Below are 458,934 nucleotides of genomic sequence, written 5' to 3'. Positions count from 1 at the left end.
ACTTCCACGAGGTCGGCGCCTGGGACTCGATCGCCGACGTCGTCGGCGTCTGCGCCGCCCTGCATGCCCTCGGGGTCGGCCGACTCACCGTCAGCGCGGTGGCGCTGGGGTCAGGACGGGTGCGGACCGCGCACGGCGAGATCCCCGTTCCGGTGCCGGCGGTGCTGGAGCTCGCCACGGGCTGGCAGGTGCTCGCCGGCGGTGACGGCGAGTTGGCCACCCCGACCGGAATGGCGCTGGTGACGGCCCTGGCCGCCGAGTGCGGCGAGTTGCCGCCGATGCGGGTCGAAGCGTCAGGTGTCGGGGCCGGCACCAAGGACACGCCGGGGCGCCCGAACGTGGTGCGGGTGGTGGTCGGAACGGCCGCTCGGGACGACGCCGGCACCGAGGTGGTCCTGGAGGCGAACGTCGACGACCTCGACCCGAGAGTGTGGCCGGGCGTGCTCACCTCGCTGCTTGCCGCCGGGGCCTCGGACGCCTGGCTGGTTCCCATCCTGATGAAGAAGGGCCGCCCGGCGCACACCCTGTGCGTGCTCGCGCCGGCGGGACGCGCGGACGAGCTGCGCGAGCTGGTCTTCCAGGAGACCAGCACCATCGGCGTGCGTGAGTCGGACGTGCGCAAGACGGCGCTGGAGCGTGCTTGGGTGAAGGTCGCGGTGCTGGGCACGCACCTGCTGGTCAAGGTCGCGCACCGGGGCGGCCTCATCATGCAGGCGACCCCGGAGTTCGAGGACGTCGCCCGGGTCGCAGGCGAGCAGGGCGTGCCGGTGCGTGCGGTGCTGGAGGCCGCGGTGGCGGCGGCCGTCGCCGATGGCCTGGTGGCCGGCGGGCAACTGCCCCGTTCGGGCTGACCCGCCGACGGTTCAGGCGGGGGCGGCGATCTGTGCCGCCAGGTGGCCCGCGCCGTAGCCGTTGTCGATGTTGACGACTGCCACGCCCGGCGAACAGGCGTTGAGCATCGCCAGCAGCGGCGCGAGTCCGCCGAACGCCGCGCCGTAGCCGATCGAGGTCGGCAGCGCGACGACCGGTGCGGCGATCAGCCCGGCGACGACGCTGGGCAGCGCCCCGTCCATCCCGGCCGCCACCACGACCACGCGCGCGCTGCGCAGCAGTTCCAGCCGACCGAGGACGCGGTGCAGACCGGCCACCCCGATGTCGACAACGAGTTCGGTGGCCCGGCCGAGGTAGCGGGCCGTCAACTGTGCCTCACGGGCCACCGCCAGGTCGGAGGTGCCCGCGGCAGCCACCACCACCAGGCCGCCGGTGACGGCCGGCGGTTCGGGCGGCCAGGCCAGCAACCGCGCGTCCTGGTCATGGTGAGCGTCCGTCAGTTCGGCGAGCACCGCCTTGGCGTGGTCGGGCGTGGCACGGGTGAAGAGGGTGGCCGTACCGTGCTCGCGGACCGCGGCAGCGATGGCAGCGACCTGGGCCGGCGTCTTGCCCTCGCAGTAGACGGCCTCCGGATAGCCGCGCCGCGCCGCTCGGTCGTGGTCGAGTTCCGCGAACTCGGCCAGCCGCGCCGGGGGTTGCCAGTTCTCAGCCACGGTCGGCCCCCAGCACGGAGAGGGTGAAGGCGCCGGACCTGATGCCGTCGAGGTCGAGCGTGACGGTGCCGAATCCGGCGTCCTTGACGGCCTGCACGAGGGTCGCGCGCAGCGGGTCGGCGACGGCGCGGGCGAGGTCGGCCGGGGGCAGTTCGATGCGGGCGGTCCCGCCGTGGTGCCGGACCCGGGAGTCGGTGAAGCCGAGCGCGCGCAGCGCCCGCTCGGCGTGCTCGACCTGGGCGAGCTTGGCCGGAGTGACTTCCTGGAAGTGCGGGATCCGCGAGGCCAGGCAGGGCGCGGCAGGCTTGTCCGCGCAGGGCAGGCCCAGTGCGCGGGCCAGGCGGCGCACTGCGGCCTTGTCCAGTCCGGCCTCGGCGAGCGGCCGCAGGACCCGGTGCGCGGTCGCCGCGCGCTGGCCGGGCCGGTCCGCGCGTCGCGCGTCGTCGGCGTTCTCCCCGTACGCGACCGCCGCGAGACCGTGCTCCTGGACGACCTCGGCGGAGATCCTGCTGAACAGCTCGTCCTTGCAGTGGAAGCAGCGGTCCGGACCGTTGGCCCGGTAGGCCGAACTCTCGCCCTCGCGGGTGGCGACCTCCACGACCCTGGCGCCGATGTGCGCCGCGACCTGGTGGGCCGCGGCGCGTTCGTCGGCGGCCAGGCTCGGGGAGACCCCCAGCACCGCGACGACGTGTTCAGGGCCGAGGGCTCGGACGGCGAGGGCCAGCAGGAGCGAGGAGTCGACGCCGCCGGAGAACGCGACCCCGAGCGGTGCGGCGCCTCGAAGTAGCGCGCCGACCAGGTCGGCCGCCTCGCGGTCAGGGCCGGTGAGAACGGCGAGTGCCGCGTTGGTCATCAAGTCCTCCTGGGGGAAGGCAGTGGAGCTCACGGTACGCAGACCTAGAATCGACATGGCAAGCGGTTGCCATCAGTTGCCGCGCGCCGGTCCGCACTGCCACGGTGCCGAGAGGAGCATCCGGATGGACGAGCGCGAACGCCCGCCGACGATCTACGACGTGGCGCGGGCCGCCGGGGTGGCTGCCTCGACCGTGTCGCGTGCGTTCTCCCGCCCGGGACGGGTCAACGGCGAGACCGCGCAGCGCATCCGGGAGGTGGCCGCCGAACTCGGCTACCGGACGAACCCGCTGGCTCGGGCGCTACCCACCGGACGCACCGGGATGATCGCGCTGGTGATCTCGGACGTCACCAACCCGTTCTACTCCGAGATCATCCGCGGCGCGCAGACCGCGGCTGCGGAGGCCGGGTTTCTGGTGCTGCTCGTGGACGCCCAGGAGTCGGACCGGTTGGAGCGGGAGGCTCTGGACCGCGCGCTGCCGACCCTGGAAGGGGTGATCCTGGCCAGCTCCCGCACCTCCGACTCGGCGATCAGGATGGTGGCCAAGCAGCGTCCGGTGGTCGTGCTCAACCGGGCGGTCAGCGACGTGCCGAGCATCGTCGCCGACACCGCGCACGGAGTCCAGCTGGCCCTGGACCACCTGGTCGGGCTCGGGCACCGCAGCGTGACATACCTCGCCGGCCCGGCGGCGTCCTGGGTGGACGGCATGCGCTGGCGCTCGCTGCTCGACCTGTCGGCCCAACTGCCGGTCGCGGTGCACCGCGTCGGCCCGTGCCCACCGACCGTGGCCGGGGGCGCGAAGGCCGCGCAGGCGCTCGACCCCGTGGCAACCAGCGCGGTGATCGCCTACAACGACCAAACGGCCATCGGTCTGATCCGCGGACTGCAGGCCCGCGGCGTGCGGGTGCCGCAGGATCTCAGCGTGGTGGGCTTCGACAACATCTTCGCCGCCGACCTGGTGACGCCCGGACTGACGACGGTCGCGGCGCCGCTGCGGGCGCTGGGCGAGAACGCCGTGCGCACGCTGCTCGCGGTGCTCGGGGGCGCGCAGCCGCGTACCGCCGAACCCGCGGTGCTCCCGACGCGTCTGGTGGTGCGCGGCTCGACCGCTCAGCGCAGCCGGAAGAGGACCTCCCCCGCGTCGGGCACGACCAGGGTGTCCGGATCGGCCCGCAGCGCCGCCACATCCACCTCGGAGGGGTCCAGGTAGTTCAGGTTCGCCGCCCGCACGGTCTCCTCGGGGATCCCGGTGGCGAGGGTGACGGTGACTCGGAGCCGCTCGCCCAGTTGCTCGTCCCAGGTTCCGGTGCCGCGCAGGTGCGTCGAGTGTGCCAGGACGCCCCAGTGCAGGTGCTTGAACCGGTCCCACTGCTTGGTGAAGTAGTCGCGGCAGTGGTAGCCGATCCGCTCGATCTCCGGGTGCATCGCCGAGATCTCGCGCACGTGCGGCGCGTAGAGGATGACCTCGCCGCCGTCCGCCACCACCGGCTCCAGCTTGTAGAAGCCCTTGGCGGCGGTCCACATGTCCTGGTACTTCGTCGGCATGATCGAGAGCACCCGGCGGACCGGGGCGTCGAGGTAGCGGACGTGGGTCTGCGCCGACACCCGGGCCGCTGCCGCCCATGCGTCCTCCGGTGTCCCGAAGGAGACGGCGTGCAGCGCGCCGGTGCCGGACTGGGCGACCACGCACAGCGCCAGCCGGCGGCTGGGGATCAGCGCCGCCGCCTCGTTGATCAGCGCCCGGACCGGGGTGATGCCGAGGGTCCCGATGATCTCCGAGCTGGTGATCAGCGCGCCGAGCCAGTGCGACAGGTCGATGATGTCGGCCCCGGCGACCCCCGGGAAGAAGTACTTGTTGCCGCCGGAGAAACCGACCACCTCGTGCGGGAACACCGGCCCCACCACGAGGACCGCATCGTGCTCCACCACGGCCCGGTTCAGCCGCACGTCGACGTCCTGGCGGAGCAGACCGCCGGACAGCTCGGCGACGCGGTCCGCCGGGATCGTGCCCAGCGAGGCGAAGGTCTCCGGCTCCCACCACGCGTGGTTGAGCACCACCATGCCCGGATAGCGTTCCGCCAACTCACCCTCGGCGCAGCCCAGATGGGCGGCCAGCTCGCGCCCGCCCATGGCGGCGTGGGTGCCGAGGGCGATCAGCACGGTCAGCTTCCGCACCCGGCCGGTCAAGGCGCGGTGCACCGCCGACAGCAGCAGCGGCAGCGGACAGCTGCGGGTGCCGTCGGGGACGACGACGCACACACTGCGGCCGTCCAGGTCGGCGCCGGCGAGTTGCTCGGCGACGAACGCGGACACCTCGTCCGCACCGAGGACCGCCTCCGGCCCACCGATCTGTGCCGCGCGACGGGTCACAGTGGCGAAGTCCTCCGCCGCAGCATCTCCAAACAGGCTCATGCTTGAACGATGGCCACAGCCGCCGAGGGCCACAAGGGCGGACGACAACTGATGGCAACCGATTGCCGTTGACACTGGGAAGCTCGCACAATCCGGCTATGCCGCCTCTCCCTCCAGCCCTCCAGCCGCACCCGGACCGACTGTTCCCGCCCGACCCCGGTGTCCGGGCCATCGCGCGTCGGCTGTACGAGGCCGTGCGCGAGCTGCCGATCCTCTCCCCGCACGGGCACGTCGACCCGCGCGTGCTCCTCGACGACCTGCCGTTCAGTGACCCGGCGAGTCTGCTCATCACACCGGACCACTACGTCACCCGACTGCTGCACGCCAGCGGCGTCCCCCTGGAGGAGCTCGGCGTCGGCGCCGGCCCCCAGCCGCAGGCGCAGGCACGCGCGGTGTGGCGACGGCTCTGCGCGAACTGGGCGGTCTTCCGGGCCACTCCGGTCCGCTACTGGTTCGAGTCCGAGCTCGCGGAGATCTTCGGCGTCACCGAGCGCCCGAGCGCCGAGAACGCCGACCGGCTCTACGACCGGATCAGCGAGCGACTGCGCGACGACGAGTTCCGTCCGCGCGCCCTCTTCCGCCGGTTCGGGATCGAGGTCCTGGCCACCACCGACGACCCCTGCGACGACCTGTCCGCGCACAGCGCTCTCGCCGCCGACCCGGCCTGGACCGGCCGCGTCATCCCCACCTTCCGCCCCGACCGGTACCTCGAAGCCGGCCGGAGCGGCTGGGCCGAGGCGGTCGCCCTGCTCGGCGAGACCACCGGGATCGACACCGGCACCCATCGGGGCTACGTCCGCGCCCTGGAGGAGCGGCGACGCTACTTCATCGCGCACGGAGCCGTCTCCGCGGACCACAGCCACCTGGACGTACGCACCGAGCCGCTTCCCCTGTCCGAGGCCGAGCGCATCCACCGCGCCGCCCTGGCCGGCGGGGCGAGCGAGGCGCAGACCACGGCGCTGCGCCGCCACATGCTGCTGGAGATGGCCCGGATGTCCTGCGAGGACGGGCTGGTGATGACCCTTCACCCGGCCGTTCGGCGCGACCACCACGGGCCCACCGCCGCCCGCTTCGGCCCGGACACCGGCCACGACATCCCCGTGCGTGCCGAGTTCACCGAGGCCCTGCGCCCGCTGCTCGAACGCTACGGCACCCACCCGAACCTGCACCTGGTCCTGTTCACCCTGGACGAGACCGTGTTCTCCCGTGAGATCGCCCCGCTCGCCGGGTTCTACCCGTCGGTGTACGCGGGTGCGCCGTGGTGGTTCCTCGACGCCCCCGACGCGATCCGCCGCTACCGCCGCGCGGTCACCGAGACCGCCGGCTTCTCCCGCACCTCCGGTTTCATCGACGACACCCGGGCCTTCTGCTCCATCCCCGCCCGCCACGACATGTCCCGCCGACTGGACTGCGGTGTGCTGGCCGAGCTGGTCGCCGAGCACCGGCTCGACGAGGACGAGGCAGTCGAGACCGCGGTCGAGCTGGTCAGCGTCAATCCCCGAAAGGCCTTCCGCCTGTGAGCAAGGCCGTAAGCAATTCCCTTTCCCGCGCGGCGGGTGACGGGCGGCCCGCCGCACCGGTGCGCATGCTGCACCTGGGGCTCGGCAACTTCTTCCGCGCCCACCAGGCCTGGTACACCGACCGCGCCCGGGACGCGGACCAGTGGGGCATCGCCGCCTTCACCGGCCGCCGACCGGACCTCGCTGACGCCCTGTCAGGCCAGGACGGCCTGTACACACTGGTCACCCGCTCCGCCGACGGCGACCGCTTCGACACGATATCCAGCGTCAGCGCGGCCCACCCCGGCAGCGACCACGAAGCCTGGCTGGGCTACTGGCGCCTACCCGAGCTGGCCGTGGTCACGCTGACCGTCACCGAGGCCGGCTACACCCGTGGCACCGACGGCGGCCTCGACACCGACCGACCCGACGTCCGCGCGGACCTCGCCGCGCTGCGGTCCGCGCCCTCCGCCCCCGTGCGCACCGCCCCCGCACGGCTGCTCGCGGGCCTGGCCGCCCGACGCGCGTGCGGTGGCGGCCCGGTCGCGATCGTCCCCTGCGACAACCTTCCCGGGAACGGGTCCGTGGTGGAACGCGTGCTCCGCGAGCTGGCCCGCCACACGAGCCGCCCCGAGCTCATCGAGGCGGTCGATGCCGGCGCTTCGTTCGTCACCACGATGGTCGACCGGATCACTCCTGCCGGCACCGACCAGGACCGCGCCGACACCGCCGCCGCGACCGGGCGCCCCGACACCGCCCCCGTCGTCACCGAACCCTTCAGCGAGTGGGTTCTCAGCGGTGACTTCCCGGCCGGACGGCCCTGCTGGCAGGACGCACGGGCCCGGTTCGTCGACGACGTCACGCCGTACGAGGAACGCAAGCTGTGGCTGCTCAACGGCGCCCACTCCCTCCTCGCCTACACCGGTGCCCTCCGAGGCCGTGTGACGGTGGCCGACGCCGTCGCCGACCCCGTCTGCCGCGGGTGGTTGGTGGACTGGTGGCAAGAAGCCTCCCGGCACCTCAGCCTCCCGGCCATCGAACTGGCGGGCTATCAAGCCGCCCTGCTGGAGCGCTTTTCCAACCCGCGGATCCGGCATGCGCTCTCCCAGATCGCCGCCGACGGATCGCAGAAGCTGCCCGTGCGCGTCCTGCCGGTCCTGCGCCGCGAGCGTGCCCGCGGGGAGGTTCCGCAGGGCGCCGCGAGGATCCTGGCCGCCTGGGTGTGCCACCTGCGTGGGCTCGGCACGCCGGTCCAGGACGCCGCAGCCGCCCGGGTCCTCCCCCTCGCCCAGGGCCCGCTGCCCGAGGCGGTCCGCGCGGTGCTGGCCTTCCTCGACCCCGAACTGGCCCACGACCAGGCCCTGGTGGACGCCGTCCTGGCCCACGCCGAAGCGGTGGCCACCTGATGACCGCGCCGGCCCGGACGGCTCCACCCTCCGAGGTCGTCATCGGCCTCGACGTCGGCACCACCGCGGTCAAGGCCGTCGCCTTCGGCGTCGGCACCGCCTGGCGGCACACCGGCGAGGTCGAGTACCCGCTCCTCCAGCCCGCCCCCGGTCACCAGGTCCAGGACCAGGCGGTCATCGGTTCCGCCGTCACCGCCGCACTCGCCGAGTGCGCCGCCCGGACGCGGGGGTCCCGCGTGCTCGCCGTTTCGGTCAGCGCCGCGATGCACGGTCTGATCGGCCTCGGCCGGGACATGCAACCGCTCACTCCCCTGGTCACCTGGGCTGACAGCCGGGCGTCGGCCCAAGCCCGTCAACTGCACGAGAGCGGGTGCGCCGCCGATCTGCACCGCACCTCCGGCGCACCGGTCCATCCGATGACACCACTCACCAAGCTGATGTGGTTCCGGCAGGAGGCACCCGAGCTGTTCAGCCGGGTTCGCTGGTGGATCGGCCTCAAGGACCACGTTCTGCACCTGCTCACCGGAGCCCTGGTCACCGAACTGTCGTCCGCCTCCGGTACGGGTCTGCTCGACATGTCCGCCCGCGACTGGAGCGCCCCAGCGCTGGACCTGGCCGGCATCACCGCAGAGCACCTGCCGCGGATCCTTCCCAGCACCGCCGTGCTTGAGCTGAGCGCGGCAGCCGCAGCCTCGACCGGCCTGCCCGCCGGCACCCCCGTCGTGGCAGGCGCGGCCGACGGGCCGCTGGCCAACCTCGGTACCGGGGCGATCGCCCCTGGCACGGTCGCGCTGTCCCTGGGCACCAGCGGCGCCGTGCGCACCGTCGTCCGCGAGCCCTTCGCCGACCCCCACGGCCGGCTGTTCTGCTACGCGCTCACGGAGACTGCCTGGGTGGTCGGCGGCGCCATCAGCAACGGCGGTGTAGTGATGCGTTGGGCCGGCGACGTCTTCGGCCGGGACCTGCACGACGACAGACCGAATGACGCCTTGCTGCTCGACCTGGCATCCCGTGCCCCAGCGGGGAGCGACGGCCTGATCATGCTGCCCTACCTGCTCGCCGAGCGGGCGCCGCTGTGGGATCCGCAGCTGCGCGGTGCCTTTCTCGGCGTTCGACACCTCCACACCCGCGAGCACTTCGTCAGGGCCGCGATGGAGGGCGTCGCCCTGCAGCTGTCAGCCATCGTCGCCGACCTCGACCGGCTGGGACCGGTGACATCGGTTCAGCTCACCGGCGGCGCTTTTCGCTCCGCGCTCTGGCGCACCGTAATAGCCGCCACCCTGGATCGCCCTGCCTACGCCACGGGCGACGCCGAAGGCTCGGCGCTCGGCGCCGCCGTGCTCGGTCTCCATGCGCTCGGGCGCACCGGCGAAATCGGGGCGGGCCTGACGCTGCTGGGCGCAGCCGGCGAAGTCGGCGAACCGATCCGTGTCGCACCGGCAGACGTCCGGGCCTACCGGAGAAACCGCGACGGCTTGGCAGCGCTCCTCGGCTCCTACCGAAGTGCGGCGAGCCTCTTCTCCTAGCCCGCACCTCCTCGCTCAGAAGGGACAGTCGTCCTCATGCTCACCCAGCAGCGAAGGGATTTGATCGCGGCTCAACTGAGCCGCTACGGCAGAGTGCGCACCGGCGAGCTCTGCCGGCGTTGGTCGGTCTCCGCGATGACCGTACGGCGAGACCTGTCCGTACTGGAGAGCCAGGGGCTCGCACACCGGGTGCACGGCGGAGCGATCCGCGTCACCGCATGGCCCGAACCGGGCCCGGCGCAGCGCGACCACGGCAGCATCACCGGGCAGTGCTGCGAAGACGACGGTGCCGAAGTCGAGGTGGCCTGCGCACAGCGAGCCATGGCGGCAACGGTAGCCGCCACCGTCCAGCCGGGCGCGACTGTCGCACTCACCGGCGGACCAGCGGCAGAGGCGCTGGCAGCGGAACTGGCACGTCACGAGATGATCACCGTGGTGACGAACTCCCTGCGCGTCGCCTCGGTGCTGTCAGCCGGGCAACGCGCCCGCACGGCTGCGATGCACCGTCAGGATCTGCCGGACCGTCAGCCGCACCCGCTCACCGACAGGCGCGGCGGCCCCACCGTCATACTCACCAGCGGGCACCAGACGCCGAGCGGTCTGCTGGTCGGGCCGCTTGCCGTGTCCGCAACCGAGTCGATGAACGTCGAGACGTTCTTCACCGACTGCACGGGCCTCGACGCGGACACCGGCCCGACCGTTGGTGACCTGGCCGACGCGGAGGTGCGGCGCCGGTTCGTCCGCTCGGCCGACCGTACCGTGCTCCTGGCCACGCCCGAGGTGTTCGGCGTCCGCGCACTGGCCGCCTTCGGCCGGCTCTCCGACGTGGACACCCTGGTGACGACGCGCACCGCGGTCAGCGGCGCGGCTCGGGACACGGTGCTCCGCGCCACTGCCGACGTGCTGCTGACCAGCACGTGTGCCGGCCGTCGTTAGACCCGACACGAGTGCGCGGACACGGCCGGCAGCCGGCACCGCCTGCACGGGCACTACGCCGAAGCCCTGGTCCAGTGCATCTGCAGTACACCGATTGTCGGCAGCCGCACGACGACCGCGCGGGGCAGTTCCCGGCAGCCTGGGCACGTACCCCTGAACCAGATGCGGAGACCTGCCCGAATGGCTGCTTACCTCTATCGACTGGGCCGCCTGGCCTTCCGGCGGCGATGGCCGTTCACCCTGCTGTGGGTCGCGGTGCTGGCCGCCGTCGGTGCGGGGGCGGTACTGGCGCCCGCCGGGCCGGACGACGGGTTCTCGATGCCCGGCACCGAGTCCCAGAAGGCGCTCGACCTGATGCAGCAGCGCTTTCCGGGTGGCGACACGAACGGCGCGGTGGCCCGGATCGTGTTCGTGGCCCCGAACGGTCAGCAGATCACCGCGAGCCAAAACGAGGCCGTCGTCGAGAAGGTCGTGGCGGAGGTGGCCGGCGGGCCGCAGGTCGCCAGTGCCGTCAGCCCCTACCAGGCCCACACAGTGAGCAAGGACGCGACGACGGCGTACACGAGCGTCACGTACCGGGTCCAGTCCAAGGACCTGACCGATGACACCAAGAAGACCCTCGAAGACGCGGTCCAGCACGGTCGCGACGCCGGGCTGACGGTCGAGCTGGGCGGCTCCGCACTGTCCACCCAACCCGCCGCCGGTGGGGCGACCGAAGGCATCGGCATCGCCATCGCCGCCGTGGTACTTCTGATCACCTTCGGCTCGATGGCCGCTGCCGGGCTCCCGCTGCTCACCGCGATGGTGAGCGTCGGCCTCGGGACTGCCGCGATCATGGCCCTGGGCAGCACACTGGGCCTGTCCATGACCACCAGCAGCCTGGCCTCGATGCTCGGCCTGGCGGTGGGCATCGACTACGCGGTGCTGATCATCTCCCGCTTCCGCGAGGAACGCGCCAAGGGTCACGCACCGCAGGAGGCCGCCGGACGCGCCGTCGGAACCGCCGGGTCGTCCGTGCTGTTCGCCGGCCTGACTGTGATCATCGGCCTGGCCGGACTGTCGGTCGTGGGCATCCCCATGCTGACCAAGATGGGCCTGGCGGCCGCCGGAACGGTCGGTGTCACCGTCCTGGTCGCGCTCACCCTGGTGCCGGCCCTGCTCGGCTTCTTCCCGCGTGCCGTGCTGCCCCGAGCCCAGCGCCGGGGAGTGCGCAGGGTTCGCGCCGACCAGCCCAACGGCGGCACCCGCTGGGCGCGCTTCGTGCTGCGCCGCCCGCTGCCGGTGCTACTGCTCGGTGTGGTGGGCCTGGGTGTCGTCGCCACACCCGTCACCGGCCTGCACCTGGGCATCACCGGGGACGAGTCGAAGCCCACGTCCACCACCGAGCGCCGGGCCTATGACGATCTGGCGACGGGTTTCGGTCCCGGCTTCAACGGCCCGCTGACCATCGTCGTCGACGCCAAGGGCGCGACCGATGCCAAGGCCGCGGTGAGCTCGATCGCCGAGAAGATCGGAAACACACCCGGGGTCGTCTCCGTGTCCCCGCCCCGCTTCGACCAGACCGGGGACACGGCCGTGCTGTCCGCCGTCCCGGCGACCGCCCCCACCGACAGCAGGACCACGGACCTGATCCACACCATCCGCGCCGAACGCCCGTCGATCACCACCGGCACCGGGGCGACCTTCGCAGTCACCGGCTCCACGGCGATCAACATCGACAGCGCCCAGAAGGTCCAGGACGCGCTCGTCCCCTACCTCGCCGTCGTGGTGGGCCTGGCCTTCCTGCTCCTGCTCCTGGTGTTCCGCTCGGTGCTGGTGCCGCTCAAGGCGGCCCTCGGCTTCCTGCTGTCCGTGCTCGCCGCACTCGGCGCGGTGGTCGCGGTCTTCCAGTGGGGCTGGCTGTCCGGCCTGCTCGGTGTCCACCAGACCGGACCGATCATGACCCTCATGCCGATCTTCATGGTGGGCATCATCTTCGGCCTCGCCATGGACTACGAGGTCTTCCTCGTCTCGCGGATCCGCGAGGCCTACGTCCACGGCGAACGGGCCGGCCAGGCCGTCGTGTCCGGCCTGCGCACCAGCACTCGGGTCGTGGTCGCCGCCGCACTGATCATGATCGCGGTCTTCTCCGGCTTCATCGGCACCGACCAGGCCATGATCAAGATGGTCGGGTTCGGCATGGCAGCCGCTGTGCTCTTCGACGCCTTCGTCGTCCGGATGGCAATCGTCCCGGCCGCGCTGGCCCTCCTCGGCAACCGAGCCTGGTGGATGCCCCGCTGGCTCGACCGGGCACTCCCGCGCGTCGACATCGAGGGAGAGGCCCTCGACCGCAGCGTCCCGAGCCACTACGAGGTCCCCGCTCCGATCCCTCTGCCCGTGCGCTAGACCACCGGCTGTGAGGGCCGCCCGGCACACCCGGGCGGCCCTTTGCGGCGTCCTGCCGATCCGTTCCTCCACCATGGGTACAGCCCCCGAACAGGAAGCCCCGATGCCCACCCACTGGCAGCGATACCTGCGCGACCACCCCCGCGCCGTCGACACGGCACTGGCATTGCTGATCTTCGCCAACGCCTTTCCCGGCAGCATGCTGCGCAACCCCGGCACCGCAGCCCGCGCGGCCTGGTGGCCGGGCGTCATCGTGACCGGCATCGCCTGCGTCGCCCTACTGTGGCGCCGTAGCCGTCCACTCCTCACCGTCGTCGTGACCACCGTTTGCGCGGTTCCGGTGGTCGTCCTGGGCTACCTGCTGTCCCCGCTGCTGCTCGCACCCGTCATGCTCGCGCTCTACTCGCTCGCCGCCCGCGCCAGACCCCGGACCACCTACGCCGTCACCCTCGCCACGGTCGCCCTACTGGTGGGCACGGCACTGCTGGCCGGCCCCACCGGTGGATCAGTCGAACTGAAGACGGTCGGTCCTGCCGCCTGGCTGCTGCTGGCCGTCGCCATCGGCACCGCGACCAGGCTCAACGCGGCCTACCTGGAAGCCGTCGAAGCCCGCGCCGAGCACGCCGAACGCACCCGCGAGGAGGAAGCCAGGCACCGCGTGTCCGAGGAGCGGATGCGCATCGCCCGTGAACTGCACGACGTCGTCGCGCACCACCTCGCGCTCGCCAACGCCCAGGCCAACACCGTCGCGCACCTGATCCGCAGTCACCCCGACCAGGCCGGAAAGATCGCCACGGAGCTCAGTGGCACCACCTCCTCGGCGCTGCGCGAACTCAAGGCCACCGTGGGCCTGCTGCGCCAGGGTGACGCCCCGGACGTTCCGCTGGAACCGGCCCCCGGACTCGCTCAGCTTCCCGCCCTCGCCGCGTCCTACCGCTCTGCCGGCCTGGCCGTCACGATCGCCACCGAAGGCCAGCCGAGGGACCTCTCCCCCGGCATGGACCTCACGACCTTCCGCATCGTGCAGGAGGCACTCACCAACGTCAACAAGCATGCCGACGTGGAAACGGCGCGGGTGCGGCTCTGCTACACCCGCGACCGGCTGATCATCACCGTCACCGACGACGGAAGCGCGACCTCCGGCTCCGCTCCCGGCTCCGCCCCCGGCTACGGCCTCATCGGCATGCGCGAGCGCGCCCTCTCCCTCGGCGGCAGTCTCCGCGCGGGTCACCGGCCCGGAGGCGGCTTCGAAGTCGTCGCCGACCTCCCGATCGACCCTGGCAACCCTGGCAACCCAGCAGAAGGCAGCACCTCATGACCATCCGTGTCCTGCTCGCCGACGATCAAGCCCTGCTGCGCGCAACCTTCCGGATCCTGATCGACTCCTGCGACGACCTTGAGGTGGTCGCCGAGGCAGCCGACGGCGCCGAGGCGGTCGAGCTCACCCGTGCCCACCGTCCCGACGTCGTCGTCATGGACATCCGCATGCCCGGTACCGACGGTCTGGCCGCCACCTCGACCATCTGCTCGGATCCCGATCTCGCCGGCACCCGGGTGCTGATCCTCACCACCTTCGAGATCGACGAACACGTCGCCCGAGCCCTCCGTGCGGGTGCCAGCGGCTTCCTCGGCAAGGACGTCAGCGCAGACCAACTCCTCACCGGTATCCGCACGGTCGCCTTGGGCGACGCGCTCCTGTCCCCCCAAGCGACCCGCTCGCTGATCACCCGCTTCCTCAGCACCCCCGACCCCGGCAGCAGTTCCGAGCGGGGAGGGCTCTTCTCCTCGCTGACCGCCCGCGAACGCGAGGTCACCATCCTGGCCGCCACGGGGCTCGACAACCAGGAGATCGCCGACCGACTCTTCGTCAGCCCGCTGACCGTCCGGACGCACATCCACCGCGCCATGGCCAAGTTGGACGTCCGCGACCGCGCTCAACTGGTCGTCATCGCCTACCAATCCGGCCTGGTGCATCCCGGCCCACCCGCGCGGTGAGGGCAGCCGGTCGCCGGGTGGCCCGCGACCCGCCCGGGGAGGAGGAAGGCCCGGCTCTTCCCCGGGCGGGTCGCGGGCGACGAGTCGGCCACGCTGATCCCGCGGGCGGGCCTACAGTCCGGGGAAAGGCGGGAACGCGCAGGACGGGGCGGCCCCGCTGCCGGCGAATCCGGTCACGGTCACGCCCGTGCCGGACGGAGTGATGTTCGAGTTGTACAGCTTGATTCCGGCGTACTCGGCAGTGACCGAGGTGGCGTCGAGACTGACGTTCTCCAGCCTGAGGCCGAGCGGGTGGCCGGCGCTGTAGCCCTCCAGGGTGGAGGCGGCACCGGCCTGGGAGTTGACCGCGGTCACCCCGTTGACGGTGATGTCCTTGAAGTCGGGGTAGTCGGTGCCGGTGCTGCCGGTGTAGCGCGGGTCGATGACCAGTGGGTACTTCTCGCCGGTCATGCAGGTGCTGTTGAACCGCACGCCGCTGACCAAACCGCCCTTGGACGAGTCCGATTTGATCCGCAGGCCGTTCGCCGAGGTGGAGGCGAGACCCGAACTGTCCGTTCCTTGGAGGTAGTTACCCTGTGCCAGGAGCGAGGTGACACCGTAGCTGGTCTCACTGCCGACGGCCAGCCCGTGGGTTCCGTAGCAGTAGTTGTCCAGGATCGAGGTGTTCGAGCTGGCGGCCTTGTTGGTGGAGACTGCCACGCAGTCGTCACCGGCCTGGATGTACGACTGCGTCACCGTGGCGTTGTTGGAGGAGTCGAGGTCGATGCCGTCGGTGTTGCGGGCGTCGGCCGGGGTCTTGGTGCGCAGGCCCCAGACGGTGACCCGGTCGTCCTGCTGGAAGTACAGGTGCTGCTTGGCCGGGTTGACCAGGTCGACGTCGTAGACGGTCACGTTGCTGACCCCGGTGGCCTGGACCAGCCGCGGGTTGACCTGGTTCTTCCCCTCGGACTTGGCGGTCTGGGCGTTGTCCCACCAGGTGGTCGAGGTGCCGTAGATGTCCGTACCGCCGCGGCCGTCGATCACGCCGCGGGTGCCCTCGATGCCCGAGTTCGAGCCGTCGATGGCGATGAACGGCTTGCAGCCACCGTCGGAGGTGGCGACGGTCCCGCAGGTCGAGCCGCCAGACGCTTGGTACTGGGAGGCGACCCGTGAGGCGTAGAGCGTGACACCACCGTTGATGACGAGGTACTCACCGTCCTTGACGGTGAGCGGAGCGGACAGGAAGGCGACCGTGCCGCTGCCTGCTGCGAGGACCACGGACTTCCCACTGCCCGCACAGGAGTTGAGAGCGTCCTGGATGCGGGTGGTGTCGGGCGGAGCGGCCTCCTGCGACCGGCCGAACAGCTCGTTCGTCGGGGCGGCCAGGTCGGCGGCGAGCGTCTGGCAGGTGGCCGGGAGTACCGGCCGGCCGGCAGCGTGCCGGTCACCGATGGCAGCCGTGCTGGCACCCGCGTCGACGATGACGAGCCCCGTTCCGCAGACGGCTGCGGCGGTGGCCAGTATGAGCAGGTGCTTGATGTGTCGGGACATGCTGGTGCGATCCTCCTGGGTGGGGGAACAGGATCCGATAACGGGCTCAGCCGAGGCCGCTCGACGCCTCACCTGCCGGGTGGGACCACCCGACTGTCGAGACGTCGGCACTGGTCACGGCAGGCCTCGGGTCTCCGCAGGACCCCCGCTCACGCGTCCTCGGCGACCCGGATCGCAGCCGCCGGGCAGACGGCGGCTGCTTCCCGGACAGCGGTGTGCAGTTCCGGCGGCGGCTCGGCGGTGAGCAGGACGACGATGCCGTCCTCGTCACGCTGGTCGAACACCTCGGGCGCGAGCAGCGCACACTGGCCCGCCCCGCAGCACTTCCCCTCCTCGACTTCGATCTTCATCGCTGGTCCTCCAGGTATTCAGGACGGGGGGTGAAGGGGGCCAGGAACAGTCCCGTGATCGCGTCGGTCAAGGCGATCGCCACGTGCTCCCAGGAGGACTGCCCCGGCCTGGTGCCCTCTGCCAGCGCGCGCTCCCGCTCCGCGCAGGTGTGCGTGATCAGGTGGCGAGCCATCTCCCCGCGCTCGGCGCGCACCTGTGCCGGTAGCGGACCGAGACACCGTTCGAGGCCGTCGTGCACCCGCTGCAGTGGACGCCTGACCAGGGCCTCATCGATGACGATCGCTCGAAGTACGGGGTCGGTCAGCACCTGGACGGCGAAACGGGCGTACCACGAGGGGACTCCGAGGGAAGCCAAGTGATCAGTGGCCGGACGGACCAAGCAGGCGACCCAGTCGCGGATGTCCTCGCTATCGCCGATCCCTGCGAGCATCCGTTCCTGGTACTTCTCCATGGCTTCCGAGTGACTGCGGATGATCGCGCGAACCAGCTCGGCCTTGGTCCCGAAGTGATAGCCCACGGCGGTGTTGTTGCCTTGGCCGGCGGCCTCGCTGATCTGCCGGTTCGACACGGCGATCAGCCCGTATTCGGCGTAGAGCCGCTCCGCGGCCCTCATGATGGCCTCGCGGGTCTCAGTGGCCCGGTCGGTTCGGGCAAAGGCAGCACTCATCTCTCACCACTTCACCAGGAGCTCGTGCAACGGCGTCGTCATCAAACCCTCTTCAAGGCGCAGTTCACCGACCGGAACGGCCAGATCGAGGGTCGGCAGACGGCGCAACAGGACGTCCAGCACCGTCTGCATCTCGGTGCGGGCCAAGAGCTGGCCGAGGCAGGCGTGGGCTCCGGCACCGAAGGTCAGGTGCGCGTTCGGAGTGCGCCGCAGGTCCATCCGATCCGCCTGCTCGAAGGTCATCTCGTCACGGTTGGCGGCAGACACGCCACACATCACGGTGCTGCCGGCGGGCACCACCGTGCCGCCGAACTCTACGTCCTCCCGCGCATAACGGAACATGCCGAAGGCCCCGGTGTTGGGGTCGAAACGAAGCGCTTCCTCGACGGCCGTGCGGACCAGGGTGCGGTCGCCCAGCAGCTGCTCCCAACGCGCGCGGTCGGTGAGCAGGTGGGCCGTCATCTTCGTGATGAAGCCGGCGGTGGTCTCGTGGCCGGCGAGCAGCAGCGCCTGCCCCGTGGCCGACAGGGCTGCATCGGACATCGGCTCGCCCTCCGTGTCCGTCGCGCCGATGAGCAGGCTGAGCAGATCGTCTCCGCCGTCGGCGAGGTCGCTCGTCGAGGCTGCGGCGCGCCGCTGCGCGATCAGCCCGGACATGTAGGCGTCGAATTCTCGATGCGCCGCCTCGACCTCGTCCCTCGTGTACTTCGTGACGCTGAGGAAGGTGTCGGACCACCGGGTGAACTTGCCCTGGTCGGCCGGGGGGACACCGAGCATGTCGCAGATCACGAACACCGGCAGGGGGAAGGCGAGGTACGACACGACGTCCACCGGGTGTCCGACAGCCACCATCTCGTCGACGAGCCGTTCAGCGGTGGCCTCCATCTTCGGCCGCAGCGCCTGGATGCGCTTCGCGGTGAACCACTTGCCGACCATGCGCCGCCATCGCTCGTGTCCCTCGGCGTTGAGCGCCTTCGCCATCGGGCTCGCGAAGATGCTCTCCGACTCGTTGCCGGCGATCCGAGCGGCTCCGGGCTCCGCCAACCCCTCCCGGGTCAAGCGCGGATCGGTGAGCGCCGACCTGACGTCCTCGTACCGGGTGATCAGAACGGCCTCGTCCCCACTCGGCAGCGTCACGCGCGCCACCGGGCACTGCTGCCGCAGCTCGGCCCAGAGCGCCGGCGGCTCCAGGGCAGCGGGGGCCTCGATCGGTAACCGCAAACCCTGCTGCTTCTGAGCATCCATCATCGAGCAACTCCTCGGTTCGGAATGGCTATTGATGCTCAGTCAAGCGCGTCAACCCTCTTAATTCAAGCGACTGACTGAAACTGCTCCGAACGCAGTACACCCTCCCGCCGCGCTGTGGTGTTGCGAACCCTCCGGGGTCGATGACGACGCCACCGGCGGCGAGCTCGGACACCGCGTTGGCTGCACGAATGCGATCATGGTGATCATGACCACCGAACTCCCGTCCATTCCCCTCGCCGACCTGCGGGCCTCCTTCGACCTGCTGCTGCGCCGCCTCGAAACCACCACGGTGGACGGCGAGGTGGCGCTGGACAAGGACTACTTCTGGTCGGTCCCGGCTGCCGCGCGCTACGACGTCACCGCCGAGCCGGGCGAGTTGACGATCGGTCAGGTCTCGGAGTCCTGGGCGCACATCAAGAACCTGCTAGCCGATCAGGACCGCGCCGTGGGCCACCACCTGGTGTGGCTGGCGGACGTCCTGCGGGCGATCGGCCACGAGTTCCCCGGGTAGCCGCTGCCGCTCGCCAGGGGGTCGGAGGCGGGGTTAGAGTCGGTACGCCGTACCGGGTTCTTGTGAGCGACAGGGGGAAGCTTGAACAGGAACAGAGTCGAGGGCGGATCGGTCGGGCACGTGGTGCAGGCCGACTCCCTCACCGGAGTGCTCAGCTTCGGTGCGCCCGACCCGCAGCACCGACTGCTCGACGCCTACCGCGACCTGTACGCCGCCGCCCAGGCCGTGCTCGACCGCCTCGCCCCGGACACCGACCCCGAGGCGGCCGCCCGGGAGTACCTGACCTGCTGGCGGCGCCACCGGGCGGACGTCCAACTCTTCGCCCCGCAGGAGCTCGTGACGACGGCCGAGGAACTCACTGCTGCCATCGGGTACATCGCCGCGATGCGCCACTCGACGGCGGCTCAGCGCGGGTGGGCGATCGAGCTGATGGGTGGTGAACTTCGGGAGGGAGTCGAGGAGTTCGCCCGGACCGTACGCGAGATCCGGGCGAGTGCCTGAACCCGAAGGCGACAAGTGGACCTGCCTGATCCGGGCGGCCGCACAGCGGGACGCGGCCGGCCGGGACGGCCGGTCGTGGATCCCACCCATCACAGAGGCTCTCGTCCGGGCCGCGCGGCGCACCTCGCTCAGGCCACCATGCGGCGCTGCCCGTCTCCATCACCCCGGCGCCAGGCGGGACCTACCTCGTCCGAACCAAGCGCCCTCCGCCGGTCAGCAGTACGGCGCCTGGTTGGTCAGGGACGCCGCCACTCGCATCCACACGCCGAACAGCCGGTAGAGGCTGGGCAGGGCGCCTTCGGCCTGCACGGTCCGGGCATCGACCGAGGTGACCCCGGGAATTCCCAGCAGCGTCGAGGCCACCGACGCCGACTGCCAACGGACCGTCAGAGTGGCCGGGGCCGGAGCCGGATCGATGGCCGGAGCCTTCGGGAGTGCGGCGAGACTGGCGGCGACCGCCTGCTCGATGGCCGCACGGGCTTCGTCCGCCGGGCGCAGGTCTGCCGTGAAGCGGTCCCGCGCGTGCTTCACGGCCACGGTCGTCACCGAGGCGTCCCAGTCCGTCATCTCCACGCAGGCGCGGTCGTCACCGGTGAGCGCCGCCACCGGCACGCCGATGGCGGCCGCGGTGGCGTGGGCCAGGCCGATCTCGCCCACGGGCCGGCCGTCCAGCCAGATGTCCTCGATCTCGTGGCCCATGAAGCTGTGACTCAGCACGCCGAGCTCACCGGCCCGCGAGTGGTAGCCGACGCAGAGCACGGCGTCGTGCTCGGAGGTGAGGCCTTCGAGCATGAGCATCTGCTTGGGCTTGCCGCGGATGAGGCGCGCCGCCGGGTGCAGCGCCTCGGGGAGGAGGTTGCGCATCGGGCCGTGCGCGTCGTTGACGGTGATGTCGGTGGCACCGGCCGCGAGGGCGCCCCTGATGGCGGCGTTGACGTCCTCCGCCATCATCAGCCGTCCGCGCTCGTAGTCCCGGCCGCCCGGCTGGACGTCGTCGGCGTCCACGAGCCCCGTGACGCCTTCCATGTCCGCGCTGATGTAGATCCGCACTGCGTCGTCTCCTCAAGCTTGATCATTCGGGAGACGTCAGCTGCTCTTCACTCGGTTCCCCGTCCCTGAGAACTCGTCACACGATCCGGCTCCGAGCACCGGGCTCACGACGCGGCCGGGGTGGGAGCGCGACCGGGTGGGAAGGGAAGGGGGTTCGTCCCCGGGGCCGGGACGTGAGGGGCATTGTGACGATCATGATCGAGACCGCGGTCGCATGCGTATTCGCGTGGGCGGGGAGCTCGCGCGGCTGGAGCGGGAGGCGGCGATCGGTCAGACGGAGCCGAGCGCGCTGACCCGGGGGAACGTCGAGCGGGAACTGGCGGCAGCAGCCGAGCAGGACCCCGCCTTCGCCCGGGAGCTGATGGAAGCGGTCGGCGCCCTGGAGGAAGCCAAGCGGGCCGCCGGTGCGCAGGTCGTCGGCCATTTCTTGCTCGCCGCCGCAGGCGGCCGCGACGGCACCGTGGTGCTGTGGAGCCGGAAGGGCACGTATCGGGCCTGAGCCCGGGGCGTTCGCAACGAACTGACCCCGCGAGGTGACTCGGCCCCGCGAACCCCGCGTCGCGGGTGCCCGTCGGCGTTCGGCGGTCGTAGTGTCGAACCCGTTGCCGAGGAGGGTTTCTGATGCACCGCGTGACGTACTCGATGGGCGTCTCACTGGACGGCTACATCGTCGGGCCGGACGGCGGCTTCGACTGGACGCCGCCCGACGAGGAGGTCTTCCGCTTCGCCACCGACGAGGTGCGGGAGGCGGGCGTGCACCTGTTGGGGCGACGGCTGTACGAGACGATGGTGTGCTGGGAGACCGCCGAGCAGGATCCCGAGCTCGGCTTCTCGACGGTCGAGTTCGCCGCGGCCTGGAAGGCGCTCCCCAAGGTGGTGTTCTCCCGGACGCTGTCGGCGGTGCAGGGCAATGCCCGGCTGGCCTCCGGCGGCCTGGCGGAGGAGGTCGAGCGGTTGCGGGCCGAGCCGGGGGACGGTGACATCGCGATCGGCGGTGCGACCCTCGCTGCCGGGGCGGCCGAGTTGGGTCTGATCGACGAGTACCGGGCCAGGGTCTACCCGGTGCTGGTCGGCGGCGGCATTCCGTTCTTCCCGCAGCACGAGCGCCGGGTGGACCTGCAACTCGTCGAGACCCGCACCTTCGCCTCACGGGTCGTCTACCTCCGCTACCGCGTGGCGCGTTAGCCGACCGCTCCGCGGCCGCCGGGCGGCCGGGCGGCCAGGGCGGGACGGTTAGGATGCGGCGCATGTTGAGCGCTACTGATGTCGCGGCCGCGAGTGCGGCCTGGATGTGGGCCCCGGACGATGCCGAGGTCGTCGAGGGCGACGGGTTCACGCTGGTGCGGCTGCCCGAGCACTTCGCCTGGGACCTGTCGGTGCTGGCCTTCACGCCGACCGGGTCCGGGCCGCTCGGTGCGGCCGTGGACGCGGTGATCGAGCGGGCGCGGGCGTTCGAAGTGCCGGTGCTGGACTGGGAGGTGGGGCTCGGCGCGCCGGCCGGGCTGGCGGGCGAGCTGACCGCGCGCGGCGGGCAGGTGAAGCTCACCCTGGAGGTCCTGGCCAGGGACCTGGGCCAGGAGATACCCGTACTGCCGCCGCCCACGGCGGACCTGACGGTGCGTTGGGCCACCGACTTCGAGACCGCGCGGGACGGATCGGCGGTCGCGGTCGTCGGGTTCGGTGGGGAACTGCCGCCCGACGAGCAGATCGAGGCGGCGGCGGCCAAGTACGCGGCCGCCGTCCCCGCGGGTGGTGGCGGCATGCTGGTCGCGTACGTGGACGGGGCGCCGGTCGGCTTCGGCGGCCTCTCGCTGGTGGACGGCGTCGCCCGGCTGTCGGGCGGGGTCGTGGTGCCCGCCGAGCGCGGCCGGGGCATCTACCGGGCGCTGGTCGAGTCGCGGCTGTCCTACGCGGTGGCGCACGGCGCGCGGATGGCCCTGGTGAAGGGGAACGTGGTCACTTCGGCCCCGATCCTGCGCAAGGCGGGCTTCACGTCCTTCGGCCAGGAGCCGATCTACGCCGTCCCGTTGAGCTGACTCCCGTCCGACCACCGGTGCGTGGGTGGTGGCGGCCCGGGGCCGAAGCCCCGGGCCGCCACCACCCACAGCTGTCAGTACTGGGTGGTGATGGTCACGCCGCTGAAGGTGGTCTGGGCGTAGAGGCTGATGTAGCGGTAGCCGGCCGTGGTGTTGGTGACGGTGAGGCTCTGGGTGGTGCCGTTGGCCGTCGAGCCGGTGGTGTAGGCGGAGGGCGTGGCCCAGGTGTTGGGGTTGTAGAGCAGGTAGGCGGTGCCGGTGCCGCCGTTGGCGGTGACGTTGAGCGTGGTGGTGCCGGCCGGCAGGTAGATGTAGTAGTAGTCCAGGTTGCCCGCGGTCGCGGACTGGTTGGCCCGGTAGCAGTTCCGGTCCAGCAGCTGGGTGTTGGTCGAGCCGCACATCTGCGCGGTGCTCAGGGTGACCGGCTCCGTGGTGGTCTCGGACTTGCCGTAGTTGTCGGTCACCGTGATGCTCACGTTGTAGGTGCCGGCCGCGGCGAAGCTGTGCGTCGGGTACCGGCCCGTGGCGGTGGCGCCGTCGCCGAAGTTCCAGGCCTCGGAGACGATGCTGCCGCTGCCGATCTCGGTCGAGGTGTCGGAGAACTGCACGTTCAGACCGTTGGCACCGACGTAGAACGAGGGGCTCGGGGTGCCGGGCACCACGCAGGCGCCGGCGGCGCAGGCGTCCAGCCAGGTGTTGAAGTCGGCGTCGTAGGCGGTGCCGATCGAGTTGTAGACCGCGTAGCCGCCGGTGTAGTCGCCGGTGCGGAAGTGGCTCAGCATGTTCTGGATGACGTCCGGGTGCTTCTCGACCATGTAGCGGACGGCGAGGTAGCCCCACGGGTAGGTGCGGGTGGTGTCGCTGTTCTCGTAGGTGTTCTGGAACAGCGTGCTGAGCGCGTAGGTGTGCAGCGGGGCCACGGCCACCGCGCCGGTGTCGGTGACGTTGCGGTAGGTGTAGGAGACGTACTCGGCGACGCCCTCGATCCACCACACGTCCGGCACGGCGGTCTGCTGGGTGAAGTTGCCCTTCATGTCCAGGCGGCCGTCGAGGGCGTGGGTGAACTCGTGGTTGAGGTTCCAGACTCCGGCGGTGAAGCCGTCGTTGCCGTTCTGGTAAGTGATCGAGATCGGCTGGTTGGCCGGGTTGGTCGGGTCGCCGACCAGGGTCATGCCGCCGTTGTTGGTGGCGATCCCGTAGATCCCGCCCGCGTAGGTCTGGTAGTCCTGCGGGGAGGCGAAGACCACCATCTGCAGCGTGTTCTCGTACTGGCCGGGGATCGGGCCGTTGTCCTTGACCAGGTTGTGGACGAAGCCGTCCTGGTTCTCCAGGCTGGTGCAGACGGCCGTGAGGTCGGCGGCGGTCAGGCTCTGCGCCAGGATGCTGTGCGTCGAGTCGCAGGTGTAGCTGATCGGCAGCGCGGCGGCCTTGAGCCGGGTCGGCAGGTTGCAGGTGTTGTAGTAGGAGCAGTTGTTCGGGTCGGCATAGTTGATCATGCCGGCCACGGGCGCCCAGACGGATGCGGTCGGGCCGCTGATCTGCGTCTCGGAGAGCAGCTGCTGGACCATCGGCTTGACCACGGGCAGCAGGGCCGGGTGCTCGCTGAACCGGGAGGTCTCCAGCGCGGCGTTCGCGTCGAGGAAGCTCTCGCTGCCGCCGAGCATCGAGAGGTGGTTCTGCGCGAAGGTGTCGAGCGTGGTGATCAGGCTCGGGTCGGCGGTGACCGCGGCGACGTAGGCCGGCTGCTGGTGGCCGCGGAAGATCGGGGTGAACACGTCGTTGACGAAGCCCACCATGGCCCGCGACGAGTCGTACGAGCTGTTGTAGCCGTTCAACACCTGCTTGTAGGTGTTGATGTAACGGGCCTGCAGGTTGGCGGAGTCGCTCAGGATCATCGCCTGGCCGGCGACCGTGCCGTTGCCGTCGGTGACGTCGGTGAAGTGCGGGCTGGCCACGATGGCGTCGAGTCCTGCCTGCACCGGGTTGGTCAGCGAGGCGTCGTACGCGGGTATGTCCGCGACGTCGTTGGACTGGACGAAGTAGCCGCCCTGGAGGAAGTAGATCAGCTGGAACAGCCCGGTCGAGTTGTCCCCGGTGTAGGCCGCGGCGGAGCTCTGGAAGCCGTTGGCCACGGCTGTCATCTGGCTCTCCTTGAACACCGAGGTGGCGACGCTGCCTCGGAGCGGGTAGAGCGAGCTGATGCAGTCCTCGGTCGAGCCCTCGATGAACGAGACCAGGGCCGCCCCGGTGCGGCCGGAGAAGTCCGCCGGGGTGCACGAAGTGGCGGCGGTGGCCGCCTGTCCGGCGGCACGGGAGGCGGCGGCGGGCTTGGACTTGGCCGGAGCCGGGGCGGCCTCGGGGGCGGCGGTCTGCGGCGCGCGCGGGGGCAGCAGGGTGGGGGCGGTCCGGCCGTTCTGCGCACCGCCGTCGACGGCGCTGCTGACACTGGCGATGCTGCCGGTCGGGCTCGGACCGCGGTCGGGGTTCGCGGCCTGGCCGATCTGCGGGGTGGGCTTCGCGGGCGCGGCGGCGAAGCTCGGGGTGGTGGCAAAAGCGGTGATGGCGGTGCTTGTTGCGGCAAGCACAGCCATGATCCGGGGCAGCCTTGACGGCTGACGCATCGTCACTCCTTGGTGGGGGTCCACTGGACGCGCCTCGGTGAGGGAAGGGGGACGAGGCACTGCCTGGCACCGTCTCACGCACGAAACTGCCAGATCAATAGGGTGTGACATGTCATTAATGTTTTTGGGGAATTTTGATGGCGAACCTTGGGGACTTTTGGTGGCATTGGCCGCAGATCGGCTGCCAGGCTGCCACTGTCCCTGCGACACCGAGGCGCACCGACGCACACCGAGCCAGCTGGCGCGATGGCCCACCCCAGCGCGCGTTCCGCCGACATTCCAGCGGGATCTCGACGCCTTTGCACGAACCCCAACTGACGGTGCGTCCAGCCGTGGTCGGCGAAAATCGGGTGCCCCCCTCGATGGCACCGGCAACACTGGCGCCATGACTGATTCCGCACTGCCCCGGCTGCTTCGCCCGCGTGCCCTGAGGCCCGGAGATCTCGTCGTCATCGCCGCGCTGTCCAGCCCGCTGACGGCCGCCTACGAGCCCAACGTCGAGCAGACGGTGGTCGTGCTGGAGCGGATGGGGTTCCGCGTGCGCCGGGCCCCGCTGCTCGAAGTGGGGCAGCGCCACTGGTGGGGCGTGGCCACGCCGGAGGAGATCGCCAAGGAGTTCAACGGTCTGCTGCGCGATCCCGAGGTGCGCGCGATCGTCGCCAGCGACGGCGGCCACATGGCCTTCGGCTACCTCGACCTGATCGACTTCGAGGCGGTCAAGGCCGACCCCAAGCCGATCCTCGGCTACAGCGACATCTCACTGCTGCACCTGGTGCTCCACGCGCGCACGGGCCTGGTCGGGTTCCACGCCGACATGGCCGTCCCCGGCTTCGGCGGTCACTGGCGGTCCGCGCCCGTGCAGCGCCAGCGCGAACTGGAGGCGCTCTACGCCGAGTTGCTGACCAGCACCGAGGCGATCGGCGCCCTGCCGTCGAGCCCGTCGTGGGAGTGCTGGCGCCCCGGTCGGGTCGAGGGCCCGCTGGTCGGCGGGGTGATCAACCGCATCGTGCTGGCGCAGGCGACGCCCTTCGCGCTGCCGCTCGAACGGTTCGACGGTGCGGTGCTGTTCTGGGAGGAGCTGGGCGGCCTGGCTTCGTACGTGTGGAACTACCTCCAGGTGATGCGCCACAGCGGCATCCTCGACCGCATCGCGGGCATGGTCGTGGGCACTCCGCGCGACATCGCCGGGCTTGAGCCCGGCGCGTCCCCGACCCTGGCCGAGATCGTCCTCGACGCCCTCGGCGACCGCGACATCCCGGTCCTGGGCAACGTCGAGGTCGGGCACGCCGGCCCCAACCTGCCGATGCCGGTGGGCATCCGCGTCGCCCTCGACGCGCGGGAGCGGACGCTGTCGCTGCTCGAACCTGCGGCGGCGCCGCACGGGACGACGGGGCCGGTCGGCTGAGCACCGGGGACCGGTGAGCTTGTCCGGTCGGGAGCCGGCCGCGCGACGCGCGGCCGGCTCCCGGCGACAGCGCTCACATCCGCGTCACCAGGGCACCACGCCGGTGTCGTCGAAGAACTGGCCGGTCGGGCCGTCGTCGGGCAGGGTCGCGAGTTTGACGGCGATCGCCGCGCCCTGCTCGGGGGTGCGGAAGCCGCGGAAGCCGTTGAGGTCGGTCGCGACGTAGCCGGGGCAGGCGGCGTTGATCAGGATGTTGGTGCCGCGGAGCTCCCGGACGTACTGGAGGGTGACGGCGTTCAGGAAGGTCTTCGACGGCGCGTACGCCACGGCCACCGGGCCCGCGATCTGCTCGGCGTCGGGGTCCGACTGCCGGGTGAGCGAGCCGACGCTGCTGGACATGTTGACGATCCGCGGCGAGGCGGAGCGGCGCAGCAGCGGCAGCATCGCGTTGGTGACGCGGATGACGCCGATCACGTTGGTCTCCACGACCGTCCGGACGGTGGCGGGATCGACCCCGGTCGGGTCCTGCGGCATGCCGCCGCTGATGGCGGCGTTGTTGACGAGCACGTCCAGGCGCCCGGCCTGATCCTCGATCAGCTGTGCGGCGGCGGCCGCGCTCGCGTCGTCGGTCACGTCCAGCGGCACGCCGAACGCGTCGACGCCGGCCGCGCGCAGCTTCTCCACCGCGGCCTGGCGGCGCCGGTCGTCGCGGGCGCCGATTCCGACGCGCAAGCCGAGGGCGCCCAGGCCCGCCGCGATCTCGTAGCCGATCCCCTTGTTCGCGCCGGTGACCAGCGCAACTGTTCCTTCGTTCATGGGAACCATGCTGCCCTCGGACCCTGGCGGGGGTCCAAGACCGATCGGGGCTACACCGATACCGTCCAGGTATTGATGCGGGGTACTGTGCCGTCATGGAGACCCGGGAACTGCGGTATTTCGTCGCCGTCGCTGAGGAACTGCACTTCGGGCGCGCCGCGCAGCGGCTCGGGATGGCGCAGCCGCCGCTGTCCCGGGCGATCCAGCAGCTCGAACGCCGCCTCGGGGCAACGCTGTTGGACCGGACCAGCCGCACCGTCGCGCTGACCGAGGCCGGCTCGGTCCTGCTCACCGAGGGCCGGGCCGCCCTCGACGCCGTCGACGCCGCCGAGCGCCGCACCCGCCGCGCCGCGCTGTCCCCGACCGGCAGTCCCGGCCTGGTCCTGGTCACCAAGGCCAACGCGTCCAGTGAACTGCTCGCCGAACTCCTCGCCGCGTACGCCGCCGCACCCGCGGCGGTCCCCGTCGACGTGATCCTGTGCGGCCCGGGCGAGCAGGCACGACTCCTGCGCGAGGGCCGGGCCGACGTCGCGCTGCTGCACCGCCCGTTCGACTCGGTCGCCGGCTTCCACACCGAAGAACTCCGCACGGAGGGCCAGGTGGTGATCCTGCCGGCCGGGCATCCGCTCACCGCCCGGACCGACGTGCGCATGGCCGAGATCAGCACGCTGCCGGGCTTGCCCCTGCCGCGCTGGCCCGCCCCCGACGGCAGCTACCCTCCCGGCCCCGGCCCACAAGTCCGCGACCACGCGCAGCTGTTGCAGCTCGTCGCGCTCGGCCGGGCCTGCGCGGTCTCACCGGAATCCTGCCGCGCCCAACTGCACGGCGACCTCGCCGCCGTGCCCGTCGTAGACGCGCCGCAGGTCACCACCGTGATCGCCTGGCCACCGCACAGCCGCTCCAGGGCCGTCGCCGACCTCGTCCGAACGGCGACACAGCTCCAGTAGTTCCGCCAGGGACCGCCGGACGACGTTCGCGAATCGTAAGGCCGAGTCGCGCCGACCCCGGCACGTGTGCCACCTAGGGTGACGGTGCCACCCCTGAGCAGTGAGACGAAGGCAAAAGACATGACGGAACATCAGTTGACGGAGCATCAGACACCGCAGGCGCCCCTCGGAGTGATCGGCGGCTCGGGCCTGTACGCGCTGCTGGACGACGTGACCGAGGTCAGCGTCGACACGCCCTACGGGCCGCCCAGCGACTCGCTCTTCCTCGGCGAGGTCGCCGGGCGCCGGGTCGCCTTCCTGCCCCGGCACGGCCGCGGGCACACGCTGGCGCCGCACCGGATCAACTACCGCGCCAACCTGTGGGCGCTGCGCTCCCTGGGCGTTCGCCAGGTGCTCGCGCCGTGTGCGGTCGGCGGCCTGCGCCCGGAGTACGGGCCGGGCACCCTGCTGGTGCCCGACCAGTTCGTCGACCGCACCTCGGACCGGCCGCAGACCTACTACGACGGCGTGCCGCTGCCCGGCGGGGAGGTGCCGGGGGTCGTGCACGTGTCGATGGCCGACCCGTACTGCCCCGCCGGGCGCCGCGCCGCGCTGGCGGCGGCGCGGGACACCGCCTGGGAGCCGGTGGACGGCGGCACCCTGGTGGTGATCGAGGGGCCGCGGTTCTCCACCCGCGCCGAGTCCCGCTGGTTCACCGCCTCCGGGTGGTCGGTGGTCGGCATGACCGGCCACCCGGAGGCCGTCCTCGCCCGCGAACTGGCCCTCTGCTACACCTCCTTGGCGCTGGTGACCGACCTGGACGCGGGTGTGGAGAGCGGCGCGGGCGTGACCCACACCGAGGTGCTGGAGGTCTTCGCGCGCAACGTGGACCGGCTGCGCACCGTCCTGTTCAAGGCCCTGGAGCAGCTGCCGGTCACTCGCGACTGCCCTTGCGGCCACGCGCTGGACGGCCTGACGACGGGGTTTGCGGGCCTGCCCGGCGACTGACTCCGCCCCGGGCACCGCGCCACCGCCGGGCCAGCGCGACGATCAGCGCGAGCCCGGCGGTGGCCGCCAGGACCAGCACCAGGTTCCGCAGGTAGGGCAGGGGCAGCACGGTCCGGTTGACCCGCGGCATGCCGGCGCGCAGCACCGCGGGCAGGCCGACGGCGGTGACGGCGGCCGCGACGATCAGCCACCAGCGCAGCACCGGTCCGCGCACCGCGCAGGCACCCACCAGGCAGACCAGCGGCAGCCACCACCCGTCGTGCACCACCAGCGCCCCGCCCGCCCAGACCAGCACACTCACCGGATCGGTGATGTAGGGGTCGGTGAGGAACCCGTACCCGCCGTACCCCAGGACGCCGAGTCCGGCCACCAGCAGGGCGGCGCGCAGCAGCCGGGCCATCACAGCACCTCCAGTCGGGCGACCCATTTGGTCTGCAGCACCCCGGGGCGGTTCGGCGCGATGATCCGTGCCGGGAAGCCGTGGTCGGCGTCCAGCACCTCGCCGTTGACCCGCAGCGCGAGCAGGGTCAGCGGATCGGCCGCGTACGGGGCGGGCATCTCCATGACCCGGTAGGGCCCGTCCGCCTCCAGGGAGGTGACCCGCACGGCGGCGCCGGGCGGTGCGCCCGCCCGGGCCAGCAGGTCGGAGACCCGGACGCCCGACCAGCGCGCCGTCGCGCTCCAGCCCTCCACGCAGGCGATCGGCAACTCGACTTCGTGCTGCGGGAGTTCCCTCAGCTGATCGAGGGTCAGCCGGTACGGCCGGGGGCCGTCCACCAGCAGCTGCCAACCCGGCGGGACGGTGCCGGTGCCGGCCTGCTCGGCGGTGCGGTTGACCGGCAGGTGCTGCGGGCCGAGGTCGGGGCGGCGCGGCGCCAGCAGGTCCAGCGGGCGCAGCCAGGGCACGCTCTGCCCGGCCGTGGTGAGGGTGACCACGCCGACCGCGGAGGCGACCGCGCCCAGGAAGGCCCGGCGCTGCGCCAATCCCGGTGCGACGCGCCACCAGTGACGGACGATCAGCGGGGCCTTGACCGCCACGTGCACCAGCAGGCCGCCGGTGGCCAGCCAGCCGAGCCAGAAGTGGGTCTGCCGGAACGGGAACGGCCACGGGTACCACTGGAGGGTGTTCAACAGCCCGGTGAACAGCTCCAGCAGCGTCGCCGCGACCAGCACGGCGATGCCGAGCCGTTCCAGCGCGTGCAGCACGCCGCGCACCGGCGGCCACTCGAAGAGCCGCGGGTAGACCGTCCAGAGCTTGGCGCCGACGAGCGGGATCGCCGCGATGCCGCTGATCACGTGCAGGCCCTGGGTGACCTGGTACCCGTGGACCGGCCGGCTGGGCAGCCGGCCGGCCAGCCAGGACGGCGGGTCCTGCAGCAGGTGGCTGCACAGGCCCGTCAGGAAGCAGGTCAGCAGCGCCGCGCCGAGCCACCGGCCGAGCACGACCGCGGTGCGCGGCTCGTGCAGCGGGGAGCGGAACGCGCCCTCGCGGAACGGGCCGACCCGCGGCGGAGCCGGCAGGCGCGGCAGCGGCGGAAGGTGGGGCGGGAGCGGGAGGCGGAAGCGGGAACGGCGACGGGCGCCGGGAGTTCGGGATCGCACCTCTCCATCGAAGCGCCTGCGGGCCGCCGGGAGGCGCAGCGAACCCTTACGGAATCCGAACGGCACGGCCGCCCTGCGGTGGACGGCCGACGCCCGGTGGCAGGGTGGGCGCGTGCTCACCCGAACCGTCCTGCCCTGTGTCCTCACCCTGCTGGCCCTGCTCGGCCTGCTGGCCGCGCTGGCCGGCACCCTCACCGGCGGCCCGCGGCTCGCCCACGGCCTGCCGCTGTGCGACTGGTACGCCCTGGACACCGCGCTGTTCGCCCTCGCCGTCCTGCTGCTGCGCCGGGTGCCGGCCAGGCTCACCGTCCCGCTGGTCCTGGCGGGCAGCGTCGCCGTCGCCGCCGTGGGCCTGCTCACCCCGCCGCGCACCAGCGACGACGCCTACCGCTACGTCTGGGACGGCCGGGTCCAGGCGGCCGGCATCTCGCCGTACCGCTACTCCCCCGAGGACCCGGCGCTGGCCCGGCTGCGCGATCCGGGCCTCTTCCCGACCGGGACGGCCGGGACGGCGTGCACGGAGTGGGACGAGCGCCGGACGGCCGACGGCGCCTGCACCCGGATCAACCGCCCCGCCGTGCACACCATCTACCCGCCCGTCGCCGAGGCGTGGTTCCTCGCCGTGCACCCCCTCGGCCGGGGCGTGCGCGGGGTGCAGGCCGCCGGGGCGCTGCTGGCGGTGGCCACCACGGGGGCGCTGCTGCTGGTCGGGCGCAGGCGGTGGCGGGCGGCGCTGTGGGGCTGGTTCCCGGGGATCGCCGTGTGGTCGGTGAACGACGCCCATGTCGACACCCTCGGTGCGCTGTTGATGGTCGCGGGCCTCGGCTGCGCGGTCCGGCGGCGGGCCGCTGTGGGTGGCGCGCTGCTCGGCGCGGCCGTCTCCACGAAGCTGCTGCCGGCCCTGGCCCTGCCGGGCGCACTGTCCGGTGTGCTCGCAGGGTTCCCACGGCGCCACCCGAGCGGGAGTGAACTCCGGCGGGCCGCTGCGCTGTTGGGGTCGGCGGTGGCGGCCTTCGCGCTCGCCTACCTGCCGTACGTGGCGCTGTCCGGCGCCGGGGTGGTGGGCTACCTGCCCGGCTACCTGCGGGAGGAGGGCTACGACCAGGCCCACGTCGAGCGGTTCGGACTGCTGCGGATGGTGCTGCCCGACCGGCTCGCGCCCTGGGGGGCGGCGCTGGTGCTGGGTGCCGTCGTGCTGCGGGTGCTCCGCGGCGGCGATCCGGACCGGCCGTGGGGCGGGGCGCTGCTGGTCACCGGCACTGCGCTGCTGGTGGTCGCGCCGAGCTACCCGTGGTACGGGCTGCTGGTGGTGGCGCTGGTCGCGCTCGACGGGCGCTGGGAGTGGCTCGCCGTGCCGGCGGCCGGCCAGGTGCTGTACCTGCTGGGCGGCGACGAGGTCCAACAGGACGCCTACGGCGCGGCCTTGGGCTTCGTCCTGGCGGGCGCGCTGGTGCGCTGGTGCTTCGCAGGACTGGCCGCCAGCCGTAGGAACCAGCGGGACGAGCAGCAGGAGCGGGAGGACCGGCCGGCAGTGCTGACCTGAGCGCGGGGGCCGGGCTAACCCCGGCCCCCGCGCCCGGGGCGTCACCGCGGGCGGAACGCCTTGCGCAGGGCGAGGAAACACCGGCCGTGCGAGGTCCACCGCTCCGACTCGGCGAGTCCGGCCGCCCGGGCCCGCCGGGCGGCGGCGTCCGCGCCCAGGCGGGCCCAGGTGAACGGCGGCCCGAGCCTGCCGTCCGGCCCCTCGACCCGCACCGTGCAGCGCTCGTCGGTGTCCTGCGGCTCCACCTCGACCAGCAACACCCCGTCTGAGGCCAGGAGTTCGGCTCCACGCCGGAGCAGTGCGGCCGGATCGCCGCCGATGCCCAGGTTCCCGTCCGCCAGCAGCGCGCCGCCCCAGCGGCCCTCGGCGGGCAGCCGGTCGAACACCGAGCGGGACAGCGCCGGGCCGCCGAGCCGGCGGGTGCGCGCGACGGCCGCGCCGGTGACGTCGACGCCGAGCGCGGGCACGCCGAGTTCGAGCAGCGCGGCCACCAGCCGCCCTGGGCCGCAGCCGAGGTCGAGCACCGGCGCGGCCAGCCGGGTGCAGCGTTGCAGCAGGCCGAGGTCCGCACCCGCGGCGGGCGCGCACCAGCGCTCGACGTCGAGCCGGATCCGCCCGCCGTCGCCGCGCCGCAGCCAGAGCGGGCCGCGCCCGGTGCGGACCGCCTCGGCGAACGGGTCGTCGACCCAGGCGGCGGTGCGGGTCACCCCGTCACCTCCGGGGTCAGCGCGATCGAGCGCAGACGGGCGGCGAACCGGCTGCCCGGCGCGGCGGCCGCGACCTCGTGGGCGTCCCGAACGGTGTCCACATCGGTGAGCTGCGGCAGTTGACTGACCGTCAGACCCTGTTCGGCCAGCCGGCCGAGCAGCGCGGTGCCGGTGCCGGGGTCCGACATCGGGACGCCCAGCAGCAGCCGGGCGGCCAGCCGCTCCGTCGGCCTGGCCAGGCCGAGCGCCCAGAAGCCGCCGTCGGCCGCCGGCCCGTACCAGGCGTCCACCCCGGCCCGGTGGGCCGCGGCGAGCGGCTCGGCCAGCGCCTGTGCGGTCAGCTGCGGGGTGTCCATCCCGACCAGCAGGGCAGGGGCGTCGGGCGCCAGCCGGGCGGCGTGCGCGAAGGCCGCCGCGAGGCGTTCGTCCAGCCCGCCGCCGGCCTGCGGCACCACCTGCCAGCCGGGCGGCAGCCAGCTGCCCGGTGCACCGTCCAGCACCAGCAGTCGGCGCCCGGCGGGCACGGCGGACAGCGTCTCCAAGGTGTCGGTCAGCGCGGCCTCGGCCAGCGCGGCGGCCTGCTCGGGCGTGCAGGGCGGGGTCAGCCGGGTCTTCACCCGGCCCGGCACCGGCGCCTTGGCGATCACCAGCAGGGTCGGCGGCGGGGCGGCGAGCACCGCGCGCATGTCGCGCACGGCCTGGCGGGTGCCGCGCACGGTGCCGGTCACCTTGGAGCGGCCGGAGCGCGGGAGGTAGTCGACCGGCGTCTCGGTGATCCGCATCCCCGCCGCCGAGGCGGCGAGCACCATCTCCAGCGGGTAGCCCGAGCGCCGGTCGCCCAGCCCCAGCGCGAGCAGCCGCTCACGGCGCGCGGCCCGCATCGGCCCGAGGTCGTGCAACGGCGCCCCGGTCCGGGCCCGCAGCCGCCGGGCCAGCACCGCATTGGCCAGACGGGCGTGCGCCGGCCAGGCACCCACCGAGACGGGACGGCGGCGCCCGAGCACGAGGTCCGCCGTGCCCCCGGTCACCGGCCCGGTCACCCTGGGGAGTTGGGCGGGGTCGAGCGAGCCGTCGCAGTCCAGGAAGCACACCAGGTCGGCGGTCGCCGCCAGCAGCCCCGCGTGGCAGGCCGCGCCGAAGCCCCGCCGGGGCTCCTCGACGACGGTCGCCCCCAGCGAGCGGGCGAGCTCCGCGGAGCCGTCCCGGGAGCCGTTGTCCACGACGATCGCCCGCCAACCCGCGGGGATCCGGCCGAGCACCCACGGCAGCGCCGACGCTTCGTCAAGGCAAGGCAGCACCACGTCGACAGACGGGGAGAAGAGTGAGGTCACGCTCGTCACGCTAACGGCAGCGCGGCCGCCGGAAGGCGCAGCGGCACCTTACGAAAGTCCTACGTGTCGTCCTCCGGATACCGCTGGTCGCGCTGTGTCCGGCGGATCTTACGGAACTCGAACGCGGCCCGTGGCCGGTGCTGTTGGCGGTCCGCCTGCTCCTATCGTCGTCCGGGTGATGCACACCCCAACCACTGCGACGATGCGACCGAGCGACCGCGGTGCCCCGATCCGACGTCAGCAGCATGACGGCCAGCGCGCCCTTGCCCCAACGGCACGTCCGATCGGCGATGCCGCCGCCTCCGCGCTGCTGAGAGCGCGCACCGCGGAGCGCTCCCGCCAGGAGCTGATCGCCTGGATCCTGCGGGACCTGCACGGTCCGCTCGCGGAGGTCGGCACCGCGCTCCAGGACATGGCCGAACGCGGCGCCGGCACGGGCGCGGCGGAGCCGGCGGCCCAGCTGCGCCGGCTGAGCGCCGGGGTCGAGCGGCTGGGCTGGGTGCTGGCCGATCTGCGGGAACTCCTGACTCCCCATGATCCGACTCTGCTGCCCAGTCAGATCTGACTGTTCGTCAACTACTTGAGCCTCAAACCCGAAGCGGCGCCCCGGCGAACTCCGCCATGCCCTCGCGGAAGGACACCCGGGGCCGCCAGTCCAACTCCGTGCGCAGCCGCGACGAGTCGGCGGTGATGTGCCGGACGTCGCCGAGCCGGTACTCGCCGGTCACCACGGGCGGCGGGCCGCCGTGGGCCGCCGCCAGTTCGGCGGCCATCTCGCCGACGGTGTGGACGGTGCCGCTGCCCACGTTGTACGCCCGCGCACTGCCGGGCGGCCGGGTGCCCAGCGCGTGCAGCGCGGCCAGGTTCGCCGCCGCCACGTCGTCGACGTGGACGAAGTCCCGGCGCTGCCCGCCGTCCTCGAAGACCCTGGGCGCCTCGCCCCGGGCCAGCGCCGAGCGGAACAGGGAGGCCACTCCGGCGTACGGGGTGTCGCGGGGCATCCCGGGGCCGTAGACGTTGTGGTACCGGAGCGTCACGACCGCCGCCCCGGCCGCCCGGGCCCAGGCGGCGGCCAGGTGCTCCTGGGCCAACTTGGTGGCCGCGTAGACGTTGCGGGGGTCGCCGGGTGCCTGCTCGTCCACCAGCCCCGGCTGCAGCGCGGCACCGCACCGCGGGCAGGGCGGTTCGAACTGCCCCGCGTCCAGGTCGGCGGCCCGGCGCGGGCCGGGAGCCACGTCCCCGTGCTCGGCGCACCGGTAGCAGCCCTCCCCGTAGACCACCATCGACCCGGCCAGCACCAGCCCCCGGACACCGGTGCGGTGCATCGCCGCGAGCAGGACGGACGTCCCCAGGTCGTTGCAGCCCACGTACTCGGGCGCGTCGTTCAAGTCGAGCCCCAGGCCCACCATCGCGGCCTGGTGGCACACCACGTCCACCCCCTTGAGCGCCTGCTCCACCGCCCCGGCGTCCCGCACGTCACCCCGCTGGAACGCGACCCCCTCCGGCAACTCCCCCGGCTCCCCCGAGGGATGGACCACCGGTAGCAGCGCGTCCAACACCCGCACCCCGTGCCCCGCCGCGACCAACGCCCGCACAACCGCCGAACCGATGAACCCGGCACCGCCGGTGACCAGAATCTCCATGCCGCGACGCTATCCCCGCGAGGTCGCCGAATACCCGGTACGACCACGCGCCGTCAGCGTTTCGTAAGCAGCGCCGAGTTGCTCGGCCTGCTGCCCGCCCGGTGCCGCCCGCGCGAGCGGGATCGGGACCGGGCGGGCCCTTTGAACCCTGCGCGTCAGCAGTCGCAGAAGACCGTCAGCCTGATGCTGGGCGGCGGGGGCGGGGAGTTGTCGTAGGGGGCGATCCAGGCGCCGATGCCGTTGTCGCCGTCCCCGACCACCGTCCACTCCCACCGCTGGTCGTTGCCGAGCGGAGTGCCGTCGCCGTTGGTGATGCTCCAGTCGGCCGGGTGCAGACCGTCGGGGCAGAGGGCGACCACGCCGCCCGGGGAGCCGGTGGCGGTCACCGTCTCGGGGAGGGTGCCGGCCTGGGCGGGGGCGGCCAGGGTGGCCGTGAGTGCCACGGCTGCCAGGCCCGCTCCGGCGAGTCGTCGAAGGCGCATGGGGATCCTCTCACTGGGTGGCCCCTCGGGTGGGGGCCGAGCGGTGGGATCCGTTGCCGCCGCGCCGCTCGCGCACACAAGTTCGTACACATTCCACTCTTCCGCCCGAGCGGCTCAGCCGAGCTCGCCGATCACCGTCTTCACCTTGCCGGCGAGCGCGGCCGGCAGCGGCACGTAGCCCTTGTCGGCGATGGCCTGCTGGGCGGTGTCCGAGGCGGTGTAGGTGAGGAAGGCCCGGAGCGCGGGCAGGGTGGCGGCCCGGTTGCCCTTGTCGCAGACGATCTCGTAGGTGACCAGCACGACGGGGTAGGCGTTCGGCGCCGTCGTCCCGTAGTCCAGGTGCAGCGCGAGGTCCTCGCCCGTTCCGACGACCGTCGAACTCTCCAGCGTGGTAGCTGCGTTGGTCGCGGTCGCGGGCACGGGGCGGGGGCCGCCGGTGGCGATGGCGGTGCTCTTCAGGTTGTTCTGCTGGGCGTAGGAGAGCTCGACGTAGCCGATCGAGTTCTTCACCGAGCGGATCTGCGCGGAGACGCCGGCGCTGCCGTTGGCGGACTGCCCGCCCTTGCCCTGCCAGCTCTTGTTGGGCGCCGAGGGCCAGGCGCCGCCGCCGCTCGCGGCGAAGTAGGAGCTGAGGTTGAAGGTGGTCCCGGAGTCGTCGGAGCGGTGGAAGCTGGTGATGCCGGCGGCGGGCAGGTCGGCGCCGGGATTGAGGGCCTTGATGGCGGGGTCGTTCCAGGCGGTGATCTGCGAGTCGAAGATCCTGGCCAGGGTCGGGCCGTCGAGCACCAGGTCGTCCACGCCGTCGAGGTTGTAGACGATCGAGACCAGCCCGGCCACCATCGGCAGGTCGATCGCCCGGCCGCCCGGGCAGGCGGCCTTGGAGCCGGCCACGTCGGAGGGCTTGAGCGCGAAGTCGGAGCCCGCGAAGGCGACCTTGCCCTGGTTGAACTGCTGGACGCCGGTGCCCGACCCGCCGCCGGCGTAGGTGACCAGGGTGCCGGTGCAGGTGGCGCCGTAGACGGTGCGCCACAGGTCCATGGCGGGCCCCTGGGCGGTGGAGCCGGCGGCCAGCAGCGGGGCCTGCTTGGGGGCGCAGCTGATGTCGGCGGACGGCGCGATGGTGCCGTTGTCGTCGGTGCCGCAGGCGGTGAGCAGGGCCGTGGCGGCGAGGGCAGGAGCGAGGGCGAGGGCGCCGGCCCGCCTGGTGCGCTGGGTCAAGGTGGGCCCTTCCTCACCGGGTACGTATCGGCCGCCGTGCCTGCCGTTCAGTCGTATACGCCGCCGGGCCCGCGCGCCGTGCTCCCACGCCGTCCGGCCACCCGAACGACGGACAGCGGCGTGCCGCCTGACGGGCGGTCGGCGGATGCTCCGTCAGGCTGGCCGGATGGATCGGACTGCCTGGCGCGGGGTCGGCGCGGAGCTGCTGGCGGGCCTGGTGACGGCGCTGTTCAGCGTGCCGGAGGGGATAGCGTACGCGGCGATGGCCGGATTCGAACCGGCTGCCGGGCTGTACGCGGGGGTGGTGCCGGCGGCGCTGGGCTCGCTGCTGTCGGCGACGCCGGTGCTGGTGACCACGCTGACCACGGCGGTGGCGCTGACCTCGCGCACCGCGCTGCAGCAGGCGCAGCTGACGGCGACTCCGGGGAACGTGGCGGCGCTGGCGCTGCTGGTCGGTGTGGCGATGGCGGTGTTGGCGCTGCTGCGGGTGGACGCGCTGCTGCGGCGGGTGCGGCCGGCGGCGCTGACCGGATTCTCGGCGGGGATCGCGGTGCAGATCGTCGCGGGCGCGCTGCCGGAGGCGACGGGCTACCACCCGCACCGGCACAACCCGGTGCTGCGGATCCTGCTCTGCGCGGCGCACCCGCACGGGTGGGAGCGGGCGCGGGCCGTCGCAGCGGTGGCGACGGTGCTGGTCTGGCTGGCCGTCTTCGCGGTGCGCCGGGTCCGGGCGCTGGCGGTGCCGGTGGCGTTGGCGGCGACCAGTGCCGGGGTGTGCTGGGCGCACCTGCCGGTGCCGTCGGCCGCCTCGCTCGGGCCGCTGCCCTCGGGGCTGCCGGCGCTGACCGTGCCGTGCTGGCCGGTGCTGCCCCGGCTGGCGTTGGGCGCCGCCGCGGTGGCGCTGGTCGCGCTGGCGCAGGCGGCCGGCGTCGCGGCGCCCGGGCAGCAAGCGCAGGTTCGGCGCCGGTGGGGTCACGACGTCTGGGCGCAGGCCGCGGCGAACCTGGCGGGCGCGTTCTGCCAGGCGATGCCGGCGGGCGGCTCGCTCTCCCGGACGGCGGTGGCGGTGGCGGCGGGCGGGCGCACCCGGTGGGCGGGCGTCTCCTCGGGGGTGGCGCTGGCGCTGCTGGTGGCGTTCGGCGGCCGGGCGGTGGCGGCGATCCCGCTGCCGGTGGTCGGCGCGCTGCTCGCGCTGGTGGGCGGCAAGCTGCTCGTCGGGCGGCGGGCGGCCGTCGGGCTGGCCTGGCGCGGTGGCGCCGTCGACCGCGCGCTGTTGCTCGGCACCCTCGCGCTCAGCACCGAAGTGCCGCTCACCTACGCTCTGTTGGCGGCGACGGGGGCCTCGCTCGCGCTGCGCCGCCGGCCGCTGGGCGCCCGCGCCGAAGCGGAACCTGACTTCCTGTGAGTTTCCTGTCAATCCCTGAAAGATTCCTGTCTACTTTCCGCCATTGTCATGTTCCACCCATGACATGTCCTGGTCGGACACCCTACGGTGAGCATCGCTCGGGCTGACCCGCCGTCAGCCGGAGCAACCCCCACGCACCACACGCTCTCCGCACGGATGCCCGCTGCACCCCCAAGGGCACCGTGCGGCGTGCCGGCCGCCCGACGGTGGCCGGCGACCCCCACAAGGAGCTTCATTCATGCGTTCCCGGATAGCCCTCGGTATCAGCAGCGCCATCGCGCTGTCGTCCTGCCTCGCCCTGGCGGGCGTCGCCACCGCGGCCACCCCCGACGCGCGGCCGGCCGGGCACCACGCCCACCACAAGCACTTCGCGACCGGCCTGGACCTGGCCGCGCTGAAGGCGCACTCCCACGCGATGCGCGCCAACTTCGCCACCCCGCAGACCCTCGCCGCGATGGCCCCGCTCCCCCGCGTGGGTGCCGCCCCGGCCAGCGCGGACCTGTCGCAGTACGCCCTCTCCCCCGGCGACCAGGGCCAGGTCGGCTCCTGCGTCACCTGGGCCACCGGCTACACCGGCTACGGCATCCTGATGAGCGAGCAGGGCATCAGCGGCGCGCCGATGGCCCCGATGTACATCTACTCGCAGATCGCCCAGGGCAACGACCAGGGCACCTACGCCAGCGTCGCGCTGCCGATGGAGCAGCAGCAGGGCATCGACACCCAGGCCGACTACTGGCAGGGCACCACCGACTTCACCACCCAGCCGGACGCCAACGAGACCGCCAACGCCGCCGGCTACAAGCTCTCGGGCTTCGCCGAGCTGCCCACCAGCGGCGACCAGGCCCGCGCGGCCATCGAGGACGCCATCTCCCAGGGCGAGCCGGTGCCGTTCGGCTTCTCGGTCCAGCAGAGCTTCATGGACCTCAACTCCCAGACGGCGTCGGACTACAGCTACATGCCCGGCGACACCAGCAGCGACCCGGTGGTCGGCGGGCACGAGATCACCATCGTGGGCTACAACGACCAGGGCGTGACCATCGAGAACAGCTGGGGCACCAGCAACTGGGGCAACGGCGGCTTCGCCAACCTCCCGTGGAGCTTCTTCAACGCGGGTGTGGTCGACGAGGTCCACGCCATGGGCAAGCTGGCGACCAACTGAGCCACCGCGCCACCTGATCCACCAGATCCGCTGATCAGCTGATCGCACCGACCGGCTCCGCTGCCCCCAACAGCGGGGCCGGTCCCGTGCGTGCACCGTCCGCCGGGTGGACGCTGGAAGGAGAGCACCGGCCGCCGAACGGAGTCCGCCATGACCACCCGCGCCCCCGCCCGCACCAAGCGCTGGACCCTGCGACTGGACCTCCTCGAAGACGGCGACGACACCCGGGCGCACGCCGTGCTCGACACCGGCGAGACCCACCTGGAGTGCCGCACCCTCGCCCACCGCAGCCCGCAGGACCCGCCGGTCGCCGGGATCGGCGACGACTACGCGGCCGGCCGCGCCCTGATCGAGCTCGGCCACCGGCTGCTGCGCTCCGGCACCACCGGCACCACCGGCGCCGCCGCCAACGACGCCGCGCTGCGCGAGTGAGCTGATCCGCCCTCAGAACCACCCGCTTAGGACAGCTCCGGTCCGAGCCGCTCGGGTCCGGGCCCGACCACCCGCCCGAGCACCGCGCCCGCGTACACCGTGAACCCGACGCCGACCAGCCAGGACTGCACCACCAGCACGGTGCCCACCGCGCCGTAGGAGAGCGCGTTGGAGACGATCAGCGGCGCGAACACCAGCTGGGAGAAGACCCGCAGCCCGGCCAGCGCCGCCATGGTGGCCACCGATCCGGGGAGCAGCGCCCGCCACCGCACCCGCTTGAAGAGCAGCAGCCGCGGCAGCCACCAGAACAGGGCCAACCCGCCCAGCACGGTGGCGCAGATCCGCAGGTAGGGCTGGACGGTGTGGGGCCAGGGCAGCCCGCTCCAGGCGGCGACCAGGATGTACCCGACCAGTCCGGCCAGCCCCAGCACCTGCCGCCAGGCGGCGTGCCAGGGGGCCGGCCGCAGGTGCCAGATCCGCTCCATCGCGCGCTGCATCGAGGCCATCAGCGAGACGCCGAAGACGGCGAGCGCGGCCAGGCCGAACCCGGTGGTGGTGGTCAGCACCTGTCGGCGCGAGACGAACAGCTCGCGCACCGGCCGTGAGGCCCGGCTGGACAGCCCCAGTGCGTCGGTGATCCAGTCGGCGACCCCGTCGCCGTGGATGGGCGAGGCCGCCGCGATCACCACCAGCAGCGGCACCAGGGTCACGAAGCAGAGCGCGGCGAACGCCATGGAGCGCTCCAGCAGCTCCACCTGCCGGCCGAGCCGCCAGGTGTCGAAGGCGGTCCGGCGCACCAGCCGCCGCCACTCGTCGGCCGAGGCACGCAGCCCGGCCGGCCCCTCGCCGCTCCTGGCCATCGCGCCGCCTCCCGAGCCCACTGTCACACACCCGCGGGCGCGGGCGAGCGCCGCCACGCCCACCGCAGGTCCCGCGCACCCGGACGCCGCGTCAGTCGGCGCTCCCGGCAGCAGCACCAGCACCGGCCCGCGCACCGGCCCGCGCGAAGTGCAGCTCCGGGTCGACGACGCTGTCGGCGCGCAGCAGCTTCACGTCCGCGTGGTAGTCCATCGAGGTCAGCCACGGCATCCGGTCGCCCTGGCGGGGCAGCCGGTCGACGGCGCGCTGGACGTAGCCTGCGGCGAAGTCCAGGAACGGCCGGGTCGGCATCGCCGGATCGGCCGGCTCGGGGCGGCAGATGTCGTGGCCGTGGGTGTCCATGTGGGCCAGCAGGCGGCAGAAGTGCTCGCAGAGCAGGCCGACCTTCAGCGTCCAGGAGCTGTTGGTGTAGCCGATCGAGAAGGCCAGGTTGGGGACCCCGGAGAGCATCATGCCCTTGTAGGCGATGGTGTCGGACAGGCGCACCGGCGCGCCGTCGACGGTGACCTCCAGTCCGCCGAACGCCCGCACGTCCAGGCCGGTCGCGGTGACGATGAGGTCGGCCTGGAGCTCGCGGCCGGACTCCAGCCGGACGCCGTCCTCGGTGAAGGTCGCGATCCGGTCGGTGACGACGGAGGCCCGCCCGGCCCGGATGGCCTTGAACAGGTCGCCGTCGGGCACGGCGCACAGGCGCTGGTCCCACGGGTCGTAGGGCGGGTTGAAGTGCTCGTCGACCGGGTAGCCGGCGGGCAGCTGCCTGGCGTTGACCCAGCGGATCAGCCGGCGGGCGGCCTTCGGGTACCGCTGGCACAGGGTCCAGAGCAGGCGCTGCTGGGCGATGTTCTTGCGCCGGGCCAGCGCGTAGCCGCGGTCCGGTCCGAGCCACTTGCCCAGGGCGTTGGCGATCGCGTCCTTCTTGGGGACGGGCAGGATGTAGGTCGGGGTGCGCTGAAGCATCGTCACGTGCGCGGCCGTGTCGGCCATCGCGGGCACCAGGGTGACCCCGGTGGCGCCGCTGCCGATCACCAGCACCCGCTTGCCGGCGTGGTCCAGGTCCGCGGGCCAGTGCTGCGGGTGCACGATGGTGCCGCGGAAGCGCTCCCGGCCCTCGAAGTGCGGGGTGAACCCCTGGTCGTAGCGGAAGTAGCCGCTGGCGCAGAACAGCCAGGCGCAGGTCAGCGTCGTCCGCTCGCCGGTGTCGGTGCGCTCGACCCGCACCGTCCAGCGTGCACGCTCGCTCGACCAGGCGGCGGCGAGCACCCGGTGGTGGTAGCGGATGCGGCTGTCCAGGCCGTTCTCGGTCGCGGTCTCGCGCAGGTACTTCAGGATCCGCGGCGCGGAGGCGATGGACTCCTCGTCGCGCCACGGCTTGAACTCGTAGCCGAAGGTGTGCAGGTCCGAGTCGGAGCGGATGCCCGGGTAGCGGAACAGGTCCCAGGTGCCGCCCAGGGCGTCGCGCGCCTCCAGGATCGCGAAGGTCTTCGCCGGCAGTTCGGTGCTCAGGTAGCGGCCGGCCCCGAGGCCGGAGATCCCGGCGCCGATGATCAGGACGTCCAGGTGCTCGACTTCCCCGGGCGCGGTGGCGGGGCACTCGCCTTGTGTCGGGGTACTGGTCATGTCGCTCCTCGGTGCTGGCGCCGCGGTGGTCGGCCCGCACCAGTATCGTTCCCCCGCGCCGCACGCGGCAGTGCCCGGCCCGACTACCGGGCCGGGCGGTTCCGCGTCGGGTCAGGAGGTGGCGCCCTCCGCCTTCCGGACCAGTTCGATCACCGGACCGAACGCCTCCATGAACGGGCGCTGCACGGTGAACGAGGTGAACCCGTAGCGCTCGCGGTGGCGCAGGACCTGGTCGGCGATCTCCTCCACCGTGCCGATCAGGATGAACGGGCTCTCCAGCGCCTGCTCCGCCGTCAGGAACGGCTCTTCGGCCGCCACCGCCTCCGCCTCGGCCTGCCGGTCGTCCGTGACCCGGACGTCCAGCACGAAGACGTCGTGCTCGATCGCCGGCAGCCGGTCGCCGGCCGCCGCGCGGAACAGCCCCACCCGCTCGTCGGCGTGCTCGGCGGGAATGATGCCGAGCGTCCCGGCCGGCTGGCCCGGGACCTGCACCCAGCCGCTGAAGCTGACGGTGTCGGCCCGTTCGGCGGCGAGCCGCAGCAGCCGGTCGCTGGTGCCGCCGAGCAGCAGCGGCGGCCTGGTCAGGTCGGTCTCCAGCGCGAAGAGCCGGTCCAACTCGTCCAGGGTCGCCGCCAGCCGGTCCAACCGCTGCCGGAAGGGCGCGAACGGGATGCCGGCGCCGTCGAACTCCGACTTCACCACGCCCGCGCCGATGCCGAGTTCGACCCGGCCCTCGGTCAGCCGGGAGAGCGTGGCCACCTCGCGGGCCAGGATCGAGGCGTTCCAGAATCCGTTGTTGAGCACGTAGGTGCCCAGCCGCAGCCGCGGACCGGCGTTGCCGGCGGCCAGCAGGGCGAGGAAGGGCGAGCTGCGGTTGACGCCGAGGTGGTCGACCGTCACCGCCCTGTCGTAGCCGTACGTCTCGGCAGTGCGGACCGTCTCGGCCAGCGCGGCGGGCGTGAGGTGGTTGCCGAGCGAGAAACCGAACCTGAAGCTGCGCATGTCCCTGTGTACTCCTGATACTTCGACCGACCGCCGTGCAGGCGCCGGTGAACCCCCGGGAAAAGCCCCCGCCAACACGTCGGTGAACCAACCGGGGCCCAGGTCAGCCGAGTTGTGCGGAATCGGCGGGTCCGGTCGTGACGAGATGACGACGGCTCATGGAATCTAGGATGCAGGATCACGTACGTCAACACGCGTTCGACTGCGGAATCTGCTCCAACTCCGTTCCGTGGAGCTACCATTGACAGCTTGACGGCGAACACGCCGGACACGGCGGACACGCCGGACACGGCCACGGGTCGTGCGGCTCAGAAGATGCCCCGGAACGCCAGCAGGCACGCGAGCCCCGCTGTGAAGGCCCACATGAACCTCGGGAGCCGCATGACGCCCGCGATCCCCGCGTGGAGCAGCAGGGCACAGCCCGCCCAGACCAGCAGCACCTGATGGCCGATCAGCACGGCCACCGGAGCAACGACTTCCACCAGCATGACGGACCACGCGACCGCCCGAGCCAGCTGCGGGTACTCCAGCAGCGGCCAGGCCGGTAGCCGTGCGCCGTAGTGCCGGGAGTTGACGATCAGCGCCACCTGACGGCCGCTTCGCCACGCGGCCACCGCGAGCTTGGCCACGCCGCTGCGCAGGTACGCGGTGCACACCTTGACCGCGAGGCAGCCGAGCAGCAGGTCGCGGATCCACGGTGCGGTGAGGTGCGTCCAGCAGCCCAACGGCACGAGCACGGTCGCGAGCATGATGTCCGCGCCGTCACCGGCGGCCTCCAGGGCGACGGTGAAGCGCAGCAGGAGCAGACAGGCCAGCAGTCCGCCGCCGGCCAGACAGTCTTCCGGGCGGACGGCGAAGTCCAAGCCCAGCAGGGCGGTCAACAGGGCCAGCGCCCGGTACCGGCGGACCGCCCCCGGCGCGGTGAAGTACCGGGGTCGCACCTGCCAGGACGCGATCCTCGGGAGGGCGGCGGCGAGCTCCAGCCCGGTGAGTGCCGTCGCGATGCCGGCCAGCCGTGCCGCCACGTCGAGCTGATCCACCGTCACGGGCACCACCGGGTGACCTCGGAGACGAAGACCGTTCGCGGTCCGGTCGCGGCCCAGAAACCGTGCGACACGTCGATCCCGAACTGGAACGACTCCGGCGGCGGGCCCGATCCGGTGATGCCGGGATCGTGGTCGATGGCGTACCTGACGCCCGCCAGGAGCCTCCGGTAGCAGGTGCTCCGCCGGACCTCCTCCGGCGGCAGCGCCCGTGCGACCTGCACCAGCCTGATGCCGAGGATCCGGGTGGGCCCGATCACCCGCCACTGCGGCCAGGCGATCACCGACCACCACCGCCACGGCCGACGGGTGAGGTACATCCTCCGGCTGGTGCGGCCCTCGGAACTGACGACCACCCAGAGGTCCAGGTCGAAGACTCCACGCGGCTGGGCGAACAGCTCCCAGGTGGGGATGAACGAGAGCAGCGAGTACTTCTTTCCGGGCCGGGCCGTCAGCCGGCGCCGAAGCGGGCCGATCGAGGCCGCCAGCACCAGGACGGTGTAGATCAGGTAGCCCGCCGCGACCAGCGCGAAGAGCCCGCGCAGGAGCATCACCGCGCCGTTCAGGCCGGGTCCGCGGGGCGGACCCTGGCGAGCAGGCCGACCGCCGCGCCCACCATGGACGCCTTTCCCGTCGCACGCATCCTGCCGGTGCGCAGCGCCGTCCCGATGTTCAGGTGCTCCGCCACGATGTTCCGCAGCGTCCCCAGGTCGGTGAGCACCCGGCAGGCCGACGGGCAGACGGCGTGGCACACGCCCAGGCTCCCCGTCGCGAGGTCGAGGCTCCAACAGGCCGGCACGTCCTCCACGACGAACAGCACCCGGCTCGCGGCGGCATCGTCGGCGTGATCGCAGAGCGTGATCGGAACCCCGGGCCCGAGGAGCGAGCGCAGCACCTCGCGCTGGCGGTCCACCGAGGATGCCTGTGCCACGGCGGCCCGCAGCTGCGGCACCACCTCCGTGTTCCACTCCGGCCCGACGGGCGGATGGCCGAGCCGTTCGAGGGAGCGGTTCATCCGCCCCAGCAGCTCGGCCGGGACGGACGAGACGGGAACGCCCCGGCCCGTGCCGATGCTCCGGCTGTGCACGCCGCTGGTGAAGGCGATCTTGTGGTCTCCGCCGCCGAGGTCGTGGGGCGCCTCGAAGGCCGCCTCCGCGAGGCCTGGTGCGGGGCGGACGTCGAGGAAGCCGGCGAGCTTCCCCATGGTCGTCTCGGTGTCCTGCACCAAGTCCTCGTACCGGAGGCTGATCACGTTGCCGGGGCTCGACCCGGCGAACGCGAGCAGTTCCTCCGTGTAGTCGCACCAGTAAGTGACCATCGCGGCGACCAGGTTGTCCGGGCTGTTCCGCACGTACTTCTCGAAGCCGTAGGCCCAGAAGCCCCAGGTTCCCGCCTCCAGGGCGGAGACGACGAAGTCGAGAGCGTGCCGGTGCAGGCAGACGAACCTGGCGTCGGGGAAGACCGCCGAGAGCAGCGAGGTCGTCCACACGTTGTCCAACGCCTTGTCGCACCAGCGGTTCTTCCCCAACTGCCTGGCGTACGACTCCATCGGGGTCGCCAGGGCGCGACGGATCTCCTCGATCGCGGCTTCGGGAAGCTCGCCGACCGAGGCCGCGCCGGTGGTGGTCCGCCAGGTGCGGACCAGGGAGCGGCAGGTGACGGCGAGTTCGGTCTCCGGCGGGCAGGCGATCTCCTCGTACGTGTCGATCAGGATGCGCAGCAGGGTGGACCCGAACCGGGCACCGGTCAGCAGGAAGGTCGGACGGTCCATGCGTGCCGAGGTGCTCACGAGCGCTCTCCGTTCGATCCGGCCTGCGGAACCTCCAGGGTCAGTACGTTCGGCAGCCGGCCGGGGAACGCGGCGCGGAGCAGTGCGTACCCCACGCCCGCGAATCCCGGCAGGAGCCCCGGGTTCGGCACGGTGGACAGCTCCTGCACCACCCGGCGGCTGGTCAGGACCTCGGTGGCCATCGCGCCGTGGCGCCGGCGGATCGCCTCCGCCCGGCCCGCGTCCCCGGCGCCGGCCAGCAGGAATTCGAGCGTGCCCGTCTCGCCGTGGCACAGGCCGAGATCACCGGTCGCCACGGGCCGGTGCTCCAGGACGCTGCGGGCGAGCGCGATCTCGTCCGCGAAGAGCCCGTCGTGCAGCGTCGCGGGGATCGCCAGCCGGGCCAGGCCGATGCCGCCCGCGCCGCGGCACCAGCCCTCCGTCTTGGTCGCCTGCCAGCTGTCCGATGGCCCGCCGAGCGCGTCGTGCCAGCCGCGCTCGTCCCAGTAGCACTGGGAGCGTTCGGCGCTGAGCACCACCTCACAGGCCTTCTCGTACCCCTGGCCCTCGAACAGCAGTGATCCCCAGGAGAAGGCGAGCGCCGGGCCGGACAGGCCGTGGGCCATGCCGGCCTGCACCGTCTCGTTCTCGAAGACCTCCGTCAGTTGCTGTTCGGTGGCGGAGAAGGCCTGCTCCGCGGCCCTGGCGAAGGCGTCGTCCCCCAGTGCCAGCGCCAACCGGGTCGCCACCAGGGCGACTCCTGACGTGCCGTTGATCAGGTCCCAGTGCGAGGTCCGCCGGATTCCCGGGGTCAGCGCCCGGCAGAGCTCCGCCGACCAGGCGAGCAGGCGTTCGTCACCTCGGCCCAGTCCCAGGCAGGCGGCCGCGTAGACGCTGCCCCACAGCCCCTCGTAGACACCGAGCGCGCCGTAGCGGTCCAGGTCTTCGAGGGTGTTCCGGCCGATCAGGAGCTCCGCCTCGTCCTGCATCGCCCGCACGGCCGTCCGACTGGTCTCTTCGGCGCCACCGGTCAGGAGGTGGAGGTATCCCGTGAACAGGGCGATCCCCGCCGTCCCGTCGTACAGCCCCGGCAGCGCCTGGTGCAGGCTCCTGCTCTCGGGATCGACCGGGCGGCTGGACAGCCACCACGACCGGTTGCCGGTGCGCAGGGTCGACCGCCCGAGGAGGGCGCCGATGGCGGCTGCCGCCGCCGTCAGGTGATCGTCCGTCAGGTTCGAGTCGGTCCGGGGCTGCGCGCCCGCGGCGTTCCCGCCGGTGCGCGGGACGTCCTCGCCCTCGCGGGGCAGCGTCGCCAGCGAGGCCCTGATGAGCCTCACCTGAACGTCCTTGTCCCGCTCCGAGAGGCCCAGCACCCTGGCTCGCACGAGATCCCGGCCGGTCACCGAGAAGATGCCGGTCAGCGCGCGGTCGGCCATCAGCAGGTCGTGGCCGCGGACCAGGTGCGCGAAGGTCGGGACGTAGCCGTGGAGGGCGGCGAGGCGCTCGTAGCGGAATATCTCGGCGGTCGGTCCGAAGGCGGAGCCGCGGGTCGACCAGAGGGCGTTGAGGATCTCCTCGCGGTGCAGGGCGCACCGGGGGGACTCCCGGATCAGGCGTCGCACCACCGTGCCGTAGGCCCAGGTCGGTTTGAGCAGCAGGCGGGTCCGGCACTCGTCGAATGCCGCCAGCGGGCCATCCGCCGCCGACAGCGTCTCGCGCTCCCGCACGAAGAGGTCGTAGGCCGAGGTGAAGCCGGCGATGAGGTCCTCCGGGTGGGCCGCCACGGAGATCGTTTTGCCGGCGAGCGCCGGGAGGTGCCACAAGTCGGTCGTCAGGTCGTCGGCGGGATCGACCGGCGCATTCGCCTCCACGAACACCCGGGACACGGGTCGATGGCGCGGACCCACGGCGCCCAGGGCGGAGATGTCGAAGGGCCTGCCGTCCTTCGACCGGCGCAGATTCGGCAGGAGGCCGGTCTGGAGCACGGTGCGGACGGGTGTTTCGAGTTGCCCGTCGGGGTCTTCCGAGGTGGCTTCGAATGCCGTTCCGAACATGCATTCCGGATCCACCAGAATCGGCACGGTGCCGTCGCACACGACATTCTCGTAATGCAGGTCGTTCACCCGCAGGAGAAAGGAGAGTGCCAGCAGGCCGCCCATCCGCCGGTAGTATTCTCGGACCTGCGCCGCCGAATCGGATTCACGCCAGGAAACATGGATCTGCCAGCCGTAGGAACCACGGGCCAAGGTGATGGGAACTCGTGGGAAGGTGCCCGGCAGCGCCGCGTCCAGGCGTTCCAGGAGACCGGCCAGGGCGACATCGAGCTGGAGTCCGTGGGGCTTGTACACCACCCGGGCCGACCCGTCCGGGCCGCTGAACTCCAGGATCGTGACCGCGCCGTTCTCGTGCAGGTCGCCGGCCAGCTCCACACCGCTCAGCACCAGGTGCCGGCGCCCCGTCAGGTCGCGCAGCCGCGCCAGGTCCCCGTCGAGTCGCCGCAGCAGCAGGTCGAACCCCGCCAGTTGCCGGGCCACATGGTTCTCGATCACGCCGAGGGCGGTCGCGTGGTCGGTCCCGGGCCGGTTGCCCGATCCGTCCACGATGCCGAGGAACCGCTCCCTCGACAGCTTCTCCATCTCCTGACCGAGGCTCGCCATGAAGGATTCCGCGATCCCGGCCGGATCCGGTTCCAGGTCGGGATCGGCTGCCGATCCGGCGAACCGGCGGACCATCCCCGTCACCAGCTCGAATGCCGCATCGATGACGGCGGCCGCCGGCCTGAGCGACTCGGCGAGCCGGTCGGCGTTCGCGGACCACCGGGCCGGGGCGCCCGAACCGCTGGTGCGCAGCGAGCGGATCGCCTCGCGGAACGCCTCGAACTCGATCTCGACCCCGGGCGCGGCCTCCGGTTCGGCGGTGATCAGGCTCAGCCGCCGGTCCAGCTCTTCGGTGGGCATCCGCGCGAACGGCGGCCGGCCGCCCCAGCGCCGCGCGACCAGTTCGCGGAACGCCTCGATGTTCCGTTCGTCCTCCGGGCGGCTGCACCGGGAGCCGTCGCACAGTGGCGCCGCCTGCGAGTCGCCGCTTCGATCGTCCGTCGCGTCACCGTCCCGCGATGGCCGCGGGAGCGCTCGCTCGTTCGACACCACTGTCCCCCTTGTGATCCTCGGCAGCGCTCTGCACGGTCTGCCTCCCGCCGAAAGGGCGGGAGGCAGACCGTCAGGCGACTAGAAAACGGCGGCCTGATCCTGCTCAGCTGGTACAGCCGTTGGTCGACGAGCAGATCGCCGGGAGCGTGTTGAAGGTGCACGCCCACGTTCCGCTGTCGAGGCTGTCGGGACCGGCGACGCCAGTGGCGATCGCATCGAGGTAGCTCTGGTCCGCGCCCGCACCGCCCGCAGGATTGCGCGGCAGCCTTGTGCCCACTTCCTGCCCGAGAGCCGCACGCTTCTCCCAGGCTTTCGCCATGTTTTCGACCAGCATATCTTTCACCCCCTCCTCTATTGCCAGTCACTTTGGCCATGCTGACACGGCGGATAGGGAATGGCAAGAGTCGCTTACGCTTTTCGAATGCGAATGGATTCGCCGCGTCTCGACTCTATTGACCTGCCTGGTAGTGCAAGAACTTGCATTGCGATGGATTGCCCCGATAGTGCCGCATCCGGCCGAAAGGGCCGGAGTCCGTCAGCATTTCATGATCGGAATCCGCCCGAATTGACCACGTGAGCCTCCGGGGTTATCACGTGTCACATGAGCGGACGACCACCCGAGCTGAGTACGGGTACTCAGGCGCGACGCGCCGACCGCACGGGAGCATGTGGGCATGCTCAACCGCCTCGCTTCCGTCGTGGTGCCGGTGTTCGGCACGCTGACCGTCAGTGCCTCGTCCGCCGTCGTCCCCGGCAGCATCATCGCCGCCAACCACACCTCGCTGGCCGACCCGGCGATCGTGCTCGCCGCGCTGCACCGGCTGGACGTGCACCCGGCGGTGCTGGCCACCGCCGGCCTGTGGCGGATACCGGTGCTGGGGCCGGCGCTGCGGCGGGAGAGGCACATCCCCGTGCACCGGGGCACCACCCGGGCCGCCGAGGCACTGTCCGGGGCGATGGCCGCGCTGGCGGCGGGCCGGTCGGTGCTGATCTACGGCGAGGGCGGGCTGCCGCACCGTCAGGACTCCGGCGAGGCGCCGCCGGAGCGGTTCCGCAGCGGCCTGGCCCGGCTGGCCGCCGCCACCGGCGCGCCCGTGGTGCCGCTCGGCCAGGCCGGGGCGCGGCGGCTCACCTCGGGCTCGGCCGCCAAGCAGCTGGCCGGCCTGGCCACCGGCCCGCTGCGCCGCCCCCGCTACCACGTGCACCTGGGGGCGGCCGTCCGGTCGGCGGACCCGGGTGTGCTGCACGCCGCCGTCACCGCTGCCTGGCGCAGCTCAGTGGACGAACTCCATGGCCGGGTACTTCGCTGACGGTCCGTCGAGCAGTCGGCCGGCGGCAGCGGAGCCGCGCAGGGTGTGGTCGAAGAAGGCGGCCACGTACGCCTCGGTGGTGTGGATCGCGAGCGCCGGGTTGATGGTGCCGATGTCGTTCGCGCGCACCTGCCCGGACTGGCCCACCCGCGGGAGCAGTTGCGGGAGCAGCGCCTCGGCGTCCGTGAAACTGGCGTGCTGCGAGCCCTTCAGCGTGAGCTGCCGGGTCCAGCCCGGCGTGTTGGCCTCGAAGGCGTTCCAGCCCGGGCCGGTGTCGGTCGTGCCGTCCTTGCCCATCAGCAGGAAGGGCCGGTCCAGGCCGTGCTGGGCGACCGGCATCAGCGAGCCGTCCAGGTTCGTCAGGTTGCCGTCCATGTCGAGGCCGGCGGCGATCCGGTGGTCGGCGGCCATCGCGTCGGCGGCCGCCGTGCCGCCCATCGAGTGGCCGAACATGCCGACCTTCGACAGGTCGAGCCGGCCCGCCAGGTCCGCCGGCGCGCCCGGCAGCTGACCCCGGTTCAGGCGCTGCAGCTGGTCCAGCACGAAGGCGGTGTCCGCGACCCGCACGTCCAGCGCCTTGCGGATGAAGGCGTCGGGGTCGGTCGGCATCGTCATGGTGGCCAGCGATCCGTCCGGGAACTGCACCTCCGGGGACTCGTAGGTGTTGTCGACGGTCACCACCACGTAGCCCCGGCTGGCCAGGTCCGCCACCAGCGTGGTGTCCCAGGTGCGCGGCTCCCCCAGCCCGGGCGAGTACACGACCACCGGGTAGCTCCCGCGCGCCGCAGGCGCGCCCTCGGCCACGTGGGTGTCGGTGCCCGCCCAGTCGGCCCGCCCGGTCGGCAGGCCCAGCTGCAGGTAGTCGTTCGCCGTCACGGAGTCGAAGTGCGCGGCCGCCTGCGGCAGCATGTACGGCGCCTCCGGGTGCCCGGCGGTGCGGGCGGCCGGGTAGAAGACGCTCACCATCAGCTGGCGCTGCGGCTGCTCCGGGTGCCACGGATCGGGGCGCGACCGGTCCACCAGGTGCAGCGCCACCTCCCCCACCTGGTGCGGGCCGGTGGGGGCGGGGAGGGTGAGGTGGCGGGCGTGGTGGGCGGGGGCGGGCGCCGGGGCCGCCGGGGCTGCTTGGGCGGGGAGTGCGGCGGTCACGGTGCAGGCGGCGGCGACGGCGCCGATGGCGAGGGCGCGCAGGGTGGTGGTCGTGGCGGCCTTGGCATTCTGATTGATCGTCATGTCCTCCATCCTGCGCGGTCGGTGTCCTGGAACCCATCAGGGAACCACCCGGAGATCACGCTTCCGGGCTCCCCTACGGGGCGGACCGTCCGTCGACAACGGGCTACGGGATGCACAACGGATGGCTCTGGTGGAGAACCGTCGATCGTCCCGCCGATCAGCTGACGATCCATCAGCGGGAACCCGACTGACGTCAAAGCTCGACTTGTAGACTCCCAGGTATTTCAGGGAGGTTGATGCTCACGTGGAGGCAGTCGTCGAGAGTGCTGACATGTCGCGCGGTGCGCGGCTGGCGGCCCACTGTGCCGTCTCCACCGCGCTGGCCCTGCGCAGTGATCTCGAACTGCGCGACCTTCTGGATGCGGCGGAGCCGATGGGATCCGGCATCGGCGGGACATCGGCGCTGCTGGACATCGGCGGGACCCCGGTCTTCGTCAAGCGAATCCCGCTGAGCGATCTGGAGAGGCAGCCGGAGAACGTCCGGTCCACGGCGAACCTGTTCGGGCTGCCGGCCTTCGCACACTTCGGTGTCGGGCTCATCGGGGGGCCGGGCTTCGGGGCCTGGAGGGAACTGGCCGTGCACACCATGACGACGAACTGGGTGCTCGCGCAGGACTTCGAGGGCTTCCCGTTGATGTACCACTGGCGGGTCCTGCCGCACCCCGGGCAGTCGCTTCCCGAGGAACTGGCCGACGTAGAGAAGGCCGTCGCCTACTGGGGAGGCGGATCGGCGGTGCGCCGCCGGATCGAGGCCGTGCGCGATTCATCGGCGAGCATCGCACTCTTCCTGGAGTACATCCCGCAGAACCTGCACGACTGGCTGGGTACTCAGGTCAAAGCCGGTGACGAGGCGGCCGAGCGGGCCTGCGCCATGGTCGAACGGCAACTGCGGGCGGGGACCTCATTCATGAACGCCCACGGTCTCCTGCACTTCGATGCCCACTTCCAGAACATCCTGACCGACGGTGAGCGCCTGTTCTTCGCGGACTACGGCCTGGCGATCTCCTCCCGGTTCGACCTGTCCGAGGAGGAAGCCGACTTCTTCGCCGAACACCGGAGCTACGACCGCTGCTACTCCGTCACCCATCTGGTGATCTGGCTGGTCACCGCCCTCTACGGGTACCGGGGCGAGGAGCGCAGTGCGTTCGTGCGCGCGTGTGCCGAAGGGGTGCGCCCGGAGGGGATTCCACCGCGGGTCGCGGCGATCCTCACCCGCCACGCCCCGCTCGCCGCCGTGATGACGGACTTCTACCGCAGGTTCCAACTGGAGAGCAGGCAGACTCCGTATCCGATGGCGGAGATCGACGGGCTGGGCAGTTCGTCCATCGTCTGATGGACCCGGATCCCGACGGCGGTCGGCGCGCACTCAGACTCCTCTCAGGAAATCCCCAGCGATGGGCAACCGATCGATCCCCCCGTGCTGTCTTCACCCCTGACAGCACACAGCACCAACCGTTCCGAAGATCCGGGGGGATCCCATGCGCTCGCGTTCCCTGATGTTGGTCTCCGTTCCCGCCCTGCTCGCCGGCCTCAGCCTGACGGCCTGCGGCGCCGACAGCACGGCCGGCCCGGCGAAGGCCGCCGCGCCCGCGCCGGTTTCTTCGGCGCCGGTGCCCGCCGCGCCGATCGCGGCCCAACCTGCCGCTCCGGCAGCCGCCTCGTCCGCCAGTCCGACCGGATCCACCGGATCCACCGGTGCGCGGCAGGCCAACTGCCTGACCCGGAACCTGAAGTGGACGGTCACCCTGCTCGCCGACGCGGCCCCCGACACCAAGGACCCGGCGAACGCCGAGCTCGTCGCCGTCAACTCGGGCGCGCAGAGCTGCGTCCTGGCCGGCTACCCGACCCTCGAATTCCACGTGGGCAAGGGCCCGCAGGCCGTCGGGGCCGGCAAGGGCAACCCCGCACCGCTGACCCTCGCCCCAGGCAAGCAGGCGGTACTCGCCCTCCACTACTCCGAGTTCAACGGCAAGGGCCCCGACAGCGCCAACTGCGTCTCCGTCACCGCCGACTCCGCCGACGTGACCGCACCGGGCGACAACACCGCAGGCCGCGCCCCGGTCGTGGACCAGCACGGCAAGCCGGCGCAGATCACCATCTGCGGCGACCACGTGCTGATGGGCGCGCCGGTCGCCCGGTAGGAGACCGCTGTCTCAGCCGACGATGCGGGCGGCGGCCAGGTTGGCGAGGATCTGCTCCACGGTCTGGCCGGGTGTCTGGTGCGAGGTGTCCAGCCAGAGCCCGAGGGGCGGGGTGCCCCGGCGGAGGCCGTCGTCGAGGAGGTCGACTGTCCAGGGGCCGCCGTAGCCGCTCTTGGGTCGACCGTCCTCGCGCGCCGCGACCGCTTCGGGCGTGGGCGCGAGGACGACCAGGTACAGGGGCCTGGTCGTCACGGCGTCGAGGTAGGTGACGAGGTGTTCGCCGAGGACGACGTCCTGGACGACGACCGTCCATCCGGCCTGTGCGTACAGGTCCGCGACCATGGCAGAGGCCTGGTAGCGCAGTTGCAGTTGCGCAGTCGCCTCAGCGGTCGGCTGCGGCGTGAACTCCTCGCGACCGGACACGATCATCCGCCGGAAGCCGTCGCCCCGCAGGTGCACGGAGCGCGGGAGCCGCTCGGCCAACAGCTGGGCAACGGTGGACTTCCCGGACGCCATGACACCCGTCACGACCACAACCGCGGATGCGAGCTCCTGCATGACCGGCCTCCCTCCTGGCGCCAACACCACCTGACTCACAGCCTTCCAGCTGACGTGCTTCACCCCTGCCAGTTCGCGTAGTCGCCCATCGCAATGTCGTCACACAGGGTCTCCCACAGCCCGTTGTGCGCGAGTGCCGTGTCATCGAGGGTGGCGAGGAGTTCGCGAAGGTCGTCCGCCGCCTCGTCGCCTCTGTCCTCCTCGCCTTCCTCATAGAACGGGAAGCGGGCGATGGCGGCCGCGACGCACCGGTGGAAGGCTCCGAGGTCCCTGTTGACGTGATTGACGGTCGAAGACTCGGGTGCGGGGATGTGCACGATGCGGCGCGAAGTCACATCGATGGCGACGAGTCCGAACAGGCCGCTGGTCCCGAAGACGACCACCCTGCTCCCGTCGATCCCGCTGAGGACTGTCGCCTCGGCCAGTGACCGGTACTCGTAGCCGATCAGCCCTGCCGGTACGCCGAACTGCCGCAGATCGGCGGCGATCTCGGCAGGCACCTCGGGTGAGCAGCCGATACGGACCACGACGTACTCGGGCAACGGCAACGGCGGCAGGTCTCGAATCACGCGGACATCATCCTCGTACTCCCGCGCCACGGGGAAGCCGCGAGCCGGTCCCCACCACCGCGCGGCAGGCCCCGGTGCGACGGTCGACCTTGTGATCTCTCCGTGCCAGCAGCTACGTTCACACACAGACCGGCTCGGGGGGAACGGTCGTGACTCGGCATCTGGGGCAGGGTCGTGTGCGGCCTGATTCTCCAAAACCCGGCTGACACAGGCTCGTTCGTGCGACAGGATGAACGTTTGTCGTACCCGGAGAGCGAAAGGCAGTCAGCATGCCGCACCCTGCACCGCGACCGGTTCCCGGCTCGCCCGACCTGCTCACCGCCGAGCTGGTGGTGGACCTGGCCACCCCCGGGGCACCGGCCATCTCGCCGGACGGTCGCCTGGTCGCCTACGGCGTGGCCACGAACAGCGGGGACAGCACGCTCTGGGTCGCCGCCGCCGATGGCAGTGCGGCCCCGCGCCGGCTGGCCGACGGCGCCGCCCCGAAATGGGCACCGGACTCGGCCGCGCTGTACTTCACCTCCGACCACGCGGAGCGGGGCACCGCCCAACTCCAGCGGATCCTCCTGGACCGCGGCGCGGCAGAGTCCCTGACCAGCTGGCGCGGCGGCATCAGCGACCACTACCCGCTCGCCGACGGCCGCACCGTCGCGCTGCTCGCCGAGGACGAGCCCAGCGCGGAGGACGCGCGCCGGGCGGCCGAGGGGGACGACGCGAAGGTCTGGAGGCAGCATCTCCCGGTCACCCGGCTGCGGCTGCTCGACCTCGCGACCGGCATGGTGCGGACCGTGAACGGCCTCGGGGACCGTCACGTCGTGGAGGTGGCCGAGCGTCCGGACGGCGGGCCGCTGGCCGTGCTGAGCTGGGCGACCCCCGAGCTGGATCCCGGGGTCACGACGGCACGACTGCATCTGGTCGTCCCGGGGACGGGAGCCGTCCAGGACCTGGGCCCGGTCGGATTCGAGGCCCACTCCCCGGTCTGGTGGAAGCACGACGCCGACTGGCGCCTGGCCCATCTGGCGGTGACCCCTGGGCACTTGGTGGGCGGGCTCGCCGTGATCGACACGGTCCCGCCGGCCAGCGGTCCGGTCGCCGAGCAGCGCAGTCTCACGGTCGGCATGTCCGTCTGCCCCGCCGAGCTGGTGCAGGTCGCGGACGGGCCGCCGCTGGCGCTGTTCGCCGACGGGCTGGACACCGCGCTGTACCGGCTCGATCCCCAGTCGCTGCGGTTCCATCAACTGTCCTGCGCGCCCGGCATGCTGGCCGGGCTGACGGTGAGTCACTCCGCGCAGACCGTCGCCGTGCTGGCGAGCACCGCGCACGAGCCCAAGAACGTCCACGCGGGCCCCGCGAACGGACCGCTGCGCCAACTCAGCGACACCAGTCCCGAACTGGGCAAGATCCGCTGGGGTGTCCAGGAACGGCTCGGCTACCAGGCGTGCGACGGGCTCCAGTTGGACGGCCTGCTGATCCTCCCCGTCGGCCGGACTCGGGAGGAGGGTCCGTTCCCGCTCGTCACCCTGGTGCACGGCGGCCCGTACTTCCGCCATGCCGACGAGTTGACGCTCAGTCCGGTCGACTGCGGCCAGTGGCTGGCGGCCGCCGGGTACGCGGTCTTCCTGGCCAATCCCCGGGGCGGGTCGGGCCACGGCCATGAGTTCGCGGCCGTGGTGGCGGGCGAGGTGGGCGGCGACGAGTGGACCGACGTGCTCTCCGGGATCGACCTGCTGGTCGCCGAGGGCGTCGCCGATCCCGAACGCCTGGGCATCTCCGGCTGGAGCCACGGCGGGTTCATGGCGGCCTGGGCCATCGGCCGGACCAGGCGGTTCAAGGCGGCCGTCATGGGCGCCGGCATCAGCGACTGGGGCATGCAGGCCGGGACGGGCGACTGGGGGGTCATGGACGCGGTGCTCGGCGGCGGCACCGGCTGGAAGGGGCCGGGGCCGCACCTCCACGACCGGAACAGCCCGATCTCCTACGCGTCCCGGATCCGCACTCCGGTGCTGATCCTGCACGGCGAGGAGGACACCAACGTCCCGCTCGGCCAGGCGGTCCACTTCCATCGCGCGCTGCGCCGCTTCGGCGTCGAGCACGAGTTCGTCGTCTACCCCCGGGAGGGCCACGGGCTGCAGGAGCGCGCCCACCAACTCGACGCCCTCCGGCGGATCCGCGCCTGGTGCGACCGCTGGCTGTAGGTCCGCCCGTACTGGTGTGGTGAGCGCGCGGGCGGGAATGCCCCAGCACCATGGGGAAGATACTCCGTCGTTCGTTCGCGGCCTTGGCGGCGGGAGCACTCGCGGCCGACCTCGGCTACACGTTCGTCCTGCTGAACCGGCCCATGCCCGACCGCGGGGCGCCGTCCGGGCTTCCCAGCACCGAGGGCTACACGGGGAGCGTGGTCGTCGGCGCCGACGACCGGACGCTCTTCGTCGGCGGGTTCGGCGGCGTCTGCGACGAGGACTTCACACCGGTGGCGACCGAGTCCGCGGGGTCCGTCGCGCTCAGCATCAAGGTCACTGCGGCGCCGGGCTCCGGGTCCGACGGTGCGTGCTCGGCGGGCCAGGTCACCTCGGCCTCGGTGCGGCTGAACCAGCCCCTCGGCAGCCGGGCCCTGGTGGACGGCGACGGCGGAGCCACCCTGGCGTCCTTCGACGGGAGCCGGCTGCTGCGCCCCGCCAAGCTCCCGCCCGGGTACCGGCTGATGTCCACCGCGCCCTACCAGGCGAGCTCCGGCGCCGTGGGGGCGATCCAGCACTGGGGATCTGACAAGCTGCTCGGCCAGCTGGAGCTCATTCAGCTCGACGGCCCGCTCTCCGACGTCCACAGCTTCTACGACTCCTCCGACACCGGCTACCAGACCTCGCCGCCGCTCACCGTGCGCGGGCAACCCGCCACCCAGTACAGCGCCACCGGCCGGGTCGGCTGGACGGAGGGCGGCGAGGCGATGCTGATGACCTGGTTCACGACCGATCCGCAGCCCAGCACCGCCTCGGTGATCGCCATCGCCGACAGCAGCCCGTGAACAGCTGCTCCGCATACCGGTCAGGAGTCGGGCCGCAGCGAAGGCACGTCTCCTAGCTTGCGCAGGAGGAGCACGAGGCGGCGCATGTCGTCCGCGCCGAACAGCTGCTCCAGGTCTTCGATGAGTCGGGCCATCTTGGGGGTGGCCTCGTCCAGGCACGCCCGCCCGGCGTCCGTCAGCGTGACGATGCGGCGCCGGCGGTTGGTCGGCTCGACGGCCTTGGTGACGAGCTGCTGGCCCTCCAGCCGGTCGAGCAGCGTGCTCAGGGTCGAGCGGTCCATGGCGGCGAGGGCGCCGAGGGCGGACTGGTCGAGCGGTCCGTGCTCGTCGAGCAGGGCCAGTACCGCGAACTGCGGCGTGGTCAGGTCCTGGAAGTACTGCTGCCACATCGTGGCCCACGCCTGCATGCCCCGCCGCAGCTGATGCGGCAGTGCATCCTCCACCTTCATCCCGCGCTCCGTCCCGTTCGCATTTGTCTCCTCAGCCATGGGCTTAGTATATTCAGTACACGGACGTTCAGTTCACTGAAGGTTGCAGAAGGAGACTAATATGCGGCTCATCGTCGGAATGACAGGGGCGACGGGCGCCGTACTGGGCGTGCGGCTCCTGGAGGAGTTGCGCCACCAGGAGCAGGTGGAGACGCACCTGGTGCTGTCCCGCTGGGCACGCGCCACCATCGAGCTGGAGACGGGCCTGAGCACCCGCGACGTGGCGGGACTGGCCGACGTCGTGCACACCCCGGACGACCAGGGGGCGTCCATCTCGTCCGGCTCGTTCCGCACGGACGGGATGGTGATCATCCCGTGCAGCATGAAGACGCTCGCCGGGATCCGCACCGGATACGCGGACGGCCTGATCGCCCGCGCCGCGGACGTCACGCTCAAGGAACGCCGCAAGCTCGTCCTCGTGCCCCGCGAGACCCCCCTCAGCGAGATCCACCTGGACAACATGCTCGCGCTCGCCCGCATGGGCGCCTCGATCGTGCCGCCCGTGCCCGCCTTCTACAACCACCCCGCCACCGTGGACGACATCGTCGACCACATCGTGGCGCGCGTCTGCGACCAGTTCGACATCAAGGCTTCCCGAGCCCGCCGCTGGGAGGGCATGCGCCCCGCAGCCGCCCACCGGCCCACGGTGCACGGGAGGACCGGCAGAGAGGAAGTTTCGCTGTGAACCACCACAAGGACCTGCGCGAGTACATCGCGGCACTCGAAGCCATCGGCGACCTCACGCGCGTGCGGCGCGAGGTCAGCTGGGACCTGGAGGCCGCCGCCATCACCCGCCTGGGGTGCGAACGCACCGCCCCCGCCCCGCTGTTCGAGAACGTCACCGGCGTCGAGCCGGGCTTCCGCCTGCTGGGCGCGCCCGCGGCGCTCAGCTCCGTCCCCGGCAAGCCGCTCGCGCGCGTCGCCCTCTCCCTGGGCCTGTCCCCGGAGCTGACCCCCGCTCAGCTGGTGGACCACCTCGTCGAGACCCGCGACCTGCCGCCGGTACCGCCCAGGCTGGTCCCGCGCGAGCAGGCCCCGTGCAAGCAGAACGTGCTGACCGGTGACGACGCCACGCTGGACCGCTTCCCCGTGCCCCGCGTGCACGAGCAGGACGGCGGCCGCTACGCCAACACCTGGGGCGTCCTGGTCGCGCGCACTCCCGACGGCCGGTGGACCAACTGGTCCATCGCCCGCGTCATGATGGTCGACGGCAAGCACATGACCGGCATGGTCACGGTGCCCCAACACATCGCCATGGTCTGGCAGGAATGGGTCGAGATCGGCAAGCCCATGCCGTACGCGCTCGTCCAGGGCGGCGACCCGGCGGTCCCCGTCGTGGGCGGCATCTCGATCCCGGAGGGCTCCGACGAAGCCGGCTACATCGGCGCCCTCCACGGCGAGCCCCTCGACGTCGTCACGTGCGAGCTGTCCGACCTCCAGGTCCCGGCGAGCGCGGAGATCGTCATCGAGGGCCACCTGTCCGTCGAACGGACCGCCGTCGAGGGCCCGTTCGGGGAGTTCGCCGGCTACATCCCCCTGGAGACCTCCCTCCAGCCCGTCTACACCGTGGAGTGCATCACCCACCGCGACGACCCGATCTGGCCGATCGTCCCCGAGGGCCGCCCGGTGGACGAGTTCCACACCGTCACCGGCACGGGCATAGCCGCCGAGGTCCTCCACGACCTGCGCGCCGCCGGCCTTCCGATCACCACCGCCTGGTCCCCGCTGCGGGCGGCCACCCACTGGCTGGTCGTCACCGTCCCCGAGAACTGGCGGGAGTTGCTCCCCGGCGTCGACTCCCAGGAGTTCACCCACCGGATCGGGAAGGTCGTCAACGAGGAGGCGCGCACCGGACGGCTCAGCTCGCGGATCTTCGTCCTCGACGACGACATCGACCCGGCCGACGACGCCGACCTGCTGTGGGCCCTGGCCACCCGCATCCACCCCACCCAGCGGGCCGAGACTTGGAACGGCTTCATCTTCCCGCTGCTGCACTGCTACCTGGACAGCGAACGGGAGTCCGCGACCGGCCCCGTCGTCGTCCACGACGGGCTCGAACCCGCCCGCGGACAGGGACGCATGCCGCAGAGCTCCTTCGCCCAGGCGTACCCCGCCCACATCCGCCGGCGCGTCCTCGACCGCTGGGAGGCCGACGAGTAGGCCCCGCACGCGCACACGGCCCCCGCCCCGGTACCCGGCACCGGGGCGGGGACAGCCAAAACCTTGATCGCCAAGCCCTCCCGGCCGGTTGGTGGTGCGCGGTATGTTGGCGCCGTGGACTACCTGAATGATCTTCGACGTGAACTGGACGCCTTCGGTGCCGTGCTGGACGGTGACCTGTCGGCCCCGGTCGAGCACTGCGGCGCTTGGACGTTGGCGGACCTGGCCGTGCACATGGGGGCCGGGAACCTGTGGGTCGTCACGGCGGTCCGGGAGGGCCACGGCGACGGCTACGACGAGGCCGCCGCGCCGCGCGACCCGGCCGCCCTGCGGGCCTGGTACGCCGAGAGCGCGGACGCCCTGGTGGAGGCGCTGTCGGTCGACCCCGCGACCGGTGCGTGGACCTTCTTCCCGCCGCACACCGTCGCCTTCTGGCGCCGGCGCCGCAGCCAGGAGACGCTGATCCACCGCTGGGACGCCCAGCACGCCGCCGGTGCGACGAAGCCGCTGGATCCGGCGCTCGCCGCCGACGGCGTCGCCGAGGTCTTCGACACCATGGCCCCGCGCATGACCTCCCGGGGAGCCGCCACCGCCCCCTCGCAGGCCGTGCGGATCACCGCCACCGACTCCGGCCGCTCCTGGACCTACGGTCCCGGCGAGCCGGTCGCCGAACTCTCGGGCACGGCCGAGGACTTGCTGCTGATGCTCTGGAACCGCAAGCCGCGGGAGACCGAGTCGCTGCTCTGGTCGGGCGACCGTGCGGCGGGCCTGGGCGTGCTGGCCGGGCCGCTGGTGCCCTGAGCCACTGGTCAGGCCGTCAGGCCGTCAGGTCCTCCCGTCAGCCGAGGTCTTCGGGCAGCAGCAGCCGCAGCTCGTCCAGGGTCACGTGCCCTTCCTCGCGTTCGAGCAGCGCGATGCGGCGGGCGTGGGAGGTCTTGGCGGCGTCCAGCAGTTTGCGGACCTCGCGGGCGTTGCCCAGGGCGAACCGGTCGCGTTCGGTGAGGATGCGGGCGCGGGCGGCCGCCAGGGCGGGCTCGGCGAGGTGGAAGCCGGAGTCCTCGGCCTGCCGGGCCAGGATGGTGACCAGGTCCGCGACCTCGTACTCGGGGAACTCGATGGTCTGGGAGAACCGGGAGGCCAGGCCGGGGTTGGCCGAGAGGAAGGTGGCGATCTCCTCGGTGTAGCCGGCCGCGATGACGACCACCTCGTCGCGGTGGTCCTCCATCAGCTTGACGAGGGTGTCGATGGCCTCCTGGCCGAAGTCGTGCCCGGTGCCGCCGGCCGGGCGGGCGAGGGTGTAGGCCTCGTCGATGAACAGCACGCCGCCGCGGGCGCGTTCGAAGGCCTCGGCGGTGCGGATCGCCGTCGAGCCGACGTACTGGCCCACCAGGTCGGCCCGGGAGACCTCGACCACCTGGCCCCGGGCGAGCACCCCGAGCGCGGCGAGCAGCGAGCCGTAGAGGCGGGCGACCGTGGTCTTGCCCGTTCCCGGCGGGCCGGCGAAGACCAGGTGGCTGGGGACCGGGTCGGCCCGCAGGCCCGCCTCCTCGCGGCGGCGGGTGGTCACGATCAGGTCGAGCAGGTCGCTGATCCGGGTCTTGATGCCGGCCATGCCGACCATCGCGCCCAGCCGGTCGAGGATCTCCTGCAGTTGCCCGCTGTCCTTGGCCTCGTCGAACCGCACGCCCAGGCCGCGCTCGACGATCCCCTCCAGGTCCTGCGGGAGCAGCTCGACCAGGTCCTGCGCGGACGGCGGGGAGTCCTGGCCGGCCAGCCGCAGGGCCTGCTGTTCGAGTGCGGCCTCGAAGACCCGGCGGGCCTCGCGGCCGTTGCCGAAGGTCTCGGTGCGCCGGGCGGCGCGGAAGTGGGCGGTCAGCGCGTCCCGGGTCGGCTCCGCCAGGCGGAACCCGTACTGCTCGGCCATGCCGGCCACGATGGCGACCAGCTCGTCCGGGCCGTAGTCCTCGAACTCGACGGTGCGGGAGACCCGTGACTGCAGCCCGGGGTTGGCGGCCAGGAACTCGCGCATCTCGGCCGAGTAGCCGGCGAACACCACGACCACCTCGTCGCGGTGGTCCTCCATCAGCTTGACCAGGGTGTCGATGGCCTCCTGGCCGAAGTCGGAGCCCGAGCCGAACCGGCGGGCGAGGGTGTAGGCCTCGTCGATGAAGAGCACGCCGCCGCGGGCGCGTTCGAAGACCTCGGTGGTCTTCTGGGTGGTCCCGCCCAGCGCCTTGCTGACCAGGTCGGCGCGGGCCACCTCGACGAAGTGGCCGGCGGTGACCACGCCGAGGGCGGCCAGCAGCCGTCCGTAGATGCGGGCGACGGTGGTCTTGCCGGTGCCGGGCGAGCCGGAGAAGACGACGTGCCGGCCCATCACCGGCCCCTCGGGCAGCCCGGCCGCGCGCCGCTGCTCGGCCACCCGCAGGAACATGACGAGCCGTCGGATCTCCTGCTTGACGCCGGCCAGGCCGATCATGGCCTCCAGCTCGGCGAGCAGCTCGTCCACGGAGGCGGTCTCCGGGCGTGAGCCGGCCTGCGGTGTGCTCGGACCGCCCGGGGCGGTGGGCGCGGCAACCGGCCGGGATGCCGGGGTCGCACGGGGGTCCGGGGTCCTGCCGACCGACGCGACGGCCTCTGCCCCAGCCTCCCGGTCGGGCTCGACCCCGATCATGTCCTCGGCCCCGTTGCCGTGCGAGCGCAGGTCCTGGGTCGTCACCTTCGCGCCCAGCATGGTCACCAGTCCGGGGCCTCCGGTGCCGGTGATCTCGCAGCCGCGCAGCGCCAGTTCCGCCCCGGGGTCGACGGCCACGCCGACGTCCGCGTTGTCGGCGAACCGGGCGCCCTCCAGGGCCATCCGCCCGCCGGTCGGCACTCCGGCGCCCACCTGGCACCCCGTCACCGTTCCACCGGTCAGGACCACCTCGCCGGACGGCCCGGCGGTGACGCCGACGTCCTCGGCCCCGCTGATCCGGCTGCCCGTCAGGCGGGCCGCGGCGTGCTCGTCCACCAGCACGCCGTACCGTCCCGCGCCCTGCACGTCCAGGCCGGTGGCCGCCAGCTCGCCGCCGGTGGTGCACCAGACGGCGTCCTGCTGCGAGCCACCGATCCGCAGCCCCTCGACGGTGGCGTGCGCGTGGTCGCGGACCACCAGGCTCCCCTGGACGCTGCGCTCGATCGCCCCGCCGTGGACGGCGACCCGGGAGCGGCTCTCGACCACGATGCCGCCCTGGCCGGAGCCCTCCACCAGGCACTGCTGGATCAGCGGCTGCGATCCGGTGGTCACCCAGATGCCGTGCTCGGCCGCCCCCTGCACCCGGCTGTTGCGGACGCTGACCTTGCTGCCGTTGCGCAGCGCGATCCCGCACGCGCGGGAGCCGACCGCGTCGAGGTTCTCGATCATCCCGGCGGAGTCGGAGTAGACCACCGCGCCGTCGCGCACCGTGCAGTTGTGCAGGAAGAGCTCCGAGCCGCCCCAGGCGCTGACGGCCGAGGTGGAGGAGCTGACGAACTCGCAGTCCCGCGCCACCACGGTGCCGCTGGAGACCTGCAGGGCACTCCCCTGCTCGTGCCAGTTCCGCAGGACCAGCCCCTGGAGCGTGATGTGGCCCTCGGCCCGCAGGTCGTAGTCGCCGGAGCCGTCGATCACCACCGATCCGGGGCCGTTCAGGGCGGTGATCACCACCGTCCCCCAGCAGCGCAGCGGCCCGGTCCGGTAGTGGCCCGGCGCGATCGTCAGGTGGCGCGGCCCCGGAGGTCCCGGCGCTTCGAGGGCCGCGAGGATCGTCTGGAACGCCCTCGGGTCCGTCTGGGACACAAACACGCTGAACAACCGGCCCCCCGTACACGAGTCGCGTGATCCGCGAGCTTGATCGTAGTCGATGGGCGGCGTCGCCTGACGGGTGCTCAGGCGGTGCCCTCCTCGACCCGGCTCGCGGCTCCGGTTCCTCGCAGGCCGTCAGGTGCTCGGCGGTGCCCAGCGGCACGGTGGCATCCGCCGGCAGGAGGCGCACTGCGGCGGTCGCGTAGCCGTGCCCCCAGGTGTCCTCGCGCAGCAACCACATGTCGGCGACCGCCCTGCGACTGTAGGTGCGACGGACGGCGTCGGCATCCTGCGACAAGGAGGCCCGTGTTGACGGGGCCTCCGGGTCCGAACCGGTACGGGCCCGCGGGGAGACCCCTGGAAACCGCCCTACGGCTCGGAGGAGGCCGCGAGGTCCGCGCGGCTGGTGCCGAGTTTGCGCAGGACGTTGGCGACGTGGTGCTCGACGGTGCGGGGTGACAGGAAGAGGGCGGCGGCCATGTCGCGGTTGCTGGCTCCCTCGGCGAGGAGGTCGGCGACCTGCCGCTCGCGCGGGGAGAGTTCGGCTCCGTAGCCGGCGCGGCCACGCGGGCTGGTGGGCCTGCGCCCGCGCTCGCGCAGGTGGCGGTGGCAGCGGTCCGCGTCGCGGGTCGCGCCGAGCCCGTCGAACACGGCGATGGCCTGGGCGAGTTGCTCGGTGGCGCCGTCCGGCTCGGTGAGGGCAGCGCGTTCGGCGGCCAGTGCGGCGTGATGGGGGCGGCCGATGGCGAGCCACTGGGCGCGGGCCCGTTCGAACTCGCCCCGGGCGGCCCCGGGGTCGTCCTCACGCAGCAGCAAGCCGCGGCAAAGGTACTGCTCGGCAACCGCGCCCGGAGCCTCGCAGGCCCGGATGCCGGCGGCGTGCTGCTCGGTCAGCCGCTCGGCCGTGGTCCGGTCGCCGCGCAGCTGCGCGGTCTCCACCGCGGTGGGCAGCAGGTCCCAGGCGTACGGCCAGGCATCCTTGAGCCCGACGAACTCCAGCGGCTCGGTCAGGATCTGCCAGGCGGTGTCCGCGTCATCGCGCGCGAGGTGGAGGCGGGCCAGTCCGGCGGCCGCGCCGAGGGCGGTGACGTCCAGGGCGCCCGGGGTGAAGCAGCGGTCGAAGTGCTCGGCCGCACGTGCGGCCCGGCCGCGGGCGGCGGCGATCAGGCCCCGCACGGTGCCGAGCAGTCCGGTGCCGGTCAGCGGACTTTCGGGGTAGCGGGCGTGGTAGGCGGCGAGGTCGGTGTCGAAGTCGTGCCAGCGACCGCAGGCCCAGTCGAGCAGCAGCCGGTAGGACTCGGTGTAGGCGGCCAGCGAGGACTGGTGCAGCCGCGCGCTGATGGCCAGCGACTCGTCGGCGAACGGCACGGAGCGCTCGTCCAGTCCGACGCAGACGGCCGCCTCGGCCGCGTTGCTGAGCGCGATCGCCGCAGCCCTGACGACATCGGGGTCGGCGCTCTCCCGGACCAGCCGGGCCAGCAGCTCGGGGACCGCCGGGTCACCCCAGACCGCCATGACGCTGGTGTAGTTGGAGTGGACGACGGCCCGGGCCGACTCGTCGTCCCCCTGAGCGGCGACGTCGCGGGCGCGCTGGAGCCAGACCCGTTGCTCGGCCGCCGAGTAGCGCGCGCTGCCGCAGGTGGCGAAGGCCGACATGGCCCGGACAGCGAGGGAGGGCTGGTACTGCTGGAGGTCCGGCACCGCCGCCTCGATCTCGGCCCAGCCGCAGGCGTCGCCCAGTTGGTTGGCCAGCACCGCGCCCAGCCGGTAGCGGATCTCCCCGCGCGCCGCGCCGGGCAGGCCCGGGGTGGCCAGGATCCGCCGCAGCGTGGCGACGGTGTCGGCCGGCTCGGCGCTGAGCCGGGCGATCCTGGCCACCGCGAGGGCCACCTGCCCCAGTTTCCCGGCGGGCAGGCGCGGCACCTCCAGGATCTCGCCCAGCAGGAGGGCCGCGGTGCCCAGGTCGCCGACCGCGGTGGCCTGGTCGGCGGCCGCCTCCGCCTGCCGGAGCCAGTCCTCGGTGTCGCCCAGGGCGCGCGTGTGGTGGGCGATCTGCACCAGCGGCGGCGCGGGTTGGGCGCGCAGCACCTCCAGGGCGCGGCGGTGGCCCCGGGTCCGCAGCGGGCCGGGCATCGTGTCGTAGACCGCCTGGCGGGCCAGCACGTGCGCGAAGCCGTAGCGGCCGGGGGACGTCTCGCGCAGCACCGCGCCGGCCAGCGCCTCGGTCAGGGCCAGCCCGCAGGCGTCCTCGTCCAGCCCGGCGACGGCGCCCAGCAGGTCCTCGCCCGCGTCGACGGCCAGCACGGCCGCGGCGTTCGCCACGGCGGCCGCCGCCGGAGCGAGCCGGCCGATCCGCTCCGTCATGGACTCCCGCAGGCTGCGCGGCACGCCCAGGTCCCCCGCCTGGCGGGCCAGGCTGCGGCGCTCCACGCCTCCCGGGCCGCTGCCCAGGCCGCGGACCGAGCCGTGGACCGAGCCGTGGACCGAGCGGGACGCCCGGCCGGCGAGGGTGATCAGGTCCTCCTCGATGACCAGCGGCAGACCGCCACTTCGGGCGTGCAGGGTCCTGGTCAGGTCGGCGGTGGCCTGGTCGCCCAGCACCGCGTGGGCCATCTTCCGCAGGTCCTCCTCAACGAGCGGTCCGAGGCTCAGCTCGGTGCCCCTGGTCCCCGGCGGGCGGCGGTAGGCGGCGCCGAGGACCGGGCGCCGCTCGGGCAGTTCCTCGCCGCGGTAGGTGAGCACCAGTGCCGCGTCCGGCGCCAGGTCCTTGGAGAGCAGCAGCAGGAGTTCCAAGGTGGCGTCATCCGCCCAGTGCAGGTCCTCGACCACCAGCACCGCCGGGGAGATCACGATCAGCAAGTCCCGTACGCCCTGGGTGATCCGGTGCCGGAGCGCCCCGGGGGCGACCTCCTCCGCGGGCGGTGCGGGGAGCCGGTCGGCGAGGTCGGGCAGCAGCGGCGCCAGCACACCGACCGATCGGCTGATCCGGTCCACCGGCGGCAGCCAGGGACCGACCGCGCGCAGCGCGTCGATCACCGGGCCGTACGGCAGGGGCTCACGCAACGGGTGGCAACCCCCGAGGATCACCCGAACACCCTGGGCACGCAGCACCAGCGCGGCCTCCGCCACCAGCCGCGACTTCCCGATCCCCGCCTCGCCCTCGACCAGCACCACGGCGGGCCGCAGGCCCAGCGCACCGAGCAGGGCCCTCAGCTCACGGCCCCGACCGGCGAAGACCAGCCCTTGCGTGCTCGGCAGTTCCCGCGCGGTTCCAGGGCCTCTGGCCATCGTGCGCTCCGATCCACCGGTGACTCACCCCACGCTGTTCACTCTAGATCGGGCGGAGCGGCTCACTCCAGATCGGGCGCAGCGGCCCCCGGAAGCCGGGTGGCTCCGCCCCGCCCCAGCCGGACCCGCACGAGCGACCGGTCCGCCGTGGTTCAGTGGTCCACGGGCAGACCGTCCCGTTGTTTGATCGGTTTCATGATGATCTGTGAGTTGACGGCGGTGGCGCCCGGCAGCCTGGTCAGCCGTTCGGTCCACAGCTTCTCGTACGCGGCCAGGTCGGCGACCGCGACCCGGACCAGGCAGCCGGGGCTGCCCATCAGGCGGTAGGCCTCCACCACGTCGGGGATCGCGAGGAGGGCCTCCTCGAACTCGGCGACCGACCTGGTGTCGCGCTCGATCGAGACCAGGACCTCGAAACTGCGGCCGATCGCCTGCGGATTGACGACCGCTCGGTAGCCCTCGATCACGCCGTCCTGCTCCAGCTGGCGCACCCGCCGCAGGCACGGCGAGGCTGTCAGGCCCACCCGTTGGGCGAGCTCCTGGTTGGTGAGCCGGCCGTCGTTCTGGAGCTCGCGCAAGATGCTTCTGTCGATCGGATCCATGGCGAAATTATCTACCATGCTTGGCCGAAAGCCCGGCAGTGATCCGCAACCCCATTGCGGCCGTTTCGCCGTAATCTTGCGCCCGGCGCCAGCGCCTCTCCCCACACCCTCCCCCCTGAACGGATTCCGTCATGCAGCCCGCCCTCCAGTCGCCGAACTCCCCCGCGATGCGCGTCGAGCACGACCTGCTCGGCGAGCGGGAGGTCCCGGCCGACGCGTACTACGGCATCCACACCCTCCGGGCGGTGGAGAACTTCCCGATCACCGGGACCCGGGTGTCGGTGTACCCGGAGCTGGTGGCCGCGCTGGCCTGCGTCAAGCAGGCGGCGGCGATGGCCAACCGCGACCTGGAGCTGCTCGCGGACGGCAAGGCGGCGGCGATCGTGGCGGCCTGCGAGGAGATCAGGGCCGGCCGGCTGCACGAGCAGTTCGTGGTGGACGTGATCCAGGGCGGCGCGGGCACCTCCACCAACATGAACGCCAACGAGGTGGTCGCCAACCGCGCCCTGGAGCTGCTCGGGCACGCCAAGGGCGAGTACCCCGCGCTCCACCCGCTGGAGGACGTCAACGCCGGGCAGAGCACCAACGACGTCTACCCGACCGCCGTCAAGATCGCCCTGTGGTTCGCGGCCCAGGGCCTGCTGGCGGCCATGGCGGTGCTGCGCGACGCCTTCGCCGACAAGGCGGCCGAGTTCGCCGACGTGCTGAAGATGGGCCGCACCCAGCTCCAGGACGCCGTGCCGATGACGCTCGGTCAGGAGTTCGCCGCCTTCGCGGTGATGCTGGAGGAGGACCGCAGCCGGCTCGACGAGGCCTGCGCGCTGATCCGCGAGATCAACCTCGGCGGCACCGCCATCGGCACCGGGCTCAACGCCCACCCCGCCTACGCGGCCACCGCCTGCGCCCACCTGGGCGCGATCACCGGCATACCGCTGGAGGTCGCGGGCGACCTGGTCGAGGCGACGCAGGACGCCGGCGCGTTCGTCCAGCTCTCCGGCGTGCTCAAGCGGATCGCCGTCAAGCTCTCCAAGACCTGCAACGACCTGCGGCTGCTCTCCTCCGGCCCGCGCACCGGCCTGGGCGAGATCAACCTGCCCGCCGTGCAGGCGGGTTCGAGCATCATGCCGGGCAAGGTCAACCCGGTGGTCCCCGAGGTGGTCAACCAGATCGCCTTCGAGGTGATCGGCAACGACCTCACCGTCACCTTCGCGGCGGAGGCCGGCCAGCTCCAGCTCAACGCCTTCGAGCCGATCATCGCGCACAGCCTGCTGAAGAGCCTGACCCACCTGCGGGCCGGCTGCCTGACCCTGGCCGAGCGCTGCGTCACCGGCATCACCGCCAACCGCGACCACCTCGCCCACCTGGTCGGGCGCTCCATCGGCCTGGTCACCGCGCTCAACCCGCACATCGGCTACGAGAACGCCACCAGCATCGCGCAGGAGGCGCTGACCACCGGAGTCTCCGTCCACGACCTCGTGCTCGCGCGCGGCCTGCTCACCCAGGCGCAGCTCGGTGAGATCCTGCACCCCGACAACCTCGCCCGCCCGCACAGCGCCGCCGGTGCCCGTCACTGACCCACCCGGCACGGTAGGAAGAAGGAGCAGCAGATGACCCCCCGACAGATCGCCGACGACTACGTGGACCAGGTCGCCGCCTACGATCCCCTCATCTCCACCTGGCTGGGCGTGGCGCCGGACGACGACCGGCTGCCCGACCTGACGCCGGACGGCGTCGACGTGGGCGCCGCGCTGGCCCGGCAGGCGCTGGCCCGGCTGGACGCGCTGCCCGCGCCGGACCGGGAGGCGGACCCGGCCGAGCTCACCTGCGCCCGGCTGCTGCGCGAGCGGCTGACGGCGGAGCTGCGGGTGCACGAGGCCGGCGAGCACTTCCGCGCCGTGCGGAACATGCACACCCCGGTGCACCAGCTCCGCAGCCTGTTCACCATGATGCCCACCGCCACCGAGGAGGACTGGGTGCCGGTCCTCGGCCGGCTGCGCAAGCTGCCCGCCGCGCTGGACGGCTACCGGTCCACCCTGGCCGAGGGCATCGCGCGCAAGCTGCTCGCCGCGCCCCGGCACGCCGAGGTGCTGGGCGAGCAGCTGACCACGTGGACCGGCGGACCGGCCGGCGGCCCCGGCTGGTTCGCCGACTTCGTGGCCCCGGCCCCGCAGCGGCTGCGCCCCGAGCTGGACGCGGCCGCCGCCGAGGCCACCGCCGCCCTGGCGGGGCTCCGGGACTGGCTGCGCGACACCTACCGGCCCGCCGCCGAGGGCACCCCGGACGCCGTCGGCCGCGAGCGCTACCTGGTGATGGCCCGTCAGTACACCGGCGCCGACCTGGACCTCGACGAGACCTACGCCTGGGCGTGGGAGGAGTTCCACCGCGTCTGGGCCGAGCTGCGCACCGAGGCGGGACGCGTGCTGCCGGACGCCACCGTCCAGCAGGCCCGGGCCCACCTGGACGAGCACGGCCACACCGTGCAGGGCGCCGAGCGGATCCGCGCCTGGCTCCAGGGCATCCTGGAGGAGGCGATCGAGGCGCTCGACGGCAGCCACTTCGACATCACCGGCCCGCTGCGCCAGGTCGAGACCCGGATCGCCCCGCCGGGCAGCGCGGCCTCGCCCTACTACAGCAGCCCGAGCCTGGACTTCAGCCGCCCCGGCCGCACCTTCCTGCCGCTGGCCAACGGCGACGCCGAGGAGCGCTTCCGGACCTGGCGGCTGGTCAGCACCTGGTACCACGAGGGCGTTCCGGGCCACCACCTGCAGCTCGCCTCCTGGGCGGCGGCCGCCGGCCAGCTCTCGCGCTACCAGGTCACCCTCGGCAAGATCAGCGCCAACGTGGAGGGCTGGGCGCTGTACGCGGAGCGGCTGATGGAGGAGCTCGGCTTCCTCACCGATCCGGCCCGCCGGCTCGGCTACCTCGGCAAGCAGATGATGCGGATCGTCCGGGTCATCATCGACATCGGCCTGCACCTGGAGAGCACCATCCCGGCCGCCTCCCCCTTCCACCCCGGCGAGCGCTGGACCCCGGAGCTGGCCACCGCGTTCATGGGCGAGTACGTGGGCCTGCGCTCCGCCCACCTGAACAGCGAGATCATCCGCTACCTCGGCCGCCCCGGCCAGGCCATCGGCTACAAGCTCGGCGAACGCGCCTGGCTGGCCGGCCGCGAGGCCGCCCGCCGCCGCCAGGGCGCCGACTTCGACCTCAAGCGCTGGCACATGCGGGCCCTGCGGCAGGGCTCGCTGGGGCTGGACGACCTGGAGTCGGCGCTGGCGGTGCTCTGACGGCGGCCGGCGGCCGGCGACCGTGACGGGCCGCTCTGGACACGGGCCCTGAACACGCTTGCGCAAGCCGCCGATCAGGCCCTGTCCCTTGATCTGTCGGACGGATCGCGGTGGTCCACGCCACCCGCCTGCCCGCTCCGACGACTACCGCCGGCACGGTGTACGTGCGGGCCCTGCAGCCGGCCAGGGCCCGCACGCTGGTGGTGTCCGGTCAGGGCTGGCGCTTGTAGCGCCGCTTGGCGGTGACGCCGTTCGGGCCCAGGAGCATCACGTCGAAGCCCTCGTCACTGATCTCGTACACGGCCGTCGTCTCGATGGTGCCCGCCTTGCGCTGCAGGATGATGCGGTTCCCGTCGCGGCGGGCTATCCCCTTGGCCTGGCGGTCGTCGCCGTACCCGAAGTCCCCGACGTACTCCTGGCCGAGGGTGAACTGCGAGACCGACGCCTTGGTGGCGACGGTGCTCTTGAACGTGTAGTGGTCGCCTTCCTGGCGGACCTCCACGGTCTGCGGGTCCGCTGCCAGCACCTCCCGGGTCGCCGCGTCGACCTTGATCGACTCCAGGTACTCCTCGTACCCCTCGCTGCTGACCAGCTCGTACGTGCCGGAGAAATCAGTGAAAGCTCCGCCTGCCATGTAGCCCCTCCATCGTGATCATGACAAGTGCGATGCCCGATCCGGGCACCGCACTTGTCATGATCTACGAAGGCCACCTGCGCCCGGGCGGAAACAGTCGAACCGGGGCCTGATCCGGCCGGGTCCGACGGATCTCTTGACGGTTCCTGCCCTGAGCAGCCCCCTCCCCGGGCGAACGCTGCCTGTGCCGCTACCGCTACCGCCCAGAGGCCGCGCGGCCACCGGGCAGTCCCGCGCGAAAGAGGTCCCACGAGCGGTGCAGGTCCCGGGCGATCCGGTCCGCCAACGCGGCGGGCACGGCCGGGTCCGCCGGCGCGGCGGGCCAGTCGACGCCGGGCCGCATGAGGTGCGCCGTCGCCTCCTCCCCCAGCAGGTAGGCGCGGCTGAACTCGGCCTGCACGGCACCGAGGGTGGCGCCCGCGCGTGACGCCTCGTCAGCGAGCTCGCGGAACCGGGCGCCGAAGACGGTGACCTCCTGGCTGCCCAGGTAGGGCTGGTTCAGCGCGACCTGGGCCGCTTCGGTGACCGCGAAGCCCGCGCGGTGGGCGTCGGCCAGCGAGCGCAGCAGCGCCGGGGCCATGGTGACCGGCTCCGCACCGCGCGGCTCACCGTCGGCGTCGCCCCGGTTGGAGAGCGCGACCACGCTCGGCACCCGGTCGCCCGGCGCGCGCTCGACGCACAGCGCGCCGTCCGGGCGGGCGGTGTGGTTCATCGTGTCGTGGAACGACAGCACGAAGCAGGACCGGGGCCCCGGATCGGACCCCCGGAGCCTGCGCTCCAGCAGCCGCTCCACCAGCTGGTCCCGGGTGTGCTCGTAGACCTCCACCCCGAGGGCGGCCGCACTGCGGAACGCATCGGCCAGCCGGGCCAACTCGGCGGGCCCGGCCGGCGGGGTGAGCAGCGGAAGGAAGTTGAACATCACCGGCCGCACCGCATCCACCCCGCTCAGGTCGACCGGCTGCCCGGGCCCCGCCGCCGCGACCCGCGCGAACGCCTCGCCCAGGGTCGCCACCAGGTCGGCGGGCTCGGGCCGGTTGGGGTCACGGACCATGCGCGGGTGCGGGTTCTCGACCACGATGACCCGCCGGTCGAGCTCCGCCCACCGCCGGGTGACCGCACTGGTCGCCACGTCCGTGAAGTCGAACTGCAACCGCCGAGTCAGCCCCGGATCGAGGAACGGCGCCAACTCCGCCGGAACCAACGCCCCGGCGTGCGGGGTGCAGACGATCAGATCAGCCTCCGCCAGCGCCTCACCGAGCGACCGGCGCCCACGATCGGCGTAGAAGACGAGCTCCTCCGGCTCGAACCGGCGGCCCAGCGGCCAGAACAGCGGATCACCCAGCGACATGACGCCACGGTATCCGCCTGACGAGGCGTCGAACGGCGCCACGCTGCTGTGTCGGACACGGGTGTCCTGGGTGATGAGCGCGCCGCCGACGGGGACGGGTCAGTCAGGACAGAAGACGGATCGTCAGGGGTGCCGCCGGATGGCGGAGGGACGGGCTTGGCCATCGCGGCGTTCTCCTCCAGCTACGAGCAGAGGGCCATGCGTGCGTGCCGCCGGGAAGTGCCTCAACCTGGAGCTACCACTTCGATGTTCACCTCGGGACGGCCAGTGTCAGTGCCATCCAGCAACCTCTACTCATGCAGACTGCACAGGCTGAAGAACCGGCGTCGGGACACGGTCGGAACTTCCATACCTTGGCCGACGCGGGTGCCACACTCTACGTCGCCGAGAACCGAGCGCTAGATGCGCTGAAGGTCGGAGTCACGAGCTGGGTCAGCCGTACCGATCGGCTCCGTGTCAACGCTCGGCACGGTTGGCGCACAGCAGCGGAGGTCCGGTTCGAGGAGGGTGGGGACGCCTTTAAAGCCGAACAGGCAGTACTGGCCTTCCTCCGCTCATGCGGTGCAACTGCTCAACTGCACCAGGACAAGCTCCCCCAAGGTGGCTATACAGAGACCATCGCACACGCCGAGTCAACGATCACGGTCTCCCAACTAGTTGCCGTGGCAGAGACCGCAGCCGCCGTCGTCCAGGCGACGGAAGGTCCGTTCTATCAATTCCTCCGCGCACTCGACGTACTGCGCGACGCGATCAAATCTGCGCAAGAACTCGCCGACTCAGGTCATAAGAGTGAGGCAGTGACCGTACTTGACGCAGTGAAATCCATGCTGGACCAGCTGAACGCGGCCCTCGATTGAAGCCGCTGATCCAGCTGGCGGCACCTCTGTGATCTCGGGCCGACATCCGGAAGCCCGAGGTATACCTCGTCCAGGACTGCGGCCCGGTCGGTCGGGGTGTGCGGACGAGGTCTCTTCCGCCGGAGTACTTATCAAGGCCATTGAGGCTGACCGGCCGCCGCGTCCACCCAGACTCGGCCCGTCTGACTCAACCGACCTTCCAGAGAGCCAGGCTGTAGTTGAAGTTCCCAACCAGGAACCTGCTGTCGGGGCTGAAGACCAGGGGCCCCGGCATGAAGGGTTTGGGATCAAGGGAGGTCGCCTGGTTCAATCCTTGGAGAGGATTCCAGGCAGCTGTGGACCAGATCTGGACGTAGCCGTACTCCTCGGCTGCGGCGAGCATGCCACCGTCCGGGCTGAACGCGAGGGCGCAGACCGGATTCTGAGAGAAGGCCAGGGTCTCGACCACCTGACGGGTGGCGACGTTCCACACCTTCACCTCGCCCCGGGAGGCGGTGGCGAGGACCTTGCCGTCCGGACTGATCGCGAGGGCGATCACACCGTCCCCGGCATTCTCGACCGTCGCGGTGAGCGTGCCACTGCCAACGTCCCAGAAGCGCAGCAAATCCTGGGCGGTCGAGGCGATGATGGTGCGGCCGTCCTGGGTGAACACCATGGCCTCCACATTCCCATCGTCGTTACGCAGCACAGGCCGCTCGACGGGATTGTTGGTTATGGTGGCGACCAAGGAGTGGTTCTGGACATTCCACAGGGTAATCACGCTGTTGGCGCCGTACGCCAGGGTCCTGCCGTCCGGGCTGAACGCGAGGCGCCCGTCCCCGTCATTCTGAACGTTGTCGCCCTGGAGGGTTCCAGCCTTCGCCCGGGATGCCACGTCCCAAAGCGTGATCGTCGCGGCGTGGTTGACACTGGCGAGCAGCGAGCCATCGGGGCTGAACTTCACCACGTCGGTGAGGCTGATGACGGCGTCCGGCACGGGAGGACTGGTCCCAAGGTTGGTCGCGAGGTCCAGGCCAGGGGTGTTCCACAGCATTACGGTGCTGTCCCAATCGCCCACCGCGAGGAATTTGCCGCCTGGGCTGAAATCCAGGGTGGATATCATGGTATGCCACTTGGGGGACGCCTTGTACGTTGGCTCCAATGGCGTGCTGGGCGTCGTCGGGGTTTCCGAAAGGGTCGGGGACGTGCTCGGACTCGCCATGGTCGACGGTGAGGACGTCGCCGGCTGGGGCATTCCTGAACCGCCTGCGATCGGGGTGCCCGAGGTCCGGCTCAGTGCGAGCGGCACCGCAGCTGCCGCAGCGGCACTCACGCCGAGTGCACCAAGTAGGATTGTTCGCCGGCTCGGGCGTCGGTGCGGCGCCGGACCTCTGCTGGCTTCCTCATTCGCCGGGGGATCCGCCTCGGCAGGTGGCGGGACGGCGTGCTCCGGCCCAGGGAGTGCCGTTATGGTCGATAGCTCCTCGTTCGCGGCTCCCGAAGCCAGGACAGCCGTCCCCCTGTCGGACGCCGCCAACTTCTCCTCACCCTCTGGCAGTTCGAGGATACGTGCGATGGCGTCGTACTGTTCGTCGATCAGGGCGTGCACGGCGGCGGGCCACGGCCGCACGGAAGGAGCCAGTGGTCCGAGGGCACTGGCGATCACTGCGGGTGTGGGCCGCAACGCCTGATTCTTGGACAGGCACAAGGCGACGAGCCCGCGCAGTTCCTTCGGGACCGCGGACAGGTCGGGTACGGCATGGACGACCTTGTAGAGCGTCTGCGGCGTGGACGTACCGGCGAACGGGCTGCGGCCGGTACACGCCTGAACGAGCACCGCGCCGAGCGAGAACACGTCGCTGGACGAGGAGAGTTCACGCCCGTCGGCTTGCTCCGGGGACATGAAAGCGGGGGAACCGACAAGCCAGCCCGTGTGGGTGATTTCGGTGCCGCCCTCGCTGTCCGTGGCCCGGGCGATCCCGAAGTCGATGACCCGGGGTCCGTCGGCGGCGAGCAGAACGTTGGACGGCTTGAGGTCGCGGTGGATGAGCCCAGCCCGATGGATCCCACCGAGCGCGGCCGCCAGTCCGGCAGCCAGGCGCACGACCGCCTCCGTCGGCAACGGGCCGGTCGTCTCGACGACATCGGCCAGGGACGGGCCGGGGACGAACACCGACGCCAGCCACGGAAGCGGCGCATCTGCGTCCGCATCGATAACGGCCGCCGTGTACGCGCCGGACACCCGCCGGGACGCTTCCACTTCGCGGCGGAAGCGCGTACGGAATCCGTCGTCCTCCACGAACTGCGGGCGGACGACCTTAACCGCGACCAACCGCCCGTCCGGCGCGACACCCAGCAGGACCCGCCCCATGCCGCCTCGCCCCAACTCCGCCACCAGCCGGTACGAACCGATCGTGAGCTGGTCCGCCTCCCCCAATGGCTCCATCGACCCCTCCGATGCCTAGACTCCTCGGCGGCAACTCTGTCCATTCGCAACCCTGTTACCCATGTTGGCGCGAGCATCTCACACCCCGTCGAGGCTGTGCAGGGTCGTACCTGATACTGCGGCAGGGATGTCAGCCGCCGCCGTCACCGCTGGAAGGCGTCACCTCGCGACCGCCACGGACGTGGTGGTAGTCCTACTGTGGCCGTTACGCGATCAGCTGCGGCCGGCCGTACGGCTCCCTGGGCAGGACGGACATCTGCTCAGGGTCGGCGAGTTCGGTGAGGCCATACACGGCGGCATCCTTGGAGCCGGGGTGGAGCGCGATGCCGATCTGCTCCCTCCAGGTGGTGATGGCGTCGCGGATCCACCGGCCGTGGTCGTCGGCCAGCTCAGCGGAGTAGCTGGCGATCACGACGCGGTGGTCGGGGCGCTGGAGCAAGTACCAGAGCGGTGCCCACCGGGCTGCGCGGCGGGACTTGCCGTGCCGGGGCGGCATGGTGAGGAGCAGTCGGACGGCGTCGCCGGCAGCGATCCGGGCGAAGGCATCATCGATGAGGGCCAGGTGCTCGGCCTGCATCTCCCGGCTGGCGGTGAGGACGGCAGCAGCGAGCCCGGGGAGAGCGGCGCATCGCCATGTCCTTCTCGACCTTGGCGAGCTGGTCCCCAGCTGTGGTGAGGCCTGGGCGGCGATGGCTCGTCGTCCGGGCCTGACAGCTGAGTGCGGGCCGGAGCATCGATGCCGAGGAGGCGCGAGTCGCGCTCCAGGATGCGCACGGCCCGGTCGATCGCCAGGAGGTCACCGTCCTTGACCGCGCGTCGGAACGCGACGAAGAACAGCCGCTCCAGGCGCATGTGATGGACGATGCGCAGCTCGTCCACGGCGATGTCGAGTTCGGTGTGCCGCCTCGCAGGGCGGGTGCTGACGTCCTTGCAGGCATAGCGGATCAGCGCCGCGTCGTCCGGCAGCTCCTTGCCCTTGGCGTACAACTCGGCGCCGTAGCCCTGGGGTACGCGATGCGGTCGGTGTTGATCACTGGGTCTGAGGAGAGCTTGCGGCCGATGGTCAACTCCGGCCAGTTGAAGCTCGACGGCGTCGGCGCGGCGCTGCGCGATCGCGGCGCGCTGCGCCCGGGTGGGGAGGGCCATGGGCGCGAAGATCCTTCCGTGCGCCCCGCGCCTCTCCCATGATCCCGCATGCCTCGTTCTGACCTGCTCGGATGCGACCGTTCTCCGTCCAGGCGTACAGTGCGCCCATGCAGGTGATCCAGCTGGATGGCATCACAGCCGCGTCATTCCAGTCTGTTCAGGGCTCAGCGCGGATGGCTGTGCCCCGGCAGGGCACAGCCATCGGCTGGGACTCGACGAAGGTCAACACGTCCTTCCAGCAGGTCCAGGTCGCGCGGGCAGCGGTCCCGGCGCGAACGCTCAACCTGCCCGAGATCGGTCGCTGGCGGAGCCGGGTAGTCAGCGAGGCATGGTCGTTCAACGGGCTCTTCGTGAGCTGGCGCTCCGGAGAGCTGCTCGACGGTCAGCATCGCTTGTCGTCGGTGATCCAGCTTCTGGACGTCCCAACTGGCAAGGGGAAGACGCAAGCATTCCTCGACGCCGTACTGGCCGTCTCAAGGGCGTCCATCGACGTCGAGGTGGACCAGCTACAGGCTGAAGGACCGTCGTATCGATACGCCTTCGTCCACGCGCTTAACCGGCTTGAGTCTGGTTACCTGCTCGGCCTCGCGCTACGGGCAGCTAAGAAGTGGGCCACCGCAGACCCCCTGCCGAGTCCGCCAGCCATTGGCCAAGAGCCACTCGCTATCGCGTGTGGGGTCACGAGGCTGAGCATGCCCCTGGTTCCACGTGCCCCAGGACGCGTCGGTGCGGCCGGTCGCTTCGGGGTGGGCGTCCACGGGCTGGTTCTCGGCCTGGCTGCCTGATTGATCACACCCTCCCGGTTCTTCGACTGAGAGGTGAGCAATGCGTCATGTCCTGGAGTCGCCGTGGTCTGTGGAGGCCATGGTGAAGGCGTTCGGAGTCGGTGTGGCGGCGTCCTTGGAGCTGCTGCTTCAGCTGCTGCGGCACAAGGCGGGCCGACGTCGGCAGCGGCCGTTGGCGAGCGTGCGGCGGGTGCCGGTGCGGAAGTCCGTGCGGCGGGCTGGTGAGCTGCGGCGGGTGCGTCGGCGGTGGGCCGGCCGGTCTGTGCCGGGCGGCGGGCGGCGGGCCGCCAGTGGCGCGCCGACGGGTCGGCCGCGGGTGCGCTCGGCGGCGGCTCGGCAGCGGCCGGTCAACCGCCGCTTCTAGCGGCTGTGTCTGGGGGCCAGCACGTCAACACGTGCTGGCCCCCAGCAAAATTTGGTGCCGACGACGTGCACCGCTCTCCCGCGAGGGCTTGGAAGCCGGCAAGACATCGGGCGTCACGGTCCCGGACTCGGACAGCCTGGTCATGCGTCACCGCACTCTGCCGGATCCCCTCGGGGACAACTGCCGCCAGCGCGTGGCAGTCGCCGCTTCCAGCCCCGCAGCTCAGCAAGTCCGCCGGCGGTGAAGGCGATCTATCAGCGATCTGTGGGTAGCACGGTGTGTCATGGGCCGGGTTGGCGCCGCCGACTGCGCACCACCCCGAGCCGAAGGAACCTCCCCTGATGTCTCCAGAGCACCCGAGCCGGCCGTGGGACGTCCACCGGCTGCCCTCCGCCGCCGGCAAGTCGTTCCTGGTCACCGGGGCCAACGCCGGGATCGGTTACTTCGTCGCGGAACAGCTCGCCGCAACCGGGGCTGTCGTGGTGCTCGGATGCCGGGACGGGGAGAAGGCGCACGCCGCGATGGCCTCGATCCGCTCGCGCGTGCCCGGCGCGCAGCTGCGTCATCTCCGGTTGGACCTCGCCGACTTGGCGTCGGTGCGCACCGCTGCGGACGGGCTCGGGCTGGACTGCCTCGACGCGGTGGTCCACAACGCCGGTGTCGCGCTCGACGATCCGCCGCGGCGCACGACGGAGGAGGGCCACGAGCTGATGTTCGGGGTCAACCACCTGGGCCACGTCGCGTTGACCCGGGCCCTGGCGCCCCTGCTGTCCGCGGCGCCCGCCGCCCGGGTCGTGACGGTGGGCAGCTTCGCGGCGCGCTCCGAGCGGCTGGACCCGGACGACTTCCAGTCGGCCCGCGACTACCGACCCAAGCGCGCCTACGGCCGCTCGAAGCTGGCGCAGATGTCCTTCGCCTTCGAGCTCGACCGCCGCCTGCGCGCCCACGGCAGCACCGTGGTCAGCCTGGTGGCCCACCCCGGCGGCGCGCTGGACTCGCTGACCCCGCCCCGCGCGGGGGTGCACGCCCCAACTCCCGGCAGCCGGTTGCGCGGTGCGCCCGCGGGGCTGCTGCTCCAGGGCAAGGACCGCGGGGCGTGGCCGATCGTCCGGGCCGTCCTGGACCCGCGGGCGCGCGGCGGTCAGCTGTGGGGCCCCAGGGCCTTCGGCCTGCGCGGCACACCGCAACTGGAGCTCGCCAAGGCCCACATGACCGACCCCGCCATTGCCGCGCACCTGTGGTACGCCAGTTGCGACGGGGCAGGCGTCGAGCCCGATCTGGCCCTCCTGTAGCGGATCAACGAGCGGGCGCGATCAACCTGCAGGATTCACATCTTCGAGTGAAGATCCACATTCTGGCCGCCGAATCGCCCGGCCGTCGCCGAGGATCCGTTCCAATGGGGATTCGGACCGGTACCAGTCACCGAACTCCGCGACAGCAACCACCCGCACGAGGAGAGGTCAGCCATGTCAGACGAGGCAGCCGAGACCGCGGTCGACGAGCCGTTCCTGATGTCCATCGTGAACGTCCACGCTCTCCCTGACGGTGGAGTCGCTCTGATGGGCCGCGTCGAACGCGGCAGCCTCAAGGAGGGGGACGACGTCGAGATCGTCGGCGCCGGCAAGTCCCGCGTGGTCAAGTGCGCGGGGATCCAGGACGACCGTACGGCGAGGGACGACCGGCCGGAGAAGGCCGTTGCCGTGCGGCTGCGTGAGGTGGCTGCGAAGGACATCGAAGCGGGTCAGGTCCTGGCCAAGCCGGGCAGCTTCACCGCACGCACCACCTTCAAGGCCAGTGTCTACGTGCTGAGCGCGGACGAAGGTGGTCGCGACATCTCCATCAACGAGAGCTACCGGCCCAAGTTCGTCATCCGCGAACAGATCATCGACGGATCCATCAAGCTGCCGGTCGGAATCGAAAGCGCAACGCCCGGCGAGAGCACCGATCTGACGGCCACTCTGGACCGCGAGATCGTCTTGGTGGAGGGCCTCGGCTTCGCGTTCCTGCACGGCCCGGGAGTCGTGGCGAGGGGAGCCGTCACCGAGGTCGTCTCGTAGGTGCAGGACCACGCGATCCCCGACCCCACTCACGGGGATCGGGGATCGGGGATCGGGCGGGGCAGCCTCGGGCGCTACAACTGGCTCAGGATGGTCGGGTCCGTGATGCTCGTGTCGTCGGCCAGCAGCATCGCCTTGCTGAGGATCACCGCCAGCAGCCGGTCCCCCTCGAACGGGAGGTACCCCGTCGTCGGGCTCGCCGAGCCGGCGGCCGGGACGATGCACAGGTACTGGTCGTTCGGCGTGCGCAGGATGTTGCCCGAGCCGAGGTGGATCTTGTACGTGTGGCGTTCGCCCTTGACGTGCAGGAAGCGGCCCTCGATGGTGCACCGGTCGGCGATCGCGAGCCTGGGGACCAGCCGCTCCAGCAGCACGCGGCGCGTCTCGGCGCCCTGGTTGAGTTCGCCGAATCCGTAGGACGTCCAGTACTCGTGGAAGCGGCCCTCGGGTCCGCCGTCCTGCCAGGTCGGGTCGTTGCCGATGCTGGCCACGCCGACGAACAGGTCGACGTCGCGCAGGACTTCGGACAGCACCAGGGGCGGGATGTCGGCGATCGGCAGGGACTCGACCGGGTCGGTGCCGTTGGGCAGCCACATCCGGTACTCGCCGCCGTAGGTGGAGGCCGAGTTCTCCGGGGCGTCGATCGGGTAGAAGCGGACCTGGTCGGTCGTCAGGCGCAGGTAGCTGCCGGATTCCGTGGTGTCCTCGCCGTAGTTCTCACCTTCGCCCTGGATCCAGTACTCGGCGCGCAGCCCCCAGTGCGGCAGTTCGCGGGTGGCCGGCGGGGCCGAGTCGTCGACCATCAGCCGCAGCCGGTTGCGCCAACCCCGGATCGCCGCGAGCGAGTTGAACTGGTGCTGGCGCAGGACGTGCGCGGCGAACCGGTTGGAGTAGGTGCCGGTCGCGCGCTCGGCGTCGGTCAGCAGGTACACCTCGCGGTGGGCCTGCTTGAACGGCTGGGTGATCGCGTGCCGCTCCAGCCAGTCGCGCCAGGCGACGATCTCGGCGGGCTCGTGGCCCACCGGGTGCCAGAGCCGGACCTCGACTCCCGCAGCCACCAGGTCGCCGGCCAGCGGGGCGTCATCGAGCGTGCGCAGCTCGCCGTCGGCGAACCCGACGGTGGTGCCGTCGACCGTCCACAGCAGGCGGCGGGCCAGCGTGCCGACCAGCGGGTGGTCGATGAAGCGCTCGCGCCAGGCGTCGTAGGACCAGCGGCGGTCGGCGACGAACTGCCGGTCCAGGCGGTCGCTCTGGGCGGAGAGCGTCTTGTCGATGTCCTTGACCGCCGCCTTCAGCTCCTTGAGCTCCTCGGCGTGGTCGCGCCGGACCGCGGCGGGCACGCTCTTGACCGCCTTGCCCGCCGGGCTGCGCCAGCCGAGCGCCACCCGGGTGCCCCTGACCTCCAACACGGCGGTGACCTCGCCCAGTTGCCGCTCGGTGCGCCCGACCTCGGTCAACCCGTAGGCGGGGACGGCGAGTTCCTCGATCTCCTCGCGGGACAGGCCGAGCGCCCGGGCCCGGGTCTCCAGGGCGGTGTCGAGCAGCTTGAGCGTGCCCTTGTAGGTCACCCGGGTGGCCAGCCGGGCGAGTTCGGCGAGGGCGGGGGCACCGTCGATCCGGGACAGCGCGCCGACGGCGGCGTTGGCGACCTTCGGGTTGCGCGGGCCGAGCCCGGGGACCTTCTTCAGCGCGGTCTCGACCAGGCCGCCGAGGGCGCGGACGGTGTCCTGGTGCGAGGGCAGCAGGGCCAGCGTCCAGACCAGCCCGCGCAGGGCGTTGGCGTTGTAGGGGTCGAAGGAGTTGTTGACGTCGCCTTCGTACTGGCCGCGTTCCAGCTCGAAGGTGCGACGGCCCACCAGGGCGAGCCAAGGCACCACGGCCTCCCGCACCCGGTCGGCGCCCAGCGGTTCGATCAGCGCGCGGGCCTGCTTCTCCCACTTGGCGCTGGACTTGCTCGCGGTGGCGGTGGTCGCGTGCCGCAGCAGGTCCTGCCACTCGGACACGCCGTCAGCGTCCCGCAGGGCCTGCTCGGCCCACTCCTCGCCGACGTTGAGCACGGGCTCGGTGAGCTTCGCGGCGAGCGCGGGCAGCGCCTCGTCCCGGTAGGCGTCCAGGGCCGCGCGCCGGAAGACGGCCACGACGGCGGGCGCGAGCGTGCGGCCGGCGGCGAGCTCGGCCTCGGCGAGGACCTCCTGGCGCTCCAGGTACCAGAAGGTCTGCCGGCGGCCGAGCTCGTCGAGCCGCTCCAGGCGCTCCGTCAGCAGCCGCTCCCCCGGCAGGTCGTGCGTGACGACGCCGATCAGGGTCAGCGCGTTGCGCCGGGCGTTCGGACCCGCCTCCGCCGAGTGGTACTGCGCGACCAACGCGTCGGCGAGCGCCTCGCGACGCTGCGCCGGAAGCGCGCGCAGCTCGTCGAGCAGGCCGGCCCCCGGCGCGTTCCAGACGCCCCGGTTGGCAACCGCGAGCTTCAGCAGCTCGACGCCGAGTTCGTCCCACTCCTGCGCGGCGGCGTGCCGCCGGGCCGACTGGGCTATCAGGTCCAGCTGCGCCATCGTCAGCCCCCCACCAGTGCGACGAGCTTGAGGAAGGTGACCTCGGTCCCGAGGGCGAGATCGATCTCCTCCTCCGGGTCGGTGACCTGACGGTCCCCCACCAGCACCAGGAAGCCGTTGCCCGCGAAGGCCTTCAGCGCCAGCTCGCTCTGCGCCTCGGGGTCGATCCGGCGGGACGTGCGCAGCACGAACCCGTCCCCGTTCAGCACGCGCTCGGCCTCCGTGGGCTGGACCAGCCCACGGAACACCTGCGAGGTGCGCGCGTTGTACTCGGCGACCTCCTGGAAGACCCGACGCCGGATCAGCTCACGCACGGTGAGCCGCTCCTCGGCGATCTCCAGGCCCCACCCATCGCTCCGGTCCCCCGCAGTCGTCTCGTCGACGAACATCACGATTGCCATGCCGGGGAGACTACGGGCGGCCGGTGACATCGTGGTCAGAGGGGCGCCCTCTCCCCGGGGTCCTACCGCGCGGGTCCTACCGCGCGGCCTCGTCGTTCCCAGCGGGTTCGAGTACCTCGGACACCGGCAGGCGCGGGGTGAACGGGCCCTCGGGGCCGTAGCCGAGGCGGAGCAGCATCTGGACGTGGAGCGGGCCCTGTCGGGGCTCGCGGGTGGCCCAGCGCAGTTCGGGCCATTCGATCGAGGGCGTCGGATCACCGGCCTGCCGGAATCACCCTGACCACCGCGCCCTCCCCCGCGCCCCGAACAGGGCGCAGTACAGTGACCGGGGCACGTAGGGGGCGGGGGCATGAACGCTGTCGGGACGTACGTCGACCGCCGGTACCGGCTGGACAAGCTGCTCGGGCGGGGCGGCATGGGTGAGGTCTGGCGTGCCCACGACCTCCGGCTGGAGCGGCCGGTCGCGATCAAGTTCCTCTCCACCCACACCGCCGTCGACCGTGAACTCCTCGACCGGTTCCAGCGCGAGGCGCGGGTCACCGCCGGGCTCCGGCACCCCGGCATCACCCAGGTCTTCGACACGGGCGACTGGAACGGGCAGCTCTTCCTGGTGATGGAGCTGATCGACGGGCGGGACCTGGCCGCGGTGCTCAAGGAGCGCGGCTCACCCCTGCCCGTGGAGCAGGCGGTGGAGCTGACCGCCCAGGCCGCCGACGCGCTCGCCCACGCCCACCGGTCGGACGTCGTCCACCGGGACATCAAGCCTGCCAACCTCATGCTGCTCACCGACGGCCGGGTCAAAGTGTGCGACTTCGGCATCGCGGGGTTCATCCGGGCCGACTCCGAGCTCACCCGGGACGGCGCGAACCCGGGCACGCCCGCCTACATGGCCCCGGAGCAGTGCCTGGGGCAGCGGGTCGACGGGCGGGCCGACCTGTACGCCCTGGGGTGCGTGCTCTACACGCTGCTCACCGGGCGACCGCCGTTCGCCTCGGGCGGGGACTACCAGGCGGTGATGTTCGCTCACATCAACACGCCACCACCGCCGCTGGCCGAGCGGCGCCCAGGCCTGCCCGTGGCGGTCCAGCACCTCGTCTCAGCACTGCTGAGCAAGGACCCGGCAGCCCGGCCCGGGAACGCGGCAGAGGTCGCCGCCCGGCTGCGGCGACTGCCGCTGCAGCCGGGCGGCGGTGCGTCTTCGGTACCGCCACCGCCGACCGAGCCCCCGGCCTCCTCCGGCATCGGCCTCCAGGTGTTCCAGAACGAGTACCTGACGCAGGATGCCGTGGAAGCCAACGCCATCCTCACCGTGACCGGCGCAGACGCCGGCGCCGGCGCCCCGGCCTCGGCGGCCGCCGCGCCGCGCTCGTTCGTCTTCCTGCTCGGGCTCTCCGACCGGCTGCCGGAGGCGGACTTCCGAGCCGTCAGGCAGCAGGTGGCCGAGGCGGTCGACCGCCTCGACGACGGCGTCGCGTTCGCCCTGGTGGCCGGCTCCGAGTACGCGCGGATGCTGTATCCCGACAGCATGCGGCTGACCCGGGCGAACGCCTTGACCAGGGCCGAGGCGCGGGCTGCCGTCGAGCAACTGCGGCCCGTCGGGGCGGCAGCCTTCGGGCGCTGGATCCGGCTCGCCGACCGGCTGTTCACCGCCCACGCCGACACCGCGCGCACCGCGGTGCTACTGACCGACCTGGTGGCCACCGGTGAGACGCCCGGGGAACTGGCCACAGCGCTGGCCGCCTCGGCCGGGCGCTTCGTCTGCCACGCGCGCGGGATCGGCACCGACTGGGAGGTGAGCCAGCTCAGGTCGATCACCCAGGCGCTGAGCGGAACGGTCGACATCGTGGCCGCGCCGGCCGCCGACACCGGGCCGCGCGGGAACCTCGCGCACGAGCTGGCTTCGCTGATCGAGAGCACCCGGCAGGGCTTCGCCCGCGACCTCGCGCTGCGGGTGCGGATGCCGGCGGGCGTCGGGATCCGCTTCCTCAAGCAGGTCGCCCCGATCGTCGCCGACCTGACCGACCGCGGCGCGCCGGTGGGGCCGGGCACCCTGGAGTACCCGGTCGAGCTGCTGGGCAGTGCGTCGTGCGACTACCACCTGTGCCTGTCGGTCCCCCCGGGACGCGTCGGCGACCGGATGCGCGCGGCCGACCTGCGGGTGGTCCTGCTGCCACCGGCGGGCGATGGCCAGACCCTGGCCAGGCAGCCGGTCCTGGTGGTGCGCACGGACGACCTGACGGAATCGGGACGCATCTCGCCGAACGTCGCGCACTACACGGGCCAGGCGGAACTGGCCCAGGCGATAGCGGAGGGCCTGGCGGAACACCGCCGGGGCGACGAGCCGACAGCCGGGTAGCCCCGCAGGTTGGACGGCGCTGCGGTGTGACCGTAGGCGGTGCCGTTCTCCGATCGCGTGGTGGCGCCGTGGCTACGGCCGTCGACGGTGAGGCTGGTGAGCAGGCGTTGTCGGCGGCGTCGGGCCGGACGCCGTGCAGGCCCGCACAGGGTGGCTGAGACAGCGCGAACCATGCTGCTGACCAGCCAGTACCTGGCGGAGCCCGACCGCGTGGCGAGCCGGGCCGCGATGCGGCCGATCGGCGGCGCGCCGCGAAGTGACGGGACGTCAGCATGCGGTGGCCTCGATCACCTGTGCGGACCACCTGGCTGGTGACGTTGGGTCAGGCCGCCGAGCCTGGGGAGGCAGGGGGTCCGACCGGTGGGGCCCCGCTCGACGGCATCCCCGAGTCCCGGCCCTCGCCACGGGCACGGCCGCCGGTCGGTCGGCGCGGCGCTCCCGCTCGCGGACCGGCACGACGACGGAGGAGACGACATGGGATGCGGTTGTGTTCTGGCCCTGCTCGCGGGAGCCTCGCCCAGACTGGCCCTCGGGCTGGTCTGGCTGCTCACCAACCTGGTCCACCGTGCCTTCCACGGCATCGTGCTGCCGCTGCTCGGGCTGGTCTTCGTCCCGTTCGGCACACTCATGTACGTCCTCACCTACCGCCCCGGTCACGGGGTTCCGGGCTGGGGTTGGGCACTGGTCGTCCTGGGTTTCGCACTCGACCTGGGCAACTACGGGGCCGGCGCCCGTGCGCGCGAACGGTCGCGCTGAGCCGCCGCTCCGTCGGCCGTGCCCCGGGTCGCCCGGACGAGACCGCCGCCAACCGGCTGCAGCCCCTACGCCCCACCTCGACCGGGCCGACCGCCCCACGGCATTTCCCGGACCCCCGCTCGTGACGCTGGCAGGACTCGAACCTGCAACCTGCGGCCCCTCAGACCGCCGCCTCTGCCGATTGGGCCACAGCGCCTTGCTGACGTAGCGTCGGTGCGATTCGAACGCACACTGGACCGGTCCTGAACCGGCTCCCTCTACCATTGGGGTACGACGCCGTACCGTGCGCACACGAATGCTGTGCGCACCTCGCTGGCCTGGCAGGACTCGAACCTGCGACATTCCGCTTTGGAGACGGACGCTCTGCCGATTGAGCTACAGACCAGTGCGTCGCCGAGGAATCGAACCTCGCCATCCCGTGAGGGAGCAGGGGTTACAGCCCCGCTTGCGTCCCAGCGCTCAACGCTTGCTTGTTGCTTGTTACTTGTTACTTGCTGATTGATGCTTCGTCGTTTCGTTCCTTGCTTCGATTAAGAGAGTAAGCACGGGATGCACCACGAGCGACTGAATTTCCGAGCCCGGCCTCGGAAGGTGACGGCCCAGGACGTGACGAGGCGTCCGACGCCGTCCGGGGGGCGTGCGGGAGTGTGCGGGAACGTCCGGAATCGTGCGCGACCGGTTGCTCCGCGCGCCGCCGAGTGCTGAGGTTCGGGGTGTGCCCCGGCACCGAGCCCGCGGGCGAACCCCCTGACCGGAGGATCACCATGCGATTCACCTCAACTCCCGGACGCGCACTGGCCGTCGCGCTCGCGGCAGCCACGCTCGGCCTGGGCGCCGCGGCCTCGGCCCAGGCCCAGACGATCGGCGGCGGCACGACCATCACCAACGGCACCTGCTCGGTGCTGGCGACGCCCACGCCCGGTGGCGGGCTGATCGTCCAGGCGCGCGGCGACAACAGTAACTGCAACTTCTTCATCTTCGACTCGACCACCGGGACCCTGCTCACCGAGGAAATGGCGCCCCGCGGGACCATGGTCTACTCCGGTCTGCCTCCGAAGCTGACCGGCTGCCTGACCTCGGACCTGACCGATACCAACGTGTGCGACCCGCTCACCTGACCACGGCACGCTTGCCGGTTCCGCCCGGAGCCCTCCATCGGCGTCAGCGGGAGGACAGCCGCACGGGTGCGCTGGCGGGGCTCTCGCGGCCGGCGCGGTCGACGGCGGTGACGGCGTACCAGGGGCCCGGTGCGGTGGCGGGAGGGTGGAACCGGTCGAGGTGGTGGGCCGGTAGCAAGGTGCTGAGGCGGGCGGCGTCGGCGGGCGGCTCCGGTCCGGGGTCGGTGCCGTAGTGGTACAGGGCGTACTGGAACGGCCGCGGGCTGTCGGGGCGTGGCGAGGGCGTGATGGTCAGGCCGGGTGGGTCGGCGCAGGGTGTCAGGGTGGGCGGGGCGGGTGGGGCGGTGGCGGCGAGTCGGGGCGGCAGCGGGACCAGCGCCGGGTGCTGCCAGTGTGCGCGGGCCAGTTGCCGGATGGCGCCGATGCGGTCCAGTTGGACGGAGCGGGCGCTGAAGAAGAGGTCTCCGCCGATGGCGGGCAGGGTGGCGTTGAGGGCGAGGTGACGGGAGAGCTCCGCCGGGTCCTGCCAGGGCCTGGGACGGTCGGGGGCACCGGGGCGGGAGGCGGACTGGCCGATCCAGAGCAAGGTGTCGGTGCCGGCGGTCTGCTCGGCCCACCAGGGCGCGAGGACGGCGTAGTCGGCGATGGTGAAGCCGATCCACCAGTAGAGCTGCGGTGCGATGTAGTCGACCCAGCCGTTGCGGATCCAGGCGCGGGTGTCGCAGTACTGGGCGTCGTAGGACTGCAGGGCCTGGGTGCGGGAGCCGCCCGGGTCGGTGGCCTGGTTGCGCCAGACGCCGAACGGGCTGACCCCGTAGACCGCTTCGGGGCGGGCGGCCCGGACGAGGTCGCGCAGCTGGCGGACCATCACGTTGACGTTGTCGCGGCGCCAGGCGGCACGGTCGGTGAACCGGCGGCCGTGCGCGGCGAACGCGGCGGCGTCGTCGAACTCGGTGCGGTCGGGGTAGGGGTAGAAGTAGTCGTCGATGTGCACGCCGTCGATGTCGTACCGCAGGACCGCGTCCATGACGGCCTGCTGGACGAAGGCGCGGACGGCGGGGATGCCGGGGTTGTAGTAGATCTCGCCGCGGTAGACGACGGTCCAGTGCGGGTTGCGACGGGCGGGGTGACCGGGAACCAGCCTGCTGGGATCCGGGTGGATCGCCACCCGGAAGGGGTTGAACCACGCGTGGAACGCCAGGCCGCGTTCGTGGGCCGCGCGGACCATGAACTCCAGTGGGTCCCAGCCGGGGTCCCGTCCCTGAGTACCGGTCAGCCACTGGGACCACGGCTCGAACGGGGACGGCCAGAAGGCGTCGGCGGTGGGCCGGACCTGGACGAACACGGCGTTGAACCCGATCGCGCGGACCTCGTCGAGGAGCTCGGTGAAGTCCGCCCGCGCGTGCTCGGCGTCCAGCCGGTGGCGCCGCGGCCAGTCGATGTTGCCCAGGGAGGTGATCCACACACCCCGCATCTGGCGCTTTCGGGTCCCGGCACCATGGATCCCTTCGATCCCGGAACCGTCCTGCGCGCTGGCGGGAGAGCCGGCGACCACCGCGCCCGCCGCCGCCCCGAGGGCAGCCAGGACGGCCCGGCGCCCCGGGCGGCAGGCGTGGGGACGGTCCATGCTGGTACCCCTGTCGATGGCCGGCTCCGACACACGACTGCGCACACCCCGGGTGGACGCCGGCGTCCACCCGGGGGTAACCACATGGTGCCGTCGAACGGCCTCGTGGGAGCGGTCGCAACGCCAGGCCGGACCGGCGGCTGCTCCCTTCGGGTGGGGGTTGCGCGGTCAGCCGGTGGCGGGCACCGAGATCATGTCGAGGTCGGGGGCCCAACCGCCGTACTCGTTGCCGAAGGTGATGGTGTTGTAGCCCGCGTTCAGCGTCAGTTCCACGGTCGCCGTCTGGGTCGAGTTCCAGTTGCCGTTGCCGGGGAACGAGACCTTCTGCAGGTTCTCGCCGTTGGTCCAGATCGAGGCGTAGCGAGCGCCGCCGTCACCGTTCAGGTACTGGACGGTGACCGGGTAGGTGCCGGCGTTCTGGGCGTAGATGCCGTTGAGGTAGAGCTTGTTCGTCCCCCCGATCCAGCTCACCTTCTCACCGCCCGAGCAGACCGGGCAGGACGCGAAGACCGCACCGGAGTTGCCGGTCCAGCGGCCCGCCACGATCGAGTGGGCGGGGTCCTCGGCCTGGTAGCTCTGGGCGGCCGCGGTGGGGTCGATCAGCGAGCTGTACCAGGAGGCCGGCGCGCTGGGCGCGGTGACCCGGTAGACCGCGGTGCCGTGGGCCGGGACCTGGGTGGTGATGGCGGCGGCGCCGCTCTGGACGACGGTGCCGGTGAACTGGTCGGTCCAGGTTCCGGTGCCGGGGATGCCCACCGCGGCCAGCGAGGTGCTCAGGGTCTGCGCGCTGTCGGACCCGTTGTAGAGCGCGAGCGCGACGTCCCCGTTGCTGAGCGGCTTCGCGAGGATGAGCGAGCCCGAGGAGTTGACCAGTCGGCTCCCGCCGATGACCCTCGCCTGCAGGCCCAGGGCGTCCTGGTCGAGCGCGATGAGTCGCGGGTTCTCCAGCAGCGCCAGCGACGTCGCGTTGATGCTGCTCGGGTTGGCGCTCGCGATCAGGGGCGAGGCCATCATCGCCCACATGGCGAAGTGGGTCTGCTCCTCGGTCGTGCTGAGCCCGCCGTTGCCCACCTCCAGCATGTCCGCGTCGTTGAACGAGCCCGGCTTGGCCCGCCAGGCCAGCGTGGCGTTCTCGCTGACGATGTTGGCGACGCCGTTGGGCCAGCTCTGACCCCACCACTGGTCCCCGATGTCCTCGGTGCTGCGCGCCTGGTCGGAGACGTCGCTCCAGTCCCGGCTGACGCCCGCGCCGGTGTTGCTGCCGCTGTTGGGGTTGATGCTGAAGACGATCGGCCGGCCGGTCGCCTGCAGCGCGGCGCGCATCTTGGCGAAGTCGGCGACCTGGGCGGACAGCGACGAGGCGCTCTCGCAGTAGTCGTACTTGAGGTAGTCGACGCCCCAGGACGCGAAGGTGTTGGCGTCGGCGACTTCGTGCCCGGCGCTACCGGAGTATCCGGCGCAGGTCTTGGCGCCCGGCGACTCGTAGACGCCGAACTTGAAGCCCCGCGCGTGCAGGTAGTCGCCGAGGCCCTTCATGTCGGGGTAGTTGGAGTTGCCGGTCAGGTTGCCGTTCGCGTCACGGGTCATCCAGCAGTCGTCGACGTTGACGTACCGGTACCCGGCGTCCCGCATGCCGTTCGCCACCATGCTGTCCGCGACCGACTCGATCAGCGACTGGGTCGCGCTGCACCCGTAGCTGTTCCAGGCGTTCCACCCCATCGGCGGAACCTGGAGCAGCGGTGCCGCAGTGGCGGCGGACGCGGCAGCGCCCGCGGCCGGGATCGCGCCGACCCCCGCCACCAGGACGCCCGCCGCCACGGCTGCCCGCCGCAGTCGTGAAGACCGACTCGTTCTCGTTGCCATTCTCTATTTCCCCATCCCTGAAGCCGACCCACTGAACCTCCTGGCCGTGACGCACCGGCAGGAGCGCTGAGAGGAGGAGGAAGTGAGTCACCAACAACTACCAAAAGTGAACATCGGTAGCTGAAACTCGACGATATCGAACACGGCGAAGGACATCGAACGGGTCGTTCGCGCCAGTGTCAAGGCTTTGATCACAAACTGGTGCCCTGAGACCTCGTCACGGCCTCCGGAAGCGCCCTGGCCGGCTCCGCGGTCGCCATGGGCCGGGTGCCGGTTCGGGGATTGCCGTCAGAGGCCGAAGCTAGTGCTCTGACCGAGAAGGTCCGCCGAGTTGGCGCTCTCGGACCCTCGGCCGGTTGGATGTCGACGAGACGTTTCAACTCGGAGGAGCGAGGCGAGTGGCGGAGCCGGTCAGGGTCCGGAGACTGACGGACCAGGAGGGCCGGCAGTTACAGCGGATCGTGCGTCGGGGCAGCACCAGCTCGGTGCGTTACCGGCGGGCGATGATGCTGCTGGCCTCGGCTGGCGGCAACCGGGTCCCGGTCATCGCCCAACTCGTCCAAGCGGACGAAGACACCGTGCGGGACGTGATCCACCGGTTCAACGAGATCGGTCTGGCCTGCCTGGACCCTCGATGGGCGGGAGGCCGTCCCCGCCCACTCAGTCCTGACGACGAGGACTTCGTCGTCCAGACGGCCACCACCCGCCCCGCCAAGCTCGGGCAGCCCTTCACACGCTGGTCCATCCGCAAACTGCTCGCCTACCTCCGCCGCGTCCACGGCCGGGTGATCCGCATCGGCCGCGAAGCCCTGCGCTGCCTGCTCGCCCGACGCGGCGTCACCTTCCAGCGCACCAAGACCTGGAAGGAGTCCACCGACCCCGACTACGACGCCAAGCTCGACCGGATCGAGCACGTCCTGGAGCACTTCCCCGACCGCACATTCACGTTCGACGAGTTCGGCCCGCTCGGCATCCGCCCCACCGCGGGCAACTGCTGGGCCGAACAGAGCAAACCGGACCGGCTGCCGGCGACCTACAAGCGCACCCACGGCGTGACCTACTTCCACGGCTGCTACTCGGTCGGCGACGACACTCTCTGGGGCGTCAACCGGCGCCGGAAGGGCACCGTGAACACCCTGGCCGCGCTCAGATCGATCCGGGCCGCCCGCCCGGACGGCGCCCTGGTCTACGTGATCCTGGACAACCTCTCCGCCCACAACGGCAAGAAGATCCTGCGCTGGGCGAAGAACAACAACGTCCACCTGTGCTTCACCCCGACCAACACCTCCTGGGCGAACCCGATCGAGGCGCACTTCGGCCCGCTGCGGCAGTTCACGCTCGCCAACTCGAACCACCCGAACCACACGGTCCAGACTCGCGCGCTCCACACCTACCTGCGTTGGCGAAACGTCAACGCCCGCCACCCCGACGTCCTGGCCGCCCAGCGCCGCGAGCGCGCTCGCATCCGCAGCGAGAAAGGCCTGCGCTGGGGCGGCCGGCCGGTGGCCGCCGCGGCCTGACTACTGCGACGCCCGCAAGGCCGCCCCAGCGGAGGCGACATCGAGGTCGATCACGACCTCCTCGCCCTCCCGGCGACCGCGCTCCGAGATCGCGAGGCCGATAAAGGCCAGCTCGGCGGCCCGGTCCCGCTGCATGTACTCCTCGTGGGTCTCGGGAGCGCGCCCGCCCAACTCGTCACGCTCCCACGCGTCCATCGCGGCTTCGGCCACTGTCCTGGGCAGCCGGACGGTCACCCGGCCGACCTGGGCATCAACATGCGCCCCGATAGCTGCCAACACCTTCGAATCGTCCCGATACTGGACGTACTGCTCTTGATCCACCACGGGGGCGAGGCTACCCAACACCGCTGGCCCTGTCTCGGCTGATAAACCCGGCGAACCTATTCGGTCACAGCACTAGGGTCCGAGGCGTGAGTGACTACTACGACCTGTTCCTTGCCGTGGACCTGAGGTCGGACCTGCCCGAGTCGGCGCTGCACGAGCTGAGGTGGCTCCTGGGGCAGGCGGAAGCGCCACCGGTGCTTGAGTCGGCCGACTGGGAGTCGTGGGGACACCCGTGGCAGGTCTTCGCCGGTGACTCGGCCAGCCACTCGTTCGACGGGGCGGACACGTCCCGACTGGTCCGGTCCGTGGACAAACCGAGCCTGGACGGCGGCGCTCCGTGGGCCCTGACCGTCCGGACGTGTGTCCATGACGACGAGTTCGGCGTGGTGATGGAGGTCGTCGAGTGGCTCCTTCGGCAGGCGATCACGCAGGGCTGGGTCGGGTTCCTCCGATACTCGGGTTCGGACGAGGTCCAGCACGTCGTGCGTCACCAGAGCGGATTCGATGTCGTCGACGTCCGCGAGGTCCGCAAGCAGATCCGGGTGTCCTGGTCGTAGCGACGGCCCACCCGCAGACGGGCGGATCGTGGACGCGATCTTCCACCTCGTCCGCAAGAACCCGGACCAGCGAGGAACGCGACTACCGGACCAGCCACACGGGCGGGCCCTCAACCGCTCAACCGGACCGCTTCTCCGCTGGGCCTGCCAACGTCTCGATCCACTGGTACGGGCTCTCCTCCGGCTGCTGGGTGAGACTCACCAGCTGTTCCGAAGGCTGGGATCCGGTCTGCAGCGCCAAGACGTAGTCCTTCGCGTCCTGCAGTCCCAGCTTCGGGGCCTGCTTGCGCAGATACCGCATCGCCGCGAGCGCTCCGTCGGAGCGCAGCACTGCCGCAACCACCGTGACCAACCCCTCCGGCGGCGCGGCCGGGTTGAGGTGCTCCCGGTAGAGGGCCTCCCACCCCTCGCGCACATACGTGGTCACCGGGATGTGATGGATGCTTCCGTCTTGCCGATCCACCAGGTACGGGCCCTGGCCTATCAGCATGTCCTCGAACCGGCGGGTGCGGATGTACTCCACCCCTTGGAGGAAGACCAACCACCCGAGGGCATGTTCCTCGACCTTGATGACACCGAGTTCAGGCAACCACGGTGAAGCCTCATGCTCGCGCAGCAGTAGGGCTTCGACAAGCTCGACGGCGCGCTCCTTGGTGACCATGCGCCTCATCCTCCACCACCGCGCAACGGGGTTTCGGCACACCAGTAGAGCGTCGTCCGGCGCCGCGACCGCGATCTCATTTGCGGCCTCGGACCGTCGCTGCCGATTGGGCCGCAGCGCCTTGCTGACGTAGCGGCGGATTTCGGGCGAACGAATTTCGAGCACCCCGTCCCGGCCGCATCAGGGACGGGGTGAAGTCGGTTGACCGGCCGTCAACGCCCGGCGCTACCAGGTGATATCGACCTGCCGTTGGCGCCATCGGTGCCGCGCCGGCTTCCCCCGCCGCCCTGGAGATGCCTCCACCGCGGTCCGCCGAGCCGCCGGGTGAATGTGTTCGGCCGATCGGATGGATCCGGCGCACCCCTCCTGGCCCCGCGGCGACGGGCCCGGATAGAACCGGCTTCATGATCACGATCCTCCCTTCTCCCTCCCGCATGACGGCCCTGGCGGCCGGCGCCGCCCTGGTCGCCTCCCTCGCGCTGGCTCCCACGGCCGCCGCGGCACCGCAGCAACAACGGAGCGTGGGGCTGCGGGTGAACGTGGCCGACTTCAAGGTGTTCGGGGACGCCTCCGCCAACAGCCTCGTCCTGCACACCTACATCGGCCCGCGCACCATGACCGCCTGGTGCCAGCGCGCGGGGGGCTACTTCACCAGCCCGTACGGCAACCAGCCCCAGAACCACTACTGGGCCCACCTCGACGAGGGCGGTTACCTCCCCGCTGCCTACGTCTCCGGCGTCCGCGTCAACGAGCCCATCCCCAAACTGCCCTACTGCCGCTGACCCACGACACCGGCACGTCCAAGGCGGCTGGTGCGGCAGCCCGGCCACCAGGTGAGCCGTGCGCATACCACAAGCCCTCGGATTCCCGCCGCTGACTGGGGATTTCCCATCGTGACCCGTACATGCGGTGCTAGACCTGGGACCTCTGAGGGCGTGCCGGTGACGGGCCTATCCAGTCCGTTGGGCTGCCCTGTCCGTGGTACCCGAGTGTGGGGAGGGATCCGGTTGGCTGCCACCGCGGTTGAGGAAAAGGTGAAGGCGATCATCATCGAGCAGCTGGGCATCACCGATGAGGGCGAGGTCACGCCCTCGGCGTCGTTCGTCGATGACCTGGGAGCGGACTCGCTCGACACAGTGGAACTGGTCATGGCCTTCGAGGAGGGCTTCGACATCGAGATCCCGGACGAGGACGCCGAGAAGATCCGTACGGTGCGGGACGCCGTCGAATACATCGACAAGCACGCAAAGGGTGGAAAGTGAGCAGCATCGCCGAGCAGGTCCGGCACATCGTCGCCGAGCAGCTGGGTGTCGCCGACGCCCTCGTCACGCCCGAGGCCGCGTTCGCGGACGACCTGGACATCAGCCCCAAGCAGAGCGCGCTCCTGCGCCGGCAGATCGAGCAGGAGCTCGACGTGGAACTGCCCAAGGACGAGGCCAAGAACCTGGTCACGGTGGGCGACCTGATCCGTCACGTCGAGCAGCACCGCGGCTGACCCGCCGACAGGGCGCGGATGGGCTCCCGCACGCCGGCGGGAGCCCATCCGCGTGGTGCGTCGCGGCGGTCGACGGCGCCGACAACTGATCCGTCGCCGCGGGTGCGAACCCGGCCTCGGGCGAGATCAGCCGGCACGCGGCAGCAGCAGGCCGATCACACCCGTCAGGTCCTCCTCCCCGCCGCCGAGTTCGAGCCGGCGCTCCATCAAGCGGAAGTACGGCGCGAGCAGTTCCGTGCTCACCCCCTGCTCCTCGGCCGTGCGCAGCAGTGTCGTCTGGCCGGCCACCTGCATCGCGAGGGTGGAGACGACGCCGACGGTGTAGTCGCCGACGGCCAGTTGGGCGGCCGTCCGGTCGATCGAGCCGGTCATCGCGGTGAGCCAGCCGCCCAGCAGCGGCGCCAACTCGCCCGGTGCCACGGGCTCCTCGCGGACCAGCGCGAAAGCGTGGGCGACTCCGGCGAGCATCCCGTACATCGCGCTGAGCAGGGCGACGTCGTAGAGGGCCGCTCGGCCGGGGTCGGTGCCGACGAAGCGGGCGTCCGCCGGGGCGATGAGCGCCGCGCGGTGGTCCGCGAGGAGTTCGGCCGAGCCGCTGTAGAAGACGTACGGGCCGGCGGCCGGGACGCCGATCATCGGCGGGACGGCCATGATCCCGCCGTCCAGGTAGCGGGCGCCGCGCCGTTCGGCCCAGGCGCGGGCCTGGCCGGGGGTGCCGGTGACCAGGTTGACCAGGTCCTTGCCCGCCAACTCGACGTCGGCCAGCGCCTCTTCGACCGAGGCGTCATCCAACAGGCAGACCACCACCAGCTGATTCGCCGTCACGGCCTCGGCGGCGGTGGCGGCCACCACGGCACCCTCGGCGGCGAGCGGCCCGGTCCGGGCGGCGGTGCGGTTCCAGACGGTGAGCGGGTGCCCGGCGGCGAGCCAGGCGCGGGCCAGCGCGCCGCCCATCGCGCCGAGGCCGAGCAGGGTGACGGGGGTCTTCTCGTGGACTGCGTCAAGTGTGGTGTGTGCCATGCCGATCAGCCTCGGCGCCGCCGCGACCATGATCAAGTACGTACTTCGGAGTGGGTGCTTACCCTGAGGTGAGCAACGAGATCGAAAGGGGTGGGGCATGGCGACCGTGCCGAGGCCGGGGGCGTACGTCTGCGGGATCGACGCCGCGATGGACGTGATCGGCGGCAAGTGGAAGGTGCTGATCCTGTGGGCGCTGGCCGACCGCCCGCACTGCCGGTTCGGCGAGCTGCGCCGCCAGGTGCCGGGCATCACCGAGAAGGTCCTGGCCGCCCACCTGCGGGAGTTGGAGGCCGACGGCATCGTGCACCGCGAGGCGTACGACGAGGTGCCGCCCCGCGTCGAGTACTCGCTGACCGAGCCGGGCCGCGAGCTGAACGCGGCACTCGGCCCGCTCGGCGCCTGGGGGCGGCAGCACGTGCTGGGCGGGGCCCAGCGGTAGCGCGGTGCCGTTGCTCAGGTGGCCGGCGCGGAGTCGGGCAGGGCCGTCGGGACCGCGCCCGGGTCCGCGCCGGCCACCTCGACCTTCTTCCGGCTGGGCGAGTGGTTGAACAGCAGGTTCAGCAGGAACGCGGCCAGGGTCGCGCTGGTGATGGCGCTGCCGCCGATGATCTGCACCCAGATCGGGAAGGCATGGTAGAAGGACGGCGCCACGACCGGGAGCATGCCCAGGCCGATCGCGACGGCGACGATCAACAGGTTGCCGGTGCCCTCGAACTCCACCTTGCGCAGGGTGCTGATGCCGACCGAGGTGACGGTGGCGAACATGACCAGGCCGGCGCCGCCGATCACCGGTCCCGGCAGGGAGGCGACGATCTCGCCGAGCTTGGGGATGAGGGCGAGGACGACGAGGATGCCGCCGGCGACCGCGGCGACGTAGCGGCTGCGGACCTTGGTCATGCCGACCAGGCCGACGTTCTGGGCGAAGACGGTGTCCAGGAAGCCGTTCATGATGCCGCCGAAGACGCCGGAGAGACCGTCGACGGCCAGGCCGCGGGCCAGGTCCCTGCGGGAGAGCGGGCGGCCGGTCATCTCGCCGACGGCGAGCATGTCGGCGGTGGACTCGGTGAACGTCACCAGCATCACCACGCACATCGAGATCACGGCGGCGACCGGGAAGCGCGGCGCCCCGAAGTGGAGGGGCGAGGCCAGGCCGAACCAGTCGGCGCCGTCCACGGCGGAGAAGTCCGTCAGCCCCATCGGGACAGCGATCAGCGTGCCGACGATCAGGCCGAGCAGCACGCCGAGTTGGGAGAGGAAGCCGCCGGCGAACCGGTTGACCAAGACGATGAGCAGCACGATGCCGCCGGCCAGGGCGAGGTGGCCCGGGGCGGCGTAGCCCTTCGCCGTGGGGTCGTTGCCCGCGATCAGCCCGGCGGCGACGCCGATCAGCGACAGTCCGATGACGGTGATGACGGACCCGCTGACCAGCGGCGGGAAGAACCGCACGGCGTGGGCGAACGGGACCGCGGCCAGCAGCCCGAAGACACCGGCGGCGATCATCGAGCCGTAGACCGCCTGCATGCCGTACTCCCCCGCGATCAGGACCATCGGGGTGACGGCGGTGAACGTGGCACCGGCCACGACGGGCAGCCGCACGCCCAGCACCTTGCCGATGCCGAGCGCCTGAAGGAGCGTCACCAGGCCGGCCACCAGCAGGTCGGCACTGATGAGCAGGCCGATGGTGGCGGTGTCGAGCTTGGCCGCCGCGCCGAAGACGAGCGGGACGGTGACACAGCCGGTGTACATCACCAGCACGTGCTGCAGACCGAGCAGTCCGAGCCGGGCAGGTGGCAGGAGCGCGTCGACCGGATGCCGGGCGGCGGGTGAGGCGGTGGACGCGGATACGGATGCGTCAGGGGCCTGGGACACAGGGGACCTCCGGAGGCGGAGCAGAGCTTGGGAGGGACGGGTTGTGGGGCCCATCGCCTGGAACGGCGGATCAACCTTTTGTTGATGCGGTTTCACCCGCGTTTCCGCGGCTGAACGGGCCTGTTGCTTTTGCCGTGGCCGGGCGATCGCGATCGCTCGCCCAAGCCCGGACATCAACAGTTAACGACCATGGAACGGCCGCGATATGGCGATGCTGACGCGCCGCCTGCTCGAAGCCGCCCGGCGTTCTCCCGCGAAGGACTCCGCCCCCATGACCGCGATCGCTCCCCCGCCTGCCCAGGGCCCGTGCACCTGCCGTTCGCGGCCACGCTCGTCGTGCACTTCCCGGACGGCGGACTGCTCGACATCATGAACGCCGCCTGGGGGCGGGCGTCCACCTCGACGTCGACCTCGTCAGGGCTTCCCGTGGTACGTGAACTCCAGGCTGTACCCATCGGGGTCGAGGACGTTGGCCGCGTAGTACCCGGGTGCGAAGTAAGGGCGGTCCCCGGGTGCGCCGTTGTCGGTCGCGCCGGCGGCGATGGCCGCCGCGTACGCCGCGTCGACCACCTCCTTCGAGGGTGCGGTGAAGCCGACGTGCGTACCTGCCGTGGCGGCGCCTTCGCGCAGCCAGAGCGGAAAGACCCCGCCGGCGCCGAACCCCTTGAGGTCGCCGACCCACTCCGGGGCGGTCGAGCCGTCGAAGTCGACCAGCTCGCTGATGCCGAACGGCTTCAGTGCCTGCATGTAGAACTCGGCGGAACGGTCCAGGTCGCTCACATTCAGGAAAACATGGTCGATCATGTGTCATTTCCTCTCTAACGTGCCTAAGACACCTCGAAGGTAGCGGTGAACCAGGACAGGATCGGTCCTGACCCGCGCCTGGGATCGGAAATGTGACCGCGCCTTCGGCCCGCCTGCGCGAACCGGGATACGGCATCGACTCGGAAGACGGCCCGGACGGCCCTGGACACCGTCCCTGGCCCGAACCATTCGATTCAACGCCCCGCGACCTACGGCCTAGAGTGATCCACATGTCTGTTGGGGTGGGGTACATGGTCAACAGCCGGTACCGGCTGGACCGCTTGATCGGGCGCGGCGGGATGGGCCGGGTGTGGGGCGGCCACGATGCCCACCTCGACCGGGTCGTCGCGGTCAAGGAGTTGATGCTCCCGGACGATCTGCCTCCTGAGGAGCGCCACGAGTTGGTGGAGCGGGCGATGCGCGAGGCGCGCGTCGCGGCCCGGTTGCGGCACGACGGGGTGATCACCGTCCACGACGTCGTCACCGACGGCGGCATCCCGTGGATCGTGATGGAACTGGTCCACGGCTCCTCCCTCGCCGAGGAGGTCCGCGTACGCGGGGCCATGGACTGGCGCCGGGTCGCGGAGCTCGGCGCCGCCATGGCCGACGCACTCGCCCACGCCCACGCCGCCGGCGTCGTGCACCGCGACCTGAAGCCGGAGAACGTCCTGCTCTCCGGCACCCGCGCCGTCATCGCCGACTTCGGGATCGCCCGGATCCTGGACTCCACCACCCAGCTCACCCGCACCGGCGTCGCGATCGGCACCCCGCACTACATGTCGCCGGAGCAGCTGGAGGGCCGCGAGGCCGCGCCCGCCAGCGACATGTGGTCACTCGGCGCGACGCTGTACGCGATCGTCGAGGGCCACCGCCCGTTCGACGCGACGACACTGACGGCGCTGTACGTCTCGATCCTCACCCAGCAGCCCGCGCCGCCCGTGAACGCCGGACCGCTCACGGAGTTGCTGAGCGCGCTGCTGAGCAAGGACCCCGCGATGCGCCCGGACGCGCTCGCGACGGCCGACAAGCTGCGCCGCAGCCTCCAGGGCCCCGCGCCGGTCTACACCCCGACCGTGCTCGCACCGGCGAGGGTCGACCGCATCCCGAGTCCGGTTCCGCCCCTGCCGGACCACCCGCCGCTCCAGGGCCCGACCTCGCTGGAGGCCCTGCGGCCGCTGTTCGTCTGCTCGCCCGAACAGGTCGTCGAGCAGGCGTGGTTGCAGCCGGTCCGCGCCCAGGGCTCGCCCGCCCTGGCGGTGTGCCTGCGCGGCCAGGCCCTGGGTCGGCTCTGGTCGTCGGTGGAGGTCCACAGCACGATGCGGCTGTCCCCGGCCTTCCAGGTACCCGGGCTGTTCGGCCCGGACGAGGGCACGGTGCTGGCGGGCGGGCCCGACGCCACCGCCCTGACCGTCCTGCAGTGGATTCCGGACGCCTTCTCCCACGGGACCCGGCAGGTCCTCGTCGATGCCTATCTGCAAGGGCAGGCGCCCGTCCTCGGCCGGCCGCTGGACACACCGGACGAGTCTCGGCAGTACACCACCGGCGCCGTGTTCCAGCACCAGGGCATCCGCGCGATCGCCCTGGCCGGGCCGGATGCGCCACCCGTCGCCCTGACGGGGCCGAACCGTCGGCTGCAGTTCGCGGGCACCGCGCGCCCCCGGCACCTGCTGGCCGCCGCCGACGGCATCGTGGTCGGCTGGGGCGGCGGCACGGGCTGGGCCCCGGCCGGGGCCGTCGCCTGGGACGGGTCGAACGGCCGGGGCCTGCACAGCTTCGGCGGCCGCCCGGTGGTGACCGGCCTCACCCTCAGTACCTCCGGCGCACTGGCCTGCGTGTCCGACCCGAACGGCATCGCCGTCCACGAGACGGCCACCGGCACGGAGATCGGCCGCCTGCCGATCGGCACCACCGGGGGCGACCAGTCCGGGGAACTGACCCTGGCGTACGACCACCTCCGGCAGATCGTCGTGGTCCAGATCCTCCACGACGTCATCCGGGTCTGGGACCTGAACCAGCGCCAGGTCATCGCCGAGCTGCCCGGGCTCGGCGAACACGCCCTCGCCGCAAGGGTGATGACGTTCGGCGTCAAACCGGCCCTGACCGTCGCCACACCACGACGGGTCGGCGTGCTGAATCTTCCCGTCCCGAGGTTCACCACCATGAGGCGGCCGTGAGCGCGAGAGGTCGGGCCCGTCGAATCGGCTCCTCGTGCAACGACAGCGGATGAAACACTTCTCCGTCCGACGACCAAGTACCGGGTGAGGGGACCCGGTCGGGGTCCTTCGGGACAGGAGGCCGCCATGCTCGGACCAGCACGCCGCACCGGACGTGAACGCGGGCATCCTCCGGCCGGGATCGCCGGGCCGGAGGCGTTCGGCGAGTTCTACCGGGACCACGTCGAAGCCGTCCTCGGCTTCACCACCCGGCGGGTCGCCGACCCGCAGCTGGCCGCCGATCTGACGGCGGACATATTCGTCGCCGCTCTGGAGGCCGCCGACGGCTACCGCCCGGACCGGGGCGCGCCGATCGCCTGGCTGTACGGAATCGCGCGCAACGTGATCGCCGCCCACGCCCGCGGGCGGACCCGCGAGCAGGGCGCCGTCGCGCGGCTCAGTGGGCGCCGGCTGCTGGACGACCAGGACATCGCCGCCCTGGAGGAGCGGATCGACGCCCAGCAGGCCGTCCGCGCGCTCGCCGACCGCCACGCCGCGCTCTCCGAGCCGCTGCGCGCCGTCCTCGACCTGGTGGCGCTGGACGGGCTGAGCACGGCGGAGACCGCCCAGGCGCTGGGCATCACGCACGCCACCGTCCGGGTCCGGCTGCACCGGGCGCGCCGACTGCTGCGGGCCGTGCACACCGGCCCAGCCCCCATCCCCGTCCCGCAGTTGGAGGTCGCACGATGAACGACAGGCCCGGCACGTTCCAGGAGCGGCTCGGGGAGCAGCTCGCCCTGCTCGCGGCGGAGCGGCCCGTCCCCGCCACCGCGCCCGGAGCGCCCCGCGCCCGGCGGTCCCGGGTGCTGCTCGCCGCAGGCGCTCTGACCGTGCTGACGGCGGGTCTGGTCGCCTATCCGGTGCTGGGGCACGACACCTCGCCGGGATCGGCGGCCTACGCGGTCACCACGGGGGCCGACGGCGAGACCCTGGTCAAGCTCTTCAACCGGGACGGGATCCCCAGGCTGCAGAAGGACCTGGCCTCCCGCGGGATCCCGTTCGTGGCGGTGCAGGAGAGTTCGCCCAGCAGCTGCCCGAAGGCCGACGGCGTGCTGGTGCCGGACCCGGTGCTGACCTACCTGGACCAGCACCCGGCGGCCGACCGCGGTGCGGTGCCGCCCGAGATCCTGCGGGAGAGCCTGGTGACCTCCTCCGACGGCAGCTTCGCGGTGCGCATCACGCCGCGCACCATGCCGCCCGGGTCGACGCTGGTGCTGTCGGTTCCCCCGGGCTCCACGTCGGGTCCGTTCGGGATGGCGGTGTACTGGAAGGTCCCGACCTGCGTGCCGGACTACGCCCAGCGCGCGCTCGCGCCGGGAGGGCATTGAGGAAGGCATTTCGGGGGCGGCCTTGTCCACAGTGTGGTCAGGGTGGATCGGAGGAGCATTTCCGGTGCTATCGTCCCCTCCATGCAGCACACCACCGCTCTCGCCATGATGCGAATGATGCCCCGAATGTCGGAGGCGCTTCGCTAAGCGAAGCCGTGTGCGCGCAAGACGCGACGGACCCTCCGGCAACGGGGGGTCCGTTTTTTATTGCCCCCTCTGCCTTTGCCCCGCGTGTTCCGCGCTCCTCATTCCTCATTCCTCACCCGCCTCAGCCGCAGCCGTTTCCCGTGGCTGCCGCACCCAGCCATTTCCATCCGCAGGGAGAACACCGCCATGACCCACCCCCCGGTCATCTCACTCACCGACTGCGCCGACCCCAACGCGGTGGCCCGGCAGTCGGCCAGGATCGCCGCGCTCTTCGGGGCCACGCCGAGCGTCCTGCCGCTGACCGGGCCCGACCCCGAGGGCGTCGCCGCGCTCACGCTGCTCGACCTGCTGCGCGCCACCGATCTCGTCGGCGGGCCGACGCATCCGGTCGTGGTGCTGGTCAACATCGCGCCGCGGGACGGCTCCTGGACCAACGGGGCGCCGTTCTGCTACTTCCGCCACAAGCAGCACCTGGTGATCAGCACGCTGAACCCCCGGGTCCTCGCGCCGTTGCAGGCCTACCTGGAGCTGACCGAGGTTCAGGTCACCGACGTGCGCGAGGTGGTGGAGGCCGCGGCCGCGCAGTGGGCCGAGCTGTCACCGGCCGAGGTCGAGGAGATCGTGCGGACCCAGTTCCGCAGCCTCTGGTACGTGCCGCTGCTGGCCCGCTGGTTGGTGGACGGCCGCCCGGTCCCCGCGCGGCCGCACGCCCTGCAGGCGTCGGCCCCGGGCGCAACCGGTCCGGCCGACACGGCCGGCGCGGCCGACGCGGTGCGGGTCGCCGTGGTGGATAACTTCGGCAACTGCAAGCTGGACCGCCCGGTCGCCGCCATCCCCGGCTCCCGGGCGTCGGACGGCCTGTCCGTGCACAGCTCGCGCGACGGCCGCCGGGTCCAGGTGCGCTGTTACGACCGGCTGCCCGATGTGCCGTACGGCGAGCCGGGAATCACCACCGGAAGTTCCGGCCTGGGATTCGCCGAACTGGTGGTGCGGGGCGGTTCCGCGGCCGATTTGTTCGGTCTGCGCGAGGGCGACAGCGTTCTCGCCCCCACCCACTGACGCCTTGTCACGGCGTCCGCGTCTCACATGACGGCCACGTCGATTGACACCGCACCGCAGCACCCGGAATGCTGACGCGCATGTCCGGAATCCTCCGCCTGGTGCGCCGCCGACACGTTGACAACGTGCGCTGCGCCGGCGATCTGTGTCGCTGAGCGCACTCCCCCGGTATTCCTTTTCCTTTCGCTTTCGCACCGCCCGTTCCGGACGGCTTGTTCCAAGGACCCCTCATGTCGCTCTCCCGTACGTCCCGTACGTTCCGTACGTCCCTCGCCGCCTCGCTGGGCGCAGTCCTGGTGCTCGCGGCCGCCGCCTGCGCGCCCCAGCCCCAGAGCACGGCCACGGCCGCGACGACGACCTCCGGCAACTGCGCGACCAGCCCGAGCCTGCACCAGCAGGGGCAGCTGACCGTCGCCACCGACTCCCCGGCCTACTCGCCGTGGTTCGACAACAACGACCCGTCCGACGGCAAGGGCTTCGAGAGCGCCGTCGCCTATGCGGTGGCGGGCAAGCTCGGCTTCGCCCAGAACCAGGTGAAGTGGGTCGTCGAACCGTTCGACAGCTCCTACGCTCCCGGGCCGAAGACCTTCGACTTCGACATCAACCAGATCTCCAGCACCCCGGAGCGGGCCAAGACGGTGGACTTCTCCACCAGCTACTACACGGCCAACCAGGCCGTCCTGGTGCTGGCCAAGTCCAAGTACGCGGGCGCCACCTCGCTGGCCGAGCTCAAGGGCGCCAAGATCGGCGTGCAGGTCGCCACCACCAGCTACCAGGCGGTGCTCGACGAGATCAAGCCCGGCCAGCAGCCGAGCGTCTTCAACACCACCAACGACGAGGTCAACGCACTGCAGAACGGCCAGGTCGACGCGCTCGTCACCGACCTGCCCACCGTGTTCTACCTGGCCGGCGCACAGGTGCAGGGCGGCAAGATCCTGGGCCAGTTCAACTACGACGGCGGCACGCCGGAGCAGTTCGGCCTGCTGCTGGGCAAGGGCAGCGGGTTCACCCCCTGCGTCAACCAGGCACTCGCCGCGCTCAAGGCCGACGGCACCTTGGACAAGATCACCTCCCAGTGGCTGTCGGCCTCGGCCGACGCCCCCGAGCTCAAGCCGTAACGGATCGCACAGTGGAGCACGAGACCACGGCCGAGCTGGATCAGCAGGCCGACCCGCAGGACGAGCAGTACCGGTCCACCGAGCAGTACCGGCCCAGCGAGCGGCAACGCGAGCGGGAGCGGTTCCGCCGCACCCGCCAGCGGCGCAACCGGTGGATCGCCACCCTGTGCACCCTGGCCAGCGCGGCGGCGGTGGCGGCGGCCGTGGTCGCCTCGCCCGGCTGGGAGCGGCTGCACAGCCGCTTCCTGGACGGTGCGGAGTTCCGCAGGACGTTCCCCGCGATCCTGGACGGCTTCTGGCTCAACGTCCGGATGTTCCTGATCGCCGAGGTGCTGATCCTCGTCCTGGGCCTGCTGATCGCCCTGGTGCGGGTCACCCGCGCGCCCGGACTGCAGCCGCTGCGCCTGGCCGCGACCCTGTACGTGGACGTGTTCCGCGGGGTGCCGACCCTGCTGCTGGTCTTCCTGGTCGGCTTCGGCCTGCCGGCGCTCCAGTTGCAGGGCACCCCCTCCCAGCCCTGGGTGCTCGGCGTCATCGCGCTGGTGCTCTCCTACACCGCCTACGTGGGCGAGGTGCTGCGGGCCGGCCTCAACTCGGTCCACCCCGCCCAGCGCAACGCCGCGCGGGCGCTCGGGCTGAGCGAGTCGCAGACCCTGCGGCGGGTGATCCTCCCGCAGGCGGTGCGCAACGTCCTGCCGCCCCTGCTCAACGACTTCATCGCGCTGCAGAAGGACACCGCGCTGGTGGCCGTCCTCGGGCCGCTGGAGGCGCTGCGGGCCGCACAGATCAAGGCGGACTACGACTTCAACTACACCCCCTACCTGGGGGCGGCGGCCCTGTTCATCGCGGTGACCATCCCGTTGACCAGGTACGCCGACCGACTGCAGCGCCGCGCGGCGCAGCGCACCTGGGCGGAGGCCGGACGGTGAACGAGCCACTGCTGAACGAGCCACTGCTGCGGATCCGCGGCCTGCGCAAGGCGTACGGTTCGCGCCTGGTCCTGCGCTCGATCGACCTCGACGTCGCCGAGCACCAGGTGGTCTGCCTGATCGGCGGATCGGGCTCGGGCAAGTCCACCCTGCTGCGCTGCGTCGACCTGCTGGACACGGTCGACGACGGCACCGTCCACCTGGGCGGAACCGAGCTGACCGATCCCCGCCTGGACGCGAACCTGGCCCGTCGGCGGATCGGCATCGTCTTCCAGGCGTACAACCTCTTCCCGCACCTGAGCGTGCTCGACAACATCACGCTCGCGCCGCGCCAGGTGCAGAAGGTGCCGCGCCGGCAGGCGGAGGAGGCGGCCCGCGAACTGCTCGCCCGGCTGGGGCTCGCGGACAAGGCGCAGGACTACCCGGACCGGCTCTCCGGCGGCCAGCAGCAGCGCGCCGCGATCGCCCGCGCCCTGGCCACCGACCCGCAGGTGCTGCTCTTCGACGAGATCACCTCGGCCCTCGACCCCGAGCTCGTGGGCGAAGTGCTGGACGTGGTCACGGACTTGAAGGAGCGCGGCCTGACCATCCTGATGGCCACCCACGAGATGGGCTTCGCCCGGCACGCCGCCGACCAGGTCTGCTTCCTCCAGGACGGCGTGATCCGCGAACAGGGCACCGCGGAACAGGTGCTCACCGAGCCCCGCCACGAGGCGACCCGGCGCTTCCTCTCCCGCGTCCTGGAACGCTAGTGCTGTGAACCACAGGGTTCGCCCGGCCAACCCACCGGCCGCCGGGTGGAGTCCCGCGCGCGGTCTCCACCCGGGAAGTTCCACCCGGCCTCCACCCGGGGGTGGAGGGCATCCCAGGGGCCAAAAGCCATAGTCGAAGACATGACGCTCACCGACTGGATCATCGACCTCGCCCTCCTCCTCATCGTCTTCCGCCAGCTGCGCGAGGAGCGGCTCACCGTCCGCACCGTCCTGCTGCCGCTGGGCATCGTCAGCTGGGTGGCGGTGAACTACCTGCGCCACATCCCGACAGCCGGCAACGACCTGGCCCTGGTGGCCGTGTTCGCCGGGCTGGGCATCGCCTTCGGGCTCGTCGGCGGCCTGCTCACCCGGGTCCGCAGGGTCTCGGGCCAGGTGCGCATCAAAGCGACCATCGGCGCGGCGGCGCTCTGGGTGCTCTCCATGGGCTTCCGCCTCGGCTTCGCCGTCTGGTCCTCGCACGCCTCCGGGGCCAAGCACCTCGCCCACTTCTCCATGGCACACGACATCACCAGCGGCGACGCCTGGGTGGCGGCCCTGGTCCTGATGGCGATCGGCGAGGTGGTCGTGCGCCTCGCTACGATCGTCGTCCGCGGCCAGCTCCTCGTCGCGCGCGGCAACCGGTCCGCGGCGCCCACCCTCGCGCACCGTCGCGGCGCCTCCGTGTGAGGCCGGCCGCGACCCGCGTACTCCACCGGCCCGCTCCTGGGGCGGGCCGGCGCTGTCCCCCTGACCACCGGCGACCGGAAGGGCTGACATGCCGACCCCACGACGGCGTCCGAGCGCCGAGCTCCGCCAGGCCTTCAACCGCCGCGACCTGATCGGCGCGGCGGCGCTGGTGGCATGCGGGGCGGTCTCGGTCCTCGCGGCGCCCGGCCCGCTGCACAAGATCGTCGTCGGTGTGCTCATGGCGTGCGCCGAGCTCGGGATGCTGCTGGGCCGGCGGTACCTGTCCTGGGTGGGCGGTCTCGGCGCAGCGCTCACCATCGCCAGCGGACTCACCGTCACACTGCTGGCCCCCGGCGGCCTCGGCGAGGTCGCGGTGCTGGTCGGCGTCCTGGTGCTGCCGCTGCGCATCCCCGCCGGGCCGCTGAGCACGGCCGCCCTGATGGTGGTGTCCCTCGCGTCCGGCGTGACGATCATGGCGATCACCGGCAGCGCGGTCGGCCTGCTCGCGGGGGTGGGCACCTGGCTGATGGCCAACCGGTCGGTCGATCAGGTCATCCTGCAGGCCGAACGGGACCGCGCCGTCGGGCTGCTGGCCGAGGTGGAGGCGTCCCGGCTGGCGCTGCGGGAGGCGGCGGCCACCGAGGAGCGCAACCGGATCGCCAAGGAGATGCACGACGTGCTCGCCCACACCCTGGCCGGCCTCTCCATGCAGCTGCAGGCCATCCGCGCGATCGCCGGGCGGGAGGGCGCCCCGGCCGCGTTGACCGGGCCGCTCGACCGGGCCGCCGAGCTGGCCCGGGACGGGGTCCAGGAGGCGCGGGCGGCCGTGGGCGCGCTGCGGGCCTCCGCGCTGCGCGGCCCCGACGACCTGGCCGCGCTGGTCCGGGACTTCCCCGGTGACGCCGAGTTGGAGGTCAGCGGGCCGGTGGGCCGGGTCGACCGCGAAACGGGCCACGCGGTGTACCGGGCCGTCCAGGAGGCCATGACCAACGCGGCCCGGTACGCGACCGGCAGCCCGATCCGGGTGCAGGTGAGCTGGCTGGACCGGGAGCTGCGGGTGACCGTGCGCGACCACGGGCGGCCCGCCGGTCGGCAGCCCTCTCCGGTGCAGGGCAGCGGCACCGGCCTGCGGACCATGGCCGAGCGGATCGAAGCCGTCGACGGAACGGTGGCCGCCGGGCCCGCGCCCGGCGGACCCGGCTGGCTGGTCGACCTTCGGGTCCCCAGCGCCGGATAGCCTGGCGGCGGCCGGACAGACGGAACAGCGAACGGAACGGGAGCGGCGGGCGGATGACGATTCGGGTGCTGGTCGCCGACGACCAGGCGGTGGTGCGCGACGGCGTCGTGCTGCTCCTCTCCTCGGCCGACGACATCGAGGTGGTGGGCGAGGCCGGCGACGGCCGCCGGGCGGTACAACTGGCCATGGAGCTGCGGCCTGACGTCGCCCTCGTCGACCTCCGGATGCCCGAGCTGGACGGCGCCCGGGCGACCGCCGAGATCCTCGCGGCGAACCTCGGAGTGCGGGTGCTGGTCCTCACCACGTACGCGGACGACGACGCGGTGCTCCCCGCGCTGCACGCGGGCGCGGCAGGCTACCTGACCAAGGACGCCACCGGCGAGGCCCTACTTGCCGCGATCCGCGACGTGGCGGCCGGCCGCACCGTCCTGGACCCCGCGGTCCAGCAGCGCCTGGTCGAACTGCTCGTCAGCGGCGGGCCGTCCACCCGGCCCTCGGCCCCGGCGCCCCCGACCGAAGTCCAGCTGCGCGCCGAGGGGCTGACCCGTCGTGAGGTCGACGTCGTCCACCTCGTGGCCAACGGGCTCAACAACCGCCAGGTGGCCAAGGAACTGGTCGTCAGCGAGGCAACGGTCAAGACCCACCTCAACCACGTGCTCGCCAAGCTCGCCCTCGACGACCGCGCCGCCTTGGTGGCCTGGGCCTGGCGGCACGGCTTGGCCGACCGACCGCGGTCGTGACTGGCGCGCCGAGTACGTCGGCGACACTGGTCGAGCAGGACTGGCCCAGTCGTAGTGGCCGACCGGGCCATGCCCGGTCGACCGTCGCATTCCACTGACCCGCGGGTACTTCGGCGCGGCGGAGAAGTGGCCCCTATGAGCTGGCATCGAGCAACAGCCAAGACCTGTGGACGGGGTGACGTGGCGGTCCCGCGATCCCCGGCGCCTTGGATGCGCGCCCCCAGCCAGCGGAGTCGCGCTCCGGTAGCAGTGTGGGGCAGCCAACGGAGTCGGTCCTATGCTGACGGTCGTGCAGTTACTCGGTATGAGCAGTGAGGACGAGATGGTCGCCTGCTTCTTGAGCGGCGAGCTGTCCAGCCGGAGGTTCGGCCATGACCTCCGGTCCCACCTGGCGGCAGCCGGGCAGGCCGAGCAGTTGCTGACCCATCCGGACTACTCCGACGCCGGAGCGAACCTCGCTCGCCGAGCTCTGCTCGCTGCGACCCGCGGGTACGGCGAGAACCGCGACCTGTTCGAGAACTTCCCCGCTCGCGCCACGTGGACCAGGGCACTCCTGTCCTCCGACGAAGCCGCCGGCGTGCGCTACCTCGACTATTCCTACTGGGTTGAACTGTCGGGTGGTAGCCGCCGGCCCACTGACTCGGCCGCACGCATCAGGGCAGGACTGCGTGCGTTCGACGTGCCCAACGAACCCCTCATCGAAGCAGCCCACGCGCTCAGCAGAGGCGAGCGGTTTCCTCCGCTCATCCTCGTCGGCGAGACGCAGGGCAACCTGGTCTGCCTTGAAGGCCACCTGCGCCTGACCGCCTACGCCCTCGTCGGCTTCCCGACCGGCATCGAGTGCCTGATCGGCACCGCGCCGACCATGGGACGCTGGGCGCGGTAGTCCCGTCGCGGGGCCGGGTTCCGAGACTCGGATCGTTCGAGAAGGTACGCCTTCCGCGTGCCTCCCGGCAGCGATCCACAGATCCCCAGCATTGCTCGCCGGCATCACGTCAGTTGCGCAGCTGGGAAGGCGCGCTCGGGCTCGGCAGGGTCCACATGTCGGGGAAGGCTGGCAGGACGGCGGTAACGCACTCCGAGGTGGCCGTGACTTCGATGTGGTCCAGCGAGTCGAAGGCGACATCGACGGTGTCGCCGGCGGGGGCGGGCGGATGGAGCACCAGGTGGGCGGAGTCGGGGTCGTAGCTGACCACCGTCCAGCCATGGGTGGTCAGGGCCTGCTGGGCGCGCTGGAGCGCGGCCTGGGCGGTGGGCCTGGTGACGTCGGCGACTTTCCAGTCCTCGACTATCGCGTAGGTGTTCGGCTCGGGGCGCCAGCCGCCGTCCGATTTGTTGATCCAGGCCCGGATCCCCCGCATCCCGCAGGCGCTGTTGTCGGTGCTGATGTCGTTGTGGCCCCACGGGGTTTCGAGGTGCACGGGGGGCAAGGCCATGGCGTCGTAGACGGCCTGGGTCCGGCCGTCGAGCCGGTGGGCGGTGGCGGTGGGATCGGCCACGGGGTAGGGCTTTCCGGACCAGGCGCGCACGAACAGGACGAGGCCGAGGCACAGTCCGACCGTGACGGCGGCGATCACGGCGATCCGCGTGGTGCTCCAGCGGCGGGGAGCGGTCGGTTCAGGGCTCGGTGTCATGGCTCGCATGGTGCCAGTTCGCGCGCACCGGGCGTATGAGTGGGTGTACGCATGCGCCCGGTGCGGGGCCGCCGCCGTCCTCCAGCGGCCCGGAACGCCAGGGCCGCCTGTCGACCTGTCAGGTCATCGGCGGGTGGCCCAGACCGCGAAGCCCTCGACGGCGTCGGCGACGGCACGCAGCCGCAGCGAGTGGAAGAAGTCGAAGTTGTGCTGGGTGCCGGGTAGTTCGGCGTAGGCGACCGGTGCGCTGGACGCGTGGTCGAGCTGGTCCGCGAAGTGGCGGGCGTCCTCGGCCAGCACCAGGGTGTCCAGGGCGCCGTGCACGATCAGGAACGGTGGTGCGTCGGCGTGGACATGGGCGTGCGGGGTGGCCGGGGCGCCCGATGCGTCCTGCCCGGCCGGCCCGTAGTAGCCGTACAGTCCGATCGCGCCCGAGACCGAGCCGTCGGTCAGCGCGACGGTCGCGGCCAGGTGGGCGCCGGCCGATCCGCCGGCGACGACCAGACGTGCGGGATCGGCACCGAGCTCGTCCGCGTGCTCGCGCAGCCAGGCGATCGCCTGCCTCGCGTCCGTCAGCGAGTCGGTGTAGGCGGTGCGCAGCCGGTAGTTCGCACTGGCGCAGACCCAGCCGCGCTTGGCCATGCGGTAGAGCAGCGGTCGCGCGCCGAGCAGCTTACTGCCTGTCACGAACCCGCCGCCGTGCAGGTACAGCAGGATGGGAGCGCCCTGCGGTCGGCTGCGGGGGAGGTAGACGTCGAGGCGCTGGGCCCGGGCGTCGCCGTACCGGCGGTTTCGCAGGCGGCGGACGCCGGGCCGCCAGGAGAGCAGCGGTAGCAGCAGGATCGGGAGGACGGGCGGTCGGCTTGCGGGCATCCGGATGCCCGGCTCGGCCGCCAGAGCCGCCTCCAGGACGCCCCGTGCCGAGCGGGTGCGGACCGCGAGCGCGGCCATGCCGCAGGCCGGAAGGGCGGTGAGTGCGGCCGTGAGCCACCACGTCGGTGTACCGACCCGGCTCGTCAGGGTCGGAGGGGCGCTGGCGGCCAACAGGGCGAGGCCGAGGAACGGTTGCTCGTTGAGGAGGTACCCGAGCCAGCACCACAGGTTCGACCGGCTCGTCTGCCGCGGCATGGGCGGCCGGAGGGCGGCGAACGTGCACAGTGCCAGCAGTGCGAGGGTGATGAGGAAGCCGATGGGCACGGTTGCTCACACCCGGCCCGGCGAAGCGGGGCGGGGTGTCCCGCGCCGATGGGCGGGCACGGCCGTCCCCACCGGAATCGTCAGACTTCTCAGCACCTTCGTCCTCCCCCGCCTCACTGAACACCGGTCATCCTCTCCTGCCGGTCGTGATCAATGAAGTGCCGATCCCGGCAGCCTCCCATCTGACGAGGCTGCACGGATCCGGCAACGATCACCGTCCGCCCACTGCGCGGGCGGTCCCGCTGGCCGGGCCGAACCAGGTGCTACCCGTTCGGAGTGGTCGCGTCGAGTTGTCGGCTGATCAGCCGCAATGCCCGCTCGGCCTGTTGCGGGACGACGGCGTTGCCGCACAGGCGCAGGCGGGCGGTGCGGGAGAGGCCGAGGTCGGCGGTGCGGCCGGGCATGCCCATCAGCCACTCGACGAAGTCCGGGGACAGGACGGGCGATCCGGTGCGGCCGGGGCAGGTGGGCCGGGGTGCGGGGTGGCCGAGGAGGCGTTCCCAGTGGCGGATCGCCGGGGTGTACTCGGCCCAGTCGGTGTGACGTGACGTCAGGTGTCCTGTGGGTCCGGGGTGCTGCGGGCGGTGATGCTGAGGACTGCGGAGGGGAGGGTGAGGTCGCCCTTGGAGCCCTTCTGCCGGGGGCTGCCCTTGGCACCGTCGCCGGCGAGCGGGGTCGGCAGGAGACGGTGCGGTGCTGGCGCGAGGGTGAGGGCGACCTGGGTGCACAGGTTGGGGCCGCGTCCGATGGGCTGGGCCTTCCGCGGGCCGTGGGAGTCGGAGACCGTGGGGGTGGCCAGCAGGCGGGTCGCGTCGCACGGCGAGCAGGAAGAGGCGGTCGCGGCGGTGCGGGGCTCCGACGTCGCTCGCGCGAAGGCAGCGCCAGCCGAAGTCGTACCCGCTCGCGGCCAGGTCGGCGGCGACGGTGTCGAAGCCGCGTCGGAGCAGGGCGGCCACGTTCTCCACGATGACGAGCTGGGGTCGAAGTACGCGAACGGCTCCGCTGACGGCGTGCCACAGTCCACTGCGGGTTCCTTCCCTGAGTCCGGCGCCGAGTCCGGCGTAGGAGATGTCCTGGCAGGGGAATCCGGCGGTGATCACGTCCACCGGGGCGACGGATTCCCAGTCGGCTTCGCTGACGTCGCCGAGGTTGGGGACGCCGGGGTACCTGGCCGCGAGGACCGTGGCGGCGGCGGGGTCTCGGTCGGCGCACCAGGCGAGGCGGGCCGGGAGGAGGTTCTCCGCTGCCAGGTCGAGGCCGCCGATTCCGGTGAAGAGGCTGCCGATGCGCAGTGTCGGGGTGGCCATCAGCGGGCTCGCAGGATCAGGACGTCCTCGTGGACGATCAGGTGCGTGGGCAGGCCGGCTTCGCGTGCGGTGCGCAGGTGTTGGAGTTGGGAGAAGGACGGGCGGGCGACGAGGTCGCCGTCGCGGACTCCGGCGAGGAGGGCCACACAGCGCTCGACGGGGAGCAGCCCGGCGGCCTGGCCGGCGGCGAGGATGGCGGAGGGGAGGTCGACGAGTTCGCCGTGGTGGCGCCAGGGGCGGGCGATGACGACGACGTGGGCGCCTGGGGCGAGCAGGGGGCGGCAGGTGCGCAGGATGGCGGTGAAGGCGGTGAGCAGGCGGTCGGTGGGGGCGTGGGCGAGGTTGGCCGGGTTGGTGCCGTAGCTGGAGTCGTAGCGTGCCAGGCCCGAGTGGCCGGTGTCGCGGGTGGTGTCGACGCGGCCGTGGACGGCGGTGCCGTAGGGCGGGGAGGTCAGCAGGAGGTGGACCGCGCCGTGCCGGCCGGGGTCGGCGAAGGTGCGTGCGTCGGCGGTGGTGACGGTGGCGGTGCCGGTGGCACCCTGGGTGCGGGCCAGGCGCAGGTTGGCGCGGGTGACGGCGGTCCAGCGGCCTTCGATGTCGATGCCGAGGGCGTGGCGGCCGAGGTGGACGGCTTCGACCAGGGTGGTGCCGGTGCCGCACATCGGGTCGAGCACGAGTTGGCCGGGGCGGGTGTAGGTGCGGACGGCGTGGGCGGCGATGGCCGGGAGCATGCGGGCCGGGTGGGTGGTGGAGGTCGGGGTGTAGCGGTCGCGGCGCTGCTTGGGGCCGTTGGCTTGGGCGGTGGCCCAGACGGAGGTGGGCAGGTGAGTGGGTGTCAGCATCCGCGGGTTCTCCTCAGGGCTTGGTGAGGACGAGCAGGTCGGTGTGGATCAGGGCGTGGCGGCCGGCGCGGACGCGGGAGAGCGGGCAGGCGCAGCCGGGCGCGTGGTCGACGGTGCGGGGGCGTCGGGGGGCGAGGGCGCTGCCGGTGGCGACGGCCTCGACGGCGACGATGTGCTGGAGGTAGGCGAGGCCGCAGGCCTGGGCGTGGGCGATGAGGTGGCCGGCGGCGTCCGGTGCGCCGCTCTGGCGGGAGCAGAGGACGAGGACGCCTCGCGGGTGCAGGGCTCGCGCGCAGGCGGCGATGAGCGCGGCGGCGTGGTGCGGGGTGGCGGGGGTGTGGGGTGCGGCGACGGCCAGGCGGGCACGCGCGTGCGGGACGGTGCGGCGGAGGTGGGCCGGAGCCGGCGTGGAGGTGAGGTGGAGGTGGGCCTCAGCGCTCAGGGCCTCAGCACTCAGGGCCTTGGTGCTCAGGCCCTTGGTGCTCAGGGCCACGGCACCGCGGCCGGCCCGCGCGGCGGCGGTCAGCAGGATGCCGTTGCCGGGGTCGGGGAGGAAGACGAGGTCCCCGGTGGCGGAGAACGCGTCGATGATCCGGTGCGCCAGGCCGGGCGGGATCCGGTCGGCGCAGGCGGCGTCGCCGGGGATCTCGCAGCTGGTGCAGCAGCCGGCGAAGGGGTCGGTGAGCCAGACGGTCAGCGGGACGGGCGTTTTCGACACCGGCGGCGGGCCGTTGTCGCCGCAGGACGTTGACATCCAAGGAAACGCCGATCGCTGCCGGTTCCTAACGTGCGGTCGGCTTCCGGGACGAGTTTCAAGGTTCTTTCGGGCTGGTCCCAGGCGCGACCCTACGCGGCTGGAGACTCGCGTCGCCGCAGGCCAGCGACTGGATGGAGGTGGCTCGGAGGCGGCGGAGCTCCGTCCGAACTCCGTCTCGCCTCCACCCGTGCCCCGCGCTCCCGGCAACCGCGCTCAAGATCGTTTCCGGTCCGCCTCCGCGCCCCTTGGCGCACTCGATCCACTCGGCGATCACCGCTGACGCCCTCGGATCGAAGGAGTACGCCCATGGACGTCCGATCGACCTCCCGCAAGCCGGTCGAGCCCCTGCAGCTGGTGGAGCAGGAGCTGCGCCTGCTCGTCGAGCGGCCCGTGCCGCTCACGCTCTACGTCGCGGACCTGGACGGCTCGCTCCCGGACGGCTGGCTGGACATGGCCTCGCTGCGGGCCCTGCTGCTGCACCCGTCGGTCGGCTTCGCCACCCGCGGGGCGATCTGGGTGCGACTGCTGACGCTGACTCGGGCCGGCGGCCGGGCGGGCGAGGAGTGGTGCACCGCGACTTGCGCGATGGCCCTGCCGGGGCTGTGGCGGATCGCCGGGCGGCTGCGGCGGGAGGTGCCGGAGCTGGCGGTGGAGTTGCAGCAGGTGATGCTCTGCGGCTTCTGGGACGCGCTCGTCCGGCTGCGCGAGCAGGCGCCGACCATGGAGCAGCCCGGGCGGATCCCGGCCAGCCTGTGCTGGGCGGCGGACCGGGCGGCTCGCTCCTTCCGCAACCGGGAGGCCGAGCACGGGCGCCGCAGCAGCGCGCTGGGGGACGGCGCGGCGCAGCAGGGCACGGCGCTGAATCCGGAGACCGTGCTGGAGCTCGCCGTCGCGGCGGGCGTGCTGTCGCGGGAGGCGGCCGACCTGATCGCGGCGACCCGGCTGGACGGGGTGCCGGTGCGGGTGCTGGCCGAGCGGGCGGGGTGCACGCCGGAGTCGCTGGGGATGCGCCGGCGGCGGGCCGAGGTGCGGCTGATCGAGGCGCTGCGGGGCGGGCGGCTGGACTGCACGCCGACGGCGGATCTGATGACGCAGCGTTAGGAACGCGTCGCCAGCGCGTTTTGACTGGGTGAGAGGGGCTGCGGGGCCGGTGCGTTCGCCGCGGACGTTGACACCGCCACCGCCGCCGATCGGCCGAGACCCCCGAAGGGAGGTCGGGCCGTTGGAGCCCCGGCCCCGCCGCTCCCTCTCCCCCGGTTCCCCCACCCTCCCGGACTCCCCGCAACGGAGCAGCCATGCACGTCCTCCTCGCACAGTCCGTGCTCTCCGCGCCGCCGACCATCGACCAGGTCTTCTCCAACGTCACGGCCTGGATCACCGGGATCGCCGCGACGATCGCCACCACGTTCCTGACCTTCGGCGGCCTGCGCTACCTGCTGGCGGGCGGGGATCCGGGCGAGGTGATGAAGGCCAAGACCGCGATCAAGTCGGCCGGGCTCGGCTACATGCTCGCGATCCTGGCGCCGGCGCTCCTCGACGTCCTCAAGAGTCTGGTCAACACCAAGTGACCGCGGTGCGTTCACGGTTGACGACCGTCGCGATCACGGTGGCGGTGCTCGCCGTCGTGCTGCTCTGCGGATCGGCACACGCCGACCCGATCACGCCGCCGCCGGCCCCGGGCGCGAGCCCCGCCTCGCCGGGGCCCTCCCCCGGGTTGACGCCTGCGCCGCCGATCGGCGGACCGCCGGGGCCCGTTCCGACTCCGGCTCCGTCGCCGGGCCCCTCGCCCGTGCCGCCGGCTGACGGCGGGTCGGGTGACGGCGACTCGGCCTCGTGGTGGGACGTCCCCGGGCAGATCCGGGAGGCGATCACCGGCTGGCTCGCCGACCTGATCCGGCCGGCCGTCGAGCCGGTGGTGAACACCCTGGTGCGCATGCTGCTGACTCCGGTGGATCCGGCCGCCTCGGGCCGGGTGCGGGAGCTGTGGCAGCAGATGCTGACCCTGGCGCTGGCCGGTTACGGCTTGTTCGTGCTGGCCGCCGCCCTGACCACGATGGGCCACGGCAGTCTCCAGCAGCGCTGGGGCGCACCCGAGCTGCTGCCCAGGCTCGTCCTCGGGATCTCCGCCTCCGCGCTGTCCATGACGATCAGTGAGACCCTGCTCGCCCTGGCGAACGCGGTGACCGTGGCGGTCTTCGGTGACGGGGTGCGGGCCGAGGACGTGGCCGGCACGCTGGTCGGGCTCGTCATCGCCCAGCTCACCGGGAGCGCGGCGCCGTACCTGCTGGTGCTGCAACTGGTCACGGTGGTGCTGGCCGTGGTGCTGCTGGTGGCGGCGCTGATGCGCACCGCCGCGCTCGTGGTCCTGCGGGTGGCGGCGCCGCTGATGCTGGTCTGCCACGCGCATCCGCTGAGCGAGGGGATCGCCCGGTTGTGGTGGCGGGCCTACCTCGGCTGTCTGGGGACGGAGATCGCGCAGGCGGTGGTGCTCCTGGTGTGCGTGCGGGTGCTGCTGGATCCCGCCAACTACGGGCTGGTGCCGCTCGCCTCGACGACGCCGTTGGTGAACATGCTGCTGCTCTGCTGCACGCTCTACCTGCTGATCAAGATCCCGTCGTGGATCCGACGGATCGTCACCTCCCCGGCGCGCACCATCACCGGCGGCAGCGCAGCGCGGGTGCCCGGGTCGCGGCTGCTGCGCACGGTGGCGATCGCCGCGATCGGCATGCCGCTGGGTCCGGCCGCGCTCGGCACGGCGCTGCGGGGCGGAGCGGGCGCCGGCCGGTTCGGACGCGCCGCCCCGTGGGGCCCCGCTCGTGGCCGGCCTCCGCGCAGGTCCGGCGGCACCGGGGCCGCCCAACAGCCCGCCCGTGCCCCGGGTCCGCCGCGGCTGCCCCGCCCCGCTCCCCTTCGCCCTCCCCTCGACAACGGCGGCCGCGGCCGCCGTGGAAGGAGCTGACGGACCATGCCCTCGTACCTCCGCGAGGACGACGCCGCACCGCCGCCGGTGCGGATCCCCTCCGACGTGGAACGGCCCGACGCCGTCCTCGGTCCGCTGTCGGCGCGTCAGGCCGTGCAGGTCGGCTCGGTGCTGGTCGTGCTCTGGCTCGCCTACCCGGTCGCCAGGCACCACGTGCCGCCGCTGGTCTGCCTGGCGGCGGCGCTGCCGGTCCTCACCGCGACCCTCGCCGCCGTGCTGACCCGCCGCGACGGCCTGCCGCTGGACCGCTGGGTGCTCGCGGCCTGGCGCCACCACCGCTCGCCGCACCGGCTCGTGCCCGGCAGCGCCGCGCCCGCCCCGGTCGCCCAGCTGCAGTTGCCGCTCGCCGACATCGCGCCGGACGGTGTGCTGGACCTGGCCGGTGCCGGGCGGGCGGTGCTCAGCCGGGCCGGCACGGTGAACTTCGCGCTGCGCACCGGCGTCGAGCAGCAGGCGCTGATCGCCGCCTTCGCCGGCTGGCTGAACGCGCTGACCGGGCCGGTGCAGGTCCTGGTGCGCTCGCAGCGGCTCGACCTCGGGCCGGCCGTGGCCGCCCTGGAGCGGGCCGCGCTGCCGCACCCGCTGCTGGCGCGGGCCTGCCGCGAGCACGCCGCCTTCCTCACGGAGCTGGCCGCCGAACGGGACCTGTTGTCGCGTCAGGTGCTGGTGGCACACCGGGAACCGGGCACCGACCGGGCGGCCGGGCTGCGGGCCCTGCGGCGGGCGGAGGAGGCGGTCTCGCTGCTCGCCGCCGCCGAGGTGCCGCTGCACACGCTGCGCGGCCGCCAGGCCTTCGCCCAGCTGGCGGCGGCGACCGCGCCGGACTCCCCGGTGCACCCGGACCCGGCGCTGCCGGGCGAGCCGGTGACCTGCCGGGGCCGGGGAGGCGGCCAGTGAACACGCCCGTGGGCCTGGGCCCCGACAGCGTGCAGGTCGAGGCGCGGCTGCTGGCGGCGGGCGACCTGCTCGCGGCCACCCTGCTGGTCACCGGCTACCCGGCGGAGGTGGGGCCGGGCTGGCTGGAGCCGCTGCTCGGCTACCCGGGCCGGCTGGACGTCAGCCTGCACATCGAGCCGGTGCCGCCTGCGGTGGCGGCCGACCGGCTGCGCCGGCAGCGCGCCCGCCTGGAGTCGAGCCGCCGCGCGGGCGCCGGACGCGGGCGGCTGGACGATCCCGAGACGGAGGCGGCGGCGCAGGACGCGGCCGAGCTGGCCTGGCGGGTCGCCCGGGGCGAGGGCAGGCTCTTCCGGGTCGGCCTCTACCTGACCGTCCACGCCGCCGACCGCGCCCAGTTGGCCGAGGAGCTGTCGGCGGTGCGGGCGATCGCCGAGTCGATGCTGCTGCGCTGCGAGCCGGCGACCTGGCGGGCCGTGCAGGGCTGGACCAGCTGCCTGCCGTTCGGCGTGGACCGGCTCGACGCCAAGCGCACCTTCGACACCGCCGCGCTGGCGGCCTGCTTCCCGTTCTCCTCCCCCGACCTGCCGGGCGGCGAGCCGTCGCAGGTGGGGCCGGTGCTGCTGGGGCTGAACAGCACGGGCGACGGCCTGGTGCTGTGGGACCGGTTCGCGCAGGAGAACCACAACTCGGTCACCCTGGCCCGCTCGGGCGCCGGCAAGTCGTACCTGGCCAAGCTCGAAGCGCTGCGGCTGCTCTACCGGGGCGTGCAGGTGCTGGTGATCGACCCGGAGGACGAGTACGCCCGGCTGGCCGACGCGGTGGGCGGCACCACCGTGCGCCTGGGCGCCGAGGGGGTGCGGATCAACCCGTTCGACCTCGCGCCGGAGGACGAGGGCGACCGGCTGACCCATCGGGCGCTGTTCCTGCACGGCTTCGTCTCCGTGCTGCTGGGCGGCCCGCTCGATGCCGCCGACCGCGCGGTGCTGGACTCGGCGATCCTCGCCGCCTACCGCGCCGCCGGCATCACCGCCGATCCGCGCACCCACACCCGGCCCGCGCCGCTGCTCGCGGATCTGGCCCGGTCGCTCGCCGAGACCTCCGATCCCGCCGGGCCGCGGCTGGCGCAGCGGTTGGCGCCGTACGTGAGCGGGAGTCACCGGCAGCTCTTCGACGGGCCCAGCACGCAGGCGACGGGCGGTCACCTGACGGTGTTCTCACTGCGCGCCGTGCCCGAGGAGCTGAAGGGCGCGGCCACCATGCTCACCCTGGACGCGGCCTGGCGTGCCGTCACCGATGCGCGCGAGCGCCGCCCGCGCCTGGTGGTGATCGACGAGGCGTGGCTGCTGATGCGCGAGGAGCAGGGCGCGCGGTTCCTGTACCGGATGGCCAAGTCGGTGCGCAAGCGGTGGGCCGGGCTGTCGGTGATCACCCAGGACGCGGCCGACCTGCTGGCCACCGACCTGGGCCGCGCGGTGGTCGCCAACTCCGCCACCCAGGTGCTGCTCCAGCAGGCGCCGCAGGCGATCGGCGCCGTGGCCGAGTCGTTCGGGCTGTCGGCCGGTGAGGCCGGCTTCCTGCTCGCCGCCGGTCAGGGCCAGGCGCTGCTGTGCGCGGGGCCGGGGCGGCGGGCGGCGTTCGGCTGCGTGGCCTCGCCGGCCGAGCACCGGTTGGTGAGCAGCGATCCTCGGGAGGCGCAGTGACTCTGCCCGTCGTGCTGATCTGTGCCGGGGTGCTCTGGCCCGCGCTGCTGGGCGCTGTCGGACTGCGCTGGTGGCTGTACCGCAGCAGGCAGCGCAGGCTCACGGCTGATGGGGTCGCCACCGTGATCCTGGTGCCGCCGAGCGTGGAGGCCGGGTCGGCCGAGCAGTTCTGGGGGCACCTCGGCGGCCTGGTCCGGCCCTGGTGGCAGCGGCTGACGAAGGGTCAGCCGCACCTGGCCTTCGAGTACCGCTTCACCTCGGCCGGGCTCACGGTTCGGCTCTGGGCTCCCCGCGCGATCCCGCCGGCCCTGCTGCGCCAGGCCGTCGAGTCGGCCTGGCCGGGCGCGCAGGTGCGGCGCGAGGAGCCGGCCGCCGCCGAGGAGGGGCGGCTGGTGGCGGTGGGCGGCGAGTTGCGGCTGGCCCGGCCGGAGGCGCTGCCGTTGAAGACCTCGCACGGCAGCGATCCGCTGCGCGCGCTGCTCGGCGCGGGGCTCGGTGCCGGTGACGGGGCGCAGGTCACGGTGAGCGTGCTCGCGCGGCCCGCGGCCGCCCGCCGGGTGCGCCGCGCCAAGCACCAGTTGCACCGTCTCGGCGGCGGTCCCGGCCGATCCCCGAGGGGCGGCCGCGATCCCGAGCAGGGCGGCGAACTCCGCTCCGCCCTGGCGAAGTTCGCCGGACCGCAGTGGGAGACCGCCGTCCGGTACTGCGTCGCGGTGGTGGCGGGCCCGCAGGCGCCGTCGCGCGCCACCATCCGGGCGCACGCCATCGCCTCGGCGTTCGCGGTGCACGCCGGGCGCAACTGGTACGTGCGGCGCCGGCTCCGGCAGCCGGTCGGTGCGGTGGGTGAGCGCCGGTTCCCGCTGCGGGGCGACCTGTTGTCCGTTCCCGAGCTCGCCGCCGTCGCCCACCTGCCGACCGACGCGACCACTCCCGGCGTGCAGCGGGCCGGGGCCCGGTCGGTGCAGCCCGTCCCGGTGATCCCCTGCCAGGGCCCGTCCGTGCGGCCGCTCGGCATCGCCGATGCCGGCCCCGCCCGCCCGGTCGGCCTCGCCGTCCCCGACGGCAGGTACCACACGCACGTCCTCGGCTCGACCGGGTCCGGCAAGTCGACCCTGCTGGCCGGGATGATCCTCGCCGACGTCCGGGCCGGGCGCGGCACCCTGGTAGTCGACCCCAAGGGCGACCTGGTCCTCGACCTGCTCGACCGGCTGCCCGAGGCGGCGCTGGAGCGGACCGTGCTGATCGACCCGGACGACCACGGCCTGCCGCCGCGCCTCAACGTCCTGGAGGGCGAGGTGGACACGGCGGTCGACAACCTGGTCGGCATCTTCCAGCGGATCTTCTCCTCCTCCTGGGGTCCGCGAACCGACGACCTGCTGCGGGCGTCCTGCCTGAGCCTGATGACCTCCAGCACCGCCGGAGTCACCGTCACGCTCGCCGACGTCCCGCTGCTGCTCACCGACTCGGCCTACCGGCGCCGGATCTCACGCGGCGTCAACGACCGCATGCTGCGCGGATTCTGGACCTGGTACGACGAGCTGTCCGACCCGGCCCGCGCCGCGACCACCGCCCCGCTGATGAACAAGCTGCGCGCCTTCCTGCTGCGCCCCTTCGTCCAGCAGTCCGTCGCCTCCGGGCCCTCCACCTTCGACCTCGGCGCCGTGCTCGACGGCGGCGTCGCCCTGGTGCGCCTGCCCAAGGGCGCGCTCGGCCAGGAGACCGCCGGCCTCTACGGGTCGTTCATCGTCGCCAAGGCCTGGCAGGCCGCCACCCGCCGGGCCAGTCAGGCCGAACACACCCGCCGCGACGCGGTGCTGTACCTGGACGAGGCGCAGCACTTCCTCAACCTGCCCTACCCGCTGGAGGACATGCTCGCCGAGGCCCGCGCCTACCGGCTCGCCTACGTGCTCGCCCACCAGAACCTCGGTCAACTCCCGCGCGACCTGCGCGAGGGCATCGCCGCCAACGCCCGCAACAAGATCACCTTCGCCGCCTCCCCCGACGACGCCCGCGACCTGGAACGCCACACCCGCCCGCACCTGGCCGCCCACGACCTCGCCCACCTGGGCCGCTACCAGGCCGCCGCCCGGCTCGTCGTCGACGCCACCACCACGCCCGCCTTCACCCTGCGCACCACCGCGCTGCCCCCGCCGGTCCCGGGCCTGGCCGACCGGGTCCGGCACGCATCCCGCGCCAACTTCGGCCCAGAGAAGGGAAAGTGAGCCCGCCATGAGCCGACTTCCGATCACCGGCCCGCGCATCCCCGCACCCACCCGACGCCAGCGCCCACTCCACACCCTGGCCGCACGCCTGACCGAGCGGGACCTGTGGCTGCTGGACATGCTGCTGGAGCACTCCGTGCTGACCAGCACCCACATCGCCCAGCTGCTGCGCACCTCCCGCCGCTCGGCGACCCGGCGGCTGAGGACGCTGGTCTCGCTCGACCTGCTGACCACCTTCCGCCCCCAACTCCCCCTCGGCTCCGCGCCGATGCACTACACGCTCGGCCGTACCGGCGCCGCGCTGCTGGCCGCCCGGCTGGCCACCACGCCCGGCGCGCTCGGCTGGCGGCCCGACACGCCGAGCCGGATCGCCTTCTCACCCACCCTGGTCCACGACCTCGGGGTGGCCGACTTCTTCAGCGTGCTCGCCCAGCGGTCCACCACGGCCGCCCACTTGAGCACCTGGTGGTCCGAGCGGCGCTGCCGGGAGCAGTGGGGCGACCTCGCCCGGCCGGACGCCTACGGCACCAGCGCGACCCCGACCAGCTCGGCCTCGTACTTCCTCGAACACGACACCGGCTCCGAGCCGCTGACCCAACTCGCCCGCAAACTCGACGACTTCGCCCAGCTCGCGATCGCCACCCGCAGTCGGCCGCTGGTGCTGTTCAGCCTGCACAGCGGTCGGCGCGAGGTCAACCTGCACCAGCGGTTCACCGCGCACCCGACGCTGGACCGGCTCGCGGTGGCGACCTTCGCCCGCGACCAGCCGCTCTCCCCCGCCGACGCCGCCTGGCTGCCCGTCGGCGGCACCGGCCGACGCCTGGCGCTGGTCGAGCTGCCAAACGGCTGGCCCACCGAGCGCCGACCCAGCACCGCCGCACTCGCCGAGGGTGCGGACCGCGCGTGCAGCCCGGCCCCGCACCCGCTCAGCCCCGGGCACCCCGCCCGGCCCCGCCCCTGACCGCTGCCCGGGCCGGCGCGGCGCTCGGCGCCGGCTGCCTCGGCGCCGTGGCCCTGGTCACCGCGGCCGCCACTGCCGTCCTCGCCACGCTGACCGGCGGCCTGTTCTCGTCACCGCCCAGCAGCACCGCCCGCGCCGACATCCCGCCCCCGATGCTGACGCTCTACCAGCAAGCCGCGCCCAGCTGCCCCGGCCTGCCGTGGCCGGTGCTGGCCGGCATCGGCGAGGTGGAGACCGACCACGGCCGCGCGCCCAGCCTGGTCTCCAGCGCCGGAGCCGTCGGCCCGATGCAGTTCATGCCCGACACCTTCCCCGACTACGCACTCCCCGTCCCGCCCGGCGGCGCCGCCCCGCCCACCCCGTGGGATCCGACCGACGCCGTCTACGCCGCCGCCCGGATGCTCTGCCGCAACGGCGCGCCCCAGGACCTGCACGGCGCCCTCCACGCCTACAACCACTCCGACTCCTACGTCGCCGAAGTCCTCGCCCAGGCCGCCGACTACGCCGGCCGCCCCGCCCTGCAACCGCCCTCCCGCCCGCCCACGCCCGCCGCCGCCACCGCGATCGCCTTCGCCCGCACCAAGCTCGGCACCCCCTACGAGTGGGGCGGCACCGGCGACCCCGGCCACGGCTACGACTGCTCCGGCCTCGTCCAGGCCGCCTACGCCGCCGCCGGCGTCCCGCTGCCCCGCGTCGCCCAGGACCAGTACGACGACACCCCCCACCTACCCGCCGTCGACCCACCGCTCCCCGGCGACCTGGTCTTCTACGGCCCCTCGGTCCACGACGCCACCCACGTCGGCCTCTACCTCGGCGCCGGCCAGATGATCGACGCACCCCACACCGGCGCCGTGGTGCGCGTCGAGCCGTTCCGCCGGCCCCACGACCACTACCTCGGCGCCACCCGCCCCGCACCCCCTGGAGCACCGTGAGCCTCCCCCACCCCCAACTCCTGCGCACCGCGCGCACCCTCACCACCGGCACCTGGGTGCTGATCGGTGCGGTCACCACCTTCTCCGCGATGACCGGCGCACAGTTCATCGGCGCCCACTCGCGCTGGCAGTGGTCCGGCTGGGTGCTCGCCGCCAGCATCGACACCGCCTTCGTGATGGCCCTCCAGGCCGACGCCACCCTCGCCCGCCACGGCACCTCCGGCGGCCACTGGCCCACCGCCTTCCGCTGGCTCACCGGCGCCTGCTCGGTCTTCGTCAACACCGCCGACGCCGCACTCACCCGCGACCCCGTCGGCGTCCTCGTCCACCTCATCGCCCCCGCACTGCTCCTGGTCCTCGGCGAGGCCGGCCCTGCTTGGCACCGCCAACTCCTCACCCTGGAACAGAGCGCACACCTGCACACCGCACCGCCACCGCCCAGTGCGCAGGTCCGCACACGGCTGCGCACCGCACCCGAGCACCCGGGTGCGCACCCCGCCCCTCCTGCGGATCCTGACGAGGCCCGCGCCCGCATCCTCCAGGGCCACCGCGACGGCCTCACCCAACGCGAGACCGCCCGCTGGGCGCACCGGAGCCCGAGCTTCGTCCGCAAGGTCTGGGCCGCGCTCGACGAGGAGTCGGGCACGGCGGCTCGGGCAGGCGGTCAGCCGCCCGTCGGCGACGGCTCCACCGGCGGCGGCTCGGCCGAGTAGCGGGCACCCCCGGCGCTGAAGTGGGCCAGGTAGTAGGTGACACCGTCGAGCCGCAGCTCCATGGGCGGCGGATCCGTGACCAGGTGGACCCGATCACGCTGGCCGTCCACCCGGGCCTCCATCGTCGGCGCGTTCCGGGACCGCGCCCAGCCCTCCGCCTGCTCCGGCGGCCACAAACAGCGAGCACCGAACTCCTGCTCCTCACCGGGATCGAGCTGTGTCAACGCGCGCACCAGCGCCGGGCTGTACACGGCGCGAACCCGAAAGTTCACCAGGAACCGGCTCTCGATCACGATCCGCATGTACCGGCGGCTGTTCCCCCGATGACGCCCCGCCACGATGACGCGCTCACCCCCGTCGCCCCAGGCCGGCGGCGCGATCCACACCTTCGCCCTCGGCGCGAAGTGCCGCAGCCCCTGACGGATCTCCAGCCCGCCTTCGCCGTGGCTGGTCTCCTCAGCGACGTTCGCCACGACACATATGCCCAGCGGCTCCGGTCCAGTTGTCTCCGTCATGGTTGCCATGATCGCCTACTGCCTTTCGGTCACGTGCCGCGACTCCACGCGTCGACCGTCGCGGCCGCCCAAGCCCTGACGCGTTCCGCGAACTCCGCAGCGGGGAACGTCCCGTCGACGGCGACGTCGTCGATCGTGACGGAGAAACGGGATCGCGGCGCATCCCGGGGCGGCAGCGCCGCGTCGCGGAGGACTCGTGACGGCCTGCCATTCATACGATGGGAGTTGCCGCGACGCGCCTGAGCGACGAGCTGGTTCACTGCGTCGAGGCCGCCTTCGAGGATGCGCGTAGGAGGGCCCACGCCATCGCACCATCGTCGGCGGGAAGGCGGCTGGGGCACTGGAGCAGGAAGCAGTAGACTGAGACGCCGCGCAGCGACCCCCACGGTGCCTGCCGTGAATGGTCCAACGCGAGCAAGGCGGGGTGATGAGGCTCTTCGGATTCCCCACCCGCCGCTCAGGTGTTGACCAGACATGCTCACTTGGGTTCCCCAAGCTGGCAGGCCGCGGCAGACACCGAGGCGGATACCGGGCCAGCGGCCGGACTGGCGGCCGGGCCGGCGGTCTTGATCCGCAGCGCGCGGACGTCGCGCACCGCGAGCATGGCAACCGTGCAGCCGAGGATCACCACAGCGGCCCCGAACAGCGTCGTGCGCACGCCGATCGCGGCGCTGAGCGGGCCGACGGCCGCCTGGGAGAGGGGGATCGCCACGAAGGAACCGAGCGCGTCGTAGGAGTAGACGCGCGCCAGCCGGTCCTCGGGGATCTCCTGCTGCAGGGAGGTCTCCCAGGCGATGCCACCCTGTTCCACGCCCACGCCGGCCAGGAAGTTCATCCCGGCCAGGACCGCCACCGGCACGCCGAGGGCCAGCCCGAAGGGCAGCAGGGCGCAGCCCGCCATACACACCACCCCGACCAGCAGCGGCCGCTGCGGACGCAGTCGCAGCCCGAGCACGCCACCGACCAGCATGCCGACGGTCTCGCCGGCCAGTACCAGCCCCCAGCCACCGCTGCCGAAGGACTTGTCGGCGATGGTCGGGCCCAACACCCCCACGGCGCCCGAGTATGCGGCGTTGAGGAAGCAGAACGTGGCCACGATCGTCCACACCCAGCGCCGGGCGACGAACTCCTGCCATCCGACGCGCAGTTCGTGCAGCATGCCGGTGCCTGCAGACGTGGGCGAGGATTCCTGGGCGAGCGCCGTCGTCGGCCTGACCCGGACGCCGGCGAAGAGCAGGCCCGAGAGGGCGAACGTCGTCGCGTCGATCGCCAGGCCCCACCCCGGACCGGCGGCGGCCACCACGGCACCCCCGAGCGCGGCCCCGCCGATCATCGCGCCGTTCGCCGCCATCCTGTTGAGCGCGTTGGCCTGGCGGCGAAGCTCGTCCGGCACGGTCTGCGGCAGCAGCGCGGAGGAGGCGGGCATGGCGAAGGCGGCGAACGCTCCGTTGCAGGCCGACAGCGCCAGGATCCACGGGACAGTCGCGTGATGAGTGAGGACGAGCGCCGCAAGCGCTCCCTGACTGGCCGCACTGAGCGCGCTCGACCCGACCAGCACCAAGCGGCGCGGCAGCCGGTCGGCGAGGACACCGCCGAAGAGCACGAACGCCACGTTGAAGAGCGAGCGCACGGCTACCACCAGACCGAGTTGCGTCGGCGACCCGGTGGTCCGCAGCACCGCGAAGGCGAGCGCGATCGGCGCACCCCCGTTCCCCAGCATCGCCACGGCGCGGCCCAGGGCGAGCCGTCGGAAGGGGGCAAGGCGCAGCGGGGCCAGGAGGGTCGACATCCGGACTGTCTATCGACCGAGTGACGGAGGGGCAACGGATTTTCGTCGGCGGCGGGCGGCCGGTGGTGAGGGCCTACGACAAGACGTTGACGTCGCGGACCGCTCCGCCGTTCCGCCGCTGATCGACCGCCCCTGAGCGTTGCACTGCCGCGGAGAGCTCGCGGGGTTCGCAACTCCTTCGCGTTAAGCTTGGCGCATGAGTGCCCGAGCTACCTCACGCCCCGGCGGGCGCAGTGCCCGCGTCCAGCAGTCCGTGCACCAGGCCGTCCGCGAGTTGGAGGCGGAGGTGGGGCGGGACGCCCTGACCGTGCCGCTGATCGCGGCGCGGGCGGGGGTGACGCCGTCCACCGTGTACCGGCGCTGGGGGGATCTGCGGGAGTTGCTCTCCGACGTGGCCGTGGAGCGGTTGCGCCCCGACGGTCCGCCGGCCGACCACGGCAGTCTGCGGGCGGACCTGGCGGCGTGGGCGGTGCAGTTCGCAGAGGAGATGGACTCGACGGCGGGCCGCACGTACGTCCGTGACGCCCTGCTGGGCGACCCCGAGCAGGGCAACGCGGTGCGCTGCTCCGACTACGCCGCCGAGCAGTTGACGGCCATCGGGGTGCGCGCGGCCGGGCGCGGGGAGGCCGTGCCCGGTGTGGAGGCCCTGCTGGACGTCGTCGTCGCCCCCCTGATGTACCGCATCCTGTTCCGTCCCTCGGAGCTGTCGGAGGCCTACACCGACCGCCTGGTGGCGGCGGCGCTCGGCCTGGAGGCTAAAAGCTAAGCGTTTGCGTTTTGGGTGGCGCGAGACCTACTCTTCCTAAAGCAAAACGTTTGCCTTTAGGCATGAGAGGTACTCCGTGCTCAGCATCGTCGCCCCGCTGTCCCCGCCCCGTCGCCGGCCCGTGCTCGGCCGCCGCGGCGCCTTCGCCCTGCACGCCTCCGTCCTGGTCGGCCTGCTGGCCGCGTCGAGCGCCCCGACCCCGCTCTACGCGCTCTACCAGGCCGAATGGCACTTCTCGGCGATGACGCTCACCGTCGTGTTCAGCGCCTACGCGCTCGCCCTGCTCGGCGCGCTGCTGACCGCGGGCACCCTCTCGGACCACCTGGGCCGGCGCCCCGTCCTGGCCGGCGCGCTGCTCGCGGAAGCGGTCGCGATGGCCGCCTTCGCCACCGCCCAGGGGGTCACGGCGCTGATCGCCGCCCGGATCCTGCAAGGCCTGGCCACCGGGGTGGCCAGCGGTGCCGCCGGAGCGGCGCTGCTCGACTTCGAGGCCCCCGACCGCCCCGGTCGGGCGACGCTCGCCAACGGCACCGCCCCGGTGGCCGGCATGGCGGCCGGCGTGCTGGCCGCCATCGCCCTGGTGCAGTTCGCCCCCGCTCCCACCCGCACCGTGTACCTCCTGCTGCTCCTGCTGTTCGCCACGCAGGCGGCCGCGGTGCTCCGCACCGCCGAGACGGCGCGCCCGCACGCCGGCGCGTGGCGCTCGCTGCGGCCCGGCATCGCCGTCGCCCCCGCCTCCCGCCCGGCCGTCCGGGTGCTCGCACCCGGGGTCGTCGCCGCCTGGGCGCTGGGAGGTTTCTACTCCTCCCTCGGCCCCTCGCTCGCCCGGCTGGTCGCTCCGCACGCCTCCCGCGCCACCGGCGGCCTGGTCTTCTTCACCCTGACCGCCACGGCCGGCCTCGCCGTCCAGGCGGCACGCCGGCTGCCCGCCCGCACCGTGAGCACCGCAGGCACCGCACTGCTGGTCCCCGGCGCCCTGCTGACCCTGAGCGGCCCTCAGCTGCACAGCCTGCCGGCCCTGTTCGCCGGCACCGCACTGGCGGGCACCGGCTTCGGCGCCGTCACCCAGGGCGCCCTGCGCCTACTGCTCGGCCCGGCCGCCCCCGACGAGCGGGCCGGCACGCTCGCCTCCTACTACGTCCTCAGCTACCTGGCGATGAGCATCCCCGCCGTCCTGGCGGGCCTGCTGACCAACCTGTACGGCCTGCGGACGGCCGTCGCGGTCTACGCCGTGACGGTGGTGCTGCTGGCCCTGGGCGGCCTTGCCCGCACCGTGCGCCGGCCGATCGCCGGCTGACTGCCTATCACCTGCCACACCCGCCCTGTTTGCCTCGCCTGCCCCACCCACACGAAAGGCCCCACCGATGAACACCATGACGCACCCTCAGGCCGCGACCCCGGCGAGCACCGGCTGGCACCTCGGCGGCATCACCGTCCGCCGCGTCGACGAGATCGAACTGCCGCGGCAGACCGGCCCCTGGCTGCTGCCCGGCGCCACCAAGGAGGTGCTGGACGAGGCCTCCTGGCTGCGCCCGGACTTCGCCGACGCCGAGGTGCCGCGCCTGGCGAGCCACAGCTTCGCGGTGACGGCGGGCGGGCTGCGGATCGTCGTGGACACCGGGATCGGCAACGGCAAGGAGCGCGCCAACCCGGCCTGGAACGGCCTGGACACCGACTTCCTGGAGCAGCTGACGGCGGCCGGCTTCCCGCCCGAGTCCGTCGACCTGGTGATCACCACGCACCTGCACACCGACCACGTCGGCTGGAACACCCGCCTGGCCGACGGGGCCTGGGTGCCCACCTTCCCCCGTGCCCGCTACCTCACCAGCCGCACCGAGTGGGACCACTGGGCCGGCACGGAGCTGGACGAGGCCCGCGCCCAGATGTTCCGCGACTCCGTCCACCCCGTCCGCGACGCCGGGCAGTACGACCTGGTGGACGTGCCCGACCAGGGGTACGAGGTCGCGCCGGGCATCGTCCTGGTCCCGGCTCCGGGGCACACGCCGGGGCAGGTCGCCGTGGAGCTGCGCGGCGGCGACCGCCGGGCGCTGATCACCGGCGACAGCATCCACCACCCGGTCCAGCTCTCCCACCCCCACGTGCACAGCTGCGTCGACATCGACTCCGCCCAGGCCATCCGCACCCGTGCCCGGTTGCTCGACGCCGTGGCGGACACCGACGCGCTGCTGATGGGCACCCACTTCCCGCGGCCCACGGCGGGCACCGTCCGCCGGGAGGGCGACCGCTACCGGCTGCTCGCCGAGCCGGGCGTGCAGCTGCCGAGCTAAGAGCTAAAAGCCAATCCTTCGCCGAACCCCAACCCGGACCCGAGCCCGAGCCGGAACCAGAACCGGAGGCCAGCCATGCCCGCCGTCGAACTGACCCCACCGGAGGCCGCTCGCTGGGCGGCCCGCGCCGGACTCGTGCTGCCCGCCGAGCGCCGCGCCGCGGTCACCGCCATGGCCAACCACATCCACGGCGTCGTCGCCGTGCTGCGCGAGCTGGACTTCGCGGACGTCCCGCCCGCCGCCGCCTACCGCGCCATGACGGACACCACCGCGACCACCACCGCGAACAGCACCGCCAACACCGCCGAGGAGCAGCACGATGCAGCCGTATGAGTTGTCCCTCACCGCGGCGGCGGACGCGATCCGCGAGCGGCGGCTGTCCCCCGTCGAGCTGGTCGACTCCGTCCTCGACCGCGTCGAGGAGGTGGAGCCGCAGCTCGGCGCCTACGTGGCGCTCACCGCCGAGCGGGCGCGGCGGGAGGCGGTCGAGGCCGAGCGCGACGTGGCACGGGGTCGGTACCGGGGGCCGCTGCACGGCGTCCCGATGGCCCTCAAGGACCTGATCGACGTCAACGGGATGGCCACCACCGCCAGTTCCCGGGTCCGCGCCGACCATCGCGCTACGGCGGACAGCACGGTCGCCGCACGTCTGGGCGCGGCGGGCGCGATCCTGCTCGGCAAGACCCACACGCACGAGTTCGCGTTCGGCCTGACCACCCCGCAGACCCGCAACGCCTGGGACCGCGACCGGGTCGCCGGCGGCTCCAGCGGCGGCTCCGCGGTGGCCGTCGCCTCGGGCAGCGCCACCTTCGCCCTGGGCACCGACACCGGCGGGTCGATCCGGGTGCCCGCCGCGCTCAACGGGGTCGTCGGCCTCAAGCCGACCTACGGCCTGGTCCCCCGACACGGCGTCACCTCGCTGTCCTGGTCGCTGGACCACGTCGGCCCGATCACCCGCACCGTCGAGGACGCGGCCCTGGTGCTGGCCGCACTGGCCGGCCACGATCCGCGCGATCCCGCCTCGCTGCCGGTGCCCGCCGCCGACTACCGGCCCGGCCCCGACGCGGACCTGACGGGGTTGCGGATCGGTCTGCCGCGCAACTACTACTTCGACCACGTCCACCCGCAGGTGGAGACCGCCGTCCGGCACGCCGTCGGGCAGTTGGCGGCGCAGGGGGCGCAGCTCGTCGAGGTCGACATCCCGATGACCCGTTACATCCGGGCCACCCAGTGGGGCCTGATGGTGCCGGAGGCCGGCGCCTACCACGAACGCACCCTGCGCACGCTTCCCGAGCTGTACCAGGAGGACGTCCGGATCCTGCTGGAGGCCGGCGAGTTGATGAGCGCCGGCGACTACCTGCGCGCCCAGCGCGCCCGCACGCTGATGCGCGCCGAGTGGGCGCGGCTGCTGGAGCAGGTCGACGTGGTCGCCGCCCCGAGCGTCCCGATGCCCGCGGTCGGGGCCGGTGAGGAGACGGTCGACTGGCCTGACGGCACGACCGAGTCCGTCTCCGACGCCTACGTGCGGCTGTGCGCCCCCGCCAACATCACCGGCCTGCCCGCCCTAACCGTTCCGGTCGGTCACGACGCGGCGGGCCTGCCGATCGGCATGCAGCTGCTCGGCCGGCCCCTCGGCGAGGCGACGCTCCTGCGGGTCGGCCACGCCTACGAGCAGACGCGGCCCGCCCGGGCACTCGCCACCGCGGCCTGATCGTCCGCGACGGCCTCCCGGATGGCGATCCGCGCCAGGTAGTGGGAGAGGTCGTGGGTCGGGCGCCAGCCCTGGGCGCGGGCCCTGGTGGTGTCCAGTACGACACTGGTCGCCAGTTGGTCGACCGCGTAGCCGGTCAGCTCGGTGCGGCGGGTCCGTGCGGCCAGCCGGACCAGCGGCCGCGGGAGGTGCACGATCCGCGGCCTGCGGCCGAGCGCCGCGCACACCCGGCGCAGCGCCTCGTCCCGGAGGTACGGCTCGGCGTCGGCCACGTTGTACGCGCCCGGCGGCCAACCGGCGGCGGCCAGGCAGGCGTCGGCGAGGTTCTGCACGGAGGTGAGGCTCAGCAGCACGTCGGGGCCGGGCAGCGGGAGCAGGCCGCCCGGGCCGAGGCGGGCCAGCAGGCGCGGCACCAGGTGCGGGTCGCCCTCGCCGTACACGGCGCGCGGGCGCAGCACTACCGCGCCCGCTGCCAGGGCGAGTCGCTCGCCGGCCGCCTTGGAACGGCCGTAGGCGTTGAGGTGGCCGGAGGCGGTGGGGTGGTCCTCGGTGACCAGGGCGCGGCTGGGGCGCGGGTCGTAGACGCTGGCGCTGCTCACCATGACCAGCGGGCGGGCGGTTGCGGACTCCAGGAGGCGGGCGGTGCCGGTCACGTTGACGGCGAGTTGCTCGGCCTCGGCCGGGGAGCCGGGCGGGTGGTCGCCGACGGCCGCCGCGCAGTGGATCACCAGGTCGCAGTCGGCGAGGGCGCCCCGGTCCGGGGCCTCGACGGCGGCGTCCCAGGGCAGGTGCCGGCCGAGTGGGCCGGGGCGGCGGCCGAGGCAGAGCACCTCGGCGCCGGTGGCGGCTGCGGCGCGGGCGACATGGGAGCCGCAGAATCCGGACGCTCCGGTGACGACGATACGCACGGGGCCTCACGTTCCATCAGAGGGTGGGGCCCGGCCGTGACCAGCAGGCTGGCGTAGGAGGGCAGGGCGGTGCGGCGGGCGGGGGTGGCCCGGTGGATGCGGGGGTGATGGGGAGCCAGCGCGCTCAGGAAGTCGGTGAGTTGGGCGCGGGCGAGGGTGGCGCCGGGGCAGGCGTGGGGGCCAACGCCGAAGACGGCCTGGGTGGCCCCAGCGCGGTCGGTGGGCTGGTCGCGGTGGGACTCGGCGGCGTGGCGGGCGACCAGGATCAGGCGGTCGCCGCGGCGGATCGGGGTGCCGAGGACGGTGGCGTCGGCGGCGGCGACTCGCGGCAGGACCGGTGAGGGTGCGGTCAGCCGGAGGAGTTCGGCGGCGAGTTCGGGTGTGATGCGGTCCCAGAGCCGGGCCCGGCCGCACCAGGCGGCGGCGCGCGGGAGCGCGGCCGCGGTGGTGGTGACGGCGGCGACCGCGAGCATGGCGTCACGCGGATCGGGGAGCAGGGCGTTGAGCCGTTCGGCGGCCTCTTCGACGGCTCTGGCGGCGGCGCGGCGGCGGGGCAGCGTGGTGGGCAGGTGGTCGCGGGCGGCGGCGGCCGCGGCCCTGAGCGCGGCCTGGGCGAGGACCGGCGGGGGTGCGGAACTCCCGGTCAGGGCAGCGGCGGTGGCCCCGGCCAGCTCGTGGACCAGTGGCACCAGGTCGAAGGGGGACCCACGCTCGCCGAGCCGCCCGTCGAGGCGCCCGGTGAGCAGCTGCTGCCAGGCGGGCCGGAGTTCGGCGACCGCGCGGCTGCCGAGCAGGCCGCCGACGGCACGGCGGCCGGCGCGGTGCTCGCCGCCGTCCTGGTCGAAGAGCAGCCCGCCGCCCATGAGCCGGGCGGCCGCGCCGCCCGTGGTGCCCTCGGCGATCCGGTCCAGCGGGACGCGGGTGAGCACCTGCCGGTAGGCGTCGGGGCCGTGCACCAGGACGGTGCCGCCGAGGCGCAGCAGTGGACGGTGCCGGGTGGCGGCGAGCAGGGTGAACAGCACGGGGTGCGAGGCGAGGTAGACCCGGCGGTCGGCGGCCCGGGCGCGGCGGTGCGGGTTCACCAGGTGCCGGCCAGCTTGCGGGAGCAGTAGCGGGCCGCGGCGGCGCGGTCCGGCTTGCGGCTGCGGCCGCTGAGTGGGACTTCGCCGAGCAGCAGGGCGTCCGGGCGGGCGTCGCCCATCCGGACCAGCGGCCGACGCAGCGCGGTGCGTACGCGGCGGTGGTCGACGCCGGGCCGGGGCTGGACGAGGGCGACCAGCCGTTCGTCGCCGTCGGCGGCGGGAATGCCGACCAGGACGGCGAGTTCGACCTCGGGCAGGTGCAGGGCGGGCTCGTACAGACCGGGGTAGATGTTCTCGGCTCGGCGAAGCACCATGTCCTTGAGCCGGCCGGCCAGCACGATCCGGCCGTGCGCGTCGAGCCTGGCACGGTCGCCGGTGTGCACCCACGGGTCCGGCTCCTCCCCGAGATAGCGGTCGCGGGCGGCGGGGCCGGAGAGCAGCAGTTCGCCGTCGGCGGCGAGGCGCGCGGCGACGCCGGGCAGCGGGTGGCCGAGCAGATCGCCGTCGGCGGTGAAGGCGGCCTTGTCCGCGTGTTCGACGGCGGCGGCCGGGAAGAGCTCGGTGAGCGCGTACACGCCCCAGGCTTCGCGGGCTCCGGCCCGTTTGACCCGGCCGAGCAGTTCGGCGCCGGCCGGTGCGGAACCGGTCCAGACCCGGCCGGTGAAGTGGTCGAGGGCGCGCAGTTGCGGTGGGGTGAGGTAGGTCTCCTCCGGTTGCAGGGTGGCGAGTTGGCGGCCGAGGGTGCGCGCCGAGCGGGCCGGGAGGGCGACGCCCGCGCCCGCGGCCAGGGCGGGCACCAGGACGAAGAAGGTGCCGCCGAGGACGGCGGTGCCGGGCTGCGGGTCGACCAGCGCGGCGACCGAGCGCAGGCCCGCCGCCAGCCCGGCCCGGGTGTGCACCACCCCGCGCGGGGCGCTGGTGGTGCCGGAGGTGAAGACGATCACCGCGTCGCCCTCGCCGTCGTACGCGGCGGGCGGCCTGCCGCCGGTGGCGAGGGCGGGCGCGCACCCGGGGCGGCGCGGGCCGACGGTGGCCACCGGGGCGAGGGCGTGCAGCGGGGGCAGCGCCAGGCCGGCGCGGCGGGCCAGCGGCCGGGCCCAGCCGGCCACCGCCTGGGCGGCGGCGTCGGCGAGGACCAGGGCGGGTGGGGCCAGGGCGAGCCGGGAGCGCAGCACGTCGGGACCGGCCGTCGGGTCCAGGACGGCGGCGCGCAGGCCCAGCCGGTGCGCGGCGAGCAGGACGGCGAGGGCGCGCGGGCCGGGCCGGACGGCGATGCCGAGGGTGTCGCCGGGGCGCAGCCCGTACCGGTGGTGCAGGGCGGCGGCGTAGCCGTCGGCGAGGTCGGCGAGCTCGCCGCAGCGGGCGCGCACCCGGACCGCGCCGGTGCGGGTGCAGCCGAGCAGGGCGGGCCGGTCGCCGCCGGTGCGCAGGGTGTGGTCGAGCAGGTCGAGCACGGCACGTCTCCTCAGCGGATGTCGACACGGCGCCGGCCGGCACCGCGGTCCAGGTACCAGCGGGCGGTGCCGATCACGCCGTAGGCGCGGATGCGGCGGGTGGAGTTCTGCACCACCATGTCGCGGCGGTGCACGATCGCGGTGGTGTTCCTGCGGACCCGGTTGATGAAGGTCCGGTCGGTCGGCGAGGGGCGGCGCGGCATGCCGCCGACCGCCTGGTACAGCTCCGCGGTGATCGCCATGTTGTTGCCGCCGTGCATCCGGTACGGGGTCAGGAAGCCGTGCCGGCGGCGGTGCGCGGGCCGCACGCGGCCGAAGAGCGCGCCGAGCGTGACCAGCACCCTGAACAGGCCGCGGCCGAGCGGTCCGTGCTCGTCCCGACGGGCGACGATGCGGCCGCAGACCAGGCCGCGGGAGGCGAGCAGCCCGGCGCGGGCGGCGGCGGTCCAGCCGGGCTCGGGCAGGCAGTCGGCGTCGGTGCGGGCGAGCAGGGTCGCGCCGTTCGCGATGGCGTGCCGGAAGCCGGTGTCGATCGCCGAGCCGACGCCCTTCTCCGGCTCGACCAGCACCTCCACCGGGAACGGCGCCCGCTCGGCGAAGGCGCGGACCTTGGCGAGGGTGGCGTCGGTGGAGCCGTTGTCGGCCACCAGCAGGGTGAAGTCGCGGTCCCGCTGGGCGGCCAGCGCCGCCAGCGCCCCCTCGATCCGGGCCTCCTCCTGGTAGGCCGGGACCACCACCCACAGCTCGGTCATGACTTCTCCCAGACCATCGTCATCAGGCTGACCCCACCGCCCAGGCCGACCATCAGCACCCGGTCGCCGGGAACCAACTCGTCGTGTATTCGGTCGAGTTGGACGCCTATGCTGGCGCTCGCCAGATTGCCCAGCTCGGGCACGGTGAGCACCAGCTTCCCGGCCGGCACGCCGGTCAGCTCCACGAAGCGCTCCAGGTACGGCAGGGTCACCTGGTGCACCAGCACCCGGGCGTAGGCGTCCCGGCGGTACCCGGTGCGGGCCTCCACCCGGGTCAGGATGTCGACGCCGATCTTCTCGAAGACCCCGCGCAACTCCTTTCCGCCGCCCCGGAAGTAGCTCCACTCGTCACCGCGCGGGTGGCGCGAGCCGCCGCCCGGGATGCCACCGACCTCCCAGTGCTCGGAGGCGGTCTCGGTCTCCACGTCCAGGATGCCGCCGCGCGCCACCGGCTCCACCACCACCGCGGCTCCGGCGTCGCCGAAGGTGTAGCCGGCGAAGCCGTCGCGGAACTCCGCCAGGCCCGACGGGTCGCGGCGCATCGCCCGGCTCGGTGTCTCCCCCGTCACCACCAGGGCGCGCCGGGCCCGGCCGGCCAGGATCATCGCGCGGGCCGTGTCGATGCCGTTCAGGAAGCTGTTGCAGGCATTGGAGACGTCCAGCGCGTGGGCACGGGAACCGAGTTCGGCCTGCACCAGGTGGGCGGTGGCCGGCTCGCAGATGTCGCGGGTGGCCGAGGCGAACAGCAGCAGGTCGATGTCGGCCGGCAGGTAGCCGCCCCGGGCCAGCGCCTGGCGAGCCGCCCCCAGGGCCAGGGTCGAGGCGTACTCCCCCTCGGCGGCGAACCGGCGGGTGCGGATGCCGGTCACCTTCTCGAACATCCGCTCCGGCAGGTGCATCCCGCTGCCGGCCGTCACCTCGTCCTGGAGCTGTTGCGAGGTCAACTCCCGTGCGGGCAGGCATGAGCCCACCGCGGTGATGCCGACGCACATGGTCTTGAGATCCATGCCGCCATGCTCCCAACCGGGGCCGGTGGGAAGCCTGAGTACGGGTACTCAGACCGGCGCGCGAACGCACTCAATGCCGTACGGGCGGCCGTGAGCGAAGCTTGCCGCAAGGGGCGCGTGACGTCGCACAGCCCGTCCGAACACGTACGCTCACACCTACAATCGAACTGTCATGGCACGGTTACACACGGGGGCGCCGTGAGTGAGCAGCAGGGGATGCCGGATCCGGACGGGGCGGAGGATCTGGCGGAGTTCGTCGGGTTGTTGGGCGAGTTGCGGGCGTGGGCGGGGATGCCCTCGTACCGGGTGCTGGCGAGGCGGGTCGGTCCGCTGATGCGGCCCGCGCGCGACATCCCGCTCACCACCGTCGCGGACACGTTCAAGGCGGGTCGGCGGCGGCTGGACCTGGGCCTGGTCGTGGCGATCGTCCGGGCGCTGGGGGTCGACGGGCCCGCGGTCGCCCGGTGGCGCGAGGCCTGCGTCAAGGTGCACGGACTGGCCAAAGTGGGCGGCCCGGTCGGGGTGTTCGGCCAACTGCCCACGGACCTCGCCACGTTCACCGGGCGCCGCGAGGAAATCGCCCGCCTGATCGCCGCAGCCACCCAGCGCCACGACGGCGACCGCGCGAACACCGTGCTGATCTCCGCGATCGAAGGCATGGCCGGCGTGGGCAAGACCCAACTCGCCGTCCACACCGCCCACCGGCTCGTCGGCGCCGGCCACTTCACCGACGCGCAGCTGTACGTGAACCTGCGCGGCTTCGAACCCGACCTCGCACCCGCCGACCCGTCCGCCGTCCTGGAGGCCTTCCTGCGGCAACTGGGCGTGCCGGCCCAGCAGATCCCGGCCGGCCGCGACGAGCGCGCGGCGATGTACCGCGACCGGCTGCGCGAACGCAGCGCGCTGATCCTGCTCGACAACGCCGCCGACGAGGACCAGGTCCGCGACCTCATCCCCGCCGGCGCCGGCTGCCTGGTCCTGATCACCAGCCGCCGAAGCCTGGCCGGACTCGACGGCGTCGTCCCCCACTTGCTCGACACCTTCACCGACCCCGAAGCGCTCGACCTGCTCACCCGGATCGCCGGCCACGACCGCGTCGCCGCCGAACCCGAAGCCGCCGCGCGCGTCATCGAGTACTGCGACCGCCTCCCCCTCGCCCTGGCCTTGACCGCCGCCCGGCTCCGCTCCCGGCCCGCCTGGAGCCTGGCCGAACTCGCCGACCGCATGCGGTCCGGACGTCTGGAGGCGATCAGCGCCGGCGGCCGCGCGATACGCCCCGTGTTCGACGCCTCCTACCAAGCGCTCCCGGACCGGGCGCAGCAGGTGTTCCGCCTCACCGGCCTGCACCCCGGCCCGGACTTCAGCGCAGCGGCGGCGGCCGCACTGGCCGGCATCACCGCCGGCGAGGCCACCGAGGCACTGGAACTGCTCCTGGACGAACACCTGCTCCAGCAGAAGCGCAGCGGACGCTTCGAACTCCACGACCTGCTCCGCGCCTACGCCGGCGAGCAGGCCAACTCCCGTGACTCCGACCAGGAGCGCCGCGCCGCGGTGCACCGGATGCTGGACCACTACGTGCACACCGCGCACGCCGCCGCCCTGCACGTGGAACGGGGTCGGGACCCGCTGGACCTGACCCCGCCACAACCCGGGGTCCACCCGGAACAGTTCGCCGATCACGAGCAGGCGCTGGCCTGGTTCTCCACCGAACACGCCGTGCTCCTCAGCGCCATGGGCCACGCCGCCGCCAGCGGTTTCGACACCCACACCTGGCAGTTGGCCCACGCCCTCGCCACCTACCTCGATCGGCGCGGGAGATGGCACGACCTGGCGGCAGTCGGCACCACCGCGATCGACGCCGCCGACCGGCTGGCCGACCCCCTCGGGAAGGCCATCGCCCACAACATCGTCGCCCGCGCCCACCTCCGCCACGGCAACTACGCGAACTCCCGGCATCACCTGCACCAGGCCCTCGACCTGTTCGACCGGATCGGCGACGTGAGCGGGCGAGCCGACACACACATCGAACTCGCCAGGGTGAAAGCCTGGCAGAGCCCTCCGGCCATTGCCGAAGCACTTGAACTCGCCCATCAAGCCCACGCCTTGTACCAGTCCTGTGGTCACCGGCTGGGGCAGGCCCAGACCGTGACCGCCATCGGCTGGGCGCTCGCCCGCCTCGGCGACTACGCACAGGCCTTGACCTGCTGCCGACAGGCCCTGCCGGTCCTTGAGGAATTCGACGACCGTGAACGGCAAGCCCATGCCTGGGACAGCATCGCCTACGCCCACAGTTACCTGGGCCAGTACTCCCAAGCCGTCGCGTGCTACGGACTCGCCCTCGATCTGTGCCGCGACCTCGGCGACCGCCCGTTGGAAGCCGACATCCTCAACCGCTTCGGCGACGCCCACCTCGCCGCGCACCACCCCGATGCGGCCCACGACGCCTGGCGAAAGGCCCTGGCCATCTTCACCGAACTCGACCAGCCCTACGCCCACCAGATCCGCGACAAGCTCGGGGCCGTGCCGTGAGCGAGCTGTCGCGGTCCTGTTGGGCGTCGCGCGGACGCGCTCGGCGTCCTCAGTGCTGGATCAGCCCGCCGACCCGGACAGCAGCGACGTGGCCGGTCGGCGGCACGGTCTGCGCCAGGGCGAGTCCGATGTCGACCAGTGACGATCGGCGCAGGCCTGCGACATCGGGGATCGGGGTCCAGACCGACTCCGCGGTTTGGCCGTTCGGCTCGGGGCGGAGCCGACCGGCGGTGATACGGACACGGTAGAAGACGCCCACGTTCTGGTGCTCGGTGCCGGCCCGGGCTTCGGCAGCGGGGATCACTCGCGAGTCCACGCCCAACAGGCGTTCGACCACCGCCTCGCAGCCGGTCTCCTCGGCGACTTCCCGGATCACCGCGTCGAAGGGATCCTCCGCGTGCTCCACCCCACCGCCCGGGAGGGTCCAGGTGGATTCGCCCTCCGGGGTCACGTGACGGGCGAGCAGCACGCGCCCGTCCTCGATGCACACGGCGTACGCCGCCAGTCGGAAACCCATCTCCGCAGGATAGGTGTTGCGCACCTGGGCCACCTGACGGCGCGTCAGCGCGCGCGGACCCCGTCGATGGCCAGGTCGAGCAGCCGGTCGGCCTCGGCCGGGCCGCCGGGGTCCTCCTCGGTGGCCGATGCGATGGCGCCGACGAGTTTGAGCAGGTGGGTGATGGTGACGCCCGGGCGCACGGCGTCGACCTCGCGGGCGCGGTCGAGGAGTTGATCGCCGGCGGTGGTGATCATCGCGTGGCAGGTGCTCCCCAGCGTCGGGTCACCGTCGCGGGTGCGAGTGCCGTGCATGACGGAGGCTCCCAGGCCCCGGTTGGCCACGGCGTGGGCACAGACGGCCCGGAGCCAGGTGACGAGTGCGGCGCCGGGATCGGGGTCGGGAAGCAGGTCGCGTGCCTTGGCGCACAGGACGTCGACTTGTCCCTTGAAGACGGCTTCCAGGAGCGCCTGCCGCGAGGGGAAGTGTCGGTGGAGCGTGGCCGAGCCGACTCCGGCATGCCGGGCGATCTCCTCCAGGGAGGCTTCGGCGCCCTGTTCGGCGACGAGGGTCTCGGCGGCGGCCACGATCCGGTCGTAGTTGCGGCGTGCGTCGGCACGCATCGGCCGTGCGGCCGGCTCGGCTGCGCTCTTGGGCACGGGGTCTCCTGACGACTTGCTAACTGGGGTGGCCCTCCATATCGTATCGCTCGACAACCGGGGGGCCACCCCACTTACCGGGTGGCCCTCGCCGGCATGCGGCAGTGCGACATGGGGAGATTCGTGGAACCGACAGGAAAGACCGTCGTGGTGGTGGGGGCGACCGGCCTGCAGGGTCGGGCGGTGACACGGCACCTGCTCGGCAGCGGCTGGCAGGTGCGCGCGCTCAGCCGCGACCCGGACGGGGCGCCGGCCAGGGAGTTGGCGAGCGCCGGTGCGCAGATCGCGTGCGCGCAGATGGACGACGTCGGCTCGCTGATCGCCGCGGCCGAGGGCGCGCACGGCATGTTCAGCGTCCAGCCCACGGTCGGCTCCCCCGGAACCGCACCGGACTTCAGCGCCGAGGACGAGGTCCGCTGGGGGATCAACGTCGCCGAGGCCGCGCGTGCCGCCGGCATCGAGCACTTCGTCTTCACCTCGGTGGCCGGCGCGGACCGCCACGGCAGCGAGCGACTGCCGCAGAACCTGGTCAGCAAGTGGCGGATCGAGCAGCACATCGCCGCACTCGGCCTGCCCGCGACGATCCTGCGGCCGGTCTCCTTCATGGAGAACTTCACCGGCGGCTACGCCCTGCAGGGCGGCGCGTTGGCCACCGCACTCGCCCCCGAAGTTCCGCAGCAGGTCATGGCCGTGGACGACGTCGGCTTCGTGACCGCACTGGCCTTCTCCCGGCCCGAGGACTGGATCGGCCGCGAAGTCGCCCTGGCTGGTGACGAGCTGACGCCGACCCAGATCGCCGCAGCCATCGGGGACGCGCTCGGGCGCCCGCTGCCGTACGTGCGGATCCCGATCGGGGCGATCCGGGCGCTCAGCGAGGACTTCGCGTTCGCCAACGAGTGGCTCAACGAACGCGGTTACCGTGCGGACATCAGCGCGACCCGCCGGATCCACCCCGGAACGATGAGCTTCGCGAGCTGGCTGGACCGCGAAGGCGCCGCCCGGATCGCCGCCTTCCTGGCCACCCAGCCCACCCCGGAGCAGCACTCGTGAACGGCCTCGGGCGCATCGGGATCTGGGCGGGCGACCTCGACACCTACCCCGCGGCAGGGCTGCGCGAGGCCGCGGCCGCGGTCGAGGACCTCGGCTACGGCGCCCTGTGGTTCGCCGAGACCACCGGGCGGGAGGCCATGGCGCAGGCGGCGATCCTGCTGGCCGCCACCCGGCGGATCACCGTGGCCGCGGGCATGGCCGACATCTACGCGCGCGACGCGGTGACGACCGCCGCCGCCCACCGGACCCTGGACGAGGCGTTCCCCGGGCGGTTCCTGCTCGGGCTGTGGGAGAGCCACCCCAACCTCGCCCAGAACGTCCGCGGCCACCGCTTCGAGGCACCGCCGACCGCCATGCGCGCCTACCTCGACACGCTGGACGCCGCCCCGTTCGGCCCGCCCGGCACGACGGCCGCACCGCACCGCCTGCTCGCGGCGCTGGACACGACCATGCTTGCGCTCGCCGCCGAACGCGCCGGGGGCGCCGGCGTGTTGGGCATGCCCGTCGAGTACACCCGAACGGCGCGGAGCGTGCTCGGACCTGACGCGCTCCTGGCGGTGACCCAGCTGTGCGTCCTGAGCCCCGACCGCTCGCGAACTGCCGAACTGGCGGCGGCCACCGCAGCAGCGGCCCTGCCCAACCGGCGCGCACTGCTGCACGACCTGGGGTACCAGGACGTGGACGCGCTCGACGCCCGGCTCGTTGACGCGGTCGTGGCCCACGGCGCCGCCGAGGACGTCGCCCGCCGCATCCACGAGCACCTCGACGCCGGAGCCGACCACGTCAGCCTCCACGTCCTGACCACCACGCCGGGCACCGTCCCCGTCCGCGAGTGGGAGCAGCTAGCCACCCACCTGCCGACCTGATCCCCTCCTGTCGTCGAACGCCTCGTCCGGCTCACGGTGGAACTCGATCCAGGCCTCGGGCGGGAGGAAGCCGACCTGGCCGCCGTCCCCGATCCAGACCGCGCCACGGTGCGCGGCGTCGGGGTCGGGATCGGTGGGCGGGATGTGCGGGGTGGCGGTGACAGGGCCCACGTAGTGCTCGAAGGGCCACTGCGGGGAGAGCGCGAGACGGACCGGGGCGTCCGGGTCGAACGCGGCGAGGGTCGCGATCAGCTCGGCGACGGTGCGGTGGTGGTGACGGTAGGTCATTGGTGGCTCCTGTCAGTTCCGGTTGCGGCAGTCGTCCCGGTGGCCCGGGTTGCCGAGGAAGGTGGTGGCGGTGACGCGCAGCGGGCCGGCGGCGAGGTCGGCCAGCGAGCGGACCTCGCGGACCGGGACCTCGCCCGCGCAGTCGGGGCAGCGGCCCAGCAGGTGGAGCGGCTCGTCGGTGTAGCGGGGCTCGACGAGGGAGAACCGGTACGCGCTCCTCGGGTCGGCGGGGTCGGTCGCGGTGAGCAGCAGCGCGTCGCGGGGGTGGGCGGCCCGGCGTTCGTCGTCGACGGCGGTGACGGCGGTGCGCGGGACGGCGAGCAGGGCGGCCACGCGCAGCACGGCCAAGGCGCGTTCCCTGGCCTGCCAGCGCGGGTCGGCGACGGCGGCGCGCACGAAGGCGGCGGCCTCGCGGGCGCGGAGGGCGATGGTCAACGGGGCTCCGGTTCGATGGGCGCGGAGGTGGCTCGCCCGGCGAGGGTGCACTTCCTCCGGCTGGTGGGATGAGATGCTGGGTGGTGGTGCCGTCCTCGATTGGTGCGGGGGCGGCACCGCCACGAGCTGGTGCGGTTTCAGTGACGGGTCACCAAGTCCCGGCAGTGGTACGGGAGCTGGTGCTCCTCACGGGTGAGCGGCGCGGGGTCGGCCAGGGCCCGACACAGAAGGCGGCGCGCGCCCAGGCCTGCCAGAGTCCGATCGGCTCCGGCGCACCAGCGGGCAGGTAGCCGAAGTACCCGCGCCCGCAGGGGCTGGTGACGTGGACGTTGGCGGCGGCGTCGGTCCAGCGGAGCCAGCCGGCGTCGGCGATCAGCGGAGCGGCGACGGCGCCCGGCTCCTGGTAGCCGCTGCCGGCCAGGTAGCGCGGGGTGACGCACAGCCGGCGGGCCGCGCCGAATTCGACGGGAGTTTTGGTGGGCGTGACGGTGGTCATTTGATGGGTCACCACATTTCGCTGAATGGGCAGGCGAGAATTCACGTGGATTGCGCGGGAGAATGCCCGACGAGGCGTCAAATGCCCCACATCGGCGCGGAATTGTGCCGGATTTGCTTTGCTTGTCCGGCACGTCTCGACGATAGCCCGACGCATGCGAGCCGTGAAGTACTGGCTGCGATCTGCGAAACGCTGGTGATTTCGGCGACGCACGACGGCTTGCGTCGTGAATTCCGCTTCGCCCGACGCCTTCTGTCGTGCGATCAGGAGAGCACGACACATTCGCAGGAGAACCAGCCAGTTCCGACGTCTGATCCTCACCCTTTCGAGTGATGCCGTGCCAGTTCCCGGATCCGGCCGGTAGGACGAATGCGCCTGGCGTGGGTAATCCGCGTGGCGCCATCGACAACCGGCTCCTCTCGCGGCACAGGAGTCGCTAGCGTGCAGCCATGTCCACCGTTGTTCGTCGGCGACCCGAGCGTGCGTGATGCGAACGGGAGCGCAGTCGCCGGCACTGCCCGGCTACCCAGGCGCGCCGCACCGCCGGAGGGTTCCCCGGACGGACCAGCACTACGTCGACCTCGGCGCCGGTGCGCCCGTCCTGTTCGTGCACGGCAACCCGTCCTGGAGCTACATGTGGCGGCACCTGCTGACCGCCCTCTCCCCCGGGTACCGGTGCATCGCCCCCGATCTGACCGGCATGGGTCTGTCCGCCCGCCCTGTGACCTCGGCCGAGCCGGCCGAGCGCCTGCGCGCACAACTGGACGACCTGCAGGCCCTGTACGGGCACCTGGTCGTCGAGCGGGGACTGCCTGCCCACGGGTGGACCTTGGTGCTGCACGACTGGGGCGGGCCGCTGGGGATCGCGTGGGCGCGGCGCAACCCGGGCGTGGTGGCCCGGCTGGTCGTGCTGAACACGGTCGGCTTCCGCCTCCCGGAGAGCTACCGCGTCCCCGCGTACCTGCGGTGGATCCGCGACATCGCCCCGCTGGCGTCACTGGTGCACGCCACGAACCTGTTCACCCGCCTAGCGGTGCGGGTCGGGTGCCGGCGCCGACTGCCGCCCGAGGTGCGCCGTGCCTACCTGCTGCCGTACGCCAAGAAACAAGACCGGCGGGCGGTGGTCGACTTCATCCGGTGCATTCCCCGCGACGGCGGGGACGACCCGGTGTGGCGGGAACTGGACCTGCCCGACGGCCACGCCGAACCGACGACGGTGCCGCTGTTCGTCGGCTGGGGGATGAAGGACCCCGTGTTCACCCCCGGGCTCGCGGACGAGTGGCAGCGCCGCTACCCGCACGCCACGGTCCGCCGCTACCCGGCCGCCGGGCACTTCGTCATGGAGGACGTGGCCGACGAACTCGCCGGACACCTCCTCGACTTCCTCCATCGGACGGAACGACGGTGACAGCGATCGACCTGTTGGCGCGACTGGAGCGGGTGGCGAACGAGCGGTCCGGTGACATCGCGCTCGTGTGCGGCCGGCGCGACGGCTCCGGGCAGAGCCTGCGGTTCGCAGAGCTGTACCGCGCAGCTCTGCGGACCGTCGACGCCTTGTGCGGCGAGGGCGTCGAGCGCGGGCACCGGGCGGTCGTGATGACCCAGGATCCGTTCGAGCTGGCCGTGGTGATCTGCGCGCTGCTGCGGCTCGGCGCCGTCCCGGTGCTCATCGACCCTGGCCTGCCGCGCGCGGACCTCCGGGCGTGCCTGGACGAGGTGGCGCCCGAGGTGTTCATCGGCCAGCCGGCAGCGCTGCTCGCGCGCCGGGTACTGGGCTGGGCGAACGGCCACGTGCGGATCGCCCTGGCGACCAGGGCCGGCCGACCACTGGTGTGGGCCCGCGCCCTACCGATCGGACGACCGGTGGCCGGAGCGGTGCCCGAGGCGCCCCCAGTGGTGCGGTCGCCCGCACCCGACGATCTCGCGATGATCGCGTTCACCTCCGGATCCACCGGACGACCCAAGGGTGTGGAGTACCACTACTCCACCCTGACAGGGCAGTTGGACGCCCTGGAGCCCCTGCTGGCCGGCTCCGATCGGGGCCCGTTGCTCTCCGGGTTCCTGCCGTTCGTCCTCTTCGGCCCGGCCCTCGGGCTGACAACCATCGCGCCCGCCGTCAGCCACCGCGCGCCCGCACGCACCCCACCCCAGCGGGTCCTTCGCCCGCTGCTCGACCACCGGGCGTCGACGGTGGTCGCCTCGCCCGCGGTCCTTTCCCTGCTGGCCGAGCACTGCGCGCGACGCGGCCTCGTCCTGTCGTCGGTGAACCGGGTGCTGTCGTTCGGCGCGCCGCTGCACCGGCGCCTGGCCGACCTCCTGCACCGCGTCCTGCGCCCCGATGCCGAGGTGCTGAGCGTCTACGGCGCGACCGAGTGCCTGCCGGTCAGCGCGGTGAGCACCGCCCGGCTACGGGAGGGTGCAGGAGGCAGCTGTGTCGGACGGCCGCTGCCCGGCCTGAGCGTGCGGGTACTGGAGGCGGACGCCACCGGGGTGGGTGAGATCGCGGTCGCGGGCCCGAACGTCAGCGTCGCCTACCACTCCCGGCCCGAGGCGACCGCCGCGGCCAAGCTGGCCGCCGACTGCGGGCTGCTGCACCGCACCGGGGATCTGGGGCGCTTCGACGAGCAGGACCGGTTGTGGTTCCACGGCCGCAAGGCCCATCGTGTCACCGGGAGCGACTTCACCTTGTGCACCGAGGAGATCGAGGCCGCGACCGGCCGGGTGCCGGTGGTGCGGCGCACCGCGCTGGTCGGGATCGGACCGGCCGGGCAGCAGCGCGCGGTGCTCTGCGCCGAACTCGAACCCGGACGCGATACCGGACGCGAAAGCCGTTGCACCGCACGCCAGTTGCTCAGCGAGGCCCTCGCGCTCGTGCCCGGCGGACAACACGTCGAGGCGCTCCTGATCCACCCGCGGTTCCCCACCGACATCCGGCACAACTCGAAGATCGACCGGGTGCACCTCGCCACCTGGGCCGCACAACGCCTCGGGAGCACGTCGTGAACGGACCCGACAAGGTGCTGGTGACCGGCGGAACCGGCTTCCTCGGGCTGGAGATCTGCCGCCAGTTGGTCGCCCGCGGCACCGAGACCGTCTCGATCAGCCGACGGCCGAGCGCCGAACTGGCCGAACTCGGCGTGCGCCAGTACCACGGCGATCTGGCCGACCTGGCCGACCTCGCGGTGCTCGCGCGTGCCGCGAACGGCTGCGGCGCCGTGGTCCACAACGCGGCGCTCGCCGGATGCAGCGGTCCGCTGCGCCCGTACTGGCGGACCAACGTGGTCGGGACGCTGAACGTGATCGCCGCGTGCCGCCTGCAGGCCGTGCCCGCACTGGTCTACACGTCGACGGCCAGCGTCGTCTTCCGCCCCGGCGGGCTGGAGAACGTCGACGAGCGCCTCGGCTACCCGCGGCGCCACCTGGCCGCGTACCCGATGACCAAGGCGAAGGCGGAGGAGATCGTGCTGGCGGCCAACGGCCCGTCACTGGCCACCGTCTCGCTGCGACCCCACCTGATCTGGGGCCCCGGCGACCCGCACTTCACCCCGGCGCTCCTGCGCTCCGTCCACGGCGGACGGCTGTTCATGCCGGGAGACGGCTCCGTCCTCGTCGACAGCACCCACGTGCGCACCGCCGCACACGCGCACCTGCTGGCACTCGACCGCCTCCACGCGGGCCACCGGTCAAGCGGGCGGGCCTACTTCATCACGCAGGGCGAGCCGCTGCCGGTGGGCAGCCTGGCGCTGCTGCTCCTGGCGGCCGCCGGGGTGACGGCCCGTTGGCAGGCGCTCCCGCGTACGCTCGTCCACCTGGCCGCGACGGCAAGGGACTTGGGCGCCCGACTGCCCGGTTCGACCGACACGCACGCGCTGAGCCGCTTCATCACGGCCGAACTGACCCACCCGCACTGGTTCGACCTCACGGCTGCCCGCACCGACCTCGGGTTCGCTCCGCCGGTCACCCTGACCGAGGGCCTGACCCAACTGGCCGGGGACGCGGGCCTGTCCGATGCGGTGAAAGTCCTGTTGGCAGCCCGGGCCGGCTGAACCACGCGTCACCCCGGACCACGCGGCACGGGATCCGCACCCGAATGAACCAAGTTCTACGCCGCACGGCCGTGCTGACACCGCAACCGCGAGCACCACCGCTAGCTTTCAGCACATGCCACACGTCCGAGCCCGCCTCGCGGGCGCATCGGCCCACCTGCCCGAGCGCTACGTCACCATGGCTCAGCGCGAGGCCCAGATCGCGGCCGCCGGCCCCTTCGCCCCGCCGTCGGGGCTGGTGACCCAGCTCACCGGTGTACAGGGCGTCCACCTGATCGGTGACGACGAACAGGCCTCCGACCTGGCCGTGGCCGCAGCCCGCAAGCTCCTGGCCGAGCACGGCACGGACCCCACCGACATCGACCTGATGATCTTCGCCTCGGCCTCCCAGGACCTGGCCGAACCGGCGACCTGCCACATCGTGGCCGCCGGACTCGGCCTGACCTGCCCGGTCTTCGACCTGAAGAACGCCTGCAACAGCGTCCTCAACGCGATCGAGACCGCCAACGCGCTCATCGCCACCGGGCAGTACCGCACCGTCCTCATCACCTGCGGCGAGGCCCCCTCGCTCTTCGCACCCCCGTACCTGCCCGACGCGCAGGCCTTCGTGCGGGCCATGCCGTCCCTCGGCCTGTCGGACGCCGGATGCGCGATCCTCCTCACCGCCCACGAGGCCGACCACGAAGACCCCTTGCTGGCAACGGGGGTGATCGCGAGCCGGTTCGCCGCCGACTCCACGGCCTGGCCATCGGTCACGGTCAGCACCGGCGGGACCATCGACGCCCGCCGCCCGGCCGGTGCGCCGCAGGCCTGGTTCCAGATGACGAACACCCGCATGCGCGACAGCCTGACGCAGCTGACGCCCCGCAAGGTCCTTCCGCTGATCGGCGATCTCGGCCTCACCTTCGAGGACTTCGCCTTCATCGGCGTGCACCAGGTCTCGCTCGCGGACATCGAGTTCATCTGCGGCCCGGCCATCGGCGTCCCGCGCGACAGGCTGGTCGTCATCGTCGACGCCCTCGGCAACCTCGCCTCGGCCTCCGTGCCCCTCCAGCTCGCCCGCGCACTGGAGAGCGGCCAGGCCGGCCCGGGAGACCTGATCGGCCTCGTCGGCCTGGCGGCCGGCTGCAGCGCCGGCATGGTGATCATCAGGCTCTGAGCCCCGCCACAACCACCCCGTACACAGGCAAGGAGCCCCCGTGACGAAGCTCTTCGAGCCCATCAAAGCCAAGCTCGCCCACCACTTCAACATCCCCGAGGCCAGCATCACCCCCGACGCCACGTTCGAGGACCTCGGCCTCGACTCGCTCGGCACGGTCGAGTTGCTGTGCGTGCTGCAGGACGAACTCGGCCTCCGGCTCCCCGCCGACGACGCCCTGAAGGCTCCGGACACCACCATCGCCCAGGCCGTGGCGGCCGTCGAAGCGGCTCAGCCGCAGGCGGCCGGTGAAGACCTCCGTTCCGCCACCGTCGCATGAGTGCCGATCAGATCGCGGTCACCGGCCTGGGACTGCTCACCTCCGGCGGCCCCGACACCGCCACCACCTGGGACGCGGTCTGCGCCGGCCGCCCCACCGCCGCCATCGACCCGGACCTGGGCGACGTCCCCGTGCCGATCAGCTGCCGGATCCCCGACTTCGACGCCAGAACCCTGCACGGCCGCAACGCCTGGCGCATGGACCGCTTCGTCCACCTGGCGCTGGCCGCCGCCCGCGAAGCCGTCACCCACGCGAACCTGGATCCGAACACCTGGGACGGCACCCGTGTCGCGGTCATCGTCGGGGTCGGCAGCGAGAGCCGCGAAAGCATCTTCACCGCCACCCGCAAGGTCATCAACCACGACTACGCGACGCTCTCGCCCCTGACCGTTCCCCGATCGACGACGAACGCAGCCGCCGCGGAGATCGGCATCGCACTCCGTGCCTACGGCCCCAGCATGGCCGTCACCACCGCGTGCGCCTCCGGCGCGACCGCGATCGGCATCGCCAAGGACCTTCTGGCGGCCGGTCGTTGCGACATCGCCCTGGCCGGCGGCGCCGAAGCGCCGTGCCACCCGCTCTCGTCACTCGGCTTCTCCCAGATGGGCGCACTGTCCACCCGGCTGCACGACCCGAGCGGCGCCAGTCGCCCGTTCGACGCCGACCGCGACGGCTTCGTCCTCGCCGAAGGCGCCGGGATCCTGGTCCTCGAACGAGCCGCGCACGCCCGGGCCCGGCGCGCCCCGGCCCTCGCCCACCTCGCCGGATTCGGCGCCTCCACCGACGGCCACCACTACGCCGCCCCGCACCCCGACGGCATCGGCATCGAACGGGCCTTCACCGCCGCGCTGGCCGACGCCGACCTGCACCACACCGACATCCACCACGTCAACGCCCACGGCACGGGCACACCGATGAACGACCGCATCGAAGGCGCCACCCTCCAGCGCATCTTCCGGGGCCGCCCGCCCGTCGTCACCTCCGCCAAGGGCACCACCGGCCACGCGCTCGGCGCGGCCGGGGCGATCGAAGCCGCCCTGAGCGTCCTGACCCTGTGGCACCAACTCGTTCCGCCCACCGCCAACCTGGATCGGATCGATCCCGACATCGACCTCGACGTCGTCAGCAAGCAGCCCAGGCCCGCACGGATCGACGCCGTCGCCAGCAACTCCTACGGCTTCGGCGGCCACAACGCCGTCCTCGTCCTCACCAGGTCGTGACCACGCAGCGAGCAAGGAGAACAAGCCATGCACGATGAGACGACCCCTGAACTCAACGAGACGCTGCTGGTCGACGTCCTCTGCTCCCACTTCAGGGTGCCCCGCGAGGAGGTTCGGCCGACGTCGACCTTCGCCGAACTGGGGCTCGACTCGCTGGCGGTGATGGAGTGGGTCGTCATGATCCAGGAGCGCACCGGCCAGCAGCTGTTGGACCGCCTCGGGAGCCTGTCCGTCAACGACACGCTCGACGACGCGGTGCGGCTCCTGCGCACCGCGCCAGTGGCATCGGCCTCCGCTGGATGAGCGACCTGCTGACCGTGGCCCATAACACCGACCTGCTAAGGGAGTTGGAACCCGTCGTCGCCCGGGAACTGGACCGCCACCTGGCGACCGCGCGCGAGTGGTTCCCCCACCAGTACATCCCCTGGGACCTGGCAACCACCTTCGAGGGGCCCCTCAACGGCACCTCCTGGCACCCCGACCAGTCACCACTGGACCCCTCGGTGCGGGACGCCCTGCTGATCAACCTGCTCACGGAGGACAACCTCCCGAGCTACCACTACGCCATCGCCTCCCACTTCGGCCGCGACAGCGCCTGGGGCACCTGGGTCCACCGCTGGACCGCCGAAGAAGGCCGGCACTCCATCGCACTGCGCGACTACCTGCACGTCATGCGTGCCGTGGACCCGGTCGAACTGGAGCGCGGCAGAATGGCCAACCTCTCCACCGGCTGGGAGATCGAACAGCCAACGCCGGCCCACGTACTGGCCTACGTCACCATCCAGGAACTCGCGACCCGCGAAGCCCACCACAACGTCGGCCAGGCCATCGGCGACCCGAACGGCACCCGCCTGATGCGAGCCATCGCGACGGACGAGAACCTGCACATGCTCTTCTACCGAACTCTGTGCACCGCCGCGCTCGACCTGAGCCCCGACCTGATGACCCGCGCCTTCGCCGACGTCATCGACACCTTCCGCCTCCCCGGCCACGGCATGCCCGCCTTCCGCACCCAGCCCGCCCGCTTCGTCCTCTCGGGCCTCTACGACGTCGCCGTCCACCACGACCGCGTGCTCGTCCCGCTGCTCCGCGCCCTGCGCCTCATGGAACGCGGGAACCTCGGCCCCGAAGGGGAGGCCGCCCGCGACCGCATCGGCCTGCTCCTGGAGGCCCTCGCGGGGAAGAAGCAGCGACTCGTCGAACTGCGCGAGCGCGTGGCACGGTTCCCAGCCGTCACGGGGTGCGCCTGCGAAGCGGTTCGCAGGCGCACCCCGTGACCGATGAGCGGGAGTTCCAGGGCGAGCCGGCGCAGGGGCCGGCCCTGCTCTACAACGGGCTCGGGTTCTCCTGGAAGGAGATCTGCGGGACGAAACCCGACTCGCCGTCCACGTAGTAGGACACCGTCATCAGGCGGTTGTCGGGCAGCAGCACGTAGTAGGAGCCCTCCACCGGCCCGCTCTCGTTGCCCGAGCTCTCGGCGGCCGAGAGGGCACCGTCGGCGTCGGTCACGTCGTACTTGTAGTTGTAGGGCTGCGGGGGCTCTTCCTTGGCCGGGGCCGCCGCAGCGGCCTGGGGCTGCGATGCCGCCGCGGGAGCCGCCGCGAGCGTTTCGGCCCCTGCTGCGAAGGTCTTGCTGGTGGCCTCGATCTGCTCCGTGATCCACGTCAGGAAGTTCGCGTCCAAGGCCGCGACCTGATCCGGGTCCGCAGTCGAGTGCAGCTGCTTGGTCTCCGGGTTGTACGCGAACGCCGGCTTGTCACCGGGCTGCTGGGGCGCCAGTCGCCCCGTCGTGTCCTGCTTCACGCCGGCCACCGCGGCGGACAACGCCTCCAGGTCGATCCCGAATCCATCGGTCATCAACAACACCCCCATCATCAGATGAACACTCTTTGCGACCGCATCGCTACCCACCCCCACGCGCCCCGACACTCCTACCGGACCCTGGAGATCACTCCTCGATCGGACCACGGCCACTCAAGGTCAACGCCGATCCGGAGCCCGGGTGGTCGCCCGGGGATTGCGAGGCGCGGGTTCGCGTGAGACCGCGAACGCCGTGCCTTCTGTCACCTGAAGCTGACGCTGCGTCAGGACTGGCGTCTCCCGAAGGGTCAGAACCGCCACGTCACCACATCGATCCGGCTCCGACGACGGTGTCCCGTAGGGCGCGAGCCGTGACCAGTCCTTGGTCAGCCCCCAGAAGCAGGTGAGCCCTCGGTGCTCGCGGGCTGCGCCGGATGATCCTTTGGAGTGGACAGGTCCTCGGTGGTGAGGGCTCCCAAGTACTCCTTGCCGCCTTGGACTGTGGACACTTGCCTGTAGCGCCCCGTAGCGCGGTGCCAGTCGTAGTTTCCGCGAAGCCAGTACCCCACGAGCTGCGAGTACCGGACCACGGCACGGGATTCGGTCTCGGTGAGGCACAGGCGCTCGCACAACTGGGGAAGTTGCTGGTCGAGGGCGACGAATTCCTGCATCCGCCGGTCCGCCAGGTCGCGCATGTAGTGAATCGCCCAAACGCGGTCGTAGCCGCGTTGGCGCATCAGGTCGTGGATCAGGTTCGGCGACCCGTGGGCCTCCTCCTTCTCCAGGGAGAAGACCTCGTTCACGCAGATGACTTGGTCGACGGCGGCTTGCTGCATTTGTTTCAGGTGGGTGCTGTGCCAGGCGAGGTCGGGCACGTCGAGGTGGCCGGTGCGCTCGGCCAGGCACAGGGAGGGAAAGACGCCGATCGTTTGCCGGCGGCGCGCCAGGTGGGTCTCGAAGTCCAGCTCCTGACGACTGAGCCCGTCAGCGACCTCCGCCAGCTGCCCGGTGAAGTAATCCACCCAGGCGTGCGCGGTACGGGCCCGCCACCTTGGTGTGGTTCCTTCGCACATGCGGCGCCAGCAGTCGGCGAAGGCGACGGCTGTCGGGCGCGTCGCCAAAGCGGGGGCGCCGGGCGGGGAGGAAACCACCAGGATGTGCTCCTGGCAAGCCGCCGTGGCCTTGGCGATACGTTGCGGACAGCGCGTCTCGAACTGGTCGTCGAAGAGGAAGAACCAGCCCATGACGTCAAAGAGCAGGTCGAGATCGTCACCCGCCACGTCCAAATAACAGTAGCTACCGCATTCGGCGACCTGGGAGAACCGATAACGCTGCTCGGCTTCCGCGCTTCCCAGCAGCCCGTACCGGTGCGCCCAAGTCAGGTTGCGTGCACGGGCGGCAGCGGCGTGAGGGCTGGTACGAGACGGGAAGGGAACCTCGAACTCCACGTCCTGTGGCATGATCACCGCCTCAACGCACGCTGTTGGCAGGGCAATTACGCGCAATGGAAGCGTAGCTCGTCCGGTGCGAGCAGCACGGAGATCCCTCCGGAGATGGCGGGTCTTCATCGACCTTTGGCCGATCCGGCAGTGCCGCGCCCGCTTCGCCGCGTCCGGCCGGACGGCGGTGTCACTGCCCTTCCGCCCGACGTCCGGGGCTTCCAACCGCGCGGAGGCCCCGGCAGAGGCTCCTTCGGTTATCAACGGTTCGCGCGACTGAACTGACCGTCTCCTCAGTACGTGACGCTTGCTCTATCGCAACAGCAATGCCTTGCGATGGCAGTTCGGGTCGCCAGATGGCTGGTGTCCCCCACCGGGGGCGCTGCCCCGGCCCCCAACATGGTGAGCGACCTGCGCAAGCGCGAGGCGCTGGACCCGCCCTACTGCCACCTGCACTCCGTGTCCTCGGAACGGCTGTGCCGCGGCGTTGTAGCGGTCTTCCCTCTGCGGGGCTCCGCTGGCCCCGCCGTATGGATCTCTCTCCACTCCCGTACGCATGAGGCCGATCAACGAGCTGCAACTTGCACACCAGTTGACAGACACTGCTGACGGAATTTCCCTTCGCCACTTCTCGGCGGGTGCAGTGCCGACGACGATCAAGCCCGACGGCAGCCCTGTCACGGTGGCCGATCACGAGGTCGAGCAGGCGATTCGTGGCCTTCTCAATGACGCCCGCCCGCACGACACCTTCCTCGGAGAGGAGTCCGGCGCCCATGGGGCGTCAGCTCGGCGCTGGGTGATCGACCCGATTGACGGGACCGGCAACTTTGCTGCGGGGGATCCCTGGTGGAGCACCCTGATCGCCGCTGATGAAGGCGGCGAGGTCCTCACCGGCATCGTCTCCGCGCCGGCGATGCAGCGCCGCTGGTGGGCGACACGGGCATCGGGGGCGTGGACCGGCACCTGCCTCGACGGACGTCTCGGTCCCGGCGAGGCTCTTGCTGTCACCTCAACCGCAACCCTTGACCGGGCCACGGTGGCGACCTGGCCCCCCACCAGCCGGCTCACTCCGCAGCGTCAGGCCGCAGGTGCCAGGGTGGTCGCCGCTTGTGGCAAGGGGGGACCGCTGTCGGACTGGGACGGAGTCTGCCATGGTGCGCTGCTGGTCGCGGCGGGTGTCGCGGACGTCTTTCTCCATCTGAAGGCCGGCCCTTGGGACATCGCTGCGGTGGTCCCGATCGTGGAGGAGGCCGGGGGCAGATTCAGCAACTTGGACGGTGACCGCGGTATCTCCACGGGCGCGGCCCTGTTCACCAACGGTCGCGTGCACGATGAGGTCCTCGAACTCGTCAGGACTGATCGGGGCTGACGAACCCTCACCGCTCGATCGCGATGGAGCTGACGCCGATCCCCGGGTCCCGGCCTGTGGGGACCGGGCACGCTCCGGGGCCGTACCTGCGGCTGCTGTCGCGGCCGGTCCGCCGGATGGACGTTGTTCACGAGGTCTGCCCGGTTACGGCAGCCTGCGGACCGTCTTGATCCACTTCTCGTGAGCGGCCTGCCGCCATGCTCGTTGCCGCCGTCCCGATCGTGCTGACCGCCGCCGAGAGGTTCACCACCTCCGACCTGGACGATCTGCCGGCCCGACTCGACCGGCACACATTCGCCGACCAACACCCAGGATCCTCCGCCGCCCGGGTCACATGATCAACCCCGAAGGACTTCGAGTGCCGACCACTTAGGATGCGAGCCGTGACCAGTCCCACGCGTGTAGCCATGCCCGGCCAGGTGCGGAGCCTGGCGGCCCACCACCCTGCCGGCCCGCTGTATGTGACGAGCTACGGGACCGACGTCCTCGAAACGGTGCTGAGCGCGGTGGACCTCTCGGGAGCCGTGTTGTGGCAGCGGACCTTTCCAGGCACCGGGCGTCCGCAGTCGCGCGGCTCCCAGCACGGAGTGCTGTGGCTGGCCCGGCCGGGCGACGGCGGTCCGGTGCTGGAGGGAATCGGCCCGGACGGTGAGACCACGAGCGTCGTCGCACCTGCTTGCGATGCCGGCGAGGAGATCGGCGCCTTCGTGGTGCTCGACGACGGGTTCTGCCTCGCCTGGGCCGCCGCTTCCCCGTTCCAGCGCGGCGACGCCCCGTACCGCGAGCCCCGGGTGGCCCGGTACGCCCGCGACGGCCGGTGCCTGTGGTCGGCGCCGATCAGTCTCGGCGCGCTCTCCCACACAGGTGTGCTGGAGACGGGAGTTCACACCGACTGGGAGGTGCAGCCGAAGCAGCCGTGGACTCCGGAGGAAGTCGACGTCGACGACTGGGAGCCGCTGCTGGTCTCCGGCGACAGGGCGGCCGCCAGCTTCGTGGAACGACGCGGCGGGATCGGCGCCACCTTCTTCCTGGACCTGGCGGGCGGCGGGATCGTCGCCTCGACGAAACCCCTGCCCGCAGGCCGGAAAGCCATCGCCGGGCCGGCGGAGTTCCTGATCGGCTCGCAGGGCTACGGGGAGTTCAGCACCGCACGCTACGACCGCGACGGCGCCCAGGTCGCGCGCTGGAACAGCCACGGGGCCATGCTCGTCGACGCGGCCGGCGCGGTTCGAGGCCCCGAGCTGGAGAACCGTCTCCCCTCCCGCTCACGGTTCCGGGTACTGACCGACACCGGGGCCCTGGTGGACGGCCCCGCGCTCACCGGCTACTACACCTCCTACCCCGCACTGGACTCCGCCGGCACCGCCGTGTTCTGGCGCGACGGCAAGCTCCTGGCCGTCGACTCCAGCCTCACGCAGCACGAGTACTTCGCGACCGACGATTCCCGAAACGTCATCAGCCGCATCCTGCTGCTCGACGCCGGGCTGGTCGCCTTCGCCCTGGACAGCGAGCTGCTACTGATCCAGACCCCGCTGCGCCCACTGGCGTCTGGCTCCTGGCCCTGCGGTGACGGAAACCTTCACGGCAACCCGGTCAGGTCGACCGGCTGACCGGTTGGGCGGCGAAACCGGCGAGACCGCCCCAACCCGCTTCCTGAACAAGGGGGGGCGGGCTTGGGTGCCCTGGAGACCCGGTCAGAAGTGCGTGGCGATGCCGAAGGCCTGTCGCAGCTGCGCCATGTCGTGACGGTCACGATCGGCCGGTTCGTAACCCTGGTGGAAGTAGACCTGCTGATCGGCCGACAGGCAGGGGACGGCAGTCCCCTGGATCGTTCCCGTGACGAAGCACGAGGCGGGATAGGTGAACGGGTGCTCAGCGTCGGTCGACGCCTGAACTGCCGACCCGTCCGCAGCAGCGAAGACCAGCGGGTGCAGATCGATCTCCCGACCACCTGGATCGGTGACCACGAACCGCACCGGTCGCCAATCCAGGGTCTCGGCGAAGCCGGCCCGCGAGAGGGCCGCGAGCACCTCCGGTTCTTGGTCGCTCCGGTGCATCAGGTCCAGGTCCCGGTGCTGACGGGTCTGCTCACCGACGAGGGCGTCGATGCCCCAGCCGCCACCGATCCAGATGTCCACTTCCGCCCGCTGCAGCACGGCGAGGATGGCCAGTACGTCGTCTGCTGTCATCACTCGCGGACGCTAACTCTGATCACGCCGGTAGGCGAGCGGATTTACTCCCGTGACAACGCCACCCCAACCCGCCCAGCCAGACGATCAAGACCTCAGGCTGCCGCCCACGGCCAGTGCGGAAGATTTCAAGTCCAGTGAGACGGTCGTGATGCTATGAGGTTTGTGGTGTGGGTTCCCTGCGCTTGCTGGGGTCGTTGATCCATGCTGTCTGCGGTATCTCGGGCGGCCGGGGACGGCGTCCGAAGCGTTCGGGATGCCGGGCGTATGCCTCGGCGAGGGTGACGGCCCGCTGGTCGCGGACCTGTTCGGCGGTGCCGAAGTGGACGCTGGCGGGCGTGTGCAGGCCGATGCCCGAGTGCCGGTGCTCGTGGTTGTAGTACGAGATGAAGGCGTCGAACCATTCACGTGCATGGGCCAGGGAATCGAAGCGCGGCGGGAAGTCGGCCATGTACTTGACGGTCTTGAACTGGGCCTCGCTGTAAGGGTTGTCGTTGGAGACCTTGGGGCGCGAGTGGCTCCTGGTGACGCCGAGGTCGGTCAGCAGCTGGGAGACCTTCTTGGAGGTCATGGAAGTGCCGCGGTCGGCGTGCACGGTCTCGGGGACGATGCCGTTGCGCTCGATGGCCTCGCGGATCAACTCCTCGGCCCGTTCGGCCGATTCGACCGGCTCGACGGTATGGCCGACGATGTAGCGGCTGAAGATGTCGATGATGACGTAGGCGTGATACCAGATGCCCTTGCGGGGGCCGGCGGCCTTGGTGATGTCCCACGACCACACCTGCGAGGACGCGGTGGCGACCAGTTCGGGAACCGTCCTGGCCGGGTGGGTGGCCTGCCTGCGCCGCTCGCCCGACTGCCCGCGCTCGCGCAGGATCCGGTACATCGTGGAGACCGAGCAGTGGTAGCGCCCGGTGTCCAGCTCGCGGGCCCAGATCTGCGCGGGCGGCAGCTCGGCGTACTCGGGGCTGTTCATCAAGGCCAGTACCGCATGCCGTTCTTCGGCCGTCAGGGCGGAGGGCTGGACCTGCGGAGATCGGGGCCGGCGCGCGGGCGGCGGTTTCAGTCTTCGGTAGTGGGTGGCCCGGGAGCGGCCGGTCAGCCGGCATGCGGCCGTGGTGCCCAACTCGTGTTCGACGGCGGTGAACGCCTCGTCCACGACGGGGTCGGCGGCGTGTGTCAGTCCGCGCTCTCGGAGATCATTTCCAAGAGCGCCGACGCTTTTCCCAGGACCTCCAGCGCGGCCTTGTTCCGGGCGAGTTCCTTCTCCAGCCGTTCCACCTGCCGGCGCAGCTTCTCGTTCTCGGCCTCGGCGGCGGACTTCTTCGGGCGGGCCGGGCTCGTGCGGTGGTCGACCAGCCTCTCCAGGGCCCCGGCGTCGCGCGCGGCCCGCCACTCGGTGACGTGCGAGTGGTACAGGCGCTCGCGGCGCAGGACCGCACCCTTCTCGCCCTCGGGCGCGGCGTCGTACTCGGCGACGATCCGCAGCTTGTACTCGGGGCTGAACGTGCGGCGCTTCGGCCGGGGAGCCGGGTCAGTGGCGGACGGATTACTGCTGGTCATCAGGGGTGAAACTCCTACTCGGGCCCTCTCAGGCTAACCCGACAAAGCGGGATGTCTCACCCAAGGCTGACAGAGAGGGGTGCGAGCATCCCGGCGGAGCGCCACGCCAGCCCCTCCGACCAGCACGTTCGAAGATGGCGAATCATCAGTGACCGCAGCCACCGGGTGGGTCTGCGCGCCGATTCGCCCCAGCGGGTGACGATGCGGCAACCGGCAGTGCTCCGCTGCCATCCTGACAACCGGCACTGACCATCGCGTGATCGGAGTCCCTTGTGTTGACCACCCGCTTCGTCCCCGGCGCACCCAACTGGCTCGACCTCGCTGTCCCCGACATCGACGCCGCCGCGGCGTTCTACTCCGCCCTGTTCGGCTGGACCTTCCAGTCGGCCGGGCCGGAGGCCGGCGGCTACGGCTTCTTCCAGCTCGACGGCAAGACGGTCGGCGCTGTGGGCCCCTGTCAGGAGGAAGGCGCGGCCCCGACCTGGACGCCCTACTTCCTCACCACGGACGCGGATGCCACCAGCAAGGCGGTGGAGCAGGCCGGCGGTCGGATCCGGACGGCACCGATGGACGTCTTCACCGCCGGTCGGCTCGCGCAGTTCACCGACCCGACGGGAGCCGACTTCGCCGTCTGGCAGCCGGGCGACACCAAGGGCCTGGAAGCGGTCATGGAGCCGAACACCCTTTGCTGGACGGAGCTCTACACCACCGACGCCGCCGCAGCTCAGGACTTCTACCGCAGCGTGTTCGCCTGGACCTACCAGGAGATGGCGATGGGTGGGGAGTTGACCTACAGCCTGGTTTCGGCGCCCGGCGGCGGCACTGGGGACGACACCGCGCACGGCGGAATCCTCCAGCTCCAGCAGATGCACCTGGAGGCCGGTTCGACGTCGGAGTGGCACCCGTACTTCGGCGTCACCGACTGCGACGCGATGTACCAGACCGCCACCCAGCTCGGCGCCACCCCCCTGATCGCGCCGATGGACGCTGCGGGCATCGGCCGGTTGGCGATGGTGATGGACCCGGCCGGCGCGGTGTTCGCCCTTCTCAAGGGGGAGCCGAAGACGGCCTGACGCCGAATCACCGCAGACCCGCGATGACCTTGCCGCGGCCGTAGTACAGGCGAGGTTGACGCCGACGGCCGATGGGCAGCCTGTTCCGGCACAGGGGGTGATCGGGAAACCAAGTCGGAGGTAGACCGTGGCTGTTCCGAGCCGGACACCGCACGTGGACTGCACCTGCGGTGCGCCCGAGCTCATCGAAGGCGCCGCGTTCGAGGCGCGGTTCACCACCCCGCTCGGCGAGGTGGCCGGGGTGACTGACCTGATCGAGACGGCGTACGAGTACTACCACGCATTGGCTCGGCACCCCGCTCTCGGACCCGTGCGGTGGTGCGACTGCGGCAGCGACACGGCATCGGTCTGCGCGAGTTGCGGTGGGCGCAGACTGGCAGCCGCGTACCGGGCAGTGGTCCATCCGGACCGGGCCAGGTGCGAGGCGTTCCTGACCGAACTCGCCTCGGTCCGCTACCGCGATGCCTCGGGCGTGGTGAAGGCGGCGCTGCTCGGCGGGGTGATCAAGCTCGTGGGAGAGCTCTTGCGGGACGAATTCCGGCAGCAGACGGCCCCGTCCGTACCTGCAGCCCCACCACGCTCGGCAGCACAGGCACTGACCATCCCGGGGAAGAACCGGTACCTGCGCTCCGTCTCCGAGCTGTGTTCCTCCCACATCGGCGAGTGCTGCTCCCTCGTGATCGGCAGCGGCTCCCCCATCGCCCGCGATCGCACCGAGCTATGGGCCGCATCCGTCGAATGGGTGCAGTGGGGCAATGACTACCGCGGCGAGGAGCACTACGCGTACGCGGACTGGCTCAGCACCCGGCCACCCCGTCCACTGCCCGGCCGTGAAGAAGCCACCCACGCGCAGTGGCTGCTCTGCCAGGCGCTGGGGCGGGGCGTGGACAGCGGCGGGCGCGCGGACGCCCCGTGGTTGTGCGGGGCGGCGTACCTGGCCGGCCTCGACGCCTGGGCTCTGCTGCTGGGTGGCGAACTGATCAATTTCGGCGCGATCGGGCTGGAAGACGAGGCCGACGCAGTGGTCTTCGCACACGCCACCGTGGCCCGGCTGGCGGTCATGGTCGTGTGCAGCACTATCGACCTGGTCGCCGAAGCCATGGCGGAGGAGCGGAACCTCTTCGACACGGTGTGCGGTACCGCACGCCGACGCCTGCTCGCCTGGGGGCTGGACAACCTCCGGGCCCCCTGGCCCATCCCGGCCGTATCCGACGTGTGGGCCGTGTGGAGCAGCTACATGTGGCTGGGTCCGCGGCACCGCTTCGCCCTGTACGCCCTCCCGGTCACCGTGCAGCGGCAGGTGACGGCCCGGTGGGCACAACCGACCCAGTTGCCCGCCCTGCGCCGGGCGCAGGAGGCGTGGCAAGCCGGGCTGACGGTCGATCAGGAGCTGGACGTGCCCTGCGCGTGCTGCGACCACGCGGCGCTGGCCCGGGAGATGACCGCCTGGTCGACGGTGGTGATCGACGGAGCCGACGCAACGGACGCGGGCCGGCTCGCCTTCGTCCAACTGCTCGACGCCTGCGGGGTCGACGCCTGCGACACGTGGCACCGCAGCATCCTGGACCGGTGCCCGTCCCTGGCCGCCCGGCACGAAGTCCTCTACCGCCGGGTGGCAGAGCGTGCGGACATCTTCACCGCCGGTCTGGACGCGTACGAGGCATACCTGGCAGGCGCCGAACCGGTGCTGCTACCGACGCGGCCGGCCGAGTTCGCGCGTCAGGCGGCAGACGACCTCTGCGCCCGGTACCACGGCCGAATCGCCCGCGCGGCCGGGGTCGGCGATCACCAGTGAGTGGTGCGGGGCGCAGAAGTCTGGCGGTGGGTCAGGTAAGAAGACCGGAGAAGTGCCTCTTCCGGTATTCAGCCTGGGTACCGTTTTCGCCTCCGTCCCGCCTCTGACCTGCGCGGACGAGCCGACCGGGGGTGTCCCGTGATTAGCGGGACACCCTGCTGGACGGGGTGGCGGACACCCGTAACGGGACACCCTGACGGCCAGGCAGTTCCCGGCGCGGACCTGGCGGCCAGTCAGCGTGCGGTCCGGACCGAGGCGGGGCGCGGAGCCGGGCGGGCCGGCGCACCAGGGCGGCTCGGTCCGGGGGTGGGGTGGAGGAGTTCCTGGAGTGCCCGGGCGGTGGGCGGGCTGGGCTTGGCGTCGATCTCGGCGAGGCTGGCGGTGAGCCGCTCCCAGGTGCGGCGGACTCCGTCGCGGCGGCCGAGTGAAGCCTGCACGGAGGCGAGACGGAGGTGGAGCTCCTCGTTGTAGCGGTCGATGCCGACGGCCCGGTCGAGGTGGCTCATCGCGAGCTCCGGGTCGCCGCCGGCCACGGCGGAGGCGAGTGCGCCGAGGGCGTCGAGCGCCCGGCGGCGGAGGTCCTCGCGGGCCGGCTCGGCCCACTCGTACGCGGTGTCGGCGCATAGCTCGCCCGTGTAGAGGTCCGCGACCCGGCGGTGCGCGGCCAGGCGGGCCATGGGGTCGGGTGCGGCCGCCACGGCTTGGACGGCGCGGTCGAACTCGTCGAGGTCGGTGGTGATCAGGTCGCGGTTGAGGTGCGTCAGTTCACCGGTGGTGAGGATGGCGTTGACCGAGGTGGTGGCGCCGAGCGCCTGGCGCAGCGCGGTGCGGACGCTGGTCTTGGCGGTGTTGAAGGCCTGGGTGGCGCCCGGTGGGGTGCGCTCGGGCCAGATCGCTTCGAGGATCGTCTCCTTCGGCACCGGGCGACGGTGGACGGCGAGGTAGGCGAGGAGTTCTCCGGCGAAGCCGACCAGCCCTCGGGTGACGGTCCTGCCGTCCACGGTGACGGTGAACGGGCCGAGGAGGGTGACTCGGACTCGGTGGATGCGGTCGTCCGACGGTGCGGCGGGAGGCGGAGGCCGCTCCTCGTTCGCCACCGCCAGCTCCTCGACGGCCGGGAGCTCCACCGTGTCGGCCTGGTGCTCTCCGTCGGTGGATTCCGGGACGAGTGGGAGAAGGGTTGCGGCAGCCTCCTCCGTCAGGTGGAAGAGCCGGAGTGCGCGTTGCCCGTTCGGAGGTGACGTCGTGAAACTGGCGCTGCCGTCGGCGGCTACGGTCAGGGTCACCGCGTCGTCCGACGGCAGGTCGGCGAGTTGGACGGCCACCAGGCCGTGCGGCTGTCCCCTACTGCACAGGGCTGCCAGCCGAGCGCTGTGCTGCGGTTCCACGTCGCCGAGCAGCAGGACGAGCGGGTGGTTCGGCCGACCGGCGTCCTCCTCGCGCTCGCGGGCCCGGGTGAGGATCCGCGCCTCTGCGAGGTCGAGCGCTTCAGCGGTGTCGCGGCTGCGGGAGCAGGACGGCCAGAGCTGCCGGGTAGCGAGGACTGGTGCCAGCCGCTGGGCCAGCGGGGTGGGGAGGATGAGCTCGTAGTCGTCCGGGTGGGTGAGCACGGCGGCCAGCACCGCGCGGGCGGCGCTGGCTGCGCCAGGGCCGGTGAGCGCGAGCAAGCGGTGGCCGTGGCGGGCGACCAGGTCGAGGACACCGACTTCCGCCCCGGCGTGGGCACCGATCGGAAGGTCGTCGGGGCGGGCCGAGCCCGAGGCAGTTGCGTGGAGGCGGTGGGTGCGCCGGAGGGCGGCGGCGAGCGTGGAGTCCTCCGGCCTGGGCGGCTCCTGGTGGGGCGCGGTGGCAGGCTCGCCGGGTTGGTAGGCGCGGCGGCGCTGGAGGGCGCGGGCCACTGCGGCAGCGCTCAGCGCGACGCCGACCGAAAGCGCCAGGTAGCCGGCTGCCGCGGGGAGTTCGAGACCAGGGTGCGCAGTCGTCCGGGTCGGGTTCGGTGCGGGGCGCGGTGCCGGGGTGGCCAGGTGCGGTGCGGGAGCCGGTTCCGGCTTCGGTGCCGGTGCGGGCGGCGCAGGCCGGGGCAGCAGGTCGGCGCTTGGTACTGGTGGGACCAGCTCCACGCCCGGGAGCACCATGGTCCACCCCGGCCGGATGACGTCCGGGTCGGTGAGGCTGCCGCCGTCCGCCTGGGTGCGTCCGTGGTTGAGCTGGAAGATCTCCTTCCAGCGGAGCGGGTCGCCGAGGTGACGGTCCGCCAGATCCCACAGGGTGTCACCGGCCCGCACCTCGCACCGCCGGCTGACGCTCGGCGCGTCGGCGACGTCGGCACTGTTGGCGGCGCGGGCCACGGGGTTGGCCGGTGCGGTGACCGCGACAGGTGCGGCGACGGCCTCCCCCACGGCGGGCCGCACCAGGGTGAGCAGTCCCAGCACGACGCTCACCACCAGCGCACCGGTGAGCGTGCGCCGGGCATGCTGGAGGTGCTGCTCGGATCCGGTGCGCAGGAACCGGGGCAGGCGCACCGCGCACCACACCACCTCGTACAGCGTCTGTCCGCAGAGCACCAGCCACAGCCCCCACCCGGCGACGGCGAGCAGTCGCAGCAGGGTGAGCACCGACAGCGGGCCGACGAGCTCGGCCGCCAGCTCGTCCCACCCCGGAACATGCGTCAGGTCGAGTGGGCCGGCGCACCGGATCAACGCGTACGGCAGACCGATCAGCAGCACCGCGAGCGCTCCGCCGGCCACCACTGCACGGCCGACCGTCCTCGCCCTCCCCCGCCTCACTGCGCACCCCCACGCCACGCAGCGTGCGCGGTCGCGGTGGCGCTCTCGTGCATCGACCCGACTCCGACCAGCGAGAGGAGTTGGGTGCGCTGTTCGCGCTCGACGGTGACCGTGACCTCCTGGTCGGTGGCGGTCACCCGTCCCGTGGCACCGGCCGCATCGAGGTAGGCGGTCGCCGCCTGCTGGGCGGCGGCCGGTCCGAGGTCGATGGTGTGGTCGGTGCGCAACCGCCCGAGGTCCAGCTGGCGAGCACCGGCTCGTGCGGCCTCCTGGGCTTCGCCGACCGCCTTCACCTTGGCCGCGAGCGCGAGTCCGCCGTCCGCCACCAGGCCGACCACGGCGATCAGGCCGACGATGACGGTGACTGTGAACGCGGTGACGGAGCCGTCATCGCGGGTGGCCTTCATGATCGGTCCGAGACGTAGGTGTCCAGCGGCGCGGTGAAGTCCGCGGTGATCGTCTGGTGGCCCGGCAGCGGCACGGCGGAGAGGTCGGCGAGGCTCACCTCGCAGCTGACGGTGACCACGACCTGGCCGCCGGGCCGGAACGAGCCGGTGTTGACGGTGGTGACGGGCCGGGGGCACGAGGTGCCGGCCGCCGTCAGGGCGTCAGCTGCGGTCTCCCGCCCGGCTTTGCCCGCCTCCCCCGGACTGCGCGTCAGCGAGGCAGCCCGCGCCGCCTGGTGAGCCGCGTCCTCGACGTCGATGCGCGCGCCGGCCAGCCGCCACATCGCGACGGCCAGCACGGTGAGCATGATGAGCAGCGGGGTGATCAGGGTCATCTCGACCGGGACCGAACCTCGGTCTCCTCGGGTCGACAAGTCGGTTACCTCCTTTGCTGATTGATGGACTCAGCCGTCGGCCAGCTGCTCGATCGGACCACTGGAGTGCGCCCTGACCACCAGGTCCAGCCCGGGCAGCAGCCGCACCACGTGGCCGTACACGTCCGCCCTCGCGACGCCTGCGGAGCGCGAGACGCTGACCGAGGGATCACGCAGGCTCGCCGAGTTGACGTGCGCCAGCAGGTCCTCGCCGGCTCGTCGTCCCGTCGCGGCGTCGCCGTCCTGGGTGCGGGCCGCAGCCACCGCCTGCGCGGCGGCGGCCTGGGCGATGTGGTGGGCGTGGGCGGCGAGGGCGAACTGGAAGAACGCCATCAGCAGCAGGATCAGCAACGGGGTCGCGAGGACGAGTTCGGGTGTCGCCGATCCCTGGTCGGGCGCGCGGGGCTTCCGCTTCGGCATCACGGTGCGCTTCAACGGTGCGCCTCAGAGGTTGATGCTGTTGACCTTGTCGGCGATCTTGGAGCCGAGGACGGCGAGCGCCGCGATTCCCGCGAGCACCAGGAGCGCCGTGACGATCACGGTCTCGGTCGTGTATCCGGCGTCGGGTTCGTTGCGGATCGTCTCGGCCCGGTCGGCGAGGTGCTGGCGGATGACCGTCCAGACGTGGTGGATCCTGCCGGTGAGTCGCATGGTGGTCCTCCGTGGTTCGTTGTGGGGGGCGAGCTCGCGTCAGAGCCCGGTGAGCGCGTGAGCAAGGGCCGGGTACCCGAGGAAGAGCAGGAAGCCGCCGAAGAGGAGCACCACGGGCAGGCTCATCCGCTCGGTCGCGGACGCGGCCTGCGCCTCTGCCTCCGCGAGTGCGTGCCGGCGGAGCGTGGCCGCCTTCGTGCCGAGGGAGTTCTTCACCCGCGCACCCTCGGTGCCGGCGAGCGAAGCGGTGGCGGCGAGTTCGGTCAGCTCCGACACGCCGAGCCGGGTGCCGAGTTCACCCAGCGGCCCCCAGACTGCGGTGCGGGTGAGCTCGGCCTCCTGGAGCGCCCGACGGAAGGAGGTGAAGCCGACACCGTGGCCCGCCCCGGCCGCCGCCGTCAGCGCCTGCTCGACACCGGCGCCGCCGGACAGTGCGACGACGGTGAGGTCGAGCATCACCGACAGCGAACGCCTGACCTCCGCCCGCCGCTCCTCCGCTTTCTGACGGGCAATCAGGTCCGGGACGAAGGAGAGCGCCGCACCGAGGACCAGGCTGCCCCAGGTGGGCAGCGCCCAGCCGATCCCGGCGCCGGCCAGCGCCATCAGCGCGGCGAGCGGGACGGGCAGCAGTAGTCCGGCGACGGCGGCCGTGGTCTTCTCGGCGAGGTACCGCTCGACCGGGATCTCCAGGGTTCGCAGATCGGCAGCCGTCCGGGCGGTGGGCAGCCGGCAGTGCCGCCAGAGCGGCGCGGCCGCCGCTCCGGCCCGCGCGGACCATCCGTCGTCCGCACGGTCCACTGGCCGAGGCAGCGGGGCCAGCGCGTCCGCCAGGTCCACGCGCTGCGGTCGCAGTCCGCGCCAGAACGTCCACACCCCGGCGCCGAACCCGGCGCCGCACAGCAACACCCCGATCACGTCGCCTCCTTCGGGTCCGCGAGCAGCCGGGCCGGCTCGGTGAAGGCGGCGATCCTGCGCAGCCAGGCGAACGCGGCGGCGAAGAGCCCGCCGACGATCAGCAGCACCAACTGCCCCTGCGCGCCGTCGAAGGGCGTGAGGTAGTCGCGGTTCAGCACGACCAGGCCCAGGGCCATGCCCAGCGTCGTGCCGACGACGATCCGCACGGAGGTCCGCACCCGGGCCCGGGAGGCCGCGGTGCGGGTGCGCATCTGCGCCTGTTCGCGTGCTGCGAAGGCGAGTCCGGCCAGCAGCTCTCCGAGCCGACCGCTCTGTCGGCCTGCCGCACCGAGCAGCGCCAGGACGACCAAGTCACCGAGCGGGTCGCCCAGTTCATTCTGGAAGTCGCGCAGCGCGTCCGGCAGGCGTCGGCCGTGCCGGATCCGCTCGGCCAGCTCGGCCACCTCCGTGCGGATGGGCAGGGGCGCGGTCGCGGCGGTGGCGAGCAGGGTCTGTTCGAGGCCCGCTGCCGCGCTGAGCGTGTCGTGCAGTTGCTCGGTCCAGGAGGCGATGGCCTCGATCCGCTCGATCGCCTCCCGGCCGTCGCGGTCCTGCCCGAGCAGCCCGGGCAGGGCCCAGGCGGCGAGCGCCGCGAGTGGCGCGGCCACCGGCCAACCGGTCAGCGCCACGGCTCCGCTGGCTGCGGCGGCCGCGATCGCGAGGCGGCGTCCGGGCCGGACCCGGCGCCACCAGTGGGTGAGCCGATCCCCGGCGGCGCTCGGTTCGCCCGGACGCAGGCCGGTGTACGTGGTCCACAGTCCCGCTCCGAAGCCGGCGCCGAGCAGGGCGCTGAACGCCAGGCTCGCCCTCACCTCGACCACCCACCGTGGGAGGTCGGCTGATAGCCCGTCAGCTCCAGCTCGGCGAGCGTCTCCGAGCGCAGCGGAGTCGCGTAGACGGCGCGACGGTCCGGGCCGGGCCGGTAGACCTCGTTGGAGATCAACTGGTCGCCGTCGGCGCCGACGACCTCGCGGATCGAGGAGACGGCCCGCCGGCCGGAGGCGTCACGGGCCAGGTGGATGACGAAGTGCACGGCCGAGGCGACGAGGAGGTTCGTCGCCTCCAGGCCCAGGCGCTCGGGCGCCTGCACGGCGTAGGCCGCCAGCTTGGTGAAGACGCCGCGCGAGCTGGAGGCGTGGATGGTGGACAGCGAGCCGTCGTTGCCCTGGCTCATCGCGGTGCACATCGGGACGACCTCCGCTCCGCGCACCTCGCCGACGATCACCCGGTCAGGTGCCATCCTGAGGCCCCAGCGCACCAACTCGGCCTGGCTGACTTCCCCTTCGCCCTCGATGTTCGCCTCGCGCGCCTGCATCGGGACGACGTCGGGGTGCAGGCCGTCCAGGTGGAGGCCGAGCTCGTAGGTGTCCTCGATGGTCACCAGGCGTTCGGTCGCGGGGATTTCGGAGGCGAGGGCACGCAGCAGGGTGGTCTTGCCCATGTTCGTGCCGCCGGCGACGATCAGGTTCTTTCGCGCCAGGACGAAAGCTCGCAGCAGGTTCTCCAGCTCCGCGTCGAACATGCCCAGCGCGCGCAGCTCCGGCAGGCTTGCGCGCGGGTACCGGTGGCGGCGGATCGACAGGGACACCCGTTCGGACACCGCCATCACCGCGAACAGGCGGGACCCGTCCGGAAGCTGCATGTTCAGCCGGGGCACCGCCCGGTCGAAGCGGCGCTCCTCCGTACCGCCGCGCGAGGCAATCGAGCGCACCAGCTCCGCCAACTCCGCGTCCGAGGCGGCGATCGGCCCGACCTGCTCCTTGTGGCCGTCGGCGTACCGGACGAAGACCTGGTCGCAGCCGTTGGCGAAGACGTTCTCGATCTCCGGATCCTCCAACAGGCCCTGCAACCCGCCGAGTCCGAAGAGCGCGTGGTGCGCCGCGCGCATCGCCCGGGCCTCCGCCGCCTTGTCCAGGCTGGTCGGCGCGCCCAGCAACAGTCGCTGCTCGATACGGCGTTCCAGCTCCTCCGCGAGCAGGCGCTCCCCCATGGCCCGGTGCTGCTGCGGGCTCAGCGGCACACCGCCGGTCTCCTCCAGGCGCCGGTACTGGTCCAGCAGGAGCCTGCTCACCTCCAGCCGCAGTGCCTCGGCGAGTTCACGTTCCGCCGCGTCGGTGTCCGTCACCGTCATGTGCGCTCACCTCCGAGAGCTGCCGCCAGCGCGGTCTTGTCGGTCGGGTTGGTCTGCTCGGGAATCAACCCGCTGATGTCCTCGGCGAGTCGGCGTGCCGCATCAGGCAGCGGGCGTCCGCGCCGGGCGAGGATCCGGCGCCGCCGCGGTGCGCCGCGCAGGATGCCGGCCGTCTCGTCGTCGACCGGGAGTGGCGCGCAGTGGTCGGCGCCCAGCACCTGCCCGACCTCGGCGGCCGACCAGGCGCACCCGCCCACCACGACCACGACGATCCGGCGCGTCAACGACCGCAGCCGGGGCACCGCCGCCTCCGCGTGCGCCAAGTCCTCGATCGCGCCTCGGGTCACCAGGAGCAGTACGTCGGCGGCCGCCAGGAGCGGTGTGACCGGTCCGGGTGACAGCCCCGTCCTGCCGATGTCGGCGATTGCAACCACGTCGTCCAACTCGGCCTCGCCCCAGAGCTCTTCGAGGACACCGAGGGCGGCGGTGGCCTGCTCGGGCGCCGCCGGCCCGGGCACCACCGTGGCCAGGCGCGGTAGCTGGTGCGCGTGCTCCAGCAGGAGGCGCCCGCTCAGTCCGGCCCGCCGCGCGGAGGCGGCGAGCGTGACCAGGGACGGCGAGTCCGGCAGGTCGAACCGCAGCGCGGTGTCGCCGCCCGACGGGTCGGCCTCCAGCACCACGGCGGCCCGGTCGCCCGGCCAGGCCGTCGCGAGGGCGAGCGCAGTCGTGCTCACCCCCGGCGCGCCCTTCACCGAGCCCACAGCGATCAGCGGCAACGCACTCACCGCCCCGCAGGCGCGTCGGCGGCGAGCACCACCAGCGCCGGTTCCTGCAGTTGGGCGGCCCGCATCGCGCTGGCCTGGTCGCACTGCACGGTCACCAGGGTCGTCCCCACACCGCCCGTACCCGGCCGGGAGTCGAGCACCACGCCGCGCACAGCGTCCTCTGCCGGCGTGCCGGGCTTGGTCTCCGTCAGCACGACCTGCTCGCCCGCCCCGACCGTCGGCGGCACTCGGCCGCTCTTCAGCGCCACCGTGGCCAGCGCCTGCCCCGAACTCGGGACGGTGGTGGCCAGCGCGTCATCGGAGAGCAGCGCGCCTGCCGGGAGGGACGAGCTGACCGGACGGCCGAGCACGTCGGTGCGCCGCGACGCGGCCAGCACCGGCACACCGCTGTGCGCGCCGATGCTCACCGTCCGCACGTCAGCGGCCGTCAGCACCTGCCCGACGGCAACGGGGCGCGCGAGCGCCAGCACCGTCGTCCGCCCGCCGCTGGCCACGGCCGTCGCCCAGAAGCCGGCCACCGAAGCCACCATCACCCCGGCCCCCGCCAGCAACCTGAGCCGCTGCCGACGCCGGGCCACCGCACCGCGCTCACGCCCACCATTCGGGCCGCCGCCGCCTGCTCGGGCGCTGGGTACCCAGGTCGTCGTCACCCGCTCGCTCCTTCCACCAGACTCTGCACGTCCACCACCCGCGTCTCGACCGTTGATGTGGTCGTCAGGTCCGGGTAGCTTCCGCTCCGCCCCGCCCCGGACCAGCTCACCGACCAGTGCGCCGTCGCGGTCACCTTGAACGACCCGTCGCCGGAGGAACGCACGTACGTGTGCCCGCAGTCCGGCGAAGCCGACGCCGGGTCAGCACCCGCGGCGTACGGCGTCCCCGGCCCGGTACACGTCACCGTCGCCCCGTCACCCATGTCCCACACCACCGTGGTCGGTGTCGCCACCGCCTCGACGGATGCCCCGGGCACGTCAGCCGTGGCCCGCACCGGCTGCCATTGCGTTGCGTCCACCCAAAGCCACGTCGGCACCCGGACTACTTGTGGACCGTCGGTGCCGGGGTTCAGGCGGACTGCGGGCTCGGGCGGGCGCAGCTCGGAGACTGCCTTCTCGGACAGGGCGACGGGGTCCGCTGCTGGTGCGGGTGATGCCCCGTCACTGACGTCGGCCCACAGCGGAGGGCCGGTCAGCGGGCTGCTCCCGTAACTCCCTTGCGGGAGAGTTCCGCCGCAGTCAAGCACGTACCACAGCCCTGAATGGCCATCATCCCGAGTGACCACGTCGGTAACTGGCACGCTCACACAGCGGGGGCGCCCGTCGGTCCCACCTTGTGCAGACCCTACTGAAGGCGGCTTCACCTGCTGCGTACCAGTCCCGGCTCCCGAAGCCGCAGCAACAAGATCGCAGCGCCCACCGTCGCAGACCGTCGAAACGGCAGGATCCCAGGTGTCCGCCCGCACAAGACTTGTCTGGCCAGAGAAGACCAGAGCGAGCAATGACGCCCGAAGCAATCTTCGCCAAGCGCTCAACACGTTCCCTCAGCTCCGATCAACTGCTCGGTGACCATCCACCTGCCATCGGGCTGAAGCGTGATCGCCGCAGCAGAAACGTGCTTGCCGCTGGGAATGTGATCGGCAAGCTCGCCATCCAGCTTGTACCTCAGCCAGTTCGCGCCGTCCAGGCAGTCCGACACCTCGACTCGGTCAGGCCGATCTGGCGGACTCACCTTTGTGACCCTTGGATTCCACGAGGGCACTCCGTGGCTCACCACGCCATCCAGCTGCTGATTAGCCAGAGTCTTCGTCCATTGCGCAAGCGGCTGTCCGATCATGTGGCTTGCCAGCCGAGGGTTCTTGTAATCGGATGTCGCGGCGAGCGCAACAATGTCCTGCATCATCGCGTTATAGGCGGCCAGAGCCTCCGGTGGCGGCGGAGTCCCCGTCCACGAAGAGGAGCCAGACGCCGATGCAGTCGCGGCAACCGAGGGCACGGTCACCCCTGAAGCGATGCTCGGCTGAGCCGACACCGACTCGTTCGAGCCGCCCCGGTTCGTACACCCCGTCAGCACCACGGCGCTGACGATCCCGATAACCAGCGCAGCGCGCCTCATTCGGCCGACCAGCCGATCCTCTCCCGTCACTTCGCGCATCCCACCCATCCCTCCGAACACGAAGAACCCTTGCTGTACCTCGTCGGTGGCGCGAGCTCATTCCATACCCAACCAAGCCCTCTTGGCGATCTTCATCACTCCCAGGAGTGCAAAGTCAGACAACCAGTCGAACGGCAGACTCTCGTTCAATGCGGCCGCCGAACCACCAGATCCGACCACTCCTCGTTACGCACCGAGTCTCTACCCGCGCACCCCAACACCTCGCGCAGAAACGTCATTCTTCATAACCAGGCGGGACAGGAGACCCGAACTAACGGTCCAACTGAGCGAAAGCGAGCTAACACTCGGGACGTAACTCCGCAGGTCTGGGTATCAGCGGAGTCATCTTCGAGAGTCAGCCCTCGTCAACCCGCCGCCGAGCAATCGCCCGCCCCTCCAGCTGTCCGATCGCTCACAGCACCGGAAGACAAACGACTTCGAACGGGTCGGCTGCGTGAATTCACGGACCCGGCTTCCGCAGCAATGACGTTCGGCCCTGACCAGCAGTGCTGGCCAGGGCCGCAGGCTCGCGAACGACTCGGTCAGGGTCGAGTGGCGATGGTGGCCTCAGTGCGGACGAATTCATCGAAGACGCCGTCAGGCTGGAAGCGGATCAGCGCAACCCGCAGGTCGTGCTCGAAGGCGTCCTTGGCGACGCCAAGTTGGGCCGGGCTGGAGTAGCTGTAGGAGAACTGGAGGCCGACGACCTCGTCCAGGGTCCGGGTGACGGTGCGGTCCCAGTGGGCGGTCTCGATCCGGGAGAACGGCGAGCGGGCGACTACGTCCTGGTGGCGCTCCTTGGGGTGGCTGTAGGTTCCCGAGCCCGCTCGGCGTTCGGCGCCGAGGTAGCGGGTTCGGACCTCGGCGATCACCTCCAGCCAAGGCGCCGGCTCGACGTCGCCCGGGGCTCCGCCCGAGGCGAGGACCACCGCTCCCCCGGGTGCAATGAGATGGTCGAGGCTCTTGAGGAGCTGGTCGCGGTCGGTCCAGTGGAAGGCGGCGCCCATGACGGTCAGCAGGACCTGGTCGAGGTCCAGGGTGTGCAGGGTGGTGGAGTCGCCCTGCCGCCAGTAGATGTTGGCGATGCCGGCCGCGTCGGCGAGCCTGCGGCCCTCTTCGAGCATGCCCGGTTCGGGGTCGACCGCGATCACCTCGCCCACCAGGCGGGCGAGTGGGAGTGCGAGCACGCCCGTACCGGTGCCGAGGTCCAGGACCCGCTGGGTGCCGTCCAAGCCGAACCGCTCGGCCAGCAGCTCGTACATCCTCGGGTCGTACCCGGGCCGGTACTTCGCGTAGTACGGGGCGGTGGAGGCGAACAGCTCGTCCGGGGTGTACGTCATCGTTTCGATCTCTCCTTCTGATGTGACGTTGAGTTGATCGAGCGTCAGGAAGTCTGCTGGTTCAGACGGCGCCACCACTTCCGCAACGCCCAGGCACCGCCGCCCTCCGGCGCGATCGACTCGTCGGGGTTGCGGTCGAGCCGGCCGAGCAGTTGGCGCTCGGTCCAGGCGCTTCAGCAGCTGCAGGGCGGGGTCATCCAGGGGAGCGGGCCAGTGGCAGCCGTACTGCATCATCACGGCGAGCCGCGGCCTGTACCTGTACGCCAGATCGAGTGCGTTGCTGGGCGACCTTCAGCGCGACCAGGGCACACTCCACGGTCCGCTGTCAGCCCAGCAGTCGTACGTCGAAGCGCGTGCGATCTTCTCCCAGTTGGACGTTCCGCGACGAGTCGCCCAGTTGGACCTCTCCCCGGCCGTGGTCTCGGAGATGTCGGGCAACCTCGATCTCGCAGCGCGCCAGTACGAGCACCTCGCGGTCGACGACCGGCTCAGTCCCAGGGATCGGGCACGCGCACAGCTGTGGGTGGGAACGGCACTCAGCAAGGAGGGTGAGAACGACTACGCCGCCACGGTGATGGGCGGCGCGATCCGCTCGTTCGAGTCGCTCGGCGAATCGGAGGACTGGTCCGTGGCACACCAGAAACTGGCGCTCGCGCACCGCGGCGGCGGGGATCTGGCCTCCGCGACCCGGCTGATCGAGATCGCCCGCGCCACCGGCGGCAGCGACTCCGTCATGCAGCAGGTCCGGCTGTCCACCGCACACGGGCACATCCTGCTGTCCGACCGGGCCACGGCGGACGAAGGCCTCACTGTGCTCAGCCAGGCTGCCCAGCTCGCAGCCCAGTACGGTATGAGCCATCAGCTGCACAGCATCGAGGGCATCCGGCGGAGTTTCGAGCGGCCGACGGCGGCCCTCCGGCCCGGATGACCTGGAGACACGCATGACGGACGTTCAGCAGCCCGCCATCACCGACCGCCAGTGGCAGGACGCCACGTCCGTCTGGGAGTTCCACCAGATGAAGCACGAGCTCCGGTCGTGTGACGCGGCGATCGGCCTGGGCAGCCACGACCTCGGCGTGCCGGCCTTCGCCGCGCAGCTCTTCCACGAAGGGTTCTTCCCGACCGTCGTCTTCAGCGGTGGGCCGAACCCCACTCACCCGGACCGGTTCCCGCGCGGAGAAGCAGCGCACTTCACCGAGCACGCCGTCGCCCTCGGCGTTCCGGGTGAGGCAGTGCTCCAGGAGCCGAAGGCCCGCAACACCGGCCAGAACATCGAGTTCTCCCGGGAGGTACTGGCCACCGCCGGCGTCGAGGTGAAAACCGTGATGCTGATCTCCATGCCGTTCATGGAACGCCGGGCCTACGCCACCTGCCGCCAGGTCTGGCCGGAGGTAGAGGTCGTGTGCGCCTCGGCCCCGATGGAGCTCGACGACTACGTCAAGGTCATCGGTGGCGACCGGCTCGTCATCGACCACTTGGTAGGCGACCTGCAGCGGGTCATCGCGTACCCCCGACTCGGCTTCGCCATCGAGCAAGAAGTACCGGAGGTTGTGCATGCCGCCTACCAGCGGCTCCTCGCAGACGGCTTCGACAGTCGCCTACTCGGCTCCTGACAGACGCTCAGCCGGCGACAACGGCATCTGCGCCATTCATCAGCCCAACCTGTTCCCGCGCCCGTCAACGTTGGCGAAACTCTACGCCGCGGACGTCTGGGTCGTGTACGACGACGTCCAGTTCGCCCGCCGGGACTACCAGCACCGGACCCGGCTCGCGCACCTGCGCGAGCCCACTCAAGCCCGAGCGATGCCCGGTCGGCTGGGCTCAGTACCATCCACGGGTGCCATGGATACGACGTCGTACGCGCAAAGAGGAGCCGCCGGCAAACCGGCTGCCCGACCTGGAGTTCCTCGCCCTGGTGAGGGCCGGGCTCGAAGAGTTCGCGCCCGGCGTGACAGAGGGAACCCAGCTCAAGGGGAACTCGTTGATCAGCCCACAAGGTTGGGCCGTTGCCGTAGCCCCGCCGCACCACGGGGGCGGCCACCACTACGACCTCGTCGCGCTACCGGACGTCGGCCTCCAGCCGGACGTGCCGTGCTTCACGGACTGCGTCGTGCCGATGTCCGCCGATCCACAGGACGCAGCGAACACGTGGGTGCAGACGGCAGGCGCCTGCCTGCTGGAACTCCTCGACCGCCGCGAGCACTTCGCGGACCACGCGGGTCCCGACGACGAGCGCGGCGTGCCCGGCTGGCACATGATCACGTCCGGCGCGGTCGGCCTCGGACGCGACGTTCACGAAAACCGGCGACTGCAGCGCGCGCTGGTGGAAGCGAACGTGCTGCACCGGATCGCGGACTCGTTCACTACGGACCTGGAATCGCCCTTCTTCAACGGCATCAAGGTCTTCTACGGTGGTAGCCCCGGCGCGATGCAGGCCGAGATCCGCGTCAACGGTGAGCGCCACGAGGCCGCTTCGGCGGCGATGGCGGCGCTCGGACTGCCCGAACCAACGACGTTCACGGCAGTGCGGTTCTATGCGCTGCTGCTTCCGGTACCGGCGGGCGGGGGCGAGCCGAGCTACTCAACGGCCCAGCTCAATCTCTCCCCCGCCTCCGTGCAACCCAATGCCCACACCCACGCTGCCGACTGCGACTGCGGCGGCCACCTCGACCCGGAGCACCCCGGCTTCGACCTGGCCCTGCCCCACCTGGTCGCCGAGCTCTCGGAGGCGGAGCGCAAGCGCCGCGTGAAGTCCGATACGGGCGCGATCATCATCGCGGAGGGCGTCGGCAACTTCCTCAAAGTCCGCCTCCCGATCCGTCTGGACGACGGCCGCACGGTGGTCTACCTCGCCTGGGTCTACCTCCAGGCGGCCGTGATCAACGACTTCGTGCAGCGGGTCCACGACGACAACCTGGCCGGCCACCGCTTCGAGGGCCTGCTGTGCAACGCCATCGGCCCCTGGGGCGAGGACGTCCTGCGCGCCCCCGTCGTCCTCGGCGGCCAACGGATCAACGAGGACGGCTCGGTCCGCCGCAGCGAGGTTCTGGAGTCCAGCCACCCCCTGCTGAGCAAGGTACTGAGCGAGACCTGGCCCGCCGCCTTCATCCTCGGCGACCGCTTTCCCCGCCCGCCGTCAAGCTGAGGTGCCGGCAGGGGAAGCGGACCCGAGGGCGCGGACCTCGACCCAGTAGGGCGGGCGTTGGGCACTTCGCGGGCACGGCACGCACCCGCCGCGCACCCGACCGATCGAGGTGCAGAGAAGAGTCTTCGCCCCGGCCGGGCAGGAGGCGTTCTTCGAGAGCCACGTCCACGCTCTCAACGTGCTGGGCGGGGTGCCGACCGGGAAGGTCCGCTACGACTGTGGCTCACCGCCCACCGGCGCCTCGCCCGGGACTACGAGACCAGCACGAGCAGACTGTCCGGCCAGGTCGGATGGAGTCCCGTTTCCCGAACGACTTGGCACGCCCCGCCCTATCATCGGCACGTCAGGGGGAAATATCGAGCCAGAACGCTTTGTACAACAAGGCAGGGTGCCGATGCGGGGCGGTGACCCGTCCACCCACGTGGTGACCCATCATCGTGACTTCACGCTCCAGCAGGTGCTGGTCGCGTTCCTCGTTGAAGACGCCGACGATCAGCCGGCCTCCCGGTGCCACCACCTGGGTCAGCAGGTGCTCGACGTAGGCGCCGCGCAGTTGGGGCGGGACGTAGTCCAGTCCGGTGCGGACGATGGCGAAGGTACGGGGCGGCTGCCAGCCCATCGCGTTCGCGTGCCAGATCCGGCTCGCCCATTGCGGGCAGCGCTCGCGGGCGAGTGCGGCCAGGGCCAGGGAGATGTCCACGCCGTACGGCTGGATGTGGATGCCGTCCTCGGCCGCCCAGGCGGTGAGCGTCTCCATGAGGTGGCCGTTGGCGCAGCCCACGTCGAGAAGGTCTCCGCCGGATGCCGGCAGGGCCCGGGTCAGGAGCCTGCGGGCGTGTTCCCAGCGGGCCGGGTCTCCGCTGTGCCCCGACTGGGCGCGGGGATTGTCGGCGGCCAGGTAGGCGGGTTCGATCAGCGCCCGCACGGCTTCGTGCCAGCCCTCCTGGTCGAGCTCGCCAGCCTTGTAGGCAGCGTCGATGGCTGCCGCCTCGCGCCAGCTGCGTTCCTTGCTGGAAGCCAGGTCATCCGCAGCCGAGGGTTCGGCGTTCATCTGTCCTCCGGGGGCCGATGGAGCGCGGTCCGTGCGTACTGCACGGGCGCCGCAGCGACGGTGGCGGGATGCTGGCCTGACTCAACCCGTTGTCCGCCGAGCGGGGTGCTGATCGCGGTTTCAGCCGCTGGCGACCGGCGCGAGTTCGCAGGTTTCGGTGAACTGCCAGGGGTCTTGTGCCGCTTCCTCGAAGACTACCGCCGGACCGCCGCTGAGCCGGGTGAGAACACCGAGAAGCAGCGCGTGGGAGATGAGGCCAGGTGAGGGTGGCGTCCCAGTCCAGTTGCAGGAGGCGGCCGTTGACGTGGAGCGTGTGGGTGGCGAGGTCGCTGATCGGCACCACGCCGGCGAACGGGAAGTCGTTGGTGCGGTAGTGGTCGTCGAGGCGCCCGCCGGGCCGGGCGCGGTCCCAGTAGAGCTTGCGGACCAGCCCGCCGAGGCGCGCCAGGCGGGCGGTATCACCGACGGCGTTTCGGTAGGCGCGAGTCAGGGCGCGCATGTACTGGTGGAGTTCACCCGTGGGCCCGTCGGCGTGGTTGAGGAGGTCCAGAAGCAGGCCGCGGTCGCGCCCGACCGGAAGTTGCTCATAACGGAGCAGTCGTCCGCCGGGCACGCCGAGGTGGGCGTGCAGGGCGGGCAGTCGGCCCATCGAGCTTTCTGTGCGGCTTCGTTACCGTGGTGTCATCCGCGACCCCTTGGGCATGGTCATACGGGTCAGCGCCAGCTGTACGTCCGGTCATGCATGGGCGGCAGCTGGACGGGGACGGTGGCCCCGCTCGCGAGGGCCGCGAGGGCGGGGCCGGCTGCGGGGTACAGGTGCAGGTCCGCGGCCTCAGCGAGCGGGATCCAGACCACGCGGGTGGTGTCCTCGGCGTCCTGCTCAGTGGCGGCGACGTGCTCACGGATCGAGTCCGGGGCGTCGAGGACGTGGATGAGGTGCAGGCGCCGGAACAGGGTGTCGGTGCCGGGCCGGGTGTTGACCTGGTCCTGAACCCAGCGCAGGGCCGGCGGGTCGGCCAGCGCGGTGACGTCGAGGTCGAGCTCTTCCTTGAGCTCGCGCAGCAGCGCGGCCAGGACCTCCTCGTCGGGATTGAGGAGTCCACCTGGGAAGGAGAACTGGTCGCCGTTGGTCCGGCGGCGGTGGATGAGGCAGACCTCGCCGCGGTTGACGATGGCGACGCAGGTGCGGATCGGAACGGCGGGAGTGTCGATGGTGGTCACTCGGTTACCCCCGGAATGCTCAAGCCCTGGACGCGGGCGGCGGCCAGTCCGGCGGCGAGCAGCCCGACGGGGCTGCCGCAGTCGTGGTACTGGCCGCTGGCGGGGTGGATGAGCAGCTCGTGGTCGCGGGCGAACGCCACGATGGCGTCGGTTGCCTGGTACTCGCCGTTCGCGGCGGGGAGCAACTTCTCGAAGTAGCGGATCGCCTCGGCGGGCAGCAGGACCCTGCTGATGTTGATGAAGGCCGAGGCCGGCTCGTAGTCCTTCGGCTTCTCCAGCAGGGTGTCGAGGACTTGCGCACCGCCCGGCCCGGTTCGGGGGTTGAGGATACCGAAGCGCCCTGCCTGGGCGCCGGGGACGATGGCGGCGGCAATCGCCCCCGGGGTGCCGGCGCCGGTGCGGGCGGCCGCGAGGTCGGCAAGGTCGAAGCCGCCGTCGGGGCGCAGCAGGAGGTCGTCCCCGGAGACGAGAAAGACGTCCTCGTCTCCGATGAACTCGGCGGCCAGGATCGCCGGGACCGCAGTGCCGTACCGCTCGTCGCGGGGCTGCTCGATGAAGGTGAAGTCCGCCTGGCGGTGGAGGTCGGCCACGGAGCTGTATTTGTCCTGCCAGCCGCGGGCCGTGCAGTAGGCCTCCAACTCGGCGTCGTGGCTGAAGTAGTGGCGGATCTGGCGTCCGGCCTCGCCGGGTGCGGTCACGATGGCGATCTCCCGCGCTCCGGCGGCGACGCAGTCGGCCACCGCATAGGCGATCACGGGCCGGTCGAGGACCGGGAGCATGGCCTTGGTCACGGTCCTGCCGATGGGGAAGAACCTGGTGCCCATGCCGGCGGCGGCAATGACGGCCCTCACGCGCTGAACCTTCCGTCGGTGCTCGGTAGGCGTGCCAGTCTACGCACCCTTTGCACCGATTTGGTGAATCCGCGGGGCGGGTGCGGCTGGTCGCTGTTGCGTCGTCAACTCAGCGTGACACCAGTGCGCTTGGCACTGGCATCCCCGGTGGACGATGCGGTGCGGTCACCGCGGGGCGGGAACGATCACCACGTCGGTGGGCGTGCCGCTGGCGGCCCGGGCGAGGGAGCCGGCCGCGTGGATGCGGTCGCAGACTGGGGTGGGCCGGTTCCTCGCTCGGGGTCAGCTCCGTGGCGCATGGCCTGCTCATGGACGGCGCCGGGCATGACGTCGTAGTCGCGGGGGCGCCCTGCTGTCCGTCGACCCACTGGTGGAGTGCCCAGGCCGCGATGCTCCCCTACTACTACGGCCCGCTGGACTCCGCGATCGACCTCGCTCGCCAGGCCCGGCTGCTCAACCGCGGCCGACCGACCGCGACCGGCGCACTGGCGACCGCCGCCGAGGCCCGGGCCCTCGCGCGGCGAGGAAATGCGGACGAGGCCCGCACCGCGATCGCCCAGGCCCAGGACCTCTTCGACCGCTGTCGACACGGACCAGCCGACGACGCATGGGCCTTCCCTGAGCGGCGCCTCTACCTGTACCTGAGCGGCGCCTACACCTACCTCGGCGACACCACCCGGGCCCGCGCCGTACAACAGCAAGCTCTCCTGCTCTATCCCGATGACACCGGCATCGACCCGGCCCTGCTCAACCTGGAGGAGGCGATCTGCCTCGCTCAGGAACGGAGTCTGAGCGAAGCGTGCCAACTCGCCGGACGGACCTACCTCCAGGTGCCCGAGGCGCATCGGACCAGCATCCTCGGGTTTCGCGCCCAAGACGTCATCGGCATACTGCCGACCACCGTCCGCTCCGCCCGGGCCGTTCGAGAGCTCGGTGAGATCCTGGCGCTCCCGTCCGGCTCGATGTGACAGGCCAACCGTCCGTCAGACAGCCTTGCTCCATGAGCACACCGGCACGGATCGGCGGATTCGCCGCGCCCGAAGCGAACCGCATCCTGGACACCGCCTGTCGCCGCGTAGGACTCGACCCGGAAGGCGCTGTCGTCCTCCGGGGCCACACCAACGCCGTCTTCCGCCTGACCGCCGAACCCGTGGTGGCCAAGATCGCCCGGCTCGGCACGCGCTCCACCGACGTTCAGCGCACCGTCCAGCTCGTGCGGTGGCTGACCAGCCTCGACTTCCCCACCGTCACGCTCCTCCCGGTCGAGCAACCCGTCGTTGTCGACGGCCACGCAGTGACCTTCTGGAGCTACCTGCCGCAGCCGGACCACCCCGTGACCGCCCAACAGCTCGCAGGCCCGCTCCGCACCCTCCACCAGCTACCGCGCCCGCCCTTCGAGATCCGCCCGCTCGACACCGTCGGCGCCATCCGGCGTTCCATCACCGCCATCACCGAACTTCCTCCGGAGCAACTCCAGTACCTCTCAGCGCGCCTGGACCACCTGGAGAAGGAGCTGATCGACCTTCAGTTCCCCCTCCCACCCGCGCTCCTCCAAGGTGACCCGCAGCACCGCAACGCCCTCCACCACGGTGAGCGCGCCGTGCTGTGCGACTGGGACACCACAGCCTTCGGCTCCCCCGAGATCGACCTCGTCACCATCGAGATCCACTGCCGCCGCTTCGGCTACGGCCCCGCCCACTACGCGGCCTTCGCCGACGCCTACGGCTTCGACGTCGCCGGCTGGGACGGCTACACCGTCCTGCGCGACCTCCGGGAGCTCCGGATGATCACCACCAACGCCAAACGGGCGCCGGCCGGCTCGAACACCCTGGCCGAGGTGAGCCGACGCATCGAAGGGCTCCATCGAGGCGACCACGAGCAGCGGTGGCACATCCTGTGAGGCAACCCGCATCACCCCCACTCCGGCGGCCGAGCGGCAGGCCCGAGCCGGGACCCTCGGCGGCACCGCAGCCACCGAGTGACGGCGCTGGTGATCGCCCGCCTGCCGCTGAACCAAGCGACCGGTGCACCGGAGGCCGCGTCCGATCAGCGGTCCGTTCTCTACCGGCGGTGCTCCGAACCGGCCTCCTGCGGCGGCCGAACGCCCGTCAGCTCACGTGCCCGTTCGGCAAGGACCGGCGCCAGTTCGCGGTAGTACCCGCGGTCGACCGCCTGGAGCATCTCCGCCAATGCGATCAGCCGACCGACTCGGCCGGCCGACGAGTCGAGAACGCCCGAGAACTCTTCGAGGACGCGGTCCGCAACCGCCGGGACCAACAGGCTGCTCACCCAGAGGACCGCAGGGTCATAGCCGACCGGCACCAGGCCCCAGCGCTCCCAGTCGAGGATCTTGAGCGGCGCGGCGGTCAGGTTGGCCCACTGGAGATCACCGTGCCCAGTGGTCCGCTCGACTTCGGCCGGGGCCGGGATGCCGAGGTACTTCGGGAAGACCTCCTCGATCCACCCCTGGCGCAGGGTCAACTTCGTGCCCGGTGCTTCCGCGAGATCGGCCAGCGCGCCCCGCAGCGCGGTCCACCAGTCGTCATCCAGACCGGGGTCACCGCGAAGGTCCGGGGTCGAGGAGATAGCCGGACCCACCAGGTCGAAGACATCGGCTTGGTAGAACCAGCCGTCCTCGGTCCAGTCCATGGTGTCGTGGAGCCGGGGGCGCGGCACGGATACCGGGGCGAGCTGTTCAGCGCCGAGCGCACCCTGGCCGGTCGGCCGGGGCGCCCGACGGCGGCTGCTTCTGGAGACCCGGAGCCAGTTGCTCCCGGACCGGCAGCCGACGGTGCTTCCGGAAGTGCCGAAGAGCGGTGGTCCGGTGCACACGAGACCAAGAAACTCTGCGGCCCTCTTGTGTGCTGCCGTCAGGTCGCGCCTGGTGTCGTCATCCGGCTGAAAGGACATCGAGCACCGTCCTGAGTCGCTCGTCGGGAATCGGCTGGGCAAGAGCGCTCCGCGCATCCTCCCGGTGCCGGATGGTGCTGGTCGACGTGAGGACGACGTCCAGCGCGGGGCAGGCGCCGATGAGCTGGAATGCGGCGACATGCGGGGCCGAACCCGGCTGGATGAGGTTCACGAGTTCGGGTGTCATCGGGTCCAGCAGCTCACCACCATGCAGGGGTGCGGACGCGAACGTGATGATCCCGGCGTCGCGTGCGTGGACCAGTGGCCCGGCCCCGTCGAGGGCCTGGTCGATGGAGTCCTCGTGGATCTCGCGCAACAACGCAGCCTCCAGGTCGGCGTCGTCGTCCTCGACGCCTCCGCCGACGAGGACCTGGTACGGCGGGATGCCGGGCCGGATGCGGCTGATCACGAGCATGGTGTTGTGCTCGGTGAGCAGGACGGCGCGCACGCGCTGCTTGTCCATGGAGTCGGTCTCGCTGCTGGTGGTTGGTCGTGGGTCAGTTGGGCGTCCAGCCGCCGTCGACGTGCAACGACCGGCCGACGACGAACGATGTGGCCGGGCTGGCGAGGACGGCGCTGGCGGCGACGTCGTCCACCGGGCCCCGGTAGCGATGCCCCAACAAGGCGCCCGACATCGCCACTTTGAACGAACCCAGCCACCGCCCCAAGAACCCACCGCCAAGCCGGGCAAGCCCGCGATCGCATAGCGGGAACGGTCTCCCCTTCACCGATCCCGACAGGGCGGCCCGTTCGCGTCGCAGATCGCGGACCGACTCGGGCACGCGGCTACCATCGCAGGATGGCTCGCAGCGGAAAGAAGGCCCGGCGCCTCGTTGTCGATGGACAGACCTTCCTCTGGTCTCTGGGCCACTCGCACCGCGCGCTGGGCGGCGGGTACTACGAAGACTGCTGCGAGACCGTCGTCATCCGCCTGTTCAAGGCGAGAGGACGGCTCCACATCGTGTTCCGACAAGGCCCCGACAGGCTCGTCCCTGACGGCTACATGATGCCCTCCGGTGCGGTCGGCACCGCAGAGGGAAACGTGAACCTGCACGAACCCGGCACGGCCAGGGCCCTGCTCGACGCGGCGCTGGCCCAGGGCTGGCAACCCGATGATCCCTTGGTCAAGGAGATCGACGGCTGGACCCTCTTCGGAGCGGCCGCTCGTCGTCACAGCGCCGCAGGCGCATCTGATTGATCATCGGCCCACAGCCCTCACTTGACGAAGGACTGAGCCAGCCCTCTGCCGAACCGGGGCCTGGGGAATTACGTGAAGTTACCCCTGGGGAAAAAGGCGAACGTTCATGTCGTGGCGTCAAACGCCGGGCACCTCACGGATTCTCCTGGGGACCGCCGATCCGGCGCACTGGTGGTAAGCCGCCAGAACTCTGGAACTGCCCGCTGTGACCGCTGCCGCCCTCCGGGAGATCCACCGTGCACTGTCCCCCTGATCCCGTCGCCGCCCAGCGCATGACCAACGCGAAGGAGCACACCCGGGCGCGGCGAGCCGGCGTTCCCGAACCGGTGTGCCAGGCAGTCACACGCAAGGGTGTGCGAGATGGACTCTGCCTCCACGACGCCGTAGAACTGCGTCAACACGGCCTCCGGGACAGCTTCTTGGCATCGACACCCTTTGAGCTACCAAGAGGCCCTGCCTTCATGCACGACAGCCGTCACGCTCACCCGATCGAGACTCCCGTTCGACTGGCAGCGCCTTCACGGCTCGCCGCCAGCGGCGCGATAGTCAGTTGCGTTCAAGCCGGCACTTCGTCACCTTTGCCAGGTGACATCACAAGACCTTGGCCGCGTGGAGCGGATCGGCAACACGGTGCACCGACCGGTGGGGCCGTGGACACCGGCGGTTCACGGGCTGCTTCGTCATCTTGAGGCCGTCGGCTATCAGCGAGCACCCCGTGTGCTCGGCTTCGACGAGCAGGGAAGGGAGGTTCTGACCTGGATCGATGGCGAGTCCGGTCCGGACGGCTGGGCCAAAGTCGTCGACGACCGAGGCCTGATCGCCTTCGCCCGCCTGCTGCGCGAGTACCACGACGCCGTCGCCGGCTACCGCCCTCCTGACACAACCTGCTGGTCCACCAAGACCGCTGGACCTGCGGGCGATGAGGTGATCTGCCATGGGGACTTCGGGCCGTGGAACATCGCCTGGCGCGGCAGTCAGCCGATCGGCATCCTCGACTGGGACCACGCCCGTCCGGCGCAGCGGTTGCACGATGTCGCCTACGCGCTCGAATACGCCGCTCCGTTCCGGGATGACGCCGAGTGCGTGCGCTGGCTGCGCTACCCCCGGCCGCCCGACCGGCGTCGCCGCCTTGAGGTGTTCGCCGGCGCGTACGGTGTTACCGACACGGCGGGGCTGGTCGACGCCGTCATTGCCGTTCAGGAAGAGGGCATCGACGCCGTTCGCCGCCTCGCCGAGCAGGGTCACGAACCCCAGGCCACCTGGGTTGCCGAAGGCCATCTGGACGAGCTTCGAGATCGTGTCGCGTGGAGCCGGGCCAACCGGGATCTGATCGACTAGCGATGTCGCGCTTGTGGGCCTCGGTTCCACGGCAGCAGTCACGCTCATCAGATCAGGACTCCCGATCGACTGACACCCCTCAAGATCGGACCGACAACAACCACTTGAGAGAGCCCTCGAAGCGCGAGCAGCGACCCGGCCGCGGAGGACCCGATTGGTCGCGACACGGTCCGCGAGGTCTACATCCGCCGCGCCGTACCGCAGTTCACCCGATTCGTATTCTCACCCGTTCGAGCGATGCCGCAACTGCCTTCCGGGAAGGGAGACTCAGCCCGTGAAGGACTTCAAGAGCGGTAACGCCATCATCACCACCCCCGACGGGATGGTGCTGCTTCACCTCCGGGCCGAGGACGACAGGATTTCCTTCCCCGGGCACTGGTCCGTTCCGGGCGGCTTCCCGAATCCGGGTGAGACGCCCTACGAGACCACGCGCCGCGAGCTGCGGGAGGAGACCGGCCTGGACGTGGAGGGGCTCCTGCCGTTCGAGGTGATCTACCACCCTGACGACGACCCTCGGCGCCGGTTCTTCCACGCCGTCGTGGACGTGGACCCGGCGGAGCTTGTGCTCGGCGAGGGCCAGGAGCTGCGCCTGGTGGCGCTCGCCGAGGCGCAGTCGATGAAGGTGCCCCCGGCGATCAAGGACTACCTCCGCCAGTTGGAGGGGCACCTCAGGATCGGCAAGCCCCGGGTGTGGGCCTCGATCGACCGCCTCCACCGGCGCCTGTCCGAGCACAACGGGGCCGACGGGGATTTCCTGGCGTACCAAGTCCTGAAGGTCCAGGAAGAGGCCGGCGAAGCCGCCCAGGCCCTGCTCGGGGTCCGCGGAGCGAACCCGTACAAGGGGTTCAGCCACACCATGGACGACCTCCAGGGCGAGCTGTGCGACGTGATCGCCGCCGCGATGGTGGCACTTCGGGCCACGACACCGGACGCCGCGTCGCTGCTCTCGGAGCACGTCGCGAGGTGGGAGCGGTGATCGAACGACTCGACGCCGTCCGGGTGTTGCGGCCGCGAGCCGGAGTGCCGGGGCCGTGGCTCTGGTGAACACGACCACGAAGGTGCTGGCGGAGGTCCCGGCAGGCGCCTACGGGCGCGCCATCGATGAGCTGCTCCCCGTCGGCCTTCACGGTCGGCGGGCGAAGGCTCTTCGCGGGTCCTACCCCACCCGCTTCCGCACCGCCTCAAGGGCCGCCGGCCACGGGTACCCGGCTGGCCGCCCCTGCCCGGGCGGGTTCGGCTCGAACCCGCCCGGGCCGAGCAGCACCTCCACGCCGGCCCCGCGCAGCGTCGCGATCGTGCGATCGAACTGCGGGTGAGCAACCAGCGCCTGGTTGACGCAGGGCATCGTCACCAGGGGGATGCCCTTGCCGATCGCCTCGGCCGCGAATGCCACCAGCCACGCGGAGGTGAGTCCGAGGGCCCACGCGTTGAGGGTGTTGAACGTGGCGGGCGCGACCAGCGCGACATCCGCGGCGGGCCACGGATCGGCTTCGCCCGGTCGGCGGTGCCGGTGGCGGACGGGATGGCCGGTCAGCTGTTCCAGGCTCGGAATGCTCTCGGTCAGCCAGTCGGCGGCCGTGGGGGTGAGACCGAGACACACGTCCCATCCGTCGGCCTGGGCCTGCTCGATGACGGGCACGAGGTCAAGCACGGGCGGCGCTGCGGCGCCCAGCAGGTAGAGCACGCGATCGGTCGACATGGCGCCCATCGAAGCAAGCCGGAGACGGCCCGTCCACACCGGTGTTTACCGAAGGGGCGGAATCGCCGCTACCGCTGGGAGTATCGTCAGCGCTCTCTGCTACGAGACCAGAGGTGGAACCATGGCCTCCCCAGACCCAGACAGCATCGGCATTCGGATCGCGGCAACCCGTAAGGTGCGTCAGCTGACCCAGCGGGCGCTCGCCGAACGCGCCGACATCTCCTACAGCCTGATGTTCCAGATCGAGCAGGGCAGGAAGCCGGCCAGTTCGACCGTGCTGGCCGCCCTCGCCAGAGGCTTGTCGGTTTCCGTTGCCGACCTCACGGGCCAGCCGTACTTGGAGGAGCTGCGCGCGGACCAGCTCGATGGGCTGATCCAACCGATTCGCGAAGCGCTCGATTTGTACGACCTCGGTGTGGATCCCGATGTTGCAGTCCGACATCTGCCGGAGGTTCTCGCCCACGCCGACCGACTTTGTGCCCTGGTGCGGGCCGGCGATCTGCGTACAGCCTCAACGGAACTGCCCGGGCTGATCACGGAGATGACGACTGCTGCTCACTCCGCGACCGACTCCCGTATCTGGTCCGCACTCGCCAGCACGTACCGCAGCGCGTACGACGTAGCCACGAAGTTGGGCTTCCAGGACCTGGCGAGTATCGCGCTCGACCGCATGGCCTGGGCGTCGGAGCGTGCGTCAGACGCGGTCAGCGCCAGCATCCGCCAGTACCTGCGCTCGCTCTCGTACCTGAGGGCGGGGCATTACCGCACCGGAATGCGGCTCGCCGAGGCAGGTCGACGGCTGGCTACGCAGGCCGACCCCGGGATCGAGCGCGAGGCCGTCACCGGCCAACTACATCTCGGCTCTGCGGTGCTGGCGGCGCGTGCCGGGCAGTCCGACGAAGTTGCCGAGCACATCGAGCTCGCTGGCCGCATTGCGGACGGCACGGGCGAGGTTGGCCGCATTCGGTGGCTCACCTTCGGGCCCACCAACGTTGCCGTTCACCATGCCAGCGCCCTGATCGACCAGTGCCTGTACGCGGAGGCTCTGGACGTGGCTCGCACCATCACGGTGCCGCCCGACTGGCCAGCGAGCCGGGCCGCGCACCATCACGCCGAGATTGCACGAGCTCAGCTGTGGAGCGGGCGACCAGGACCAGCCTTCCAAGGACTTTTGAAGGCACGTGAGTTGGCACCACAGCAGACGCGGCACAGCCCGATGGTGCGGGACACCATGGCCTCGATCGTTCGCGCCCAGCGAACCATCCCGAACACGGTCTCGAACTACGCGGCGTGGCTTGGCATGTAGGGCCGACTATCACTCAACTGTGATAGTTCGCTCCGCCACTTCGTTGCAGGCTGATCCTGGCAGACGAACCAGCTAGGAGCAGCGATGATCGTGATGGCCGACCTCACAGCGCCGCCGTGGATGCCGCCGACCGATACGGTTGAGGCGGTAGCTGCGGGCGCTTTCTGGGACGCCGTGGCAGTACCTCAGCACATCGGACTCAATGCCCTGGAGTACCTCGACCGGAGCAGCGAGCGTCGACCGGGCCCGATCGTCTGGGACTCCTCGATCCTGCAGCCGCGGATCTACTTCCTGATCCCTGTCGGGACCGAAACCACCATGTGGCGGCACGAACGACGGCTGTCGGTCGGGACCTACGTAGCCCTTCCCGGGCCGACGACGGTCGGGCCGCCCGGGGTCTACTGGCTGGTGCCTCCAAGCCCCGAGGACCCGCAGGCTCTCGTTGATCCAGCCACTCTTCGCCGGGCGCTCGACCGGGTCCGGACCGAGACGACTGGCGAGTATCGCCCTGCCGGGGGGCGCCTGCAACGCATGCTGGTGACATCCACTCAGCTGGCTGGCGGCTCGTGCATCATCTGCGGTGAGACGGGTCGACCGATGGGGGCGGCTGGGGTCGTTCTCGTTCCCGCGGATGGCTCACCCGAGTTCGACAGTTGGCGGGCACACGATCATGTCGGATTTCGGGTGTGACCTGCGGGAATAGGCGTGAGGTGCCGTCGGGGGCGTGTGTCCACGCCTCCGACAGGTCTTTGTCCTGGTCAGGGCCTATTCGGCGGTGGTGAGGCCGCTCAACTTTGCCGGCATCGGGATGCCGCAGCTCTTGAAGATCCGCTCGTGGGTGTCGGTGGTCTGGGTGGTCTGTTCGAGCCGTCCGGCGGGCCCGGCGAGGGTGACCTGATGGATGCGCTGCAGTTCGGTTCTGATGGTCCGCCAGGTGAGGTCGGTGCGGCGTTCGGCGACGCGGATCAGTAGCAGCGCGAGCCAGCAGAGCAGGACGTGAGCGCGGATGCGGTCGTCGAGGCGGTGGTAGACCGGCCGCAGATACAAGGTCGACTTCATGGTGCGGAAGGCTCGTTCGGCTTCCAGGAGGTTCTTGTAGCCGAGTGCGACATCCTCGGCCGTCAGGTCCGGGTCGGACGTGGCCAGCAGGTACTTCCCGTCGAGGTTGGCCTCGGTCTTGGCCTTGGCGCGGTCGATGGACAGTCGGCCGGTCGTGGACTGCTTGAGCCAGCGGCCGAGGGAGGGGTGGTCCCGCAGTGCGCACTCGGCCTTGCGGTGGGGCGCGTCGGACGGCATGACGGCTCGCTTGAGGCCGGCCTTGGCGGCGCGCTCCCTGGCCTTCTTGGCGTCCGCCGCGCGGGCGGCGGCGATCCGGTCGAGTTCTTCGGTGATCGCCTGGAGTTGCTGCTCGCGCCGAAGCTTGTCCCGTTCGGCTTCGGCGGGGTTGTGGCAGATGATCCAGCGTCTGCCGGGATCGGAGTCCAGGCGGACCTCCTTGACCCGCAGGTTGTCCCGGACGTGCTGGTAGCGGCCCTGCCTGGCGAGGGCCTCGGCAGCTTTTGCGGAGCCTTCGCGCATCTTGACGCCGGTGATGTAGTGCCCGCCGGCGCGGGCGAGGCAGGCGAGGTTGGCCTCGCCGGAGAAGCCGGAGTCGGTGACGGTGACCACCCGGCCCAGGCGCCAGGCCCGCAGATCGGCTTTGACCTGCTCGATCACGCTCTGGTCGCTCGTGTTCCCGGCCCAGGTCCAGCAGCGGACCGGGATGCCCTCGCGAGTGACGGCCAGGCCGATCACGACCTGCGGGAGGTCCTTGCGGTGGTCCTTGGAGTGCCCGTAGCGGCGAAGGGCCCCGTCCGCGGTGTCGGCGTCGTCGCGTTCGAAGTAGGTGCTGGTGGTGTCGAAGAAGATCAGGTCGACCTCTAGGTCGAGGAGGTTCGCCGCGGCGAAGAACACCGCTTCCTGCACGGCGGATTGGGTGTCTTCGCCGACGAGCAGATCCATGGCCCGGTAGGCGTGCTGTTCGGCGATCTCACCCGCGCCGGGGATCACCACGTCCCGACTCGCCCACTCACTCGCGGCCCGCTTGGAGTCCGGTGCCACCGCCCGGTTGGCGACCAGCGCGAACAGCGCCCGCTCCACGTCCGTGCGAAACCGGCGCGCGTCCAGCACCTTGGCCAGGGCCTGGTCGATGCCCAGCAGCTTCCACAGGCCGTCCAGCAGCCAGACCGCACCGAGCGGGCGGGAGGCCACCACCTCCAGCGGGCCACCCTCGACGCCCAGCGGCTCGGCGACGTCCACGTCCGTGTCGCCGAGGTAGCGGTTCAAGGACGCGACCAGACGCCGCAGGGAGTCCAAATCAAGCTTGTCCTCCCGCCCGAGGTTGAGCAGCACGTCAGCCTGCGTCGTGCCGCCCACCCGCCGGTTCGTGGCCAGCTGCACGTACCGAACAACGCTGCCGTCCTTGTTCCGCCGCTGGGTCTTCCGCACGTACATGCCCGCATGATGCCCAGTCAGCCCGGGCCACAGCAGCAGAACACCTGAACTCGCGTGCCCGCAGCCCGATACCGCTCCAGACCACTCAAATCACGCTGACCTGCGATGACATCCGATCGCACCCGGTCGTGTGCCCGCCAACTGTCGAAGCCGGGGCTCAGGGCGTCTCCCGTGGCCTGTCTCCGCCTGTCTGGTGCACGCCGAGGAAGGTGCGGCGTGATGCCGATGTCGATCAAGGGGGAAGTCACAGATCCCCGCCTCGCCGACCTGGACTCCAGCATCCGGAACTGGCTGACGTCCAACCGGCTCGTCCTGAACGTGGATGCGTTCCTCGGCCACGGGTACCTAGCGCTGTGCCTGCGGGCGTGGCCCGACAGCACCGGCGCCCGGCTCGACCTTGCGGTGCGCTGGGCGATCTGGACGTGGGCCGCGGACGACATCCTCGACAGTGCGCTGCTCGATTCCGACCAGGCCCGGGAGTTCGCCGCGGACGTGGGCCGCGCGATCTCCGGTGGAGGGCTGACCGGTGCCATTCACCCCGCTGTGGCCGCGCTCGTACCGCTGGCCATGGAGACTCGGTCCCTGATGCCGGTTGAGTGGTGGCGGAAATACCAGCATGAGATGTCCGCGTGGCTGAGCTCGGCCACGGACAGACTCGCCCGGTACGTGCTGCCGCGCCGAGTGCCGTCGCTCCGGGCCTACCAGGCCATCCGTCCGGACGATGGCGGGATGCTGCTGGCCGCGGCCTGGTGCGAGCTCGCGACCGGGTGTGTGACCGACGTTCTCGACGATCCGCTGGTGCGGGTGTTGTTGATGACGTTCTCGACGGTCGGTTATCTGGCCAACGACCTGGTCGCCGATGAGGGCGACGTCTTCACCGTTGTCCGGGCGCTCGCTCGCACCGAGGGACTGTCGGCCGAAGAGGCGCACGGCCGGGCGGTGGCCCTGCTGGCTGCCGAGCTGGAGCGCTGGCAGTACCTGTGTGGGGTGGTGCAGGACGATGGTGAGGACGGGTACACACCGCCTCGGCTGGCCATGTCACCGATGGGCCTGGAGACCGTAGTGGACACGCGCCGGGTTGCCCGCATCTTCGACCAGTTCCTTCGGGCACTGGTGGAGTGGACAGCGACCAGCACGCGGTACGCCTCGGTGCCGGCCGCCGCCGAGGCGGGTGCGTGAGCACCCGCCTCGCTGGGGTGTACGCCGGCCAGCGCGCGAGGGCCCGGCGCCCCTGGACTTGTTCGCGGCCCAGCTCGTGAGGGATGGCATCACGCGGCCGTCGCTGGGCTGGGCCCACCGTGTCGGACAGTGCACACAACGCAGGCGGCCCAGCGGCGGCGGAGGCCTAGAACGAGCAGCCGTCGCACGCCATCGCCCCGCCCTTCACGCACGCCCCTTTCCACCGGAGGTTCCTCCTTGCAACAACCCATCGTGTTTGGCTCCTTGAACCTGGAGCACGACGGCTGGACGCCGGACGGCCGCGGCGGCGGCCACCTCGACAAGTGGTACGCCGCCCACGAGGAACTGGCCCGACTGCCCCTGGACGTGCTGTTCTGCCAGGAGCGCACCCACTCCGCCGCCAACGGCCAGCACCTGATGCACGTCGCCGAGCGGATGCTTGCCATGCGCGGCTTCCTCGCCCCGGCCAGCCCGGCCGAATCCCCCAACCCCTGCGCCGTCTTCGTGCGCGAGGACACCTTCCGCGTCACCGGACAGTGGCCGCAGAGCGCCAACTGGTGGCACGCGCCATGCGCGGTCTCCGTCACCTACTCCGAGGAGCCGGTCCGCATCCAGCTCGCCTCCGTGCACCTGTCGTCCCGCTCTGCGGCTCAACGTAAGACCGAAACGGAGAACATCATCACCTGGCAGCAGCCACAGCGTGCGCTCGTCGTCGCCGGTGACTTCAACTCCTACTCCGCCAGCGGGCTCGAGACCACCCCCGCGCCGGACTGGCCCAACCTCCCGGACCAGCGCCACCGCGCGCAGCGCACCCTCGACGGCCACACCCCCGACACCGTGCCCGACCGCATCCTCACCAGCGTCGGAATGGCCGACGCCGCCGTCCTGGCCGCCCGTCTGGGCCACGCCGGCGCGCTCGACCCGACCGCGAGCATGATCCCCGGCAAGTGGCCGCGGCAGGGCCCGGCCCAGCGGATCGACCGCCAGTACGTCTCCGGCGCGCTCGCCCCCGCCCTGCGAAGCTTCGAGGTCGTGCCACTGCCCGGCCTGTCCGACCACGCCCTGACCCTGTCTACCTGGGATCCCGACCTGTTCCTGGCCGGCCTCCACTGCCACTCCAGCTCCGACCAGCGCTCCGGCACCGGGCTGGACGGCGCCTGACCGTCCGTCAGAGTCGAACCGGCGTTCGCACGATCGAGTGACAGCTCGCCGATCCGGCTGCGCGCCGGCCCGCCCGGTTGCCAGGATTCCAGCACACGCCGCCTACCGCGCGCTAGCCCCGTCCTTCGCACATAACGAGTTCGGATGATGTGGTGATGCGACCGGTACCCCGGTGGGGTGCCGGTCGTTGAACCCGGCGTGCCGATATCTCGCTCACGTCGCTCACGGGTCCACCGTCCACGCTTCGCCGTGGAGTTGACGCCCGTGGTGGAGAGGCGTCTGGGCGCTCTGCCCGCCTCTGCCGAGTTTCTGCGCCGGCTGGACGTGGCCGGGATCGTCGATGAGCTGTGCCCGATCCGCGAGGTCGCGCACCTCACGCACGGCCAGGTGATCGAGGTGCTGGTCGCCAACCGGCTGTCCGCCCCGGCACCGCTGGTCCGCGTGGGCGACTGGGCCCGGGAGTGGGCGGTGGAGGAGGTCTTCGGCATCTCGCCGGACCTGCTGGGCGACGACCGGCTCGCCCGCGCCCTGGACGCGATCGCGCCGCATCTGGAGGAGCTGGTCGGCACCGTCGGCACCCAGGCCATCGCCGAGTTCGGCATCGACGTGTCCCGGATCCACTGGGACATGACCTCGATGTCCCTCTTCGGCGCCTACGAGGCCCAGGACGAGGCGTTCCCGCAGGTCAAGTACGGCCACCCCAAGGACCGCAGGGTCGACCTGAAGCAGATCCAGGCCGGCCTCGCGGTCAGCGGCGACGGCGGGATCCCGCTCTTCCACCGCGTCTACGACGGCGGCGCGGGAGAGGTCGCCCAGGTCGTCGGCGCGATGAACGCCCTGCGCATGATGGCCGGCCGCAGGGACTTCCTGCTCGTCGCGGACTCCAAGCTGGTGTCCCACCCCAACGTCACCGCCCTGCTGGACGCGAAGGTCGCCTTCATCGCCCCCGCCCCGGCCGCCAAGGTCCCCGACGAGGTCTACGCCGCCTTGAGCCTCGAAGACACGCAGGTGGTGGACCACGTCCCGCAACGCGACGCCGGCAAGAACGCCCGGGCCCGGGAGACGTATCGCGTGCTGGAGGACACCCACGCCCTGCCCGGGCGACGCAAGAGCGACCCGGTGCACATCCTGCGCAGGATCCTGGTCCACTCCAGCGGCAACGCCCGCGGCCGGCAGAGCGCCCGCGCCAAACGCCTGGCCCGCGCGGCCGAGGACCTGGACAAGCTCCAACGAGGCGCGGGCGGTCGCTTCTACGGCACAGCCGAGAAGATCGCCGCCCGCATCGGCGTGATCGCCAGGAACCACCGGGTCGACGACTGCCTGCGGACCACCGTCACCACCGACGAGACAGGCCGCCCCGGCCTGGAGTGGCACTTCGACCAACAGGTACTCGACGCCCAGGAGGCCGTCGACGGCTGGTACGCGCTGCTGACCAATCTCACCCCCGAGCAGGCCAGCGCCGAACAGGTCCTGTTGCGCTACAAGGGCCAGGCCGTGGTCGAACGCCGCTACCACGACTTCAAGGGCCCCCTCGCGGTCGCCCCCGTCTTCCTGCAGCACAACCGGCGCATCGCCGCCCTGATCACCGTGATCTGCCTGGCCCTGCCGGTCTTCTGCCTGATCGAACGTCAGGTCCGCCAGGCCCTGGGCCCAGAGCAGACCATGCGCGGCCTCTACCCCGACAACCGGGCCGTCCGCCCCACCGGCCGCATGATCTTCTACCACCTCGCCAGCCTCATGATCCGGCCCGGCACCGCGACCAGCCCACCCGTCGTCCTCATCAACCGAGGAGTCCAAGCACACCTGCTCGAACTCCTCGGCATCGACGAAACCCGACCCCGCTGGCTGGAAACCTAAACCCCCATGTGCGAAGTCCGGAGCTAGCCGCGCGTGAGCTGCTCGGACAGCACCGCCGGCAGGCCCGTCCAGTCGCAGGAGACGAACGAGGCGTGCGCGGCTGCGAGGCGGGCCACCCGGGCGAGGGCGTCGGCCTGGCTCGGTGCGGTGTCCGAGAGCGCCGGGTCCACGTTCTGGGCGTCGGTCATCACCAGCAGGTAGTGGTTGGTGTCGTACCACGAGGTGTCGATGCCGCCGTCGACGAAGGCGTGGGCATCGCCGTCGAAGACGACGAACCACGGGCGCAGCGAGGCGTCGGGGTAGCGGGTGCGCGGGTCACCGGAGGCCGCGCCGAGCACCGAGGGGAAGATCTGCGCCTGGCCGAGGGTGCCTGCCGCCTGGAGCGCGGCCAGGTGCTGGGCGTACTCGGTGTCGGTCCACAGGTGGTCGAAGGGGTTGTTCATCTCGAAGGTCCCCGGGATCGCCTCCAGGACCACCTTGCCGGCCAGGGCCGAGCGGGTCGGCCAGTTCCCGGCCCGCGCCGCCGCGTCGAGCGTCGGGTAGCCGCCCAGCAGGTCGGCCGGGCGGTAGACGTCCGCGCCCAGGTGCGCCTGGACGAGCGCGTCCAACTCGGTGGGGCCCAGGCCGATCGTGGCGTCGAACCCTGCCTTCATCTCCAGCTTGACCATGATCGGCGGGTGTCCGGGGTGGGCCGCGAGCCAGACCCGGATGTCGTCCAGGCAGCTGCCCAGGTCCTTGTTGGCGCCTCCCTGGTAGAGGTCGGCGGGCGTGGACGCGTCGACGCAGTTGTTGTCGTTGCCGAGCGGGTTGGCGTGGCTGACCTTCCACTCGTGGGTGAAGGGATCCACCCAGGTGTCCAGCTCGACCAGTTCGGCCCCGGTGTCCAACGCCTCGGCGAGGTAGGGGAACTGGGCGGTGTCGTCGTAGGTGTTGTGGATGCCGACCGAGGTGCCGGCCGCGAGCGAGAGCCCACCGGTGTCGGCCGCGGTGGACGACCCGGCGGTGAACGGCAGCACGCAGGCCACGGCGGCCAGCAGGACGCCCGCCCGGCGGACCGGGCGGGCGAGGGCGGACAGGACGGACACGGGACCTCCGGAGGCAGGGGCGAACCTTTCTGGCATGTACGCGCACGAGAATAGGGAGAGACAGTGGCGTTCACATGTCGGTGCGTCAAATATGCGTGGACGCCGCGGTGGTGGTCCCCCGCCGGGGGCGACCGGGTCAGCCCGCGGCCCGGTCCGGCAGGAGGTCGCGGCGCCGGCGGCCGATCAGGTCGGGATCCCAGCCCGGATGCGGGACGGAGGACAGCAGCAGGCGGGTGTAGGGGTGTTCGGGTGCGGCGAGCAGGTCGGGGACGGGCCGGTGCTCCACCGTCCGGCCCCGGTACATCACCAGGGCCTCGTCGCAGACGTAGCGGATCACCGCCAGGTCGTGGCTGACGAAGACCAGGCCGATGCCGGTGCTCCGGCGGATGTCGCAGAGCAGGTTGAGGACCTGTGCCTGCACCGAGACGTCCAGCGCCGAGACCGCCTCGTCCAGCACCAGGACGGCCGGCTCGACCGCCAACGCCCGGGCGATCGCCGCCCGTTGACGTTGCCCACCGGACAGCCGGCGGGGCAGCGCGGCCGCCTCGCGCTCCCCCAGGCCCACCTGGGACAGCAGTTCGCGCACCCGCTCGGCCCGCACCGCGGCGTCGGAGCAGCCGTGCAGGCGCAGCACGTCGGCCAGCATGGCCCCGATGCCGATCCGGGCGTCCAGCGAGAGGTACGGGTCCTGGAAGACGATCTGCACGGCCTTGGCGCGGGCCAGCCGGGCGGCACGGCCGCGGGTCCGCGCCGTGATCGGGGTGCCCATGAGCTGGATCCGCCCCCGGTCGGGCTGTTCCATGCCGACCAGCATCCGCGCGGTGGTGGTCTTGCCGGAACCGGACTCGCCGACGATGCCGAGGGCCCCGCCGGCGTGCAGCGTGAAGGAGAGGTCGTCGACGGCGACGGTGCGGGTGCCGCCGCTGCCCTGGTAGGTCTTGCGCAGGCCCTGGGCCTGTAGGAGCGGGACCGCTGCGGTGCTCAAGGCTCCTCCTGGTGCAGGTCGTCGGCGAGGTGACAGGCCACCAGCCGGGGAGGCGGACCGCCGCCCGCCGGCGCTGCCGACAGGACCGGGGCCGGCGGGAGCGGGAGGGAGGTGACCGGGGCCAGTGGCGGTGCGCTCCGGTCGCAGACTCCGGGGCGGGCGAACCGGCAGCGGGCGGCGAAGGAGCAGCCGGGCGCGCTCTCCAGCAGGCCCATCGGCACCCCGGGGACGGGCGTCAGCCGGTCGAGCTCGCCGTGCAGGCGCGGGGAGGAACCGAGCAGTCCGATGGTGTAGGGGTGGCGGGGCGCGGCGAGCAGCTCGGTCGCGGTGGCGGCCTCCACGATCCGGCCCGCGTACATCACGTAGATCCGCTCGCAGCAGGCGGCGGCGAGGTCGAGGTCATGGGTGATCAGGAGCAGCCCGAGGCCCCGGTCGCGTTGCAGGGTGCGCAGGAGGGCCATGATCTCGGCCTGGGTGGTGACGTCCAGGGCGGTGGTGGGCTCGTCGCAGAGCAGCAGGCGGGGGTCGGCGGTGAGGGCGCCGGCGATCATGACGCGCTGCAGCATGCCGCCGGACAGCTGGTGCGGGTACTGGCGCAGGTGCCGGGGCGGGTCGGGCAGGCCGGCGGCGCCGAGCAGTTCCAGGGCGCGGGCCCGGGCCGCCGCCCGGCTGCGGCCGCCGGCCGGCCGCAGCGACTCGGTCAGGAAGTCGCCGATGCGACGGACCGGGTTGATGCCGGCCCGCGGGTCCTGGAAGACCATCGACGCCTTGCCGGTGCGCACCCCGCGCAGGGTGGCGGCGTCCGCGCCGACCACGTCGCGGCCCTCGACCCGGACCTGGCCGCCGATGAGGGCACCGGCCGGGAACAGGCCGAGGGCCGCACGGGCGGTGACCGACTTGCCGGAACCGGACTCGCCGACCAGCGCGACGGCCTCCCCGGCGGTGAGGTGAAGGCTGACGGCGTCCAGGATCGGGCGGGCCGTCCCGGGCAGGGTCACGCTCAACGCGTCGTACTCGACCAGCGGCGCCCCGGCCCCGGACGGCCGGCTCCCGGGCACGTTCTCGGACTCGACCACCGGCATCAGGACTCCCTCCCCGCGAGCCGGTCGCCGAGGTGTTCCCCGACGACGTTGAAGGCGACCACGACCAGGACGACCGCGGCAGCCGGCACCACCGCGGACAGCGGCTGCCCCTGCAGCACCGCGGCCTGGCTCTGGTTGATCATCGCGCCCCAGTCGGGGGCCGGCGGCTGCACGCCGAGCCCCAGGAAGGACAGCGCGGCCAGGTCGAGCAGGGCGTAGCCGAAGTTGACCGTCGACTGGGCCAGCACGGTCGGCATGATGGTGGGCAGCAGCCGGCGCACGGCGACGAACACCGCCGAGTGGCCCTGCACCCGGTAGGCGGCGATGTACGGCCGCACCTTCTCCTGGGCCGTCAGACCGCGGACCAGGCGTGCGGTGTACGGCAGGTAGGCGACCGCCATGGCCAGCACGGGCGCGGTGAGCCCCTTGCCGAACAGCGCGACGGCGAGGATCGCCAGCAGCAGCGCCGGGAAGGCGAAGAGGATGTCCAGCAGCCGCCCGACCACCGCGTCGACCCAGCCGCCGCGCCAGGCGGTGAACAGACCGACCGCGATGCCGAGGACGGTGGAGGAGACCACCACGGTCAACGGGCCGACCAGGCTGGTCCGGGTCCCCTCGATCAGCGCGGAGAAGGTGTCGTGGCCGCCCGTGTCGGTGCCGAGCCAGTGGCCGGCGCCCGGGCCGGCCAGGGTGGCGCCCAGGTCGCCCCGGGTCGGGTCCTGCGGGGCGAGCCACGGCGCGAACAGCGCGACCAGCACGAACAGGGCCAGGACCAGCAGGCAGGCGGACCGCAGGCGGCTGCCGCCGAGCCGGCGCAGCCGCCTCAGCGCTCCGCCCGCCGCTCTGCGCGGCGGGTTGCCCGGCAGGGGCGTCGAGGCGCTCATCGGGCTCCTCCCGCAGCGCTCACCCGCGGGTCGATCAGCGGATGCACCAGGTCCACCGCGGTGTTGACGACGACGAAGGCGGCGACCACCAGCAGCACGATCGCCTGGACGACCTGGAAGTCCAGCTCGTCCACGCACTGCACCAGCAGCGATCCGATCCCGGACATGCCGAACGCGGTCTCCACGATCGCGGTGCTCACCAGCATGCCCGAGACCAGCAGCCCGCAGACGGTGGTGATCGGACCCAGTGCGTTGCGCAGCACATGACGCCGGATCACGGTGCGGCGGGGCACGCCCCTGCTGAGTGCGACCTCCACGTGCTCGCGCCGCAGCTCGTCGAGCATCGCCGCGCTGGTCACCCGGGTGACCAGCGCCATGAAGGTCACCGAGAGCGCGATGGCGGGCAGCACCACGTGGTGCAGCCGGTCCAGCACCCCGGTGCCGTTGCCGATGGTGGGGAACCAGCCCAGCCGCACGCCGAACACCGAGCGCAGCAGGATCGCCGCCACGAAGGACGGCACCGCGGCGCCGACCGTCACCAGCAGCAGCACCGCGGACCCGGTCCGGGTGCCGCGCCGCAGCGCGCCGACGATGCCGGCGCCGATGCCCACCACGGCGATCATCACCGTCGACACGCCGACCAGCAGCGCAGTGGCCGGCAGCCGGGACCAGAGCACCTCGGCGACGCTCTGGTGGAACAGGTAGGAGCGGCCGAAGTCGCCGTGCAGCACGCCGTCGAGCCAGTGCCAGTAGCGCAGCGGGAACGGCTCGTCGAACCCGTACTGGTGCCGGATCGCGGCGAGTTCCGTAGGGCTCGGGCTGCGGCCGCGGACCAGGAAGCTCGCCGGGTCGCCCGGCGCCAGGTAGAGCGAGGAGAACACCAGGAACGAGGTGACCAGCAGGGTCAGCGCCGTGCCCAGCAGCCTGCGCCCCGCCCAGCGGGCGCCCCGCAGGGCGGCGGCGGGCGTCATCCCCTGGCCCCGATCGCGGCGGCCCACGGGTAGTAGAGGTAGGCGATGGACGGCTGGACGCCGGTGATCCGCTTGCCCAGGAAGACGCTGACCGGCTCCGTGTAGAGCGGCAGCCACGGCAGTTGGGTCATGGCGATCTGCTGCGCCTGCGCGGTGGCGGCGGCGTGCGCGGCCGGGTCGTAGGCGCCGACCGCCTGGTCGACGGCCGCGTCGAACGCCGGGTCGGACCAGTTGCCGTAGTTGCTGAACGCGCCCGTCTGCAGCGAGCCGTACATGTCCAGCGGATCGGTGATCGAGGTGTACCAGAAGGTCAGGAAGAGGTTGACGCCCTGGCGTGCGGCCGGATCCGTGAACAGCGCGGTGTACTTGTCGGCGGAGATGGTGTCGATCTGCGGCTTCAGGCCGATGTCGGTGGCGGCCTGCGCGACGGCCTGGGTGATGATCGCGGTCTGGGAGTCCAGCGGACTGGTCGCGATCACCACCTTCTGGCCGCTCACGCCGGCCTGCCGGGCGAGCGCCTTGGCCTTGGCCGGGTCGTAGGGGTAGGCGGGCAGTGCCTTGAGCGCGTCGGCGGCCGCCGAACCGGGCGCGCCGTTCCAGTTGTTGGCCGTCACCAGCGAGTCGGCCACGTCCCCGACCCCGCCGGCGCCGGCCTTGACGATGCCCTTGCGGTCGATCGCCATCAGCAGCGCCTGGCGCACCCGGGCGTCGCCCAGCGGGCCCTTGAGGTCGTTCACCACCTCGTCGGCGACCGTGGTGTTCTGGCCGAAGTAGAGCGTGCCGGCCGGGCTGTCGCGCAGCTGGCCGTACGCGTCCGGCGGGACCATCCAGCCGCCGTCGACCTCGCCGGTGCGGAACGCGTTGACCCGGGTGGTCGGGTCGGACAGGAAGACGAACTTCACCTGGGCGGACTTGGCCTTGAGCGCCGGGTCCCAGTAGTCGTCGAAGCGCTTGAGCACCAGCGACTGGCCCGGGGTCCAGGAGGAGAACGCGAACGGGCCGGTGCAGTTGACGCCGTCGGCGGGGTTGCCGTAGTCCTTGCCGTCCTTGGCCAGGGTGGCGGCCGACTCGACGGTGCCCGGGCTGGCGGCCAGGTACTTGTTGAAGGTGGAGTCCGGCGTCTTGAGCGTGACGGTGACCTCCATCGGGCCGGTCTTGTCGATCGACTGCACGTTGCGGAAGGGGTAGGCCCAGTCGCCGGCCACCGCGGGATCGAGGTTGCGGCGCAGCGAGGCGACCACGTCGTCGGCGGTCAGCACGGTGCCGTCGTGGAAGTGCACGCCCGACCGGATCCGGTAGACCCACGTGGTGGGCGTCGGGTTGCTGTAGGAGGCGGCCAGGCCTGGCGAGGTGGTCAGGTCGGGGTTCCAACGCAGCAGGCTCTCGCAGACGTTGGCGAGGATCTGGTTCGGCGGGAAGTCGAAGGAGTAGGCGTAGTCGATCGAGGTCGGCTCGGCGAACAGCGACCAGGTGAACGAATCGATCCCGCCGGCGGCAGGGGGCGTGGTGGGCGTCAGCTGGTAGGCGGCGGCGCCGGCCGCGCCCGGGTGGGCGACACCGCTGCACGCGCTGGTGGCGAGCGCGGTGGCGGCGGCGAGGACGGTCAGCAGGCGGCGCGGGGTGGTTCTGGAGCGGGGGGTGTTTCCGGGGCGGGCGTCGGACATGGTGGCCTCCGGGGGCGCTGTGCGGCTGGGAGGGGAAGGACGCGGGGAACCGGCTTGGCCGGTCGGGGTCCGGGTGCGGCCCGTCGGGGCCGGGTTCAGTCGGTGGCGGTGAAGACCGGTCGTCCGTCGAGGTAGGTGCGCAGCACCCGGGTCCGGCCGATCTCCTCGGCCGGGTGCGCGAAGGGGTCGCGGTCCAGGACCACGAGGTCCGCGAACTTGCCCGCCTCGATGGTGCCGGTGACGTCGTCCTGGTGGTTCGCCCAGGCGCTTCCCGCGGTGTACGCGGTCAGGGCCTGGGCCAGCGTCAGGGCCTGTTCCGGGTAGAACGGTTCGCGCGGCTCGTGGTCCGCGGACGCGTTGGGCGCGTCGGAGGGCACGGCCCGGTTGACGGCGACGTGGATGCCCCAGAGCGGGTTGGGGCTGCTCACGGACCAGTCGCTGCCGGCCACCAGGCGGGCGCCGGCCCGCTGGAGATCCCCGAACGGGTACTGCAGGGCGGAGCGTTCCGGACCGAGGAAGGGGATCGTCAGCTCGTCCATCTGCGGCTCGTGGGCGGCCCAGAGTGCCTGGATGTTGGCGGCGGCGCCCAGTTCGGCGAAGCGTGCCAGGTCGTCGGGGTGGATCAGCTGGAGGTGGGCGAGGTGGTGGCGGTTGTCGGTCGCGCCGTTGGCCGCCCGGGCGGCGGCCAGGGCGTCGAGTGCCTCGCGGACGGCGCGGTCCCCCAGCGAGTGGAAGTGCACCTGGAATCCCGCGCGGTCCAGCGCGCAGACCGCCTCGGCCAGCAACTCCGCCCCCACGAAGGTGAGTCCGGTGTTCCCGGTGGGGCAGCCGCAGTGGTCGAGGTACGGTTCGAGCATGCTCGCGGTGAAGTTCTCGGCGATGCCGTCCTGCATGATCTTCACGGTGGTGGCGCTGAACCGGCCCACCCGCCCGGTGCGGCGGCGCTCCTCCAGGTCGGGGAGTTGGTCGAGCCCGCGCTCACGGTCCCACCAGAGGGCGCCGACCACCCTGGCCAGCAGCGAGCCGTCGGCCGCCGCGGCGCGGTAGACGTCGTGGTTGTCGGGGTTGCCGGGGAAGGCGCCGATCATCGCGTCCTGCCAACTGGTCACCCCCAGCGAGAAGAGGTACTGCTGGGCGGCGAGCAGGCCGGCCCGCGCCTCCTGGGGGGTGGCGACCGGGACGTGGGCGGCGACCAGGTCCATCGCCCCCTCCTGCAGGGTCCCCGCCGGGGTGCCGTCCGGCTCGCGCTCGATCCGGCCGTCCGCCGGGTCGGGGGTGTCCCGGTCCACGCCCGCCCGCCGCAGCGCCGCGGAGTTGACCCAGGCGCCGTGGCCGTCGCGGTTGGTGAGCAGCACCGGCCGGTCCGGCACCACCTCGTCGAGCATCGCCCGGGTGGGAACGCCGCCGGGGAAGACGTCCATCGACCAGCCGCCGCCGCAGATCCATTCGCGCTCGGGGTTGGCCTCGGCGTAGGCGGCCACCACCGCGAGGTAGCCGTCCACCGAGCGCTGCGCGGACAGGTCACAGCGCAGCATCTGCACGCCGGCGACCACCGGGTGCACGTGGGCGTCCTGGAAACCGGCGACGAGCAGGCCGCCGGCCAGGTCGACGACCTCGGTGGCGTCGTCGGCCAGCAGCCGGACCGCGGTCTCGTCGGCGACGGCCAGGATCCGGCCCCCGCCGATCGCGACCGCGGTGTCGACCGGTGCCGGGGAGGTGCCGGTGAAAACCCGTCCCCCGACGAAGACGGTGTCGGCGCGCTGCCTGGTGTGTGCCATCAACGATCCCTCCGGCTCGGCGGGTTGGGCCCGCTCGGCGTGGTGTTGAGGAGGAGTGAACGGCAGCGCAACACTGCTGTCAACAGTGTTGCGCCATATTCGCCGGAGCTCGCTAGACTGGCCGCACCATGTCGAAACCATCCACAACCCCTGCCCGCACCAAGCGCGTCGGCTCCCAACTGACCCCCGAGGCGATCATCGAGGCGAGCCTGCGCATCGCCGCCCGCGGCAGTGCCGACGCCTTCACGGTCCGCCGCCTCGGCGAGGAGCTCGGCGCCGATCCGACGGCGGTCTACCGGCACTTCCGCGACAAGGACGAGCTGCTGCTCTCCGTCGCGGACCGCACCCTGGGCGAGGTGCTGGACAGCATCCCCGAGGGCCTGTGCTGGCAGGACCGCCTGCGGGCGCTGGCCGCCGGCTCGCTGGCGGTCGCGCTCAAGTACCCGGCGGTCAGCTCGACCATGGCCAGCCGGACCACCCGGCGCAGCAACGAGTTCCGCGTCGTCGAACTCATCCTCGGCGCGGTCACCGAGGCCGGACTCGACGGCGTCGACGCCGCCGTCCACTACCGGATGGTCGGCGACTCGCTGCTGGCCTACGTCGGCCAGCGAGCCGCCTACCTGCTCTTCGACCCGGACGTGCGGGCCGGCGACGAGTCCTCGTGGACCCGCGAGTACCGGCTGGTCGACGCCGAGGGGTTCCCCCACATCACGCGCCTGGGGCAGGAGTTGGCCGAGGTGACGCACGACCAGATCTTCCAGGCCCGGGTGGAGGCGCTGATCACGGCGATCGAGCAGCGGGCGCGGGCCGTTCGAGGAGCGTGACGCCGGCCGCGAGGGGTGCGGCGCCGCGCCGAGCCGGTGGGCCGCGGCTGTCGATTCCATCGACGCGGCGCAACACTGTTGACAACGCCGATGCGCCGCGCTTCACTCCCGTGCATCCCCTCACGCTCCCTCCCCCACGAGATGAGGCGCACGTGCACCAGGACTCCAACCCCCCTGCGGCCCACGGCAATCGGGCCAACCTCCCGGAGCCGCTGCGAGCGGTCTTCGCCACCCACGCCGAGGCACGCCGCCGCCGGATGCCCGTCTCCGAGGTCGTCGGCGAGCGGGCCGAGCGGGCCGAGCGAGCCGCCCGGGCCGAACAGGCGATCAGCCGCCGCCGAGTCCTCGGCGCCACCGGGGCGCTCGCCGCGACCGCGGCCGTCCCCACGAGCCTGCTCCGCCCGACCCGGGCCGCCGCGGCGACCGCTCCCCGGGTGGTCGTGGTCGGGGCGGGCCTCGCGGGCCTGCGCTGCGCCCACAAGCTCTGGAACCGGGCCGACCCGGTCGCCGCCACCGTCTACGAAGCGGACACCAGCCACCTCGGCGGCCGCTGCTGGTCGCTGCGCGGATTCTTCGCCGGCGGCCAAGTCGGCGAGCACGGCGGGTCCTTCATCAGCTCGACCGACACCGAGGTGCTCAGCCTGGCGAACAGCCTGGGCCTGCAGCGCGAGTACGCGAACGGCGGCGCGCTCGACACCGGCGACTACGCCGCCTGGATCAACGGCGCCCCGTACGACGGCAGCCGGCAGCAGAGCGACTGGACGGCCGAGGCGTTCGACGCGTTCAGCGCCTCCTACCAGGCCATCGGCACACCCCGCTACGACAACCACACCGCCGAGGCGTTCCGCCTCGACCAGCTGTCCTGCCTGGACTACCTCGCCGAGATCGGCCTGCCCGCGGACTCCCCGCTGGGCCAGCTGATCCAGTCCATCCAACTGCAGTCCGGCGGCGAACCCGCACAGTCCTCCGCACTGGGCATGATCGGATTCCTCGGAGCGTCCAGCACCTTCGACGGCACCCCCGGGTTCGACGAGAAGTACCACCTGGTCGGCGGCAACGACCAGTTGGTCAGCGGGATGGTCGGCCGGCTGCCGGCCGGGAGCGTCAAGCAGGGCTACGAGCTGGTCGCGCTCTGCCGCAACGGCGACGGCAGCTACACCTGCACCTTCGACCACGCCGGCAGCACCGTGCCGGTCACCGCCGACCACGTGGTGCTGGCCCTGCCGTTCAGCACCCTGCGCAAGGTCGACCTCAGCCGGGCCGGCCTGTCCGCGCTCAAGCTGACCGCGATCACGCAGCAGGGGATGGGGCAGAACGCGAAGCTGGTCGCCCAGCTCTCCGCGAAGACCTGGCCCGCACTCGGCTACAACGGCGTCTCCAACACCGGACCGCTCGGCTACCAGACGGCCTGGGACGGCTCGGTCGACCTGGGCGCGACGGGCGCGCCGGCCCTGCTCGTCAACTTCCCCGGCGGTGACGGCGCCCGCTCCCGACTGACCGGCGCCGCCCACGGCCCGGCCCCGGCCGCCGACGTCACCGCCTTCCTCGCCCAGATCGAGCACGTGTACCCCGGCACCACGGCGGCCTGGAACGGAAAGGCCTACGAGGACCACTGGTCCCTCGACCCGTGGCACCTGGGGGCCTACCACTACTACGAGATCGGCCAGTACACCGCGTTCGCCGGCTACGAGGCCGTGCAGGAGGGGCGGATCCACTTCGCCGGCGAGCACACGGACGTCGACAACGCCACCCTGAACGCCGCGGTGGCCTCCGGCGCCCGGGCCGCCGGCGAGATCCTCGCCCAGATCTGAGGCGGGCCCGCTGCCGGCACCGCGGGCTTCCCCGATCACGCCGGTCGGTTCGCCGTCCCGCACGCCGACCGGCGTCGTCCGACCGGTTGGACGGTCCGGTCCCACTCCGCGGGCCGCGCACCGTCCGTGCCTGCCGCCCCTCCCCCGGCCACTGGCGCCGAGGGCACCCGCACGGTCCGGCGGACGCGGCAGCGCCGTGACCGGACGGCGCGAGGATCGTTGGACCCGCGTGAACCGACCCACTCTCGCCTGTGCCGTGAGCGCTCTGGTCCTGCTGACCGCTTCGCCCGCCGCGGCCAGCGCCTGCGCCTCGACCGGCGAGCGGGCCCACCCGGCGCGCGAGGTGTGCCTGGCGGAGCCCGGCTGCTCCTCGATCACTGATGACGTCAAGCGCACCCTCCTCCGGGCGGTCCGTCCCGGCGGACCGGCGGCTCGCCCGTCGCGCACCACGGCCGTCCCGCGGACCGGTACCGGGCGCAGCCTCGACGGTGACGATGACGGCGACATCGTCATCCTCGGCGACGGCCAGGGCGGAGGGTTCCCGGACATCGTCTCCGACGGCGGGGGCGAGGACGACGGGGAGGCCGTCATCCTCGGCGCCGGCCGCTGAGCCCCGGTCCGGTCCTCGCCCCGCCGGTGCGAGGGCCGGCGGGCGTGCCCGGCGTCCGCCGCGTGGCCGTACGCGGCTCGCGCACCGTCGAACTCGCCGAGGAAGAACGGCCGTCAGCCGGGCCGCCCGTCTCCTCGATCGCGTGGGCCGCCGGATCACGCGGGTGCCGGGACGACGACTTCGATGAGCCTGGGCCCCTGGGGCGCAGGGGCGTTCAGTGCCGCGGCCAGGTGGTCGGACCGGCTGGTGACGCGAGTGGCCGCAACGTTGTAGCCCCGGGCCAGCGCGAGGATGTCGATGCCGGGAAGGTCCAGGCCGGGGACGGAGCGCAGCCCCAGCCGCGCACCGAAGTCGCGCAGGATGCCGTAGCCGCGGTTGTTGACGACGATGAACGTCACCGGCAGGCGTTCGTGTGCGGCGGTCCACAGCGCGGGGAGGGTGTAGTGCAGTGAGCCGTCGCCGATGACAGCGGTGACCGGTCTCGCAGGGTCGGCGAGAGCGGCAGTTGGCCCCGGAAGGCGGGGTGGTCGGTGGGGAAGCCCAGCCGGCTGGGCCACGGTGTGATCCACACGGGCGCGAGCGGGAAGAAGGCAACTGCCGTTCGCCGCTCGGCAGGAGACGTGACACCGCCTGCCGGTGGGCGACCCCGGTTCCAACCAGAATCGTCAGGAGTACTCGGAAGTCGAAAGAGCGCATGAAAGCAGGTCGGCGCACCACCAGCCCTCGTGGGAGCGCGACGGTAGCGAACCGCCCGGCACGCGCCTGGTCCGCCGCCCCGCGCCCCACGCCCCGCGCCTCCGCTCGCCACCGGATGACCCGTCAGGCGTCACCCCACCTGTGCCGCGACGCCGAAGGCGACCCCTCGGCAGTCACGGCCCGGTCCCCTCCCCCGCAACAGCCGTCAAGCCCGGCTGCGCCCCCGTCGCGTCAGGTCTCCTCCTTGCGGAAGACCAGCAACACCCCCACCTGTGTCTTCGGCCGGTACGGCCCGCCGCCGCCGCTGAAGGCGTAGGCGCTCACGTGGCCGAGCCGCCACCCCTCCTGCTCGACCTCCTGGACCGCATCGGCGACTTCGTCCACCGCCACGACCACGGAGCAGATCGTGCTCCCGTGTGCTCGTGCTCGCACGACTTCCACCGGACGTGGAGGACGGCCGTCACTGTGTGCCATCGAGTGCTCCCTGTCTCCCCAGCTGACCGAGGATCAGCGCACCGGGGCAACGGCGGCTGCCTTCGGGTGGGCCTGGGGCTGTCCGTAGACGATGGGCTCCGTGTCCCTGCGAGACGAAGGGCGCATCCGACCCACTCATACACCGAGAGTAGCGACGGCAGCCGTCCCACCGGCAGGGCGCGCGACAGCACGGGGACGGCACGCGCAGAAGTCCCGCACTCCGCCGGGCAGCGCGTTCGTCACCCGGCCACCCTACGGCTCATCAGGTGGGCGCCCGAGCCCCTTCGTCCGATCCGGCCGGCCGGATCCGCGAGTGCAGCGGGCGAGCGTGTCGCCGGCACGCCGGGGAGAGCAGCGGCACGGGCGAAACCCCTGGCCGCGGCCGACAGCAGGACGCCCCCGCTCCTCGTAGTGGAGTGCACCAGACCGGACGGCCCGCCCCGCGAACGCCGGGACGGGCCGTCCGGTGGCGGCGGGTCGGTCAGGCGGGGCGGATGTGCTCCGCCTGCGGACCCTTCTGCCCCTGCACCACGTCGAAGGTCACCTTCTGGCCCTCCAGGAGCTCACGGAAGCCCTGGGCCTCGATGTTCGAGTAGTGGGCGAAGACGTCGGGACCGCCGCCGTCCTGCTCGATGAACCCGAAGCCCTTTTCGGCGTTGAACCACTTCACGGTGCCGGTAGCCATGCGCGTCTCCTTCGCGGGGTACGGATCGGGGCCCGCCGCTGCGGGCGTGGAGGTGATCGCCCTGGTCCTGAGAGGCACCGGACAACAGGAACGCCCACGGCATCCGACCGCGGGCGACGACTTCGGATTCACGACTGCTCGACCGGAACGCTACACCGGACCGGGGCCTGCGGCCGGTAGGCCGAGCGGATACGCGCAGACCGAGATGTTCCTGTACGAGCTGGGCGTGGACGAGCCGCGTCGAGCTCTGCATCAGCTACCTGCGCAGGAACGTATACACCCCGTTCGGGCGCAACAGCATCGAGACCGTGCGCAGGCCGGAGCACGCGGAGCGCTGGGACGGATGATCCCGCCACCGTGTTCAAGTACCGCACCGGCACGCGTCCGTGCAGGGCTGCCCGGGCCCCGGTAGGGCTTCACCGGACGGCCGCGCGCCGCAGGCGACTGGACGGGCTGGACGAGGTCCGGACCGAGTAGGACGAACTCGCAGTCCCGGCACGGGTCCTGACGCGGACGTGACCGCAGATCGCGTTGCCGACAGCTCCTGCACACACCCCTTGCGCCGCGCTTGCGCCGGGTGCGGGCGGCTCCCGCAGGAGCACCGCAAGCGCGGTCGGCGATCGTTGTTCTCGGTTCGCCGCCGGCGGATCGGAACACGGCGCCGGGGTCCACCACTCTGGTTCAGAGGGGAGTTCGATCCCGCAGTGCCAGGAGAGAAGCCGCCGCGCCGGATTGCGCGGCGGCCAGATCGAAGGGTTGAAGCACATGCGGATGAAGAGGATGGCCGGCGCCATCGCCGCCACCACCGCGGCCCTGACCGGGCTCGGGCTCGTGGGTGCGACGACGGCGAGCGCAAGCACCCCGTCGGTCGACTGCAGCCACTACCACCAGGCCATGTACGAGACCGGCTTCGGCAAGCAGTACTGCTTCCAGTACAGCGGCGGCACGGGCAACACCGTGTCCGTCGACGGCCCGGCCGAGGTCTGGGCCACTGGCAGCTACGCCGTCACGGTCTTCTACCCGGGCGGCTACTCCGTGCGTCTCTTGCCCGGCCAGCATTCGGACTTTGCGGAGATCGACTCCTTCCAGATCTAGCCATGGCGTGAAACCGCCCCATTTCGGCGGTGGGTTCCCCCGGCCAGGCCTCATCGGCCGGGGGAACTCCGGGCACTGCGACCGGCGCGAGGCGCGGCCGGCACGGGGCGGCCGGGTCTGAGCGCAAGACGCTTCCTAGCGGGTGGGGGGAACCTCGCGGGATGCCGTCGGCAAGTCGTGCAGTTTGGCGCGGACCTGTTCCGCGTCCGCGTGGCCGATGTCGGTGAAGATCTGCAGTGCCGCCGTCCAGGTGTCCCGGGCGGCATCGGTGTCGCCGGTGGCCGCGTGGGTGTCGCCCAGCTTCGTCAGCGTGTCCGCCTCGCCGAAGCGGAAGTCCAGGTCGCGGAAGATCACCAGCGCGTGGCGGTAGCAGTCGACGGCCTCGGCGTGTTGGCCGAGGTGGTGATGGGCGAAGCCGATGCTGTCCCAGCTGTCCGCCTCGCTGCGGCGGAAGCCGAGGGCCTGTTGCAGCTGCAGCGCCTGCCGGCAGTGCTCCAGAGCAGCCTGGTAGTCGCCCAGTTGAGCGTGCAACCAGCCGACCGCGTTGAGCGCGATGGCCTGCCCGCGCCTGTCGCCGCCGGCCTGGAACCGGGCCGACGCCAGCTCGGCGTGGTACAGCGCCTCCTCGGGCCGGCCCTGCTGCTCCAACAACCGGTCCATCATGTGATGGGCGTATCCCTGGTTCGCGTCGTCGCCAAGTTCTCGGAATATCGCAATCGACTGATCGAGGTGGGCCCTGGCCTCCCGGTGCCGGCCGAGCATCAGGTGGGAAGCGCCGAGCATGCGGTGTGAGTAGCCCTCGGCGGCGGCGTCGCCGAGCCGGCCGGCGGCCTGGAGCGCGAGCTGCTGGAGGACGGTCCAGTGCTGCCAGTCACCGCCCTTCAGGACCGGGTCGATCGACCAGACCAATTGCCACGCGTGATGGTCCAGGCCGGCATCGACAGCGAGCTGGACCGCCGCCATGAGCACCTGGAACTCGGCGGCGAACCAGGCCTTGGCCGCCTCCGCTGACGGTGACTCGGCTCCGTCCACGGTGACCGCGGCCAGCGGCTCGACCGGCGTGATCACTTCCCGCCACGGGTCGACCGCGCTGCTCGCCCGGTGGGCGGACTGGAGGTAGTGGTCGAGCATGCGGCGGGTGACGGTGCGCCGGTCGGTCTCGGACTCCTCGGTGCGGGCCTGTTCGTCGGCGAAGACGCGCAGCAGGTCGTGCAGGGTGTACCGGCCGCGTGCCGGTTCGTTGATCAGGTGCAGGCGGGCGAGTTCGGACAGCAGCGGTCGTACCTGTGCCGGTGTGAAACCGGCGAGGCTGGCCGCGGCGCCGGCGCTCAGGTCCGGGCCGGGGTGCAGGCCGAGCAGCCGGAACAGGCGGGCGGACGGCTCGGACAGCTGCCGGTAGGACCAGGAGAACACCGACCGGACGTCGGTGACCGGGTCGCCGGTCGTCAGTGCGTCCAATCGGTCGGGCAGCCGGCGCAGGTCGGCGGCGGTGGCGGCGAGCGGCAGCCTGGGTTGGCTCGCGGCGCGGGCGGAGACGACGGCCAGGGCCAGCGGCAGCCGGGCACACCGTTCGATGATCTCGTCGACGGCGTCGGGTTCGGCGGCGGTGCGCTGCGCACCCAGCCGTCGGGTCAGCAGGTCGCGGGCCTCGGCCACGGTGAGCAGGTCCAGCGGCACCGGGTGCGCGCCGACTCCGGCGACCAGGCCGGTGAGCCGGTCACGGCTGGTGATCAGCACCAGGCAGTCGGGTGTACCGGGTAGCAGCGAACGGACCTGCTCGGCGTCGCGGACGTTGTCGAGCAGGACCAGCATGCGCCGGTCGGCCAGCAGGCTGCGGTACAACGCGGCCTGCGCGTCCAGACCGGCCGGAATCCGCTGGCGTGGCACGTCCAGCGCGTCCAGCAGCGAGCGCAGGGCCTCGGCGGGGGCGGTGGGGGTGTGGGTCGGGTCGAAGCCGCGCAGGTTGAGGTACAACTGCCCGTCCGGGAACCGGCCGGCGACCTGGTGGGCCCAGTGCACGGCGAGCGCGGTCTTGCCGACTCCCGCCATCCCGGACACCGCGGAGATCACGACGGTGCGGGTCTCTCCGGCGGTCTCCAGGAGCTGGTCGAGCTGGTCGAGCTCTTCCCTGCGCCCGACGAACCCGGCGGTGCCGGAAGGCAGCTGGGCCGGGCGCGAACGCGGCTTCGCGGCGGGGATCCGGACCAAGTCGGTCGCGGCCTCCGGTGGCCGGCCGGCCGACTGGTCCCCGCCGGCGCTCCGGCGCGACGGCACGACCGGGTCGGGGAGCGGCAGGGCGTCCGGTGACGGGGTACGGGTGCCGTCCTCCTCGGGCAGTACCGCGACGGACGGCCGCGCCGTCGACAGCGCCGCATCCGCGGAGAGGATCCTAAGATGCGTCTCGCGCAGTTCCGGCCCCGGTTCCACGCCGATCTCCTCGGCCAGCACCCGGTACGCGTTCCGGTACACGAGCAGCGCGTCCGCCTGTCGCGAAGACCGGTACAAGGCGATCATCAGCTGGGCGGTGAAGCGCTCGCGCAGCGGATGCCGGGCCACCAGGGTATGTAACTCGGAGAGGACCTCGGCGTGCCGCGCCAGGTGCAGGTCCGCCTCGATCCGGCCTTCGACCGCCTGGAGCCGGAGTTCTCCGAGTCGTACGGCCTCCTGCGCCACACCCGCCAATTCGCCGACATCGCTCAGGAGATCGCCCCGCCACAACGACTCCGCCGCCGCGAACGCGCTGCGGGCGTCGGCCCATCGGCCCCCCGCCGATGCTGCGAGGCCCTCGGAGCAGCTCCGCTCGAACCGGTCGATGTCGGCCTCGCCGGGCTTCGCCTCGAACGCGTAGCCGAGCGAACGCGTGACCAGGCGCGCGCCGGCGACCGGGCCGAGACTCTGACGCAAGCGCACGAGGTAGCTCTGCAACGTACCGCGCGCGCCCTTCGGGGGGCTGCCGTTCCACACCGCATCGCAGAGCACGTCGGCGAGGACCGTCTCGTTCCGGCGGAGCAGGAGGAACGCCAGGACGGCTCGTTGGCGCGGAGCGTTGACTTCCCGTTCCGTTTCCCCGTCGTGGACCCGCAAGGGGCCGAGCATGCCCAGTTCCATAATCCCCCCATGGCCCCCGGGCAGCCTCGATCCGTGCAGGCCGTCCGCGGTAAGTGCCGCTGACCTGCGGCCTGGTCGCTCCAGCGGGCCGAACCTGTCCGATCCGGTAGCAAACCCCGTATCAAACCCCGTATCACACCCCCTGGTTAACGGATGGGCGGATAGTACGCTGGCATTGCTGGGGGCGGTGAAGCGCTCCAGATATTGGACAGCCCCTGATGCGCGTCTGGTTCGGGCAGTCGAGTCGGCTTTCAGCCGGTTCGCGATCTGCTCAAAAGCCTTCTCGCGAGCCCTGTTTGACGGTCCGTTGTCGAGCGGTCGTCCGCCGGCCGGCCTGCGAGAGGCCGCACTCCCTTGCGCTCGGCGTGCCCGTTCCGAGAGCTCCGAGGTCAGGCGTCCGCTGCTACGCCGTCGGCCCGTCACCGGTCGGCGCGCCGGCGCCTTGAACGGTGGCGAGCAGGGCGTCGCGCAGTCGGGTGATGTCGGCTGCCATGTCGATGGACGGGTCGAGCAGCCATTGGAGTTGCAGGCCGTCGGTCGCGGCCAGGAGCACGCGGGCGGCCCACTGCGCGTCGGGGGCGGCGCCCTGGGCCGCCGCTGAGGCTGTGTCAGGGGAAGGGGCGTCGGCGATCGCCTCGGCGTAGCGGTGCCGCAGGACCTGGTAGCGCTCCGTGAAGAAGTCGTGGGCCGGGTGGCCGGGCTCGGCCGCGGCGGCCGCCAGGTCGACGAAGAGCTTGACCAGTCCGGGTGTCTGGGCGTTCTCCGCGATCAGCTCCGGGCGCCACATCGCCGCGCCCTCGCCGTGCCGCTCGGCCGCCGCCGCGTCCCTGGCTTCGAGGACGGCGGTGAGCAGGGCCTCGCGGCCGCCGAAGTGGTGCAGGACGCCGGCGTCGGTCAGTCCGACGCGCTCGGCGATGTCGCGGACCGAGACGGCGCGGCTGCCGGCTTCCGCGTAGGCGGCGAGTGCGGCGTCCACGATCTGCTGCCGCTTGGCCGCGCTCTTGGCGTAGGGGCCGCGGGGGCCACGTGTCGTACTCACCCGAGCACAGTAGCTCTCCGTGCTCGATCCGAAAACCTTGCATGTCAAGGTTTTCGGATTTACGGTGGCAGTACGGCGAGGTCCCGCGACACCCGACTCCCCTGCCGACGCGCTCCGCATCCCCCCGATCCGCGCACCAGCTGACGCGCCGTCACCACCCGCCGCCCCGCGCCCCACACCAGAGGACACACCCGCATGTTCGCCTGCGCCCCCGGCCTGCCGCTCCCGGACGGATTCCTGTTCGGCGCCTCGACCTCCGCCCACCAGACCGAGGGCGGCAACACCAACAGCGACTGGTGGCAGCTGGAACAGCACGGCGCCGTCGCCGAGCCCAGCGGTGACGCCGCCGACAGCTACCACCGCTGGCCGGTCGACATCGACCTGCTCGCCGAACTCGGCTTCACCGACTACCGGTTCAGCATCGAGTGGGCTCGGATCGAGCCCGCGCCCGGCTGCTTCTCGCGCGCCGCCCTCGCCCACTACCGCCGCATCGTCGAGTACGCCCGCGAGCGCGGCATGCGCCCGATGGTCACGCTGCACCACTTCACCCTGCCGCGCTGGTTCGCCGAGCGCGGCGGCTGGTCCGCCCCGGACGCCGTCGACCGGTTCGCCCGCTACGTGGCGGCGACCGCGCCGGTCATCGCCACCGACGTCGAGCACGTCTGCACCATCAACGAGCCCAACATGGTCGCCGCCCTCCTCCCCCGGGTCACCGCCGGCGGCGAGCGCCCGACCGGCACCGGCCTGCCGCTGCCCGACCCCGGGCTCACCCGCACCCTCGTCGAGGCCCACCGGGCCGCCGTCGCGGCCGTGCGGGCGATCTCCCCCACGATCAGGACCGGCTGGTCGGTGGCCAGCCAGGGCTGCCAGGCCGTGCCCGGCGCCGAAGAGGTGACGGCCGCCTACCGCCACCCGCGCGAGGACGTCTTCCTGGAAGCCGCACGCCAGGACGACTGGATCGGCGTGCAGGCCTACACCCGCACCCGGATCGGCCCCGCCGGCCCGCTCCCGGTTCCCGAGGGCGCCGAACGCACCCTCACCGGCTGGGAGTGCTACCCCGACGCCCTCGGCGAGGCCCTGCGGCACACCGCCGAGGTCGTCGGCGAGGTGCCGATCATCGTCACCGAGAACGGCATCGCCACCGCCGACGACCGCAGCCGCATCGCCTACACCCACCGGGCCCTGGACGGCCTGGCCGAAGCGCTCGCCGACGATCTCGACATCCGCGGATACTTTCACTGGAGCGCACTCGACACCTACGAGTGGGGCTCCTTCCGCCCGACCTTCGGCCTGATCGCCGTCGAACCGGAGACCTTCCTGCGCGTGCCCAAGCCCTCCGCCCGCTGGCTCGGCCGGATCGCCCGCAGCCGCACCCTCCCCAGCGCCCGCTGACCGGCACCCAGCAACAACGGTCTTCATCAACCACGGTCCCCGCGACCCAACAGGAACCGAGATGCCCGAAGAACCGCCCGGCCAGGCCGCCGCCCCCCAGCTGCCACCGCCCTACCTGCCACCGCCCGTGCCCGTCACCACCGCCGACGGCGGCCGCCGGTACGACGGCATCACCTACGCCCGGATCTCCGGATACCGCCCGCTGCTGCTCGACCTGCACGCCCCACCCGCCGGCGAACGGCCCGCGCCGCTCGTCCTGTGGGTCCACGGCGGCGGCTGGGCCGAAGGCGACCGCCGCTACCCGCCGCCCACCGTGGCGGGAGACCGGTTCTTCGACGCCATCGTGCGATCCGGCCTGGCCGTGGCCACCATCGACTACCGGCACAGCCTGGAAGCACCGTTCCCCGCCCAACTCCACGACCTGCGCGCCGCGATCCGCTACCTGCGCCTCCACGCCGCCGAACTCGGCCTCGACACCGACCGCCTCGCGCTGTGGGGCGAATCGGCCGGCGCCCACCTGGCCGTGCTGGCCGCCCTCGCCCCGGCCCGGACGCCGGACGGAGTCGACCTGGAGGGCGAGGTCGGCGTCACCGACCCGCCCAGCGGCGGCATCCGCGCCGTCGTCGACTGGTACGGCCCCACCGACCTGCGCTCGGCCGCCGCCGCGTTCCCGGCCGCCCTCGCCGTCCCGCCGGCCGGCCACCCGTTCACCGCCCTGATCGGCGCGGACCCGGCGCAGCGACCCGACCTGGTCCGCGCGGCCACCCCCCTCACCTACGCCGACCACCCCGCGCCGCCGTTCCTGATCGTGCACGGCACCGCCGACCGGATCGTGCCCCACGACCAGAGCCGGCTCCTCGCCGAACGCCTCGAACCCCACACCAGCGTCGAGTTGGTCATCGTCCCCGGCGCCGACCACATCTTCGCCGGCGCCCCCGACGTCGACTCCCTGGTGCAGCGCAGCATCGCCTTCCTCGCCCACCACCTGGCACCGGACCCCGGTGACACCACGGGCGCGCTCAGCGGATGATCACCCGTTCATCCGGTCATCCGTTCACCACCGCGATGCCCACGGCGCTCGCCGGCAGTACCGACGGGCTGTCGATGACCTGCGCGCCGCCGGCTCCGAAGTGCACGGCCTGCAGGCGGTTGTTCGTCGCGTCGCGGACGTAGAGGACGTCGCCGCGGCCGAGCGCCTCGTCGGTCGGGTGGCCGCCGACCGTGGCGGCGATCGGGGCGGTCAGGGCCAGGGCGCCGTCGCGGACCCGGTAGGTGGAGATCGTCCCGGTGGCGGCGTTGGCCACGTAGGCCGTGCCGGTGGCGCGCGAGACCACCAACCAGCAGGCCGCGCCGCCGCCGTCCGGCAGGTAGGCGAGTTGGCGGGCCGTGCCGGAGGCGACGGAGTACGTGGTGACCGCGCTGGCCGCCGCGTCGGAGACCACCGCGTCGCCGTGGCTGTCGAAGTCGAAGCCGAACGGCACCGCGGCCGCCGAGGCGGTGCGGGAGGCGGCAGAGGGGACGCCGTGGCGGTCCACGGTGAAGGTGTCGAGGGAGTTGCTGCCCTTCTCCGTGACGACCAGGCGGCGGCCGTCGGGCGAGAAGGCGACCTCGGCCGCCCCGGCCGCGCCCGCGGACAGGGCCCGGGTCGAGCCGGGCAGCGGGGTCAGCACGCCGTCGTGCAGGTGGAAGCCGGCTATCGTGCCGCTGCCGGAGTCCAGGACGTAGACCAGGTCGCCGTGGACGGTCACGCTCACCGGGCGGGTGCCTCCGGAGGCCACCGTCGAGCGGGCCGTCAGGGCGCCGTCCTCGGTCACCCGCAGTGCGGTCACGCTGTTCGAGCCCGCGTTGACGGCGAGCAGGATCCGACCGTGGTCGGCGGGCACGACCGCGCCCTGCGAGCCGAGACCGGCGTCCGCGCCGAGGCCTCCGGTCGGGTAGGTGCCGGCCGGGGTCAGCGCCCCGTTGACGTCGTGGAAGGCCAGCACAGCGTTTCCGGACGCCGCGTTGGACAGCGTGTACACGGTGGCCGCGCGGCCGGTCGACGCGGATGCCACGCCAGGGGATCCGGCGACCGCCAGGGCGCCGCCGAGCGCGGCGGCGACGGCCAGGGCAGCCCGGACGCGACGGTTCTTCGCAGCGATGCTCACGCCAAACTCCTTAGGAGGAAGGGGATTTCGTGAGGACAACACTGCTACCTGCCGAGCTGCCGCGGGAGCCCGCAGGCGCGACCGCAAGACTCCCGTAATGACTGCCCGTCACCACGCGCGAGGCGATACCAGCCTGTCGCGGTGTCGCGCTGGTTCCGCTGCGCAAGGGGCTGGAAGGCTGTTGGCGGTACAGCCCGTGGGTCGTCTTGCCCGCAGGCACCCGCCGTCGTTGCCGGAGACGCCGGGCCGGCACCTGACCCGTGATCAACTCACGCTGATGGCATCCAGCTTGTCCCGCAGATACACGGAGGAGTCCACTGGTGCGTGCGCCACGGGGCCGGCGATCGGGACGACCACGGTGTGGGGGTCGCACTCGTAGAAGTAGACCAGGGACATCAGTTCCTCATCCGGGGCGTCGGGCGACGGCGGGAGGACCCGGTGGCGGCCGGAGCGCCAGCGGCCGCCGGTCCAACGGGCCATCAGGTCACCGATGTTGACGGTGAGTGCGGCCGGGTCGTACGGGGCGTCCTCCCAGCCTTCGCCGCCGTCGTCGGGGTCGATCCAGACCTGCAGCCCGCCCTTGCCCTGCTGGCGGTCCAGCAGGGTGACCGTGCCGAAGTCGGTGTGCGGGCCGATCCGGAACTGGCCGGGGAGGGGCTCGCCCACCACGCCCGTGCCCGGGTACCAGTTGATGTTCAGGGTGTACGTCGGGTGCGCGGTGTGCGCGGTGAAGAAGTCCGCGCCCTGCCCCAGCGCGGTGCCGAGCAGCCGGAGCACCTCGTCGGCGACGGAGCGCATCCGCGCCAGGTAGTCCTCCACGATCGGCTGCAGCTGCGGTACTTCGACCTGCGGCCAGCGGTTCGGCTGGAACCAGAAGCCGTCGATCTCGGCTTCGCCGATCGGCTGATCCGCGCCGACCGTCCAGGACTCCTTGAGGTCCGGCGGGGTCGCAGTGCCTTCCGAGTAGCCGTTGGCCTCGGCGCCCTTGGCCAGCCAGCCGCGGCCGCCGACGCTCACCGCGTAGCGCTGCTTCACCTGCCCGGGCAGCGCGAAGAACGCGTGGGCGGCCTGCCGGACCTCCTCCCGGATCTCGATGCCGACGCCGTGTCCGGTGATCAGCAGGAAGCCGGCCTGGCTGAGCGCGGCGTCCACGGCGGCGGCGGTCCCGGCCCGGGCCGCCGGGTCACCGGAGAGCCAGCGGGCGAGGTCGATCACGGGGATGCGAGAGGACATGGTGCTCCAAAGGGTGGCAACGGGATCACTCCAGCGGAATTACTCCAACGAGCTCACTCCAACGGGCTCACTCGCCGATGTCCTCGTACCAGAGGTCGGGCCGGGTGGCGATGAACTCCCGCATCAGTGCGATGCATTCGGCGTCGTCGAGGACGGTGATCCGTACCCCGTGCTCGGCGAGCCAGTCGTGGCCGCCGTGGAAGGTCCTCGCCTCCCCGATGATCACCTGCCCGATGCCGAACTGCCGGACCAGGCCCGAGCAGTACCAGCAGGGCGACAGCGTGGTGACCATCGTGGTCCGGCCGTACCCGCGCAGTCGGCCCGCCGCCCGGAAGGCGGCGGTCTCCGCGTGCGTGGACGGATCACCGTCCTGGACGCGGCGGTTGTGGCCGCGTCCCAGCAGTTCCCCGTCCGGGCCGAACAGCGCGGCACCGATCGGGATACCGCCCTCGCGCAGACCCAGACGGGCCTCCGCGAGGGCGACGGACAGGAGCTCGGCGGGAGCGGGCAGCTCGGTCATGAGCCCACTGTCCACCGATTCAGCCGACGCCGGCAACGGGCGCGCCGGTCACCGGCGTCCGGACCAGACCGGGCACCCGGCGCAGCGCCAGGTGGAGCAGCACGGCGAGGGTGAAGCCGGCCGCGAAGGCGAGGTCACCGATGCCCGGGTGCTGCTTGGCGACCAGTCCGACGTAGTCCGTCTGGTTGGAGAAGAGCCAGACGCCGAGCCCTGTGCCCGCGGCCATCGCGATCGGCGCGGCCCAGTTGCGGTACGTGGTGTCCTGGAGCAGCGCGGCGGTGTCCGTGTCGGAGCGGGCGCGGCTGAGGAAGTGGTCCAGGAAGGTGACGCCCAGCCAGGGGCCGATCCAGTAGCTGATGACGAGCAGGAAGTTCTCGTACTTGGTACCGGAGTTGCTGAGCCCGCTCCAGGCGAGCAGGGTGCCGACGGTGCCGAGGACCAGGGCGACCACAGCGCGGTTCAGCCGGGCCGGGAGCCCTCGGCCGATCGCGACGAAGGAGAGCGAGCCCGAGTAGATGTTCAGCGCGTTGGCGGCGATCCCGCCCAGCGCGATGGCGAGCAGGGTGAGGTCGGCCAGCCAGCCCGGGAGGGAGTAGATGAACGCTCCGGTGAGGGAGAGCTTGGAGGCGATGGCGTCCGGGATCAGCACGGTCGAGGAGGCCGCGCCGATGATCTCCAGGAAGGCGCAGGAGACGAAGACGCCGACGGCCGGCCATAGGGCGGTCTTCCACCGCGCGGTGGTGGCCGGGAGGTAGCGGGTGTAGTCGGCGCCGTACGGGGTCCAACCGGCGGCGTAGCCGAAGGCGGCGCCCGCGGTGAGCCAGAACGCGCCGGGGGCGGCGTGCGCGCCGGTCGCGGAGCCCGGGCGGGAGTTGGCGAGGATGACCGCGGCGGCGGCCACGAACACCAGGGTCAGTACCGGGAAGGTGTACTTCTCGGCGGTGTGCACGAAATTGTGGCCGAAACAGGCGGCGGCGACCTGGAGGATCACCACCACGAACAGGCAGAGCAGCAGCGGCCAGCCCAGCAGGGTGTTCAGCGCGTACGCGGCGCTGACGCTGTTGACCGCGAACCAGCCGATGCCGGCGGTGAGCGCGTTGAGCCCGGCGGGCAGCGCGTTGCCCAGGAACCCGAAGGCGGAGCGTCCGGCGACCATCTGGGTCACGCCGAACCGCGGACCGACCACGCCGAGGAGGCCGTGGGAGACGGCGCCGAGCGCGGTGCCCAGGACCAACGCGAGCACGGCGGGCCAGAACCCGAGGCCGAGGATGCCGACCGCGAGGACACCGACGAAAGCGGTGGCGAACTCCATGTTGGGTGAGGTCCAGGTCCACAGCAGACCGAGCGGCTTGCCGTGCCGGGCCCCGGCGGGGACGGGCTCGATACTGGTGGGCTCGATGGCGAGGATCCGGTCGCCGTACGCGGCTGTCTCGGCAGCGCGCGAAGTGGCGGCCGCCGGCTCTCTGGTCGTGGCGGGCGTCGTCATTCGGCCACTATCGGAGCAGCGGCGTCACCTGCGGTTTCGGCGGCATTGCGGGTCGGTTTCCGGTCACCCGGGGGTGAGCGGTGCGAGGCGCCGGCTGAGGCGGTGGACGGCTTCGGCGACGCGGGGATCGGTCGCCGCGCGGAAGGGTGTGACCGGCTGTGCTGCGGGGCCGATGACGATGCCGGTCCGGCCGGTCAGCGAGGCGTCGGTCGCGGCGAAGATCGAGGGCTTGGCCGCCACGGAGGCCGGTCCCGAGGTCGAGCGTTCGAACTTCCGTCGGACGAGCGGCCAGAGCAGACGCAGACCGGGTGAGACGATCCTGGGATCGCGCAGGGTGCCGTTGGTCATGTCGGTCGCGGCGCCGCCAGGGTCTGCGGCGAAGACCGATACGCCCGTGCCGTCGAGTCGGCCCGCCAGGTCGAGTGTGTAGGCGAGGTTGGCGAGCTTGGCGCGGCCGTACCAGTGGAAGCCGTAGTACCCGCCGGGGGGCTCGACGGCGTCGAACGTCCGCTTGGCGACGCCGATCGCGCCCGAGGTGACGTTCACGATCCGGCTCGGCGCGCCGGTCCGCAGCGAGGGCAGCAGCAGTTCGGTCAGCAGGTACGGCGAGAGGTGGTTGACGGCGAACGTCGCCTCGATCCCGTCGACCGAGTCCTGCCGGTCCGCGAACATCGCGCCGACGTTGTTGACCAGGACGGTCAGCGGGCCCTCGGAGGTGATCCGCTCCGCGAGCGAGCGGACCGCGTCGAGCGAGGCGAGGTCGGCGGCCACGAACCGGGCGGGGTGCGCCGGCGCCGTGGCGTTGATCCGTTCGACCGCACGGGCGCCGCGCTCGGCGTTGCGCCCGACCACGGTGACCGCCAGGCCGGCGGTGGCCAGCCCCAGGGCCGTCTCCCAGCCGATGCCGGCGGTTCCCGCCGTGACCAGTGCTGTCTTCTCCGACTTCTCCACGGCACACCTCTTTCCAGCTGCACAGATATCCGGATGACCTATCCGGTTGCTTCACCGTAGCAGATGTGGATGAGTTATCCGCTTATCGATTCGGATGGACTATCCAGTTAGACTCCTCCCATGACGACCCCACCTCTGCGCAAGGACGCCGCCCGCAACTGGGAGCAGATCGTCGCCGTGGCCCGCGATCTGGTGGACGAGGGCGTGCCGCTGCAGCTCAACGACGTCGCCCGCCGGGTCGGCATGGGCGTCGGCACCGTCTACCGGCACTTTCCGACCGCCGAGGCGCTTCTGGAGACCGTCGCCACCCGCAGCCTGGAGCTGCTCGTCGCCCACGGCGAGCAGGCGCTGGACGACGACGATCCCTGGCGCGCCCTGGCCGGCTTCCTGGCCCGCACCATCGAGGCACAGGTCACCGACGCCTCGCTGTCCACCGTCGCCGCAGCCCCCACGGACGCCCTGGCCCACACCACCGATCTGAAGCGGACTCTGTGGTCGCTCGGCGGGCGACTGCTCGACCGGGCTCGTGATTCCGGAGTCGTGCGCGGCGACCTGACCGCCGCCGACCTGGTGCCGCTGATGTGCGGCATCGCCTACGCCGCGACCGTCCACGGCGGCGCCCCCGCCACCCGCACCGACACCGCCCAGCGCTATCTGACCGTGCTCCTGGAGGGCCTGCACACCGGCTGATCCGGGACGACCCACCGGGCCCGGCGGGCTCCCGGGTGGGTCGCCGAGCTGGGCACCTGATGGACCGTCATCGACCACTGCTTCCGGGCGTTCGAGACCGGCCGGCACGAAGGCGGCACCGCCGTCGGCCGGCAGCCGGTGGCAATCGCCGACGGGCCCACAAGCGGCGCCGCCGCGCCCTGCCCAAGCCGGCAGCCGCGGCAATCTTCCTTGGTTGACGGGCTCGGGGGCTTTGCCCCAGTACGTTGGTCGTGTCAGGAGAGATGTTCACCTCGCGGAAGCGGAGCACCGTATGACCACCCCTTCGACCGGCGCTGTCACCTGGAACAACTCGGGGAGCTCCAGCGACAACTTCAAGGTCTCCAGCGTGTCGCTCGACCCGAAGACGCCGGCCAGAGGACAGGACCTCACCGTGACCCTGACCGGCAACCTCACCGGTCCCATCACCAGCGGCTCGGCCCAGACCTTGATCAAGTTCGGGATGGTAGCCCTGGTGAACGAGGCGTCGGCTCTCTCCGCAGCCGCAGCGGGCCCCTACGCCCCGCGGGTCACGTTCCACGCCCCCTTCGACGCCCCCAAGGGCAAGTACACGGGGACGCTGACGCTCACCGACCAGAAGAACAACGAGATCGCCTGCATCACCATCGACTTCTCCCTCTCCTGACACAGGGATACGGGCCCCGGCATCCGCCGGGGCCCGTATCTGTTGTTGCCGCAGTTTCGCCACCAGGCTGTGGTGCTCGCTTCTGCCGCCTTCCTCACACTGGCGGCGCTCCACTCCGCAGCCTGCTGACGTCCTGATCGACTGTCATTCCCGGCACCCGCGCTCCCCGTTCGTATCGAGGAGCGCGGGCCGGTGCGGGTGGGGTTCAGACCGCGGCGCGGCCGCCGTCGACGGGCAGGACCACGCCCTGGACGAAGGAGGCCTGGTCGCCGGCGAGGTAGGCAACGGCGGCGGCGATCTCGGCGGGGTCCGCGACGCGGGCGGCGGGGGCCTGGGCGGCGAGCTGGTCCAGGCTCTCGCCCATGGGGGCGGTCCCTTCGGTGCGGACGGGGCCGGGGGCGACGGCGTTGACGCGCACGCCCTGCGGGCCGAACTCCGCCGCCCAGGACTTCGTCAGCAGGTTCACGGCCGCCTTGGTCGATCCGTAGAGCGCCATGCCCGGCATGCCGAAGCCGGCGACCATGGTGGACACGCTCACCACCGCGCCGCCGCCGCGCTCGGCCATGGCCGGGGCCAGGGCGGCCGTCAGGAAGTACGGGGCCTTGACGTTCACCGCGTACATCGCGTCGAAGTCGGCCTCGGTGGTGGCCGTGGTGGGGCCGAACCCGCTCAGGCCCGCGTTGTTGACCAGGATGTCAACGTGGCCGCCGACCTCGGTGGCGCGGCGGGCCAGATCATGGGCGGAGTCGGCGTCGCGCAGGTCCGCGGGCAGGAAGTCCGCCTTGCCGCCCTCGGCGCGGATGGCGGCCACGGTCTCGGCGCCGCGCTCCGCGCTCCGCCCGGAGACCAGGACGTGGGCGCCGCGGGCGGCCAGGGTCCGGGCGATGGCGCGGCCGATGCCGCTGGTCGAGCCGGTCACCAGGGCGACCTTGCCGGAGAACTCCATGACGAACCTCCAGGGAGGGAGAGCCTCGGGGCTCCGGCCGGAGCCCCGGATTGGCTTGCGCAATCCACTATTCGCCCGAAAAAATGGAATGTCCAATCCAAAATCAGGCGTACAGTGGAGCCATGACGACGCGCACCAGTTCGAAGCCCCGGAAGCTGACGCCCAAGGGCGAGCAGACCCGCCTGCGGATCGTCGCCGCGGCGGCGCAGCTGATGTTCGACCGGGGCGTCGCCGGCACCACGATGGAGGACGTCAAGGCGGCCTCCGGGGCCAGCAGTTCGCAGCTCTACCACTACTTCGCCGACAAGCAGGCACTGATCATGGACGTGATCGCCTACCAGGACGAGCGCGTCGTCGGCGACCAGCAGCCGATGCTCGCCCGCCTGGACACCGTCGACGGGCTGCGCGCCTGGTGCGCGTTCCTCGTCCAGCACCAGATCGACCTGGAGTGCCACGGCGGCTGCCCGATCGGCTCGCTCGGCAGCGAGCTCGCCGAGGTCGACCCCGCCGCCCGGGCCGCCGTGTCGGGCTCCTTCCTGCGCTGGGAGTCCGGCATCCGCGACGGCCTGCGCGCCATGCACGAGCGCGGCGAGCTGACCGCGGATCCCGAGGACCTGGCGCTGACCGTCCTGGCGGCCCTCCAGGGCGGCCTGCTCCTCACCCAGATCCACCGCGACGTCCGCCCCCTGCGGGTCACCCTCGACGCGATGATCGACCACGTCGAGGCCCACACCGTGACAGCCGCGCCGCCGCTGAGCTGAGCACGCGTGGCGCGCCCGGCGCGGTCCCTGACGGGTCCTTAGCAGTCAACCCGGCGGCGACCCGAGCTCCGCCACCCCGAGACAGGGGCGTAGCGTGTTCACCTGCCACCCAGAGACGGAGCACCGATGTCCAGGTCCCAGCCCTCCCTCGCCGATCTCCCCGGGGTCTGGAGGCGCACCCTCGCCCGTGAGGCGGACGGCTCGACGGACCGGGTCACCGACACCACGTGGGTGCAGGGTGCCTCGCTCTTCGCGGATCTGCGGCGGCCGCCCGGGCTGGACGAACTGGTCGGACGCAGGCACCTGAACGAGCTGGACCGCCCGCAGCTGCTGGCGCTGTGCACCCAGAAGGCGTTCGCCGGCACCTTCGCGCAGGACGGCGACGCGTTCAGCTGGATCCGCCGCTTCGACCTCCACCCGTCGGCTCCGCTTCCCGACGCGGGCACCCTGCACTGGCACGGCGACGTCCTCGTGGAGGAAGGCCTCCACGAGGACTACCTGGAGCACTGGGTGCCCGTCGAACGGCCCTCCAGCGAACCGGCTGCCGCCCTGCTGCGGGATCCCGCGGAAGGCTGCACAGGCCTGCTGCTCCGAACCGGATCCTGGTTCGGCTACGTCCGGGACCGATCCGCTCCGCTGCCGGGCCCGACCGGGGTCCCGCTGGCCGACCAGGTGCGCGGGTGCGCCCATCGTGCCGCGGCCGCCGAGCTGTTGGACTTCGAGGTGTCGCTCGGCCGGATCCGGTCCGGGCACTGGGAGATCACCCGCTCCACCCTGCCGCATCGCATCGGCGCCGAGCTGGGACCCTCGCCGAGCAGCGGCGCGGACGCCCTGCGGATCCAGGACTCCGACCCGCAGGGGCGATCCCGCTCGCGCGACTGGCAGTTGGCCTGGCTGGAGGGCCCGGTGCGCCTGCTCGCCGACTGACCGGCGCCGCTCAGGCCGCCTCGCCGAACGGCCAGGAGTCCGTCTGCGGAGCGAAGTTGGGCAGCACCCGGGTCGGCTCGTAGCGGCGCTGCCAGACCGGCGTGGTCGAGCCGCTGATGGCGGGGGCGATCGCGGACCAGTCGGCCGGGCAACCGCGCCCGCTCCGCTGCTCGCGCTCCTCGTGGCGGACGAACTGCTTGGTGGCGAAGTGGTGGTCGATGATCGACACTCCGGCCTGGTCGTAGGAGTGCAGCACCGCCGCCGTGAGCTCCAGCACCGCGCGGTCCCGCCACAGGCTGCGGTCCCGGCTCGTGTCCAGCCCCATTCCCCGGGCCACCGCCGGGAGTTTGTCGTAGCGGTTGGCGTCGGAGAGGTTGCGGGCCCCGATCTCGGCGCACGTGTACCAGGCACTGAACGGCGCCAACGGGTAGCGCAGACCGCCCAGTTCCAGGACCTGGTCGGAGATCGTCGGGAAGGCGTGCCAGCGCAGGCCGAGCCCCTCGAACCACGGGTAGTCCGGGTGGCTGATCCGCACCTCGGGGACCGCGTCCGCCGGCAGGTCGAACCACCGGGGCTCACGCCCCGGCCACTGCAGCACCACCGGCAGAACGTCGTACTCCGTGCCCCGGCCGCGCCAACCCAGCCGCAGCACCGCCTCGGTGAACCGCACCGTCTCGGGGTCGCCCAGCACCGACCCGTCGTGCTGCCGGTAGCCGGCGTACCGGATCAGCTGCCCGTTCCACACCCGCGGGCCGGGCCGCCCCGGCTCGCTGGGCGGGAAGGCGCTCAGCAGCATCCGTATCCTGCCGCCGTTCCAGGCCGACCGCAGGTGCTCCACCAAGGCCTCGAAGAGCTCGCCCTCCTCGCCGCCGGCACCTCCGGCGTCGCGGCAGTCCCGAACCTCCAGGCCCTTCCAGTAGAACTTCCCGATGCACTGCGGGTTGTTGCGCCAGGCGATCCGGGCACCCAGCAGGAGCTCCTCCGCACTCTGCCGATAGGTGCCCGTGGCAGCCAGCCGGTCGGCCACGTCCCGGATCCGCCGCTCGACGGCCTCGACCGCGAGGTGCCCCTCGGCTGCGAGCTGCCGCAGCAGGCTCTCCGCCTCGGCCGCGACCGGTCCCGCCAGCGGTGCGCACAAATCTGGACCCTTCATCATGAACCCCTGTCAACTATGAGGAACACGAACCCGGTTAACCCGCGCGAAACATCTGCTCGCCCTCGAACGCTACGCCGCGACGACCGCGGTCGGTCCTGCGACACCGCCGCTTTGACGGAACCCATGCACACCCGCGAAGCAGCACGAACGGGCCGGGCAGCGGTACGAGATGACCGATCCCGACCTGTGCTGCCCCTTCCACACTCCACACAGGAAACAGCCTTCCTGCAGGCCCGCGATCCACCGGGGGACGGTCCCGTGGCCGGTGCCGTCGGTGTGCAGGAAGCCCTGTTCCAATGCCCGGCCGGGAGATCCTGCGCAAGGTCTGGGGCACCGCGCACGAGCAGCGCACCACCTACCTGCGCGTGTACGTGGCGGGACTGCGCCGCAAGCCGTCCGGCGCCGACCACCTTGCCGGGTCGGGCCACGCGGTCCGACCCGGCAAGGTGGTCGGCGCTCGCACCACGGACTCCTGTCAAGGATTCATCAGAGCGGGTGACTCCGACTTGCCCGCGGCTGCGGGACCGACTTGAATCATCGTCATGACCCGTCCGGCACGCCACCACGACCGTCCGCCGCATCCGCGGACGTCGGCTGCCGCCGTGGCCACCAGCGCCGTCGGCTAGCCCGGTACTGCTCCGCAGCCGGGCACGCACCGATCGCGCACTCGCGGGCGGGCGGTAGCAGCAGCCCGCCCGCGCCTCTCAACATCCTTCGGGACAAGAGCCGTTGGCCGTCCCGAAGCTCTTCTCACCTGATCGCACCCCGGCCCCCGGCGAGCGCGCCCGCGCCCGCCGGCACCCCGGGTGTGCCCGCAACCCCTGGATGAATCATGTCCGCTGTCCTGTCCCGCCGCGTCGCCCTGGTCACCGGAGCCTCCTCCGGTATCGGCTGGGAGACAGCCCGACTGCTCGCCGAACTCGGCGCCACCGTCCTGGTGCACGCCCGGACGGCGCAGGAGGGCGAGCACGCCGTCGAACGCCTGCTGCGCAGCGGTGCGAGCCGCGACCAACTGCACGTCCTCGCAGCGGACTTCGCGCGCCTGGCCGAGGTCGACCAGCTGGCGGCGACGGTCGCGCGGACCTTCCCCACGCTGGACCTGCTGGTCAACAACGCCGCCGTGATGGCCCCCGAGCGGTGCACGCTCACCGAGGACGGCGTGGAGATCTCCTTCCAGGTCAACTTCCTCGCCGCGCACCGGCTCGCCAAGCTGCTGCGGGCGCCGCTGACCGCCGCCGGCGGCGCGCGGATCGTCAACGTCTCCTCCTCGCTGCACCGCACCGCCTCGATGAACTGGGCCGACCCCAACCGGGTCAAGAAGTACTCCCGGGTCGCGGCGTACGCCCAGTCGCAGCTGGCACTCTCCACGGCGGCCGGCGACATGGCACCGGAGGGCAGCGGGATCACCTCGGTGAGCGTCAACCCGGGCCTGTGCGACACCGCGCTCCTGCCGCTGTACGGCCGGGTCGGCGCACCGCCGGCCGAGGGGGCGGCCGCCGTGGTCCGGCTCTGCCGGCCCGAGATCCGCCTCGCCAACGGCGAGTACTACGACGGCGGCGACATCGCCCCGAGCGCCGTCACGGTCCACGAGGAGCGCTCCCGGCGCCGGCTGGGCAAGCTCGCCGACCAACTCACGGCCGGGATCTGACCCACCGTCACCCGAACCATCACCACCGTTACGAGCACGGAGAACGATGTCCAAGCGCGCCCGCAAGAAGAGGTCCCGCCGCAAGAAGAAGGCCAACCACGGCCGCAAGGCCTGCCAGTAGCGGCCACCTGATCCACCCGGCGCCGCGTGCCACCGGCGCCGGGTGCCCTACCGCCGAAGCCCTGGGAGTCCTCCGCCGACCCCGGGGCTTCGGCCTGCGCGCGTCCGGGGGCCGAGCGGCGGCCGGCCGCCACTACGGTCCCGCGGGCAGGGGCGAAGCCAAGGTGCTGTTCTCGGGCTCCGCCGCCCGGTGGAGCGCCACCAGGGTCTGGTAGCGGCGCAGCACGTCCTCGCGGTCGGCCGGCTCGGGCACCGATGCTTCGCAGCTGCGCCAGATCATCATGCCCTGGGTCAGCAGGACCTCTCGTCGGCACGGGATCACCGTCTGCTCCATGACGCGGCACAGGGCGTCGAGTTGACGGATCATCACAGCCGGCATTCCGGCCGAGCATTGGCGGATCTTCTCGAAGGCCCGCTGGACCAGGCGGTCGTAGTCGGCCTGGTAGGCGATGACGCGGATCCGGTCGGCGCGGTCACGGTGGACGTGCTGGGGGTGCCAGCCGGTGGTGATCCGGCACAGGCTGTGACTGAGCCAGTCGATGCAGGTCAGCGCAGTGAAGGTGTCGTTGACGGCGGGGGAAAGGGCCCGGATGGCGATCTCCACCAGCTGGTCGAAGCCGAACGAGACGTCCTGGGTGAGCGTCCGGTACGGTCCCGTCACCTGCACCCGCGCCAGCTGCGCGGCCAGTTGGGCCGCGGCCTCAGGTGGCCAGACCACGGCCAGCGGCTGGCCCTCCACCAGGAAGTGACCTGGCCGGTATGGCAGTTGGAGCACCGCGTCGGCGGCCTCGGCGAGCCGGACCAGCTCGTCGTGCTTGAGGAACTGCAGGTAGCCGCTGGCCGGGGTCGGGATCACGGTGCCCGACTCGTCGATCCGGCGGAGCAGTTCTTCGGCGTCCGGGCCGCAGTCCGGGCCCAGGCGCGGCTCGCGGTCGGCGCCGCTCTGCGACTCGATCGCCCGGGCCAGCTCGTCGGCGATCACGGCGATGACCTGCGGCAGTTGGATCATGGTGGCGATGTGGTGGATGAAGTAGATCAGCAGTCCGAGGTCGACCAGGGTGAAGGCGATCGCGAGCGTGATCGACAGGTGCGGCACGAAGTCGCCGTGCGGACCAGGGCTCGTCGCGACCAGGGCCAGGACGGTGTAGAAGAAGGTGGCGACGAATGTGCCCAGCGTCAGCTGGGTCCCCCGGTCGCGGATGAAGGTCCGCAGCATCCTGGGGCCGAGCTGGGTGGAGGCCAGCGTCAGGGCCACGATGGTGATCGAGAAGACCAGCCCGACCACCGTGATCAGCGCGGCCGCGATGGTGGTGAGGATCTGCCGGGCACCGTCGGCCGTCCCGTTCAGCACCCAGTCGGCATAGCGGAGGTGGCCGTCGTAGGAGAGCCTGTCCACCGTGACGGTACCGGCGAACAGCACCGCGAAGAGCAGCGCCTCGACGGCGGGCACCAGCCACAGGTTGGTCCGCAGCCGCTCACGGCGCCAACCGGCGCGCCCCCGAACGGCGCGGTCCGTCGGGTCGCGGGGGAACGCCGGCTCAGCATGGGGAACTCCTGGTGGCAGGGAGACGTCGATTGCCGACCAGGCTTCCCGGCTCACCGGTCCCTGAGCCTACCCAACCCGAGCCACCGGCACCCTGCGGTACGCGGGCACTGATCCGGCGTCAGTATGGCATCAGGGCGGCGGCGGTGATCGTTGGAATCCCGTCAAGAACGGGCGGGCTCGGGCGCAGGTCGGGTGAGCTGGACGGATGCCGACCCCTCCTCTGCCCGACGTCCCCGGCCCGACCGGCGGTTACCGCAACGCCCCCACCGCCGACCCGCCGTACGCCGGTCCGCCCCTGCCCGCCGTGCCGGCGCTCGACGGCACGCTGGTGGTCGACTTCGCCCTGGTCGGCCGGGCCGCGACCGACGCGGGCAAGGCGGCCGACACCATGGCCGGCGCCTGGGCCGCGCTGAGCTCCGCTGCCCTGTTCGGCGCGGCGCCCTGGGGGGACGACCCCGCCCTCGGCCAAGGCTTCGACCAGGTCTTCGCCCAGCCGCGGGACGACCTGCTGAAGGCGGTGCAGGCGCTGCCGGACACCCTGCGGAAGTTCGCCGATGCCCTCGGCGCCGCCCACGGCACCCTCAAGAACGGCGACAAGGCGGCCGAAGACCTCGCCCGGTCGTTCCCGCCGCCCGGCACCGGAGGCGCGTGATGGCGGTCGACGCCCCCGATGCCTCGCTGCCGGACGGGCTGCAGAACCTGCTGATGATCCTGGTGGGCAACAAGTGGCCCACCGGGAGCGAGAGCGCGCTGCGGGCCGAGGCGGCCGCCTGGAGTGCGGCCGCGAAGTCGGTCCGCGACTGCGTCCAGGACCTGACGGACGCCGGGCGCCGGCTCGACCAGGGCCTGAACGGCACCACCAGGGACACCGTCGACGCCTACCTGGCCAAGCTCGCCACCGCCGACGACGCCGCGCTGCCGCTCATCGCGCAGTGCTGCGACGCCGCGGCCGCCGCGCTGGACAACCTGGCGAACGAGATCGAGACCCTGCGCATCGAGATCATCGGCGCGCTGGTGGTCCTCGCCGTCCAACTGGCCGTCGACGCCGCGATGTTCCTGTTCGGCGGGGCGGAGGCGGCGCCCGCCGAGATCGCCTTCACCAGGGCCCTGCTGTGGGCGCTGCTGCGCAAGGCACTGATCAGCGCGGTGACCAGGGTTGCCGAGTCGGTGTTGGCCCAGGTCGGGTTCGACCTGCTCGCCCAGGTGATCGAACTGGGCCAGGGCCACCGCACGTCGATCGACGGCGGCGAGCTCGGCACCGCCGCCGTCAACGGCGCGATCGGCGGCGCGGTCGGCGTCGGCGCCGGGTGGCTCGGCAAGGGGCTCTCCAAGGGGCTGGGCAAGGGCCTCGGCAAGGGCTTCGCCTCGCTCACCGGCAACGAGGCCGGCAGGTTCACCAAGGGCGCGGCCGACCTGGTCTGGAACACCGGCTACGGGGCGCTGACCGGGATGGCCGAAGGCGCGGCGCAGGACGCGGCGTTCGGGCTGTCGGGCGACTACGTCTCCGGCGCGGCCAACGGAGCGTTCGCCGGTGCCTGGGGCTCGCGGCACGGGGCGATGAACCCCGGGAACAAGTTCTCCCTCTCGCCAGCCGACCACATCGAGGGCTGGCTGAACGGCAGGCTGGAGGGACCGCGCCCGCCAGGCGGCGGCCCGTCGGAGATCGAGCTCGGGCCCGTCGGGGACCTGCCCCACGAGCTGCCGCCGCTGCCCCCGCTGGACACCGACTTGTCGAGCCTCTCCCATGAGCTGGGCCATTTCCCGGTGCCCGTCGGCGACTTCAGGCAGACGCACGGTGCGGCCCCTCCCCCGCCGACCATGTCGGACGCCATCTTCACGGAGCTCAGCCCGGGCCCGCGCCCGAGCCCCTGATCACGCGGACCTCGCCGTCGTGAAGCACTCGACGGGCTCACCGGCTCCGGCGCGCGCCCGCCCCACATAGTAGCAGACCTCGGTGCGGACCGGCCGGAAGCCGGCGGCGCGGGCGAGCGCCTGGCTCGCCTCGTTGCCGCGGGGAGCCGACCAGGTCGGGACGCGGCCCCGGGCCCGAACGGCCGAGCTGAGGCCGCTGACGCAGGCCAGTCCAAGGCCCAGCTGCCGGAAGGACGGCAGCGTCAGGACCGCGACGTCCTCATGGGCCCGGCCCTCCCAGTAGGTACAGGCGACGGCGGCGAGCTGGTTGCCGTCGGTGAAGGCGCCCCAGGCCCGACCGCTCGCAGCGAGGCCGTGCGCGCCGCCCCAGGTCTCGGTGATCCAGCGGAGCGACGGCACCAGGGCCGCCAGCTGCCGGGCATCGCCGCAGGTCATCGGGCGAACCCGGAAGCCCTGCGGAGCACGCGGCCGGTGCGGACGGTACCGCTGGACACTGATCGTCCGCTCCCACGGGCTCACCTGGGCGAAGGCGCGCCCGAGCAGCGGGAGGAACCGCTCGGGCGCGGTGAACTGACCGTGCGCCAGCGCCGCCAGCCGTGCCGGGTCGAGCCGTCGCGGATCCCCGCGCAACAGGCGGTGGCCCGCGCAGTGGATCGCCTCGGCACGCGGATACGTCGGCCGATCGGTCAACCGACCCCCGATACCGGAGGTGCGGACATGGGCATCCATCGCGTCGAACCCGGGGCGTTCCGGCAAGGACCAGTGCACGACGCCCAGCTCAGCAGCCACGGACGGTGCGCCGGGCGGCGTTGATGCCGGGCTGACGCCCGGAGCACGGTTTCTGACGGATCCTTCACGTCTCGCGCTGCAGAGCGCCCGACAACGCTGGCATGACTGTTCCCAATGGACCACGCACGGTGAGCGCGGCGGTGCGGAGCGCCACAGAATCGAGGGCACCGACACAGAGCGCGGAGCCTGCCATGACCGATCTTGCCTTCATCGGCGTCACGATCCTCGTGTTCGCCGTCCTCGCCCTGATCGCGAAGGGGGTGGAGCGGCTGTGACCGACCGGGGCCGGCGCTCCACCGCCCAGGGGGCGCGATGACGGTCGACAACATCGTGGGCCTGGTCGTCGCGGCCGTGATCATCGTCTACCTCGTGCTCGCGCTGATCCGCCCGGAGAGGTTCTGAGGTGACCCCGACCCTCGCGGGCTTCCTGCAGGCGCTGGCCCTGGTGGCGGCGCCCGCCCTCTCGCACCGGCCGCTGGGCGACTACCTGGCGCAGGTCCTGACCAGTGCCAGGCACCTGCGCGCCGAGCGCGCCGTCTACCGGCTGATCGGCGTCAACGGGGACTTCGAGCAGACCTGGACGGCGTACCTGCGCAGCGTGCTCGCCTTCTCCGCCGTCTCGGTGCTCTTCCGCTACGCGTAGCCAAGCACGGTGGTGATCCCGGTGGTCGCGAGGCCGCCGCCGACCGCGCGACCACTCGGGACAGCGAGGAGACCGCACAGTCCTCCGGCTGACCCCGGGGCTGCCCGGCGGCGCCGGCGGCCGTCAAAGGTGCGTCAGGAAGCGGCGATGGCGCGTCTCGGATGCGTCAAGAGGCGAAAGTGGCCCGAGCAGGCAGGCTTCGATGGATCAGCGGAGCAGGCGACCCGTCAACCGCCTGTTTCGAAGGTCCAGTTCGTACCGCGCCTGGACGTCCGGGGAACGAAGGCCCCTCATCGGGCCTCAAGATCGGGGAAGTGCAGCACCATGGCCGAGACCAGCCGGGTCGTCGTCGGAGTCAGCGGGTCAACGCGGAACGCGGCGGTGCTGCGGCGTGCCGTGGACGAGGCGACCCGGCTCCGTGCCGTCCTCGTCCCGGTGATCGCCTGGACCCCGGTCGGCGGCGGGCGGGTCCACCCCTGTCCCTCGCTGGCGGCGCTCTGGCAGCAGGCAGCCCGCACCCGTCTCGACGACGCCTTCGCGGACACCCTCGGCGGCTACCCGACGGGTCTGCGGATCGACCCCGTGGTGATCCGCGACGAGGCCGGCCCCGCTCTGGTCCGGATCGCCGACCAGCCGGGCGACATGCTGGTGGTCGGCGCCGGCCGCCGGGGCCCGCTGCAACGACTGGTGCACGGCGCGGTCAGCCGCTACTGCGTGGCCAGGGCCTTGTGCACCGTGATAGCCGTGCCGGACTGCCCAGTCGACTCAGTCGGCGCGAGCCCGGCGCACGAAGGAGACGACTCGTCGAGGTTGATCGCCGCGTAGCTGCCGGGCACCGCCGACAGGGAGGTCAGACCAGGTCGCCCGGGTCGGTGTTGGCGCCGCAGAGCACGATCGCGGTGCGGCTGCCGGGGGTGGGCTCGTAGGCGCCGTCGAGCAGGGCCGCCAGCGCGGCGGCGCCCCCGTGCTCGACGGCGAACCGCCATTGGTCCCAGAGGAGTTGACGGGCGTTGCGGATCGCGCTGTCCGGCACCAGCAGCGAGGTGGCAGCGGCCTTGCGGGCCCAGTGCAGTGCCGTTTCGGAGGTGCGCCGGGCGCCCAGGGAGTCCGCGGCGATCGAGTCCACCTCGACGTCCACCACCTCGCCCTGCTGGAGCGCGGCGTTGAGGGCGCGGCAGTGCTCCGGCTCGACGGCGACGACGTGCACGCCGCGGTGCTCGGCGGTGATCGCGGTGCCGGCGAACAGCCCGCCGCCGCCGACCGCCACGACGACGGTGTCCAGGCCGGGGACCTGGCGGAGGACCTCGTCCAGCAGCGTGCCCGCGCCGGCGATGATGTGCGGGTCGTCGTAGGCGTGCGAGGACAGGGCGCCCGACTCGGCGGCGAACTGCTGTGCGGCGGCGAGGGCTTGGGCGTACTCGGTGCCGACCTGGCGCACCTCGGCGCCGAAGCCGCGCAGCTTGGCGACCTTGACGGCCGGCGCGGTCTGCGGCACGAAGACGGTGGCCCGGATGCCGTGGCGCTGGGCGGCCCAGGCGCAGGCCAGGCCCGCGTTGCCCCCGGAGGCGATCACCACGCCGGCCTCGGGCATGGTGCCGTCCTCCAGGTGGGCGGCGATGAAGTTCGCGGCGCCGCGGTCCTTGAAGCTGCCGGTGCGCTGGGTGAAGTCGAGGGCGAAGTGCACCTCGGCCTCGCCGAAGCTCCCCGGGTCCGCCGGGATCACCGGCACCGGCCGGGTCACGCCGGCGATCCGCTCGCCGGCGGCCTTGATGTCGTCGTAGCCCAAGGTGTGCAAGGAGTGCCTCCGGTGAGGGGGTGTCAGGACCGGCCGACCAGGTCGGAGTCGTGGTGATCGGATTTCAAACCCTATGTCGTCCCATGGGATGAACGTAGTTCGTACCCGGGCGTGTCGATGGTGCCCGCTGCGAGTGTTGCCCGTGCCAGGCAGGTATGCCGAGCGCACCTTCCGGCAGCGTCCCGTCCTGGTCCGACCACCCCACCGAGCGCCGACACCCGTCGGCGCACCTGCGGAGGTACACCATGTCCCGTTCCACCACCGCTTTCGCTGCAGCTGCCCTGGCCGCCGCCGGCCTGCTCGCCTCGGCGGCGCCCGCGGTCGCCGTCGCAACGCCCCGGGCGGCCGGCGCCACCATGTGCCTGGACGTGGGCGGATCCCGCAACAACGGCGACTGGACCAAGATCTGGCAGTGCCAGAACCCCGGCTTCGGCAACCAGGACCTGGTCGTCGACCGGGGGCAGATCAAGGTCAGGGACACCATCGGGAGCGGCCAGGAGATGTGCCTGGACGTCGGCGGATCCCGCAACAACGGCGACCGGACCAAGATCTGGCAGTGCCAGAACCCCGGCTTCGGCAACCAGGACTTCGTCATCGACAGCGGCCAGATCAAGGTCAAGGACACCATCGGGAGCGGCCAGGAGATGTGCCTGGACGTCGGCGGATCCCGCAACAACGGCGACCGGACCAAGATCTGGCAGTGCCAGAACCCCGGCTTCGGCAACCAGGACTTCGTCATCGACAGCGGCCAGATCAAGGTCAGGGACACCATCTGACGGATCGTCGCGGGACGGGCCCCACTCACCTCTCGGTGGGGCTCTCCCGAACGGTGGCCGCGGTGCCCGGTGCCTCGGAAGGCGTGGCGGCGAGGCTGCCGAGGAGCCCCAGCCGTTCCTCCGTCGGGGATCCCGGCGTGCTCGTGTAGGCGTACATCATCCACCCCGGGTGGTCGGGCAGTTCCACGCCCTCGTAGACGAATTCGAGGTCGCCGACGTCGGGGTGGTGGATGTGCTTGGTGCCGGTGCGGTGCAGGCGGACGGCGTGGGCGGTCCAGCGGGTGCTGAAGGCGTCGCTGCGGGCGGCGAGTTCGCCGATGAGGTCGGTGAGGGCCTTGTCGCGGGGGTTGCGCCCGGCGGCGGTGCGCAGGTTCGCGGCGGAGGCGTCGGCCGAGCGCTCCCACCGGGGGTAGAAGGTGCGCGCGGCGGGGCTGAGGAAGATGAACCGGGCGGTGTTGTGCCGGGCGTCCGGGTCGTCGAGCAGGGGGGCGAGCAGGGCCCGGGCAAGGGGGTTGGTGGCGAGGATGTCGGCCCGCTGGTCGACGATCCAGGCGGGTGCTCCGGTGATCGCGTCGAGGAAGCGCTGGAGCGAGGGGCGGATCGTCGAGGGCGCGGGGCGGGAGCGGCGGCGGCTCGGGGAGGGGTTCGCCGCTCGGGCCAGGTCGTGCAGGTGCTCCGTCTCCGCGTCGTCGAGGCGCAGCGCGCGGGCGAGGGCGTCGAGCACCTCGGGCGAGACGCCCGCGAGGTTGCCGCGCTCCATCTTCGCGTAGTAGTCGCTGCTCATTCCCGCGAGCATGGCGACCTCCTCGCGGCGCAGGCCCGGCAGGCGGCGACGGCCGCCCCCGATGATCCCCGCCTGCTCGGGGGTGATCCGGTCGCGTCGGGTGCGCAGGAAGTCCCGCACCTCGGCCTGGTTGTCCATGCCGTCCACGGTACGGCCGTGCGGGCGGATGTAGGAGTGACTGCCAGTACACGGATAAGCGGTTCCTCGCTCCACCGGTGGGCCGGTGCTGGAATGGCTGCATCGCCACGAAAGACAGCACCGAAGACAGCACCGAAGACAAGGAACCGAACAGATGAGCCAGGACAAGCAGCAGGGACGCGTCGCCGTCATCACCGGGGCCTCCTCCGGGATCGGCGCGGCGACCGCGAGGTCCCTGCACGCCGCGGGCTACCGGGTCGCGCTGCTCGCCCGTCGCACGGACCGCATCAAGGCGCTCGCCGACGAGCTCGGCGAGGGTGCGCTGGCGGTCTCCGCCGACGTCACCGACCGGGACGCGCTGGTCGCGGCGGCCGAGCGGGTGGCGCAGGAGTTCGGCGGCGCGGACGTGCTGGTGAACAACGCCGGGACGATGCTGCTCGGGCCGTTCTCGGCCGAGCAGCGCGACGACTACCGCAGGATGATCGAGGTCAACCTGCTGGGCGCGATCACCGCCACCGAGGTGTTCCTCGACCAGCTCAAGGACGGCGGCGGCGACATCGTGAACATCTCCTCCGTCGCCGGCCGGGTCGCCAACGTCGGCAGCGGCGTGTACGCGGCCACCAAGTTCGGCATCAACGGCTGGTCGGAGTCGCTGCGCAAGGAACTGCTGCCCGACGTCCGGGTCACGGTGATCGAACCGGGCGTCGTCGCCACCGAACTGCCCACCCACATCACCCATGAGGCGACCCGTCAGGGCGCCCAGCAGCTCTACGATGTCGCCGAGGTCACGGCCGAGGACGTCGCCGAGGTGATCACCTTCACCCTCCAGCGCCCCCGGCACCTGGTCATCAACGAGATCCTGCTCCGCCCGGCCGGCCAGGTGCAGTGACCCGGCGCTCGGCGGAGCGGCAGCGAGCACTGTACAGCGAATAGCGAAGAGGTTTTCCCGTGAAGCACATCCACCTGCGCGACCTGGACGTCTCCCGCATCGGCCTGGGAACCATGGGCATGTCCCACGCCTACACCGGCGCCGGAACCGACGACGACGAGTCCGTGCGCACCATCCACCGCGCCCTGGAGCTGGGCGTCACCCTGATCGACACGGCCGAGGTCTACGGGCCCTACATCAACGAGGAGCTCGTCGGCCGCGCCCTCAAGGGCCGCCGCGACCAGGTGGTGCTCGCCACCAAGTTCGGCCTCATCACCCACACCGGCCGCCAGGGAGGGGCCGACAGCAGCCCGGCCAACATCCGTGCCGCCGTCGAGGGTTCGCTCAAGCGCCTGGGCACCGACCGCATCGACCTCTACTACCAGCACCGCGTCGACCCGGGCACGCCCATCGAGGAGACCGTCGGGGCCCTGGCCGAGCTGGTCGCCGAGGGCAAGGTCCGGCACATCGCCCTCTCGGAGGCCGGTCCCGAGACCATCCGCCGCGCCCACGCCGTCCACCCGATCACCGCGGTGCAGTCCGAGTACTCGCTGTTCACCCGCGACCCCGAGGCCCGCGTGCTGCCCGTGCTGCGGGAGCTGGGCATCGGCTTCGTGCCATTCTCGCCGCTCGGGCGCGGCTTCCTGACCGGCACGATCCGCTCCACCGAGCAGTTCGACCGGAACGACTTCCGCGCCGACAACCCGCGGTTCGCCGGCGAGAACTTCCAGCACAACCTGGCCCTGGCCGACCAGGTCGCCGCGATCGCCGCCGAGATCGGCGTCACCCCGGCGCAGGTCGCCCTCGCCTGGCTGCTCGCCCAGGGCGACGACATCGCGCCCATCCCCGGGACGCGCCGCGTGGCCCGCATCGAGGAGAACGTCGCCGCCGATGCCGTCCGCCTCACCGGCGAGCAGCTCGCCGCGCTGAGCAGCCTGCCGCCGGCCGCTGGCGACACCCACACCGAGGCGCAGATGCGGATGATGGAACGCGGATGATCGAACGCTGACGAGCGGCACCCTGACCCACCGTCAACCACCGTCCACCCGGTCACCTCTAGGAACACCCGTGCAGCACATCACCTTGAACAACGGCGTCCGGATGCCGATCCTCGGCTTCGGCGTCTACCAGATCCCGGCCGACGAGACCGAGCGTGCCGTCACCGAGGCCCTCGCCGCCGGCTACCGGCTGCTGGACACCGCCGCGGCCTACGGCAACGAGGAGGCGGTGGGCCGCGCGATCAAGAACAGCGGAGTCCCCCGCCAGGAGCTGTTCGTCACCACCAAGCTGTGGGTCCAGGACGCCCCCGCCCAGGACAACACCCGCCGCGCCTTCGAGACCTCGCTGACCAAGCTGGGCCTCGACCAGGTCGACCTGTACCTGATGCACCAGCCCTACGGCGACGTGTACGGCCAGTGGCGCGCCATGGAGGCCGTCAACCGCGAGGGCCTGGCCAGGGCGATCGGCGTCGCCAACTTCCACCCCGACCGGCTGCTGGACCTGCTCCTCAACAACGAGACCGCCCCGGCGGTGAACCAGATCGAGACCCACCCGTTCTTCCAGCGCACCGCCGACCACACCCTGATGCGCGAGCACGGCGTCCGGCACCAGGCGTGGGGCGGCTTCGCCGAGGGCAGGAACGGCCTGTTCACCCACCCTGTCCTCGCCGGGATCGGCGAGGCGCACGGCAAGTCCGTGGCGCAGGTCGTGCTGCGCTGGCTGGTCCAGCGCGACATCGTCACCATCCCCAAGTCGGTGAACCCGGACCGGATGGCACAGAACATCGACGTCTTCGACTTCGAGCTCACCGACGGTCAGCTGTCCGCCATCGCCGCCCTCGACACCGGCGCGACGCTGTTCTTCGACCACCACGACCCCGAGATGGTCGCCTGGCTCAGCAAGCGCCGTCTGGACGGCTGAGCACCCGCGCGCCGGCCCCGGACGCCCCGGCCTACGCGGTCGGGGCGTCCGCGCGCGCCGGGGGTGGTGGTCAGCCCGCCCGTGTGGCGTGCACCGGGGCGGCGGCGAGCGCGGCCTTGGCGCGGCCGGTGTCCAGCAGTCCCTCCCAGCGGGCCACCACGAAGGTCGCGACGCAGTTGCCGAGCAGGTTGGTGACCACGCGCATGGTGTCCATCAGGCGGTCCGCAGCGAGCACCAGCGCCACCGCGCCCGGTGGGAAGGCGTTCACGGCGGCGGCGGTCGCCGACAGGGCCAGGAACGCGGAGCCCGGGACGCCGGCCATGCCCTTGCTGGTGAGCATGAGCATCAGCACGATCGTGACCTGCTGACCCAGCGACAGGTGCACGTCGAGCGCCTGCGCCATGAACAGTGTCGCCACCGAGAGGTAGATCGACGCTCCGTCGAGGTTGAAGGAGTAGCCGGTCGGCAGCACCAGCCCGGTCGGCGCCTCGCCGGCGCCCGCGTCGCGCAGCTTCTGCATCATCCGCGGCAGCACGATCTCGCTGGACGCCGTCGCCACCGCGAGCGAGAACTCGGACCGGGTGTAGACGAGGAAGCGCCACAGGCTGAGTCCGGTGAACGCCTTGAGCAGCACGGCCAGGCCCACCACGAACAGCAGTGCCGCCCCGTAGCAGCAGGCGATCAGGGCGCCGTACGAGGAGAGCACCGATATGCCGTACTGGCCGATCAGGTAGGCGGCGGAGCCGAAGGCGGCGAGCGGCGCGAGCTTCATCACGTACCCGACGACCCGGAAGACCACCTGACCGGCCTGATCAACCAGTTGCAGGACCAGCGGGGTGCGGGTCTGGCCCAGGTGTCCGATCGCCGCCCCGCAGAGCACGGCCAGCAGCAGCACCTGCAGCAGCTGGTTGTCGGCGAAGGCCCCGACCGCGCTGGTCGGCACCAGGCTGAGCAGGAAGCCCGCGAAGCCCGGTAGTTGGGCGCCGCCGGTCTGCTTGGTCACGGCGGCGGCGTCGAGCTTCGGGTGCCCGCCGGCGAAGCCGTGGCCGGGTTCGACGAGGTTGCCGGCGAGCAGACCGAGCAGCAGCGCGACCGTGCTGAGGGCCTCGAACCAGATCAGCGCCTTGACGCCGATCCGTCCGACGGTCTTGACGTCGCCCGCCTTGGCGATCCCCAGCACCACGACGCAGAAGACCAGCGGCGAGATGACCGCCCGGATCGCGGCGAGGAAGGCGTCACCGAGCGCCTTGAGGGAGTGGGCGCCGGCCGGCCACAGGGTTCCCACCAGGATCCCGAGCCCGGTGGCCGCGACGACCTGGGCGAACGGTGACAGCAGCACGGCCGTGGCCCGGTTTCGGGCCGGCACGGACGCGGGCGCGGATGCTTCGAGCACAGCTGCTTCGGGCATGAGAATCCTCTTCCGGGATAATTCCGCACAGCGGAAGGACTCTTCCACTTCGGCGGGTGTGCGGTGGATTCTGCTGGCCGTCCGTCACATCCCCGCGCCCCGGCGTTAACGCCGGGTATCGCGCGGCCCCGCGAGGATCAGGACGCGCCGCTCGCGAGGTAGCTGCGCCAGTCGCCGTGGTGGGTGATGTCCGTCCCGGCGGACGCGGTGTGCGGGTCGCACTGGAACCCCAACACCCAGCTGCCATCCGCGAGTTCGATCCGCCCCAGCGACATGGGCGCGGGCAGCGCGGCCAGGAACCGGCCGAGCGCGGCGGGTGCGAGGGTCCACCTCTCGCCGGTGATCGACCCGCCAGCGCCCGGGCCGACCCGCACCAGACCGGGCTTCGGCGGGTCGGTGGGCAGCGCGGCGAGACGGTACGCGGTGGCCGTGCTCACCTCCCCCGCGTAGCGGGCGCCGGTCTCGGTGAGCTGGTGGTTGAGCGGCTGGCCGCGCAGGTGGGCGCCGAAGACGACGAGGTCGACTCCGTTGCCGGGCAGCGGAGTTGACGCCTGCTCACCGGTGAGGCGGGCGGCGATGTCGAGGGCGGGCTGGTCCTCGAAGGCGCGGGTGATGACGCTGACGCCGAAGGGGCTGCCGTCGGCCTCCCCGGCCGGGACGGCGACGGCGGCGAGGTCGAGCAGGTTGACGAAGTTGGTGTAGGTGCCCAGGCGGGAGTTGACGGCGACGGGGTCGGCCTGGACGGCGGCGATGTCGGGGTGCTCGGTGGTGGTCGGCAGCAGCAGCGCGTCGTAGCCGGACAGCAGGCGGCGGGCGAGCGCCTTGTACTCGTCGAGGCGTTCCTGGTCGGCGGCCAGTGCGTGGGCGGGCAGTTCGGCGGCGGCGAGGATGATCGCGGCCACGGTGGGGTCGGCGGCAGACGGGTCGCGGGCGATGAACTCGCCCACCGCGGCGTAGCGTTCGGCGACGAGTGCTCCGTCGTAGAGCAGCCGGGCGGCCTGCAGCAGGGGTTCGACGTCGATGACGGTGGTCTCGGCGCCGGCGGCCTCCAGCTGCTTGACGGCCGTGTGGAAGGCGGCCCGCGCGGCCGGCGAGAGCGGCGCGAGGTCCTCCTCCCCGGGGATCGCGAGGCGTGGGTGCTCCGGGGCCGACAGGCGTACGTCGTCCGGCCAGCTGCGGCTGAGCGGGTCGCCCTCGTCGGGGCCGATCATCACGGCCAGCGCCCGCTGGGCCTCGGTGAGGGTACGGGCGAAGACGGTGACGGCGTCGTAGGAGCGGGCGGCGGGGACGACTCCGGCGGTGGGGACCAGTCCGAGCGTGGGCTTGAGGCCGACGATCCCGTTGAGCGCGGCGGGCACCCGGCCGGAGCCGGCGGTGTCGGTGCCCAGCGCGATGTCGGTGAGGCCCAGGGCGACGGCGACCGCCGATCCGGAGCTGGAGCCGCCGGAGATCTTCTCGGGGCGCAGCGCGTTGCGGACGGGGCCGTGCGGGCTGCGGGTGCCGACCAGGCCGGTGGCGAACTGGTCCAGGTTGGTCTTGCCGAGCACCAACGCGCCCGCGTCGAGCAGCCGTTGCACGGCGGGCGCCGAGCTGCCCGGCGTGTAGGCGTAGCCGGGGCAGGCGGCGGTGGTGGGCAGGCCGGCCACGTCGATGTTGTCCTTGACGGCCACCAGCGTTCCGGCCAGCGGCAGTTCGGCCCCGGCGGCGATCCGCCGGTCCAGCTCGCGGGCCTGCATCAGCACGTTGGTCTCGGGGCGCAGGGTGATCCAGATCTCGGGCCGGTCGGCTTCGGCGATCCGCCGGTAGGCGTCGACGACGCGCTCGGCACAACTGACGGTCGGGGTCTGGGTGGTCACGCGGTTTCCTCTTCTGCAAGGGCTTCCATGACGACGGCCAGCGGGACGCCGGCGTCGATCTGCTGTCCGGGGGTGACGAGGACGTCGGTGACGACGCCGTGGGTGGTGGCGCGGACCACGACCTCCATCTTCATGGCCTCCAGCACCAGGAGCGGCCGGCCGGGTGCGACGCGGGTGCCCGGCTGGGCCTCGATCTTCCACACGGTCGAGCTGAGCGGCGCCTCGACCAGGATGCTGCCCGGCTCCAGGGCCAGTGAAGCAGCGTCCTGGGTGACGGCCTCGGGCGCCTCGCGGGGGGCGAACTCCCCCGCCTTCTCCCACGCCTGGCGTTCCGCCTCGAAGGCGGCGGCCTGGCGGGCGCGGAAGGCCGCGATGCTGTCGGCGTTCTCGCGCAGGAACCGCTCGTGCTCGGTGAGGGAGAAGGTGCCGGGGCGGATGTCCAGGGCGGTGCGCCCGGCGGTCAGGTCGGCGCGCAGGTCGAGGAGTTCCTCGGGGCTCACCGGGTGCCAGATGATGCGGTCGAAGAAGCGCAGCAGCCAGGGCCGGCCGTCCGCGAAGGAGCGGGGTGGGCGCAGGCCGCCCCAGACGGGGACGGTGCGGCCGATGAGCTGGTAGCCGCCGGGGCTCTCCATGCCGTAGACGCACAGGTAGGCGCCGCCGATGCCGACCCCGCCCTCGGCGGTCCAGGTGCGGGCCGGGTTGTACTTGGTGGTGACCAGGCGGTGGCGCGGGTCGAGCGGGGTGGCGGCGGGGGCGCCGAGGTAGACGTCGCCGAGGCCGAGCACCAGGTACTGGGCGGCGAAGACGGCCTTCCGCACGTCGTCCACGCTGTCCAGGCCGTTGATGCGGCGGATGAACTCGATGTTGGAGGGGTTCCAGGGCGCGTCGTCGCGGACCGAGGCGGTGTAGCGGGCGATGGCCTCCTGGACGGTGGGGTCGTCCCAGGAGAGCGGGAGGTGGACCTCCCGGCTGGGCACGGTCAGTTCGGCGGTGGCGGGGAGGTGGTCCTCCGCCTCCTGGAGCAGGCCGAGCAGGGTGCGCAGGGGCAGCACGTCGGGGTCGGTGTGCAGGTGCAGCGAGCGCACGCCCGGGGTGATGTCGATGAGCCCCGCCGGGCGCAGTGCGTGCAGGTGCTGGGCGAGGGCGTGGACGCGCATGCGCAGCGCCAGGTCGAGCGTCATCGGACCGTACTCGACCAGCAGGTTGTCCTCGGCGCCGCGCCGGTAGGTCACCTCCGGGGTGGTGTCGGTGGCGGGGCGGCGGGCGAGGACGCCGTCGTCGCCGTCCGGGCCGGCGTTCGTCGGGAGGGTGAGCAGGGCGGGGGCGCGGCGCAGGGTGTCGGCGGTCGCCTCGCTGACGGGGACGAAGCGCACGGTGTCGCCGGGGCGCAGCTGTCCGGTCTTCCAGCGCTCGGCGCGGACGATGGTGACGGGGCAGGCGAAGCCGCCGAGGCTGGGGCCGTCGGGGCCGAGGATGGCGGGCGTGTCGCCGGTGAAGTTGACCGCGCCGACGGAGTAGGCGGTGTCGTGGACGTTGGAGGGGTGCAGGCCGGCCTCGCCGCCGTCGGGCCGGGCCCATTCGGGGCGCGGGCCGATGAGCCGGACGCCGGTGCGGGCGGACTGGGCGGAGACCTTCCAGTCCGTCCGGTAGACGGTGCGCAGGCCGTCGCGGGTGAGGAAGTCCGGTGCGGGGTGCGGGCCTTCGCTGACCGCGATCCGCCAGTGGGTGGTGAAGTGCGGGCGGTCCGCCGCCGGCACCGCGGCCGGGGCCGGGGCGTCGGGGGCGGGCGGAGCGGGGCGCAGGACGTCGCCGGTGCGCAGCGCCCGGCCGGCGTGGCCGCCGAAGGCGCCGAGGGTGAAGGTGGCGGCGCTGCCGAGGTAGTCGGGCGCATCGAGGCCGCCGCGCACCAGGACGTAGGTCCGCATGCCGGGGCCCTTCGGGGTGCCCACATCCAGGATCTGACCAGCCGTCAGTTCGATTGGCTGCCACTGCTCGACGGGCTGTCCGTCGACCAGGACCTCGGTGCGTGCGCCGGTCACGCAGACGACCTGCGGGTGGGAGAAGCGCAGGGCCGCTCCCTCCAGCGTGCACTCCAGGCCCGGCGCGCCCTCGGGGTTGCCGACGGCGGTGTTCCCGAGGCGGAACGAACGGTCGTCCATCGGCCCGCCGGGCGGGATGCCGACCTCCCAGTAGCCGGTGCGCCCGGGCCAGTCCTGCACGGTGGTCTGCGCGCCGCCGCGCACGACGTCGATGCGCGGGCGCGGGTCGGTGAGACCGGTGAGCGTGGCGGTGGTGTGCCGGGCGGCCCGCACCTCGGGCGCCTGGCAGGCCGCGCGGAGCAGGCCGAGGTTGGTCTCCACGCCGTCGATCCTGGTATCGGCCAGGGCCTGTGCGAGGCGGTCGAGGGCCTCGGCGCGGGTGCCGCCGGTCGCGATGATCTTGGCGATCATGGGGTCGTACGCCGTGGATATCACCTGCCCGGTCTCGGCCCAGCCGTCGACGCGGACGCCGTCGGGGAAGCGGACCCGGGTCAGCAGGCCGGAGCTGGGCCGGTGGGCGAGGGCGGGGTCCTCGGCGTAGATCCGGGCCTCGACCGCGTGGCCGCGCGGGACCGGTTCTTCGAGGAAGCCGGTCTCGCCGCGGGCCAGGCGCAGCATCCAGGCGACCAGGTCGATGCCGTGGGTCTCCTCGGTGACCGGGTGTTCGACCTGGAGGCGGGTGTTGACCTCCAGGAAGTACGCCTCCTGGCGCCCGGGGTCGTAGACGAATTCGACGGTGCCGGCCGAGCGGTAGTCGACCGACGCGCACAGCTCCCGTGCCGCCGTGTGGAGTTGGTTCCTGATCGGCGAAGGGAGGTCCGGTGCGGGGGCTTCCTCCAGGACCTTCTGGTTGCGGCGCTGGAGGGAGCAGTCGCGGTCGCCGAGCACGGCGATCCCGCCAGCGCCGTCGCCGAAGACCTGCACCTCGACGTGGCGGGCACCGTCGACGTAGCGCTCCAGGAAGACGCCGCCGTCACCGAAGCTGCCCTGCGCCAGGCGGGTGACCTGGGCGAAGGCCTCCCGCAGCTCGCCCGGTCCGGCACAGGCCCGCATCCCGATGCCGCCTCCGCCGCCGGTGGCCTTGAGCATGACCGGGTAGCCGACCGTCCGCGCCGCGCGCAGTGCCGCGGCCTCGTCGGCGAGCAGGCCGCTGCCGGGCAGCAGGGGCACGCCGGCCGCGAGCGCGGCGGCCCGGGCGGTGTGCTTGGCGCCGAAGACCTCCAGCTGGGCCGGGGTGGGGCCGACGAAGACCAGGCCGGCCGCCTCGACTGCGGCGGCGAAGGAGGCGTTCTCGGAGAGGAAGCCGTAGCCGGGGTGGATCGCGCCCGCGCCGGTGGCCAGGGCCGCCTCCAGCAGCAGGTCGGCGCGCAGGTAGCTGTCGGCGGCGGGTGCCGGGCCGAGCCGGACGGCCTCGTCGGCCATCCGGACGTGCGGGGCGGTGCGGTCGGCGTCGGAGTAGACCGCCACCGTGCGCAGCCCGAGGGCGTGTGCGCTGCGCAGGATGCGGCAGGCGATCTCGCCGCGGTTGGCTACCAGCAAGGTGTCGAACACGGGGGCGGCTCCTCCGGAAGGGGCGGCAGGGCGGCATCTAGGGGTCAGGCAGCGGGCAGCACGTGGTCGCCGGCCTTGTCGGTGCTCAGGCACAGCGAGCAGACGAGCGCCTCGTGGGTGGCACAGGCCGTCAGGTCGGGGCGCTCGTAGGACTGGTGGCAGACGTGGCAGCCGAGGACGACCGCGCTGGGGTTGCCCTCGGTGTCGAGCAGGGGCCAGGCGATGCCGTCGTCCGTGCGGCGCAGGTAGTACCGGCCCTTGGTGACGACCGCCATCAGCGGGGTGAGCACGAAGGCGATGACGGCGGCGGCCACCGGCGAGTACGGCTGCAGGGTGTCGCCGAGGGCGTGGAAGTACATGGCGATCGACAGGCCCGAGGCGGCGGTGAAGGCCACCACGCCGACCGGGTTGACGGCGTGCAGCATCCCGCGCCGGAACTCGGGCTGGAGCGGGGAGAGCTTCAGCAGGTACTTGTTGACGCCGATGTCGGTGGCGACGGTGACGACCCATGCGATCGCGCAGTTGGAGTAGAAGCTCAGGATGCTGTTGAGGAAGCTGAACATGTCGGCCTCCATCAGGGCGAGCGAGAAGCCGAGGTTGACCAGCACGAAGACCAGCCGTCCGGGGTAGCGCTTGCTGACCCGGGTGAAGGAGTTCGTCCAGGCCAGCGAGCCGGAGTAGGCATTGGTGACGTTGATCTTGATCTGGCTGATCACCACCAGGATCACGGCGAGCGGCACGACGAGCCAGGACGGCAGCATCGCGCCGAAGGCGCCCTTGAACTGCTGGATCGGCTCCGGGGCGGCGCCCGCGCCGACCTTGGCGATGATGTAGACGGCGAGGAAGACGCCGATCGCCTGCTTCAGCGCGCCGAGGACCACCCAGCCGGGGCCGGCCATGAGCACGGCCGCCCACCAACTGCGCTTGTTGGCCTCGGTCTTGGGCGGCATGAAGCGCAGGTAGTCGATCTGCTCGCCGATCTGCGCGATCAGCGAGAGGCAGACGCCGGCGCCGAGCAGCACCGAGGCGGTGTTGACCCCGCCCCCGCCGCCCTTCCCGCCGTCGGTGCCGGCGTAGGAGAGGAAGCGGTCGACGGTGCCGGGGTCGTGGGCGATCAGGTAGACCAGCGGGGCGACCATCAGCACCAACCAGACCGGCGTGGTCCACACCTGGAGCTTGCTGAGCGCCTTCATGCCGTAGATCACCAGCGGGATCACCATCAGGGTGGAGACCGCGTAGCCCAGCCACAGGGGCAGACCGAGCCCGAGCTTGAGGCCCTGGGCCATGATCGAGCCTTCGAGCGCGAAGAAGATGAAGGTGAAGCTGGCGAAGATGACGCTGGTCAGCACCGAGCCGTAGTAGCCGAAGCCGGAGCCGCGGGTGATCAGGTCGAGGTCGATGTTGTAGCGGGCGCCGTAGTAGGCGAGCGGGAGGCCGGTGACGAAGATGACCGCCGCGGCCACGGCGATCGCCACGAGCGCGTTGCCGGTGCCGTGCGCCAGGCCGATGCCGGCCCCGATGGAGAAATCGGCCAGGTAGGCGATGCCACCGAGCGCGGTGGTCGCCACGACGATCGGGGTCCAGCGGCGGTAACTGCGGGGCGCGAAGCGCAGGGTGTAGTCCTCCAGGGTCTCCTTCGTCGCCTGGCTCTGCTCTGCCTCGGGTGGTGTGGTCGCTGTCAGACGTGACTCGGCGGTGCTCATGGTCAGCCCTTCTGAAGTGGTGACCCGCAGGGGATTCAGAGGCGGTCGGCGTGCATGGCCATCTGTGTCATGGCGCGCTGGGCACGTTCCAGCACCACGGCCATCGATTCGCCCACATGGGCGTGCAGGGCCCGGTACCCCTCGTCGAGGCGTCCGTCGCGGACGAGCTCCATGATCTCGATGTGCTCGGCGATGGTCGTCCCGACCCGGTCCTCGGTGAGGAAGTCGTACATCCGCACCCGGCGGATGCGCTCGCTGACCGCGACCAGGGCCTCGGTGAGCGCGGGGTTGCCGGAGGCGCGGGAGAGTTCGGCGTGGAAGCGCTCGTCCTGCACGACGAACCGCGGGTCGGGTGCCGGCGGGCGCTCCCGCATCGCGTACCAGCGGTCCAACTCGGCCGTGATGACCGCCGGATCGTGCCGGATCGAGGGGTCCTCGATCGCCCGTGCGACACCGCGCAGTTCCAGGGTGACCCGCAGCTCGTAGAAGTCCTTCAGCCGCGCGAGGTTGGGGACGGTGACGAAGAAGCCGCCGTCCCCCGCTCGATCAGCCCGTCGGAGGCCAGCCGCGCCAGCGCCTCGCGCACCGGGGTGCGGGAGACCCCGAACCGTGCCGCGAGCCGCACCTCGGCCAGCCGCTCGCGCGCGCCGAACTCGCCGTCGAGCACGGCCGCGCGCAGCTGGGCGTAGACCGTCTCACGCAGCGAGGGCGCGGGGAGCAGCACCGCGTCCGGCGCGGTATCCGGGGGCGTATACAGCTTCGCATCCATGGGCGCCGACACTAGGAACCGCGTGTTTCCCCGAGAGTCCGAGCTGCGTGAACTGGCCGTTACCGGAACCTCACTGAGCCGTGCGCCGCCCGCTGACCCGGAGTCAGGAGCCGTCGCGGTGTGATGGTGTGCGCCACGCCGCTGTCGGAGCAATCGGGGCGCACGGGCCGTCCGCTCGTCACGCTGTGCCTGTTGCGCACGCCCCGGACCAGGTCGCGTGCTCCAGCACCCCGAAAACCACCACACCGGGAGACACCAGTGATCGGACAGCACACCGCAGGACATCCCGTCGCCGAAGGAGAGGCACCAGGCATCCACGCTCGTGCGCGGTGGTGGCGGGCCGGAGTCGTGGCAGGGGTGTGCGTGGCGGTGGTCGCTGGTGGGCTGATCCCGGCGACCGCCGCAGCACCTGGGTCCGCGACCCGAGGAGCTGACCCGACGTACACCTTCGCCTTCACCGGTGCCCCGCAGAGCCTCACCATCCCGGCCCGGGCGGTGGTCACGATCACCGCCGACGGCGCGGGCGGCGCCGACGACACCGGCACCTCCTGTACCGCCACGGGGACGGGCGGGACGGGGGCGCGCGTGGTCACCACCCTCCCGCAGACCACCGCCCCGACGACGCTGACCGTCAACGTCGGCGGCACGGGCGCCAAGGGCTGCAACGGCGCGGGCACGGGAAGTGCCGGCGGGTTCAACGGCGGGGGTGCGGGCGGGGGCATCTCGGTCGCCGGATTCCAGGCGGAAGGGCCGGGCGGGGGCGGGGCCTCCAGCGTCAGCGCGGGCTCCTTCCTGGTGGTCGCCGGGGGCGGCGGCGCCGCCGGGGGTACCGGCGGCAGCCTGGCGGGCGGGAACGGGGGCAACGGCGGGACCACGCCCGATGCCACCGACGCTACCGCGGGAAGCGCCACCGGCCCCGGGGCCTCGCCGGGGCAGGGCGGAGGCGGCGCCAAAACCAGCACGAGCACGGGTGGTCCGGGCGGGGCGCCCGGCGCCGTCGCGTCCTGCAACGACACGGCGGGTGGGCTGGGAAGCGGGTTCGCCGGTACCACGGTCGGCACCGGCGGCAAGGGCGGGTCGATCGACGGCGGTTGTGCCGCCAGTGCCACCGGTGCGGGCGGTGGCGGTGGCGGTGGGTACTTCGCCGGCGGGGGCGGCGGCAGCGGTGCCGTCAACAGGACCGGCACCGCGGCGGGTGGCGGCGGGGGCGGCGGGGGGAGCAGCTTCGCGACCCCGTCGGGCACCGGGACGTCGTACGCGCTGTCCACGGTCGGGACGGCGAACCAGAACGGCCAGGTGATCATCAGCTACACCGTGGGCCAGCCGGTCACCACGACCCTGACCACGATCCCCCAGAGCATCCGGACCGGCGCGCCGGTCGTGCTCAGCGACATCGTCTGCCCCGGCGCGGGCTCCACGACCAGGCCCACCGGAACCGTCACGTTCACCGACACCACCACCGGGACGCCCCTCGGCACGGGACGCCTGTTCCTCTCCCTCGGCAAGTGCGCCGACGCCGGAACGGTCACCGCCTTCCGCACCGCCGGCCCCCACACCATCACCGCCGTCTACAGCGGCGACTCGGTCTACCAGGACACCAGTGCCGACCCCGAGACCATCACGGTGACCGTGACCTCCTGATCGGAACGCCGTAGCACCAGGCGGGGCCCACGAGGACGGATCGCGGGCTCCGCCTCCCGTGCGCCCCGCCGTTCGGTACGCTCCCGGTACTGTCGGCGTGCGGCGTGCGGGGAGCTGTCAAGGAATGACCAACGCGTACATCGAGGACTTCTCCCCCGGCCACGGGACACTCGCACCCCGCGCCTGGCACCCCGCCTCCAACGCCAAGGCCCTGTCACTGAACGGCAGTTGGCGACTGCGCGTGTCGCCGACGGCCGACGCCGAGGACGAGTCGTTCGCCGAACCCGGGTTCGAGGCCGGGCACTGGGCCGAGGTCACCGTCCCGGGCCACTGGGTGCTCCAGGGCGACGGCGCCTTCGGCCGGCCCGCCTACACCAACGTCCGCTACCCGTTCCCCGTCGACCCGCCCCGCGTGCCGACCGAGAACCCGACCGGCGACCACCTGCGCACCTTCGACCTGCCCGAGGAGTGGCCGGCCGACGGCGGCGCGGTGCTGCGCTTCGACGGCGTCGAGTCCTGCGCCCGGGTCTGGCTGAACGGCACCGGGCTCGGCGAGTTCCAGGGCTCCCGCCTGCCGCACGAGTTCGCCGTCGGCCACCTGCTCAAGCGCACCGGCAACGTGCTCGCCGTCCGCGTCCACCAGTGGTCGGCCGGCTCCTACCTGGAGGACCAGGACCAGTGGTGGCTGCCGGGCATCTTCCGCGAGGTGACGCTGCTTCACCGCCCGCCGGGCAGCGCGGGCGACTTCTTCGTGCACGCCTCCTACGACCACCGCAGCGGCGAGGGCACCCTGCGCGTCGACTCCGAGGTCGACGGGCGGGTGCGGGTGCCCGCCCTGGGCATCGACGTCGCGACGGGGGAAGCGGTCACCGCGCCGGTGCGGCCCTGGTCGGCCGAGCTGCCGGTGCTGTACGAGGGTGAACTCGCCACCGCGGGCGAGCGCGTACCGCTGCGGATCGGCTTCCGAACGGTCGAGTTGACCGACGGCCTGATCAAGGTCAACGGCACGGCACTGCTCCTCAAGGGCGTCAACCGCCACGAGTGGCACCCCGAGACGGGCCGCACCCTCGACCTGGAGACCATGCGCCAGGACGTGCTGCTGATGAAGCGTCACAACGTCAACGCGGTGCGCACCTCGCACTACCCGCCGCACCCGGCCTTCCTCGACCTGTGCGACGAGTACGGCCTGTGGGTCATCGACGAGTGCGACCTGGAGACCCACGGCTTCGGCGAGCAGGGCTGGCGCGACAACCCGGTCGACGACGACCGCTGGACGCCGGCCCTGCTCGACCGCGCCGCCCGCATGGTCGAGCGCGACAAGAACCACCCCTCGGTCATCATCTGGTCGCTGGGCAACGAGGCCGGCACCGGGCGCGGCCTGACTGCGATGGCCGAGTGGATCCGCGGCCGCGACTCCGCGCGCCTGCTGCACTACGAGGGCGACCCGAACTGCCGTGACACGGACGTGTACTCGCAGATGTACGCCTCCCACGCCCAGGTCGAGCAGATCGGCCGGCGACTGGACGGCGGCCCCCGCCGGCGCCGCGAACTCCCCTTCATCCTCTGCGAGTACGCCCACGCCATGGGCAACGGCCCCGGCGGACTCGCCGACTACCAGCGGCTGTTCGAGTCCTACGAGCGACTGCAGGGCGGGTTCGTCTGGGAGTGGATCGACCACGGCATCAGGCACCCCGAACTGGGCTACGCCTACGGCGGCGACTTCGGCGAAGAACTGCACGACGGCAACTTCGTCTGCGACGGCCTGCTCTTCCCCGACCGGCAGCCCTCCCCCGGCCTGATCGAGTACAAGAAGGTGATCGAGCCGGTCCGCATCGAGGGCGACGGCGCCGACAGGACGGTGCGGGTGACCAACCGCCACGACTTCGCCGACCTGTCCGCGCTGGCCTTCGAGTGGTCGTACCAGGTGGACGGGGAGACGATCGAGACCGGCCCGCTGTCCGTGCCGGTGCTGCTGCCCGGCGAGTCGGCCGAACTGAAGCTGCCAGCACCGGAGCGCGTGCACGGACCGGGCGAGACCCAGTGGACCGTCCGGGCCGTGCTGACCGCCGACACGGCGTGGGCACCGGCTGGCCACGAGGTGGCCTGGGGTCAGCTCCCGGTCGCCGCACTGCCGTTGCCGCTCGTCCGCCCGACCGCCGGCCCGGTCGCGGCCGACGGCGTGATCGCCCTCGGCCCGGCCGCCTTCGACGCCCGCACCGGTGCGCTGCGGAGCATCGGCGCCGTCGCGGTCAGCGGTCTGCGGCTGGACCTGTGGCGGGCGCCCACCGACAACGACGAAGGCCTGGACTGGCACACCGGCATCCGCCACGCCGGACCGTGGCGCGACGCGGGCCTGCACCGCCTGCGCCACCGGCTGGACTCCGTGGAGCTGGGCGAGGACACGCTGACCGTGCGAACCCGAGTGGCGCCGGCCGCCGCCGAGTTCGGCCTCGCCACCGAGTACCGCTGGACCTGCGAGGGCGAGCGCCTGCGGCTGGCCGTGTCCGTGCGCCCCGACGGCGAGTGGCCGGTGCCGCTCCCCCGCCTCGGCGTGCGGCTCGGCCTCGCCTCGGCGGATGCGGTGCGCTGGTTCGGCGCCGGCCCCGGCGAGGCGTACCCGGACAGCAGCACCGCCGCCCGGCTCGGCCGCCACGAATCCACCGTCGACGCACTGCAGACGCCCTACCTGCGCCCGCAGGAGAACGGCGCGCGAGCCGGCGTCCGTTGGGCCGAGCTCGGCGGACTGCGGATCGAGGGCGACCCCGAGTTCTCCCTCACCGCCCGCCGCTGGACCACCGAACAGCTGGACGCGGCAACCCACTTGACCGATCTGACCGCCGGCGACACCGTGTGGGTCAACCTCGACCACGCCCTGCACGGCATCGGCACCGCCTCCTGCGGCCCGGGCCCGCTGCCGCAGTACCAACTCCTGGCCGAGGCGGCCGAGTTCTCCTTCGTCTTCACCGAGCTCCACAACAGCTGAACTGGAGGCTGTGCATGCCCGCGCCCGCCATCCGCCGCTACCGCCCGGAGGACCGGGACGCCGTCTTCGACATCTGCACGCGCACCGCCGAGGCCGGCGGTGACGCCCGCGGCGTCTACCGCGACCAGGAGCTGCTGCCGAACATCTTCGCCGCGCCGTACACCGCTCTCGAACCGGACCTGGCCTTCGTCCTCGACGACGGGGCCGGCGCGGTGGGCTACGTGCTGGGCACCAGCGACACCGCGCGCTTCGTCCGCGACTTCCGCGCGCGGTGGCTGCCCGCGGTCGCCGACCGGCATCCGCTGCCGGCCGGCGAACCCGGCACGCCCGACGAGGTGATGGCGGCCCTGCTGCACCGGCCGGAGCGGCTGCTCGTGCCCGAACTCGCCTCCTACCCAGCCCACTTGCACATCGACCTGCTGCCCGCCTACCAGGGACGCGGCCACGGCCGCGCCCTGCTGAGCACGCTGCTCGCCGCCCTGGCGCAGGCCGGGGCGCCCCGGGTCCACTTGGGCATGGTCACCGCGAACACGGCCGCCCGCGCCTTCTACGACCGGATGGGCTTCCACGAGATCCCGGTGCCCGACCCGGGCGTCCTCACCTACCTCGGCCGGCCCACGCTTCAGTAGCCGTATACCAGGTCGTAGGCCACCTGCGGCAGGAATTGTCCCGCGCTGGATCCGGCGCCGGTTCCGCAGTTGCCGTCGGACTCGCCGGGCGTCTTGATCCACAGCAGCATCTCCGCGCCGCCGCCCAGTGCCGCGCCAGGCAACCTTTGCCGGAGCGTCGCGACGGGGCGAAGGTTGCCTGACGCGGCATTAGGTCAGCGTTCCCCGATCCGGGCCCGCACCGCGCTCGCCGCGCCCGCCGCGTCGTCCGCGAACAGGGCCAGCTCCGCGAGCTCCCAGCATTCCGCGAGGGTGTGCGCCCGCAGTGCCGCGCGGACCTCGGGCAGCGCGCCCGGCGCGGCGGAGAGCGAGGTGACCCCGAGGCCGACCAGCACCAGGGCGAGGGCCGGGTCGGACGCCGCCTCGCCGCAGACGCCGATCGGGCGGCCCCGGTCGGCGGCGGAGTGGCACGCGGTGGCGATCAGCTCCAGCAGCGCCGGCTGCCACGGGTCGAGCAGCTCGGCGAGCGCGCCCAGGGTGCGGTCGGCGGCGAAGGTGTACTGGGCCAGGTCGTTGGTGCCCAGCGAGAAGAAGTCGCAGACCTCGGCCAGCCGGTCGGCGCGCAGCGCGGCCGCCGGGACCTCGATCATCACCCCGGCCTGCCGCAGGCCGTGGGCCCGGACCCGCTGGGCGAACTCGGCGGCCTCGCGCGGCAGGGAGACCATCGGCGCCATCACCCAGACGTCCGCGGTGGAGCCTGCGGCGGCCTCGGCGATGGCCGCGAGCTGGGTCTCCAGCAGCTGCGGGTCGCGGGCGGCGGTGCGCAGGCCGCGGATCCCGAGGGCCGGGTTCTCCTCGTCGGCGGCGGTGGCGAAGGGCAGCGGCTTGTCCGCGCCCGCGTCCAGGGTGCGGACCACCACCCGGCGGCCGGCGAAGGCGTCGAAGACGGCACGGTAGGCGGCGGCCTGTTCGTCCTGGCCCGGCGCCTCGGCCCGGTCCAGGTAGAGGAACTCGGTGCGGAACAGACCCACGCCCTCGGCGTCGGCGGCCGCGGCGCCGGCCAGTTCGTGCGCGGCGCCGAGGTTGACCAGCAGCGCCACCGGGTGGCCGTCCGAGGTGCGGCCCAGGCCGTGGATGCCGGCGAGCCGCTCGCGGCGGCGGCGCTCGGCCTCGGCGGCCAGCGCGACGCTCTCCGCCGTGGGGTCGGCCTCGACCGTGCCGTCCGCTCCGCGCACCAGCACCTGCTGACCGTCCGTCAGATCGGCGGCGGGCGCACAGCCGACCACGGCGGGCAGCCCGAGCGCCTTGGCCAGGATCGCGGTGTGGCTGGTCGGCCCGCCGCGTACGGTGACCAGCGCCAGCACCCGCGCGGGGTCGAGCAGTGCGGTGTCGGCGGGCGCGAGGTCGTCCGCGACCAGCACGTACGGGTGGCCGGGGTCGGGCAGTCCGGGCACCGGCAGGCCCGGCAGCCGGGCGACGGACCGGTCCCGCAGGTCGTCCAGGTCGGCGGCCCGCTCGGCGAAGTAGCCGCCGGCGGCGAGCAGTGCGTCACGGAAGCCGTCGAACGCGGCGGTCAGGGCGTGCGCCCCGTCGGTGCCCTGTTCGACCAGGCCGACGGCCTGGTCGGCGAGCGCCGGGTCGGCGGCCATCATCGCCTGTGCCGAGAGCACCTCCGCTCCGGCGCCGCTCGCCCGCCCGGCCCGCTCCGCCAGGTCGGCCTCGACCTCGGCGAGCGCGGCGCGCACCGCGGCCGCCTCGGCCGCGGGGTCGGCGACGGGGCGCGGCGCGGGCAGGGCGGGCGGCGCCGACATCCGGGCCACCGGCCCGGCGGCGCTGCCGCCGCCGACGCCGATACCGTGCAACAACAGCCCGCTCATGCGGCCGCGGCGTCGTGATCGGTGGCGAGCAGCTCGGCGAGTTCCCGCAGGGCGTCCGGCGCCTGCTCGCCCTCGGCGGTCAGTTCCAGCGTCTCGCCGTGCCCGGCGGCCAGCGCCAGTACGGAGAGCAGGCTGCGCGCGTCGACCGGCGGCTGGCCGGGGCGCCCGACGGTGATCCTGACGGACTGTCGGGCGGCGGCCTGGACGAGGAGCGAGGCGGGCCGGGCGTGCAGTCCGCTGCGCGAGCCGACGGTGACCTGGATCGAGTGCATCGGGAAGTCCTTGAGTGCTTGGCGAGGGGCCGACCGGGGTGGGAGACCGGTCGGCGGGAGGAGTGGGCGCTGCGGCCCGCAGCCGAGGGGGTGTCAGGCGCGGGCCGCAGCGGTGGGGTCCGGTCCCTGCGGTCGGGGGCAGGTGCAGAAGACCGGACGTTTGTGGTTTCACACCCGTAAGCGTGTTGTTTCGGTTGGTTCTATGCCAGCTTGCTGCGGGCTGTCAACACATTCGGGCATGAACAATCCGCCGCGGCATCCTGCGCCGCACCCCTTGCTTTTCCCGTCGAACCGCGTATGGTCGGCGCTTGACCAGGCATGAACAGACATGAAACGGACCCGAACCCACATGTACGCACCCGAGCGGCAACAGCAGATCGTCCGGCTCGCCCAGCAACAGGGCCGGGTGGACGTGCCGACGCTGGCCGAGGAGTTCGGCGTCACGCAGGAGACCGTCCGGCGTGACCTGAGCGCCCTGGAGCGGGCCGGCCTGCTGCACCGGGTCCACGGCGGCGCACTGCCCGCCGGCGCACTGCACCTCGAACCGGGCCTGGCCGAACGGGACTCCACCGCACCCGCCGAGAAGGAGCGGATCGCCAAGGCCGCACTGGCGCTGCTGCCCGCCGAAGGCAGCGTGCTGCTGGACGCCGGCACCACCGTCTCCCGGCTCGCCGCCCTGCTGCCGGTCGACTCCCACCTCACCGTGGTCACCAACGCGCTGCCGACCGCAGCCCGGCTGGCCGACCACCCCAACCTGACCCTGCACCTGATCGGCGGGCGGCTGCGCCACCGCACCCACGCCGCCGTCGACGCCTGGGCACTGCGCGACCTGGCCGACATCCATGCGGACCTCGCGGTGATCGCCACCAACGGCTTCTCCGTGGACGGCGGCCTGTGCACGCCCGACCTGGCGGAGGCCGCGGTCAAGCGGGCCATGATGGCCGGCGCCCGCCGGGTGCTGCTGCTGGCCGACTCCGCCAAGTACGGCGCCGAGCACTTCGCCCGCTTCGGCTCGCTCGACCAGGTCGACGTCCTGGTCACCGACACCGGACTGACCGACCAGCAGGCCGCCGAGATCGAGAACCACGGACCGGAAGTCATTCGCGCATGATCGTCACCATCACCCCGAACCCCAGCCTGGACCGCACCTACGAGCTCGCCGCCCTCGCCCCCGGCGAGGTCAACCGCGCCGGGCTGGACCGGCTCGACCCGGGCGGCAAGGGCGTCAACGTCTCCCGCGCGCTCACCGCCGCCGGCCACCGCACCACCGCCGTGCTGCCGCTCGGCGGCCCGGCCGGGCGGCTGCTCGCCGACCTGCTGGGCCGTCAGGGCATCACGGTCGCCGCGGTCGAGATCGCCGGCGACACCAGGATCAACGTCTCGATCGCCGAACAGGGCGGCCGGCTCACCAAGATCAACGCCCAGGGCCCCGAGCTCGGCCCGGCCGAATCGGCCGCGCTGCTGCGCCTGGTCCGCACCGACTTCACCACCGCCGGCGTCGACTGGCTCGCCTGCTGCGGCAGCCTGCCGCGCGGGGTGGCCCCCGAGTGGTACGCCGAGCTGGTCGCCCAGGTGCACTCCGGCGGCGCCCGGATCGCCCTGGACACCTCGGGCCCGGCCCTGCTCGCCGCCCTCACCGCCCGCCCTGACGTGGTCAAGCCCAACCGCGAGGAGCTCGCGGAGGCCGTCGGCCGCCCGCTCGCCACCGTGGGCGACGCCGTCGACGCGGCCGGCGAACTGCGCAAGCGCGGCGCCCAGCAGGTGCTGGCCAGCCTCGGCGCCGACGGCATGCTGCTGATCGCCGAGGAGGGCAGCTGGTACGGCACCGCGCCGGTCGCCCGGGTCCGCAGCGACGTCGGCGCGGGCGACGCCTCGCTGGCCGGCTTCCTGGGCGCGGGCGGCAGCGGACCCGAATCCCTCGCGGCGGCCCTGGCGCACGGCGCCGCCGCCGTCCAACTGCCGGGCAGCGTCATGCCGAGCCCGGCCGACCTCGACCCGGCCGCGGTGATCGTGACGGCGGACATCCCGCTCGACCGACCGCTACGCGGCTGAATCCACGCTCTCCGGCTTGCCGGAGGCGACCAAGCCCGACCGTGTGGGACGGAAGGGCGGCACAGATCCCGGGGGCAAGGGAAACCGTCAGGCACCACGCGAAGGACCACAGCACATGAGCGACACCGGCCCACTGATCACACCCGCACTCGTCGACCTCTACCTCGCCCCCGAGGAGAAGGACGAAGCCCTGCGCGCCCTCGCCCAGCGGCTGTTCGCCGAGGGCCGGGTCACCGACCTCGACGGCTTCCTCGCCGACATCGCCGCCCGCGAGGCCCAGGCCCCCACCGGGCTGGGGGACGGCATCGGCATCCCGCACTGCAGATCCGCGCACGTCACCCGGCCCAGCCTGGCCTTCGGACGCAGCGCCCGCGGCGTGGACTTCGACGCCCCGGACGGGCGGCCGGCCGACCTCGTCTTCATGATCGCGGCACCGGACGGCGCGGACGACGCGCACCTGCGGATCCTGGCCGCGCTGGCCGGGCGGCTGCTGGACGCCGAGTTCACCGGGGCGCTGCGGGAGGCGGAGAGCCCGACGGCGGTGGCGGCGCTGGTGAACGGGGAGGAGGCGGCGGCACCCGCCAATCCGACTGTGGAGAAGGGCGGACTGCGCCTGGTCGCCGTGACCTCCTGCCCGACCGGCATCGCGCACACCTACCTGGCCGCCAAGGCCCTGGAGACGGCGGCCGCCCGGGCGGGCGCGCGGATCGACGTGGAGACCCAGGGGTCGGCCGGCGCCACCCCGCTCGACCCGGCTCTGATCGCGGCAGCCGACGCGGTGATCTTCGCCCATGACGTGGAGGTCCGCGACCGCGCCCGGTTCGCGGGCAAGCCGACCGTGGACGTGGGCGTCAAGGCAGCCGTCAACCGCCCCGACGAACTGATCGCCCAGGCCGCCGAGTTGGCGGCCGCGGCCGGGCCCGCCGACCGTCCCGCCGGGCCGGTCCGGACGGCCGCAGCCGCCCCGAGCACCGAGCACTGGGCCCAGCGGCTGCGCAAGCACCTGATGACGGGCGTCAGTTACATGATCCCGTTCGTCGCCGCCGGCGGACTGCTGATCGCCCTCGGCTTCGCCGTCGGCGGGTACCAGATCGCCTCCGCCCCCTCCGTGCTGGGCCACTTCGACTGGAGCTCCGCGCACAGCTGGGCCGCGCTGCTGTTCCAGACCGGCAAGGCCTCCTTCGGCTTCCTGGTCCCGATCCTGGCCGGCTACATCGCCTACGCGATAGCGGACCGCGCGGCGCTGGCCGCCGGTGTGGTGGGCGGCGCCGTCGCGGTCGCGGTCGGCGCGGGCTTCCTCGGCGGCATCGTGGCCGGCCTGGCCGCGGGCTACCTGGTGCTCCAACTGGTCAAGTTGCGGGTGCCGCAGGCGATCCGCGGGATCATGCCGGTGGTGGTGATCCCGCTGGTCTCGGTGGCGGCGGTCGGGTTCCTGATGTTCGTGCTGGTCGGCTCGCCCATCGCCACCGCGATGAACGGCCTGACCGACTGGCTGAACGGGCTCTCCGGCAGCAACGCCGTCCTGCTGGGCATGCTGCTCGGCGCGATGATGGCCTTCGACATGGGCGGCCCGCTCAACAAGGTGGCCTACACCTTCGCCGCCGGTGCGCTCACCACCGCCGGCGCCAACCCGGACGCGGGCAGCCTCAAGGTGATGGCCGCCGTGATGGCCGCGGGCATGACCCCGCCGCTCGGCATGGCGCTGGCCACGGTGGTCCGGCGGCGGCTCTTCACCCCGGAAGAGCGGGAGAACGGCAAGGCCGCCTGGGTGCTGGGCGCCTCCTTCATCACCGAGGGCGCGATCCCGTTCGCCGCGGCCGACCCGCTGCGGGTCATCCCCGCGGGCATCCTGGGCAGCATGACGGCCGGTGGCCTGGTGATGGCCTTCGGCTCCACCCTGCGCGCCCCGCACGGCGGCATCTGGGTGCTGCCGCTGATCGGCAGCCCGTTCCTCTACCTGTTGGCGATCGCGGCCGGCACCGGGGTCACCGCAGCGGTGGTGGTGCTGCTGAAGCAGCTGCGCAAGCCGGTTGCCTCCGCAGCGGTCGCGGCCTGACGAACCGTCGGCCGGCCCCGGGACCCGAGCTGGGTTCCGGGGCCGGCCGACGTTCGGGCGGGAGGCGTCAGCGCTGGGTGTACACCACCCCAAGCTTGTCCAGCTCCGCCCCCTGGCGACCGTAGAACCCGGCCAGCTGCCAGCCCGCCGGCGCGGTGTCCGTGACGCAGTCCGAGGTCTGGGTGCCGCCGGCCAGGGAACGGCCGAGGTTGGTGGTGAACTCGGCGTAGAAGATCCGGGTGTCGCCGTTGTACTGGCCCTCGCAGAGCCGAGCCTGCGTCAGGTACTCCCCCGCGCCCAGGGTGAGCGAGGCCGGCGAGCCGCCGGTGCCCCCGTGGGTGAGGGTGGTGCCGTCGTCGAGGGTGAGGCCGACGGCGTCCACCCGGGTGCCGCTGCGCAGCGTGAGGGTGGTGGCCCGGGCCTGCGCCGGGATGCTGGGCAGGTCGGTGTAGAAACTGCCGTGCGGGCCGCCGAAGGTGTCGCTCTGGCGGTAGTCCGGGCTCTGGGCCCAGGAGAAGTCCGTCAGGATCGGGTCCATGTCGGAGAGCATCAGACCGTTGGAGTCCAGGAACTTGGCGTGCTCGTTGTGGTACCCGGTGGCGTTCAGCGTGACCAGCTGGTTGCTGCGGTAGAAGGTCTTGTTGGTGATCTCGCAGGTGTCGGTGATCGCCGCCTCGTCGCACATCAGCGGCGTCGCGCCCGCCGCGGGCGCGACGCCGCCCTGCTCCAGCTGGACCCAGGCGTCAGTCAGGCCGTTGGCCGCGACGAAGCCCGGCAGCTGGTCGTCGCCGCGGGTGTAACGGCTGTTGGTGTCACCGGCGATGACCACCGCGTTCCCGGCCGAGTTGGCCTGGATGAAGGCGGTCAGCTGCTGCCACTCGTTCTCCCGCGCGGTCTCGTCCCCGCTGCTGGTACCGGCGTTGGTGTGCAGGTTGTAGTAGTCGAGGTAGACGCCCTCGGCCAGGCGCAGCCGCGAGAAGCTGAACCCCTTGGGCGTGAAGCAGTCGCCGTTGTCGGGGTAGCAGCTGCTCCACTTGGTGCGCTGGAAGTCGTCGAAGGCGTAGTTCGACAGGGTGTTGAGGCCGTCGCCGATCCCGGCGGGGCCGCTGGTGGCGGTGCGGTAGGGGTGGGTGTCGCCGGCGTAGATGTAGGCGTGGTAGTTGAAGTCCTCCTGCTCGTTGACCACGTCGTAGGGCGGCAGGCCCTGGCCGATCCGGCTCGCGGCGTCCTCCATCGACAGGGTGGTCGGCGGCTCGTGGACCACGGGCAGGCCTGCGACGTTGTAGTTCAGCAGCGTGAACGCGCCGCTCGGGGCTGAGGCGGCGCTCGCCGGGGTGGCGGCGGCCAGCGCGGCGGTGCTGGGGGCGAGCGCGAGCAGCGCGGCGGCGAGCAGAGTGCGGGGCTTCCTGGTGCTCATGGCGAACTCCTTCAGGGGTGAACGCGAACGGTCAGGGCTGTGCCGTGGTAGCAGGTCTCGACGCGGTAGGAGCGGCCGGCGGCGTCGCGGGCGACCACGCTCTGGAAGGTGCCGAACAGCCGCCGTGCGCGCAGCACGGGGAGTTCGGCGCCGGTGGGTGCCTGGGCCAGACGGAGCGTCAGGACGGCGTCGGGGCCCAGGTGGACGGATCCGGCGACCTCCAACTGGCCGGACAGCGCGAGGTCCAGGGTGGCCCCGCGCACGGTGAGCGATCCGTGCAGAGTCGGCACGCCGGTCAACGCCAGGGTTCCGCCGGTGAGTTCGACCGCGCCGTGGCCCAGCGCGGCGGGGCCGGCGGCGGCCAGCACGCCCTCGCGCACCCGAGTGCCGCCCCGGTAGCAGTTGCGGCCGGTCAGGGTGAGGGCGCCGGTGCCGAGCTTGGTGAGCCCGCCGGGGCCGCCGATGTCGTTGCGCCAGGTGTCCGCGGCGTGGAAGCCGCGCCGGGTGGCGTCCATGGTCACCGACACGTCCTGGGCGAACGCGCCGTAGCCGTCGGCGGCGGTGAACAGGTCCAGGCGGCCCCAGAGTTCGGGCCCGTCGAGCAGCGGCTGTCCGGACGGCAGGGCGGTGCTGCGCAGCACCTCGCGCCGCTGCTCGGCGGTCAGGTACGGCAGCCTGGTCTCCAGCAGCACCTCGGCGCCCTGCGGCACGGTCATCGGGACGTCCTGCGGGCCCCGGCGCGGCAGGCCGTAGCTGCGGCAGCGGGCGACCAGCGCCGCGTTGGCCGCGCGGTCGGCGTAGGCGTCCGGGCCGCCGGTGTGGGCGGCGGCGAACAGGTCGTCGGTGCCGGTCTTCTCGGTGAAGTAACTCAGGGCCTGCGCACGCGCGTCGGCCTTGGCGGCCGTGTTGACCGGGTCGGCGAGGATGGCGGCGGCCAGCGCGGTGGCCAGGATCCGGCCGCCGATCACGTCCAGCGCCGAGTGCATGCCCGCCGTGATCCGGCTGTCCGCCAACTCGTGGGCCCGGGTGACCAGTTCCTGGAACCGCTCGGGCACGGCGTGGGCGTAGGCCAGGCCGGCCAGGAAGAAGGCGTTGGTGTGGCCGCTCGGGAAGCCGCCGTCGGTGGCCGGGGTGGTGCCGCGCTGGCGCAGCAGCTGCGGTGCGACCTGGACCGGCGAGCGGTAGACGGGGTAGCCGAAGGCGTCGAGCGCGCCGGTGTCCTGGACCTCGCTGTCCAGGTTCATCCGCCAGGGCCGCGGGTAGCCGTAGGCGTTCTTGCTCGGGTTGCCGGAGGAGTAGGTGCCGCGCAGCGTCTGGACCAGTGTGACCACCGCGCCGAGCGCCGAGGTGGGCGAGCCGGCGCCGGTCGCGGACCCGGCCGGGGCGCCGGGCGGGACGGTGTCGTCGACCGGCCCGGGCGGGGTGCCGTCCGGCGCGGTGGTGACGCTGCTGACGGCGAGCGCGCCCACCCGGTAGAGCGCGGCGAGCGGCCCGAGGCCGTCGATCATGCCGTAGCTCTGGTCCTGGCGGTCGTGCAGGAAGGCCTGCTTGGCCTGGTCGGCGGTGCGCCGGCCGGTGACCTCGATGCTGTGGCGCATGTTGGCGCGCAGCAGCTCTCGGTCGATCGCCTGCCCGGCGTTCCAGGCCGGACCGGTGTGCCAGAGCCGGGCCATGCCGGAGAGCAGGTCGACGGCGGCGTTGCTGCCCGCCGTCAGGTTGGCGCCGAGGTTGCTGGTGTAGTGCGAGACGAACGGCAGCATCGGGTCGGCCGCCGGGATCGCGGCGGTGGCCGCCGCGGGGAGTGCGGCCGCCGCGCCCGCGCCGAGTGCGACGCCGATGGCGCCGCGCAGGAAGCCGCGTCTGGTGGGTGCCTGGTGGGTCGTCACTGCGCTCATCTCTCGCTCCTCGCTGGGTCTGCTCGCGCAGGACGGTAGGGGGCGCCGCCCACGCCCGGAGGAACGGGCCGCGTCAGCATTGTTAACGTTCACGGTCAAGTGGTGGTGAACGCTAACATTTGCTTGACTGTTCAACTACGCTCCCAGTTGACTGGCACACCTCAAATCCCCTCACCTTGCTTCCCCGCTCCGAGGACGCCCATGCCCCTGTACTTCATCCGCCACGGCGAATCCCAGGCCAACGAACAGAACCGGTTCGCCGGGCAGTTGGACTCCCCGCTCACCGGCCTCGGCATCCGCCAGGCCGAACAGGCCGCTGGGCAGGTCGCCGCGCTCGCCCTGGATCCCGACGAGGTCCACGTGTCGACCCTGGCCCGGGCCCGCCGGACCGCCGAGATCGTCATCGCCGGCCAGCCGCGCCGCCCCGGCCGAGTGGTGGTCAGCGAGGCCCTGGTGGAACGCGACTTCGGGGTGTTCAGCGGCCACAACAAGAGCCTGGTCAAGAAGGGCATCGGCTTCGCCGGCTACACCGAGGCGTTCCACTCGCACACCGGCCGCCCACCCGGCGGGGAGAGCTGGCGAGCCATGTACGACCGGGTCGCCGCCTACTACCAGGACGTCCTGCTGCCCGCCTCCGAGGCCGGGCGCACCGTGCTCGTCGTCGCCCACAAGTACATCGTGGAGATGTTCGCGATGGCCGCCGCGGGCCTGCCGCCCGAGCGCTACCGCGACCTGAAGATCCCCAACGCCCGCCCCCTGTCCGAGGACGACCTGCGGCGCGCTGCCCACGCACCGGCCGCCGCCGGACTGCTCAACGACCTCGGCGAGATCGTCGAGATCCGGCTGCCCTTACTGGTCGCCCTCGCGGCCGCCGCCGGCGTCGGCGCCCAACTGCTGGCCGGCGTGCACGTGCCGGCCTGGGAGTTCTCCGCCGCCATGACCCTGCTGCTCGCGGTGGCGACCTTCTTCACCCTGCTGCGCGTCGACCCGCGCACCCTGCGCGACTCGCCGGGCAGCATCCGTCCCGCCCTGCCGCTGCTGCTGGCCCGGTTCGGCATCGGTCTGGTCCTGCTGTGGGGCGGCAGCGGCCTGCCGGTCGAACTCGCCGGACTGTTCCTGCTGTTGCCGCCCGCCCTGCTCGTCCCGACGCTCTCCCTGCTCTGGGGCGGCGACTACTTCTTCGCCGTGCGGCACACCGTCGCGGCCTCGGCCGTCATGCCGGCGGCGCTGGTCGGCGCCCTCGCCATCGCCTCGCCCCACGGCGCCCACCCGGACGGCGGCCTCGGCACGGCGCTGCTCAGCTACGGCGCCGTCCTGCTGGCAGCCCTGTTCCTGCCCGGCGCCGGCGCACAGCTGCTGCGCCGCCGCGACCCCATCCGCGCGGGCGCCCTCAGCACCAACTGGAACTGGCTCGGCGGCCTCGCCCTCGTCCCGCTCGCCGGGCTCGCCACCTTCGCGCTCACCCCTGCGGACCCCCGCGACATCCCCCACCTGGCCTGGCAGCTCCTGCTGGTGATGGCCGCCACCGGCACCCTGCTGGCCACCCTGCGGCTGCTGACCGTCGCCTTCCTGCGGTGGCGGCCCCCGACCGCCGGCCTGGGTCGCGATCTGATCATCACTCAGAGCACCCCGAACGTCTTCCTGTGGCTGGCCATGGCCGCCGTCCTGGCACCCGCCGCCGGCTCCCACCCGTCCGTGATCGACCTGGGCGTGGCCCTGGTCTTCTTCCTCGCGGTCTACGTCGACGAACGGGTCTTCCGCTACGGCCACGCCAAGGACCTGAGCAGCGCCCTGCGACGGTCCGAGGCCCACCCGTTCACGGGCTCTGACGAACCGTCAGCCGGCAGGCCTGAACTGGGACTGCGTGCCACCGGCAGTGTGACCCCTGAGCTGGGCGGATCCTGAGGCAGTCGGCCCTTGCCGGGCGATACCGAACGGGTGTATGTGAGCGCTAACACTCCCAGGACCGCCAACCTGGCCGGGGCAGCTCGCCCCGGTGCCGCCAAGGAAACGGAACGGTGCTCAGGACAGGGTCCACTGCTGGTTCGCGGCGCCGCTGCCGGCGCCCTGGTCGACGGCCGCGCCGGCCGTGGTGGAGGCGCCGGAGACCTCGACGGTGAGGCCGCTGTTGATGTTGGTGAGCTGGTAGCTGCTGCCCGTGAGGCTGCCCACCAGGTCCGCTGCCCACTGCTGGTTGGCGCCGCCGTTGCAGGTCCACTGGTCGAGCTGGAGCCCGGTGCCGGTGGACCAGTTCGGCACTTCCAGGCAGCGGCCGCTCTTGACACTGGTGAGGGTGTAGACGTTGTCCGCCAGCCGGTTCAGCGTCCACTGCTGGTTGGTGCCGCCGTTGGACTGCCACTGGATGATCGGCGCGCCGTTCGCGGTGGAGCCGCCGGAGACGTCCATCAGCTTGCCGCTCTTGGCGTTGGTCAGGGTGTGGGTGCCGGTGGTGGGCACGCCGGAGTCGGGGGTCCAGGTGCCGGCGGCGGCGTCGAGCGACCAGGTCGGGTACTGGCCGAGGTTGAGCAGGGTGCCGCGGACGGTGAGGGGCAGCCAGATCAGCGGCGAGTCGCCGAGGTCGCCGGTGGTCCAGCGGTCGCCGGCGTAGACGTAGCTGGTGCCCGAACTCCCCTGCACGGTGATGATGTTGGCGGTCTGGCTGTTGTAGGTGTTGGTGCCGGGCGCGGCGAGGTCCCGGAAGGCCGACCAGGGGCCGCTCAGGGAGGTGGCGGTGGCGTAGACGTTGTCGTTGGTGCTCCAGCCGGAGAGGTGGGAGCCGAGCAGGTAGTACGTCCCGCCGATCTTCATCATCGCCGGGGCCTCGTAGTCGCCCAGGACGGCGACGGCGCTGTCCACGGAGAGGTAGTCGGCGGAGAGCCTGTCGATCCGCAGGCCGTTCTGGCGGTCCTCGCTCAGCAGGTAGGCCGTCCCGTCGGTGTCCTGGTACAGGCCGAGGTCGCGGCTCTGGTGGCCGAGCGGCTGGAAGCTGCCCCGGTAGCTGTAGGGGCCGCAGGGCGTGGTGCTGGTAGCGACGCCGACCTTGGCTTCGGAGTAGCTGGTGTTGTCGATGTGCAGGTACATCACGTACGTGCCGGTGGTGGCGTTGTAGATGACCTTGGGCCGCTCGACGATCCGGTTCGGGCCCAGGTCGCCGGCGGTCTGCTCGGCCAGGGCGACGCCCTGGTAGGTCCAGCTGGACAGGTCGGTCGAGCTGTAGCAGGGGATGTCCTGGAACGAGGTGTTGTTGCTGTTCTCGCCGGTCTTGTCCTCGCCGAAGCCGTACCAGGTGCTGCCGACCTTGATGATGCCCAGGCCGTGGAGCTGGAGGGCGTTGCCGTTCTGGTCGGTCCGGGCGGCGCCGAGCGTGAAGCCGGCGGTCGCCGCGTGGGCGGCCGTCGCGGGGAGCAGCAGCGTGGCGAGCGCCAGTGCGAGCGTGATGGTCGTGTACAGCCACGCTGGCGCGCGGCGGGTCGTCGTCCTGACCATGGTGGGGGTCCTTCGCGTGGGGGGATGGTCGCGGTGCGGTGCGCGGCTATTCCTCGGTCGGTCCGAGGTCGGGCGTGGTGCGCAGGTCGACGGTGTGGGGGTGGCGGGCGGCGTGCAGTTCCAGCACGGTGATCGCGTTGCGGCCCGGGCGCAGCACGGGGCCGGGCAGGTAGAGGGAGCGCTGGGGGCCGCGGGACCAGTAGCGGCCGAGGTGGAAGCCGTTGACCCACACGGTGCCCTTGGTCCAGCCGGGGAGGTGGACGAAGGTGTCGGCGGGTGCCTCGACCTCGAAGGTGCCGCGGTGGAAGGCCGGTCCGACGGTGGGCGGGCCGCTGGTGAAGGCGAGCCCGTCGAGGGAGTGCAGCGGGAGCGGGTGGTTGGTCCAGCCGGTGAGTTCGGCGCCGTTGAGGCGCACGCGTCCGGGCAGGCCCTTGCGGTCGTGGATGCCCGGGCCGTAGTTGACCCGGCCCTGGTTCTCCACCAGCAGGCGCAGGACGCTGCCCTCGCGGGGGACGGTGAGGGCGAGGGCGTGCTCGTGGTTCTCGCGCTCCAGCACGCCCACGGGCTGGCCGTCGACGAACACCTGGGCGCGGTCGCGGACTTCGTCCAGTTCCAGCAGGGCGGGGCCGGCGGCGGGCAGCGCGGTCTCGTAGAGCACGAAGCCGAAGTCCTGGCCGAGTTGTTCCATCGTCAGCGGTCGTGCGGAGGAGACGGCGGTGCTCAGGGTGGCGAGGGCGTCGAACAGCGGGGCGCTCTCGGTCAGCGGCACGCCGGGGGCGGCGAGCTTGGCGGCCCGCTCGGGCGCCGGGTCTGCGGGCACTGGTGCGTACTTGGCGATGACCGCACGGAAGGCGTGGTACTTCGCGGTGGGGTCGCCGGCCTCGTCGAGGGGGGCGTCGTAGTCGTAGGAGGTGACGGTGGGTCGGTAGGTGTGCTTGTCGTTGGCGCCGTTGGTGAAGCCGAAGTTGGTGCCGCCGTGGACCATGTAGAGGTTGACGGATGCGCCGGTGGCCAGCAGGTCGTCCAACTCCTGGGCGGCTTCGTCGGGTTCGCGGACCACGTGGTGGCCGCCCCAGCGGTCGAACCAGCCGTTCCAGAACTCGGTGCACATCAGCGGGCCGGTGGGCTGGTGGGCGCGCAGCGCGGCGAGCCAGCGGCCGGAGCGGCTGCCGAAGTTGGCGGTGGCGAGGGCGCCGGGGAGGGCGCCGCGCGCCAGGTCGCCGGGCTGGTCGCTGGTGAAGAGCGGGACGTCGACCCCCGACTCGCGCAGGAGGGCGGCGAGGTGAGTGAGGTGGGCGGTGTCGTTGCCGTGGGCGCCGTACTCGTTCTCCACCTGCACGGCCAGGACGGGGCCGCCGCGGGTGGCCAGCCGGCCGAGCAGCGGCGGGAGCAGCTGCGCGAAGTAGCCCGCCACGGCGTGCAGGTAGCGCGGGTCCTGGCTGCGCAGCCGGATGTCGGGGTCGGCGAGCAGCCAGGAGGGCAGGCCGCCGCCCTCCCACTCGGCGCAGATGTACGGGCCGGGGCGGAGCAGGACGTGCAGTCCTTCGGCGGCGGCGAGGTCGAGGAAGTGCGGGAGGTCGAGCCCGGCGTCGAGGCGGAAGGTGTCGGGCCGTGGCTGGTGGAGGTTCCACGGGACGTAGGTCTCCACGGTGTTGAGGCCCATCAGGCGGGCCTTGCGCAGGCGGTCGGCCCAGTGCTCGGGGTGGACGCGGAAGTAGTGCAGGCTGCCGGAGATGATCCGGAACGGCTCGCCGTCGAGCGTGAAGTCGTCGCCTTCGATCTGCAGGACGGGCATGGGGCTGGGTGCTCCGTAGGTCGTCGGGATCGGGGACTCGCTCACTGGCCGGTGGTGAAGCCCTGCTCCTTGCCGTAGGTGAGCGAGGAGTCCTGCCAGGCCTTCAGTCCGGAGGCCAGCGTGGTGCCGGAGACGTAGGCCTTGCCGACCGTGTCGTTGAAGATCGAGTTGGCGTAGGCCTGGTAGGGCAGGTACTGCCAGCCGGTCGCCACGTTCTTGGCCGAGTCGGCGAAGACCTTGTTGGCCTGCTGGCCGCCGAAGTAGGGGAAGGCGGTGTCCAGGAAGGCCTGGGAGTCGAGGTCGGCGGTGGTGGCGGGGAAGGCGCCGCCCTTGATGCGGTCCTGCACGCCGTCGCCGGCATCGGCGAACTTCAGGAAGGCGTAGGCGAGGTCCTGGTTGGCGCTGGACTTCATGATGGCGAGGGAACTGCCGCCGTTCTCGGCGCTCACGGTCCGGCCCTGCTGCCACTGCGGGAGCGGGGCGACGCGCCAGTCGCCGGAGGCGGTGGGGACGCCGGAGGAGAGGCTGGCGGGCATCCAGGCGCCGATCGCCAGGGTGGCGATGGTGCCGTCGCCGAGGCCCTTGTACCACTGGTCGCTCCACGAACTGACCGGCGCGAGCAGGTGGTTGGAGACCAGCTTCTGCCAGGTGGTGGCGTACTGGGTGCTCCCCTGGTCGGTGAAGTCGACGGAGACCTTCGTCCCGTTCACCTTGTAGGGGTGGCCGCCGGCCTGCCAGATCATGCTGGTGGTGAACCCGGCGTCGCCGGTGTCGTTGGTGATGTAGGCGTCGGGGTTGGCGGCGTGCAGCTTCTGGGCGTCGGCGACGTACTCGTCCCAGGTGGCGGGCACGGTGAGCTGGTAGCGGTCGAAGACCTGCTTGTTGTAGAAGAGCGCCATCGGGCCGGAGTCCATCGGCAGCGCGTACACCCCGCCGTTGAGGCTGACCGAGCTCCACGGGCCGGGCGAGTACTGCGTGGCGAGGCCGGCCGCGCCGTACTCGGCGAGGTCCTGCAAGGACTTGCCGAGCGCGAACTGGCCCAGTGCGTAGTACTCGATCTGGGCGACGTCGGGGGCGCCGTTGCCGGCCTGGACGGCGTTCTGCAGGGCGGTGTACTGCTTGTCGCCGGTGCCCGCGTTCACCAGGTTGACGTGCACCTTGGGGTACTTGGCCTCGAAGTCGGTCACCACCTGCTTGAGGGTGGGCTCCCAGGCCCACACGGTGATCGTGCCGCCCTTGGCGAGGGCCGCGTCCAGGCTGGATGCGGACACCGGGCCGGCGTCGGAGCCGGTGGACGAGCCGCTGCCGCAGGCGCTGAGGGCGAGGGCGGCGGCGCACGCCAGGCTGAGGCCGCGCAGGGCATGGCGAACTTCGGTGCTTCTCATGTCTGTTACTCCGGTGTCGTGGTGGGGTGGAGCAGACGGGAGCGCGGGAACGGTCAGGTCACTCCTTGACGCTTCCGGCGGCGAGGCCGGACTGCCAGTGGCGCTGGAGCAGCAGGAAGGCCGCGATCAGCGGCAGGACGGTGAGCAGCGAACCGGTGATGACGAGGTTGAACACCGGCTGGCCGCCGGCGGTGGCCGCCTGGTCGTTCCAGGAGCTGAGCCCGAGCGTCAGCGGGTACCAGTTCGGGTCCTTGATCATGATCAGCGGGAGGAAGTAGTTGTTCCAGGTCGCGACCACGGTGAACAGCAGCACGGTGACGATGCCCGGGGCGAGCAGCGGGAGGCTGATCCGGAAGAAGGTGCGCAGCTCGCCGGCGCCGTCGACCCGCGCGGCCTCCAACAGCTCGGTGGGGACGGCCTCGGCGGCGAACACCCACATCAGGTAGAGCCCGAACGGGGAGATCAGCGAGGGGATGATGACGGCCCAGGGGGTGTTGGTCAGCCCCATCTTGCTGAACATCAGGAACGTCGGAACGGCGAGCGCGGTGGTCGGCACGGCCACCGCCCCGATCACGACGGCGAACACGGTCCGCTTGCCGCGGAAGTCGAACTTCGCCAGGCCGTAGCCGCCGAGCACGGCCAGGACGGTGGCGCCGCCCGCGCCGAGCGCCACGTAGAGCAGGGTGTTGAGCAGCCAGCGGCCGAAGATGCCGCCGTCGTAGCTGAAGGTCTCCCGGATGTTGTCCCACAGCGCGAAGCGGCCGCTGAACCAGATGCCCGGGGAGCCGAGCAGGTTCTGCTGGGTCTTGGTCGCGCTGATCAGCAGCCAGGCCAGCGGCACCAGGGTGTAGAGCACCACCAGGCTCGCCAGCAGGGTGAGCGCCGCGCTGCGGCGGGGACGGTCGACGGAGTGAACGCGCCGACGGATCCGGGGAGTTGCGGTGGCGTGCGGTCGGGGCCGGGTGATCGCGTCGGTGGCGCCGGGCATCGGTCACTCCTCCCTGCGCATGGCGCGCAGCTGGAAGGCGTAGGCGATGACCATGGTGATGACGCCCATGATGATCGCCACGGTGGCGGCGTAGTCCTGCTGGCGGCCGGAGAAGGAGAGCGTGTAGGTGTAGTAGTTCGGCGTGTAGTAGGTCGTGATCGCGTCGGGCGCCGGGTTCTTGAGGATGGCGGGCTCGTTGAAGAGCTGGAAGCTGCCGATGATCGAGAAGACGGTCGCGATGACCAGGGCACCGCGGATGGCGGGGAGTTTGATCGCGGTGATGATCCGCCACTGCCCGGCCCCGTCGATCTCGGCCGCCTCGTAGAGGGCGTGCGGGACGACGCGCAGCGCCGAGTAGAAGATCAGCATGTTGTAGCCGACGAACTCCCAGGTCACGATGTTGCCAATGCCCGCGAGCACGAAGCTCGGTGACAGCGGGTCAGGCAGCGTGACCCCGAGAGCCCGGTCGAGGTCGCCGACCAGGCCGAAGCGCGAGCCGTAGAGGAACTCCCACATCAGCGTGGCGACGACGGCCGGCACCGCGTAGGGGAGGAAGACGGTGATGCGGAAGAAGCTCCGGCCGTACAGCCGCCCGCTGTCCAGCGCCAGCGCGGCCAGCAGGGCGATCCCGAGCATGATCGGGACCTGGACGGCCAGGAAGAGCGTGACGCGCCCGAGCCCGGACCATAACTTCGGGTCGTGGAAGGCCTGTTGGTAGTGGTCGAGGCCGACGAAGGTGGTGCCGCCGATCAGCCGGTCCTGGAACAGGCTGAGGTAGACCGAGTAGCCGATGGGGGCCAGGAAGACCAGGGCGAAGACGGCCAGGAACGGGCTGATGAAGCCCCAGCCGGCCAGCCCGCGCCCGCGTCGCCTCGGTGGTGGGGATCCGCGACCCGCCGCGGCGGGTGGTGAGGTGATCGTCATGACCGTCCCGGGATCAAGTGGCGTTGCCCGCACCGTGTTTACGTAAACATCGGTGTGCGCGGACGATGGACGTTTACGTAAACATTGGATTACCGTGATGCTGGCACCGCCCCCCGATCAGCGTCAAGGGGAAACGTCGAGTCCGGGGTTCATCCGATCAGGAGGGCAAGTCTTGAACAGGGCAAAGACCTTGGCGGCAGCCGAAGCGGTGGCGGCGGCCGGGACCAGTGGGCGCGGGAGGCCGCGCGGGCCGTCCATGGCCGACGTCGCGCGGCTGGCCGGCGTCTCCTCGCAGACCGTCTCCCGGGTCTCCAACGGCAGTTCGGGCGTGGTCGAGGAGACCCGCCAGCGCGTGCTCGCCGCCATGCGCGAGCTGGGCTACCGGCCCAACAGCGCGGCCCGGGCCCTGAAGGCCGGCGAGTTCCGGACCCTGGGCGTCATCCTGTTCACCCTCTCCACCACGGGCAACGTCCGCACCCTGGAGGCCATCACCGAGTCGGCGGCGAAGGAGGGTTACGCCATCACGCTGATGCCGGTCGCGGTGCCCACCCACACCGGCGTGCGCGGAGCCATCAGCAGGCTGGGCGAGCTCGCCGTGGACGGCATCATCGTGATCATGGAGGTGCACCTCCTCGACTCGGCCACGATCTCGCTGCCCCCGCACATCCAGGTCGTGGTCGCCGACTCCGACGCGGGCGACCGCTACAGCGTGGTCGACACCGACCAGAGCGAGGGCGCCCGGATGGCCGTGCACCACCTCCTCGACCTCGGCCACGACACCGTCTGGCACCTCGCGGGACCGGAGGAGTCCTTCGCGGCCCAGCGCCGCACCGACGCCTGGCGGGCCGTGCTGGAGCAGGCGCACCGGCCCGTGCCGCCGGTCGTCCGGGGCGACTGGTCCGCCGAATCCGGCTACCGGGCAGGCCTGTTGCTCGCCGACCTGCCCGACTGCACCGCCGTCTTCGCCGCCAACGACCAGATGGCCCTCGGGCTGCTGCGCGCGCTCCACGAGCGCGGCAGACGCGTCCCGCAGGACGTCAGCGTGGTGGGCTTCGACGACATCGCCGAGGCCTCCTCCTTCATCCCCCCGCTGACCACCGTCCACCAGGACTTCGGCGAGGTCGGCCGCCGGTGCGTCGAAGGAGTCCTGCAGCAGATCCGCAACCGGACCGCAGAGCACGGCACCACCCTCGTCCCCACCCGGCTGGTCCTGCGGGCCAGCACCGGTCCTGCCCCCTCCAAGGCGTGATGGAGCCGGGCGCTCAGCAGAGCGGAGCGGCCAGCGGCAGGCAGGCCACCATGCGGGTGCCCGTCGCCGTGATGCCGGCCCGGGTCCAGCTGGAGCAGCGACGGACACCGAGCGCAAGGACGTGCACAGCGCCCTCGGAGGCTGACGGGCGGCGGGGCCCCGTGGCCCTCTCAGATGCGGGATGCCTCGTGCCCCGTCGGGCAGTTGGCCGCGAGCACCTGTCGACGGGCGAGCGCGTCCGACGTCTTGGCGGTGGCGTACAGCGAGACGGCCAGCGCGGCGGCGAGGGCGGCGCCGGCGGCGAACACCGCCCCCGAGGAGGCGGCCTGCGGGCTGTGCGCCTCGGTGCGGGCCGAGCCGCTCAGGTAGGGCAGCGCCACCAGCACGCCGAGACCGAGCGCGACCTCGCCCCAGACGACCTGCGGGAAGTGACGCAGCGTCAGGCGCAGCAGCGAGGCCGTGTCGTCGGCGCGGCGCGCCCGGGCGATCCGGGGCATCAGCCAGAGCTGGTTGACGGCGCCGGCCGTGACCAGGCCCGCGACCAGCAGGAGCTTCACCAGCAGGGCGAGGCCGTACCCGGTCGTCCAGAGCTGGTCGATCGCCCCGACGTGACGCCAGCTCATCCACAGGCCGGACACCACCACGGCGCCGACGCAGACCATCGCGACCAGGCCGAAGCGGCGCCACAGGTCGGCCCAGAGCAGGCCGGCGGAGCCTCCGAGGCGCCCGCGGGTGCCGGCCAGCGCGACCAGCAGGGCCAGGCCGCCGAGCCACACCGTGCCGGCGATGATGTGGACTTGGTCGAACACGAGGTCCAGCACGGCGTCCGCGTTCTTCGGCGCGGCGGCGGGTATCGCGGCGATCAGCGTGGTGGCGAGCGAGAGCGGCAGCGCGAGGAGGGCGAGCGCGTCGGTCCGGCGCCGCGCGGCCGGTGCGAAGAGGGCCGCCAGGGTGACGGCCGTCAGCAGCAGGACGCCGTTCTGGACCAGGTAGATCGTGCCCTGCGGTATCCAGGCGCCCTTGGCGGCGGGGGCCCGCAGGAAGTGCCAGATCCGGTCCGGCGCCAGTGCGTCGGCGAACGGCATGCCCTTGCCCGCGCGGGCGACGCGGGCGGCCAGCTGGAAGTAGCCGGCGACCAGGAGCAGCACGCCCGCACCGGCGAGGTAGCGGGCCGAGCGGCGCCGGAGTACCGCGGCGTCGCCGGCGTCGGCCGACCGGGCCCGCAGCGCGGGGCGGACGGTGGTCGCGTAGGTGACGGTGGCGCCGATGGCTCCGCACAGGCCGAGGAAGTAGCCGGACTTGGTGACGGTCCGCCAGAGCGGGGGCATGGTGTATCCGGCCGTGGTCGCGGCCGACAGCGCACTGTTCATTAGGCAAGGCTAACCTAAGTTCAGCTCCCTGGGCCCCGCAAGCTCCTGCACCGCCGCCCGCCGGTACCCCACTCCCCTGATCAGCCATCAGGGCGGCAACTGGCGACGTCCCACAGCTGACAGCGTCACGTGGTGGCGATCGGATCTCTGGCTCGACGACGGCCACGGCCGTCCGGCCCGCCCGACCTACCCGGCGGGCTGTGCTCGGGCGGTCGGTGGTCGGCCGGACTGGGCCTCCTGGGAGCGATCGGCGAACATCCGGGCGAGGGGCGCCAGGGCATCCGTGTCTGCGGTGCGGATGATGAAGGGCGTGTTGTCGATGGTGGTGGTCATGAGGGTGGTTCCGACCCTGACCCGGGCTGTCGCCACTGAGTCCGAGACGAGGACGGCGGTGGACTGGTCGCCGATCGCGGGCATGGTCAAAGGGGTGCCGTCGGACGGGCCCGGGAGGGCACCGAACATCTGCCGGGCATCGGCGGCCGAGGAGAAGGTGAGCACCTCGAAGCTCACCTTCTGCTGGGGGTTGCTCCAGAACCGGACCTGCCCGTCGGCCAACGGGGCCACACACCCCTCATGCGGGGGGATGCAGGAATCCGTGAACGGACTGACCTGCGGGCCGGAATCGGAGTAGCTCCATCCGCTGGGTACGCTCCGAAGGTCGGGCAGCACGGCTCTGACCGTCTGAGGGTCTTCCAGCACGGCGACGCGGTGTCCGGCGTTCCTCGGCGTTCCCCCGCCGCCCTCGACGAGTCGGGTGCCGCCGTACACGGCGAGCGCCAGCACCAGTGCCGCTGCCACGAGCAACGCAACGGTCCCGCTCCCGCCTCGGCGGAAGCGGTTGACCGCGCCGGTTACCGCCCGGGCCAGATCCTCAATCGTCACGTTTCCCCCCGCGAAGAACCGGTTCTTCCGACCATCCCAGCGGATACGTGACACGTCATCGCGTTCGAGCGGACGGCAACCGAACCGCAACACCGGCGACGACCCAGATCAGCTGATGGTGCGTCAGATGACTTCGTGGAAGTGGCGATTGATGAACGCGTTGCGGAAGGTTCCCGTCGGGTCGAACTCGCCCAGCAGTCGGCGGAAGTCGTCCCAGCGCGGGTAGGAGTCCCGGATCGCCCGGGGCGCGGTGGTGAAGACCTTGCCCCAGTGCGGGCGGGCGGCGAACGGGGCCAGGGCCTCCTCGACCGCCTTGACGGCGTCCGCGACGGCTGCCGGGGCGGGGTGCCAGGTGAAGTGGAAGGCGACGGCGTCGCGTTCGTAGGCGGGGCTGAGCCACAGTGCGTCGGCGGCGATCGTGCGGATCTCGCTGATCTGCAGGGCGGGGGCGATCCGTTCCCGGACGGCGTCAAGCGCGTCGAAGGCGCGGACGGCGTCGGTGCGGGCGACGAAGTACTCGGACTGCAGCTCGTCGCCGCTGCTGGGCGTGAAGTCCAGCCGGAAGTGCGGGAGTCGGGTGTGCCACGGGCCCGGGACGCCCAGCTGGCGGGTGCAGGGCTCGGGCGGGCAGCCGGGCACGGGGTGGCGCGGGCCGTCGGCGAGCAGGGCGCCGTGCCAGGTGGCGGGGGCGTCGGGGCCGCCGCGCTGCTTGGCCCAGACCTGGTCGATCCGGTCGGTCCGCCAGCTCGTGAAGAGGCTGACGCTGTAGGCCGCCGCCATGATCTCGTCGAAGCGTTCGCGCAGTTCGGCAGTCGGCAGGTCCTCGTAGACCCACTGCCGGACCTCGAAGGCCGGCAGCACGTCAAGAGTCAGCCGGGTGACCACGCCGAGGGCGCCCAGGGCAACGACCGCGCCCGGGAACTGCGCGGCGCCGCGGTCGAGCGTCACCAAGGCGCCGTCCGCGGCGACCAGTTCGACCGCTCGCACCGCCGTGGCCAGCGAGCCGTTGCCGACGCCCGAGCCGTGCGTGCCGGTGGCGCACGCGCCGGCGACCGAGATGTGCGGCAGCGACCCGAGGTTGTGCAGCGCCCACCCCGCCCGGTCCAGAGTCTCGGCGAGCTCGCCGTAGCGGATCCCGGCGCTGACCGTGACGGCGGCGGCCCGCTCGTCCAGCTCGATCACGCGGGGCAGGGCGGCGACGGAGACCAGGTCGCCGGCGGTGTCGGCGATCGCGTTGAACGAGTGCCCGGTCCCGAGCACCCGCAGGGCGCGGCTGCCCTCGACGATGCGCCGCAACTCGTCCGTGGAGCGGGGTTCGTGGAAGCGCTCGGCGCCGAACGTGATGTTCCCGGCCCAGTTGGTCGCGGCGACGGTCATCGGGGGATCTCCTCCTCGGTCTCGGGCACGCACCGGCGTGTTCGCCGCACCGCTGCGGCCCCCGGCCACGCTACTGGCCCGGGGCCGGGGACCGGGGACCTGTCTCAGGGGCGCGGGGTCCAGTTCGCGACGAGGTCGAGCAGCCCGGGGAAGCGGGCGTCGAGGTCGTGGACCCGCACCTGGCTGCGGCGCTCCAGGCCGTACTGGCGCTGGCGGGTCACGCCCGCGTCGCGCAGCGCCCGGAAGTGGTGGGTGAGCGAGGACTTGGGCCGGTCGAGGCCGAACCAGCCGCAGGGGTGGTCGAAGCCCTCGGACTCCAGCAGGAGTTTGCGCACGATGGCCAGGCGCAGCGGGTCGCTGAGCGCGCCCAGCACGGTCTCCAGGCGCAGCTGGTCGACGGCCGGCTCGGCGAGCGGTTCGGGCAGGTCGGGCGGCTCCGGGAGCACCTCGCAGGCGGGTGCGGCGGGCGTGGTCGTAGGCATGGGCGGCTCCCTGACTGTTCGTCACTCGATCCGACTCTTCGTCACACGATTCCCCGTGCAGTACGACTCTGATCGTACTGCATGCTAAGTTCGACTTAACTCGTACTGCTGGAGAACCCGCAGTCAGCTCGGGAGGAGTCGTCATGTCCGAAACCAGGGGCGCACCCGTCCAGGCCGCCGATGAGGCGCGGCCCACCGCGACCGCCGAGGCCCCCGCCCCCACCCCCGCCCCCACCGCCACGCCTGCCGCCCCGCTGTGGTGGGTGTGGCTGGCCGCGTGGCCGATCACCGCCGTCTTCGTGCTGTCGAACGCGGCCACGCCGCTGTACGTGCTGTGGCAGCACTCCATCGGCTTCTCCAAGGGCACCCTGACCGTGGTGTTCGCGTTCTACATCGTCGGCCTGATCGGCTCGCTGCTGGTCTCCGGCGTGGTCTCCGACCGCATCGGCCGCAAACCCGTGCTGCTCCCGGCGCTGGCCCTCGGCCTCGCCGCCTGCCTGATCTTCGCGACGGCCACCAGCGTGGCCGCGCTGATCGTGGCGCGGCTGTTCACCGGCATCGCGGTCGGCTCGGTGGTCTCGGCCGGCATGGCCGCGGTGACCGACGTCGCCGGGCCGGAGCGCAAGCGGATCGCCGCCCTGCTGGCCTCCTGCGCGATGGTCTTCGGCGCCGGCCTCGGCCCGCTGCTCGCCGGCGTGCTCTCCGAGGTGGCCCCGGGGCCGACGGTCACCGTGTTCGTCGTCGAGGCGGTGGTGCTGGCCACCGCCGTGCTGGTGGTGCTGCGGATGCCGGTGCGCCGGCCCGCGAGCCGCGGCACGGGCGCCTGGATCCGGGTGCCCAGCGTGCCGAGCGGGAACGGCCGTCAACTCGCCCTCGGCATCGCAGTGTTCGCCCCCGGCATCACCGCCACCTCGTTCGTGCTCTCGCTCGGCCCCTCGCTGCTGTCCGGCCTGCTCGGCACCACCAACCGGATCGTGGCAGGCGCGATGGCCTTCGCGATGTTCTGCACCGCGACCGGCGTGCAGTTCGCGGTGCAGAAGCTGCGCCGGCGCACCATCCTGACGGCCGGCGCGGTGAGCACCACGCTGAGCATGGTCTCGCTGGTCGTCGCCGTGCACTCCCACGCGGTCGCCGTCCTGATCCTCGCCGCGCTGCTGGCCGGCGCCGGCCAGGGCCTGGGCCAGCTCGGCGGCCTGTCGCTGCTCAACTCCAGCATCGCGCCGGCCCGGCTCGCCGAGGCCAACGCCGCGCTGAACGTGGGCGGTTACATCCCGGCCGGCATCCTGCCGGTCTCGGCCGGCTACCTGAGCGACGCCGTGGGCCTGACCAACGGCGCCACCATCTTCGGCGCCGTGCTGACCGCCCTCGCGGTGATCGGCGGCCTGGTCGTCCTCGCCACCAAGCAGCAGGTGACCGACCCGGCCTGACCGGCCCGGACCAGACAGCACGCCCTCCCGGGGACGGTGCGCCGACTGCCCGACGGCGCACCGTCCTTCCGCGCGTCCACCGGCGGCCCCGGGCCCGTTTCGGGCCTGTAAAACATTCCTTTCGGAACAAATTCTTCTGCCACGCCGGGCCGGCCCGCCGCAGACTGGGCCCACCGGGCGCACAACCCTGTGTGTGGCAGGGGCGGCACCGCCCGGTACGACGCATTGGAGGAAGCGGATGAGCGTGCTGGACGAGTGGACGGGCCGTCACGCCTCGGCCCACGACGGCCTCGACGCACAGGGATCGGATCCGGCCGATGACCTTCTGCTCCGCGCGATGGCCGACGCCCGCGAGGTCGACGATTTCGACATGCGACACCTGCGGTACTTCCTGACCGTGGTCCGCGCCGGCACCGTGTCGGCCGCCGCCCAGGAACTCCGGATCTCCCAACCGAGCCTCAGTCAGCAAATTCGACGACTGGAACGCAGAATCGGCGCCACCCTGTTCATCCGGAGTTCTCGCGGCGTCGAACTGACCGCCAGCGGCCGGGCGTTCCTGCGGGAGATCCAGGGAATTCCCGGACAACTCCGCTCCGCCATCGCCGCCGTCGCCCCCGCGCCGCAGGTGTGGCTCGTCGGAGTGTGCGGCGCCGTGCCCGCCGAGGTCCTGATCGACGTGCAGAACGGACTGTCCGGCCGGCGGACCCCCGGCGACCACCAGCCCGGCGCGAGAGTGCGGATGCGCTCGGTGGACTCGGCCGACCAGGGCGAACTCCTGCGGCACGGCGAGATCGCCTTCGGCATCGTGCGGCTGCCCATCCCGTCGCCGCACGTGGTCTGCGCGGTGGTCCGGGAGGAGCCGCTCGGCGTCGTGATGGCACGCGAGCACCCGCTCGCCGCCCGGCCCGAACTGACGCTGCGTGACCTGACCCGGCAGCGCCTGCTCTGGTACAGCGAGGGCTGCGCACCCGGGTTCGCCGAATCCGTGCCGGCCCAACTGGCCAGGCTCGGCTGGAACTCCGTGCTGCACCCCGTCGACCAGGACCAGCCCGCGCTCTTCCTGCACGCGCTGCGCACCACGCCGAACCTGGTGGCGCTGCGCCCGCGGCACGTCGTGGAGCGGGAGCCGTGGCTGGTGTGGCGGCCGCTGCCGACCCCCAGACCGCCGCGCGAGCGCCTCGCCGTCACCGCGCTGCGGGGCAGCTACACCGCCCGCGTCCTCCAGGAGACGGCCGCGGAGCGCGGCTGGCTGTTCCTCGCCGACTGATCCCCGGCCCACGGTGGGGCGCACACGCGCCGCACCGGCCGTCGACCGGCGTGCGCACCAGGTCTGCCCCGGCCTGGCTCGCACGCCTTCTGCGCGTTTGCGCCGGTCCAGTGTGCAGCCGGTATAGCGCCTCCTTATGGCGGTCACACGGTTTGCGTCTTGGACGGCGTTCGAATCCTGCGGCTAACGTCTTCAGCAGAGCGCAGCACCTCGGCACGAGGCGGCTCCGCACAGCGCAGCGCAGCGCCACTGAGGGCAGTGCGGCCCCTTCCGAAACGGCTCCGATCCGTGGAACGCCCGCCCCGCCGCGCGGAATTCAACGTCGAATTCGCCGTGCCACCCGTCCTGCCGGCCCGCCCGGTCGTGCCATCGAACCGGACCAAGGGAGCATCGTGATCTCGACCAAGCTGACCGAACTGCTCGGCATCGACCACCCGGTCGTCTGCGCCCCGATGGGCGGGGTGACCGGCGGTCGGCTCGCCGGGGCCGTGACGGCCGCCGGCGGCCTCGGCCTCGTCGGCGTCAGCTACGGCGACCCGGCGTTCATCGACGAACACCTGCCGCAGGCCGCCGCGAACGGCGGTGTCTGGGGCGTCGGCTGCGTCATGTTCACCTTCGACGAGCGGCCCGGGCTGTGGGACAAGGTGCTCGGCTACGCCCCTCCGGTGGTGGCCCTCTCCTTCGGCAGCACCGCCCAGGTGGAGAAGTACGCGGCCGGCGCGGCCGAGGCCGGCTCCCGGGTCGTCGTCCAGGTCCACGACCCCGACCAGGCCGCCGTGGCGCTGCGGGCCGGGGCGCACGTGATCGTCGCCCAGGGCGCCGAGGCCGGCGGCCACCACGCCTCCCGGACCACCCTGCCGCTGATCCCCGCCGTCCTGGACGTCACCCGTGGCGAGGTGCCGGTCGTCGCGGCCGGCGGCTTCGCGGACGGCCGGGGCCTCGCGGCGGCCCTCGCGCTCGGCGCCGACGGCGTGATGATGGGCACCCGCTTCGCCGCGACCGAGGAGTCGACGGCCAGCCCGGGGTTCAAGGCCCGGCTGGTCTCGGCGAGCACCGACGACACCGTCAACACCCGCTCCTTCGACGTGGTGCGCGGCATCCCGTGGGACGAGCGGTACAGCGCCCGCTCCGTCGCCAACGACTTCACCCGCACCTGGACCGGCCGGGACCCCGAACTGGCCGCCCGGCGGGGCGAGATCGAGCCCGCCTGGACCGCCGCCGTCGCCCGCGACGACACCGCGCAGCGCGCCCTGTTCGCGGGCGAGAACGTCGACCGGATCCACGACGTCCGGCCCGCCGGCCAGGTCGTCCGCGACGTGGTGGCCGACGCCGAGCGGATCCTCGCCGGGCTCTCCCGGCACCTGCGCGCCTGACCCTGCCGCACACCCACCGCACCCCGGAGGCCCCGTTGATCCACGTCCTGACGCTCACTTACCTGACCCCGCGTGAGACCGTCCTCGCCCACCTGGCCGAGCACAGGGCCTGGCTGCGCGAGCACGGCGACCAGGGCCGCATCCTGCTCAGCGGCCCCCGGCCGGAGGGCGGCGCCGTCGTCATCACCGCCGACCTCGACGACACCCAGGTGCGCGACCTCGTCGAGAGCGACCCCTGGCACAAGCTGGGCATCGCCTCCTACGCCGTGCTCTCCTTCGAGGGCCGCAACGCGAGCCCGGGCGTGGTCACCTCCCCGGTGCCGGACGACGGCGTCCTGCTGATCAACGTGGCCACCACCGACGACCCGGCCGCCAGCGTGGACGCGCTCGCCGCGGCCGTGGACCACGTCGCCGCCACCGCCGACGGCTTCCGCGGCTCCCGCCTGCTGACCAGCGTCGAGGGCGACGCCATCGTCAACTTCGCGGCCTGGTCGAGCAAGGCGGAGTTCGACGTGATCTTCCAGGACCCGGAGTTCACCCGCCGCTACCAGGCCTTCGCCGAGACCACCACCGACGCCAAGTTCCGGCTCTACCGCACCAGCCGGATCATCACGCCCAACCGCTGATCACCCACACACCCACCGAGGAGAAGCCCATGTCCGACGCGCACACCAACGCCCCGTACGACCTCATCGTGATCGGCTTCGGCGCCGCCGGCCTGTCCGCCGCGCTCTCCTACGCCGAGGCCACCGCCGACCGGGAGACCCCGGCGAGGATCGCGGTCCTGGAGCGCGCCGGCGAGGCGGAGCGCGGCGGCGCCACCCGCTGGACCGGCGCCTTCCTGCGGATCGACCGGAACAAGGAGTTGGACACCGACTGGGCCGAGCACGTCAGCCGGGTCTCCGGCGGCCTGGCCGACATCGAGTACTGCCGCACCGTCGAGCGCGAGACCAGGGCGACCCTGGAGTTCGTGGAGAAGCACGGCGTCGAGATCGCCTTCGAGCCCTTCCCGCTGCCGCACAGGTTCGCCGCCGGCCGCCCGTCCATGGCCGACCCCGCCAGCCCCCGCGGCGGCGGCGCCTCGATCGTCGAACACCTGGGCGCCGCCCTGGAGAACGACCCGCGCGTCGACATCCGCTACCGGACCGAGGCGCTGCGCCTGACCACCGCCGAGGACGGCACCGTCGACGGCGTCCTGGTCCGCGGCGCCGACGGCCGCACCCAGCGGCTCTCCGGCCGCGCCGTCGTGCTGGCCTGCGGCGGCTTCGAGGGCAACCCGGAGATGCTGACCCGCTACATCGGCGCGAAGGCCTGCGACCTGCCGCTGATCGCCCCCGGCATCGCCAACAACCGCGGTGACGCGCTGCGGATGGCCCTGGAGCTGGGCGCCGACACGGCCGGCCAGTTCGACGGCATCCACGCCGAGCCGGTCGACACCCGCACCGCCAAGGCCGACTCCGTCCTGTACGGCTTCGCCACCGGCATCTTCGTCAACCGCCGCACGGAGCGCTTCTTCGACGAGGGCCGCGACACCTGGGACAACACCTTCGAGCACGTCGGCTACGAGATCTGGAAGAACCAGGACCAGGAGGCCTACTGGATCGCCGACGCCAAGACCCTCGCCATCCCCGGGTTCCTCACCTCGCTGCTCAGCGACGTGCCGCCGGAGCAGGCCGACACCCTGGAGGGGCTGGCCGGCCGGCTCGGCATCGACGCCGAGGGCCTGGAGAAGACCGTCGCCGAGTTCAACGCCGCTGTCGGCCCCGGCGAGTTCGACCCGACCCGGCTGGACGGCAAGGCCACCGTCGGCATCGAGCCGCAGAAGTCCAACTGGGCCGTCCCGCTGGACACCGCGCCGTTCATCGGCGTCCCGCTGACCTCCGCGATCTGCTTCACCTACGGCGGCATCCGCACCGACCTGAGCGGACGGGTCGTCAGCCCCGCCGGCACCGCCATCCCCGGCCTGTACGCGGCGGGCGAGGCCACCGGCCTCTTCTACCACGCCTACCCGCCGGCGACCTCCGTGCTGCGCTCGCTGATCTTCGGCCGGCTCGCCGCGCAGCACGCCGCCGCCCAGGCATAGGCACAGGCACAGGCCTGAGCCACCTCACGCCCGACTGCACCTGGAGACCCACTTCATCTGGAGGCATTGTGAGCATCGTCAACATAGACGTCACCCTCCGTGACGGCGGTTACCGCAACGGCTTCAACTTCCCCCTGGACTACGCGCTCAGGCACGCCGCGCTCAGCGTCGAGGCGGGCTTCGACTGGGTCGAGATCGCCTACCGCAAGGGCTCGCTGCTGCCGATCCCGAACATCGGGCTCACCGGCCGCGGCGACGACGAGTTCATCGCCGCCGTCGCCCGGGAGATCGGACCGGACCGGGTCGCGATGATCCTCCACCCGAAGAACATCACCGAGCACGACCTGCCCGCGATGTACGCCGCCGGCGCCCGCCTGGTCCGCATCATCCTCCCCGCCGAGGGCTACGGGCCCGGCCTGGAGTACATCCGCCAGGCCAAGGAGACCGGCTACACCGTCGGCGTCAACTTCGCCCGGATCAGCCAGTGGTCGGGCCGCGGCATCGTCGAGGTGGCCACCGCCGCGACCGACGCCGGCGCCGAGTTCGTCTACCTCGCCGACTCCAACGGCAGCCTCTCCCCGGTGGACACCACCGACCTCACCACCCTGACCAAGTCGGTCACCGGCGGCCCGGTCGGCCTGCACGCGCACAACAACCTGGGCCTGGCCCTGTCCAACGCGATCAGCGCGGTCGCCGCCGGCGCGACCTGGATGGACTCCTCGATCCAGGGCATGGGCAAGGGCCCGGGCAACCTGATCGCCGAACAGTGGCTGGCCCACCTCGACCGCACCGGCACCGCCGCCACCCCCCTCCACCTGGGCCACGCACTGGAGTTGGCCGAACTGCTGCTCGCCACCGTCCCGGAGGGCACCCCCTCCCTCCCGCTGCCCGACCTGGTCCTGGGCCGCTACGACCTGCCGGTCGAGCACCGCAAGGACGTGGTGGGCGGCAGCCACCACGACGGGATCGCCACCGCGCGCATCCTCGCCACCGTCCGGTGACCACCACCGGACACCCCGTGCCGGCGGCGGTCTTCGGACCCCGGACCGCCGCCGGCGCGGCCCACGCCCTCGTCCTCGCCCCCGTCACCCCCCGATGGGACGGCGGCGCCTTCTTCACCCCCGTCACCCGGGCCCTGACCGGGGCCGGCCTTCGGGTCACCGTGGTGGACACCCTCTCCGCCTGGGACGAGGAGACCGACACGCTGGCCGCCTTCGCCACCCGCTGGCGCCGACTGCTGGGCCGCTACGGGCCGGTGGACCTGCTCTGCGGCAACGCCCTCGGCGGCGCGGTGGTCCAGGCCCTGCTCCCCGACCTCGCCCCGCAGACCGCGGCGCTGCTCGTCTCCGGGCCGGCCCGCAGCGACGCCGTCCTCGAAGCCAGGCTCACCGAGATCGCCGACCTGGCCGCCGCCGGCCGCTCCGGCGCGGCCCTGGCCCTGCTCGACCAGCGCGTCCAGCCGTACCAGCACCGCCCCGGACCGGCGGCCGCCACCGCGACCGCACCGCACGACCCGCAGGCCGGGCGCCGCCTCGCCGCCGGACTGCGGCTGCTGTGCGGCATCGACCTGACCGCCGCGGTGCGCGCCCACCCCGGCCCGCTGCTCCACATCGTCGGCGGCCACTCCCAGTTGGTCGGCTACCGGCACACCGCGGCGGCCGGCCACCACCGGGTGCACGTCATCCCCGGCGCCGGCATGCGCCCCCACTTCGAACGCACCGCAGAGGTGTCCGCCCTGGTCACCGCCTTCCTGCAGGAGAAGGGACTCACCCCGTGACCCACCCCACGCCTCACCCCGTGAAGAGCGTCGCGGTCCTGCCCGGCGACGGCATCGGACCGGAAGTCACCTCCGCCGCGCTCGACGTCCTGGACAAGCTCGCCCTCCCGCTCGACCTGCGCTTCGGCGAGATCGGCTGGGAGTGCTGGCGCCAGGAGGGCAACCCCGTCCCCGCGCGCACCTGGAAACTGCTGGAGGAGACCGATACCTGCCTGCTCGGCGCCATCACCAGCAAGCCGCTGCGCGAGGCCGAGGAGGAACTGCCCGCCGACCTGCGCGGCACCGGCCTCACCTTCGTCTCCCCCGTCATCCAACTGCGCCAGCGGCTCAGCCTGTACGCCAACATCCGCCCCGTCAGCGACCTGGTCGACGGCCGCTTCGACTTCACCGTGATCCGCGAGAACACCGAAGGCCTGTACGCCGGCTACGACTTCCACGGCCTGGACGACGCGCTCTGGAACCTGGTCCGCGAACACCCCAACGCCCAGGCCTCCGGGCCCGGTTCGAGCAGCGTCACACTGCGCCTGCAGACCCGGTTCGGCATGGACCGGCTGATCCGCCACGGCTTCGCGTACGCCCGCTCGCACGGCCACCACCGGCTCACCCTGGTCGACAAGCCCAACGTGCTGCGCCACAGCGGCAACCACCTGCGCGAGCTCCTCGAACTGATCGCCGTCGACCACCCCGAGATCGAGACCGAGATCCTCAACGTCGACGCCGTCGCCCTGTGGCTGGTCCGCCGGCCCGAGCGGTTCGGCGTGCTGGTCGCCGAGAACATGTTCGGCGACATCCTCTCCGACCTCGGCGCGGGCGTCATGGGCGGCCTCGGCCTCGCCCCCAGCGGCAACATCGGCGACCACGGCAGCTACTTCGAACCGGTGCACGGCAGCGCCCCCGGCATGGCCGGGCAGGACCGCGCCAACCCGATGGCGATGGTGCTCACCGTCGCGCAGATGCTCGACCACCTCGGCATGCCCGTCCCCGGCGGCGAACTGCGGGAGGCGGTCCGCGCGGTCGCCGGGCGGCGCACCACCCTCACCTACGACATGGGCGGCGCCAGCGGCACCCGCGAGGTCGCCCACGCGGTCGCCGAGCAGCTGGACCGCTCCCCCGAGGACGTGCTGGACCGCCTCGCCCGGCTCGACACCGCCTCCGTCTCCGACGCGCTGGACAGCCTCGGCATCGGCGGCGTGCTGGCCGGCATCGCCCCGCGGGTGCCCGGCGCCCGCGCCGCCGGCCGCGCCTTCACCGTCACCTACCAGCCCGTCGACCCGGCCGCGCAGGGCTTCCGCAACGCCGCCGACTACCTGGACGACGTGCCCGAGGGCTCCTTCGTCCTGGTCGACAACGCCGGCAGCACCCGCTGCACCAACTGGGGCTCGCTGCTCACCAAGCTGGCCCAGCGCCGCGGCGTGCGCGGCACCGCGCTGCACGGCTCGGCCCGCGACATCGCCGAGATCCGGGCCGCCGGCTACCCGCTGTTCAGCACCGGCGCCACCATGGTCAGCGGCAAGAACCGGGTGGAACTCGCCGCCACCGGCCGGGACGTCGTCATCGACGGGGTCACCGTGCGGCCCGGCGACCTGCTGATCGCCGACGACAACGGCGTCCTGGTGGTCCCCGCCGAACACGCCGCCGAGGTCGCCGACCGGGCCGAGCGGGTCGAGCGCACCGAGGGCGCCATCGCCGAGGCCGTCGACGCCGGCCTGCGGCTCGACGAGGCCCGCCGCCGCTACGGCTACGCCAAGCCCTGGGACGACGGCGGCGGCCGGCAGTCCCGTGCGTGACCCGGCGGGCAGCGTGCTGGTGGACCTGCACTACCACGCCGGCCCCGACCTCTACCGCCGCCGCCACACCTCCCACGACGCGGGCCGGGCCTACCGGGACGTCGGCGGCTGGGCGGTGCTCAAGAGCCACCTCACCTCCACCGCCGCCCGCGCCTGGGAGGCCCGCCAGGAGGGCCTGCCGCTCTCCGGCACCCTCGTCCTCAACGAACTGGCCGGCGGCGTCCGGCCCCGGGCCGTGGAACAGGCGGTCTACGCCCACGGCCCGGACAGCCCGGCCCGCCTGGTCGTCCACCTGCCCACCCTGGTCGGCCACACCCACTCCTCGCCGCTGCCCCGCACCCCGTTCCACCCCCTGCTCGACCCCGAACGGTGGGGCGCCCGCCCGGTCCTGGGCGAGAACGGCCGGCTGCGCCGGGACGTGCGCGAGGTGCTCCGGGCCGCCCGCGACCTGCCGGTCGCGGTGGCCACCGGGCACAGCGACCGCACGGCGGCGCTGCGCATCGTCGACGAGGCCGTCCGCCTCGACCTGCCCCGGCTGCTGCTCACCCACGCGACCCACCCCATGTCGGGCTTCACCCCCGACACCCTGGGCGAACTGGCCCAGGTGCCCGGCCTGTACGTCGAGATCACCGCCCTCACCCTGCTGCTGGGCCACCGCGACGCCGCGCACCTCGGCGAGCTGGTGCGCGCCCACCCCCGGGTGCTGTTCAGCTCCGACCTCGGGCAGCCCGACCAGCCGGACGTCACCCAGTGGCTGGAGCTGAGCGCGCGGTGGTTCCGGGCCGCCGGTCTGACGGACCGGCAGATCACGGCCATCACCTGGGCCAACCCGGTGGACCTGCTGACGCCGTGAACGGACCTCCCCCACTCCCCCCATGAGGAGCCGTCATGAACGCCCGTACCGACCACGCCGACCTGCACGCCGACCTGCGCCACCTCACCGACCTGCTCGACGAGACCCTGGTCCGCCAGGAGGGGCCCGAACTGCTCGCCCTGGTCCAGCGGGTGCGCCTGCTCGGCCGCGCCGACGCGGCAGCCGGCGCCGAACTGCTGAGCGGCATCGGGCCGGCGACCGCGGCCACCCTGGTCCGCGCCCTCGCGACCTACTTCCACCTGGCCAACATCACCGAACAGGTGCACCGCGGCCGCGAACTGCGCGCCGCCAGGCAGCGGGCCGGCGCCGGCCTCGCCCACGTCGTGCCGCAGGCGGCGCGGGAGGCGCCCCGGGCGCTGGCCCGGGCGGTCGAGCACCTGAACGTCCGTCCGGTCTTCACCGCCCACCCCACCGAGGCCGCCCGCCGCTCCGTGCTCACCAAGCTGCGCCGGATCGCCGAACTGCTGGAGGCCCCGGTCCCCGAGGCGGACCGCCGCCGCCACGACGCGCGGCTCGCGGAGACCATCGACCTGATGTGGCAGACCGACGAGCTGCGGGTGGTCCGCCCCGAGCCCGCCGACGAGGCGCGCAACGCGATCTACTACCTCGACCAGCTGCACGCCAACACCGTCGGCGACGTCCTGGAGGACCTCGCCGCCGAGTTGGCCCAGGTCGGCGTCCCACTGCCCGGCGGCACCCGGCCGCTCACCTTCGGCACCTGGATCGGCGGCGACCGGGACGGCAACCCCAACGTCACCCCCGAGGTCACCTGGGACGTGCTGCTGCTCCAGCACGAGCACGGCATCAACAACGCCCTGGCGATGCTCGACGAGCTGCGCGGCCTGCTCTCCAACTCGCTGCGCTACAGCGGGGCCACGGCCGAGCTGCTCGGCTCGCTGGAGCACGACCTGGCCCGGCTGCCCGAGCTCAGCCCCCGCTACAAGCGGCTCAACTCCGAGGAGCCGTACCGGCTCAAGGTCACCGCGATCTGCCAGAAGCTGGTCAACACCAAGCTCCGGCTCGCCGCGGGCAGCCCGCACGAGGAGGGCCGCGACTACCTCGGCACCGCCGAACTGCTGCGCGACCTCACCCTGTTGCAGACCTCGCTGCGCGAACACCGCGGTGGCCTGGTCGCCGACGGCCGGCTGGCCCGCATGATCCACACCCTCGCCGCCTTCGGCCTGCAGCTGGCCACCATGGACGTGCGCGAGCACGCCGAGGCCCACCACCACGCGCTCGGCCAGCTCTTCGACCGGCTCGGCGAGGAGGCCTGGGGCTACGCCGAGATGCCCCGCGACTACCGGCAGCGGCTGCTCGCCAAAGAACTGACCTCCCGCCGGCTGCTCGGGCCGGCCCAGCTGGACCGGGCCGGGGAGCGCACCCTCGGCGTCTTCCACACCGTCCGCCGGGCCCTGGAATCCTTCGGGCCCGAGGTCGTCGAGTCGTACGTCATCTCCATGTGCCAGGGCGCGGACGACGTCTTCGCCGCGGCCGTGCTGGCCCGCGAGGCCGGCCTGATCGACCTGCACGGCGGGGTGGCCCGGATCGGCATCGTGCCGCTGCTGGAGACCACCGACGAGCTGCAGCAGGCCGACCGGATCCTGGAGGAGATGCTCGCCGACCCCTCCTACCGCCTGCTGGTCTCGCTGCGCGGCGACGTCCAGGAGGTCATGCTCGGCTACTCCGACTCCTCCAAGTTCGGCGGCATCACCACCTCCCAGTGGGAGATCCACCGCGCCCAGCGCCGGCTGCGCGACGTGGCCCACCGCTACGGCATCCGGCTGCGGCTCTTCCACGGCCGCGGCGGCACCGTGGGCCGCGGCGGCGGCCCCTCGCACGAGGCGATCCTCGCCCAGCCCTGGGGCACCCTGGAGGGCGAGATCAAGGTCACCGAGCAGGGCGAGGTGATCTCCGACAAGTACCTGCTGCCCTCGCTGGCCCGGGAGAACCTGGAACTCACCCTCTCCGCCACGCTGGCCGCCTCGGCCCTGCACACCGCACCCCGCCAGTCGGACGAGGCGCGGGCCCGCTGGGACGCCGCGATGGACCTGGTCTCCGACGCCGCGCACGCCGCCTACCGCAGGCTGGTCGAGGACCCGGACCTGCCCGGCTACTTCCTGGCCGCCACCCCGGTCGACCAGCTCGCCGACCTGCACCTGGGCTCCCGCCCGTCCCGCCGCCCGGACTCGGGCGCCGGCCTGGACGGCCTGCGGGCGATCCCGTGGGTGTTCGGCTGGACCCAGTCCCGCCAGATCGTGCCGGGCTGGTACGGCGTCGGCTCCGGCCTGCGGGCGCTGCGCGAGGCGGGCCTGGGCGAGGTCCTCGACGAGATGCACGAGCAGTGGCAGTTCTTCCGCAACTTCCTGTCCAACGTGGAGATGACGCTGGCCAAGACCGACCTGCGGATCGCCCGGCACTACGTCGAGCAGCTGGTGCCCGAGCCGCTCCAGCACGTCTTCGCCGCGATCGAGGCCGAGCACGACCTGACCGTCGGCGAGCTGCTCCGGATCACCGGCGAACGCGAACTCCTGGAATCCCAACCGGCGTTGAAGCAGACCCTCGCGGTCCGCGACGCCTACCTCGACCCGATCTCGCACCTCCAGGTGGCGCTGCTCAAGCGTCAGCGGGACGCGGCCGCCGCAGGCCTCGACCCGGACGGCACGCTCGGCCGGGCCCTGCTGCTGACCGTCAACGGGATCGCCGCCGGCCTGCGCAACACCGGCTGACGCCCCGTCACCCACCCCTCCCACGAAGGAGTTCCAGGCCATGACAGAACCCCCCGAGCAGCAGTCCACCCCCTCCCGGCGCGGTGTGCTGCGCACCGCGGTCGTCGCCGGCGCGGCCCTGGCCGGCCCGCTCGCCGGCGCGCTCCCCCAGGCCGAAGCCGAACCGGCGGCCGCGCCCGCACCCCGCCGGTTCGGCTCGCTCGGCGACCAGTCCGCCGTCCGCACCTTCACCCTGGGCAACGTCCGGCTCACCTACGTCGTGGACGCGGCCATGGAGTTGGACCGCACCGGCTTCCTGCCCGCCGTCCCCTCCTCCTACTGGGCCGAGCACCCCGAGGAGCTGGCGCCGTCGGGCCGGATCGCCGCCTCGGCGGGCGGCGTGCTGGTCGAGCGCGGCCACCGCCGGCTGCTCATCGACGTGGGCCTCGGCGCCAACGTGCTCCCGCCCTCGCTCGGCGTCTCCCGCGGCGGGGCGCTGCTGCGCACGCTGGGCCGGCTGCGGGTGCGGCCGGCCACCATCGACACCGTTGCCTTCACCCACCTGCACACCGACCACACCGGCATGGGCTTCACGGCCGCGCCGGGCCGGGCGCCGCGCAAGGCCTTCCCGCACGCCGGCTACCTGGTGGCCGGGGCCGAGTGGGAACCGTTCTGGGAGCACCAGGTCAAGGTCGGGGCACCGAACTGGGACGAGTTCATGCTGCCGATGTCGAAGGTGCTGCGCCGCTTCGACGACCACGCCCGGGTGTGGCCCGGCGTCACCACGCTGATCACCCCCGGCCACAGCCCGGGCCACACCACCTTCGTCGTGTCGGCCGGCGACGGGCGGCGGATCCTGGTGTTCGGCGACGCCTTCCACACCCCGGCCCAGCTGGCCCACCCCGAGTGGCCGTCCGGTCCGGACACCAACGCCGCCCAGGTGCTCACGGCCCGCCGCACCCTGCTGGCCGAGCTGCGCAAGCCGCACACCTACGGCTTCGGCTTCCACTTCGGCGACCAGGCCTTCGGCCGGGTCGGCGACGACGGCCGCTGGGTGCCGGTGCCCGCCCCGGCCCTGCTGCCCGCCCCGATCCGGTTGACGTAGGCGCAGCTCCACCCTGGTTGCGTTCACATGCCCCCGCTATAGTGCGAGCACCCCCGATCCCCCTCCCGAGGATCCCGAGGCGACCAGAGGTTGACTTATGTCATCTCGCGCTGGTGACAGGGCATCACTACCGAGCACGGGGCACCGGACGGGAGCCTGGTCAGCATGGCAACCACAGAAGCAGTGCTGACGGCCGACGGGCTGCGGCACCGGTACGGGGAGACCGTCGCGCTCGACGGCGTCGACCTGACCATCGCCCCGGGAGAGTGCGTCGCGCTGCTCGGGCCCAACGGGGCCGGCAAGTCGACCCTGGTGGCACTCGCGGTCGGCGTGCTCGCCCCGCAGCAGGGCACCGTGCGGATCCTGGGCGGCGATCCGCGCCGCGCGGCCACCCGCCGCCGGCTCGGCGTGGCGCAGCAGGCCTCCGGGTTCCCCAACACGCTGACCGTGCACGAGCTGGTGAGCGGCGCCGCCGTCCGCGGCGGGCTGCGGGCGGCGGCCGCCGGCCCGATCCTCGCGGAACTCGGGCTGACCGAACTGGCCCGCCGCCGGGTGGCCAAGCTCTCCGGCGGCCAGAAGCAGCGCGTGCAGCTGGCGATGGCGCTGGTCACCGAGCCGGCCCTGCTGGTGCTCGACGAGCCGACGGTCGGCCTGGACACCCAGGCCCGGCGGCACTTCTGGGGCATCCTGGCCCGGCGCCGCGCGCAGGGCACCGCGGTGCTGGTGACCACGCACCTGATCGAGGAGTCGGCCGCGCTCGCCGACCGCGTGGTGGTGCTCGACCACGGCCGGATCCTGGCCGACGCACCGCCGCAGGAACTCGTCTCCCGGCTCCCCGACCGCACGGTCACCGTCCGCACCGGCCTCGACCAGCAGGCCCTGGAGCGGCTGCCCGGCGTGCTCCGGATCGGGCGCGAGCACGACCTGGTGACGCTCCAGACCCACTCGCCGGAACGCCTGCTGCGCGTGCTGCTGGACCAGGACCCCGGGGTGTCCGAACTGCGGGTGCAGGACGCCGGGTTGGCGGAGGCCGTGGTCGCACTGACCAGCCACGAGGAAGGCAGGGCGGCATGAACGCGCTGACGGGACGGATCTTCCGGGTCGAGCTGCGGGACGAACTCCGGTCGATCCTGCGCGAACCCACCTCGTTGTTCTTCGGCGTCCTGATGCCGGTCGGGTTCTTCGTGCTGTTCAACCTGCTGTACGGGCAGGGCACCGTGCAGGGCGTCTCGGCCGGCACGGCCATGGTGGCCACCTTCGGCACCTACGGAGTGATCACGGTCGCCTCCCTGCAGCCCGGAATCGGCGTCGCACAGGACCGGGACCTCGGCTGGCTGCGCACCAAGCGGGTCTCCGCGGTGCCGATCTGGGTCAGCCTCGCCGCGAAGGCCACCGCCGCGCTGCTCTACGGCGTGGGCGTGCTGCTGCTGATGGGGGTGGCGGCCCAGGCCTTCGGCACGCTGCACGCCTCGCCCTGGGCACTGCTGCGGGTGGCGCTGGTGCTGCTGCTGGGCAGCGTCCCGTTCACGCTGCTCAGCGTGGCGGTCGGCTTCCAGCTGCGCACGGGTGCGGCGATCGCCCTGCTCAACGCGGTGCTGTTCCCGCTGGCGGTGCTGTCCGGGCTGTGGATCCCGATCAAGATGCTGCCCTCGGCGGTGCAGGGGATCGCGGACTTCCTGCCCACCTACCACCTCGCCCAGCTCGGGCTGGCCCAACTCGGCGACGGCAGCGCCCTGATCCACGTGCTCGCGCTGCTGCTGACCACGGTGCTGGCGGCCGGGGTGGCGGCACTGTCCTACCGTCGCGCGCGCCTGTGACCAGCTTCGACGGCACCGGTCCCAGGCCCGTGGCCGAGCGGCTGCGGACCTGGGAGTGGGTCTACCTCGGCTACCTGCTGTTCGTGCCGGCGCAGCCCTACTTCTCGCCCGACCTGGCGTGGTGGGAGTGGCCGCTGGCGATCACGGTGTGCGCGGCCACCGTCCTGCTGTACGCGGTGGCGCTGCTGCGCGGGCGGTCCGCGCGACAGGTCTGGTCGTCGATCGTGCCGATGGCCGTGATCGGCGCACTGGCCACGCCGTTCAACGGCGCCGCGAGCGTGCTCTTCATCTACGCCGCGGCCGCCGCCGCCAACACCCTGCCGTGGCAGGTGGCGCGACGGTGGCTGGCCGGCCTGACCGTGCTCGACTGCGCAACGGCGCTACTCTCGCAGGTGCCGGTGCCCTACCGACTGCTGGGCTTCGCCTCCGCGTTCGTCATGATCTGGGTCGTCGGCCTCCTCGAACTTCGGCAGCGCGACCGGCGGCGGGAGTTGGAGAACCAGCGGCTGCGCACCACGCAGGTCGAACTGCTCGCCACCCTGGCGGAACGCGAACGGATCGCGCGCGACCTGCACGACCTGCTCGGGCACTCGCTGACCGCGGTGGTGATGCGCGCGCAGCTGACCAAGGAGCTGGTGCTCGCCGACCCGCAGCGGGCCCGCGCCGAGTCCGAGGAGATCGAGCGCAACGCCCGGGAGGCGCTCGCGGCGGTGCGCAGCACGGTCACCGGCTGGCGGCGCACCAGCATCCGCGCGGAACTGGAGGTGGCCCGGCGTATGTTGGCCGTGACCGGGGTGACCCTGCGGGTGAGCTGCGAGGACGAGCCGCCCCTGGCGGCGGCGGCCGAGCACGAGCTGGGCCTGGCGCTGCGCGAGGCGGTGACGAACGTGGCCCGGCACGCCCGGGCCGCCACCTGCCACATCGGACTGGACGCGGACGAGGAAGGGGTGCGGCTGGTGATCGCGGACGACGGGATCGGCGGCGCCGCTCCGGAGGGCACCGGGCTGACCGGCCTGCGGGAGCGGATCGCCAAGCTCGGCGGCGAGGTGCGGCGCTCCGGCGCGGCCGGCACCACACTGACCATCACGGTGCCGCTGGAGGCGGCCCGATGATCCGCGTGGTGCTGGCCGAGGACCAGGGCATGGTGCTGGGCGCGTTCGCCTCCCTGCTCGACCTCCAGGCGGACATCACGGTGGTGGCCACCGCGACCAACGGCGACGACGCGCTGGTCGCGGTGCGCGAGCTCCGGCCGGACGTGCTGGTGACCGACATCGAGATGCCCGGCCGCACCGGGCTCGACCTGGCCGTGGAGCTGAACCGCCTCGGCAACCCGACCCGGGTGCTGATCGTCACCACCTTCGCGCGCAGCGGCTACCTGCGCCGCGCGGTCGACGCAGGAGTGGCCGGGTACGTGCTCAAGGACGCGCCGATCGGCGAACTGGCGGCCGCGCTGCGCCGGGTGCACGCGGGCGAGCGGGTGGTCTCGCCGGAACTGGCGGTGGCCGCGTGGGACGCGGCCGATCCGCTGACCGGCCGGGAGCGGGAGTTGCTGCGCGCGGTCGCGGAGGGGGCCGGCAACGCGGCGATCGCGGCCCGGCTGAGCCTGGCGGAGGGCACCGTCCGCAACTACCTCTCCACCGCCATGGCCAAGTTGGGCGCGCGCAACCGCACCGACGCGGCCAAGATCGCACAGAGCCGCGGCTGGCTCTGAGCCGGCGGAACTGGGCGGGTGGGGTTCGGCGTCGACCATGGGGTCAGGCGAACTCGACGGGGGGATTCCGATGAACATCCGCACGGCTGCGGCAGTCACGGTGTTACTCGTGCTGCCGCTCACGGCTTGCTCCAGTGCCAAACCGCATGAGGCGCCCCGGATTCAGAACGAAGAGGCGATCGGGCGGGCCACCGTCAGCGTCCGGCAGTTCCAGCTGGACAGCGGCTTCCTCCCCCCGGAGTTCTGGGACGGCGCGCACGACCTGCTGGTGAACCCGGACGGCACGATGGCGCTGACCGCCGATATGAGGGCCTTCTGGTCCAGCCGCGGGAACACTTACCTGGGGCCGAACCGTCCCTACACCATGGACGAAGTGCAGACGCGCACGGCGGGGCTGCTGCAGCTCGTCCCCGGCCTGCAGAAGAGCTCCGGCCGTCCCAAGGGGCCGACGCTGACCCGGGAGCAGGGGGCGCACGCCGTGCTCGCGCAGGAGCTCGCCGACGCGGGCTGTGCCAAGGCTCAGGACTTCGACGCGGACGACGCTGGTGTGGTCGCCCCGGGCACGGCCGCCATCGACGACTGGATCGCCGCGCACGGCCAGGACCCGATCTGCCCCACCTCCCACGTCACGGTGGCGGTGGAGGCCGGCCGGGTGCTGGACTTCGTCACCAGGCCGACCCAGGGGTTCATCGGCTAGCCACGGCTGCCGCCGTTGGTGACCGCGTAGAGCACCGCGAGGAAGATGCCGCCCACCACGCAGACGCCGACCCCGACCGGTGAGCTGATCATGAAGCCGCCCACGATGAGGGCCGCGTAGACCATCGGTGCAGCGGTCCTGATGTTCCTGTTCATGCGTCAATTTCCTTTTGTGCTTGGTGATGTAACTGACTGTCAGACCAGTTGTCGTCAGCCCAGTGCGCGGGACATGAATCCCTTGATGCCGACCGCCCCGGTGACCACCAGGGCGACCAGCAGCACCAGGGCGTCCACCCACAGCGGGATCGACGACGGCGGGCCGGGCAGGGCCGCGGCCCGCAGGCCCTCGCTGACGTAGGTCAGCGGGTTGACCGCGGAGACCACCTGGAACCACCTCAGGTGGCCGAGGGAGGACCACGGGTACTGGACGGATCCGGTGAACGTCAACGGGGCCATGACGAGCGAGAAGGTGACGCCGATGCGGTCCGGCGACACGATCGTGCCCAGCATCAGCCCGGCGCCGGCGCCGGTCGCCGAGCCGAGCAGCAGGATCAGCAGCAGGCCCGGCCAGGCCGTGAGCGGCCAGCCGGCGGTGCCGAGCACGAGGAACCCGATCGGCGCCATGACCAGCCCGGCGAACAGGCCGCACAGCGTGCCGAACAGCATCTTGGCGACGGCGACCAGCGACCCGGGCAGCGGGGCGAGCAGCCGGTCCTCGATCTCGCCGGACCACGAGAAGTCCATGATCAGCGGCATCGCGGTGTTCTCCAGGGCGACGAGCACCGCGTTGAGTGCCATGACGCCGGGCAGCAGCGTCGCGCCGAAGTCGCCCCGGGTGATGCCGGCCTCGCTGAGCACCTTGCCGAAGACGAAGAACAGCAGCAGCGGCTGGACGACCACCTGGAGCAGGAAGCCGGTCGGCCGGCGGCTGGTGGTGTAGACGTCGCGCCACAGCACCGCCAGGAAGGTCCGGGTCACCGGGCCGAACTCCGTGCGCGCCCGGGCGGTCTCGGTGATCTCGGCGGGTTCGGTCAGGGTGGTCACCGCAGTTCCCTTCCGGTCAGCGTGATGAAGACGTCCTGGAGGCTCGGCCGGGCGATCGCGAGGTCCACCAGCAGGCACCCGTGGTCGACGACGGTGCGCAGCACGTCCGGCAGCAGGGCCGACGGGTCCCGCTCGGTCCGCACCCGGAAGTACTCGGTGCCGCCCGGCGGCGTGTCGTGCTCGGCCGCGCTGATTCCGGGCAACTCCGTGAGCGCGGCGAGGATCTCGGCGGCCGGCACCCCCGCACCGCGGACCTGCGCGGTGATCGTGGTGCCGCCCGGGAGCGCCCCGGTCAGCGCGCGCGGCGTGTCCAGGGCGAGCAGCTTGCCGTGGTCGACGATGCCGATCCGGTCGGACAGGCTCTCGGCCTCCTCCATGTCGTGCGTGGTGAGCACGACGGTGACGCCGCGCTCGCGCAGTTCGCGGATGCGCTCGTGCAGGAAGAGCCGCGACTGCGGGTCCAGGCCGGTCGACGGCTCGTCGAGGAACAGCACCTTCGGCGCGTGCATCAGCGCCCGGGCGATGACGACCCGCTGCGCCTGGCCGCCGGAGAGCCGCTCGACGCGTTGGCCGGCCTGCTCGGTGAGGCCCATCAGGTCGAGCAACTCGTCGGCGCGGCCGACCCGTTCGCCTCGGCCGACGCCGTGGTAGCGGGCGTGGAAGAGCAGGTTCTGCCGCACGTCGAGGGAGCGGTCCAGGTTCTGGCGCTGGGGGACGACCGCGAGCAGCCGCTTCGCCCTGGCCGGGTGGGTCACCACGTCGGTGCCGAGCACCAGGCAGCGGCCCGAGGTGGGCAGGATCCGGGTGGTCAGCACGCCGACCGTGGTGGACTTCCCCGCGCCGTTCGGGCCGAGCAGGCCGAAGACCTCGCCCCGCTCGACGGTGAAGCTCAGGTCGTCGACGGCGGCGGGTGCGTGCGGGTGGTAGCGCTTGACGAGTCCGCTGACGGTGACGGCGTGACTCATGGGTTCGTCCTTTCTGGCGGGCCGGTTAGAGCCGGCCGCCGCTCTCGACGTAGCCGATCAGGCCCTGGATCCGCTCCATCGCGGTCACTCCGTGCACGTCCTCGACGGCGCGGGAGACCACGTGGCAGATCAGGTTGCGCTCCAACTCGCCGATGCCCAGCCGGTACATGTTGAGGTAGAGCCAGTTGAGCACCACCCGGTAGCGCCGGAACTCGTCCCAGCCGCCGAGTTGGTCGGCGGCGGCCCGGTGACCGCCGAGCGCCTGGTGGAAGGGGCTGCGGTCGGACCAGGCGGTCCAGGTCGATCCCCACTCCTCCGGGTCGCCGTTGTCGTCGGTGTCCAGTGCCAACTCGCCGGTCTCGATCAGCTCGTTGGCCTGGTTGCGGTAGCGGAGCAGGATGTCGGGCAGGTCGCTGAACAGCAGCACGTCGTGGTATTCGGCGGCGCCGGTGATCTCGACGACCCGCTGCCGGAACAGGTCCGCGTTGCCCTCGTAGACCCGGTCGAACCGTTCGCGCAGGCCGTCGGGCATCTTCGCCAGGAACGCGTCGGCGTGTCCGCGGAAGGACATGTAGCCGTAGGTCACCGGCGGGAGGAACCGGTTCGCCACCGCGATGAACATGTCGACGGCGAGCGCCATCTTCGAGCCGCCGGCGCGGACCCAGTCGAGGATGTCGAACACGCTCTGGTTGGTGTCGACGTAGTAGTCGGCGAGCAGGTCCGCCGCGGCGAGCCCGCCGAGCACGTTCTCGCGCCGGTCGTAGGGTTCGATCCCGATGCTGTTGTTGGGCGCCCAGGGAGTCAGCGGCCCGCGCTCGCGCTCCTGTTCGGCCAGCCGGACGTGCTGTGCGTGCGAGGCCTGCTCGTCGAGCAGGACGGTGGACGGGTGCGCCCGCAGGTAGGTCGCGAGCACCTCGGCCGCGGCCGGCGCGACGACCGCGTCGAAGGCCTCGGCGCTCGCCTGGATCGGGATGCGCACGTGCGGCCCGCGCCGCCAGTGCGGCTGGTAGTAGACCCTGGACACCGACGGGGCGACCGCCGCGATGAACGGGCGCACCGCGTCGAGCACCAGGTCGGTGCGGTCGGCGTCGTGGTGGTACACGTTCACGGTGCGCCACAAGGACTCTGTCATGTCGTCTGGTCTCCCTGGCAGTTGAGCTCGATGACGTATTCGGTCACCCGCGGGACCCCCTGGTGGTCGAGGAGCGCGGTCTCGGGTGCCGGTGCGACCTCGTAGAAGACGGCCGTGCCGGCCGGGTCCCTGGCCAGCCGCTCGAAGGCCAGGACGAGGTGCGGTGATCCGATGTCGACGTACATCGGCTTGCGGCTGCGGTCGCCCACGAACGAGCCGGCCGACAGGGCGCGCATCCGCAGCACGGACACGAAGAACCGCAGCGGGAGCCCACGCGCGGTCAGCCAACTCGTCAGCGCCAGCAGGAAGTCCGCGTCGGACTGGCCCGCCGCGCGGCGCGGCAGGGTGCCCGGCGGGGCCACCCAGCTGGCTCGCCGCAGCACCACGCGCCCGATGCTCAGCCGCGGCGCGTGCAGCACCCGGCCCTGACCGCTGCCGGCGCCCGCGTCGTGCTGCAGCGGCTGGTCGGGCCGCAGCAGCAGCGGGTTCTCGCCGAACGCCTCGACCAGCAGCGCCTTGACCGGCGGGAACTGCCGCTCATAGGAGAGTCCGCCGTGGACCGGGCGGACGGCCGTGCCGTCGTCGAACAGGACCGGCAGTCCGTCGTCGTCGACGCCGACCGTCAGCCGGGCGGACGGCGGGTAGTCGAGCCGGTCCGGCAGCGCCGGCTCGCGCTGGTTGAGCGAGACGCCGAGGGTGGTGGTGAACTCCGCGTACGTCGGCTCGCCCGGGTAGACCGCGTCGACCGGCAGCGGATCGTCCGTCAGGTAGCGCAGCAGTCGGCGCACCTGCGAACGGGCCCGGCCGAAGCCGGAGTTGACCGCGTTGACGATCAACTCCGCCCCGTCGCACTGGGCGTAGACGGCGACCGAGCCGACCGGGCGCACCCAGGCCGGCAGCGCGTCGAGCACCTGCTCGATCCGTCGGCGGTCCGGCAGCGCGCGCCGGATCTCGGCGACCAGGTCCACCACTTGGCGCACCTCGGCGACCGGGCTGGCCGCGAGGGTCGTGGCCAGCCCGGCCATGTCGAAGCCGATCACGGCGGGGTGCAGCCGCATGGCCTCGCGGCCGTCCTGGACGAGTGCGGCGTAGAACCGGTCGAACGGCACCGGAGTGTCCGTGCCGAAGTGCTCCCGGATGAACGCGGCGATCGCCAGTTTGAACGGCAGCGTGCAGTCGAAGACGGCGAGCAGCCGGCAGGCGACGGCCAGATCGTCGAGAGCGTCCTGCCAGGCCGGCAGAGCGGCGTCGACCACGACTCCGGGGATGACCGACTGCTCGGTCAGCACGTCCCGCAGCTTGCCGGCGATGCCGAGCTCGCCCAGTGACTCCTGGAGCGCCGCCCCGAGTTCGATCCGGTCGGCCCCCTTCGCGCTCCCGTAGGTGCGCAGCCGCTCCCGGAGCGGCGCCAGGGCGGGCACCCGCTGCGCCAACTGCCGCAGCGGATCGATGCCGTGGTCGTCGAAGTCCGACTGGACCAGCAGCAGTCCGCTCGCCACCAGCGAGCGCAGGTAGCCGGCCGCCTGCTGCGGGGGCGCGGGGAAGGCCGCTGCCAGCTCGGCGAGCGTCGGCCGGTCGGCGGCGGCGCGCAGGCAGTGCCGCAGCGGTGGGGTCAGGGGCAGCGTGAGGAGTTCCTCGGCCGGCGGCGGACCGAGGAACCGGACGGTGTCGGCCACCAGTCGGGCGCTCGGATTGACCCGGATCCGCACCCCGGCCAGCCGGTTGGCCAAGGGGGTGAGGACCGACAGGTCGAGTTCGACGATCGACCGCGGCTGCTCGGTCGCGGCCCAGCGCAGCGCCGGCCCGTCCGCGACGAAGCGGCCGAGGCCGCTGGCGGTGAACGTACTGAACGGGCTGGTCTTGAGCGCGGCGCGGGCGGTGTAGACGGCCAGCCGGATCAACTCCTGGCGCCCGGGCCGGCGTTCGAGCACCTGGTAGAGGGTGGGGCTGGCGTGGGCGAGGCCCTGGTCGAACCGGGGATCGGCGCTGATCTCGCGCAGGCCCGCGTCGACCGAGCGCACCGCTTCGGCCAGCACGGTCGGTAGTTGCGCCCGGTCGGCCCGGTACCGGCCCAGTCTGCGGCCGAACTCGGCGATGTCCGAGGCGAGTTCCTCGCCCAGCGCGGCCGCGACCCGGGGCTCGGCGAGCAGCCGGCCGGGATCGCGCAACTGGTGCACGCTGCGGCGCAGCGCCACCAGCTTGGGCTTGGCCGCGGGGTCGGGCAGCGCGCCGATGACCTCGTGGCAGCGCTCGGACAGCCGCACGGCGCCGACGGCCAGCTCGGCGCCCGTGCGGGACAGCGTGATCAGCTCCGCCCGCAGCCGATGGTCGACCAGCCGGTCGACCACGTCGGCGGGCAGGCCCGCGACGCGCACTCCGAAGGTGCTGGCGTGGCCGGTCACGGGAACGGGTGGGGGTGGGGGTTGAGGTCGGCCTCGGTCAGCGGGCGCGCCGCGTGGCCGAGCCGGTGGGGCACCTCCAGGAGCCGGGGCAGACCGGTGGTCCGCCGGTTGCGGTGGCCGAAGGTCATCGACAGGGCGCCGGGCGCGATCACCTTCACGCAGTGCAGGTCGGCGGCCTCGTGCAGCGGCGAGGTCTGGTTGACGACCACGACGTCCATGCCGCCCGCCAGCATCCGGTCGACGGCCTCGGTGAGGTCGTCCCGCAGGTCGGCGTGGAGCGGCCAGGGGCGGCGGCCGAGCACCTCCTCCCAGCTGATCACCCGGTCGCGGGAGAGCAGGAAGTCGAAGCGGTCGAACGCCTCCGGCGTCGCGGCGCACACCGAATGGTCCGTCATGATGCGCACCAGCTCGGGATCGGCCGCCATCCGCCGGCCCCGCTCGGCTTCCGCCGGGTACCTGGCCAGCTCCACCTGGACGATGGGCGCCAGTTCGCCGAGGGCGGTGAGCAGGGCGGCGACCGGGTCCAGCGCCGAGCCGCTGGTGGAGACGACCCGCGGCCGGCCCTCGTCACCGGTGGTGTCCTGGGCCAGCACCCAGAACGCGCGGATCCCCTCGGTCAGCGTGATGTCGAAGGCCCGCACCCGGTAGCCGGTGCGCTCGATCCGCTCCACGACCAGCCCGATGCGCGGATCCGGCGCCCCGGCCAGGTCCACCTCCGGCACGGGCATCCGGGCGTACCAGGTCAGCAGGAACGCGTCGCGCTCGACGATCTCCAGGATCCCGTGCAGGACCGCCTCCTCGACGCTGCCGCCGAGCGCGCAGCCGTTGGAGATCTCGAAGGTGAACGGCTTGTCCGCCTGGGCCCCCGGCTGCCAGTCCGTCCGGTAGTACGCGTGGCTCTCCGGCACCAGCACCGGCCGGCCCTGGCCGAAGGAGTACGCCCACACCCAGGACACCACGGCGTCCTCGGTGAACGGCTGGTGGTGGCCGTCCGGCTCCAGGTAGGTCCCCGCGGGGAGCAGGCCGAGCGTGCGCGGGTCCACGGCGTGCTCGGCCAGTTCCGCGTAACTGCCGCGCACGGTGGTCCGCTTGCCCCAGGGCCACTGGCCGCCGAGCCGCTCCAGCGCCTCGGCGACGGCGGTGGCCCGGCTGGAGGCGAAGTCGCGGGTGCGCCCGAACCCCGCCTCGCCCTTGTAGCCGTACTCGGCCAGCACCGCCTCGGTCAGCGCGACGATGGAGTCGCGCATGCCCCGGGGCGGGGCGACCACGCCGGTCTCGGCGTCCACGTAGCACGAGGCCAGCCGCGCCTCGGAGAGTGCGCGGATCCGGCTGGCGCCGGGCCGGGGCTTGGGCCGGGCCTGGGGCACGATCTCGGCGAGGGCGGCCGTGTCCTCGGGCAGCGCGCCGCAGACCGCGCACAGCGGGTCGGGCAGGAACGCGTGCCGGGACAGCGACAGGTCGCGCAGGTCGAGGAACCAGCAGCAGTCCTCGGCGACGCCCGCGTGCACCAGGTCGGCCACGGCCTCGGCGGCGAAGCCGGACAGCCAGGCCGACGGCTCGGCCGCGATCCGCTCGTCCTTGCGCAACTCGCCCGTCCACGGCGCCCGTTCGGGTGCGCTGGAGCGCCACTTCTGCACGCACCAGACGCAGCCGCGCGCACCGGGCCGCACCAACGGCCCGATCACGACCCGGTGCAGCTCGGTCCACACCGGCAGCCAGGGCTCGCCCCGGCCGTGCGCCGCCTCCCAGTCACTGGTGTCCCAGCCGTCGCGCGCCACCACGAGCACCGCCGGCGGCCGCCGGGCGATGGTGGCGGCCAACAGGCCGTCACCCATCACGGTGTCAGTCACGAGCCGATCTCCTTCACCAGGTTCACCAGGTCAGCCGGAACTCGGGGCGCAGCCCGGCCGGGTGCTCGGTGCCGAACTGCGCCACCAGCAGGCTCCGCTTGCGCCCCTCCAGGCCGAACCAGGTGTCCAACCGGTGGGTGAGCACGTCGTTCTGGATCCGGCTCGCCACGCCGATGGAGGCGGCGGCGAGGCAGGCCCGGTGCAGCGCGGCACCGCCGGCCGCCTGCTGCACCCGGTACCAGCGGGCGCCGAACCGCTCTTCGAGGGCTTCGCCGTCGCCGACCGGCAGCAGCCAGACGTTGGCCGTGCGGGCGCCCTGCTGGGGCAGCGCGGCCAGCGCGGCCTCACGCAGCTGCTGCCGGGGGTCGCCCTCGGCGACCAGCTCCAGCTGGTGCTCGTCGGGGAGGTAGCGGTACGCGCCGGGCCGGATGCCGGTCACGTCGGCGATGACGCAGTAGAGCTCGACCGGGTTGGCCGGCAGGTCCCAGGGCTGCTGCCGGCCGTAGCCGGTGAGGATGGTGGCCAGCGTGGTCATCGACATGGTCTCGCCGTTGAAGCCGCGCATGGCGGCGTGCCGGGTGCGGGTGCCGGCCAGCAGGTCGACCTCCGCGTGCGGCAGGCGGATCCGCTCAGCTACCTCAGCTACCTCCGCCGGCTCGGCCGGCGGTTCCACCAGTGCGGCCGGCAGCGGCTCCGGGCCGGGCCGGCTCTGCGCGAGCACCGACGAGTGCGCGCCGGCGGCGAGCGGGTAAGGCGCCAGCGAGGGGCCGCCGTAGGTGGCGGGCACCGGCGGGACCAGCTCGATGACCGCGTGCACCCCCTCCTCCTTCGGGTCGAGCCCGAGCAGCTCGGTGACGTCGACGTCCGGGAAGCACAGCCGGGCCGTGGCGTTCTGGTCGCCGCCGACCACCAGCGCCTGCGCCACCTGGATCCCGGCCTCCAGGCAGACCAGGCGGTAGTACATCTCGCCGTACTTGGCGGCCAGCCGCCAGAACACGTTGGTCTGCACGAGGACGGTCGCGGCCGGCCGGGACGCCACCCAGTGCCGGTAGTCACCGGCGCGCAGCATCACCAGGGCGTGCCGGGCCGGGTCGTAGTAGTGGACGCCGGTCGGCACCTCCGAGTCGGGGCCGGCGATCACGTACCACTCCGCGCTGTACCGGGCGCCCCCCGACGGCGTCGGACGCCGCGTCACCAGCCACTGCAGCGGGTCGGAGTCCGGGATGGCCTCGAAACTGTCGGTGAAGGGCAGCTTGTCCAGCGGGGTCAGCCACTGCGACCGGGTGATGCCGCCGAGGTCGGCGAGCATCTTGCCGAGCCGGTGCCCGGAGCGCTCCGGCGGCCAGGGCAGCGGGTGCCGCGGTGCGCCCGGGTAGGTCTTGACCACCAGGGGCGGGTAGGCCTCCTGGTTCAGCACCTCGGTGGGGGTGTGCACGGTCTGCGTGTAGTGCGTCGCGTCGTTGCTCATGGCTCACACCGCGCACAGGTCGAAGGCGGTCCTGGTCAACAGCGCCCGCAGGTGGGACTCCTGGGCCAGGCTGATGCCCAGTCGGTTGCACATCAGGTGCATGCACCGTTCCACGATCAGCTGCGGCACCAGGTGGTTGATGTGCTGCAGCACGTCGGCCGGCGCCTCGAAGTCGGGGTAGGAGTCCAGCTCGCCCAGCAGCTCCAGCTTGACCAGGGTGTCGTTGACGTCCCGCACGGTGGTCAGCCAACGGCTCGGCACGGACGCCTCCGGCAGTGCCACGCCCCTCGTCGAGGCGAACACCGCCTCCAGGCTGCTGCGCAGCGGGGCCTTGTTCGCCTCGAAGGTCCGCTCGAACTCCGCCGACTGCAGCAGCTCCGCCCCCGGGCCGCTGCCCTCGACCATGAACCGTGCCTGGTAGGCGAGTTCGGGCAGGATGCCGGTGAAGACGGTGCGGTTGGCGGCCATCATGGCGAAGGCGTCCATGGCGCGCTGCCCGGCCGTGCGGCCGCGGGTGATCAGTTCGACGGCCAGCACGCTGGAGGCCATGAGCTGCTGCTCGACGGCCTCCAGTGCGCGGCCGGTGCCGAACACGTCGGTCTGCGGCACGTAGTCGATGAACGCGAGCGAGTTGTCCGGGTGCAGCACGGTGTCGTACTCGTCCATGCCCTCCACCTCGGCCAGGGCGGGCGCGGACTCGGCGTACTCCTGCTCGGTCAGCGCGGTCTGCGACGGCAGGGCGCGGTAGAACTCGGCGGCCGTCTCCTCGATGACCGAGCGGACCTCCTGCGCCTGCTCGGGCCGGGTGCGCACCCGCAGCCGCACGTGCGGGCCGCCCTCCCAGTAGCGCAGGAAGAAGAAGCCTTCGGCCAGCCCGGCCAGGCCCAGCCGTTCGACCGCGGGCTTGACGACACCGGCGATCACGGCGTCCTGGTCGCCGTGGTAGAAGAGGTGGGCGCTGACCCAACTGCACTCGGACTGCTCAGACATAGGTGACTCCGGGCTCGTTCAGTTCCACGATGTACTCGGCGACGTGCTCACCGCGGATCCGGCCGGGATCCGGCAGCATCTCGGTGATCTGCACGATCGCGTTCGGCTCGGCGAGCCGGCGTTCCAACCCGAGCAGCAGCAGCATGCTCGCGAAATCCACGTAGTTCGGTTTGGTGTCGTTGCTCATCACCTGGCCGTTCTGGGCCTGGCCGAGCGAGGCCGGGTCGAGGACGGTGACGAAGCAGTGCTCGGGGATGCCGTGTTCGGCCAGCCAGCCGGCCATCCGCAGCATCCAGGCCGCGCCGGTCGGGGCGTCGGAGCGCCGGGGCAGCCGGTCGGCGCGGGTCAGCCACATGGCGCGGCGCAGCACCACGTCGCCCACCATCAGCCGGGGCAGGTGGCGCACGCCGTCGTCGGCGCGCGGGTCGGCGGTCATCCGCAGTTCGGTGTGCGCGCCGAACCAGGTGTTGGACTCGCCGAACGCCTCGATCATGAAGCGGGCGGCCGCCGGCAGCAGCCGGTCGGCGCCGAGGCCCGGGTGCACGGGGCAGATCCGCTTGCCCAGCCGCCGCGACACCAGCTCGGGCAGCCCGTCCGCGCCGCAGCGCACGTACAGGTCGTTGACCGCCACCCGGTCCTCGTCCTCGCGGGTGCTGCGGACGCCGGGGTAGTCGACGACCAGTCCGACGCCCGGCCTCCGGACGTTGACGGCGGAGCGGGCGACCGCCTCGAACTCGGCGAAGAGCATGCCGTCGAGGTCCGCGGCCAGCCCGGGCTCGTCCGGGGCGTCGGCGTCCAGGTCGAGCACGTCCAGGATCTGCCGCACCCGGTTGCGGCCGCGGCCGAAGCCGCAGCCGATGCTGTTGACCACCAGCTCCGGGTTGTGCGCGGGGCCGCCGAGTTGGCAGTAGACGGCGAGCGAGGTCGGGGTGCGCACCCAGTCCGGCCACTCCTTGGCCAGCAGGCGCACCTCCTCGGCGTCGACCCGGACCACGCCGTCGCGGTCGGGCGTCCGTTCGCCCAGCAGCCGCTTGCTGGCGGTGCGCAGGCGGTGCAGCTCGCGCACGGCCTCGACGGGGCTGTCCGCGTCGGCGAACCGGCTGTGCGCCGGGGCCGACGCGGTGCCGGCGGACTGCGCGGCCAGCACGTCCCGGTAGAAGACCAGCAGCGGGATGTCGGCGCCGGCCGGGTACCGGTCGCGCAGCAGCGAACCGAGCGTCAGCTTGAACGGCAGGTCGGGCCCGATCAGGCCGAGCAGGGTGCGCACCGCGTCGAGGTCGTCGAGCAGCGGCCGCCAGCCCGCCCGGTCCAGCACGGCGGCCGTGCCGGGGTGGACCGCGTTCTCGTAGAAGCTGTAGCGGGCGAACTCCCGGGCCATCCTGGGGTTTTCGGCGTGGGCGAGGTCGCCGACCTCGCGCAGCGCGGTGTCCAGTCCGCGGACCACGGCCTCGCGGACGGCGACCCGGTCGCCGGGTTCGGTGATGGTCGGGTAGCTCGACAGGGCCTCGGCCACGCCTTGCAGGGTGCGGTCCAGCCGTTCCAGGCCGGGCCGGCGGCGCCGGTGCAGCCAGGAGCGCAGGTCGCCGATCGGGTCCGCGGACTGGTCGGCGAGCGGCGGGACCAGTTCCAGCAGGCCCAGCGCCATCAGTCGGCGCAGGAACAGGTCGACCTGGCGCCCGTCAGTCGCCACGGCCAGCAGCGTGCTCCGCAGCTCGTCGAACGTGCTGTCCGGGGTGGTCAGTTCGAGCACCCGGCGCAGGGTCGGGGTGAGCGCGAGGGTGTGCACGTGCTCGACCGGCCGGCGGCCGAGGAAGAGCAGGGCGCCGTCGACGGTCGTGGCGCTGGGGTTGATCCGGATCGGGCAGCCGCCCACCAGGTCCGGGCGCTCGCACACGGCGCGCGCGATCCGGTGCAGCGAGCCGACGCTGACCTCGGTCACGGTCGCGGCACTGCGCTCCCCCACGGCCGCCTCGACGACGTCCCCGGCCTCGCCCCAGACGGCCAGGCCGCTGCTGGTGAAGGTGGAGTACGGGCTGGTCTTCGCGGCGGACCGGGCCAGGTACTGCGCCAGCCGCAGCACGGTCTGGCGCTGCGGTGCGCGTCCGGTGTCGAACCACTTCCGCAGGGCCAGGAACATGTCCGGGTTGGCGTGCACGAGCCCGAGTTGGAAGGCGGGCAGGCGGGTCGCGGCGAGCAGCGCGTCGTAGCTCTCGGCCCAGTCCTGTTCGAGCTGCTCCGGCAGGGCCGCGAGCAGGCGGTCGCGTTCGGTGAGCCGCTCGGTCCACTCCCGCAGCGGGGCGGCCAACTCGGCGGGGACGTCGACCAGCCGTGCCGGGTCGATGTGGCGGCCGCGGTGCACGGCCCTGCGCACCGCGACCAGGCCGGCCTTGATCCGGCCCTCGCCCGCGGCGCCGATCGCCGCGTGCAGCAGGCCCGACAGCTCGCCGGCCACGGTGGCGATCTCGGCGCGCAGCGGCACCAGTTCGGTGGCCGTGCGCCAGCTGCGCGCGCACCGCAGTCCGTCCAGCGCGGCGACCGGGCTGCCGGCGAGGCGGACCACGGCGGCGGGGCCGGGCAGGTAGCGCTCCGGGTCGGGGTCGACCTCCAGCTGCCGGTCCATCACTCCACCCCCTCGGGCTCGACGGGAACGATCACGCGACCGCCCGGGCCGGTTCTGGCCAGCAGGATCTGGAAGAGCGGGGCGTGCCGGGGGTCGGCGAGCCCGAGGGCCGCCCGGACCCCTTCGGCGTGGTAGGCGTTGACGATCCGTCCGGACATGCCCTGGGCCGCGGCGGCGACGCACACGCGGTGCGCGAGCAGCCCGGCCTCCTGGTTGAGCACCCGGTAGCCGCGGTCGCCGAAGGTGTCGAAGGCCCAGTCGCGGTCGCCGACGAGGTGGACGATGGCGTTCATGTCGCGGAACACCGGTCCGGGGATGGTGACCCGCTCGATCGCCGTCACAGCGTCGGTGTCGGCGTCGGTGTCGGCGTCGGCGCGCAGGACCGGGTGCAGCGCGCCGGTGTGCTGGTCGAGCCGGTAGCAGCCCGCCGGAATCCCGGTGAGGTCGCCCACGGTCAGGTAGATCTCCAGCGGGACGGGCGCGCCGGCCGGGACGGAGTCGCTGGTGACGCCGGTGCGGATCCGGGCCAGCCGCGCCCACAGCTCGATCCCGTCGACCTGCGAGGCGACCGGCTTGAAGAGCCCGGGACCGGAGTCCCGCTCCCGCAGCACCTGCGCCAGGTCGATCTGCGGGGCCTCGACCGGCGGCAGCGGCAGCGGTTCGGTGTCGGGCACGGCGGGCGCGACCGGTTCGGCCGCCGCGAAGGTCGCGGTGTCGGTGCGCAGGGACGCGCGGTTGACCTTGGTCAGCGTCGGGCAGGCCTGAGCGACCTTCAGCCCGCTGGGGACCACGGTCGGACTGATCGGGTCGATGGTCGCGGCCAGCGCCGCGGCCGTCCGCGGAACCGGGTCACGCTGCAGGTCGGCATCAGCGAGGTGCAGCGCCAGCACCACCAGGGCCGGCTCCTCGTCGCGGTCGAGTCCGAGCAGCTTGTCGACCGGCTCGTCGAGGAACTGGTGGTGCACGTGCGCCCGCAGGCCCATGGACCGCGCGACCAGGTCGAGGTTCCCGGTGAGCAGCCCGGCCTCCTGGGTGCACAGGCGGTAGGCGTAGTCGCGGTAGATGTACGCGGTCTTGGAGAACAGCCCGGACAGCACGAACACGGCCTCCGCAGACGCGCCCGCGGTGCCGGTCGCCCCGGCCAGCAGCTGCCGGTGGTCCCCGTCACGCAGCAGCACCAACTCGTGGTGCGGGGCGTCGTAGTGGTGGACGCCCTCGGGCAGCACCACGTACAGCTGGACGCCGAACAGGCAGCGGGCGGAGGCGACCATGCGGTGGTAGGGCCAGGTCCCGTTGGTGTCGAACTCCTGCCGGGAGAGGCCGTAGCCGTAGCGCAGCAGCGTCGACAGCGCCGTCCCGTCGAAGGCCTCGACCTCGCGCAGCGCGCGCGGGACCCTGGTGGTCAGCGGGCGGCGGGGCCGGCCCCGGTAGATCTTGAACTTCAGCGGCTCGTCGGGGTTGGCGTACTCCGACTGCCGGGCCTCCATCGCCTCGGCGAGGTCCTCCAGGCTGACCCGCAGGAACTCCCGGCCGACGCTTCCCTCGCCCCTGTTCACGGGAAGGGATGCGGGTGCGGGTTGCGCACCTCGGACAGTCTGGGCAGTCCGGTCACCCGCCGGGCCGCGTGTCCGAAGGTCATCGGCACCGATCCCGGTGCCAGCACCTTGACGCATCTGAAGCCTCCCGCTGTCTGTTCTGTGGAGGTGGTGTCGACGGCGACGACGTCCAGGCCGGCCGCGGCGAAGCGCCGCACGGCCTCGTCGAGGTCCGCGCCGATGTCGGTGTTGCGCGGCCAGTGCCAGTGGTCCAGTCGCTGCTCCCAGGTCCACGTCACCGGGTCGTCGAGCAGGAAGGAGTACCGGTCGAAGCTGGCCGGGTCGGCCGCGCAGAGCAGGTGGTCGGCCATCGTGTGGACGTCGTCCGGGTGGTCGGCCAGGTGCCGGGCACGGCGCTGCCAGTTCGGGTCGAGCGCCAGGATGGCCACGTACTCGACGGTCTGGCTCAGTTCGTGCAGCGCGGCCAGGATCGCCTCGGCGGGGCGCAGCCCGCTGCCACCGGTCGAAACGGCTCTGGGCCGCTCGGTGCCGGTGACGTCCTCGGCGAGGGTCCAGAACGACGGGATGCCGTGTTCCCGCGTGCTGTCGAAGACGTGCACCCGGTAGCCCTGGCGCTCGATGCGCTCGGCCACCAGCCGGATCCGGCGGTCGGGCACGGTGGCCAGGTCGATCTCGGGCAGCGCGGTCCGCTGGTACCAGGCCATCAGGAAGGCGTCGCGCTCGGCGACTTCGAGGATGCCGTGCAGCACCGCCTCCTCGTAGCACCCGCCGAGCGCGTTGCCGCTGGAGATCTCCTGGGCGAAGCCGGGCTCGCCACCGGACATCGACAGCCGGTAGTAGACGAAGCTCTCGGGCACCAGCACCGGCCGGTCGAGGCCGAAGGAGTGGCCCCAGACCCAGTTGGTGACCGCGTCCTCGGTGAACTCCCGGTACCGGAAGCCCGGGGTGCGGTACCGGTCGGCGGGGTAGAGGCCGAGCGAGCGGGGGTCGACCGCCGCGTCGGCCACCTCGGCGTAGGCCGCCGTGACGCCGGTGCGCTTGCCCGGCGCGTAGCCGGAGAGCCGCTCCAGCGATTCCACCACCGAGATCGACCAGGCGGACGAGAAGTCCCTGGTGCGGCCGTAGCCGGCGGCCTCCGTGACGACCCCGGGCACGGCCATGACGGCCTCGGTGAACGGGAAGGAGTGGTGCACGTAGGAGGTGACCGAGGGGATCAGGCCGCTCTGCTCGTCGACGTAGGTCGCCGCCAGCGCGTCCCGGTCCAGCAGGCGCACCCGGGTCGACTCGGGCGAGAGCTTGGGCCGCGCCTCCCGGGTGGCCTTCGCGCCCTGCTCGGTGTCGGCCGGCATCCGCGAACACCTCGGGCAGCGCGGGTCGGTGAGGAATCCGTGCCGGGAGAGCGCGAGCGTGGCCAGGTCGACGATCCAGAACCGCTGCGCCTCGGCCCGGGCCGAGGCCAACTCGGCGACGGTGTCGGCCAGGAAGCTCGGCAGCTCCCGCTCCGGCACCTCGACGGCCAGCTCGGCGGCGCTCTCGGCGGATGCGGCGGCGGTGCGCCGGGTGCGCAGGCACTCCGGGCAGCCCGGCTCCCACGGCCCGACCACCACCTGTCGTGGTTCGAGGAGCAGGTGTGGCTGCTCAGCCATGGACGACCACGGCGCGGACCACGAAGGGGCACAGCCGCGCGAGGGCGGGGTCGTGGTCGAGCGGCACCGCGACCACTCGGCCGCCGTCGCCCGCCAGCCGCGCCACGACCTCGTCCAGGGTGACCGAGACCGGCCGCGCCGCCGTCTCCCCGCGCAGGTGCTCGGGCAGCTCGGGCACGGGCGCCGGCGCGTAGCCGGGCTGGTCGGCCGATCGGGACTGGTAGGCGAGCAGGGTCTGCTCCAGCCCCTGCTCCAGCGCGACGCAGACTTCGAGGTCGCTCGTGTAGGCGACGGTGCCCTGCGGGGTGGTGAAGGCGAAGGTGGGCAGCCCGAGCAGCGCGGACAGGTCGTGGACCTCGAACGACTCCTCGACGATCTCCAGCAGCTTGCGGTAGCGCGCGGCGCGCTCGGTCAGCTCGGCGCCGTCCAGGTCGAGCCGGGGCAGCGGGTCGGTCGCGGTCGAAAGCGCCGCGGCCACGCCCTCGGTGGCCGCCGCGACGACGGCGGCGCGCACGGCTTCGGGCCAGTCGCTGCCGGAGGCCGCGGTGCGCGCGGGGAAGACCTGCGCGGCGTCGACGGCGACCGGCTCGCCGGTGCGCACGTCCAGGCCGGTCAGCCGGTCGCCCTTGCGGGAGTCGACCATGACGGCCGCGTAGCGTTCGAAGGCGTGCCGCACCGCGCGCTGGCGCGACTCGATCACGCTGTCGCCGCAGCCGTGCACCGGGAACGGACCGCCGGCCAGGCCGACCGGGTCGGAGACCAGGACCTCGCTGACGAACAGCGGCAGCTGCTCGTAGTCGCGCTCGGTGACCTCGGCGAACAGGCCGGTCCGCGGGTCGACGCAGTCCACGGCGCGCCGGGCCAGTTCCTCGTCGTCGACGGGCGCGGCGGCCGCGAGGGCGGCGAGCCGGGCCGGGTCGTCGGGAACGGCGGGCAGTGCGAGCGGGTGCGGCTGGAAGGCGTGGGTCGCGGTCTCCAGCGTCTCCAGGTCGAACCGGACCAGGCGGTCGGCGCCGGCGCCCTGGTCGATGCCGACGAGGTGGCGGAAGGCCGCGAAGCACAGCTGGTTGGCGACCAGGGCCACGGTGGGGCCGCGCAGGAACTCGCTGGGCGCCGCCTCCGGGTGGTCGGCCAGGTCCGCGCCGGCCAGGTCGAATGTGAGCGCGCACAACCGGCGCCACGCGGACTCCCACGCGGTGGGATCGTCGTTCTTCCCGATCACCGGGCCGATCCACGCCTCGTCGCCGGCCACGACCGCCTGCGCGAACGCGGCACCCGCGGCGACGGCCGCGGCGGGCAGCAGCCGGGCGCGCTCGACCATCGGCCGGTCGGTGACGTGCAGCACCATGTCGGCGTCCGCGGCCACCAGGTCGAGCCGCTCGGCGTTGGCGTCCAGGTAGCCGATCCGCTGCTGAGGGTCCTGCTCCTGGGCCGCGGCGAGGTGCTCGGCGACGCGGTCGCGGTCGAACGGCGACTCGGCGAACGGGGCGAGCACGCAGGTGCGCACACCGGCGCGCAGCTGGGAGTTGGTCAGCGCCTGCAGTAGCGGGCCGGACCCGGCCAGCACGACGCGGCTGTCGCGGTAGCCCTCGAAGCGGAGTTCGGGCGAGTCGGTGAAGTACTCGATGAAGGCGATGTTGGCCGCGTAGGCCTTGGTGAGCTCGGCGGTCAGGGTGTGCGGACGGTCCTCCAGCGCGTTCTTGACGTAGCCCTTGCCGAGCAGGACCAGAACGAGCTTGGCGAGCGCGGCGCGGCTGGACTCCGGTACCGAGGCGCAGAGTTCGCCGAGGGTCTTGGTGCCGTCCAGCAGCGGTGCGATCCGCTGGATCCACTCGTACGTCGACGCGCCCTTGAGTATCGAGCCGCCCAGATTGCTACGGATGTAGGCGCCCTCCGGCACGCGCATGACGTAGACGTCCCCGCGCAGTCGAGGCCGTACCTGATCGACGTTCACTTCCATGACCACCGCTTCTACGAGAGTGCATTGATGACTGGTCAGCAGGAGGACCGAGAGCCACTCGATCCTCTTACGCGCGCACGCACCGGCTAGAGCACATGTGCCCGGAGATCAGCACCGGATCAGGTGCAGGAACAGCACGGGGTGCAGCAGCAGCAGCTGCTGGTCCCCTTGGAAGCGGACAACTCCGTGAGGCCGTAACCGGCCGTCACCGACGCGGGAACGACCGCGCCCAGGTCCACCAACTCGAAGGCGCTGTCATCCAGCACCAGGTCGTCGTTGAAACCCTCCATGTCTTTCACCTCCTTCGTTCACCGGATCGATCAGTGAGCAGTCCCGCACCCGATCAGGTGCAGGAGCAGCACGGGGTGCAGCAGCAGCAGCTGCTACCGCCGCTCGAAGCGGCGAGCTCGGTCAGGCCGTAACCGGCCGTCACCGACGCGGGAACCACCACGCCCAGGTCCACCAGCTCGAAGGTGCTGTCATCCAGCACCAGGTCGTCGAAACCCTCCATGTCTTTCACCTCCCCAGTGCACTCGGATCGTTCAGCCGCCCGCCCCGCACCCGATCAGGTGCAGGAGCAGCACGGGGTGCAGCAGCAGCAGCTGCTGCCACCGCTCGAAGCGGCGAGCTCGGTCAGGCCGTAACCAGCCGTCACCGACGCGGGAACCACCACGCCCAGGTCCACCAGCTCGAAGGTGCTGTCATCCAGCACCAGGTCGTCGAAACCCTCCATGTCTTTCACCTCCTTCCGTCACCACGCCGGTGCCGGCCGCACGAAGGCCGGCGCCGACGGGTCAGAGTGCTTTCACCTCCGGCAGGACCTGGTCGCAGAAGAGCTCCAGGGTCTGCCGAGCTTCGGGGAGCGGCATCGCGCCGAAATCGATCTGCCAAAGGATCTGGTCGACGCCGCCGATGTGGTCGTTGAAGGCGCGGATCCGGTCGATGACCGTGGCCGGCGAGCCGACGATCGCGCCGCCTTCGGTGTAGAGCTTGGCGGGCTGCAGGCCGCGCAGCATCCAGCCGAAGCCGGAGTAGCCGCGGTAGGCCGAGGACTCCCGCCTGTCCCAGGGGCTGACGGCTTCCGCCCAGACGTCCAGGTAGCGGCGCAGGTAGGTCTCGGCGATCTCCTGCGCGCGCTCGTCGGTCTCGGCGACCACCAGCGGCAGGCTGGCCGCGACCCGGGGCCGCAGTCCCGAACTCCCGTGCGCCGCCTGGAAGGCGTCGCGGTAGATGTTCAGCTGGTCGCGGAACTCGTGCGGCGAGATCATCGGGGTGATCAGCAGCCCCAGCCCCTCCGTGCCCAGCCAGTCGAAGCTCTCCGGGGTGCGCACCGCGGCGCCCCACATCGGCGGGTGCGGCTGCTGGGTGGGGCGCGGGCGCCCGGTCACGTTGCGGTAGGAGAAGAACGGCGTGTCCTCGCTGATGTTCTCCTCGGTCCAGATCCGCCGCACCGCGCGGATGGTCTCGCGGTACCGGTCGACGCTCTCGTCCATCGGCACGCCCAGCGCATCGAACTCGTCCGGCAGGTACGCCCGGGCGAATCCCACATCGAGCCGGCCGCCGCTGATCGCGTCCACCTGGGCGGCTTCCGCGGCCAGCTGGATCGGATGGTGGAAGACCGGCAGGACGCACCCGGTGATCAGCCTGACCGAGTTCGTCCGGGCGGCCACCGCGGAGAGGAAACCCAACGGGCTGGGGCAGTAGCCACCGTAGTGGTGGAGATAGTGCTCGGTCATCTTGACCGAATCCAAACCGCCCAGTTCGGCCTGCACCGACAATTCCAGCGCGTCACTGAAATAGGTCTCCGGAGATTTCGTCTCCGGCGTGCAGTCGGGGAGAAAAGAAAGCCCGAAGCGCACCGATACCACACTCCCTGTAACAACCGGATATCCACCGGATGAATCCCGGGGTTCGTCACCCGAGCAGACCGGGGCCTCTCGGCACGTCACCGGCTGTTTCGCCGCTGACGCTACATCGGGCCACCGGGGTCGTCAATGTCGCCCGGCAATGGCTGCCGAACTCAAATAAAGCTCAAATCAGCCCGGTATCCTCGGAGATACTTAAGGTGCGGAGAGTGCGTTATTGACGCTGCCGCCGGGCAATGGAAGCGTTGGTTCCATCGGCCATCCATGCATTGCCGATCGATTGCGCCCGGGTGAACGGCGCAGGAATACGGAACAGTGGCACCCAGAACGGATGTGTAGCCATGACCTCCAGCCTCGACCCGGTCGCCGACGCCGGCGGGCGAGCGACGCCGACGCCCGCGAAGCGCAGAACCGTCCAACTCGTCGAGTTCACCGCGATGCAGGGGGTCCGGTACAGCATCACCCTCGGGTACCTCAAGGCGAGCGCGCTCGCCGACCCCGCCCTCGACGCGGCCTGCGACTTCCGGATCACCGTGCGGGAGCAGAGCGGCGGGGAGCAGGCGACGAAGGAGCTGCTCGACACCTGGGACGAGCCGTTCGCGGTCGCGCTGACGGTGTTCTTCTGGAACCGCGCCCAGTCCCTTGAGCTGGCCCGCCAGGTGAAGGAGCGTTGGCCAAACTGCCACGTCCTGGTCGGCGGCAACGACGTGAGCTACCAGCAGGACGCGGTGTTCTCCGAGGCGCCCTGGGTGGACGTGCTGGTGCACGGCGAGGGCGAACTGCGCTTCCGCGACCTGCTGCACGCCTATCTGAACGACGCGGACCCGACCGCCGGGGCCCTCGCCGAGATCCCCGGCATCAGCTTCTGGCGCAACGGCGAGGTCGTCACCAACACGGACGCGGACCGGATCACCGACCTCGAACAGATCGTCTCGCCGATCCTCTCCCCGGTGTACTCCGACGAGGAGATCACCGGCTCGTCCATGATCGTCTACGAGACCAACCGGGGCTGCCCGTACGGCTGCGCGTTCTGCTACTGGGGCGGCGCCACCAACTCCAAGGTCCGCCAGTTCGACCTGGAGCGGATCTTCGCCGAGCTGGACCGGCTGATCCGGCTGATGCCCACGGACGCGACGCTGTTCATCGCGGACGCCAACTTCGGCATCCTGGGCCGCGACCGGCAGATCGCCGAGCACATCGTGGAGCTCAGCAAGCGGTACAACAAGCGGCTGGTCGTCAGCACCAACTGGGCGAAGAACGGCAACGACCGCATCGTCGAGATCGCCAGCATGCTGCACGCCGCCGAGCTGACCGGCGCGATCACGCTGTCCGCGCAGTCCTTCGACACGGACGTGCTGAAGATCGCCAACCGCGCCAACATCCGCACCAACCACTACCGCCGGCTGCTGTCCCGCTTCCGCGAACTCGACGTGCCCACTTACACCGACCTGATCTGGGGCCTGCCCGGCGAAACCTTCGCCACCTACCTCAACGGGATCGAGGAGGTGTTGAGCGCGGGCGGCTCCCCGGTGATCTATCCGCTGCTGCTGCTGAACAACACCGATTACTCGCGCGAGGCCTTCAAGGACGAGCACGAACTGCGCACCCGCCTGATGCCCGCCGACATCACCAACCCCGACCTCGTCGCCGACGTCGTCATCGGGCACTCCGCGATGACGGCGGACGAGTGGGTGCGCGGCATGGAGTTCCGGGTGTCGATGACGCTGTTCCAGAAGATCCTGCTGCGCTGCGCGCTGCGCGTGCTGCACTCGACCACCGGCGTGCGGATGGTCGAACTGTGCCAGCAGCTGTGGACGTTCCTGCTGGACGAGTGCGCCGACCCGTTCATCCGGGCCGTCGCCCGCGACGTCTGCGCCGTCTACCGGGAGCCGTCCACCCTGGACATGTCGCTGCTGCGCACCGTCATCGGCAACCACGTGGTGGTGCCCGAGGAGGTGCACTACCAGGCTCTGCTGTGCCGCGCCGTCCGCACCGAGAGCGCCACCGCGGAGCTGCTCAACGCCGCGGTGGACCACCTGTGCGGCTGGCTGGCCGGCTCCGGCTTCGAGATCGACCGGGTCCTGGTCGACAGCGCGCTGACCCTGGACCTCGCGTCGACGACGATCCTGCGCGCGAGCCTGCGCGGTGAGCTGGTCGAGGCGCAGTTCGCCGTCCCGCGGCAGGGCTGGGACCTGCTGGTCGAGTCCGGCGACGTGCCGTCCGGCCTCGACACGAGCCACCAGGGCAACGTCGTGCGCGGCACGGTGTGGGCACCGCAGCGCTGGGTCGACTTCCCGATCAGCGTCTACGCACTGTCCATCTGGCACGGCACCGGCCGTCCGCTGTACGACCTGCTGTTCGCCCTGCCCGACCAGCTGCCGGCCGCGGCATGACCGACTGAGCGGGATTGACAGGTCGTTGTTAGCGCGAACATCATGGTCACATCACGTGCGACACGTGCAATTCGTGCATCATGCGCAGCACGCACATCACGCGCATCCCGGGGTACTCACGCTTCTGCACAAGGGTGTTGCTCTGCCCCGTGAACGTTGGGGAACCATGACGACCGAACCTGACCCTTACCGCTCAGACGACGCCACCCGCTCCGAGGACGCCTGCCGGCCGATCATCGACCAGCTCACCGACAAGTGGTCGATGACGGTCATGGGGGTCCTCGAAGAGCCCCGGCGGTTCAACGAGATCAAGCGCCGCATCGACTGCGTGACCCAGCGGGTCCTGACCCAGACCCTGCGCCGGCTGGAACGCAACGGCATGATCGTGCGCCGGGTCCTGCCGACCTCGCCCGTCGGGGTCGAGTACTCGCTCACCCCGCTCGGCGAATCCCTGCTGGAGCCGTACAACCTGCTGCACGCCTGGAGCCTCGCCAACACGGACGCGATCCGGGCCCACCAGCAGGAGTACGACCGGCGGGGGACGACACTGCGCGCCGGCACCGGATCCCCGGTGCCGGCGCGCAGCACGAGTGGGTGACGCCGAGCCAGGTACCGATATCGATCCGATGTATCCGCACTCTGCCGAGCAGCCGACCTCGCGCGGCCCGGACGGACGGAAGGGCCGCAGTGGCCGCCCACAGTTGCTGACTGAGCGTCAGATCACGTGCTCAGCAAGCCTTTTTCTTCCGATCGAACTCGGAAGGCGCGCTGTCGAAGGACAGTCGAATCGACTCCGTCGACCCGAGTTCGACGATCTCAGAGGTCGCGAGACATCCGATATATCGCCGTCGAACGTCTTGACATGGTGCCGTAACGGCCGCGATACATGTACCTGGCCCACGGAGCCCGTCCCGCCGTGAGCGTTCCAGGAGCGATCGGAGCATCCATGTCACGATCCATCAGCCGCCGAAGTGTGCTCACCGGTCTGGCAGTTGCGACCGTCGCCGCCGCCATCGGCCCCGGCGGCGCAGTAGCCGCAACCGCAGCCACACCCGCATTGGCCGAGGCCCCAGTGGTCGAGGGCGACCCGCTGCCCCTGGTCCCGCTGCGCGTCCCGCAGCTGGACCAAGGGGCCTGGCAGCAGCCCGACAGCAAGATCCAGTGGATGCGCGACAACAAGCTCGCCATGTTCATCCACTGGGGCGTCTACTCGGCGCCGGCCCAGGGCGAGTGGTACATGTTCAGCTCGAAGACCCAGCCGACCACCTACCGGGCGAACTACGCCGCCTCCTTCGCCAGTCAGTCCCAGTCCTACGACCCCACCGCCTGGGCCCAGCTGGCGAGCGATCTCGGCGCCGCCCAGGTGGTGCTGACCACCCGTCACCACGAGGGCTTCGCCCTGTGGCCCAGCGGCCACCCCAACGCCTGGACCAGTGGCGACACCCCGTTCCCCGCCGGCACGGACTTCGTCAAGGGCTACGTGGACGCCGTGCGCGCGGCCGGCCTGCGGGTCGGGCTCTACTACTCCCCCATCGACTGGCGCTACCCCGGCTACTACGACGTCTCCGGCGCGACGCCGCCGAACCCCGCCCTCACCTCCGACTGCGTGCTGCCGAACAGCCCGTACCCGTGGAACTACGAGGGCACCAACCCGGCCGGCTTCGACTACCACGAGAACGCCCGCACCATGAAGAACGAGGTCTACCAGTCCGTCAAGGAGCTGGTCACCGACTACGGCGCGATCGACGACTTCTGGTGGGACGGCGGCTGGCTGGCGCAGCAGGGCACCGACGCGGCCGGGTCCTTCTTCTGGGAGCCCGGCCAGTACCGCGACCCCGGCAACGGCTGGCTGGTCGACGCCGCGTACGGCGAGACCGAGCCCGGCACCGGCAAGCCGCTCGGGCTCACCGGCCTGGTGCGCCGGCACCAGCCGAACGCGGTCTCCAACTCGCGGTCCGGGTGGAAGGGCGACTACGACGAGGAGGAGGGCGGCTACGTCTCGACCGGCCCGATCCGGTACGGCCGCCTGGTCCAGAAGGCGTTCAGCATCTCCGGCACGACCTGGGGCTACGACGGCGACGTCGCGATGTCCTTCTCCTCGGCCATGGCCGTCTTCGTCAACGCCTTCGTCCGCGACATGTGCGTGATCGTCAACGTCGGCCCGGACGCGACGGGCACGGTCCCGAGCAAGCAGGCGGCGGTGCTGCGCCAGGTCGGCGGGTTCATGAGCGCCAACCACGAGGCGCTCTACAGCACCCGCGGCGGCCCGTGGAACCCGGTGGAGGGCCAGTACGGCTTCACCTTCGCCAACCAGACCGTCTACGCGCACCTGCTGGCCGGCTACAGCGGCGGCAGCAGCTTCACCACCCCCTCGCTGGGCGACGCGAAGGTCACCGCGGTGTACGACGTGGTGTCGAAGAACTCGCTCTCCTTCGCCACGAGCGGCGGGAACAGCGTCACCGTCACCGGCATCGACCGCACCCGCTACCCCGACGACACGATCATCGCGATCGTCTTCGACCGCTCGGTGGTCCCGGCGGACATCGCCCGCGGCGCCACGGTCACCGCCGACAGCGCCCAGACCGGACAGGGGAACGGGGCCGCCAACGCGGTGGACGGGGACACCTCCACCCGCTGGTGCGCCACCGACGGAAACACCCGCCACTGGCTCCAGGTCGACCTCGGCTCGGTGCGCTCGCTCACCGGGGTCCGGCTCGCCTGGGAACAGCCGGACAACGCCTACCAGTTCCGGATCGACGGATCCTCCGACGGATCCACCTGGTCGCCCCTGACCGACCAGACCGGCAACACCACCGCCGCCCAGGTGCAGGCCCTGACCTTCACCGCCCAGGCCCGCTACCTCCGAGTGACCGTCACCGGCGGGCTGAGCAACGCCGTCTGGGCCTCCATCCGCTCGTTCGAGGTCTACGACCGCGCGTTCCTGGACCCGTCGCTGGCCGGCGGCGACCTCGCACTCGGCCGGCCCGCCAGCTCCTCCTCCAACGAGAACAGCTCACTGGTCGCGGCCAACGCCTTCGACGGCAATCCGACCACCCGCTGGTCCAGCCAGTTCTCCGACCCGCAGTGGCTCCAGGTCGACCTCGGCTCCACCCAGACCATCGGCCGCGTGGTCCTCAACTGGGAGTACTCCCACGCGACGGCCTACCAGCTCCAGGTCTCCGACGACGCGAGCACCTGGACCACCCTCTACTCCACCACCAGCGGCAACGGCGGGGTGGAGAACATCAGCGGCCTGTCCGGCTCCGGGCGGTACGTGCGGATGTACGGCACCGCGCGCGCCACCCAGTGGAGCTACTCGCTCTACGCGATGGAGGTGTTCAGCAGCTGACCCGGACGGGTCGACCCGCGGGCCTGCCGGATCGTCATCCGGCAGGCCCGTTCGCAGCGCCGGACCCCGGCGAACGCAATCGACGAACGAGAGCAGGGCTCCACTTGAACCGCCCCCCGACCGCCACGACCGGTGGCTCGCTGATCATCGGCAGTGCCGCCCCCGCCCACGCCCTCGGCGCCGGCCTGTCCACCGTCCGCTACGACCGCGACGGCGCCATGACCCTCCTCAGCACCCTGCCGGTGGACCGCCCGTCCTACGCGGCCGCCGATCCGAGGCGCGCGGTGCTGCACGCCGTCCTGGAAGAGCAGGCCGGGCAGGTCCTCTCCCTGCGGATCGACTCCGGCACCGGGTTCCAGGGCCCGCCGGCCACGGCCGTCAGCGGCGGCGCGGGCCCGTGCCACCTCGCCGTCCACCCCGGCGGTTCGCACGTCTTCGCGGCCCACTACGGCGACGGCGTCCTCTCGGTCATCCCCACCGACGCCGACGGCCTGGTCTCCCCCGCCGGGCCGTCGCAGACCATCCGCCTTCCCGCCGAGCGGCATCAGTCCCCGCACGCGCACATGGCCGCCCCCTCCCCGGACGGCCGGTTCCTGCTCTGCACCGACCTCGGCACCGACCGGGTCCACGTCTTCGCCTTCGACCCGGCCGCCGGCCGGCTCAGCGAGCACCGGGTGGCCCAGCTGCCGCCGGGCAGCGGCCCCCGGCACCTCGTCTTCCACCCGTCGGGCCGGCACGTCCACGTTCTCAACGAGCTCTCCGCCACCCTCACCGTCTGCACCTGGGACGCGCGCTCCGGCCACCTTGAACCCGTCGGCGAGCTGACGACCCGCCAGGACCCGAGCGCCCCGAACGCCAACTCCGCGGCCGCCGTCCGGGTGTCCACGGACGGCCGCTTCCTCTACACCACCAACCGCGGCGACGACACGATCGCCGTGCACGCCGTGCACGATGACGGCGCGTCGGTCGAGCTGCTCACCACCGTCCCCTGCGGCGGCAGCTGGCCCCGCGACATCGCCCTCACCCCCGACGGGCGGCTGCTGTTCTGCGCCAACCAGGGCTCCGACACCCTCACGGCCTTCCACCGCGACCCGCTCTCCGGGACGCTGACCCCCGCCGGCGCGCCCCTTGCAGTCACCGAGCCCACCTCCGTCCTGCCCGTCTGACACCGAACACCCGGAGCGCAACCGTGCAACACCATGACGAGAAGTGGCTCGCCGAGTTCGCCCGGCTCGGCCACCCCGGCGCCGAGCCGCTGGCCGCCGGCATGGAGGGCGCCGTCTACCGGCTCGGCGGCGGCCTGGTCGCCAAGGTGTGGGCGCACCGCTCGGCCGCGGAGCTGGCCCGCCTCCAGGAGTTCTGCGCCGAACTGGCCGGGCAGGGGCTCGGCTTCCGCACCCCGCGGATCCACGCGGTGCACGCCACCGGCCTCGGGCTGTGCACCGTCGAGGACGAGCTGTCCGGACGTCCGCTCGCCACCGCCCTGGGCCGGGACGGCGAGCTGCCCGGCCCCGAGGTGGTCGACCGGGTGCTCGACGTGCTCGCGCTGCTCGCCGCCGTGCCCACGCCCGAACGGCTCGGCCTGCTGCCGGTGCTCGACGAGACCGCGCCGCTGCGCGACGGCCGGACCGGCTGGGCCGAGGCACTGATCGCCCTCATCGACCGCCGGCTCGACCGGTTCGGCCACCTGCTGGCCCGTCAGGTCCCCGGGCTGGACCGCCGGGTCGCGCGGCTCCGCCAGCTGCTGCGGTCCCGGCCGGCCGGGCGGGACGGCCTGGTCCACGGCGATCTGGTCACCGCGAACATCCTGGTCGACGAGGACCTGCGCCCCACCGCGCTGCTCGACTTCGGCTTCCTCACCACCCCCGGCGACCCGGCCTTCGACGCCGCCGTGACGGCGAGCATCGTGGACATGTACGGCCCCCGGGCCCGCGAGACCGAGGCGCTCTTCGACGACGCCCTCGTCGCCCGCTTCGGCTACCCCCGGGAGCTGCTGCTCCTGCACCGGGCGGCCTACGCCCTGATCACCAGCAACGCCTACGACCCGGCGGGCGCGGACGGCCACTTCCGGTGGTGCGTGCGGATGCTGCTGCGCAAGGACGTCGCCGCGCTGCTCGACGGCGGCAACCGGCTGGTGCCCTGACGGCCTGTCGGGTACACCGAGCGTCCCTGCCCGGCCTAGCGTTTCCGGTGGTGCCCGCACGGTGCGCCAGACAACTACACCGATGACCTGGAGGTTGGTTCATGCGCGCGGTGACCTACGACTCGTACGCCCCCGACAACTCGCAGCTGCGGTACGGCGAGGTGGCCGAGCCCAAGGTCGGACCCGGTGAGGTGCTGATCCAGGTCCGCGCGGCGGCCGTCAACCCGGTCGACTGGAAGGTCATGGCCGGCGGCCTGGACGGCATGATGGAGACCGTCTTCCCGGTCGTCCCCGGCTGGGACGTGGCCGGGGTGGTGGCCCGCACCGGCCCCGACACGCCCGAGTTCGTGCCCGGCGACGAGGTGATGGCCTACGCCCGCAAGGACGTGGTGCAGGGCGGCACCTTCGCCGAGTACGTGGCCGTCGCCGCCACGTCGGTGGCGCGCAAGCCCGCCGCGCTCGACTGGGCGCAGGCGGCCGGGCTGCCGCTGGCCGGCCTGACCGCGCTGCGCAGCCTGGACCGGCTGCAGCTCGGGTCCGGTGACGTGCTGCTGGTGCACGGCGCGGCCGGCGGCGTGGGCAGCCTGGCGGTGCAGCTCGGCTGGGACCGCGGCGCCCGGGTGATCGGCACGGCCTCGGAGCGCAACCACGCGTTCGTCCGCGAGCTGGGCGGCGAGCCGGTGAGCTACGGGGACGGCCTCATCGAGCGGGTGCGGGCGCTGGCGCCTGACGGTGTGACGGCCGTGGCGGACTTCGTCGGCGGCCAGCTGGAGACCACGCTGGCCGTGCTCGCCGACGGCGGCCGGCACGTCTCGATCGCCGACCCGGGCGTCGAGCAGCACGGCGGCCACTGGGTCTGGGTCCGCCCGGACGGTGCCAAGCTGGCCGAACTGGCCGCCGCCGTCGACCGGGGAGCGCTGACCGTCGAGGTCGCGCAGACCTTCCCGCTGGAGCGCACGGCCGAGGCCTTCGACGCCAGCCGCACCGGTCACACCCGGGGGAAGCTGGTCATCGAGCCGTAGACCGACGCTGCGTCAGTAGTGGCTCGCCAGCACCAGGGCGAGCCCGATCAGCGCCGGCACGGTCTGCACGAAGAGGATCTTCCGGCTGGCGGTGGCCGCGCCGTACGCGCCGGCCACCGCCACGCACGCCAGGAAGAACACCTTCGCCTGGAAGCCGACCGGGTCCGAGGCCACCGCGCCCCACACCAGACCGGCGGCCAGGAAGCCGTTGTACAGGCCCTGATTGGCGGCGAGCGCCTTGGTGGCGGTGGCGAACTCGGCCGTGGTCCCGAACGACGCCCGCGCCCTCGGAGTGGTCCACAGGAACATCTCCAGGACCAGGATGTACACGTGCAGCGCGGCGATGAGCAGCACCACCGTGGTTGCGGCGATCGACATGGGCACCATGATCACACGGACCGGCCGCCGGCTACGCCCGCGCCGCTGCTGGTGCCGCTCCTGGCCAGACCAGCAGGACGGGGCACGGCGCGTGGTCGACCACGAACCGCCCGGCGGGGCCCAGGCTGTGCGGCCCGAGGTGGGTGCGGTCGCCGTCCCGGGCGAGCACCAGCAGGTCGGCTCCCTCGGCGGCGGCCACCACCTCGCGCTCCACCCGGCCGGTCCGCGCCAGCTGCGCGCAGGGCCGTCCCAGCAGCTCGGCGGCGGCTTGCAGCAGCTGCCGGGCGGAGTCGGCGGCCAGGCCCTCCAGGCGGGTGCCCGGATCGCTCCCCCAACCCCCGGGCGGCTGCGGCCCCTTCGGGTGCCCGCGCCCGAGCAGGCCGGCAAACGCACCGTGCGCGACCCCGGGCACCTCGGTGCCGGCGACGTGCAGCAGGACGATCTCGGCGCCCTGCGCGGCGTGCGCACGGGCGGCCTCGACGCAGGCGGGCCAGGTGCCCTCGGCGACCCACACCACGACGGCCATGGCTCTCACCCTCCGACGATCCGCAGCGATCCCCACAGTGCTACCACAGCCAGCAGCAACGCCGGTGGCACGACGAGCAGTCCGAGCCGGGTGAACTCGCCGAGCGGGACGTCGGTGTCGTGCTCGCGCACGATCCGCCGCCAGAGCAGGGTGGCCAGGGAACCGGCGTAGGTCAGGTTGGGGCCGATGTTGACGCCCAGCAGCACCGCGAGCACCGCGCCGGGCCCGGCGGGGGCGGCGAGCGGCAGCAGCACGAGGGTGGCGGGCAGGTTGTTGATCACGTTCGCCAGGACGGCCGCCAGGGCCGCGGTGCCCAGCAGCGCCGGCAGCGCGGTGCCGTGCGGCACGAGGTGCGCGAGCCCGGAGGCGAGCCCGTTGTCGACCACCGCGCGCACCACGATCCCGAGCGCCAGCACGAAGGCGAGGAACGGCACGGCGGCGGCCCGCCCGATGGCGGTCACGGTGGTGCGGCGGCGGGCCAGGGCCCGCACCGCGAGCGTCAGGGCACCGGCCAGCGCGGCCCAGGCCGGGTCGATCCCGATCGCCGAGGCGAGCACGAAGCCCGCCAGCGTGCCGGCGACGGTGAGCAGGGCGAACAGCGGCATCTCGGGTGCCGGTCCGCTCGCCGGCGCCTGCGCGCCCGCGTCCAGGTCGGCCGCGAAGAACCGCCGCAGCACCACGTACTCGACCCCGATGGCCACCAGCCACGGCAGGGCCATCAGCGCCGCGAACCGGGTGAAGCCGAGCCCGCTGGCCGCGAAGGCCAGCAGGTTCGTCAGGTTGGAGACCGGCAACAGGAGTGACGCGGTGTTCGACAGGTGGGTGCAGGCGTACAGGTGCGGCTTCGGCCGGGCCCCGAGCCGGGCGGCGGTCGCGAAGACCACCGGCGTGAGCAGCACCACCGTGGCGTCCAGGCTGAGCACCGCCGTGATCACCGAGGCGACCGCGAACACCTGCACCAGCAGCCGGCGCGGCCGCCCCACAGCGCTCCGGGCCATCCAGGCCCCGCAGGCGTGGAAGAGGCCCTCGCCGTCGCAGAGCTCGGCGAGCACCAGCACGGCGGCGAGGAAGCCGATCACCGGGCCGAGCCGCGCGGCCTCGGCCGCGGCGTGGGCCGGCGAGATGGCACCGGTGGCGACCACCAGGGCGGCGGCCGGGACGGCGACCACTGCCTCCGGCCACCCCCACGGCCGCACGACGGCGCAGACCAGCACCACCACCAGCAGGGTGACCGACAAGGCCTCGGCGACGAACGTGTTCAGGGTCGGCTCCAGGAGAGAAGTGGCCAGGTGGCGTCACCATCCTGGCATCCCCGGCATCCGCCCCCGTCGCGGTGTGAGCGTGAACATCGCCGAAGAAAGTCGGGCGATCCGTTGAACGGACATGCCAGCCGGTGCGTACCGCCTGGTGCCGCCATCGGCGCCACTCACCACAACTCCCCGACCACATGGAGCTGCGATGTCCTTCACCACCGCCACCGAGGAGCTCGCCGAGCGGGCCACGCCGCACGCGACCGCCGGCCTGCGCATGGTGGCCGCCCTGCTCTTCAGCTGCCACGGCGCGGCCACCCTGTTCGACGTGCTCGGCGGTGCCCACGGCGGTCCGGTGCCGGTCGGCCAGTGGCCGGGCTGGTGGGCCGCGCTGATCCAGCTGGTCGGCGGCGTCCTGGTGCTGCTGGGCCTGGGCACCAGGCCCGCGGCCCTGCTCTGCTCCGGCTCGATGGCCTACGCCTACTTCACGGTCCACCAGGAGGTCTCCCTGTGGCCGATCCAGAACGGCGGTGAGCTGTCGGTGCTGTTCTGCTGGATATTCCTGGCCATCGCGGTCACCGGCCCGGGCAGCCTCGCCCTCGACCGGGTGCTGCGCCGCTCCCCCCAGCCCGCCCTGGCGCGCTAGCGGGTACGCCGAAGGCGGGGTGCCGGACGAGGAACTCGTCCGGCACCCCGCCCAGGTGACCATCAGTCAGATCGCCTCAACCGAAGACGTGATGGCGAGCCGGTAGCGCTCGCCGGCCGCCACCTGGATCCGGTACCGGCCGTCGTCACCCGGGACGTGCTCGGCCACCAGCACGCCCTCCGGCAGGCATAGCTCGACCACACCCGTGCGCTTCGCCCGCAACTCAACCGTGACCAGCCGTCCCTGACGCCACATCAGATCAACCGTGACGCCGCCCCGCGCGCGCAGCCCGTGGACCTCGCCGTCCGGCCAGGACGGCGGCAGCGCGGGCAGCAGGCGCAGCACGCCGTTGTGGCTCTGCAGCAGCATCTCGGCGATCGCGGCGGTGATGCCGAAGTTGCCGTCGATCTGGAAGAGCTGCGGCGGGTGCAGGTCGAAGAGGTTGGGCGCGATCGAGGTGGCGAGCAGGCGCTCGACGGCGTGCCCGGCGAGCGCGCCGTCGCCCAGGCGTGCGGCCAGGGCGGCGACCCAGGCCAGGCTCCAGCCGGTACCGCCGCCGCCGTGCTCCAGCCGGCGGTCCAGGGCGAGGCGGGCCGGGTCGAGCAGCGTCGTGTCGCCCAGCGGGTCGATGGCGCTGCCCGGGTAGAGGCCGTACAGGTGGGAGAGGTGCCGGTGGCCGGGGTCCTCGTCCGGGAGGTCCTCCCACCACTCCAGCAGGCGCCCGTCGGTGCCCATCGCCGGTGGACGCAGCCGGGCCCGGAGCCCGGTCAGCTCGGCCGCGAACTCGTGGTCCACGTCGAGTTCGCGGGCGGCGGCGACGGTGGTGTCGAACAGCTCGGCGGTGAGCCAGTAGTCCATGGTGGAGCCGGCGGAGACGGCGGCCATGCTGCCGTCGGCGAGCCGGAACTGGTGCTCGGGCGAGGTGGACGGGCAGGTGAGCAGCGTGCCGTCGGCATCCTCGACCAACAGGTGGGTGAGGAACCGGGCGGCCTCGCGCATCACCGGGTAGGCGCGGTCGGCGAGGAAGGCGCGGTCGCCGTGGAAGAGATGGTGGTCCCACAGGTGGGCGGCCAGCCAGGGGCCGGCCATCGGCCAGGCGAACCACATCGGCTTCCCCAGCACCGGGTTGGTGGCGCGCCAGATGTCGACGTTGTGGTGGCAGGTCCAGCCCGGCGCGTCGTAGTAGGCCCGCGCCGTGCCCTGCCCGGCCTCGGCGAGGTCGGTAACGAGGTCGAAGAGGGGCTCGTGGCACTGCGCGAGACCGGTGCTCTCGGCGAGCCAGTAGTTCATCTGGAGGTTGATGTTGGAGGTCCAGTCGCAGTTCCAGGGCGGGGTGACGAAGGTGTTCCAGATGCCCTGGAGGTTGGCGGGCTGGGTGCCGGGCCGCGAGGAGGCGATCAGCAGGTAGCGGCCGTAGGCGAAGAGCAGGGCCGCGAGCCCGGGGTCGTCCCCGCCCGCGTTGGCGGCGGCGAGGCGCTCGTCGGTCGGCTGCTCCGCCGCCTGCTCGGCGCCGTGCAGCCGCAGGCCGGCCGCGCCGAAGAGGCGCTGGTGGTCCGTCACATGATCGGCGAGCAGCTCGTCGTAGTCCTTGCCCTCGGCCTGCTCCAGCCACCGCCGGGCCTCGGCGAGCGCGGTCTCCGCTCCCTCGGGCCGCTGCTGCCAGCCCCGGAACCCGGTGCCGACGGCGATCAGCAGCACCGCCTCGTCGGCACCGGTGACCTCGATCCCCTCCTCGGCCACGGCGACCCGGCCGTTCACGGTGCGCACGCGCAGCGCGGCCGCGAAACCGGTGCCCTCGTCGGCCTGGTAGACGGCGGACTCGTCCGGCCCGGACGGGAGCCGCACCGGCGCGCGACCGTGGATCGCCAGGCCGTGCTCGGCGTCCGCCGTCGTGCACGCACCCTGATGGGGTGTCGTGAAGCCGACCCGGAAGGAGAGCGCCCCGGGGGTGTCGGCGGTCAGGCGCACGGCCAGCACGCCCGCCGGGGCCGAGACGAAGCTCTCCCGCAGGTGGCGGACGCCGCCTGCGGTAAACGAGACGGTGTGCACGGCCCGGTCCAGGTCCAGCGCCCGCCGGTAGTCGTCCGCCTGGTCCTGCTCGACGCCCGGGAAGGTCAGCAGCAGGGCGCCCAGGGGCTGGTAGGCCTCGGTATCGGGCCCTTGGAAGTGCTCCAGGGCGATCGCCTCGGCGCGGGCGTAGTCGCGGTCGTCGAGCACCGCCGCCCGCAGGGCGGGCAGGTGGGCTGCGCCACCCGCCCGGTCGCGCGGGCCGGGCCCGCCGGACCAGAGCGTGTCCGCGTTGAGCTCGATCCGCTCGGCGTGCACACCGCCGTGGGCCAGCGCGCCGAGCCGCCCGTTCCCGAGCGGCAGCGCCTGCAGCAGGTCCTCGGCGGGGCGCCGGTACCAGAGCTGCTCGGTGGGGGTCTGCTGATGATCCGTCAGCACAGTCTCGTTCCGATCGTCAGGGGGTCAGGTGGCTGCGGGTCGCCGCAGCCCCGCTTTCGTGGTTGAGCCGGCCGGAGGCGAAGGAGTCGACGGTGAGCGGCAGTTCACCGAAGCCGGCGGCGGCGACGGCCTGCGCCAGCGAGGCGAGCCCGGCCGCCTCACTCGCGACCTCGCCGTCGAGCTCGACCCGGACGGTGTCGCCGAGGTCGCGCACCCGCAGCTGCGCGGTGCGCAGCCCGGCCCGGTCGAGCAGCTCGCGGACCGCCGTCTCGGCCCGGTCGACCCGGCTCAGCCGGTGGCTGGTGACCGGGATGCCGTAGCGGATCCGGCTGGCCAGGCAGGGGGTGGCGGGCTTGTCCCAGGTGGGCAGCGACCAGAGCCGGCTGACGGCCCGGACGCCGGCCTTGGTGAGGCCGGTGTCGAGCAGCGGGGTGCGGATGCCGCGCTCGCGCCCGGCCCGGATGCCGGGCCGGAACGGGTCGGCGGCGTCGTCGGCGTTGGTGCCGGTGGCGACCTGGTCGAAGCCGTGCTCGCGGGCCACCGCACTGATGCCGTCGAGGACTTCGGACTTGCAGAAGTAGCACCGGTCCGGGCCGTTGGCCTGGTACCCGGGGCTGTCCAACTCGTTGGTCCGGTGGGCCAGGTGGGCCACGCCGAGGGAGTCGGCCAGGGCCCGGGCGGCGGCCAGCTCGCCGGCGGCCAGGCTCGCCGAGTCCGCCGTCACGGCGAGCACGGCGCCCGCTCCCAGCGCCCGGACGCCTGCGGCGAGCACCAGCGCGGAGTCGGCGCCGCCGGAGTAGGCGACCGCGAACGGCCCCGTCTCGCGCACGGTCGCCAGCAGCGCCGCCGCCTTCTCCTGCACGGCCTGGACATCGTCGGATCGGCTGTTCATCGTGTATTGCCCTCCCTCGTCTGCTCCGCCTCGGCCAGTCGCCGGGCCCGGTCGGCGACCGTGCGCAGCGGCAGGCCCAGGCTCGCGGCGGCGGCCGCGACGTCGTCGTGCTCCGCCTTGCTGCCGAACGGCCCCTGCTTGACCCGGATCGGCAGGCCGTCGACCTCGACGGTGCTCATCCGGCGCGGCGCCGCGACCCGGGTCTGCGCGGTCTGCCGGACCCCGAGCGTGCCGGTCTCGGCGAGCAGCAGCTGCCGCAGCCGCTCGGCGTCGGCCGGCCGGGCGAGCAGGTGCAGCACCTGCGCCGGCCGGCCCTTCTTCATCACGGCCGGGGTCGTCCAGGCGTCCAGCGCGCCCTCGGCGAGCGCCCGCGTGATGGTGTGGGCCAGCGCCTCGCCGGTGACGTCGTCGAGGTTGGTCTCCAGGGTCACCACGTCCTCGACCGCCGGGTCCAGCGGTGGGACCCCGAGCGGGCGGCCCAGCGTGACGGCCACGACGTTGGGACGGTCCGTCAGGAGCCTGGTGCCGACGCCGTAGCCGGTCGCCACCGGCACCATCGGCGGCGGCGGTCCGTACCGCGCCCCGGCCGCGCGCAGCAGGGCGGCGCCGGTCGGGGTGACGGTCTCGCCGGGCAGGTCGCTGCCGGTCACGGCGGCGCCGGCGAGCAGGGCCATGGTGGCCGGGGCCGGGCAGGGCAGCACGCCGTGGGCGGAGCGGACCCGGCCGACGCCGAGTGGCAGCGGGGCGCAGTACAGCTCCGTGACGTCGAGCGCGTGCAGCGCGGCGGCGACTCCGACGATGTCCACCAGGGCGTCGTGGCCGCCGAGTTCGTGCAGGTGGACGTCGGCCGGGTCGGCGCCGTGCAGGCGGCCCTCGGCCCGGGCGATCGCGGTGAGCGCCGCAACGCCCAGTACGGCCACCGGCTCGGGGCGCGCGGCGGCGGCCAGCTCGATGAGTTCGGCGGCCCGCCGCTCGGTGGCGTGGTCGGTCACCCGCACCCGCGCGCTGGTCGCCGTGAGGCCGTGCGAGGTCACCCGGACGGCCTCCAGCTCCCAGCCGGTCAGCCCGGTCGCGGCGATCGACTCCCGCACCCGCTCCAGCGGTGCCCCGGCGTCGAGCAGCGCGCCCAGCAGCATGTCGCCGGCCAGGCCGGTGAACGGGTTGAGCCAGCAGATCACGCGCGCCGCCTCCCCGCCCAGGCGAGCCGGTGGGCGGCCATCGCGGCGCCGAACCCGGAGTCGATGTTGACGACGGTGACGCCGGCGGCGCAGGAGGCGTGCATGGCCAGCAGGGCGGTCACCCCGGCGAACGACGCGCCGTAGCCGGTCGAGACGGGGACGGCGATCACCGGGCAGCCGACCAGCCCGCCCACCACGCTGGCCAGCGCGCCCTCCATCCCGGCGACCACGACCACCGCGTCGCTCTCCCGCAGCCGCTCCTGGACCCGCAGCACGCGGTGCAGGCCCGCGACTCCCACATCCTGCACGGTGCTGACGGCCAGGCCCACGGCCGTGGCCACGGCGGCGGCCTCGGCGGCCACCGGCAGGTCGGAGGTGCCGGCCGAGACGACGGTCAGCGTGAAGCCGTCCGTCGCGGCCGGGCGCCAGACCAGCAGGCCGGCCAGCGCGTCGTACGCACCGCCCGGCACGTGGGCCAGGACCTCGGCGGCGGTCTGCGCGTCGACCCGGGTGACGAGCACCGGGCCCTCGTTGTGGCGCAGCAACTCGCCCACGATCGCCCGGATCTGATCGGTCGTCTTGCCGGGGCCGTAGACCACCTCGGGCAGCCCCTGGCGCTGCTCGCGACCGATGTCCAGCTGGGCGAAGTCGAGGTCGTGGACGCGGGTGGGGTGCATGAGATCAGTCCTTGCTGTGCGGTGCTGTGGTCAGCCGAACCGGTGGGCCAGTTCGGCGCCGGTCTCGTGGAGCAGGCGGCGGGTCTCGGCCATCGCGATCCGCTCGCTTCCGGCGCGCTCGGTGAGCGAGTGCGCGGAGTCGATGCCGTGGCGGGCCAGTTCGGCGAGCGGGACCTCCAGGCGGCCGGCCACGGCGGCGACCGGGACGCCGGCGCGGCGGGCCAGCTCGGCGACGCCGATCGGGGCCTTGCCGCGCAGGCTCTGGGCGTCCAGGCAGCCCTCGCCCACCACCACGAGCGCGGCCTCGGCCAGGGCGGTGTCCAGGCCGAGCTCGGCCAGCAGCACCGCCACACCCGCCTCCCGGCGGGCGCCCAGCACCAGGGCGGCGAACCCGGCCCCGCCGGCCGCCCCGGCCCCGGGCCGGCCGGACAGGTCGGTTCCGGTCTGCCGGGCCAGCACCCGGGCGAGCCGGCTCAGCCCGGCCTCCAGCACGGCGACCTGCTCGGCGTCGGCCCCTTTCTGGGGCGCGAAGACGACGGCGGCGCCGTCGGGACCGAGCAGCGGGTTGTCGACGTCGGAGGCGAGCACCAGCCGGGTGTCCCGGAGCCGGGGGTCGAGGCCGGTCAGGTCGACCGTCTCCAGGTCGGCCAAGGCTGCGCCACGGGGCGGGAGTTCGCCGCCCCGGGCGTCCAGCAGGCGGGCGCCGAGGGCGCGCAGCACGCCGGCCCCGCCGTCGGTGGTCGCGCTGCCGCCGACCGCCAGGACGATCTCACGGCAGCCCATGTCCAAAGCGGCGCGCAGCAGTTCGCCGGTCCCGTAGGTGGTGGCAGCGAGCGGTTCGGCCCGGCCAGCGGGCAGCAGGTGCAGCCCGCTGGCCTGGGCCAGCTCGACGACGGCGCGGGTGCCGAGCACGGCCAGCTCGGCCGTGACCGGCTCACCCGTCGGGCCGCTGACCGGGACCGGCACGGTGCGGTAGCCGGCCGCGCGGAACGCCGCCACCGTGCCCTCGCCGCCGTCGGCGACCGGCGCCTCGCGCACCCGCAGTCCGGGCGCCGCCTGCCGGATGCCCTCGGCGAGCCAACGGCAGGCCTGCACGGCGCTGGCCGATCCGCGGAACTTGTCCAGGCAGACCAGGATCTGACGCTGCGTCATATCGCTGCATCCTCGCCGTGGCGCAGGTAGGGGATGGTCATCGGCCCCTCCGGCAGCACGCACAGCCGGGCGTCCGGGCCGGCAGCGGCGAGTGCCTCGGCCACGGTCGCCGAGATGTCGGCGGTCTGCTCCAGGTGCGCGGTCGCCAGCTCGGCATCGCTGAGGTGGGAGGTGTGCATCACCACCCGGCAGGAGGACTGGATCCGCGCCTGGACCTGCACCTGCCACTGGTCGGGCACGGTCCGCTGCCTGGCCCCGATCTCGGCGAGCAGGGCCTGCGGGGAGGCGGCGGAGGCGAGCACCTCGCGGTACGAGCCGTGGTCCGGGAAGCCGTCGCGGCACTCGGCCGCGCAGACGATCAGACCGCCCGGCCGCACCACCGTATGGGCGGCCGACATGCCCTTGACCGACTGGTAGAGGTTCTGGTCCAGCGGGTGGCCGGCGTTCGTGGTGACCACCACGTCGTACAGGTGGTCCACCGGCCGCATCGCCAGCCGGCGGGCGGCGGCCGTGGCGGCGGCGTGCATGGGCAGCAGGTCGCCGCCGAAGGCCTCGACGATGCGCTGGTCGCGGTTGAGCACGACGTCCAGCGCGAAGTCGACGCCCGTGCCCTCGGCGATGGCGCGCACGTCGTCGTGGACGGGGTTGCCGAAGACGCTCCCCCAGGTCGCCCGCGGATCGCCGATGCGCTTCGCATCGTGCAGCACCAGCACCGTCTCCAGCCCGGCCAGGCCGGGCGCGACCAGCTTGGGGCCGCCGGAGAAGCCGGCGAAGAAGTGCGGCTCGACGAAGCCGGTGGTGATCCGGACGTCGGCGTCGACCCACTCGCGGTTGAGCCAGACCGGCACGTCGTCGCCGTACCGGCCCATCCAGCGCAGCTGCGCGGCGTCGCGGGCGTCGTGGTTGACGATCCTGATCCGGTCGACCACCTCGTCGCCGAACATCCGGCGCAGCTCGTCCGGGTCGTTGCCCCGGTGGGTGCCGGTGGCGACCAGGATCACCACGTCCTCGGGCCGGACGATGCCGTCGAGTTCGGCCAGGACGGCCGGGATCATCAGGTGGCGCGGCTGCGGGCGGGTGCCGTCGCAGGCCGAGATGGCCACCGTCTGGCCCGGCTTGACCCGCCCGCGCAGCGGCGGTCCCGCGACCGGTCGACGCAGCGCCGCGCGGAGCACGGCCGTCTCGTCGGCGGCGCCGGGGTGGTGCAGCGGCTCCACCACGGTGGTGACCGCGGGGTCGACCTCGATGTCGAGGCCGGTCGTGCCGTAGGCGAGTCGGACCTTCACGCTCCATCCTCCTGAGAAAGCACTGCCTCCCGGGAAGGTACGGTCAGCCCGTAGACCCGGGCCGCCGTGCCGGCGAACACCTGGGCGCGCTCGTGCGGCGCCAGGCGCCCCGTCAAGTCCTGTGCGGTGCTGACGACTTGTCCGTACGATGCGGCCAGCAGGCAGACCGGCCAGTCGGAGCCGAACATGATCCGCTCGGGCCCGAAGGCGTCCAGCGCGACCTCGGCGTACGGGCGCAGGTCGGCGAGGGTCCAGTGGTCCCGGTCGGCTTCCGTCACCAGGCCGGAGAGCTTGCAGGACACGGTGGGCTCGCGCGCCAGCTCGCGCAGCAGCTCGGCCCAGGGGTCCTGCTCGCCGCGTGCGATCGGCGGCTTGGAGAGGTGGTCGAGGACGAAGCGCTGCTCCGGCAAGGCGCGCACCGTCTCGATCGCGGCCGGGAGTTGGTGCGGCAGGGTGAGCAGGTCGTAGCAGAGCCCGGCCTCGCCCACCGCACGCAGCCCGCGCCGGACGTCGGGGCGGGCGAGCCAGGCCGGGTCGGCCTCGCCCTGGACCAGGTGCCGCACGCCGACCAGCAGGTCGCCGCCCGGGCCCTGCCGCAGCTCGGCGAGGGTGTCGGCGATCCCGGGGTCGGTGAGGTCCACCCAGCCGACGACGCCGGCGACCAGCGGTTCGGCGGCGGCCAGCGCGAGGAACTCCCTGGTCTCGTCGAGATCCGGCAGCACCTGCACCAGCACGGTGCGCCCGATGCCCGCCGCCTTCGCCAGCGGTGCCAGGTCGGCCGGACCGAAACTCCGGCGGATGTCCGCCAACTCCGGCGCATCCAGCCATGGTTGTGGGCGTCTGGTCAGGTCCCAGACGTGGTGGTGCGCGTCGATTCTCACGCGCGATCACTCCTCGGTCTACGGCGGGGCGAACAGAACGGGGCCTCAGGGGCAGGGCGGCACGCTGGTCCGGTGGTCGTCCGACTCACCCTCGGCCAGGTGCTCGCGCAGCCAGCGCTCGGTGCTGGTCACGTGCAACAGGGCGGCTGCCCGGGCCAGTTCCGCGTCACCGGCGACCAGCGCCCGGTGGATGGCCTCGTGTTCGTCGATGGTCCGGCCGGCGGCAGCCGCATCGGAGAGCCCGCGCCAGATCCTCGCCCGCACGGTCTGCCCCGAGATGTGCTCCAGCAGCGTGGCCAGGGTCTCGTTGCGGGTGGCGCGGACCACCACCCGGTGGAAGGCGGCGTCGTGCTCGTTGAGCAGCTCCACGTCGTCCCGCGCCGTTCGCATCGCGGCGAGGTGCCATTCCAGTTCGGCGAGGTCCTGCGCGGTGGCGCGGGTCGCGGCCAGACCGGTGGCGGCGGGCTCGAAGAGCCTGCGCACCTCGGTGAGCTCCAGCACGGTGTCCCCTTGCAGGAGTTCGACCGCGCCGCCGATGCCCTCCAGCAGCAGGCCGGGCGCCAGGCTGGTCACGTAGGTGCCGTCACCGCGCCGGATCTCCAGCACCCGTGCGACGGCCAGCGCCTTGACCGCCTCGCGCATGGTGTTGCGGGAGAGCCCGAGCTCGACCGCGAGCTGCGGCTCGGGAGGAAGCTTGGCCCCGGGGAGCAGCTCCCCGTCCCGGATCAGCCGGCGGATGCGGGCGATGGCCTGGTCTGTCAGTGACACAGCGACAACCTAACAGGTGGTCCTACGTCTGGGAAGCAACATGATCGATCACATCGGCGACCCGATGTCGTCCGTGTCTCAACTGACGCCTTTGATCTGTAGTTTTGCAAATGTTTCGCGACCCACCCCTGGACCACTGGAGTCGCACCGCCTATACATACATCCAATGTATGTGGCTGACGTGAGAGAGAAGCCGTGGCCGAGATGATCACCCCGGAGAACCTGCCATGAGCGCGCCGGAGTTCGCCGGCCGCACCGTCGTCGTCACGGCGACGGCCCCCGGCACCGCACTGGCGACGGCCCGGCTGCTGGCGGCGGGCGGCGCCCGCGTCGCCTTCCTGGCGCCGGACCCACGAGACCTCCCCGCACCGCTGATCAAGGTCCACACGGACTTCGCGGATGACCAGTCGGTGCGGGCGGGCGTCGCCTGGGCCGCCGAACTGCTGGGCGGCATCGACCTCCTGGTCAACGTCGCCGGGACCGGCACTGGGGTCGGCGCGGACCGCCCGGCCGGCGCCCCGCAGGCCAACCTCCTGGGAGCGGCCCGGACGGCCCGGGCCGCGCTGCTGTACCTGCGCCGCTCGGCCGCCCCGGCGATCGTCATCGCCTGCCCGGTCGCCGCCACCCAGGGCCTGCCGCACTCGGCGGTCGAGCTCGCCGCCCGGGAGCTGACCCGCGCCATGGCCGCCGAACTGGCCGGCGACCGGATCCGGGTCGCCTGCGCCGGCCCCGGCACGGACGAACAGGTGGTCGCCGCCATCGCCCGCCTGGCCCGACCAGGCAGCCCCGCCCACCCAGAGACCCCCGAGGAGTAGCACCCGTGCCGAAGCCGAACCCACCGCGCTTCCCCCGACGCACCGTCCACCTGGACTTCCACACCGCCCCCGAAATACCCGACGTCGGCCGGGACTTCGATCCGACCGAGTTCGCCCGCACGTTCCGCGAGGCCAACGTCGACAGCGTCACCGTCTTCGCCAAGTGCCACCACGGCCGCCTCTACTACTCGACCGAGCGGCCCGAGCGCCACCCCGGTCTCTCCCCCGACCTCGACCTGCTCTCCGCGCAGATCGAGGCCCTGCACTCGGTCGGGATCCGCACGCCCATCTACCTCTCCCTCCAGGTCGACGAGTACGCCGCCCGGGAGCACCCCGAGTGGGTCGCGCACGACGAGAACCTGAAGATCACCCGCTGGAGCGACACCGCCTTCGAGGCGGCCTGGCACGTGCTCGACATGTCCAGCCCCTACGCGGACTACTTCGCCGACCAGTTGAGCGAGGTGCTGGAGCGCTTCGCCCCGGTCGACGGGATCTTCATCGACATGTGCTGGGACCAGCCCAGCCTGAGCCGCTGGGCGGTCGACGGGATGCGCCGCGAGGGGCTCGACCCGGCCGACCGGGACCACCGCTCCCGCTACGCGCAGCTGGTCGCCCGGCGCTACATGGCCCGCTACTCCGCGATGGTCGAGAAGGCGCTCCCGCCGGACGCCGCCCAGGGCGTCTGGTTCAACAGCCGCCCCAAGGCGGGCCTGTCCGAGGAGCGCGAGTTCGTCCGCCACGTCGAGATCGAGGGCCTGCCGACCGGCGGCTGGGGCTACGCCTTCCTGCCCTACGTGGCCCGCTACGTAAGGCCGTTGGGCCTGCCCACGCTCAGCCACACCGGCCGCTTCCACGAGAGCTGGGGCGACAACGCCGCCCTCAAGCCCAAGGCCGCGCTGCGCTACGAGTGCAGCCAGATGCTCAGCCTCGGCCTCACCGGCGGCGTGGGCGACGTGCTGCACCCGCGCGGCGCCCTCTCGCCCGCGGTGTACGACCTCATCGGCTCGGTCTACGGACACATCGAGCGGTGCGAGCCGTTCGTCGAGGGCGGCAGGGTGGTCAGCGAGGTCGCCGTGCTGGTGGACCCCGCGCTGGGCGACAACCCGGGCGCCAGCGGCATCGGCGCGGTGCGGGCGCTGCAACAGCTGCGCGCCCAGTTCGACCTGCTGCCGCCGACCGCCGACCTGACGGGGTACCGGGTCGTGGTGGTCCCCGAGTCCACCCCGGTGGACGGCGCGCTGGCGGTGCGCCTGCGGCAGTACCACGAGGCCGGTGGCGCCGTGCTGCTGATCGGGCCCGCCCTGCTGAAGAACGGCACCGAGCCGGCCCTGCCCGACCTGCCCGTCGAAGGTCTCGCGCCCGCGGCCGCCGGCGAGTCCTTCCTCGCCTGCGAGGGCGTGCCCGGCGTCCCGGCCGACTTCCCGGTGATCAGCTACGGCCCCCGCCTGACCGCCCGCGCGGCGGAAGGCGCGGAGATCCTCGCCCGGGTCGTCGCACCCTACTTCCCCCGCAGCTGGGACAAGTTCTGCGGCCACTCCTACACGCCGCCGGCCGACCCCACCGGGGAGGTCGCCGTCGCCGTCGGCGGCGGAGCGGCCGCCGTGACCGTCCCACTGCTGGAGGCCTTCCACGAGCACGGCCTGGAGGCCTACCGCCAGCTGCTCGGCGCCGCGCTGGACCGCCTGCTCCCGAACCCGCTCCTGCGGGCCGGCGGACCCGTCCACCTGGAGACCACCGTCATGCGCACCCCCACGGGCACGGCGGTGCACCTGATCAGCTTCGTCCCGGCCCGCGAGACGCCCGCGCTCGACCTGGTCCACGACCCCTTCCCGCTGGTCGACGTCCCCGTCTCGCTGCGCCTGGACGCTGCGCCGCGCTCGGTGCGGCTGCAGCCCGAGGGACGGGAACTGGACTGGGAGCACGACGGCAGCTACCTCCACGTGCGGGCGACCGTCCTCGACGGGCACGCCATGATCGTGGTCGAGCACGACTGACGCACCGTCACATGTGGGCGTGGGAAGCCCCGCAGGGCTTCCCACACCTTTCGGCGTCCCTCAGTGAGCCGGCGCGAAGCCGCCCCACACCGACGACGAGCCGCCCGGCCCCTGCGCGTCCACCCGGTAGGTGTCGCCCGTGGCGCTGCGCACCCCGGTGGAGTGGTTGAACTGGCCGGCGAACTCGTGCTCCGCGGCCGGCACCGTGCGGCCCGGCTTGAGCACCCAGCGGTAGACCAGCATGCCGCCGGCCTGCTGCACCGTGAGGTCGAAGTCGTCGGTCGGCAGGGTCCGCCAGTCGCCGGTGTCCTGCACCCCGCCGGTCTGCGCGAAGCGCAACTCCACCGTGAGCGAGGTCAGCGGCTGAGTGGTCTTCACGACCAGGTTCTCCTGGGACCAGTAGACCGTGCTGTGCGGATCCACCGAACCGGCCGACCACAGCGGCCCGTTCTGCGCCTGCACGGCGGCCGACGGGCTCGGACGCGGACTGCTCGGCGTGGCCACCGGCGGCGCCACGGGGGTGGGCCGGGACGGCGGCGTACCGGGCGGGCCGCTCGACTCCGCCGGGGACGGGGACGGCGAGGGGCTGACCGGCGCGACGACGGAGGTGTCCGGGGACGAGTGCGTCGCGACGATGGCGGCGACCGCGAGGCCGCCCGTCGCCAACAGTCCGCCGGCGACCAGGCCCGCGAGCGCGGCCCTGGGACCGGACCGCAGACCGCGCCGCGCCCGGTGGCGGACGGCAGGGGCGGTGACGCCGCGCTGAACCCTCGCCAACATCCGCTCGCGGTCCGGCTGATGGGCCTGGGCGGCCTCGCGCAGCCGCCGGGCGATGTCATCGTTCACCGGTTCCTCCTCCCTGCCACCAGTTCGCCGGCCGCTCGTGCGCCGAGTGCGCCTTCCAACTCGGCCATCCCCTTCGAGGTCTGGCTCTTCACGGTGCCGACCGATATGCCGAGCGCCACGGCGGTTTCCTTCTCCGACAGGTCGAAGGCGTGGCGCAGCACCACGCAGGCCCGCTTGCGGAACGGCAGACGGGCGAGCGCCGCGCGCACGTCCAGCACGGCCGCGACGTCCGGCCCGTCCGTCCGTTCCGGGGCACGGGTCCAGAACAGCGTGATCCGCCGCCTCTCGCGGACCGCACTGCGGATCCGCGCCCGCGCCATGTTGGCCACCACCCCGCGAGCGTAGGCCACCGGGTGGTCGGCGCTGCGCAGCCGGTCCCAGCGCTGCCACAGGGCGACCAGCGCATCGGCGGCGAGGTCGTCGGCCGCGTCGCTCTCTCCGGTCAACAGGTAGGCCAGACGGGACAGTTCGGCGTAGTGGCGTTCGAAGAAATCGTTGAACTCCGCGGACGCGTCATCGAGGAGCATCTTCCTCGGTCGCCCTCTCATCAGTACAGGTCAAGAACATGTGTGCGTTAACAACGGGGTGGCAGCATAACAGCGCCCGGCGACGGAACCGGACGCCTCAGTGCTTCGCGAACTGCACCCCGGTCGGCTGCACGACGTCCGGCTGCACGGTGATCCCGTCGACGGTCAGCTGCTGGCCGTAGATGTCGGTGATCCTGAGCTCGCCGCCGCAGCCGGTGCCGTCGGTGGAGAGGAAGTAGTCGAAGTCGGCACGCGGCAACTGCTGCCAGCCGCCCGCCCCGCGGACCTCCAGCTCCGCCAGCGGATTCCGGTGCCCGATCACCTGGATGCCGCACCACCACTGGCTCGACCCGGTCTTGTACCGGATCGACACCGGGCCCACCGAATCCGGGCTCAACAGCGTCCAGGTGATCGCCAACCGCCCCACCGACAGGTCGGCCAGCTTGGCGAACGCCTGCTGGCTGAGGTCGATCTGGCCGGGCGCGCAGGGCGCCGGGCAGTCATTGACGATCCGCACCGTGATCGCCGCGCCGCTCGCGGCGTGGATCGACACGTAGGCGCCGCACGCCTTGGACGACTCGTAGTCGGTGTAGTTCATCGCCGCGACCATCATGTCGCCGCCGGTGGGGCCGAACAGGCACGAGCCATTGCCGTCGGCCGCGTCGTACGCGGTGGCGACACCCTGGTTGGTGACACCGGGCTTGATCCGCCCGGCCAGCGTCGCCGCCGCGGGGGCCGCGCCCACACTGCCGCCCGCGGCGGCCGGCGGCGCGGCCGGACTCGCGGGCGCCGCTGTGGACTTGGGCGAGGCGGAGCGCGCGGGTGAGGGGGTGACCGAGGCCGAGGCCGATGCCGAGCTCGCGACGGAGGGCGACGCACTCGCGCTCGTGCTGGCACTCGCACTGGCGGCCGGCGTCGCGGCCGGAACGCTCGCCCCCGAGGTGGCACCGCCGGCGGCCGTCGCGGCAACGACGGCCGGCCTGGCCCCTCCTCCGCCGCCCCCGACCAGCAACGCCACGCCCAGGCAGACCAAAACACCGACGACCAGCAGCGCGAGGGGAACGCCCCTGGCCGGCCCGCGCCTGTGCCACGGTCGCTGGACGGCGTGCTTCGTTGCCTTCATGGTCATCCGTTTCGGTCGATCGAGCCAGTGTTTCACTGCCCGGTTGCCGCCGGTGCCGAGAAGGTTGCCGCCGTCGGCATTTATTCTTCGGGGCCACCCGGGCTGCCACCCGCCCGAGCGATACCGAGGTCCGTGGCCTCGCCAGGCACTGCGAGACGGCGTGTTGGCGCGCGTCAACCCAGGCTCAACTTGTAGAATCCGAACTTCCCTCTACGCCAAGCAGATTGTGGGATCCGACTGTGTCAGCGCTCGTTGCTCACATCAGATGGACCGGTCATGGGGAGCCTCGCTCTCGTGTGGGAGTGGAGGCTCGCCATGGCGATCAGTGACTCGGTCATCGCGAGCGTCCTCGCCACCTACCTTGAGCGCTACCCGAACGAGGCCGAGCAGCTGTCCGAACCGGTGCGGCTTCTCGGAGAAGGACGGGACTTCGCGTCGCGGCGCAGCTTCCCCATGCATGTGACCGTCGGCGCACTCCTCGTTCGCGACAACAGCGAGATCCTACTCATCGAACACCTGGCGTACGGGATCACGTTGCAGCCCGGGGGCCACCTGGAGCCCACCGACACCGAGCTGGTCGCCGCCGCACTGCGTGAGCTGACGGAGGAGACCGGGATGGACCCCGCTGACGTGGTCCCCGCATCGCCGGTGCCCGTGTACATCCAGTACGGCCAGGTTCCGGCGCGACCGGAGAAGGACGAGCCTGCCCACTACCACCTTGACCTCGGATTCGCCTTCAGGACTGCGCACCCGAAGGTGGACGTGGGTCCGCTCCAGGAGTCCGAGGTGACGGGCGCGGCCTGGTACCCGCTCGCCACGGCCGAGCGCCTGGTCGGGCAGCGCATCGCCCGGGCGGTCAGCGCGCCGTCCCGGCTCGGCTGAACACCCCGTCAGAGGCTGAGTTCAGGTCGTCTCCCCGATCGCGTGTCCTGGCTCACCCGTTCGATCGCGGCCCTGCCGAGGCGGACCCGGAGCCGCTCACCGATCGGCTTGGAGCGTCTCGATCCGCTCGAAGAAGAACTCGTGCTTCAGGAAGGAGACGTCGTACTCGTGGCCCGGGTACGGCGGGAGGAGCTGGGCGGCCTGGATCAGCCGCCAGCCGTCCCGGAGCGCGTCGATTCCGGTGCCGTAGGGCGGTTCGTCGCCGTCGCCCGTGGTCGGCGAGGTGTGGCCGGTGCCGTCGTAGCGCGACCAGCCGACCACGTCCGAGTCCAGCGCGGAGGTGGCCAGGTAGAGCACGAGTACCTGCTGGCGGAGCACGGTGGCCGTGGGTGAATCGACGGTCATGCCGTCGCCTCCTGGGGGCGGTTGGAGACCCTGGTCACCCAGTGGTCGAGGTCGAAGTCGGGATCGCCGGTCAGTTCGCGCCACAGCAGGGCGCGGTTGTAGCGCTCCAGGCGCCCGACGGCGTGCTCGTACCAAGGGAACGTGACGTCCAACTCGGCGAGCACGCACGGGTCGTGCAGGTCCGAGGTGTCCCACAGGAGTCGCTGGCGGACCGTCGGGTTGAAGCGGATCTTGAACATGTAGCGGGCCGCGTCGCTGTCGTTGCGGCGGCCGCCGTGCCAGATGCCGTGGTGCAGGAACACCACCGTGCCGGCCGGGCACACCAGTCGGTCCTGGCCGCGCAGGTTCTGGTAGCGGCCGGTGTCCGATTCGTTGGTCCGGCGCAGGTGGCTGCCGGGGACGCTGAGGGTGCCGCCCATCTCCAGCGTCACCGCCTGCGGGTAGTACATCAGTTGCACGTCGAAGGCGTCGGTCCGCACGTCGATGATGGCGTCCGCATGCAGGGGCTGCGCCTCCCCGCCGCGGGGTTCGCGGACGTGGACGGCGTGGTGGTCGACCAGCGGCTCGGGGCCGACCAGGCTGCGCACCGCGCCCGCGACCTGCGGAACCGCCAGCAGCCTCGCGGTGAAGGAGTCCGGGGCGTAGGCCTTCGACAGCGGGGTTCCGTAGGCGACCGGCGCCACGCCCTCCGCCAGCACCCCCACCGCCTCGGCGTTCAGTTCCGCGGGCACGACCGCGTCCAGCCGAAGCGAGCCGTGCGCCACGAAGCGGGCCAGCTGGACCGAGTTGAGCAGGATCGGTTTGTTCTCCATGCCGACAACGCTAGAGCGGCGACCCGCCCTGCGAGTGGGCCCGGTTCGCCATCCACTGGTCAATTCTCACCACGCTGCGGGCGTGATAGAACTCGCGGATGGACACGGCCCTCGCCCATCTCGACGAACCTCCCGGCGTGGCTGCCGTCGGCATCGGTGTGCACGGCAACGCCAGCCGCACGGACGTGTTCTCGCTGCCGAGCCTGTGGCAGCTGCACCTCTACGGCTACGAGGCCGACCTGACGGTGGACGGCACCGCGCACGCGATCCGCCCGGGCCGGGTCAGCCTCGTGCCGCCCGGCACCACGGTTCGCTACCGCTACCGGGGCCGGTCCGAGCACCTCTACGTGCACCTGCGCCTCGGGTCGGCCGGCTCGCCGCTCAGCATCCCGGTGATCCAGGACGCCGGGGCCGAACTCGTGCCGCTCACCGCACAGTTGCGCAGCGCACTCGCCGCCTGGCCGCACTCGCCGGCGCGGGCCACGGCCGAGGTCTGGGCGGCGCTGTGGCGGGTGGCCCAGCTGGCTCCGTCGCGCGCGGTCGGCACCGCCGAGACCCATCCGGCGGTGGCGGCCGCCCTGGCGATGATCGAGGCGCGCCTGGCCGAGCCGCTGAGCGTGGCGGAGATCGCGAAGGCGGCGGGCGTCTCGCACAACCACCTGACCAGGCTCTTCCGTGCCGCCACCGGGCACACCGTCGTCGGCTACCTGCGCGCTCGACGGATGGCGCGGGCCCGCCACTTCCTGCAGGCCACCACCCTGTCCATCCCCGCCATCGCGGCGTCGGTCGGCATACCCGACCTCCAGGCGTTCAACAAGGCCTGCCGCCGCGACCTCGGCGCCTCCCCGCGCGGCATCCGCAACGGCCTGAACAGCCAATGAGCCCCGAGGGGTGGACCGCCCCACACGGCGATCCACCCCGCACCGCTACCGTGCCTCCCCCGGCGTCGGCACGTCCGCCGGCAGCAGCTCCAGCTCCCGCAGCTCGTCCCACAGCACCGCCGGCACCGGGTGCCTGAGCATCGCCGCGGCGTCCTCGGCCTGCCCGGCGCTGCGCAGGCCGACCAGCACGCCCGCCACCGCCGGGTGCCCGAACGGGAACTGCAGCGCGGCCGCCCGCAGCGGCACCTCGTGCCGCTCGCAGGCCTCCTTCAGCCGCAGCGCCCGGGTCAGCACCTCCGCGGGCGCCGCCGCGTAGTCGTACGTGGCTCCCGGCCCGGGGTCGGCCAGCAAGCCGGAGTTGAAGACCCCGCCCACCACCACGGACACCCCGTGCTCGGCCGCCGCCGGCAGCAGGTCGGCCAGTCCGCGCTGGTCGAGCAGGCTGTAGCGGCCGGCCAGCAGCACCACGTCGATGTCGGTCTCGCGGACGAAGCGCGCGGGCAGCTCGGCCTGGTTCATCCCGATGCCGATCGCACCGATCACGCCCTCGTCCCGGAGCCGGTGGAGCTCGGGGTAGGCCTCGTCGAGGGCCTGCTCGGCGTGGTCGTCGGGGTCGTGCAGGTAGACGATGTCGATCCGGTCGAGGTCGAGCCGGTTGAGGCTCTCCTCGATGGAGCGGCGCACCCCGACGGCGGTGAAGTCCCAGCGCCGGCGGTGGCTGGCCGGCACGGCGAACCCGTTGTCGAGGTCGTCACCGGCGGCGCCGGGAGTCGGCTCCAGGATCCGGCCGACCTTGGTGGAGAGCACGTACGCCGCGCGTGGCCGACTGCGCAGCGCCTCGCCCAGCCGGTTCTCGGAGAGTCCGAGCCCGTAGTGCGGCGCGGTGTCGAAGTAGCGGATCCCGGCCGCCCAGGCGGCGTCCACCGCCTCCTCCGCCTGCGCGTCACCGACCGGGGTGAACAGGCCCCCGATCGCCGCGCCCCCGAAGGCGAGTTCGGTGACCGCCACCGCGCTCTTCCCGAGCCGCCGCTGACGGATCGTCATGTCGACTCCGGCCGCAGGCGCAGGCCGGCCATGCCGCCGTCGACCGCGAGGGCGGTGCCGGTGGTGCTGGCGGCGGCCGGGGAGGCGAGGTAGGCGATGGCGGCGGCCACCTCCTGGGCCGTGACCAGTCGGCCGGTGGGCTGACGGGCGTTCAGCGCGGCCCGCTCCCCCGCCGGGTCGGCCGCACCGTCGAGCAGCCGGCCGACCCACGGGGTGTCCACCGTCCCGGGGTTGACGCAGTTCACCCGGATCCCCTCGCGCACGTGGTCGGCGGCCATCGCCAGGGTGAGCGAGAGCACCGCGCCCTTGCTGGCCGAGTACAGCGCGCGCTGCGGCAGCCCGGCGGTGGCGGCGATCGAGCAGGTGTTGACGATCGCGGCGTGCGCGGAGTTCCGCAGGTGCGGCAGCGCGGCCCGACTCACCCGCACGATGCCCAGCACGTTGACGTCCAGCACCCGGTGCCACTGCTCGTCGGGGTTGTCGGCCACCGTGCCGGTGGCACCGATGCCGGCGTTGTTGACCAGGATGTCGATGCCGCCCAGGCGTTCGGCCGCGCCGGCCACCGCGTCGCGGACCGAGGCGTCGTCGCTGACGTCGGCGGTGAAGCCGAGCAGCGGTGCGGTGAGGCCGCTCGGGTCGAGGTCGAGCACGGCGACCTGGGCACCGCGCGCGCTCAACAGCTCCGCCGTGGCCAGGCCGATGCCCGAGGCGCCGCCGGTGACCACCGCCTTGAGACCGTCGAGGTCGTGCGCGCTCACGCGGGCACCTCCGTTCCGGCGAGGCCGGCGAGGTCGGCGGTCCAGAAGGCGCCGTGGGGGTACTCGAAGGTGGCGATGGTCTCCGGGTCCATCTCGGCCGAGAAGCCCGGCAGGGTGGGTGCCCGGTAGTGGCCGGCCTCGACCACCACCGGGTCCAGGAAGTGCTCGTGCAGGTGGTCGACGTACTCGATCACCCGGTTCTCGGTGGTGCCGGAGAGCGCGACGAAGTCGAACATCGACAGGTGCTGGACGAGTTCGCACAGGCCCACGCCGCCGGCGTGCGGGCAGACCGGGACGCCGAACTTGGCGGCCAGCAGCAGGATCGCCAGGTTCTCGTTGACCCCGGCCACCCGGGCCGAGTCCAGCTGGAGCACGTCGATCGCGCCCGCCTGGAGCAGCTGCTTGAAGACGACCCGGTTCTGCACGTGCTCGCCGGTGGCGACCTTGATCGGCGCGACGCCCGCGCGGACGGCGGCGTGGCCGAGGATGTCGTCGGGGCTGGTGGGCTCCTCGATCCAGTACGGGTCGAACTCGGCCAGCGCGTTGGTCCACTCGATCGCCTCGCCGACGCCCCACCGCTGGTTGGCGTCGATCGCCATCCGCACGTCGGGGCCGACGGCGGCGCGGGCGGCGCGGCAGCGGCGGACGTCGTCGGCCAGGTCGGCGCCGACCTTCAGCTTGATCTGGGTGAACCCGTCGGCCACCGCCTGCTCGGCCAGCCGGGTCAGCTTCTCGTCGGAGTAGCCGAGCCAGCCGGGCGAGGTGGTGTAGGCGGGGTAGCCGCGCCGCAGCAGCTCCTCGGCCCGCTCGCCCGCACCCTCCTGGCCCCGGCGCAGCAGGTCCAACGCCTCGTCAGGAGTCAGCGCGTCGCTGATGTAGCGGAAGTCGATCTGGGAGACCAGCCACTCGGGCTCGGCGTCGGCGAGCAGCTGCCACAGCGGCTTGCCCTCGCGCTTGGCGGCCAGGTCCCAGACGGCGTTGACCACGGCGCCGATCGCCATGTGCATCACGCCCTTCTCCGGGCCGAGCCAGCGCAGTTGGCTGTCGCCGATCAGGTCGCGGGAGACCGCCCCGGGGTCCGCGCAGACCTCCTCGACCGACCGGCCCACCAGGTGGCCGCTCAGCGCCTGGATCGCGGCGACCTGCACGTCGTTGCCCCGGCCGATGGTGAAGGTGAAGCCGTGGCCCTCGGCACCGTCGTCCGAGGTGCGCAGGACGACGTAGGCGGCCGAGTAGTCGGGGTCGGGGTTCATCGCGTCCGACCCGTCCAGCTCCCGCGAGGTGGGGAACCGGATGTCGTAGGTGTCGATGGCGGTGATCACGGACAACGTGGTGCCTTTCACGCGTTGACGAAAGTCTGGCGCTGGGTGCCGAGGCCGTCGATGGACAGCTCGACGGTGTCGCCCTCGCGCAGGTAGGGGTTGCCGGGCAGGCCCAGCGCCACACCGGCCGGGGTGCCGGTGTTGATCACGTCGCCCGGGTTGAGCACCATGTACTGGCTCAGGTACCAGACCACGTGCTCGACCCCGAAGATCATGTTCTTGGTGTTGCCGGCCTGGCGGACCTCGCCGTTGACCGCCAGGCCGAGGCCCAACGCCTGCGGGTCGCCGACCTCGTCGGGGGTTACCAGCCAGGGGCCGAGCGGGTTGAAGGCCTCGCAGGACTTGCCGAGGTCCCACTGGCCGGAGTAGTCCAGTTGGAACTCGCGCTCGGAGACGTCGTTGCTGATCGCGTAGCCGGCGATCACGCCGCGGGCCTCGGACGGGTCGGCCAGGTACTGGGCGCGGCGGCCGATGACGATGGCGAGCTCGACCTCCCAGTCCGTCTTGACGGACCCGCGCGGGATCGGGACCTGGTCGTAGGGGCCGACCACGGTCGCCGGGTCCTTCATGAACACGACCGGGCGCTGCGGGATCGCCGCACCCGTCTCCTCGGCGTGGTCGCGGTAGTTGAGCCCGATGCAGACCACCTTGCCGGGACGCGCGATGGGCGCTCCGACCCGCAGGCCCTCCGGGTGCAGCAGCGGCAGGGCGCCGGCGGCGAGCTCCTGGCGGACCCGCTCGACGCCGCCCCCGCTCAGGAAGGCACCGTCGATCCGGCCGGTCAGCCCCGAGAGCGCGTAGGTGCGCCCGTCCTCGGCGAGCACCGCCGGCGTCTCGGCCCCGGGGTTGCCGAGCTGCATCAACTTCATGTCCGAATCTCCTCACGTTCCGAAGGCCACCGCCGCCGAACGCGGTGGGCGGTGCCTGGCGTGCCGAGCGCGTCGTTGTGAACGCTCAACACGCGAGCCGTTAGATACATCCGATCTATCGGCACGTTCCGACAATACGAGTGCCCTCGTCACCACCGCAAGGATTCGTCCGATGTCTATCCCGATCCGTGGCCCCCGGGGGCCACCATTCGATCTCAACGAGGTGAGTAAACGCCTCGTCTCGCCATCGGTCACGACCCGCGATGTCACGGTTACGAATCGTCAGACCTCTCCCCTTGTCAGGAGCATTGCCAATTCGTAGGGTCCTGCCTACCGCGATCCATCCGATGACTTTTGGAGGGCTCGCCGCTGCCGAGCCTCCCGGGCCAGCCACCCCGGACCTGAACGCCGGACCTGAACGCCGTCTACCTGGAGTCCGGCGGGGCGTTCCTGCCGCCCGTGCTGACCCTGCTCCAGCAGAAGGCCCTGCTCCAACCGGTCGGCCGCCCGGGCCACATCGCCATCGTGTCCGCCGACGGCACGCCCGCCGAGCTCGACGCGATCCGCACGGGCGAGATCGACGCCACGGTCAGTCAGCCGGCCGACCTGTACGCCAAGTACGCGCTGTCCTACGCCCAGGCCGCCGCGGCCGGCACGGTCTTCAAGCCCGGCCCGACCGACCACGGCTCCACCATCATCGCCCTGCCCAACGGCTTGGAGGACCAGCTGCCCGCACCGCTGGTCACCGCGGAGAACGTGGACGACCCCGCGCTCTGGGCCAACAACGCGGGCGGCTGACGCTACGTCGTCTCGATCGTCTGGGCGCACCAGATCGTCTTGCCGTTGGTGCTGTGCCGGGTGCCCCAGCCCTGGGTGAGCTGGGCGACCAGCATCAGGCCGCGGCCGCCCTCGTCGACGTCGCGGGCCCGGCGCAGGTGCGGGCTGGTGTCGCTGGCGTCGGAGACCTCGCAGATCAGCGCGGTGTTCCGGATCAGCCGCAGCCTGATCGGCGGCGCGCCGTACTTGATGGCGTTGGTGACCAGCTCGCTGACGACCAGTTCGGTGACGAACTCCAGCTCCTCCAGGCCCCAGGCGCGCAGCCGTTCGGCGGCGAACTTCCGCGCGTCCGCGACCCTCGCGGTGTCGGGCTCGATCGCGCAGTCCGCGACGTGCTCCGGGTCCAGCGCCCGGGTGCGGGCGAGCAGCAGTGCGGCGTCGTCCGTGCGGTGGTCGGGCAGCATGGCGTCCATCGCCGTGTCGCAGAGGTCCTCCAGCGTGGCGGCCGGCCCGGTCAGCAGCCGGAGCAGGTCGGCGATCCCCTGGTCCACGTCGCGCTCGCGGTTCTCCACCAGTCCGTCGGTGTAGAGGGCGAGCAGGCTGCCCTCGGGAAGTTCGAGCTCGGTCGCCTCGAACGGCAACCCGCCGACGCCGAGCGGAGGGCCCTGCCGTGCGGGGACCGGGACGCTGGTGCCGTCCGGCGCGATGACCAGCGGCAGCGGGTGACCCGCGCTGGCCAGCGTGCAGCGGCGGGAGACCGGGTCGTAGACGGCGTACAGGCAGGTGGCGCCGGACTCGCCGGCCGACTCGGTACCGTCCTCGGGCTGGAGGTTGCCCGGCAGGTGCAGCACCAGGTCGTCCAGGTGGGTGAGCAGTTCGTCCGGCGGCAGGTCGACGTCGGCCAGGGTGCGCACCGCCGTGCGCAGCCGACCCATGCTGGCCGAGGCGTGCAGGCCGTGGCCGACGACGTCGCCGACGACCAGCGCGACCCGGGCGCCGGAGAGCGGGATGACGTCGTACCAGTCGCCGCCGACCCCCGCGCCGGCGCCGGCGGGCAGGTAGCGGGAGGCCGCCTCGACGGCCTCGTGGCCGGGCAGCCGGTGCGGCAGCAGGCTGCGTTGCAGGGTCAGCGCGGTGGTGTGCTCGCGGGTGTAGCGGCGGGCGTTGTCGATGGCGACGGCGGCCTTGGCGGCCAGTTCCTCGGCGAGGATCAGGTCGTCGGCGGTGAAGGCCTCGGGCCGGTCGCCGCGGGCGAAGGTGGCGAGTCCGAGCAGGGCGCCGCGTGCCATCAGCGGGACGATGATCCGGCCGGTCAGCCCGACCGCGCCGAGGGTTCCGTCGATCACCGGGTTGCCCGGCGGCCAGTGGGCCGGGTCGGCGGCGAGGCCCGGGCCGAAGCCCCACTCGCCGCCCGGGCCGGGTTCGACGGCGAGTTGCACCGTGGACCGGCCGGCGGCCATGCAGCGGGCCGCGACGGAGTTCGGCGAGTAGTTGATCGGCGGCGGGGGCTCGGCGCGCCGGTCGGCGTCCTCCTTCGCGCCGTACCGGCCGACCCGCCGGAGCGCGACGGTGCCCTCCAGGGTGAACGTCGCCGACAGGGGCGGTTCCTCGCCGCTGAGCACCTCCTCGAAGAGGTCGACGGTGACCTGGTCGACGAAGCCCGGCACCGAGGTCCTGGCCAGTTCCTCGGCGGTGCCGACCACGTCGAGGGTCTGCCCGATGCCGCTGCTGGCCTCGCCGAGGATGAGCAGGCGCTGCCGGGCCCAGTACTCGGCGCTCATGTCGAAGCCCCAGTTGGCGACCGCGCGGACCCGGCCCTCGGCGTCGCGCACCGGCCACATGCTGGTGGCCCAGGCGTTGGCGTAGTTGCTGCCGCGCGGGCGGAAGACGGTGATGAGTCGCGCGGGCTCGCCCGTCCTGGCCACCTCGGAGAGCTTGTTCGTGTACGCCAGGCCGTCGAGCTCCGGGAAGAGTTCGCGGTACTTCTCCCCGAGCACCTGTTCCTCCGTGTGCGCGATCACGGAGCCGGCAACCGCGTTCATCCAGAGGAACCGCAGCTCGGGGTCGTAGACGCCGAGGGCGAACGGGCACTGCTCGAAGGCCCGGTCGGCGATCACCGGGCGGCGGTCCCAGCGCTGGACGGTGACGGCGCGGCCCAGGATCCGGCCCTCGGCGCCGTGCAGCGGATGGACCGTCACCACCGCGTCCACGGTGGAGCCGTCCGGGTGACGGAACGTCATCGACCCGACGGGGTCGGGGCCGGTCGCGCAGCTTTCGGGGAACCCCGGCGGCGGGTCGACCAGCAGGTCGGCGACGGGCCGCCCGACGGCCGCCCGCGCCGTCCAGCCGAGCAGCTGCTGCGCGCCCTCGCTCCAGCCGCTCACCACACCGCCCGGGTCCACCACGACGACCGCCGTGGGCGCATCCTGCCTGCCGACCGTCTCCACGCGCCGCGCCTCCGTCCGAGCAGCCGGGCGGGCCGGAACCGGCTTCCGGAGCCCGTCCGCCAGCCTAGGTGCGGCATCCGCCCGCTGCCCTTGCGTCACTCGGCCCGGGAGGCGGGAAGGGCCCGGACGGAGCAGTGCAGCCGCCGCTCGTGGTCCACCTCGCGGACCGGGCCGGTGAGGTGGAGCGGCACCGCGTGCCGCAGGTCGGTGCTGGAGGCCGCCAGCCGCAGCTCCAGCTCGCCGGGCTCGACGATCCGCCGCCCGGCCCGGCCGGTGAAGGCGGCCAGGTCCGCCGGCACGGTGATCCGCAGCCGGGCCCGCTCCCCCGCCGCCAGGGCGAGGCGGTGGTAGCCGATCAGCCGCTGCACCGGCTGGACCACCGAGGCGACCGGGTCGTGCAGGTAGAGCTGCACCACCTCGTGGCCGGCCCGCCGCCCGGTGTTCGCGACCGTCAGCAGCAGCTCGAACTGCCCGGCGGTGTCGGTGCGGTCGCACGTCGCCTCGGGCGCGGACCAGGTGAACTCGGTGTAGCTCAGGCCGTGCCCGAAGCCGTAGGCCGGCGTCGGGTCGGCGCTGGAGACGGTGCCGGCCTGGGCGAGCCGGGGGGCCAGGTAACCGGCGGGCTGGCCTCCGGGCCGGGCCGGGATGCCGATCGGCAGCCGGCCCGACGGGTTCACCCGGCCGCTCAGCACGCCCGCGACCGCGCGGGCGCCCTCCTCGCCGGGGAAGAAGGCCTGGACGATGGCGGCCGCCCCGGTCACCGCCCGGCCGAGCGCGTAGGGGCGGCCGGCCAGCAGGACGAGCACCACGGGCGTGCCGGTGTCCAGCACCGCGTCGAGCAACTGCCGCTGTGCCCCCGGGAGTTCCAGGGACTCGACGTCGCAGCCCTCGCCGCTGGTGCCGCGCCCGAACAGGCCCGCGCGGTCGCCGAGCGCGAGCACCGCCAGCTCCGCGCCGCGGGCCGCCGCCACCGCCTCGGCGAGGCCGGCGGTGTCGCCGTCGTCGATGCCGGTGCCGGGCGCGGTGACCACGTCCGCGTCCGGGAACTCCTCCCGGACCCGCCGCAGCAGGGTGGGCAGCTCGATACCGGGCGGCACCTCGGGGTGCTGGCTGCCGACGTGCACCGGGAAGGAGTAGCAGCCCAGCAGCGCCTGCGCGGTGTCCGCGTTCGGTCCGAGGACGGCGATCCGACGCGGCCGGCCGAGCGGGAGGGTGCCGTCGTTGCGCACCAGCACCACGGCCGCCTCGGCGATCCGCTCGGCGAGGGCGCGGTTGGCGGGACCGTCCAGGTCGATCCGCCCGCGCACGTCACTCCCCAGGCCGGCCAGTGCGCTCGGCACCGGGGACCAGTCCGGGTCGAGCAGTCCGAGCTGCGCCTTCTGCGCCAGCACCCGGCGCAGCGCGCGGTCGACCAGCGCCTCGTCGATCCGTCCGACCAGCAGGCCGTCCAGCAGCGGCTGTCCGAAGGTCTTGACGGTCGGCAGCTCCACGTCCACCCCGCTGGCCAGGGCAGTCCCGGCGGCCTCGGTCCAGTCGGCGGCGACACCGTGCAGCAGTTTGAGGAACGCGATGCCGAAGTAGTCGGCGACCACCGTCCCGGTGAACCCCCACTGGTCGCGGAGCAGCCCGGTGAGCAGGTCCGGGTCGGCGGCGGAGGGGATGCCGTCGGTGTCGGTGTAGGCGTGCATGACCGAGCGCGGCCGGCCCTCCCGCACGGCCATCTCGAACGGGGGCAGCACGGTGTCGGCGCGCTCGCGCGGGCCCATCGCGACGGGTGCGAGGTTGCGGCCGGCCCGGGAGGCGGCGTAGCCGGCGAAGTGCTTGAGGGTGGCGACGATCCCGGCGGACTCCAGGCCCCGCACGTAGGCCGTGGCGATGGTGCCGACCAGGTAGGGGTCCTCGCCGATGGTCTCCTCCACCCGTCCCCAGCGGGCGTCGCGGACCACGTCGAGCACCGGGGCGAGGCCCTGGTGGACGCCGACCGAGCGCAGGTCCCGCCCGATCGCGGCGGCCATCTCGTGGATCAGCTCCGGGTCGAAGGTGGCGCCCCAGGAGAGCGGGACGGGGTAGGCGGTGGCACCCCAGGTGGCGAACCCGGCCAGGCACTCCTCGTGGGCCAGCGCCGGGATGCCGAAGCGGTTGGCGGCGGCGATCCGCCGCTGCGAGCGGGCCAGTGACAGCGCGCCGAGGGCGGGGTCGACCGGTGCGCTGCCGAACGGGCGGGTCAACTGGCCGAGCCCGTCCGGCAGTAGCTCCGAGAGGGCCACCGGCTCAGACAACTCGTGCTGGTGCGGGGCGACTTCACCGCCGTCGGCGCCGGCTCCGACCCAGACGCCGACCAGTTGGGCGATCTTCTCCCGCGTCGTCATGGCGGCGATCAGCGCGTCGGCCCGCGCCTGCGGGTCGAGCGACGGGTCGCGCCAGGGCTTGGCGTCGTCCTCCATGGGTTCCCTCACTTTCCGCCGACCCCCATCAGCCCCTGGACCAGGGCGCGGCGGGCGAACAGGTAGACGCCGAGCACGGGCAGCATCGACAGCACGACGGCACTGAGCAGGCCGGGCGCGTCGACCCCGTGCTCGGTCTGGAAGCTGTAGAGGCCGAGGGTGATGACCTTGGTCGAGTCCGACTGGGTGAGCACCAGGGGGAAGAGGAAGCCGTTCCACGCCTGGAGCGAGGCGAACACCACGATGGTGGAGAGCCCGCCCTTGGACAGCGGCAGCACCAGCTGCCAGAACACCCGCCACGGTGAGGCGCCGTCGACCGCCATCGCCTCGTAGAGCTCGGGGGTGATGTCGCGCATCGCCCCGGTGAGGATCAGGGTGCAGATCGGCAGCGAGAAGGCCGCGGTGGGCAGCACCACGCCGGTCAGGTCGTCGTACAGGCCGGCCTTGCTGATCAGGTAGAACATCGGCACGATCACCGCCTGGGCCGGGACCGCGAGCCCGAGCAGGAAGACCCGGAACACGGTGCGGACGCTGCGGCGGCGGCTGCGCACGATGGTGTACGCCAAGGGCGGCACCAGCAGTAGCACCAGGGCGACCACGCTCACCGTGACCGTGCAGGTGTTGACGAGGTCCTGGCCGAAGCCGTTGGACAGGGCGTCGGCGTAGTTGCCCAGGGTCAGCCGCTTCGGGAAGGTCAGCGGGCCGTTGGTGGAGTAGTCCGACTGGGTGCGCAGGGTGGTGATCAGCAGCACGTACAGCGGCAGGCCGACGACGCCGAGCCAGACCAGCGAGCCCAGCCCGGCCAGGTAGTTGGGGCGGACCGGCCCGCGCGTTCGGTGACGGGCCATCAGATCCCCTCCGCCCCGGCGCGCATGGCGTCGTAGCCGGACAGCCGCACCATGGCCAGCGAGACCACGGTCGCGACCAGCACCAGCACCAGCGCGATGGCCGAGGCCCCGCCGAAGTCGAAGTTCTTGAAGCCCTGTTGGTACATGTAGTAGGCGCTGATCGTGGTCTCGGTGCCGGGGCCGCCCTGGGTGAGGATCAGCACGGTGTCGAAGGTGGTCAGTCCGCCGACCACCATCAGCACCGTCGAGGTGACCATGGTGGTGCGCAGCTGCGGGAGCGTGACGTGCCAGAACTGCCGGGCCCGGCCGGCGCCGTCGATGGCGGCGGCCTGGTAGAGCACCGGTGGGACGGCGCGGGCGCTGCCCTGGTAGATCAGCGTGTGCAGCGGGGTCCACTGCCAGGCGCCGACGAAGGCGAGCACGCCGATGGCGCCGTCACGGCTGCCGAGCAGGTTGCCGTCGCCGAACAGCCAGGGAGCCTGGGCGGGCAGGCCGAAGTTGGGGTCCAGCAGCGCCCGCCAGAGCACCGAGACGGCGGTGGCGGAGAGCAGCAGCGGCACGAAGTAGATGGCGGACAGGATCGCCCGGTTGCGCTGGTGGCCGGCCGCCCAGACGCCGAGCAGCAGGCTGATCGGGGTCTGCAGCAGCACGCCCAGGAGGGTGAGCAGGGCGCTCAGCCACAGGCTCTTGAGCATCACCGGATCGTGCAGCAGGGCCGTCCAGTTGGTCAGCCCGGCGGCGCGCGGTGCGCCGACGCCGTTCCAGGTGGTGAAGGAGAGCACGGCGACCAGGGCGAGCGGCACCAGGGCGAACGCGGCGAAGAAGGCGGTGGCGGGCAGCGCCCAGAGCAGGCCGGGCCGGGTCAGGCCGGCGGGGCCGGGCGCGGGTGAACGGGTCATCGGTCACCACCTCGCTCAGGGAGTGGGGAGCGCCTGCATGGCGCGGACGAAGCCGTTGGCGTCCAACTGGCCGTCGAGGAACCGCTGCACGGTCTGGTGCATCGGGGTCATCGCGGCCGGCGGGTAGGCCTGGTCCCAGGAGAGCTGGAAGGACGGGGCCTGCTTCACCAGGTCGTACTGGTACTTCGAGTAGGCCGGGTTCGCCGAACCCGCCAGGAAGTCCGGGGTGTTGGTGGTGGTCGGCAGGTTGCCGATGGCCAGCTGCGCCTTGACGAAGTCGTCGGAGTACATCAGCTTGAGGAACTGGGCCACGGCGTCCGGGTACTTGGTGGTGCTGCGCACCGAGTAGAAGTTGTTGGTGTTGCCCACCAGGTCGTTCGGGTCGCCCTGGCCGCCGGGCACGCTCGGGAAGGCGCTGTAGCCGAGCTGGTCCTTGGCGAAGTCGGGGTCGGCGGTCTGCTGGGTGGCGTACTCCCAGGAGCCCATCAGCTCGAACGCGGCCTTTCCCTTGGCCAGCAGGGCGGGTGAGCCGCCGTCGGTGAACTTGACCGAGTCGAAGGTGGTGCCGAAGGCGCCCGCGTCGACGAGTTGCTTGAGCATGCCGAGCGCCTTGAGGCTGGCCGGGTCGGCCCAGGCCTGCTTGTCGCCGCCGACGGCCCGCTGGAACAGGCCCGGGCCGGCGACCCGGTCGAAGAGGTACTCGAACCACATCAGGGTGGGCCACTGGTCGCCGCCGCCGAGCGCGATCGGGGTGGTCCCCTTCGCCTTGAGCGCGTGCACCTCGCTCAGCAGTTGGTCCCAGGTGGTGGGCGGGGTCAGCCCGGCGTCGGCGAGCACCTTCTTGTTGTCGAAGAGCAGCACCGGCTGGGTGCCGCGCATCGGGATGCCGTAGGACTTGCCGTCGATCACCGCGGTGTTGAACACCGAGGGCAGGAAGTCCGCCTTCAGGGCCGGGTCCTTGGCGATCATGTCGTCCAGCGGCATCAGCAGGCCGGCCTTGACGAAGGGTGCGATGCTGCCGCCGCCCCAGTCGAAGAAGACGTCCGGGGCCTGGGGCGTGGTGATGACGGTCTGCAGCTTGGTCTGGTAGTCCGCGCCGGGGATGGTGTCGAGCACGGCCCTGACCTTGGAGGTCTTGTTGAACGTGTCGACGATTCTCTTCTCGACGGTGTTTCCCGCGTCCCCGTAGACCAGCACGTGGATCACGCCGGAGCCGCCCGCCGAACCGCCGGCGCCGCCCGAGCCGCAGCCGGTGAGCAGGGCGAGTGCGGTCGTGCAGGCGACGGCCGCGGCGGTGGTGCGAAGGGGGGTCGAGGAACGTGTCATCGCCTCAGTCCTTCAATAGTTCGGCTTCGACAGCTTGACTCCGACAGTTTCGGAGCAACTGGCGAATGTTGTGGGAAACGTAGGGCCGCACTGACGCCCCGTCAAGGCCTGGCGCACGAACCGGCCTGCTGCCGTTTCAGGCCCCCCAGGGGCTACCATCCCTCCCGTGAAGCGTTCAGGAAGCGCGAATTCGCAGGCAGGGTCGGAGGGGGAGGCAGCAGTGACCGGAACGGCGACGTTGGCGGAGATCGCCCGCGAGGCAGGGGTCTCGGCTCCGACAGTTTCGAAGGTGCTCAACGGCCGGGCGGATGTCGCGCCCGCCACCCGGGAGCGGGTCGAGGAGCTGCTGCGCCGGCACGGCTACCGCCGCCGGCGCGCCACCGGCCACGCGGCACCGCTGCTGGAGCTGGTCTTCCACGAGCTGGAGAGCCCCTGGGCGATGGAGGTGATCCGGGGCGTGGAGAACGTGGTCCGCGAGGCCGGGCTCTCCGTGGTGCTCTCCGAGTCCTCCGGCCGGCTCAGCCCCGGCCAGTCCTGGGTGGACGGGGTGGTGGCCCGCCGGCCCACCGGCGTGGTGCTGGTGCTCTCCGGCCTGGACCGGGTCCAGCGCGAGCAGCTGACCAGCCGTGACATCCCGTTCGTGGTGGTCGATCCGGCCGGAGACCCGGGCCAGGAGGTGCCGGCGGTCGGGGCCACCAACTGGAACGGCGGCCTGGCGGCCACCCGCCACCTGCTGGAGCTGGGCCACCGGCGGATCGCGGTGATCGCCGGCCCGGCCCGGATGATGTGCAGCCGCGCCCGGGTCGACGGCTACCGGGCGGCGCTGGAGACAGCCGGCGTGCCGTTCGACCCGGCCCTGGTGCGCGACGGCGACTTCCACCACGAGGCCGGGTACCGCGCCGGGCTGGAACTGCTGCGCGGCCCGGACCGGCCCACCGCCGTCTTCACCGGCAACGACCTCCAGGCGCTCGGCCTCTACCAGGCCGCCCGCGAACTCGGCCTGCGGATCCCCGACGACCTGAGCGTCGTCGGCTTCGACGACCTCCCCCTGGCCCGCTGGGTCGGCCCACCCCTCACCACGGTGCGCCAACCCCTGACCGAGATGGCCGAGGTGGCCACCCGCATGGTGCTCGACCTGGCCCGCGGCACCCGCCCGAGCACCCTGCGGGTGGAGCTGGCGACCACCCTGGTGGAGCGCAGCAGCACCGCGGCGCCACCGGTGGGGCGCTAGGGTCCGGGGCCGGCGATCGGCAAGGGGACCGAAATATTCGAAGCTACGTCAGGATCACCGGGTTGGTCAGCGCGGCGACCTGTCCGTCGGGAGCGCGGACCTCGATGCGGACGAACGCCGAGTCCTGCGCCGTCGTCCGCCAGCGCACGCTGCCCGCGCCGTCGCCGGGCAGCGAGGCGCGGTGCACCTTCCCGCCGTCGGTGTGGAAGCTGACGGTCCCCGACGGCACGCCCCGCACCACCGCCCGCACGTCGACCAACTCGCCCCGGGTGGCGAGCCGTTCGCCCACTCCGGCGGTGCGTCCGCCGGCGCGGGCGGTGAACGCGACGTCCACCTCGGCCGATTCGGCGATCCAGCTGCGGCCCGCGCGGATCCCGGCCAGCACGGCCCGCGTGCTCAGCTCCTCGGCGAAGACCACGGTCTGCGGGATGCCGAGCTGGCCGTCCAGGTGGGTGTCGCTGTTGCCCATGGCGGGGCGCCAGCGGCCCGAGCGGAGCAGGTCGGCGGCGAGGCCGCGGCCCCACTCGGCCAGGGCCGCCTCGTTGTCGGCGTTCCAGGGCCGGTCCGAACTCCACAGCCCGTTCCACACCTCCACCGCGTCGAAGCCCTCGAACGGGTACATGAACTCGCCCGAGGGGTACGGCGCGTGCGGGTGCGCGGCCACGCACAGGCCGCCCGCCCGGTGCACCTGGTCCAGCGCCCGGTCCACCAGGCCGTCCCGGACCCGGTAGTCCCAGTCGACGACCTCGCCGGGCGCGGTCCCGAGGGCCAGCCAGTGACCGGTCCCGGTGGTCACCTCCTCGCCGAGCACCACCAGGAAGTCGTCGCCGGCCGGCTGCACCCAGACACCTGGCGCGGCGGCGGAGTTGTGCTCGGTCGTCGCAAGGAAGTCGAGCCCGGCGGCCCGCGCCTGGCGGACCAGCTCGGCGGGGGTGAGCTCACCGTCCGAGTGGACGGAGTGGACGTGGCAGTCCCCCCGGTACCAGCTCGCTCCGCGACCCGGCACCCGTACCGGCGGATACCCCGGATGCGACACGTTCCCTCCCTGGCAGACTCACTCGAAGGCCCGCTCGAAGACCCGTCGGACGAACGCGCGGGAGGGACGGCCGGTTCCGTCTCAGAGCCTCGGAGCCTGACGGGGCGTCACTTGCCGTGCGCGCCCTTGCGGCGACGGCCGCGCAGCACCAGCACGGAGCCCGCCGAGACGGCGATCAGGCCGCCGACGGCGCTGTACAGGACCCCGGGGCCCATGCCGGTGAAGGCCAGGCCGCCGGCCGTGCTGGTCGTGGTCGGCTTGGCGCTCGGTGTGGGGGCCGCGCTGCCCTGGGCGGGCCGGCCGACGGCGCCGCCGGCCTCGGACTGGGCGCGGCTGCCCACCGAGCTGCCGGCGGAGGGCACCGGCACGGCGGCGCTGGGGGCGGGAGCCGGCGCGGTCGACGGGGCGGCGGGCGAGGGGCTGCCCGCGCTGGTCGTCGAGGCGGGCTTGAGCTGCAGCGTGGTGATCGAGTACGGCGGCAGCGTCTGGCCGGCCGCCGTGCCCTGCTCGGCCGTGGTCAGGTCGGTCGCGCCCTTGGTGTAGGAGACGGTGGTGACCGAACCCGGCGCCGGGGTGTATCCGGCGTAGGAGAGCGACACCTGGGCCGCGTTCTGCGGGTCCTTGTTGATCAGCATCACGTTCAGGCCGCCGTTCGCGGTGCGTACCGCGTGCACGGCCACCGACGCGTTCGCCGAGGACGACTTGACCATGGTGTCGCCGGGGTGGGCCAGCGCGGTCAGCGAGCGGATGCCCCAGTAGGTGGGGAAGGGCGTTTCGAGGGCCGGCTCGCAGGGGCTGCCACCCGTGCAGGTCCCGGAGGAGAGCACGCCCTCGTCCATGTAGTCGGTCTCGCCGTTGACGGTGCTCGGCTTGCCCGGGCCGTTGTGCAGGTCCCACCAGTCCACGTTGACGGCGCCGTGCTCGAACCAGCTCATGTAGGTGTCGGGCGCGTACAGCGCCGCGGCCTGGCTGGTCTTGGCGGGCGAGAAGTCGCCGTCGGTCTCGGTGACCGCGATCTCCATCGAAGCGGCGCGCGCACCGGCGTACTTGGCGATCAGCGAGCGCAGCGCGGAGGTGATTCCGGGGATCCGGTCGGGGGTGTTCAGCAGGTCGGCCGCGCCGGTGCCGCCCGGGTACCAGTGCACGATCACGAAGTCGATCGACTTGCCCGCGATGGAGAGCACGGTGTTGTTCCAGTCGGCGCTGTCACCGGCGCCGACCGTCCCGTCCGGGTAGCCGCCCGGGGTGGTGAGCACCGCCCCGATCTTCACCGTCGGGTCCACGGCCTTCATCGCCTGCGCGTAGGCGACCAGGTTGTTGGCGTACTCGGTCGGGCTCTTGTCGGCGTGGGTGTCGTACTCCCAGCCGTTGCCGTTCTGGTAGTGCCCGTTGCCGTAGACCTCGTTGCCGATCTCCCAGTACTTGACGCCGTAACCCTTGGTGACGTTGGCGTACTTGACCCAGTCGGCAGCCTCCTGGGGCGTGCCTGAGCCGTAGTTGGCGGTGATGATCGGCTGCGCGCCGATCGACTTCGCGTTGGCCATGAAGCTGTCGAAGTCGGTGCCCGGTGCGACCCAGCCGTTCTCGGCGAGCGTGCGGCTCTGCCAGTGGTAGCCGTCCGCGTCCGAGCCGCCCGGGTAGCGCAGCTCCTGGATGCCGGCGGCCTTCAGCAGCGAGGACGCCTTGGGGTCGTTCATGTTGGGGTCGTAGACGGCCGTGTTGAGGCCGACACCGGTGCTGGGCACGGTGCCCAGCGAGGTGCCGGCGTCGACGGTGACGGCGACGGTCGACGCGGCGCTCGCCACGGGCGCCAGGGTGCCCGTGCCGACCCCGGCCAGCAGGGCGGCCGCCGCCCCCGCCGCGAGGCGGCGCGGGGTGCGGTTGCGGCGGGCGGCGCGGCCTTGGGACGCGGGCTGGGCGGCGGTGGTCGAGTCGTCAGGTGACACGGATGGCTCCCGATCGGAGTGCGTGGATTCGGCCGGGGCGGGGTGAGCTGACTGCGGCTCACCCTCGCCTCTCACCCCCAAGTGGCCGCCCGGCGCCGAAAGGTTGCCGCTCCGATCAGACTTTCTTCAGCACCGCCTCGGCGCGGATCAGGCCGCGCTCGGCCAGCTCCTGCCAGAGCGCCTCCGGCACGGGCCGGTCGTGCAGCTCCGCGTTGCCCCGCACCTGCTCCGGGGTCCGCATCCCCAGCGTCACGTTGACCACGGCGGGGTGGGTCAGCGGGAAGGCGATGGCGGCCGCCGGCAGGCTGGTGCCGTGCCGCTCGCACACCCGGGCGATCTCCCGCGCCCGCTCGACGAGCTCCACCGGGGCGTCCTGGTAGTCGTGCTTCATCCCCTCGGCCGGCCACGGGCGGGACAGCAGGCCGGAGTTGAAGACGCCGACGGCCACCACGGCCTTGCCGAACTCCTCCGCCGCCGGCAGCGCGTCGTCCAGCGCGGACTGGTCGAGCAGGGTGTAGCGGCCGGCGAGCATCACCACGTCGGCGGGGGTCTCGCGCAGGAAGCGCGCGAGCATCGCGGACTGGTTCATCCCGGCGCCGATGGCGCCGACCACGCCCTGGTCCCGCAGCTCGGCCAGGGCCGGCATCGCCTCGTCCGCGGCCTGGCGCCAGTGGTCGTCCGGGTCGTGGACGTAGACGATGTCGATCCGGTCCAGCCCGGTGCGCGCCAAGGTCTCCTCGACGGAGCGCAGCACGCCGTCGCGGCTGAAGTCCCACTGGCGGCGCAGGTCGTCGGGCACCGCGAAGCCCTCGCTGTCCGTCCCGGTGGGCCGCTCGTTCGGCACGAGCAGGCGGCCCACCTTGGAGGAGACGACGTACTCCGAGCGCGGGCGCTCCCGCAGCGCGGCGCCCAGGCGCCGTTCGGAGAGCCCGAGTCCGTAGTGCGGGGCGGTGTCGAAGTAGCGGATGCCGTGGTCCCGGGCCGCGGCGACGGCGGCCGCCGCCTCCTCGTCCGTGGTGGCGCGGTAGAGGTTGCCGATGACCGCGGCGCCGAAGCCGAGTTCGGTCAGGGCGACCGGCGTGCCGGCGATCGTTCGCTGCCGCACTGGCCTCTCCTTCCTGTGGGGTACTGGGCTGGTCAGGTCAGGCACTGCGCCACGGCCTCGGCGGCCAGCCGTTCGATCTCGTCGTACGCGCCGCGCGCCAGCGCGTCCAGGGGCGCCATCCAACTGCCGCCGACGGCCAGCACGGTGGGCTGGGCGAGGTAGCAGCCCAGCTACTCGGGGCCGATGCCGCCGGTGGGCACGAACCGCACGCCGGGGAACGGCGCGGCCAGGTTGCGCACCAGGGCCGGCCCGCCGACGAGTTCGGCGGGGAACAGCTTGACGGTGCCGATCCCGGCGCGCAGCGCGCGGATCAGCTCGCTGGCCGTGGCGATGCCGGGGACCACCGGCACGCCGAGTTCCTGACACTTCGTCAGGACGTCCTCGTCCAGGCCCGGCGAGACGACGAACGAGGCTCCCGCCGCGACGGCCCGCTCGGCCTGTTCGGGGGTCAGCACGGTGCCGGCGCCGACCGTGAGGCCGCCGTGGGCGGCCATCCGCCGGAGGGCCTCCAGTGCCTCCGGCGTGCGCAGGGTGACCTCGACCGTGCCCACGCCGGCCCGCACCAGCGCGTCGGCCAGCGGCTCGGCCGTGGTGGCCGAGGGCACGGTCAGCACGGGCAGGATCCGCGGTCCGGTGTGCCAGGCCGGGTCGGGGCCGGTCGTCGCGCCGGTGATCGCTGCGTTCATCGCGCTGGTCATCGGCCCAGCCACCCGCCGTCGACCGGCAGCACGACGCCGTTCACGTACCCGGCGGCCGGGGAGGCGAGGAAGACCGCGGCGCCCGCGATGTCCTCGCCCGCGCCCCAGCGCCCGGCCGGGATGCGGTCCAGGATCGCGCTGCTGCGCGCCGGATCGTCGCGCAGCGCCTGGGTGTTGTCGGTGGCGATGTAGCCCGGGGCGATCGCGTTGACGTTGACGCCGTGCGGCGCCCACTCGTTGGCGAGCGCCTTGGTCAGGCCGGCGATGCCGTGCTTGGCGGCGGCGTAGCCCGGGACGGTGATGCCGCCCTGGAAGCTGAGCAGCGACGCGGTGAAGATGATCTTGCCGTCGCCGCGCCGGACCATCTCGGCGCCCACCGCGCGGGTCAGCGTGAACTGGGCGCTCAGGTTGACCTGGAGCACCTCGTCCCAGTAGGCGTCCGGGTGTTCGGCCGCGGGGGCGCGCCGGATCGTGCCGGCGTTGTTGACCAGGATGTCCACCGGCCGTTCCCGGGCGGCGAGGTCGTCCGCCAGGGCGCGGACCGCGGCGGGGTCGGCGAAGTCGCAGCGGATCGCCTCGAACTTCCGGCCCGCCTCGGTGACGTCCTGCTCGACCGCGCTGCCGCTCTCCGCCAGGGTGGCGCTGACGCCGATCACGTCGGCCCCGGCCTCGGCCAGCGCCCGGGCGATGGAGCGGCCGATCCCGCGCTTGGCACCGGTGACGACGGCGAGCCGGCCGGTGAGGTCGAAGGCGTTCACGCGGCGCTCTCCTCGTCCGTCCCGGTGCAGTCCACCAGGATCTTCATGACGTTCCCGCCCGCCTCCAGGGCCTCGAAGGCCTCCTGCGCCCGGGCCAGCGGCACGGTCCCGGTGATCAGCGCGGCGGCGGGGATCGTTGCGTCGGCGAGCAGCTCCACCGCGCGCTCGAAGTCGCCGCGGTCGTACAGGCGGGCGCCGACCAGGGTCAGCTCGCGCCAGAAGAAGCGGTGCAGGTTGACCACCCGGGGGCTCGGGTGGATCGCGACCAGGCAGAGCCGGCCGCGCACCGCCAGCACCTCGATGGCCGTCTCGACGCCGTTGGCGGCGCCGGAGACCTCGAAGGCGACATCGGCGCCGGCGTCGCCGGTCCACTGCCGCACCAGTTCGGGCACGTCCTCGGTGGCCGGGTTCCAGACCGCCAGGCCCAGCTCGGCCGCCAGCTTGCGCCGGTGCTCGCTGAGCTCGACCACCCGCACCTCGGCGCCCTGGGCCCGGGCGACCAGCGCGATCAGGACGCCGACCGGGCCGCCCCCGACCACGACGACCCGCTCGCCGGCCTGGACGCCGGCCCGGCCGACGTCGTGCACGGCCACCGCGGTGGGCTCGACCAGCGCGGCGTGGTCCAGCGGCATGCCCTCCGGCAGCCGGACCAGCGTGCTGGCGGGCACCGTCCAGCGCTGCTGCATCGCTCCCGGGGAGTCGATGCCGATGAAGTCGAGCTGCTGGCACACGTGCTGATGGCCCTTCCGGCAGGCCGGGCAGGTGCCGTCCCAGCGCAGCGGTATGACCGTCACCAGGTCGCCGGGCTGCCAGCCCTCGACCTCAGGGCCGACCTGCACGACGCGGCCGGCCATCTCGTGCCCGATGACGGCGGGCGTCTTGACCCGCGCGTCCATGTCGCCGTGGAAGATGTGCAGGTCGGTCCCGCAGATGCCGACGTACTCGGGGGCCAGCTGGACCTCGCCGGGGCCGGGGGCCTCGGAGCTGCCGGGGGCGACGTCCAGGGTGCGGGCACCGGCATAGCGGACGGCAAGAGGGGCTCGGACGGCGATGGGGGCGTTCACTCGGTCTCCTCGGAGAGGTGCCAGATTTCCGGCAGGTCGGTCCACGGGCCGGTGCCGGGCTCGGCGTCGGCATCCGCCCAGCGCTGCTGGCACGGGTCGGTCAGCGTCCACCAGCGGCGGGTCTCCGCGTCCTCGGCGATGCCGGCGAGGTCGGCTGCGAGGTCCTCGCCGTGGTACTCGTAGTAGCCGACCAGGATGTCGCCGTGCAGGAAGATGCTGTAGTTGCGGATGTTGGCGGCGCGGATCGCCGCCTGGACGGCGGGCCACACCTCGCGGTGCAGGGCGAGGTACTCCTCGCGCTTCTCGGGCCGCAGCCTGGTGATCTGGGCGACGCGCCTCATCGGGCTTCCTCCGGGGTGTGGTGGCCGGCGAGTCCGTAGACGCGCTCGGCGGTGGTGCGCAGCACGGCGTGGCGCTCTGCCGTCGGCAGGTCGGCCAGCGCCTCGCGCACCAGGTCGAGCCACTGCTGGTAGTCGGTGGCCAGGGTCATGACGGGCCAGTCGCCGCCGAACAGGCAGCGGTCGGGTCCGAAGGTCTGCAGGGCCTCGCGCAGGGTGGCGAGCAGGGCCGGGCGGGCGGTGCCCGGCGCGGCCTCGGTGGCCAGGCCGGAGAGCTTGCAGACCACGTTGTCGTGCCGGGCCAGCTCGCGCAGTGCCTGCCGCCACGCGGGGTCGGGCGGGTCGGCGGCGGCGGGCTTGCCCAGGTGGTCCAGGACGAGCGTGGTCTGCGGGCAGGCCTGCGCGAGCGCGGCGAGTTCCGCCAGCTGGTGGTCCCGCACGCAGGCGTCGAACGGCAGCCCGTGCTCCCCGAGCAGGCGCACGCCCGCCCGGAACTGCTCATCGGTGGTGAAGCCGGCGGGCTCGTCCTGGACGTTGCGCCGGACCCCGAGCACGAACGGGTCGGTGGCGTAACGGCGGATCACCTCGACCGCCCGGGAGCGCAGTTCCACCGGGGCCTCGGCGACGATGCCGCGGATCCACGGCCGGGTGACGGCCTGGGCGCGCACCCACTCGACCTCGGCGGCGGCGTCGTGCGGGTGCCGCCCGGCCTCGACCACGATCACGTCGGCGGGCTCGGGGAGCACCGCGGCGAAGTCGTCGGCGTCGAACGCGCGCTTCAGGGCCGGGGCCTCGTTGAGCCACGGGTAGTCCATGGCGCTCGGGTCCCACAGGTGCACGTGCGCGTCGAGGACCACCGGCTCGCCCTGCTGACGGTCCGTCACGAGGCGCTCCCGCCGTCCGTCCCGTCGAACGCCGTCGTTCCGTCGAACGGCGTCGTTCCGTCGAACGGCGTGCGGTAGGAGGGCTGCCGGGTGCGCAGCTCCAGCTCCAGGGTCAGCCGGATCCGGCTGGACCGGGGCAGCTCGACCCGCAGCCAGGGGCCGTCCACGGTGACCGACTCGCTGACCACCCCCGGCTCGCGGTGGCCGTAGTCGTACAGGCCGCCGATCCAGGACGGGTCCTGGCAGGCGGTGTGGCGCACCGAGCGGATGGTGTCCTCGGCGAACGCGCCGGCCTGCACGATCACCGAACGCGGGTACTCCGGGTCGAGGTTGACCAGGTCGATGACCGTCTCCCGCGGGTCGATGCTGGAGACCAGCGCCGCAACCGTCGCCGGCAGTCCGGGGCGCCGCTCGTGGGCGTCGTAGTAGCGCACCCGGGCCTGCTGGAGTCCCCCGCCGTAGATCACCTGCGGGCCGCCCCAGGTCAGCTGGACCAGCGCCTCGGTGACCACCGGGTTCGACTGCTGCCACAGGTGGATGTCGGCCTCGGGGACGTCCTTGCCCCGGTAGAGCTCCATCCGCGACAGGCGGTGGCGCACCTGGGCCTGGGCGGCGGCCAGGATCCGCTCGGGGTAGTCGGGGTCGTCCCCGGCCAGGTAGGCGAACCAGGGCTGCTCGTGGCCGGCCTCCTCCTTGCCGCGGAACGGCCGCACGGTGCTCCAGTCGTGGCCGGCCGCCGCGCGCAGGCCCTCCAGGCGCTCGCGGTCCGCGTCGTCGGCCGAGTGGTGCCACAGGGCGACCGGGACGGAGAGCACCATCGGGTTGTAGTCGAACCAGCCCTCGTCCTTGTGACGGAACGGCACGTGCAGCACCGGGGTGTCCAGTTCGCCGGCCAGCTCGACCCGCCACCTGGACTGCAGGCTGGAGTCCGCCTCCGTGAACGGCATCGTCTTGGCGTGCGAGATGACCTCGTCCAGCGCGGGACGGACCATGTCGAGGTAGGACTCGTCCCCGGTGACCTGGGAGGCCGCGAGCGCGGCCACGGCCGCCGCGGGACCGATGCTGAGCCAGCCGTGCGGCCACGACCACCCGTAGTGCCCGCCGTACCAGCGGCCCTCGTGCAGCCCGCCGACGGTGCCGTCCGGGGCCACGTTGTCGGGGATGATGCCGTCGTTCGCGGCGGCCCGCGCCCGCCAGGCGCCGACGTACTCGGTGATCCAGTCCCGGTAGCGCTGCTCGCCGGTCAGCAGGAAGGCGTTGAACACCAGGCCGGCCGAGGCCAGGTTGACGGCCGTGTCGCCGACGCCCGCCCGGCGGCGCATCTCCTCGCCGAGCCGCGGGTCGTTGCCCGGCTCGGGCTCGGGGGCGCCGGCCGGCAGCACCCAGGTGAGTGGGTGGCCGTACATCTCGGCCTCCTGCGGCAGCCACGGGTAGCTGTCGCCGTCGAACACGCCCGCGCGCTCGGGATCGCTGCCCGGGTGCGGGCGGCGGACGATCCGGTGCTCCGGGTCGTAGTTGCCGTGCTTCGGGTCGACGTACAGCTCGGCGAAGCGCCGGGCGCGCGCCGTCCAGCGCTCGGGCCGGGCCATCGACAGGAAGTAGAGCAGCAGCTGGCTCTCGCCCTGGTGGAACCAGTCGTAGCCGCGCTCGTACTCGTCCTGCAGCATGCCGAGTTCGGTGAGCTGCTCGGTGACGCCCTCCCAGTGGCGCTCGGACGCCGCGAGCAGGTCCTCGGCGCCGCCGAGCAGGTAGAGCTGGGGCCAGTTGAAGAAGACCTCGTAGAAGTCGTCGGCGCCGTCGCGGCTGGTGAGCCGGTCGCGGTAGCGCAGGCTCCCGTCCGGGTCGGTGTAGTCGAGGGCGAAGCGGCGCCAGGCGCGGTCGAGCAGGTCGAACAGCTCGCGCTGGGCGACGGCCCAACCGGGCGGCTCCAGCAGCGGCACCGAAGCGGTGATGACGGGCAGCAGCATGTCAGTCCTTGATCGAGCCGGCGAGCATCCCGCCGACGAGGTAGCGCTGGGAGAAGAGGAAGACGAGCACCACGGGCGAGATGGCCAGCAGCGTGGCGAGCGCGAGTTCGGGCCGCTGCACCGCCAAGGTGCCGACCGTCGGGTTGAACTGCGGCACGTCGTTCAGCAGGGTGCCGAGGCCCACCTGCACCGGGAACTGGTCGCTCTGCGGCAGCAGGACGTAGGGCAGGAAGTAGTTCGTCCAGTTGGCGACGAAGCTGAAGAACCCGACCAGCGCCACCACGGGGGCCGCGAGCGGCAGGGCGATCCGGCGGAAGACCTGGACCTCCGAGCACCCGTCGATCCGCGCGGCGTCCAGCAGGGCCGGGGGCACCGCCGTGCTGTAGTAGATGTAGGTCAGGTAGACGCCGAAGGGGTAGAAGGAGTACGGCAGGATCACCGACCACATCGACCCGATCAGGTGGACCTCGTTCAGCTCCAGGAAGAGCGGCACCACCAGCGTGGCACTGGGCATCAGCATGACGACGAGGGTGGCCACCAGCAGGAAGCGGCGCCCGCGGAACTCGGTCATCGCCAGGGCGTACCCGGCGGGGATCGCCACGGCCAGCGTGATCCCCAGGGTGATGACCGAGTACAGCGCGGAGTTGCCCAGCCAGGTGAACACCGCGTTGTCCTGATAGCCCGTCAGGGCGTCCCAGTTGGCCTTCAGCGCGTGCCAGGAGCCGAACGACAGCGGGTTGTTGTGCACCAGCTGGTCGTCGGTCTTGGTGGCGGCGAGCAGCAGCCAGACCACCGGCAGGATGAAGAAGACCGCGAACAGGACGAGCACCACCGCGGGCAGCGGGTTCTTCAGCCGGCGCTTGGTGTCAGTCGGCATCGAAGAACCCCGATCTGGCGACGAACACTCCGGCGACGCACAGCCCGACGAGCAGCAGCTCGACCGAGATGGCGGCGGCAGTGTTGACGTTGTTGTTCTGGAAGGCGAAGTCGTAGGAGAGCTGGTTGAGCGAGTAGTCGCGCCCGGCCACTCCGTTGCTCGCCTGGGAGAGCAGCTGCGGTTCGACGAACAGCTGGGTCCCGCCGGCGAAGGCGAGCACCACCATGTAGACGATCCACTTGCGCAGCAGTGGGATCTGGATCCGCCGGGCGATCTGCCAGGGCCCCGCCCCGTCGATCCGGGCCGCCTCGATGATCTCGGGCGAGATGTTGTTCAGCGCGCCGTACATGACCACGATCCAGCCGCCCGCGCCGGTCCAGAACGCGATCATCGTCAGCAGGATCGGCATGTTGCCGGGGGCGACGACCTGCCCGAAGGTGTCGAAGCCCATCGCCCGCAGCAGGAAGCCGATCGGACTGACCGTCGGGTCCAGCATGAACAGCCAGACCATCACGCTCGCCGCGCCGGCCAGCGCGCCCGGGATGTAGTAGACGAAGCGGAGCGCTCGGCTCACCCCCTGCGAGGCGACCCGGTGCAGCAGCAGGGTCAGCCCGACCACGAAGACCACCAGCGAGGCCAGCCAGCACACCAGGTAGACGGCCACGTGGCCGATGGCCGGCAGGAAGCGGAAGTCACTGGCCACGGAGATGAAGTTCGACAGGCCGGCGAACTGGTTGCCGGAGTCGGTGAACGCGAAGTAGATCGCGTACACGGTGGGCACCACGCCGAAGGCGACCAGCAGCACGACGTAGGCGGCCACGAAACCGTGCCCGGCCCGCCCGGGCCAGACGGCTCGCCGGTTGGCGAGCGCCGCCGAGGCCCGGGCGTTCTGCGGAGGGGACGACGTCACTGGGTCGTCACCTGGTAACCGTCGGCCTTGGCGTAGTTGGCGATCGCGGTCTGCCAGGCGGGCAGCTGCGAGGCGATCGTCTTGCCGGCGGTGATCTGCGGGGTCATGGTCGCGGCCCAGATGGCCTCCTGGCTGTACTGCGGGTAGCCCCAGCCCAGCCACGCCTGACCGGCGGCGGCCTGCAGGGCCGGCGCGGGGTCGCCGGCGTAGTAGCCGGAGGCGCCCTGCTGGGCCAGCCACGTCTTGGCGGCCGGCATGTAGGCCGGGTAGCCCGGGGAGACCTTGCCCTGGTAGTCGTCCGAGGTGCTCACCCAGGTCAGGAAGTCGGTCGCGTCCTTCAGGTCCTTGCTGTGCGCGGAGAGCAGCCAGGTGCCGCCGCCGACGTTGCCCACCGAGGGGCTGCTGTCGCCCTCCCACTGCGGCATCGGGGAGGCCGTGATCTGGCCGGACGGGGTCTTGAAGGTGCCCTGGAAGACCGCGCTGCCGTACCACGCCGGGCCGGGCATCATCAGGACCTTGGCCGCGTCGTTCTTGTCGAAGTCGGAGCTGAACACGCTGCTCTTGGACATCGTGCCGTCCTTGATCAGGGTGTCGAGCAGCGTGGCCATCTTGGTGCAGGCGTCACTGGTGGTGTTCACCGTGACCGCCTTCGCGCCGGTGACCTGGTTGGCGCCGCACTTGCTCGCCCACATGTAGACCTCGGGGGCGTAGGAGTCCCCGACCGAGCCCACCAGGTAGCCCGGGTGCTCGGTGGCGACCTTCTCGCCGAGCTGCTGGTACTGCTCCCAGGTGGTCGGCACGCTGTAGCCCCACTGCTTCATCAGCGGGGCGTTGTACCAGAGCACGGTCTGCGAGAGGTCGTTGCGCAGACAGTAGACCGTGCCGTCGACCGTGCACGGGGTGTTGGCGCCGGGGGCGAAGCCGGAGAGCACACCGGGGTCGACCAGGCCCTTGTCCAGCGGCGCGGCGAAGCCCGCCGACACAGCCCAGGTGGCCTCGTTGTTCTGCGAGCTGAACACCACGTCCGGCCAGCCGCTGCCGGTGCGGTTGAACAGGCTGACCTTGGTCTGGAGGTAGTTGGAGCCGTTGGCGTCGCCGTCGTAGGTGACGATGTCCAGCTTCACCGCCGGGTGCTCCTTCTGGTAGAGCTGCGCCGCGGCGAGCCGCGTCGAGTCCACCCAGACGGTGAGCTTGCCGCCGCCCTGCGGCGCCTGGGTGAAGCCGTCCGCGACCTTCCCCCCGCCACTGCCCCCACCGCAGGCGGTCACGGAGGCGAGGGTGAGCGCGGCGCCTGCGGCGGCGACGAGCATCCTGCGGCCGTGTCTCACGCCCGACCGACGCGTCCCGGTGTCGATCTTGGTCGTCATGTGTACTCCACTACGTCCTAGCACCACCGTGGTCGGGTGGCGAAGAGCAGATGATGTGTAGGACTCATCAGAAGCCCTGGGGTGAGCGGTTCGGCATCCGGCTCGGCGTGGAAGCCTCCTGGTCGGGATGGCGACCGTCTCTGGGGCCCTATGCCAGCGCCTGCGAGCCGGAGAGTCAAGGGGATGGGCATGCTTATTTTCGCGTTCTGCCCGATCTGTTACCTGTTCGAGGCCGCCGATGGTCGGGAATAGTCCGTTTCGGCCGGGTTTCGAGCAGGAAATAAGTACGCTACATCTTGGCGCCGGAGTGTCACAGATGTACGCTCCTCACCGGATCAGGGCCGCTCTCCTCATCGGGGCGGCCGCGGACTCGGGAGGGACCCAGCATGGCCATCGACGGCGCACCCCCACCGCTACCGGCGGACGTGTCGCCCCACGGGCGCGGGACCACCGGCGGCCAAGGCGCCTACCGGCCCGGCTACGAGCTGGTGGCCGAGCAGATCCTCGAACTGATCGCCGGCTCGCGGCTGCAGCCGGGCGACCGGATGCCCACCGAGCAGGAGCTGGCCACCCGACTGGGCACCAGCCGCACCGTGGTCCGGGAGGCGATCAGGATCCTGTCCGCACTCGGACGGGTCCGCGCGCAGAAGGGGCGCGGCCTGTACGTCGCCGACGACGGGGGAATGCTGGGCGGCTCCCGCTGGGACGGCTTCTTCCTGCCGACCGACCTGGACCACGTCTACATGCTGTTCGAGTTCCGGCGGACCCAGGAGACGACCGCCAGCCGGCTGGCCGCGAGCCGGGCGGCCCCCGCCGAACTGCGCGCGATCGAGGCCGCCGCCGAGCTCTGCCGCCAGGGCCACCTGTCCGGCGATGCGGAGCTGTTCCACCAGGGCGACGACGAGTTCCACCTGGGCATCGCGGCGGCCTCGCACAACGAGTTCCTGGTCGCGGCGGTGCGCGAGGCCCGTCGGCTCCAGCGCCAGTCCAGCACCATCGGGATGCACGGCGCGGTGGGCCAGCACGCCGAGGAGGCGGTCGCCGAGCACGCCGCGATCTACCGGGCGATCCGGGACGGCGATCCGCAGGCCGCGGCCGAGGCCGCGGCCGTGCACCTGGACAAGACCCTGGAGGACTACCGGCGCGAGATCCGGCGCCGGGTGTTCGGCTGACGCACCGTCAACCGCGTTGCTGCACGCGTCAGTCCGGGCAGCTCTGCTCAGGCCGGGGAGGTGCCGCCCGGCTGGAAGAGCCGGCGCTGTATCTCCTTGCGGTAGTCCTCCAGCGAGTTCTCGATGTGGACCGCCGCGGCCTGCGCCGCCGCCTCCGGGTCGCCCGCCCGGATCGCCCGGTAGATCGCGGCGTGCTCCTCGACCGCCTGCGGAGCGTGCGGTCCGAGCTCGCCCGACATGCCGATCAGGCTGGACTGGCTCTGCAGCCGCCGGGCCTCCCGGATCACGGCGACCGTGAAGAAGTTGTGCGAGGCGGCGGCGACGGACATGTGGAAGGCGTCGTCACCCCGGATGAACGTGGCCACGTCGCCGGTCTCGAAGCCGTGTCCGCACAGGTCGACGGCCTCACCGATGGCCCGCAGCTCGGCGGGCGTGGCCCGGGTGGCGGCGAGCCGGCTGGACTCCATCTCCTGGGCCCGGCGGAACTCGAACAGCATGTAGACGTGTTCGAGGTCGGTGGGCAGGAAGAACGGGCTGGCGGTGGTGCCGAGCATCCCCGGGTCGTCGGCCACGAACAGCCCCCGGCCCTTGAGCGCCCGGACGCGGCCCAGCGCGGAGAGCATCTTGACGGCCTCGCGCACCACCGTGCGGCTGGTGCCGATGCGTTCCGCGAGCTCGTACTCGGTGGGCAGCCGGTCCCCGGGTGCGAGGCCCTCGGCGGCGATCAGCTCCAGGATCCGCTCCGCCGCCGTCTCGTAGCCCGGCCGGTAGGCACTGGCCGCGCCGGGCGTCACCTCCGCCACCGCTGGCCCCCTTTCGCGTCGCACCCGGAGTGAAGAGTACGACTCCACGGGGCGCAAGCATGCTCGTATCCGCGCGGACTCTAGCACACAGGCCCTGGTGAGCCACCTCCCCGCACGGGCTCGACGCGACCGGAAACGGCGTCGGCGGAAACGCTCTCGTAACTAGGCATGCCTATCCCCTTGACACTTCTCTGCCATGGCCCGATAAATACGACTTACAAAACGCCGGGTGCGGCGGGCCCCGATCCTCGACCGCCACACCCGGCTCCACCATCCGGCCGCTTGACGTACAGCGGCGACCCGCCGGTCCGGCCACCCGGGATCCGGCGCCCGGAGCAGCCAGCGCACCCCCAGCGCATCCCCCCAGACTCCGTCGGGCCTACGGGACAGGCCCGACGGTGCTCCACCGCCCCTCCCCCAGGGCACCCTGGAAAGGCAAGAAGACGATGACGTCTCACCCCCCGAAGCGAGTCGGCGGACGCCGATCCGCGATGGCCGCCGTCACGGGCGTGCTCATGCTCGCCGCAGCCGCCGCCTCCCCGAGCCTGGCGCACGCCGCTACCTCCACCACGCTCTTCGTCTCCCCCACCGGGTCCGGAACTGCCTGCAGCGCCACCACGCCCTGCTCGCTGACCCAGGCTCAGGCATCCGTCGAGTCGATCAACGGCTCGATGAGCGGCGACATCGCCGTGCAGCTCGCCGGCGGCGCCTACCGCCTGACGTCGCCGCTGAAGTTCACCAGCACAGACTCGGGCAGCAACGGACACAACGTCATCTGGCAGGCCGCCCCCGGCCAGAGCCCGGTGATCTCCGGCGGCCAGCAGGTGACCGGCTGGACCCTGCAGAACTCGGGTAGCAACATCTACGCCGCCTCGATCCCCGCCGGCTTCGACTCACGGCAGCTCTACGTCGACGGCGCCCCCGCGCCGCGCGCAGCGATGAGCATCGCCCGCAGCGACGTCGCCTTCACCAGCACCGGCATGACGATCCAGAACCCCAACCTCAACTGGATCGCCGGCCTGCCGCAGCTGAACCGGATGGAGATCGAGTCCCAGAACTCCTTCACCGACCGCTTCGCGCCGGTGCAGAGCATCAGCGGCACGAACATCACCATGCAGGAGCCGGCCTGGCAGAACAACGGCTGGGGCTACGACACCATGGAGACCCCCTTCGCCGGCGGGGCCCTCCAGTTGGAGAACGCGTACGCGTTCCTCAACACGGCCGGGCAGTGGTACCTGGACCCGGTCGCCGGCCAGCTCTTCTACAAGGCGCCGGCCGGCTGGAACCCCACCGCCCACGACGTCGAACTGCCCGAGCTGACCTCACTCCTGGACATCAGCGGCAGCCTCAGCAACCCCGTGCACAACCTCCAGTTCCAGGGCATCGGCTTCCAGGACACCACCTGGCTGGCCCCCAGCAGCAACATCGGCTACGCGGACCAGCAGACCGGCACCTTCCTCAACCAGACCTACTCCAACGAGCCCTCGAACTTCCTGACCTCCTGCAACAGCGGCTGCCAGGCCTTCGAATCCACCCGTAACAGCTGGGGCGAGGTCCCCGCGGCGGTCCAGGTCTCGGCCGCGAGCGGGATCTCCTTCAGCGGCAACACCTTCACCAACCTCGGGCAGGTCGGCCTGGGCATCGGCGAGGACTCGGACGCCGTCGCCTCCGGCACCGGCCTCGGCGCCTCGAACATCACCGTCAGCGGCAACACCTTCACCAACGACGCCGGAAGCGGCATCGTCGTCGGCGGAGTCCAGCCCGATGCCCACCACCCGTCCAACTCCGCGATGACCAACCAGAACGTCACGATCAGCAACAACCTGGTCAACAACGTGGCGCAGGACTACAAGGACATGCCCGGCATCCTGTCCACGTACGTCTCGCACGCCGTCATCACGCACAACGAGGTCTCGAACCTCGGCTACGACGGCATCGACATCGGTTGGGGCTGGGGCATCAACGACCCGGGCGGCAGCCAGGACTACGTCAACCGCGGCACCTACAACTTCCAGCAGGTCTACACCACGCCGACCACGCTGCAGAACACCGTCGTGACCTACAACAAGGTCCACGACACGAAGAAGATCTTCCACGACGGCGGCAGCATCTACAACCTGTCCGCGAACCCCGGCGGCTTCATCGCCGACAACTACGTCTACAACAACAACACCACTGTCGGGCTCTACCTCGACGAAGGCTCCCGCTACGTCAACCTGCAGAACAACGTCCTGCAGGACACCAACGCCTGGGCCTTCGCCAACGCCGACGCCAACAACAACACCAGCAACAACACCTTCGCCAACAACTGGTACAACGCGGGCGCGGGCACGGCCGTCACCGCCGGTGACTCGCACAACAACGTCCTGACCGGCAACGTCCAGGTGAGCGGCTACAACTGGCCCGCCGGCGCCCAGGAGGTCATCGCGCAGGCCGGCCTCGTCACCAACAACGGCATCGGCACCGCCGCGCTCCACGCGGTCGGCGCGAACAAGTGCATGGACGACAACAACTGGAGCACCACCCCCGGAACCCAGCAGCAGATCTGGGACTGCGGCGGGGGGACCAACCAGACCTGGACGCACGACTCGTCCAACCAGATCACCCTGTTCAGCGGCAGCAGCCAGATGTGCCTGGACGACGCCGGATAGGGCACCACCAACGGCACGGCGGCCCAGATCTGGACCTGCACCGGCGCGGTCAACCAGCAGTGGAAGCTCAACCCGGACGGCACCATCTCCAACGTGTTCTCCGGCCTGTGCCTCGACGTGAGCAACTCCGGCACCACCAACGGCACCAAGCTCCAGCTCTGGACCTGCTTGGGCAGCCCGAACCAGCAGTGGAACCTCGGCTGACAAGCGTCGGCCCCTGATCCCTGGACGACTTGGGAGACCGACCTCGCCCCCAGACTCCGTCGGGCCTGCGGGACAGGCCCGACGGTGCTCCATGCCCTCCCCCGAGGGCAGATCCCCCTACCGACAAGGCATAGTGACGATGACGTCTCATCCCCAGCAGCGCGTCGGCGGACGCCGACGCGCGACGGCCGCAGTCACGGGCGCGCTCCTGCTCGCCGCGGCCGCCGCCGCCAACCCCACCACGGCGAACGCCGCTACCTCCACCACCCTGTTCGTCTCCCCCAGTGGGTCCGGCACCGCCTGTAGCTCGGCGGCGCCGTGCTCGCTGACCCAGGCCAAGACCTCCGTCGAGTCGATCAACGGCTCGATGAGCGGCGACATCGTCGTGCAGCTCGCCGGCGGCACCTACCGCCTGACCTCCCCGCTCGGCCTCACCAGCGCCGACTCGGGCAACAACGGACACAACGTCATCTGGCAGGCCGCCCCCGGCCAGACCCCGGTGATCTCCGGCGGCGAGCAGGTGACCGGCTGGACCCTGCACGACTCCACCAACAACATCTACGCCGCCTCGATCCCCACCGGCACCGACTCCCGCCAGCTCTACATCGACGGCACGGCCGCGCCGCGCGCCGCGATGAACATCGCCCGCAGCGACGTCTCCTTCATCACCACCGGTCTGACCATCCAGAATTCGAACCTCACCTGGATCGGCAACCTGCCGGAGCAGAACCGGATCGAGCTGGAGGCCCAGAACTCCTTCACCGACCGCTTCACCCCGCTCCAGAGCATCAGCGGCACCACCGTGACCATGCAGGAACCGGCCTGGCAGAACAACGGCTGGGGCTACGACACGATGGAGAACCCGTTCGCCGGCGGCGGCCTGCAGCTGGAGAACTCCTACGCGTTCCTGAACACCGCCGGCCAGTGGTACCTCGACCCGAGCGCCGGCCAGCTCTACTACAAGGCGCCGGCCGGCTGGAACCCCAGCGCCCATGACGTCGAACTGCCGCTGACCACCTCGCTGCTGAACATCGGCGGCAGCTACAGCAGCCCCGCGCACAACATCCAGTTCCAGGGCATCAGCTTCCAGGACACCACCTGGCTGGCCCCCAGCAGCAACATCGGCTACGCCGACCAGCAGACCGGCACCTTCCTCAACCAGGCCTACTCCAACGAGCCCTCGAACTTCCTGTCGGACTGCAACACCGGCTGCCAGGGCTTCGAGTCCACCCGCAACAGCTGGGGCGAGGCCCCCGCGGCCGTCCAGGTCTCGGCCGCGAGCGGGATCTCCTTCAGCGGCAACACCTTCACCAACCTCGGCCAGGTCGGCCTCGGCATCGGCCAGGACGCGGACGCCGTCGCCACCGGCACCGGCCTCGGCGCCTCCAACATCACCGTCAACGGCAACACCTTCACCACCGACGCCGGCGGCGGCATCGTGGTCGGCGGAGTCCAGCCCGACGCGCACCACCCGTCCAACTCCGCGATGACCAACCAGAACATCACGATCAGCAACAACTCCGTGTCCAACGTGGCGCAGGACTACAAAGACATGCCCGGCATCCTGTCCACGTACGTCTCGCACGCCGTCATCACGCACAACGAGGTCTCGAACCTCGGCTACGACGGCATCGACATCGGTTGGGGCTGGGGCATCAACGACCCGGGCGGCAGCCAGGACTACGTCAACCGCGGCGTCTACAACTACCAGCCGACGTACACCACGCCGACCACGCTGAACAACAACATCGTCACCTACAACAAGGTGCACGACACGAAGAAGGTCTTCCACGACGGCGGCAGCATCTACAACCTGTCCGCGAACCCCGGCGGCTTCATCGCCGACAACTACATCTACAACAACGACAACACCGTGGGGCTCTACCTCGACGAAGGCTCCCGCTACATCCAGTTGGAGAACAACGTCCTCCAGGACACCGGGGTCTGGGCGAACACCAACGCCTCCGCCAACAACAACACCAGTGACAACACCTTCGCCAACAACTGGTACAACGGCGGCGCCACCGTCGTCGCCACCGGCTCCCCGCACAACAACGTGCTGAGCGGCAACGTCCAGGTGAGCGGCTACAACTGGCCGGCCGGCGCCCAGGAGGTCATCGCCCAGGCCGGCGTCACCACCAACAGCGGCATCGGCGCCGCCCCGATCCACGCGGTCGGCGCGAACAAGTGCATGGACGACAACAACTGGAGCACCACCAACGGGACCGTGCAGCAGATCTGGGACTGCAGCGGCAACTCGAACCAGAGCTGGACGCACAACTCGTCCAACCAGATCACCCTGTTCAGCGGCAGCAGCCAGATGTGCCTGGACGCCTACCAGAACGGCACCACCAACGGCACCCCGGTCGACATCTGGAGCTGCAACGGCGGGGCCAACCAGCAGTGGAGCCTCAACAACGACGGCACCATCACCAGCCTGCAGTCGGGCCTGTGCCTCGACGTGAGCGGCGCCGGCACCGCCAACGGCACCAAGCTCCAGCTCTGGGGCTGCAACGACCAGCCGAACCAGCAGTGGAACCTGGGCTGACCTCCTGACAGCAAGGACCGAACCACCCGTGGCCGACGGCTCCCGCCGTCGGCCACACCCACATCCGGACGTTCAGAGCGCCTTGCGCAGCCACTCCACCACGCCGCCGACGTGCACCGCCGCCCGTGCCTTGGCCGCCTCCACGTCGTGCGCGACCAGCGCGTCGAGCAGCCCGCGGTGCTCGGACATGGTGCGCTCCACCGCCTGCTCCTGGGTGACGCCCCGCCAGATCCGGGCCCGCGCCGTACGGTGCGCCAGCGAGTCCAGCAGCGAGGCGAGCACGTCGTTGCCGCCGGCCCGGGCGATCAGCCGGTGGAACTCCAGGTCGTTCGCGACCAGCTCCTCGACCGTCGGGTCCGGCCCGACGCTGTCGAGCAGCGCGGCCAGCTCGGCCAGCTGCTCGTCGGTCGCCCACTGGGCCGCCAGCCCGGAGGCCGCGGAGTCCAGCACCGCCCGCACCTGGAACAGCTCCACCACCGACTCGTCCTGGTGCAGGTCGAGGATGAAGGTGAGCGCCTCCAGCAGCAGCGAGGGCTCCAGGCTGGTCACGTAGGTGCCGTCGCCCTGCCGCACGTCCAGCACGTTGAGCAGTGACAGCGCCTTCACCGCCTCCCGCAGCGAGTTGCGGGAGAGCCCCAGCTGCGCCGCCAGGTCGGGCTCCTTGGGCAGCCGGTCACCGGGCTTGAGCCGGCCCGAGAGGATCATCGTCTTGATCTTCTCGATCGCCTCGTCCGTCACGGCCACGTCAGTGCCTCCCAGCGCAGTGCTCCGATGTCTGACCGGTCATTATGCACGCTGCGCCGGGACGGCCCCGGGCCGGTCAGGCCGCTGGCAGCCGGGTCGGGTCCGCGATCAGCTGACGGGTCGTCACCAGGGCCGCGCCGAGCAGCGCGCCGCGCCGCCCCAGCAGCGAGGGCCGCAGGGCCTCGGACGGCCAGGGCCGAACGGTGACCCGGGCGGCCAGCTCGGCGCGGACCGCCGGCAGCAGCCAGTCGGCGAGCTCGGCGTAGGCGCCGCCCAGCACCAGGCCGTCCGGGTCGACCAGGTTCACCGCGGAGGCGAGGGCCAGCCCCAGGGCGCGGCCCGCCCGCTCCAGCGCGCGCAGCGCCGCCCGGTCCCCCGCGCCCGCCCGCCCGGCCAGCAGCGCGACCGGGTCCCCCTCCCCCACGAGCCCGGCCTCGCGCAGCACGGCCGCCTCCCCCGCGTACTGCTCCAGGCACCCGCGCGAACCGCAGGAGCAGGGCAGGCCGTCCGGGTGGACGGGGATGTGCCCGAGCTCGCCGGCGAAGCCGCGCGCGCCGCGGAACAGCTGCCCGTCGACGATCAGCGCGGCGCCGATGCCGGCCTCGGCGGAGACGTGCACGAAGGTCTCGGCGCCGTGCCCGCCCTGCCAGTACTCGGCCAGCGCGCCGAGGTTGGCCTCGTTCTCCGGCTCGGGCACGGTCTCCGGGTCGGGCCAGTGGTCGGCAGGCCGCACGGCGTGCCAGCCGAGGTTGGGGGCGTGCTCGACCAGGCCCGGCTGGGCGCTCGGCACCACCCCGGGCACGGCCAGCACCCGGCCCTCGACGCGCAGCCCGAGCCCGTCCGCCTCGGCCTGCGCCTCGGCGCCCAGCGCCGCGACCTCGGCCAGCACCTCGCCGGCCGGCCGGCCCGCGTTGGCCCGCTCCACCCGCCGCCACACCCGGGCCTCGCCGCGCAGGTCCACCACGCAGGCGCCGAGGTGCGTGACGCCGACCTCCAACCCGAGGCCCGCCGGTCCGCTGTCGCTGACGGCCAGCGCCCGGCCGGGCCGGCCGACCCGGCCGCTCGGCGCGGTCTCCGCCTCGGTCAGCGCGCCGCGGCCGATCAGCTCGTCGACCAGCGAGGAGACGGCCGCCCTGGTCAGCCCGGTGAGGCCGGCGACGTCCGCCCGGGAGAGCCCGGAGAGCGGGCTCTGCCCGGCGATCGTGCCGAGCACCACCGCGAGGTTCTGCCGGCGCATGGCCTGCTGCGAGGCCGGTCCGCCCTCCGGGTTCCTGCTCACTGCGCCGACCGCCACTCGCGACGTCCCTCCTACTGGTCCCGCGCCGGGGCGCCCTGCAGCGCCCCTGCCCGACGCAGGGTAACCGTGATCCTCTCAAGCGCCTCGTCGTCGCGCGCCACCGGCTCCAGCAGCAGGCCCTCGGCGGTCCGCCAGCGGCAGGCCACCGCGTCGGCCGGCTCCCCGGTGACCAGGGCGGCCGCCTGCGCGGCGGCGCCGAGCGCGACCAGCTCCGCGGCGGCCGGCACCTGGACGGCGCGACCGCTCAGGCGCAGCACGGTCCGCTGCCAGGCCCGCCCGCGGGCGCCGCCGCCGATCAGCAGCAGCGGCACGTCCTGGTCGGGGCTCTCGCCCCCCGCGCCCAGCACGTCTTCGAGGGCGGTGAGCAGGGCGTGGGCGGCGCCGTCGTAGGCGGCCTGGAGCAGCTGGCCCGGCGTGGTGTCGTGGCGCAGACCGTGCACCAGGCCGGAGGCGCCCGGCAGGTCGGGGGTGCGTTCGCCGTCGAGGTAGGGCAGCACCACCGCCGTGCCGCCCTCCTCGACCTCCTCGCGGTCGCGCCCGAGCAGGGCGGCGAAGCGGTCGACGGCCAGGGTGCAGTTGAGCGTGCAGGCGAGCGGCAGCCAGCCGCCGAGGGCGTCGGCGAAGCCGGCCACCGTCCCGCTCGGATCGGTGGGGCGCTTGCGGCCGACGGCGTAGACGGTGCCGGAGGTGCCGAGGCTGAGCACCGGCTGACCGGGCGTCAGGCCGAGTCCGAGCGCGGCGGCCATGTTGTCGCCGGTCCCGGTGGCGACCAGCGTTCCCTGCCGCAGCGGCAGGTCGGGGCCGACGAAGCCGACCCCCGTGCCCGGTGCGAGGACCGGCGGCAGGAGGGCGGGGTCGAGGCCGATCCGGTCGAGGATCTCCCGGTCGTAGCCGTCCGGCCCCCACCAGCCGGTTCCCGAGGCGTCCCCGCGGTCGGTGGCCGGCTCGCCGGTCAGACGCTCCGTCAGGAAGTCGTGCGGCAGCCGGACGGCGGCGACCCGGTCGGCGGCGGCGGGCTCGTGCTCCCGCAGCCAGGCCCACTTGGCGGCGGTGAAGGCGGCGGTCGGGACGCTGCCGGTGCGCCGGGCGATCTCCTCCCGGCCGAACCCGTCCCGCAGCCGCGCGGCCTGCGGCGCGGACCGCACGTCGTTCCAGAGCAGGGCCGGGCGCACCGGCCGGCCGGCCGCGTCGAGGGTGACCAGCCCGTGCTGCTGGCCGGCCACCGACACGGCGACCGCCCGGTCCGCCCAGCCGGTCGCGGCCACCGCCTCGCCGAGCGCCCGCCACCACTGCTCGGGGTCGCTCTCCCGCCCGGCGCCCTCGCTGACGGTGTGCGCGGCGCGCCCCTGGCCGAGCACCGTCCCGGTCGCGAGGTCGACGGCGAGGGCCTTGGTCGACTGGGTGGAGCTGTCGACACCGATCACAACTCGCTGGGCTGCCATGCGTTCCTCCATCTGGGGGCTTCCTTCCGACGCCTCGGCATACTAATTTGTTTTTCGCCCTGACAAACACGTTTGCGGGCGGAAGTTTCCCGGTAGTGCGCAGTGATCGGAGCCAGCAGTGACCAGCGACCCCCTCGTTCCCACCCCGGCCGACAAGTTCACCTTCGGCCTGTGGACCGTCGGCTGGCAGGGCCGGGACCCCTTCGGCGACGCCACCCGGCCGGCCCTCGACCCGGTCGAGACCGTCCAGCGGCTCGCCGCGCTCGGCGCCTACGGCGTCACCTTCCACGATGACGACCTGATCCCGTTCGGCTCCTCGGACGCCGAGCGCGAGCAGACCGTCAAGCGGTTCCGCGCCGCCCTGGACACCGCCGGCCTGCGGGTCCCGATGGCCACCACCAACCTCTTCACCCACCCCGTCTTCAAGGACGGCGCGTTCACCGCCAACGACCGCGACGTGCGCCGCTACGCGCTGCGCAAGACCATCCGCAACATCGACCTGGCCGCCGAGCTCGGCGCCTCGGTCTACGTCGCCTGGGGCGGCCGCGAGGGCGCCGAGTCCGGCGCCGCCAAGGACGTTCGCACCGCGCTCGACCGGCTGAAGGAGGCCTTCGACCTGCTCGGCGAGTATGTCGAGCAGCAGGGCTACGACCTGCGCTTCGCCATCGAGCCCAAGCCCAACGAGCCCCGCGGCGACATCCTGCTCCCGACCGTCGGCCACGCCCTGGCCTTCATCAACGAGCTGGAGTACTCCGACCGGGTCGGCGTCAACCCCGAGGTCGGCCACGAGCAGATGGCCGGGCTCAACTTCCCGCACGGCATCGCCCAGGCCCTGTGGCACGGCAAGCTCTTCCACATCGACCTCAACGGCCAGTCCGGCATCAAGTACGACCAGGACTTCCGCTTCGGCGCCGGCGACCTGCGCCAGGCCTTCTGGCTGGTCGACCTCCTGGAGTCGGCCGGCTACCAGGGCCCCAAGCACTTCGACTTCAAGCCCCCGCGCACCGAGGACTTCGACGGCGTCTGGGCCTCCGCCGCCGGCTGCATGCGCAACTACCTCCTCCTGCGCGAGCGCGCCCTCGCCTTCCGCGCCGACCCCGACGTCCAGGCCGCCCTCGCCGCCTCGCGCCTGCCCGAACTCGCCGCCCGCACGGCGGAGGACGGCCTGGCCGGCCTGCTCGCCGACCGCGCGGCCTTCGAGGAGTTCGACGTCGACGCGGCGGCCGCCCGCGGCATGGCCTTCGAGCAGCTCGACCAGCTGGCGCTGGAGCACCTGCTCGGCGCGCGCTGAACCGTTGAGCGAGTGCGTGCCACGGTCTGCGGACCATGGCACGCACTCGGCAGTCGTTCGTCAGGCGTCGATTCGTCAGGCGTTGCAGGTGATCTGCGCGCTGGACTGCCAGAGGGTCGGAGTGATCCGGTAGGCGATCGGCGCCTTGGTCAGCGAGCACTGGGCATCGGTGTAGCCCGCCGCCATGGCCTGGGCGTGGGCACTGTTGTAGGCGCTGCTGTTCGAGAGGTAGGGGCTGCCACTGAAAGCATTGCCGACGAAAACCGCCTGCCCGGTGACGGCAGCCTGAGCGCTGGCCGGCAGTGCGCCGACGGTCAGCAGGAGGGCGCCGGCGGCAAGGGTGGTGCCGAGCGCGCGCTTGAGGACGGTCATGATGAGGCCCTTCCGGGGACTGTGGCTCCTCGGTCCGGGGAGCCACGACTTCGAGGATCTGTGGAGTCTCGGTGCAGATCGGAATCCTGTCGTGGCAGTAGGGTGCGGACAAGGGCCGTACTCGCTTTCTGCGCGCTCTTCTCCCCACGTGCAGGGGACATGACGCCGCGCCAGCTGAAGCGCCCAGGCCCGCCCCGGCCCGACAGAGCGGAGCCCCACCCCATGGACAGCCTCACCGTCGGCCGCGTCACCGTCACGCTTCCCACCCTGAACGAGCCCGGCCTCTACCTGTCCAACGTCACCTCCCTGGACTCCGCCCGGGGCATCGTCCAGGACTTCCATTACGCCGACGCCGATCTGCGCGACCTGGACCTGTCCGACACCAGCCTCATCACCGGCCGCATCGGCGGACTGCGGGCCGATCGTGTCCTGCTCGCCAAAGTCCGCCTGGAATCCGTCGAGTTCGACGTCTGCGACCTATCCCTGATCGCGGAGCTGGACGTGACCTTCGGCGACACCCTCAACCAACGCCGGTGACCCCATCCGGGAGGAGCCCGGACCCAGTGCGAAACCACCGGGGTCCGCAGCACCGTCGATGAGCCGGAGTACGTACCAGGGGCCGTCCTTGCCGCAGGGCTCACACCCGCCACAACGGCTTCGTGGCGGCAGCGCCACGACCTTGACCTCAACCGCACTTGAGCTTCTAGCCTGCCGATCATGACGACCGTAAGCACCCCGCAGAACCGCACCGCCACCCCCTCCCAGCCGCCCATCGCCCTGGTCGCCTGGGGCGCCACCGAGGCGATCCTGCGGCACTCGCAAGCCGCCCTGGCACGCATCGACGTGACCCAGCCGCAGTGGTGGGCGCTCAACAACATCGTCCGCGCCGAGCACGGGCTCACCAGGGAGGAGGTTCGCGCCGTGGCCGTGCCCTACGGCATGGACACCGAGGTGATCGTCCACGCCGCCGACGCCCTCGTACACCGGGGCTGGCTCAGCATCGGGACGGACGGCCGGCTGACCCTCACGGAGCAGGGCCGCGAGGGCCTGGCGACGGCGAAGGACCACATGGCCCGGGTGCGTGCGGAGTTCCTCGGCGACATCACGGAGGAGGAGTACGCCGCTGCGGTCTCGGTGCTCCAGCGGGTGACCGACAACCTGGCCCAGACGCTGCTGTGAAGATCGAGATCCGACCGCCGACCGCGAAGGTGCCGCCGGGCTCACCCCTGCCGGGAGGGCACGGCGGCGAGGCGGCCGAGCAGCGCGATCACGTTGATCCGGGCCGTCTTGTCGTTCGTCGCCGCCTGGTGGGCTTCGACGATCCGCGGGTCCACGTCGTCGCCCGGTGCGGAGAGGCCCACCCGCATCAGCTCGACGGTGTACTCGACGTACCGGGCGTGGTCGGCCGCGGCGGTCGCGGCCGCGACGTGGTCGATGCGGGCGGGGTCCGCACTACGGATCAACGCGGGGGTGAGCGGCGGGCCCAGCACATCCTCGACCCACCGCGAGAGGGCTTCCCGGGAACAGCCCCGTTCCAACTCGCAGGCCGCGGAGGCGGCGAGCGCCACGTGGATCAGGAGCAGGGCGAACCACTGGGCGGCCTCGTCGGGCGGCGTCCGCTCGCCGGCCGGTGGCATCACGGCCTCGTACAGACCCGCGGTGTCACCGACCCGCACTGCGGAGATGACGGCGTCCACGGCCGTGTTGATGGCATCCTGCTCGCTGGTCACGCCGCCGGTTCTCCTCATTGGTCTGTGACGGGACACCAACGTAGCGCTCCCGTCCACGGATTCGAGCCGCTTCGGGACAGTTCACTCTTCAGCGTGACGCCGGCGGTGCTGACGACCAGTCAGGGAGGCCCTTCACGGGAGGAGCGGCATCTCCGCCCAGATCGTCTTGCCGGTCAGGCTGTGCCGGGCCCCCCAGCGGTGTGCCATCTGGGCGACGAGCAGCAGGCCGCGGCCGCCCTCCTCCCAGTCACGGGCGCGGCGCAGGTGCGGGGCGGTGCTGCTGGCGTCCGAGACCTCGCAGATCAGGACCTGGTCGCGGATCAGGCGCAGGGTGATCGGCGGGGCCGCGTAGCGGATCGCATTGGTCACCAGTTCACTGATGATCAGTTCGGCCGCGTAGAGCTGCTCGCCCACGCCCCACTCGGACAGCCGTTGCGAGGCCGCCTTGCGGGCGGTCGCCACCGCGGACGGGTGGGACGGGATCTCCCAGGTGACGACGCGGTCGTCGTCCAGGGCGCGGGTGCGCGCGATGACCAGGGCGACGTCGTCGCGGGGGCGCCCCGCCACCAGGTCGTCGAGGACGGCGTCGCAGGCGTCTTCCAGCGAGGGACCGGTGCGTGCGAGCACCTGGCACAGCCGCTGGTAGCCCTCGTCGACGTCGCGCTCGCGGGTCTCGACCAGACCGTTGGAGAACATCGCGACCAGGCTGCCTTCGGCCAGCTTCACCTCGGTCGCCTCGAAGGGCAGCCCGCCGCCGACGCCGAGCGGCGGGCCGATCGACACCCGGGCTGCCTCTGGCGTGCCCGCCGGCGGCAGGATCACCGGCGGCGGATGCCCGGCGCTGGCCATCGTGCACGTCCGGGACACCGGATCGTAGATGGCGTAGCAGCAGGTGGCCCCTATCTCGCCGACCTCCCCCGCTGCCCCGGCCTCCTCCGACAGCCGCACCACGAGGTCGTCCAGGCTGGTCAGCAGCTCGTCCGGCGGCAGGTCCACGTCCGAGAGGGTGCGCACGGCGGTGCGCAGCCGGCCCATGGTCGCGGTGGCGCGGATGCCGTGGCCCACGACGTCGCCGACGACCAGGGCGATGCGGGCGCCGGAGAGCGGGATCAGGTCGAACCAGTCGCCGCCGATCCCGGAGCGCGTCGACGCCGGGACGTACCTGGAGGCCGCTTCCATCGCCGCCTGCTCCGGCATGCGCTGCGGCAGCAGGCTGTGCTGCAGGGAGAGCGCGGTCTCCCGCTCACGGGTGTACCTGCGGGCGTTGTCGATCGCGACGGCGGCCCTGGCGGCCAGTTCCTCGGCCAGCAGGAGGTCGTCCTGGCCGAACCGCTCCATGCGGTCGGCGCGGCTGCGGCGGTAGAACACGGCGACGCCGAGCGTCACCCCGCGGGCGCGCAACGGCACCGCCACCATCGAGTGGTAGCCCTGGTCCCGGATGATCGCGGCGCGGCGCCGGTCCACCGCCATCCAGTGGACGAACTCGGGGTCCTCGGCGTTGCAGAGCACTCCGGCGCCCGTCGCGAGCGCGCGCGCCGGCGGTGTGAACTCCGGATAGCTGTCGGTGGTGCCGAGCTCCAGCACGGTCGGCAGCCGCGTGCCCGGGGCGAAGCGGTGCGCGATCCGCCGGAGCATCACACCGCCGGCGAGCTCCCCGGCGCTCGGTTCGATGTCGGCTTCGAGGGCGGTGAGCAGGTCGACGCTGGCGAAGTCCGCGAACTCGGGGACCGTCACCTCCAACAGCTCGCGCGCGGTCCGGCTGAGATCCAGCGTGCTGCCGATCCGGCTGCCGGCCTCGTTGAGCAGCAGCAGGCGCTTGCGCGCCCAGAACTGCTCGGTCATGTCGTGGGCGACCAGGGCGACACCGTGCACCGTGCCGTCGGGGTCGTCGGGGTCCTTCAGGGGCGCGAAGTCGACGGACCAGGCGTGGATCCGCCGCTCGCCCCCGGTGCGCTGGAAGCTCTCCAGGTGCACCGGCTCGCCGCTTTCCAGCGCGCGGCGCAGTCCGTCGGCGAGCTTGGCGGACTGCGGCTGGGTGGTGATGTCGAGGATGCCCAGGCCGCGCAGCGCGCTGTCCGGCAGGCCGACGACGGGAACCATGGCCTGGTTGGAGCGGCGGTACCGGAGCTGCGCGTCGTACAGCGAGACCGAGCAGTGCGGCGCCTGCTCGAAGGCCCACCGCGCGAGGTCCTCGTCCCCGGGCCGGGGTTCCGAGCCCGTCAGGGCGCACAGGACACGCCAGCCGTCCGGCCCGTTCCCCTCCGCGCGGCTGTGGTGCGCGATCACGGTCACCTCCACGCGCCGCCCGTCGCGGTGCCGCAGGGCGAGCGGGCCGCTCCACCGTTCCGGGGCCCCGGCCACGGCGCTTCGTACGTCGTCGCCGGTGACGGGCTCGATCAGCAGGTCCGCCGCGGGCCGGCCCACGACCTCGTCGGCGGGGTAGCCCAGGAGCCGCTCGGCATCGGCGTTCCAGCCTGTCACGCACCCGTGGACGTCGACGATCGCCACCGCCGTGCCCGTTTCGCCGCCGCCCCACTGGGTCGGCCGGCTCCCTGGAAGGCGCCCATCCTGTTTCGTCACGGCTTGCTCACTCACGGAGTCCGGGATCACCAGCCTAGCCCCGCCCGGAAACCACCAACAACAGCACCGATCACGCTGTTGACGGCAACTGGACGCACCTCGCTGCCAGGGCAGTTGCGCGTGCCGCACCGCCTGCACCAGCTACCGGATCCGCCGGGACGCTCGACGGCTCGTGGCAAGGGCGTCTCCCGGCGAGCAGCGGGCGGCCCGGATGATGATCGATGCACCCTCAGACGTCTGAAGGTGCATCAGACGAAGGCGGGCTCAAGCGGTCGGCGCAGCTGTCCGCGAGCCGGGACACCTCGTCGAAGTCATGCGTGGCGGGGACGAAAATCACGGCTTGAGCTCGCCCGCGCGACCCTCGGCGAGCTGCAACACCGCCTCGAATCCGAACTGCCCTGACCCGCGCTCAAGCGGTCAGTCCAGGTCGGCACTCGCGGAGGTGCATCAGCACAGCAGTGCTGCCGGCCGGAACGACCGGGGGCAGCAGCCGGCGGTAGCGGAGACGCTTGCCCTCCCCGTAACGGGCACGGCCCGGAAGGTCCGGAGCTCCGCTGTGCCACCAGACCAGGACCGGCCCGCGCCCCGCTCGTCGCGGGACGGCGAGGTGGCCCGCCCGAGCGAGGGCGCCACCGGCCGCGACCAGGGAGACGTCCAGGGCGGGGCGCGTCGGCGTGCCCTGCCACCTCCGCTTCGAGCCCGCGCGGACACCGGAGTCCCAGTCGTAGCCCGCGTCCCGTACCGCGCGGGCGACCTCGGCCGCCACCTCGGCGATGTCGCCCTGCCACAGCCCCGTGACCGTCTCCCAGCACGGATCGGAGCCGACGACGCCGGCTCCCGTCCTGCGTTCGACGACCTGCCCCCGGTACGCCCCGCAGCGTCCTGCGTATCGGCGCAACATCCGTGCCCCGCGCCGGCGTTGCCGCACCATTCCGGGCGGGGCCCCGAGCGCGAGGACGGAGAGGATCGAGACGACGCCCGCCAGCGGAGCGAGCGGGGCCACCCTGGCGAGCCTCGCGAAGACACTCATGCGCACCTCCGCCCCTAGTTTCCGCGGAGTCGGACACCTCGCCAAGGTGCGGGCCACTCAAGCGACTTGAGTAGCCCGACCCTTGACAGTGGCCCGCGCAGCCGCAGCATCAGGACCCGATGACGCGGTCCAGGCCCAGCGACACCTCGTGCAGGACGAGGCGGCTGTGGACCTGCCGCACGCCCAGTTCGGCCTTGAGGCGGTCGACCACGGTCTCGAACTCGCGCGAATCGGTGCAGGCCAGGCGGAGTTGGAAGTCGTAGTCGCCGGTGACCCGCATCGCGCCGATCACCTGGGGCACCTCTGCGAGCTGCGCTTCGAAGGCGCGGCGGTCCGTGTCGTCGCGCAGGCGGATGTCGCTGATCATCTGCATGCCGCGGCCGAACGCCTCCAGGTTCAGCTCGGCCCGGTAGCCCTGGATGACACCGGCCGCCTGGAGCCGACGCACCCGGTCGGCCACCGTGTTCGCGGACAGCCGGACCTGACGGCCCAGCTCCTGGTAGGTCGCCCGGCCGTCCTGAAGGAGGAGAACAAGAAGCTGTCGATCGATGTGGTCCACGCCACGATGCTACGTATTGCTCGACCAATCCAGGAATATGCCGAGTATTCCTCGGCGCTCCGGCCTAGTGTGGCGAGATGTCCGAGCCAATATCGGGCCGATCGGCGAGAGACTCTCGAACATGGAACTGCTGCTGTTTCGCGCCGCCCTCGCTCCATTGCTCGTCCTGCTCGCCACCCTCGTCGCGCGCCGGCTGGGACCGCGCCGGGGCGGGCAACTGCTCGGCGCACCGACGACCACCGGGCCGTTCCTCGCGGTGACTTGGCTGGGTTACGGTCCCGCGAAGACGGCGGCTGCCGCGCACGGCTCCGTCACGGGCACCCTGGTCGTGGCGTGCTTCTGCCTCGCCTACGGACGCCTCGCAGCGGGCCGCCGGCCGACCCGGACGCTCGCGGCGGCCCTGCCCTGCGCGGCCGGGGCAGCTCTGGTGGGGGCGGGCTGCGAGAGCGTCTGGGTCTCCGGCGGGCTGGCCCTGGCCGTGGCCGTCGTCGGGCTACGGACCCTCCCGGCCAGCGGTGCGAGCGGCCGACCGCCGAGGCCCGCCCAGAGATGGGAGCTACCGGCGCGGATGCTGCTGTCGGGCGCGACCGTGCTGGTGGGCGTTGCCGCTGCCAACGCGCTCGGGCCCTTCCTCGGCGGGGTCGTCTCTTCCCTGCCCGTGCTTCTGGCGATCATGGTCCCCTCGGTACACCGCTCGGCCGGCGCGCCGCCCGCCACTGACATGACGCGCGGCGCTCTGAGCTCGGCCGTCGGCACCCTGGGCTTCCTCCTCGTGCTCTGCCTCGCCCCCGTGCGCCTCGGCCCGCTCGCCTGCCTCGTGCTGGCGCCCGCCGCGTTCGTCATCGGCACGTCCCTGTTGCGATGGTGCGCGCTGCGGGTGGCCAGTGCTCAACCCGTCATGGGGTGGACAGGGATCCGATGATCTCGTTCAACGCCGTCGAACCATGGCGACGAGCCGAGGCGACTCCGGCGACGGCTGCTGGCTGTTGATGGCCCGATAGCCCCAGGACTCGTACACGCCTTGAACCTTGCCCTCCCCTGCGAGCGGATTGACCATCAGCGTGACGCGGCCCTCGGTGCGCTGAGCGAGGAGTTCGTCGTGGATCCGGCGGGCGGTGCCAGTGCCGCGCCAGGGGGTACGGACGCCGATCTCCTTGATGACCAGCACAGGGCTGTCGGCGTAGCCGTCGGGCAGCGGTTCGGTCATGCGCTTCCAGTACCGGTCGTTGGCGTCGGCGGTGTTGCCGTAGGCGTAGCCGATCGGGTCGTCGCCGTGGTAGCCGAGGACGAGTTCGAAGCCGGGTTCGGTGGCGTGCCGGTCGAGGCGTTCGGCGAACGTTTCGACGCGGTAGTTGGGCAGGTGCAACAAGGGCGCCCGGACGTCGGCGTAGACGTCGAGCAGATCCTGACGGGCCCGCGCGGTGAGGTCGGCATGGTGGCGGAGCTCAAGGGTCACGCGGTGGTCCTCCTTGGCGTGTGGGCGTACTCCGCCCAGGTACGGGCCGGGCCGCTGCCCGCGGCGACGTCACCCAGCCTCGCTCCGAAGGCGTTCAGCATTCCGGTGATGCGGGGGGTGACCGGCGGCCTCGGCCGGGACCGACATGGCCGTGGCGACGGCAGGTTCGAGGGCACCTTGACCGAACTGGGCATGGGCGAGGCGGACGGTGGTGATCGCGTGGGATCGCCGGCCCGGAGGGGCTGCTGGACTTCATGGCCGGCCTGGGCTGCCACAGCGTCGGGCTGAACATGGAGGAGGCCGAGGGCGTCAACACCGACCGGGCGGTCCCCGCCACTGAACAGGCTCGCGAGTTCTGGCGCCGCACCATCGCCTGGTCCCGGCAGCACCGCGAGCTGACCGTCCGTGAGATCGACCGGCTCGGCGGCTACCTGCGGGCCGTCCGCACCGCAGGTCCGGCCGCGTGGGACGACACGCTGATCGACCCGATCCCCACCGTCTCCGCTACTGGGGACGTGGTCCTGCTCTCGCCCGAGTTCGCGGGCATCAGCGCCCCGGCATACGACGACTTCCGGGCCGGCAACGTCCTGGAGCTGACCATCGGCTCCATGCTGGACCGCGCGCACCACCTGCGGTACGTGCGCGAGTTCCTGGCCGGCCTGGACGAGTGCGAGACCCGGTGCCAGTTCTTCGGCTTCTGCCGCGGTGCCCAGGCCGGCAATCGCTACTTCGAGAACGGGCGCCTGGACACCACCGAAACCAACTACTGCCGCGTATCCGGACAAGCCCTCGTCACCGCACTGTCCGATACCGTCCGAGAGGAACGAGCAGCATGACCATCCTCGAACTGCTGGCCGCCACCGACTCCCCGGTGATCGCCGACCTGACGTCCAGTCAGCCCGTCGCCGGCCCCAAGTTCGACAACCGACCGACCTGGGACAACTACACCCCGAAGTTCGACAACCGGCCCACCTGGGACAACTGGTCCAAGAAGAGCAAGTAGCACATCCAACCTCCGCCGGGCCCCGCACCATCCGGTGCGGGCCCGGCCCGACAGAGCGGAGCCCGACCCCGTGGACAGCATCACCTTCGGCTGCGTCACCGTCACCCTGCCCAGCCTGAACGAGCCCGGCAGCTACCTGTCCAACGTCACCTCCCTGGACTCCGTCGAGTTCGACACCTGCGACCTGGCTAGCGCCCGCATCACCGACAGCAAGCTGTCCCGCGTCGTCTTCCGCAACTGCAAGATTCTGGGTGCCAGTCTCACCGGCGTGGCCCTGGACAACGTGCTCTTCGAGAACTGCAAGCTCGACTACACGAGCTTCGAGCAGGTCCGCGCCACCGGCCCCGTCGCGTTCTCCAAGTGCGTGCTCACCGAGGCGTCGTTCACCGGCTGCGCCCTGACCGGAGCGGTTCTGGACGCGTGTACCTTGCGGCTGACCGAGTTCGGCCGGGGCAAGTACAAGGACCTCGACCTGCGCGGCAACGACCTGACGTCGATCCAGGGTGTCGCCAACCTCGACAAGGTGATCATCGACCGGGCCCAGCAGTCCGAGCTCGCCGAGGCCCTGATCACGGAGCTGGACGTGACCTTCGGCGACACCCTGAACGAACGCCGGTGAACAGCACCGGGAGGAGCCGGGAATGAACCTCGCCATCGCCCACACCGACCCCGCCGCCCTCATAGCCCGGTGCGAGACCACCGGCGCCCGCACAGTCGGCGGCGAGGCGGAATACGAGCCGGGGGCTGTCCTGCCTGCCGGCCCCTGGCAACCGCTGACCACTGAGCTGGCCGCGCGCCTCAAGCCGGCAGCCTCGACCTCCGACGGCACCCTGGTGGAGTTGGTCAAACTCCCCACCGGCCCGGTGCCCGCGAGCCTGGCGGCCCTGGCCGACCCGCTCGGAGATCCGGACGCCGTGCACCTCGGCCAGGCTGCCAGCCCCGCCAAGGCGCTGACCACCACTCCCAACTACCAGGACGGCCGCCGCATCGGATTGCACGTCGACAACTGGGACCGCCTGGACTACGAGTCCAAGCACACCGGCCGACGGCGCCTGTGCTTCAACCTCGGCCCCGGCAGCCGCTACCTTCTGCTCGCCGACCTCGACATCCGCGCAATCTGTCGCGCCCTGTACCGCGACCCCACCCGCCGCCATCCGCACACCGATGACCTGCGAGCCTACGTGGCCGGTCGCCGACCCCTGCGGGTCTACCGCATCTGCCTCAACCCGGGCGAGGGCTACATCGCCCCCACCGAACTGCTGCCTCACGACGGCTCGACCGAGGACCAGGACGAGCCGTCCGCCGCCGCATTCTGGCTCGGTCACTGGCCGCGCGGCGTCCTGCCGAACCTGACCTGAGAGGCGTGACCGTGCGCCGGACAGGCCGTCAGATCACCGGCGGCCGACCCAGCTTCGCCATCCGCCACACCGTGCTCCAGCGCATCGGCTTGCGCGGCGGGCAAGGCGTGCGGACCCCTTCGAAGAAGCCGGACCACCACGCCTTGAGCCGTGACAGCGGCAGCCGGCGGGCCAGCGTGGACAGCAGCCGCGCCGTCGCGCCGCCCGCCGGCTTCTCGCCGTCAGCCGAAGGCGATCGAGGTCCCGGAGACCGTCACCTTCGCCTCCGGGAGCGGCAGGGTGGCCGGGCCGTTCGCCACGCTGCCGTCGGCGATCTTGAACTTGCTGCCGTGGCACGGGCAGTTGATGGTGCCGCCGGTCACGTCGGCGACGGTGCAGCCGCGGTGGGTGCAGATCGCCGAGAAGGCCTTGAACTCGCCCTGGGTGGGCTGGGTGACGACGACCTGCTGCTCCTTGAAGACCGTGCCGCCGCCCACGGGGATGTCGGAGGTGCTGACCGGGGAGGGCGCGCTGGAGGCCGAGGCGGAGGCGCTGGGCGCGGGCGGGGTGGGCGGGGCCGCCGGGGACGTGGGGGCCGGGGCCGCGGCCGGCTGGTCGCTTCCTCCCGAGCATGCGGCCAGGGCGGCGGCCAGTCCGGTGCTGCCCGCGACCGCGACGACCGCGCGGCGGGTGGGGAAGCCTGTTGAGCTGGAGGTCTCTGCCACTGCGTGTTCCTGTTCGGTGAAGAGTGCCGGGTGGTGCGGGCCGTGATCAGCCCGGAAGCAGGTTGCCCGCGTCCTCCGCTGATACGCCCGCCGACGGCCGATCGTTCAATGCGGTGGAGGGAATATCGGCCGTCAGTAGGCTGGCCCCGTGCAGCGACTGGCGCTCTTCGACCTCGACAACACGCTCATCGACCGCGATGCCGCCTTCCTCGCCTGGCTCGACGAGTTCGTCGCCGACCACGGGCTCGACGGTGCGGCGCGGGCCTGGCTGGTCCGGGCGGACGGCCGCACCGCCGGCCCGATGGACGGCTTCTTCCGTCTCGCCCGGCGGGAGTTCGGGCTGGCCCCGTCGGCGGAGGAGCTCTGGGGCCGGTTCCGCCGGCGGATGCCCGAGCTGGCTCACTGCCGGCCCGAGGACCTCGCCGCGCTCGGTGACTTGCGGGCCGCCGGCTGGCGGACGGCCATCGTGACCAACGGGATGACGGACAACCAGCGGGGCAAGATCCACCGCACCGGCCTGGCGCCTCTGGTGGACGCCTGGTGCATCTCGGACGAGGTCGGGATCCGCAAGCCCGACCCCGCGATCTTCCGGCTGGCGGCCCAGCGCTGCGCAACCACGCTCGACCGGGGCGGTTGGACGATCGGCGACAGCGGCGCCCACGACATCGCCGGGGGCCGCGGTGCGGGGCTCGGCACCGTCTGGATCCGGCGCGGTCGGACCTGGCCCGACGACCAGCCGGCGCCCGACCACGAGGCGGACACCGTCGCCGAGGCCGTCGCGATCCTGCTCGGTCGCTCGCCCCGGTGACCCACGGTCCCGTGCGGGCGTCATCGTGGGTTCCCGCAGTCCTGGGTCACGGCCGGTACGGAGGAGGAGTACGGGAGCCCACGATCCGGGTCGGCTGCGCGGGCCACTAGCGTGCCAGGCGCTCGGCCACCGGCGCCACCGCGCCGGCGGACCCCCTGGCAGCCGTCCCACCACGGGAGACCTGATGACCAAGAAGTGGACCACCACCGCCGCCGCACTCGCCCTGGCGCTCGGCCTGGCCGGCGCCGGCTCGGCGCAGGCCCAGGCCGCGGCAAGCCCCGCCGCCGCTGCCGCGACCGGCCCGAACCTGCTGACCGCGGGCGGCTTCGAGGGGAGTACGCAGGGCTGGCAGAAGCTGGTCCCGGCGGGCGGGATCGTCAACTGGGCCAACTACAACACGACTGCCGGCGCTCCCGCGCCGGCCTACGACGGCACCGGGTACCTGGCCTTCAACACCAACATCCTCGGCGGCTCGGTCTACCAGGACGTACCGCTCCAGTTCGGCACCTCGGGCACGGTCGAGGCCTCGGTGTTCCTCTCCTCGCAGTCCGGCCCCGCGACCGGCACCTTCTGCCTCTGGGGCCTGGTCCCCGGCGGCAACAACTACAACAGCTGCTCCGCCTACAGCGTCAACTCCTCGACCGGCTACGCGAACTACATCCTGATCACCCAGGTGCCGGTGGGCACCACCGACCTGCGGTTCCAGGTCTACCCGACGGCGAACGGCGGGACGACCGACATGGACGACGCGACCCTGTTCGGGGTCAGCTGACCGTACGTGCCGTGCGCGCCGAAGGCGGGGCTCCATGGGCCCCGCCTTCGGCGCGCACGACTTCAGGACTCGTACCGCAGCTCCGCCTCCGAGGTGCCCGCCGGGTAGGAGTGCAGCACGCCGTCGGGGCCGCCGATCCGCAGCTGCCACGCGTGCGGGCTGTCGGTGGTCACCCGCACCACCCCGCCCTCCCGGCGCAGGTGGAAGGCGGCGGTCCGGCCGGGGCCGTCGGAGCGCGGGATCTCCACGGTGCGCTCGGCGCCGTCGGCGAAGGCGTGCACCCGCAGTTCGACGCCGTCGGCCCAGGCGGAGACCGGGTGCTGGTCGTCGGCGCCGAGCGGGATGACGGAGTCGGGGCGGGCCAGCAGCGGCAGGGTGTGGAAGCCGTGCTGCTCCCGGATCCAGCGCGGGCCGGTGAGTTGGGCACCGGTCAGCAGGTTGGTCCAGGTGCCCTCGGGGACGTAGTACTCGACCGTGCCGTCGTCGGTGAAGACCGGGGCGACCAGCAGGTCCTCCCCCAGCAGGTACTGCCGGTCGAGGGTGGCCGCGGCGGGGTCCTCCGGGAACTCCAGCACCATGGCCCGCATCACCGGGATGCCGGTGGCGTGCGCCTGCTGGGCGGCGCGCTGCAGGTAGGGGGCGAGGCGGTGCTTGAGCAGGGTGAACTCGCGGGTGACCTCGACGGCCTCCTCGCCGTAGTCCCACGGCACGCGGTAGGACTTGCTGCCGTGCAGCCGGCTGTGCGAGGAGAGCAGGCCGAACTGCACCCAGCGCTTGAAGACCGCGGGCGTCGGCGTGCCCTCGAAGCCGCCGATGTCGTGGCTCCAGAAGCCGAAGCCGGACAGGCCGAGCGAGAGGCCGCCGCGCAGCGACTCGGCCATGGCGTTGAAGTGCGACTCGCAGTCGCCGCCCCAGTGCACCGGGTACTGCTGGCCGCCGGCGGTGGCGGAGCGGGCGAAGAGCATGGCCTCGCCCTCGCCGCGCTCCTGCTCCAGCAGCTCGAAGACGGCCCGGTTGTACAGGTGGGTGTAGTAGTTGTGCATCCGCTCGGGGTCGGAGCCGTCGTGCCAGACGACCTCGGTGGGGATGCGCTCGCCGAAGTCGGTCTTGAAGCAGTCCACGCCCTGCCCCAGCAACTGCCGCAGCTTGTCGATGTACCAGGCGGTGGCCGCGGGGTTGGTGAAGTCGACCAGGGCCATGCCGGGCTGCCACAGGTCCCACTGCCAGACGCTGCCGTCGGGGCGGCGCACCAGGTACCCAGCCTGCCGACCCTCCTCGAACAGGGCGGACTTCTGCGCGATGTAGGGGTTGATCCACAGGCAGATCTTCAACCCCTGCTCCTTGAGCCGGGCCAGCATGCCCTCCGGATCCGGGAAGGTCTCCCCGTCCCAGCAGAAGTCGCTCCACTGGTAGCCGCGCATCCAGAAGCAGTCGAAGTGGAAGACGCTGAGCGGGATGCCGCGATCGGCCATGCCGCCGACGAAGCGGTTGACGGTGGCCTCGTCGTAGTCGGTGGTGAAGGAGGTGGTCAGCCACAGGCCCAGCGCCCAGGCGGGCGGCAGGGCGGGCCGGCCGGTGAGCGCGGTGTACCGCCGCAGGATCTCCTTCGGCGTCGGGCCGTACACCACGAAGTACTCCAGCGTCTGGTCCTCGACGCTGAACTGCACCTGGCCGACCGACTCGGAGCCGACCTCGTAGCTGACCTTGCCGGGGTGGTTGACGAAGACGCCGTAGCCGCGGTTGGTCAGGTGGAAGGGGATGTTCTTGTAGGCCTGCTCGCTGGTGGTGCCGCCGTCGGCCTGCCAGATGTCCACCACCTGGCCGTTGCGGATGAACGGGGTGAACCGCTCCCCCAGGCCGTAGACCAACTCGCCTACACCGAGGCCGAGCTGGCCGAGCATGTGGTGCCGGCCGGCCGGGTCGGTGACGAAGCCGGTGCCGCGCTCGCCGACCGAGGTCAGCACCTGCCCGCCGGCGGTGAACTCCAGCTTCCAGGGCTGGGCGGTGTCCACCCGCAGCGCCAGGTCGCCGGCGACGAGCTCCACCACCTCCCCGTCCCGCCGCACCTTCCCGACGCCGGCCCCCTGCTCCGCGCCGGGCAGCGCGAACTCCGGGCCGCGCCGCACCGATCCGGCGTGGTGGGTGGTGCGCACGCCGATCACGCCCTCGGCCGGGGACCAGCACTCGACGGTCAGCAGCGGGCTGTTGAGCGTGCCACCGCGGCTGACCACGTGCTTCACCGGCGCGTAGAGCGTCATCCGGTCCGCCTCGGCCCGCACGTCCGCGACCTCGGTGGCGTAGCGCGCGGTGAAGCCGGGGCGCATCAGCCAGTAGCCGTCGGTGAACTTCATCGGGCAGGTTCCTCCGTCCGCGCGTGGTGCGCGGTGATCAGGCCCCGGTACCAGCGGTAGCTGTCCTTGGGCGTTCGGGTCAGGGTGTCGTAGTCGACGTGGACCAGGCCGAAGCGCTGCTCGTAGCCGCGGGCCCACTCGAAGTTGTCCAGCAGCGACCAGACGTAGTAGCCGCGCACGTCCACTCCGGCGGCGACGGCGACGGCCACGGCGGCCAGGTGGTCGGCCAGGTAGTCGATCCGGTCGGCGTCGTGCACCGCGCCGTCGGGGGTGAGGACGTCGGGCTCGGCGGTGCCGTTCTCGGTGATCCAGATCGGCGGCAGGTTCGGGTAGCGGAAGTCCAGGCCGCGCAGCAGCTGGCTGAAGGCGGCCGGGACGACCGGCCAGCCCATGGTCGTGTGCCGGCTGCCGTACGGGTCCAGTTCGGCGACGCCGATGTCCACGGCGGTGCGCAGTTCGGGGTCGGGCTCCCGGTGCGGCGCGGCGGCGATGGTGATCGGGCGGTAGAAGTTGACGCCGAGGAAGTCCAGCGGCGCCCCGATCAGTTGCAGGTCGCCCGGCAGTCGCCAGGGGCCGTCGGCCTGGCCGGACCAGGTCTCCCGCTCCAGTGCGGGGTAGCGGCCGGCGAACAGCGGTTCGGTCCAGATCTCGTTGTGCAGGACCTCGGCGCGGCGCAGGGCGGCGAGGTCCTCGGGGAGCCGGGAGGCGGCGTCGAGCTGGTCGAGGTTGAGGGTGATCCCGATCTCCCGGGCGCCGGCGGCGCGCAGTTCGCGCACCGCGAGGCCGTGCGCGACCAGCAGGTGGTGCGCGGCGGCCAGCGCGCCGCGGCCCTCCCGGGTGCCGGGGGCGTGCCGTCCCTCGGCGTGGCCGACGAAGGCCGAGCAGTACGGCTCGTTGAGGGTGATCCAGCGTTCGACCCGGTCGCCGTAGCGCTCGGCGGCGAGCGCCGCGTACTCGGCGAAGGCCTCGGCGGTGCTGCGGACCCGCCAGCCGCCGCCGTCCTCCAGGGTCTGCGGCAGGTCCCAGTGGTAGAGGGTGACGGCGGGTGAGATGCCGGCGGCGAGCAGCTCGTCGACCAGGCGGTCGTAGAAGGCCAGGCCCTCGGGGTTGACCGGCCCGGTGCCCTGGGGCAGCAGCCGGCTCCAGGAGATCGAGAACCGGTAGCTGTCCACACCGAGCTCGCGCAGCAGCGCCACGTCCTCGCGGTAGCGGTGGTAGTGGTCGCAGGCGGTGTCGCCGGTGGCGCCGCCGAGGGTGCGCCCGGGGGTGTGGCTGAAGGTGTCCCAGATGGAGGGGCCGCGGCCGCCCTCGTCGTGGGCGCCCTCGATCTGGTAGGCGGCGGTGGCGGCGCCGAAGCGGAATCCGGCGGGGAGGTCGGGGAACGGTGGGCTGATCATCTGCAGTACCTCACGGGCCAGTTGGAACGTCGATCGGCGGGCGGGGCCGGGTCAGCTCGCCGGGACCAGTCCGCTCCGCGTCAACCAGGCCAGCTGGTCGGGCTGGACCGAGCCGCACCCGCTGCTGTGGTCGGCCACGGGCCAGACGGTCATCGTGCGGTCCTCGCCGGCGTAGTTGTTGAAGGCGGCGTAGACGGTGAGCGCCGGGCAGGTCGGGTCCATCAGGGCGACGCCGAACAGGGCCGGGACGGTGGCGCGCTGGGCGAAGTGCACGCCGTCGAAGTAGTCGAGGGTGGCGAAGGTCTCGTCGACCTTGTGGCGACTGTGCCAGCGCAGGTAGTGGACCAGCTCCACGTAGGGGCTGTCCGAGGCGAGCTGGACGGCCTTGCGGTAGTGGCACATGAACGGCACGTCCGCCATCACGCCCGACAGCTTGTCCCCCGCCAGTGCGGCGACGGCCAGCGACAGGCCTCCGCCCTGGCTGCTGCCGGCCACCACGACCCGTCCGGTGTCCAGGCCGGGCAGTTCGGCGACCGCGTCCACGGCCCGCACGCAGTCGCTGATCACCCGGCGGTAGTAGTACTCCTCGGGCGACTGGATGCCGCGGGTCATGAAGCCCCCGCTCCACTGGGTGCCGGTGCCCGTCCAGGGGTCGGGGGTGTCGTGGCCCTGGCCCCGGGTGTCGACGACGAGTTGGGCGTAGCCGACGGAGGGCCAGAACAGGTGCTCGGTGGGCAGTCCGCGGCCGCTGCTGTAGCCGAGGCAGGTGACGATGACCGGCAGTGGCCCCTTGGCACCGCGCGGGCGCAGCAGCCAGGCGGCCACCGGCTCGCCGTTCCAGCCGGGCAGGCGCACGTCGTCCACCTCGACGGTGCGCAGCCCGTACTGGTCGGTGACCCGCTCGGCCTTGACCGCTCCGCCGTGCGACCGGGCCTCGGCGAGGGTGCGCTGCCAGAACGCGTCGAAGTCCTGGGGGACCGTCACTTCTGGCTGGTACGCGGCGAGTTCTGCCTGGCCGAAGTCGTTGAGCGGCATGGGTGTTTCCTCTGGGAAAGATGTGACGAACTGTCAGGAATCGACCGGCGGGCTGTCCGGGGAGGGACGGCCCGCCGACCGTGCGGCTGCGGTCAGCCGGCGGTGGCGAAGCTGAAGCCGGCCAGGCGGAAGCCGCCGTGCAGGATCAGCGCGAGGTCGTGGACGCCGTCCAGCGGGGCGGCGAACTCGGCAGAGGCGGTGGTCCAGGCGTAGGCGTCGCCGGTGACGGGCACCTCGATCTCGGCCAGCAGCCGTTCGCCGGAGCGCAGTTCCAGTCGGGCCGGGGTGTCGCCCGGCTCCGCGAGCGCGGTCTCGACCTCGACCTCGACGGCGCCGGTGAGGTCGGCCCGGCGGAACAGCAGGGCCGCCGGAAGGCTCGGGTCCCTGGGGGTGACGGCGTCGCCGTCGATCCGGGTGGCGTCGACGATGGTGATGTCCGTGTGGTCGTCGAAGTCGACTGTCAGGGTTCGGCGTCCGACGACCACACGGGGCTCGGGGGCCGCTCCGGTGACCGTGAGCGGCGCGGTCAGCAGCGGGTGTTCGGCGGAGCGGGCGGCGGTGACCTCGTAGCCGCCGGGGTCGACCGTGAAGGCGCCGGTGGCGACGTCCCAGTGGGCGAACCGCTCGGCCGGCAGGCGGAACGTCAACTCCTGCTGCTGGCCTGCCTCCAGGCGTACCTTGCGGAAGTCGGCGAGCCGTCGCAGCGGCGCCTCGTAGCGCGCGTCCAGGGCCCGCACGTAGAGCTGGACCACCTCGGTGCCGGCCCGCGGGCCGGTGTTGGCCAGGCTCACGGTGACCTCGACCGTGCCGTCCTGGTCGATCGCGGGCTGCGCGAGGGCGAGGTCCAGGTAGGAGAACTCGGTGTAGGAGAGCCCGTGGCCGAACGGGTAGAGCGGCGCGGCCCGGTGGTACTGGTAGGTCCAGCCCGCCTTGATGATGTCGTAGTCGAGCGGCTCCGGCAGCGGGTCCTCGCCCCGGTACCAGGTCTGCGGCAGGCGCCCGGCGGGCTCGGCCGCGCCCAGCAGCACGGCGGCCAGCGCGTTGCCCGTCTCCTGCCCGCCGTGCGAGGTCCACAGCACGGCGGGCAGGTGCTCGTCGGCCCAGTCGAGGGCGTAGGGGTAGCTGCTCATCACCAGCAGCGCGGTCTCGGGGCGCGCGGCGGCGACGGCGCGCAGCAGCGCGTCCTGCATCCGGGGCAGCGCGGTGTCCAGCCGGTCCTCGGTCTCGCGGCCGTTGACCATCGGGTGGTTGCCGAGGACGACGACGGCGGCGTCCGCCTCGGCCGCCGCGGCCACGGCCTCGGCGAGGCCGTCGCGGAGCAGTTCGCGCCGCCAGCGCTCGGCGTCCTGCGGGGCCTCGGCGGTGACGGTGACTTGGCCGTCGGCGTCCACGGCGGCGTAGCGTCCGGTGCGCACCGCCTGCAGCAGGACGGTGCCGTCCTCGGCGTCCACCAGGCGGAAGGTCTCGTTGAGGTCCCAGGTCTTGAGCTGCTCCCGGTCGGCCGCCAGAGTGGCGTCCTCCTTGACGCTCAGGAAGCGGCCGGTCCCGGCATCGGCCAGGGTCAGCACCTCCTGGCCCCACTCGGCCACGTCGAACTCGGTGCCGCCCAGCGGCTCGCCGGTGGTGCGCGAACGCAGCGCGATCCGGTCGGTGCCGGCCACCCGCACCACCTGGCCGCCGTGCGGGCCGAGGGCCGCGGCGAGGCCGTCGGCGATGCTGACCCGGTAGGGCATGTCTCCGCTGTACCAGTCCTCGCAGAGGGTGTCGGCGAGCGGGCCGATCACGGCGATCCGCCGGGTGCGGTCCGGGTCGATCGGCAGCAGGCCGGCGTTCTTGAGCAGCACCACCGACTCGATCGCCGCCTCGCGCGCCAGCTCGCGGTGCTCGGGGCTGTCGATCGCCTCCGGGCCGATGCCCGCGTAGGGGTCCAGCTCGGGGTCGAACTCGCCGAGGCGGAACCGCAGTTCCAGCTGGCGCCGGATCGAGCGGTCGACGTCCTGCTGGTCGATCAGGCCGCGCTCCAGCGCCTCGCGCAGCCGGCCGATCACGGTGGCGCTGTCCTCGCCGTGGTCGGTGAAGCTGTCGATGCCGGCCTTGAGCGCCGCCGCGTGCGAGGCGGCGTGGTCGTCGTAGTAGAACTCCATGTCGACCAGGTTGGAGGGGGCCTCGGCGTCGCTGACCACGAACAGCTCGTGGCCGGTCGGCCGAGCCCACCGGCGCAGCTCGTCCTCGATCAGCGGACTGACGTGGCAGGGGCGGCCGTTGACCAGGTTGTAGGCGGCCATGGCGCCGGTCGCGACGCCCGCGGCGACGACCGGGCGGAAGGCCGCCAGGTCGTACTCGTGCAGCACCCGCGGGCGTACCGCGGAGGAGGTGGTGCAGCGGTCGTCCTCGTTGTTGTAAGCGAGGAAGTGCTTGAGCACGGGGGCGGTGCGCAGGTAGGTCGGGTGGTCGCCGGCCAGGCCGCGGCAGAACGCCTCGCCGATCCGGGCGGTGTGCACCGGGTCCTCGGAGTAGCCCTCCTCGTTGCGGCCCCAGCGCGGGTCGCGCAGCAGGTTCAGCACCGGCGCCCAGGCCTGCAGGCTGTTGGGGCTGCTGCCGATCAGCGGCTTGCGGTGGTAGTGCGAGGCGCGCAGCTCCACCGAGGTGGCCTCGGCGACCCGGCGCACCAAGTCCTCGTCCCAGCTGGCGCCGAGCCCGACGGCCTGCGGGAAGGCGGTCGCGACGCCCTGCCAGGCGAGGCCGTGCAGCGCCTCGCTGCCGGTGCGGAAGTCGGCAACGTCCAGGCGGGGCACGGCGGGTGAGTACTGGTGCAGCATCTCGAGCCGCTCGTCCGGGGTGAGCCGGTCGATCAGGTCGTCGACACGCTTGCACAGGGGCAGCGCGGGGTCGCGGAAAGGAGGCAGGTCGTCTGCGGGGGCGGACGCGGAACTCACGTGGGAAACCCTTCGGGCGGGTGGGCTCGATGACCGGAGGTCGAAGCGCTTCGACGCTGACACGATCCGGAAGGACTGTCAACACTCCCTGCACAGAGCGAATTTGCATTTGTTCAGGGCCTTGCCGAACCGGTAACGCGCCGTTAGTCTCGCCGAAACATCCAAGCGCTTCGACATCCTCAGCGGGGAAGGGCTGGCTCATCATGACCACCGAGCTGAACCGGAGACGGTTCCTGTCCGCCAGTGCCTCGATCGCGGGAGCAGCCGCCATGGCGCCGCTGCTCTCCGCGTGCGGCGGCGGTTCGAACGTGAAGACGGGCGCGAACACCGCGGCCGGCCTCAAGGCGGCGCTGCCGACCTACGTGCCGAGCACGGCCATCAAGGCGGACATCCCGTCCGTCGCCGGCGGCCCCGACGCGGCGACCGACCCGGGCTTCCTGGGCTACCCGGCCTCCCCCGTCGCCACCGTCTCCGGCGTGCCCGGCAAGGGCGGCAGCTACACCGCGGTCACGCCGCTGTGGGGCACCGTCCCGCAGCCGAACAACTCGTTCTACCAGGCCATGAACAAGGCGCTCGGCGTCAACATGACGATCAAGCCGGCCGACGGCAGCAACTACAACACCATTGTGCCGACCATGACCGCTGCCAAGAAGCTGCCCGACTGGATCCAGCTACCGGGTTGGTGGAACCCGAACTTCAACACCGGGGAGCTGGCCGGGACCCAGCTCGCCGACCTGACGCCGTACCTGTCCGGCGACAACATCAAGAAGTACCCCAACCTGGCCGCCATCCCCACCGGCGCCTGGCAGTCCGGCATCTGGGGCGACAAGATCTTCGGCATCCCCTGTTTCTCCGGCAGCTTCCAGATCGCCGGCACCGTCTTCTTCCGCGAGGACATCCTCGGCGCGCGCGGGATCACCGCCGACCAGGTGAAGTCCGCGGACGACCTGATGAACCTCGGCAAGGAACTGACCGACGCCAAGGGCGGCGTCTGGGCCTTCGACGACATGTTCACCTACCTGTACACGTCCTTCGGCGCCCCGCTGAAGTGGAAGATCGACGGCGGCAAGCTGGTCCACCTCTACGAGACCCAGGAGTTCCTGGAGGCCCTGGACTGGCACAACCGCCTGGCCACCGCCGGCTACGTCCACCCGGACGCGCTCGCCGGGACCAACGACAACGGCACCCGCTTCTTCAGCGGCAAGGAGCTGATCACCGGCGGCGGCATGGGCGCCTGGAACCTCTCCGACCACCAGTCCGGCATCGCCGCCAACCCGAACTACCGCCGCGGGGCCTTCAACATCTTCGCCGCCGACGGCAAGAGCACGCCCACCGTCTACATGGGCGCCGGCGCCGGCATGTTCAGCTACCTGAACGCCGACCTGAAGCCGGAACAGATCGAGGAGCTGCTCGCGGTGGCGAACTACCTCGCGGCCCCCTACGGCACGGCCGAGTACACCATGGTCAACTTCGGGGTCGAGGGCGTCCACTACAACCGGGCCAACGGCGTGCCGAGCTTCACCGACGAGGGCAAGAAGGACGTCCAGGCGCAGACCTTCCCGTTCCTCTGCGCCCCTTCCAACGTGATCAGCAACCCGGGCGCCGACCAGGTCACCAAGGACTACACCGCCTGGGAGATCGCCAACGTCAAGGCCCTGGTCAAGCCGCCGTTCTGGGGCATGAACTACACCATGCCGCAGGACATCGCCACGGCCGACGCGGCGCAGGCGGTCAACGACACCGCCATCGACTGCTACCACGGCAAGAAGAAGGTCTCCGACGTCCAGGCCGCCATCTCCAGCTGGAAGTCCGGCCAGGGCGAGCGCCTGAAGAAGTGGATGACCGAGAACGTCCTCGACAAGTACGGCGCGGGCCAGTGAGCGCGGCGCGGTCGGGGCCCCGGGAAGTGTCCGCACGGCTGAGCTGGCGGGTCAGGCTGCGACGCGACAAGTCGCTGCTGCTGATGACCGTGCCGACGGTCGTCCTGCTCCTGCTCTTCAACTACGCCCCCCTGTTCGGGCTGGTCACCGCCTTCCAGAACTACGACCCGCTGGTCGGCGTCTGGCACAGCGACTGGGTCGGCTTCGACCAGTTCACCCAGCTCTTCGGCGACCCGCTGTTCTGGGAGTCGATGAAGAACACGCTCTACCTGAGCTTCGTCCAGCTGGTGCTGTTCTTCCCGATCCCGATCGCGCTCGCCCTGCTGCTCAACTCGGTGCTGAGCGAGCGGACCCGCAACTTCATCCAGTCCGTGCTCTACCTGCCGCACTTCTTCTCGTGGGTGCTGGCGCTCACGATCTTCCAGCAGATGCTGGGCGGCGCCGGCGTGGTCAACCAGCTCCTGCGCCAACACGGCATCGGGACCTGGGACATCATGACCAACCCGCACACCTTCGCGCTGCTGGTCACCTCCCAGGCGATCTGGAAGGAAGCCGGCTGGGGCATCATCGTCTTCCTCGCCGCGCTCAGCGCCATCAACACCGAGCTCTACGAGGCGGCGGCGGCCGACGGCGCGGGCCGGTGGCGGCGGATGTGGCACATCACCCTGCCCGGTCTGCGCGGTGTGATCATGCTGATGCTGGTGCTGCGGCTGGGCAACGCGCTCTCGGTCGGCTTCGAGCAGTTCCTGATCCAGCGGCTCGCGGTCGGCCACGACGCAGCCGACGTGCTGGACACCTTCTCCTTCTACTACGGCATCGCCACCGGCAACTACAGCTACGGCGCGGCGGCCGGGCTCTTCAAGAGCGTGGTCTCGCTGCTGCTGATCTGGGGCGCCAACCGGCTGGCGCACGCCTTCGGCGAGGACGGGCTCTACCGGAAATGACGAACGTACTGAGCATCGGCCGCGACAAGCGCACCCGCGCCGCGGCGAGCGCCGACCGGCGCGCCCGGGCCGCCCGGCCGCCCTGGCAGGAGCCGCCGAGCGCACTCGGCCAGACCGCCAAGGGGCTGACTCTGAGCGGCGCGGTGGCCATCGTCCTGGTCCCGATGTGGATCATCGTGGTCACCAGCTTCTCCACCCCCGGGGCGATCAACCGGGCCGGCGGCATGGTGATCTGGCCGGACGGCCTGACCCTTGAGGCCTACCGCGAGATGCTGGACAACCCGACCGTGGTCACCGCACTGGTGGTCAGCCTCGCCATCACGGGCATCGGCACGCTGGTGTCGATGGTGGTGTCGGTCCTGTGCGCCTACGGGCTCTCCCGCTCCGGCTCGCTCGGCCACCGCTTCATCCTGCTGCTGCTGATCATCACCATGTTCGTCGGCGGCGGCCTGATCCCCACCTTCCTGGTGGTCACCGGCCTCGGCGGCTACGACCAGTGGTGGGCGCTGATCCTGCCGAGCGCGGTCTCGGTCTTCAACATCCTGGTGCTGCGCGCCTTCTACTCCGGCACCTCCTCCGAACTGATCGACGCGGCCCGGATGGACGGCGCGGGCGACTGGCGGATCCTCTGGTCGGTGGTGCTGCCCACCTCGCGCGCCGTGACCGCGGTGATCGCGCTCTTCTACGGCGTCGGCTACTGGAACTCCTTCTTCAACGTCATGATCTACATGCCGACGGACAGTCAGAAGTGGCCGCTGCAGTACGTACTGCTCACCTACGTCGACCGGGGCAACGGACTGCCCGGCTCGGTCAACGCCGGCTTCGGCAGCACGCACGCCCAGACCGCGCCGCTCTCGCTGCAGATGGCCGTGGTGGTCCTCACCCTGGTGCCGCTCGTTATGGTCTATCCGTTCGTCCAGAAGCACCTGCGAACCGGCGTGCTCACCGGGGCGATCAAGGGCTGACCCGGTCGCGTGCCCGGCAGCCCTCCCACAACCACGCGAAGGAAGCAGGACCGATGGTGACACTCGCCGACGTGGCCAGGCACGCGGGCGTCTCGTCAAGCACCGTCAGCTACGCGCTCAGCGGCAAGCGCTCGATCTCCCGGGAGACCCGGCTACGGATCGAACGGGCCATCACCGACCTCGGCTACCACCCCAACGCGGGTGCCCGCGCGCTGGCCGGCAAGCGCTCGCACATCATCGCCCTGGTGGTGCCACTGCACACCGAGGTGTACGTGCCGACGATGATGGAGATCGCCATCGCCGTCACCGTCGCCGCCCGCGAGCACGGCTACGACGTCCTGCTGCTCACCAACGACGAGGGCCCCGACGGGGTGCAGCGGGTCGCCGCCAGCGGGCTCGCCGACGGCGTGATCCTGATGGACGTGCGGCTGGACGACGACCGCATCCCGGTGCTGCACGCCCAACGCACCCCGGCCGCGCTGATCGGCCTGCCCGACGACCCGGGCGGACTCTCCTGCGTGGACCACGACTTCGCCGCCGCCGGCGCGCTCTGCGCCGACCACCTGGCCGACCTCGGCCACCGCGACATCGCCTTCATCGGCTACGGCAGCGCCGTCTACCGGCGCCACGCCGGCTACGCCGAGCGCACCGTGAACGGCTTCCGCGACCGGGCCCAGCACCGCGGCCTGCGCTTCCTGCACCGGCCCTGCGAGGGCAGCTACGAGAGCACGGCCGGCACCCTGGCCCGGATCCTCGCGGACCGCCCGGACACCACCGGCTTCGTGGTGCAGAACGAGGCCGCGATCGGCCCGCTGCTCAGCCTGCTGCGGGCCAGCGGCCGGACCGTGCCGGAGGACGCCTCGGTGATCGCGGTCTGCCCCGACCAGCTGGCCGAGCAGCACTCGCCCCGGCTCACCTCGGTGACCGGACCGAAGAAGGAGCTCGGGCAGGTGGCCGTGGAGCAGGTGATGGCGCGGATCGCCGCGCTGGCCGCCGGCGCCGAGCCCGAGGACGAACTGGCCCTGATGCCGCCGGAGCTGGTGGTGCGGGAGAGCACCGGCCCGGCCCCCCATCGTTAGCGTGACCATCCCCTGAGAGGACCCGTTCCCCAGATGTCGACCCGTCAGCTCACCGACCGCCTCGGCGGTTCCCTCGCCTTCGGCGGGGACTACAACCCGGAGCAGTGGGACCCCGAGACCTGGAAGCAGGACGACGAGCTGATGCGCCGCGCGCGCGTCAACCTGGCCACCCTCGGCGTCTTCTCCTGGGCCCTGCTGGAGCCCGAGGAGGGCCGCTACGAGTTCGACTGGCTCGACGCGCAGCTCGACCGGCTGCACGGCAACGGCGTCGCCGTGGACCTGGCCACCCCGACCGCCTCCCCGCCGCCCTGGTTCACCCTGGCCCACCCCGACGCCCTGCCGGTCGGCCCCGACGGCACCCGGCTGGTCCACGGCAGCCGGGACACCTACTGCCTCGCCGCCCCCGCCTACCGGCTCGCCGCCCGGCGGATCGCCACGGCCCTGGCCGAGCGCTACGGCGACCACCCCGCGCTGGCCCTGTGGCACGTGCACAACGAGTACGCGACGATCTGCCACTGCGACCACACCGCGGCCGCCTTCCGGGTCTGGCTGCGCGCCCGGCACGGCAGCCTGGACGCCCTCAACGAGGCCTGGGGCACCGCGTTCTGGAGCCAGCGCTACGGCTCCTGGGAGCAGGTCCTGCCGCCGCGCGCCACCCAGTGGCACAAGAACCCGGGCCAGGCCGTGGACTTCCGCCGGTTCTGGTCGGACGTGGTGCTGGACGCCTACCGCGAGCAGCGCGACGCGATCCGCGCCCACAGCGACCGCCCGGTGACCACCAACCTGATGCTGCCCGGCTACCAGAACCTGGACCTGTGGGCCTTCGGCCGCGAGACCGACCTGGTCGCCATCGACCACTACCCGACCGCCCCCGGGCTGGAGGCCGGCGCGGCCGCCGCCTACGACGCCGACCGGGCCCGCTCCTTCGGCGGCGGCAAGCCCTGGCTGCTGATGGAGCAGGGCACCAACACCGTCTACTCCGGGGACCGGGTGCTCGCCAAGGAGCCGGGCGACATCCTGCGGCACAGCCTGGGCCACATCGCCCGCGGGTCGGAGGGTGCGCTGTTCTTCCAGTGGCGCCAGTCCCGGGCCGGCTCGGAGCAGTGGCACTCGGCGATGGTCCCGCACGCCGGGCCGGACAGCCGCACCTTCCGCGAGGTCACGGCGCTGGGCGAGGCCGTCGCCCGGCTCGGCGAGCTGGCCGGCTCGACCGTGCGCGCCGAGGTCGCCGTGCTGCACGACTCCGACGCCTGGTGGGCGATGGACGTGGACGGCCTGCCCTCGGCCGAGCTCGACTACCCCGGTGCGCTGCGCCGCGCCCACCGGGCGCTCTGGGGCGCCGGCGCCACGGTCGACTTCGCGCACCCCGAGCACGACCTGGGCCGCTACCGGCTGGTGCTGGCGCCCGCGCTGCACCTGCTCTCCGACGCCGGCGCCGCCAACCTGCGCCGGTACGTGAGCGGCGGCGGCACGCTGCTGGTGCAGCAGTTCAGCGGCGCGGTGGACGAGCGCCTGTACTCCCGGCTGGGCGGCTACCCGGCGGCGCCGCTGCGCGAGGCCCTCGGCATCCGGGTCGAGGAGTACCGCCCACTGGCCGGGGCGGAGCTGATCACCCTCTCCGACGGCTCGCGCGCCACCGCCTGGAGCGAGTCGCTGCGCACCGAGGGCGCCGAGACGCTCGCCGAGTACACCCACGGCATGCTCGCCGGCGCCCCCGCCCTCACCCGCCACAACTTCGGCGTCGGGCAAGGCTGGTACCTCTCCACGCAGTTGGCGGACGCCGACTACGCGGCCCTGGTGGCCCGGCTGCTCGCGCAGGCCGGTGTCACCCCGGCGCTGCCGGGCCTGCCGGCCGGCGTCGAGGCCGTCACCCGGCACGCCGCGGACGGGCGCCGCTGGCACCTGCTGATCAACCACGGCGACCAGCCCGTGCCGCTGCCGGAACCGGCCCACGACCTGCTGACCGACGGCCCCGCCGTCCAACTGCCGCCCGGCGGCTGCGCAGTGCTGCGCGCGAACTGAACACCCCTCACCTGCCACCGCCTTTTCACGGGAATGACTGTGAGCGCTAACATCATCCGCTGGGGCCACCAGGCGCTGAGCCTGGAGATCGCCCTCGGCGCGGACGGCACCGCCCGTCTGGTCCACCTCGGCCCGCCCGACCAGTGCGGCGGTGCGCCGCGTCCCGGCGCACCGCTGCCCCTGGTGGAGGTGACGGCGGCCGGCCACGGCCGCCACTGGTCGGGCAGGCACCTGATCGACACGATGATCGGCGAGCGGCTGCGCCACCGCTCCCACCGCGCGACCCGCGACGGCGACTGGCACGTGCTCACCGTCGAACTGCACGACCCCGTCACCGGCCTGGCCGCCGAGCTGGTCCACCGCTCGCCGGCCGGCCTGCCGGTGCTGCGCACCCAGGTCACCCTGCGCAACGAGGGTCCGGCCGCCCTGCACCTGGAGTCCGTCAGCTCCCTGGTGGCGGGCTGCCTGACCGACGGGGATCCGGGCGCCCTGGAGAGCGCCGACCTGCTGTGGGCGGACAACGACTGGCTCGCCGAGTGCCGTTGGCAGCGCACGCCCCTGCGGGCGGCCTCGCCCGCGACCGGCAGCCGCTACCACGCCCCGCGCGCCGGCCGGACGACCCAGGTGGTGGCCGGCCAGGGCGTCTGGTCCAGCTGCGGCCGGCTGCCGATGGGCGGCCTGACGGACCGTCGGTCCGGGCGCACCGCGCTGTGGCAGATCGAGCACAACGGCGGCGGCTGGCGCTGGGAGAGCGGGGTCCGCGACGACACCGCCTACGCGGCGCTGTTCGGACCGACCGACACCGACCACGGCTGGCGCCGCGTGCTGGAGCCCGGGGAGCGCTTCGAGACCGTCCCGGTCGCCCTGGCGCCCAGTCAGGACGGCGGCCCCGACGCCGCGTTCGCCGCGTTGACCCGCTACCGCCGCCTGACCCGCCGCCAGCACGGCGACCACCGGAGCCTGCCGGTCATCTTCAACGACTATATGAACTGCCTGATGGGCGAGCCCAGCACCGACAAGCTGCTGCCGCTGATCGACGCCGCCGCCGAGGCCGGCGCCGAGTACTTCGTCATCGACGCCGGCTGGTACGCCGACCAGGACGAGAACTGGTGGACCACGGTGGGCGCCTGGGAGCCGTCCGCCTCCCGGTTCCCCGGACCGCGCGGCATCCACGAGGTGCTGGACCGGATCCGCGAGCGCGGCATGGTCCCGGGCCTGTGGCTGGAGCCGGAGGCGGTCGGCGCCACCAGCCCGGTCGCCGGATCCCTGCCCGACGGGGCGTTCTTCCGCCGCGACGGGCAGCGCGTGACCGAGGCCGGCGAGCGCTACCACCTCGACCTGCGCCACCCGGCCGCCCGCGCGCACCTGGACGAGGTGGTGGACCGCCTGGTCGGCGAGTGGGGCGTCGGCTACCTCAAGCTCGACCACAACACCGACCCCGGCTCCGGCACCAGCGGCCACCCCGGGGAGCGGCCGGCCGACGGCCTGCTCGGCCACAACCGGGCCCAACTCGACTGGCTCGACGGCGTCCTGGACCGGCACCCGGAGCTGGTGATCGAGAACTGCGCCTCCGGCGGCATGCGGATGGACCACGCGCTGCTCTCCCGGCTCCAGCTGCAGTCCACCAGCGACCAGCAGGACCTGCTGCGCTACGCCCCCATCGCGGCGTCGGCGCCCACCGCCGTCACCCCCGAGCAGGGCGCGGTCTGGGCCTACCCCCAGCCCGAGGACTCACTCGACGAGGTCGCCTTCACCATGGCCAACGCTCTGCTCGGCCGGATCCACCTCTCCGGCCGCATCACCGAACTGGGGCCGGAGGCACGAGCCTTGGTGCACGAGGCGGTGGCCGTCTACAAGTCGATCCGGGCCGAGCTGCCGCAGGCCGTGCCGTCCTGGCCGCTCGGCCTGCCCGCCTGGGACGACCCGTGGATCGCGCTCACGCTGCACGCCCCCACCGCGACCTACCTCACCGTCTGGCGCCGCCCGGGCGCCGCGCCCACCGTCACCCTGCTGCTGCCCAACCCGCTCGGCGCCGACGTCCGCATCGACCCGCTCTACCCCGCCGCCACCGACGCCGTGATCAGCCGGCACCCGGACCGCGCCGAGCTGGAGCTGACCCTACCCACCGCGCCGTCCGCCGTGTTGCTGCGCCTCACCATCACTGACTCGCAAGGAGATTGACGATGCATCAGCTTTTGTGGGCCCGGGCTCCCCCGGCCGTTCCGGTAGCCGGTACGTCACCACAGTCCGCGCCCGAGGAAGGCCGCCCCGGGCCCACCGTCCAAGGAGTACCCACCACCCAACTGAGCACCGCTCAACGCCATCCCCATGGAGGGACAACATGAGATGGTCGTGCCACCCCACACCTAGCCGCACGGTCGCGCTCGCCGCGACCCTGACCCTGGCGTTCGCCGGCGTCACCGCCGCGACCGCACCTCCTGCGGCGGCCACCACCGCCGTCTCGGTGTCGGTCGACGCCGCCCAGCAGCTCGCCGTCATCCCGAACACGGGCGTCGGCACCAACCTGGCCGTCTTCGACAGCACCATGAACGCCTCCGACACCTCCGGCCTGCTCGGCAACGCCGGCATCGGCGCCGTCCGCTACCCCGGCGGCAGCGAAGCCGACGTCTACCACTGGCAGTCCGGCACCTCCTCGGGCGGCGCCTACGTCGCCCCGAACACCGGCTTCGACGCCTTCATGGGCACCGCCCGTGCGGCCGGCGCGCAGCCGATCATCACCGTCAACTACGGCTCCGGCACGCCCCAGGAGGCCGCCGCCTGGGTCCAGTACGCCAACCAGACCAAGGGTTACGGCATCAAGTACTGGGAGGTCGGCAACGAGGTCTACGGCAACGGCGAGTACAGCAACGGCAGCGGCTGGGAGTACGACACCCACAGCAGCCACAGCGCCACCACCTACGCCGACAACCTCGTGCAGTACATCTCCGCGATGAAGGCGGTCGACCCGACCATCAAGATCGGCGCGGTGCTGACCACCCCGGGTGGGTGGCCGGACGGCGTCGTCGGTCCGGGCGACACGATGGACTGGAACCACACCGTCCTGTCCATCGCCGGCTCCAAGATCGACTTCGCGATCGTGCACACCTACCCGAGCAGCACCAGCGAGGCCGACCTGCTCGGCAAGCCGCAGTCGCTGATCCCGGGCATCGCCGCCACCGTGCGCTCGCTGATCAACCAGTACGCCGGCAGCAACGCCGCCAACGTCGGCATCGCGGTGACCGAGGCCAACAGCACCAGCTACCGCGACACCGCCCCGAACGGGCTCTTCGCCCCAGACGAGCTGCTCACCTGGATGGAGAACGGCGCCTTCAACGTGGACTGGTGGGCACTGCGCAACGGCTCCGACTGCTCCGGCACCACCTGGGTGGACGGCGCCACCGACTACAACGACTATGGCATGGTCGCCAGCTCCCCCTGCGAGGGGTCCCTGGACCACCCGTTCCCCGCCTACTACGGCACCCAGCTGATCACCAAGCTGGGGGCGGCGGGTGACACGCTGGTCAAGGCCGCCAGCTCCACCTCGCTGCTCTCCGCGCACGCCGTCCGCCGCGCCGACGGCGACGTGGACGTCATGCTGATCAACAAGGACCCGAACAACAGCGCCACCGTCAACCTGTCCTACGCCGGGTTCACCCCGTCCTCCGACACCCCCACCGTCTACTCGTACCTGGAGAACGGGACCTCGATCAACTCCGCCACCATCGGCAGCGCGACCACCCAGACCGTGCCGGCCTACGGCATCACGGTCGTCCAGCTGCACCCCACCAGCGCACCCTGCCGGGTCGTCTACAACAAGAACGAGTGGGCGGGCGGCATGGTCGGCTCGATCACGATCACCAACAACGGCCTCGGCCAGCTGAACGGTTGGGACCTCGGCTTCAACTTCGCCGGGGACGACAAGGTCACCACCACCTGGGGCGCCACGATCAACCAGAGCGGCCCCAGCGTGAACGCCCTGAACCTGTCCTCCAACGGCTCCGTCCCGCAGGGCGGAAACGTGCAGTTCGCCTTCCAGTCCACCTGGTCGAGCAGTGATGCCGACCCGGCCACCTTCTGGCTCAACGGCACCGCCTGCGCGACCGGCTGAGCCAGCCCGACCAGTGGTGCCCCGGCCGCCCCAAACCGCCGGGGCACCACCCCCGAGCACGAACACCCTCCGAAAGACCTTGCCCCTAAAAGGATGTGACCCAGTGTCAGGCCAGCAGCAGACGGACGGCGGCTTCGCCAACCCCGTGATCCCGGGCTTCCACCCCGACCCCAGCATCTGCCGGGTGGGCGACGACTACTACCTCGTCAACTCCAGCTTCGAGTACTTCCCCGGCATCCCCGTCTTCCACAGCCGCGACCTGGTGAACTGGCGTCAGATCGGCAACGCCCTGGACCGGCCGAGCCAGCTGCCCCTGCCGCACACCATGCCGTCCTCCGCGGGCATCTACGCGCCCACCCTGCGCCACCACGACGGCCGGTTCTGGCTGATCGTCACCAACGTGGGCTCCACCGGCAACGTGCTCTTCACCGCCACCGACCCGGCGGGCCCCTGGTCCGACCCGCTGCCGCTGCCCGGCGTGCCCGGCATCGACCCCGACCTGGCCTGGGACGAGGACGGCACCTGCTGGTGCACCGTCGCCGGCATCTCCCAGTTCCGCCTCGACCCGGTGACCGGCGAGAACCTGAGCGAGCCGGAGCGCACCTGGTCCGGCGCACCCGGCGCGCAGGCCCCCGAGGCACCGCACCTGTACCGGATCGGCGAGTACTGGTACCTGCTGATCGCCGAGGGCGGCACCGAGCGCGGCCACTGCGTCTCGATCGCCCGCGGCACCTCGCCGACCGGCCCGTTCGAACCGTGCCCCGCGAACCCGATCCTGACCCATCGCAGCATGCACCACCCGATCCAGAACACCGGCCACGCCGACCTGGTGCAGGCGCCCGACGGCTCCTGGTGCCTGGTGCTGCTCGCCGTGCGACCGGGCGGCGGCACCCCCGGCTGGCACGTGCTCGGCCGCGAGACCTTCCTGGTGCCGGTGACCTGGGAGGACGGCTGGCCCGTGGTCGGCGAGCTGGAGCTGGAGATGCCCGCGCCCGGCTGGCCGCTGACGCCCGTCCCGGCCGTGCCGGCCCGCGACGACTTCGACGAGGCCGAGCTGCACCCGCAGTGGATCTCGGTGCGCGAGCGCCGCGCCGAGCTCTGCACCACCAAGGAGCGCTCCGGCTGGCTGACCCTGCGCGCCGCCGGCGCCTCGCTGGACGAGCCCGACGTGGTCTTCACCGGCCGCCGCCAGCAGCACCTGTCCTGCGAGGCACGGACGCTGGTCGACGCCTCCGCCGGCCGGGGCGGCCTGGCCGTCCGCCTCGACGAGCAGCACCACTACGAGATCGAGGCCGGCGACGGCGAGGTGAAGGTGTTCGCGCGGATCGGCTCGTTGCGCACCGAGGTGGCGGCCCGACCGCTGCCCGCCGGACCGGTGGTGCTCGGTGTCGACATCGCCAAGCAGCAGCCGCGGGAGGCGCGCAGCGGCCCGGACCTGGTCTCCTTCGGCATCGAGGAGCCGGACGGCACGTTCACCGTGCTCGGCAGCCTCGAAGGCCGCTACCTGTCCACCGAGGTGACCGGTGGCTTCACCGGCCGGGTGATCGGCATGTACGCCGCGTCCGGCACCGTCCACTTCGACTGGTTCGACTACCGAGCCGCACAAGCCTCCTGACCCCCCACCAGAACACCCCCGGAGAGGTACCACCCATGAACGACGCACGACGGGCCACCGGCCCCCGCAGCCGCCGGCTCACCCGGACCGCGAGCCTGCTGGTGGCCCTGATCACCACCACCGGCCTCGCCACCGGCACCGCCCTCGCGGCCCCAGCCGACCAGGCCGCCTCGAACGCCGCGTCCACCTGGGTCCCCAACGACCCGATGAAGGCCGTGGCGCAGATGCAGCCCAGCTGGAACCTGGGCAACACCATGGACGCCATCCCCGACGAGACCTCCTGGGGCAACCCGCTCACCACCAAGGCCCTCTTCGACTACCTGAAGGCCCAGGGCTTCAAGAGCGTCCGCATCCCGGTCTCCTGGTACCCCCACCAGTCCGCCACCGCCCCGTACACCATCGACGCGACCTGGATGGCCCGGGTGAAGCAGGTGGTGGACTACGCGCTGGCCGACGGCCTCTACGTCGACCTGAACGTGCACCACGACTCCTGGGACTGGATCGAGAACATCTCGGTCCCCAGCGACCACGACGCCGTGCTGGCCCGGTTCGACGCGACCTGGACGCAGATCGCCGCCGAGTTCAAGGACGAGTCGCGCAAGCTGCTCTTCGAGAGCGTCAACGAGCCGCAGTTCGCCGCGGGCACCTCCGACGCCCAGAAGACCGCGTCCATGAACGAGCTCAACACCGCGTTCCACGCCGTCGTGCGGGGCAGCGGCGGGAACAACGGGAACCGCCTGCTCATGCTGCCCACCCAGGGCTGCACGCCGTCCCAGCCGCTGATGGACGACCTGAACGGCGAGATCGCCTCGCTGCACGACAAGAACATCGTGGCCACCGTGCACTTCTACGGCTACTACCCGTTCAGCGTGAACATCGCCGGCGGCACCACCTACGACGCCACGAACCAGAAGATGACGGCCGACACCTTCGCCCTGATGCACAGCGAGTTCGTCGCCAAGGGCATACCGGTCTACCTGGGCGAGTACGGCCTGCTCAGCGAGCCCAACTCCGGCACCGTCGAGCAGGGCGAGCTGCTCAAGTACTACGAGGACGTCAACTACCAGGCCCGACTCAACGGCGTCACCAGCGCGCTCTGGGACGACGGCAACTACCTGGACCGCACCGCCATGCAGTGGCGCGAGCCCGACATCTTCTCGATGATCAAGTCGTCCTGGAAGGCCCGCTCCGGCACGGCCTCCAGCGACAACGTCTTCGTGCCGAAGGGCGGCCCGTTCACGGCGCAGACCCTCACCCTCAACCTGAACGGCACCACCTTCAAGGGCCTGTGGAACGGGCACCAGAAGCTGGTCGAGGGCCGCGACTACACCGTCAGCGGCACCCAGCTGACCCTCACGGCGCGGGCACTCGCCGACCTCAGCGGCAACCAGGCCTACGGGGTCAACTCGACGATCAAGGCCGAGTTCTCCACCGGCGTGCCGTGGCTGATCCACGTGATCTCCTCCGACAAGCCGGTGCTGTCCGACGCCACCGGCACCACCGCCTCGCTCAGCATCCCCACCCAGTACAACGGTGACCAGCTGGAGACCATCAAGTCCCAGTACGCCGACGGCACCGCCGCCGGCTCGGCGAGCTGGACCGCCTACCAGGCCTTCAACGGGGCCTTCTCGCCGGACTACGCGAACAACGCGTTGGTCTTCAAGCCCGACTTCCTCAACTCGCTCAAGGACGGCGCCCCGGTGACGCTGACCGTCGAGTTCTGGAGCGGCGCCACGGTGACCTACACGGTGACCAAGTCCGGCACCACCGTGACCGGCACCGCTTCCTGACCTGATCCGACCCCTTTTCCCCGCCCCGACCGCCGGTCTCCCGGCGGTCGGGGCACCCTCACGTCCCGAGGTCCGCACATGTTCCCGCTGCCCCCGCGCGTCCTGTTCGGCGCCGCCTACTACCCGGAGTACCAGCCGTACGACCGGCTCAAGCAGGACCTCGACCTGATGGCCGAGGCGAAGTTCACCGTCATCCGGGTCGGGGAGTCGGTCTGGTCCACCTGGGAGCCGGAGGACGGCCGGTTCGAACTGGAGTGGCTCCACCCCGTGTTGGACGCCGCGCACGAGCGCGGCATCTGCGTCGTGCTCGGCACGCCCACCTACGCCGTGCCGCCCTGGCTGGCCCGGCAGTACCCGGAGATCGCGACCCAGCAGCCCACCGGCCGGCGGATGACCGGGGGCGCCCGCCAGGAGGCGGACTTCACCCACGCCGCCTTCCGCTTCCACGCCGAGCGGGTCACCCGGGCCATCCTCGCCCGGCACGCGGCGCACCCGGCCGTCATCGGCTTCCAGGTGGACAACGAACCCGGCCTGCACCTGCCCCACAACCACGGCGTCTTCCAGCGGTTCACCGACCACCTGCGCGCCGAGTACGGCGACGTGGAGACCCTCAACCGCGAGTGGGGCCTGGTCTACTGGTCGCACCGGCTGACCACCTGGGCCGACCTGTGGCGGCCCGAGGGCAACCAGCAGCCGCAGTACGACGTCGCCTGGCGGGCCTTCCAGGCGCGCCAGACCAGCGAGTTCATCGCCTGGCAGGCCGGCATCGTGCGCGAGTACGCCCGCCCCGAGCAGTTCGTCACCACCTGCATCGCCTACGAGCACCCGGCGATGGACGACGACGAGCTGACCGACAGCCTGGACGTCACCGCCGGCAACCCCTACTACGACATGCAGGACGCCCTCACCCTGCCCGACCCCACCCCTGACGCGCACACCCAGGAGTGGAAGACCACCGGCGTCTGGGCCCTGTACCGCAGCGCGGACCGGATCTTCTCCTCCCGGCAGGAGCCGTTCCTGGTCACCGAGACCAACGCCCAGGCCATCAGCGGCACTTCGGAGAACCGGCCGGCCTTCGACGGCCAGTGGCGGCAGGCCGCCTGGGCGATGGTCTCCCGGGGCGCCCGGATGATCGAGTACTGGCACTGGCACACCCTGCACTTCGGCACCGAGACCTACTGGGGCGGGATCCTGCCGCACAGCGGCCGCCCGGGCCGGATCTACCACGAACTAGCCCGGCTGGGAGCCGACTTCGAGACCGCCGGGGCACTGGCGGCCGACCTGCACCCCGACGCCGACATCACCATGGTGCACTCGATGCCCAGCAAGTGGCTGATGCAGAAGTACCCACCGCTCGCCACCCCGGACGGCACGCCCGACGGCGCCTCCTACCAGCGGATCTTCGACCCGTTCTACCGCGGCGCCTTCGAGTCGGGCCGCCAGGTGCGGATCCTGCACGCCCGCCAGCTCCACGACCCCCGGGACGACAACGGCGGGTTGGCCCCCGAGCTGGCCGCCCGGCGCCACCCCGTGCTCGTCGTCCCCGGCCTCCACCTCGCCGAGGACTCCACGCTCGAATGGCTGCGGGCGTACGCCCGGGCCGGCGGCCACCTGGTGCTCGGCCCGCGCACCGGCTACGCCGACCAGGAGGCCCGGGCCCGCCACGAGCCCACCCCGGCCCGCCTCACCACCGCCGCCGGGGCCTACTACGACGAGTTCAGCAACCTGCCCGCCCCGCTCCCCCTGCACGCCGCCCCCGGCAGCCCCCTGACGCTCCCCCAGGACGCCACCGCCACCCACTGGGTGGAGGGCTTGACCGCCACCAGCGCCACCGTGCTCGCCGAGTACGACCACCCGCACTTCGGCCGCTGGCCCGCCGTCACCACCCACCCGCACGGCGCCGGCCGGGTGACCTGCGTCGGCACCGTGCCCGGCCGCGGCTTCGCCCGGGCGCTGGCCGCCTGGCTGGCCCCCACCCCGGTCAGCGGCTGGCGCGACCTGCCCGCCTCCGTCACCGCGGCCACCGGCACCAACCCGGACGGGCGCCGCGTCCACGTGGTGCACAACTGGAGCTGGGAGCCCGTCGAGGTCCTCGCACCCACCGACCTGACCGATGTCCTGACCGATGTCCTGACCGACGGCGCGATCGCCGCGGGCGCCCGGATCCGCCTGGGGGCCTGGGACGTCCGGGTCTTCGCCGCCAGCTGACGGACCATTAGCTCAGCGCGAAACTCCGTGCCCCTGACCGATCGTCAGTCCACACTCGTACCAGAAGGAGCCGACATGCCCACAGTCGCAGATCCGTCCGCCCCTCGATCCGCACCCCTGGCTTTCCTCGCCGTGTCCGTCGCCCCACCGCCTCCAGAGGACCTACGCCAGTGATACCCGTCCCAGAACGCACCGTCCTGCTCCTGCGTCCGCTGCGCGACGCGCGGGCCCCGCTGCTGATCGCCCTGGTCGGGCTGCTCGCCGTGCAGGCGGCCGTCCCGGCCGCCGCGGCGCTGACCACCGCGGCGCTGATCGCCCGCGTGCAGGGCCACCCGGGCTCGGACATGTTCGCCGCCGCCCTCGGCCCGCTCGCCGTCTTCGGCCTCGTCCTGCTGGTCGGACACGTCATCGAGGCACTGACCGCCCCCTTCGAACAGCTCGCGCACGCCCGGATCGACGGCGCGCACCGGACCCGGTTGCTCAGGCTCACCGCCCGGGTGCCGACCATCGAGGCGCTCGAGACGCCGCGGGTGCAGCGGCTGATCCGGCAGGCCCGGGCCGAACCGGCCAACTGGACGGAACGCACCCCGGCCGACGGCGCCCTCGGCCTGCTGCGCCGGGCCACCGGCCTGTTCGGCGTCGCCGCCTCCTGCTCGGTGCTCGCGCAGTACGCCTGGTGGGCCGTGCCGGTGCTGCTGCTGCCCGCCGCGCTCAACCAGTACCTGCGCAGCCGCCAGGCCGTGGTCTTCACCGACCTGTGGCGCCGGGGCATCGACCACGGCCGGCACGCGGAGGTCTGGCAGAACGCGCTGACCACCGTCGGCCCGGCCATGGAGATCCGGGTCTTCGGCCTCGGCCGCTGGCTGACCGACCGGGTCCAGCAGTACCTGCAGCAGATGTTCGCCCCGGTCTGGTCGGCCTCGCGCCGCATGCTCGTCAACGAGTGGAACCAGTTCCTGCTGGTCGGCCTGCCGCTGGCCGCCGTCTACCTGGCAGTGGCCCACGACGCGGCCCACGGCCGGGTCACGGTCGCCGTCCTCACCGCCGTACTGACGGCCTCCTGGTCGCTGCTGCTGGCGTTCGGCTACAGCGAGGACGTCCGCAACATCCGCGCCGCGGGCGAGGGCACGCGGGCCTACCAGGAGCTGCGCGAAGCCCTCGGCCCGGCCGAGCACGCGGAGCCGACCGCCGCCGTCCGGTTCACCGAGCCGCCGCTGGTCGCCTTCGAGAACGTGTCCTTCGGCTACCCGGGCACCGGGCGGACCGTGCTGAACGGACTCGACCTGGAGATCCGGCCCGGTGAACTGCTCGCCGTGGTGGGGCTCAACGGTGCCGGCAAGTCCACCCTGATCAAGCTGCTGTCGGGGCTCTACCGCCCGACCGGCGGCCGGATCACGGCCGACGGGACCGACCTCGCCGACATCGGCACCGCGGCCTGGCGCGAGCACGTCTCGGTGGTGTTCCAGGACTTCGTCAAGTACCAGCTGTCGGCGGCGGACAACGTCGCGCTCGGACACGCCACCGTGCCGGTCGACCAGGCCGCCTTGGCCACCGCCGCGCGGGACTCCGGCTTCGACGCGGTGCTGGAGCGCCTGCCGGACGGCTGGCGGACCCCGCTCGCGCGCACCCGGACCGGCGGTGTGGACCTCTCCGGCGGCCAGTGGCAGCAGGCCGTGCTCGCCCGCGCCCTGTACGCCGTGCACACCGGTGCCGGCCTGCTGGTGCTCGACGAGCCGACCGCGCACCTCGACGTCCGCACCGAGTTCGAGGTCTTCGAACGCCTCGCGCGCCACCGCGGCCGGGCCGGCGTGGTGCTGATCTCGCACCGCCTGTCCACCGTCCGGCAGGCCGACCGGATCGTGCTGCTGGACGGCGGGCGGATCACCGAGTCCGGCACCCACGACGAACTCATGGCCCGCGAGGGCAAGTACGCCGACCTCTTCGCCATCCAGGCCGAGCGCTTCCGGCTCGGCTACGACGACCGTACGGACGAGAGGGAGCTCCCGTGACCCGCCGACCGCAGCCATCCGACGACCGGCCGACCGCCCGCGACTACCTGGGGCTCGCCCGGGACCTGTTCGACCTGTCCTGGCGCCGTTCCCGCCGGCTGACCACCGGCTCGCTGCTCACCCAGCTGCTCTCGCTCGGCACGGTCGCCGCCACCGCCCTCTGCCTGCGCGCCGCGATCGACGCCGCGGTGGCGGGCGACTCCGGCACCGCGGTCGCCGCCGCGCTCGGTGCGGCCGCCGTCTACGCCGTCACGGCTGTCCTCAGCGACCTGGGCAGCAACATCAAGGGGCTGCTCGTCGACCAGGTCGGCGTGCTGGACCTGAACGCCTCGATCAACCGCGAGCTCGCCCTGCTGGACGGCGTGGAACACGTGGAGCGCAGCGACTTCCTGGACCGGGCGATGATCGTGCGCGGCGCGCCCTGGCACATCGCCAACGGCTTCTGGTCCGGCGTCGGCGCGCTGTTCAGCGTGCTGCAACTCGGCCTCTCCCTCCTGCTGTTGGGATCGGTAAGCCCCTTGCTGCTGCTCCTGCTGCCGGCCGCCGCCGTCCCGCTCTGGTTCGACCGGCGGGGCCAACTGGAGAACAGCCGGGCCGAGACCGAGGCCGCGGAGGCGGTCCGGCTCAACCAGCACCTGTTCGAGACCGTGTCAGGGGCCGCACCCGCCAAGGAGGTCCGGGTCGCGGGGGCGGGCGAGGAGCTGACCCGGCGGCAGGCCGCCGTCTGGGCGCAGGCCGCCCGGCGCCGGTTCCGGGCACAACTGGCGGCAGCGGCCTGGCGGGTGAGCGGCTGGGCGCTCTTCACCCTCGGTTTCGTGGCCGCCCTGGGCCTGGTCATCCACCGCACCGCGACCGGGCACGGCGCGCCGGGCGACGTGGTGCTCGCGCTGACCGTCGCCGCCACTCTGCGCGGTTCGGTGCAGTCCGCCGTGGCCCGCAGCACGGACGCGGTGGCCGCCCAGCGCTTCATCGACCCGTACCTGTGGCTGCGCCGCTACACCGCCGACCAACGCGCGAGCCGCACCGGCGAGTTGGCGCCGCCGCCCCGGCTCACCGAGGGCATCGTCTTCGACCGGGTCAGTTACGAGTACCCCGGAACCGACCGGCTCGCGCTGGCCGAGCTGAGCTTCACCATCCCGGCGGGCACCGTGGTCGCGGTGGTCGGCGAGTACGGCTCCGGCAAGACCACGCTGGTCAAACTGCTCAACCGGTTCTACCGGCCGGACTCGGGTCGGATCACCGTCGACGGGACCGACCTCGCGGACTTCGACGCCGCGCACTGGCACGCCCGCACCAGCGCGGCCTTCCAGGACTTCGGCCGCTACCACACGGTGTTCGCCGAGACCGTCGGCCTGGGCGACCTGCCGCACCTGGCGGACCGCGAGCGGATCGCCGAGGCGGTCGGCGAGGCGGAGGCCACCGGGTTCGTCGCGCGCCTGCCCGACGGCCTGGACACCCAACTGGGCCGCGAGCTGGGCGGGGTGGACCTGTCCGAGGGCCAGTGGCAGAAGACCGCCCTGGCCCGGGCCACCATGCGCCGCGACCCGCTGCTGTTCGTCCTCGACGAGCCCACCGCCTCGCTGGACGCCCCCAGCGAACAGGAGATCTTCCAGCGGCAGATGGCCCGGGCCCGCGAACTCGCCGCCCGCACCGGGGCGATCACGGTGATCGTCTCGCACCGCTTCTCCACCGTCACCGGCGCCGACCTCATCCTGGTGCTGGCCGGCGGCCGCCTCGTCGAGATCGGCTCGCACCGCGAACTCCTCGCCGAGCGGGGCCGCTACGCCGAGCTCTACGGCATCCAGGCGACGGCGTACGCGGGGCCCTGAGGACTCGTCACCGGGCCGCGGGGGCGCGAGCCGTCCGACAGCGCGGTCAGCGGCTCCCGCCGGCCTCGCGCAGCAACTCGCGGAAGCCTGCCGTGGTCCGGTCCCGGAAGCCGATGAAGAACTTGTTCGCCAGGGGGACGGCCCACCGGCTGCCCCGGCCGGCCACGTTGAGGACTCGGTGCGTGACCCGGGTGTGCCCGGCCTCCTCGGTGACCTCGTACTCCCCGCGGTACCACCAGCCGCCCTGGTAGGCGATGCGACCGTGCTCCCGGTCGACCTCGACCCGCGAGGGGTCCAGCCCCACCGCCGGGCCGTACCTGTCGGCGATGAGGTCCAACACCCGGTCGACCGGGGCGTCCACCGTGTCGGTGAGCGCGATCATCAGCTTCCTCGTCATCGTGCCAGTGTGCCAGGACCGCGTCTGCGGGCTTGGCACACTGGCACGTTGGAGCCGCCGGCGCACCCCTGCGCTCACTCGGCCGAGAACCGGTACACCGTCGTCGAGCGGTACTCCTCCCCCGGGCGCAGGACGGTGGAGGGGTAGTCGGGGCGGTTGGGCGAGTCGGGGAAGTGCTGGGTCTCCAGCGCGATGCCCGCGTGGGCCCAGTACGGGCGGCCGGAGCGGCCGGCCAGCGAGCCGTCGAAGTGGCCGCCGGTGTAGACCTGGATGCCCGGCTCGGTGGTCAGGCAGTCGAGCCGCCGGCCGCTGTCCGGGTGGACCAGGACGGCCGCCCGGCGGAAACCGGTGCCGTCGAGCACCCAGTTGTGGTCGAAGCCGGCCGCCCGGCGGACCTGCGGGTGGCCGGCCGCGAGCTGGTCGCCGATCCGGGACGCTCCGCGCAGGTCGAACGGCGTACCGCCGACGGGCTCCACCTGGCCGAGCGGGATCAGCCGCGCGTCGACCGGCAGGTAGCCGTTGGCCTCGACCCGGAGCAGGTGGTCGAGCACCGTGCCGCAGCGCTCGCCGGCCAGGTTGAAGTAGGCGTGGTTGGTGAGGTTGACCACCGTCGGGGCATCGGTGGTCGCCCGGTAGGAGATCGAGAGGTCGCCCGCCGGGTCGAGCAGGTAGGTCACCTCGGCGTCGAGGGCGCCGGGGAACCCCTGGTCGCCGTCCGGGCTGTGCAGGCGGAAGCGGACGCCGACCCGCCGGCCCGACCGGACCACCACGCCGTCCCACAGCCGGGTGGCGAAGCCGTCCGGCCCGCCGTGCAGGGTGTGACCGCCGTCCTGGGTGGCCAGGTGGTGCGTGGCACCGTCCAGCGGCAGCACGCCGCCGGCGATCCGGTTCGCGTAGCGGCCGACCGTCGCACCGAGGTAGGCGGCTTCGCCGAGCAGGTCCGCGACACCGTCGCAGCCGAGGACGACGTTGGCCCGCCGCCCGTTCGCGTCCGGCACGTGCAGGGCCTGGAGCCGGGCGCCGAGGTCGAGCACCTCCACCGTGACGTGCCGCGCGGAGCCGAAGGTCCACCGGGTCACCCGCCGGCCGTCCGGCAGGGTGGCGGCGGTCTCCTGAGTGACCGTCAGGTCATCGTGGCACGGGTGTGGGTCTCCCGGCACTGGCTGCTCCCTCGGCTGTCGGAACGAGCGGCGCCGCCGGCCACCCGCCGCCGGTGCGGCTCCGGTCCGGGGAAGGCCGGAGCGCACCGGCGACGGGCTCCGTTCCGCTCCCCACCCTCATAGGGGCGGACCCGCGGCCGCCGGTCGAACATGGGAAGCCTGGGGGCAGCCACGTTCGACCGGCGGAGCTCTCATTGCTGTCGAGCAAGATTGTTAACGCTCACACAGACCATGTCAAGCCAGCCCGAGCCGGCTCAGCCGAGGGTCCACTGCTGGTTGGTGGCGCCGGAGCAGGTCCAGAGTTGGGCGAGGGTTCCGTTGGTGGTGGCGGCGCCGGTGACGTCCAGGCACAGGCCGGACTGGGCGTTGGTGACGCTGCCGTCGGAGTTCAGGTGCCACTGCTGGTTGGTCTGGCCGTTGCAGGGCCACACGTCGACCTTGGTGCCGTTGCTGGTGCCCCTGCCGTAGGCGTCCAGGCACAGCTGGGTGCTGCCGCTGTAGACGGTCAGCTGGTCGGAAGAGGTGTGGGTCCAGGTCTGGTTCGAGCCGCCCCAGCAGTCGTAGATCTGCACCTGGGTGCCGGCCGTGGTCGAGCCGTTCGGCACGTCCAGGCACCTGCCCGAACCCGTACCGCGCAACGCACCACTGGCACCGCCGGTACTGGAGGTGCCGTAGCCGACGGCGGTGATGTTGGCCTGGACCGCGTTCTCGGTGGCGTCGCTCGGGTAGCCCGAGGTCATCACGCCCTCGTAGAAGGTGCCGTCGGCGCCGTTGCTGTTGTCGCCGCCGATGCCCAGGATGATGGCGCCCTCCTTGTGCATCGGGTTGTAGCCGTTGACGTTGGGGCGCGGCCCGCTGTAGCCGGTGGCCAGGCCGCCGGACTGGGCGTTGCCCTCGTGGATCGCCCACTGGTTGGGCCCGCCCTTGACCATCGCGGTCACGAACCGGTCGTTGATGCTCGGGTCGTTGGCGTTGTAGCCCGCGTTGACGCCGGAGAACAGGCCGTTCTCCTGATCGGCCATCACCCACGGGCCGTTGCCGCTGCCGTAGCCCCAGACCTTGATGTTGCCGAAGTAGACGGCCTCCATGGTGCCGTTGCCGTCGTCGTGGTTGCTGGTCTCGGCGTTGCCGTAGTCGAAGCAGCAGCCGCCGTTGTAGTGCGATCCGTCCAGGACGGCGTACATGCCCTCCGGCTGGTCGCCGGTGGCGATGCCGTTGGTGTTGTCGTCGCGGTAGCCGGTGCCGGGCGGGATGTAGACGCCGTAGGCCTGGTGGCCGCCCAGGGTGATCGGCGCGGCGGTGGCGTCGGCCAGGTTGTCGGCGTTGGGCGCGGCCCCGCCGCCGGGGCCCTGGGTGAGGTTGTTGTGCCGGCCGGACTGGTCGTAGATGACGGTGATGACGCAGCTGGTGCCGGCGCAGAACGCGTCCTGCGCGGCGGCATCGGCGTAGCCGCCGGCGCTCAGCAGGCCGATGTCCTTGGTGGCGCCGTCGGAGGCGCGCCGCACCTGGTAGAGCGGGCCGCCGTAGGAGCCGTACAGCGCCCGCGTGGTGGAGTGGGCGGCCACGCACGGGGTGCCGCCGGCGGCGTAGAGGTCGCACGGCCCCTGGGTGGCGGCCTGGGCCGGTGCGGCCGTGGTTCCGGCGGTGACCAGCGCGCCGAGGACGATGACCGCCGCGGCGCCCGCCCGGGCGAGGGCGGTGGTTCGCAGGGGCCGGCGCAGGCGGCGCCAGGCATGGGGGATCTTCATCGCGGATTCTCCCTGGTAGCGCGAACGGGTGGGGTTGTTAGCGCTAACATCCTCAGCTCCGGGATGCCGGTCCACGGGGAGGATGTCATGGGAGGAGACGGTGCAGTGTGCATGACCGACTGTCAAGTGGTTGCGCAGGAACCGGGTTTGGTCGGCCTGGCGCGGCAGTGCCTCCCGGCCGTCGTTGACCTCGGAGGTTTCGAAACATTGCCGAAACTATCAACCCATTCTTGACGCATCATTCGAACTGCCGCTTTCCTGGCTGAGGCCGACCGGCTGCTGCCTCCACCCACCAGGTGCCGGTCGGTCCTCGGGAGCCGCTCCCGCCGAGTGCCGTTGCCGGACGGCCGGGGCGGCGCCATCCCCCACTCCCCGCGCACCCGTTGGCCCCCGCTCCCGTGCCCCCGCACGGTCGGCGCGCCGTGCCGTCGGCGTGCGCCTTCCCCCCACAACGACCGCTGGAGGTCGACCATGCAGCTCAAACCCACGCCCAGGGCACTGCACCGTGCCCGGACCCTCGCGCTCACCGCCGCACTGGCGGTCGTGGTCGGCCTACCGGCCGCGACCGCTCCCGCCACCGCCGCCACCAGCAGCACCACCGCCTCGACCCTGCGCGCCGCAGCCGAGTCGGACTCCCGCTACTTCGGCACCGCGCTGACCGACGGCGATCTCGGCGTGAGCGGCGAAACCAGCATCGCCGCCGCCCAGTTCGACATGGTCACCCCCGGCAACGAGATGAAGTGGGACACCACCGAACCCTCGCCCGGCAACTACAACTTCGGCCCCGGCGACCAGATCGTCAACTTCGCCAAGTCGAACGGCATGCGGGTGCGCGGCCACAACCTGGTCTGGCACAGCCAACTCCCGTCCTGGGTCAGCAACCTGCCGAGCAACCAGGTCCAGGGCGCGATGGAGTCCCACATCACCACCGAGGCCACCCACTACAAGGGCCAGGTCTACTCCTGGGACGTCGTCAACGAGCCGTTCAACGACGACGGCAGCCTGCGCCAGGACGCCTTCTACAACGCGATGGGCCCCGGCTACCTCGCCGACGCCCTGCGCACCGCCCACGCCGCCGACCCGGGCGCCAAGCTCTACCTCAACGACTACAACGTCGAGGGCGAGAACGCCAAGAGCAACGCCCTCTACTCCCTGGCCTCCCAGCTCAAGTCCCAGGGCGTCCCGCTCGACGGCATCGGCTTCGAGAGCCACTTCATCCTCGGCCAGGTCCCCGGCGACATGCAGGCCAACATGCAGCGCTTCGCCAACCTCGGCCTGAACGTCGCCGTCACCGAGCTCGACGACCGCATCCAACTCCCCGCGAGCGGCGGCTCGCTGGCCCAGCAGGCCACCGACTACACCACGGTGGTGCGCGACTGCCTCGCCGTCAGCGGCTGCGTCGGCGTCTCCCAGTGGGGCATCGACGACGCGCACTCCTGGATCCCCGGCACCTTCCCCGGCTACGGCGCCGCCACCATGTACGACGACAACGACCAGCCCAAGCCCGCCTACGGCGCGGCGCTCGCCGCCCTCGGCGGCGGCTCAGGCCCCGGCGGTGGCGGCGGCGGTACTACCGGTGCGTTGCGCGGTACGGGTTCGGGCAGGTGCCTGGACGTGCCGAACGGCTCGACCACGGCCGGCACCCAGGTGCAGATCTACGACTGCTGGGGCGGCTCGAACCAGACCTGGACCCACACCTCTTCCGACCAGCTGACCGTCTACAGCGGCAGCACCCAGCTGTGCCTGGACGCCTACGGCAGGGGCACCACCAACGGCACCAAGGTCGACGTGTGGCCCTGCAACGGCCAGACCAACCAGCAGTGGCACCTCAACTCCGACGGCAGCGTCACCAACACCCAGTCCGGCCTGTGCCTGGACGTCACCGGCGCCGCCACCACCAACGGCACCCTCGCCCAACTCTGGACCTGCTCCGGCGCCACCAACCAGCAGTGGACCCTCGGCTGACAGCCACCACTCCCTGACCCGGGCCCGGACGGCGCGCCACCCCCGCCGTCCGGGCCCGACCAGCGCCTCTCTAGAACCCCTGTGCCAGGCGGTGGTAGGCCTGGTTCCAGCGCAGCTCCCGGACGAACCGGCGGCTCGTGGTGTCGGCGTCGATCACCAGCAGCTCGACCGCGAGCATCTCCGCGAGGTCGTCCAGCTCCTCGGTGCCCACCGCGCTGGAGAGCACGGTGTGGTGCGGCGCGCCGGCCATCAGCCAGGCCTCGGCCGAGCCGCGCAGGTCCGGGCGGGGCCGCCAGACCGCCCTGGCGACCGGCAGGTTGGGCAGCGGCGCCGGCGGCTCGACCACGTCGACCTCGTTGGCGACCAGCCGGAACCGGTCCCCGAGGTCGGCCAGGCCGACCACCACGGCCGGGCCCGGCGCCGCGTCGAAGACCAGCCGGACCGGGTCCTCCCGGCCGCCGATGGACAGCGGGTGGATCTCGCAGGACGGCGTGCCGGCGGCGATGCTCGGGCAGACCTCCAGCATGTGCGCCCCGAGCACCAACTCCCGCCCGGGCTCCAGGTGGTAGGTGTAGTCCTCCATGAAGGAGGTGCCCCCGGGCCGGCCGGCGGCCATCGCCTTGACGGTCCGCAGCAGCAGCGAGGTCTTCCAGTCGCCCTCGCCGCCGAAGCCGTAGCCGTCGGCCATCAGCCGCTGCACGGCGAGCCCGGGCAGCTGGCGCAGGCCGCCGAGGTCCTCGAAGTTGGTGGTGAAGGCCTTGAAGCCGCCGGCGTCCAGGAAGCCGCGCAGGCCGAGCTCGATCTTGGCCGCGTAGCGCAGCGCGTCGTGCTGGGCACCGTCCGCGGCCAGCTCGGGGGCGAGGCGGTAGGTGTCCCGGTACTCCTCGACCAGCGCGCCGACCTCCTCGTCCGAGGTCGAATCCACCGCCGCTACGAGGTCGTTGACGCCGTAGGTGTTGACCGAGACGCCGAACCGGCGCTGCGCCTCCACCTTGTCGCCCTCGGTGACGGCGACGTCGCGCATGTTGTCGCCGAACCGGGCCAGTCGCAGGCTGCCCAGCTCGGCCCGGCCGACGGCGGCCCGGGCCCACGCGCCGACCCTGGCGGTCACGGCCGGGTCGCTTACGTGCCCGACGACGGTCTTGCGGGCCACCCCGAGCCTGGTCTGCACGAAGCCGAACTCCCGGTCGCCGTGGGCGGCCTGGTTCAGGTTCATGAAGTCCATGTCGATGGACTGCCAGGGCAGGTCGACGTTGGCCTGGGTGTGCAGGTGCAGCAGCGGCTTGCGCAGCCCGGACAGGCCGGTGATCCACATCTTGGCCGGTGAGAAGGTGTGCATCCAGGTGATCAGGCCGATGCACCGGTCGTTGGCGTCGGCCTCCAGGCAGATCCGGCGGATCGCCGCGTCGCCGGTGAGCACGGGCTGCCAGACCAGCTTGACGGGCAGCTCGGACGACTTGCCCAGCGCGGCCGCGATCTGCCAGGACTGCTCGGCGACCTGGCGCAGCGTCTCCTCGCCGTACATCTCCTGACTACCCGTCAGGAACCAGATCTCGGGTCCCTCGGTGCTCCGGTTCACTGCTGACTCCTCACTGGGCGGCCGCGGGGCGCTGGCCGTAGACGTTCTGGTAGCGGTCGTTGAGGCTGTCGATGTCCGCCTGGGCGATCGGCAGCGGCTCGCCGAGCTGGCGGGAGATGTGCACGGTGCGTGCCACGTCCTCGCACATCACGGCCGCCTTGACGGCGGCCTTGGCGTCCTTGCCGATGGTGAAGACGCCGTGGCTCTTCATCAGCACGGCGGGCGAGCGGTGGCCGTCGAGGGTCTCCACGATGCCCCGGCCGATCGAGTCGTCGCCGATCAGCGCGAACGGGCCGATCGGGATCTCGGCGCCGAACTCGTCGGCCATCGCGGTGAGCACGCAGGGCACCGCCTCGCCGCGGGCCGCCCAGGCGCAGGCGTAGGTGGAGTGGGTGTGCACCACTCCCCCGACGTCGGGCCGGTGGCGGTAGACGTAGGCGTGGGCGGCGGTGTCGGAGGAGGGCGAGTGCTTGCCCTCGACGACGTTGCCGTCCAGGTCGCAGACGATCATGTTCTCCGGCGACAGCTCCTCGTACGGGACGCCGCTGGGCTTGATCACCAGCAGGTCCTCGCCCGGGACGCGGGCGGAGACGTTGCCGGCCGTCCAGACCACCAGGCCGTAGCGCACCAACTCCTGGTGCAGGTCGCTGACCTGGCGGCGGATCGCGTCGATGGTCGTGGTCACGGTGCCTCACTCGAAGTGGTCGGGGCGGCCGCCAGCGCGGCGTTGCGGATGCGGCGCAGCCGGTGCAGGGTGCCGTCGGTGGCGAACTTGTCGTGCAGGGCGCGGTACTCGGCGTAGAGCCGGTCGTAGGCGTCGGCGCGCTCGGGGTCGGGCCGGTAGGCGTCGGAGCGCTTGCGGCCCATCGCCGCGGAGGCGGTCCGCACGTCGGGGTGGGCCCCGGCGGCGACGGCGGCGTGGATGGCCGAGCCGACGGCCGGGCCCTGCTCGGACACGGCGAGCGAGACCGGTCGGCGCAGCACGTCGGCGTGGATCTGCATCAGCAGGGCGTTCTTGCCGAGGCCGCCGGTGACGATGTACTCGGTGACCGGCACCCCGCCCTGCTCCAGCGCCTCCACGATGACCCGGGTGCCGAACGCGGTGGCCTCCAGCAGGGCGCGGTAGACCTCCTCCGGGCGGGTGGCCAGGGTGAGGCCGACGATCACGCCGGACAGGTCGTGGTCGACCAGGGTGCTGCGGTTGCCGTTCAGCCAGTCCAGCGCCACCAGGCCGTGCCCCCCGACGGGTTGGTCCGCGGCCTTGCGGGTGAGCAGCTGGTGCGCGTCCTCGCCATTGGCCCCGGCCTCGGCGAGGTAGTCGGCGGGCAGGCCCTGGCGCAGCCACCAGGCGAAGATGTCGCCGACGGCGCTCTGGCCGGCCTCGTAGCCGTAGCTGCCGGTGACGATGCCGTTCTCGACCACGCCGCAGATGCCGGGCACCTCGGCCAGGACCGGCCCGTTGACCACGTGGCAGGTGGAGGTGCCCATGATGGCGAGCAGCTGCCCGTTCTCCACGGCGCGCGCGGCGGGCGCGGCGACGTGGGCGTCCACGTTGCCGGCGGCGACGGCGATGCCCTGCGGCAGGCCGGTCCAGCCGGCCGCCTCGGCGGTCAGCGAGCCGACCCGGGAGCCGAGCGCGGCCAGCGGGTGCTCCAGCCGGGTGCGGGCGAAGTCGGCGAACTGCGGGTGCAGCGCGGCCAGGTACTCCTCGCTCGGGTACGCGCCGTCCTGGTACTGGCCCTTGTAGCCGGCGGTGCAGGCGTTGCGGCTCTCGGCGCCGGTGAGCTGCCAGACGATCCAGTCGGCGGCCTCGATCCAGCGCTCGCAGGCCGCGTAGACCTCGGGGTCCTCCTCCAGCAGCTGCAGCGCCTTGGCGTACTGCCACTCAGCGGAGATCTTGCCGCCGTAGCGCGCGATCCACTTCTCGCCGCGGGCGTGGGCCAGGTCGTTGATGCGGTCGGCCTGCTGCTGGGCGGCGTGGTGCTTCCAGAGCTTGGGCCAGGCGTGCGGGCGGTCGGCCCACTGCGGGAGCTCGGCGAGCGCGGTGCCGTCGGCGCGGGCGGGCAGCACGGTGCAGGCGGTGAAGTCGGTGGCGATGCCGATGATCAGGGCGGGGTCCACGCCGGCGGCAGCCACGGCGGCGGGGACGGCGGTGCGCAGCACGTCGCGCCAGTCGGCGGGGTGCTGGAGCGCCCAGTCCGGGGGCAGCGCCGCGCCGGTGCCGGGCAGCCGCTGCTCGATGACGGCGTGCGGGTACTCGTGGACGGCGGTCCCGAGCTCCTCGCCGTCGCGCACTCGGACCACCACGGCACGGCCGGAGAGCGTGCCGAAGTCGACGCCGACGACGTAGCGGTCCGGGTCCGGGGTGGCGGGTGGCACGGTCACGTCTGGTCCTTCGTTGCGAGGGGTCCGATGTCGGGGCCGGTCGCCGACTCGTCCCGCGTCAGCGCGGGAGTCGGCGACCGGCCTGCCGTTCCACACCTCTGGGGAAGGGTGGAACGGGGGCCGCCGGTGGGCGACGGAAGCGGGTCTTGGCGCCCGCCGGCGGAGTGGGGTGGGTCGGGCGCCGCCGGTGACGGCCGGCGGCAGGCAAATTGTTAACGCTAACAATCGGCCTGTCAAGGGCTCTGACAAGCACCGGATCCCGGTCGAACAAGGGCGTGACGCCCCGTCAGTCCACTGACGGCGACCGGAAAACCCGGGCCCCGCCGACCCGTTGACGCCCACCCGTGTGAGCGCTAACAATACTCGCCACCCCCCGAAACGCCCGTGCAACACGAACGCCTCCACCACGCCGGCACCGCCAGTGCCACCGGCACCCGTGACCCGCCGTTCCCCACCCGGTACGGCCCACCGAGAGGACAGCACCGTGCGCACCGCAACCCCGACCCGCCGACGTCCAGGCCTCCTCAGGCTCACCGTCCTGTTGGCCGCCACCTCCGTGGTGCTGTCCGCGGCCGCCTGCAGCAAGCAGGGCGCCGGCAGCGCGAGCCCCGCCACCTCCGGCGCCGCCGCCGCGAGCATCCAGGGCGACATCACCTTCAACGACGCCAACCTCGCCAAGCTCGACCAGTCGATCAAGGACGCCCTCGCCGGCAAGGACCTCTCCCAGCTCAACGAGGCGATGGTGGTCAACGTCGCGGTGGACTACTGGAACGCCGGCAAGATCGGCTTCACCAAGGGCACCGGCGACCTGTCCGTCAAGGGCACCTTCCAGGCCCCCGCGAACGGCCGGCTCGACCAGCAGCTCTCCATGCTCTCCGCGCTGCACTCGCAGAACCTCACCGGCCTGGAGGTGTCGGCGATCGACGCCACCGCCGTCAAGGCCCCGATCGACTCCTACACCAGCGCCGGCGTCCCCGTCCTGGCCATCGACTCCCCGCTGCCCCCCGAGGACGGCGCGGCGCTCTACCTCGGCACCCCGAACTACCAGGCCGGGCAGAAGGCCGGCGAGGCGATGAAGGCCGCCCTCGGCGGCAAGGGCCAGGTGGTGATCCTGGTCGGCTCGCTCACCGCCTCCAACGCCGTCGAGCGCATCCAGGGCTTCGAGGACGCACTCAAGGGCTCCGACGTCAAGGTGCTCCAGAAGATCAGCGACGGCATGGACCAGTCCAAGGCGCTCTCGAACGCCGAGAACGCCTTCCAGACCAACCCCGGCGTCAACGGCATCTACGGCGTCTACTCCTACGACGGCCCGGCCGCGGGCCAGGCCGTCCAGTCGGCGGGCAAGAGCGGCAAGATCAAGGTCATCTGCGACGACAGCGACCCGCAGACCCTCGACTTCCTCAAGAAGGGCGTCATCCAGGCCAGCATCCTCCAGCAGCCCTACCAGCAGGGCTACACCGGCGCCTACCTGCTCGCCGCCCTCAAGGTGCTCGGCAAGGACGCCACCATGGCCATGGTCAAGCCCTACCTGGAGTCCGACGGCACCACCCTCAGCTCCGGGGTCGGCGTGGTCACCCAGGCCAACCTCGCCGACTACCAGTCCATGCTGGCCAAGCTCGGCATCTCGGGATGACCACCGGGACCGACGCCGCCATCGCACTGCGCGGCGTCAGCAAGAGCTACGGGCCGGTCACCGTGCTGGACCTGCCCGAACTGGAGTTGACGAAGGGTCAGATCGTCGGCGTGGTCGGGGAGAACGGCGCGGGCAAGTCCACCCTGATGGGCGTGCTCTCCGGCACCGTCACCCCGAGCACCGGAGCGGTGCTGGTCGACGGCCGCCCGCTGCACGGCGGCCGCCCCGACCACGCCAAGGCCCTCGGGGTCGCGCTGGTCGCCCAGGAGTTCCCGCTGGTCGGGCAGTTGTCGGTGGCCGAGAACTTGCTGCTCGGCCGCCGGCCAGCCGCAGCGGACCGACGAGTGCTGGGCCGCTGGCTCTTCGACCGGGCCGGCACCCGGCGCGCGGCGCGCGAGCTGCTCGCCGAGGTGGGGGTCGAAGTCGACGTGGACCAGCCGGTCGAGCAACTGCCGGTCCCCGTCCGCCAGATGATCGAGATCGCCAAGGCCTGGGGCCAGCGCCCCCTGGTGCTGATCCTGGACGAGCCGACCTCCTCGCTGGGCCCCGTCGAGGCCGGGCAGGTCCTCGACCTCGCCAAGCGCCACGCGGCGGCCGGCGGCTGCGTCCTGTTCATCGGCCACCGTCTTGACGAGGTGCGGGAGTTGGCCGACCGGGTGATCGTGCTGCGGAGCGGGCGACTGGTCGCCGACCTCACCCCGCAGGAGGCCACCGAGGAGCGGCTGATCCGCGAGATGGTCGGCAGCGAACTGGCCCGGATCGACGTCACCCCGCCGCCGGCCGACCGGGCCACCGTGCTGTCGGCCCGCGGCCTGACCGCCGACGGGCTCGGTCCGGTCGACCTCGACCTGCGGGCCGGCGAGATCGTCGGCGTGGCCGGGCTGATGGGCTCCGGCCGCAGCCGCCTGCTGCACACCCTCATGGGCGCCCAGCCGCGCACCGGCGGCACGGTCACCCTCGGCGGCACCGACTTCCACCCCAGGCACCCCGCCGACGCGGTGGCGGCCGGCCTCGGCCTGGTGCCGGAGGACCGCAAGCAGCAGTCGCTGGTCCTGACCCACTCGGTGCGCTGGAACGCCACCCTGACCACCCTGCGCGGGATCAGCCGCCACGGCGTGCTCACCCCGCGCGCCGACCGCGAGCACGCCGACCGGATCGTGCGGGACCTCAAGGTCCGGCTGCACAGCCCGGAACAGCCGATCGGCGACCTGTCGGGCGGCAACCAGCAGAAGGTCGTCTTCGGCCGCTGGCTGGCCGCGCGGCCCCGGGTGCTGCTGCTCGACGAACCGACCCGAGGGGTGGACGTCGGCGCCAAGGCCGACATCTACCGGCTGATCGACGACGCCGCGAAGGAGGGGTCGGCGGTCCTCGCCGCCTCCTCCGAGCTGGAGGAACTGCTGTGGATCTGCCACCGGATCGTGGTGATGGCGCACGGCCGGATCGTCGCGGACATCCCGCGCGACCGGTTCAGCAAGGAGACGATCATGACCGCCGCGGCGGGGACGGAGGTGTCGGTGTGACCACGGAAACCGGTACGGCATCGGCAGGGAAGCCGACGGGGGCCGGGTCGGCGCTGGGCCGGCTCGCGCGGACCCCCGAGGTCGGCGTGGTGCTCGCCTGCGTGCTGCTCTTCGCCGGCCTGGCGATCGACAAGCCGGCCTTCGCCGGGGCGGTCAACCTGCAGAACATGGGCGCGGACCTGGCCCAGTACGGCGTCATCGCGATCGGCGAGTCGCTGGTCATCCTGACCGGCGGCATCGACCTCTCGGTGGGCGCGCTGCTCGGCCTGTCGGTGGTGCTCGCCGCCTGGTTCAACGTCAAGGCCGGGATGCCGGCCCCGCTGGCCATCGTGTGCACGCTGGCGCTGACCGGTCTGGTCGGGTGGCTGCACGGGCTGGCGGTGACCAAGCTGGCCATGCCGCCGTTCGTCACCACCCTGGTCACCTACACCGTCGCCCAGGGCGCGGCGCTGGCGATCACCTCCGGCATCCCGGTGGTCGGCATCTCCGGCGTCTTCGGCGACCTCAGCCAGACCTTCGTGGCCCAAATCCCGCTGCCCGCCGTGCTGTTCGCCGTGATCGCGGTGGCGGCCTGGTTCTTCCTGGAGCGCACCTACGCGGGCCGCCAGGTGTACGCGGTCGGCGGCAACCGGGAGGCCGCCCGGCTGGCCGGCATCCGCGGCGACCGGCGGGTCATCGCCATGTACGTCACCAGCTCGCTCTTGGCCGGGTTCGGCGGGGTGCTGGTGGCCGGCCGGATGGGCGTCGGCTCGCCGACCGTCGGCGTGGGCTGGGAGCTGTCCGCGATCGCGGCGGCGGTGATCGGCGGGGTCTCGCTGGTCGGCGGGCAGGGGCGCATCCTCGGCATCGTCGCGGGCGCCGTGCTGCTGGAGCTGATCAACGACGGCATGATCGCGCTCGCGGTCAACGCCGACTACACCAACATCGTGCTGGGCGTGGTGCTCGGGTTGGCGATCCTCGCCGACCGGCTGCGCGCCCGCAGGTTGTCCCGCCGGGGCTAGCGGGGGCGAGCCGTGGGCGGGGCGCCGCGCGGTGGGGTCGCCGCGCGGCCGGGCCGCCGTGTGCAGCGGTGCAGCGCTGCGCACGGCGGTTCCGTCATGGCCGCAGTGGCTCCGTCATGCCCGGCCGCGTGCGGCGGGCTTCATCTCGTGCCAAGTGACGGCCGGTCAGCCGCGCGCGGCGGGCCCGGTGCTGCGGCGCAGCACCATCTCCGGCGAGATCCGCACCGGCGGCTGGGCCTCCCGCCCGCCGGCCAGTTCGGCGACGAGCAGTTCGAGCGCGCGGCGGCCCAGCTCCCCGAAGTCCTGCCGCACGGTGGTCAGCGGCGGGGTGAAGTACCCGGCCTCGGGGATGTCGTCGAAGCCGACCACGCTGATGTCGCGCGGGATCGACCGGTCGGCCTCGTGGAAGGCCCGGAGCAGGCCGAGGGCCATGTGGTCGTTGGCGCAGAACACCGCGCTGACGCCCTCGGCGCGGGCGATCCGCAGTCCGGCCTCGTAGCCGGAGCGCGCGCTCCAGTCGCCGCTCTCGGCCGGCGGCACCTCGGCACCGGCGGCCTCCAGGGCGTCGCGCCACCCGTTCTGGCGGTCCTCGCTCTCCATCCAGCCGGCCGGCCCGGCCAGGTGGTGCACCGTGCGGTGCCCGAGGTCCAGCAGGTGCCGGGTGGCCGCCTCGGCGCCCGCCCGGTTGTCGACCGAGACCAGCGGCACCCTCGCCTGGGTGCCCGAACCGACCGCGACCACCGGCACCGAGCTGGACAGCTTGGCGACCGCGCTGATCGCGGAGGTCTGCGGCGCGATCACCACGACGCCCTCGACGCCCTGGTCGCGCAGGCGGTCGACGGCCTCCTGGACCGAGCGGCTGTCGAGTGAGCGCAGGCTGGCGACGCTGACGAAGTAGCCGGCGCTGCGGGCCGCGCGCTCGATGCCGTCCAGCATGGAGGCGGGCCCGTAGAGCGTGCTGTCGAAGGTGACCACGCCGAGCGTCTGGGAGCGCCGGGTGACCAGGGCGCGGGCGGCGGAGTTGGGCCGGTAGTCGAGCTCGCGGATCGCGGCGAGCACCCGGTCCCTGGTGTCGGGGCGCACGTGCGGCGCGCCGTTGAGCACCCGGGACACCGTCTGGTGGGAGACCCCGGCCAGCTTCGCGACGTCCGCCATCACCGGCTGGCGCTGGTCCGTGCCGTCGGCTGCTGTTCCCACTCGGGCTCCCTCGTCGATGTCGGAACGCGACTGGTTCCGCTGGTTCCGCGCGGGGCCAGTTTATCGGCCACCTTGGCTGTTAGCGCTAACATTCGCTCTTCGGGAGTCGCTCGCCTTCGATTGAGTGCTCCGTCGTTGCACGCCACTCCCCTGCCGATGAGGCCCGCAATTTCTGTTATCGCTCACACTTCCGCAGGTCTCCTGACCGGAAGCGCCGAAGAACGGGAGACAGCCCAGTGACCCAGCACCCCAGCAGCCGGCCGTCGAGCCGCCGCAGCCTGCTGAAACTCGCCGGCGCGGCCGGCCTCGGAGCCGGCGCCCTCACCCTGAGCGGCACCACCGGCGCCACGGCCGCCGCCGCACCCGCGTTCGCGCACCCCGGGCTGCTGCACGCCCAGGCGGACCTCGACCGGATCGCCGCCAAGGTCAAGGCCGGCGCCCAGCCGTACCTGGCGGGCTGGCAGCGGCTGACGGCCAACGGGCACGCGCAGAGCACCTGGAAGGCCAACCCCCAGGCCACGGTCCACCGGGGAGGCGCCGCCCCGCAGAACTTCCCCACCCTCTACAACGACGTCCACGCCGCCTACCAGAACGCGCTGCGCTGGCGGATCAGCGGCGATCACGCGCACGGCGACGCCGCCCGGGACATCCTCAACGCCTGGTCGGGGACGCTGAAGCAGGTCACCGGCAGTGCCGACCACTTCCTCGCCGCCGGCATCCAGGGCTACCAGTTCGCCAACGCGGCCGAACTGCTGCGCGGCTACCCCGGGTTCGACCTCGGCCGGTTCAAGACCATGATGCTGCAGGTCTTCTACCCGGTCTGCGACAGCTTCCTGCGCGAGCACAACGGCGCGTTCATCACCAACTACTACGCCAGTTGGGACCTGCTCGCGCTCTGCTGCGTCTTCGCCACCGGCGTGCTGTGCGACGACCGGGCCAAGGTCGACCAGGCCGTCGACTACTACCGGACCGGCGCGGGCAACGGCTCGCTCCCGCACGCCATCCCGTACGCCTACCCCAACGGCCTGGCCCAGTTCCAGGAGTCCGGCCGCGACCAGGGGCACACCACGCTCTCCGTCGGCCTGATGGGTGCGCTGTGCGAGATGGCCTGGAACCAGGGCATCGACCTCTACGGGGAGGACGACAACCGCTTCCTCAAGGGCGCCGAGTACGTCGCCAAGTACAACCTCGGCCAGGACGTCCCGTTCACCCGCCTGACGTTCCAGCAGGGCGCGCCCGGTGTCTGGTCGGGGACGGTGGACGACACCGCTCCCGCCGCCTCCGGCCGGGGCGACCTGCGCCCGATCTGGGCGATGATCCAGAACCACTACGTCAACCGGCGCGGGCTCGCCGCGCCGTACACCACCGCCATGGCGGCGAAACTCGCACCCGAGGGCGGCGGTGGCGACTACGGTCCGGACAGCGGCGGCTTCGACCAACTCGGCTTCGGCACACTGGCGTTCACTCGTGACAAGGCCGCCACACCCGTGTCGGCGCCGGTGCCCGCAGCTGCACCTCAAGGACCGCCGGCGAGCCCCGCCGCGTCCACTTCGCCGAGCCCGACCGGGAGTTCGCCCGAGAACCTCGCCTTCACCGGGTCCACCGGCCTGCTCCCGCTCACCGGCGCGGGCCTGCTCGCCATCGGCGGCGGCGTGCTGGCCCTGCGCACCCGGGCCCGCCGCAAGGGCGCGCACCGGGGGTGAGCCAGCCTGGCCGTCGAGTCAGTGCGCGGGCGGGGCGAAGGCGAGCACGGTGTTGTGGCCGCCGAAGCCGGCCGAGGTGCTGAGCGCCAGGTCCAGGCGCTGTCGGCGGGGCGCGCCGTGGACCAGGTCGATCCGGCCGGTGTCCTGGTCGGGCGTGGCGAACCCGGCGGTGGCGGGAACGAGTTGGTGCTGCACGGAGAGCACGGTCAGGGCCGCCTCGATGGCTCCGGCGGCGCCCATGGTGTGCCCGAGCACGCCCTTGGCGGAGGTGACGGACGGGGGTTGACGGCCGAACACGCGGGCGATCAGGCGGGCCTCGGCCCGGTCGTTGAGCGGCGTGCTCGTGCCGTGGGCGTTGACGTGGTCCACCTCGTCCACGCCCGCGCCGGCCTCGGCCAGGGCGAGCCGGACGGCCGCTTCGAGCCCACGGGCCTCGGGGTGCGGCGCGACCGGCTGGTACGCGTCGGCGGCCGTCCCCGCGCCGACCAGCAGGGCGCGGGCGGGCGCCCGGCGGGCCGCCGCGTCCGCCTGGCGTTCCAGCACCAGGAAGCCCGCGCCCTCGCCGATCACGAAGCCGTCCCGGCCCGCGTCGAACGGACGGGCGGCCGTGGCCGGATCCGGGTTGCGCGACAGGGCCTTCATCCGGGCGAACCCGCTGACGCAGACCGGCGTGACCATCGCGTCGGCGCCGCCGGCCAGCGCGATGTCGCAGGCCCCGGCGCGCAGCAGCAGGGCCGCGGTGTGGATCGCCGTGGCACCGGAGGCGCAGGCCGTGGCGGTGTGCAGCACGGGGCCCAGCACGCCCAGCTCGATGGCGAGTTGACCGGCCGCCATGTTCGGCAGGAACGCGGACAGCGCCACCGCCGGCACCCCGGACGCACCCGCGCCGTGGAATCCGGTGACCGCCTGCTCGTAGCTGCCCAGGCCGCCCGCGGCGGAGCCGAGCACGATGGCCACCCGGGCTCCGTCCCAGCCGGCCGGATCGAGCCCGGCGTCGGCGACGGCCGCACCGGCGGCCGCGACGGCGAAGTGGGTGGCCCGGTCCAGCCGCCAGGCCCGGCGGACGCCGGGCAGCGCCGCGGAGTCGCCGGGCACCCGGCAGGAGAGGCCGACGGGCAGGCCGGCCAGCGCCGGATCGGGCGCGGCCGTGGCGCGACCTGCCAACACGCCTCGCCAGGTCGGCTCGACGCCGGGACCGGCCGGGGTGACCAGGCCGATCCCGGTGACGGCGAGCGGCGGACGGACCGCACTCATGCGGGCGCCCCGGGCTGAGCCGCGGAGTCGCCGAGCAACGTGCGGACGCGGTCGACGAGCTGACCGACCGTCACATCTGCGGCGGAGTCGCGGTCGTCGTCCAGGTCGACGCCCCAGTGCTCCTGGAGGCTGACGACCAGTTCGACCCGGGAGAGCGAGTCGAGGTCGAGGGCGCCGAGCGCGGCGTCGTCCCCGATCGCCTCGGACGGGGTGTCGAACTTCTCGACGAGCAGGGTGACGAGGTGTTCACGGACGGGGTTCACGGTGTGCTGACCTCCTGGTAGCGGCTGAGCGGTGGACGGGACGGGCGAGTTCACGGTGTGCCGACCTCCTGGAGGCGGCCGAGCGAGGGTCGGGGTTCGGGGTCGGCCGCGCACACCGGCGCCTGCGGCCACAGCAGCGTGGCGGACGCCCAGGTGAGGCCGCCGCCGAAGGCGGTGAGCAGGGCCGGGGACCCGGGCGGGCAGGCGCCCCGCGCGGCCGCGTCGGCGAGCGCGAGCGGCACGGAGGCGGCCGCGGTGTTGCCCACCTCGCGGATGTTGCCGAAGCGGCTGGGCTCCGGGATGCCGAGGCGGTCGGCGACGGCGTCCAGGATCCGCTGGTTCGCCTGGTGGCCGACGAAGGCCCGGACCTCCTCGGGGCGCCAGCCGGTGGCGGCGAGCGCGGTCCCGGCGGAGGCCGCCATCCGGCGCACGGCGTGTGCGTAGACCTGGCGGCCGCGCATCCGGAAGTAGCGGTCCTCGGGCCCGAGGCCCCCGGTGACGGGGAGTCGGGAACCGCCGGCCGCCACCGCGATCAGGTCGCTCCCGCCGCCGTCGCTGCCCCAGTCGGTGGCCAGCACGGCCCCCGGCTCGGTGGTCTCCCCCGGGCGGAGCAGCACCGCGGCGGCGCCGTCGCCGAACAGCGGTGCGGTGTCGCGGTCCGCCGGGTCGATGATCGCCGAGTACTTCTCCGCCGCGACCACCAGGGGCGCGCGGCAACTCCCGGCGCGGACCAGGGCGGTGGCCGTGATCAGCGCGTAGAGGAAGCCGGAGCAGACCGCCGCCAGGTCGAACGCGGGCAGCGGCCCGAGGCCGAGGCGGTGGACGACCTCCGGCGCGGTGGCCGGGCAGGGCCGGTCCGGGGTGGTGGTGGCGAGCAGCAGCAGGTCGGGCCGGGGCGCCGCCGGGCCGGCCGCCGCGAGCGCGGCTCGCGCGCCGGCGGTGGCCAGGTCGCCGGTGCTGACGTCGGGGGCGGCCAGCCGTCGGCGGTGGATACCGGTCCGGGTGGTGATCCACTCGTCGGTGGTCTCCAGGCCGCCCCGGGCGATGACCTGAGCGTTGGTCACCACCTGGGGCGGCAGGGCGGTGCCGATGCCGGCGATCACGGCGGTGCGGTGGCCGGTCACGGCTCGGGGAGCGGTGCGGTGGCCGGTCACGGCGCGGGGAGCGGGGAGGGCGGCTTGGGGATGCCGGCCAGGCCGCCGTCGGGCACCGAGAGGCCGCCGTCCAGCACCACGGCCTGCCCGGTGAGGAAGGCGGCGGCGGGCGAGGCCAGGAAGAGCGCCACCGCCGCGACCTCCTCCGGGTCGGCCCAGCGCCCCATCGGCACGTGCGCCAGCAGCCAGTCGCTGAGCGCGGGGACGGCCTGGACGTCGGCCGTCATGTCGGTGCGGACCCAGCCGGGGCACAGCGCGTTGACCCGGATCCCGGTGCGGGCCCAGCCGACCGCGAGGCTGCGGGCCAGCGACACCTGGGCGGCCTTGGTGGCGGCGTACGCCTCCATCAGCGGCGCGCCCACCACCCCGGCCACCGAGGAGAGCAGCACCAGGCTGGCCGCCTCCGACCGCGCGAGGTGGGCGTGGGCGTGCCGGCAGATCGCGGCGGTGGCGTTGAGATTGACGGCGACCACCTGGTCCCACGCCTGCTGGGGCAGCTGCTGGAGCGGGGCGAGCAGGGCGCTGCCGTCGGGGTTCAGGGGCAGGATGCCGGCGCAGTGGACCACGATGTCCAGGCCGCCCAGCGCGTCGGCGGCCTGGTCGACGAGGACGGCCTGCGCGGTGTCCGCGAGGTCGCCCGGCACCAGGGCCGGGGTGTCGCCGTACCGGCCCACCAGGTCGGCGGTCGGCTTCAGCGCGGGCGCGGTGCGCGCGGAGAGCGCGAGCCGGGCGCCGGCCTGGGCGAGCGCGACGGCGACGGCCTGGCCGATGCCGCGCGAGGCGCCGGTCACCAGGGCCCGTCTGCCGTCGAGGCGGAAGCGGTCGAGCACGGTCATCGCGGGTTCCTCCCGTTCGGTTCTGAGGCTCTGTCAGGTGCTGCGGCAGTGGTCAGGGAGTGCGCACCGCTCCAGGTGAGCAGGGCGCTGCCCCAGGTCAGGCCGGCGCCGAAGACACAGACCAGCACCCGGGCGCCGTCGGCCAGCCGCCCCCGGGCGGCCGCGTCGGCCAGCGCGTAGGGGGCGGAGGCCGCGCCGATGTTGCCGGTGCGGTCGCCGGTGATGTGCAGCCGGTCGGCCGGTATGCCGATACCGGCCGCGACGGTGCGCAGCAGCAGCGGGTTGGGCTGGTGGGTGATGAAGGCGTCGATGTCCTTGAGGTCGAGGCCGTGTTCGGCGAGCGCGCGGTCCACCAGCAGGGGGAAGGTCTCGACGATGAAGTCGCGCACGGCCCGGCCGTCCATGTGGATGTGGTGCAGTCCGCGCCGCAGGCTCTCGGCGTCGGCCGGGATGCGGCTGCCGCCGGCGGGGATCAGCACGTGGTGGGCGCCGCGGCCGTCCGAGCCGAGCTGGAAGCCGTGGAACCCGGCGGGCTCCGGGACGGGGCCGAGCACGGTGGCGGCGGCTCCGTCGGCGAACAGCACGGCGGTGCCCCGGTGGGCCGGGTCGACGAACTTCGAGTAGGCCTCGACGCCGACCACGGCCGCGTACCGGGCCCCCGGGGTGCTGGCGAGCCAGCCGTGGGCGACCTTGGCCGCGAAGAGCCAGCCGGAGCAGGCCGCACTGACGTCGAACGCGACGGCCCTGGTGGCCCCGGTCAGTGCCTGGACCCGGCAGGCCGTCGCCGGGCCCAGTTCGTCGGGCGTGGAGGTCGCCAGCACCAGCAGGTCCAGCCGCCCGGGCGGGATGCCGGCGTCCTCGCAGGCGGCGAGCACGGCGGCCGCGGCCAGGTCGGAGGCGGCCTCGTCCGGCGCCGCCGCGTGACGCTGGATCACACCGGTGCGCTCGCTGATCCACTCGGCCGAGACGCCGGCGGCCGCGCCGACCTGTCTGTTGTCGCGGATTTCGGCGGGCAGGTAGGTACCCGTGCCGATGACGCCGATCATGGTGCTCCTCTTCCGGTTCACTGCTTGCTCCCGTTCCACCGCTGGGTGCCCGGTAGCGCACTCACCGGGGGTTCGATGCCGCCTGGCCCGTCTATGCCGCGTGGCCCGTCCAGGTCGCCCGGCTCGTCGAGGTCGCCCGGCTCGTCGAGGCCGGTGCGGGCGAGCCGTGGGGCGGGGTCGAGGGCCGCCGCGATCTCCGGCAGGAGCGGGCCCAGCCGGTCGCAGAGGGCGTCCATGGCGGCCGGGAGGGCGCGCACCGTCGCCGGGGTGAGCACCCCGGTCGCGAGCAGCGGGCCGGCCAGGCTCCGGGCCTGGCGCAGGCCCTCCAGCGCGGCGAGGTCGGCCGCCCCGGGCACGGTCCAGCCCTGGTCGCCCGCGCCCAGCCCGGCCGCGACGGCGTCGGCCGCCAGCCGGCCGGCCTGCACCCCGCCCAGCTCCAGGGCGTCCTCCAACAGCGGGTTCCACAGGTCGAGTTCGCGGTGTCCGGCGTCCGCCCGGGCGACCAGGGCGGCTCCCAGGTCGTCGGCCAGGCGGTCCTGCAGCGCGGCGACCACCAGCGGCCACCACCCGGGGTCGGTCGGGTCTTCGACACCGACGCGCGGTTCGGCCGCCCGAGGGCCCGAGTCGGCCCGCTCCTGGGCGAGCGCACGTCCGGCGTCGAGCAGGATGAGGCTGTTGTCACCGCCCGCGCTGTCGAAGGCGCGGGCGAGACCGAGGTAGCCGGCCAGCCGGTTGCGGTCGAAGAACCCGGCGACGCCGCACCGGTGTTGCAGCGAGTCGACGATTTCGGCGACCGCCCGGGTGCTCTGCGCCTTGTGCAGGGCGAGCGAACGGTCGACCGCCGCCCAGGGCGAGAAGGTCATCGCCGCCCCCGGGGCGGTGGGCGGCGCGGCGGCGCGCAGCTCCGCCCACGCCGCGAGCGCCGAGCGCGCGCCGTGGCGCAGCGCGAACGCGGCGGCCAGCGCGCCGAGGACGGCGTGCTGCTGGGTGCGGTACTCCAGCACGGGCCGCCCCGGCGCCAGCCGGCCGTGGGAACGGCGGCCCGCGCTGAACCGCCAGGCCAGCACCGCGCTGCGGCCCGCCAGGCCTGCCATGGCCGACGGCAGGGTGGCCCAGAGCGCCTGGCCGCAGCCGAGGGTCCGTCGGAGCCGGGCGTCGGGGTCCGGCTGCGGATCGTGCAGGGTGCCGGCCGCGTCGATCCGCGCCCCGTCCGCAAGCCACCGCTCGTGGCGGAGCCTGACGCCGTGGAAGCTGACGAGGCCGTAGGGCAGCGGCAGCGCGTCCACCGGCACGGGAGCCGAGATGCTCACGCCCGGCACGGGTCGCCCGTCGGGCCCGGTGATGTCGACGAGGAAGGAGAAGACTCCCCCGTCCTGGCCGCCCGTGATCAGCCGCGCGCAGACCACGGCCGCCTGCGGCAACCCGGTCGCCGCGACGGAGGAGAACTTGGCCGCTCGGCGGTCCGGGGTGTGCAGCACGAACTCGCGCCGCGCGGGGTCGTACCGGGCCTCGGTGCGGATCCCGAGGTGGCTGCCCGCGTCACCGATCTCGGTGACCATGAACGAGCCCTTGGTGCGCGCGTGGGCGAGGGCCCCGTCCGGGTCGGCGGAGCTGCCGTCCAGCAGGACGAGCGACCCCACGCACAGGATGTAGTGGGAGAGGAAGGTCTGGTAGAGCGCCGGATCGGCCAGCGCGGTGGCCTCGCCGAGCGCGGCCAGCAGCGGCGGGTCGGCGACCACCTCGGCCGCCGGCGGCAGCACGGCGGCCAGCCGGGCCAGCCGCCGGTGCTGCCCGGTGTCCGTGCGCAGGGCGGCGGACCGCGCGGCGAACGGGTCCTCGCCGAGCAGCCGCCCGCACTCCAGCGCGCGGTTGACCGGGAGCGCTCCCGCGAGGCGGGCCAGGACGTCGACCGGGTCGGTGTTGCTGGTCCGGTCGGCGGTGCGCCGTCCGGTGCTCATGCCCGCCTCCCCGTCACCGTCGTTGCCGGGAACCGCTTGCGGCCGGGCCCCGGGCCGGCGGCCGGGCCGCGCTTCGGCGGACCGCCGGCGCGCGGCGCGCAGGCAGGCGGGGGCGTACGGTCGGCGGTCGCCCCGGGCCACCGTCCCTCCGCGACCGGCGCGGACGCGCGCCGACCCGGATCGATCACGCGCACGCTGTTCGCCAGCGAGCCGCCGGTCCCCGCCTCGACCACCGGGCCGGCGCCGGACAGCGCCGCGCCGAGCACCGCCGGCAGGCTGAACGACCGGACCAGGCAGGCCGACAGCGCTCTCGGCAGGTCGTCCTGCGGCCGGTAGGCCCGGCCGGCCACCACCGAGTGGACCGGTCGGCTCGGCGCGGTCAGCCGCAGCCGCCGGGCGTAGTGCGCGAACGCACCGGCCTCCCGGGCGAGCTCCGGGTGGTGGCTCATGAACGGCAGCCGCAGCCGCCGCGCCTCGACGCCGGCACGCGCCGCGAGTCGCTCGACCACGGCCAGCCCGTCCAGCGGCCCCGAAACCACCGTCTCCGCCTCGTGGTTGACGCACGCCACCACGACCGACGCCGCGCCCGCGCCGCCCACGTCGAGCAGTCGCCGGGTCGCGGACAGCCCCGCCGCCAGCAGGGTCATGCCGCCCCCGTGGCCGGTCAGCAACTGCCCGAGCCGGCAAGCCAGTCGGGCCCCGTCGGCGACCGAGCAGCACCCGGCGGCCGTCAGCGCGGGGATCTCGCCGAAGCTGACCGCGAGCAGCCGGTCCGCCCGGCAGCCGTCCGCCTCCAGCGCCCGGTGCACCGCCAACGACACACCGAACAGCGCGAGTTGCACGGTTCCGGGCGCCTCGGCCGCCAGCCCTCCGGCGCTCGGCGGGCGGGCGCCGAGGAGTCTGGGGCCGATCGGCACCACGTCGAACTCGGCGGCGACGCTGTCGGCCTCCTCGAAGACCTCCGCGACCGAACGCGCCAGCGTGCCCGCGTCGGGGAGCAGCCGGACCAGCGGGCTCAGACTGAAGTCCCCCTGCCCGGGGAACAAGTGGACGACCTTGCTCGGCGTCGTCGGACCGTACGGGTCGGACATCGTGGATCCTGCCTCTGCCCTGGGGCGCGCACTCGGACGAAGCGCCCTGACACCCTCGATGATGGAACCGGCGGCAGGCCGCGCACGGCTGCCGCAAGCCCTGGCCCGTCAAGAGTTCCGGTGCGTCAAGTTTCGGCGGAACCGCATGTATTGGCGCCCCCGGCGCGTCATGCTTGGTCCGGCGCGGCCCCGCCGGGCGAGCCCTGGCCGCGGCTACCGCACGCCCAGCGACCGGACCGCGCCGCCATGCCCCCGGTGCCGGGATCCTGCCAGGGAGTTGACACATGGTCAGTCACCGCGTGCCCAACGTCCAGCTGCGCGCACTGCTCGCGGAGGCCCAGTGGACCGGGGAGCAACTGGCCGGCGCCGTCAACCGGATCGGCGCCGAATCCGGGTGGCGGCTGGCCTACCGGCGCGCCTCCGTGCACCAGTGGCTCACCGGGACGCTCCCGCGCAGCCCCGCCGCCGACCTCGTCTGCGTCGCGCTGAGCCGCCGGCTGCGGCGACCGATCGCGCTCACCGACGCCGGCTTCGACGGCCCGCGGCCGGCCCTGCCGCCGGCGACGGACTCCGGCACGCTGCTGGTCCGCCTCGCCGAGGCGTCCGTCGCCCCCGACCGCCACGGCAGCCTCCTCGCCTACCAGCCCGCCGCCTTGGTGCCGGGGCCCGCCGAACCGGTGGCGCCGACCGGCCTGGTGGGCGCGGGCGGGCCCGCCGTTCGGCAGGACGTGCTCGCGCTGCTGCTCCCCGTCTTCTCCTCGGTCGACCGCGCCCACGGCGGCGGCCGGGCCCGGACCGCGCTCGCCGCCTTCCTGGCAACCACGGTCGCCCCCATGCTCGCGGTGCCCGCGCACCCCTCGGCGGTCCTGCGCGACGCCGCCCGCCTCTGCTACCTGTGCGCGTTCATGCACCTCGACGACGAGCTCAACGGCCTGGCCGACCAGTACTACCGACGCGCCCTTGAGCTGGCCCGCCAGGCCGGCGACACCGCCACCCAGGCGATGGCGCTGCGGGCCATGGCCGCGCAGGCCTACGAACTCGGCCGCCCCGACCGGAGCCTGCGCCTCGCCCGCGCCGCCGCCGACTGCCGCCTGGCCTCCTCACCGAGGCTGCGCGCCGCCGTACTGGGCCAGTTGGCGCTCTCCGAGGCCACCGCCGGCGAACGGACGGCGGCGCTGAGGCACTTGAGCGAGGCACGCGAGCTGCTCACCCGGGTCACCGGTCCGCCACCCGCGATCGGCGACTACCACCGCGCCTCCTGGGACCACCAGAGCGCCCTCGTCCAGGCCGAACTCGGCGACCTCACCGGGGCGATCACCCACCTGAAGGCCTCCGTCGCCCGCCGCCCCCGCGGCGAGCAGCGCTCGCGCGCGATCCTGCTCGGCAAACTGGCCGAACGCCAACTCACCGCCGGGCACCTCGAAGCAGCCTGCACCACCTGGCACGAGTTCCTCGACGCCTACCCCCTGCTGACCTCCCGCCGCGCCCACACCGCCCGCACCCGACTCTCCCGCCTGCTCCTCCCGCACCGCCGCAGGCCCGCCGCCGACCACCTGCTCCAGCGCGCCGCGGCCCTGCGCCCGCGCTGACCCTACGAACCGCGCGAGGCCCGGGCGTGGACGTCGGACCGGACGCTGGTGACCGACCGGTGGTGCACCACGCTCAGCGGCCCGAGCCCGCCCACCACGTCGATCACGGCGTCCGTCGCGTCGCCGCCCGCCGCGCCGACCCGCAGCGGTGCGATCACGCCTAGAGTGGCCACCGGTGCGAGCAGCTCGGGCGTCAGCGATTCCAGGCCGCCGAACGTCACGGACCGGGGCCCGGGGAGATCGCCCTCGGAGGCCAGCACCAGGTCGCTGGACTCCACCACCGCGCGGATCCCGCGCCCCCGGTCGGAGGAGCGGTAACACCACTGGTCCGGATGCTGCCCGCGCAGCATCGGGAACCGCGCCCGCAGCACGGCGAGGATCCCGGCCACCTCCTCGACCGGCGCGCAGGGACGCTGGACGAACGACAGCCGCTCCGGGTCACCGACCTGGAGCGCCCGAGCACCGCTGACGTCGACCACCGGCACGCACCCTTCCCAACCCCCCTCCGCACCGAGCGCGAGGACCGTGTCCCCGCGCTCCAGGTACTGACGGACCGTCGCCGCGGTCGCCGCCGCCCCTGCGCACTGCGCGGAGCCCCGGAACCGCTCCGGCCGCTGCGCCGGGAACCCCGCACCGTTCCCGCAGTCCGGCTCGGCCGCGCAGACGATCACCCGCCTGGTCCGCAACGTGGCCGACCAGACCCGGACGGCCTCCGCCGCCGCCAGACTCGCTGGAGCCGTCGGGGCGACCACCGCGATCCCCGTCACGGACCCGTCCAGGTCCAGGTAGGTCGTGGCATGCAGTCGCCCGCCCCGGCCTGCGGGCAGGCTCCCGCCCTCGACAACCCGACAGGCCACCCCTCGCCGGCCGAGCCACCCCGCCACCAGCCGGGCCGCCGGACACACCACCGGCCCGCGCACCGGATGAACGAACCCCGACAACACCGCCAGCTCCCCACCGCTCCCGAAGGACCCCACCTCGAACTCCTCGGTCAACCGGGACCGGTTCATACTTCTCCCTCCTCACACCGGCTGCCCCAGGCACATGCCGCCGGAACGTGCCCATCGGCTTCCGACACGCAAACGACCCCAAAGCCCCCGGGGCACCCCACTGGACGGGTGAACGGGCTGACAGCCCTACCCCGCGGGCGCACCGGCACGGCCCCGGCAAACGCCGACGGCACCTTCGGGACCGTCCACCAGAGGAGCGAGCACCTCACCCCGCGGCCGATGGCGGCCATCACGGACCACCCGGCGCCGTCCGCATTCGTCAACCCCGGAAGGTTGGCATTCGCTTCAACCACGGCGGCGAGCATCCGCAGACAACCCAGCCGACCAGCCAGCCCGACTGCGTGAAGCCGCCGTCAATAACTACGCCTCATGCCAGCACAAGTGGCCCCACGTCAACTATGAAGGCCTAACCTTGATCCGCGCCGACCGAGCCACTCCGCGTGGGCTTGGACCATTGCATCCAAGCAGTGCGATTTGGGAGAATATGACGTGCTTTCGCCAGCGGTGACCGAATCAATGAAAGTACTCTCCCGCGCGCCGCTTGCCTGACAAACCACCAGGTCAGCAACTCTGCTCCCCGCACCCGCGGGGTTGATCCCAAAGGGGTGCGTGTTCTGCGGGATCGCCGCAGCTGCTCCCCGCACCCGCGGGGTTGATCCCCGCCGGATCGAGGAGGCGGACGGTGTGCTGAACTGCTCCCCGCACCCGCGGGGTTGATCCCCAGCGGGCCGGTCTGCGGAGTCTCCCGACCCCCTGCTCCCCGCACCCGCGGGGTTGATCCCTGGCCGGCGCCGTCGCCACTGGGGTCCAGGAACTGCTCCCCGCACCCGCGGGGTTGATCCCATCTCAACGGCCTCCGCTGATCCGGCCGACGACTGCTCCCCGCACCCGCGGGGTTGATCCCTTCCCGCCAGCCGCGACGTCGAGGCCGGGCCGCTGCTCCCCGCACCCGCGGGGTTGATCCGACGAGCTCACCCGGCTGACGGACAGTCCGGTGCTGCTCCCCGCACCCGCGGGGTTGATCCCAGGGCGACGGCGCCGCCCATGACTTCGACCACCTGCTCCCCGCACCCGCGGGGTTGATCCCAGCAGCAGCGACAGCACCAGCGCGGTGAAGTGCTGCTCCCCGCACCCGCGGGGTTGATCCCGGGCGGTCAAAGAGGTAGCGGGGCACGCCGGCCTGCTCCCCGCACCCGCGGGGTTGATCCCCGTATGCCCATGGTGTTCGCTCCTCCATGTACCTGCTCCCCGCACCCGCGGGGTTGATCCCATCGCGCTCGGCATCGGCACCTCGCTCATCTCCTGCTCCCCGCACCCGCGGGGTTGATCCCTGCGTGTTCAGCATCACGGTCGCGGTGGTCGGCTGCTCCCCGCACCCGCGGGGTTGATCCCCCGCGCAGCCGGCCTCCGCCTGCAGCACGCGCCTGCTCCCCGCACCCGCGGGGTTGATCCCCCGGAGAACCAGCCGGGCCGCTACCGACTCAACTGCTCCCCGCACCCGCGGGGTTGATCCCCTTCGCGCCTACGTCTACGTAGGTCTCGCCGTCTGCTCCCCGCACCCGCGGGGTTGATCCCGGGCTCTGACCTCAAGGGAGTTTGAGCATGGCCTGCTCCCCGCACCCGCGGGGTTGATCCCCAGCCCCTTCTGGCGGCTTGCTCATGAGCAAGCTGCTCCCCGCACCCGCGGGGTTGATCCCCAGACCGCGGCGCGGCGCAGCGGGGAGACCTCCTGCTCCCCGCACCCGCGGGGTTGATCCCTGCTCGACCGAGGACTGGAGGCGGCGGCATGACTGCTCCCCGCACCCGCGGGGTTGATCCCGGCCGCCCTGGACGCCGATCCGCTGGCCGAGACTGCTCCCCGCACCCGCGGGGTTGATCCCTTCTGGGCCGGCTCGAACTTCGACGTGCTGAACTGCTCCCCGCACCCGCGGGGTTGATCCCAGGCGGTGGCGGGTCACGCGCAGGCCCGGGAACTGCTCCCCGCACCCGCGGGGTTGATCCCCCGCCGGGCGGCTGCCCGCGTTCCCGCACCACCTGCTCCCCGCACCCGCGGGGTTGATCCCCCATGGCACCCAGCCGACCCACGCTGCCTTCACTGCTCCCCGCACCCGCGGGGTTGATCCCAGCGGCATGTCCTCCGTGTGGGCGACGATCCGCTGCTCCCCGCACCCGCGGGGTTGATCCCCACGTACGGCGGGGTCGTCACCACCCCGGCGTCTGCTCCCCGCACCCGCGGGGTTGATCCCGCCCAGACCGGCGTGTCCTGGGGCGAGGTCCCCTGCTCCCCGCACCCGCGGGGTTGATCCCGTCCAGCGGCCACCCGTGGGCGGTGCTGTCCTCTGCTCCCCGCACCCGCGGGGTTGATCCCGGCTCGGGCTGCTCGTCGGCCTGGTCCTCCTCCTGCTCCCCGCACCCGCGGGGTTGATCCCACCGACCGCCAGCACCACCACCCACCCACCACCTGCTCCCCGCACCCGCGGGGTTGATCCCATGCACAACGCGATGCGCGACCACCTGAAGGACTGCTCCCCGCACCCGCGGGGTTGATCCCGGCTCGGGCTGCTCGTCGGCCTGGTCCTCCTCCTGCTCCCCGCACCCGCGGGGTTGATCCCACCGACCGCCAGCACCACCACCCACCCACCACCTGCTCCCCGCACCCGCGGGGTTGATCCCATGCACAACGCGATGCGCGACCACCTGAAGGACTGCTCCCCGCACCCGCGGGGTTGATCCCCGAGTTGAGCTGGCCGTACAGCCGGTCCTCGCCTGCTCCCCGCACCCGCGGGGTTGATCCCACCCCCGCAAGCGGTGCCGGCGGCAGCCCGCACTGCTCCCGGCACCCGCGGAGTTGATCCCGGCTCGCCGACGCTGGGGTGGCCCCGGGCCTGCTGCTCCCCGCACCCGCGGGGTTGATCCCACCGACCGCCAGCACCACCACCCACCCACCACCTGCTCCCCGCACCCGCGGGGTTGATCCCATGCACAACGCGATGCGCGACCACCTGAAGGACTGCTCCCCGCACCCGCGGGGTTGATCCCTCCGCGGGGTGGCAGGCACTTCAGGAGGGGGACTGCTCCCCGCACCCGCGGGGTTGATCCCCGAGTTGAGCTGGCCGTACAGCCGGTCCTCGCCTGCTCCCCGCACCCGCGGGGTTGATCCCACCCCCGCAAGCGGTGCCGGCGGCAGCCCGCACTGCTCCCGGCACCCGCGGAGTTGATCCCGGCTCGCCGACGCTGGGGTGGCCCCGGGCCTGCTGCTCCCCGCACCCGCGGGGTTGATCCCAACACCTCTGGCCTGCGGGTCTGGCAGTTCAACTGCTCCCCGCACCTGCGGGGTTGATCCCTACCACCGGCTGTCCGCCGATGAGCACGGCTTCTGCTCCCCGCCCCCGTGGGGTTGATCCCGCCACCGACCGCTTTCGGATCGGCTGGCGCCGCTGCTCCCCGCACCCGCGGGGTTGATCCCCACCTGACGGAACCTCAGCTGGTCGCAGCCTCCTGCTCCCCGCACCCGCACGATTGGTCCAAGCGAGTCCTCCTGTAACTGGACGCGATAGATGGCGGGCGGCGTCGCGGTCGTTGCAGGTCGCTGTGCGTGTTGGCAGCGGTAGTTGGCAGCCCTCCGCCCCTTGTGATCGCGGAGGATGAGCCAAACGCTCAGCTGATGGCCGCTGGCTCGCCACGAGCGAAGCCTGCCAAGAGCACCTCGTCGACGGCCTCCGACACCGGCCGTGCGATCGGCTGCCCTCTGCCTCAGCGTCGAAGCTCGTAACGCAGATGTCGAAGCAGCCCGGCCCGACGTCCTTCTGGCCGGCGCCCGGGCCCTGGTGTGCCGACGCACCCGGGCGGGCACTCCGGCCAGCCGTTCCCAGCGCGAGGCCGGGTGCCGGGAACGGCCGGTGGCGGGTAGCCTCCGCCTCCCGCGCAGGAGTTGGGCCAAGGCGCCGTTGCAAGGCGAGAGGCGAAGGCCAGGACGACGCGGCCCGGCGGCCGCTGCGGCGGCCGACCAGGCCTCCTCGTCAACGGCCCGGGCCGACCCTAGTCGAGTTGGATCCCGTACGAGACCTGGTTGACGAGCACACCGCAGGAGGCGGTGGAGGAGCCGGAACCAGTGACCTTGGGACCAAAGGCGTACGTGTACTCCTGGGTCTTCGGTCGCCAGCAGTCCAGTCGCAGCTGCCACGACTGTCCGGCATCCGCGGTGCAGTTGGCGGTGGTGTAGGTCTGCTGGTAGTAACCGACGTTGACGTAAGTGAAGGTGCACTGCGGCGCCGCGGCGGGGGTTGCGACGACGCTCGCCGTGCTGGTCGCGGCCGTGGCCGGGATCGCACCGAAGGCGACGGCGGCGGCTGCGGTGAGAAGGGGAAGGAGGAGCCTAACGCGCATGAGGTGCCCTTTCGCTGTGAGCTGATCAGGGGTGCGCTGAGGTGAAGTGACGAGGTGTCAGCATTCACATCAGCAGCATCATGGCACGCACGTCGCAGCGGGAACAGATATCGAACTGCCTTTCGATGGAGAGGATTTCGCGGCCTCCAGCTGGTTTGAGAGGGGGCCACGAGTTGTCGCGGTCAGGTGACGCCTATCGCGATCCGGCGCCGTCACTGAGCCGGGACGCGACAGTTGGAACCAGGATGGTGTGCCGACCTGGCGATTCCGACCTTGTGGGACACGCTTGTTGGAACCACCTGGTCATGCTTCTTGCAACCCGCGGTGGCCTGCCGTTCATATTGGAACCGGGTAAATCCGCAGGAGAGCGCCTGGCGGTGCCCTGTCAGGAGCGGCCGAACCAGCGGTGCTTGGGCCGGGGCTAGGCCGTGGCGTCCTTCGCTGGGGCTGTCGGCGGGTCGTCGTACTCGCGGGAGATCACCTGGACCCGGCCCGACTCGGGGTCGTGGCGCACGGTGTCCAGGCCCTGTCGATCGAGCTCGGCGATGGATTCGGCGTGGGTGGTGGTGTTCAGGGCGAGCATCCCGACCTTCGGGTGTCCCTGGCCGAGCTTCACCTCCTCGCGGAGCAGGATCTGCATCAGGCGGTGGGCGGAGGCCGAAGGCAGGTCCTCGTCAACGGCGACGTGCAGCATCAGGTGTTCCTCGCCGC

The 458,934-nt window shown here is 72.4% G+C and carries 399 protein-coding genes, 3 tRNA genes, 10 pseudogenes and 1 CRISPR repeat array (2 of these 413 cut by a window edge); of the genes and pseudogenes, 190 read left to right on the top strand and 222 right to left on the bottom strand.

From position 1 onward, the window contains the following. Positions 1-851, top strand: the 3' portion of a protein-coding gene (gene larC, locus FHX73_RS30080; RefSeq protein ID WP_145909039.1) for a nickel pincer cofactor biosynthesis protein LarC. The gene continues 361 nt to the left of window position 1, outside the view; only the last 851 of its 1,212 coding nucleotides appear in the window; its start codon lies off the left edge, out of view; its stop codon occupies positions 849-851. A gap of 12 nt (positions 852-863) precedes the next feature. Here the strand turns inward: larC (FHX73_RS30080) and larB (FHX73_RS30075) are convergent, their stop codons facing one another. Both larB (FHX73_RS30075) and larE (FHX73_RS30070) read right to left on the bottom strand, forming a co-directional pair. Beyond that, positions 864-1,544 (bottom strand): nickel pincer cofactor biosynthesis protein LarB, encoded by a 681-nt coding sequence (gene larB / locus FHX73_RS30075; protein WP_170305137.1) that lies wholly within the window; start codon positions 1,542-1,544, stop codon positions 864-866. Beyond that, on the bottom strand, positions 1,537-2,397 hold the full coding sequence (larE, locus tag FHX73_RS30070; RefSeq protein WP_145909038.1) for an ATP-dependent sacrificial sulfur transferase LarE: 861 nt from the start codon (positions 2,395-2,397) through the stop codon (positions 1,537-1,539). The genes larB (FHX73_RS30075) and larE (FHX73_RS30070) overlap by 8 nt, the downstream gene beginning before the upstream one ends. A gap of 124 nt (positions 2,398-2,521) precedes the next feature. On the opposite strand from larE (FHX73_RS30070), the gene FHX73_RS30065 reads away from it, so the two are divergent. Beyond that, the gene (locus FHX73_RS30065; RefSeq protein ID WP_145909037.1) at positions 2,522-3,607 is read left to right on the top strand and encodes a LacI family DNA-binding transcriptional regulator; all 1,086 of its coding nucleotides are present in this window, start codon (positions 2,522-2,524) and stop codon (positions 3,605-3,607) included. On the opposite strand, the gene FHX73_RS30060 is transcribed toward FHX73_RS30065, so the two are convergent. Beyond that, positions 3,508-4,809, bottom strand: a complete 1,302-nt coding sequence (locus tag FHX73_RS30060) for a lactate racemase domain-containing protein (protein ID WP_145909036.1) — start codon at positions 4,807-4,809, stop codon at positions 3,508-3,510. The two genes, FHX73_RS30065 and FHX73_RS30060, sit on opposite strands and share 100 nt — an antisense overlap. Before the next feature lie 98 nt (positions 4,810-4,907). Here FHX73_RS30060 and uxaC point away from each other — a divergent pair, with 98 nt between their 5' ends. From uxaC to FHX73_RS30025, 7 genes are all read left to right on the top strand, one after another. Then, positions 4,908-6,329, top strand: a complete 1,422-nt coding sequence (gene uxaC, locus FHX73_RS30055; protein WP_145909035.1) for a glucuronate isomerase — start codon at positions 4,908-4,910, stop codon at positions 6,327-6,329. Between the two features lie 65 nt (positions 6,330-6,394). Beyond that, on the top strand, positions 6,395-7,714 hold the full coding sequence (locus tag FHX73_RS30050) for a mannitol dehydrogenase family protein (RefSeq protein ID WP_145909034.1): 1,320 nt from the start codon (positions 6,395-6,397) through the stop codon (positions 7,712-7,714). Continuing rightward, a complete protein-coding gene (locus FHX73_RS30045) occupies positions 7,714-9,240 on the top strand; it encodes a gluconokinase (RefSeq protein WP_145909033.1) in 1,527 nt (508 codons plus the stop codon). Before FHX73_RS30050 ends, FHX73_RS30045 begins: the two co-directional genes overlap by 1 nt. Before the next feature lie 36 nt (positions 9,241-9,276). Next, positions 9,277-10,176 carry a DeoR/GlpR family DNA-binding transcription regulator gene (locus tag FHX73_RS30040; protein ID WP_145909032.1) on the top strand — a complete coding sequence of 300 codons (900 nt, stop codon included), beginning with the start codon at positions 9,277-9,279 and terminating at the stop codon, positions 10,174-10,176. 180 nt (positions 10,177-10,356) lie between these two features. Then, a complete protein-coding gene (locus tag FHX73_RS30035) occupies positions 10,357-12,561 on the top strand; it encodes an MMPL family transporter (RefSeq protein WP_145909031.1) in 2,205 nt (734 codons plus the stop codon). Positions 12,562-12,664: 103 nt separating this feature from the next. Continuing rightward, positions 12,665-13,879 carry a sensor histidine kinase gene (locus FHX73_RS30030; protein ID WP_145909030.1) on the top strand — a complete coding sequence of 405 codons (1,215 nt, stop codon included), beginning with the start codon at positions 12,665-12,667 and terminating at the stop codon, positions 13,877-13,879. Next, on the top strand, positions 13,876-14,556 hold the full coding sequence (locus tag FHX73_RS30025; RefSeq protein ID WP_145909029.1) for a response regulator transcription factor: 681 nt from the start codon (positions 13,876-13,878) through the stop codon (positions 14,554-14,556). Before FHX73_RS30030 ends, FHX73_RS30025 begins: the two co-directional genes overlap by 4 nt. A 111-nt stretch (positions 14,557-14,667) precedes the next feature. Here FHX73_RS30025 and FHX73_RS30020 read toward each other — a convergent pair whose 3' ends face one another. From FHX73_RS30020 to FHX73_RS30005, 4 genes are all read right to left on the bottom strand, one after another. Continuing rightward, complete coding sequence (locus FHX73_RS30020; RefSeq protein WP_145909028.1) at positions 14,668-16,086, bottom strand: glycoside hydrolase family 28 protein; 1,419 nt, start codon at positions 16,084-16,086, stop codon at positions 14,668-14,670. A gap of 149 nt (positions 16,087-16,235) precedes the next feature. Further along, entirely contained in the window at positions 16,236-16,436 is a 201-nt protein-coding gene (locus FHX73_RS30015; RefSeq protein WP_145909027.1) for a ferredoxin, read from the bottom strand. Continuing rightward, on the bottom strand, positions 16,433-17,104 hold the full coding sequence (locus FHX73_RS30010) for a TetR/AcrR family transcriptional regulator (RefSeq protein WP_145909026.1): 672 nt from the start codon (positions 17,102-17,104) through the stop codon (positions 16,433-16,435). Before FHX73_RS30010 ends, FHX73_RS30015 begins: the two co-directional genes overlap by 4 nt. A 3-nt stretch (positions 17,105-17,107) precedes the next feature. Beyond that, on the bottom strand, positions 17,108-18,352 hold the full coding sequence (locus FHX73_RS30005; protein WP_145909025.1) for a cytochrome P450: 1,245 nt from the start codon (positions 18,350-18,352) through the stop codon (positions 17,108-17,110). Between the two features lie 205 nt (positions 18,353-18,557). Between FHX73_RS30005 and FHX73_RS30000 the strand changes: the two genes are divergently transcribed. Both FHX73_RS30000 and FHX73_RS29995 read left to right on the top strand, forming a co-directional pair. Further along, the gene (locus FHX73_RS30000) at positions 18,558-18,863 is read left to right on the top strand and encodes a hypothetical protein (protein ID WP_145909024.1); all 306 of its coding nucleotides are present in this window, start codon (positions 18,558-18,560) and stop codon (positions 18,861-18,863) included. Positions 18,864-18,944: 81 nt separating this feature from the next. Beyond that, positions 18,945-19,364: a hypothetical protein gene (locus FHX73_RS29995; protein ID WP_145909023.1), complete on the top strand. Its 420-nt coding sequence runs from the start codon at positions 18,945-18,947 to the stop codon at positions 19,362-19,364. Between the two features lie 213 nt (positions 19,365-19,577). Here FHX73_RS29995 and FHX73_RS29990 read toward each other — a convergent pair whose 3' ends face one another. Beyond that, on the bottom strand, positions 19,578-20,414 hold the full coding sequence (locus tag FHX73_RS29990; RefSeq protein ID WP_145909022.1) for a M55 family metallopeptidase: 837 nt from the start codon (positions 20,412-20,414) through the stop codon (positions 19,578-19,580). 214 nt (positions 20,415-20,628) lie between these two features. Between FHX73_RS29990 and FHX73_RS29985 the strand changes: the two genes are divergently transcribed. The 3 genes from FHX73_RS29985 to FHX73_RS29975 all read left to right on the top strand — a co-directional run bounded on the left by FHX73_RS29985 (position 20,629) and on the right by FHX73_RS29975 (position 22,450). Continuing rightward, entirely contained in the window at positions 20,629-20,913 is a 285-nt protein-coding gene (locus FHX73_RS29985) for a hypothetical protein (RefSeq protein WP_145909021.1), read from the top strand. A gap of 122 nt (positions 20,914-21,035) precedes the next feature. Continuing rightward, on the top strand, positions 21,036-21,599 hold the full coding sequence (locus FHX73_RS29980) for a dihydrofolate reductase family protein (RefSeq protein ID WP_145909020.1): 564 nt from the start codon (positions 21,036-21,038) through the stop codon (positions 21,597-21,599). A gap of 62 nt (positions 21,600-21,661) precedes the next feature. Next, positions 21,662-22,450, top strand: coding sequence for a GNAT family N-acetyltransferase (locus FHX73_RS29975; protein ID WP_145909019.1), 789 nt, complete (start codon positions 21,662-21,664; stop codon positions 22,448-22,450). 74 nt (positions 22,451-22,524) lie between these two features. On the opposite strand, the gene FHX73_RS29970 is transcribed toward FHX73_RS29975, so the two are convergent. Continuing rightward, complete coding sequence (locus FHX73_RS29970; RefSeq protein WP_246213952.1) at positions 22,525-25,041, bottom strand: collagenase; 2,517 nt, start codon at positions 25,039-25,041, stop codon at positions 22,525-22,527. A gap of 415 nt (positions 25,042-25,456) precedes the next feature. Between FHX73_RS29970 and FHX73_RS29965 the strand changes: the two genes are divergently transcribed. After that, complete coding sequence (locus FHX73_RS29965) at positions 25,457-26,476, top strand: S66 peptidase family protein (protein WP_145909017.1); 1,020 nt, start codon at positions 25,457-25,459, stop codon at positions 26,474-26,476. A gap of 84 nt (positions 26,477-26,560) precedes the next feature. On the opposite strand, the gene FHX73_RS29960 is transcribed toward FHX73_RS29965, so the two are convergent. Continuing rightward, the gene (locus FHX73_RS29960) at positions 26,561-27,292 is read right to left on the bottom strand and encodes an SDR family oxidoreductase (protein ID WP_145909016.1); all 732 of its coding nucleotides are present in this window, start codon (positions 27,290-27,292) and stop codon (positions 26,561-26,563) included. A gap of 95 nt (positions 27,293-27,387) precedes the next feature. On the opposite strand from FHX73_RS29960, the gene FHX73_RS29955 reads away from it, so the two are divergent. Both FHX73_RS29955 and FHX73_RS29950 read left to right on the top strand, forming a co-directional pair. Then, positions 27,388-28,239 (top strand): LysR family transcriptional regulator, encoded by an 852-nt coding sequence (locus FHX73_RS29955; protein ID WP_145909015.1) that lies wholly within the window; start codon positions 27,388-27,390, stop codon positions 28,237-28,239. A 120-nt stretch (positions 28,240-28,359) separates the two neighbouring features. Continuing rightward, positions 28,360-29,226, top strand: coding sequence for an S-methyl-5'-thioadenosine phosphorylase (locus FHX73_RS29950; RefSeq protein ID WP_145909014.1), 867 nt, complete (start codon positions 28,360-28,362; stop codon positions 29,224-29,226). Here FHX73_RS29950 and FHX73_RS29945 read toward each other — a convergent pair. Then, positions 29,153-29,626, bottom strand: a complete 474-nt coding sequence (locus FHX73_RS29945; protein ID WP_145909013.1) for a hypothetical protein — start codon at positions 29,624-29,626, stop codon at positions 29,153-29,155. The two genes, FHX73_RS29950 and FHX73_RS29945, sit on opposite strands and share 74 nt — an antisense overlap. Further along, entirely contained in the window at positions 29,626-30,756 is a 1,131-nt protein-coding gene (locus FHX73_RS29940) for a molybdopterin-dependent oxidoreductase (protein ID WP_145909198.1), read from the bottom strand. Before FHX73_RS29940 ends, FHX73_RS29945 begins: the two co-directional genes overlap by 1 nt. 184 nt (positions 30,757-30,940) lie before the next feature. On the opposite strand from FHX73_RS29940, the gene FHX73_RS29935 reads away from it, so the two are divergent. Continuing rightward, on the top strand, positions 30,941-32,371 hold the full coding sequence (locus FHX73_RS29935; protein ID WP_170305136.1) for a glycosyltransferase family 87 protein: 1,431 nt from the start codon (positions 30,941-30,943) through the stop codon (positions 32,369-32,371). Between the two features lie 41 nt (positions 32,372-32,412). Here FHX73_RS29935 and FHX73_RS29930 read toward each other — a convergent pair whose 3' ends face one another. From FHX73_RS29930 to FHX73_RS45700, 3 genes and pseudogenes are all read right to left on the bottom strand, one after another. After that, positions 32,413-33,078 (bottom strand): class I SAM-dependent methyltransferase, encoded by a 666-nt coding sequence (locus FHX73_RS29930; protein ID WP_145909012.1) that lies wholly within the window; start codon positions 33,076-33,078, stop codon positions 32,413-32,415. Continuing rightward, positions 33,075-33,530, bottom strand: a complete 456-nt coding sequence (locus FHX73_RS45705; protein ID WP_425461459.1) for a DUF2064 domain-containing protein — start codon at positions 33,528-33,530, stop codon at positions 33,075-33,077. Before FHX73_RS45705 ends, FHX73_RS29930 begins: the two co-directional genes overlap by 4 nt. Positions 33,531-33,704: 174 nt before the next feature. Then, positions 33,705-34,418, bottom strand: a pseudogene (locus tag FHX73_RS45700) (glycosyltransferase family 2 protein); the annotation flags it as partial. 193 nt (positions 34,419-34,611) lie between these two features. Here FHX73_RS45700 and FHX73_RS29920 point away from each other — a divergent pair. Further along, on the top strand, positions 34,612-34,974 hold the full coding sequence (locus FHX73_RS29920; RefSeq protein WP_145909011.1) for a hypothetical protein: 363 nt from the start codon (positions 34,612-34,614) through the stop codon (positions 34,972-34,974). A gap of 22 nt (positions 34,975-34,996) precedes the next feature. Here FHX73_RS29920 and FHX73_RS29915 read toward each other — a convergent pair whose 3' ends face one another. The 3 genes from FHX73_RS29915 to pstS all read right to left on the bottom strand — a co-directional run bounded on the left by FHX73_RS29915 (position 34,997) and on the right by pstS (position 37,752). Continuing rightward, on the bottom strand, positions 34,997-36,052 hold the full coding sequence (locus tag FHX73_RS29915) for an NAD-dependent epimerase/dehydratase family protein (protein WP_145909010.1): 1,056 nt from the start codon (positions 36,050-36,052) through the stop codon (positions 34,997-34,999). Positions 36,053-36,207: 155 nt separating this feature from the next. Next, positions 36,208-36,534 (bottom strand): hypothetical protein, encoded by a 327-nt coding sequence (locus tag FHX73_RS29910; RefSeq protein ID WP_145909009.1) that lies wholly within the window; start codon positions 36,532-36,534, stop codon positions 36,208-36,210. Between the two features lie 114 nt (positions 36,535-36,648). Further along, positions 36,649-37,752 carry a phosphate ABC transporter substrate-binding protein PstS gene (pstS, locus tag FHX73_RS29905; protein ID WP_145909008.1) on the bottom strand — a complete coding sequence of 368 codons (1,104 nt, stop codon included), beginning with the start codon at positions 37,750-37,752 and terminating at the stop codon, positions 36,649-36,651. A 166-nt stretch (positions 37,753-37,918) separates the two neighbouring features. On the opposite strand from pstS, the gene FHX73_RS29900 reads away from it, so the two are divergent. From FHX73_RS29900 to FHX73_RS29890, 3 genes are all read left to right on the top strand, one after another. After that, positions 37,919-39,157 carry a SulP family inorganic anion transporter gene (locus FHX73_RS29900; RefSeq protein WP_170305134.1) on the top strand — a complete coding sequence of 413 codons (1,239 nt, stop codon included), beginning with the start codon at positions 37,919-37,921 and terminating at the stop codon, positions 39,155-39,157. A gap of 238 nt (positions 39,158-39,395) precedes the next feature. Then, entirely contained in the window at positions 39,396-40,316 is a 921-nt protein-coding gene (locus FHX73_RS29895) for a C1 family peptidase (RefSeq protein WP_145909006.1), read from the top strand. A 150-nt stretch (positions 40,317-40,466) separates the two neighbouring features. Beyond that, positions 40,467-40,748 carry a dsRBD fold-containing protein gene (locus FHX73_RS29890; RefSeq protein ID WP_145909005.1) on the top strand — a complete coding sequence of 94 codons (282 nt, stop codon included), beginning with the start codon at positions 40,467-40,469 and terminating at the stop codon, positions 40,746-40,748. Positions 40,749-40,774: 26 nt separating this feature from the next. Here the strand turns inward: FHX73_RS29890 and FHX73_RS29885 are convergent, their stop codons facing one another. The 8 genes from FHX73_RS29885 to FHX73_RS29850 all read right to left on the bottom strand — a co-directional run bounded on the left by FHX73_RS29885 (position 40,775) and on the right by FHX73_RS29850 (position 50,540). Continuing rightward, the gene (locus FHX73_RS29885; RefSeq protein ID WP_145909004.1) at positions 40,775-41,608 is read right to left on the bottom strand and encodes a YhjD/YihY/BrkB family envelope integrity protein; all 834 of its coding nucleotides are present in this window, start codon (positions 41,606-41,608) and stop codon (positions 40,775-40,777) included. 91 nt (positions 41,609-41,699) lie between these two features. Next, positions 41,700-43,244: a flavin-containing monooxygenase gene (locus FHX73_RS29880; protein ID WP_145909003.1), complete on the bottom strand. Its 1,545-nt coding sequence runs from the start codon at positions 43,242-43,244 to the stop codon at positions 41,700-41,702. Between the two features lie 111 nt (positions 43,245-43,355). Next, positions 43,356-44,246 (bottom strand): TIGR03621 family F420-dependent LLM class oxidoreductase, encoded by an 891-nt coding sequence (locus tag FHX73_RS29875; protein WP_145909002.1) that lies wholly within the window; start codon positions 44,244-44,246, stop codon positions 43,356-43,358. A gap of 308 nt (positions 44,247-44,554) precedes the next feature. After that, a complete protein-coding gene (locus tag FHX73_RS29870; protein ID WP_145909001.1) occupies positions 44,555-45,292 on the bottom strand; it encodes a hypothetical protein in 738 nt (245 codons plus the stop codon). Next, a complete protein-coding gene (locus tag FHX73_RS29865; protein ID WP_145909000.1) occupies positions 45,289-45,840 on the bottom strand; it encodes a hypothetical protein in 552 nt (183 codons plus the stop codon). Before FHX73_RS29865 ends, FHX73_RS29870 begins: the two co-directional genes overlap by 4 nt. Before the next feature lie 11 nt (positions 45,841-45,851). Then, positions 45,852-47,078, bottom strand: a complete 1,227-nt coding sequence (locus FHX73_RS29860; RefSeq protein WP_145908999.1) for a sulfotransferase family protein — start codon at positions 47,076-47,078, stop codon at positions 45,852-45,854. Continuing rightward, positions 47,075-50,203 carry a type 2 lanthipeptide synthetase LanM family protein gene (locus FHX73_RS29855; RefSeq protein WP_145908998.1) on the bottom strand — a complete coding sequence of 1,043 codons (3,129 nt, stop codon included), beginning with the start codon at positions 50,201-50,203 and terminating at the stop codon, positions 47,075-47,077. Before FHX73_RS29855 ends, FHX73_RS29860 begins: the two co-directional genes overlap by 4 nt. 106 nt (positions 50,204-50,309) lie before the next feature. Then, positions 50,310-50,540, bottom strand: a complete 231-nt coding sequence (locus FHX73_RS29850; protein ID WP_145908997.1) for a hypothetical protein — start codon at positions 50,538-50,540, stop codon at positions 50,310-50,312. Positions 50,541-50,880: 340 nt separating this feature from the next. Between FHX73_RS29850 and FHX73_RS29845 the strand changes: the two genes are divergently transcribed. Continuing rightward, positions 50,881-51,516 carry a lysophospholipid acyltransferase family protein gene (locus tag FHX73_RS29845; protein ID WP_145908996.1) on the top strand — a complete coding sequence of 212 codons (636 nt, stop codon included), beginning with the start codon at positions 50,881-50,883 and terminating at the stop codon, positions 51,514-51,516. Here FHX73_RS29845 and FHX73_RS29840 read toward each other — a convergent pair. Continuing rightward, positions 51,481-52,749 (bottom strand): alpha/beta hydrolase family protein, encoded by a 1,269-nt coding sequence (locus FHX73_RS29840; protein ID WP_145908995.1) that lies wholly within the window; start codon positions 52,747-52,749, stop codon positions 51,481-51,483. The genes FHX73_RS29845 and FHX73_RS29840 overlap by 36 nt on opposite strands. A 271-nt stretch (positions 52,750-53,020) precedes the next feature. Here FHX73_RS29840 and FHX73_RS29835 point away from each other — a divergent pair, with 271 nt between their 5' ends. Beyond that, positions 53,021-54,082, top strand: a complete 1,062-nt coding sequence (locus tag FHX73_RS29835; protein ID WP_145908994.1) for a protein kinase family protein — start codon at positions 53,021-53,023, stop codon at positions 54,080-54,082. A 163-nt stretch (positions 54,083-54,245) separates the two neighbouring features. Next, entirely contained in the window at positions 54,246-54,890 is a 645-nt protein-coding gene (locus tag FHX73_RS29830; RefSeq protein ID WP_145908993.1) for a DUF4232 domain-containing protein, read from the top strand. Between the two features lie 12 nt (positions 54,891-54,902). On the opposite strand, the gene FHX73_RS29825 is transcribed toward FHX73_RS29830, so the two are convergent. Both FHX73_RS29825 and FHX73_RS29820 read right to left on the bottom strand, forming a co-directional pair. Then, complete coding sequence (locus FHX73_RS29825; protein ID WP_145908992.1) at positions 54,903-55,448, bottom strand: AAA family ATPase; 546 nt, start codon at positions 55,446-55,448, stop codon at positions 54,903-54,905. Between the two features lie 59 nt (positions 55,449-55,507). Further along, on the bottom strand, positions 55,508-56,017 hold the full coding sequence (locus FHX73_RS29820; protein WP_145908991.1) for an SUKH-4 family immunity protein: 510 nt from the start codon (positions 56,015-56,017) through the stop codon (positions 55,508-55,510). Positions 56,018-56,286: 269 nt separating this feature from the next. On the opposite strand from FHX73_RS29820, the gene FHX73_RS29815 reads away from it, so the two are divergent. Beyond that, complete coding sequence (locus tag FHX73_RS29815; RefSeq protein ID WP_145908990.1) at positions 56,287-58,212, top strand: S9 family peptidase; 1,926 nt, start codon at positions 56,287-56,289, stop codon at positions 58,210-58,212. Positions 58,213-58,262: 50 nt separating this feature from the next. After that, entirely contained in the window at positions 58,263-59,039 is a 777-nt protein-coding gene (locus FHX73_RS29810) for a hypothetical protein (RefSeq protein ID WP_145908989.1), read from the top strand. A 20-nt stretch (positions 59,040-59,059) separates the two neighbouring features. Here the strand turns inward: FHX73_RS29810 and FHX73_RS29805 are convergent, their stop codons facing one another. Beyond that, the gene (locus tag FHX73_RS29805) at positions 59,060-59,527 is read right to left on the bottom strand and encodes a MarR family transcriptional regulator (protein WP_145908988.1); all 468 of its coding nucleotides are present in this window, start codon (positions 59,525-59,527) and stop codon (positions 59,060-59,062) included. 61 nt (positions 59,528-59,588) lie between these two features. Between FHX73_RS29805 and FHX73_RS29800 the strand changes: the two genes are divergently transcribed. The 3 genes from FHX73_RS29800 (at position 59,589) to FHX73_RS29790 (ending at position 62,488) form a co-directional block, all read left to right on the top strand. Then, positions 59,589-60,212: a non-oxidative hydroxyarylic acid decarboxylases subunit B gene (locus FHX73_RS29800; RefSeq protein ID WP_145908987.1), complete on the top strand. Its 624-nt coding sequence runs from the start codon at positions 59,589-59,591 to the stop codon at positions 60,210-60,212. Next, positions 60,209-61,687 (top strand): UbiD family decarboxylase, encoded by a 1,479-nt coding sequence (locus FHX73_RS29795; protein WP_145908986.1) that lies wholly within the window; start codon positions 60,209-60,211, stop codon positions 61,685-61,687. The genes FHX73_RS29800 and FHX73_RS29795 overlap by 4 nt, the downstream gene beginning before the upstream one ends. Positions 61,688-61,801: 114 nt before the next feature. Then, a complete protein-coding gene (locus FHX73_RS29790) occupies positions 61,802-62,488 on the top strand; it encodes a maleylpyruvate isomerase family mycothiol-dependent enzyme (RefSeq protein ID WP_145908985.1) in 687 nt (228 codons plus the stop codon). Between the two features lie 37 nt (positions 62,489-62,525). Here FHX73_RS29790 and FHX73_RS29785 read toward each other — a convergent pair whose 3' ends face one another. The 3 genes from FHX73_RS29785 to FHX73_RS29775 all read right to left on the bottom strand — a co-directional run bounded on the left by FHX73_RS29785 (position 62,526) and on the right by FHX73_RS29775 (position 69,400). Further along, a complete protein-coding gene (locus FHX73_RS29785) occupies positions 62,526-65,504 on the bottom strand; it encodes an AAA family ATPase (protein WP_145908984.1) in 2,979 nt (992 codons plus the stop codon). A gap of 375 nt (positions 65,505-65,879) precedes the next feature. Further along, the gene (locus FHX73_RS29780) at positions 65,880-68,798 is read right to left on the bottom strand and encodes an ATP-binding protein (RefSeq protein ID WP_145908983.1); all 2,919 of its coding nucleotides are present in this window, start codon (positions 68,796-68,798) and stop codon (positions 65,880-65,882) included. A gap of 152 nt (positions 68,799-68,950) precedes the next feature. Further along, complete coding sequence (locus FHX73_RS29775) at positions 68,951-69,400, bottom strand: Lrp/AsnC family transcriptional regulator (RefSeq protein WP_145908982.1); 450 nt, start codon at positions 69,398-69,400, stop codon at positions 68,951-68,953. Between the two features lie 131 nt (positions 69,401-69,531). Here FHX73_RS29775 and aspA point away from each other — a divergent pair, with 131 nt between their 5' ends. After that, complete coding sequence (gene aspA / locus FHX73_RS29770; RefSeq protein ID WP_145908981.1) at positions 69,532-70,974, top strand: aspartate ammonia-lyase; 1,443 nt, start codon at positions 69,532-69,534, stop codon at positions 70,972-70,974. Between the two features lie 33 nt (positions 70,975-71,007). Next, positions 71,008-72,687, top strand: a complete 1,680-nt coding sequence (locus tag FHX73_RS29765) for a DUF885 domain-containing protein (RefSeq protein WP_145908980.1) — start codon at positions 71,008-71,010, stop codon at positions 72,685-72,687. Between the two features lie 211 nt (positions 72,688-72,898). Here FHX73_RS29765 and FHX73_RS29760 read toward each other — a convergent pair whose 3' ends face one another. Together FHX73_RS29760 and FHX73_RS29755 are read right to left on the bottom strand one after the other, a co-directional pair. Then, on the bottom strand, positions 72,899-73,321 hold the full coding sequence (locus tag FHX73_RS29760; RefSeq protein ID WP_145908979.1) for a lipocalin/fatty-acid binding family protein: 423 nt from the start codon (positions 73,319-73,321) through the stop codon (positions 72,899-72,901). A gap of 196 nt (positions 73,322-73,517) precedes the next feature. Further along, positions 73,518-74,669 carry an N-formylglutamate amidohydrolase gene (locus tag FHX73_RS29755; protein ID WP_211786372.1) on the bottom strand — a complete coding sequence of 384 codons (1,152 nt, stop codon included), beginning with the start codon at positions 74,667-74,669 and terminating at the stop codon, positions 73,518-73,520. Positions 74,670-74,965: 296 nt separating this feature from the next. Between FHX73_RS29755 and FHX73_RS29750 the strand changes: the two genes are divergently transcribed. Continuing rightward, on the top strand, positions 74,966-75,526 hold the full coding sequence (locus FHX73_RS29750) for a hypothetical protein (RefSeq protein ID WP_145908978.1): 561 nt from the start codon (positions 74,966-74,968) through the stop codon (positions 75,524-75,526). 187 nt (positions 75,527-75,713) lie between these two features. On the opposite strand, the gene FHX73_RS29745 is transcribed toward FHX73_RS29750, so the two are convergent. The 3 genes from FHX73_RS29745 to FHX73_RS29735 form a co-directional block, all read right to left on the bottom strand. Beyond that, positions 75,714-77,951 (bottom strand): WD40 repeat domain-containing serine/threonine protein kinase, encoded by a 2,238-nt coding sequence (locus FHX73_RS29745; RefSeq protein WP_145908977.1) that lies wholly within the window; start codon positions 77,949-77,951, stop codon positions 75,714-75,716. Positions 77,952-78,156: 205 nt separating this feature from the next. Next, on the bottom strand, positions 78,157-78,363 hold the full coding sequence (locus FHX73_RS29740; RefSeq protein WP_145908976.1) for a hypothetical protein: 207 nt from the start codon (positions 78,361-78,363) through the stop codon (positions 78,157-78,159). Further along, complete coding sequence (locus FHX73_RS29735) at positions 78,360-79,097, bottom strand: patatin-like phospholipase domain-containing protein (RefSeq protein WP_145908975.1); 738 nt, start codon at positions 79,095-79,097, stop codon at positions 78,360-78,362. The genes FHX73_RS29740 and FHX73_RS29735 overlap by 4 nt, the downstream gene beginning before the upstream one ends. 107 nt (positions 79,098-79,204) lie before the next feature. On the opposite strand from FHX73_RS29735, the gene FHX73_RS29730 reads away from it, so the two are divergent. From FHX73_RS29730 to FHX73_RS29720, 3 genes are all read left to right on the top strand, one after another. Then, positions 79,205-79,882, top strand: a complete 678-nt coding sequence (locus FHX73_RS29730; protein ID WP_145908974.1) for a hypothetical protein — start codon at positions 79,205-79,207, stop codon at positions 79,880-79,882. A 705-nt stretch (positions 79,883-80,587) separates the two neighbouring features. Next, positions 80,588-81,538, top strand: a complete 951-nt coding sequence (locus FHX73_RS29725; protein WP_145908973.1) for an SDR family NAD(P)-dependent oxidoreductase — start codon at positions 80,588-80,590, stop codon at positions 81,536-81,538. Positions 81,539-81,712: 174 nt separating this feature from the next. Beyond that, the gene (locus tag FHX73_RS29720) at positions 81,713-82,303 is read left to right on the top strand and encodes an EF-Tu C-terminal domain-related protein (RefSeq protein WP_145908972.1); all 591 of its coding nucleotides are present in this window, start codon (positions 81,713-81,715) and stop codon (positions 82,301-82,303) included. Positions 82,304-82,377: 74 nt separating this feature from the next. Here FHX73_RS29720 and FHX73_RS29715 read toward each other — a convergent pair whose 3' ends face one another. Both FHX73_RS29715 and FHX73_RS29710 read right to left on the bottom strand, forming a co-directional pair. Beyond that, complete coding sequence (locus FHX73_RS29715; protein WP_145908971.1) at positions 82,378-84,855, bottom strand: DUF4132 domain-containing protein; 2,478 nt, start codon at positions 84,853-84,855, stop codon at positions 82,378-82,380. A gap of 2 nt (positions 84,856-84,857) precedes the next feature. Next, positions 84,858-85,256, bottom strand: coding sequence for a hypothetical protein (locus FHX73_RS29710; protein ID WP_145908970.1), 399 nt, complete (start codon positions 85,254-85,256; stop codon positions 84,858-84,860). A gap of 349 nt (positions 85,257-85,605) precedes the next feature. On the opposite strand from FHX73_RS29710, the gene FHX73_RS29705 reads away from it, so the two are divergent. Both FHX73_RS29705 and FHX73_RS29700 read left to right on the top strand, forming a co-directional pair. Further along, entirely contained in the window at positions 85,606-87,612 is a 2,007-nt protein-coding gene (locus FHX73_RS29705; RefSeq protein WP_145908969.1) for a serine/threonine-protein kinase, read from the top strand. Positions 87,613-88,086: 474 nt separating this feature from the next. Then, entirely contained in the window at positions 88,087-88,368 is a 282-nt protein-coding gene (locus FHX73_RS29700) for a hypothetical protein (RefSeq protein ID WP_145908968.1), read from the top strand. A 122-nt stretch (positions 88,369-88,490) separates the two neighbouring features. Here FHX73_RS29700 and FHX73_RS29695 read toward each other — a convergent pair. The 3 genes from FHX73_RS29695 to FHX73_RS29685 all read right to left on the bottom strand — a co-directional run bounded on the left by FHX73_RS29695 (position 88,491) and on the right by FHX73_RS29685 (position 88,753). Then, positions 88,491-88,564, bottom strand: a tRNA-Leu gene (locus FHX73_RS29695). Between the two features lie 9 nt (positions 88,565-88,573). Then, positions 88,574-88,646, bottom strand: a tRNA-Leu gene (locus tag FHX73_RS29690). 34 nt (positions 88,647-88,680) lie between these two features. Next, positions 88,681-88,753: transfer RNA gene (locus FHX73_RS29685), tRNA-Trp, on the bottom strand. A 379-nt stretch (positions 88,754-89,132) separates the two neighbouring features. Here FHX73_RS29685 and FHX73_RS29680 point away from each other — a divergent pair. Further along, positions 89,133-89,486 (top strand): hypothetical protein, encoded by a 354-nt coding sequence (locus FHX73_RS29680; RefSeq protein ID WP_145908967.1) that lies wholly within the window; start codon positions 89,133-89,135, stop codon positions 89,484-89,486. 388 nt (positions 89,487-89,874) lie between these two features. Here FHX73_RS29680 and FHX73_RS29675 read toward each other — a convergent pair. Next, positions 89,875-91,113 (bottom strand): annotated as a pseudogene (locus FHX73_RS29675) (glycoside hydrolase family 10-like protein); the annotation flags it as partial. Positions 91,114-91,281: 168 nt separating this feature from the next. Beyond that, the gene (locus FHX73_RS29670) at positions 91,282-92,976 is read right to left on the bottom strand and encodes an alpha-galactosidase D (RefSeq protein WP_145908966.1); all 1,695 of its coding nucleotides are present in this window, start codon (positions 92,974-92,976) and stop codon (positions 91,282-91,284) included. Positions 92,977-93,374: 398 nt separating this feature from the next. On the opposite strand from FHX73_RS29670, the gene FHX73_RS29665 reads away from it, so the two are divergent. Continuing rightward, a complete protein-coding gene (locus FHX73_RS29665; protein ID WP_145908965.1) occupies positions 93,375-94,496 on the top strand; it encodes an IS630 family transposase in 1,122 nt (373 codons plus the stop codon). Here FHX73_RS29665 and FHX73_RS29660 read toward each other — a convergent pair whose 3' ends face one another. Continuing rightward, positions 94,497-94,820 carry a hypothetical protein gene (locus tag FHX73_RS29660; protein WP_145908964.1) on the bottom strand — a complete coding sequence of 108 codons (324 nt, stop codon included), beginning with the start codon at positions 94,818-94,820 and terminating at the stop codon, positions 94,497-94,499. A gap of 86 nt (positions 94,821-94,906) precedes the next feature. Between FHX73_RS29660 and FHX73_RS29655 the strand changes: the two genes are divergently transcribed. After that, positions 94,907-95,377, top strand: coding sequence for a hypothetical protein (locus FHX73_RS29655; protein ID WP_145908963.1), 471 nt, complete (start codon positions 94,907-94,909; stop codon positions 95,375-95,377). 118 nt (positions 95,378-95,495) lie between these two features. Here FHX73_RS29655 and FHX73_RS29650 read toward each other — a convergent pair whose 3' ends face one another. Then, positions 95,496-96,038, bottom strand: coding sequence for a YrhB domain-containing protein (locus FHX73_RS29650; RefSeq protein ID WP_145908962.1), 543 nt, complete (start codon positions 96,036-96,038; stop codon positions 95,496-95,498). Between the two features lie 404 nt (positions 96,039-96,442). Between FHX73_RS29650 and FHX73_RS29645 the strand changes: the two genes are divergently transcribed. From FHX73_RS29645 to FHX73_RS29635, 3 genes are all read left to right on the top strand, one after another. Then, a complete protein-coding gene (locus FHX73_RS29645) occupies positions 96,443-96,820 on the top strand; it encodes a hypothetical protein (RefSeq protein ID WP_145908961.1) in 378 nt (125 codons plus the stop codon). Positions 96,821-97,045: 225 nt separating this feature from the next. Next, entirely contained in the window at positions 97,046-97,300 is a 255-nt protein-coding gene (gene acpP / locus FHX73_RS29640; RefSeq protein ID WP_145908960.1) for an acyl carrier protein, read from the top strand. Then, on the top strand, positions 97,297-97,533 hold the full coding sequence (locus tag FHX73_RS29635) for an acyl carrier protein (RefSeq protein ID WP_170305133.1): 237 nt from the start codon (positions 97,297-97,299) through the stop codon (positions 97,531-97,533). The genes acpP and FHX73_RS29635 overlap by 4 nt, the downstream gene beginning before the upstream one ends. A gap of 126 nt (positions 97,534-97,659) precedes the next feature. Here the strand turns inward: FHX73_RS29635 and FHX73_RS29630 are convergent, their stop codons facing one another. Further along, entirely contained in the window at positions 97,660-98,553 is an 894-nt protein-coding gene (locus FHX73_RS29630) for an NAD(P)-dependent oxidoreductase (protein WP_145908958.1), read from the bottom strand. A gap of 97 nt (positions 98,554-98,650) precedes the next feature. Between FHX73_RS29630 and FHX73_RS29625 the strand changes: the two genes are divergently transcribed. Further along, a complete protein-coding gene (locus FHX73_RS29625) occupies positions 98,651-98,992 on the top strand; it encodes a winged helix-turn-helix transcriptional regulator (RefSeq protein ID WP_145908957.1) in 342 nt (113 codons plus the stop codon). Between the two features lie 14 nt (positions 98,993-99,006). Here the strand turns inward: FHX73_RS29625 and FHX73_RS29620 are convergent, their stop codons facing one another. Then, entirely contained in the window at positions 99,007-100,422 is a 1,416-nt protein-coding gene (locus FHX73_RS29620) for a nucleobase:cation symporter-2 family protein (protein ID WP_246213948.1), read from the bottom strand. Positions 100,423-100,836: 414 nt separating this feature from the next. Continuing rightward, positions 100,837-101,226, bottom strand: coding sequence for a VOC family protein (locus FHX73_RS29615; RefSeq protein WP_145908955.1), 390 nt, complete (start codon positions 101,224-101,226; stop codon positions 100,837-100,839). A gap of 230 nt (positions 101,227-101,456) precedes the next feature. Between FHX73_RS29615 and FHX73_RS29610 the strand changes: the two genes are divergently transcribed. From FHX73_RS29610 to FHX73_RS29560, 11 genes are all read left to right on the top strand, one after another. Next, positions 101,457-103,400 carry a serine/threonine-protein kinase gene (locus tag FHX73_RS29610; RefSeq protein WP_145908954.1) on the top strand — a complete coding sequence of 648 codons (1,944 nt, stop codon included), beginning with the start codon at positions 101,457-101,459 and terminating at the stop codon, positions 103,398-103,400. Between the two features lie 126 nt (positions 103,401-103,526). Beyond that, complete coding sequence (locus FHX73_RS29605; RefSeq protein WP_145908953.1) at positions 103,527-104,129, top strand: RNA polymerase sigma factor; 603 nt, start codon at positions 103,527-103,529, stop codon at positions 104,127-104,129. Continuing rightward, positions 104,126-104,767, top strand: a complete 642-nt coding sequence (locus FHX73_RS29600) for a hypothetical protein (RefSeq protein ID WP_145908952.1) — start codon at positions 104,126-104,128, stop codon at positions 104,765-104,767. The genes FHX73_RS29605 and FHX73_RS29600 overlap by 4 nt, the downstream gene beginning before the upstream one ends. A 333-nt stretch (positions 104,768-105,100) precedes the next feature. Then, complete coding sequence (locus FHX73_RS29595; RefSeq protein ID WP_145908951.1) at positions 105,101-105,973, top strand: SAM hydroxide adenosyltransferase; 873 nt, start codon at positions 105,101-105,103, stop codon at positions 105,971-105,973. 230 nt (positions 105,974-106,203) lie between these two features. After that, positions 106,204-107,091, top strand: a complete 888-nt coding sequence (locus FHX73_RS29590; RefSeq protein ID WP_145908950.1) for an ABC transporter substrate-binding protein — start codon at positions 106,204-106,206, stop codon at positions 107,089-107,091. 11 nt (positions 107,092-107,102) lie between these two features. Continuing rightward, on the top strand, positions 107,103-108,020 hold the full coding sequence (locus FHX73_RS29585; protein WP_342795334.1) for an amino acid ABC transporter permease: 918 nt from the start codon (positions 107,103-107,105) through the stop codon (positions 108,018-108,020). Beyond that, positions 108,017-108,772 carry an amino acid ABC transporter ATP-binding protein gene (locus FHX73_RS29580; protein WP_246213947.1) on the top strand — a complete coding sequence of 252 codons (756 nt, stop codon included), beginning with the start codon at positions 108,017-108,019 and terminating at the stop codon, positions 108,770-108,772. The genes FHX73_RS29585 and FHX73_RS29580 overlap by 4 nt, the downstream gene beginning before the upstream one ends. 141 nt (positions 108,773-108,913) lie before the next feature. Next, on the top strand, positions 108,914-109,459 hold the full coding sequence (locus FHX73_RS29575; protein WP_145908949.1) for a hypothetical protein: 546 nt from the start codon (positions 108,914-108,916) through the stop codon (positions 109,457-109,459). Positions 109,460-109,547: 88 nt separating this feature from the next. After that, positions 109,548-110,696 (top strand): sensor histidine kinase, encoded by a 1,149-nt coding sequence (locus FHX73_RS29570; RefSeq protein WP_145908948.1) that lies wholly within the window; start codon positions 109,548-109,550, stop codon positions 110,694-110,696. A gap of 53 nt (positions 110,697-110,749) precedes the next feature. Beyond that, complete coding sequence (locus tag FHX73_RS29565) at positions 110,750-111,436, top strand: response regulator (RefSeq protein WP_145908947.1); 687 nt, start codon at positions 110,750-110,752, stop codon at positions 111,434-111,436. 277 nt (positions 111,437-111,713) lie between these two features. After that, entirely contained in the window at positions 111,714-112,322 is a 609-nt protein-coding gene (locus FHX73_RS29560; protein WP_145908946.1) for a hypothetical protein, read from the top strand. A gap of 109 nt (positions 112,323-112,431) precedes the next feature. On the opposite strand, the gene FHX73_RS29555 is transcribed toward FHX73_RS29560, so the two are convergent. The 6 genes and pseudogenes from FHX73_RS29555 to FHX73_RS29535 form a co-directional block, all read right to left on the bottom strand. Beyond that, positions 112,432-113,070 carry a hypothetical protein gene (locus FHX73_RS29555; RefSeq protein WP_145908945.1) on the bottom strand — a complete coding sequence of 213 codons (639 nt, stop codon included), beginning with the start codon at positions 113,068-113,070 and terminating at the stop codon, positions 112,432-112,434. Positions 113,071-113,193: 123 nt separating this feature from the next. Beyond that, positions 113,194-114,267, bottom strand: a complete 1,074-nt coding sequence (locus tag FHX73_RS29550; RefSeq protein WP_145908944.1) for an alpha/beta hydrolase — start codon at positions 114,265-114,267, stop codon at positions 113,194-113,196. Positions 114,268-114,530: 263 nt separating this feature from the next. Then, the gene (locus FHX73_RS46555) at positions 114,531-114,671 is read right to left on the bottom strand and encodes a hypothetical protein (protein ID WP_246213946.1); all 141 of its coding nucleotides are present in this window, start codon (positions 114,669-114,671) and stop codon (positions 114,531-114,533) included. 411 nt (positions 114,672-115,082) lie between these two features. Further along, positions 115,083-115,574, bottom strand: a pseudogene (locus FHX73_RS47695) (DNA cytosine methyltransferase); the annotation flags it as partial. Continuing rightward, a complete protein-coding gene (locus FHX73_RS29540; protein WP_145908942.1) occupies positions 115,574-116,416 on the bottom strand; it encodes a TRM11 family SAM-dependent methyltransferase in 843 nt (280 codons plus the stop codon). The pseudogene FHX73_RS47695 and the gene FHX73_RS29540, both read right to left, overlap by 1 nt. 13 nt (positions 116,417-116,429) lie before the next feature. Beyond that, positions 116,430-117,170 (bottom strand): hypothetical protein, encoded by a 741-nt coding sequence (locus FHX73_RS29535; RefSeq protein ID WP_145908941.1) that lies wholly within the window; start codon positions 117,168-117,170, stop codon positions 116,430-116,432. Between the two features lie 309 nt (positions 117,171-117,479). Between FHX73_RS29535 and FHX73_RS29530 the strand changes: the two genes are divergently transcribed. The 9 genes from FHX73_RS29530 (at position 117,480) to FHX73_RS45030 (ending at position 127,578) form a co-directional block, all read left to right on the top strand. Beyond that, on the top strand, positions 117,480-118,274 hold the full coding sequence (locus FHX73_RS29530) for a sigma-70 RNA polymerase sigma factor region 4 domain-containing protein (RefSeq protein WP_145908940.1): 795 nt from the start codon (positions 117,480-117,482) through the stop codon (positions 118,272-118,274). 194 nt (positions 118,275-118,468) lie between these two features. Further along, a complete protein-coding gene (locus FHX73_RS29525) occupies positions 118,469-118,741 on the top strand; it encodes a pilin (protein WP_145908939.1) in 273 nt (90 codons plus the stop codon). Between the two features lie 17 nt (positions 118,742-118,758). Next, complete coding sequence (locus FHX73_RS29520; RefSeq protein WP_145908938.1) at positions 118,759-120,132, top strand: conjugal transfer protein TrbL family protein; 1,374 nt, start codon at positions 118,759-118,761, stop codon at positions 120,130-120,132. A gap of 6 nt (positions 120,133-120,138) precedes the next feature. Continuing rightward, entirely contained in the window at positions 120,139-121,050 is a 912-nt protein-coding gene (locus FHX73_RS29515; RefSeq protein WP_145908937.1) for a PrgI family protein, read from the top strand. Then, a complete protein-coding gene (locus FHX73_RS29510; RefSeq protein ID WP_246213945.1) occupies positions 121,047-122,750 on the top strand; it encodes a VirB4 family type IV secretion system protein in 1,704 nt (567 codons plus the stop codon). The genes FHX73_RS29515 and FHX73_RS29510 overlap by 4 nt, the downstream gene beginning before the upstream one ends. After that, on the top strand, positions 122,747-124,972 hold the full coding sequence (locus tag FHX73_RS29505) for a type IV secretory system conjugative DNA transfer family protein (protein WP_145908936.1): 2,226 nt from the start codon (positions 122,747-122,749) through the stop codon (positions 124,970-124,972). Before FHX73_RS29510 ends, FHX73_RS29505 begins: the two co-directional genes overlap by 4 nt. A 7-nt stretch (positions 124,973-124,979) precedes the next feature. After that, positions 124,980-125,933 (top strand): replication-relaxation family protein, encoded by a 954-nt coding sequence (locus FHX73_RS29500; protein ID WP_145908935.1) that lies wholly within the window; start codon positions 124,980-124,982, stop codon positions 125,931-125,933. After that, positions 125,876-126,865 carry a C40 family peptidase gene (locus FHX73_RS29495; protein WP_246213944.1) on the top strand — a complete coding sequence of 330 codons (990 nt, stop codon included), beginning with the start codon at positions 125,876-125,878 and terminating at the stop codon, positions 126,863-126,865. Before FHX73_RS29500 ends, FHX73_RS29495 begins: the two co-directional genes overlap by 58 nt. Next, on the top strand, positions 126,862-127,578 hold the full coding sequence (locus FHX73_RS45030; protein WP_170305132.1) for a helix-turn-helix domain-containing protein: 717 nt from the start codon (positions 126,862-126,864) through the stop codon (positions 127,576-127,578). Before FHX73_RS29495 ends, FHX73_RS45030 begins: the two co-directional genes overlap by 4 nt. Here the strand turns inward: FHX73_RS45030 and FHX73_RS29485 are convergent. The 3 genes from FHX73_RS29485 to FHX73_RS29475 are packed head-to-tail and all read right to left on the bottom strand — an operon-like array spanning position 127,530 to position 129,882. Next, the gene (locus FHX73_RS29485) at positions 127,530-128,102 is read right to left on the bottom strand and encodes a hypothetical protein (RefSeq protein ID WP_145908933.1); all 573 of its coding nucleotides are present in this window, start codon (positions 128,100-128,102) and stop codon (positions 127,530-127,532) included. The two genes, FHX73_RS45030 and FHX73_RS29485, sit on opposite strands and share 49 nt — an antisense overlap. 20 nt (positions 128,103-128,122) lie before the next feature. Beyond that, a complete protein-coding gene (locus FHX73_RS46550) occupies positions 128,123-128,569 on the bottom strand; it encodes a DUF5946 family protein (protein ID WP_425461455.1) in 447 nt (148 codons plus the stop codon). A gap of 2 nt (positions 128,570-128,571) precedes the next feature. Next, positions 128,572-129,882, bottom strand: a complete 1,311-nt coding sequence (locus tag FHX73_RS29475) for an MFS transporter (protein ID WP_145908932.1) — start codon at positions 129,880-129,882, stop codon at positions 128,572-128,574. Positions 129,883-130,078: 196 nt separating this feature from the next. Here FHX73_RS29475 and FHX73_RS29470 point away from each other — a divergent pair, with 196 nt between their 5' ends. From FHX73_RS29470 to FHX73_RS29450, 5 genes are all read left to right on the top strand, one after another. Beyond that, a complete protein-coding gene (locus FHX73_RS29470; RefSeq protein ID WP_145908931.1) occupies positions 130,079-130,648 on the top strand; it encodes a TetR/AcrR family transcriptional regulator in 570 nt (189 codons plus the stop codon). 76 nt (positions 130,649-130,724) lie between these two features. Beyond that, entirely contained in the window at positions 130,725-131,945 is a 1,221-nt protein-coding gene (locus tag FHX73_RS29465; RefSeq protein ID WP_145908930.1) for an MFS transporter, read from the top strand. A gap of 67 nt (positions 131,946-132,012) precedes the next feature. Next, positions 132,013-132,936 carry an MBL fold metallo-hydrolase gene (locus tag FHX73_RS29460; RefSeq protein WP_145908929.1) on the top strand — a complete coding sequence of 308 codons (924 nt, stop codon included), beginning with the start codon at positions 132,013-132,015 and terminating at the stop codon, positions 132,934-132,936. A 75-nt stretch (positions 132,937-133,011) separates the two neighbouring features. Next, positions 133,012-133,269, top strand: a complete 258-nt coding sequence (locus tag FHX73_RS29455; protein WP_145908928.1) for a hypothetical protein — start codon at positions 133,012-133,014, stop codon at positions 133,267-133,269. Further along, the gene (locus tag FHX73_RS29450) at positions 133,256-134,647 is read left to right on the top strand and encodes an amidase (protein ID WP_145908927.1); all 1,392 of its coding nucleotides are present in this window, start codon (positions 133,256-133,258) and stop codon (positions 134,645-134,647) included. The genes FHX73_RS29455 and FHX73_RS29450 overlap by 14 nt, the downstream gene beginning before the upstream one ends. Here the strand turns inward: FHX73_RS29450 and FHX73_RS29445 are convergent. The 4 genes from FHX73_RS29445 to FHX73_RS29425 form a co-directional block, all read right to left on the bottom strand. Next, entirely contained in the window at positions 134,602-135,555 is a 954-nt protein-coding gene (locus tag FHX73_RS29445; protein ID WP_211786370.1) for an NAD-dependent epimerase/dehydratase family protein, read from the bottom strand. The two genes, FHX73_RS29450 and FHX73_RS29445, sit on opposite strands and share 46 nt — an antisense overlap. Positions 135,556-136,633: 1,078 nt before the next feature. Beyond that, positions 136,634-138,091 carry a class I adenylate-forming enzyme family protein gene (locus FHX73_RS29435; RefSeq protein ID WP_145908926.1) on the bottom strand — a complete coding sequence of 486 codons (1,458 nt, stop codon included), beginning with the start codon at positions 138,089-138,091 and terminating at the stop codon, positions 136,634-136,636. An 11-nt stretch (positions 138,092-138,102) separates the two neighbouring features. Next, positions 138,103-138,843, bottom strand: coding sequence for a glycosyltransferase family A protein (locus FHX73_RS29430; protein WP_145908925.1), 741 nt, complete (start codon positions 138,841-138,843; stop codon positions 138,103-138,105). Beyond that, on the bottom strand, positions 138,840-139,850 hold the full coding sequence (locus FHX73_RS29425; RefSeq protein WP_211786369.1) for a 3-oxoacyl-ACP synthase III family protein: 1,011 nt from the start codon (positions 139,848-139,850) through the stop codon (positions 138,840-138,842). The genes FHX73_RS29430 and FHX73_RS29425 overlap by 4 nt, the downstream gene beginning before the upstream one ends. A 198-nt stretch (positions 139,851-140,048) precedes the next feature. On the opposite strand from FHX73_RS29425, the gene FHX73_RS47345 reads away from it, so the two are divergent. After that, positions 140,049-142,379 (top strand): tetratricopeptide repeat protein, encoded by a 2,331-nt coding sequence (locus FHX73_RS47345; protein WP_170305131.1) that lies wholly within the window; start codon positions 140,049-140,051, stop codon positions 142,377-142,379. A 49-nt stretch (positions 142,380-142,428) separates the two neighbouring features. On the opposite strand, the gene FHX73_RS29415 is transcribed toward FHX73_RS47345, so the two are convergent. Then, positions 142,429-142,896 carry an NUDIX hydrolase gene (locus tag FHX73_RS29415; protein WP_145908923.1) on the bottom strand — a complete coding sequence of 156 codons (468 nt, stop codon included), beginning with the start codon at positions 142,894-142,896 and terminating at the stop codon, positions 142,429-142,431. Positions 142,897-142,940: 44 nt separating this feature from the next. Beyond that, the gene (locus tag FHX73_RS29410; protein ID WP_342795333.1) at positions 142,941-143,534 is read right to left on the bottom strand and encodes a TetR/AcrR family transcriptional regulator; all 594 of its coding nucleotides are present in this window, start codon (positions 143,532-143,534) and stop codon (positions 142,941-142,943) included. Between the two features lie 123 nt (positions 143,535-143,657). On the opposite strand from FHX73_RS29410, the gene FHX73_RS29405 reads away from it, so the two are divergent. Together FHX73_RS29405 and FHX73_RS29400 are read left to right on the top strand one after the other, a co-directional pair. Next, positions 143,658-144,584 (top strand): NmrA/HSCARG family protein, encoded by a 927-nt coding sequence (locus FHX73_RS29405; protein WP_211786368.1) that lies wholly within the window; start codon positions 143,658-143,660, stop codon positions 144,582-144,584. Beyond that, complete coding sequence (locus FHX73_RS29400; protein ID WP_145908921.1) at positions 144,581-145,450, top strand: TIGR03620 family F420-dependent LLM class oxidoreductase; 870 nt, start codon at positions 144,581-144,583, stop codon at positions 145,448-145,450. The genes FHX73_RS29405 and FHX73_RS29400 overlap by 4 nt, the downstream gene beginning before the upstream one ends. Here the strand turns inward: FHX73_RS29400 and FHX73_RS29395 are convergent. From FHX73_RS29395 to FHX73_RS29385, 3 genes are all read right to left on the bottom strand, one after another. Beyond that, complete coding sequence (locus FHX73_RS29395) at positions 145,427-145,738, bottom strand: hypothetical protein (protein ID WP_211786367.1); 312 nt, start codon at positions 145,736-145,738, stop codon at positions 145,427-145,429. The genes FHX73_RS29400 and FHX73_RS29395 overlap by 24 nt on opposite strands. A 12-nt stretch (positions 145,739-145,750) precedes the next feature. Next, the gene (locus FHX73_RS29390) at positions 145,751-146,173 is read right to left on the bottom strand and encodes a hypothetical protein (protein WP_145908920.1); all 423 of its coding nucleotides are present in this window, start codon (positions 146,171-146,173) and stop codon (positions 145,751-145,753) included. 148 nt (positions 146,174-146,321) lie between these two features. After that, positions 146,322-146,669 carry a hypothetical protein gene (locus tag FHX73_RS29385; RefSeq protein WP_145908919.1) on the bottom strand — a complete coding sequence of 116 codons (348 nt, stop codon included), beginning with the start codon at positions 146,667-146,669 and terminating at the stop codon, positions 146,322-146,324. A 487-nt stretch (positions 146,670-147,156) separates the two neighbouring features. Here FHX73_RS29385 and FHX73_RS29380 point away from each other — a divergent pair, with 487 nt between their 5' ends. The 8 genes from FHX73_RS29380 (at position 147,157) to FHX73_RS29345 (ending at position 154,690) form a co-directional block, all read left to right on the top strand. Continuing rightward, positions 147,157-148,077, top strand: a complete 921-nt coding sequence (locus tag FHX73_RS29380; protein WP_145908918.1) for an alpha/beta fold hydrolase — start codon at positions 147,157-147,159, stop codon at positions 148,075-148,077. After that, the gene (locus FHX73_RS29375; protein ID WP_246213943.1) at positions 148,074-149,672 is read left to right on the top strand and encodes an AMP-binding protein; all 1,599 of its coding nucleotides are present in this window, start codon (positions 148,074-148,076) and stop codon (positions 149,670-149,672) included. The genes FHX73_RS29380 and FHX73_RS29375 overlap by 4 nt, the downstream gene beginning before the upstream one ends. Further along, positions 149,669-150,715: an NAD-dependent epimerase/dehydratase family protein gene (locus tag FHX73_RS29370; RefSeq protein ID WP_145908917.1), complete on the top strand. Its 1,047-nt coding sequence runs from the start codon at positions 149,669-149,671 to the stop codon at positions 150,713-150,715. The genes FHX73_RS29375 and FHX73_RS29370 overlap by 4 nt, the downstream gene beginning before the upstream one ends. Positions 150,716-150,830: 115 nt before the next feature. Further along, positions 150,831-151,874, top strand: a complete 1,044-nt coding sequence (locus FHX73_RS29365; protein WP_145908916.1) for a 3-oxoacyl-ACP synthase III family protein — start codon at positions 150,831-150,833, stop codon at positions 151,872-151,874. Positions 151,875-151,914: 40 nt separating this feature from the next. Beyond that, on the top strand, positions 151,915-152,193 hold the full coding sequence (locus FHX73_RS29360) for a phosphopantetheine-binding protein (RefSeq protein ID WP_145908915.1): 279 nt from the start codon (positions 151,915-151,917) through the stop codon (positions 152,191-152,193). After that, complete coding sequence (locus FHX73_RS29355) at positions 152,190-153,413, top strand: beta-ketoacyl-[acyl-carrier-protein] synthase family protein (protein ID WP_145908914.1); 1,224 nt, start codon at positions 152,190-152,192, stop codon at positions 153,411-153,413. Before FHX73_RS29360 ends, FHX73_RS29355 begins: the two co-directional genes overlap by 4 nt. Before the next feature lie 27 nt (positions 153,414-153,440). Next, entirely contained in the window at positions 153,441-153,716 is a 276-nt protein-coding gene (locus FHX73_RS29350; RefSeq protein ID WP_145908913.1) for an acyl carrier protein, read from the top strand. Continuing rightward, positions 153,713-154,690 carry an acyl-ACP desaturase gene (locus FHX73_RS29345; RefSeq protein ID WP_145908912.1) on the top strand — a complete coding sequence of 326 codons (978 nt, stop codon included), beginning with the start codon at positions 153,713-153,715 and terminating at the stop codon, positions 154,688-154,690. The genes FHX73_RS29350 and FHX73_RS29345 overlap by 4 nt, the downstream gene beginning before the upstream one ends. 49 nt (positions 154,691-154,739) lie before the next feature. Here the strand turns inward: FHX73_RS29345 and FHX73_RS29340 are convergent, their stop codons facing one another. Next, positions 154,740-155,270: a chitin-binding domain-containing protein gene (locus tag FHX73_RS29340; protein ID WP_170305130.1), complete on the bottom strand. Its 531-nt coding sequence runs from the start codon at positions 155,268-155,270 to the stop codon at positions 154,740-154,742. A gap of 329 nt (positions 155,271-155,599) precedes the next feature. After that, positions 155,600-156,673 (bottom strand): terpene synthase family protein, encoded by a 1,074-nt coding sequence (locus FHX73_RS29335; protein ID WP_145908910.1) that lies wholly within the window; start codon positions 156,671-156,673, stop codon positions 155,600-155,602. Between the two features lie 535 nt (positions 156,674-157,208). Between FHX73_RS29335 and FHX73_RS29330 the strand changes: the two genes are divergently transcribed. From FHX73_RS29330 to FHX73_RS29325, 3 genes are all read left to right on the top strand, one after another. After that, on the top strand, positions 157,209-158,021 hold the full coding sequence (locus tag FHX73_RS29330; protein WP_145908909.1) for an inositol monophosphatase family protein: 813 nt from the start codon (positions 157,209-157,211) through the stop codon (positions 158,019-158,021). Positions 158,022-158,218: 197 nt separating this feature from the next. Beyond that, the gene (locus FHX73_RS45025; protein WP_170305093.1) at positions 158,219-158,359 is read left to right on the top strand and encodes a hypothetical protein; all 141 of its coding nucleotides are present in this window, start codon (positions 158,219-158,221) and stop codon (positions 158,357-158,359) included. A gap of 45 nt (positions 158,360-158,404) precedes the next feature. Then, positions 158,405-159,631, top strand: coding sequence for a hypothetical protein (locus FHX73_RS29325; RefSeq protein ID WP_211786366.1), 1,227 nt, complete (start codon positions 158,405-158,407; stop codon positions 159,629-159,631). Between the two features lie 84 nt (positions 159,632-159,715). Here FHX73_RS29325 and FHX73_RS29320 read toward each other — a convergent pair whose 3' ends face one another. The 3 genes from FHX73_RS29320 to FHX73_RS45020 all read right to left on the bottom strand — a co-directional run bounded on the left by FHX73_RS29320 (position 159,716) and on the right by FHX73_RS45020 (position 161,773). Then, the gene (locus FHX73_RS29320) at positions 159,716-160,210 is read right to left on the bottom strand and encodes a nucleotidyltransferase domain-containing protein (RefSeq protein WP_211786365.1); all 495 of its coding nucleotides are present in this window, start codon (positions 160,208-160,210) and stop codon (positions 159,716-159,718) included. Positions 160,211-160,364: 154 nt separating this feature from the next. Next, the gene (locus FHX73_RS29315; RefSeq protein WP_170304840.1) at positions 160,365-161,369 is read right to left on the bottom strand and encodes an IS3 family transposase; all 1,005 of its coding nucleotides are present in this window, start codon (positions 161,367-161,369) and stop codon (positions 160,365-160,367) included. Between the two features lie 20 nt (positions 161,370-161,389). Then, positions 161,390-161,773: a transposase gene (locus FHX73_RS45020; RefSeq protein ID WP_170304841.1), complete on the bottom strand. Its 384-nt coding sequence runs from the start codon at positions 161,771-161,773 to the stop codon at positions 161,390-161,392. A 272-nt stretch (positions 161,774-162,045) separates the two neighbouring features. Here FHX73_RS45020 and FHX73_RS29310 point away from each other — a divergent pair, with 272 nt between their 5' ends. Next, positions 162,046-162,846, top strand: a complete 801-nt coding sequence (locus FHX73_RS29310) for a VOC family protein (RefSeq protein ID WP_145908907.1) — start codon at positions 162,046-162,048, stop codon at positions 162,844-162,846. A 154-nt stretch (positions 162,847-163,000) separates the two neighbouring features. After that, positions 163,001-164,641 (top strand): hypothetical protein, encoded by a 1,641-nt coding sequence (locus tag FHX73_RS29305; protein WP_145908906.1) that lies wholly within the window; start codon positions 163,001-163,003, stop codon positions 164,639-164,641. Positions 164,642-164,874: 233 nt separating this feature from the next. Here the strand turns inward: FHX73_RS29305 and FHX73_RS29300 are convergent, their stop codons facing one another. From FHX73_RS29300 to FHX73_RS29240, 12 genes are all read right to left on the bottom strand, one after another. Next, complete coding sequence (locus tag FHX73_RS29300; RefSeq protein WP_170305129.1) at positions 164,875-167,388, bottom strand: LysM peptidoglycan-binding domain-containing protein; 2,514 nt, start codon at positions 167,386-167,388, stop codon at positions 164,875-164,877. Between the two features lie 35 nt (positions 167,389-167,423). Then, positions 167,424-167,834, bottom strand: coding sequence for a pilus assembly protein TadG-related protein (locus FHX73_RS45015; RefSeq protein ID WP_170305128.1), 411 nt, complete (start codon positions 167,832-167,834; stop codon positions 167,424-167,426). Then, positions 167,831-168,247 carry a TadE/TadG family type IV pilus assembly protein gene (locus FHX73_RS29290; protein WP_211786364.1) on the bottom strand — a complete coding sequence of 139 codons (417 nt, stop codon included), beginning with the start codon at positions 168,245-168,247 and terminating at the stop codon, positions 167,831-167,833. Before FHX73_RS29290 ends, FHX73_RS45015 begins: the two co-directional genes overlap by 4 nt. A gap of 30 nt (positions 168,248-168,277) precedes the next feature. Then, positions 168,278-168,667 carry a TadE/TadG family type IV pilus assembly protein gene (locus tag FHX73_RS29285; RefSeq protein WP_145908903.1) on the bottom strand — a complete coding sequence of 130 codons (390 nt, stop codon included), beginning with the start codon at positions 168,665-168,667 and terminating at the stop codon, positions 168,278-168,280. 24 nt (positions 168,668-168,691) lie between these two features. Further along, a complete protein-coding gene (locus tag FHX73_RS29280; RefSeq protein WP_145908902.1) occupies positions 168,692-168,898 on the bottom strand; it encodes a hypothetical protein in 207 nt (68 codons plus the stop codon). A gap of 39 nt (positions 168,899-168,937) precedes the next feature. After that, positions 168,938-169,813 (bottom strand): type II secretion system F family protein, encoded by an 876-nt coding sequence (locus tag FHX73_RS29275; RefSeq protein ID WP_145908901.1) that lies wholly within the window; start codon positions 169,811-169,813, stop codon positions 168,938-168,940. Next, positions 169,810-170,664 carry a type II secretion system F family protein gene (locus tag FHX73_RS29270; protein ID WP_246213941.1) on the bottom strand — a complete coding sequence of 285 codons (855 nt, stop codon included), beginning with the start codon at positions 170,662-170,664 and terminating at the stop codon, positions 169,810-169,812. The genes FHX73_RS29275 and FHX73_RS29270 overlap by 4 nt, the downstream gene beginning before the upstream one ends. Beyond that, complete coding sequence (locus FHX73_RS29265; protein WP_145908899.1) at positions 170,661-171,983, bottom strand: TadA family conjugal transfer-associated ATPase; 1,323 nt, start codon at positions 171,981-171,983, stop codon at positions 170,661-170,663. The genes FHX73_RS29270 and FHX73_RS29265 overlap by 4 nt, the downstream gene beginning before the upstream one ends. Beyond that, complete coding sequence (locus FHX73_RS29260; RefSeq protein ID WP_145908898.1) at positions 171,980-172,717, bottom strand: hypothetical protein; 738 nt, start codon at positions 172,715-172,717, stop codon at positions 171,980-171,982. Before FHX73_RS29260 ends, FHX73_RS29265 begins: the two co-directional genes overlap by 4 nt. A 47-nt stretch (positions 172,718-172,764) precedes the next feature. After that, positions 172,765-173,418 carry an SAF domain-containing protein gene (locus FHX73_RS29255; protein WP_145908897.1) on the bottom strand — a complete coding sequence of 218 codons (654 nt, stop codon included), beginning with the start codon at positions 173,416-173,418 and terminating at the stop codon, positions 172,765-172,767. Positions 173,419-174,289: 871 nt separating this feature from the next. After that, a complete protein-coding gene (locus FHX73_RS29245; RefSeq protein ID WP_145908896.1) occupies positions 174,290-174,913 on the bottom strand; it encodes a hypothetical protein in 624 nt (207 codons plus the stop codon). Between the two features lie 542 nt (positions 174,914-175,455). Then, positions 175,456-176,253 carry a class I SAM-dependent methyltransferase gene (locus tag FHX73_RS29240; RefSeq protein WP_145908895.1) on the bottom strand — a complete coding sequence of 266 codons (798 nt, stop codon included), beginning with the start codon at positions 176,251-176,253 and terminating at the stop codon, positions 175,456-175,458. Between the two features lie 244 nt (positions 176,254-176,497). Here FHX73_RS29240 and FHX73_RS29235 point away from each other — a divergent pair. The 4 genes and pseudogenes from FHX73_RS29235 to FHX73_RS29220 form a co-directional block, all read left to right on the top strand. Continuing rightward, positions 176,498-177,181: pseudogene (locus FHX73_RS29235) on the top strand (hypothetical protein); the annotation flags it as partial. 13 nt (positions 177,182-177,194) lie between these two features. Continuing rightward, positions 177,195-177,866, top strand: coding sequence for a YdcF family protein (locus FHX73_RS29230; protein ID WP_145908894.1), 672 nt, complete (start codon positions 177,195-177,197; stop codon positions 177,864-177,866). Continuing rightward, positions 177,808-178,017, top strand: a pseudogene (locus tag FHX73_RS47340) (WbqC family protein); the annotation flags it as partial. The gene FHX73_RS29230 and the pseudogene FHX73_RS47340, both read left to right, overlap by 59 nt. Before the next feature lie 73 nt (positions 178,018-178,090). Continuing rightward, positions 178,091-179,398: a DUF6348 family protein gene (locus FHX73_RS29220; protein ID WP_145908893.1), complete on the top strand. Its 1,308-nt coding sequence runs from the start codon at positions 178,091-178,093 to the stop codon at positions 179,396-179,398. A 343-nt stretch (positions 179,399-179,741) separates the two neighbouring features. Here FHX73_RS29220 and FHX73_RS29215 read toward each other — a convergent pair whose 3' ends face one another. The 3 genes from FHX73_RS29215 to FHX73_RS29205 form a co-directional block, all read right to left on the bottom strand. Next, the gene (locus FHX73_RS29215; protein ID WP_145908892.1) at positions 179,742-180,449 is read right to left on the bottom strand and encodes a class I SAM-dependent methyltransferase; all 708 of its coding nucleotides are present in this window, start codon (positions 180,447-180,449) and stop codon (positions 179,742-179,744) included. 714 nt (positions 180,450-181,163) lie between these two features. Continuing rightward, positions 181,164-181,670 (bottom strand): NUDIX hydrolase, encoded by a 507-nt coding sequence (locus FHX73_RS29210; RefSeq protein ID WP_145908891.1) that lies wholly within the window; start codon positions 181,668-181,670, stop codon positions 181,164-181,166. Next, the gene (locus FHX73_RS29205) at positions 181,667-182,521 is read right to left on the bottom strand and encodes a sugar phosphate nucleotidyltransferase (protein WP_145908890.1); all 855 of its coding nucleotides are present in this window, start codon (positions 182,519-182,521) and stop codon (positions 181,667-181,669) included. The genes FHX73_RS29210 and FHX73_RS29205 overlap by 4 nt, the downstream gene beginning before the upstream one ends. A 389-nt stretch (positions 182,522-182,910) precedes the next feature. On the opposite strand from FHX73_RS29205, the gene FHX73_RS29200 reads away from it, so the two are divergent. Beyond that, positions 182,911-183,489 (top strand): hypothetical protein, encoded by a 579-nt coding sequence (locus FHX73_RS29200; RefSeq protein ID WP_145908889.1) that lies wholly within the window; start codon positions 182,911-182,913, stop codon positions 183,487-183,489. Between the two features lie 32 nt (positions 183,490-183,521). After that, on the top strand, positions 183,522-184,421 hold the full coding sequence (locus FHX73_RS29195) for a phosphotransferase family protein (RefSeq protein WP_145908888.1): 900 nt from the start codon (positions 183,522-183,524) through the stop codon (positions 184,419-184,421). Positions 184,422-184,582: 161 nt separating this feature from the next. On the opposite strand, the gene FHX73_RS29190 is transcribed toward FHX73_RS29195, so the two are convergent. The 3 genes from FHX73_RS29190 to FHX73_RS29180 are packed head-to-tail and all read right to left on the bottom strand — an operon-like array spanning position 184,583 to position 186,213. Further along, positions 184,583-185,431 carry a hypothetical protein gene (locus FHX73_RS29190; protein ID WP_145908887.1) on the bottom strand — a complete coding sequence of 283 codons (849 nt, stop codon included), beginning with the start codon at positions 185,429-185,431 and terminating at the stop codon, positions 184,583-184,585. Then, positions 185,412-185,894: an NUDIX domain-containing protein gene (locus FHX73_RS46530; RefSeq protein ID WP_145908886.1), complete on the bottom strand. Its 483-nt coding sequence runs from the start codon at positions 185,892-185,894 to the stop codon at positions 185,412-185,414. The genes FHX73_RS29190 and FHX73_RS46530 overlap by 20 nt, the downstream gene beginning before the upstream one ends. A gap of 34 nt (positions 185,895-185,928) precedes the next feature. Then, the gene (locus FHX73_RS29180) at positions 185,929-186,213 is read right to left on the bottom strand and encodes a hypothetical protein (RefSeq protein WP_145908885.1); all 285 of its coding nucleotides are present in this window, start codon (positions 186,211-186,213) and stop codon (positions 185,929-185,931) included. 17 nt (positions 186,214-186,230) lie between these two features. Between FHX73_RS29180 and FHX73_RS29175 the strand changes: the two genes are divergently transcribed. The 3 genes from FHX73_RS29175 (at position 186,231) to FHX73_RS29165 (ending at position 188,943) form a co-directional block, all read left to right on the top strand. Next, positions 186,231-186,629 (top strand): hypothetical protein, encoded by a 399-nt coding sequence (locus FHX73_RS29175; RefSeq protein ID WP_145908884.1) that lies wholly within the window; start codon positions 186,231-186,233, stop codon positions 186,627-186,629. Between the two features lie 609 nt (positions 186,630-187,238). Further along, the gene (locus tag FHX73_RS29170; RefSeq protein ID WP_145908883.1) at positions 187,239-187,967 is read left to right on the top strand and encodes an aminoglycoside phosphotransferase family protein; all 729 of its coding nucleotides are present in this window, start codon (positions 187,239-187,241) and stop codon (positions 187,965-187,967) included. 274 nt (positions 187,968-188,241) lie between these two features. Then, positions 188,242-188,943: an NUDIX domain-containing protein gene (locus FHX73_RS29165; RefSeq protein WP_145908882.1), complete on the top strand. Its 702-nt coding sequence runs from the start codon at positions 188,242-188,244 to the stop codon at positions 188,941-188,943. Between the two features lie 180 nt (positions 188,944-189,123). Here FHX73_RS29165 and FHX73_RS29160 read toward each other — a convergent pair whose 3' ends face one another. After that, positions 189,124-189,666: a flavoprotein gene (locus tag FHX73_RS29160; protein WP_145908881.1), complete on the bottom strand. Its 543-nt coding sequence runs from the start codon at positions 189,664-189,666 to the stop codon at positions 189,124-189,126. A 121-nt stretch (positions 189,667-189,787) separates the two neighbouring features. On the opposite strand from FHX73_RS29160, the gene FHX73_RS29155 reads away from it, so the two are divergent. Both FHX73_RS29155 and FHX73_RS29150 read left to right on the top strand, forming a co-directional pair. Beyond that, on the top strand, positions 189,788-190,972 hold the full coding sequence (locus FHX73_RS29155; protein WP_145908880.1) for a helix-turn-helix domain-containing protein: 1,185 nt from the start codon (positions 189,788-189,790) through the stop codon (positions 190,970-190,972). A gap of 84 nt (positions 190,973-191,056) precedes the next feature. Next, positions 191,057-191,662: a hypothetical protein gene (locus FHX73_RS29150; RefSeq protein ID WP_145908879.1), complete on the top strand. Its 606-nt coding sequence runs from the start codon at positions 191,057-191,059 to the stop codon at positions 191,660-191,662. 75 nt (positions 191,663-191,737) lie between these two features. Here the strand turns inward: FHX73_RS29150 and FHX73_RS29145 are convergent, their stop codons facing one another. Continuing rightward, a complete protein-coding gene (locus FHX73_RS29145; RefSeq protein ID WP_145908878.1) occupies positions 191,738-193,465 on the bottom strand; it encodes an IS1634 family transposase in 1,728 nt (575 codons plus the stop codon). 219 nt (positions 193,466-193,684) lie between these two features. Between FHX73_RS29145 and FHX73_RS29140 the strand changes: the two genes are divergently transcribed. The 3 genes from FHX73_RS29140 (at position 193,685) to FHX73_RS29130 (ending at position 197,662) form a co-directional block, all read left to right on the top strand. Beyond that, entirely contained in the window at positions 193,685-194,644 is a 960-nt protein-coding gene (locus FHX73_RS29140) for a terpene synthase family protein (RefSeq protein ID WP_145908877.1), read from the top strand. Between the two features lie 264 nt (positions 194,645-194,908). Continuing rightward, complete coding sequence (locus FHX73_RS29135) at positions 194,909-195,805, top strand: endonuclease/exonuclease/phosphatase family protein (RefSeq protein ID WP_170305127.1); 897 nt, start codon at positions 194,909-194,911, stop codon at positions 195,803-195,805. A gap of 264 nt (positions 195,806-196,069) precedes the next feature. Further along, positions 196,070-197,662 carry an IS1634 family transposase gene (locus FHX73_RS29130; protein WP_246213940.1) on the top strand — a complete coding sequence of 531 codons (1,593 nt, stop codon included), beginning with the start codon at positions 196,070-196,072 and terminating at the stop codon, positions 197,660-197,662. Between the two features lie 23 nt (positions 197,663-197,685). Here FHX73_RS29130 and FHX73_RS29125 read toward each other — a convergent pair whose 3' ends face one another. The 7 genes from FHX73_RS29125 to FHX73_RS29095 all read right to left on the bottom strand — a co-directional run bounded on the left by FHX73_RS29125 (position 197,686) and on the right by FHX73_RS29095 (position 206,111). Next, on the bottom strand, positions 197,686-198,747 hold the full coding sequence (locus FHX73_RS29125) for a phosphatidylinositol-specific phospholipase C domain-containing protein (RefSeq protein WP_246213939.1): 1,062 nt from the start codon (positions 198,745-198,747) through the stop codon (positions 197,686-197,688). A gap of 136 nt (positions 198,748-198,883) precedes the next feature. Then, positions 198,884-199,732, bottom strand: coding sequence for an ABC transporter ATP-binding protein (locus tag FHX73_RS29120; protein WP_145908873.1), 849 nt, complete (start codon positions 199,730-199,732; stop codon positions 198,884-198,886). Further along, complete coding sequence (locus FHX73_RS29115; protein WP_246213938.1) at positions 199,729-200,814, bottom strand: ABC transporter ATP-binding protein; 1,086 nt, start codon at positions 200,812-200,814, stop codon at positions 199,729-199,731. The genes FHX73_RS29120 and FHX73_RS29115 overlap by 4 nt, the downstream gene beginning before the upstream one ends. Then, positions 200,814-201,698: an ABC transporter permease gene (locus tag FHX73_RS29110; RefSeq protein WP_145908872.1), complete on the bottom strand. Its 885-nt coding sequence runs from the start codon at positions 201,696-201,698 to the stop codon at positions 200,814-200,816. Before FHX73_RS29110 ends, FHX73_RS29115 begins: the two co-directional genes overlap by 1 nt. Beyond that, positions 201,695-202,669 carry an ABC transporter permease gene (locus FHX73_RS29105; RefSeq protein WP_145908871.1) on the bottom strand — a complete coding sequence of 325 codons (975 nt, stop codon included), beginning with the start codon at positions 202,667-202,669 and terminating at the stop codon, positions 201,695-201,697. Before FHX73_RS29105 ends, FHX73_RS29110 begins: the two co-directional genes overlap by 4 nt. Beyond that, on the bottom strand, positions 202,666-204,333 hold the full coding sequence (locus FHX73_RS29100; RefSeq protein ID WP_145908870.1) for an ABC transporter substrate-binding protein: 1,668 nt from the start codon (positions 204,331-204,333) through the stop codon (positions 202,666-202,668). The genes FHX73_RS29105 and FHX73_RS29100 overlap by 4 nt, the downstream gene beginning before the upstream one ends. 95 nt (positions 204,334-204,428) lie before the next feature. Continuing rightward, positions 204,429-206,111, bottom strand: a complete 1,683-nt coding sequence (locus FHX73_RS29095) for an amidohydrolase (protein ID WP_145908869.1) — start codon at positions 206,109-206,111, stop codon at positions 204,429-204,431. A 128-nt stretch (positions 206,112-206,239) separates the two neighbouring features. On the opposite strand from FHX73_RS29095, the gene FHX73_RS29090 reads away from it, so the two are divergent. The 3 genes from FHX73_RS29090 (at position 206,240) to FHX73_RS29080 (ending at position 209,356) form a co-directional block, all read left to right on the top strand. After that, the gene (locus FHX73_RS29090; RefSeq protein ID WP_145908868.1) at positions 206,240-206,935 is read left to right on the top strand and encodes a TetR/AcrR family transcriptional regulator; all 696 of its coding nucleotides are present in this window, start codon (positions 206,240-206,242) and stop codon (positions 206,933-206,935) included. Between the two features lie 152 nt (positions 206,936-207,087). Further along, the gene (locus tag FHX73_RS29085; protein ID WP_145908867.1) at positions 207,088-208,746 is read left to right on the top strand and encodes a flavin monoamine oxidase family protein; all 1,659 of its coding nucleotides are present in this window, start codon (positions 207,088-207,090) and stop codon (positions 208,744-208,746) included. A gap of 256 nt (positions 208,747-209,002) precedes the next feature. Continuing rightward, the gene (locus FHX73_RS29080) at positions 209,003-209,356 is read left to right on the top strand and encodes a hypothetical protein (protein WP_145908866.1); all 354 of its coding nucleotides are present in this window, start codon (positions 209,003-209,005) and stop codon (positions 209,354-209,356) included. Positions 209,357-209,511: 155 nt separating this feature from the next. Here FHX73_RS29080 and FHX73_RS29075 read toward each other — a convergent pair whose 3' ends face one another. The 3 genes from FHX73_RS29075 to FHX73_RS29065 all read right to left on the bottom strand — a co-directional run bounded on the left by FHX73_RS29075 (position 209,512) and on the right by FHX73_RS29065 (position 211,211). Beyond that, positions 209,512-209,913, bottom strand: a complete 402-nt coding sequence (locus FHX73_RS29075; protein WP_170305126.1) for a thiamine pyrophosphate-dependent enzyme — start codon at positions 209,911-209,913, stop codon at positions 209,512-209,514. A gap of 370 nt (positions 209,914-210,283) precedes the next feature. Further along, positions 210,284-210,484, bottom strand: a complete 201-nt coding sequence (locus FHX73_RS29070) for a hypothetical protein (protein WP_145908864.1) — start codon at positions 210,482-210,484, stop codon at positions 210,284-210,286. Between the two features lie 523 nt (positions 210,485-211,007). After that, positions 211,008-211,211 (bottom strand): cold-shock protein, encoded by a 204-nt coding sequence (locus FHX73_RS29065; protein ID WP_145908863.1) that lies wholly within the window; start codon positions 211,209-211,211, stop codon positions 211,008-211,010. A gap of 765 nt (positions 211,212-211,976) precedes the next feature. On the opposite strand from FHX73_RS29065, the gene FHX73_RS29060 reads away from it, so the two are divergent. Next, positions 211,977-212,306, top strand: coding sequence for a hypothetical protein (locus FHX73_RS29060; RefSeq protein ID WP_145908862.1), 330 nt, complete (start codon positions 211,977-211,979; stop codon positions 212,304-212,306). A gap of 135 nt (positions 212,307-212,441) precedes the next feature. On the opposite strand, the gene FHX73_RS29055 is transcribed toward FHX73_RS29060, so the two are convergent. After that, entirely contained in the window at positions 212,442-215,210 is a 2,769-nt protein-coding gene (locus tag FHX73_RS29055; protein WP_425461454.1) for an AfsR/SARP family transcriptional regulator, read from the bottom strand. Between the two features lie 607 nt (positions 215,211-215,817). Then, positions 215,818-216,453, bottom strand: coding sequence for a TetR family transcriptional regulator (locus tag FHX73_RS29050; protein ID WP_211786363.1), 636 nt, complete (start codon positions 216,451-216,453; stop codon positions 215,818-215,820). A 195-nt stretch (positions 216,454-216,648) separates the two neighbouring features. On the opposite strand from FHX73_RS29050, the gene FHX73_RS29045 reads away from it, so the two are divergent. Continuing rightward, entirely contained in the window at positions 216,649-217,845 is a 1,197-nt protein-coding gene (locus FHX73_RS29045) for a family 1 glycosylhydrolase (protein ID WP_145908859.1), read from the top strand. Between the two features lie 61 nt (positions 217,846-217,906). Further along, positions 217,907-218,875 (top strand): alpha/beta hydrolase, encoded by a 969-nt coding sequence (locus FHX73_RS29040; protein ID WP_145908858.1) that lies wholly within the window; start codon positions 217,907-217,909, stop codon positions 218,873-218,875. 16 nt (positions 218,876-218,891) lie between these two features. Here FHX73_RS29040 and FHX73_RS29035 read toward each other — a convergent pair whose 3' ends face one another. From FHX73_RS29035 to FHX73_RS29015, 5 genes are all read right to left on the bottom strand, one after another. Further along, a complete protein-coding gene (locus FHX73_RS29035) occupies positions 218,892-219,992 on the bottom strand; it encodes a lactonase family protein (protein WP_145908857.1) in 1,101 nt (366 codons plus the stop codon). A gap of 264 nt (positions 219,993-220,256) precedes the next feature. Further along, positions 220,257-221,225 (bottom strand): isopenicillin N synthase family dioxygenase, encoded by a 969-nt coding sequence (locus FHX73_RS29030; RefSeq protein WP_145908856.1) that lies wholly within the window; start codon positions 221,223-221,225, stop codon positions 220,257-220,259. A gap of 67 nt (positions 221,226-221,292) precedes the next feature. Next, a complete protein-coding gene (locus tag FHX73_RS29025) occupies positions 221,293-221,745 on the bottom strand; it encodes a nucleoside deaminase (RefSeq protein ID WP_145908855.1) in 453 nt (150 codons plus the stop codon). Positions 221,746-221,764: 19 nt separating this feature from the next. After that, positions 221,765-223,231 carry a purine-cytosine permease family protein gene (locus tag FHX73_RS29020; protein WP_145908854.1) on the bottom strand — a complete coding sequence of 489 codons (1,467 nt, stop codon included), beginning with the start codon at positions 223,229-223,231 and terminating at the stop codon, positions 221,765-221,767. A 63-nt stretch (positions 223,232-223,294) separates the two neighbouring features. Continuing rightward, complete coding sequence (locus FHX73_RS29015; RefSeq protein ID WP_145909184.1) at positions 223,295-224,158, bottom strand: SDR family NAD(P)-dependent oxidoreductase; 864 nt, start codon at positions 224,156-224,158, stop codon at positions 223,295-223,297. Between the two features lie 144 nt (positions 224,159-224,302). Here FHX73_RS29015 and FHX73_RS29010 point away from each other — a divergent pair, with 144 nt between their 5' ends. Both FHX73_RS29010 and FHX73_RS29005 read left to right on the top strand, forming a co-directional pair. Beyond that, positions 224,303-224,872, top strand: coding sequence for a TetR/AcrR family transcriptional regulator (locus FHX73_RS29010; protein ID WP_145908853.1), 570 nt, complete (start codon positions 224,303-224,305; stop codon positions 224,870-224,872). A gap of 292 nt (positions 224,873-225,164) precedes the next feature. Next, on the top strand, positions 225,165-225,536 hold the full coding sequence (locus tag FHX73_RS29005) for an ML domain-containing protein (protein ID WP_145908852.1): 372 nt from the start codon (positions 225,165-225,167) through the stop codon (positions 225,534-225,536). Positions 225,537-225,741: 205 nt separating this feature from the next. Here the strand turns inward: FHX73_RS29005 and FHX73_RS29000 are convergent, their stop codons facing one another. Further along, a complete protein-coding gene (locus FHX73_RS29000) occupies positions 225,742-226,482 on the bottom strand; it encodes an SDR family NAD(P)-dependent oxidoreductase (protein WP_145908851.1) in 741 nt (246 codons plus the stop codon). 122 nt (positions 226,483-226,604) lie between these two features. Here FHX73_RS29000 and FHX73_RS28995 point away from each other — a divergent pair, with 122 nt between their 5' ends. Continuing rightward, entirely contained in the window at positions 226,605-227,243 is a 639-nt protein-coding gene (locus FHX73_RS28995) for a TetR/AcrR family transcriptional regulator (protein ID WP_145908850.1), read from the top strand. Between the two features lie 126 nt (positions 227,244-227,369). Next, the gene (locus tag FHX73_RS28990; protein WP_145908849.1) at positions 227,370-228,170 is read left to right on the top strand and encodes a hypothetical protein; all 801 of its coding nucleotides are present in this window, start codon (positions 227,370-227,372) and stop codon (positions 228,168-228,170) included. Between the two features lie 10 nt (positions 228,171-228,180). Here FHX73_RS28990 and FHX73_RS28985 read toward each other — a convergent pair whose 3' ends face one another. Beyond that, entirely contained in the window at positions 228,181-229,308 is a 1,128-nt protein-coding gene (locus tag FHX73_RS28985) for a nitric oxide synthase oxygenase (RefSeq protein WP_246213937.1), read from the bottom strand. Positions 229,309-230,158: 850 nt separating this feature from the next. On the opposite strand from FHX73_RS28985, the gene FHX73_RS28975 reads away from it, so the two are divergent. Both FHX73_RS28975 and FHX73_RS47690 read left to right on the top strand, forming a co-directional pair. Continuing rightward, complete coding sequence (locus FHX73_RS28975) at positions 230,159-230,974, top strand: SDR family NAD(P)-dependent oxidoreductase (RefSeq protein WP_145908847.1); 816 nt, start codon at positions 230,159-230,161, stop codon at positions 230,972-230,974. A 46-nt stretch (positions 230,975-231,020) separates the two neighbouring features. Beyond that, the gene (locus tag FHX73_RS47690) at positions 231,021-231,095 is read left to right on the top strand and encodes a 50S ribosomal protein bL37 (protein WP_425461458.1); all 75 of its coding nucleotides are present in this window, start codon (positions 231,021-231,023) and stop codon (positions 231,093-231,095) included. Between the two features lie 132 nt (positions 231,096-231,227). Here the strand turns inward: FHX73_RS47690 and FHX73_RS28970 are convergent, their stop codons facing one another. Then, positions 231,228-232,694 carry a DUF2254 domain-containing protein gene (locus FHX73_RS28970; protein WP_281292731.1) on the bottom strand — a complete coding sequence of 489 codons (1,467 nt, stop codon included), beginning with the start codon at positions 232,692-232,694 and terminating at the stop codon, positions 231,228-231,230. Positions 232,695-232,845: 151 nt separating this feature from the next. Here FHX73_RS28970 and FHX73_RS28965 point away from each other — a divergent pair, with 151 nt between their 5' ends. Continuing rightward, positions 232,846-233,292, top strand: coding sequence for a hypothetical protein (locus FHX73_RS28965; RefSeq protein ID WP_145908846.1), 447 nt, complete (start codon positions 232,846-232,848; stop codon positions 233,290-233,292). Next, positions 233,292-234,512 carry a WXG100-like domain-containing protein gene (locus FHX73_RS28960; protein ID WP_145908845.1) on the top strand — a complete coding sequence of 407 codons (1,221 nt, stop codon included), beginning with the start codon at positions 233,292-233,294 and terminating at the stop codon, positions 234,510-234,512. Before FHX73_RS28965 ends, FHX73_RS28960 begins: the two co-directional genes overlap by 1 nt. Here the strand turns inward: FHX73_RS28960 and FHX73_RS28955 are convergent, their stop codons facing one another. Next, positions 234,513-235,202, bottom strand: a complete 690-nt coding sequence (locus FHX73_RS28955; RefSeq protein WP_170305124.1) for a GNAT family N-acetyltransferase — start codon at positions 235,200-235,202, stop codon at positions 234,513-234,515. Between the two features lie 200 nt (positions 235,203-235,402). On the opposite strand from FHX73_RS28955, the gene FHX73_RS45005 reads away from it, so the two are divergent. From FHX73_RS45005 to FHX73_RS28940, 4 genes and pseudogenes are all read left to right on the top strand, one after another. Then, positions 235,403-235,576, top strand: coding sequence for a hypothetical protein (locus tag FHX73_RS45005; protein ID WP_170305123.1), 174 nt, complete (start codon positions 235,403-235,405; stop codon positions 235,574-235,576). 37 nt (positions 235,577-235,613) lie between these two features. Then, the gene (gene kdpF, locus FHX73_RS28950) at positions 235,614-235,703 is read left to right on the top strand and encodes a K(+)-transporting ATPase subunit F (protein WP_145908843.1); all 90 of its coding nucleotides are present in this window, start codon (positions 235,614-235,616) and stop codon (positions 235,701-235,703) included. A gap of 1 nt (position 235,704) precedes the next feature. Continuing rightward, positions 235,705-235,938 (top strand): annotated as a pseudogene (locus FHX73_RS28945) (potassium-transporting ATPase subunit KdpA); the annotation flags it as partial. Positions 235,939-236,268: 330 nt separating this feature from the next. Next, entirely contained in the window at positions 236,269-236,769 is a 501-nt protein-coding gene (locus FHX73_RS28940; protein WP_170305122.1) for a universal stress protein, read from the top strand. Between the two features lie 25 nt (positions 236,770-236,794). Here FHX73_RS28940 and FHX73_RS28935 read toward each other — a convergent pair whose 3' ends face one another. Continuing rightward, positions 236,795-237,739 (bottom strand): serine/threonine dehydratase, encoded by a 945-nt coding sequence (locus FHX73_RS28935; protein ID WP_145908840.1) that lies wholly within the window; start codon positions 237,737-237,739, stop codon positions 236,795-236,797. Positions 237,740-237,984: 245 nt separating this feature from the next. On the opposite strand from FHX73_RS28935, the gene FHX73_RS28930 reads away from it, so the two are divergent. Continuing rightward, positions 237,985-238,515 carry a ricin-type beta-trefoil lectin domain protein gene (locus tag FHX73_RS28930; protein ID WP_170305121.1) on the top strand — a complete coding sequence of 177 codons (531 nt, stop codon included), beginning with the start codon at positions 237,985-237,987 and terminating at the stop codon, positions 238,513-238,515. A gap of 25 nt (positions 238,516-238,540) precedes the next feature. Here FHX73_RS28930 and FHX73_RS28925 read toward each other — a convergent pair whose 3' ends face one another. Beyond that, positions 238,541-239,437: a helix-turn-helix transcriptional regulator gene (locus FHX73_RS28925; protein WP_145908838.1), complete on the bottom strand. Its 897-nt coding sequence runs from the start codon at positions 239,435-239,437 to the stop codon at positions 238,541-238,543. A gap of 154 nt (positions 239,438-239,591) precedes the next feature. Here FHX73_RS28925 and FHX73_RS28920 point away from each other — a divergent pair, with 154 nt between their 5' ends. The 3 genes from FHX73_RS28920 (at position 239,592) to FHX73_RS28910 (ending at position 242,285) form a co-directional block, all read left to right on the top strand. After that, entirely contained in the window at positions 239,592-240,326 is a 735-nt protein-coding gene (locus FHX73_RS28920) for an SDR family oxidoreductase (protein ID WP_145908837.1), read from the top strand. Positions 240,327-240,385: 59 nt separating this feature from the next. Then, on the top strand, positions 240,386-241,363 hold the full coding sequence (locus FHX73_RS28915; RefSeq protein ID WP_145908836.1) for an aldo/keto reductase: 978 nt from the start codon (positions 240,386-240,388) through the stop codon (positions 241,361-241,363). A gap of 70 nt (positions 241,364-241,433) precedes the next feature. Beyond that, on the top strand, positions 241,434-242,285 hold the full coding sequence (locus FHX73_RS28910) for an aldo/keto reductase (RefSeq protein ID WP_145908835.1): 852 nt from the start codon (positions 241,434-241,436) through the stop codon (positions 242,283-242,285). 70 nt (positions 242,286-242,355) lie between these two features. Here the strand turns inward: FHX73_RS28910 and FHX73_RS28905 are convergent, their stop codons facing one another. From FHX73_RS28905 to FHX73_RS46520, 6 genes are all read right to left on the bottom strand, one after another. Beyond that, positions 242,356-243,693: a cation:dicarboxylate symporter family transporter gene (locus tag FHX73_RS28905; RefSeq protein ID WP_145908834.1), complete on the bottom strand. Its 1,338-nt coding sequence runs from the start codon at positions 243,691-243,693 to the stop codon at positions 242,356-242,358. 137 nt (positions 243,694-243,830) lie between these two features. Then, positions 243,831-245,549, bottom strand: a complete 1,719-nt coding sequence (gene atzF, locus FHX73_RS28900) for an allophanate hydrolase (RefSeq protein WP_145908833.1) — start codon at positions 245,547-245,549, stop codon at positions 243,831-243,833. Next, the gene (uca, locus tag FHX73_RS28895) at positions 245,546-249,139 is read right to left on the bottom strand and encodes an urea carboxylase (RefSeq protein ID WP_145908832.1); all 3,594 of its coding nucleotides are present in this window, start codon (positions 249,137-249,139) and stop codon (positions 245,546-245,548) included. The genes atzF and uca overlap by 4 nt, the downstream gene beginning before the upstream one ends. 44 nt (positions 249,140-249,183) lie before the next feature. Next, positions 249,184-250,842, bottom strand: coding sequence for a purine-cytosine permease family protein (locus FHX73_RS28890; RefSeq protein WP_145908831.1), 1,659 nt, complete (start codon positions 250,840-250,842; stop codon positions 249,184-249,186). A gap of 35 nt (positions 250,843-250,877) precedes the next feature. Beyond that, complete coding sequence (locus FHX73_RS46525; protein WP_246213980.1) at positions 250,878-251,282, bottom strand: FCD domain-containing protein; 405 nt, start codon at positions 251,280-251,282, stop codon at positions 250,878-250,880. 53 nt (positions 251,283-251,335) lie between these two features. Further along, positions 251,336-251,611: a GntR family transcriptional regulator gene (locus tag FHX73_RS46520; RefSeq protein WP_246213936.1), complete on the bottom strand. Its 276-nt coding sequence runs from the start codon at positions 251,609-251,611 to the stop codon at positions 251,336-251,338. A gap of 363 nt (positions 251,612-251,974) precedes the next feature. Between FHX73_RS46520 and FHX73_RS47335 the strand changes: the two genes are divergently transcribed. From FHX73_RS47335 to FHX73_RS28870, 3 genes are all read left to right on the top strand, one after another. Further along, the gene (locus FHX73_RS47335) at positions 251,975-253,252 is read left to right on the top strand and encodes an Ig-like domain repeat protein (protein ID WP_145908830.1); all 1,278 of its coding nucleotides are present in this window, start codon (positions 251,975-251,977) and stop codon (positions 253,250-253,252) included. Positions 253,253-253,376: 124 nt separating this feature from the next. Further along, a complete protein-coding gene (locus FHX73_RS28875) occupies positions 253,377-256,235 on the top strand; it encodes a glycoside hydrolase family 2 TIM barrel-domain containing protein (protein ID WP_145908829.1) in 2,859 nt (952 codons plus the stop codon). Between the two features lie 14 nt (positions 256,236-256,249). Further along, positions 256,250-256,864, top strand: a complete 615-nt coding sequence (locus FHX73_RS28870; protein WP_145908828.1) for a GNAT family N-acetyltransferase — start codon at positions 256,250-256,252, stop codon at positions 256,862-256,864. Here FHX73_RS28870 and FHX73_RS28865 read toward each other — a convergent pair. From FHX73_RS28865 to FHX73_RS28855, 3 genes and pseudogenes are all read right to left on the bottom strand, one after another. After that, a pseudogene (locus FHX73_RS28865) lies at positions 256,858-256,992 on the bottom strand (glycoside hydrolase family 6 protein); the annotation flags it as partial. The gene FHX73_RS28870 and the pseudogene FHX73_RS28865 overlap by 7 nt on opposite strands. Before the next feature lie 66 nt (positions 256,993-257,058). Further along, positions 257,059-258,720 carry a phosphoenolpyruvate--protein phosphotransferase gene (gene ptsP / locus FHX73_RS28860; protein WP_145908827.1) on the bottom strand — a complete coding sequence of 554 codons (1,662 nt, stop codon included), beginning with the start codon at positions 258,718-258,720 and terminating at the stop codon, positions 257,059-257,061. Beyond that, entirely contained in the window at positions 258,717-258,992 is a 276-nt protein-coding gene (locus FHX73_RS28855; protein ID WP_145908826.1) for an HPr family phosphocarrier protein, read from the bottom strand. The genes ptsP and FHX73_RS28855 overlap by 4 nt, the downstream gene beginning before the upstream one ends. A gap of 349 nt (positions 258,993-259,341) precedes the next feature. Here FHX73_RS28855 and FHX73_RS28850 point away from each other — a divergent pair, with 349 nt between their 5' ends. From FHX73_RS28850 to FHX73_RS28840, 3 genes are all read left to right on the top strand, one after another. Then, the gene (locus FHX73_RS28850; protein ID WP_145909182.1) at positions 259,342-260,103 is read left to right on the top strand and encodes a DeoR/GlpR family DNA-binding transcription regulator; all 762 of its coding nucleotides are present in this window, start codon (positions 259,342-259,344) and stop codon (positions 260,101-260,103) included. Beyond that, a complete protein-coding gene (gene pfkB, locus FHX73_RS28845) occupies positions 260,100-261,044 on the top strand; it encodes a 1-phosphofructokinase (protein ID WP_145908825.1) in 945 nt (314 codons plus the stop codon). The genes FHX73_RS28850 and pfkB overlap by 4 nt, the downstream gene beginning before the upstream one ends. A 115-nt stretch (positions 261,045-261,159) precedes the next feature. Further along, the gene (locus tag FHX73_RS28840; RefSeq protein ID WP_145908824.1) at positions 261,160-263,100 is read left to right on the top strand and encodes a PTS fructose transporter subunit IIABC; all 1,941 of its coding nucleotides are present in this window, start codon (positions 261,160-261,162) and stop codon (positions 263,098-263,100) included. Between the two features lie 67 nt (positions 263,101-263,167). On the opposite strand, the gene FHX73_RS28835 is transcribed toward FHX73_RS28840, so the two are convergent. Next, complete coding sequence (locus tag FHX73_RS28835) at positions 263,168-264,517, bottom strand: jacalin-like lectin (RefSeq protein ID WP_145908823.1); 1,350 nt, start codon at positions 264,515-264,517, stop codon at positions 263,168-263,170. Positions 264,518-264,528: 11 nt separating this feature from the next. Continuing rightward, on the bottom strand, positions 264,529-266,412 hold the full coding sequence (locus FHX73_RS28830; protein WP_145908822.1) for a phosphatase PAP2 family protein: 1,884 nt from the start codon (positions 266,410-266,412) through the stop codon (positions 264,529-264,531). 201 nt (positions 266,413-266,613) lie between these two features. Here FHX73_RS28830 and FHX73_RS28825 point away from each other — a divergent pair, with 201 nt between their 5' ends. After that, positions 266,614-268,317: a histidine phosphatase family protein gene (locus tag FHX73_RS28825; protein ID WP_145908821.1), complete on the top strand. Its 1,704-nt coding sequence runs from the start codon at positions 266,614-266,616 to the stop codon at positions 268,315-268,317. A 117-nt stretch (positions 268,318-268,434) separates the two neighbouring features. On the opposite strand, the gene FHX73_RS28820 is transcribed toward FHX73_RS28825, so the two are convergent. The 5 genes from FHX73_RS28820 to FHX73_RS28800 are packed head-to-tail and all read right to left on the bottom strand — an operon-like array spanning position 268,435 to position 274,990. Further along, positions 268,435-269,898, bottom strand: a complete 1,464-nt coding sequence (locus tag FHX73_RS28820) for an RICIN domain-containing protein (protein WP_145908820.1) — start codon at positions 269,896-269,898, stop codon at positions 268,435-268,437. A 46-nt stretch (positions 269,899-269,944) separates the two neighbouring features. Further along, positions 269,945-271,693 carry a glycoside hydrolase family 35 protein gene (locus FHX73_RS28815; protein WP_145908819.1) on the bottom strand — a complete coding sequence of 583 codons (1,749 nt, stop codon included), beginning with the start codon at positions 271,691-271,693 and terminating at the stop codon, positions 269,945-269,947. Between the two features lie 41 nt (positions 271,694-271,734). Further along, positions 271,735-273,078 carry an ABC transporter substrate-binding protein gene (locus tag FHX73_RS28810; protein ID WP_145908818.1) on the bottom strand — a complete coding sequence of 448 codons (1,344 nt, stop codon included), beginning with the start codon at positions 273,076-273,078 and terminating at the stop codon, positions 271,735-271,737. 58 nt (positions 273,079-273,136) lie between these two features. Then, positions 273,137-274,066, bottom strand: coding sequence for a carbohydrate ABC transporter permease (locus FHX73_RS28805; protein WP_145908817.1), 930 nt, complete (start codon positions 274,064-274,066; stop codon positions 273,137-273,139). A gap of 3 nt (positions 274,067-274,069) precedes the next feature. Further along, positions 274,070-274,990, bottom strand: a complete 921-nt coding sequence (locus FHX73_RS28800) for a carbohydrate ABC transporter permease (protein ID WP_145908816.1) — start codon at positions 274,988-274,990, stop codon at positions 274,070-274,072. A gap of 256 nt (positions 274,991-275,246) precedes the next feature. Here FHX73_RS28800 and FHX73_RS28795 point away from each other — a divergent pair, with 256 nt between their 5' ends. Further along, on the top strand, positions 275,247-276,239 hold the full coding sequence (locus FHX73_RS28795; RefSeq protein WP_145908815.1) for a LacI family DNA-binding transcriptional regulator: 993 nt from the start codon (positions 275,247-275,249) through the stop codon (positions 276,237-276,239). Between the two features lie 170 nt (positions 276,240-276,409). On the opposite strand, the gene FHX73_RS28790 is transcribed toward FHX73_RS28795, so the two are convergent. The 4 genes from FHX73_RS28790 to FHX73_RS28775 form a co-directional block, all read right to left on the bottom strand. After that, positions 276,410-277,609, bottom strand: a complete 1,200-nt coding sequence (locus tag FHX73_RS28790) for a CopD family protein (RefSeq protein WP_145908814.1) — start codon at positions 277,607-277,609, stop codon at positions 276,410-276,412. 186 nt (positions 277,610-277,795) lie between these two features. Then, positions 277,796-278,491 carry a hypothetical protein gene (locus tag FHX73_RS28785; RefSeq protein WP_145908813.1) on the bottom strand — a complete coding sequence of 232 codons (696 nt, stop codon included), beginning with the start codon at positions 278,489-278,491 and terminating at the stop codon, positions 277,796-277,798. A gap of 123 nt (positions 278,492-278,614) precedes the next feature. After that, positions 278,615-279,868, bottom strand: coding sequence for an FAD-binding protein (locus tag FHX73_RS28780; RefSeq protein WP_145908812.1), 1,254 nt, complete (start codon positions 279,866-279,868; stop codon positions 278,615-278,617). 104 nt (positions 279,869-279,972) lie between these two features. Next, entirely contained in the window at positions 279,973-280,350 is a 378-nt protein-coding gene (locus tag FHX73_RS28775) for an ArsR/SmtB family transcription factor (protein ID WP_145908811.1), read from the bottom strand. Positions 280,351-280,493: 143 nt separating this feature from the next. Between FHX73_RS28775 and FHX73_RS28770 the strand changes: the two genes are divergently transcribed. The 16 genes from FHX73_RS28770 to FHX73_RS28695 all read left to right on the top strand — a co-directional run bounded on the left by FHX73_RS28770 (position 280,494) and on the right by FHX73_RS28695 (position 298,973). Next, positions 280,494-281,777, top strand: a complete 1,284-nt coding sequence (locus FHX73_RS28770; protein ID WP_145908810.1) for an MFS transporter — start codon at positions 280,494-280,496, stop codon at positions 281,775-281,777. Between the two features lie 238 nt (positions 281,778-282,015). Then, positions 282,016-283,044 (top strand): LysR family transcriptional regulator, encoded by a 1,029-nt coding sequence (locus FHX73_RS28765; protein WP_145908809.1) that lies wholly within the window; start codon positions 282,016-282,018, stop codon positions 283,042-283,044. Between the two features lie 392 nt (positions 283,045-283,436). After that, on the top strand, positions 283,437-284,417 hold the full coding sequence (locus FHX73_RS28760) for an NAD(P)H-dependent flavin oxidoreductase (RefSeq protein WP_211786361.1): 981 nt from the start codon (positions 283,437-283,439) through the stop codon (positions 284,415-284,417). A 35-nt stretch (positions 284,418-284,452) separates the two neighbouring features. Next, the gene (locus FHX73_RS28755; protein WP_145908808.1) at positions 284,453-285,043 is read left to right on the top strand and encodes a YciI family protein; all 591 of its coding nucleotides are present in this window, start codon (positions 284,453-284,455) and stop codon (positions 285,041-285,043) included. A gap of 29 nt (positions 285,044-285,072) precedes the next feature. Next, positions 285,073-286,500, top strand: a complete 1,428-nt coding sequence (locus FHX73_RS28750; RefSeq protein ID WP_145908807.1) for an FAD-binding protein — start codon at positions 285,073-285,075, stop codon at positions 286,498-286,500. A gap of 68 nt (positions 286,501-286,568) precedes the next feature. Then, positions 286,569-287,501 (top strand): beta/alpha barrel domain-containing protein, encoded by a 933-nt coding sequence (locus FHX73_RS28745; protein ID WP_145908806.1) that lies wholly within the window; start codon positions 286,569-286,571, stop codon positions 287,499-287,501. Continuing rightward, positions 287,498-288,277 (top strand): alpha/beta fold hydrolase, encoded by a 780-nt coding sequence (locus FHX73_RS28740; RefSeq protein ID WP_145908805.1) that lies wholly within the window; start codon positions 287,498-287,500, stop codon positions 288,275-288,277. The genes FHX73_RS28745 and FHX73_RS28740 overlap by 4 nt, the downstream gene beginning before the upstream one ends. Before the next feature lie 20 nt (positions 288,278-288,297). Further along, positions 288,298-290,064, top strand: a complete 1,767-nt coding sequence (locus FHX73_RS28735) for an isocitrate/isopropylmalate family dehydrogenase (protein ID WP_211786360.1) — start codon at positions 288,298-288,300, stop codon at positions 290,062-290,064. Further along, a complete protein-coding gene (locus FHX73_RS28730; protein WP_145908803.1) occupies positions 290,057-290,917 on the top strand; it encodes a DUF6282 family protein in 861 nt (286 codons plus the stop codon). The genes FHX73_RS28735 and FHX73_RS28730 overlap by 8 nt, the downstream gene beginning before the upstream one ends. A 35-nt stretch (positions 290,918-290,952) precedes the next feature. Next, positions 290,953-293,664, top strand: coding sequence for a phosphoenolpyruvate carboxylase (gene ppc / locus FHX73_RS28725; protein WP_145908802.1), 2,712 nt, complete (start codon positions 290,953-290,955; stop codon positions 293,662-293,664). Between the two features lie 40 nt (positions 293,665-293,704). Further along, complete coding sequence (locus FHX73_RS28720) at positions 293,705-294,748, top strand: MBL fold metallo-hydrolase (protein WP_145908801.1); 1,044 nt, start codon at positions 293,705-293,707, stop codon at positions 294,746-294,748. Positions 294,749-294,913: 165 nt separating this feature from the next. After that, positions 294,914-295,822, top strand: coding sequence for an ABC transporter ATP-binding protein (locus FHX73_RS28715; protein ID WP_145908800.1), 909 nt, complete (start codon positions 294,914-294,916; stop codon positions 295,820-295,822). Continuing rightward, entirely contained in the window at positions 295,819-296,565 is a 747-nt protein-coding gene (locus tag FHX73_RS28710) for an ABC transporter permease (RefSeq protein ID WP_211786359.1), read from the top strand. The genes FHX73_RS28715 and FHX73_RS28710 overlap by 4 nt, the downstream gene beginning before the upstream one ends. Then, on the top strand, positions 296,562-297,677 hold the full coding sequence (locus FHX73_RS28705; protein ID WP_145908799.1) for a sensor histidine kinase: 1,116 nt from the start codon (positions 296,562-296,564) through the stop codon (positions 297,675-297,677). The genes FHX73_RS28710 and FHX73_RS28705 overlap by 4 nt, the downstream gene beginning before the upstream one ends. Next, positions 297,674-298,276: a response regulator transcription factor gene (locus FHX73_RS28700; RefSeq protein ID WP_145908798.1), complete on the top strand. Its 603-nt coding sequence runs from the start codon at positions 297,674-297,676 to the stop codon at positions 298,274-298,276. The genes FHX73_RS28705 and FHX73_RS28700 overlap by 4 nt, the downstream gene beginning before the upstream one ends. A gap of 70 nt (positions 298,277-298,346) precedes the next feature. Further along, positions 298,347-298,973, top strand: a complete 627-nt coding sequence (locus FHX73_RS28695; protein WP_145908797.1) for a hypothetical protein — start codon at positions 298,347-298,349, stop codon at positions 298,971-298,973. On the opposite strand, the gene FHX73_RS45000 is transcribed toward FHX73_RS28695, so the two are convergent. The 16 genes from FHX73_RS45000 to FHX73_RS28635 all read right to left on the bottom strand — a co-directional run bounded on the left by FHX73_RS45000 (position 298,970) and on the right by FHX73_RS28635 (position 318,464). After that, positions 298,970-299,128 (bottom strand): hypothetical protein, encoded by a 159-nt coding sequence (locus FHX73_RS45000; protein ID WP_170305120.1) that lies wholly within the window; start codon positions 299,126-299,128, stop codon positions 298,970-298,972. The genes FHX73_RS28695 and FHX73_RS45000 overlap by 4 nt on opposite strands. A gap of 54 nt (positions 299,129-299,182) precedes the next feature. After that, the gene (locus FHX73_RS28690; protein ID WP_246213933.1) at positions 299,183-300,016 is read right to left on the bottom strand and encodes an ABC transporter permease; all 834 of its coding nucleotides are present in this window, start codon (positions 300,014-300,016) and stop codon (positions 299,183-299,185) included. Beyond that, positions 300,013-300,981, bottom strand: a complete 969-nt coding sequence (locus FHX73_RS28685; protein WP_145908796.1) for an ABC transporter ATP-binding protein — start codon at positions 300,979-300,981, stop codon at positions 300,013-300,015. The genes FHX73_RS28690 and FHX73_RS28685 overlap by 4 nt, the downstream gene beginning before the upstream one ends. A gap of 25 nt (positions 300,982-301,006) precedes the next feature. After that, entirely contained in the window at positions 301,007-302,113 is a 1,107-nt protein-coding gene (locus FHX73_RS28680) for a thiopeptide maturation pyridine synthase (protein ID WP_145908795.1), read from the bottom strand. Continuing rightward, positions 302,110-304,515, bottom strand: coding sequence for a lantibiotic dehydratase (locus tag FHX73_RS28675; RefSeq protein ID WP_145908794.1), 2,406 nt, complete (start codon positions 304,513-304,515; stop codon positions 302,110-302,112). Before FHX73_RS28675 ends, FHX73_RS28680 begins: the two co-directional genes overlap by 4 nt. Further along, positions 304,512-306,365 (bottom strand): TOMM precursor leader peptide-binding protein, encoded by a 1,854-nt coding sequence (locus FHX73_RS28670; protein WP_145908793.1) that lies wholly within the window; start codon positions 306,363-306,365, stop codon positions 304,512-304,514. Before FHX73_RS28670 ends, FHX73_RS28675 begins: the two co-directional genes overlap by 4 nt. A 22-nt stretch (positions 306,366-306,387) precedes the next feature. Continuing rightward, entirely contained in the window at positions 306,388-307,833 is a 1,446-nt protein-coding gene (locus tag FHX73_RS28665) for a nitroreductase family protein (RefSeq protein ID WP_145908792.1), read from the bottom strand. A 3-nt stretch (positions 307,834-307,836) separates the two neighbouring features. Further along, the gene (locus FHX73_RS28660) at positions 307,837-308,823 is read right to left on the bottom strand and encodes a lantibiotic dehydratase C-terminal domain-containing protein (RefSeq protein ID WP_145908791.1); all 987 of its coding nucleotides are present in this window, start codon (positions 308,821-308,823) and stop codon (positions 307,837-307,839) included. Then, positions 308,816-311,443, bottom strand: a complete 2,628-nt coding sequence (locus FHX73_RS28655; RefSeq protein WP_145908790.1) for a lantibiotic dehydratase — start codon at positions 311,441-311,443, stop codon at positions 308,816-308,818. Before FHX73_RS28655 ends, FHX73_RS28660 begins: the two co-directional genes overlap by 8 nt. Then, positions 311,443-312,999, bottom strand: coding sequence for a SagB family peptide dehydrogenase (locus tag FHX73_RS28650; RefSeq protein WP_170305119.1), 1,557 nt, complete (start codon positions 312,997-312,999; stop codon positions 311,443-311,445). Before FHX73_RS28650 ends, FHX73_RS28655 begins: the two co-directional genes overlap by 1 nt. Next, the gene (locus tag FHX73_RS28645) at positions 312,996-314,645 is read right to left on the bottom strand and encodes a TOMM precursor leader peptide-binding protein (protein ID WP_145908788.1); all 1,650 of its coding nucleotides are present in this window, start codon (positions 314,643-314,645) and stop codon (positions 312,996-312,998) included. The genes FHX73_RS28650 and FHX73_RS28645 overlap by 4 nt, the downstream gene beginning before the upstream one ends. Beyond that, positions 314,638-316,605, bottom strand: a complete 1,968-nt coding sequence (locus FHX73_RS28640) for a hypothetical protein (protein ID WP_145908787.1) — start codon at positions 316,603-316,605, stop codon at positions 314,638-314,640. The genes FHX73_RS28645 and FHX73_RS28640 overlap by 8 nt, the downstream gene beginning before the upstream one ends. A 119-nt stretch (positions 316,606-316,724) precedes the next feature. Beyond that, positions 316,725-316,895, bottom strand: a complete 171-nt coding sequence (locus FHX73_RS44995; protein WP_170305118.1) for a thiomuracin/GE37468 family thiazolyl RiPP peptide — start codon at positions 316,893-316,895, stop codon at positions 316,725-316,727. Positions 316,896-316,948: 53 nt separating this feature from the next. Continuing rightward, positions 316,949-317,116 carry a thiomuracin/GE37468 family thiazolyl RiPP peptide gene (locus FHX73_RS44990; protein WP_170305117.1) on the bottom strand — a complete coding sequence of 56 codons (168 nt, stop codon included), beginning with the start codon at positions 317,114-317,116 and terminating at the stop codon, positions 316,949-316,951. Positions 317,117-317,170: 54 nt separating this feature from the next. Next, positions 317,171-317,338 (bottom strand): thiomuracin/GE37468 family thiazolyl RiPP peptide, encoded by a 168-nt coding sequence (locus FHX73_RS44985; RefSeq protein ID WP_170305117.1) that lies wholly within the window; start codon positions 317,336-317,338, stop codon positions 317,171-317,173. 61 nt (positions 317,339-317,399) lie between these two features. Beyond that, positions 317,400-318,464 carry an LLM class flavin-dependent oxidoreductase gene (locus tag FHX73_RS28635; protein WP_145908786.1) on the bottom strand — a complete coding sequence of 355 codons (1,065 nt, stop codon included), beginning with the start codon at positions 318,462-318,464 and terminating at the stop codon, positions 317,400-317,402. Between the two features lie 347 nt (positions 318,465-318,811). Between FHX73_RS28635 and FHX73_RS28630 the strand changes: the two genes are divergently transcribed. From FHX73_RS28630 to FHX73_RS28605, 6 genes are all read left to right on the top strand, one after another. After that, positions 318,812-320,863 carry a radical SAM protein gene (locus tag FHX73_RS28630; protein WP_170305116.1) on the top strand — a complete coding sequence of 684 codons (2,052 nt, stop codon included), beginning with the start codon at positions 318,812-318,814 and terminating at the stop codon, positions 320,861-320,863. Between the two features lie 166 nt (positions 320,864-321,029). Next, a complete protein-coding gene (locus tag FHX73_RS28625; protein ID WP_145908784.1) occupies positions 321,030-321,461 on the top strand; it encodes a winged helix-turn-helix transcriptional regulator in 432 nt (143 codons plus the stop codon). 459 nt (positions 321,462-321,920) lie between these two features. Continuing rightward, entirely contained in the window at positions 321,921-324,212 is a 2,292-nt protein-coding gene (locus FHX73_RS28620; protein ID WP_246213932.1) for an alpha-L-fucosidase, read from the top strand. A gap of 104 nt (positions 324,213-324,316) precedes the next feature. After that, positions 324,317-325,378 (top strand): lactonase family protein, encoded by a 1,062-nt coding sequence (locus FHX73_RS28615; protein WP_170305115.1) that lies wholly within the window; start codon positions 324,317-324,319, stop codon positions 325,376-325,378. A 23-nt stretch (positions 325,379-325,401) separates the two neighbouring features. Next, a complete protein-coding gene (locus tag FHX73_RS28610; RefSeq protein ID WP_145908781.1) occupies positions 325,402-326,355 on the top strand; it encodes a phosphotransferase family protein in 954 nt (317 codons plus the stop codon). A 101-nt stretch (positions 326,356-326,456) separates the two neighbouring features. Continuing rightward, on the top strand, positions 326,457-327,377 hold the full coding sequence (locus FHX73_RS28605) for an NADP-dependent oxidoreductase (protein ID WP_145908780.1): 921 nt from the start codon (positions 326,457-326,459) through the stop codon (positions 327,375-327,377). Positions 327,378-327,389: 12 nt separating this feature from the next. Here the strand turns inward: FHX73_RS28605 and FHX73_RS28600 are convergent, their stop codons facing one another. The 3 genes from FHX73_RS28600 to FHX73_RS28590 are packed head-to-tail and all read right to left on the bottom strand — an operon-like array spanning position 327,390 to position 329,543. Continuing rightward, the gene (locus FHX73_RS28600; RefSeq protein ID WP_145908779.1) at positions 327,390-327,755 is read right to left on the bottom strand and encodes a DUF1304 domain-containing protein; all 366 of its coding nucleotides are present in this window, start codon (positions 327,753-327,755) and stop codon (positions 327,390-327,392) included. A 31-nt stretch (positions 327,756-327,786) separates the two neighbouring features. Next, on the bottom strand, positions 327,787-328,281 hold the full coding sequence (locus FHX73_RS28595; RefSeq protein ID WP_145908778.1) for a universal stress protein: 495 nt from the start codon (positions 328,279-328,281) through the stop codon (positions 327,787-327,789). 5 nt (positions 328,282-328,286) lie between these two features. Then, a complete protein-coding gene (locus tag FHX73_RS28590; protein WP_145908777.1) occupies positions 328,287-329,543 on the bottom strand; it encodes an SLC13 family permease in 1,257 nt (418 codons plus the stop codon). Positions 329,544-329,739: 196 nt separating this feature from the next. On the opposite strand from FHX73_RS28590, the gene FHX73_RS28585 reads away from it, so the two are divergent. Beyond that, complete coding sequence (locus FHX73_RS28585) at positions 329,740-330,177, top strand: DoxX family protein (RefSeq protein WP_145908776.1); 438 nt, start codon at positions 329,740-329,742, stop codon at positions 330,175-330,177. Between the two features lie 66 nt (positions 330,178-330,243). Here the strand turns inward: FHX73_RS28585 and FHX73_RS28580 are convergent, their stop codons facing one another. Genes FHX73_RS28580 through FHX73_RS28545 form a run of 8 tightly spaced genes read right to left on the bottom strand, consistent with a single transcriptional unit; the run spans position 330,244 to position 339,456 of the window. Beyond that, on the bottom strand, positions 330,244-332,622 hold the full coding sequence (locus FHX73_RS28580; RefSeq protein WP_246213931.1) for a glycoside hydrolase family 95 protein: 2,379 nt from the start codon (positions 332,620-332,622) through the stop codon (positions 330,244-330,246). Positions 332,623-332,638: 16 nt separating this feature from the next. Next, positions 332,639-333,514: an ATP-dependent sacrificial sulfur transferase LarE gene (larE, locus tag FHX73_RS28575; RefSeq protein ID WP_145908775.1), complete on the bottom strand. Its 876-nt coding sequence runs from the start codon at positions 333,512-333,514 to the stop codon at positions 332,639-332,641. Further along, positions 333,511-334,692, bottom strand: a complete 1,182-nt coding sequence (larC, locus tag FHX73_RS28570) for a nickel pincer cofactor biosynthesis protein LarC (RefSeq protein WP_145908774.1) — start codon at positions 334,690-334,692, stop codon at positions 333,511-333,513. The genes larE (FHX73_RS28575) and larC (FHX73_RS28570) overlap by 4 nt, the downstream gene beginning before the upstream one ends. Beyond that, entirely contained in the window at positions 334,689-335,369 is a 681-nt protein-coding gene (gene larB / locus FHX73_RS28565) for a nickel pincer cofactor biosynthesis protein LarB (protein ID WP_145908773.1), read from the bottom strand. Before larB (FHX73_RS28565) ends, larC (FHX73_RS28570) begins: the two co-directional genes overlap by 4 nt. Positions 335,370-335,399: 30 nt before the next feature. Continuing rightward, complete coding sequence (locus FHX73_RS28560; RefSeq protein WP_145908772.1) at positions 335,400-336,521, bottom strand: glycerate kinase; 1,122 nt, start codon at positions 336,519-336,521, stop codon at positions 335,400-335,402. Beyond that, positions 336,518-337,807 (bottom strand): nickel-dependent lactate racemase, encoded by a 1,290-nt coding sequence (gene larA / locus FHX73_RS28555; RefSeq protein WP_145908771.1) that lies wholly within the window; start codon positions 337,805-337,807, stop codon positions 336,518-336,520. The genes FHX73_RS28560 and larA overlap by 4 nt, the downstream gene beginning before the upstream one ends. After that, positions 337,804-338,688 carry an amidohydrolase family protein gene (locus FHX73_RS28550; protein ID WP_145908770.1) on the bottom strand — a complete coding sequence of 295 codons (885 nt, stop codon included), beginning with the start codon at positions 338,686-338,688 and terminating at the stop codon, positions 337,804-337,806. Before FHX73_RS28550 ends, larA begins: the two co-directional genes overlap by 4 nt. A gap of 45 nt (positions 338,689-338,733) precedes the next feature. Further along, entirely contained in the window at positions 338,734-339,456 is a 723-nt protein-coding gene (locus tag FHX73_RS28545) for a FadR/GntR family transcriptional regulator (protein WP_145908769.1), read from the bottom strand. A gap of 227 nt (positions 339,457-339,683) precedes the next feature. On the opposite strand from FHX73_RS28545, the gene FHX73_RS28540 reads away from it, so the two are divergent. Further along, the gene (locus FHX73_RS28540) at positions 339,684-340,271 is read left to right on the top strand and encodes an SDR family NAD(P)-dependent oxidoreductase (protein ID WP_145908768.1); all 588 of its coding nucleotides are present in this window, start codon (positions 339,684-339,686) and stop codon (positions 340,269-340,271) included. Positions 340,272-340,276: 5 nt separating this feature from the next. Then, the gene (locus tag FHX73_RS28535) at positions 340,277-342,265 is read left to right on the top strand and encodes an alpha-L-fucosidase (protein ID WP_145908767.1); all 1,989 of its coding nucleotides are present in this window, start codon (positions 340,277-340,279) and stop codon (positions 342,263-342,265) included. A 60-nt stretch (positions 342,266-342,325) separates the two neighbouring features. Here the strand turns inward: FHX73_RS28535 and FHX73_RS28530 are convergent, their stop codons facing one another. The 3 genes from FHX73_RS28530 to FHX73_RS47530 all read right to left on the bottom strand — a co-directional run bounded on the left by FHX73_RS28530 (position 342,326) and on the right by FHX73_RS47530 (position 344,383). Next, the gene (locus FHX73_RS28530) at positions 342,326-343,111 is read right to left on the bottom strand and encodes a hypothetical protein (protein WP_145908766.1); all 786 of its coding nucleotides are present in this window, start codon (positions 343,109-343,111) and stop codon (positions 342,326-342,328) included. Further along, positions 343,108-343,638 (bottom strand): SigE family RNA polymerase sigma factor, encoded by a 531-nt coding sequence (locus FHX73_RS28525; RefSeq protein WP_145908765.1) that lies wholly within the window; start codon positions 343,636-343,638, stop codon positions 343,108-343,110. Before FHX73_RS28525 ends, FHX73_RS28530 begins: the two co-directional genes overlap by 4 nt. Positions 343,639-343,735: 97 nt before the next feature. Then, positions 343,736-344,383 carry an expansin EXLX1 family cellulose-binding protein gene (locus tag FHX73_RS47530; RefSeq protein ID WP_342795332.1) on the bottom strand — a complete coding sequence of 216 codons (648 nt, stop codon included), beginning with the start codon at positions 344,381-344,383 and terminating at the stop codon, positions 343,736-343,738. Between the two features lie 693 nt (positions 344,384-345,076). On the opposite strand from FHX73_RS47530, the gene FHX73_RS28515 reads away from it, so the two are divergent. Then, positions 345,077-345,643: an NUDIX hydrolase gene (locus tag FHX73_RS28515; RefSeq protein WP_145908764.1), complete on the top strand. Its 567-nt coding sequence runs from the start codon at positions 345,077-345,079 to the stop codon at positions 345,641-345,643. A 96-nt stretch (positions 345,644-345,739) separates the two neighbouring features. On the opposite strand, the gene FHX73_RS28510 is transcribed toward FHX73_RS28515, so the two are convergent. Together FHX73_RS28510 and FHX73_RS28505 are read right to left on the bottom strand one after the other, a co-directional pair. Beyond that, complete coding sequence (locus tag FHX73_RS28510; protein WP_145908763.1) at positions 345,740-346,048, bottom strand: hypothetical protein; 309 nt, start codon at positions 346,046-346,048, stop codon at positions 345,740-345,742. Then, positions 346,045-346,860 carry a phytanoyl-CoA dioxygenase family protein gene (locus FHX73_RS28505; protein WP_211786358.1) on the bottom strand — a complete coding sequence of 272 codons (816 nt, stop codon included), beginning with the start codon at positions 346,858-346,860 and terminating at the stop codon, positions 346,045-346,047. The genes FHX73_RS28510 and FHX73_RS28505 overlap by 4 nt, the downstream gene beginning before the upstream one ends. A 98-nt stretch (positions 346,861-346,958) precedes the next feature. On the opposite strand from FHX73_RS28505, the gene FHX73_RS28500 reads away from it, so the two are divergent. Beyond that, complete coding sequence (locus FHX73_RS28500) at positions 346,959-347,741, top strand: helix-turn-helix domain-containing protein (protein ID WP_145908762.1); 783 nt, start codon at positions 346,959-346,961, stop codon at positions 347,739-347,741. A gap of 45 nt (positions 347,742-347,786) precedes the next feature. On the opposite strand, the gene FHX73_RS28495 is transcribed toward FHX73_RS28500, so the two are convergent. Genes FHX73_RS28495 through FHX73_RS28480 form a run of 4 tightly spaced genes read right to left on the bottom strand, consistent with a single transcriptional unit; the run spans position 347,787 to position 351,734 of the window. Then, positions 347,787-348,785 carry an aldo/keto reductase gene (locus FHX73_RS28495; RefSeq protein WP_145908761.1) on the bottom strand — a complete coding sequence of 333 codons (999 nt, stop codon included), beginning with the start codon at positions 348,783-348,785 and terminating at the stop codon, positions 347,787-347,789. Continuing rightward, positions 348,782-349,543 (bottom strand): SDR family NAD(P)-dependent oxidoreductase, encoded by a 762-nt coding sequence (locus FHX73_RS28490; RefSeq protein ID WP_145908760.1) that lies wholly within the window; start codon positions 349,541-349,543, stop codon positions 348,782-348,784. Before FHX73_RS28490 ends, FHX73_RS28495 begins: the two co-directional genes overlap by 4 nt. After that, entirely contained in the window at positions 349,540-350,865 is a 1,326-nt protein-coding gene (locus tag FHX73_RS28485) for an L-fuconate dehydratase (protein ID WP_246213930.1), read from the bottom strand. The genes FHX73_RS28490 and FHX73_RS28485 overlap by 4 nt, the downstream gene beginning before the upstream one ends. Before the next feature lie 17 nt (positions 350,866-350,882). Then, positions 350,883-351,734 carry a fumarylacetoacetate hydrolase family protein gene (locus FHX73_RS28480; RefSeq protein WP_145908758.1) on the bottom strand — a complete coding sequence of 284 codons (852 nt, stop codon included), beginning with the start codon at positions 351,732-351,734 and terminating at the stop codon, positions 350,883-350,885. Positions 351,735-352,142: 408 nt separating this feature from the next. Between FHX73_RS28480 and FHX73_RS28475 the strand changes: the two are divergent. Beyond that, a pseudogene (locus tag FHX73_RS28475) lies at positions 352,143-352,532 on the top strand (sugar ABC transporter substrate-binding protein); the annotation flags it as partial. 2 nt (positions 352,533-352,534) lie between these two features. Here the strand turns inward: FHX73_RS28475 and FHX73_RS28470 are convergent. From FHX73_RS28470 to FHX73_RS28450, 5 genes are all read right to left on the bottom strand, one after another. Then, the gene (locus FHX73_RS28470) at positions 352,535-354,958 is read right to left on the bottom strand and encodes a SpoIIE family protein phosphatase (RefSeq protein ID WP_145908756.1); all 2,424 of its coding nucleotides are present in this window, start codon (positions 354,956-354,958) and stop codon (positions 352,535-352,537) included. Positions 354,959-355,053: 95 nt separating this feature from the next. Next, positions 355,054-357,402, bottom strand: a complete 2,349-nt coding sequence (locus FHX73_RS28465; protein ID WP_145908755.1) for a beta-xylosidase/alpha-l-arabinosidase — start codon at positions 357,400-357,402, stop codon at positions 355,054-355,056. Between the two features lie 8 nt (positions 357,403-357,410). Next, entirely contained in the window at positions 357,411-358,250 is an 840-nt protein-coding gene (locus tag FHX73_RS28460; RefSeq protein WP_145908754.1) for a carbohydrate ABC transporter permease, read from the bottom strand. Continuing rightward, positions 358,250-359,149 carry a carbohydrate ABC transporter permease gene (locus FHX73_RS28455; protein WP_145908753.1) on the bottom strand — a complete coding sequence of 300 codons (900 nt, stop codon included), beginning with the start codon at positions 359,147-359,149 and terminating at the stop codon, positions 358,250-358,252. The genes FHX73_RS28460 and FHX73_RS28455 overlap by 1 nt, the downstream gene beginning before the upstream one ends. Positions 359,150-359,164: 15 nt before the next feature. After that, positions 359,165-360,475 carry an extracellular solute-binding protein gene (locus tag FHX73_RS28450; RefSeq protein WP_145908752.1) on the bottom strand — a complete coding sequence of 437 codons (1,311 nt, stop codon included), beginning with the start codon at positions 360,473-360,475 and terminating at the stop codon, positions 359,165-359,167. Between the two features lie 220 nt (positions 360,476-360,695). On the opposite strand from FHX73_RS28450, the gene FHX73_RS28445 reads away from it, so the two are divergent. Next, positions 360,696-361,706 (top strand): LacI family DNA-binding transcriptional regulator, encoded by a 1,011-nt coding sequence (locus FHX73_RS28445; protein ID WP_145908751.1) that lies wholly within the window; start codon positions 360,696-360,698, stop codon positions 361,704-361,706. A gap of 43 nt (positions 361,707-361,749) precedes the next feature. On the opposite strand, the gene FHX73_RS28440 is transcribed toward FHX73_RS28445, so the two are convergent. From FHX73_RS28440 to FHX73_RS28385, 12 genes are all read right to left on the bottom strand, one after another. Continuing rightward, positions 361,750-362,712, bottom strand: coding sequence for a CehA/McbA family metallohydrolase (locus FHX73_RS28440; RefSeq protein WP_145908750.1), 963 nt, complete (start codon positions 362,710-362,712; stop codon positions 361,750-361,752). 137 nt (positions 362,713-362,849) lie between these two features. Then, entirely contained in the window at positions 362,850-364,688 is a 1,839-nt protein-coding gene (locus FHX73_RS28435) for a cellulose-binding protein (RefSeq protein ID WP_246213929.1), read from the bottom strand. 115 nt (positions 364,689-364,803) lie between these two features. After that, complete coding sequence (locus FHX73_RS28430) at positions 364,804-365,793, bottom strand: aldo/keto reductase (protein WP_145908749.1); 990 nt, start codon at positions 365,791-365,793, stop codon at positions 364,804-364,806. A gap of 170 nt (positions 365,794-365,963) precedes the next feature. After that, positions 365,964-366,479, bottom strand: a complete 516-nt coding sequence (locus FHX73_RS28425) for a bifunctional 4-hydroxy-2-oxoglutarate aldolase/2-dehydro-3-deoxy-phosphogluconate aldolase (RefSeq protein ID WP_342795331.1) — start codon at positions 366,477-366,479, stop codon at positions 365,964-365,966. 8 nt (positions 366,480-366,487) lie between these two features. Then, positions 366,488-367,249, bottom strand: coding sequence for an SDR family oxidoreductase (locus FHX73_RS28420; RefSeq protein WP_145908748.1), 762 nt, complete (start codon positions 367,247-367,249; stop codon positions 366,488-366,490). Further along, positions 367,246-368,313, bottom strand: a complete 1,068-nt coding sequence (locus FHX73_RS28415) for a zinc-dependent alcohol dehydrogenase (protein WP_246213928.1) — start codon at positions 368,311-368,313, stop codon at positions 367,246-367,248. Before FHX73_RS28415 ends, FHX73_RS28420 begins: the two co-directional genes overlap by 4 nt. Then, on the bottom strand, positions 368,310-368,654 hold the full coding sequence (locus FHX73_RS28410; protein ID WP_145908747.1) for an L-rhamnose mutarotase: 345 nt from the start codon (positions 368,652-368,654) through the stop codon (positions 368,310-368,312). The genes FHX73_RS28415 and FHX73_RS28410 overlap by 4 nt, the downstream gene beginning before the upstream one ends. Beyond that, a complete protein-coding gene (locus FHX73_RS28405; protein ID WP_145908746.1) occupies positions 368,651-369,535 on the bottom strand; it encodes an amidohydrolase family protein in 885 nt (294 codons plus the stop codon). Before FHX73_RS28405 ends, FHX73_RS28410 begins: the two co-directional genes overlap by 4 nt. Further along, positions 369,532-371,502, bottom strand: coding sequence for a DUF8034 domain-containing protein (locus FHX73_RS28400; RefSeq protein ID WP_211786357.1), 1,971 nt, complete (start codon positions 371,500-371,502; stop codon positions 369,532-369,534). Before FHX73_RS28400 ends, FHX73_RS28405 begins: the two co-directional genes overlap by 4 nt. Before the next feature lies 1 nt (position 371,503). Next, entirely contained in the window at positions 371,504-372,379 is an 876-nt protein-coding gene (locus FHX73_RS28395; protein ID WP_145908745.1) for a carbohydrate ABC transporter permease, read from the bottom strand. After that, a complete protein-coding gene (locus FHX73_RS28390) occupies positions 372,369-373,289 on the bottom strand; it encodes a carbohydrate ABC transporter permease (protein ID WP_145908744.1) in 921 nt (306 codons plus the stop codon). The genes FHX73_RS28395 and FHX73_RS28390 overlap by 11 nt, the downstream gene beginning before the upstream one ends. After that, positions 373,286-374,656: an ABC transporter substrate-binding protein gene (locus FHX73_RS28385; RefSeq protein WP_145908743.1), complete on the bottom strand. Its 1,371-nt coding sequence runs from the start codon at positions 374,654-374,656 to the stop codon at positions 373,286-373,288. The genes FHX73_RS28390 and FHX73_RS28385 overlap by 4 nt, the downstream gene beginning before the upstream one ends. Positions 374,657-375,042: 386 nt before the next feature. Between FHX73_RS28385 and FHX73_RS28380 the strand changes: the two genes are divergently transcribed. Beyond that, positions 375,043-375,828 (top strand): FadR/GntR family transcriptional regulator, encoded by a 786-nt coding sequence (locus tag FHX73_RS28380; protein WP_170305112.1) that lies wholly within the window; start codon positions 375,043-375,045, stop codon positions 375,826-375,828. 47 nt (positions 375,829-375,875) lie between these two features. Here the strand turns inward: FHX73_RS28380 and FHX73_RS28375 are convergent, their stop codons facing one another. Next, positions 375,876-376,631, bottom strand: coding sequence for a FadR/GntR family transcriptional regulator (locus FHX73_RS28375; protein WP_281292730.1), 756 nt, complete (start codon positions 376,629-376,631; stop codon positions 375,876-375,878). A 446-nt stretch (positions 376,632-377,077) separates the two neighbouring features. Here FHX73_RS28375 and FHX73_RS28370 point away from each other — a divergent pair. Both FHX73_RS28370 and FHX73_RS28365 read left to right on the top strand, forming a co-directional pair. Continuing rightward, positions 377,078-379,486, top strand: a pseudogene (locus tag FHX73_RS28370) (RICIN domain-containing protein). A gap of 139 nt (positions 379,487-379,625) precedes the next feature. Continuing rightward, positions 379,626-382,034, top strand: coding sequence for an RICIN domain-containing protein (locus FHX73_RS28365; protein WP_145908742.1), 2,409 nt, complete (start codon positions 379,626-379,628; stop codon positions 382,032-382,034). 72 nt (positions 382,035-382,106) lie between these two features. Here FHX73_RS28365 and FHX73_RS28360 read toward each other — a convergent pair whose 3' ends face one another. The 3 genes from FHX73_RS28360 to xylB all read right to left on the bottom strand — a co-directional run bounded on the left by FHX73_RS28360 (position 382,107) and on the right by xylB (position 385,517). Continuing rightward, entirely contained in the window at positions 382,107-382,778 is a 672-nt protein-coding gene (locus tag FHX73_RS28360) for a FadR/GntR family transcriptional regulator (RefSeq protein ID WP_145908741.1), read from the bottom strand. A gap of 76 nt (positions 382,779-382,854) precedes the next feature. Further along, a complete protein-coding gene (locus FHX73_RS28355; RefSeq protein ID WP_145909170.1) occupies positions 382,855-384,015 on the bottom strand; it encodes an ROK family protein in 1,161 nt (386 codons plus the stop codon). 71 nt (positions 384,016-384,086) lie between these two features. Beyond that, positions 384,087-385,517, bottom strand: a complete 1,431-nt coding sequence (gene xylB / locus FHX73_RS28350; protein ID WP_145908740.1) for a xylulokinase — start codon at positions 385,515-385,517, stop codon at positions 384,087-384,089. A gap of 118 nt (positions 385,518-385,635) precedes the next feature. On the opposite strand from xylB, the gene xylA reads away from it, so the two are divergent. Beyond that, the gene (gene xylA, locus FHX73_RS28345) at positions 385,636-386,808 is read left to right on the top strand and encodes a xylose isomerase (RefSeq protein ID WP_145908739.1); all 1,173 of its coding nucleotides are present in this window, start codon (positions 385,636-385,638) and stop codon (positions 386,806-386,808) included. A gap of 75 nt (positions 386,809-386,883) precedes the next feature. Here xylA and FHX73_RS28340 read toward each other — a convergent pair whose 3' ends face one another. Next, positions 386,884-387,180, bottom strand: coding sequence for a hypothetical protein (locus FHX73_RS28340; protein WP_145908738.1), 297 nt, complete (start codon positions 387,178-387,180; stop codon positions 386,884-386,886). Between the two features lie 222 nt (positions 387,181-387,402). Between FHX73_RS28340 and FHX73_RS28335 the strand changes: the two genes are divergently transcribed. Beyond that, on the top strand, positions 387,403-387,717 hold the full coding sequence (locus tag FHX73_RS28335; RefSeq protein WP_145908737.1) for a hypothetical protein: 315 nt from the start codon (positions 387,403-387,405) through the stop codon (positions 387,715-387,717). Positions 387,718-387,897: 180 nt separating this feature from the next. Then, positions 387,898-388,359, top strand: coding sequence for a MarR family winged helix-turn-helix transcriptional regulator (locus tag FHX73_RS28330; protein ID WP_145908736.1), 462 nt, complete (start codon positions 387,898-387,900; stop codon positions 388,357-388,359). Between the two features lie 41 nt (positions 388,360-388,400). On the opposite strand, the gene FHX73_RS28325 is transcribed toward FHX73_RS28330, so the two are convergent. The 4 genes from FHX73_RS28325 to FHX73_RS28310 form a co-directional block, all read right to left on the bottom strand. Continuing rightward, complete coding sequence (locus FHX73_RS28325) at positions 388,401-388,910, bottom strand: hypothetical protein (protein WP_145908735.1); 510 nt, start codon at positions 388,908-388,910, stop codon at positions 388,401-388,403. Positions 388,911-389,042: 132 nt separating this feature from the next. Next, positions 389,043-391,490 carry a SpoIIE family protein phosphatase gene (locus FHX73_RS28320; RefSeq protein ID WP_145908734.1) on the bottom strand — a complete coding sequence of 816 codons (2,448 nt, stop codon included), beginning with the start codon at positions 391,488-391,490 and terminating at the stop codon, positions 389,043-389,045. A 409-nt stretch (positions 391,491-391,899) separates the two neighbouring features. After that, the gene (locus tag FHX73_RS28315; protein ID WP_145908733.1) at positions 391,900-392,520 is read right to left on the bottom strand and encodes a hypothetical protein; all 621 of its coding nucleotides are present in this window, start codon (positions 392,518-392,520) and stop codon (positions 391,900-391,902) included. Positions 392,521-392,629: 109 nt separating this feature from the next. After that, entirely contained in the window at positions 392,630-393,079 is a 450-nt protein-coding gene (locus tag FHX73_RS28310) for an Lrp/AsnC family transcriptional regulator (RefSeq protein WP_145908732.1), read from the bottom strand. A gap of 121 nt (positions 393,080-393,200) precedes the next feature. Between FHX73_RS28310 and FHX73_RS28305 the strand changes: the two genes are divergently transcribed. Beyond that, positions 393,201-394,001 carry a hypothetical protein gene (locus FHX73_RS28305; protein ID WP_145908731.1) on the top strand — a complete coding sequence of 267 codons (801 nt, stop codon included), beginning with the start codon at positions 393,201-393,203 and terminating at the stop codon, positions 393,999-394,001. Between the two features lie 6 nt (positions 394,002-394,007). On the opposite strand, the gene FHX73_RS28300 is transcribed toward FHX73_RS28305, so the two are convergent. Then, complete coding sequence (locus tag FHX73_RS28300) at positions 394,008-394,535, bottom strand: GNAT family N-acetyltransferase (protein ID WP_145908730.1); 528 nt, start codon at positions 394,533-394,535, stop codon at positions 394,008-394,010. Between the two features lie 254 nt (positions 394,536-394,789). Here FHX73_RS28300 and FHX73_RS28295 point away from each other — a divergent pair, with 254 nt between their 5' ends. The 4 genes from FHX73_RS28295 (at position 394,790) to FHX73_RS28285 (ending at position 396,896) form a co-directional block, all read left to right on the top strand. Then, positions 394,790-395,371, top strand: a complete 582-nt coding sequence (locus FHX73_RS28295) for a radical SAM protein (RefSeq protein WP_145908729.1) — start codon at positions 394,790-394,792, stop codon at positions 395,369-395,371. Continuing rightward, a complete protein-coding gene (gene amcA, locus FHX73_RS44980; protein ID WP_170305111.1) occupies positions 395,368-395,538 on the top strand; it encodes a multiple cyclophane-containing RiPP AmcA in 171 nt (56 codons plus the stop codon). The genes FHX73_RS28295 and amcA overlap by 4 nt, the downstream gene beginning before the upstream one ends. Before the next feature lie 70 nt (positions 395,539-395,608). Continuing rightward, on the top strand, positions 395,609-396,157 hold the full coding sequence (locus FHX73_RS28290) for a pentapeptide repeat-containing protein (protein WP_170305110.1): 549 nt from the start codon (positions 395,609-395,611) through the stop codon (positions 396,155-396,157). 22 nt (positions 396,158-396,179) lie between these two features. Then, a complete protein-coding gene (locus tag FHX73_RS28285) occupies positions 396,180-396,896 on the top strand; it encodes a hypothetical protein (protein ID WP_145908727.1) in 717 nt (238 codons plus the stop codon). A gap of 28 nt (positions 396,897-396,924) precedes the next feature. Here the strand turns inward: FHX73_RS28285 and FHX73_RS46500 are convergent. After that, positions 396,925-397,074 (bottom strand): annotated as a pseudogene (locus tag FHX73_RS46500) (glycosyltransferase family 2 protein); the annotation flags it as partial. 43 nt (positions 397,075-397,117) lie between these two features. Further along, on the bottom strand, positions 397,118-397,600 hold the full coding sequence (locus FHX73_RS28275) for a Rieske (2Fe-2S) protein (RefSeq protein WP_145908726.1): 483 nt from the start codon (positions 397,598-397,600) through the stop codon (positions 397,118-397,120). A gap of 148 nt (positions 397,601-397,748) precedes the next feature. On the opposite strand from FHX73_RS28275, the gene FHX73_RS28270 reads away from it, so the two are divergent. Continuing rightward, a complete protein-coding gene (locus FHX73_RS28270; protein ID WP_145908725.1) occupies positions 397,749-398,408 on the top strand; it encodes an HAD family hydrolase in 660 nt (219 codons plus the stop codon). Positions 398,409-398,592: 184 nt separating this feature from the next. After that, on the top strand, positions 398,593-399,180 hold the full coding sequence (locus FHX73_RS28265) for a hypothetical protein (protein ID WP_145908724.1): 588 nt from the start codon (positions 398,593-398,595) through the stop codon (positions 399,178-399,180). Positions 399,181-399,242: 62 nt separating this feature from the next. Here FHX73_RS28265 and yicI read toward each other — a convergent pair whose 3' ends face one another. From yicI to FHX73_RS28245, 4 genes are all read right to left on the bottom strand, one after another. Beyond that, a complete protein-coding gene (gene yicI, locus FHX73_RS28260; RefSeq protein ID WP_145908723.1) occupies positions 399,243-401,531 on the bottom strand; it encodes an alpha-xylosidase in 2,289 nt (762 codons plus the stop codon). Beyond that, positions 401,528-402,928 (bottom strand): GH1 family beta-glucosidase, encoded by a 1,401-nt coding sequence (locus FHX73_RS28255; protein WP_145908722.1) that lies wholly within the window; start codon positions 402,926-402,928, stop codon positions 401,528-401,530. Before FHX73_RS28255 ends, yicI begins: the two co-directional genes overlap by 4 nt. A gap of 51 nt (positions 402,929-402,979) precedes the next feature. Beyond that, positions 402,980-403,963 carry an acetylxylan esterase gene (locus FHX73_RS28250; protein ID WP_145908721.1) on the bottom strand — a complete coding sequence of 328 codons (984 nt, stop codon included), beginning with the start codon at positions 403,961-403,963 and terminating at the stop codon, positions 402,980-402,982. 92 nt (positions 403,964-404,055) lie between these two features. Continuing rightward, positions 404,056-406,899 carry a glycoside hydrolase family 3 protein gene (locus FHX73_RS28245; RefSeq protein WP_246213926.1) on the bottom strand — a complete coding sequence of 948 codons (2,844 nt, stop codon included), beginning with the start codon at positions 406,897-406,899 and terminating at the stop codon, positions 404,056-404,058. A 203-nt stretch (positions 406,900-407,102) separates the two neighbouring features. Between FHX73_RS28245 and FHX73_RS28240 the strand changes: the two genes are divergently transcribed. The 12 genes from FHX73_RS28240 (at position 407,103) to FHX73_RS28185 (ending at position 427,348) form a co-directional block, all read left to right on the top strand. After that, entirely contained in the window at positions 407,103-408,779 is a 1,677-nt protein-coding gene (locus FHX73_RS28240) for a type 2 periplasmic-binding domain-containing protein (RefSeq protein WP_145908720.1), read from the top strand. Positions 408,780-408,805: 26 nt separating this feature from the next. After that, a complete protein-coding gene (locus FHX73_RS28235; RefSeq protein ID WP_246213925.1) occupies positions 408,806-409,723 on the top strand; it encodes an ABC transporter permease in 918 nt (305 codons plus the stop codon). Next, positions 409,720-410,688, top strand: coding sequence for a carbohydrate ABC transporter permease (locus FHX73_RS28230; protein ID WP_145908719.1), 969 nt, complete (start codon positions 409,720-409,722; stop codon positions 410,686-410,688). Before FHX73_RS28235 ends, FHX73_RS28230 begins: the two co-directional genes overlap by 4 nt. A 53-nt stretch (positions 410,689-410,741) precedes the next feature. Beyond that, positions 410,742-411,767 (top strand): LacI family DNA-binding transcriptional regulator, encoded by a 1,026-nt coding sequence (locus FHX73_RS28225; RefSeq protein ID WP_145908718.1) that lies wholly within the window; start codon positions 410,742-410,744, stop codon positions 411,765-411,767. A 33-nt stretch (positions 411,768-411,800) separates the two neighbouring features. Further along, entirely contained in the window at positions 411,801-413,789 is a 1,989-nt protein-coding gene (locus tag FHX73_RS28220; RefSeq protein ID WP_145908717.1) for a beta-galactosidase, read from the top strand. A 33-nt stretch (positions 413,790-413,822) separates the two neighbouring features. Then, complete coding sequence (locus FHX73_RS28215; RefSeq protein ID WP_145908716.1) at positions 413,823-415,970, top strand: alpha-galactosidase; 2,148 nt, start codon at positions 413,823-413,825, stop codon at positions 415,968-415,970. Positions 415,971-416,130: 160 nt separating this feature from the next. Then, on the top strand, positions 416,131-417,897 hold the full coding sequence (locus FHX73_RS28210; RefSeq protein WP_145908715.1) for a cellulose binding domain-containing protein: 1,767 nt from the start codon (positions 416,131-416,133) through the stop codon (positions 417,895-417,897). Between the two features lie 103 nt (positions 417,898-418,000). Then, positions 418,001-419,512 (top strand): glycoside hydrolase family 43 protein, encoded by a 1,512-nt coding sequence (locus tag FHX73_RS28205; protein ID WP_246213924.1) that lies wholly within the window; start codon positions 418,001-418,003, stop codon positions 419,510-419,512. A 35-nt stretch (positions 419,513-419,547) separates the two neighbouring features. Beyond that, positions 419,548-421,302 carry a cellulase family glycosylhydrolase gene (locus tag FHX73_RS28200; protein ID WP_145908714.1) on the top strand — a complete coding sequence of 585 codons (1,755 nt, stop codon included), beginning with the start codon at positions 419,548-419,550 and terminating at the stop codon, positions 421,300-421,302. 78 nt (positions 421,303-421,380) lie between these two features. Further along, on the top strand, positions 421,381-423,510 hold the full coding sequence (locus tag FHX73_RS28195) for a beta-galactosidase (RefSeq protein WP_145908713.1): 2,130 nt from the start codon (positions 421,381-421,383) through the stop codon (positions 423,508-423,510). 170 nt (positions 423,511-423,680) lie between these two features. Continuing rightward, positions 423,681-425,519: an ABC transporter ATP-binding protein gene (locus tag FHX73_RS28190; RefSeq protein WP_211786356.1), complete on the top strand. Its 1,839-nt coding sequence runs from the start codon at positions 423,681-423,683 to the stop codon at positions 425,517-425,519. Then, positions 425,516-427,348 carry an ABC transporter ATP-binding protein gene (locus tag FHX73_RS28185; RefSeq protein WP_145908712.1) on the top strand — a complete coding sequence of 611 codons (1,833 nt, stop codon included), beginning with the start codon at positions 425,516-425,518 and terminating at the stop codon, positions 427,346-427,348. The genes FHX73_RS28190 and FHX73_RS28185 overlap by 4 nt, the downstream gene beginning before the upstream one ends. A gap of 46 nt (positions 427,349-427,394) precedes the next feature. Here FHX73_RS28185 and FHX73_RS28180 read toward each other — a convergent pair whose 3' ends face one another. From FHX73_RS28180 to FHX73_RS28170, 3 genes are all read right to left on the bottom strand, one after another. Then, positions 427,395-427,745, bottom strand: coding sequence for a hypothetical protein (locus FHX73_RS28180; protein WP_145908711.1), 351 nt, complete (start codon positions 427,743-427,745; stop codon positions 427,395-427,397). Between the two features lie 74 nt (positions 427,746-427,819). Further along, a complete protein-coding gene (locus FHX73_RS28175) occupies positions 427,820-428,905 on the bottom strand; it encodes an aldose epimerase family protein (RefSeq protein ID WP_246213923.1) in 1,086 nt (361 codons plus the stop codon). Positions 428,906-429,159: 254 nt separating this feature from the next. Then, positions 429,160-430,653, bottom strand: a complete 1,494-nt coding sequence (locus FHX73_RS28170) for an arabinofuranosidase catalytic domain-containing protein (RefSeq protein ID WP_145908710.1) — start codon at positions 430,651-430,653, stop codon at positions 429,160-429,162. 471 nt (positions 430,654-431,124) lie between these two features. Between FHX73_RS28170 and FHX73_RS28165 the strand changes: the two genes are divergently transcribed. Beyond that, positions 431,125-432,618 (top strand): endo-1,4-beta-xylanase, encoded by a 1,494-nt coding sequence (locus FHX73_RS28165; RefSeq protein ID WP_145908709.1) that lies wholly within the window; start codon positions 431,125-431,127, stop codon positions 432,616-432,618. Positions 432,619-432,688: 70 nt separating this feature from the next. Here FHX73_RS28165 and araA read toward each other — a convergent pair whose 3' ends face one another. Genes araA through FHX73_RS28150 form a run of 3 tightly spaced genes read right to left on the bottom strand, consistent with a single transcriptional unit; the run spans position 432,689 to position 436,582 of the window. Next, the gene (araA, locus tag FHX73_RS28160) at positions 432,689-434,197 is read right to left on the bottom strand and encodes an L-arabinose isomerase (RefSeq protein WP_281292729.1); all 1,509 of its coding nucleotides are present in this window, start codon (positions 434,195-434,197) and stop codon (positions 432,689-432,691) included. Between the two features lie 10 nt (positions 434,198-434,207). Further along, the gene (locus FHX73_RS28155) at positions 434,208-434,882 is read right to left on the bottom strand and encodes an L-ribulose-5-phosphate 4-epimerase (RefSeq protein ID WP_145908708.1); all 675 of its coding nucleotides are present in this window, start codon (positions 434,880-434,882) and stop codon (positions 434,208-434,210) included. Continuing rightward, the gene (locus tag FHX73_RS28150) at positions 434,879-436,582 is read right to left on the bottom strand and encodes a ribulokinase (protein ID WP_145908707.1); all 1,704 of its coding nucleotides are present in this window, start codon (positions 436,580-436,582) and stop codon (positions 434,879-434,881) included. Before FHX73_RS28150 ends, FHX73_RS28155 begins: the two co-directional genes overlap by 4 nt. A gap of 484 nt (positions 436,583-437,066) precedes the next feature. On the opposite strand from FHX73_RS28150, the gene FHX73_RS28145 reads away from it, so the two are divergent. The 3 genes from FHX73_RS28145 to FHX73_RS28135 are packed head-to-tail and all read left to right on the top strand — an operon-like array spanning position 437,067 to position 440,736. Next, positions 437,067-438,215, top strand: a complete 1,149-nt coding sequence (locus tag FHX73_RS28145; protein ID WP_145908706.1) for a substrate-binding domain-containing protein — start codon at positions 437,067-437,069, stop codon at positions 438,213-438,215. Then, entirely contained in the window at positions 438,212-439,735 is a 1,524-nt protein-coding gene (locus FHX73_RS28140) for a sugar ABC transporter ATP-binding protein (protein ID WP_145908705.1), read from the top strand. Before FHX73_RS28145 ends, FHX73_RS28140 begins: the two co-directional genes overlap by 4 nt. Next, positions 439,732-440,736: an ABC transporter permease gene (locus tag FHX73_RS28135; RefSeq protein WP_145908704.1), complete on the top strand. Its 1,005-nt coding sequence runs from the start codon at positions 439,732-439,734 to the stop codon at positions 440,734-440,736. Before FHX73_RS28140 ends, FHX73_RS28135 begins: the two co-directional genes overlap by 4 nt. Before the next feature lie 165 nt (positions 440,737-440,901). On the opposite strand, the gene FHX73_RS28130 is transcribed toward FHX73_RS28135, so the two are convergent. Continuing rightward, positions 440,902-441,891: a LacI family DNA-binding transcriptional regulator gene (locus FHX73_RS28130; protein ID WP_145909163.1), complete on the bottom strand. Its 990-nt coding sequence runs from the start codon at positions 441,889-441,891 to the stop codon at positions 440,902-440,904. A gap of 278 nt (positions 441,892-442,169) precedes the next feature. Between FHX73_RS28130 and FHX73_RS28125 the strand changes: the two genes are divergently transcribed. After that, positions 442,170-443,636 (top strand): alginate lyase family protein, encoded by a 1,467-nt coding sequence (locus FHX73_RS28125; RefSeq protein WP_246213922.1) that lies wholly within the window; start codon positions 442,170-442,172, stop codon positions 443,634-443,636. 18 nt (positions 443,637-443,654) lie between these two features. Here FHX73_RS28125 and FHX73_RS28120 read toward each other — a convergent pair whose 3' ends face one another. Genes FHX73_RS28120 through FHX73_RS28090 form a run of 7 tightly spaced genes read right to left on the bottom strand, consistent with a single transcriptional unit; the run spans position 443,655 to position 451,238 of the window. After that, the gene (locus FHX73_RS28120) at positions 443,655-444,890 is read right to left on the bottom strand and encodes a beta-ketoacyl-[acyl-carrier-protein] synthase family protein (RefSeq protein WP_145908703.1); all 1,236 of its coding nucleotides are present in this window, start codon (positions 444,888-444,890) and stop codon (positions 443,655-443,657) included. Next, complete coding sequence (locus FHX73_RS44975; RefSeq protein WP_170305109.1) at positions 444,887-445,153, bottom strand: acyl carrier protein; 267 nt, start codon at positions 445,151-445,153, stop codon at positions 444,887-444,889. The genes FHX73_RS28120 and FHX73_RS44975 overlap by 4 nt, the downstream gene beginning before the upstream one ends. A gap of 50 nt (positions 445,154-445,203) precedes the next feature. Continuing rightward, positions 445,204-446,277, bottom strand: a complete 1,074-nt coding sequence (locus tag FHX73_RS28110) for a beta-ketoacyl-ACP synthase 3 (RefSeq protein WP_145909160.1) — start codon at positions 446,275-446,277, stop codon at positions 445,204-445,206. A gap of 26 nt (positions 446,278-446,303) precedes the next feature. Continuing rightward, entirely contained in the window at positions 446,304-447,143 is an 840-nt protein-coding gene (locus FHX73_RS28105) for an SDR family NAD(P)-dependent oxidoreductase (protein ID WP_145908702.1), read from the bottom strand. Beyond that, a complete protein-coding gene (locus FHX73_RS28100) occupies positions 447,140-448,189 on the bottom strand; it encodes a 3-oxoacyl-ACP synthase III family protein (RefSeq protein ID WP_145908701.1) in 1,050 nt (349 codons plus the stop codon). The genes FHX73_RS28105 and FHX73_RS28100 overlap by 4 nt, the downstream gene beginning before the upstream one ends. A gap of 17 nt (positions 448,190-448,206) precedes the next feature. Beyond that, a complete protein-coding gene (locus FHX73_RS28095) occupies positions 448,207-450,147 on the bottom strand; it encodes an acyl-CoA dehydrogenase family protein (protein WP_145908700.1) in 1,941 nt (646 codons plus the stop codon). After that, positions 450,144-451,238, bottom strand: coding sequence for an ACP S-malonyltransferase (locus FHX73_RS28090; protein ID WP_145908699.1), 1,095 nt, complete (start codon positions 451,236-451,238; stop codon positions 450,144-450,146). The genes FHX73_RS28095 and FHX73_RS28090 overlap by 4 nt, the downstream gene beginning before the upstream one ends. A 284-nt stretch (positions 451,239-451,522) precedes the next feature. On the opposite strand from FHX73_RS28090, the gene FHX73_RS28085 reads away from it, so the two are divergent. Beyond that, a complete protein-coding gene (locus FHX73_RS28085) occupies positions 451,523-452,827 on the top strand; it encodes an NsdA family TPR-like regulatory protein (protein ID WP_145908698.1) in 1,305 nt (434 codons plus the stop codon). A 2-nt stretch (positions 452,828-452,829) separates the two neighbouring features. Here the strand turns inward: FHX73_RS28085 and FHX73_RS28080 are convergent, their stop codons facing one another. The 3 genes from FHX73_RS28080 to FHX73_RS28070 form a co-directional block, all read right to left on the bottom strand. After that, a complete protein-coding gene (locus FHX73_RS28080; protein ID WP_246213921.1) occupies positions 452,830-453,594 on the bottom strand; it encodes a hypothetical protein in 765 nt (254 codons plus the stop codon). A gap of 813 nt (positions 453,595-454,407) precedes the next feature. Further along, a CRISPR array of direct repeats spans positions 454,408-457,364; the repeat unit is 29 nt; unit sequence CTGCTCCCCGCACCCGCGGGGTTGATCCC. 511 nt (positions 457,365-457,875) lie between these two features. Further along, positions 457,876-458,223, bottom strand: a complete 348-nt coding sequence (locus tag FHX73_RS28075) for a hypothetical protein (RefSeq protein ID WP_145908696.1) — start codon at positions 458,221-458,223, stop codon at positions 457,876-457,878. Between the two features lie 421 nt (positions 458,224-458,644). Then, on the bottom strand, positions 458,645-458,934 hold the 3' portion of the coding sequence (locus FHX73_RS28070) for a cation diffusion facilitator family transporter (RefSeq protein WP_145908695.1). Its footprint extends 121 nt past the window's final position; 290 of the gene's 411 nt are visible here — the last part of the coding sequence; its start codon lies off the right edge, out of view; the stop codon is at positions 458,645-458,647.

It is taken from the genome of Kitasatospora viridis (assembly GCF_007829815.1).
In the GTDB taxonomy this organism is placed as follows: Bacteria; Actinomycetota; Actinomycetes; order Streptomycetales; family Streptomycetaceae; genus Kitasatospora; species Kitasatospora viridis.
Note: the sequence above shows the minus strand (reverse complement) of the source record. Positions and strands in the feature narration are given on the sequence as shown.

Coding starts and splice junctions, on each gene's coding strand:
- FHX73_RS28925 (WP_145908838.1), bottom strand. CDS start 239,437: ATGGACAACCAGGCCGAGGTGCGGGACTTCCTGCGCACCCGACGCGAC.
- FHX73_RS28120 (WP_145908703.1), bottom strand. CDS start 444,890: ATGAGTGCGGTCCGTCCGCCGCTCGCCGTCACCGGGATCGGCCTGGTC.
- FHX73_RS29365 (WP_145908916.1), top strand. CDS start 150,831: ATGCCACACGTCCGAGCCCGCCTCGCGGGCGCATCGGCCCACCTGCCC.
- FHX73_RS29230 (WP_145908894.1), top strand. CDS start 177,195: ATGACGGACGTTCAGCAGCCCGCCATCACCGACCGCCAGTGGCAGGAC.
- FHX73_RS29570 (WP_145908948.1), top strand. CDS start 109,548: ATGCCGACCCCACGACGGCGTCCGAGCGCCGAGCTCCGCCAGGCCTTC.
- FHX73_RS28940 (WP_170305122.1), top strand. CDS start 236,269: ATGGCCGAGACCAGCCGGGTCGTCGTCGGAGTCAGCGGGTCAACGCGG.
- FHX73_RS29850 (WP_145908997.1), bottom strand. CDS start 50,540: ATGCTGGTCGAAAACATGGCGAAAGCCTGGGAGAAGCGTGCGGCTCTC.
- FHX73_RS28450 (WP_145908752.1), bottom strand. CDS start 360,475: ATGACACGTTCCTCGACCCCCCTTCGCACCACCGCCGCGGCCGTCGCC.
- FHX73_RS28380 (WP_170305112.1), top strand. CDS start 375,043: ATGGCCATCGACGGCGCACCCCCACCGCTACCGGCGGACGTGTCGCCC.
- FHX73_RS28100 (WP_145908701.1), bottom strand. CDS start 448,189: ATGATCGGCGTCATCGGCACGGGTACCTACCTGCCCGCCGAAATCCGC.
- FHX73_RS29150 (WP_145908879.1), top strand. CDS start 191,057: ATGATCGTGATGGCCGACCTCACAGCGCCGCCGTGGATGCCGCCGACC.
- yicI (WP_145908723.1), bottom strand. CDS start 401,531: ATGAAGTTCACCGACGGCTACTGGCTGATGCGCCCCGGCTTCACCGCG.
- FHX73_RS28695 (WP_145908797.1), top strand. CDS start 298,347: ATGAACATCCGCACGGCTGCGGCAGTCACGGTGTTACTCGTGCTGCCG.
- FHX73_RS28265 (WP_145908724.1), top strand. CDS start 398,593: ATGACCAAGAAGTGGACCACCACCGCCGCCGCACTCGCCCTGGCGCTC.
- FHX73_RS30010 (WP_145909026.1), bottom strand. CDS start 17,104: ATGAGTGCTGCCTTTGCCCGAACCGACCGGGCCACTGAGACCCGCGAG.
- FHX73_RS29485 (WP_145908933.1), bottom strand. CDS start 128,102: ATGGCAACCATGACGGAGACAACTGGACCGGAGCCGCTGGGCATATGT.
- FHX73_RS29980 (WP_145909020.1), top strand. CDS start 21,036: ATGCACCGCGTGACGTACTCGATGGGCGTCTCACTGGACGGCTACATC.
- FHX73_RS28250 (WP_145908721.1), bottom strand. CDS start 403,963: ATGCCGCTCAACGACTTCGGCCAGGCAGAACTCGCCGCGTACCAGCCA.
- FHX73_RS29945 (WP_145909013.1), bottom strand. CDS start 29,626: ATGGCCCGGCTGCTGCGCGCCGCCCTGCTGGTGGCCGGACTCGGCGTC.
- FHX73_RS44990 (WP_170305117.1), bottom strand. CDS start 317,116: ATGGAGGGTTTCGACGACCTGGTGCTGGATGACAGCACCTTCGAGCTG.
- FHX73_RS30035 (WP_145909031.1), top strand. CDS start 10,357: ATGGCTGCTTACCTCTATCGACTGGGCCGCCTGGCCTTCCGGCGGCGA.
- FHX73_RS45015 (WP_170305128.1), bottom strand. CDS start 167,834: ATGAAGGCCACCCGCGATGACGGCTCCGTCACCGCGTTCACAGTCACC.
- FHX73_RS28655 (WP_145908790.1), bottom strand. CDS start 311,443: ATGGACCGGCAGCTGGAGGTCGACCCCGACCCGGAGCGCTACCTGCCC.
- FHX73_RS28385 (WP_145908743.1), bottom strand. CDS start 374,656: ATGACGACCAAGATCGACACCGGGACGCGTCGGTCGGGCGTGAGACAC.
- FHX73_RS28875 (WP_145908829.1), top strand. CDS start 253,377: ATGACCAACGCGTACATCGAGGACTTCTCCCCCGGCCACGGGACACTC.
- FHX73_RS46550 (WP_425461455.1), bottom strand. CDS start 128,569: ATGTCTGGTCAACACCTGAGCGGCGGGTGGGGAATCCGAAGAGCCTCA.
- FHX73_RS28700 (WP_145908798.1), top strand. CDS start 297,674: ATGATCCGCGTGGTGCTGGCCGAGGACCAGGGCATGGTGCTGGGCGCG.
- FHX73_RS29455 (WP_145908928.1), top strand. CDS start 133,012: ATGCCCGCCGTCGAACTGACCCCACCGGAGGCCGCTCGCTGGGCGGCC.
- FHX73_RS28460 (WP_145908754.1), bottom strand. CDS start 358,250: ATGGCCCGTCACCGAACGCGCGGGCCGGTCCGCCCCAACTACCTGGCC.
- FHX73_RS29810 (WP_145908989.1), top strand. CDS start 58,263: ATGGGGAAGATACTCCGTCGTTCGTTCGCGGCCTTGGCGGCGGGAGCA.
- kdpF (WP_145908843.1), top strand. CDS start 235,614: ATGACGGTCGACAACATCGTGGGCCTGGTCGTCGCGGCCGTGATCATC.
- FHX73_RS28170 (WP_145908710.1), bottom strand. CDS start 430,653: ATGAAGATCCCCCATGCCTGGCGCCGCCTGCGCCGGCCCCTGCGAACC.
- FHX73_RS28195 (WP_145908713.1), top strand. CDS start 421,381: ATGTTCCCGCTGCCCCCGCGCGTCCTGTTCGGCGCCGCCTACTACCCG.
- FHX73_RS28660 (WP_145908791.1), bottom strand. CDS start 308,823: ATGTCTGAGCAGTCCGAGTGCAGTTGGGTCAGCGCCCACCTCTTCTAC.
- FHX73_RS29910 (WP_145909009.1), bottom strand. CDS start 36,534: ATGCGCCTTCGACGACTCGCCGGAGCGGGCCTGGCAGCCGTGGCACTC.
- FHX73_RS29145 (WP_145908878.1), bottom strand. CDS start 193,465: ATGTACGTGCGGAAGACCCAGCGGCGGAACAAGGACGGCAGCGTTGTT.
- FHX73_RS28720 (WP_145908801.1), top strand. CDS start 293,705: ATGACAGAACCCCCCGAGCAGCAGTCCACCCCCTCCCGGCGCGGTGTG.
- FHX73_RS29650 (WP_145908962.1), bottom strand. CDS start 96,038: ATGGTCACCAAGGAGCGCGCCGTCGAGCTTGTCGAAGCCCTACTGCTG.
- FHX73_RS28795 (WP_145908815.1), top strand. CDS start 275,247: ATGGCCGACGTCGCGCGGCTGGCCGGCGTCTCCTCGCAGACCGTCTCC.
- FHX73_RS29565 (WP_145908947.1), top strand. CDS start 110,750: ATGACGATTCGGGTGCTGGTCGCCGACGACCAGGCGGTGGTGCGCGAC.
- FHX73_RS29985 (WP_145909021.1), top strand. CDS start 20,629: ATGCGTATTCGCGTGGGCGGGGAGCTCGCGCGGCTGGAGCGGGAGGCG.
- FHX73_RS30045 (WP_145909033.1), top strand. CDS start 7,714: ATGACCGCGCCGGCCCGGACGGCTCCACCCTCCGAGGTCGTCATCGGC.
- FHX73_RS28890 (WP_145908831.1), bottom strand. CDS start 250,842: ATGAGCACCGCCGAGTCACGTCTGACAGCGACCACACCACCCGAGGCA.
- FHX73_RS29710 (WP_145908970.1), bottom strand. CDS start 85,256: ATGGCAATCGTGATGTTCGTCGACGAGACGACTGCGGGGGACCGGAGC.
- FHX73_RS28075 (WP_145908696.1), bottom strand. CDS start 458,223: ATGCGCGTTAGGCTCCTCCTTCCCCTTCTCACCGCAGCCGCCGCCGTC.
- FHX73_RS29605 (WP_145908953.1), top strand. CDS start 103,527: ATGCTCGGACCAGCACGCCGCACCGGACGTGAACGCGGGCATCCTCCG.
- FHX73_RS29895 (WP_145909006.1), top strand. CDS start 39,396: ATGCGTTCCCGGATAGCCCTCGGTATCAGCAGCGCCATCGCGCTGTCG.
- FHX73_RS29600 (WP_145908952.1), top strand. CDS start 104,126: ATGAACGACAGGCCCGGCACGTTCCAGGAGCGGCTCGGGGAGCAGCTC.
- FHX73_RS29715 (WP_145908971.1), bottom strand. CDS start 84,855: ATGGCGCAGCTGGACCTGATAGCCCAGTCGGCCCGGCGGCACGCCGCC.
- FHX73_RS28465 (WP_145908755.1), bottom strand. CDS start 357,402: ATGGAGGACGACGCCAAGCCCTGGCGCGACCCGTCGCTCGACCCGCAG.
- FHX73_RS28645 (WP_145908788.1), bottom strand. CDS start 314,645: ATGGCTGAGCAGCCACACCTGCTCCTCGAACCACGACAGGTGGTGGTC.
- FHX73_RS28225 (WP_145908718.1), top strand. CDS start 410,742: ATGGTGACACTCGCCGACGTGGCCAGGCACGCGGGCGTCTCGTCAAGC.
- FHX73_RS30020 (WP_145909028.1), bottom strand. CDS start 16,086: ATGTCCCGACACATCAAGCACCTGCTCATACTGGCCACCGCCGCAGCC.
- FHX73_RS30040 (WP_145909032.1), top strand. CDS start 9,277: ATGCTCACCCAGCAGCGAAGGGATTTGATCGCGGCTCAACTGAGCCGC.
- FHX73_RS29060 (WP_145908862.1), top strand. CDS start 211,977: ATGCGGATGAAGAGGATGGCCGGCGCCATCGCCGCCACCACCGCGGCC.
- FHX73_RS28130 (WP_145909163.1), bottom strand. CDS start 441,891: ATGGCGGACGTCGCGAAGCTGGCCGGGGTCTCCCACCAGACGGTGTCC.
- FHX73_RS28965 (WP_145908846.1), top strand. CDS start 232,846: ATGCCGACCCCTCCTCTGCCCGACGTCCCCGGCCCGACCGGCGGTTAC.
- FHX73_RS29160 (WP_145908881.1), bottom strand. CDS start 189,666: ATGTCGACCGATCGCGTGCTCTACCTGCTGGGCGCCGCAGCGCCGCCC.
- FHX73_RS30060 (WP_145909036.1), bottom strand. CDS start 4,809: ATGAGCCTGTTTGGAGATGCTGCGGCGGAGGACTTCGCCACTGTGACC.
- FHX73_RS29320 (WP_211786365.1), bottom strand. CDS start 160,210: ATGACAGCAGACGACGTACTGGCCATCCTCGCCGTGCTGCAGCGGGCG.
- FHX73_RS29875 (WP_145909002.1), bottom strand. CDS start 44,246: ATGCGCAGCTTCAGGTTCGGTTTCTCGCTCGGCAACCACCTCACGCCC.
- FHX73_RS28480 (WP_145908758.1), bottom strand. CDS start 351,734: ATGAAGTTGATGCAGCTCGGCAACCCCGGGGCCGAGACGCCGGCGGTG.
- FHX73_RS29200 (WP_145908889.1), top strand. CDS start 182,911: ATGCTCCCCTACTACTACGGCCCGCTGGACTCCGCGATCGACCTCGCT.
- FHX73_RS29475 (WP_145908932.1), bottom strand. CDS start 129,882: ATGTCGACCCTCCTGGCCCCGCTGCGCCTTGCCCCCTTCCGACGGCTC.
- FHX73_RS28090 (WP_145908699.1), bottom strand. CDS start 451,238: ATGTCCGACCCGTACGGTCCGACGACGCCGAGCAAGGTCGTCCACTTG.
- FHX73_RS29415 (WP_145908923.1), bottom strand. CDS start 142,896: ATGGGTTTCCGACTGGCGGCGTACGCCGTGTGCATCGAGGACGGGCGC.
- FHX73_RS28085 (WP_145908698.1), top strand. CDS start 451,523: ATGGTCAGTCACCGCGTGCCCAACGTCCAGCTGCGCGCACTGCTCGCG.
- FHX73_RS29775 (WP_145908982.1), bottom strand. CDS start 69,400: ATGGATCCGATCGACAGAAGCATCTTGCGCGAGCTCCAGAACGACGGC.
- FHX73_RS29540 (WP_145908942.1), bottom strand. CDS start 116,416: ATGCTGACACCCACTCACCTGCCCACCTCCGTCTGGGCCACCGCCCAA.
- FHX73_RS28400 (WP_211786357.1), bottom strand. CDS start 371,502: ATGCTGCTGCCCGTCATCACCGCTTCGGTGCCGCTGCTGGAGCCGCCC.
- FHX73_RS28540 (WP_145908768.1), top strand. CDS start 339,684: ATGAGCGCGCCGGAGTTCGCCGGCCGCACCGTCGTCGTCACGGCGACG.
- FHX73_RS29450 (WP_145908927.1), top strand. CDS start 133,256: ATGCAGCCGTATGAGTTGTCCCTCACCGCGGCGGCGGACGCGATCCGC.
- FHX73_RS29530 (WP_145908940.1), top strand. CDS start 117,480: ATGGACGTCCGATCGACCTCCCGCAAGCCGGTCGAGCCCCTGCAGCTG.
- FHX73_RS45020 (WP_170304841.1), bottom strand. CDS start 161,773: ATGACCAGCAGTAATCCGTCCGCCACTGACCCGGCTCCCCGGCCGAAG.
- FHX73_RS44985 (WP_170305117.1), bottom strand. CDS start 317,338: ATGGAGGGTTTCGACGACCTGGTGCTGGATGACAGCACCTTCGAGCTG.
- FHX73_RS28630 (WP_170305116.1), top strand. CDS start 318,812: ATGACCTCCAGCCTCGACCCGGTCGCCGACGCCGGCGGGCGAGCGACG.
- FHX73_RS46520 (WP_246213936.1), bottom strand. CDS start 251,611: ATGGATGCGAAGCTGTATACGCCCCCGGATACCGCGCCGGACGCGGTG.
- FHX73_RS28105 (WP_145908702.1), bottom strand. CDS start 447,143: ATGACCGTGCTCGACCGCTTCCGCCTCGACGGCAGACGGGCCCTGGTG.
- FHX73_RS28820 (WP_145908820.1), bottom strand. CDS start 269,898: ATGGTCAGGACGACGACCCGCCGCGCGCCAGCGTGGCTGTACACGACC.
- FHX73_RS30065 (WP_145909037.1), top strand. CDS start 2,522: ATGGACGAGCGCGAACGCCCGCCGACGATCTACGACGTGGCGCGGGCC.
- FHX73_RS28495 (WP_145908761.1), bottom strand. CDS start 348,785: ATGACGATCCGTCAGCGGCGGCTCGGGAAGAGCGCGGTGGCGGTCACC.
- FHX73_RS28805 (WP_145908817.1), bottom strand. CDS start 274,066: ATGCCCGGCGCCACCGACGCGATCACCCGGCCCCGACCGCACGCCACC.
- FHX73_RS29195 (WP_145908888.1), top strand. CDS start 183,522: ATGAGCACACCGGCACGGATCGGCGGATTCGCCGCGCCCGAAGCGAAC.
- FHX73_RS29900 (WP_170305134.1), top strand. CDS start 37,919: ATGGATCGGACTGCCTGGCGCGGGGTCGGCGCGGAGCTGCTGGCGGGC.
- FHX73_RS28930 (WP_170305121.1), top strand. CDS start 237,985: ATGTCCCGTTCCACCACCGCTTTCGCTGCAGCTGCCCTGGCCGCCGCC.
- FHX73_RS30005 (WP_145909025.1), bottom strand. CDS start 18,352: ATGATGGATGCTCAGAAGCAGCAGGGTTTGCGGTTACCGATCGAGGCC.
- uxaC (WP_145909035.1), top strand. CDS start 4,908: ATGCCGCCTCTCCCTCCAGCCCTCCAGCCGCACCCGGACCGACTGTTC.
- FHX73_RS28285 (WP_145908727.1), top strand. CDS start 396,180: ATGAACCTCGCCATCGCCCACACCGACCCCGCCGCCCTCATAGCCCGG.
- FHX73_RS44995 (WP_170305118.1), bottom strand. CDS start 316,895: ATGGAGGGTTTCAACGACGACCTGGTGCTGGATGACAGCGCCTTCGAG.
- FHX73_RS28605 (WP_145908780.1), top strand. CDS start 326,457: ATGCGCGCGGTGACCTACGACTCGTACGCCCCCGACAACTCGCAGCTG.
- FHX73_RS29825 (WP_145908992.1), bottom strand. CDS start 55,448: ATGCAGGAGCTCGCATCCGCGGTTGTGGTCGTGACGGGTGTCATGGCG.
- FHX73_RS29840 (WP_145908995.1), bottom strand. CDS start 52,749: ATGACGATCAATCAGAATGCCAAGGCCGCCACGACCACCACCCTGCGC.
- FHX73_RS29595 (WP_145908951.1), top strand. CDS start 105,101: ATGACCCACCCCCCGGTCATCTCACTCACCGACTGCGCCGACCCCAAC.
- FHX73_RS29350 (WP_145908913.1), top strand. CDS start 153,441: ATGCACGATGAGACGACCCCTGAACTCAACGAGACGCTGCTGGTCGAC.
- FHX73_RS29065 (WP_145908863.1), bottom strand. CDS start 211,211: ATGGCTACCGGCACCGTGAAGTGGTTCAACGCCGAAAAGGGCTTCGGG.
- FHX73_RS28240 (WP_145908720.1), top strand. CDS start 407,103: ATGACCACCGAGCTGAACCGGAGACGGTTCCTGTCCGCCAGTGCCTCG.
- FHX73_RS28640 (WP_145908787.1), bottom strand. CDS start 316,605: ATGGAAGTGAACGTCGATCAGGTACGGCCTCGACTGCGCGGGGACGTC.
- FHX73_RS29915 (WP_145909010.1), bottom strand. CDS start 36,052: ATGGAGATTCTGGTCACCGGCGGTGCCGGGTTCATCGGTTCGGCGGTT.
- FHX73_RS28680 (WP_145908795.1), bottom strand. CDS start 302,113: ATGACAGAGTCCTTGTGGCGCACCGTGAACGTGTACCACCACGACGCC.
- FHX73_RS29700 (WP_145908968.1), top strand. CDS start 88,087: ATGGGATGCGGTTGTGTTCTGGCCCTGCTCGCGGGAGCCTCGCCCAGA.
- FHX73_RS28200 (WP_145908714.1), top strand. CDS start 419,548: ATGAACGACGCACGACGGGCCACCGGCCCCCGCAGCCGCCGGCTCACC.
- FHX73_RS29845 (WP_145908996.1), top strand. CDS start 50,881: ATGCTCAACCGCCTCGCTTCCGTCGTGGTGCCGGTGTTCGGCACGCTG.
- FHX73_RS28830 (WP_145908822.1), bottom strand. CDS start 266,412: ATGAGCGCAGTGACGACCCACCAGGCACCCACCAGACGCGGCTTCCTG.
- FHX73_RS28800 (WP_145908816.1), bottom strand. CDS start 274,990: ATGACGATCACCTCACCACCCGCCGCGGCGGGTCGCGGATCCCCACCA.
- FHX73_RS29575 (WP_145908949.1), top strand. CDS start 108,914: ATGACGCTCACCGACTGGATCATCGACCTCGCCCTCCTCCTCATCGTC.
- FHX73_RS29645 (WP_145908961.1), top strand. CDS start 96,443: ATGATCACGATCCTCCCTTCTCCCTCCCGCATGACGGCCCTGGCGGCC.
- FHX73_RS30050 (WP_145909034.1), top strand. CDS start 6,395: ATGCTGCACCTGGGGCTCGGCAACTTCTTCCGCGCCCACCAGGCCTGG.
- FHX73_RS29000 (WP_145908851.1), bottom strand. CDS start 226,482: ATGGAGTTCTCCGGCAAGGTCGCCCTGGTGACCGGCTCGACCAGCGGC.
- FHX73_RS29975 (WP_145909019.1), top strand. CDS start 21,662: ATGTTGAGCGCTACTGATGTCGCGGCCGCGAGTGCGGCCTGGATGTGG.
- FHX73_RS28500 (WP_145908762.1), top strand. CDS start 346,959: ATGGACACGGCCCTCGCCCATCTCGACGAACCTCCCGGCGTGGCTGCC.
- FHX73_RS29560 (WP_145908946.1), top strand. CDS start 111,714: ATGCTGACGGTCGTGCAGTTACTCGGTATGAGCAGTGAGGACGAGATG.
- FHX73_RS29385 (WP_145908919.1), bottom strand. CDS start 146,669: ATGACCACCGTCACGCCCACCAAAACTCCCGTCGAATTCGGCGCGGCC.
- FHX73_RS28665 (WP_145908792.1), bottom strand. CDS start 307,833: ATGAGCAACGACGCGACGCACTACACGCAGACCGTGCACACCCCCACC.
- ptsP (WP_145908827.1), bottom strand. CDS start 258,720: ATGAGCGGGCTGTTGTTGCACGGTATCGGCGTCGGCGGCGGCAGCGCC.
- FHX73_RS28780 (WP_145908812.1), bottom strand. CDS start 279,868: ATGACCGTCGCCGCGACCAACTGGGCCGGGAACATCACGTTCGGCGCC.
- FHX73_RS28510 (WP_145908763.1), bottom strand. CDS start 346,048: ATGACCGTCGATTCACCCACGGCCACCGTGCTCCGCCAGCAGGTACTC.
- FHX73_RS29955 (WP_145909015.1), top strand. CDS start 27,388: ATGGAGACCCGGGAACTGCGGTATTTCGTCGCCGTCGCTGAGGAACTG.
- FHX73_RS28905 (WP_145908834.1), bottom strand. CDS start 243,693: ATGCCCGAAGCAGCTGTGCTCGAAGCATCCGCGCCCGCGTCCGTGCCG.
- FHX73_RS29725 (WP_145908973.1), top strand. CDS start 80,588: ATGTCTCCAGAGCACCCGAGCCGGCCGTGGGACGTCCACCGGCTGCCC.
- ppc (WP_145908802.1), top strand. CDS start 290,953: ATGAACGCCCGTACCGACCACGCCGACCTGCACGCCGACCTGCGCCAC.
- FHX73_RS29240 (WP_145908895.1), bottom strand. CDS start 176,253: ATGACGTACACCCCGGACGAGCTGTTCGCCTCCACCGCCCCGTACTAC.
- FHX73_RS28140 (WP_145908705.1), top strand. CDS start 438,212: ATGACCACCGGGACCGACGCCGCCATCGCACTGCGCGGCGTCAGCAAG.
- FHX73_RS29615 (WP_145908955.1), bottom strand. CDS start 101,226: ATGATCGACCATGTTTTCCTGAATGTGAGCGACCTGGACCGTTCCGCC.
- FHX73_RS29610 (WP_145908954.1), top strand. CDS start 101,457: ATGTCTGTTGGGGTGGGGTACATGGTCAACAGCCGGTACCGGCTGGAC.
- FHX73_RS29705 (WP_145908969.1), top strand. CDS start 85,606: ATGAACGCTGTCGGGACGTACGTCGACCGCCGGTACCGGCTGGACAAG.
- aspA (WP_145908981.1), top strand. CDS start 69,532: ATGCAGCCCGCCCTCCAGTCGCCGAACTCCCCCGCGATGCGCGTCGAG.
- FHX73_RS28255 (WP_145908722.1), bottom strand. CDS start 402,928: ATGATCAGCCCACCGTTCCCCGACCTCCCCGCCGGATTCCGCTTCGGC.
- FHX73_RS29745 (WP_145908977.1), bottom strand. CDS start 77,951: ATGGAGCCATTGGGGGAGGCGGACCAGCTCACGATCGGTTCGTACCGG.
- FHX73_RS28560 (WP_145908772.1), bottom strand. CDS start 336,521: ATGACGCAGCGTCAGATCCTGGTCTGCCTGGACAAGTTCCGCGGATCG.
- FHX73_RS29970 (WP_246213952.1), bottom strand. CDS start 25,041: ATGGCTGTGCTTGCCGCAACAAGCACCGCCATCACCGCTTTTGCCACC.
- FHX73_RS28715 (WP_145908800.1), top strand. CDS start 294,914: ATGGCAACCACAGAAGCAGTGCTGACGGCCGACGGGCTGCGGCACCGG.
- FHX73_RS28870 (WP_145908828.1), top strand. CDS start 256,250: ATGCCCGCGCCCGCCATCCGCCGCTACCGCCCGGAGGACCGGGACGCC.
- FHX73_RS28095 (WP_145908700.1), bottom strand. CDS start 450,147: ATGAGCACCGGACGGCGCACCGCCGACCGGACCAGCAACACCGACCCG.
- FHX73_RS28920 (WP_145908837.1), top strand. CDS start 239,592: ATGAGCCAGGACAAGCAGCAGGGACGCGTCGCCGTCATCACCGGGGCC.
- FHX73_RS29010 (WP_145908853.1), top strand. CDS start 224,303: ATGACGACCCCACCTCTGCGCAAGGACGCCGCCCGCAACTGGGAGCAG.
- FHX73_RS28855 (WP_145908826.1), bottom strand. CDS start 258,992: ATGCACTCGATCCAGGTCACCGTCGGCTCGCGCAGCGGACTGCACGCC.
- FHX73_RS45005 (WP_170305123.1), top strand. CDS start 235,403: ATGACTGTTCCCAATGGACCACGCACGGTGAGCGCGGCGGTGCGGAGC.
- pfkB (WP_145908825.1), top strand. CDS start 260,100: ATGATCGTCACCATCACCCCGAACCCCAGCCTGGACCGCACCTACGAG.
- FHX73_RS29115 (WP_246213938.1), bottom strand. CDS start 200,814: ATGCCGGTGGTCGAGTCCGAGAACGTGCCCGGGAGCCGGCCGTCCGGG.
- FHX73_RS28595 (WP_145908778.1), bottom strand. CDS start 328,281: ATGGCCGTCGTGGTGTGGGTCGCCGAGGGCACCTGGCCCGCCTGCGTC.
- FHX73_RS28455 (WP_145908753.1), bottom strand. CDS start 359,149: ATGACCCGTTCACCCGCGCCCGGCCCCGCCGGCCTGACCCGGCCCGGC.
- FHX73_RS29890 (WP_145909005.1), top strand. CDS start 40,467: ATGACCACCCGCGCCCCCGCCCGCACCAAGCGCTGGACCCTGCGACTG.
- FHX73_RS29590 (WP_145908950.1), top strand. CDS start 106,204: ATGTCGCTCTCCCGTACGTCCCGTACGTTCCGTACGTCCCTCGCCGCC.
- FHX73_RS28585 (WP_145908776.1), top strand. CDS start 329,740: ATGTCCTTCACCACCGCCACCGAGGAGCTCGCCGAGCGGGCCACGCCG.
- FHX73_RS29215 (WP_145908892.1), bottom strand. CDS start 180,449: ATGAACGCCGAACCCTCGGCTGCGGATGACCTGGCTTCCAGCAAGGAA.
- FHX73_RS45000 (WP_170305120.1), bottom strand. CDS start 299,128: ATGAACAGGAACATCAGGACCGCTGCACCGATGGTCTACGCGGCCCTC.
- FHX73_RS29755 (WP_211786372.1), bottom strand. CDS start 74,669: ATGTCGCTGGGTGATCCGCTGTTCTGGCCGCTGGGCCGCCGGTTCGAG.
- FHX73_RS29555 (WP_145908945.1), bottom strand. CDS start 113,070: ATGACACCGAGCCCTGAACCGACCGCTCCCCGCCGCTGGAGCACCACG.
- FHX73_RS28815 (WP_145908819.1), bottom strand. CDS start 271,693: ATGCCCGTCCTGCAGATCGAAGGCGACGACTTCACGCTCGACGGCGAG.
- FHX73_RS29430 (WP_145908925.1), bottom strand. CDS start 138,843: ATGACCGAGCTGTGGGTGGTGGTCCCGGCCTACCAGGAGGAGGCCCGG.
- FHX73_RS28790 (WP_145908814.1), bottom strand. CDS start 277,609: ATGAACAGTGCGCTGTCGGCCGCGACCACGGCCGGATACACCATGCCC.
- FHX73_RS28215 (WP_145908716.1), top strand. CDS start 413,823: ATGACTGTGAGCGCTAACATCATCCGCTGGGGCCACCAGGCGCTGAGC.
- FHX73_RS45025 (WP_170305093.1), top strand. CDS start 158,219: ATGCTCGTTGCCGCCGTCCCGATCGTGCTGACCGCCGCCGAGAGGTTC.
- FHX73_RS28750 (WP_145908807.1), top strand. CDS start 285,073: ATGTCCGACGCGCACACCAACGCCCCGTACGACCTCATCGTGATCGGC.
- FHX73_RS46530 (WP_145908886.1), bottom strand. CDS start 185,894: ATGGACAAGCAGCGCGTGCGCGCCGTCCTGCTCACCGAGCACAACACC.
- FHX73_RS29335 (WP_145908910.1), bottom strand. CDS start 156,673: ATGCCACAGGACGTGGAGTTCGAGGTTCCCTTCCCGTCTCGTACCAGC.
- FHX73_RS28425 (WP_342795331.1), bottom strand. CDS start 366,479: ATGAACGCAGCGATCACCGGCGCGACGACCGGCCCCGACCCGGCCTGG.
- FHX73_RS28770 (WP_145908810.1), top strand. CDS start 280,494: ATGTCCGAAACCAGGGGCGCACCCGTCCAGGCCGCCGATGAGGCGCGG.
- FHX73_RS29025 (WP_145908855.1), bottom strand. CDS start 221,745: ATGACCGAGCTGCCCGCTCCCGCCGAGCTCCTGTCCGTCGCCCTCGCG.
- FHX73_RS28625 (WP_145908784.1), top strand. CDS start 321,030: ATGACGACCGAACCTGACCCTTACCGCTCAGACGACGCCACCCGCTCC.
- FHX73_RS28230 (WP_145908719.1), top strand. CDS start 409,720: ATGACGAACGTACTGAGCATCGGCCGCGACAAGCGCACCCGCGCCGCG.
- FHX73_RS28775 (WP_145908811.1), bottom strand. CDS start 280,350: ATGCCTACGACCACGCCCGCCGCACCCGCCTGCGAGGTGCTCCCGGAG.
- FHX73_RS29815 (WP_145908990.1), top strand. CDS start 56,287: ATGCCGCACCCTGCACCGCGACCGGTTCCCGGCTCGCCCGACCTGCTC.
- FHX73_RS29395 (WP_211786367.1), bottom strand. CDS start 145,738: ATGACCTACCGTCACCACCACCGCACCGTCGCCGAGCTGATCGCGACC.
- FHX73_RS46555 (WP_246213946.1), bottom strand. CDS start 114,671: ATGCCCGGCCGCACCGCCGACCTCGGCCTCTCCCGCACCGCCCGCCTG.
- FHX73_RS28975 (WP_145908847.1), top strand. CDS start 230,159: ATGTCCGCTGTCCTGTCCCGCCGCGTCGCCCTGGTCACCGGAGCCTCC.
- FHX73_RS28220 (WP_145908717.1), top strand. CDS start 411,801: ATGTCGACCCGTCAGCTCACCGACCGCCTCGGCGGTTCCCTCGCCTTC.
- FHX73_RS29965 (WP_145909017.1), top strand. CDS start 25,457: ATGACTGATTCCGCACTGCCCCGGCTGCTTCGCCCGCGTGCCCTGAGG.
- FHX73_RS29330 (WP_145908909.1), top strand. CDS start 157,209: ATGAGGCCGATCAACGAGCTGCAACTTGCACACCAGTTGACAGACACT.
- FHX73_RS29030 (WP_145908856.1), bottom strand. CDS start 221,225: ATGTCCTCTCGCATCCCCGTGATCGACCTCGCCCGCTGGCTCTCCGGT.
- FHX73_RS29105 (WP_145908871.1), bottom strand. CDS start 202,669: ATGACGCCCGCCGCCGCCCTGCGGGGCGCCCGCTGGGCGGGGCGCAGG.
- FHX73_RS28685 (WP_145908796.1), bottom strand. CDS start 300,981: ATGAGTCACGCCGTCACCGTCAGCGGACTCGTCAAGCGCTACCACCCG.
- FHX73_RS28305 (WP_145908731.1), top strand. CDS start 393,201: ATGGAACTGCTGCTGTTTCGCGCCGCCCTCGCTCCATTGCTCGTCCTG.
- FHX73_RS28525 (WP_145908765.1), bottom strand. CDS start 343,638: ATGCTCCTCGATGACGCGTCCGCGGAGTTCAACGATTTCTTCGAACGC.
- FHX73_RS28505 (WP_211786358.1), bottom strand. CDS start 346,860: ATGGAGAACAAACCGATCCTGCTCAACTCGGTCCAGCTGGCCCGCTTC.
- FHX73_RS29005 (WP_145908852.1), top strand. CDS start 225,165: ATGACCACCCCTTCGACCGGCGCTGTCACCTGGAACAACTCGGGGAGC.
- FHX73_RS29885 (WP_145909004.1), bottom strand. CDS start 41,608: ATGGCCAGGAGCGGCGAGGGGCCGGCCGGGCTGCGTGCCTCGGCCGAC.
- FHX73_RS28810 (WP_145908818.1), bottom strand. CDS start 273,078: ATGAGAAGCACCGAAGTTCGCCATGCCCTGCGCGGCCTCAGCCTGGCG.
- FHX73_RS29535 (WP_145908941.1), bottom strand. CDS start 117,170: ATGTCAACGTCCTGCGGCGACAACGGCCCGCCGCCGGTGTCGAAAACG.
- FHX73_RS29730 (WP_145908974.1), top strand. CDS start 79,205: ATGCAGGTGATCCAGCTGGATGGCATCACAGCCGCGTCATTCCAGTCT.
- FHX73_RS28515 (WP_145908764.1), top strand. CDS start 345,077: ATGGCGATCAGTGACTCGGTCATCGCGAGCGTCCTCGCCACCTACCTT.
- FHX73_RS28850 (WP_145909182.1), top strand. CDS start 259,342: ATGTACGCACCCGAGCGGCAACAGCAGATCGTCCGGCTCGCCCAGCAA.
- FHX73_RS30015 (WP_145909027.1), bottom strand. CDS start 16,436: ATGAAGATCGAAGTCGAGGAGGGGAAGTGCTGCGGGGCGGGCCAGTGT.
- FHX73_RS28960 (WP_145908845.1), top strand. CDS start 233,292: ATGGCGGTCGACGCCCCCGATGCCTCGCTGCCGGACGGGCTGCAGAAC.
- FHX73_RS29680 (WP_145908967.1), top strand. CDS start 89,133: ATGCGATTCACCTCAACTCCCGGACGCGCACTGGCCGTCGCGCTCGCG.
- FHX73_RS29630 (WP_145908958.1), bottom strand. CDS start 98,553: ATGGCACACACCACACTTGACGCAGTCCACGAGAAGACCCCCGTCACC.
- FHX73_RS28835 (WP_145908823.1), bottom strand. CDS start 264,517: ATGAGCACCAGGAAGCCCCGCACTCTGCTCGCCGCCGCGCTGCTCGCG.
- FHX73_RS29830 (WP_145908993.1), top strand. CDS start 54,246: ATGTTGGTCTCCGTTCCCGCCCTGCTCGCCGGCCTCAGCCTGACGGCC.
- FHX73_RS28600 (WP_145908779.1), bottom strand. CDS start 327,755: ATGTCGATCGCCGCAACCACGGTGGTGCTGCTCATCGCCGCGCTGCAC.
- FHX73_RS29765 (WP_145908980.1), top strand. CDS start 71,008: ATGACCCCCCGACAGATCGCCGACGACTACGTGGACCAGGTCGCCGCC.
- FHX73_RS29525 (WP_145908939.1), top strand. CDS start 118,469: ATGCACGTCCTCCTCGCACAGTCCGTGCTCTCCGCGCCGCCGACCATC.
- FHX73_RS29020 (WP_145908854.1), bottom strand. CDS start 223,231: ATGACGACGCCCGCCACGACCAGAGAGCCGGCGGCCGCCACTTCGCGC.
- FHX73_RS29280 (WP_145908902.1), bottom strand. CDS start 168,898: ATGCGACTCACCGGCAGGATCCACCACGTCTGGACGGTCATCCGCCAG.
- FHX73_RS29285 (WP_145908903.1), bottom strand. CDS start 168,667: ATGCCGAAGCGGAAGCCCCGCGCGCCCGACCAGGGATCGGCGACACCC.
- FHX73_RS29345 (WP_145908912.1), top strand. CDS start 153,713: ATGAGCGACCTGCTGACCGTGGCCCATAACACCGACCTGCTAAGGGAG.
- FHX73_RS28210 (WP_145908715.1), top strand. CDS start 416,131: ATGAGATGGTCGTGCCACCCCACACCTAGCCGCACGGTCGCGCTCGCC.
- FHX73_RS29460 (WP_145908929.1), top strand. CDS start 132,013: ATGAACACCATGACGCACCCTCAGGCCGCGACCCCGGCGAGCACCGGC.
- FHX73_RS28710 (WP_211786359.1), top strand. CDS start 295,819: ATGAACGCGCTGACGGGACGGATCTTCCGGGTCGAGCTGCGGGACGAA.
- FHX73_RS29625 (WP_145908957.1), top strand. CDS start 98,651: ATGGCGACCGTGCCGAGGCCGGGGGCGTACGTCTGCGGGATCGACGCC.
- FHX73_RS29780 (WP_145908983.1), bottom strand. CDS start 68,798: ATGGCCAGAGGCCCTGGAACCGCGCGGGAACTGCCGAGCACGCAAGGG.
- FHX73_RS29190 (WP_145908887.1), bottom strand. CDS start 185,431: ATGTCCTTTCAGCCGGATGACGACACCAGGCGCGACCTGACGGCAGCA.
- FHX73_RS29835 (WP_145908994.1), top strand. CDS start 53,021: ATGTCGCGCGGTGCGCGGCTGGCGGCCCACTGTGCCGTCTCCACCGCG.
- FHX73_RS30000 (WP_145909024.1), top strand. CDS start 18,558: ATGACCACCGAACTCCCGTCCATTCCCCTCGCCGACCTGCGGGCCTCC.
- FHX73_RS29720 (WP_145908972.1), top strand. CDS start 81,713: ATGTCAGACGAGGCAGCCGAGACCGCGGTCGACGAGCCGTTCCTGATG.
- FHX73_RS28165 (WP_145908709.1), top strand. CDS start 431,125: ATGCAGCTCAAACCCACGCCCAGGGCACTGCACCGTGCCCGGACCCTC.
- FHX73_RS29380 (WP_145908918.1), top strand. CDS start 147,157: ATGCGAACGGGAGCGCAGTCGCCGGCACTGCCCGGCTACCCAGGCGCG.
- FHX73_RS28410 (WP_145908747.1), bottom strand. CDS start 368,654: ATGAGGCGCGTCGCCCAGATCACCAGGCTGCGGCCCGAGAAGCGCGAG.
- FHX73_RS29950 (WP_145909014.1), top strand. CDS start 28,360: ATGACGGAACATCAGTTGACGGAGCATCAGACACCGCAGGCGCCCCTC.
- FHX73_RS28355 (WP_145909170.1), bottom strand. CDS start 384,015: ATGCGCCGGCAGAACCTCGCGGTGGTGCTCGGCACGATCGCCGGGCAG.
- FHX73_RS29340 (WP_170305130.1), bottom strand. CDS start 155,270: ATGACCGATGGATTCGGGATCGACCTGGAGGCGTTGTCCGCCGCGGTG.
- larE (WP_145909038.1), bottom strand. CDS start 2,397: ATGACCAACGCGGCACTCGCCGTTCTCACCGGCCCTGACCGCGAGGCG.
- FHX73_RS29355 (WP_145908914.1), top strand. CDS start 152,190: ATGAGTGCCGATCAGATCGCGGTCACCGGCCTGGGACTGCTCACCTCC.
- FHX73_RS29670 (WP_145908966.1), bottom strand. CDS start 92,976: ATGGCAACGAGAACGAGTCGGTCTTCACGACTGCGGCGGGCAGCCGTG.
- FHX73_RS29100 (WP_145908870.1), bottom strand. CDS start 204,333: ATGTCCGACGCCCGCCCCGGAAACACCCCCCGCTCCAGAACCACCCCG.
- FHX73_RS29425 (WP_211786369.1), bottom strand. CDS start 139,850: ATGGATCTCAAGACCATGTGCGTCGGCATCACCGCGGTGGGCTCATGC.
- FHX73_RS29090 (WP_145908868.1), top strand. CDS start 206,240: ATGTCGAAACCATCCACAACCCCTGCCCGCACCAAGCGCGTCGGCTCC.
- FHX73_RS28395 (WP_145908745.1), bottom strand. CDS start 372,379: ATGCCGACTGACACCAAGCGCCGGCTGAAGAACCCGCTGCCCGCGGTG.
- FHX73_RS30025 (WP_145909029.1), top strand. CDS start 13,876: ATGACCATCCGTGTCCTGCTCGCCGACGATCAAGCCCTGCTGCGCGCA.
- FHX73_RS28180 (WP_145908711.1), bottom strand. CDS start 427,745: ATGACGAGGAAGCTGATGATCGCGCTCACCGACACGGTGGACGCCCCG.
- FHX73_RS28330 (WP_145908736.1), top strand. CDS start 387,898: ATGACGACCGTAAGCACCCCGCAGAACCGCACCGCCACCCCCTCCCAG.
- FHX73_RS28995 (WP_145908850.1), top strand. CDS start 226,605: ATGACGACGCGCACCAGTTCGAAGCCCCGGAAGCTGACGCCCAAGGGC.
- FHX73_RS29470 (WP_145908931.1), top strand. CDS start 130,079: ATGAGTGCCCGAGCTACCTCACGCCCCGGCGGGCGCAGTGCCCGCGTC.
- FHX73_RS28765 (WP_145908809.1), top strand. CDS start 282,016: ATGAGCGTGCTGGACGAGTGGACGGGCCGTCACGCCTCGGCCCACGAC.
- FHX73_RS29735 (WP_145908975.1), bottom strand. CDS start 79,097: ATGGCCCTCCCCACCCGGGCGCAGCGCGCCGCGATCGCGCAGCGCCGC.
- FHX73_RS28315 (WP_145908733.1), bottom strand. CDS start 392,520: ATGAGTGTCTTCGCGAGGCTCGCCAGGGTGGCCCCGCTCGCTCCGCTG.
- FHX73_RS29045 (WP_145908859.1), top strand. CDS start 216,649: ATGTTCGCCTGCGCCCCCGGCCTGCCGCTCCCGGACGGATTCCTGTTC.
- FHX73_RS28335 (WP_145908737.1), top strand. CDS start 387,403: ATGGACAGCCTCACCGTCGGCCGCGTCACCGTCACGCTTCCCACCCTG.
- FHX73_RS29920 (WP_145909011.1), top strand. CDS start 34,612: ATGCGACCGAGCGACCGCGGTGCCCCGATCCGACGTCAGCAGCATGAC.
- FHX73_RS28295 (WP_145908729.1), top strand. CDS start 394,790: ATGGCCGGCCTGGGCTGCCACAGCGTCGGGCTGAACATGGAGGAGGCC.
- FHX73_RS29040 (WP_145908858.1), top strand. CDS start 217,907: ATGCCCGAAGAACCGCCCGGCCAGGCCGCCGCCCCCCAGCTGCCACCG.
- FHX73_RS29265 (WP_145908899.1), bottom strand. CDS start 171,983: ATGACGGTGACGGACACCGACGCGGCGGAACGTGAACTCGCCGAGGCA.
- FHX73_RS29095 (WP_145908869.1), bottom strand. CDS start 206,111: ATGGCACACACCAGGCAGCGCGCCGACACCGTCTTCGTCGGGGGACGG.
- FHX73_RS29805 (WP_145908988.1), bottom strand. CDS start 59,527: ATGGCTGAGGAGACAAATGCGAACGGGACGGAGCGCGGGATGAAGGTG.
- FHX73_RS29760 (WP_145908979.1), bottom strand. CDS start 73,321: ATGGCAGGCGGAGCTTTCACTGATTTCTCCGGCACGTACGAGCTGGTC.
- FHX73_RS28340 (WP_145908738.1), bottom strand. CDS start 387,180: ATGACCGTCCTCAAGCGCGCGCTCGGCACCACCCTTGCCGCCGGCGCC.
- FHX73_RS29865 (WP_145909000.1), bottom strand. CDS start 45,840: ATGCTCCTGCGCGGGCTCTTCGCGCTGGTCGCGGCGGGCTACCTGATC.
- FHX73_RS29155 (WP_145908880.1), top strand. CDS start 189,788: ATGGCCTCCCCAGACCCAGACAGCATCGGCATTCGGATCGCGGCAACC.
- FHX73_RS29750 (WP_145908978.1), top strand. CDS start 74,966: ATGCAGACTGCACAGGCTGAAGAACCGGCGTCGGGACACGGTCGGAAC.
- FHX73_RS29800 (WP_145908987.1), top strand. CDS start 59,589: ATGCGGCTCATCGTCGGAATGACAGGGGCGACGGGCGCCGTACTGGGC.
- FHX73_RS28825 (WP_145908821.1), top strand. CDS start 266,614: ATGCCCCTGTACTTCATCCGCCACGGCGAATCCCAGGCCAACGAACAG.
- FHX73_RS29500 (WP_145908935.1), top strand. CDS start 124,980: ATGAGCCGACTTCCGATCACCGGCCCGCGCATCCCCGCACCCACCCGA.
- FHX73_RS29515 (WP_145908937.1), top strand. CDS start 120,139: ATGCCCTCGTACCTCCGCGAGGACGACGCCGCACCGCCGCCGGTGCGG.
- FHX73_RS28365 (WP_145908742.1), top strand. CDS start 379,626: ATGACGTCTCATCCCCAGCAGCGCGTCGGCGGACGCCGACGCGCGACG.
- FHX73_RS29175 (WP_145908884.1), top strand. CDS start 186,231: ATGGCTCGCAGCGGAAAGAAGGCCCGGCGCCTCGTTGTCGATGGACAG.
- FHX73_RS28990 (WP_145908849.1), top strand. CDS start 227,370: ATGTCCAGGTCCCAGCCCTCCCTCGCCGATCTCCCCGGGGTCTGGAGG.
- larB (WP_145908773.1), bottom strand. CDS start 335,369: ATGCACCCCACCCGCGTCCACGACCTCGACTTCGCCCAGCTGGACATC.
- FHX73_RS30030 (WP_145909030.1), top strand. CDS start 12,665: ATGCCCACCCACTGGCAGCGATACCTGCGCGACCACCCCCGCGCCGTC.
- FHX73_RS28840 (WP_145908824.1), top strand. CDS start 261,160: ATGAGCGACACCGGCCCACTGATCACACCCGCACTCGTCGACCTCTAC.
- FHX73_RS29960 (WP_145909016.1), bottom strand. CDS start 27,292: ATGAACGAAGGAACAGTTGCGCTGGTCACCGGCGCGAACAAGGGGATC.
- FHX73_RS29140 (WP_145908877.1), top strand. CDS start 193,685: ATGCCGATGTCGATCAAGGGGGAAGTCACAGATCCCCGCCTCGCCGAC.
- larE (WP_145908775.1), bottom strand. CDS start 333,514: ATGAACAGCCGATCCGACGATGTCCAGGCCGTGCAGGAGAAGGCGGCG.
- amcA (WP_170305111.1), top strand. CDS start 395,368: ATGACCATCCTCGAACTGCTGGCCGCCACCGACTCCCCGGTGATCGCC.
- xylB (WP_145908740.1), bottom strand. CDS start 385,517: ATGGCAGCCCAGCGAGTTGTGATCGGTGTCGACAGCTCCACCCAGTCG.
- FHX73_RS29110 (WP_145908872.1), bottom strand. CDS start 201,698: ATGAGCGCCTCGACGCCCCTGCCGGGCAACCCGCCGCGCAGAGCGGCG.
- FHX73_RS29880 (WP_145909003.1), bottom strand. CDS start 43,244: ATGACCAGTACCCCGACACAAGGCGAGTGCCCCGCCACCGCGCCCGGG.
- FHX73_RS29245 (WP_145908896.1), bottom strand. CDS start 174,913: ATGCGCGAAGTGACGGGAGAGGATCGGCTGGTCGGCCGAATGAGGCGC.